385 protein-coding genes, 3 pseudogenes, 4 riboswitches and 1 other annotated feature (2 of these 393 only partly in view) are annotated in these 461,373 nt (G+C 42.9%); of the genes and pseudogenes, 286 read left to right on the plus strand and 102 right to left on the minus strand.

Translation table 11 applies throughout. The features are described from left to right. The 4 genes in view from M3197_RS00830 to M3197_RS00845 are tightly spaced (at most 40 nt apart) and all read left to right on the plus strand, a layout consistent with a single transcriptional unit that may run on beyond the window. A protein-coding gene (locus M3197_RS00830) for a uracil-DNA glycosylase (RefSeq protein ID WP_251658125.1) crosses the window boundary here: on the plus strand, positions 1–375 show its 3' portion. It extends 303 nt beyond the left edge of the window; the window shows 375 of its 678 coding nt (coding positions 304–678); its start codon lies off the left edge, out of view; the stop codon is at positions 373–375. A 40-nt stretch (positions 376–415) separates the two neighbouring features. Next, complete coding sequence (locus M3197_RS00835) at positions 416–592, plus strand: hypothetical protein (RefSeq protein ID WP_025785538.1); 177 nt, start codon at positions 416–418, stop codon at positions 590–592. Beyond that, a complete protein-coding gene (locus tag M3197_RS00840) occupies positions 589–909 on the plus strand; it encodes a YwdI family protein (protein WP_251658126.1) in 321 nt (106 codons plus the stop codon). Before M3197_RS00835 ends, M3197_RS00840 begins: the two co-directional genes overlap by 4 nt. Before the next feature lie 30 nt (positions 910–939). Beyond that, a complete protein-coding gene (locus tag M3197_RS00845) occupies positions 940–1,320 on the plus strand; it encodes a DUF423 domain-containing protein (RefSeq protein WP_125102574.1) in 381 nt (126 codons plus the stop codon). A 50-nt stretch (positions 1,321–1,370) separates the two neighbouring features. On the opposite strand, the gene gerQ is transcribed toward M3197_RS00845, so the two are convergent. Further along, positions 1,371–1,751, minus strand: a complete 381-nt coding sequence (gene gerQ / locus M3197_RS00850; RefSeq protein WP_025785541.1) for a spore coat protein GerQ — start codon at positions 1,749–1,751, stop codon at positions 1,371–1,373. A gap of 18 nt (positions 1,752–1,769) precedes the next feature. After that, positions 1,770–2,189 (minus strand): cell wall hydrolase, encoded by a 420-nt coding sequence (locus tag M3197_RS00855; RefSeq protein ID WP_251658127.1) that lies wholly within the window; start codon positions 2,187–2,189, stop codon positions 1,770–1,772. Between the two features lie 527 nt (positions 2,190–2,716). Here M3197_RS00855 and M3197_RS00860 point away from each other — a divergent pair. Continuing rightward, positions 2,717–3,670: a nuclease-related domain-containing protein gene (locus M3197_RS00860; protein ID WP_251658128.1), complete on the plus strand. Its 954-nt coding sequence runs from the start codon at positions 2,717–2,719 to the stop codon at positions 3,668–3,670. Positions 3,671–4,322: 652 nt separating this feature from the next. On the opposite strand, the gene hemQ is transcribed toward M3197_RS00860, so the two are convergent. Continuing rightward, on the minus strand, positions 4,323–5,075 hold the full coding sequence (hemQ, locus tag M3197_RS00865; RefSeq protein WP_251658129.1) for a hydrogen peroxide-dependent heme synthase: 753 nt from the start codon (positions 5,073–5,075) through the stop codon (positions 4,323–4,325). Positions 5,076–5,292: 217 nt separating this feature from the next. Here hemQ and lipL point away from each other — a divergent pair, with 217 nt between their 5' ends. After that, entirely contained in the window at positions 5,293–6,135 is an 843-nt protein-coding gene (gene lipL, locus M3197_RS00870; protein ID WP_251658130.1) for an octanoyl-[GcvH]:protein N-octanoyltransferase, read from the plus strand. 27 nt (positions 6,136–6,162) lie between these two features. Here lipL and M3197_RS00875 read toward each other — a convergent pair whose 3' ends face one another. Next, positions 6,163–6,795 carry an RsfA family transcriptional regulator gene (locus M3197_RS00875; protein ID WP_251658131.1) on the minus strand — a complete coding sequence of 211 codons (633 nt, stop codon included), beginning with the start codon at positions 6,793–6,795 and terminating at the stop codon, positions 6,163–6,165. Positions 6,796–6,969: 174 nt separating this feature from the next. On the opposite strand from M3197_RS00875, the gene M3197_RS00880 reads away from it, so the two are divergent. Both M3197_RS00880 and M3197_RS00885 read left to right on the plus strand, forming a co-directional pair. Next, the gene (locus M3197_RS00880) at positions 6,970–8,268 is read left to right on the plus strand and encodes an HD domain-containing protein (protein WP_251658132.1); all 1,299 of its coding nucleotides are present in this window, start codon (positions 6,970–6,972) and stop codon (positions 8,266–8,268) included. Positions 8,269–8,283: 15 nt separating this feature from the next. Beyond that, a complete protein-coding gene (locus M3197_RS00885) occupies positions 8,284–8,790 on the plus strand; it encodes a YwgA family protein (RefSeq protein WP_251658133.1) in 507 nt (168 codons plus the stop codon). Positions 8,791–8,847: 57 nt separating this feature from the next. Here M3197_RS00885 and thmT read toward each other — a convergent pair whose 3' ends face one another. Continuing rightward, positions 8,848–9,033, minus strand: coding sequence for a 2-hydroxymuconate tautomerase (gene thmT / locus M3197_RS00890; protein WP_025785549.1), 186 nt, complete (start codon positions 9,031–9,033; stop codon positions 8,848–8,850). A gap of 68 nt (positions 9,034–9,101) precedes the next feature. On the opposite strand from thmT, the gene M3197_RS00895 reads away from it, so the two are divergent. Next, positions 9,102–9,632 (plus strand): YwhD family protein, encoded by a 531-nt coding sequence (locus tag M3197_RS00895; RefSeq protein WP_251658134.1) that lies wholly within the window; start codon positions 9,102–9,104, stop codon positions 9,630–9,632. Between the two features lie 321 nt (positions 9,633–9,953). On the opposite strand, the gene M3197_RS00900 is transcribed toward M3197_RS00895, so the two are convergent. Together M3197_RS00900 and M3197_RS00905 are read right to left on the minus strand one after the other, a co-directional pair. Further along, positions 9,954–10,166: a hypothetical protein gene (locus M3197_RS00900; RefSeq protein WP_251658135.1), complete on the minus strand. Its 213-nt coding sequence runs from the start codon at positions 10,164–10,166 to the stop codon at positions 9,954–9,956. Between the two features lie 58 nt (positions 10,167–10,224). After that, entirely contained in the window at positions 10,225–12,282 is a 2,058-nt protein-coding gene (locus tag M3197_RS00905) for a transglycosylase domain-containing protein (RefSeq protein WP_251658136.1), read from the minus strand. Between the two features lie 70 nt (positions 12,283–12,352). On the opposite strand from M3197_RS00905, the gene M3197_RS00910 reads away from it, so the two are divergent. The 23 genes from M3197_RS00910 (at position 12,353) to pyrG (ending at position 40,650) form a co-directional block, all read left to right on the plus strand. Beyond that, complete coding sequence (locus M3197_RS00910; RefSeq protein WP_251658137.1) at positions 12,353–12,883, plus strand: YwiB family protein; 531 nt, start codon at positions 12,353–12,355, stop codon at positions 12,881–12,883. Beyond that, a complete protein-coding gene (gene argS / locus M3197_RS00915) occupies positions 12,880–14,547 on the plus strand; it encodes an arginine--tRNA ligase (protein WP_251658138.1) in 1,668 nt (555 codons plus the stop codon). The genes M3197_RS00910 and argS overlap by 4 nt, the downstream gene beginning before the upstream one ends. Positions 14,548–15,292: 745 nt before the next feature. Then, positions 15,293–15,476: riboswitch (cobalamin riboswitch) on the plus strand. A 120-nt stretch (positions 15,477–15,596) separates the two neighbouring features. Then, complete coding sequence (locus M3197_RS00920; protein ID WP_251658139.1) at positions 15,597–16,604, plus strand: ABC transporter substrate-binding protein; 1,008 nt, start codon at positions 15,597–15,599, stop codon at positions 16,602–16,604. Between the two features lie 11 nt (positions 16,605–16,615). Continuing rightward, positions 16,616–17,596 (plus strand): FecCD family ABC transporter permease, encoded by a 981-nt coding sequence (locus M3197_RS00925; protein WP_432813972.1) that lies wholly within the window; start codon positions 16,616–16,618, stop codon positions 17,594–17,596. Then, positions 17,596–19,065 (plus strand): adenosylcobinamide amidohydrolase, encoded by a 1,470-nt coding sequence (locus M3197_RS00930; protein ID WP_251658141.1) that lies wholly within the window; start codon positions 17,596–17,598, stop codon positions 19,063–19,065. Before M3197_RS00925 ends, M3197_RS00930 begins: the two co-directional genes overlap by 1 nt. Continuing rightward, positions 19,053–20,021 carry an adenosylcobinamide-phosphate synthase CbiB gene (gene cbiB, locus M3197_RS00935; protein ID WP_251658142.1) on the plus strand — a complete coding sequence of 323 codons (969 nt, stop codon included), beginning with the start codon at positions 19,053–19,055 and terminating at the stop codon, positions 20,019–20,021. The genes M3197_RS00930 and cbiB overlap by 13 nt, the downstream gene beginning before the upstream one ends. Continuing rightward, on the plus strand, positions 20,008–21,666 hold the full coding sequence (gene cobD, locus M3197_RS00940; RefSeq protein WP_251658143.1) for a threonine-phosphate decarboxylase CobD: 1,659 nt from the start codon (positions 20,008–20,010) through the stop codon (positions 21,664–21,666). The genes cbiB and cobD overlap by 14 nt, the downstream gene beginning before the upstream one ends. Beyond that, a complete protein-coding gene (locus M3197_RS00945) occupies positions 21,663–22,499 on the plus strand; it encodes a cobyric acid synthase (RefSeq protein ID WP_251658144.1) in 837 nt (278 codons plus the stop codon). The genes cobD and M3197_RS00945 overlap by 4 nt, the downstream gene beginning before the upstream one ends. Then, positions 22,496–23,257 carry an adenosylcobinamide-GDP ribazoletransferase gene (gene cobS, locus M3197_RS00950; protein WP_251658145.1) on the plus strand — a complete coding sequence of 254 codons (762 nt, stop codon included), beginning with the start codon at positions 22,496–22,498 and terminating at the stop codon, positions 23,255–23,257. Before M3197_RS00945 ends, cobS begins: the two co-directional genes overlap by 4 nt. Then, positions 23,230–23,826, plus strand: a complete 597-nt coding sequence (locus tag M3197_RS00955) for a histidine phosphatase family protein (protein ID WP_251658146.1) — start codon at positions 23,230–23,232, stop codon at positions 23,824–23,826. The genes cobS and M3197_RS00955 overlap by 28 nt, the downstream gene beginning before the upstream one ends. Next, entirely contained in the window at positions 23,769–24,161 is a 393-nt protein-coding gene (locus tag M3197_RS00960) for a bifunctional adenosylcobinamide kinase/adenosylcobinamide-phosphate guanylyltransferase (protein WP_251658147.1), read from the plus strand. The genes M3197_RS00955 and M3197_RS00960 overlap by 58 nt, the downstream gene beginning before the upstream one ends. A gap of 14 nt (positions 24,162–24,175) precedes the next feature. Further along, positions 24,176–24,772, plus strand: coding sequence for a cob(I)yrinic acid a,c-diamide adenosyltransferase (locus tag M3197_RS00965; RefSeq protein WP_251658148.1), 597 nt, complete (start codon positions 24,176–24,178; stop codon positions 24,770–24,772). Next, positions 24,769–25,449: an alpha-ribazole-5-phosphate synthase gene (locus M3197_RS00970; RefSeq protein ID WP_251658149.1), complete on the plus strand. Its 681-nt coding sequence runs from the start codon at positions 24,769–24,771 to the stop codon at positions 25,447–25,449. The genes M3197_RS00965 and M3197_RS00970 overlap by 4 nt, the downstream gene beginning before the upstream one ends. Before the next feature lie 569 nt (positions 25,450–26,018). Continuing rightward, entirely contained in the window at positions 26,019–28,169 is a 2,151-nt protein-coding gene (locus M3197_RS00975; RefSeq protein ID WP_251658150.1) for a (Fe-S)-binding protein, read from the plus strand. Positions 28,170–28,359: 190 nt separating this feature from the next. Continuing rightward, positions 28,360–29,553 (plus strand): acetyl-CoA C-acetyltransferase, encoded by a 1,194-nt coding sequence (locus M3197_RS00980; RefSeq protein WP_251658151.1) that lies wholly within the window; start codon positions 28,360–28,362, stop codon positions 29,551–29,553. A gap of 457 nt (positions 29,554–30,010) precedes the next feature. Further along, entirely contained in the window at positions 30,011–30,862 is an 852-nt protein-coding gene (locus M3197_RS00985; RefSeq protein ID WP_251658152.1) for a 3-hydroxybutyryl-CoA dehydrogenase, read from the plus strand. Positions 30,863–30,876: 14 nt separating this feature from the next. Further along, the gene (locus M3197_RS00990) at positions 30,877–32,013 is read left to right on the plus strand and encodes an acyl-CoA dehydrogenase (protein ID WP_251658153.1); all 1,137 of its coding nucleotides are present in this window, start codon (positions 30,877–30,879) and stop codon (positions 32,011–32,013) included. A 519-nt stretch (positions 32,014–32,532) separates the two neighbouring features. After that, positions 32,533–33,672, plus strand: coding sequence for an acyl-CoA dehydrogenase (locus M3197_RS00995; RefSeq protein ID WP_251658154.1), 1,140 nt, complete (start codon positions 32,533–32,535; stop codon positions 33,670–33,672). A gap of 15 nt (positions 33,673–33,687) precedes the next feature. Beyond that, positions 33,688–34,320 carry a TetR/AcrR family transcriptional regulator gene (locus M3197_RS01000; RefSeq protein ID WP_251658155.1) on the plus strand — a complete coding sequence of 211 codons (633 nt, stop codon included), beginning with the start codon at positions 33,688–33,690 and terminating at the stop codon, positions 34,318–34,320. Between the two features lie 42 nt (positions 34,321–34,362). Next, on the plus strand, positions 34,363–37,632 hold the full coding sequence (gene icmF / locus M3197_RS01005) for a fused isobutyryl-CoA mutase/GTPase IcmF (protein ID WP_251658156.1): 3,270 nt from the start codon (positions 34,363–34,365) through the stop codon (positions 37,630–37,632). A 457-nt stretch (positions 37,633–38,089) separates the two neighbouring features. Further along, the gene (locus M3197_RS01010) at positions 38,090–38,257 is read left to right on the plus strand and encodes a hypothetical protein (RefSeq protein ID WP_251658157.1); all 168 of its coding nucleotides are present in this window, start codon (positions 38,090–38,092) and stop codon (positions 38,255–38,257) included. Positions 38,258–38,308: 51 nt separating this feature from the next. After that, positions 38,309–38,866: a DNA-directed RNA polymerase subunit delta gene (rpoE, locus tag M3197_RS01015; RefSeq protein WP_251658158.1), complete on the plus strand. Its 558-nt coding sequence runs from the start codon at positions 38,309–38,311 to the stop codon at positions 38,864–38,866. Positions 38,867–39,048: 182 nt separating this feature from the next. After that, on the plus strand, positions 39,049–40,650 hold the full coding sequence (gene pyrG, locus M3197_RS01020) for a CTP synthase (protein WP_251658159.1): 1,602 nt from the start codon (positions 39,049–39,051) through the stop codon (positions 40,648–40,650). Positions 40,651–40,955: 305 nt separating this feature from the next. Here the strand turns inward: pyrG and M3197_RS01025 are convergent, their stop codons facing one another. Then, positions 40,956–41,471 carry a DUF2529 family protein gene (locus tag M3197_RS01025; protein WP_251658160.1) on the minus strand — a complete coding sequence of 172 codons (516 nt, stop codon included), beginning with the start codon at positions 41,469–41,471 and terminating at the stop codon, positions 40,956–40,958. 151 nt (positions 41,472–41,622) lie between these two features. Here M3197_RS01025 and M3197_RS01030 point away from each other — a divergent pair, with 151 nt between their 5' ends. The 41 genes from M3197_RS01030 to M3197_RS01230 all read left to right on the plus strand — a co-directional run bounded on the left by M3197_RS01030 (position 41,623) and on the right by M3197_RS01230 (position 78,215). Then, positions 41,623–41,985, plus strand: a complete 363-nt coding sequence (locus M3197_RS01030) for a response regulator (RefSeq protein ID WP_251658161.1) — start codon at positions 41,623–41,625, stop codon at positions 41,983–41,985. A 111-nt stretch (positions 41,986–42,096) separates the two neighbouring features. Then, positions 42,097–42,954, plus strand: a complete 858-nt coding sequence (locus M3197_RS01035; RefSeq protein ID WP_251658162.1) for a class II fructose-bisphosphate aldolase — start codon at positions 42,097–42,099, stop codon at positions 42,952–42,954. Positions 42,955–43,060: 106 nt separating this feature from the next. Then, positions 43,061–43,708, plus strand: a complete 648-nt coding sequence (fsa, locus tag M3197_RS01040) for a fructose-6-phosphate aldolase (protein ID WP_025785577.1) — start codon at positions 43,061–43,063, stop codon at positions 43,706–43,708. Positions 43,709–43,727: 19 nt separating this feature from the next. Continuing rightward, a complete protein-coding gene (gene murA, locus M3197_RS01045; RefSeq protein WP_251658163.1) occupies positions 43,728–45,011 on the plus strand; it encodes a UDP-N-acetylglucosamine 1-carboxyvinyltransferase in 1,284 nt (427 codons plus the stop codon). Positions 45,012–45,109: 98 nt separating this feature from the next. Beyond that, positions 45,110–46,075 carry a class II fructose-bisphosphatase gene (gene glpX / locus M3197_RS01050; protein WP_251658164.1) on the plus strand — a complete coding sequence of 322 codons (966 nt, stop codon included), beginning with the start codon at positions 45,110–45,112 and terminating at the stop codon, positions 46,073–46,075. 112 nt (positions 46,076–46,187) lie between these two features. Then, positions 46,188–47,471 carry a transcription termination factor Rho gene (rho, locus tag M3197_RS01055; RefSeq protein ID WP_251658165.1) on the plus strand — a complete coding sequence of 428 codons (1,284 nt, stop codon included), beginning with the start codon at positions 46,188–46,190 and terminating at the stop codon, positions 47,469–47,471. Positions 47,472–48,410: 939 nt separating this feature from the next. Continuing rightward, positions 48,411–48,623, plus strand: coding sequence for a 50S ribosomal protein L31 (gene rpmE / locus M3197_RS01060; protein WP_025785581.1), 213 nt, complete (start codon positions 48,411–48,413; stop codon positions 48,621–48,623). A 102-nt stretch (positions 48,624–48,725) separates the two neighbouring features. After that, the gene (locus M3197_RS01065) at positions 48,726–49,328 is read left to right on the plus strand and encodes a thymidine kinase (RefSeq protein ID WP_251658166.1); all 603 of its coding nucleotides are present in this window, start codon (positions 48,726–48,728) and stop codon (positions 49,326–49,328) included. Positions 49,329–49,490: 162 nt separating this feature from the next. Further along, positions 49,491–50,567, plus strand: a complete 1,077-nt coding sequence (gene prfA, locus M3197_RS01070) for a peptide chain release factor 1 (RefSeq protein WP_251658167.1) — start codon at positions 49,491–49,493, stop codon at positions 50,565–50,567. Continuing rightward, complete coding sequence (gene prmC, locus M3197_RS01075) at positions 50,560–51,411, plus strand: peptide chain release factor N(5)-glutamine methyltransferase (RefSeq protein WP_251658168.1); 852 nt, start codon at positions 50,560–50,562, stop codon at positions 51,409–51,411. The genes prfA and prmC overlap by 8 nt, the downstream gene beginning before the upstream one ends. Positions 51,412–51,458: 47 nt before the next feature. Continuing rightward, on the plus strand, positions 51,459–52,052 hold the full coding sequence (locus tag M3197_RS01080; RefSeq protein WP_251658169.1) for a stage II sporulation protein R: 594 nt from the start codon (positions 51,459–51,461) through the stop codon (positions 52,050–52,052). A 60-nt stretch (positions 52,053–52,112) separates the two neighbouring features. Beyond that, entirely contained in the window at positions 52,113–53,159 is a 1,047-nt protein-coding gene (locus M3197_RS01085; RefSeq protein ID WP_251658170.1) for an L-threonylcarbamoyladenylate synthase, read from the plus strand. A gap of 92 nt (positions 53,160–53,251) precedes the next feature. Next, a complete protein-coding gene (locus M3197_RS01090) occupies positions 53,252–53,752 on the plus strand; it encodes a manganese efflux pump MntP (RefSeq protein ID WP_251658171.1) in 501 nt (166 codons plus the stop codon). A gap of 54 nt (positions 53,753–53,806) precedes the next feature. Next, positions 53,807–54,250, plus strand: coding sequence for a low molecular weight protein arginine phosphatase (locus tag M3197_RS01095; protein WP_285851027.1), 444 nt, complete (start codon positions 53,807–53,809; stop codon positions 54,248–54,250). Further along, positions 54,247–55,539: a methyl-accepting chemotaxis protein gene (locus tag M3197_RS01100; RefSeq protein WP_251658173.1), complete on the plus strand. Its 1,293-nt coding sequence runs from the start codon at positions 54,247–54,249 to the stop codon at positions 55,537–55,539. The genes M3197_RS01095 and M3197_RS01100 overlap by 4 nt, the downstream gene beginning before the upstream one ends. A 173-nt stretch (positions 55,540–55,712) precedes the next feature. After that, the gene (gene rpiB / locus M3197_RS01105) at positions 55,713–56,153 is read left to right on the plus strand and encodes a ribose 5-phosphate isomerase B (RefSeq protein WP_251658174.1); all 441 of its coding nucleotides are present in this window, start codon (positions 55,713–55,715) and stop codon (positions 56,151–56,153) included. Positions 56,154–56,169: 16 nt separating this feature from the next. Further along, positions 56,170–56,715, plus strand: coding sequence for a TIGR01440 family protein (locus tag M3197_RS01110; RefSeq protein WP_251658175.1), 546 nt, complete (start codon positions 56,170–56,172; stop codon positions 56,713–56,715). Positions 56,716–56,774: 59 nt separating this feature from the next. Beyond that, on the plus strand, positions 56,775–58,028 hold the full coding sequence (glyA, locus tag M3197_RS01115) for a serine hydroxymethyltransferase (RefSeq protein ID WP_285851028.1): 1,254 nt from the start codon (positions 56,775–56,777) through the stop codon (positions 58,026–58,028). A gap of 571 nt (positions 58,029–58,599) precedes the next feature. Further along, a complete protein-coding gene (upp, locus tag M3197_RS01120; RefSeq protein ID WP_025785593.1) occupies positions 58,600–59,229 on the plus strand; it encodes a uracil phosphoribosyltransferase in 630 nt (209 codons plus the stop codon). 41 nt (positions 59,230–59,270) lie between these two features. Further along, positions 59,271–60,374 carry a non-hydrolyzing UDP-N-acetylglucosamine 2-epimerase gene (wecB, locus tag M3197_RS01125; RefSeq protein ID WP_432813973.1) on the plus strand — a complete coding sequence of 368 codons (1,104 nt, stop codon included), beginning with the start codon at positions 59,271–59,273 and terminating at the stop codon, positions 60,372–60,374. A 766-nt stretch (positions 60,375–61,140) separates the two neighbouring features. Next, on the plus strand, positions 61,141–61,512 hold the full coding sequence (locus M3197_RS01130; RefSeq protein ID WP_251658177.1) for an ATP synthase subunit I: 372 nt from the start codon (positions 61,141–61,143) through the stop codon (positions 61,510–61,512). Positions 61,513–61,541: 29 nt separating this feature from the next. Then, positions 61,542–62,252: a F0F1 ATP synthase subunit A gene (atpB, locus tag M3197_RS01135; RefSeq protein ID WP_251658178.1), complete on the plus strand. Its 711-nt coding sequence runs from the start codon at positions 61,542–61,544 to the stop codon at positions 62,250–62,252. Between the two features lie 64 nt (positions 62,253–62,316). Further along, positions 62,317–62,541, plus strand: coding sequence for a F0F1 ATP synthase subunit C (atpE, locus tag M3197_RS01140; RefSeq protein WP_132360362.1), 225 nt, complete (start codon positions 62,317–62,319; stop codon positions 62,539–62,541). 258 nt (positions 62,542–62,799) lie between these two features. Next, a complete protein-coding gene (gene atpF, locus M3197_RS01145; protein ID WP_432813963.1) occupies positions 62,800–63,351 on the plus strand; it encodes a F0F1 ATP synthase subunit B in 552 nt (183 codons plus the stop codon). After that, positions 63,348–63,884 (plus strand): F0F1 ATP synthase subunit delta, encoded by a 537-nt coding sequence (locus M3197_RS01150; protein ID WP_251658179.1) that lies wholly within the window; start codon positions 63,348–63,350, stop codon positions 63,882–63,884. Before atpF ends, M3197_RS01150 begins: the two co-directional genes overlap by 4 nt. 27 nt (positions 63,885–63,911) lie before the next feature. Next, positions 63,912–65,423 (plus strand): F0F1 ATP synthase subunit alpha, encoded by a 1,512-nt coding sequence (atpA, locus tag M3197_RS01155; protein ID WP_025785600.1) that lies wholly within the window; start codon positions 63,912–63,914, stop codon positions 65,421–65,423. Positions 65,424–65,471: 48 nt separating this feature from the next. After that, a complete protein-coding gene (gene atpG, locus M3197_RS01160) occupies positions 65,472–66,329 on the plus strand; it encodes an ATP synthase F1 subunit gamma (RefSeq protein WP_251658180.1) in 858 nt (285 codons plus the stop codon). Positions 66,330–66,372: 43 nt separating this feature from the next. Further along, positions 66,373–67,788 (plus strand): F0F1 ATP synthase subunit beta, encoded by a 1,416-nt coding sequence (gene atpD, locus M3197_RS01165; RefSeq protein WP_251658181.1) that lies wholly within the window; start codon positions 66,373–66,375, stop codon positions 67,786–67,788. 21 nt (positions 67,789–67,809) lie between these two features. Beyond that, positions 67,810–68,208, plus strand: a complete 399-nt coding sequence (locus M3197_RS01170; protein ID WP_349774100.1) for a F0F1 ATP synthase subunit epsilon — start codon at positions 67,810–67,812, stop codon at positions 68,206–68,208. 105 nt (positions 68,209–68,313) lie between these two features. After that, a complete protein-coding gene (locus M3197_RS01175; RefSeq protein ID WP_251658183.1) occupies positions 68,314–68,547 on the plus strand; it encodes a DUF1146 family protein in 234 nt (77 codons plus the stop codon). Between the two features lie 365 nt (positions 68,548–68,912). Beyond that, a complete protein-coding gene (gene murA, locus M3197_RS01180; protein ID WP_251658184.1) occupies positions 68,913–70,214 on the plus strand; it encodes a UDP-N-acetylglucosamine 1-carboxyvinyltransferase in 1,302 nt (433 codons plus the stop codon). Between the two features lie 170 nt (positions 70,215–70,384). Further along, positions 70,385–71,332 (plus strand): stage II sporulation protein D, encoded by a 948-nt coding sequence (gene spoIID, locus M3197_RS01185; RefSeq protein WP_251658185.1) that lies wholly within the window; start codon positions 70,385–70,387, stop codon positions 71,330–71,332. 32 nt (positions 71,333–71,364) lie between these two features. Beyond that, positions 71,365–72,024: a M23 family metallopeptidase gene (locus M3197_RS01190; protein WP_251658186.1), complete on the plus strand. Its 660-nt coding sequence runs from the start codon at positions 71,365–71,367 to the stop codon at positions 72,022–72,024. A gap of 1,040 nt (positions 72,025–73,064) precedes the next feature. Then, positions 73,065–73,352 (plus strand): sporulation transcriptional regulator SpoIIID, encoded by a 288-nt coding sequence (locus tag M3197_RS01195; protein WP_039041532.1) that lies wholly within the window; start codon positions 73,065–73,067, stop codon positions 73,350–73,352. Positions 73,353–73,528: 176 nt separating this feature from the next. Further along, complete coding sequence (locus tag M3197_RS01200; RefSeq protein WP_251658187.1) at positions 73,529–74,524, plus strand: rod shape-determining protein; 996 nt, start codon at positions 73,529–73,531, stop codon at positions 74,522–74,524. 50 nt (positions 74,525–74,574) lie between these two features. Next, positions 74,575–75,411, plus strand: coding sequence for a flagellar hook-basal body protein (locus M3197_RS01205; RefSeq protein WP_251658188.1), 837 nt, complete (start codon positions 74,575–74,577; stop codon positions 75,409–75,411). A 36-nt stretch (positions 75,412–75,447) separates the two neighbouring features. Next, positions 75,448–76,275: a flagellar hook-basal body protein gene (locus M3197_RS01210; protein WP_251658189.1), complete on the plus strand. Its 828-nt coding sequence runs from the start codon at positions 75,448–75,450 to the stop codon at positions 76,273–76,275. 20 nt (positions 76,276–76,295) lie between these two features. Next, complete coding sequence (locus M3197_RS01215; protein ID WP_251658190.1) at positions 76,296–76,742, plus strand: DNA-directed RNA polymerase subunit beta; 447 nt, start codon at positions 76,296–76,298, stop codon at positions 76,740–76,742. 37 nt (positions 76,743–76,779) lie between these two features. Then, positions 76,780–77,211 (plus strand): 3-hydroxyacyl-ACP dehydratase FabZ, encoded by a 432-nt coding sequence (gene fabZ, locus M3197_RS01220; protein ID WP_251658191.1) that lies wholly within the window; start codon positions 76,780–76,782, stop codon positions 77,209–77,211. A 220-nt stretch (positions 77,212–77,431) separates the two neighbouring features. After that, entirely contained in the window at positions 77,432–77,746 is a 315-nt protein-coding gene (locus M3197_RS01225) for a hypothetical protein (RefSeq protein WP_251658192.1), read from the plus strand. A 73-nt stretch (positions 77,747–77,819) separates the two neighbouring features. After that, positions 77,820–78,215, plus strand: coding sequence for a hypothetical protein (locus tag M3197_RS01230; protein ID WP_251658193.1), 396 nt, complete (start codon positions 77,820–77,822; stop codon positions 78,213–78,215). A 49-nt stretch (positions 78,216–78,264) separates the two neighbouring features. Here the strand turns inward: M3197_RS01230 and M3197_RS01235 are convergent, their stop codons facing one another. After that, positions 78,265–78,690, minus strand: a complete 426-nt coding sequence (locus M3197_RS01235) for a YwpF-like family protein (RefSeq protein ID WP_251658194.1) — start codon at positions 78,688–78,690, stop codon at positions 78,265–78,267. 259 nt (positions 78,691–78,949) lie between these two features. Between M3197_RS01235 and M3197_RS01240 the strand changes: the two genes are divergently transcribed. Together M3197_RS01240 and M3197_RS01245 are read left to right on the plus strand one after the other, a co-directional pair. Continuing rightward, positions 78,950–79,399, plus strand: coding sequence for a single-stranded DNA-binding protein (locus tag M3197_RS01240; protein WP_251658195.1), 450 nt, complete (start codon positions 78,950–78,952; stop codon positions 79,397–79,399). Positions 79,400–79,751: 352 nt separating this feature from the next. Further along, positions 79,752–79,913, plus strand: coding sequence for a hypothetical protein (locus M3197_RS01245; protein WP_251658196.1), 162 nt, complete (start codon positions 79,752–79,754; stop codon positions 79,911–79,913). 61 nt (positions 79,914–79,974) lie between these two features. Here M3197_RS01245 and M3197_RS01250 read toward each other — a convergent pair whose 3' ends face one another. The 3 genes from M3197_RS01250 to M3197_RS01260 all read right to left on the minus strand — a co-directional run bounded on the left by M3197_RS01250 (position 79,975) and on the right by M3197_RS01260 (position 84,884). Next, positions 79,975–82,716, minus strand: coding sequence for a DEAD/DEAH box helicase (locus M3197_RS01250; RefSeq protein WP_251658197.1), 2,742 nt, complete (start codon positions 82,714–82,716; stop codon positions 79,975–79,977). Then, on the minus strand, positions 82,713–84,293 hold the full coding sequence (locus tag M3197_RS01255; RefSeq protein ID WP_251658198.1) for a hypothetical protein: 1,581 nt from the start codon (positions 84,291–84,293) through the stop codon (positions 82,713–82,715). Before M3197_RS01255 ends, M3197_RS01250 begins: the two co-directional genes overlap by 4 nt. A gap of 96 nt (positions 84,294–84,389) precedes the next feature. Continuing rightward, a complete protein-coding gene (locus tag M3197_RS01260) occupies positions 84,390–84,884 on the minus strand; it encodes a helix-turn-helix domain-containing protein (protein WP_251658199.1) in 495 nt (164 codons plus the stop codon). 192 nt (positions 84,885–85,076) lie between these two features. On the opposite strand from M3197_RS01260, the gene M3197_RS01265 reads away from it, so the two are divergent. The 7 genes from M3197_RS01265 to M3197_RS01295 all read left to right on the plus strand — a co-directional run bounded on the left by M3197_RS01265 (position 85,077) and on the right by M3197_RS01295 (position 95,244). Next, positions 85,077–85,415, plus strand: a complete 339-nt coding sequence (locus M3197_RS01265) for a hypothetical protein (RefSeq protein ID WP_251658200.1) — start codon at positions 85,077–85,079, stop codon at positions 85,413–85,415. Positions 85,416–85,556: 141 nt separating this feature from the next. Next, positions 85,557–86,021, plus strand: coding sequence for a hypothetical protein (locus tag M3197_RS01270; protein ID WP_039041520.1), 465 nt, complete (start codon positions 85,557–85,559; stop codon positions 86,019–86,021). A gap of 476 nt (positions 86,022–86,497) precedes the next feature. Further along, the gene (locus M3197_RS01275) at positions 86,498–87,187 is read left to right on the plus strand and encodes a hypothetical protein (RefSeq protein ID WP_251658201.1); all 690 of its coding nucleotides are present in this window, start codon (positions 86,498–86,500) and stop codon (positions 87,185–87,187) included. Continuing rightward, a complete protein-coding gene (locus tag M3197_RS01280; protein ID WP_251658202.1) occupies positions 87,187–88,470 on the plus strand; it encodes an efflux RND transporter periplasmic adaptor subunit in 1,284 nt (427 codons plus the stop codon). Before M3197_RS01275 ends, M3197_RS01280 begins: the two co-directional genes overlap by 1 nt. 229 nt (positions 88,471–88,699) lie before the next feature. Then, a complete protein-coding gene (locus tag M3197_RS01285; protein ID WP_251658203.1) occupies positions 88,700–89,320 on the plus strand; it encodes a 3'-5' exonuclease in 621 nt (206 codons plus the stop codon). Positions 89,321–89,372: 52 nt separating this feature from the next. Next, entirely contained in the window at positions 89,373–90,122 is a 750-nt protein-coding gene (locus M3197_RS01290) for a hypothetical protein (RefSeq protein WP_251658204.1), read from the plus strand. Positions 90,123–90,279: 157 nt separating this feature from the next. Next, entirely contained in the window at positions 90,280–95,244 is a 4,965-nt protein-coding gene (locus tag M3197_RS01295; RefSeq protein ID WP_251658205.1) for a S8 family serine peptidase, read from the plus strand. Positions 95,245–95,281: 37 nt separating this feature from the next. Here M3197_RS01295 and M3197_RS01300 read toward each other — a convergent pair whose 3' ends face one another. Continuing rightward, on the minus strand, positions 95,282–95,875 hold the full coding sequence (locus tag M3197_RS01300) for a hypothetical protein (RefSeq protein WP_251658206.1): 594 nt from the start codon (positions 95,873–95,875) through the stop codon (positions 95,282–95,284). A gap of 126 nt (positions 95,876–96,001) precedes the next feature. Here M3197_RS01300 and M3197_RS01305 point away from each other — a divergent pair, with 126 nt between their 5' ends. The 15 genes from M3197_RS01305 (at position 96,002) to M3197_RS01375 (ending at position 114,346) form a co-directional block, all read left to right on the plus strand. Further along, a complete protein-coding gene (locus M3197_RS01305; protein ID WP_251658207.1) occupies positions 96,002–97,099 on the plus strand; it encodes a helix-turn-helix domain-containing protein in 1,098 nt (365 codons plus the stop codon). Continuing rightward, the gene (locus M3197_RS01310; protein ID WP_251658208.1) at positions 97,099–97,320 is read left to right on the plus strand and encodes a PLDc N-terminal domain-containing protein; all 222 of its coding nucleotides are present in this window, start codon (positions 97,099–97,101) and stop codon (positions 97,318–97,320) included. The genes M3197_RS01305 and M3197_RS01310 overlap by 1 nt, the downstream gene beginning before the upstream one ends. Next, positions 97,310–98,206, plus strand: coding sequence for an ABC transporter ATP-binding protein (locus M3197_RS01315; protein WP_251658209.1), 897 nt, complete (start codon positions 97,310–97,312; stop codon positions 98,204–98,206). The genes M3197_RS01310 and M3197_RS01315 overlap by 11 nt, the downstream gene beginning before the upstream one ends. Further along, positions 98,203–98,967: an ABC transporter permease subunit gene (locus tag M3197_RS01320; RefSeq protein ID WP_251658210.1), complete on the plus strand. Its 765-nt coding sequence runs from the start codon at positions 98,203–98,205 to the stop codon at positions 98,965–98,967. Before M3197_RS01315 ends, M3197_RS01320 begins: the two co-directional genes overlap by 4 nt. Before the next feature lie 89 nt (positions 98,968–99,056). After that, positions 99,057–99,656, plus strand: a complete 600-nt coding sequence (locus tag M3197_RS01325) for a 3'-5' exonuclease (protein ID WP_251658211.1) — start codon at positions 99,057–99,059, stop codon at positions 99,654–99,656. A 665-nt stretch (positions 99,657–100,321) separates the two neighbouring features. Continuing rightward, entirely contained in the window at positions 100,322–101,278 is a 957-nt protein-coding gene (locus M3197_RS01330) for a nuclease-related domain-containing protein (RefSeq protein WP_251658212.1), read from the plus strand. Between the two features lie 297 nt (positions 101,279–101,575). Next, on the plus strand, positions 101,576–101,779 hold the full coding sequence (locus M3197_RS01335; protein ID WP_251658213.1) for a hypothetical protein: 204 nt from the start codon (positions 101,576–101,578) through the stop codon (positions 101,777–101,779). Between the two features lie 109 nt (positions 101,780–101,888). After that, positions 101,889–102,236, plus strand: coding sequence for a YhdT family protein (locus tag M3197_RS01340; RefSeq protein WP_251658214.1), 348 nt, complete (start codon positions 101,889–101,891; stop codon positions 102,234–102,236). Next, entirely contained in the window at positions 102,233–103,675 is a 1,443-nt protein-coding gene (gene panF, locus M3197_RS01345) for a sodium/pantothenate symporter (RefSeq protein WP_251658215.1), read from the plus strand. Before M3197_RS01340 ends, panF begins: the two co-directional genes overlap by 4 nt. 384 nt (positions 103,676–104,059) lie before the next feature. Beyond that, positions 104,060–106,303, plus strand: a complete 2,244-nt coding sequence (locus tag M3197_RS01350; protein ID WP_251658216.1) for a 5'-nucleotidase C-terminal domain-containing protein — start codon at positions 104,060–104,062, stop codon at positions 106,301–106,303. 236 nt (positions 106,304–106,539) lie between these two features. Beyond that, positions 106,540–108,024, plus strand: coding sequence for an N-acetylmuramoyl-L-alanine amidase (locus M3197_RS01355; RefSeq protein WP_251658217.1), 1,485 nt, complete (start codon positions 106,540–106,542; stop codon positions 108,022–108,024). A 112-nt stretch (positions 108,025–108,136) separates the two neighbouring features. After that, positions 108,137–110,071 carry a S8 family peptidase gene (locus tag M3197_RS01360; protein ID WP_251658218.1) on the plus strand — a complete coding sequence of 645 codons (1,935 nt, stop codon included), beginning with the start codon at positions 108,137–108,139 and terminating at the stop codon, positions 110,069–110,071. Positions 110,072–110,116: 45 nt separating this feature from the next. After that, positions 110,117–110,851 (plus strand): ribosomal eL19 family protein, encoded by a 735-nt coding sequence (locus M3197_RS01365; RefSeq protein ID WP_251658219.1) that lies wholly within the window; start codon positions 110,117–110,119, stop codon positions 110,849–110,851. Positions 110,852–111,155: 304 nt separating this feature from the next. Continuing rightward, positions 111,156–112,193, plus strand: coding sequence for a C40 family peptidase (locus M3197_RS01370; RefSeq protein ID WP_251658220.1), 1,038 nt, complete (start codon positions 111,156–111,158; stop codon positions 112,191–112,193). Positions 112,194–112,285: 92 nt separating this feature from the next. Beyond that, on the plus strand, positions 112,286–114,346 hold the full coding sequence (locus M3197_RS01375) for an S-layer homology domain-containing protein (protein WP_251658221.1): 2,061 nt from the start codon (positions 112,286–112,288) through the stop codon (positions 114,344–114,346). A 263-nt stretch (positions 114,347–114,609) separates the two neighbouring features. Here M3197_RS01375 and M3197_RS01380 read toward each other — a convergent pair whose 3' ends face one another. Beyond that, positions 114,610–116,199, minus strand: coding sequence for a hypothetical protein (locus tag M3197_RS01380; protein ID WP_251658222.1), 1,590 nt, complete (start codon positions 116,197–116,199; stop codon positions 114,610–114,612). A 41-nt stretch (positions 116,200–116,240) separates the two neighbouring features. On the opposite strand from M3197_RS01380, the gene M3197_RS01385 reads away from it, so the two are divergent. Next, on the plus strand, positions 116,241–116,471 hold the full coding sequence (locus M3197_RS01385; protein ID WP_251658223.1) for a hypothetical protein: 231 nt from the start codon (positions 116,241–116,243) through the stop codon (positions 116,469–116,471). An 87-nt stretch (positions 116,472–116,558) separates the two neighbouring features. Here M3197_RS01385 and murJ read toward each other — a convergent pair whose 3' ends face one another. The 3 genes from murJ to csaB all read right to left on the minus strand — a co-directional run bounded on the left by murJ (position 116,559) and on the right by csaB (position 120,452). Continuing rightward, entirely contained in the window at positions 116,559–118,067 is a 1,509-nt protein-coding gene (gene murJ, locus M3197_RS01390; protein ID WP_251658224.1) for a murein biosynthesis integral membrane protein MurJ, read from the minus strand. An 84-nt stretch (positions 118,068–118,151) separates the two neighbouring features. Then, positions 118,152–119,327, minus strand: a complete 1,176-nt coding sequence (locus tag M3197_RS01395) for a glycosyltransferase family 4 protein (protein WP_251658225.1) — start codon at positions 119,325–119,327, stop codon at positions 118,152–118,154. Between the two features lie 3 nt (positions 119,328–119,330). Further along, positions 119,331–120,452 carry a polysaccharide pyruvyl transferase CsaB gene (csaB, locus tag M3197_RS01400; protein WP_251658226.1) on the minus strand — a complete coding sequence of 374 codons (1,122 nt, stop codon included), beginning with the start codon at positions 120,450–120,452 and terminating at the stop codon, positions 119,331–119,333. A gap of 487 nt (positions 120,453–120,939) precedes the next feature. Here csaB and M3197_RS01405 point away from each other — a divergent pair, with 487 nt between their 5' ends. From M3197_RS01405 to M3197_RS01445, 10 genes are all read left to right on the plus strand, one after another. Next, positions 120,940–121,659: a WecB/TagA/CpsF family glycosyltransferase gene (locus M3197_RS01405; protein ID WP_251658227.1), complete on the plus strand. Its 720-nt coding sequence runs from the start codon at positions 120,940–120,942 to the stop codon at positions 121,657–121,659. Positions 121,660–121,700: 41 nt separating this feature from the next. Beyond that, entirely contained in the window at positions 121,701–122,975 is a 1,275-nt protein-coding gene (locus M3197_RS01410; protein WP_251658228.1) for a nucleotide sugar dehydrogenase, read from the plus strand. 284 nt (positions 122,976–123,259) lie between these two features. Beyond that, a complete protein-coding gene (locus tag M3197_RS01415; protein WP_251658229.1) occupies positions 123,260–124,672 on the plus strand; it encodes an O-antigen ligase family protein in 1,413 nt (470 codons plus the stop codon). A gap of 395 nt (positions 124,673–125,067) precedes the next feature. After that, positions 125,068–127,617, plus strand: coding sequence for an S-layer homology domain-containing protein (locus M3197_RS01420; protein WP_251658230.1), 2,550 nt, complete (start codon positions 125,068–125,070; stop codon positions 127,615–127,617). A gap of 957 nt (positions 127,618–128,574) precedes the next feature. Beyond that, entirely contained in the window at positions 128,575–128,844 is a 270-nt protein-coding gene (locus tag M3197_RS01425) for a reverse transcriptase family protein (protein WP_251658231.1), read from the plus strand. Positions 128,845–128,850: 6 nt separating this feature from the next. Continuing rightward, entirely contained in the window at positions 128,851–129,081 is a 231-nt protein-coding gene (locus tag M3197_RS17500) for a hypothetical protein (protein WP_490723202.1), read from the plus strand. Positions 129,082–129,111: 30 nt separating this feature from the next. Then, on the plus strand, positions 129,112–129,381 hold the full coding sequence (locus M3197_RS17510; protein WP_490723203.1) for a reverse transcriptase domain-containing protein: 270 nt from the start codon (positions 129,112–129,114) through the stop codon (positions 129,379–129,381). Between the two features lie 211 nt (positions 129,382–129,592). Beyond that, positions 129,593–129,814 (plus strand): group II intron maturase-specific domain-containing protein, encoded by a 222-nt coding sequence (locus tag M3197_RS01435; protein ID WP_251660037.1) that lies wholly within the window; start codon positions 129,593–129,595, stop codon positions 129,812–129,814. A 467-nt stretch (positions 129,815–130,281) separates the two neighbouring features. Then, on the plus strand, positions 130,282–131,127 hold the full coding sequence (locus M3197_RS01440; protein WP_251658232.1) for a magnesium chelatase domain-containing protein: 846 nt from the start codon (positions 130,282–130,284) through the stop codon (positions 131,125–131,127). A gap of 400 nt (positions 131,128–131,527) precedes the next feature. After that, on the plus strand, positions 131,528–133,594 hold the full coding sequence (locus M3197_RS01445) for a hypothetical protein (RefSeq protein WP_251658233.1): 2,067 nt from the start codon (positions 131,528–131,530) through the stop codon (positions 133,592–133,594). Positions 133,595–134,031: 437 nt separating this feature from the next. Here M3197_RS01445 and M3197_RS01450 read toward each other — a convergent pair whose 3' ends face one another. Further along, on the minus strand, positions 134,032–134,517 hold the full coding sequence (locus M3197_RS01450; RefSeq protein ID WP_251658234.1) for a sigma-70 family RNA polymerase sigma factor: 486 nt from the start codon (positions 134,515–134,517) through the stop codon (positions 134,032–134,034). Positions 134,518–135,245: 728 nt separating this feature from the next. Between M3197_RS01450 and M3197_RS01455 the strand changes: the two genes are divergently transcribed. Then, positions 135,246–135,794 (plus strand): competence protein ComK, encoded by a 549-nt coding sequence (locus tag M3197_RS01455; RefSeq protein ID WP_251658235.1) that lies wholly within the window; start codon positions 135,246–135,248, stop codon positions 135,792–135,794. 346 nt (positions 135,795–136,140) lie between these two features. Beyond that, positions 136,141–136,225: riboswitch (cyclic di-GMP riboswitch) on the plus strand. Between the two features lie 59 nt (positions 136,226–136,284). Continuing rightward, positions 136,285–137,976, plus strand: coding sequence for a DUF5667 domain-containing protein (locus M3197_RS01460; RefSeq protein ID WP_251658236.1), 1,692 nt, complete (start codon positions 136,285–136,287; stop codon positions 137,974–137,976). A 239-nt stretch (positions 137,977–138,215) separates the two neighbouring features. Here M3197_RS01460 and M3197_RS01465 read toward each other — a convergent pair whose 3' ends face one another. Beyond that, positions 138,216–139,481 (minus strand): helix-turn-helix domain-containing protein, encoded by a 1,266-nt coding sequence (locus M3197_RS01465; protein WP_251658237.1) that lies wholly within the window; start codon positions 139,479–139,481, stop codon positions 138,216–138,218. A 529-nt stretch (positions 139,482–140,010) separates the two neighbouring features. On the opposite strand from M3197_RS01465, the gene M3197_RS17305 reads away from it, so the two are divergent. The 3 genes from M3197_RS17305 (at position 140,011) to M3197_RS01485 (ending at position 145,767) form a co-directional block, all read left to right on the plus strand. Next, positions 140,011–144,198 (plus strand): S8 family serine peptidase, encoded by a 4,188-nt coding sequence (locus tag M3197_RS17305; RefSeq protein ID WP_285851032.1) that lies wholly within the window; start codon positions 140,011–140,013, stop codon positions 144,196–144,198. Between the two features lie 240 nt (positions 144,199–144,438). Next, positions 144,439–145,179 carry a hypothetical protein gene (locus M3197_RS01480; RefSeq protein WP_251658238.1) on the plus strand — a complete coding sequence of 247 codons (741 nt, stop codon included), beginning with the start codon at positions 144,439–144,441 and terminating at the stop codon, positions 145,177–145,179. A 39-nt stretch (positions 145,180–145,218) separates the two neighbouring features. After that, complete coding sequence (locus M3197_RS01485) at positions 145,219–145,767, plus strand: signal peptidase I (RefSeq protein WP_251658239.1); 549 nt, start codon at positions 145,219–145,221, stop codon at positions 145,765–145,767. A 143-nt stretch (positions 145,768–145,910) separates the two neighbouring features. On the opposite strand, the gene M3197_RS01490 is transcribed toward M3197_RS01485, so the two are convergent. From M3197_RS01490 to M3197_RS01505, 4 genes are all read right to left on the minus strand, one after another. Further along, positions 145,911–147,194: a VWA domain-containing protein gene (locus M3197_RS01490; protein WP_251658240.1), complete on the minus strand. Its 1,284-nt coding sequence runs from the start codon at positions 147,192–147,194 to the stop codon at positions 145,911–145,913. Continuing rightward, a complete protein-coding gene (locus tag M3197_RS01495; RefSeq protein ID WP_251658241.1) occupies positions 147,175–147,336 on the minus strand; it encodes a hypothetical protein in 162 nt (53 codons plus the stop codon). Before M3197_RS01495 ends, M3197_RS01490 begins: the two co-directional genes overlap by 20 nt. Before the next feature lie 191 nt (positions 147,337–147,527). Beyond that, positions 147,528–149,282 (minus strand): sulfatase family protein, encoded by a 1,755-nt coding sequence (locus M3197_RS01500; protein WP_251658242.1) that lies wholly within the window; start codon positions 149,280–149,282, stop codon positions 147,528–147,530. 105 nt (positions 149,283–149,387) lie between these two features. Beyond that, positions 149,388–150,173, minus strand: coding sequence for a hypothetical protein (locus M3197_RS01505; RefSeq protein WP_251658243.1), 786 nt, complete (start codon positions 150,171–150,173; stop codon positions 149,388–149,390). Between the two features lie 1,604 nt (positions 150,174–151,777). On the opposite strand from M3197_RS01505, the gene M3197_RS01510 reads away from it, so the two are divergent. From M3197_RS01510 to M3197_RS01530, 5 genes are read left to right on the plus strand one after another with little or no spacing between them, the layout of a single operon-like run. Continuing rightward, positions 151,778–152,323 carry a helix-turn-helix domain-containing protein gene (locus M3197_RS01510; protein ID WP_251658244.1) on the plus strand — a complete coding sequence of 182 codons (546 nt, stop codon included), beginning with the start codon at positions 151,778–151,780 and terminating at the stop codon, positions 152,321–152,323. Between the two features lie 15 nt (positions 152,324–152,338). Beyond that, positions 152,339–154,381 (plus strand): hydantoinase/oxoprolinase family protein, encoded by a 2,043-nt coding sequence (locus M3197_RS01515; RefSeq protein WP_251658245.1) that lies wholly within the window; start codon positions 152,339–152,341, stop codon positions 154,379–154,381. A 1-nt stretch (position 154,382) separates the two neighbouring features. Then, complete coding sequence (locus M3197_RS01520) at positions 154,383–156,119, plus strand: hydantoinase B/oxoprolinase family protein (protein WP_251658246.1); 1,737 nt, start codon at positions 154,383–154,385, stop codon at positions 156,117–156,119. A 15-nt stretch (positions 156,120–156,134) separates the two neighbouring features. Beyond that, positions 156,135–156,449 (plus strand): cupin domain-containing protein, encoded by a 315-nt coding sequence (locus M3197_RS01525; RefSeq protein ID WP_251658247.1) that lies wholly within the window; start codon positions 156,135–156,137, stop codon positions 156,447–156,449. Between the two features lie 53 nt (positions 156,450–156,502). Then, positions 156,503–157,828, plus strand: a complete 1,326-nt coding sequence (locus tag M3197_RS01530; protein ID WP_251658248.1) for a purine-cytosine permease family protein — start codon at positions 156,503–156,505, stop codon at positions 157,826–157,828. Positions 157,829–157,955: 127 nt separating this feature from the next. Here M3197_RS01530 and M3197_RS01535 read toward each other — a convergent pair whose 3' ends face one another. After that, positions 157,956–158,873 carry an NADP-dependent oxidoreductase gene (locus tag M3197_RS01535; RefSeq protein WP_251658249.1) on the minus strand — a complete coding sequence of 306 codons (918 nt, stop codon included), beginning with the start codon at positions 158,871–158,873 and terminating at the stop codon, positions 157,956–157,958. A 133-nt stretch (positions 158,874–159,006) separates the two neighbouring features. Between M3197_RS01535 and M3197_RS01540 the strand changes: the two genes are divergently transcribed. The 9 genes from M3197_RS01540 to M3197_RS01580 all read left to right on the plus strand — a co-directional run bounded on the left by M3197_RS01540 (position 159,007) and on the right by M3197_RS01580 (position 166,657). After that, on the plus strand, positions 159,007–159,225 hold the full coding sequence (locus tag M3197_RS01540; protein ID WP_251658250.1) for a DUF4177 domain-containing protein: 219 nt from the start codon (positions 159,007–159,009) through the stop codon (positions 159,223–159,225). 265 nt (positions 159,226–159,490) lie between these two features. Then, positions 159,491–160,288: a DUF3100 domain-containing protein gene (locus M3197_RS01545; RefSeq protein ID WP_251658251.1), complete on the plus strand. Its 798-nt coding sequence runs from the start codon at positions 159,491–159,493 to the stop codon at positions 160,286–160,288. After that, on the plus strand, positions 160,288–160,740 hold the full coding sequence (locus M3197_RS01550; RefSeq protein ID WP_039042488.1) for a hypothetical protein: 453 nt from the start codon (positions 160,288–160,290) through the stop codon (positions 160,738–160,740). Before M3197_RS01545 ends, M3197_RS01550 begins: the two co-directional genes overlap by 1 nt. A 1,175-nt stretch (positions 160,741–161,915) precedes the next feature. Further along, positions 161,916–162,782, plus strand: coding sequence for an ectoine/hydroxyectoine ABC transporter substrate-binding protein EhuB (gene ehuB / locus M3197_RS01555; protein ID WP_251658252.1), 867 nt, complete (start codon positions 161,916–161,918; stop codon positions 162,780–162,782). Between the two features lie 135 nt (positions 162,783–162,917). Next, a complete protein-coding gene (locus M3197_RS01560; RefSeq protein ID WP_251660040.1) occupies positions 162,918–163,547 on the plus strand; it encodes an amino acid ABC transporter permease in 630 nt (209 codons plus the stop codon). Beyond that, positions 163,544–164,230, plus strand: a complete 687-nt coding sequence (ehuD, locus tag M3197_RS01565; RefSeq protein WP_251658253.1) for an ectoine/hydroxyectoine ABC transporter permease subunit EhuD — start codon at positions 163,544–163,546, stop codon at positions 164,228–164,230. The genes M3197_RS01560 and ehuD overlap by 4 nt, the downstream gene beginning before the upstream one ends. 41 nt (positions 164,231–164,271) lie before the next feature. Then, complete coding sequence (gene ehuA, locus M3197_RS01570) at positions 164,272–165,048, plus strand: ectoine/hydroxyectoine ABC transporter ATP-binding protein EhuA (RefSeq protein ID WP_285851034.1); 777 nt, start codon at positions 164,272–164,274, stop codon at positions 165,046–165,048. A 295-nt stretch (positions 165,049–165,343) separates the two neighbouring features. Beyond that, positions 165,344–165,808, plus strand: a complete 465-nt coding sequence (locus tag M3197_RS01575; RefSeq protein WP_251658254.1) for an amidohydrolase family protein — start codon at positions 165,344–165,346, stop codon at positions 165,806–165,808. 615 nt (positions 165,809–166,423) lie between these two features. Then, positions 166,424–166,657, plus strand: a complete 234-nt coding sequence (locus M3197_RS01580; protein ID WP_251658255.1) for a hypothetical protein — start codon at positions 166,424–166,426, stop codon at positions 166,655–166,657. Between the two features lie 3 nt (positions 166,658–166,660). Here M3197_RS01580 and M3197_RS17435 read toward each other — a convergent pair. After that, positions 166,661–166,735 (minus strand): annotated as a pseudogene (locus tag M3197_RS17435) (hypothetical protein); the annotation flags it as partial. Between the two features lie 210 nt (positions 166,736–166,945). Here M3197_RS17435 and M3197_RS01585 point away from each other — a divergent pair. The 4 genes from M3197_RS01585 to M3197_RS01600 all read left to right on the plus strand — a co-directional run bounded on the left by M3197_RS01585 (position 166,946) and on the right by M3197_RS01600 (position 173,149). Further along, complete coding sequence (locus M3197_RS01585; protein WP_432813964.1) at positions 166,946–168,037, plus strand: CotH kinase family protein; 1,092 nt, start codon at positions 166,946–166,948, stop codon at positions 168,035–168,037. Positions 168,038–168,256: 219 nt separating this feature from the next. Then, the gene (locus M3197_RS01590) at positions 168,257–168,478 is read left to right on the plus strand and encodes a hypothetical protein (protein ID WP_251658257.1); all 222 of its coding nucleotides are present in this window, start codon (positions 168,257–168,259) and stop codon (positions 168,476–168,478) included. 696 nt (positions 168,479–169,174) lie between these two features. Beyond that, the gene (locus M3197_RS01595) at positions 169,175–170,863 is read left to right on the plus strand and encodes a methyl-accepting chemotaxis protein (RefSeq protein WP_251658258.1); all 1,689 of its coding nucleotides are present in this window, start codon (positions 169,175–169,177) and stop codon (positions 170,861–170,863) included. 591 nt (positions 170,864–171,454) lie between these two features. Further along, entirely contained in the window at positions 171,455–173,149 is a 1,695-nt protein-coding gene (locus M3197_RS01600; protein ID WP_251658259.1) for a methyl-accepting chemotaxis protein, read from the plus strand. A gap of 543 nt (positions 173,150–173,692) precedes the next feature. On the opposite strand, the gene M3197_RS01605 is transcribed toward M3197_RS01600, so the two are convergent. Beyond that, positions 173,693–174,232 carry a GbsR/MarR family transcriptional regulator gene (locus tag M3197_RS01605; RefSeq protein WP_251658260.1) on the minus strand — a complete coding sequence of 180 codons (540 nt, stop codon included), beginning with the start codon at positions 174,230–174,232 and terminating at the stop codon, positions 173,693–173,695. A gap of 198 nt (positions 174,233–174,430) precedes the next feature. Here M3197_RS01605 and M3197_RS01610 point away from each other — a divergent pair, with 198 nt between their 5' ends. Genes M3197_RS01610 through M3197_RS01620 form a run of 3 tightly spaced genes read left to right on the plus strand, consistent with a single transcriptional unit; the run spans position 174,431 to position 177,436 of the window. Further along, the gene (locus M3197_RS01610; RefSeq protein WP_251658261.1) at positions 174,431–175,693 is read left to right on the plus strand and encodes a quaternary amine ABC transporter ATP-binding protein; all 1,263 of its coding nucleotides are present in this window, start codon (positions 174,431–174,433) and stop codon (positions 175,691–175,693) included. Then, positions 175,686–176,537: an ABC transporter permease gene (locus M3197_RS01615; protein WP_251658262.1), complete on the plus strand. Its 852-nt coding sequence runs from the start codon at positions 175,686–175,688 to the stop codon at positions 176,535–176,537. Before M3197_RS01610 ends, M3197_RS01615 begins: the two co-directional genes overlap by 8 nt. Further along, on the plus strand, positions 176,534–177,436 hold the full coding sequence (locus tag M3197_RS01620) for a glycine betaine ABC transporter substrate-binding protein (RefSeq protein WP_251658263.1): 903 nt from the start codon (positions 176,534–176,536) through the stop codon (positions 177,434–177,436). Before M3197_RS01615 ends, M3197_RS01620 begins: the two co-directional genes overlap by 4 nt. Here the strand turns inward: M3197_RS01620 and M3197_RS01625 are convergent. Further along, positions 177,408–177,845, minus strand: a complete 438-nt coding sequence (locus M3197_RS01625) for a hypothetical protein (RefSeq protein ID WP_251658264.1) — start codon at positions 177,843–177,845, stop codon at positions 177,408–177,410. The genes M3197_RS01620 and M3197_RS01625 overlap by 29 nt on opposite strands. Before the next feature lie 423 nt (positions 177,846–178,268). After that, positions 178,269–179,174: a nuclease-related domain-containing protein gene (locus M3197_RS01630; protein ID WP_251658265.1), complete on the minus strand. Its 906-nt coding sequence runs from the start codon at positions 179,172–179,174 to the stop codon at positions 178,269–178,271. Between the two features lie 924 nt (positions 179,175–180,098). On the opposite strand from M3197_RS01630, the gene helD reads away from it, so the two are divergent. The 8 genes from helD to M3197_RS01670 all read left to right on the plus strand — a co-directional run bounded on the left by helD (position 180,099) and on the right by M3197_RS01670 (position 190,107). Continuing rightward, a complete protein-coding gene (gene helD / locus M3197_RS01635; RefSeq protein ID WP_251658266.1) occupies positions 180,099–182,324 on the plus strand; it encodes an RNA polymerase recycling motor HelD in 2,226 nt (741 codons plus the stop codon). A gap of 704 nt (positions 182,325–183,028) precedes the next feature. Beyond that, positions 183,029–183,493, plus strand: a complete 465-nt coding sequence (locus M3197_RS01640; RefSeq protein ID WP_251658267.1) for a PH domain-containing protein — start codon at positions 183,029–183,031, stop codon at positions 183,491–183,493. Next, positions 183,490–184,965 (plus strand): PH domain-containing protein, encoded by a 1,476-nt coding sequence (locus M3197_RS01645; RefSeq protein WP_251658268.1) that lies wholly within the window; start codon positions 183,490–183,492, stop codon positions 184,963–184,965. The genes M3197_RS01640 and M3197_RS01645 overlap by 4 nt, the downstream gene beginning before the upstream one ends. Positions 184,966–185,036: 71 nt before the next feature. After that, positions 185,037–185,864, plus strand: a complete 828-nt coding sequence (locus M3197_RS01650) for a TspO-related membrane protein (protein WP_251658269.1) — start codon at positions 185,037–185,039, stop codon at positions 185,862–185,864. Positions 185,865–186,014: 150 nt separating this feature from the next. Continuing rightward, positions 186,015–186,638 (plus strand): TetR/AcrR family transcriptional regulator, encoded by a 624-nt coding sequence (locus M3197_RS01655; RefSeq protein WP_251658270.1) that lies wholly within the window; start codon positions 186,015–186,017, stop codon positions 186,636–186,638. A gap of 10 nt (positions 186,639–186,648) precedes the next feature. Next, positions 186,649–187,557, plus strand: coding sequence for an ABC transporter ATP-binding protein (locus M3197_RS01660; protein WP_251658271.1), 909 nt, complete (start codon positions 186,649–186,651; stop codon positions 187,555–187,557). Then, positions 187,557–189,152 (plus strand): ABC transporter permease, encoded by a 1,596-nt coding sequence (locus M3197_RS01665; protein WP_251658272.1) that lies wholly within the window; start codon positions 187,557–187,559, stop codon positions 189,150–189,152. Before M3197_RS01660 ends, M3197_RS01665 begins: the two co-directional genes overlap by 1 nt. Before the next feature lie 139 nt (positions 189,153–189,291). Then, positions 189,292–190,107, plus strand: a complete 816-nt coding sequence (locus M3197_RS01670) for an STAS domain-containing protein (RefSeq protein ID WP_251658273.1) — start codon at positions 189,292–189,294, stop codon at positions 190,105–190,107. Between the two features lie 139 nt (positions 190,108–190,246). Here M3197_RS01670 and M3197_RS01675 read toward each other — a convergent pair whose 3' ends face one another. Next, positions 190,247–190,555, minus strand: a complete 309-nt coding sequence (locus M3197_RS01675) for an SHOCT domain-containing protein (RefSeq protein WP_251658274.1) — start codon at positions 190,553–190,555, stop codon at positions 190,247–190,249. Positions 190,556–191,110: 555 nt separating this feature from the next. Between M3197_RS01675 and M3197_RS01680 the strand changes: the two genes are divergently transcribed. Then, positions 191,111–192,424: an S-layer homology domain-containing protein gene (locus M3197_RS01680; protein ID WP_251658275.1), complete on the plus strand. Its 1,314-nt coding sequence runs from the start codon at positions 191,111–191,113 to the stop codon at positions 192,422–192,424. A gap of 98 nt (positions 192,425–192,522) precedes the next feature. Here the strand turns inward: M3197_RS01680 and M3197_RS01685 are convergent, their stop codons facing one another. Together M3197_RS01685 and M3197_RS01690 are read right to left on the minus strand one after the other, a co-directional pair. Then, positions 192,523–193,209, minus strand: coding sequence for an N-acetylmannosamine-6-phosphate 2-epimerase (locus tag M3197_RS01685; protein ID WP_251658276.1), 687 nt, complete (start codon positions 193,207–193,209; stop codon positions 192,523–192,525). A gap of 12 nt (positions 193,210–193,221) precedes the next feature. Continuing rightward, entirely contained in the window at positions 193,222–194,772 is a 1,551-nt protein-coding gene (locus M3197_RS01690) for a maltose/glucose-specific PTS transporter subunit IIC (RefSeq protein ID WP_251658277.1), read from the minus strand. Positions 194,773–194,920: 148 nt separating this feature from the next. On the opposite strand from M3197_RS01690, the gene M3197_RS01695 reads away from it, so the two are divergent. The 4 genes from M3197_RS01695 to M3197_RS01710 all read left to right on the plus strand — a co-directional run bounded on the left by M3197_RS01695 (position 194,921) and on the right by M3197_RS01710 (position 200,401). After that, on the plus strand, positions 194,921–195,715 hold the full coding sequence (locus tag M3197_RS01695) for a MurR/RpiR family transcriptional regulator (RefSeq protein WP_251658278.1): 795 nt from the start codon (positions 194,921–194,923) through the stop codon (positions 195,713–195,715). Between the two features lie 165 nt (positions 195,716–195,880). Continuing rightward, entirely contained in the window at positions 195,881–197,380 is a 1,500-nt protein-coding gene (locus M3197_RS01700; protein ID WP_251658279.1) for a BCCT family transporter, read from the plus strand. 404 nt (positions 197,381–197,784) lie between these two features. Next, entirely contained in the window at positions 197,785–199,197 is a 1,413-nt protein-coding gene (locus tag M3197_RS01705) for a YfcC family protein (RefSeq protein WP_251658280.1), read from the plus strand. Between the two features lie 19 nt (positions 199,198–199,216). Further along, positions 199,217–200,401, plus strand: a complete 1,185-nt coding sequence (locus M3197_RS01710; RefSeq protein ID WP_251658281.1) for an amidohydrolase — start codon at positions 199,217–199,219, stop codon at positions 200,399–200,401. Positions 200,402–200,471: 70 nt separating this feature from the next. On the opposite strand, the gene M3197_RS17440 is transcribed toward M3197_RS01710, so the two are convergent. Beyond that, positions 200,472–200,801, minus strand: coding sequence for a manganese efflux pump (locus tag M3197_RS17440; protein WP_432813974.1), 330 nt, complete (start codon positions 200,799–200,801; stop codon positions 200,472–200,474). A gap of 6 nt (positions 200,802–200,807) precedes the next feature. Then, positions 200,808–201,050: pseudogene (locus M3197_RS17445) on the minus strand (manganese efflux pump); the annotation flags it as partial. 1,385 nt (positions 201,051–202,435) lie between these two features. Here M3197_RS17445 and rbsK point away from each other — a divergent pair. From rbsK to M3197_RS01735, 4 genes are all read left to right on the plus strand, one after another. Then, a complete protein-coding gene (gene rbsK / locus M3197_RS01720; RefSeq protein WP_251658283.1) occupies positions 202,436–203,356 on the plus strand; it encodes a ribokinase in 921 nt (306 codons plus the stop codon). Positions 203,357–203,380: 24 nt separating this feature from the next. Next, the gene (locus M3197_RS01725; RefSeq protein ID WP_251658284.1) at positions 203,381–204,580 is read left to right on the plus strand and encodes a M20 metallopeptidase family protein; all 1,200 of its coding nucleotides are present in this window, start codon (positions 203,381–203,383) and stop codon (positions 204,578–204,580) included. After that, positions 204,577–205,497 (plus strand): nucleoside hydrolase, encoded by a 921-nt coding sequence (locus M3197_RS01730; RefSeq protein ID WP_251658285.1) that lies wholly within the window; start codon positions 204,577–204,579, stop codon positions 205,495–205,497. Before M3197_RS01725 ends, M3197_RS01730 begins: the two co-directional genes overlap by 4 nt. A 74-nt stretch (positions 205,498–205,571) precedes the next feature. Beyond that, complete coding sequence (locus M3197_RS01735) at positions 205,572–206,861, plus strand: uracil/xanthine transporter (RefSeq protein ID WP_251658286.1); 1,290 nt, start codon at positions 205,572–205,574, stop codon at positions 206,859–206,861. Positions 206,862–206,881: 20 nt separating this feature from the next. On the opposite strand, the gene M3197_RS01740 is transcribed toward M3197_RS01735, so the two are convergent. Further along, on the minus strand, positions 206,882–207,871 hold the full coding sequence (locus M3197_RS01740; protein WP_251658287.1) for a LacI family DNA-binding transcriptional regulator: 990 nt from the start codon (positions 207,869–207,871) through the stop codon (positions 206,882–206,884). A 176-nt stretch (positions 207,872–208,047) separates the two neighbouring features. On the opposite strand from M3197_RS01740, the gene M3197_RS01745 reads away from it, so the two are divergent. The 7 genes from M3197_RS01745 (at position 208,048) to M3197_RS01775 (ending at position 216,364) form a co-directional block, all read left to right on the plus strand. Continuing rightward, on the plus strand, positions 208,048–209,277 hold the full coding sequence (locus tag M3197_RS01745) for a NupC/NupG family nucleoside CNT transporter (protein ID WP_251658288.1): 1,230 nt from the start codon (positions 208,048–208,050) through the stop codon (positions 209,275–209,277). A 1,065-nt stretch (positions 209,278–210,342) separates the two neighbouring features. Further along, entirely contained in the window at positions 210,343–211,107 is a 765-nt protein-coding gene (locus tag M3197_RS01750; protein ID WP_251658289.1) for a hypothetical protein, read from the plus strand. 114 nt (positions 211,108–211,221) lie between these two features. Then, complete coding sequence (locus tag M3197_RS01755) at positions 211,222–211,524, plus strand: hypothetical protein (protein WP_251658290.1); 303 nt, start codon at positions 211,222–211,224, stop codon at positions 211,522–211,524. Between the two features lie 171 nt (positions 211,525–211,695). Continuing rightward, on the plus strand, positions 211,696–212,859 hold the full coding sequence (locus M3197_RS01760) for a substrate-binding domain-containing protein (protein WP_251658291.1): 1,164 nt from the start codon (positions 211,696–211,698) through the stop codon (positions 212,857–212,859). Between the two features lie 78 nt (positions 212,860–212,937). Then, positions 212,938–213,333, plus strand: a complete 396-nt coding sequence (locus tag M3197_RS01765; RefSeq protein ID WP_251658292.1) for a hypothetical protein — start codon at positions 212,938–212,940, stop codon at positions 213,331–213,333. 454 nt (positions 213,334–213,787) lie between these two features. Beyond that, on the plus strand, positions 213,788–215,050 hold the full coding sequence (locus tag M3197_RS01770) for a YlbE family protein (protein WP_251658293.1): 1,263 nt from the start codon (positions 213,788–213,790) through the stop codon (positions 215,048–215,050). An 18-nt stretch (positions 215,051–215,068) separates the two neighbouring features. Further along, positions 215,069–216,364, plus strand: a complete 1,296-nt coding sequence (locus tag M3197_RS01775) for an MFS transporter (RefSeq protein WP_251658294.1) — start codon at positions 215,069–215,071, stop codon at positions 216,362–216,364. A gap of 86 nt (positions 216,365–216,450) precedes the next feature. On the opposite strand, the gene M3197_RS01780 is transcribed toward M3197_RS01775, so the two are convergent. Genes M3197_RS01780 through M3197_RS01795 form a run of 4 tightly spaced genes read right to left on the minus strand, consistent with a single transcriptional unit; the run spans position 216,451 to position 221,239 of the window. Then, a complete protein-coding gene (locus M3197_RS01780; RefSeq protein ID WP_251658295.1) occupies positions 216,451–218,082 on the minus strand; it encodes a M20/M25/M40 family metallo-hydrolase in 1,632 nt (543 codons plus the stop codon). A gap of 34 nt (positions 218,083–218,116) precedes the next feature. Next, positions 218,117–219,532 carry an amino acid permease gene (locus M3197_RS01785; RefSeq protein ID WP_251658296.1) on the minus strand — a complete coding sequence of 472 codons (1,416 nt, stop codon included), beginning with the start codon at positions 219,530–219,532 and terminating at the stop codon, positions 218,117–218,119. Positions 219,533–219,572: 40 nt separating this feature from the next. Beyond that, a complete protein-coding gene (locus M3197_RS01790; RefSeq protein ID WP_251658297.1) occupies positions 219,573–220,334 on the minus strand; it encodes a dimethylarginine dimethylaminohydrolase family protein in 762 nt (253 codons plus the stop codon). Between the two features lie 32 nt (positions 220,335–220,366). After that, positions 220,367–221,239 carry a dimethylarginine dimethylaminohydrolase family protein gene (locus tag M3197_RS01795; protein ID WP_251658298.1) on the minus strand — a complete coding sequence of 291 codons (873 nt, stop codon included), beginning with the start codon at positions 221,237–221,239 and terminating at the stop codon, positions 220,367–220,369. Between the two features lie 142 nt (positions 221,240–221,381). On the opposite strand from M3197_RS01795, the gene M3197_RS01800 reads away from it, so the two are divergent. Continuing rightward, entirely contained in the window at positions 221,382–222,119 is a 738-nt protein-coding gene (locus M3197_RS01800) for an IclR family transcriptional regulator (RefSeq protein WP_251658299.1), read from the plus strand. Positions 222,120–222,348: 229 nt separating this feature from the next. On the opposite strand, the gene M3197_RS01805 is transcribed toward M3197_RS01800, so the two are convergent. Then, positions 222,349–223,191 (minus strand): GNAT family N-acetyltransferase, encoded by an 843-nt coding sequence (locus tag M3197_RS01805; RefSeq protein WP_251658300.1) that lies wholly within the window; start codon positions 223,189–223,191, stop codon positions 222,349–222,351. A 128-nt stretch (positions 223,192–223,319) separates the two neighbouring features. Here M3197_RS01805 and M3197_RS01810 point away from each other — a divergent pair, with 128 nt between their 5' ends. Continuing rightward, on the plus strand, positions 223,320–223,886 hold the full coding sequence (locus tag M3197_RS01810) for a hypothetical protein (RefSeq protein WP_251658301.1): 567 nt from the start codon (positions 223,320–223,322) through the stop codon (positions 223,884–223,886). A gap of 130 nt (positions 223,887–224,016) precedes the next feature. Continuing rightward, entirely contained in the window at positions 224,017–224,754 is a 738-nt protein-coding gene (locus M3197_RS01815; protein WP_251658302.1) for a sulfite exporter TauE/SafE family protein, read from the plus strand. A 56-nt stretch (positions 224,755–224,810) separates the two neighbouring features. Here M3197_RS01815 and rsgA read toward each other — a convergent pair whose 3' ends face one another. Continuing rightward, the gene (gene rsgA / locus M3197_RS01820) at positions 224,811–225,875 is read right to left on the minus strand and encodes a ribosome small subunit-dependent GTPase A (RefSeq protein WP_251658303.1); all 1,065 of its coding nucleotides are present in this window, start codon (positions 225,873–225,875) and stop codon (positions 224,811–224,813) included. Positions 225,876–226,251: 376 nt separating this feature from the next. On the opposite strand from rsgA, the gene M3197_RS01825 reads away from it, so the two are divergent. From M3197_RS01825 to M3197_RS17450, 5 genes are all read left to right on the plus strand, one after another. After that, on the plus strand, positions 226,252–227,679 hold the full coding sequence (locus M3197_RS01825; protein WP_251658304.1) for a plasmid pRiA4b ORF-3 family protein: 1,428 nt from the start codon (positions 226,252–226,254) through the stop codon (positions 227,677–227,679). Positions 227,680–228,270: 591 nt separating this feature from the next. Continuing rightward, positions 228,271–229,440: an ankyrin repeat domain-containing protein gene (locus M3197_RS01830; RefSeq protein WP_251658305.1), complete on the plus strand. Its 1,170-nt coding sequence runs from the start codon at positions 228,271–228,273 to the stop codon at positions 229,438–229,440. 168 nt (positions 229,441–229,608) lie between these two features. Further along, positions 229,609–230,544 carry a carbohydrate kinase family protein gene (locus tag M3197_RS01835; RefSeq protein ID WP_251658306.1) on the plus strand — a complete coding sequence of 312 codons (936 nt, stop codon included), beginning with the start codon at positions 229,609–229,611 and terminating at the stop codon, positions 230,542–230,544. Positions 230,545–230,759: 215 nt separating this feature from the next. After that, the gene (locus M3197_RS01840; RefSeq protein ID WP_251658307.1) at positions 230,760–232,022 is read left to right on the plus strand and encodes an MFS transporter; all 1,263 of its coding nucleotides are present in this window, start codon (positions 230,760–230,762) and stop codon (positions 232,020–232,022) included. A gap of 112 nt (positions 232,023–232,134) precedes the next feature. Then, positions 232,135–232,584 carry a hypothetical protein gene (locus M3197_RS17450; RefSeq protein WP_432813965.1) on the plus strand — a complete coding sequence of 150 codons (450 nt, stop codon included), beginning with the start codon at positions 232,135–232,137 and terminating at the stop codon, positions 232,582–232,584. On the opposite strand, the gene M3197_RS01850 is transcribed toward M3197_RS17450, so the two are convergent. Together M3197_RS01850 and M3197_RS01855 are read right to left on the minus strand one after the other, a co-directional pair. Further along, the gene (locus tag M3197_RS01850; RefSeq protein ID WP_251658309.1) at positions 232,514–234,085 is read right to left on the minus strand and encodes a putative bifunctional diguanylate cyclase/phosphodiesterase; all 1,572 of its coding nucleotides are present in this window, start codon (positions 234,083–234,085) and stop codon (positions 232,514–232,516) included. The genes M3197_RS17450 and M3197_RS01850 overlap by 71 nt on opposite strands. A gap of 235 nt (positions 234,086–234,320) precedes the next feature. Then, positions 234,321–235,187: a glycerophosphodiester phosphodiesterase family protein gene (locus M3197_RS01855; protein WP_251658310.1), complete on the minus strand. Its 867-nt coding sequence runs from the start codon at positions 235,185–235,187 to the stop codon at positions 234,321–234,323. A 154-nt stretch (positions 235,188–235,341) separates the two neighbouring features. Here M3197_RS01855 and M3197_RS01860 point away from each other — a divergent pair, with 154 nt between their 5' ends. The 5 genes from M3197_RS01860 to M3197_RS01880 all read left to right on the plus strand — a co-directional run bounded on the left by M3197_RS01860 (position 235,342) and on the right by M3197_RS01880 (position 240,033). Beyond that, a complete protein-coding gene (locus M3197_RS01860) occupies positions 235,342–236,475 on the plus strand; it encodes an ABC transporter ATP-binding protein (RefSeq protein WP_251658311.1) in 1,134 nt (377 codons plus the stop codon). Continuing rightward, positions 236,472–237,374, plus strand: a complete 903-nt coding sequence (locus tag M3197_RS01865; protein ID WP_251658312.1) for a carbohydrate ABC transporter permease — start codon at positions 236,472–236,474, stop codon at positions 237,372–237,374. Before M3197_RS01860 ends, M3197_RS01865 begins: the two co-directional genes overlap by 4 nt. Before the next feature lie 26 nt (positions 237,375–237,400). Beyond that, positions 237,401–238,189 (plus strand): carbohydrate ABC transporter permease, encoded by a 789-nt coding sequence (locus M3197_RS01870; RefSeq protein ID WP_432813975.1) that lies wholly within the window; start codon positions 237,401–237,403, stop codon positions 238,187–238,189. 222 nt (positions 238,190–238,411) lie between these two features. Continuing rightward, positions 238,412–239,782: an ABC transporter substrate-binding protein gene (locus M3197_RS01875; RefSeq protein WP_251658314.1), complete on the plus strand. Its 1,371-nt coding sequence runs from the start codon at positions 238,412–238,414 to the stop codon at positions 239,780–239,782. Between the two features lie 104 nt (positions 239,783–239,886). Continuing rightward, positions 239,887–240,033 (plus strand): hypothetical protein, encoded by a 147-nt coding sequence (locus M3197_RS01880; protein WP_251658315.1) that lies wholly within the window; start codon positions 239,887–239,889, stop codon positions 240,031–240,033. 707 nt (positions 240,034–240,740) lie between these two features. Here M3197_RS01880 and M3197_RS01885 read toward each other — a convergent pair. The 3 genes from M3197_RS01885 to hutG form a co-directional block, all read right to left on the minus strand. Then, positions 240,741–241,847 carry a M24 family metallopeptidase gene (locus M3197_RS01885; RefSeq protein WP_251658316.1) on the minus strand — a complete coding sequence of 369 codons (1,107 nt, stop codon included), beginning with the start codon at positions 241,845–241,847 and terminating at the stop codon, positions 240,741–240,743. A gap of 120 nt (positions 241,848–241,967) precedes the next feature. Next, positions 241,968–243,161 (minus strand): sodium/glutamate symporter, encoded by a 1,194-nt coding sequence (gene gltS, locus M3197_RS01890; RefSeq protein WP_251658317.1) that lies wholly within the window; start codon positions 243,159–243,161, stop codon positions 241,968–241,970. Then, positions 243,151–244,116 carry a formimidoylglutamase gene (gene hutG, locus M3197_RS01895; protein WP_251660042.1) on the minus strand — a complete coding sequence of 322 codons (966 nt, stop codon included), beginning with the start codon at positions 244,114–244,116 and terminating at the stop codon, positions 243,151–243,153. Before hutG ends, gltS begins: the two co-directional genes overlap by 11 nt. 130 nt (positions 244,117–244,246) lie before the next feature. On the opposite strand from hutG, the gene M3197_RS01900 reads away from it, so the two are divergent. The 8 genes from M3197_RS01900 to M3197_RS01935 all read left to right on the plus strand — a co-directional run bounded on the left by M3197_RS01900 (position 244,247) and on the right by M3197_RS01935 (position 254,450). After that, entirely contained in the window at positions 244,247–245,125 is an 879-nt protein-coding gene (locus M3197_RS01900; protein ID WP_251658318.1) for a LysR family transcriptional regulator, read from the plus strand. A gap of 223 nt (positions 245,126–245,348) precedes the next feature. Continuing rightward, positions 245,349–245,452, plus strand: a riboswitch (purine riboswitch). Between the two features lie 196 nt (positions 245,453–245,648). Beyond that, positions 245,649–246,965, plus strand: coding sequence for an NCS2 family permease (locus M3197_RS01905; protein WP_251658319.1), 1,317 nt, complete (start codon positions 245,649–245,651; stop codon positions 246,963–246,965). 22 nt (positions 246,966–246,987) lie between these two features. Beyond that, positions 246,988–248,751: an adenine deaminase gene (locus M3197_RS01910; protein WP_251658320.1), complete on the plus strand. Its 1,764-nt coding sequence runs from the start codon at positions 246,988–246,990 to the stop codon at positions 248,749–248,751. Between the two features lie 342 nt (positions 248,752–249,093). Next, on the plus strand, positions 249,094–249,828 hold the full coding sequence (locus M3197_RS01915) for a polysaccharide deacetylase family protein (RefSeq protein ID WP_251658321.1): 735 nt from the start codon (positions 249,094–249,096) through the stop codon (positions 249,826–249,828). Continuing rightward, positions 249,818–250,429, plus strand: a complete 612-nt coding sequence (locus M3197_RS01920; protein ID WP_251658322.1) for a DedA family protein — start codon at positions 249,818–249,820, stop codon at positions 250,427–250,429. The genes M3197_RS01915 and M3197_RS01920 overlap by 11 nt, the downstream gene beginning before the upstream one ends. Positions 250,430–250,441: 12 nt before the next feature. Continuing rightward, complete coding sequence (locus M3197_RS01925; protein ID WP_251658323.1) at positions 250,442–251,620, plus strand: MGDG synthase family glycosyltransferase; 1,179 nt, start codon at positions 250,442–250,444, stop codon at positions 251,618–251,620. A gap of 400 nt (positions 251,621–252,020) precedes the next feature. After that, complete coding sequence (locus M3197_RS01930; RefSeq protein ID WP_251658324.1) at positions 252,021–253,193, plus strand: hypothetical protein; 1,173 nt, start codon at positions 252,021–252,023, stop codon at positions 253,191–253,193. 15 nt (positions 253,194–253,208) lie between these two features. Next, the gene (locus M3197_RS01935) at positions 253,209–254,450 is read left to right on the plus strand and encodes a metal-dependent hydrolase family protein (protein ID WP_251658325.1); all 1,242 of its coding nucleotides are present in this window, start codon (positions 253,209–253,211) and stop codon (positions 254,448–254,450) included. A gap of 341 nt (positions 254,451–254,791) precedes the next feature. Here the strand turns inward: M3197_RS01935 and menC are convergent, their stop codons facing one another. The 3 genes from menC to M3197_RS01950 are packed head-to-tail and all read right to left on the minus strand — an operon-like array spanning position 254,792 to position 257,903. Continuing rightward, complete coding sequence (gene menC, locus M3197_RS01940) at positions 254,792–255,940, minus strand: o-succinylbenzoate synthase (RefSeq protein ID WP_251658326.1); 1,149 nt, start codon at positions 255,938–255,940, stop codon at positions 254,792–254,794. Beyond that, entirely contained in the window at positions 255,940–257,073 is a 1,134-nt protein-coding gene (locus M3197_RS01945; RefSeq protein ID WP_251658327.1) for a M20 peptidase aminoacylase family protein, read from the minus strand. Before M3197_RS01945 ends, menC begins: the two co-directional genes overlap by 1 nt. A 14-nt stretch (positions 257,074–257,087) precedes the next feature. After that, complete coding sequence (locus tag M3197_RS01950; protein ID WP_251658328.1) at positions 257,088–257,903, minus strand: MurR/RpiR family transcriptional regulator; 816 nt, start codon at positions 257,901–257,903, stop codon at positions 257,088–257,090. A gap of 114 nt (positions 257,904–258,017) precedes the next feature. Between M3197_RS01950 and M3197_RS01955 the strand changes: the two genes are divergently transcribed. The 14 genes from M3197_RS01955 (at position 258,018) to M3197_RS02020 (ending at position 272,354) form a co-directional block, all read left to right on the plus strand. Further along, positions 258,018–259,421 (plus strand): YfcC family protein, encoded by a 1,404-nt coding sequence (locus M3197_RS01955; RefSeq protein WP_251658329.1) that lies wholly within the window; start codon positions 258,018–258,020, stop codon positions 259,419–259,421. Between the two features lie 306 nt (positions 259,422–259,727). Next, positions 259,728–261,155, plus strand: a complete 1,428-nt coding sequence (locus tag M3197_RS01960) for a M20 family metallopeptidase (RefSeq protein ID WP_251660044.1) — start codon at positions 259,728–259,730, stop codon at positions 261,153–261,155. 14 nt (positions 261,156–261,169) lie between these two features. Continuing rightward, positions 261,170–262,693, plus strand: a complete 1,524-nt coding sequence (locus M3197_RS01965) for an AbgT family transporter (RefSeq protein ID WP_251658330.1) — start codon at positions 261,170–261,172, stop codon at positions 262,691–262,693. 19 nt (positions 262,694–262,712) lie between these two features. Further along, a complete protein-coding gene (locus M3197_RS01970; protein ID WP_251658331.1) occupies positions 262,713–263,999 on the plus strand; it encodes an amidohydrolase in 1,287 nt (428 codons plus the stop codon). A 390-nt stretch (positions 264,000–264,389) separates the two neighbouring features. After that, a complete protein-coding gene (locus tag M3197_RS01975; protein WP_251660046.1) occupies positions 264,390–265,076 on the plus strand; it encodes an MgtC/SapB family protein in 687 nt (228 codons plus the stop codon). 84 nt (positions 265,077–265,160) lie between these two features. Beyond that, a complete protein-coding gene (locus tag M3197_RS01980) occupies positions 265,161–266,801 on the plus strand; it encodes a glycerol-3-phosphate dehydrogenase/oxidase (protein ID WP_251658332.1) in 1,641 nt (546 codons plus the stop codon). A gap of 63 nt (positions 266,802–266,864) precedes the next feature. Then, on the plus strand, positions 266,865–267,251 hold the full coding sequence (locus tag M3197_RS01985; RefSeq protein ID WP_251658333.1) for a DUF302 domain-containing protein: 387 nt from the start codon (positions 266,865–266,867) through the stop codon (positions 267,249–267,251). A 621-nt stretch (positions 267,252–267,872) separates the two neighbouring features. Further along, entirely contained in the window at positions 267,873–268,169 is a 297-nt protein-coding gene (locus tag M3197_RS01990; RefSeq protein WP_251658334.1) for a rhodanese-like domain-containing protein, read from the plus strand. 38 nt (positions 268,170–268,207) lie between these two features. Beyond that, positions 268,208–268,771, plus strand: coding sequence for a sulfurtransferase TusA family protein (locus M3197_RS01995; RefSeq protein WP_251658335.1), 564 nt, complete (start codon positions 268,208–268,210; stop codon positions 268,769–268,771). A gap of 4 nt (positions 268,772–268,775) precedes the next feature. Next, positions 268,776–269,171, plus strand: a complete 396-nt coding sequence (locus tag M3197_RS02000; RefSeq protein ID WP_251658336.1) for a DsrE/DsrF/DrsH-like family protein — start codon at positions 268,776–268,778, stop codon at positions 269,169–269,171. Positions 269,172–269,204: 33 nt separating this feature from the next. Then, the gene (locus M3197_RS02005; RefSeq protein WP_251658337.1) at positions 269,205–270,326 is read left to right on the plus strand and encodes an MBL fold metallo-hydrolase; all 1,122 of its coding nucleotides are present in this window, start codon (positions 269,205–269,207) and stop codon (positions 270,324–270,326) included. An 18-nt stretch (positions 270,327–270,344) separates the two neighbouring features. Then, complete coding sequence (locus M3197_RS02010) at positions 270,345–270,572, plus strand: sulfurtransferase TusA family protein (protein WP_025785808.1); 228 nt, start codon at positions 270,345–270,347, stop codon at positions 270,570–270,572. Between the two features lie 61 nt (positions 270,573–270,633). Further along, positions 270,634–271,410, plus strand: coding sequence for a sulfite exporter TauE/SafE family protein (locus M3197_RS02015; RefSeq protein WP_251658338.1), 777 nt, complete (start codon positions 270,634–270,636; stop codon positions 271,408–271,410). A 62-nt stretch (positions 271,411–271,472) separates the two neighbouring features. Continuing rightward, the gene (locus tag M3197_RS02020) at positions 271,473–272,354 is read left to right on the plus strand and encodes a DMT family transporter (protein ID WP_251658339.1); all 882 of its coding nucleotides are present in this window, start codon (positions 271,473–271,475) and stop codon (positions 272,352–272,354) included. A gap of 60 nt (positions 272,355–272,414) precedes the next feature. Here the strand turns inward: M3197_RS02020 and M3197_RS02025 are convergent, their stop codons facing one another. Continuing rightward, the gene (locus M3197_RS02025; RefSeq protein WP_251658340.1) at positions 272,415–272,702 is read right to left on the minus strand and encodes a hypothetical protein; all 288 of its coding nucleotides are present in this window, start codon (positions 272,700–272,702) and stop codon (positions 272,415–272,417) included. Between the two features lie 76 nt (positions 272,703–272,778). Further along, positions 272,779–272,876, minus strand: a riboswitch (SAM riboswitch). A gap of 1,344 nt (positions 272,877–274,220) precedes the next feature. On the opposite strand from M3197_RS02025, the gene M3197_RS02030 reads away from it, so the two are divergent. The 8 genes from M3197_RS02030 to M3197_RS02065 all read left to right on the plus strand — a co-directional run bounded on the left by M3197_RS02030 (position 274,221) and on the right by M3197_RS02065 (position 281,064). Next, positions 274,221–274,565: an antibiotic biosynthesis monooxygenase gene (locus tag M3197_RS02030; protein ID WP_251658341.1), complete on the plus strand. Its 345-nt coding sequence runs from the start codon at positions 274,221–274,223 to the stop codon at positions 274,563–274,565. A gap of 113 nt (positions 274,566–274,678) precedes the next feature. Continuing rightward, positions 274,679–275,689: a dipeptidase gene (locus M3197_RS02035; protein ID WP_251658342.1), complete on the plus strand. Its 1,011-nt coding sequence runs from the start codon at positions 274,679–274,681 to the stop codon at positions 275,687–275,689. Beyond that, positions 275,689–276,915, plus strand: coding sequence for a DUF819 family protein (locus M3197_RS02040; RefSeq protein ID WP_251658343.1), 1,227 nt, complete (start codon positions 275,689–275,691; stop codon positions 276,913–276,915). The genes M3197_RS02035 and M3197_RS02040 overlap by 1 nt, the downstream gene beginning before the upstream one ends. Before the next feature lie 160 nt (positions 276,916–277,075). Then, the gene (locus M3197_RS02045) at positions 277,076–277,972 is read left to right on the plus strand and encodes an ABC transporter ATP-binding protein (protein WP_251658344.1); all 897 of its coding nucleotides are present in this window, start codon (positions 277,076–277,078) and stop codon (positions 277,970–277,972) included. Next, positions 277,973–278,710 carry an ABC transporter permease gene (locus M3197_RS02050; protein WP_251658345.1) on the plus strand — a complete coding sequence of 246 codons (738 nt, stop codon included), beginning with the start codon at positions 277,973–277,975 and terminating at the stop codon, positions 278,708–278,710. Between the two features lie 3 nt (positions 278,711–278,713). Beyond that, positions 278,714–279,829: a sensor histidine kinase gene (locus M3197_RS02055; protein ID WP_251658346.1), complete on the plus strand. Its 1,116-nt coding sequence runs from the start codon at positions 278,714–278,716 to the stop codon at positions 279,827–279,829. Beyond that, complete coding sequence (locus M3197_RS02060) at positions 279,826–280,431, plus strand: response regulator transcription factor (RefSeq protein ID WP_251658347.1); 606 nt, start codon at positions 279,826–279,828, stop codon at positions 280,429–280,431. The genes M3197_RS02055 and M3197_RS02060 overlap by 4 nt, the downstream gene beginning before the upstream one ends. 132 nt (positions 280,432–280,563) lie before the next feature. Then, on the plus strand, positions 280,564–281,064 hold the full coding sequence (locus M3197_RS02065; protein WP_251658348.1) for a DUF1648 domain-containing protein: 501 nt from the start codon (positions 280,564–280,566) through the stop codon (positions 281,062–281,064). A 41-nt stretch (positions 281,065–281,105) separates the two neighbouring features. Here M3197_RS02065 and M3197_RS02070 read toward each other — a convergent pair whose 3' ends face one another. Together M3197_RS02070 and M3197_RS02075 are read right to left on the minus strand one after the other, a co-directional pair. Next, positions 281,106–281,291, minus strand: a complete 186-nt coding sequence (locus M3197_RS02070; protein WP_251658349.1) for a hypothetical protein — start codon at positions 281,289–281,291, stop codon at positions 281,106–281,108. A gap of 27 nt (positions 281,292–281,318) precedes the next feature. Beyond that, entirely contained in the window at positions 281,319–281,582 is a 264-nt protein-coding gene (locus tag M3197_RS02075) for an excalibur calcium-binding domain-containing protein (protein ID WP_251658350.1), read from the minus strand. A gap of 880 nt (positions 281,583–282,462) precedes the next feature. On the opposite strand from M3197_RS02075, the gene M3197_RS02080 reads away from it, so the two are divergent. The 5 genes from M3197_RS02080 (at position 282,463) to M3197_RS02100 (ending at position 288,517) form a co-directional block, all read left to right on the plus strand. Then, positions 282,463–283,302: a MurR/RpiR family transcriptional regulator gene (locus tag M3197_RS02080; RefSeq protein WP_251658351.1), complete on the plus strand. Its 840-nt coding sequence runs from the start codon at positions 282,463–282,465 to the stop codon at positions 283,300–283,302. Positions 283,303–283,413: 111 nt separating this feature from the next. After that, positions 283,414–284,307, plus strand: a complete 894-nt coding sequence (gene murQ, locus M3197_RS02085) for an N-acetylmuramic acid 6-phosphate etherase (protein WP_251658352.1) — start codon at positions 283,414–283,416, stop codon at positions 284,305–284,307. 50 nt (positions 284,308–284,357) lie between these two features. After that, positions 284,358–285,737: a PTS transporter subunit EIIC gene (locus M3197_RS02090; protein ID WP_251658353.1), complete on the plus strand. Its 1,380-nt coding sequence runs from the start codon at positions 284,358–284,360 to the stop codon at positions 285,735–285,737. A 68-nt stretch (positions 285,738–285,805) separates the two neighbouring features. Next, a complete protein-coding gene (locus M3197_RS02095) occupies positions 285,806–286,888 on the plus strand; it encodes a DUF871 domain-containing protein (RefSeq protein ID WP_349774081.1) in 1,083 nt (360 codons plus the stop codon). 198 nt (positions 286,889–287,086) lie between these two features. Next, positions 287,087–288,517 (plus strand): GGDEF domain-containing protein, encoded by a 1,431-nt coding sequence (locus M3197_RS02100; RefSeq protein ID WP_251658354.1) that lies wholly within the window; start codon positions 287,087–287,089, stop codon positions 288,515–288,517. A gap of 130 nt (positions 288,518–288,647) precedes the next feature. On the opposite strand, the gene M3197_RS02105 is transcribed toward M3197_RS02100, so the two are convergent. The 8 genes from M3197_RS02105 to M3197_RS02140 form a co-directional block, all read right to left on the minus strand. Further along, positions 288,648–290,378 (minus strand): AMP-binding protein, encoded by a 1,731-nt coding sequence (locus M3197_RS02105; RefSeq protein WP_251658355.1) that lies wholly within the window; start codon positions 290,376–290,378, stop codon positions 288,648–288,650. Between the two features lie 93 nt (positions 290,379–290,471). Further along, on the minus strand, positions 290,472–291,950 hold the full coding sequence (locus M3197_RS02110) for an aldehyde dehydrogenase family protein (protein WP_251658356.1): 1,479 nt from the start codon (positions 291,948–291,950) through the stop codon (positions 290,472–290,474). A gap of 256 nt (positions 291,951–292,206) precedes the next feature. After that, a complete protein-coding gene (locus M3197_RS02115) occupies positions 292,207–293,355 on the minus strand; it encodes an acyl-CoA dehydrogenase family protein (RefSeq protein WP_251658357.1) in 1,149 nt (382 codons plus the stop codon). 22 nt (positions 293,356–293,377) lie between these two features. Further along, complete coding sequence (locus tag M3197_RS02120; protein WP_251658358.1) at positions 293,378–294,571, minus strand: acyl-CoA dehydrogenase family protein; 1,194 nt, start codon at positions 294,569–294,571, stop codon at positions 293,378–293,380. 222 nt (positions 294,572–294,793) lie between these two features. Continuing rightward, complete coding sequence (locus M3197_RS02125) at positions 294,794–295,228, minus strand: Zn-ribbon domain-containing OB-fold protein (RefSeq protein WP_251658359.1); 435 nt, start codon at positions 295,226–295,228, stop codon at positions 294,794–294,796. A gap of 13 nt (positions 295,229–295,241) precedes the next feature. Continuing rightward, positions 295,242–296,405, minus strand: a complete 1,164-nt coding sequence (locus tag M3197_RS02130) for a thiolase C-terminal domain-containing protein (RefSeq protein ID WP_251658360.1) — start codon at positions 296,403–296,405, stop codon at positions 295,242–295,244. Positions 296,406–296,431: 26 nt separating this feature from the next. After that, positions 296,432–296,866 carry a MaoC/PaaZ C-terminal domain-containing protein gene (locus tag M3197_RS02135; RefSeq protein WP_251658361.1) on the minus strand — a complete coding sequence of 145 codons (435 nt, stop codon included), beginning with the start codon at positions 296,864–296,866 and terminating at the stop codon, positions 296,432–296,434. Next, positions 296,867–297,316 carry a MaoC family dehydratase N-terminal domain-containing protein gene (locus M3197_RS02140; RefSeq protein ID WP_251658362.1) on the minus strand — a complete coding sequence of 150 codons (450 nt, stop codon included), beginning with the start codon at positions 297,314–297,316 and terminating at the stop codon, positions 296,867–296,869. It lies immediately after the preceding gene. Positions 297,317–297,454: 138 nt separating this feature from the next. Between M3197_RS02140 and M3197_RS02145 the strand changes: the two genes are divergently transcribed. Further along, positions 297,455–299,497 carry a helix-turn-helix domain-containing protein gene (locus M3197_RS02145; RefSeq protein ID WP_251658363.1) on the plus strand — a complete coding sequence of 681 codons (2,043 nt, stop codon included), beginning with the start codon at positions 297,455–297,457 and terminating at the stop codon, positions 299,495–299,497. Between the two features lie 51 nt (positions 299,498–299,548). On the opposite strand, the gene M3197_RS02150 is transcribed toward M3197_RS02145, so the two are convergent. Continuing rightward, positions 299,549–299,875, minus strand: a complete 327-nt coding sequence (locus tag M3197_RS02150; RefSeq protein WP_251658364.1) for a DUF378 domain-containing protein — start codon at positions 299,873–299,875, stop codon at positions 299,549–299,551. Positions 299,876–300,018: 143 nt separating this feature from the next. Further along, complete coding sequence (locus M3197_RS02155) at positions 300,019–300,519, minus strand: competence protein ComK (protein ID WP_251658365.1); 501 nt, start codon at positions 300,517–300,519, stop codon at positions 300,019–300,021. Positions 300,520–301,198: 679 nt separating this feature from the next. Between M3197_RS02155 and M3197_RS02160 the strand changes: the two genes are divergently transcribed. Continuing rightward, positions 301,199–302,095: a diacylglycerol/lipid kinase family protein gene (locus M3197_RS02160; protein WP_251658366.1), complete on the plus strand. Its 897-nt coding sequence runs from the start codon at positions 301,199–301,201 to the stop codon at positions 302,093–302,095. 935 nt (positions 302,096–303,030) lie between these two features. On the opposite strand, the gene glpK is transcribed toward M3197_RS02160, so the two are convergent. Both glpK and M3197_RS02170 read right to left on the minus strand, forming a co-directional pair. After that, the gene (gene glpK, locus M3197_RS02165; protein ID WP_251658367.1) at positions 303,031–304,524 is read right to left on the minus strand and encodes a glycerol kinase GlpK; all 1,494 of its coding nucleotides are present in this window, start codon (positions 304,522–304,524) and stop codon (positions 303,031–303,033) included. Between the two features lie 134 nt (positions 304,525–304,658). Beyond that, a complete protein-coding gene (locus M3197_RS02170) occupies positions 304,659–305,672 on the minus strand; it encodes a YsnF/AvaK domain-containing protein (protein ID WP_251658368.1) in 1,014 nt (337 codons plus the stop codon). A gap of 306 nt (positions 305,673–305,978) precedes the next feature. On the opposite strand from M3197_RS02170, the gene M3197_RS02175 reads away from it, so the two are divergent. Then, on the plus strand, positions 305,979–307,799 hold the full coding sequence (locus M3197_RS02175) for a cation:proton antiporter (RefSeq protein WP_251658369.1): 1,821 nt from the start codon (positions 305,979–305,981) through the stop codon (positions 307,797–307,799). A gap of 19 nt (positions 307,800–307,818) precedes the next feature. Here M3197_RS02175 and M3197_RS17310 read toward each other — a convergent pair whose 3' ends face one another. The 3 genes from M3197_RS17310 to M3197_RS17390 form a co-directional block, all read right to left on the minus strand. Beyond that, entirely contained in the window at positions 307,819–308,730 is a 912-nt protein-coding gene (locus M3197_RS17310; RefSeq protein WP_285851044.1) for a methyl-accepting chemotaxis protein, read from the minus strand. Between the two features lie 343 nt (positions 308,731–309,073). After that, positions 309,074–309,859 carry a YflT domain-containing protein gene (locus M3197_RS02190; protein ID WP_251658370.1) on the minus strand — a complete coding sequence of 262 codons (786 nt, stop codon included), beginning with the start codon at positions 309,857–309,859 and terminating at the stop codon, positions 309,074–309,076. A 230-nt stretch (positions 309,860–310,089) separates the two neighbouring features. Then, a complete protein-coding gene (locus tag M3197_RS17390) occupies positions 310,090–311,319 on the minus strand; it encodes a polysaccharide deacetylase family protein (protein WP_251658371.1) in 1,230 nt (409 codons plus the stop codon). A 204-nt stretch (positions 311,320–311,523) separates the two neighbouring features. Here M3197_RS17390 and M3197_RS02200 point away from each other — a divergent pair, with 204 nt between their 5' ends. The 8 genes from M3197_RS02200 to M3197_RS02235 all read left to right on the plus strand — a co-directional run bounded on the left by M3197_RS02200 (position 311,524) and on the right by M3197_RS02235 (position 321,957). Next, a complete protein-coding gene (locus tag M3197_RS02200; protein ID WP_251658372.1) occupies positions 311,524–312,963 on the plus strand; it encodes a carbon starvation CstA family protein in 1,440 nt (479 codons plus the stop codon). 105 nt (positions 312,964–313,068) lie between these two features. Next, positions 313,069–314,469, plus strand: coding sequence for an MBOAT family O-acyltransferase (locus tag M3197_RS02205; protein WP_251658373.1), 1,401 nt, complete (start codon positions 313,069–313,071; stop codon positions 314,467–314,469). 13 nt (positions 314,470–314,482) lie between these two features. Next, positions 314,483–315,544, plus strand: a complete 1,062-nt coding sequence (locus M3197_RS02210; RefSeq protein WP_251658374.1) for a hypothetical protein — start codon at positions 314,483–314,485, stop codon at positions 315,542–315,544. Between the two features lie 330 nt (positions 315,545–315,874). Next, positions 315,875–316,681 (plus strand): SDR family NAD(P)-dependent oxidoreductase, encoded by an 807-nt coding sequence (locus tag M3197_RS02215; RefSeq protein ID WP_251658375.1) that lies wholly within the window; start codon positions 315,875–315,877, stop codon positions 316,679–316,681. A gap of 604 nt (positions 316,682–317,285) precedes the next feature. Beyond that, positions 317,286–318,362 carry an S-layer homology domain-containing protein gene (locus M3197_RS02220; protein ID WP_251658376.1) on the plus strand — a complete coding sequence of 359 codons (1,077 nt, stop codon included), beginning with the start codon at positions 317,286–317,288 and terminating at the stop codon, positions 318,360–318,362. A 39-nt stretch (positions 318,363–318,401) separates the two neighbouring features. Then, complete coding sequence (locus M3197_RS02225) at positions 318,402–319,478, plus strand: S-layer homology domain-containing protein (protein WP_251658377.1); 1,077 nt, start codon at positions 318,402–318,404, stop codon at positions 319,476–319,478. 236 nt (positions 319,479–319,714) lie between these two features. After that, positions 319,715–320,794, plus strand: coding sequence for an S-layer homology domain-containing protein (locus M3197_RS02230; RefSeq protein ID WP_251658378.1), 1,080 nt, complete (start codon positions 319,715–319,717; stop codon positions 320,792–320,794). Between the two features lie 95 nt (positions 320,795–320,889). Then, positions 320,890–321,957: an S-layer homology domain-containing protein gene (locus M3197_RS02235; protein ID WP_251658379.1), complete on the plus strand. Its 1,068-nt coding sequence runs from the start codon at positions 320,890–320,892 to the stop codon at positions 321,955–321,957. Positions 321,958–322,356: 399 nt separating this feature from the next. Here the strand turns inward: M3197_RS02235 and M3197_RS02240 are convergent, their stop codons facing one another. The 3 genes from M3197_RS02240 to M3197_RS02250 all read right to left on the minus strand — a co-directional run bounded on the left by M3197_RS02240 (position 322,357) and on the right by M3197_RS02250 (position 327,755). After that, positions 322,357–324,210, minus strand: a complete 1,854-nt coding sequence (locus M3197_RS02240; protein WP_251658380.1) for an LTA synthase family protein — start codon at positions 324,208–324,210, stop codon at positions 322,357–322,359. Between the two features lie 115 nt (positions 324,211–324,325). Further along, entirely contained in the window at positions 324,326–326,839 is a 2,514-nt protein-coding gene (locus M3197_RS02245) for a phosphodiester glycosidase family protein (RefSeq protein ID WP_251658381.1), read from the minus strand. A 295-nt stretch (positions 326,840–327,134) separates the two neighbouring features. After that, positions 327,135–327,755 carry an S-layer homology domain-containing protein gene (locus tag M3197_RS02250; protein ID WP_251658382.1) on the minus strand — a complete coding sequence of 207 codons (621 nt, stop codon included), beginning with the start codon at positions 327,753–327,755 and terminating at the stop codon, positions 327,135–327,137. Positions 327,756–328,222: 467 nt separating this feature from the next. Here M3197_RS02250 and galU point away from each other — a divergent pair, with 467 nt between their 5' ends. Then, positions 328,223–329,107, plus strand: coding sequence for a UTP--glucose-1-phosphate uridylyltransferase GalU (gene galU / locus M3197_RS02255; protein ID WP_251658383.1), 885 nt, complete (start codon positions 328,223–328,225; stop codon positions 329,105–329,107). Positions 329,108–329,151: 44 nt separating this feature from the next. Here the strand turns inward: galU and M3197_RS02260 are convergent, their stop codons facing one another. From M3197_RS02260 to M3197_RS02275, 4 genes are read right to left on the minus strand one after another with little or no spacing between them, the layout of a single operon-like run. Next, entirely contained in the window at positions 329,152–329,502 is a 351-nt protein-coding gene (locus M3197_RS02260) for an EamA family transporter (RefSeq protein WP_251658384.1), read from the minus strand. Next, positions 329,483–329,827, minus strand: coding sequence for an EamA/RhaT family transporter (locus M3197_RS02265; RefSeq protein ID WP_251658385.1), 345 nt, complete (start codon positions 329,825–329,827; stop codon positions 329,483–329,485). Before M3197_RS02265 ends, M3197_RS02260 begins: the two co-directional genes overlap by 20 nt. Beyond that, positions 329,820–331,565 (minus strand): DUF6020 family protein, encoded by a 1,746-nt coding sequence (locus M3197_RS02270; protein ID WP_251658386.1) that lies wholly within the window; start codon positions 331,563–331,565, stop codon positions 329,820–329,822. Before M3197_RS02270 ends, M3197_RS02265 begins: the two co-directional genes overlap by 8 nt. A 4-nt stretch (positions 331,566–331,569) precedes the next feature. After that, positions 331,570–332,502 (minus strand): glycosyltransferase family 2 protein, encoded by a 933-nt coding sequence (locus tag M3197_RS02275; RefSeq protein WP_251658387.1) that lies wholly within the window; start codon positions 332,500–332,502, stop codon positions 331,570–331,572. A 324-nt stretch (positions 332,503–332,826) separates the two neighbouring features. Between M3197_RS02275 and M3197_RS02280 the strand changes: the two genes are divergently transcribed. Next, the gene (locus M3197_RS02280; protein WP_251658388.1) at positions 332,827–334,581 is read left to right on the plus strand and encodes a phospho-sugar mutase; all 1,755 of its coding nucleotides are present in this window, start codon (positions 332,827–332,829) and stop codon (positions 334,579–334,581) included. A gap of 245 nt (positions 334,582–334,826) precedes the next feature. Then, entirely contained in the window at positions 334,827–337,328 is a 2,502-nt protein-coding gene (locus M3197_RS02285) for an S-layer homology domain-containing protein (protein ID WP_251658389.1), read from the plus strand. 67 nt (positions 337,329–337,395) lie between these two features. Here M3197_RS02285 and M3197_RS02290 read toward each other — a convergent pair whose 3' ends face one another. The 3 genes from M3197_RS02290 to M3197_RS02300 form a co-directional block, all read right to left on the minus strand. Then, the gene (locus tag M3197_RS02290; protein ID WP_251658390.1) at positions 337,396–337,884 is read right to left on the minus strand and encodes a YflT domain-containing protein; all 489 of its coding nucleotides are present in this window, start codon (positions 337,882–337,884) and stop codon (positions 337,396–337,398) included. 91 nt (positions 337,885–337,975) lie between these two features. Beyond that, positions 337,976–338,212 carry a hypothetical protein gene (locus tag M3197_RS02295; protein ID WP_251658391.1) on the minus strand — a complete coding sequence of 79 codons (237 nt, stop codon included), beginning with the start codon at positions 338,210–338,212 and terminating at the stop codon, positions 337,976–337,978. 88 nt (positions 338,213–338,300) lie between these two features. Further along, positions 338,301–338,774, minus strand: coding sequence for a VanZ family protein (locus M3197_RS02300; protein ID WP_251658392.1), 474 nt, complete (start codon positions 338,772–338,774; stop codon positions 338,301–338,303). Positions 338,775–339,205: 431 nt separating this feature from the next. Here M3197_RS02300 and M3197_RS02305 point away from each other — a divergent pair, with 431 nt between their 5' ends. Next, the gene (locus tag M3197_RS02305) at positions 339,206–340,231 is read left to right on the plus strand and encodes an acyltransferase (RefSeq protein WP_251658393.1); all 1,026 of its coding nucleotides are present in this window, start codon (positions 339,206–339,208) and stop codon (positions 340,229–340,231) included. A 242-nt stretch (positions 340,232–340,473) separates the two neighbouring features. Here M3197_RS02305 and M3197_RS02310 read toward each other — a convergent pair whose 3' ends face one another. Beyond that, on the minus strand, positions 340,474–341,268 hold the full coding sequence (locus M3197_RS02310) for a hypothetical protein (protein ID WP_251658394.1): 795 nt from the start codon (positions 341,266–341,268) through the stop codon (positions 340,474–340,476). 138 nt (positions 341,269–341,406) lie between these two features. Here M3197_RS02310 and M3197_RS02315 point away from each other — a divergent pair, with 138 nt between their 5' ends. From M3197_RS02315 to M3197_RS02415, 21 genes are all read left to right on the plus strand, one after another. Further along, positions 341,407–342,129: a YveK family protein gene (locus M3197_RS02315; protein WP_251658395.1), complete on the plus strand. Its 723-nt coding sequence runs from the start codon at positions 341,407–341,409 to the stop codon at positions 342,127–342,129. Positions 342,130–342,134: 5 nt separating this feature from the next. Then, a complete protein-coding gene (locus M3197_RS02320; protein WP_251658396.1) occupies positions 342,135–342,839 on the plus strand; it encodes a CpsD/CapB family tyrosine-protein kinase in 705 nt (234 codons plus the stop codon). 181 nt (positions 342,840–343,020) lie between these two features. Continuing rightward, positions 343,021–343,785: a tyrosine-protein phosphatase gene (locus M3197_RS02325; protein ID WP_251658397.1), complete on the plus strand. Its 765-nt coding sequence runs from the start codon at positions 343,021–343,023 to the stop codon at positions 343,783–343,785. Between the two features lie 235 nt (positions 343,786–344,020). After that, positions 344,021–345,853 carry a polysaccharide biosynthesis protein gene (locus M3197_RS02330; protein ID WP_251658398.1) on the plus strand — a complete coding sequence of 611 codons (1,833 nt, stop codon included), beginning with the start codon at positions 344,021–344,023 and terminating at the stop codon, positions 345,851–345,853. A 47-nt stretch (positions 345,854–345,900) separates the two neighbouring features. Beyond that, entirely contained in the window at positions 345,901–347,244 is a 1,344-nt protein-coding gene (locus tag M3197_RS02335; protein ID WP_285851046.1) for a glucose-6-phosphate isomerase, read from the plus strand. A 35-nt stretch (positions 347,245–347,279) separates the two neighbouring features. Then, on the plus strand, positions 347,280–347,504 hold the full coding sequence (locus tag M3197_RS02340; RefSeq protein WP_251658399.1) for a hypothetical protein: 225 nt from the start codon (positions 347,280–347,282) through the stop codon (positions 347,502–347,504). Between the two features lie 314 nt (positions 347,505–347,818). Beyond that, a complete protein-coding gene (locus M3197_RS02345; protein ID WP_251658400.1) occupies positions 347,819–349,036 on the plus strand; it encodes a DegT/DnrJ/EryC1/StrS family aminotransferase in 1,218 nt (405 codons plus the stop codon). 13 nt (positions 349,037–349,049) lie between these two features. Continuing rightward, positions 349,050–349,679, plus strand: a complete 630-nt coding sequence (locus M3197_RS02350) for a sugar transferase (RefSeq protein ID WP_251658401.1) — start codon at positions 349,050–349,052, stop codon at positions 349,677–349,679. 12 nt (positions 349,680–349,691) lie between these two features. Next, on the plus strand, positions 349,692–350,423 hold the full coding sequence (locus M3197_RS02355) for a GNAT family N-acetyltransferase (protein ID WP_251658402.1): 732 nt from the start codon (positions 349,692–349,694) through the stop codon (positions 350,421–350,423). A 34-nt stretch (positions 350,424–350,457) separates the two neighbouring features. Next, entirely contained in the window at positions 350,458–351,561 is a 1,104-nt protein-coding gene (locus M3197_RS02360; RefSeq protein ID WP_251658403.1) for a glycosyltransferase family 4 protein, read from the plus strand. Between the two features lie 31 nt (positions 351,562–351,592). Beyond that, on the plus strand, positions 351,593–352,717 hold the full coding sequence (locus tag M3197_RS02365; RefSeq protein WP_251658404.1) for a glycosyltransferase family 4 protein: 1,125 nt from the start codon (positions 351,593–351,595) through the stop codon (positions 352,715–352,717). 71 nt (positions 352,718–352,788) lie between these two features. Continuing rightward, entirely contained in the window at positions 352,789–353,967 is a 1,179-nt protein-coding gene (locus M3197_RS02370) for a glycosyltransferase family protein (protein WP_251658405.1), read from the plus strand. 367 nt (positions 353,968–354,334) lie between these two features. Continuing rightward, positions 354,335–355,396: a hypothetical protein gene (locus M3197_RS02375; protein ID WP_251658406.1), complete on the plus strand. Its 1,062-nt coding sequence runs from the start codon at positions 354,335–354,337 to the stop codon at positions 355,394–355,396. Between the two features lie 17 nt (positions 355,397–355,413). Next, on the plus strand, positions 355,414–356,001 hold the full coding sequence (locus tag M3197_RS02380) for an acyltransferase (protein ID WP_251658407.1): 588 nt from the start codon (positions 355,414–355,416) through the stop codon (positions 355,999–356,001). A gap of 51 nt (positions 356,002–356,052) precedes the next feature. After that, the gene (locus tag M3197_RS02385; RefSeq protein WP_251658408.1) at positions 356,053–357,333 is read left to right on the plus strand and encodes a lipopolysaccharide biosynthesis protein; all 1,281 of its coding nucleotides are present in this window, start codon (positions 356,053–356,055) and stop codon (positions 357,331–357,333) included. A gap of 16 nt (positions 357,334–357,349) precedes the next feature. After that, on the plus strand, positions 357,350–358,360 hold the full coding sequence (galE, locus tag M3197_RS02390) for a UDP-glucose 4-epimerase GalE (protein ID WP_251658409.1): 1,011 nt from the start codon (positions 357,350–357,352) through the stop codon (positions 358,358–358,360). Positions 358,361–359,121: 761 nt separating this feature from the next. After that, positions 359,122–360,222, plus strand: coding sequence for a DNA sulfur modification protein DndB (locus M3197_RS02395; protein ID WP_251658410.1), 1,101 nt, complete (start codon positions 359,122–359,124; stop codon positions 360,220–360,222). Continuing rightward, positions 360,216–361,259: a DNA sulfur modification protein DndB gene (locus M3197_RS02400; protein ID WP_251658411.1), complete on the plus strand. Its 1,044-nt coding sequence runs from the start codon at positions 360,216–360,218 to the stop codon at positions 361,257–361,259. The genes M3197_RS02395 and M3197_RS02400 overlap by 7 nt, the downstream gene beginning before the upstream one ends. 153 nt (positions 361,260–361,412) lie before the next feature. Further along, positions 361,413–361,982, plus strand: a complete 570-nt coding sequence (locus tag M3197_RS02405) for a competence protein ComK (protein WP_251658412.1) — start codon at positions 361,413–361,415, stop codon at positions 361,980–361,982. 646 nt (positions 361,983–362,628) lie between these two features. Continuing rightward, positions 362,629–363,870 carry a hypothetical protein gene (locus M3197_RS02410; protein WP_251658413.1) on the plus strand — a complete coding sequence of 414 codons (1,242 nt, stop codon included), beginning with the start codon at positions 362,629–362,631 and terminating at the stop codon, positions 363,868–363,870. Positions 363,871–364,513: 643 nt separating this feature from the next. Beyond that, a complete protein-coding gene (locus M3197_RS02415; RefSeq protein WP_251658414.1) occupies positions 364,514–365,572 on the plus strand; it encodes a uracil-DNA glycosylase family protein in 1,059 nt (352 codons plus the stop codon). Positions 365,573–366,290: 718 nt separating this feature from the next. Here the strand turns inward: M3197_RS02415 and M3197_RS02425 are convergent. From M3197_RS02425 to M3197_RS02460, 8 genes are all read right to left on the minus strand, one after another. Continuing rightward, positions 366,291–366,722, minus strand: a complete 432-nt coding sequence (locus M3197_RS02425) for a hypothetical protein (protein WP_251658415.1) — start codon at positions 366,720–366,722, stop codon at positions 366,291–366,293. A gap of 313 nt (positions 366,723–367,035) precedes the next feature. Beyond that, positions 367,036–370,146 carry a glycoside hydrolase family 84 protein gene (locus tag M3197_RS02430; RefSeq protein ID WP_285851048.1) on the minus strand — a complete coding sequence of 1,037 codons (3,111 nt, stop codon included), beginning with the start codon at positions 370,144–370,146 and terminating at the stop codon, positions 367,036–367,038. 747 nt (positions 370,147–370,893) lie between these two features. Continuing rightward, positions 370,894–372,363 carry a sodium:solute symporter family protein gene (locus tag M3197_RS02435; protein WP_251658416.1) on the minus strand — a complete coding sequence of 490 codons (1,470 nt, stop codon included), beginning with the start codon at positions 372,361–372,363 and terminating at the stop codon, positions 370,894–370,896. Further along, the gene (locus tag M3197_RS02440) at positions 372,360–372,560 is read right to left on the minus strand and encodes a DUF3311 domain-containing protein (RefSeq protein ID WP_025785878.1); all 201 of its coding nucleotides are present in this window, start codon (positions 372,558–372,560) and stop codon (positions 372,360–372,362) included. The genes M3197_RS02435 and M3197_RS02440 overlap by 4 nt, the downstream gene beginning before the upstream one ends. A gap of 96 nt (positions 372,561–372,656) precedes the next feature. Then, positions 372,657–374,021, minus strand: a complete 1,365-nt coding sequence (locus M3197_RS02445) for a hydantoin-5-propionate amidohydrolase (protein WP_251658417.1) — start codon at positions 374,019–374,021, stop codon at positions 372,657–372,659. A gap of 13 nt (positions 374,022–374,034) precedes the next feature. Next, complete coding sequence (locus M3197_RS02450) at positions 374,035–374,766, minus strand: IclR family transcriptional regulator (protein ID WP_251658418.1); 732 nt, start codon at positions 374,764–374,766, stop codon at positions 374,035–374,037. Between the two features lie 131 nt (positions 374,767–374,897). Continuing rightward, complete coding sequence (gene ertE / locus M3197_RS02455; protein ID WP_251658419.1) at positions 374,898–376,133, minus strand: N-carbamyl-l-glutamate amidohydrolase ErtE; 1,236 nt, start codon at positions 376,131–376,133, stop codon at positions 374,898–374,900. Between the two features lie 21 nt (positions 376,134–376,154). Beyond that, positions 376,155–376,802: an AroM family protein gene (locus tag M3197_RS02460; RefSeq protein WP_251658420.1), complete on the minus strand. Its 648-nt coding sequence runs from the start codon at positions 376,800–376,802 to the stop codon at positions 376,155–376,157. A gap of 1,171 nt (positions 376,803–377,973) precedes the next feature. On the opposite strand from M3197_RS02460, the gene M3197_RS02465 reads away from it, so the two are divergent. Continuing rightward, on the plus strand, positions 377,974–378,690 hold the full coding sequence (locus tag M3197_RS02465; protein ID WP_251658421.1) for a uracil-DNA glycosylase family protein: 717 nt from the start codon (positions 377,974–377,976) through the stop codon (positions 378,688–378,690). Between the two features lie 213 nt (positions 378,691–378,903). On the opposite strand, the gene M3197_RS02470 is transcribed toward M3197_RS02465, so the two are convergent. Then, entirely contained in the window at positions 378,904–379,710 is an 807-nt protein-coding gene (locus M3197_RS02470; protein ID WP_251658422.1) for a serine hydrolase, read from the minus strand. 529 nt (positions 379,711–380,239) lie between these two features. On the opposite strand from M3197_RS02470, the gene M3197_RS02475 reads away from it, so the two are divergent. The 7 genes from M3197_RS02475 (at position 380,240) to M3197_RS02505 (ending at position 395,458) form a co-directional block, all read left to right on the plus strand. Further along, positions 380,240–383,731 (plus strand): right-handed parallel beta-helix repeat-containing protein, encoded by a 3,492-nt coding sequence (locus M3197_RS02475; RefSeq protein WP_251658423.1) that lies wholly within the window; start codon positions 380,240–380,242, stop codon positions 383,729–383,731. A 326-nt stretch (positions 383,732–384,057) separates the two neighbouring features. After that, a complete protein-coding gene (locus M3197_RS02480) occupies positions 384,058–384,975 on the plus strand; it encodes an LCP family glycopolymer transferase (protein ID WP_251658424.1) in 918 nt (305 codons plus the stop codon). A 473-nt stretch (positions 384,976–385,448) separates the two neighbouring features. Beyond that, positions 385,449–390,236 carry a beta-N-acetylglucosaminidase domain-containing protein gene (locus M3197_RS02485; RefSeq protein WP_251658425.1) on the plus strand — a complete coding sequence of 1,596 codons (4,788 nt, stop codon included), beginning with the start codon at positions 385,449–385,451 and terminating at the stop codon, positions 390,234–390,236. Positions 390,237–390,684: 448 nt separating this feature from the next. Continuing rightward, positions 390,685–391,584: a polysaccharide deacetylase family protein gene (locus M3197_RS02490; RefSeq protein WP_251658426.1), complete on the plus strand. Its 900-nt coding sequence runs from the start codon at positions 390,685–390,687 to the stop codon at positions 391,582–391,584. Positions 391,585–391,614: 30 nt separating this feature from the next. After that, entirely contained in the window at positions 391,615–392,253 is a 639-nt protein-coding gene (locus M3197_RS02495; RefSeq protein ID WP_251658427.1) for a YkyA family protein, read from the plus strand. Positions 392,254–392,630: 377 nt separating this feature from the next. After that, on the plus strand, positions 392,631–393,056 hold the full coding sequence (locus M3197_RS02500) for a YfmQ family protein (RefSeq protein WP_251658428.1): 426 nt from the start codon (positions 392,631–392,633) through the stop codon (positions 393,054–393,056). 605 nt (positions 393,057–393,661) lie between these two features. Further along, on the plus strand, positions 393,662–395,458 hold the full coding sequence (locus M3197_RS02505; protein WP_251658429.1) for a S9 family peptidase: 1,797 nt from the start codon (positions 393,662–393,664) through the stop codon (positions 395,456–395,458). Between the two features lie 112 nt (positions 395,459–395,570). On the opposite strand, the gene M3197_RS02510 is transcribed toward M3197_RS02505, so the two are convergent. From M3197_RS02510 to M3197_RS02520, 3 genes are read right to left on the minus strand one after another with little or no spacing between them, the layout of a single operon-like run. Further along, a complete protein-coding gene (locus M3197_RS02510; protein ID WP_251658430.1) occupies positions 395,571–396,002 on the minus strand; it encodes a carboxymuconolactone decarboxylase family protein in 432 nt (143 codons plus the stop codon). Next, positions 395,965–397,599 carry a thiamine pyrophosphate-binding protein gene (locus tag M3197_RS02515; RefSeq protein WP_251658431.1) on the minus strand — a complete coding sequence of 545 codons (1,635 nt, stop codon included), beginning with the start codon at positions 397,597–397,599 and terminating at the stop codon, positions 395,965–395,967. Before M3197_RS02515 ends, M3197_RS02510 begins: the two co-directional genes overlap by 38 nt. 23 nt (positions 397,600–397,622) lie before the next feature. Beyond that, a complete protein-coding gene (locus tag M3197_RS02520; RefSeq protein WP_251658432.1) occupies positions 397,623–399,839 on the minus strand; it encodes an EAL domain-containing protein in 2,217 nt (738 codons plus the stop codon). Between the two features lie 497 nt (positions 399,840–400,336). Here M3197_RS02520 and M3197_RS02525 point away from each other — a divergent pair, with 497 nt between their 5' ends. From M3197_RS02525 to M3197_RS02535, 3 genes are all read left to right on the plus strand, one after another. Then, complete coding sequence (locus M3197_RS02525; RefSeq protein ID WP_251658433.1) at positions 400,337–401,635, plus strand: Zn-dependent hydrolase; 1,299 nt, start codon at positions 400,337–400,339, stop codon at positions 401,633–401,635. A 28-nt stretch (positions 401,636–401,663) separates the two neighbouring features. Further along, complete coding sequence (locus M3197_RS02530) at positions 401,664–401,897, plus strand: hypothetical protein (protein WP_251658434.1); 234 nt, start codon at positions 401,664–401,666, stop codon at positions 401,895–401,897. A gap of 70 nt (positions 401,898–401,967) precedes the next feature. After that, positions 401,968–402,225 (plus strand): PepSY domain-containing protein, encoded by a 258-nt coding sequence (locus tag M3197_RS02535; RefSeq protein ID WP_251658435.1) that lies wholly within the window; start codon positions 401,968–401,970, stop codon positions 402,223–402,225. A gap of 240 nt (positions 402,226–402,465) precedes the next feature. On the opposite strand, the gene M3197_RS02540 is transcribed toward M3197_RS02535, so the two are convergent. After that, positions 402,466–403,836 (minus strand): PepSY-associated TM helix domain-containing protein, encoded by a 1,371-nt coding sequence (locus M3197_RS02540; protein WP_251658436.1) that lies wholly within the window; start codon positions 403,834–403,836, stop codon positions 402,466–402,468. A 345-nt stretch (positions 403,837–404,181) separates the two neighbouring features. Here M3197_RS02540 and M3197_RS02545 point away from each other — a divergent pair, with 345 nt between their 5' ends. From M3197_RS02545 to M3197_RS02575, 7 genes are all read left to right on the plus strand, one after another. Continuing rightward, entirely contained in the window at positions 404,182–405,093 is a 912-nt protein-coding gene (locus M3197_RS02545) for an NERD domain-containing protein (RefSeq protein WP_251658437.1), read from the plus strand. A gap of 93 nt (positions 405,094–405,186) precedes the next feature. Beyond that, positions 405,187–405,579, plus strand: coding sequence for a hypothetical protein (locus M3197_RS02550; RefSeq protein ID WP_251658438.1), 393 nt, complete (start codon positions 405,187–405,189; stop codon positions 405,577–405,579). Positions 405,580–405,625: 46 nt separating this feature from the next. Beyond that, a complete protein-coding gene (locus M3197_RS02555) occupies positions 405,626–406,165 on the plus strand; it encodes a GNAT family N-acetyltransferase (protein ID WP_251658439.1) in 540 nt (179 codons plus the stop codon). A gap of 55 nt (positions 406,166–406,220) precedes the next feature. Further along, the gene (locus M3197_RS02560) at positions 406,221–406,685 is read left to right on the plus strand and encodes an NUDIX hydrolase (RefSeq protein ID WP_251658440.1); all 465 of its coding nucleotides are present in this window, start codon (positions 406,221–406,223) and stop codon (positions 406,683–406,685) included. A gap of 87 nt (positions 406,686–406,772) precedes the next feature. Beyond that, on the plus strand, positions 406,773–407,330 hold the full coding sequence (locus M3197_RS02565; protein WP_251658441.1) for a DUF488 domain-containing protein: 558 nt from the start codon (positions 406,773–406,775) through the stop codon (positions 407,328–407,330). A gap of 251 nt (positions 407,331–407,581) precedes the next feature. Further along, positions 407,582–411,172 carry a DUF8508 domain-containing protein gene (locus tag M3197_RS02570; RefSeq protein ID WP_251658442.1) on the plus strand — a complete coding sequence of 1,197 codons (3,591 nt, stop codon included), beginning with the start codon at positions 407,582–407,584 and terminating at the stop codon, positions 411,170–411,172. 31 nt (positions 411,173–411,203) lie between these two features. After that, on the plus strand, positions 411,204–411,761 hold the full coding sequence (locus tag M3197_RS02575) for a hypothetical protein (RefSeq protein ID WP_251658443.1): 558 nt from the start codon (positions 411,204–411,206) through the stop codon (positions 411,759–411,761). Between the two features lie 251 nt (positions 411,762–412,012). On the opposite strand, the gene M3197_RS02580 is transcribed toward M3197_RS02575, so the two are convergent. Continuing rightward, on the minus strand, positions 412,013–413,062 hold the full coding sequence (locus M3197_RS02580; RefSeq protein WP_251658444.1) for an acyl-CoA dehydrogenase family protein: 1,050 nt from the start codon (positions 413,060–413,062) through the stop codon (positions 412,013–412,015). Positions 413,063–413,265: 203 nt separating this feature from the next. Here M3197_RS02580 and M3197_RS02585 point away from each other — a divergent pair, with 203 nt between their 5' ends. Together M3197_RS02585 and M3197_RS02590 are read left to right on the plus strand one after the other, a co-directional pair. Further along, complete coding sequence (locus tag M3197_RS02585; RefSeq protein WP_251658445.1) at positions 413,266–415,629, plus strand: bifunctional 2',3'-cyclic-nucleotide 2'-phosphodiesterase/3'-nucleotidase; 2,364 nt, start codon at positions 413,266–413,268, stop codon at positions 415,627–415,629. A gap of 168 nt (positions 415,630–415,797) precedes the next feature. After that, positions 415,798–418,152 (plus strand): bifunctional 2',3'-cyclic-nucleotide 2'-phosphodiesterase/3'-nucleotidase, encoded by a 2,355-nt coding sequence (locus M3197_RS02590; RefSeq protein ID WP_251658446.1) that lies wholly within the window; start codon positions 415,798–415,800, stop codon positions 418,150–418,152. A 367-nt stretch (positions 418,153–418,519) separates the two neighbouring features. Here the strand turns inward: M3197_RS02590 and M3197_RS02595 are convergent. Further along, positions 418,520–418,724 (minus strand): annotated as a pseudogene (locus M3197_RS02595) (transposase); the annotation flags it as partial. Positions 418,725–419,273: 549 nt separating this feature from the next. Here M3197_RS02595 and M3197_RS02600 point away from each other — a divergent pair. Next, positions 419,274–420,959 carry a methyl-accepting chemotaxis protein gene (locus M3197_RS02600; protein ID WP_251658447.1) on the plus strand — a complete coding sequence of 562 codons (1,686 nt, stop codon included), beginning with the start codon at positions 419,274–419,276 and terminating at the stop codon, positions 420,957–420,959. Between the two features lie 219 nt (positions 420,960–421,178). On the opposite strand, the gene sda is transcribed toward M3197_RS02600, so the two are convergent. Further along, positions 421,179–421,346 carry a sporulation histidine kinase inhibitor Sda gene (gene sda / locus M3197_RS02605; protein WP_251658448.1) on the minus strand — a complete coding sequence of 56 codons (168 nt, stop codon included), beginning with the start codon at positions 421,344–421,346 and terminating at the stop codon, positions 421,179–421,181. 458 nt (positions 421,347–421,804) lie between these two features. Between sda and ilvD the strand changes: the two genes are divergently transcribed. The 15 genes from ilvD to M3197_RS02680 all read left to right on the plus strand — a co-directional run bounded on the left by ilvD (position 421,805) and on the right by M3197_RS02680 (position 442,296). Further along, entirely contained in the window at positions 421,805–423,472 is a 1,668-nt protein-coding gene (ilvD, locus tag M3197_RS02610; protein ID WP_251658449.1) for a dihydroxy-acid dehydratase, read from the plus strand. A 3-nt stretch (positions 423,473–423,475) separates the two neighbouring features. Then, positions 423,476–423,711: a binding site (T-box leader), on the plus strand. Positions 423,712–423,873: 162 nt separating this feature from the next. Beyond that, a complete protein-coding gene (ilvB, locus tag M3197_RS02615; protein ID WP_251660058.1) occupies positions 423,874–425,562 on the plus strand; it encodes an acetolactate synthase large subunit in 1,689 nt (562 codons plus the stop codon). After that, positions 425,559–426,074, plus strand: a complete 516-nt coding sequence (ilvN, locus tag M3197_RS02620) for an acetolactate synthase small subunit (protein WP_251658450.1) — start codon at positions 425,559–425,561, stop codon at positions 426,072–426,074. Before ilvB ends, ilvN begins: the two co-directional genes overlap by 4 nt. Positions 426,075–426,295: 221 nt before the next feature. Further along, entirely contained in the window at positions 426,296–427,327 is a 1,032-nt protein-coding gene (gene ilvC, locus M3197_RS02625) for a ketol-acid reductoisomerase (RefSeq protein ID WP_251658451.1), read from the plus strand. Further along, entirely contained in the window at positions 427,314–428,870 is a 1,557-nt protein-coding gene (locus tag M3197_RS02630) for a 2-isopropylmalate synthase (protein WP_251658452.1), read from the plus strand. Before ilvC ends, M3197_RS02630 begins: the two co-directional genes overlap by 14 nt. Positions 428,871–428,891: 21 nt before the next feature. Beyond that, positions 428,892–429,992: a 3-isopropylmalate dehydrogenase gene (gene leuB / locus M3197_RS02635; protein ID WP_251658453.1), complete on the plus strand. Its 1,101-nt coding sequence runs from the start codon at positions 428,892–428,894 to the stop codon at positions 429,990–429,992. 52 nt (positions 429,993–430,044) lie between these two features. Then, on the plus strand, positions 430,045–431,454 hold the full coding sequence (gene leuC, locus M3197_RS02640; RefSeq protein ID WP_251658454.1) for a 3-isopropylmalate dehydratase large subunit: 1,410 nt from the start codon (positions 430,045–430,047) through the stop codon (positions 431,452–431,454). A gap of 15 nt (positions 431,455–431,469) precedes the next feature. Further along, positions 431,470–432,060: a 3-isopropylmalate dehydratase small subunit gene (gene leuD / locus M3197_RS02645; RefSeq protein WP_251658455.1), complete on the plus strand. Its 591-nt coding sequence runs from the start codon at positions 431,470–431,472 to the stop codon at positions 432,058–432,060. A 91-nt stretch (positions 432,061–432,151) separates the two neighbouring features. Continuing rightward, positions 432,152–433,324 (plus strand): pyridoxal-phosphate-dependent aminotransferase family protein, encoded by a 1,173-nt coding sequence (locus tag M3197_RS02650; RefSeq protein ID WP_251658456.1) that lies wholly within the window; start codon positions 432,152–432,154, stop codon positions 433,322–433,324. Between the two features lie 297 nt (positions 433,325–433,621). Beyond that, positions 433,622–434,797: an ROK family transcriptional regulator gene (locus tag M3197_RS02655; protein WP_251658457.1), complete on the plus strand. Its 1,176-nt coding sequence runs from the start codon at positions 433,622–433,624 to the stop codon at positions 434,795–434,797. 4 nt (positions 434,798–434,801) lie between these two features. After that, complete coding sequence (locus M3197_RS02660) at positions 434,802–435,923, plus strand: extracellular solute-binding protein (protein WP_251658458.1); 1,122 nt, start codon at positions 434,802–434,804, stop codon at positions 435,921–435,923. 114 nt (positions 435,924–436,037) lie between these two features. Beyond that, a complete protein-coding gene (locus M3197_RS02665; protein WP_251658459.1) occupies positions 436,038–437,138 on the plus strand; it encodes an ABC transporter ATP-binding protein in 1,101 nt (366 codons plus the stop codon). Between the two features lie 56 nt (positions 437,139–437,194). Next, entirely contained in the window at positions 437,195–438,883 is a 1,689-nt protein-coding gene (locus M3197_RS02670) for an ABC transporter permease (RefSeq protein WP_251658460.1), read from the plus strand. Positions 438,884–438,927: 44 nt separating this feature from the next. Beyond that, positions 438,928–440,325, plus strand: coding sequence for an argininosuccinate lyase (gene argH, locus M3197_RS02675; RefSeq protein WP_251658461.1), 1,398 nt, complete (start codon positions 438,928–438,930; stop codon positions 440,323–440,325). Positions 440,326–440,607: 282 nt separating this feature from the next. Next, positions 440,608–442,296 carry a methyl-accepting chemotaxis protein gene (locus M3197_RS02680; RefSeq protein ID WP_251658462.1) on the plus strand — a complete coding sequence of 563 codons (1,689 nt, stop codon included), beginning with the start codon at positions 440,608–440,610 and terminating at the stop codon, positions 442,294–442,296. 153 nt (positions 442,297–442,449) lie between these two features. Here the strand turns inward: M3197_RS02680 and M3197_RS02685 are convergent, their stop codons facing one another. Beyond that, a complete protein-coding gene (locus M3197_RS02685) occupies positions 442,450–443,355 on the minus strand; it encodes a C40 family peptidase (protein ID WP_251658463.1) in 906 nt (301 codons plus the stop codon). A 301-nt stretch (positions 443,356–443,656) separates the two neighbouring features. Between M3197_RS02685 and M3197_RS02690 the strand changes: the two genes are divergently transcribed. The 3 genes from M3197_RS02690 to M3197_RS02700 all read left to right on the plus strand — a co-directional run bounded on the left by M3197_RS02690 (position 443,657) and on the right by M3197_RS02700 (position 446,777). Then, positions 443,657–444,751: a glycosyltransferase gene (locus M3197_RS02690; RefSeq protein WP_251658464.1), complete on the plus strand. Its 1,095-nt coding sequence runs from the start codon at positions 443,657–443,659 to the stop codon at positions 444,749–444,751. A gap of 14 nt (positions 444,752–444,765) precedes the next feature. After that, complete coding sequence (locus M3197_RS02695) at positions 444,766–445,869, plus strand: amidohydrolase (protein WP_251658465.1); 1,104 nt, start codon at positions 444,766–444,768, stop codon at positions 445,867–445,869. 170 nt (positions 445,870–446,039) lie between these two features. Continuing rightward, positions 446,040–446,777 carry an SDR family NAD(P)-dependent oxidoreductase gene (locus M3197_RS02700; protein WP_251658466.1) on the plus strand — a complete coding sequence of 246 codons (738 nt, stop codon included), beginning with the start codon at positions 446,040–446,042 and terminating at the stop codon, positions 446,775–446,777. 235 nt (positions 446,778–447,012) lie between these two features. Here M3197_RS02700 and M3197_RS02705 read toward each other — a convergent pair whose 3' ends face one another. Continuing rightward, positions 447,013–447,363: an SCP2 sterol-binding domain-containing protein gene (locus M3197_RS02705; protein WP_251658467.1), complete on the minus strand. Its 351-nt coding sequence runs from the start codon at positions 447,361–447,363 to the stop codon at positions 447,013–447,015. Between the two features lie 205 nt (positions 447,364–447,568). Between M3197_RS02705 and M3197_RS02710 the strand changes: the two genes are divergently transcribed. Further along, positions 447,569–449,461, plus strand: coding sequence for a putative bifunctional diguanylate cyclase/phosphodiesterase (locus M3197_RS02710; protein WP_251658468.1), 1,893 nt, complete (start codon positions 447,569–447,571; stop codon positions 449,459–449,461). A 49-nt stretch (positions 449,462–449,510) separates the two neighbouring features. On the opposite strand, the gene M3197_RS02715 is transcribed toward M3197_RS02710, so the two are convergent. Genes M3197_RS02715 through M3197_RS02725 form a run of 3 tightly spaced genes read right to left on the minus strand, consistent with a single transcriptional unit; the run spans position 449,511 to position 451,851 of the window. Further along, positions 449,511–451,178, minus strand: a complete 1,668-nt coding sequence (locus M3197_RS02715; RefSeq protein WP_251658469.1) for a b(o/a)3-type cytochrome-c oxidase subunit 1 — start codon at positions 451,176–451,178, stop codon at positions 449,511–449,513. Position 451,179: 1 nt separating this feature from the next. Further along, positions 451,180–451,680, minus strand: a complete 501-nt coding sequence (locus M3197_RS02720; protein WP_251658470.1) for a cytochrome c oxidase subunit II — start codon at positions 451,678–451,680, stop codon at positions 451,180–451,182. A gap of 27 nt (positions 451,681–451,707) precedes the next feature. Continuing rightward, positions 451,708–451,851, minus strand: a complete 144-nt coding sequence (locus M3197_RS02725; RefSeq protein ID WP_251658471.1) for a cytochrome c oxidase subunit 2A — start codon at positions 451,849–451,851, stop codon at positions 451,708–451,710. A gap of 303 nt (positions 451,852–452,154) precedes the next feature. Between M3197_RS02725 and M3197_RS02730 the strand changes: the two genes are divergently transcribed. Next, complete coding sequence (locus M3197_RS02730) at positions 452,155–452,847, plus strand: glucosamine-6-phosphate deaminase (protein ID WP_251660060.1); 693 nt, start codon at positions 452,155–452,157, stop codon at positions 452,845–452,847. A 245-nt stretch (positions 452,848–453,092) separates the two neighbouring features. Here M3197_RS02730 and M3197_RS02735 read toward each other — a convergent pair whose 3' ends face one another. Together M3197_RS02735 and secA2 are read right to left on the minus strand one after the other, a co-directional pair. Next, positions 453,093–453,995: an accessory Sec system S-layer assembly protein gene (locus M3197_RS02735; RefSeq protein WP_251658472.1), complete on the minus strand. Its 903-nt coding sequence runs from the start codon at positions 453,993–453,995 to the stop codon at positions 453,093–453,095. Beyond that, entirely contained in the window at positions 453,992–456,370 is a 2,379-nt protein-coding gene (secA2, locus tag M3197_RS02740; protein ID WP_251658473.1) for an accessory Sec system translocase SecA2, read from the minus strand. Before secA2 ends, M3197_RS02735 begins: the two co-directional genes overlap by 4 nt. Positions 456,371–456,620: 250 nt before the next feature. Between secA2 and M3197_RS02745 the strand changes: the two genes are divergently transcribed. Beyond that, positions 456,621–457,664: a glycosyltransferase family 4 protein gene (locus M3197_RS02745; protein ID WP_251658474.1), complete on the plus strand. Its 1,044-nt coding sequence runs from the start codon at positions 456,621–456,623 to the stop codon at positions 457,662–457,664. Between the two features lie 102 nt (positions 457,665–457,766). Here M3197_RS02745 and M3197_RS02750 read toward each other — a convergent pair whose 3' ends face one another. Beyond that, a complete protein-coding gene (locus M3197_RS02750; RefSeq protein WP_251658475.1) occupies positions 457,767–458,846 on the minus strand; it encodes an LCP family protein in 1,080 nt (359 codons plus the stop codon). Positions 458,847–459,011: 165 nt separating this feature from the next. Beyond that, the gene (locus M3197_RS02755) at positions 459,012–459,644 is read right to left on the minus strand and encodes a YigZ family protein (protein WP_251658476.1); all 633 of its coding nucleotides are present in this window, start codon (positions 459,642–459,644) and stop codon (positions 459,012–459,014) included. A gap of 147 nt (positions 459,645–459,791) precedes the next feature. Here M3197_RS02755 and M3197_RS02760 point away from each other — a divergent pair, with 147 nt between their 5' ends. Then, entirely contained in the window at positions 459,792–460,949 is a 1,158-nt protein-coding gene (locus M3197_RS02760) for a sensor histidine kinase (RefSeq protein ID WP_251658478.1), read from the plus strand. 20 nt (positions 460,950–460,969) lie between these two features. Next, positions 460,970–461,373: the 5' portion of a response regulator gene (locus M3197_RS02765; protein WP_025785977.1), read on the plus strand. Its footprint extends 271 nt past the window's final position; the window shows 404 of its 675 coding nt (coding positions 1–404); its start codon is at positions 460,970–460,972; the stop codon falls past the right edge of the window.

Here is a 461,373-nt window from a genome sequence, read left to right on the forward strand (position 1 = left end):
GGCTGTTCTGTTCCTGAATCGGGCTCCTTGCTAGGATGGGCGCAGCAAGGCGTACTTTTGTTGAACACCGTATTGACTGTACGCGAGGGAAAAGCCCATTCTCATCGTAAGCAAGGATGGGAGACGTTCACGGATGAGGTAATCCGGAAGCTGTCTGATCGCGACGAGCCAATTGTTTTTATTCTCTGGGGGCGTCCGGCACAAGAGAAAAAGCGACTCATCGATTTGACAAAGCATGTTACCATTGAGTCAGTGCATCCAAGTCCACTTAGTGCCAATCGAGGATTCTTCGGGTCACGTCCGTTTTCGAAAACGAACGAACAGCTTGCTTCCTGGGGAGAAACTGAGATTGATTGGTGCAAGACAGATCAGTAAGAATTAAGTTGAATGCTAGTGAAGGGAGGCGGCCGTTGTTATGGCTGTGAATTGCTTTCAATGCTGTCATTTCTACGTCACGTGGGATCCGAAGCATCCACGCGGTTGCAAAGCGTATGGGTTTAAAACGCGCGAGCTGCCCTCTGCAGTTGTACTGCGCTCTTCAGGGATGGAATGCATGAAGTTTGAACCGAAGAAAGGAAGCGGTGGCGCATGATTTCCACAAACCGTGTACTAGAAGAATTACAACGACAACTGACAAATGCGAAAACGACGTCGGATGAAGCAGCGATGCGCGAATCGATTGCAGCGATGCAGTCGCTATGCGGTTTAATACTTGGAGAGAAGACAGCGCAGTTGCCAACCACAGAAGGTAATTTGAAGTTTTTGTCTGCTAGTAATGGAGGGGAAGGGGCTTCTCCAATTGATATGTCGTCCATTAAAAAGATAAACTCCTCTCCAGTGCAATCTAGTCTTGAAGGTAAAGTTTTAGAGGAAGAAGATGCAAATGGCGGTTCGCTGTTTGACTTTTGATGTAAATTATTTGGAAAGAGGGAAGACAACATGCCATTTTTCATTATCGCAGGTGCAGTAAACGGTGCAATTGCTGTTGCGCTCGGAGCTTTTGGCGCGCACGCATTAGCTGACAGATTATCTGCACATTACTTAGACGTTTGGGAGAAAGCGGTCCACTATCAAATGTTTCATGCGATCGCATTACTCGCAATCGGAATTTTGATGAGTCCAGCACTTTTCGGATCATCTACTGCATTATCATGGGCAGGATATCTCCTGTTAGCTGGAATTATTATTTTCTCAGGTAGCCTGTATGTATTGAGCTTGTCGGGAATCGGCATCCTTGGTGCAATTACACCTATTGGTGGTGTCGCATTCATTGCTGGTTGGATTATGCTTATTGTTGCAGCTTCGAAGTTTGGAAATTAATGAAATGAAAACACCTGCATCCTCGATTAGAGGGGCGCAGGTGTTTTTTGTTATGGACGCTGTGGGAAGTAATTGAGTTCTTCGTTGAATTCCGCATAATCAAAGTAAATCATCGGGAAGAGGAACCGTTTTCCAGTCCCTTGTTCAGATAGAATCACATGATCACGACCAGCTGCTTCCACCATACCGGTGACAGCTTTTACATTCGTACCAGCCTCCATTGCATTTTCGAATGAAAAGTGGAACGTTCCAACCTTTCCTCGGTTTAGCCGTAAAATATTCTCAATGTATGATTCTTCACGAAATGCGCCCGCTGGCGGACGTCCGCTCGGAATGGTGACTTGCGGTGGTACGTTTTGTTGCTGTTGCGGTTGTTGGGGATACTGATATTGCGGTTGCTGATAGTTAGGTGTCCATTGATATTGAACCAAATCATCATCCTTTCAAAGTTAAACTCTTGGGCAATCTTGTGCGGTTGGCGAGAAGAAACAATGTGATTTGTATCGGCCCGTATTGTATTGACCGTACCATTGCTCTGGGCAATCTCCTGCGGGCATGAAAAACCAGAGAGACCGTTCTGCAGGCGAGAACCGTTCACCTTGCACCGCACGCCGTGCCAATTTGCGATCTACCTCACGGGCGCGTTGATAAAAGTAACCTTTCGTCGTTGCTTCAAAGCCACCGGGTCGCTGGAATACCATATCCTCCAGGTCGCGAATATTTGTGAAATCCAGGCAGTCCGCAAGAACCCGGTTTACACCAACATTACCGACCATGAGCATCCCGAGCTGGCCTTCGCCTTCGGCTTCCGCACGCATCAAGCGCGCCAGCAAATCGATATGCTTATCCGTCGTCTTAATCACCGCCACACGATAACCCCCTCACAGGTATCCTATGAACGGAGTGGCGGAAACATACCAAGCATTACGAAGTACTCGTAATTTGTTGAGTTACTCATAAAATTTGGGAAAGTGCTCATAAAGTGAGGGAAGTGATCATAACTTCTGGAAAGTGCTCATAAAGTGAGAGAAGTGATCATAAACTCTGGAAAGCGCTCATAAAGCGCGGGAAGTGATCATAAACATTGGAAAGTGATCATAAACTCTGCAGAATTGTTCGGAAATCAATAGAAATCCTCAAAAAAAATCAGCCAATTCTCAGAAACTGGCCCTATTCCGTACGACATTACTAAAAATAAGCGAAGCGCCAACAAATCAAGACCTTACAATGGTTCAAGCGCTACCCTTTGGAAGAAAGAGTGTTTTTAAGTAAAGAAAAGGGTCACTAAACTTCAAGTTTAGCCCTCAAGAACAGCTCAAAATGTTAACTTGGCATAAGCTATTCCAATCAGTCTGGGAAAAAGCTACACTCAATGAAATAGAAAGGAAGGATGTCCATGCTCTATAAACAACGAACAAAACCGAAGCAGTTAGAGGGACTTCAATCACTCGCAAGCAGATTATCTTCCACACATGAAAAGTACCGATTTATCAAAGACGAATTATACAAAGTGCGTGCAGGATATGGAGGCGAGCAAGAATACGACCGCTGCATGAAAGAAGTCCATACTGATTTTCCCCATGCGATCTTGCATGACCTCAGTCTTCAGCAAAATGGTGTGCAATTTCAAATCGATTCTTTATTTATTGCACCAGATAGAATCATTATTACTGAAGTCAAGAATATTGCAGATAAAATCATAGTCAAAGCGAATCCGACACAATTTCTAAAAGAGTCGCAAACTGGTACTCGTGCTGTATTTAGAAATCCAGTTGCAGAAGTAGAGCGTAAAATTCACTTTTTGAACAACTGGTTGAACGACTTTGATATCCAAATACCAGTAACTGGCCTCATCACATTTGCGCACAACAACGAAATCCTCATCGAAGAGCCACCAACTATACCGATCCTACCGAATTACGAAGCGCCTGCTTTTTTTAGAGAATTACCTCTCGAGTCTTCCACATTATCCAAGCAAGATATCCAAAAACTTGCGCATACCTTCTTAAAATATCACCAAGATTTCGATCCATTCCCGCTAATCGCGAGGTATGGACTTCATCCTACTGAATTGAATAATGGGGTTCTTTGCCGTAATTGCCCGAATGAACATGTAGTCCTGCGTGAAGGGGACGTATGGAGTTGTCCACTATGTGGACATAAAAGTAAGGTACCTTATGAACAGGCAATCGAAGAGTATTTCATGCTCGTTGGAAAGTCGCTGACGAACAGGGAGTTTTGTGGGTTTACAGGTTTGACATGTCGCCATACAGCAAAACGGCTATTGTCCAGCCCCCTTCTTCAAAAAGTCGGAACTCGTAAAGCCACCACGTATACACTTGCCAAGTAAAACTAAGATAGATTGGCTGCGCTTCGCCTTGCGAAGCGTTTTTTGTGATGTATTTAGGAATTTCCATGAATGAAAATGTGTGTATGTCATGGTTGGAGTGTTTGGGAGGGGAGAGATTTAGAGAAGTGCTCATAAATCGTGGAAAGTGATCATAACTTCTGGAAAGTGCTCATAAATCGCGGAAAGTGATCATAACTTCTGGGAAGTGCTCATAAATCGCGGAAAGTGATCATAACTTCTGGGAAGTGCTCATAAATCGCGGAAAGTGATCATAACTACTGGAAAGTGCTCATAAATCGCGAAAAGTGATCATAACCCCTGGGAAGTGCTCATAAATCGCTGAAAGTGATCATAACTTCTCGGAAGTGCTCATAAATCGCTGAAAGTGATCATAACTACTGGAAAGTGCTCATAAATCGCGAAAAGTGATCATAACTTCTGGGAAGTGCTCATAAATCGCTGAAAGTGATCATAACTTCTGGGAAGTGCTCATAAATCGCGGAAAGTGATCATAACTTCTGGAAAGTGCTCATAAATCGCGAAAAGTGATCATAACCCGCAAAAAAATACTCATAATCCCCAGAAAACTACCCACCCCTATAAAAAAACGCCCCGGGAATTCCCCAAGGGCGGCTCACATGCTAATCTACCTTCACACCGTGAAGAAATCAGCGCGTGTGTCATCTTGTAAAATGGTTCCCACGAAGAACTCGCCGAACTCGCTGTAGCGCGCGCTCACTTCGTCAAAACGCATTTCATAGATTAATTTCTTGAACTGAAGCACATCGTCCGCGAATAGCGTAACACCCCACTCATGGTCGTCGAAACCGACAGAACCGGAGATGATTTGCTTCACTTTGCCAGCGTAGCTGCGACCAATCAAGCCGTGGCTGCGCATCATTTCTTTACGGACATCCATGTCAAGCATGTACCAGTTGACGTCGCCTTCGCGCTTCTTGTCCATTGGGTAGAAGCAGACGTATTGGCTGCGTGGAAGTTCAGGATACAAACGTCCGCGAACGTATGGATTCTGGTATGGATCTTCATCAGAATCTCCGCCAGCTAAGTAGTTAGAGAGTTCCACTACGGATACGTACGAATACGCAGGAAGAGTAAAGTCTGCGATCGTGAGTTTATTGAATTCAGCTTCAAGCTGTTGCAATTCGTCCATAGTTGGGCGCAACGTCATGAGCATGAAATCGGCTTTTTGACCGACGATTGTATAAAATGCATGGCTGCCTGTTTTGTTTTCATCTGCTACGTTCAACTTGTCTAGAAACGCAACGAACTCGTCAACCGCGTGCTGGCGCTCTTCTTTGGAAATGAGTTTCCAAGAGGTCCAGTCCATAGTACGGAAGTCGTGTAATACATACCAGCCATCCAGCGTTTGTGCTGCTTCAATCATGAGAAATCGAACTCCTTTAAATTGAGATTCGTACGGGTGGACGGAGAAAAACTCCGAGGCAGCCGTTCTTTTCTCAGTGTACCATAATGGGCAACCTCAATTCAGCCAGGACACTGGATGTCATGAATTCGACACTACACTTCGAGTGGAAGAGGGATGAATTGTGGTGTAGACTGAGGATAATCAAACTAAAACTTTCACATACAGGAGTCTACTTATGACAGCAATTGAATCCTATTTATCCATACCGACATGGCGTTATATAGATGAATCCCTATCAGCTAAAAGTCGATCTGCATTAGAATCATTCGCAGCAGACGATACACTTTGCCAGCTAGTCGGGCAACTACAAAGTGCGCCAACCGTCCGTACATGGGTACACGATCATACAATTGTTCTAGGTGTTCAGGATCATCGACTCCCACATCTAGAACGTGCATTACCAGCCATCCACGAGGCAGGATATAAAACCATCGTCCGAAATTCAGGTGGACTTGCGGTCGTCCTCGATAGTGGAGTGCTCAACATTTCCATCGTATTATCTGAACAAAGTGGTTCAATCGATATCTCAGTAGGGTACGATGTCATGCTTGAATTTATCCGCATGTTATTCCCGGAAACAGGTGACAGGATCCAAGCCTATGAAATTGTAGGATCGTATTGTCCAGGTAGCTATGATCTTAGCATCGATGGGAAGAAGTTCGCAGGAATCTCCCAGCGTCGATTACGACAAGGCGTCGCCGTCCAAGTCTATCTATGTATTGAAGGCAGTGGTAGTGAGCGGGCAACACTCGTCAAGAGGTTATATGAAACTGGGGTTGGAGGAGAGACGACGAAATTTTCCTATCCTAACATTCAACCAGAAACAATGGCATCGTTATCCGAATTACTTGACCAACCGCTCACTGTTCAAGATGTCAACTTGCGAATTCAACACCAGTTGAACGTGCTTGCAGAAAACGTCCAGTCTGGCGGTTTCCGTGACGAGGAAATGGAACTCTACACGTTTTACTTGAATCGTGTCGTCGAACGGAACGCCAAAATGATTGCTAGAGGTTAACGAAAATATAAAAAAGAACCGCCTATTTTAATGAATAGGGGGTTCTTTCGAGATTAAATTTCCGTTTTGCTCCATTTTGAAAGAGGGAGCGGTATGCTCGTCTTCCTCGTTCAATGTAACGAGACGACGCGCTCGGTTCATAATTTCAACAAATTGCTCATAGTCATCGCGAATTGATTTATTATCTTTTTTCAGACGCTCCACCATGTTTTCAAGCTCATTAACGCGGGTTTGAGCAGTTTTTGCGGTTTGTTGCCAACGCAAAGCATCATTATTGATACCACCTGAGTGGTGCATGCGTATTAAGAATGCAATCACCGTATCCATAGAAAGGGCAGAAAGCGGAACAGATACTGCGCGTTGGTCTTCTTCATTCGTTTGAACCGAGTAAAGAGGGGTCGCACGACGTTTGAAGTCTGTACCAAGTACTCGCAATGCTTGCTTCCGTTCTTTCTTCGCTTGTGCCAATTCTTTCTCGTAGTCTTGTCTTACCACAGCATTCCAACGAAATCCACATGCTGCTGCAGTTCGGTTTAAAGCATCTCCGACTTCTTCAAATGCACTTAACTGAGTGCTGCCTTCTCGCACGTGTCGTAGTACCGTCTCTGCCAATAACGTATCGTTTTCTTCCAACCATGCATCTTGTCTAATTTTAACCATCTCCAATGCCTCCTAATAATTCGTTCTCTCTTTCTACTGACAGCATGGACAGCACGCGAGAAATTTATACAGAACAAAAGATTGATACTTTCATCTTTTTTCGAATGTGCCATTTGCAGCTGTCGAACTTGCTGATTTTTGGTATACTAGATAAACGTTGAACGGAGGTGCGATATGTCGTACGAGCATGAGAAACTGGCAGAAGAAAAGGTGTTTAAAGACCCGGTACACCGCTATATTCACGTGAGAGATCGCGTCATCTGGGATGTCATTGGCACTCGAGAATTTCAGCGGCTGCGCAGAATTCGGCAGCTTGGCACAACATATCTCGTCTTTCATGGAGCGGAGCATAGTCGATTCCAACACTCGCTCGGCGTCTATGAAATTGTCCGTCGCATCATCGATAGCGGATTCGGAGGACGTCCCGAGTGGAATGAGGATGAACGGCTGGTCGCGCTTTGCGCAGCACTCCTGCATGACCTCGGCCATGGACCGTTTTCACATGCGTTCGAGAAAGTATTCGATTTGGATCATGAAAAGTTTACACAAGCAATTTTGTTAGGGGATACGGAAGTGAATGCAGTGTTAAGCCGCGTCAGTCCAGAGTTCCCGCAACGTGTAGCCGATGTGGTCGGTAAAACGTACAAGGACAAGCTTGTCATCAGTTTGATATCTAGCCAAATCGATGCAGACCGTATGGATTACTTGCAGCGGGACGCCTATTACACGGGCGTTCAATATGGACACTTCGATATGGAGCGAATTTTGCGCGTCATGCGTCCTGCAGAAGAACAAGTTGTCATTAAGTCAAGCGGCATGCACGCTGTCGAAGATTACATCATGAGTCGCTACCAAATGTACTGGCAAGTCTATTTCCATCCCGTTTCCCGGAGTGCAGAAGTGATTCTCATTAAGATTTTGCATCGCGCAAAAGCGCTATATAAGGATGGCTACTCGTTCAAACAAGATCCCTTACCATTTCGTTCTTTTTTTAATAAAACCATTACACTCGAAGACTATATCTCGTTGGATGAAGGTGTCTTATTTACATATTTTCAGCTTTGGATGAAAGAGCAAGACCCAATTCTATCTGACTTATGTCGTCGATTTATTAATCGTAAGTTATTTCAATATGCCGAGTTCGATCCTGCGAAAGAATATCGCAAAATTGGTCAACTTGATTCATTGTTCAAAGAAGCGGGCATTGATCCCGAATATTATTTAGTTACGGACTCTTCTTCCGATTTGCCATATGATTTTTATCGCCCAGGAGAAGAAAACGAACGCGTTCCGATCTACTTACAACTTCCAAATGGGGAGTTGAGCGAACTGTCACGGTCATCCGATATCGTCGACGCCATTTCCGGCAAACGGCGTACGGACCACAAAATTTATTTCCCTGAAGATTTACTCGAAGCAGGGCAAGAGGACAATCCTCTCTATAAGGAAATTTTACAGCTAGTAAGAGGCTAGAAAGGAGCGTGCGCAATGCTTGCGGAACACGCGAAAATCGTTCAGATGATTTCTCTGGCGGATGAAGTCAATGGAAGAAAGAAATTACAGAAGATGGTCTACATATTGAAAAAGATGGAGTTTTCCTTCGTAGAAAAATACGAATTGCACATGTACGGCCCCTATTCAGAGGAGCTGACGTTGCGCGTCGAAGAGCTGTGCGAAATGGGGTTTTTAGATGAAACGTGCACAGACAAAGGGTCATACGTCCAATACACCTACCAGGTAACTGAAGACGGACTTAAGTTTTCAGAAACGGGAGACGCTCCAGTAGCCTCCCTTGCGCCATGCATCAGCAAGTTGAATGACCAGAGTTCACGCTTCTTGGAACTCGTCTCCACATTGTTATATTTCGATCATTTAGAGCGTACAGAGCAAATCGAAAAAGTCCGTATCGTCAAGAATAAATTAAATTTCTCTGATGAAGAAATCGACGCTGCATTTGCATTTATCGCAGAAATGTCAGCCTGTGCTGCCGCATAATTCATTCCACTAAAAAACCGGATGCGTAAGGGAATTCCTTGCTACATCCGGCTTTTTTTATTGGTCACTCAAACGTTTTCCACCAACCGCATAATGATTCTTCGGCATTTCTTCGATGAATACCACAATGTTTTCCCGTGGTGCATTGGCTGTTTCCATAACCGCTTCCGTCACTTTTTCTACCATGGCACGCTTTTGTTCTTCCGTACGGCCTTCCAACATCTTTACAGTTACATACGGCATACAATTTCCACCTTCCCATGAATTTCGGTATAGTAGATATACTAACAGATAGAAAGGGGTTTGCGGAAATGGCAGACGAACAAAAACCGAAACAAAAGTTAGGATTCACAATTATAAAGAACGACCCGACCGATGGCCATAAAGGATTTGGCATCGGATCGCTATCGTTGGAAAACATCACACCCGTCATGGTTGACACACAAGAAGAACTCGCTTCCATCGAAATTGGCGCAATGCATGCGAAAAGCGATATTGAGCGGGGGATCAAGTTCACAACAAATCGAGAAGACTCTGAAGGCGGCAAGCTCTACTGGCTCGTCTGGGTCACGATTGATTTCAATGAAAACGGACCGTATTATGCGGGAGTTACGTCTTGTGAAATGATTGTCAACCGCGAAAAACGTCGTGGATATAAGGTGCTCGCAGATCACGTGAATTTGATGGATAAATCGATGAAGCGCCGCATTATCGTCGACAAAATGGATGAAAAGTCCAAAAAAGTTTTAGCTGACTTCCTTAAAACGCACAATGTAGATATGTGGAACAACAGTGAACCGAAACTGCACATCGATCTCAGTAAATCCACCCCGCATTTATGAAATAGGTCGAAAAATCACTAAAAATCAACAATCGGTAGTTGAATGTCACGACAAAACGAAGTAAACTAAAGTTAGCTTGCAATTGCTAAGCTAGGACACTCGGGTTCGCCCGACAAAAAAGCTTCCCGCCCGTTAGACCCAACAGGCAGGAAGCTTTTTTCGTTGTGAACAGGAAGTTTTTTCTATTGAAAAGGCGTGAAGCGTTCTAGCGGCTCATGCTAAGCTTAATCAATTGCGTATGGGCACGTCTCGGGGAACCAATCCGCTCGTTCCACGTACGCCCCCCCTCGTATCAGAGGGCGACCCGCTCGTTCCCGCGAGTCACCCGCTCGTTTTCGCGAGCGACCCGCTCGTTCCCGCGAGCGACCCGCTCGTTACCGAGTGCAACCCGCTCGTTTTCGCGATCCACCCGCTCGTTACCACGTGCGACCCGCTCGTTCCCGCGAGGAACCCGCCCGTTTCCATGATCCACCCGCTCGTTCCCACGTGCGACCCGCTCGTTAGCGCGGGAAACCCGCCCGTTCCCGAGTGCAACCCGCTCGTTTCCCCGGGTAACCCGCTCGTTCAAAAAGGATCCTCTCTCATTCCAACATCACTCAAAAAACGAAAATGGGAACAACTCGAATTCCTTCTCTTTCTTGGAACCGGTCATCCGTGACTCTCGCAACGTTTTATCTGTGCAGAGTTGCTTCGGGACATCCTTCTCTTTCATATAAACAAGCCGCTGCTTACTGCACCCTTCAACCGCCAATCCGCCCGTTTCGATGTCTACAGTCACGCCCTTCACGCCCTTGGGAGGAAGAAAGGGTTCAGAAAGCAATCCTTCATGAGCACCTTCCATAAACTCAATCCAAATCTGCTTCGACACAGATTTATCGATTGCATTTTCTAACTGTTTCCCGATGTCATAGCCTGTCCATATACCCGCAGTCAGCGTTGGTGAATAACCAATCAAATATTGATCGGATATCGTCGTTCCTGACTTAGCGGCATAAGGACGAGATTGCTTCGCTCGCATTGAAATTCCTGTAGAAGTTAAATAGTCATTGAATACAGGGTCAAACATGCCGGTCATTAAATGCGTCAACACAAACGCATTCTGCTCTGTCATTGCCCGCTTTTTCGTTTGTTCAGGATGCTCGTATACAAGTTTTCCACGAGAATCTTCAATGGATAAAATCATCACGGGTTTCACTTTCTTTCCGCCAGAGGCGATTCGATTATACGCACCCGTCATTTCAAATAGCGTCACAGAAGACGTCCCGAGTGCTACCGCAGGAGATTCCGGAAACTTCACATTGATTCCTAGGTTTTTCGCCATTGCATTGTACTTTTTGTATCCGACCTCTTCCAGCGTTTTCACGGCGTAAATGTTGTCCGACACCGCAACCGCCTGAGCGAGCGAAATCGGATGATCCCCGAACTTGCCGTTCACGTTGCTCGGTTCATACGAAGAACGACCGTCATCATAAGTGAAAATTGTTCGCTCTGTCGAAATATACGTAAGGGGACTAAACCCATCTTCCAATGCAGCCGCATACAAAATGGGTTTCATCGCAGAGCCTGGTTGCCGCTTCGCCTGGGTCACCCGGTTATAGGGGCTACCGGCAAAACTCCGGCCACCAACCATTGCCGTCACTTCACCTGTCTCGGGTTTCATCGCAACGAATCCGATCTGCAACTCATTTTCAGGCATCCTGTCCGCAATAACCTCTTCAGCGGTCTTCTGATGCTTCAGGTCAAGTGTCGTCTTAATGGTCCATCCGCCTTCAGCAGGGTACCGTCCTTTGTCGGTCAAGATTTTTTCTGCCTCTTGCCACACCTCATTCAAAAAATAGGGGGCGACATCTTTAGAACTTGTCCAATCTTCGGCTTTAAGCGCTAGGGTCTGGTCTGCAGCTCGATCTTTTTGCTCGGAGGATATGAACCCTTGTTCTTCCATTAATCGCAAAACAATTTTTCTTCGATCTGTAGATTTTTCTAAATTTGCTACCGGGGAATAAATCGAAGGACCTTTCGGAATTGCTGCAATCGTGGCGGCTTCTTCCAACGTCAGTTCACTCGCTGATTTCGCAAAGAAATACCGACTTGCCGCTTCTACACCATACATTCCATGCCCAAAATAGACTGTATTCAAGTAGCCTTCTAAAATCTTTTCTTTATCGTAAAACAACTCCATCCGATACGCGTAGAGCGCTTCGTTTGCCTTGCGGGTCCATGACTTTTCGTTAGATAAATACAAATTCCGCGCATACTGTTGCGTAATCGTACTTGCACCTTCTACTTTTCGACGAGCCTTCACGTCTTTCAGCACTGCGCCGCCAATCCGTTTGTAGTCAAACCCGTTATGCTTATAGAAGTTTTTATCCTCTACTGCAATGAACGCGTCAACAAGGGAAGGGGACATCTCGTCAATAGCGACCCAGTAACGACGCTCTCCTGAAAAACGATCACCGATTTCCTTATCATTACGGTCCATAAAAACAGATGCTTCAGGAACGCTTAATGAAGGCGCGCCGGCAATTTGTGCATACACTCTCAGGCAGACAAGCACTGTGAACAGTGCGGTTGCAGCAGTAATTGCGACTAGCCCGGCGAAACGGTACCGTGCTCTACGCTTATTCTTTTTTACATAGTCCGTTCGCCGCATCTCATCCCATCCTTCTAGACACTTGTTTGAGAGTAGTATGCGAAAGGTCGACGCAAATTAAACGGAAGACTTGGAAAAAACGCATCTCGTCAAGCAAAGATTGAAAAAAGGACAGTTGGAAGGCTATAATAGAGAGATATATGAAATTAAAGGCGGTGAGTGGATGGGAACGCAAAATTCGGCGATGCCGGTGAAGATTAAGCTAAAGTCGGCAATCCAACATCCCGGACAGGAAACCGATAAATATGAGCTCGAAATAGAAGGAACTATCGTTGAAAAAGCAGGCAGTCGATACTTGCGCTATGAAGAAGAGCAGAATCGTGAACTCATAAAAACGATGATTAAGTTGGACCCAGAAGACGCAATCGTTATGCGGACAGGCGCCATCCGGATGAGACTCCCATTTAAATTGAACGACAAGCGCGTGGGAACCTACGCCAATGGACCACTCGCGATGGACTTGATTGTAGTAACAAAAGCACTTTTCATTAAATCTGAACAAAAAGCAGGCGAGTTCCATGTGCATTACGACATGCACTCAGAACAATCCTTGCTCGGCAGTTACCAACTAACTATTCACTATGCGGAGGGAACACTATGAATGCAGTAGAACAAATTCAGCACGAAGTTAAGATCGCCTTGCATAACGCAGTTCTGGCGACAGGTTTAGTAGAAGAGACGGAAGTACCAGCCATCAAGCTGGAAACCCCAAAGAGTAAAGAAAATGGCGATTACGCAACAAACATTGCCATGCAGCTCACTAAATTAGCAAAAAAGCCTCCGCGCGCGATTGCCGAAGCAATTCTTGAGAAATTGGATAAAACGGGTACATCCATCGAATCGATCGACATTGCAGGTCCAGGATTCATGAACATTATTTTGAAAAAGGATTACTTAGATGACGTTGTAAAAACAGTTATCGACCAATCCGCGACATACGGTCGTAACGACTCGGGCAAAAATGAAAAAATCCAGGTCGAGTTTGTTTCCGCCAACCCAACTGGGGATTTACACTTAGGACATGCTCGTGGTGCCTCACTCGGAGATTCCCTTTGCAACATTCTCGACTTTGCAGGCTACGACGTATCCCGCGAATACTACATTAACGATGCAGGTAAACAAGTTGAAAACTTGGCGTATTCAGTAGAAGCACGCTACTTTGAAGAACTTGGACTTGAGAAAAAAATGCCGGAAGACGGTTATCAAGGTCCGGATATCATTGAAATTGCTAAGAAACTTGTTGAAGAAAATGGCGACAAATTTGTTCATATGTCTGATGAAGAGCGTTATGCATTCTTCCGTGAATACGGCTTGAAGATCGAACTCGGCAAATTGCAACAAGACTTAGCGGACTTCCGTGTACCATTTGACGTCTGGTTCTCAGAGACATCCCTATACAAAGACGGCAAAATCGACGTAGCGCTGAACAAGCTACGTGAAAATGGTCACGTCTTTGAAGAAGAAGGTGCGACATGGTTCCGTTCGACTGAGTTTGGTGACGACAAAGACCGAGTACTCATTAAGAATGATGGCTCGTATACGTATTTGATGCCAGATATTGCCTACCACGAAGACAAATTGAATCGTGGATTTGATAAGCTCATCAATATCTGGGGTGCAGACCACCACGGCTACATTCCACGTATGAAAGCGGCGATTCAAGCACTTGGTTATGACCGCGATACGTTAGAAGTGGAAGTTGCGCAAATGGTGCAGCTCTACAAAGATGGCGAGAAGTTCAAGATGAGTAAACGTACTGGCAAAGCCGTTACACTTCGTGAACTTGTTGAATTGGTCGGCTTAGACGCAGCACGGTACTTCTTCGCAATGCGTTCAGGTGATGCACAAATGGACTTCGACTTGGATCTAGCCGTTTCTAAATCCAATGAAAACCCAGTGTATTACGCACAATATGCACACGCCCGAATTTCTTCAATTTTACGTGCAGCTGAAGAAAAAGGCGTATCCGCATCTGTTGCCAACGTATCGTTGTTGAAAGCCGAAAAGGAAATTGATTTGATCAAAAAAATCGGGGACTTCCCACAACTCGTCAGCGACGCAGCGCGCCTTCGCGCACCGCACCGCATCACGACATACATTCAAGAACTTGCATCCACATTCCATAGTTTCTACAATGCGGAAAAAGTGTTGGATGATGAGAATCGTGAGCTATCTGAAGCACGCCTAGCGCTGATCACAGCAGCTCGTACAACGATTGCCAATGCTTTGAAACTAGTTGGCGTTGCAGCACCAGAACGTATGTAATTTATTACTTCAAGCCCTCCATTAGATTGTGGAGGGCTTTTTTGTGTGATCAAAAACAAGCGAAGCGCACCCAATTAAGCCTTTAAACTAGGTTGAATTGTGTCCCGTTATCGAGAAACTTTGCTAAGTGATGGAGAAATACCCATATGTGTCGGAGAACTCAGCCGGAGTGTCGGAGAAACCCCTGCAAGTGTAGGACAAATCCCCGTAAGTGTCGGACAAAAGATTTTGCAGAATTTCCTCACGGAGAAACGGGTAGCCCATTAAAAACAAGCGAAGCGCACCCAATGAATCCCTTAAACGAGGTTGAATTGTGTCCCGTTATCGAGAAACTCCTCTAAGTGATGGAGAAATGCCCATATGTGTCGGAGAACTCAGCCGGAGTGTCGGAGAAACCCCTGCGAGTGTAGGACAAATCCCCGTAAGTGTCGGCCAAAAGATTTTGCCGAATTTCCTCACGGAGAAACGGATAGCCTATTAGAAACAAGCGAAGCGCACCCAATTAAGCCTTTAAACTAGGTTGAATTGTGTCCCGTTATCGAGAAACTTTGCTAAGTGATGGAGAAATGCCCATATGTGTCCGAGAAACTAGCCTAAGTGTCCGAGAAAACAATGCGAGTGTAGGACAAATCGCCATAAGTGTCGGACAACCCAAAACTTCCACCATCCACACATCATGACAATATTCGCCAGCACCCTCTCGACATTTCCAGACACTTCTGTATAATAGGAATGTATCAAATTACATAACAAACACGAAAAAGGTGCCTCGAGCAATTGAGGTTAAAAGGGAAGCCGGTTCCAATCCGGCGCGGTCCCGCCACTGTACGTGCTAGCTTACTCGCAACTGCCACCGGATAACTATCGGGAAGGCGTGAAATGAGCGTCAATGCACAAGCCAGGAGACCTGCCTTTTTTCGGTAATCACCCGAGATCTACGAGGATAGACATGGTGAAATTTGGCGAAGTCCGCCTTATTTCCACTGCGCTCATCCTCCATATACATAATGGGGGATTTTTGTTTGGACAAAATAGGGGGAAAACAACTCATGAAAAAAATGTGGCAACTGTGGCTTACAGCCGTACTTGCTGTCCTACTTCTAACCGCTTGTGGTGGAGCAGATGGCAACAAAGACAAAGGAACGGACAACAACGGAGCAACAACGGAGCAATCCGATAAAGAGAACGGATCCGATTCAGAAGCAAGTGAAGATGCCGACGTCGCTACCTTCCCAATGACCATAAAAGATGCTACTGGGGTAGAAATTACACTTGAAAAAGCACCAGAAACAATCATTTCTACACTTCCAAGCAACACGGAAATTCTCTTTGCACTTGGACTTGACGACGAAATCGTTGCAGTCGATGACTATTCTGACTTCCCGGAAGACGCAACACAAAAAGAAAAAATCGGTGACATGAACCTTAATATCGAAAAAATCATCTCAATGAATCCAGAAATGGTATTCGGTCACGAAATGTCACTTCCTGGTTCTGAAGCTGGCTACCAACAAATCCGCGACGCTGGAATTCCCGTTTACATCGTGAAAAATGCGATGAACTTCGACGAAACGTATAGCACAATCGAAGCAATCGGTGAAGCAACTGGTAAACCAGAAGAAGCAGCAAAAGTCGTTGAAGACATGAAAGCAAAAGTGGAAGAAGTCGTTGCGAAAACTGCCGACATCAAAACTCCTAAACGTGTCATCGTAGAAACATCTGACGTTCCTGAAATCTACGTACCTGGTAAAAATACATTCATGCAAGAAATCCTCGACAAGATCGGCGCAGAAAACGTCGTGACAGAAGAAGGATGGATCATGATCAGCCCTGAAGATATCGTTAAACAAAATCCGGACGTCATGGTCATCATGCATGATTACACGCCTAATGTTATCAACAGCGTCAAAAAGCGTGATGGGTTCGCAGATATTACAGCTGTCAAAGAAGACCAAGTTGTTCAAGTCGACTCAAACTTAACTAGCCGAACAGGTCCACGTCTTGCTGAAGGACTTGAAGAAGTCGCAAAAGCAGTCTATCCGGAGGCCTTCAAGTGAGAAAACCACTGATCGCCTACATCGTTTCAGCTGCCGTCCTATTGACGGCAGTTGGTCTCGGTGTATCTATTGGATCTGTCCACGTGCCGATCAGCACGTTATGGAACCAAGGAGCAGATACGACGGCGACCAATATTTTATGGAAAATTAGAATGCCGCGCGTCATCCTAGCTGGACTCGTCGGTGCGTCACTTGCCATTGCTGGTGCTGCATTTCAAGGGTTACTTAAAAACCCGCTTGCAGATCCATACACCCTCGGAGTGTCATCCGGCGCCTCTGTAGGTGCTGTGATGACACTCTTTTTTGGCATTAGCATTCCGTTCCTTGGTCTCTACACACTCCCTGTTTTCAGTATGGTGGGTGCCGCAATTACGATGTTTGTCGTCCTCGGCTTCGCTAAACTCGTAGATCGCGGTCTCAACATGGAAACCATCATTTTAACTGGAATCATTTTCGGCTCATTCCTCGGCTCCGTACTATCACTAATGATTGCGCTTACAGGGGAAGAGTTACGTCAAATTATTAGCTGGCTACTCGGAAGCGTCTCGATGCGAGGGTGGAATTACATCAACATGATTCTTCCGTTCACCATCATTGGATCACTCCTATTGTGGATGAACCGCAGAGAGCTAAACGCGATGCTATTCGGAGAAGACCGGGCGAAGCACTTAGGCGTGGACGTCAAACGACGAAAACTCGTCATCCTAATCGGGGGCTCGATCCTAACGGGTGCGGCTGTATCTGTTTCCGGGACAATCGGTTTCGTCGGACTCGTCGTACCCCATATGACACGCCTAATTTGGGGATCGGACCATCGTCATCTACTGACACTATCGTTCATGAATGGTGCAACGTTACTCATCATCTGTGACCTCATTGCCCGCACGATCATTTCGCCGACAGAGCTACCCGTTGGCGTCATCACCGCATTCATTGGCGCACCGGTATTTGCATTTATCTTTTATCGACAACGGAAAGGGGGGACTGCGTGATGTTGCACGTACAAGGGTTAACTGGTGGATATGGCAAAGAACTAATTGTGAAAAACGTGTCGTTCGACGTACAGCCTGGAGAAATACTTGGCATTCTCGGACCGAACGGCAGTGGGAAATCGACGCTTCTCAAAATGATTTCAGGCATCCTACCGAAACAAGCAGGATCCGTTAAAATCGCGGACAGAGATGCAGATAGTTACTCACCTAAAGAATTTGCGCGCAACGTTGCAGTCCTTCCACAAATGCACGCACATGCGTTTTCACATACTGTCAAGGCAACTGTTGAACTCGGGCGCTACCCGTACCAAACGGGATTGTTCTCCTCGTGGACCACTGAAGACGAAGCAGCTGTAACCCATGCAATGGAACGTACAGGTGTTACGCGCTATGAAAACACCCTCATCGAATCGTTATCAGGTGGAGAACAGCAGCGGGTTTTTGTCGCTCAAGCCTTAGCGCAACAAGCTCCACTACTGTTGTTGGATGAACCCACGAACCATCTTGACATCGCCTACCAACAACAATTGCTCGACACTGTCCGGAGTCTCGCAGTTGACGAAGGGAAAACCGTCGTTTCCGTCTTCCATGACGTCAACTTAGCGGCGCTCTATTGCGACCGATTATTGCTCATGGAAAACGGTGAAATCGCGAAAATCGGCTCGCCGCAAGACGTCGTGCGGGAACCGATTATTCAATCCGTCTACAAAGCGGCTGTCAAAACGCAAGCCCATCCGGAGTTACCGAAACCACAAATGACGTTGTTACCATCCATGAATGATAGTGTAGAAGTGCCTCTTGTTGTGGATGAAACCCAGTTCACTGTTACTGCAGATAGCGTACAATTTCACGCACCCCATTCACTCAAAACGGTTTCATCCGCGGTACATAATCCAGGAACTGGCTGGTACACAACGTTCGTCAATCGCCATGTCGATGCGAATTACGAGTGCGATGACGTGAAAAAGGAAATGGAAGATTATCTCGAAAAAAGCGGCCATCACCTGACCGATACAGTCGGCATGATGACAGCTGTGCAAACACTACACGTTGAAATTGCTAGCTTTGCAGACGAAGGAGTTTCCATCGTCATCGCTGTCACAGCGGGTGTCGGAAATGCAGTCGACGTCTCAATGGCCAGAGAAAGGGAAGCGCATGTCGGCACCATTAACACGTGGATTATCGTCAACGGTCGGCTTTCTGATGAGGCATTCATCCAAGCAATGATCACCGCGACCGAAGCGAAAACACGTGCGCTTCAGACGGAAAAGGTGCTTGATCCACTAACTGGAACTCAAGCAACTGGAACGTCAACGGATAGTTTACTCGTTGCGGCAACACAAATAGGACAAGAACTCCCTTATGCAGGACCCATCACACCACTCGGTAAATTGATCGGGACTGGGGTCTATGAATGCACGATCCGCGCTATCCAGACGTACAAGGAGGCGAAGGGATGGAAGGGCTGATTTTAGCGCATCTACTCGCCGTTTCACTAGGATTCTTCCTGGACCAACTCATCGGTGATCCCCCAAACTGGCCACACCCTGTCCGTTGGCTCGGAACGTATATCACGAAACTTACAAACTTGCTGAACAAAGGGAGTAAACGCACTGCAAAAGGGGCTGTCCTGCTAGTTCTTGTTGTAGTGCCGACATTCCTACTCTTTGCAATCTTTACAGTCGCAGCCTATTGGTGGCATCCAGCAGTCGGTGTTGCAACTGAAAGTATATTTATCGCAATCGGGCTCGCCCAAAAAAGTTTGCGCACCGCAGCGCTCGATGTCGCGGAACCACTTGAAACAGGGGACATGAAAGAAGCCCGCAAAAAGTTGTCGTGGATCGTAGGAAGAGATACGCATGAATTGAACGAATCCGAGGTCACACGAGGCGTCGTAGAAACGGTCTCTGAAAACATCTCGGATGGCGTCACAGCGCCCCTTTTCTTCGTCTTCATTCTTGGAGCTCCGGGGTTGTGGTTGTACAAAGCAGTGAATACATTGGACTCGATGGTCGGTTACAAAGACGACCGCTATCGCGAATTCGGAACGGCATCCGCACGAGCAGACGACGTATTGAACTACATTCCAGCGAGAATAACAGGCTTTCTCATTGTCATTCTTTCGCCGAATAAAGGAGGCATACCACTTCGCGAGCGATTCGAAGGCTGGCGAACGGATGCAAAGAAGCACCCGAGTCCAAACAGTGGCTATTTGGAAGCAGCCACCGCCTGGCAACTTGGCGTCCAACTTGGTGGTACAAATATATATAAAGGTGTCGCATCTCGACGCCCAAAGTTTGGTCCGAACTTGCAGAAACTTGCAGCCATTCATATTAACCAAACACTCGTCCAACTAAAACGCGCAACATACGGCGTTTGGGCGCTCGGCATCATCATCGGAGGGATTATCTATGCCATTGCCTAACCATGGTGCGAACCCGCACAAGTTATACGAAACACTGAATCTGAAACAGCCATCGAAAGTGCTCGATTTCAGTGAAAACTGCAATCCGGCAGGACCGCCTGAAGCCATTCAAACAAAATGGAACGAACTTCTTCCACTGATTGCACGCTATCCTGATCCAAACGGCGAGCCATTCCGCACAGCTGTTGCAGAATTTCATGGAATAGACGTCTCTCAACTCGTTCTCGGCAATGGCGCGGCGGAAATTCTATCACTTGTCGCCAATCGATACAAGGGGAAACGAGCCGTCCTCGTTCACCCGACGTTCTCGGAATACGAAGCGACATTAACCTCAGCGGGTGCGAGCATTACAAATGTCCAGGCGAGCGAAGAAAACGGGTTCGCGCTACCAATTGACGAACTAAAAGTCGCAGTAGAAACCGCGGACGTCCTATACATATGCACTCCTAACAATCCGACGGGTGTTTTGCCGAACCGAACTGAATTAGACTCGCTCATTCAACATGCGGCCACGGTTTCTTGCGAAGTTATTTTGGATGAAGCATTCATTGATTGGGTGGATGAAAACTTGTCATTCATTTCGCAAGTCAAGAACTACCCGAATGTAATTGTCGTCCGCTCGATGACGAAATTGTACGCCATTCCGGGAATCCGACTAGGCTATGCGATCGCACATCCTGATCGAATTCAAGCTATCAAACGAAGTGCACCTCACTGGAACATCAACGCGATTGCGGCACAGCTCGGGACGATTTGTCTGCAACAAGAGGACTACCGTGAGCGCGCAATTCTGCAAGCAACGGAAGAACGATTGAAGATGACGAGCTTTTTAACAGCACGCGGTTGCGAAGTCATCCACTCTGTCGCGAACTTCATTCTATTCAAGCCCCCTGTACATATAGTGGCACAAGATGTTTTCAAAAGGTTACTCATGCAGGGGATCGTCGTCCGCCATACTGAAAACTTCAAAGGGCTTGATGGGAATTGGCTTCGAATCGGTATGAAAGCCGCTAATGACATGGAGACTTTGCGCAATGCATTCGCATCTCTTTTTGATGAAAAACAAGGCTCATTGACGTTCATTAGTGGAGGGGTTCGAAGTGGAAAAAGCGCCTACGCTGAACAACTTGTTCGAACGGGTGCAAAACAGACTGGTGGCCGGCTTATATACATCGCATCCGGTACTGCAACCGATGATGAAATGTCGGAAAGGATTGCACGTCATCGAACGGACCGAGCTGATGATGGCTGGATGACGATTGAACAACCAACTCATCTTGAGGATGTGTTACCTAGTTTGCAACAGGGCGACCATGTACTCTGGGACTGCGTAACAACGTGGCTAGGAAACGTAGCATATGAAGGCTGGGAAACCGGGTCACCGTGTATTTTGAAGACGGAGTGCATGGATGAGAAGATTACTAAGTTGCTAGATACAATCAAGGGTATTCAAAATCTCACGAACCAACTCGTCATCGTTTCAAATGAAGTGTTCGATGAACCACTAAAGACAGAAGAAATCACACGTACGTATACTCATACACTCGGCAAGTTGCACCAAGCAATCGTTGCGAAAGCGGATACCGCAATTGAAATGGACAGTGGTTTGCCGATTGTTCATAAACAAAGGGGGATGCAGCGATGAATGGAATTATGGTCATGGGAACCGCTTCAGACGTTGGGAAAAGCCTTATTTGCACAGCGTTTTGCCGGTTGCTTGCTAATGATGGCATCCGTGTTACGCCGTTCAAATCCCAGAATTTATCCCCTTATACGGAATGCGCAATAGATGGAACACCAATCAGCCGGGCACAATTCATTCAAGCAGAAGCTGCTCGCACAAAACCAAGTGCGGACATGAACCCGATCATCTTACAGCCTGGAGCAGATGGAACACTGACTGGGACGTTCTGTGGTGAACAACTTAAACCTGTTAGTGGCATGGCGTATCGGGACGTGTATTACGAGCATGCGATTCAAGCGATTGAACGTTCACTTAGTTCCTTGAATGATTCGTTCGAAGCGGTTGTTATTGAAGGAGCAGGAAGTCCCGTGGAGATGAATTTACTTGAGCGGGACATCGTGAATATGCGGGTCGCTGAACTGGCGGACGTTCCTGTCGTATTAGTAGCGGATATCGATCGTGGTGGTGTTTTTGCGTCGATCGTCGGTACCCTCGAATTGCTACAACCATCCGAACGAAATCGGGTGAAGGCAATAGTTATTAATAAATTCAAAGGTGATCCCAAGGGATTTCTAGAAGGTATTGAATTCATCGAATCGTATACAAAGGTTCCTGTTTTAGGAGTGCTGCCATACAAACCCGATCACGGAATCGCCGAAGAAGATGCCCCGCGACTTAAAACGCAAGCACCGATTGGGGTCGATCCTTATGACGCATGGTCTGAACACGTCCGTCAGCATATCGACTGGCCATTGCTGAAAGGGATTATCGGAATAGAAGAGGCGTGCCGATGAATGGAATTCTACTAGCACTTCAGTTTTTCACAAGTATTCCGGTTCGAAAAGAACTGCCAATGGAAAGACGTCATATCACGGTGATGTATGGTACGTTGCCGTTTGTTGGTGCATGGATTGGCCTTGTAACGACTGCGAGTATTCTTATAAGTGACTGGCTAGGATTTGGGTCACTTCTCGCAAGTGTTCTAACGCTAGTTGTCGGAATTGCTTTAACGGGTGGATTGCATTTGGACGGAGTGGCGGATACGAGTGATGCTTATTTTTCTTATCGTGATCAAAATCGACGGCATGAAATTTTGGGTGACCCCCGAATCGGCGCATTTGGTACTCTTGGGCTAATCGTATTCATCCTCTTAAAGTTGGCGTTACTCCAGGAACTAATCGCAATGAGTCATGCGAGTGTGTACGTCCTAGTTGCTGTTCCATTTTTTGCACGAGGTGCAATGGTGATCTACTTTGTCACAACCCAACCAGCAAAAGAAAGCGGTATGGCGTATTTTTTTCTTGAAAAACTGAATCGCAGTCCGCTTATCAGTTGGACGATTGTGTGTATGGTGGCGGGGTTATTTGCTATCGGAATCGTTTTAAAAACAGCCGTATTGCCGATCGTCATCGCTAGTGTAATTGGTCTTTCACTCCTACTATATCGATCGTGGACCGTTCGTAATTTTGGGGGCGTCACAGGTGATTTAAGCGGTGCATTCATTGAAGGAATGGAGGTCGTTTTATGGATCGTAGTGCTGAGCTCATTGTAATCCGTCATTTCCCAACAGTCGGTAATGGCAAACGGCAATACATTGGGTGGACAGACGAACCCATTGTTCCTGTTGCTGTAAGCCCTTTCGATGTCGAGCGTATCATCGTTTACGGGAGTGATTTGTTGCGAACGCGACAAACTGCAGCATTGCTGTTTCCGAACGCGACCTATTCAGCAGATGCACGATTCCGGGAATGCAATTTTGGTGAATTTGAAGGAAAAACGTATGCACAGCTTGAAAAGAATGTACATTACCGAAGTTGGGTGGAGAATTCGACGACGGTTGCACCTCCTGGAGGGGAAACGTTGAGATATGTAGAAGCGCGTGTGCTTGAGGCGTTTCAACAACTGCCATCAGGTGCGCGACTCATTACACACGGCGGGCCCATTCGACTCTTGTTAGCACGCTTTGGTCCGGAACAACGTGAATTCTGGTCATGGGCCGTCCCGCATGGTGCAATCTACCGGTTTCACTGGGATTCAGAGGAACAGTGGAAGGAGGGACAACGATGCACATCGTTATCGGTGGATCAGCTAACGGAAAACGGAAATACGTCCGGGAAATGATGCCTGCAGAATCTAAGTGGTTTGGGGATGAAACGCCGCTTGAATTGGCGAGTTTGAACGAACTACCTGACCATCAACCAGCTGTTATATGCAACGTCGAAGAGTGGATGGCTACTCAACTTGACGATGAAGAAAAGGCCATTCATGAGTTACTCAACGCTATACTAGGAAAAAACGTAACACTCATCATTACGGACATTGGCCGAGGAATCGTGCCAATGGATGCACGTGAACGAGCACTCCGCGATGCTTGCGGTCGGCTGAATCAGCATTTAATGAGAGTGGCAGAGGGAGTCACACGAATTTGGTATGGTCTACCACAAAAATTGAAATAAAGGGGAGACTTTTCATGAAAATCTATACGAAAACTGGGGACAAAGGTCAAACGAGTTTAATCGGAGGACGTGTGGACAAAGACAGTTTGCGCGTTGAAGCCTATGGCACAATCGATGAACTGAACTCATTCATCGGAAAAGCGATGGCGGAGCTGGATTTAGAAACATGCAGAGATATTTTTGACGACCTAGAAGCGGTTCAGAACGAATTGTTTGATGGTGGGGGGGATCTTGCAAATGTCATGAAAGAGCGCCATTACAAATTATCAGATGAGCCAATCGAAGTGCTTGAACAACGCATTGACGAACTCATGGAAGAGGCACCTCCACTCGAGAAATTCATCCTACCAGGAGGAACACACGCAGCTGCATCTCTTCACATTTGTAGAACGGTCACCCGCCGCGCAGAACGAATCACTGTGACACTTATGAAGAATGAGGAAGACGTACCGAGTACAGTCCAACGTTATTTGAACCGTCTCTCGGATTACTTATTCGTTGCAGCACGTATCGTCAACAAACGGGCAAATGTTTCGGATAATGAATACGTCCGCAGTGCAAAAGTATTCCGTACAGGAGCTAAAGACAAAAAGGATAGCGCAAGCGAATGACCACATACCGGAATGCGATTCAGCTTGGTGACTGGATTGTCACAACAGATAATTCTGGGGGCATCGGCGAGAAAGTGGGTGACCTCGTAGCTGTTCCAGACCGGATTACCGCGCGTTTCGCAACCCGCGTCGCCCTGCTCGAACAGTGGGCGGCGAATGCGGAACCGGAAGCGGTCTTACTACATAATTTTAGCGGTGACACGAGTTGGGACCGGTATTGCGATGGAATTCGAGATGTATTCGATGAAATCGGAACAACCGCACCGCCAATCAGCGGCAGCAGCGAAACGAATATGTCGCTACGTCAATCCGCAGTCGCGATAACGTTGATAGGGAAACAGATTTTCGAGGCTAGTGCGTTAGACGGAACCTGGTATACATATGGAACACCTTTAGTAGGTGAAGCTGTCCTCACGAGGGAATCTGAAATCGCTTCACTTGCCGCACTTGATAAAGCACGCCGCAATGGACTCATCCAGCGGATTTGGCCCGTTGGTTCGGGTGGAGTTTTGGTCGAATGGCGAGCAGTGACGGGGGACCGGGCTCGCGAATTGATGAGTCCACTAGACCTTACATGTTCCGCTGGCCCAGCGACAGTGGTATTGCTGCAAATCGATCCGAATCGACTAGCGGATGCAAAAACATATTTTGGACCGTTGTTGCATGCATTGGAATGAATTCAGGGGCACTCAATCTATTGGGTGCTCTTACATAATTTCATACTTTCTTTAGTATAATTCCATGACAACAGATTGCAGTTCAAAGGATTGATTGGTAGCGCTTCGCTTGTTTAGTGCAAACTTTCACTTGAGTGAGCGAAATCCACTGTGCTGCGTGAGTATTTAAATCTTTAGGTGCGCCCAAGAATGGTGGCAGGCGCTCATAAATCTTGAAAAGTGATCATTAATTCTAAAAAGTGCTCATAAAATCCCGAGAGTGATCATAAGCACAAGTTAGTGATCATAAGCCTTCCAAAATGCTCATAAACCCCTGAATGTGATCATAAATGTTTAAAAATGCTCTTAAACTTCATTCTCCACGAAGCGCATGCAAGGTAATCCGTTCACTCAAGCCTATCCCCGTCGCGTTCAATGATTACTTCATCAGAATTCATCGTCATTTCTAAATTTTCATTGACTGAATGCTCATTCATATCTTAAACTAGTAAATAACGCATCGACAAATTGCCTCAATTCATCTAGACTAGTAAGAACATTCACTACATACAAAAAAAGGGGAGGACAACATGACACCTTTATTAATCGCCAATTGGGTTTTATTCCTAGGAATTGTCGCGTATGGGCTCGCGTTGTTTACATACTTACTCAAAACACGCACGCAATTCATCCGACTTGGACAAAAAGAAGACTTTGATAACAATGTACAGAAACGCTTGAAAGAAGTATGGGTGAACGTATTTGGTCAAAAGAAACTATTGAAAGATAAAAAGAGTGGTTCCATCCACGTTATGTTTTTCTATGGGTTCCTGCTCGTTCAATTCGGAGCAATCGACCTGATATGGAAAGGATTGAAACCGGATTCACACTTACCGTTTGGACCGATCTATCCATTCTTCACATTCTTCCAGGAGATTGTTGTTGCGGTCATACTTGTAGCGGTTGTTTGGGCATTCTACCGTCGTTACATGGAAAAACTAACACGCTTGAAGCGTGGTTGGAAATCTGGGCTTGTCCTCATCTTCATCGGTTCGCTTATGATTTCTACACTCGTTGCAAACGGCATGAATATGATCTGGCACGGCCACACAACGACGTGGACAGAACCGATGGCGTCAGGAATTGCAACCGTTTTCAATTTCCTATCGCCTACCGCTGCTGCGGTAATTTTCTTCGTTGCATGGTGGATTCACTTGCTGACATTGCTCACATTCCTCGTGTATGTACCGCAATCGAAGCACGCGCACTTGATTGCAGGTCCAGTCAATACGTACATGATGCGTTTCGACCGTCGTGGAAAGCTTGCGCCAATCGATTTTGAAGCGCTCGAAGAAATTGAAGATGAAGACGAAATGCCAACACTTGGCGTGGGCAAAATTACGGACTTCACTCAACTTCAAATGATCGACTTGTATGCATGCGTGGAATGTGGTCGCTGTACGAATATGTGTCCAGCCACGGGAACAGGGAAAATGCTGTCACCGATGGACTTAATCACAAAACTACGCGATAACTTGACGAACACAGGTGCAATGACAACGAAACAGAAGCCTTGGGTGCCTTCGTTCATGTTTGGTCACACAAAAGGCAATCAGATCGCACTTGCTGCTGGTCTTGAAGGGGCAACAATGGACGATATTTACAATCCATCATTGATTGGCGATGTCATCACGGAAGAAGAAATTTGGGCATGTACAACGTGCCGTAACTGCGAGGACCAATGTCCAGTTATGAACGAACATGTTGATAAAATCATCGACCTTCGCCGTTACCTCGTCATGACGGAAGGTAAAATGGATGCGGATGCACAACGTGCGATGACAAACATCGAACGCCAAGGAAATCCATGGGGACTGAACCGTAAAGAGAAAGAGAACTGGCGTGACGCACGTCCGGACCTTAAGATTCCTACTGTGAAAGAACTGAAAAAAGCAGACGAATCCTTCGAATACTTGCTATGGGTCGGCTCAATGGGAGCATTCGACAACCGTTCACAAAAAATCGCGTTGTCCTTCGCTCACTTGTTGAACGAAGCAGGGGTTTCCTTCGCAATTCTTGGTAACAAAGAAAAGAACTCCGGTGACACACCGCGTCGTCTCGGAAACGAATTCTTATTCCAAGAGCTCGCGACTGCTAACATCGCTGAATTCGAAAAAGCGGAAGTGAAAAAGATTGTCACGATTGACCCGCACGCATTCAACATTTTCAAAAACGAATATCCAGACTTTGGCTTCACTGCTGAAGTTTATCACCATACTGAGCTGCTCCATGAACTTGTCGAGCAAGGGCGTTTGAAACCGCATCACGCAATCGATGAAACGATCACGTTCCACGATTCGTGTTACCTCGGTCGTTATAATGACGTTTACGATGCACCACGCGAAATTCTGAAATCGATTCCTGGTGTTAACTTGGTTGAGATGAAACGAAACCGTCAAGACGGCATGTGCTGTGGTGCAGGTGGAGGGCTCATGTGGATGGAAGAAGACGCTGGACATCGCATCAACGTCGCTCGAACGGAGCAAGCGATGGAAGTAACACCAGGAATTATTTCTTCGGGATGTCCGTATTGCTTAACAATGTTGTCCGACGGAACAAAAGCGATTGAAGTGGAAGAAAAAGTCGGTACGTACGATATTGCAGAACTTCTCGAACGCTCTGTGTTCGGTGAAGGAATTGCAGACGGATCAGAGTCAGAACTTGAACCTGTTTTACAGTGAAAAAAGTTTGCAAGACTGACAGATTTGTCCTACAATTAAAACAGTTGAACAGAACAGAATGTTGGAACAAATCAAACAGTGGGGGAGCATCAGTGCTTCCCCTTTTTAATGGAACCTTATCGAGCGAGCGTTCAGTCGCTCCTTGCAACCCGAAATGTAAACGCTATCAAAAAACGGGAGGATGATGAGAATGATTAAAACAGTATTGATTGACGGCGCACGAACTGCTTTTGGAAAAATGGGAGGTTCACTACAAACCCTCACTGCAAGTGATTTAGGAGGAGCAGCGATTAAATCTGCCCTGGACCGCTCGGGTGTCGAAGCAACTGATGTAGACGAAGTGATTTTTGGAACTGTCTTACAAGCAGGGCAAGGACAGATTCCATCTAGACAAGCGGCGACAAAAGCTGGCCTCCCATGGAAAGTGAAAACAGAAACGATTAACAAAGTTTGTGCATCCGGTATGCGTAGTGTGACGCTCGGCGATCAGCTGATCCGACTTGGAGACGAAGAAGTTATCGTTGCAGGTGGCATGGAGTCGATGTCAAACGCACCGTACTACTTGCCAAAAGGTCGTTTCGGCTTACGCATGGGTGATGCAACACTCGTAGATGGCATGATCTATGACGGACTTTCTGATTCATTTTCACCCGGTAATGTGCACATGGGCACGTTCGGAAATTCAACAGCAGAAGCATTCAACGTGACGCGTGAACGTCAAGATGAGTGGGCGTTGCGTAGTCATCAACGCGCTGTAGCTGCGATGGAAAAAGGCATATTCGAGGAAGAAATCACACCCGTTGAAATTCCGCAACGGAAAGGTGATCCAATCGTCGTGAACACAGACGAAGCGCCACGAAAAGATACGTCACTCGAAGTGTTGGCGAAACTTCGCCCGGCATTCGGTAAAGACGGATCTGTCACTGCTGGGAACGCACCTGGTGTAAACGATGGTGCATGTGCACTCGTATTGATGAGTGACGAACGAGCAGCGCGAGAAGGTAAAAACATACTCGCAACGGTTATTGGACACGCAGAAATTGCAGTCGAACCTGAAAACTTCCCTCAAACACCAGGACTCGTCATTAATGAAATCCTAGAGAAAACAGGGAAATCGATTGAAGACATCGACCTATTTGAAATCAATGAAGCATTCGCAGTTGTTGCGCTCGCAAGTTCAGATATTGCGAAACTCGATCCAGAAAAAGTGAACGTCAACGGCGGTGCAGTTGCCCTCGGTCATCCAATCGGTGCGAGCGGTGCAAGAATCATTTTGACACTTGCTTACGAACTCAAACGCCGTGGTGGCGGAATCGGAGTTGCAGCGATTTGCTCCGGTGGTGGCCAAGGCGACGCGATTATGATTGAAGTTCCTAAACAATAAATAGCAAGGCGAGCAAACCTGTCGCGCGGGAAGTTAATGAGCGGAATTCGGAGTTTATGATCACAATTCGGGGTTTATGAGCAACTTTGTGGTTTTATGATCACATTTTGAGATTGATGAGCGCAATTGCAGATTTATGATCATATTCTAGCGTTTATGAGCGGAATTTGAGATTAATGATCACAATCTCCGCGAGTGGAAAGTATTGAATTCAATGAAGGAGCCAAATGTCTTCTCCTCTCTACAGTAAATGCTTCGCAAAGCGAAGCACACCAATTAATCTTGGTTTTGATTGGTATAAAGCACTTGGCGCGACAGGGTGAAGTTTGTGAGCAATTGGATTCCGCCGCGTGCGGTGGTTTATGAGCATTTCGAGGATGCCAGAGTAACAGAATTTCATCTGAACCTTGAAAAGCTTGCATTACCAAAAAACACGACACTGAAAGGATGAATATACATGAACATTCAAAACGTAATGGTAATCGGCGCTGGGCAAATGGGTGGTGGCATTGCGCAAGTCTGCGCACAAGCAGGATTCAATGTGACCCTCAATGATGTCAAAGAAGAATCATATGCAAAAGGCATCAAAGTTATCGAGAAAAACCTAACTCGTAACGTTGAAAAACAGCGTATGACAGAGGACGAGAAACAAGCGATCCTCGGGCGCATTACGAAATCACTTGATATCAATGATGCTAAAAACGTCGATATCGTCATCGAAGCAGCTGTAGAAAACATGGACATTAAAAAATCCATCTTCAAACAACTAGACGAAATCGCACCGTCTCACACAATTCTTGCAACAAATACATCGTCACTCCCAATCACTGAAATCGCTGCAGCAACGAAACGTCCGGAACACGTCATCGGCATGCATTATATGAACCCGGTACCGGTGATGAAACTCGTCGAAATCATTCGTGGTTTATCCACATCAGACGTGGTGTATCAAGCTGTCGAAGACATGACGAACAAACTTGGAAAAGTACCTGTGGAAGTGAACGACTATCCGGGATTCGTCGCAAACCGTGTCCTTATGCCGATGATCAATGAAGCGATTTTCACACTCCAAGAAGGTGTGGCAACAAAAGAAGCGATTGACGAGGTGATGAAACTCGGGATGAACCACCCAATGGGACCACTTCAACTCGCAGATTTCATCGGACTCGATACATGCCTTTACATTATGGAAACGTTGCAAGAAGGCTATGGCGATCCGAAATATCGTCCGTGTGCATTACTTCGTAAATACGTAAATGCTGGATGGCTTGGCAAAAAATCAGGACGGGGCTTCTACTCGTACTCATAAAAGGGGACTAACTTATGGATTTTCATTTCACCGAAGAACAACAGATGATGCGCAAACTGGTAAAGGATTTTGCTAAAGCAGAAATCGAGCCATTTATACCAAATTTGGAGGCGGATGAATTCCCGACAGAAATCCTCAAAAAGATGGGCGAACTCGGACTCATGGGAATTACCGTTCCTGAAGAGTACGGTGGCGCTGGTATGGATTTCGTCTCGTACATCAGTGCCATCCACGAACTTTCCAAAGTGCACGCAACGGTCGGAGTCATTCTTTCCGTACATACATCCGTCGGTACCAATCCGATTCTATACTTCGGAACAGAAGAACAGAAAGAACGATATTTGAAAAGAATGGCAGCTGGCGAATTACTCGGGGCATTTTGTCTGACAGAACCTGCATCGGGGTCAGACGCAGGCTCCCTGAAAACACGTGCTGTGAAAAAGGACGGCGGTTACGTCCTGAACGGCTCCAAAGTGTTCATCACAAATGGTGGGGAAGCGGACGTTTACATTGTTTTCGCCGCAACGGACCCATCTAAAGGATCATATGGCATTTCGGCTTTCATCGTAGATGGTGAGACTCCAGGATTAATTATCGGAAAAAATGAAGACAAAATGGGTATGCACGGCTCTCGTACCGTCCAGTTAACATTTGAAGACATGTTTGTACCTGAAGCGAACTTGCTGGGTGAGGAAAATGCAGGCTTCAAAATCGCGATGGCAAACCTCGATGTCGGACGAATCGGCATCGCGGCACAAGCACTTGGCATCGCAGAAGCCGCACTCGAAGCTGCTACTGACTATGCAAAAGAACGTGTCCAATTCGGCAAACCAATTGCTGCAAATCAAGGGATCGGCTTCAAAATTGCAGATATGGCAACCGCTACAGAAGCCGCGCGTTTACTCGTTTACCGAGCAGCTCAACTTCGCGCTGAAGGCAAATCATGCGCACAAGAAGCATCCATGGCTAAACTATTCGCCTCTCAAACGGCGATGGACAACGCAATCGAAGCTGTCCAAGTATTCGGTGGCTATGGCTACACGAAAGACTATCCCGTTGAGCGCTACTTCCGTGACGCAAAAGTTACTCAAATCTACGAGGGTACCAGCGAAATCCAACGCATCGTAATTTCCAAAAATCTTACGAAGTAACGAGGTGGCCAGTGAGGGTTACAGTGGTCATCAAACCTGGCTGGCTATCTTCTTCAAATAAAAAAGTCTGATCAAGCGAGAAGCAATCTCCTCAAACAAGCGGGAAAGTGATCAAGCGAGAAGCAATCCGCTCAAGCAAGCGGGAAAGTGATCAAGCGAGCCGTGAATGCGCTCAAGCACGAGGAAAAGTGATCAAGCGAGTCGCGAATCCGCTCAAGCAAGCGGAAAAGTGATCAAGCGAGCCGTGAATCCGCTCAAGCAAGCGGAAAAGTGATCAAGCGAGCCGCGAATCCGCTCAAGCAAGCAGAAAAGTGATCAAGCGAGCCGCGAATCCGCTCAAGCAAGCAGAAAAGTGATCAAGCGAGCCATGAAACCGCTCAAACAAGCGGAAATGTGATCAAGCGAGCCGCGAATCCGCTCAAGCAAGCGGAAAAGTGATCAAGCGAGCCGTGAATCCGCTCAAGCAAGCGGAAATGTAATCAAGCAAGCAACGAATCCAATAGAAAAGAGGAACTCATCATGAACTTTACACTTTCAGAAGAACACGAAATGATCCGAAAAATGGTCCGCGACTTTGCAGAGAACGAGGTCGCACCGACTGCAGGTGAACGTGACGAAGAAGAACGCTTCGACATGGATTTATTCAAAAAGATGGCGGAACTCGGCCTCACTGGAATTCCGTGGCCAGAAGAATACGGTGGCATCGGCAGCGATTACCTCGCATACGTTATCGCAGTCGAAGAACTGTCACGCGTCTGTGCGTCAACAGGCGTCACACTCTCTGCCCATACGTCACTCGCGGGATGGCCAGTATTTAAATATGGTACGGAAGAACAAAAGCAGAAATATCTCCGCCCGATGGCAGAAGGTACGAAAATTGGTGCATATGGACTCACTGAACCAGGTTCGGGATCTGATGCGGGCGGCATGAAAACAACCGCGAAACTAGATGGCGACGACTATATTCTGAACGGCTCCAAGATTTTCATCACAAACGGAGGCATCGCTGACATCTACATCGTCTTTGCGGTAACAGATGCAGACTCGAAGCACAAAGGGACAACGGCATTTATCGTTGAAGCCGATTATCCAGGCTTCTCTGTCGGGAAAAAAGAGAAAAAGCTCGGCATTCGTTCATCACCAACAACAGAAATCATCTTTGACAACTGCCGTGTACCAAAAGAAAACATGCTCGGTGAAGAAGGTCAAGGCTTCATCATCGCGATGAAAACCCTCGATGGAGGACGGAACGGAATTGCTGCACAAGCAGTCGGGATTGCTCAAGGCGCAGTAGATGCTGCGGTGGGTTACGCGAAAGAACGTGTGCAATTTGGAAAGCCAATCGCTGCGAACCAAGGAATCGGTTTCAAACTTGCAGACATGGCGACAGCGACAGAAGCGTCTCGTTTACTCACATATCAAGCTGCATGGCTTGAGTCCAACAACCTCCCATACGGAAAAGCATCCGCAATGGCGAAACTCATGGCAGGCGATACAGCGATGAAGGTCACAACAGAAGCGGTTCAAGTCTATGGAGGATATGGTTATACGAAAGACTATCCAGTCGAGCGCTATATGCGCGATGCAAAAATCACGCAAATCTATGAAGGTACACAAGAAGTGCAACGACTCGTCATCTCCCGTATGCTGACGAAGTAAAAAGGGGGCCAGATGATGGAACTGAAACACCAAGTAAAGTCGTCTGTAAAAGATGGCGATTTAATCGAAAAACGGCGTAACCAGATTATTCAAGGCGCCGTCCGGTTGTTCAAACAAAAAGGATTTCATCGTTCCACGACACGTGAAATTGCAAAAGAAGCAGGATTCAGTATCGGCACGCTCTATGAGTACATTCGTACGAAAGAAGATGTGCTGTACCTCGTCTGTGACACGATTTACAACGAAGTACAGCATCGTCTTTCGGGAATCGCGGACGAAGAAGCGACCATTGACGGACTCACCCGTGCAATCGACGTCTATTACAGGCTCATCGATGATTTGTCTGATGAATTCGTCGTCATGTATCAAGAATCGAAATCGTTACCGAAAAACGCACTCGAATATGTGCTGGAAAAAGAACGTGGTATGACAGGTTTATTTGAAACACTACTTCGCGCATGCGCAGATGCTGGGGAGCTCCGCATCACGGAAAGAAGCATCGGACTTGCAGCACATCACATCGTTATCCAAGGACAAATGTGGGCATTCCGCAGATGGGAACTGAAACAGATGTATACATTAGACGGCTATATTGAATTTCAAACCGACCAGTTACTGAACGGATTAGTGAAACCTGCCAGCAGTTAATGATTGGGGAAATGGAAAACAAAGCAAAAGGGGTGCACGAATATGGCAACAGCTGAAACGCAACAAGAGATTTACAAACCAACACATCACGTGCGATTTGTAACAGCGTCAAGTCTATTTGACGGACACGATGCGAGCATTAACATTATGCGACGCATTTTACAATCGACGGGTGCAGAAGTGATTCACCTCGGACACAACCGTTCTGTGGAAGAAGTCGTGAACGCGGCGATCCAGGAAGACGTCCAAGGAATCGCGATTTCATCGTACCAAGGTGGGCACGTCGAGTACTTCAAATACATGTACGACTTGTTGAAGGAACGCGGTGCAGGTCATATTAAAATCTATGGCGGTGGAGGCGGCGTCATAATCCCGAAAGAAATTAAAGAGTTGCACCAATACGGCATCGCTTGGATCTTCTCCCCTGAAGACGGTCGCAAACTCGGCCTCCAAGGGATGATCAATCGCATGGTCGAAGAGTGTGACTACGCGACCGAAGTGAAGGATGAAATGGCTTACTTGGAGCAAGTAGAAACGACAAAACCTGAACTGCTTGCGAACCTTATTACGTATGCAGAAGAGCATTATGCCGATCAAGACGAGAAAGCCACGACTCTACTAAATCGCGCGCGTGAACTCTCCAAAGGAACGCCGGTTCTCGGAATAACGGGGACAGGGGGAGCCGGAAAAAGTTCTCTAACGGATGAATTAATCCGCAGATTCCTTCATGAATTACCGGACCGAAAAGTCGCAATTCTATCCATTGACCCCACAAAACAGAAAACGGGTGGAGCGCTTTTAGGCGACCGGATTCGGATGAATGCAATCTTTAATAAGCGCGTCTTCATGCGCAGTCTTGCAACACGTGGATCGCGCACGGAACTTTCCGGTGCATTGAAAGACGTGCTGGATATCGTCAAGGTGGCGGGCTATGACTTGATCATCGTGGAAACGAGCGGTATCGGGCAAGGGGACGCAGAAATTGACGAAGTCTCTGACGTATCAATGTACGTAATGACGAGCGAATTCGGGGCACCTTCACAACTCGAGAAGATCGACATGATCGACTTTGCAGACTTGATCGCTATTAACAAATTTGAACGAAAAGGCTCAGAAGATGCATTGAGCCAAGTTCAGAAACAGTACCAACGCAGCCGCCTTTTGTTTGATAAATCGTTGGATTCGATGCCTGTCTACGGTACAATCGCGAGCCAATTCAATGACAAAGGGACGAATACGTTATTCGCTGCGATTGTAGATACGCTGAATAAAAAATGTGGAAGCGACTGGACGACGTCTTACACGGAATTCGTGAAAACCCAAAAACAAAACGTCATCATTCCGAACTACCGTCTGCAATATTTACGTGAAATCGCAACGACGGTCCGTGGTTATCATAAACACGCAGAACAGCAAGCCCACCTTGCAACGAGGATGTATCAGCTCGAAGGAGCACTCTCAGAAGTGCGAGAAAAGTCACCTGAAGATGCACTCGTGAAATCTCTTGAAATGCTTCATGACAATGTGCGCGACGAGATGACCGCTGAATCTAGACGCATTCTGGATAACTGGAACACGTTGAAAGAATCGTATGCACAAGACGAATTTGTCACGAAAATCCGTGATAAAGAACTCCGGACAGCACTCACGACCAAGAGTTTATCCGGATTGAAAATCCCGAAAGTCGCGTTGCCGAAGTTCAAAGACTACGGCGAAATTATTCGTTGGGTCTACAAAGAAAACGTGCCTGGCTCATACCCGTATACAGCAGGTGTGTTCCCATTCAAACGGGAAGGGGAAGATCCGAAACGGCAGTTCGCGGGAGAAGGAACTCCGGAACGCACCAATCGACGGTTCCATTACTTGTCGAAAGACGACGATGCAAAACGTCTATCCACAGCCTTCGACTCAGTAACACTTTACGGAGAAGATCCTGACGAACGCCCGGACATTTACGGGAAAGTAGGGGAATCTGGCGTTAACATTTGTACGCTTGAAGATATGAAAAAGCTCTACGCTGGATTTGATCTGTGTGCGCCATCGACTTCCGTTTCGATGACGATCAACGGTCCAGCACCAATTATCCTAGCGATGTTCATGAACACTGCGATTGATCAGCAAGTGAAGAAGCAGGAAGAAGAACTTGGTCGCGCCTTATCCGTGGATGAATTTACGGAAGTCCGGGAAGCGACGTTGAAAGTAGTCCGTGGAACGGTGCAAGCCGATATTCTAAAAGAAGACCAAGGGCAAAATACGTGTATCTTCTCGACAGAGTTTGCACTTCGAATGATGGGGGATATTCAGCAGTATTTCATTAACAAAAAAGTACGTAATTATTACTCTGTTTCCATCTCGGGCTATCATATTGCAGAAGCCGGTGCAAATCCGATTTCGCAACTTGCATTTACACTAGCAAACGGCTTTACGTACGTCGAATATTACTTGAGCCGTGGGATGAACATCGATGACTTCGCACCTAACTTATCGTTTTTCTTCTCGAACGGTCTCGATCCAGAGTACACAGTCATCGGTCGCGTTGCACGTCGCATTTGGGCAGTTGCGATGCGTGAAAAGTACGGTGCGAACGACCGTAGTCAAAAGCTGAAATATCACGTTCAGACGTCAGGTCGATCGCTCCATGCCCAAGAAATCGATTTCAATGATATTCGTACAACACTGCAAGCCCTTATGGCGTTGCAAGATAACTGTAACTCACTCCATACAAATGCGTATGACGAAGCAATCACGACACCTACTGAAGAATCTGTGCGTCGTGCGATGGCGATCCAAATGATCATTACAAAAGAACACGGACTTTCAAAGAACGAAAACCCTCTACAAGGATCATTCATTGCGGAAGAACTGACGGACCTTGTCGAAGAAGCAGTCCTTCAAGAATTCGACAAACTCAATGACCGTGGCGGTGTCCTTGGTTCAATGGAAACTCAGTACCAACGAGGCAAAATTCAAGAAGAATCCATGCTGTATGAGATGAAGAAACACTCGGGCGAACTCCCGATCATCGGTGTTAACACTTACTTGAACCCGAATCCGCCGTCTGAAGAAGACATCGACAGCATGGAACTCGCACGCGCAACACAAGAAGAAAAAGAAACACAAATTAACAACTTGCGCACGTTCCAAACCGCTCACAGCAGCGAGTCAGAACAAGCACTCGCAGACTTAAAACAACTCGCCATCTCAGGCGGCAACATCTTCGAGGCCCTCATGGATACTGTAAAAGTCGCAAGCCTCGGTCAAATCACCAACGCCCTATATGAAGTAGGCGGCCAGTACCGTCGTAATATGTAATAAGCGTACTAAAAATAGAGCGGGGAAAATCTCCTCGCTCTATTTAGTGCGTTTTCTTATGAAATGCTAGAATTAGATACACGGCATCTAAAACTCCAAAAGCATAAGCTAAATATCTGTAATATCCGTTAAACTAAGCGAATGGTGGCGATTCCTGGGGGACAAGTGAAGAATGAAGACCCCACAAGACGCGAGACGAATTGTGGCAACCTAAGTTCGCAACGGCCAGTCTCAAAGGTGGCATGACCAACGTCCTGATGACACGAGGGTGTATTCAAGCCTCTTAGAAAGCGCGCACCAGTAGTGTAGATCAACGCCGTTTGAAATCGGTGCGAACATTATTAACACCGTTCAAACTCCCCCATATGAATTTATTCACAAACAAAATGAATTTCAGTGGATTTTAAACCCAAAACCCGAGTATACTATAAAGAATGGCCGAAAAGGGGTGCGGAAGTTGAAGATGGCACTTCATCTTGTTATCATAATCTTACTAATCGTACTAACCTATCTCCTCTACGGAGAAGGATTTGGTGCAGTTCCCTTCCTGCTCGCGGCCGTCTACTTACTCGTGATCAGTTGGAAAGAATTCAAGCGTTTCCGCACGAATAGAAAAATCCAGTAACAAAGCACCAGTGGAATACATGAAAAAAGCTTCAGAAAGGGCGTGCATCTCATGGATTATAAAAACATGACAAAAGAACAACTACAAGAGGAATCATTAATCGATATTACCTTTGCGATTTTTGAAGATCGTCGCGAACCTATTACATTTCAAAAACTAATGGATGAAATCCGTAGTCTTACAGGCATCAGCAAAAAAGAAATGGAAGAACGCCTTCCCCAATTTTACACAGACATCAACATCGACGGACGTTTCATGGCTATGAACGACGGCGGATGGGCACTTCGTGAATGGTATCCAGTTGACCAGATTGAAGAAGAAACGGCACCAGTCGTTAAAACTCGTAAGAAAAAGAAAAAAGCTTCTGACGATGATGACGATGAAGAGTTGGAAGATCTAGATGACTTGGACGATGATGAAATCTTCGAAGAAGACTATGAAGAGCTCGGCGATGAAAAAGACTTAGATGACGACGATGAAGTGGATTCTGACGAAGACGAAGTCGAAGATCCTGCAGAGGGTCTTGAAATCATTCCTGATGAAGACATCGACTTAGATGAAGAAGACGAAGATGATGAGGAAGAAGAGGACGAGGAAGAAGAATTATAATCATTCCTTGACTTCTAAAGTTATCCGCTATACAATCTAATTGGGCTCCTTTTTAAAGGACAAACGAACGGATGTTTAAGCGCTCCTTCTGCAGAGAATACTGCAGCAGGGGCGTTTTTTCGTTATTGCACCATATAGAAATTAGCTTTTCCCGACTACTACACACATTGGAGGAATCATTCATGACGAAATATATATTCATTACAGGCGGTGTCGTTTCCTCACTCGGAAAAGGCATAAATGCAGCATCACTAGGTAGACTTCTTAAAAATCGTGGATTACAAGTGACGATGCAGAAATTCGATCCATATATTAATATTGATCCGACTATGATGAGCCCACTTCAGCATGGCGAAGTGTTTGTCACACAAGACGGAGCAGAAACAGATCTCGATATCGGTCACTATGAGCGTTTTATCGACATCGATCTCAACCAATATTCTAATATCACGATGGGGAAAGTGTATTCACTTGTTCTCCAAAAAGAGCGGAATGGCGAGTATAATGGGGCAACTGTTCAGGTTATTCCACACATCACGAACGAAATTAAGACACTCATTAAGCGTGCAGGACAAGAAATGCATGCAGACGTCGTGATTACAGAAATCGGTGGCAGCGTTGGTGACTTTGAATCCTTACCGTACCTTGAAGCCATCCGTCAAATGAAAACGGATCTAGGGAAAAACGATGTTATGTACATCCACAATACACTCGTTCCTTATTTGAAAGCTGCAGGAGAAATGAAAACGAAGCCTACACAGCACAGTGTGAAAGAGCTACGTAGCCTAGGAATCCAGCCGAATATGATTGTGTTGCGAAGTGAACACCCAATTCCACAGGAAATGAAAGATAAAATTTCGTTGTTCTGCAACATTAAGCCGGAAGAAGTCATCGAAGCGAGAGATGCAGAAACATTGTATGAAGTACCACTTCGTTTGCATGAACAAAAGATGGACGATATCGTTGTCGATTACCTTGGTTTAGATGTGAAGCAACCAGAAATGGACGAAGTAAAAAAACTCGTCAGTCTCGTGAAAAACCTATCGAAAACAGTTCGCGTTGCACTCGTTGGAAAATACGTAGAATTGCAAGATGCGTACATTTCACTTGTAGAAGCTATGTACCATGCAGGGTATGCGTTCGATGCAGATATTGACATTAAGTGGATTAATTCTGAAGAGGTAACTGCTGAAAACGTAGCAGAATTGCTAGCAGACGTCGATGGCTTGCTTGTACCAGCTGGTTTCGGAGAGCGCGGCGTAGATGGAATGATCCATGCGATTGCTTACGCACGTAAAAATGATCTTCCATTCCTCGGGACAGGACTTGGTATGCAACTCTCAGCAGTTGAATATGCACGTGACGTGATGGGGCTTGGACATGCACATTCCGTAGAATTCGATGCACATACGAAGGATCCAATTTTCTTGTTGCACCCGGATTATCGCAACGGACGCGAAGACGAAAGTACATTGCGACTAGGAAGCTATCCATGCGAAGTTAAAAAAGGTTCAAAAGCATATGAAGCATATGGAAAAGAACTCGTTGAAGAGCGTCATCGTCATCGTTACGAATTCAACACTGCTTATCAAAAGCAGTTTGAAGACGCAGGCATGGTCATTTCAGGAATTAGCCCGGACGAGCGCCTTGTAGAAATTATCGAAGTACCAAGTCATCCGTTCTTCATTGGATGCCAGTTCCACCCAGAGTTCGTATCACGTCCAACAGCTCCGCAACCACTTATCAAGAGCTTTGTGGAAGCTGCACTTGCTCACCAAAAGTAATGAAAACAAAACTCCCTATTCCGCGTCATTGAATAGGGAGTTTTTTCATGAATTGATATTAGGAAGAGACATGTTTGATCAAACAAGTAAGAGATCCGCTCAAGCGTGCCTGGAATCCGCTCAAGCAAGTCGGGAAACCGCTCAAGCAAAGCTGAATTCGATCAAGCAAGTTAGAAATCCGCTCAAGCGTGCCAGAAACTGCTCAAGCAAGTGGGAAAACCGCTCAAGCAAAGCCGAATCCGCTCAAGCAAGTCGGAAAACCTCACAAACTTGAGTTGGAATCTCCTAACATATATTAAACCCTATTACAGATCCATTAACATTTCATCATAAGAAAGCTTCACGGCTTCGTAAATAAATAATGAAGCAAGCAAGTGGGGTTCCACGACGCGTCCACCTTCATCGTTTGGCAACAAGCCTTTGGAAATTCCTGTGGAAATATAGATATCTGCGAGCTCTGATAGTTCATTCTCTACAGTTGCTTTCTCTGATGCCACAACTGCAAATGCGACATTTTGTTTTGCTAAATCTCTAGCGATTTCAAGAGCATCTACATCGACCGAGTTCCGTGTAAACAGCCAAACACGATCCATAGTACCTAATTCAAGATCCCTAGAAAACTGAGTCGCGTTAGTAAAAGGTTCAGCTCCTTCTAATGCATTAATCACAATACCATTCAATTCTTTTACTCCTACCAATACCACACGACCATCACCAACAGCTGCCTGTGCAAGCAGTCTCGCAGTGTCTTCAATCTCCTCTTCGTGGTTCGTTGCAATCCGTTGCAAGAGACCTGCAATTTGTGTCGTTAACATTTTCATAACTCCACCTCCATAAGTAGTAGTATAGTGAATTAGAAATCATTTAGCGATAAAAGCAGGATTTATTACCTTTTTGTCAAATTACTATTAATATTCAAACTTATTTAGTTCGGACTAAAATAGTGACTATATATTTAAAGGAGTGGACAGTTTGAAAAAGTTGTTAATTGTAGATGACCAAGCTGGTATTCGTCTGTTACTCAATGAAGTCTTCAAAAAAGAAGGTTATGAAACCGTCCTTGCCGCAACTGGTAAAGAGGCGTTACTTCGCGTGGTGAACGACGAACCGGACTGCATCCTATTAGACATGAAAATGCCCGGAATGAATGGGGATGAAGTCCTGAGACAAATAAAGAGTGACAGACCAAATCTACCAGTTGTCATGATGACAGCATATGACGTAATAGAAGCTTCTGATTCGGAAGCGCACCATCAGGCTGACCACTATTTCACGAAACCATTCGACATCCACCAAGTGAGACATACCATTAATCATTTGTTAAGGGAAACGTAGAGTCTGCTTCCTAAGTGGAAGTGGTCCGTCTTTTTTGATATGATGAAAGTGGAATACATCAAAAAATAAATCGAACGCGATCCGTTTCCATATTCGAAGGAGGAACTGCACATGGCACTCGTATCAATGAAAGAAATGATGATTAAAGGTAAACGTGAAGGATATGCAATCGGGCAATTCAACTTGAACAACTTGGAGTACACGCAAGCGATCTTGCAAGCGGCTCAAAGTGAAAATTCCCCAGTTATCCTAGGTGTATCTGAAGGCGCAGCACGTTACATGGGTGGTTTCACAACAGTCGTTCACATGGTTAAAGGTCTTATGCATGACTACAAAATCACAGTACCAGTTGCAATTCATCTAGATCATGGTTCGAGTCTTGAAAAGTGTAAGGAAGCAATTGACGCTGGATTCACATCGGTCATGATAGATGCTTCTGCAAAACCTATCGAGGAAAACATTGCGATCACAAAGCAAGTTGTGGAATATGCACATCCTAAAAACGTTTCCGTTGAAGCGGAACTTGGTCTAGTTGGTGGTCAGGAAGACGACACAATCTCAGAAGGCGTCATGTACGCGGACCCTGCAGAGTGTAAACGTCTTGTCGATGAAACGAATATCGATTGCCTCGCACCTGCACTTGGCTCTGTACATGGCCCATATAAAGGCGAACCGAACCTTGGATTCAAGGAAATGGAAGAGATTTCGAACCAATCGGATCTCCCACTCGTCTTACATGGTGGAACTGGAATTCCGACGAAAGACATCCAACGTTCCATATCACTTGGAACATCTAAAATTAACGTAAACACAGAAAACCAAATTCAAGGAACGAAGAAAGTACGTGAAGTGCTAGCGGCGGACTCAGAAGTTTACGATCCACGTAAATTCCTCGCACCTATGCGTGAAGCGATTCAAGCAACAGTTGTGGAGAAAATGCGTGAATTCGGTAGCTCCCAAAAAGCGTAACCTACTGAGCGTTTCTTGCGTAAATGACTAGACAATACCTATAGGGGGAGACATTCCGGAAACGGATGAATCTCCTCCTTTTCAAATTTAAGGAGGAGCACGGATTATGAAATTTTTCATCGATACAGCAAATTTTGAAGAAATTAAAGAAGCCCACAGTTGGGGGATTTTGTCGGGGGTAACAACAAACCCTTCACTCGTAGCGAAAGAAAATATCTCTTTCCACGATCGGTTAAAAGAAATTACGGCACTTGTTCCAGGTTCAGTAAGTGCGGAAGTTATTGCACTCGATGCTGAAGGCATGATTAAAGAAGGTCGTGAACTTGCAGCCATCGCACCGAATATTACTGTAAAATTGCCAATGACTCCTGAAGGCTTAAAAGCATGTTCGGTATTCGCAGCTGAAGGCATCAAGACGAATGTAACGCTGATCTTCAGTGCGAACCAAGCATTGATGGCAGCGCGTGCTGGAGCTACATATGTGTCTCCATTCATTGGTAGACTTGATGATATCGGTCAAGATGGTTTAGCGTTGATCGAAACAATTGCGGATATCTTTACGATCCATAACATTGACACGGAAATTATTGCAGCATCAATTCGTAGCCCACAACAAATTACAAATGGTGCACTTGCAGGTGCTCATATCTCAACAGTTCCATTTAAAGTATTGCAGCAACTGTTCAGCCATCCACTGACAGACAAAGGGATTGAACAATTCTTGAAGGATTGGGAAGCCCGCGACAACAAGTGATTGTGTAAAGGAGATTGAAATGGAAGTATATAAAATACAAGGCGGCACCCCTCTAAAGGGAAGCATTAAAGTTAGCGGAGCGAAAAACAGTGCAGTTGCACTTATTCCTGCGTCCATTTTAGCAGATTCCCCAGTTACGATAGAAGGACTGCCCGAAATTTCCGATGTCCATACGTTACAGAACTTGCTCGAAGATATCGGAGGCAACGTAGATTTTCAAGATGGAACGATGACGATCGACCCTTCTGAAATGATTTCCATGCCGCTTCCGAATGGAAACGTGAAAAAGTTACGTGCCTCGTATTACTTAATGGGTGCCATGCTCGGGAAATTCAAAAAGGCTGTCATCGGATTACCTGGTGGTTGTCATTTAGGACCCCGTCCGATTGATCAGCACATTAAAGGATTTGAAGCACTTGGAGCCAAAGTCACCAACGAACATGGTGCAATCTACTTGCGTGCAGATGAACTGAAGGGTGCTAAGATCTACCTGGATATCGTCAGCGTTGGCGCAACGATCAATATCATGCTTGCTGCGGTTCTCGCTAAAGGGAAAACCGTCATTGAAAATGCAGCAAAAGAGCCCGAAATTATTGACGTTGCAACCTTGCTATCCAACATGGGTGCCAACATTAAAGGGGCAGGTACCAACGTGATTAGAATCGAAGGTGTTGAGCGCTTAAACGGTACACGTCACACCATCATTCCCGACCGTATCGAAGCAGGGACGTTCATGATTATGGCAGCAGCTGCTGGAGAGGGTGTCACAATCGAGAACGTTATTCCACTTCACGTGGAAGCCGTAACAGCGAAACTCCGTGAAATGGGCGTGGTTGTGGAAGAAGAGGAAGAAAAGATTTTCATTCCTAAAACGAAGGAGCTCAAAGCGGTTGACGTAAAAACGCTCGTTTACCCTGGGTTTCCAACGGACTTGCAACAGCCGTTTTGTGTACTATCCACGCAAGCGGATGGAGCATCCATGCTAACGGATACGATCTATTCGGCACGGTTCAAGCAGATTGATGAACTTCGTAGAATGAACGCAAGTAGTAAGGTCGAAGGACGTTCTGCGATTATTCATGGCCCTACACCGCTCCATGCTGCAAAAGTGAAAGCTAGTGATTTGCGTGCAGGTGCTTCGCTAGTTATCGCTGGATTGATTGCTGAAGGCGAAACTGAAATTCAAGGCATCTCACATATTGAACGAGGCTATGGTGGATTAATCGGAAAACTGCACGGTCTTGGTGCATCCATTCAAAAAGTGGAAGTTCCTGATGAAGACGACGCTCAAAGCAATTCATAAAACAGTTTAGTGCTCATTCAAACGTGTGCTATAATAGAGTGAACGATTGAGACAGTTACACAATCTGCAACTTGCAGAAAACGGGAGGAATTCTAGAGATGGAACGCAGTTTATCGATGGAACTTGTACGTGTGACAGAGGCGGCGGCAGTTGCCGCATCGCACTGGATGGGACGAGGTTTGAAAAACGAAGCGGATGACGCAGCAACAACAGCAATGCGTACGGTATTTGATACAATTCCGATGCAAGGTGTTGTTGTAATTGGTGAAGGTGAAATGGACGAGGCGCCAATGTTGTACATTGGAGAAGAGCTTGGAACGGGCCAGGGACCTTTTGTTGACGTTGCAGTCGATCCACTTGAAGGGACAAACATCGTAGCCTCGGGTGGCTGGAATGCACTCGCGGTCATCGCTATCGCGGACAAAGGAAATCTCCTGAATGCTCCTGATATGTACATGGACAAAATTGCAGTGGGTCCTGAGTGTGTCGGTAAAATTGACATCAACGCGTCAGTTACTGACAACTTGAATGCTGTTGCAAAAGCGAAAAACAAGAAACTGAACGAAGTCACTGCAACGGTCTTGAATCGTGAGCGACATGCACCAATTATCGAAGAAATCCGTGCGGCGGGTGCTCGTATCAAGCTTATCAACGACGGAGATGTAGCAGGTGCAATTAACACAGCATTCGAAGGTACTGGCGTAGACATCCTCTTCGGACTCGGTGGAGCTCCTGAAGGTGTTATTTCGGCAGTCGGTTTGAAATGTCTTGGAGGAGAGATCCAAGGGAAACTCATTCCTATGAATGATGCTGAACGCGAGCGTTGCGTGAAAATGGGCATCGATGTGGACAAAGTCCTTTACATGGACGACCTCGTGAAAGGGGACGACGCAATCTTTGCAGCAACAGGTGTAACTGATGGCGAGCTCCTTCGTGGTGTACAATTCACAGGTGGCCACTCTAAAACGCATTCACTCGTTATGCGCTCGAAGTCTGGTACAATTCGTTTTGTAGAAGGACGACATAGCATGGACAAAAAACCTCATCTTGTAATGAAAGACTGAACGACCTCAAACTGCCCGGCACATCAAGCCGGGCAATTCTTTTGTACCCCTGCAGCCAACCGCTGCACCCCCAAAAATACTTACCCTAAACTTTAAAAGAGTGGTGCCAATAATGACAATGATAACCCTAGCTGACTTGGAAAACATGACGCTCAAAGAGCTTTATGCACTTGCCAAGGAATATAAAATTAGCTATTACAGCAAACTGACTAAAAAAGAACTCATCTTTTCCATATTGAAATCACGCGCGGAACAAGAAGGCTTCTTCTTCATGGAAGGCGTACTAGAAATCATTCAATCTGAAGGATATGGCTTCTTACGTCCGATTAACTACTCATCAAGTTCCGAAGATATTTACATTTCAGCTTCCCAAATCCGTCGATTCGACTTACGAAACGGGGACAAGGTCACGGGAAAGGTACGTCCGCCAAAAGAGAACGAGCGCTACTACGGTCTCTTGCAAGTTGAAGCGGTCAACGGACAAAACCCTGAAGTCGCAAGAGAACGCGTTCACTTCCCTGCATTGACACCGCTTTATCCAACGCGTCATATTAATTTGGAAACAGATTCAAGCAATCTATCCACAAGAATCATGGACTTAGTCTCTCCAGTAGGTTTCGGTCAGCGTGGCCTGATCGTAGCACCGCCAAAAGCGGGTAAAACGATGTTGCTAAAAGAAATTGCAAATGCAATTACTACAAACCATCCTGATACAGAACTTATCGTCCTACTCATTGACGAACGTCCAGAAGAAGTAACGGACATCGAGCGCTCAGTGAATGCGGATGTCGTTAGTTCCACATTCGATGAAGTCCCTGAAAACCATGTGAAAGTGGCAGAATTGGTATTGGAGCGCGCGATGCGACTTGTCGAACATAAACGAGATGTTGTCATTCTCATGGACTCTATCACACGTCTTGCACGTGCTTATAACCTCATTATTCCACCAAGCGGACGTACGTTGTCCGGAGGGATCGACCCAGCGGCATTCCACCGTCCGAAACGATTCTTCGGTGCAGCGCGTAATTTAGAAGAAGGCGGTAGCTTGACCATTCTCGCAACAGCTCTTATCGACACAGGCTCAAGAATGGATGAGGTCATCTACGAGGAATTCAAAGGAACCGGCAACATGGAACTGCACTTGGATCGCACACTCGCAGAGCGCAGAATCTTCCCGGCCATCGACATTCGTCGTTCAGGAACACGGAAAGAAGAACTCCTCGTCCCTGCAAACCAACTCGAAAAATTATGGGCAATCCGAAAAACATTTTCCGATTCCGCAGATTTCGGAGAACGTTTCCTAAAGAAACTCCGTCAATCCAAATCCAACGCCGAATTCTTTGAAAAGCTTAACGGCGACATGAAAAACCAAAGAAACGGAAAAGGATTGCTATAACAAAAGCGTAGGCGGCTGGGATAGTCTCGACAGGCGTTGGAGGTCATTCCGAAAAGGCGCACTTTGCCTTTATGGAAAGACCGAAACGACCCCGAGGGACTAGCCGCCGGAGCTGGATGAAAACAAAAGCGTAGGCGGCTATCCAGCCTCGACAGGCGTTTTGATAGCTAAATAATAACAAAAGAACAGGCCGCCGATAGATGGCTGCCTGTTTTTATCTATGCAGCACGGAAATTTGCAGATACAAGCTTTCGCCGACAATGTTATGAGCGTTTTTCGAGATTTATGATCACTATTTTGGGTTTATGATCATTTTTCTGGAGTTATGAGCAGAATCCGGAATTTATGATCACTTTCTCGCGTTTATGAGCAGAATCCCGTTTTTATGATCATTTTCCGAGATTTATGAGCGAATCCCTATGTATGAAGATTTTTATCGTTAACAAAGACTACCCTGAAGCGGAAGGGAACGCAAAATGCGACTTTAACAAATAAAAGCTGAGCTTCACTAGCAACACCTGCGCAATGAAATACCCGATGCGAATCCTTTGCTTAAAGCGATAGGTCGAGCTAACCAATATCCGTTGCTCGAAACGAAAGCCGGCGACTCCGAAGGGATTAGAGCGAGCTGAAGACCGTGGACTGAGCAAGGCAAAGGAATCAGCTAAAGCCGTTCCCTTCGGAAAAAGTCCGTCTGAAGTGCAGAACAACCCTGTAGAAAGCATCCAACTGTAGCGGGAATTAACCCCGTGTACTCACCAAATTTCCCAAACAAAAACCTTGCACACATCTACACAATTTGATAAGATTAACTCATATGATTCATATACGACTGACATACACGGGTCGTGTAAGGCATCTGTCTTTTACTGGGAAGGCGCAAGCTAACCAGAATAAAAACTCTGTACTAGATGGTTCAGGGCGAGAGGAGAGAGACCGATGAAAGTAGGAATTCACCCAGATTACAAACTATCAACTGTTTCATGTTCATGTGGTAACACATTCGAAACAGGTTCTGTCAAAGAAGACATTAAAGTAGAAGTTTGTTCAGAATGCCACCCATTCTACACTGGACGCCAGAAATTTGCTGCAGCGGACGGCCGCGTCGACCGCTTCAACAAGAAATATGGCCTCAAAGAAGAAGGCAAGTAAGAACGGCTTTCCAATTCCCGTCCGGTGCACTTGCGCCGGGCGGGAATTTTGGTTTAACGAGTTTTTATCCTTATTTTTCTGATAGACGAAAGGGGATTCACCATGTACGTTTCCATGCAAGGCGGATGGGTTGAAGTCATTTGTGGAAGTATGTTCTCCGGAAAATCCGAAGAGCTGATTCGTCGGATTCGCCGCTCTCAATTCGCTAAACAAAAAATCGCTGTTTTCAAACCTGAGCTTGACAACCGGTACAGTGAAGAAGCGGTCGTCAGTCATAATGGGACAACGGTCATTGCAATGCCAGTTTCCTGTTCTGCCGATATTATTGCACAAGTAACGGACGATTGTGACGTCATTGCGATAGATGAAGCTCAATTTTTTGATGATGCAATTGTTGACACGGTTATGGAACTCGCAAACCACGGGTTTCGAGTGATTGTCGCTGGTCTTGATCAAGACTTCCGCGGAGAACCATTCGGCCCGATGCCGAAACTGATGGCGATTGCGGAAATCGTCACGAAACTACAAGCGGTCTGCACAATCTGTGGTTCACCTTCAAGCCGAACTCAACGTCTCATCAACGGGAAACCTGCAGGATTTGACGACCCCATTATCCTAGTCGGGGCGTCGGAAGCATACGAGCCAAGATGTCGCATGCATCATGATGTACCTAAAGGGATTTCCATCCAACCAACTGCTAAATAACAACACGTTGAAGAGACAAGCTGCCTAGCAGATTGTCTCTTCCTTACTTTATCCAACAAAAATCTATCCACTCAATTAGCTTGCGGTAGGTGCACTGTATATTTGCAAGCAGCAATACCGTACAATAACACTAAGACCAAACTAATTAGAGGTGATTCAATTATGTATGATAGACTCCAAGCCGTTGAAGATCGATATGAAAAACTAAACGAATTGCTGAGTGATCCAGAAGTCGTCAGCGACCTGAACAAACTTCGAACCTATTCCAAAGAGCAATCGGACTTACAGGAAACCGTAGATGTCTATAGAGAATACAAACACGCAACGGAAGCAAAACGAGACGCTAAAGAAATGCTTGAAGAATCCACGGATGCCGAAATGGAAGAACTGATCAAATCCGAACTTTCGGAGCTTTCTGCGACTATTGAAAAACTAGAGGATCGACTCAAGTTGTTGCTCGTACCTAAAGACCCGAACGACAACAAAAACGTCATTATGGAAATCCGAGGAGCAGCAGGTGGAGACGAAGCTGCATTATTTGCTGCCAAACTTTACCGCATGTATAGCCGTTTTGCAGAACTTAATCACTGGAAAATTGAAGTGATGGACTCTGCTCCGACTGAACTGGGCGGTTTCAAGGAAATCATTTTTATGATCAGTGGAAATGGGGCATTTTCGAAACTGAAATTTGAGAACGGAGCTCACCGAGTCCAACGTGTCCCGGAAACGGAATCAGGCGGCCGTATCCATACTTCTACCGCTACTGTAGCGGTCTTACCGGAAGCGGAAGAAGTCGAAATCGACCTTCATGAGAAAGACATTAGAACAGACACATTCGCATCATCAGGTCCTGGTGGTCAGTCCGTCAATACGACCATGTCTGCGGTCCGACTCACTCACTTGCCAACAGGCATCACCGTTTCATGTCAGGATGAAAAATCCCAAATCAAAAACAAAGAGAAAGCAATGAAAGTCTTACGCGCACGCGTCTACGATAAATTCCAATCTGAAGCGCAGGCGGAATACGATGAGAAACGGAAATCTGCGGTAGGTACTGGAGATCGTTCTGAGCGTATTAGAACGTACAACTTTCCACAAAATCGAGTCACAGACCATCGGATCGGGTTCACCATTCAAAAGTTGGATCAGATTATCGAAGGGAAAATGGATGAAGTGATTGAAGCACTTACGCTGGAAGACCAGGCGCGTCGATTAGAAAGTCTGGAAGCCCATGATTGAGACGATACATCAAGCGCTAAAACGTTTAGAGACGCGACTTGCTCATGAAGAATTGGACGTCAACGCAGCTTTTTTGCTTCTTGAGCACGTTACGCAAAAATCCCGTGCTTCCCTTCTTGCGGAGTTGCGTGAACCACTGACTGAGCTACAGGCACAGCAATTCGAAGACCTCTCATCGGAATTATTAACGGGTAAACCTATTCAACATATCATTGGGCAAGAATGGTTTTACGGAAGGCCGTTTAGCGTCTCAAAAGACGTACTCATCCCGAGACCTGAAACGGAAGAACTTGTCCAAGGAGCTATGCAAAGGGCGATAAAGCTTTTCGGTAATAAGCTGATACGAGTGGCGGATATTGGTACAGGAAGTGGTGCAATTGCAGTGACCTTTCAACTTGAATATCCGAATGCACAGGTGACCGCTACGGATATTAGTGAGGCAGCACTCGTCGTTGCCCGCTCGAATGCTGAGCAGAACGAATCTCAAGTCACTTTTTTACAAGGGGACTTAGCGCAACCGCTACAAAACGAAAAGTGGGACATTGTATTGTCGAATCCACCATATATAGGAGTGGACGAAGCCTCATCGATGTCGTCTACGGTTTTGGATTACGAACCGCATGGAGCGCTCTTTGCTGAAGAAAACGGTCTCGTACTCTATCGAAAGCTTGCGGAAACTCTACCTGCTATTATGAAAAAACCCGGATTAATTGGACTGGAGATCGGTTATTTACAAGCCTCATCGGTGAAACGATTCTTTCAAAATGCCTTTCCGAAAAGCAAGATTGAAGTCGTTCAAGACATGAATGGGAAAGAGCGAATGATATTTTGTGAGATTCAGTGAATAAACTCTTCTGAACCTGTCCACAATGAAGGTCAGGAGGGGATGACATGTTACCAGATTATCCACAGCTCGCACAACAGCCGATTTTGACAAATGAACCGAACGATAAATGGAGAAAAAGAGTAATTGCTCTCATAGAATTTATTCTAATACTTGTGATGCTTCAAGCCATTCTCACACTCTTTCAAGAGCACACAAGTGAGGAGCCCATTCGCTATCGTATTCTCGCGCACTCGGATGCTCCTGCAGACCAAGCGATTAAAGTACGTATTCAAGAGGAAATTGAGCCAATGATCGCAGGTGCGATTGCACGAACGACTACTGAAGAAGAGTTGCTAAGCGAACTAGAAGAGCTTGAAGAGGAAATGCTTGCTGTAGCAAACTTGCATTCACCCAATCGTGTCGTTACTCTTGAACGAAAAAATGCACTGTTTCCAGCAAAGCGAGTTGGCTTTGAGATTTACCCACAAGATGTTTATGAAGCATACGTACTGACGATTGGAAGTGGACGTGGATCGAACTGGTGGTGTTCCATTTTTCCGAAAGTGTGTTACCCGGAAGAGGAAACAGTAGAGACTGTAGAGAATGAAGAAGAAGTGAAATTCTTTGTATGGGAGTGGATAACTTCTTGGTTCGAATAAGGATATCCACTGAAAATTGTGGATAACTTTGCTAGAAGCGTTGAAAAGGAGGATGAATTTATGAACACTCGAACATTGAAAGTGGATAAAGGTGTTGATAACATTGATAGTTATCAACAAACTGTGGATTGTTTGAGAAATGGAGGTCTTGTAGCGTTTCCAACAGAAACGGTGTATGGACTTGGAGCGCTTGCGACTGATCCAGATGCAACAAAACGGATCTTCGAAGCGAAAGGTCGCCCATCTGACAATCCACTAATTGTACATATAGGAACTAAAGAAGAAGTGAACGAGTATGCAGCGGAAATCCCTGACAGTGCGCTCCAATTGATGGATGCATTTTGGCCAGGCCCGCTAACGTTGATTTTCAATGAAAAGCCGGGAGTCATCGCGGAAAGTGTCACGGTTGGAAGAGGCACTGTTGGACTTCGTATGCCGGATCATCCAGTTGCGTTGAAGTTGTTGAGACTACTTGGCGGTCCCCTTGCAGCACCTAGTGCCAATCGAAGCGGAAAACCAAGTCCTACGAAAGCGAAACATGTTGCGACAGACTTGGATGGAAGAATTCCTTTTATACTGGATGGTGGTGCAACAGGTGTTGGGGTAGAGTCGACGGTCATTGATATGACTGTAACTCCTCCTGCCATTTTGCGCCCTGGGGGAGTCACTGTCGAAATGATAGAATCGGTCATTGGCCCAGTTCGATCGGAAATACGTATAGAAGAATCGGAAGCGCCACGTGCCCCAGGCATGAAATACATGCACTATTCTCCAGACGCACCAGTTTGGTTAATTGAACCAAATGAAAAACAGATTGAACAAGCTGTACAGGCTTTGATGAATGAAGGTAAAAAAGTTGCGGTCATCGGTCCTGATGAGTTGAAAACGGACAAGCCCTCTTGGTATTTTGCTACAGGTGAATACGCAGATTCTCGTCAGCTGGCAGCAAATCTTTATGATGCCCTACGTAACTGCGATGAAACTGAAGCAGATGTAATACTGGCGGTGGAAGTCCCTTCTGAAGGAATGGGTCTAGCCGTCATGAATCGGCTGAAGAAGGCTGCAGACGGGAAACAGTTTTCGATTATAAAATCAGATTCACAATAAGATTACCAAAAACAATTTAAATAACATTCATGAATGGCCTCCCTTGGCGCCGCATAAGATGGACTGGCGTAAACTTAGGGGAGGTTCTTCTATTGGTAGAAATCATTGCAGCTGGCGTGACAACAATTGATATCCTCGTCATCTATACATTGCTGCACGTTAGAAAACGGAAATGGTTAATTGCTCTGTGGACGGCGTTCTTGAATGTTGCGTTCCCTCTACTTGGATTTATGGCGGGGGAACTTTCTGCTCAACTGTTTTCTGAATGGAGCGGAATTCTCTCTAGTGTATTATTAGGGTTAATTGGATTACATATGATACTGCAAGAAGAAGATCCGAGTGCATCCAAAGTAACGGGTCCTCTTCTAATTGCTGTTGCAGTTAGTTTGGATAGTTTCTCTGTAAGTATGTCTTTTGGATTGATGCATTTGAATAAATGGCTTTTCATCGTATCAACAGGGTTGATGTCATTAGTTCTTTCCTACTTTGCGTTACGTGCAAACTTAACAATTACACCACGTTATAGAACAACTTTACGAAAAATTGCCGGACTTATCTTAATAGGTATGGGGATATTGTCATGGATTTCTTAAAAAAACTGTTTCGGTTTTGGGATAAATAGGTTATGATGAAGACAGGTGATTATGATGAATATTTGCTTTATTTGTACAGGAAATACATGTAGAAGTCCGCTGGCGGAAGGCATATTGAAATCGAAGCAACTAGAAGGAGTTGCGGTTCGTTCGGCGGGTGTTTATGCAACAGATGGTACCTTCATTTCCAATCATTCTCGATTGCTACTTGAGGAACATGGAATGCCGGTAACGTTAACCTCACGACGTTTTACAGAACAGGACTTGGAATGGGCAGATCTCATTCTTACAATGACGGTGTCCCACCGAGAAACCCTTCGACGTGCCTTTGGTAACAGTTCTGACAAAATATTTACCTTGAAAGAGTATGTAGGAGCCGCCAATTACGATGTTCAGGATCCTTATGGCGGGAATCTCGGAGTTTATCAACAAACGTTTAAGGAATTGTCCGATCAGATTGATGTGCTAGCGCGCAAGTTAATGGAGGAACAGAAATGACAGAGACGAAAAAAAAGTTCGGATTGAAATGGAAACTCGTCATATTCGTGACGATTCTTGCGATTGTGACGTATTCAACAAGTGCAGTGTTCATTAACTTCTTACAACCTCAATTTTTCCCGAATGCAAATCCGACCTGGTTCGGAATTATGACATATGGAATGGGGATTTTTTGGTCTGCTGTCCTCGCAGCTCTTTTCAGTACAATCTTAACGAAACCGCTCCAACGGCTTGAACAGGAGGCGATGCGGATTGCTGGCGGGAAAATCGGTACAGACATAGAATTACCGAACTCGTCTGATGAAATCCGTTCCGTGGCAGAAGCGTTCCAACAAGTTGTTGTCAACTTACGAGGAATTGTTGGCCAGATTGAAACTAATTTTGAAAAAACGTCACGCTCCGTAGAAATTTTACACAATGAAACAGGATCGGCTTCTAATCAAGCGGATGCGATTGCTTCGACAATCATTGAGATCTCTTCGGGTGCGGAAGCGTCAGCCATTGCGATCCAAGAGACGGCTGAAGCGATGGAAGACATCCGCGCACTCGCTTCAGATGTGAATAATCGTGCCGATCAATCGTCCAAGCAATCGAACGACATGCTTGCTGAATTGAAACGAACAACTGATGCGTACCGGACACTAGTAGGTGGAATTCGCGAAATGTCCTCTCAAAGCGAAGACTCCCTTTTAACGATCCGTGACCTAGATCGAAATGCACAAAAGATTGGCGAAATTGTTCAACTCGTCGGCAACATCGCAGATCAGACAAATTTGCTTGCGCTGAATGCTTCCATTGAAGCGGCACGTGCAGGAGAACATGGAAAAGGCTTCGCAGTCGTGGCAGAAGAAGTCCGTGTCCTGGCAGATGAAAGTGCAAAATCTGTTCAAATGATTAGCGGTCTCGTAAGTACCATACAGTCTGATGTAACGAAAGTCGTGAAAGAAATGGAAGCGCAAGTGAAAACTGCTGCTCAGGAAGCTGGACGAGCAGATGAAACAAATAAAAGTATTATTGCGATGGCGACGACTGTTACTGATATGGCGGGTTCCATCACTGGAATTACAGAGCTTGTTGAACATCAGCTCAGCAAAATTGAACAAACGGCTCATCAGTCACAAGAAGTTGCAGCGATTGCGGAAGAAACTTCAGCAGGTGCTGAAGAGGTACAAGCGGCAACTGAAGAACAGGCACATTCAATCGAACAAACAAGTGTCCTGGCAAGTGAACTGAAAGGGCAATCCGAAGCTCTATATGGTGTCATTCGCCAATTCGATACTTCACAATAACAAAGTCGGCCTTGCGCCGGCTTTTTTTGTGGATAAAATTCGGGCTAGTCGGGAAATTTATATTCCAAATTTATCGGAAAACCAGAAGAATCTATCACATTACTTCGCACTGTGTTTTTTTTAGGAACAGTGATAGAATTAGTTGTAAGTATATTATGAAAAGAGGGACGCACATGAAACTCGCGATTTCTTCCGATCATGGCGGCAACAACTTACGCCATGAAATCAAACAACTACTAACAGAACTAAACATTGACTTCGAAGATTTCGGTCCGGAATCTGGCCAGTCCGTCGATTATCCAGATTACGCAGCACCTGTAACAAAAGGCGTCGCATCCGGCAAATTCGATAAAGGAATCCTCATCTGTGGGACTGGTATCGGGATGTCCATAGCGGCCAATAAAGTAAATGGAATTCGTTGCGCACTCGTCCACGACGTATTCAGCGCCAAAGCAACTCGAGGTCATAACGATTCAAACGTATTAGCAATGGGAGAACGTGTTATCGGACCGGGACTTGCTCGCGAAATCGTTCAAACATGGTTAGAAACACCATTCGAAGGCGGTCGACACGAACGTCGCATCGAGAAATTGATGAGTCTCGAAAATAACTAAGAAACGGGGGGACGACATGGACGCGTATATTTTATGGAGATTGCAGCTGGAACAAACACTCGCAGAGTTTGCGGAAATTGCTCCGCCAGTACCGGGTACCCTTTTTGTTGTAGGCTGTTCCACATCTGAAGTGGCAGGCAAACAAATTGGTACAGCCGGGGCGCTCGACGTAGCAAAAGCGCTTTATGGACCCCTCTCTCAATTTGCTGCGACTCATCGCGTACACCTTGCTTTCCAAGGGTGCGAGCACATTAACCGTGCCCTCACAATCGAGCGGAAAACAGCAGAAAAGTTTGCACTTGAACCTGTTTCTGTCGTGCCTGTTCGGACTGCGGGTGGTTCAATGTCCGCTTACGCGTTTGAGCATTTAGATGATGCGGTCGTCGTAGAAACCGTCCGTGCAAACGCCGGGATTGACATTGGACAAACTTTGATTGGGATGCAATTGAAACCGGTTGCAGTGCCGATTCGCACATCCGTTAAACAGGTTGGTGAAGCTGTCGTTACCTGTGCAACCACTCGTCCGAAACTAATCGGCGGAGTTCGAGCACAGTACGAATAACTCATGGCCATCAAGCTTTGAGGGTAGTAAGAATAATAGACGCTAAAGGGGAAATGAACATGGATTTGAGCAATGTAAAACGCGAAGATAGTGCTGTTTTTGAAGCAATAATGGCAGAAAAGAATCGCCAGAACGCTAATATCGAATTGATTGCATCAGAAAACTTTGTCTCTGAAGCGGTCATGGAAGCACAAGGTTCCTACTTGACGAACAAATACGCAGAAGGATATCCAGGCAAGCGCTATTATGGTGGATGCGAACACGTCGATGTTGTTGAAAACATCGCCCGTGACCGAATTAAAGAGTTATTCGGTGCAGCGTATGCAAACGTTCAAGCACACTCAGGCGCACAGGCGAACATGGCAGTCTACTTCACAGTACTAGAGCCAGGCGACGTTGTTCTTGGAATGAATCTCTCACATGGTGGTCACTTGACACACGGAAGCCCCGTAAACTTTTCTGGAAAGCTGTACAACTTTGTTGAGTACGGTGTAAGTGAGCAGGACGAGCGTATTGATTACGAAGACGTCCGTCAAAAAGCACTCGAGCACAAACCTAAAATGATCGTAGCGGGCGCAAGTGCATACCCACGCGAAATTGATTTCAAGAAGTTCCGTGAAATTGCTGATGAAGTCGGCGCATTCCTTATGGTGGATATGGCGCACATTGCAGGACTTGTTGCAGTCGGCGAACACAACAGCCCAGTACCACACGCGCATTTTGTGACGTCTACAACGCACAAAACATTGCGCGGACCACGTGGTGGACTAATTTTAATCAACGAAGAATTTGCAGAAGAATACGGCAAAAAAATCGACAAAACAATCTTCCCGGGTGTACAGGGTGGCCCATTGATGCACGTCATTTCTGCAAAAGCGGTAGCATTTGGCGAAGCATTGCAACCAGAGTTTAAGACCTACATTCAACAAGTGAAAAAGAATGCAGTTGCTCTAGGGGAAGCACTTGTTGCTGAAGGGATTGGCATCGTTTCTGGCGGTACGGATAATCACTTGCTTCTATTGAACTTGACTAGCCTTGGCTTAACAGGAAAAGTTGCAGAGCATGTGTTAGATGAATGCGGAATCACTGTCAACAAAAACACGGTTCCATTCGATAAAGAAAGCCCATTTGTTACTTCGGGTATCCGAATCGGTACACCGGCAGTGACATCACGCGGTTTCAAAGAAGACGATATGAAAGAAGTAGGAGCGATCATCGCGAAACTCTTGAAGAACCACGAAGACGAAGCTGTGAAAGAAGAAGCAAAACAACGTGTCAAGGCTTTAACTGATAAGCATACGTTGTATGCATAAATGATAGCAGAGCCGCCATCCTTCAGATGGCGGTTTTTTTACGGGCGAAATTGGGGTATTTTCATTAGAAACAAATGAGGCGCTACCAATAACTCCCTTAACGTAGTCAAATTGTGTCCCGTTATCGAGAAACTGTGCTAAGTGTCGGAGAAATCTAGCTAAGTGATAGAGAAAATTCCATATGTGATTAACAACCTCCCTCCAATGTCGAACATTTTCCCATAACTGATCGAAAGCGTAGTCTACCAAAAAATGTCCTATCACAACGAAGTAGCCCGTCCCTCAACAAGCGAAGCGCACCCAAATAATCCCTTAACCGAGTTGAATTGTGTCCCGTTATCGAGAAATTTTGCTAAGTGATGAAGAAATGTAAAGATTTGATTGGTAAAGTGCACAACGTGATCGAGAACCTACAAAGAGTGACGTACAATCCGGACCAAGTGATCTACAACGCAGAATCTCTATGAAATAACCGTGTAAATGTTCCGGGAATTCCAAACTTCACACCAGACAACCGTTCACGCCGTCATTCTGTTATACTGTATTGGACAAAGTAAAAGGAGCGATTTTAATGGCTAAAGTACACGTATTCGATCACCCGCTCATTCAGCACAAACTTACATTCATCCGCGACGTAAACACAGGAACAAAAGAATTCCGCGAACTCGTTGACGAAGTTGCAACATTGATGGCTTTTGAAATCACACGAGAGCTACCCCTCCAGGAAGTAGACGTTGAAACGCCGGTTTGCATGGCGAAATCGAACGTGCTTGCAGGGAAGAAACTCGGAATTGTTCCGATTTTACGCGCAGGTATTGGTATGGTAGATGGAATTTTAAAACTAATCCCAGCAGCAAGAGTCGGTCACGTCGGTTTATTCCGCGACCCGGAAACTCTTCAACCACACGAGTATTTCGTAAAGTTGCCTTCTGACGTCTCGGAACGTGAATTGATTGTCGTTGACCCGATGCTTGCTACAGGGGGAACGGCGGTAGAAGCGGTTAACTCATTGAAAAAACGCGGAGCGAAGCACATTAAATTCATGTGTCTCATTGCAGCTCCTGAAGGCGTAAAAGTATTTACAGATGCACACCCTGACGTGGATGTTTACATTGCAGCACTTGATGAAAAACTTAACGATCATGGCTACATCGTACCAGGACTCGGCGATGCTGGGGACCGTTTGTTCGGAACCAAATAATTGGGGAAGGCGTGAACACTTTGAAACGCAAATGGAAAGTAATGACAATCTTCGGAACGCGTCCAGAAGCTATTAAAATGGCTCCACTCGTTCTCGAATTGCAAAAGCATGAAGAAGACATCGAATCGATTGTAACCGTAACAGCGCAGCACCGTGAAATGTTGGACCAAGTGCTGAAAACGTTTGGCATCAAACCCGATTTCGATCTTAACATTATGAAAGATCGTCAAACCCTTATCGACGTTGCAACACGTGGACTCGAAGGACTTGACGGGATCATGAAAGAAGCACAACCGGATATCGTACTCGTACACGGTGACACAGCAACAACATTCGTCGGCAGTCTCGCGGCATTTTATAACAAAATTGCAGTTGGACATGTCGAAGCGGGTCTTCGTACATGGGACAAGTACTCTCCATATCCAGAAGAGATGAACCGTCAGTTGACGGGTGTCCTTGCAGACCTTCATTTCTCACCAACGGAAAAATCGGCTCAGAACCTTATTAATGAAGGAAAGCCAGAAGACCGAATCTATATCACAGGGAATACAGCAATCGATGCGTTGCACACCACAGTCGATGGCACGTATAATCATCCAATTTTTGAGAAGCTCGGTGATGACCGACTTGTCTTACTAACAGCACACCGTCGTGAAAACTTAGGGGATCCAATGCGCAATATGTTCCGTGCCATTAACCGGCTTCTCGAAAAACACGATGACATTCAAGTAATCTATCCAGTACACATGAACCCTGCAGTCCGAGAAGTTGCGGATGAATTGCTTGGGAATAACGATCGAATTCACTTAATCGAGCCACTCGAAGTCGTAGATTTCCATAACTTCGCTGCTCGTTCGCACATTATCCTTACTGATTCAGGTGGCATCCAAGAAGAAGCCCCTTCACTTGGCAAACCTGTTATTGTTCTTCGTGACACAACAGAACGCCCTGAAGGGATCGACGCAGGAACACTTAAATTAGCAGGAACCGACGAAGAGACTATCTTCAACTTGGCAGACGAACTCTTGTCTGATCAAACCGCCTACGAATCCATGTCGAAAGCGTCCAATCCATATGGAGACGGACATGCATCTGAACGAATCGTAGAAGCATTAAAAAAATATTTAAACGAACAAAACAACTAATCAAAATAAATCATATGAAAAGCAGAGGCGCAGGAGTCTCTGCTTTTTTTGTTTGACCGAGTATAAAAATTCTACTTAACTGCCACACTCTATAGAGTTAACACTAAAAACAAAGTTTTTTAGTTAGTCTTTAGTAAAAAGGAGCTGGCTATAAAAAAATCAAAAGAATTCTTTAAGAATAGACAAATTGTTTGGTTAATAGTAAGGAATTGTATATTAACACCTAAGAAAAACGACTATATAATTCGAAAATAAAACCTAAAATTCTGTCTCTATTCAATGGAAAACACTAAGGGAATTCCCTAATTTTCTGAAATACAAAGATTTACTTGGAAAGTGTGACGATTGTTTGACAGTGCCTTTAGTTTGTGAAGAATTTCACGGGAATCAATTGACATCAAAATATCGCTATTGTATGCTTACAGAGGGTAATAATGATAGGGTTTATACATAGATAAATCAGCTGAAACCGCTTGATTTTTTTGGCTAAGTTCTATCATCACTCGTAGCCTATCGCACTTAGGAAATATAGGCATCTGTGCGATACGTTGGACAACGTGTCCTGGTGAATGCCAAGCAGGCGGCACTTTTCTTACAATTCTTAGTCCCGGTCTACCCGAGACATCTGATCAGTAAGTGGTTGCCGTACATCTCGGACAAGCCAACTCGTACCAACCTGCGAACCCGCTCGTTGTTCGACTTGTAAAACAAAAGTCGAACGCTTCAGTTTCTAACTAAACTTATCGTAATAGGAGACTCACCTACCATGCAGACAATGCAGGAAATTTTCGCAAGGCAAAAGAGAGCTCTATTTTTTTTGCTCGCATTGCTGATATTAGGCTGGACCTTTACGGGAGCGAAGGAGATTTTTGCTGGTCTTTTGCTAGGATTAATCTTCGGATTGTATAATTTTTGGATACTTATCCGTAGAATGGAACAATTCGACAAGAAACTGGATCAGGGCAAAAAGGTTTCGCTCGGTTCGGGATTGCGTTTCGCTTCCGGAGTGGCTGCGGCAGCCATCGCGATGTCGATGCCAGAAAACTTCAATCTGATCAGTACTGTGATTGGTTTGATGATTCCATATGCCCTATTGTTGGTCGATAGGATATTTTATCATGTGAAGCATCAATCTTAAACTGATCACAAAAGGGAGGTGAACGAAACGTGGAACATAAAAATCCGAATTTAGACCTCTTCGGTATTAGCTTCAACCCGGCTAACATTTTGATGCTCTTCGTCACATGTCTCATCGTCTTCATCATTGCTGTTCTATCCACACGGAGAATGCAGATGAAACCAACGGGCATGCAGAATTTCATGGAATGGATCATGGACTTCGTGAAGGGAATCATTAAAAACAACATGGATTGGAAAACAGGCGGCCGTTTCCACGTACTCGGCATCACGCTTATTATGTTCGTGTTTGTTGCCAATATGCTTGGTCTTCCATTTTCAATTCAATGGGATGGGTACCTTTGGTGGAAATCACCGACAGCCGATCCAGTCATTACGATGACGTTGGCAGCAACGGTTATTATCTTGACGCACTTCTATGGTGTAAAGATGCTTGGTGTAAAAGGATATTTCAAAACGTATGCTCAGCCGATGCCATTCCTGGCACCACTGAAAATTATTGAAGAATTTGCAAACACGTTGACACTCGGTCTACGTCTTTACGGTAACATCTTTGCAGGGGAGATCCTCATCGGGCTTCTCGCAACACTTGCAGCCGGCAGCTTTGGTGGATTCATCGGAGCAATCGTTCCTGCACTCGCTTGGCAAGGGTTCTCGATATTTGTCGGAGCAATCCAGGCATTCATTTTTGTTATGTTGACGATGGTTTATATGTCGCACAAAGTGACGACAGACCACTAAACATAAATCCCGCATGCGGGAACAAGCACTACCAAACCAAACAATACTAGGAGGAAATAACACTATGACAGGTTCATTAGGTCTATTAGCAGCAGCTATCGCAATTGGTCTTGGCGCACTCGGCGCTGGTATCGGTAACGGTTTGATCGTTTCAAAGACAGTTGAGGGGATTGCTCGCCAACCAGAAGCACGTGGCGTTCTTCAAACAACAATGTTCATCGGGGTTGCATTGGTTGAGGCATTGCCAATCATTGCCGTAGTTATCGCTTTCATCGTTATGAACAAGTAATTTACACAGATTCAATTCAGGTAGTTAATGTAATGGATAGGGCCTGGGCTGCTTTGCGGTCTTGCCAGCCTGTTTGACTCCTTCTATTATCTAACCACTTTATAAGAACGTTAAACAATGGCGAAGAATGGAAAAAGATCGATCCTTCGCCATTCGTTTATGTCAGCGGATATCGAGCGCATTTTGCGTTTGGAACCAATCATTCTAACCAAAACGTTTGTGCATCAAACGTAAGTTTTTGAAGGGAGTGAAACAATCGTGTTTTTGGATACCTTCGTCCTTTTGTCAAGCAATGCTGACTCAGGATTCTTATCCAGCCTGAACCAACGGCTGAACTTAGGTGATATCATTGCAACAGTAGTATTCTTCACACTTCTCATGCTTCTTTTGAAGAAATTCGCATGGGGCCCATTGATGGGGATCATGGATCAGCGTGCTGAAATGATTGCAAACGAAATCGAAGCGGCAGAACAAAGCCGTCTAGACTCACAAAAATTGTTGGAAGAGCAACGTGCTCTTTTGAAAGAAGCACATGCAAACGCGCAGTCAATCGTTGAAAACGCGAAAAAGCAAGGCGAAGCACAGCGTGAGGAACTCATTCAAACGACGCGCGCTGAAGTGGCTCGTATGAAAGACAACGCAGCGCTTGAAATTGCAACAGAGAAAGAAAAAGCAATCGCGGCTGTCCGCGAAGAATTCGTTTCTCTTTCTATCATGGCAGCGTCTAAAGTACTCGGCAAAGAAGTATCCGAGGAGGATAACCGCGCATTGATCGAAGAAACGATTGTGAAGGCAGGGGAAGGCCGATGAGCCGTTCTATCGTAGCGGAACGTTATGCAACTGGGCTGTTCAAAGCAGCACAGGAACAAGGCGTGTTACTCGCAGTTCATACTGACGTTCGAGAGCTCCAAGCAGCACTCAACGACAACAATGGCTTCGGGGAACTTATGAGCTTACCACAACTGTCATTGCTCAAAAAACGGGAATTGATTGCTAACATCCTGCCAGGTGCGCAAGAGGTATTACTCAATGCACTATACGTGATGCTCGATGCAGATCGTATGGACGAACTTAGCAACGTTCTCGAAGACTTCCATCAGTTAGCGAACAGTGCATCCGGTGTTGCTGAAGCAACAGTGTATGCAACTCGTCCACTAACTGAACAGGAAGAAACAGCTATCTCTAGCGCGTTTGCCCACAAAGTTGGCAAACAGTCGCTTCAAATTCAAACAATTATTGAACCACAATTAATTGGAGGCATTCGCCTTCAAATCGGAAACCGAATCTTCGACAGCAGCATCAGCAACAAGCTTGCTAAATTGCAACGTACGTTGATCGGTTAAAATCTTGAAAGATGAGGGGTGACATACATGGGCATTAAAGCTGAAGAAATCAGCACACTGATTAAGCAGCAGATTGCAGGCTATCAGTCTGAGATGGAAGTTAGCGAAGTAGGTACTGTTCTCGCAGTAGGTGACGGTATCGCCCGTGCTCATGGTCTCGACAATGTCATGGCCGGCGAACTCCTTGAGTTCTCCACAGGTGTACTTGGTATGGCGCAAAACTTGGAAGCGAACAATGTAGGTATCGTTATCCTTGGACCATATAAAGACATCAAAGAAGGCGATGAAGTACGTCGTACAGGCCGTATCATGGAAGTTCCAGTTGGAGAAGAATTGATTGGACGTGTCGTCAATTCACTTGGACAACCAGTGGATGGACTAGGTCCGATTAACACAACAAAAACTCGTCCGATCGAAAGCCCAGCGCAAGGCGTTATGGCTCGTAAATCGGTTGATGAGCCACTTCAAACAGGTATCAAAGCGATTGACGCTCTTGTACCGATTGGTCGTGGACAGCGTGAATTGATCATCGGTGACCGCCAAACAGGTAAAACTACTGTAGCGATCGATACAATTCTTAACCAAGCGGATCAGGATATGATCTGTATTTATGTAGCAATTGGTCAGAAGGAATCTACAGTTCGTGGTGTTGTTGAAACGCTTCGTGAACACGGCGCGCTTGACTATACAATCGTTGTAACTGCTTCTGCTTCCCAACCAGCACCACTTCTTTACCTAGCTCCATATGCGGGTATTACAATGGGTGAAGAGTTCATGTTCCAAGGCAAGCACGTTTTGATCGTTTATGATGATCTTTCTAAACAAGCTGCTGCATACCGTGAACTTTCGTTGTTGCTACGCCGTCCTCCAGGTCGCGAAGCATACCCAGGTGATGTATTCTACTTACACTCACGTTTACTCGAGCGTGCTGCAAAATTGAACGACTCCCTTGGTGGTGGTTCAATCACTGCATTGCCATTCGTTGAAACACAAGCAGGCGATATCTCTGCATACATTCCGACGAACGTAATCTCCATCACAGATGGTCAGATTTTCCTTCAGTCCGATCTATTCTTCTCAGGTGTACGCCCAGCGATCAACGCTGGACTTTCTGTATCCCGTGTAGGTGGATCTGCACAGATCAAAGCAATGAAAAAAGTTGCAGGTACACTGCGTCTTGACCTTGCTGCGTTCCGTGAACTTGAAGCGTTCTCTGCGTTTGGATCAGATCTTGACCCAGCTACTAAAGCGAAACTTGACCGTGGACACCGTACTGTTGAAGTCTTGAAGCAAGACTTGAACAAGCCGGTTAAGGTTGAACATCAAGTCGTAATTCTTTACGCTCTAACTCGTGGATTCCTAGACGATATCCCAGTTAAAGATATTCTTCGCTTTGAAAGTGAAATCACAATCTGGCTTGAAAGCAACCACACAGACGTATTGGAAACGATCCGTACTACGAAAGGTCTTCCTGCAGATGATGTATTTGCAGCAGCGATCAATGAGTTCAAAAAGAACTTTGCGGTTTCTGGACAATAAGTTAAGTAACGGATTAAGGGACTAAAACTAAAAGGTGGTGAATAGCCAATGGCCTCATTACGCGAGGTAGAACAGCGCATTAAATCGACGAAGAGTACACGTCAGATCACAAAAGCGATGCAAATGGTCTCTGCTTCAAAATTGAGCCGTGCGGAAACAAACGCGAAAAAATTCGTACCGTACATGGACAAGATTGAAGAAGTGGTCGGATCTATCGCTTCTGTCTCTCAAAACTCTGGACACCCGATGCTCGTCACTCGCCCAGTCAAGAAGACGGGATACCTTATCGTCACATCTGACCGTGGACTTGTTGGGGGATATAACGCCAACATTTTACGTAAAGCGAAACGTGCAATCGAAGCTCGCCATGCATCTAAAGATGAAATCGTGCTCTTCGTAATCGGAAGTAAAGGAACTGATTTCTTTAAACGTCTCGGATTCAAAGTTGAAGAGAGCCTTATAGGTGTATCTGATCACCCTTCGTTCGAAGAGATTAAAGACATCGCGAATAAAGCTGTTGGCATGTTCACGGAAGGCAATTACGATGAGTTGTATCTCTATTACAACCATTTCGTCTCCGCCATCTCCAATGAGCCGACGGAACGGAAATTGCTTCCACTTACTGATCTAGAATCGTCTGGAGTGAGCTCATCTTATGAATTCGAACCTTCTGCTGAAGTGATTCTTGAATCCTTGTTGCCGCAATATGCGGAGAGCCTCATTTTCGGTGCGGTCCTTGATGGGAAAGCGAGCGAACATGCTTCCAGTATGACTGCGATGAAGACTGCTACAGATAATGCTACTGATTTGATAGATGACTTGACGCTAGTATTCAACCGTGCCCGTCAAGCTGCGATTACTCAGGAAATCACTGAAATCGTTGCTGGCGTTGCAGCACTCGAATAGGCGTAACGAAAACGAACGTACCAGTACGACAGGAGGGAAAAGCATGAGTAAAGGACAAATTCTTCAGGTAATGGGTCCAGTTGTTGACGTTCGCTTTGCGGACGGACAACTTCCACAGATCTATAACTCCCTGAAAGTCCAAATCAATCGCCCAGGTGCTGAAGCGGAAACGCTCACACTTGAAGTGGCCTTGCACCTTGGAGACGATTCTGTACGTACGATTGCAATGTCCTCTACAGATGGTTTGAGACGCGGCGAAGAAGTAATAGATATGGGCGCGCCAATCTCAGTACCTGTTGGAGACGTTACACTCGGACGAGTATTCAACGTACTTGGTGAGGAAATTGACCTTGGAACGCCGTTAGCGGCAGATATCCAGCGCGATCCGATTCACCGTGAAGCACCATCATTTGAATTCCTTTCTACTAAAGTAGAAATTCTTGAAACGGGTATTAAAGTTGTTGACTTACTTGCTCCTTACATCAAGGGTGGTAAAATCGGTCTCTTCGGTGGTGCGGGTGTAGGTAAAACCGTTCTAATCCAGGAATTGATCAACAACATCGCACAAGAACACGGCGGTATTTCAGTATTCGCTGGTGTTGGAGAGCGTACTCGTGAAGGTAACGACTTGTACTATGAAATGACAGACTCAGGCGTTATTAAGAAAACGGCAATGGTCTTCGGTCAAATGAACGAGCCACCTGGTGCACGTATGCGTGTTGCCTTGACTGGTTTGACAATGGCGGAGCACTTCCGTGACGAACAGGGCGCTGACGTTCTGCTCTTCATCGATAACATCTACCGTTTCACACAAGCCGGTTCTGAAGTTTCAGCCTTGCTTGGTCGTATGCCATCTGCGGTTGGTTACCAGCCGACATTGGCGACTGAAATGGGTCAGCTTCAAGAGCGTATCACTTCAACTAACAAAGGTTCTGTTACATCGATCCAAGCGATCTATGTACCAGCCGATGACTATACAGATCCAGCTCCTGCAACGACGTTTGCTCACCTTGACGCAACGACGAACCTTGAGCGTAAACTATCTGAGATGGGTATCTATCCAGCGGTGGATCCACTTGCTTCGACATCACGTGCTCTTAGTGCAGATATCGTAGGTAAAGAACACTATGACGTGGCAACACAAGTACAACAAACGTTGCAACGCTATCGTGAACTTCAAGACATCATCGCAATCTTAGGTATGGATGAGTTGAGTGAAGATGACAAGCAGATCGTTGATCGTGCGCGTCGTGTTCAGTTCTTCCTGTCACAAAACTTCCACGTTGCCGAGCAATTCACGGGCCAAAAAGGTTCGTACGTGCCGGTTGCTGAAACTGTACAAGGCTTCAAGGCTATTCTTGAAGGCAAATACGACCACCTTCCTGAAGATGCATTCCGACTTGTTGGGCGCATCGAAGAAGTTGTGGCTAAAGCAAAAGAAATGGGCGTAGAAGTCTAATAAAAGGGACCAGGAGGGGAAATTATGAAGATAAAAGTTAATATCGTCACTCCCGACGGCCCTGTCAGCGAAACAGAAGCGGATATGGTGATAGCTGTTACCGAAACGGGTGAGCTTGGTATTTTACCAGGTCACATCGCAATGGTAGCTCCACTTGACATCGGCGCACTTCGTCTGAAAAACGGCAATTCAACAGAACACGTGGCAGTAAACGGCGGCTTCTTAGAAGTCCGTCCGGATGTTGTCACAGTGCTTGCGCAAAGTGCGGAACTCGCTTCCGGCATTGACGTAGCACGTGCTGAACTTGCGAAACGTAAGGCAGAAGTTGAACTCCAGCAGACTAAGAACAAGCTGGAGCATCAAATGGCTGAACTTAATTTACGTAGGGCCATTAACCGTATTAAAGTTTCCGGCATGTAAGTCGGATACGAGTAAATCGGACAGAGGAGAATCTTCTGTCCGATTTTTTTAACGTCAACCAAAAACGTACTTCATCGGTAGAAGTACGCATCGGGAGTAGATACTATGGACGCACTTGGCGTCAATCCATTACTAGCACTTGGGTCACATATTTTTTTCATTGGGGTATCATTTTTTGCCTTGCAGGCGATTTTACCACAAGCCATTATTCGTAAAAACCGCGTATTTCAAACACAATTATTATTTATTTTGTTGAGTATTGCCATCGGTTCTTCTGTATCAAATTTCTTTTTAGACATATCCTATTGGTCGGGGAGACTTCCTTTCATCTTTGGATGATTCGTCTTATCGCCGCAAAGACAACGGATGCCTCTGGGGCAATGAGACGAATCACTTCATTAGAAAATGATGAGATAGGTTTATCGGATTCAGCACTGGGGAACAAACTTAGATGTAACCTCTTTGTAATATGGCAGTCATAAAGAAATTGTAAAATACCCACACAGGACATCCCACCTGTACATAATTTAGATTACAGCTATCTTTTGTCGGAAAGGGTCACAATGGCGCTTGTTAACTAAGCCGTGTCGTTGTACAATGGACTGAGTTTGGATGATTTTTACTAGTATAATTAATGGATTTTGGGATATGTAAACTTGTCACGCTTATGAACGAATTATAACTTTGAGTCGGAGGGGCTTGTTTTGGATAAAATTATTATTAATGGTGGGCGACAACTGCACGGTACAGTGCGGGTAGAAGGAGCGAAGAACGCAGTGTTGCCGATACTCGCGGCTGCGTTGCTTGCTACTGAGGGCGTCAATGTCATCCGTGAAGTACCAAATCTTTCGGATGTTCGCACAATTAATGAAGTACTTAAAAGCTTATATGCAAAAACGGAATATAAACCTGAAATTGGCGAGCTGATCATTGATTCCACTGAGACGCTAACGAGTGAAGCGCAATTCGAATACGTGCGTAAAATGCGTGCATCCATTCTGGTAATGGGTCCACTTCTTGCGCGCAATGGTTTTGCACGTGTGGCAATGCCAGGCGGCTGTGCAATCGGATCACGTCCTATTGACCAGCATCTAAAAGGGTTCGAAGCAATGGGCGCGGATATCTCGTTTGGGCACGGATTTGTTGAAGCACGAGCAAAGAACGGACTTCAAGGTGCAAAAATCTATCTCGACTTCCCAAGTGTTGGCGCAACTGAGAACATCATGACCGCAGCTGCACTCGCTACAGGAACGACGTTGATCGAAAATGCAGCTAAAGAGCCTGAAATTGTTGACCTTGCGAATTTCATCAACGAAATGGGCGGTAGAGTCATCGGTGCTGGAACAGATGTTATCCGGATCGAAGGCGTCAAGAAATTAGTTGGTGCAGTTCACCACATCATTCCAGACCGTATCGAAACGGGTACATTCATGGTTGCTGCAGCAATTACAGGCGGAGATGTGACGATTGAAAACGCGTTGCCTGAGCACAACGCAGCATTAATCTCTAAGCTACAGGAAATGGGCGTTGTCATTACTGAACTCGACGAAGGTCTTCGCATTACAGCGCAGCATCCATTGAAATCGGTTGACCTGAAGACGATGCCACATCCTGGATTCCCAACAGACATGCAGTCACAGATGATGGCACTCATGTTGAAATCAGAAGGTACTGGTGTATTGACAGAAACAGTCTTCGAAAACCGTTTCATGCACGTGGAAGAATTCCGTCGCATGAATGCTGACATTAAAATCGAAGGACGTTCTGTCATCATGAACGGACCGTCAAAGCTACAAGGTGCTGAAGTAGCAGCAACCGATCTTCGGGCTGCAGCTGCACTCATCCTTGCTGGGCTTGTCGCTGAAGGGGTTACAAGAGTCACTGAACTTATTCACTTAGATCGTGGTTACGTCAACTTCCATCAGAAACTAAAAGCACTTGGCGCAGACATCAGCCGAGTCTCTAGCGAATCTGAAACAGCTGACACAGAAGTTGTGCATTCATAATATCGATTAGAGCTGTCCCTTTTGCGAGGGCCAGTTTTTTTATTTACCTAAATTTTAATTCGAGTTCTGGAGCTTGATGTCGATTGGTGTCGCTGAGTCACGTGAGATTCCAAATATGTGAAAGTCAAAAATATCATCATAATTGATTGAAAACGAACATACCATTCAACATGGACAAACGACTATTAGTAGTATTCATCATTTTCCTATTTTTTATACCTGTACTTCTAAACTTGAAGTACAACAGACCACTAGACGCTAAGCCACCTGAGGAAATAGCTTGTGAGACCGAAATTACAGTAGAAGGAGAGGACAAGCCCCTGCCACTGGAAGAGTACATTATTGGAGTCGTCGCATCTGAAATGCCAGTCGCTTACTCACTGGAAGCCCTCAAAGCACAAGCGATTGCAGCACGCACTTATGCACTCAAAGAAACGGCAGAAGGAACAAAACCGATCGGTCGGGATGTTACTGCACAAGTCTATTCCAACGAAAAAGATCGTAAAGAACGGTGGGGCAAAAACTTCAAAGAAAACGAGAAAAAGATTCGCCAAGCCGTTGAAGAAACAGCAGGCAAAGTGCTCGTACACGACGAACAAATGATTACCGCCATGTTCTTTTCTACTTCAAACGGTCAAACGGAAACTGCTGAGAATTTTACAGGAAATTCAATCCCATATCTACAAAGTGTAGAAAGCCCAGACGAACAAACTGTATCTGAAGAAGTGGAACGAACAGTTGATATGCCTCTTTCTGAGTGGAATAAAAAGCTGGGCACCTCATGGAAAGAAGACGATTTTCGTGCGCTCCAGCTCGTCCGGAATGAAACGGGGCGTGTCCAAAGCGTACTATCAGGCACATTTGAAACTAGCGGCCGAGAAGTTCGGGAAAAACTAAAACTTGCATCTACGGATTTCAATATAGGGTATGATGTGGCCAATGAAATTGTCCACATTACTACAAAAGGATATGGCCACGGCGTTGGCATGAGCCAAAATGGAGCTGAAGCTTATTCCAAAAAGGGCTGGACCGCAGAAAAAATTGTGAAACACTACTATACCGGTACAGAAATAAAAACTTTTGAAAAATCGAAAGAGGAATGTTTAAAAAATCCTTAACTTGCAGAGAATAGCGAGTGAGGTGATCATAAATGAGAGAAGAAAAAAAACCGAACGCCCCTTCTCAGAAAAACAAGAGCACGAAAAGCAACTGGTTCTGGCCAACTATCTATGCAAGCTTCGCCCTGTTGTTCGTTGGAATGGTATGGGGATATAATGCATTGATGAAACCAGACGCCGGTGAGCAGGCAGCTGTAGACAAAGAAAAGGCTAAAGAAGAAGTCACATTGGAAACAAACGCATCAAACGAACAACTGAAATATCCATTTGACGAAGCACTTCTTGACCAGGTTGCTATTATTCAAGACTTCTATGATGCAAAAGCTGACGCATCCAGTCGTGAAAATGCACTACTCGTATTTAAACAGACATATGTTACAAATGAAGGTGTGACGATTGCGGTCGACGGCAAACCGTTCGAAGTACTCGCAGCGATGAGTGGAAAAGTGGAACAAATCGTCTCAGATCCATTCAAAGGCAGTGAAATTGTCATCTCTCACAAAGATGGATTGAAAACGATCTATCGTTCCGTCACTGGCATTCTCGTAAAAGAGGGTGACGAGATCCAGCAGGGTGAGGCTTTGGCGCAAACTGCAGAAAATGAATGGAACCCACAAGCGGGCGTCCACTTACACTTCGAAGTCCAAAAAGACGACGTAGCTGTAAATCCCCGTTCCTTCTTGGCCTTTTAAATTACTCTTTGATTCAACCTGCCATCTCTGGCAGGTTTTTTTGTGCGAATATATCAGTCGTGGTGGTGGAGAGTTTTGAAAGAGATTATAACTTGTGGAATGTGCTCATAAAGCTCAGGAAGTGCTCATAATTCATGGAAAATGCTCATAAAACTCAGGAAGTGATCATAACTTGTGGAAAGTGCTCATAAAACTCAGGAAGTGCTCATAACTTGTGGGAAGTGCTCATAAAGCTCAGGAAGTGCTCATAATTCATGGAAAATGCTCATAAAACTCAGAAAGTGATCATAACTCATGGAAAGTGCTCATAAAACTCAGAAAGTGATCATAACTTGTGGGAAGTGCTCATAAAACTCAGGAAGTGATTATAACTCAGGGGAAGTGCTCATAAAGCTCAGGAAGTGATCATAATTCATGGAAAGTGCTCATAAAACTCAGGAAGTGATCATAACTTGTGGGAAGTGCTCATAAAGCTCAGAAAGTGCTCATAACTCATGGAAAGTGCTCATAAAACTCAGGAAGTGATCATAACTCATGGAAAGTGCTCATAAAACTCAGAAAGTGATCATAACTCAGGGAAAGTGCTCATAAAACTCAGAAAGTGATCATAAACTTGTGGGAAGTGCTCATAAAGCTCAGAAAGTGATCATAACTCAGGGAAAGTGCTCATAAAACTCAGAAAGTGATCATAAATTTGTGGAAAGTGCTCATAAAGCTTAGAAAGTGATCATAACTCATGGAAAGTGCTCATACACACCTACCGAGACCTGAGGCAACTGAAATAACCACCCATATACTCCCTTCTCGCAGTTGAATTGTGTCCCGATATTGAGTAACTCGGCTAGGTGATGATGAAGTGCAAAGAATTGATTGGTAAAGTGCACTCTGTGATCGAGAACTCGAACCAAGTGTTGGAGAAAGTGCAACATATGATCGAGAACTTGCCTGGGCAGAAAGAAGACCTAAAATACAAAGGAATAGTGCACCCTCCCTTCGCATAAAGTGAAAGAACAAATGGACTGACGGGAAAGGAAGAGGGTGTGCACGAACAAATTCGGAGGCGCTGCGTTCGCCTCGGCAACCTGCTCATCGAAACTGGCCTCACTGTGAGAGCGCTCGCAAAAGCGACGGGGTATTCCAAAAGCACTGTACACAAAGACCTGACAGAGCGTCTACCTAATATAGATGCTCATCTATCGGAGGAAGTTGCTAAAGTCCTGGCCTATCACAAATCGATCCGACATTTACGAGGCGGTGAAGCTACGCGTCAAAAATGGAAAATTGAACAACGAAAACTGAATGAATCAGCAGCAACAGAAACGGACTAGCGACTAACGCTGTCCGTTTTTTCTGTGAAGTTGATAGAAACCGAACTGACCGGCTTCAAACCGTAACAAAGCACGTAAAATAGCGAGTTTTTATATTCTTTTTCGGAACACTGTGATAAAATGTTAAGTTAGGAGAGCGTGTAAACGGTTGAAAGAATGGAAGGGGCAGGGATGAGATGTTTGCGAAAGATATCGGCATTGACCTGGGAACAGCAAATGTTTTAATACATGTAAAAGGAAAAGGGATTCTACTGAACGAACCATCGGTCGTTGCAGTCGACACTAAAACCCGTGCTTTAATAGCGGTTGGAGAAGAAGCAAGACAGATGATTGGACGAACCCCTAGTAACATCCAGGTAATGCGACCATTGAAACACGGTGTCATTGCTGACTTTGATAGCACAGAAGCAATGCTTAAAGGTTTCATTGATCGCCTAAATGTCAAAGGCTGGTTTTCTAAACCGCGCATCTTGATCTGCTGTCCCACGGACGTTACAAGTGTGGAGCAGAAAGCCATTAAAGAAGCTGTCCAAAAATCCGGTGGCCGACAAGTGTATCTTGAAGCCGAGCCTAAAGTGGCTGCAATCGGAGCCGGAATGGACATTTATCAACCTAGTGGCAACATGGTTATTGACATTGGGGGCGGCACAACAGATGTCGCTGTTCTTTCAATGGGAGACATTGTCACATCTGAATCCATAAAAATCGCAGGAAATACGTTCGATCAAGACATCATCCAACATATAAAAAAGAATCATAAGTTATTAATTGGTGAGCGCACAGCGGAAACTATCAAAATGACAGTAACATCCGTCTTCCCCGATAGCCACGACGAGGAGATGGATATTCGTGGACGTGATATGGTTTCAGGACTACCTAGAACTGTCACAGTCCATTCAAAAGAAATCACAAACGCGATGGAAGAATCCATTGCCTGGATCCTCCATGCAGCTAAAAATGTTCTGGAGAAAACTCCGCCTGAATTATCAGCAGATATCATTGATAGAGGCATCATCTTAACTGGAGGTGGAGCACTCCTTCGTGGACTGGACCAACTGCTAGCAGAAGAATTAAAAGTACCCGTTTTCATAGCAGACGACCCACTTGGGTGTGTCGCTAAAGGGACAGGCATTATGCTGAATAGCTTAGACAAAAAACGTAATCAATCTTAACGCAGTGCCACTGGATCATTTGCAACACACCCAAAAAGGAGGCGGGGCTCATGTTCCGTGGATTTTATACAGCAGGATCTGGAATGATTGCGCAACAGCGCAGAACAGAATTACTTTCCAACAATATGGCTAATGCCAATACGCCAGGCTTTAAAACAGATCAATCATCGATAAGATCATTTCCTGAAATGTTCTTGTCCAACCTGGATACTACAAAAGTGCCAGTCCAAAATAGCTTTCAGATGAAAGGCTTGAATCCAGTAGGCGCCCTTTCAACAGGAACATATTTACAAGAGACCATGCCACTCTTCACTCAAGGACAACTACGGGAAACGGAACTGACAACGGACATTGCACTTGTCGATGGAACGTTGCCTATCAATCCTGATACAGGTAAACCAGGTGCCATTTTCTACACGCTTGAAGGGTCAGATGGGGAACGTGCGTATACGAAAAGTGGAAACTTCGCTTTAAATCCAGAAGGCTACCTAACGACTTCGTCTGGAAATTATGTGCTCGATCAAAATGGACAACGAATCCAATTGCCAAATGACGATTTTCAAGTTACCGAAGACGGCATTATAAAATACGGTGAATTGGAAGCAGCAACTCTCGGAATCAGCTACGCAGCGAATCCTGAAATGCTTGTGAAACGTGATAACGGACTGTTTTATGCACAGCAAGACTTGCCGGACGCAAATGGTGCCCAAGGGGTCAGTTACTCATTCCAACAAGGGTTCATCGAGCAGTCGAACGTAGATGCATCTCGAACGATGACGGATATGATGACCGCTTACCGAGCATTTGAAGCCAATCAGAAAGTATTGCAAGCGTATGACCGCAGTATGGAAAAAGCGGTCTCTGAAATAGGTCGTGTCAATGGATAATCGCAAGCTTCGCATAAGCGAAAGGAGTCAAACTAAATGATTCGTACGATGACAACAGCTGTTAATACCATGAACCAGTTGCAAAACAACTTGGATATCATCGGAAATAATTTATCCAATATAGGAACACATGGTTACCAATCCAATCAGGCGAGTTTTCAGGAAATGTTGTATCAGCAATTCAACAATGACAAAGCGGATAATGCACCGCGACAATCACCTGAAGGCATACGCTACGGTGTTGGTGCGATGCTAGGTCAAACGCAAATGAACTGGAAAGTAGGAACTTTGCAACAAACAGGAAGAAATCTCGATTTCGCTCTTACTGAACCAAAGCAATATTTCAACGTGATTGTTCAAGGCGCTGATGGTCCTGAGACAGTGTACACACGTCAAGGGAACTTCTACCTTTCTCCGGGACAGGGAAACCGAGTGGCACTTGTTGACGGCGAAGGAAATGCTGTTGCAGATCGTGTTGGTAATGCAATTACCTTTAATGGTCCTGTCGATTCAGTTCAGCTGAAATCGGACGGTACACTAGTTGCAAGTTCGGCAAATCGAGCAGATCAGACAGCTGAATTAGCAGTTACTCTAATTGAGCGTCCTAACCTGATGACACGACTTTCCTCGACGCATTTAACACTTCCAGCTAACTTGGAAGAATTAAATGTAACTGAAGCCGATATTTTAACAGAAATTACTGGCCAGGAAGTCGGTGTACAGCAAGGAGCTCTTGAAGGGTCCAATGTTGACTATCAGAAAGAAATGACAGACCTCATCAACGTCCAGCGAGCGTATCAATTCAACTCACGTACGGTTTCTATCGCTGATCAGATGCTCGGCCTGGTCAATAATATCCGGTGAGTCAAGTGGGGAGTATTGATATGACAGATGAAAAAAGAAATACAGATATCCCGTCCCATTCGTCTTCTGAGTCGAATAAACCAGCTGCAAAAAGTCGGGCGGAAGCTAGAGCAACCCATGCAGCAACGGCTCAATCCGTATCGAACAGCGAGCAAGTAACCCGCAGTAAGAAAAAAGCTGAAGCGAAACCTGTGAAAAAAGAAGAAGCTGTGCAAAAAACACGGACAAAGCGTAAAGAGAAAATGGAGACGGAAGAAGGGACGGAGACAAAACCAGTTCGCTGGGTACAAATCCGCATTCTTCCTATATATGTGCGTGTCATTTTGGTAATTCTGTTACTGATAATTGCTGCAGTAGTCGGTGCCGTTATTGGTTTTAGCATTCTAGGTGACGGAGCTGCAAGCGATATCTTCCAAAAAGATACGTGGTCACATATTTTTGATATCATGAGTGGTAAAGAGAAGTAAACGATAGATTATAGGGAAACCTAAAAGGAGAATCACTATGCTGACTGCTGAACAAATCCAAGCTATTATTCCGCATCGCTATCCATTCCTATTGGTCGACCGAATTCTTGAAGTTGAAGAAGGCGCGCGTGCAGTAGGGATAAAAAACGTAAGCATTAACGAAAACTACTTTAATGGGCACTTCCCGGGGTATCCGGTCATGCCAGGCGTGCTAATTGTAGAAGCACTAGCGCAAGTCGGGGCTGTTGCGATTTTGCAAAAAGAAGAGAATAAAGGTCGCCTTGCATTTTTTGCGGGAATTGATAATTGCCGATTCAAGCGACAAGTCGTCCCTGGAGATGTAATCCGTCTTGAAGTGGAAATCACTCGGATGCGTGGTTCCATAGGTAAAGGCAAAGCGACAGCGACTGTCGAAGGTGAGATTGCATGTGAAGCGGAAATCACATTCGCACTCGGTGCTAAAGAGTGACTTTTAGTTAAAAGTTGCATTTGGCAGAAAAATCCGTTAAGATTTTATATAGTGTGTTTACACACTTTGGCAAGTGCAATCATGTACAAAAAGCCAATTAAACATGCGGTTACCATAGCATGTACATCGTGGGAGGTACTAAACGAGAATGTTCAAAAGTCTTTCACCCAACCTAAAGAGTAGCATCACGAGGTCCATTACACAGACCTTTGAACAATATATGACGGAAATCGAATGGAACCCGGATCGCTATGACATGGCAGACTTCATGAAGCGGTGGAGCGAGTACATTACCGAAAAAGCACTCTGGTATGAAAAAATTCCAGATGACGTCAAACACGCAACTCAATTTCACGAGGAGATTGCAGTTCGTATCAATGAAGTCATTCAAAAAGTCCTAAGTGAGCCACCGTCTGAAGAGCAAATTGCGACAATTCAACAATTGCAAGAGACACTCAACACACAATATTTCTATGAGTGTAAAGCGGAAGCTGCATTCGTCGAAGCTGAGTTGAAAAAACGTCACAACGCGTAAAAAAAATAATGGATAGTTCCTTCTTTTCAAGCCAAGCTATGTTGGATAGCTATTTGAAAGGAGGGAATTTTTCATGTTGAAGAAAGTATTGCCGGCAGCACTTGTTGCAGGTTTCGTACTAGCTGGGTGTGGTACCAACAACAACGATATCCCAGACGAGAACGAGACACCGATGGAAGACTTGAACGACGATATGGACGAGCGGGCACGTGACTGGACCCCGGATATGGAAGGTAATGCGCCTGACGGTACCACAGGTCCAAATCTCGATGGGCTGGAAGACGATGGGATGAATGACGGCGTCATAAATGGCGATGGCATTGAAGACGATACGTTAGAAGGCACTGGCAGTGGAGAAGGCGGTACGATGGGGGAAAACAGCACACCAGGCGGCGGGAATAGCGCAGGAACTGGTAGTAACGGTGGATCTCCAAAGAAGGATGATAAAGGTATGTCAGACGAGAAATAATGCAAACAAAAACCACGGATTGACCATTTCCGTGGTTTTTTGCATGTCGTTACTTCTTTTTTAAACGAGGTCTTGCACGCATGTCGCTTTCGAATCGTTCTAACAATGCTTGGCCTTCAAAACCAAGATCCAATAACTCACTTAACAACTGTTCCGCATATTCTGAACGCTGACGCTTCAATCGACCTTTCAATAAGACTGAAACCCGATCTCCAATCTCATGAACGGTGTCGACTGCAAGAACGAAGGCAGCTGGCTCATTTTCAGGATAAGAAATGACTACTTTTGCTTCAATATGGGCTTCTTCTTCTTTTAATTTTTCAAAGCGTTCTTTATACTCCATATCCAAAAACATTTCCAATATCCACATACGGTGGCTGTTCTCTTGGTTAATAATGATGCCATCTAGCATGGGCAAATACTCTGCTTCATCCCCAGTCAGCAAACCGAAGGAAATCATTTTAAACGTTTTCATCCCGTCCAAATCCCCCTTTTTTCCAAGTATACCACAGACAGTTCAATCTCTTAGAAATATGGGCAAAGCCGAATTATCAACAAATGAACACAATTCAAAAGCACGGTCGCCTAAGCATTTTCATACGGATGAAACAAATTATCTCATTTCAAACTTCAACTTCGGTATTGGAAAACCTACCAAATATGGAATATGTACATTTGTTTAATCGGGAGCTTGTCCGTATGATGAAAGCAATTCAAAGAGAGGAGGGAACTAGGTGAATCATGTGGCACTTGTCGGTAGACTGACGAAAGATCCAGATATACGAAAGATAGGAGATGGGCGGATGCAAGCCAGCTTTACTCTTGCTGTCAATCGTAGTTTTAAAAACCAGAAAGGCGACATCGATGCAGATTTTATTCTCTGTAGCATTTGGGGACGTACCGCAGAAAACACCGTAAAACATTGTGGTAAAGGATCTCTGGTAGGTGTCAGTGGTCGAATTCAAACTCGTTCGTATGAGCGTGAAGACAGAACCCGCGCATTTGTCACAGAAGTAGTGGGCGATGATGTCCGATTCCTGGTGACGAAGAAACCGTCTTCGGAGGGACGTGCGGAAAGAAGCCAGTCTCAAGTAACTTTGGCAAATTCACAAAGCAATTCCGTGGCCGATCATTTTGAATTACCGTCGCAAAACAACGAAAAAGAGACATTACCAATCTTCTAATGCATTATCCAGAAACATTGGAAGTAAAACAGAATAGGAGGAATGATAATACGCAGCAGGCAAGTAGAAAGACTAGAAAACTGTGCGCGCAGTGCCCGTGGAGAGCGGCTCGTACAAATGACGAGGGAAGAATAATTGATAGTAGAGGGTTTAAAGGAGTGGGGATTCCTTCAAACCCTAATAAGTAAGTTGAGCACGGGTTGTGAAAAGTGATCAGGCACGACTAACAACTCAGCAGTACATTCGAGGAGTGGTGGTTTCAACCACTAATTAACAGCTATTTTGCCGTCGGATCAGAAGAGACCGCTTCTTGGTGATCCGGCTGCGAAATTGCTTAAAGGGAGAGGATTATATGGAATCTCAACAAAAAATAATTCTGCGTATGGAATTGCAAATTGGACAGCTGATCCGATTGGTAGCTAATTTAAACGAACGGTTAGACATAGTGGAGCATGAACAGAAAGAAAGAGAGTTACACAGGGTAGTGCAGATTAAGCGAATCAGTCACGTCTAACCGTGTCTTGTCCTTAAAAAAACGCAAACCACATATGTGATTTGCGGAATAACAGTATTGGTTAGCCAAATGATAGTAAGTCGTCCAGTTCTCGATCAGATAGCTCTGTTAACCACTGGCTGGACTGGATTAGATCCGCAGACAACGCGGCTTTCTCTTCAAGCATTTTATCAATTTTTTCTTCTATCGTCCCAATTGTCACGAATTTATGGACATGCACGAACTTCTCCTGACCTATGCGATACGCACGGTCGGTCGCTTGGTTTTCTACAGCAGGGTTCCACCAACGATCCGCATGCAAAACATGATTCGCCGCTGTCAAGTTCAGCCCTGTGCCACCCGCTTTCAAGGATAGGATGAAAATCGGGAATTCCCCTTTTTGGAACGCTTCCACCAGGTGATCACGCTGACCCTTCGGCATACTACCTGTCAGGAAAGGAACTTCGTATCCATATAGCTCAGACAAACATTGGCGGATGAGTTGCCCCATTCCGATATATTGTGTAAAGATCAAGCATTGCTCGCCATTGCTCGCTATTTCAGCAGCCAGTTTCACAATTCGCTCCAGTTTGTCAGATCTCGACAACATTTCATCAGCTTGCGTGAAAGGTTCTTTCAAGAACAGAGCTGGATGATTGCACAATTGCTTCAATCTACTCAACATTTTCAATATGAGCCCTTTCCGCTCAAATCCTGAAAGTGTCTGTAACTTGAACTTCGTTTCTTCAATAAAGCTCTCGTAAACTGCAGCTTGTTCACTTGTAAGCGGTACATACTCATTTTGCTCTAGCTTCTTCGGTAAATTGAGCTGTAAGTCTGGATCACTTTTCGTTCTTCGTAACAAGAATGGGTGGATTTTAGAACGCAGACGACTTTTTGTCCGTTCGTCATCATCCCGCTCAATAGGAATAATGTAGTCATCCGTGAATTTCCGGAAACTGCCGAAATATCCTCGATGGATGAAGTCGAAAATTGCCCATAACTCCGCAAGTCGGTTCTCAATCGGTGTCCCCGTCAACGCGATATGATGACCACCTCGAAGTTTCCGAATCGCTCGAGATTGCTTCGTTTGCATGTTTTTAATATTTTGCGCTTCATCCAGCGTAATACTAGCAAAAGGAAATTCAATGAGAAATTCACTATCTTGAGTTGCTGTACCATAAGTCGTCAACACGACATCAGGTTTTTCCTGAGCTAGAAATGCGCTGAACTGATCTTCCTTCAAGCGACCAGGTCCATAATGCATAGCGGATTTTAGTGAAGGCGCAAAACGTTCCAATTCTTTTTGCCAATTACCAAGCACACTGGTCGGACAAATGATGAGTGACGGTGTCATGTCCGGTTGGGAATGCACCTTAAGCAAATAACTGATAAGCTGAACCGTTTTACCCAGTCCCATATCATCGGCAAGGCACGCACCGAAATGCTGCTCTCGCATGAACATGAGCCAGTTGAACCCTTCCTGCTGATATGGGCGCAGTTCAGTTTGCAACTGTTCAGGAATTTGAACGTGAGGTAACCCCTTTTTATCCATCACCTGATCTACATATTGTCGCAGGGACTTTTGCATCGTGAACGCAAGTAGCGGATCTTCTTCAAGCTCATCGTCTTCGCTCGGCACAATTTCTTCAGGGAGCTCTTGGAAAAGTAAATCTTTCACAGTCCACTCACCATTATCCGCTTGTTCCATCAATTCTTTAATCCGCTTCAACCAAGTTGGATCGATATGAAACCATTCGTCTCCAGTACGGATGAATTCACGGTTTTCATCCACCATTTTCTGAAACGTATCCCGGTCGATTTCTTTGCCAGCAAGTGAAAAACTCCAGTTAAACGAAAGGACTTCATCTAATCCGGCAGCAGATTTGTATGACTGAACACCTGCATCTGTACGTATTTTCATCTTCGTCTCGGTTACGCTTTTCAGCCACGAAGGAAGGAGTACGGCGAGTCCGAATGATTGGAACAATGGCAAGTCCTGCTGGATGAACATCCGAACTTCGGGATCACTCATCGGCATATGGAGAAACGTATCTTCAATCTCAGGAGAGAGGGATTGCAGGAATGAAATCATTTCGGATTGTTGTTCCGTAATGGCAGCAGCATATGGCTTCCACTTTGCAGGCAGAGCACTTTCAATAGAAGTATTCAATTTTGATTTTGCTGGTAACCATTGTGTTCCGCGTTCATTTAATATAACTGTTTCCAGTAACCAATCTTCAGTCCGTTCCGAATCGGGCTCAGTCAATCGGAGTGCAGGTCGTACGGGAATGTCGGATTTTGTTTCACCTGGCCAGCCGTAAGCTTTTAAATGAGGCAACAAAGCAGGTACCATCTCCGCACGAACACCGAGTGTTTGGAATTTACTAGAAAGCGCTTGTTTCGTTAAGAGAGCGGCGGATTCCGATATACCTGCTGCGTCACCGGCGAAGTGAATAACTTGCTCCGCGTCTGGCTCCGTATAGGACCACAATTCCTTAGAATGCCAAAGTGCAGCTGCTTCTTCAGCTGCCTCTAACATAGCGACGTCCTGTTCGGTTGCGCCCGTAAACTCAACAAAAGGGTGGCGGTTTCCACTCAATGCTTGGACCCACTCATGGGGATGCAAGATAACAGTGTTATCCTCGATAGGGACAGTCAATCCAAACAATGACGTATCATCGGCGAAGAAGAAAAAGGAGACAAGGCGATCAGCAGGTATGGAGGTTCCATAGTCATCTGCAGCTGAAATCGCAAAATTGCCACGATCTGTGGGCTGGATGGTCAGTTGTAACTCACGTGCAAGTCGATGTGCTGATCTCATAATTCAAGATTCCCCCTCTCCATTTCTTCAACTAACGCACGCAACCGGCGATATTTATCCCGCACTGTTCGAATATAGCGGTTCCAAAATTCTGTATGACCACTCTTTTTACAAGCAGTTCGCATGCGCTTATATAGTTTAACAGCCCGACGGTAGCTCAGACGGTTCTTTTCTGCGATGAATTGCTGAGCATAATCGTGTAACAAAGGAAGCGCAGCGTTCGGTTGCTCAGCCAACACGGTTTTTAAATCCGCTTGCTCGACACTGTCGTAAGGTACGTTATACCGATGCAAGAGTGCTGCCCATTCTTGATATCGTCGACGTTCAATTAGAAAAGCAGAATAACGGGGTATCCCGATTTTACCGTACATTGCAAACACGGCTTCTCGTTCTTCATCAGAAAAATCACCGTTCGCAAGAAGCATATCGATTTCATGAGCAGCAGCAAGCTGTTCACTCCGACTTTTCTTTTGACTGAAATACCCTTCAATCGAGGGATAAAGTCCGCGTGCAATTGAAGCGGCAGTAGGTGCAAGCGCCTCAGACAGAGCAAACTTCGCGAGCATCATCCAACTTCCGAAATCAGGCTGTTCTTCTTCAGCAAGAGCGCTTTCCAGCACGTCCCCGCGTCCTTCGATAATCGCGAAATACATTGCAAATAGACGAGCATCAGCAGAAGCGTCTTGAGACAGCTGCTGTTTCTCTGTTTCTCTTTCGTTCCGATCAACAAAAAGCTGTCCCCAAATGGCTTCATAAATGCGGAAACGATAAGGAAATAAGCCTATTTGATGGATACAAATAGAGTGGACGATCTCCTTCAAACGTTTCATGAACGGGTCCGTCTCAAATAACTTCGGTTTATTACTGAAAGTCCCCGCTAATTTCTCAATATCAGAAATTTGGTCGTTCAGCCACGTAGTGATTTGCCAAGTCCCATAGGAATGTTGGGAATGACTCGATGAAAGTATTGAGGAGGCGTACTCGAAAGCCGCATCGACTAGGTGAAGACGATAGAATAATTCAAACAGTGGCTTCCACTCATATTCAAACGGCATGAGTGGTTTAACGCGATTTTCAATTTCTGCACATTCATAGGTGAACACAGAAGAATTGGTCGATAAGGTAAGTTTACGAAGAGGCGCGGTCACTCGTGTCAAGACAGCATCCCACGCTTCTGGTGTGCGATCGGTCACTTTCAAGGCAAGTTGCTCTTTTTCAGAGGTTCTCCATTCTTGAAACCACTCTGTCAATGAATGGAATTGTGAGTATAAGTCAAATACGACCGTAAGTTGGTGGACACAACGTTCTTTACGACCACATGTGCAACTCAACGTTTGGTCGTCAAATGAAAACCTTACAAATTCCGAAGCTCGATCATTGAGTTGCGCGAGCACTTCTCCGTCTTCTTGGGAATAACGATACGACGAAATAGCACCCCTTCGAACAGCAGTAATAGCGTTTCGGATGAGCTCCGACTGATCCGGATTATCCGGGCGTAATGTATAGTGGACATCATTCATCATCTTTTCGATTTCTCGTTCATGCAAATACGAAATACGTTCTGCAGCGACGCGCAAAATAAAACCACTCCCTAGACAAAGCATTCTTTCTATTATACATCAGTTCAGGGACCTTCGTAAATCATCACATGCAGGAAAAGAAAAAACCCTTCATCATTCCTTTGTAGACGGCTGAAGGGGAGTAGCAGATTGCTCACTTTTTGCGACTAAACTTTTAACCACTGCAAGATTGGATTTCATGGAATTAAAATAGATGCGACGCTGTTTTGCGGTGAGTGATGCTGCAATTGCAATCATTTCACGAAGTTCATTGCTCTCTTCTAACAACTGACGATAATGTTCGATGAATTGATCGCGATAATGCTCACAAATCTCACTTGTTTTCCCAGCTGATTTAGAAACAGGTGACCGGACATCTCTCAAAGGCTCTCCCATCAGCATCGCTATGAAGTAATCATCTGGTATGTCAAAGGTACGCTTCATTTCAGCGAGCATATCGGGAGTTAAATCCCGATCAGTTCGTTCGTAGTTGGATAGAGCGGAAGATGAGATGGATAGACGCTCAGCAGCTTCCAATTGTTTAATTTCCAAATATTCTTCGCGGTACTCTTTAAATTGCTTCCCAAAGTTTCTATCCTTGCGTTCCATGACCATTCCCTCCACTTTTTGTTTCACCGTAAAATAGAAGGACTAGAATTTAGGAGAATCCAACAAAACGTGAAGAATTTTTTAACATTTCGTTGGATTTAGATAAAAACAAAACCGTATCTGTAAAATTATAAGTGGTTTTACATAATTACAGGATGATATGGAAAGTATACTCTTTGATAGAGGAAGGAGTTGAAAATTATAACTCATCAAATGGTAGTCTACATACCAGGTTTAAAAAAAATGGTAACCAATCGAGTTAGCTCGCTCAAGACGAAGTTGCAACCTGCAAGTTCGGATGGAATTATACATGTGAGAGAACGTCAGACGTTGTATATCATTTCAGCGACTGTAGGAGAATCTTTTTTTGACTCAATTACTATGGACTACGCAAAAAATCTTATTACATTTAACCAGGTGGACCGCTCGAATAAGAAAATGGCAGAGGCTGTGTTAGATGCGTTACGAGAATTGGGAATTGAGGAGTTTACTTCACATAGCATGTCTTTTTATATGTTTCCACCAAATTGAAGGGGAGAGAGATGAGTTAGTGAAATAGCTTCTGCTCCAGTTACATATAGTTCATTACAGCAGGCATTTGTCATTCACAAAAAGAGACGGGATGTGATAAACTATAAATAATCGGAATATTCAAATTCGGAGGGGATCCAGATGCTATCAGTTAAACGAATGACTCCATTTTATACGAGTAAAGAAGATTTCCGTCTGCGATTAGTGTTTGCGTACCAGTACTTTTCAATTCTGAAAGGTCAAGAGGTCTTTCAATTTGTCCCGATTGAAGGAAAAGAAATCGTCATCAACATGAAAAGCTTACAAGTCGAAAACTTAGGTGAAGTATTCGTATTTCAGCGAGGCAGCCGGTTCATCCGATTACCGCTGTATCAATTGTTGCTGATTTCTGACTTGCACCATCATTTATCAAGTGTGTTAGAAGGCATCTTCCACTTAGCCCCGGAATTATCCGAACCGCAAGCACGTGAGATTGAGCAACTGATTGGGGAATTGGAACTGGAGAATCGATTGCGAATGATTGACTACGCCCTGGAAAACAATAATAAACTACTGTTCACTGAACTGACGGAAGGATTGCGCACACCAAATGTACAAACTGAATAACGCCACGTAAAAAACACCTATCAATGTTGAAATGATAGGTGTTTTTTAAAGTAGCTTAAAAATTCTCATGCAACCTGCCTTCATGTGAAAATGACTAATAGCACGATAAATAGTCCTGAACCTAGAAGTCCAAAAGCAATATCTTGCCAAGACATGTACGTCATCTTTTGAGTTTGTGTATTATTTTCCATCGTACTCAGCTCCTTTTGTCGATTTCCCGGGAAATAACAAGGAATTTCCGAGAAAATCTTTTTGAGATATCATGTAGTATAGGTAACTTGTTAATTAGTTATTCATTCATTACCCACATTTAAGTCACTTGGAAACTTCTTTTTTATTTGTAGTCTATTAATTTGTCTAAGATTGTATGAATTTCACATGAATTCTTTGCAAATCTTGTAGATTTTGCTAAAGTAGAGGATAGGAAGTTATTATCGAAATTCGTTTCCCATCTTTGACAAGAAAGGAATTATCCCATGTTTTTCAACTTTTCGTTCTGGCGCTATGTAACGAATCCATCACAGCTCGCGATAAATCACCAAAATTCGGCAATGCGCGGATTCAATCGACGAATTGTCTTCCTTTTTCTGTCGGGCATCGTACTCTATGCATTACGTGACATATGGGGGATGACAACAGAATCACTTAGTCCGATGCTCACTGTTGCGACAGATGGCGATTATGCGATTGCGCGGATTGTCTCAGTGGTCGGTTCTATATTATGGGCTGTTATCTACATAGCTTTTCACTTGTTTTTTATATCCTATATCCTCGGCCTTTTGACATCGATTCCTGTACGCCGTATTGTACCATTGCAATTACTGGTAACTGGTATTCTCCTCATTGAAAAAGCCCTAGTTTTCCTTGTATTTGTTGTAAAAGGGGAAGCTGCAAACGTATCATTTCTATCATTCGGTCCGTTATCAGCAACGTTTTTGGACACATGGTTTTTAGTCATGTTCCTCAATCAATTAACAATCATCTCTGCACTCATCGTAAGCTTACAATTTAGTTTCATTCGTTCATATACAAAAACAATGAATTGGAAAAGTTTACTCGCGGTCTTGATTGGCCTACAAATTTTGTTCGCTCTACTAACAGCGGCGATCGGGTACATTCCATTTGAACGCCTCTTCAATTATGTCATGCAAGGAGGCGCTTCATAATGAACAAAATTACAAATGTTGCAATCGCGATTGTTGTTAGTGTCTTTGTCGCGCTCAATCTCTACTTAATGTATTCGGAGAAAAGTGTTATACCCAAATCAGTATATGTGAGCAATTACGAACGGTTGGCGGTTAAAGAGTACAAAGAAGTACTGCCTAAAGATGGTTTAGTCGCTCCGGCAGAAACTTTTACTGTCTATACGAACGACAGCAATTCAATCGATAGTTGGCTCGTACGTGAGGGCGATGCGGTTAAAGCAGGTGAAGAACTCGCTACTTTACAGACAGAACAAGCCGACGGTCAACGCGCAGTTTGGGAGTCTGAAAAAGAAGCACTACAGACTCAGCAAAGCACAATTCGTTCGACAATTTCCGATCTTGAATCTGGAGACAAAACAAATAGCTCCAATTCATCGAAATCAGATCGTACAAGGACAGATGACGACACAAAAGTAGAGCTGAATGTAGATGTAAAAGTCGATGTGAACCAGACTGGTTCATATGCACAAGCAATTGCGGAAGCAGAGCGTGATTTAGCAGACACCGAACGTCGTCTGAAAGTTGTCGAATCCCAGTTGGAACAAAACTCATCAAGTCCTGCACTAGTAAGTCCCACAGATGGCGTCATTGCTCGTATTACTAGCGAGAGCGATCAGCCGAAAATTGTCATTTATAGCAATGAGCAAGTGGTTGAAACGTATGCAGAAGACGAAGAGTGGAGCAAGATTGCGAACGGAAATCCAGTTGTCCTGGACGCGAAGGGGACTGAAGGAACTTTGGACGGTACGATCGAATCGATTGATCAGGTACCTGCAACTTCTAACGAATTCTTAGATGCCTACAAAGCGCTTGCGGATAAGAAAGTAACCAATCCATTAGCGTATTACAAAGTTCGTTTGAAAGCGAATGAAGAAGAAGTTCCAGCTCCTTTTGGTACTCATGTGAATACTGTCATTACAACAAATGTTGCTCAAAACGCCGCAGCAGTCAGGACCAAATGGCTGGCAGATGCAGGCAAAAACGTATCTTTCGTTTGGCGACTTGACGAAAATGGATATGCAGCAGCAACAGATGTTACAACACCATTTAAGTATCTCAATCGCACAGTGGTCACAGAAGGTCTGGCAGCGGGGGATATAGTTGTTTACGATCAATCCATCCGTGACCAGGAAAGTGCACCGCGTGTTTTCCTCCCAATGCCTTTGGACATGCCAACAAAAACAGAATGGAAAGCATTCGGTTGGAAAAATTACTTTAAAGTATTATTGTTAAAACAACCTTAAGTTGATAGAGCGATAGTATAGGAAAGACTGTCTGGATTCTCAGTGAAAACTGATGAGCTGGACAGTTTTTTGTTTGAAAAATTTGATGATAAGTGATGCTAAAAGCTAGGTAGTTTATACGGAGTGAGTATAAGAAATAAGTCTTTTTTGAAAACAACTTAAATTCATGCATATTATTCGGGAATTCGGGAAAAGGATATTCATAGTTATAGCAAGGGACGTGCAACTAATGGAATCTCAGAGAAAGATAGTTCAGACACTGTTAAATCAGCAACCGCTGCAAAAAAACAATCGTGTTAGAAAGCAATCGAAAAATAGTAATTATATTACTACTGAAGATTGCCACGAGGATTATATAGTTTTAGATTTTGAAACGACGGGTATGCGGGCAGGTGCGGATAAAATAATTAATGTACTAGCGATTCGATATATAAATCATGTGGAACAAGATCGATTTGAATCACTCGTGAATCCTCAACGACATATCCCCATTGAAGTAACACAGCGAACCGGCCTGTCAAATGTCGAAATTCAAAATGCACCACTTATGGAAGAGGTGATTCAGCCACTGGTCTCATATATCGGAGAGCTCCCTATTGTCATTCACGACAGTTCGTTTGAAATGGGCTTTTTAGAGTCACTTCAGGACTTTTCGTCTGTCGTTTTACCAAAATATACGGTGGTGGATACAAGTAAACTAGCGCGAAAAGTGGCTGGTCAGTTGAATGATGAAGAAAAGATGAGGAAATTAGCGTTTTTACTATTTGAGAAGGAACACTCAATGAGCGGCTTGACGGATTGTCGTGCTACGGCAACTATCTATGAGTTTTGCTGTGAAGTAAGTGAATAAGTGAGTGGCGGTTAAAAGTTTTGGCACTTCGCATTTTTGAGAAGTGTCTTTTTTGTGGAATGATTCTTTTAGGGAATGGGCTCTGATTGGTTCAGTAAGCCTGCTGCTCGTTCCTGTGAGTTACCCGCTCGTTCCCACGAGGAACCCGCTGGTTTCCACATGGAACCCGCTCGTTCCCACGAGTAACCCGCTCGTTCCTGCGAGTTACCCGCTCGTTCCTACGAGTTACCCGCTCGTACCCGCGAGTAACCCGCTCGTTTTCGCGAGTTACCCGCTCGTTTCCACGAGTAACCCGCTCGTTCCCACGAGCCACCCGCTCGTTTCTGCGAGTAACCCGCTCGTTCCTGCGAGTAACCCGCTCGTACCCACGAGGAACCCGATCGTTCCTGCGCGCCACCCGCTCGTACCCGCGAGTAACCCGCTCGTTCCTGCGAGTTACCCGCTCGTTCCTGTGAGTTACCCGCTCGTTCCTGCGAGTTACCCGCTCGTTTCCACGAGTTACCCGCTCGTTCCCGCGAGTTATCCGCTCGTACCCACGAGTTACCCGCTCGTTCCTGCGAGTTACCCGCTCGTTCCCGCGAGTTACCCGCTCGTTCCTGCGAGTTACCCGCTCGTTCCTGCGAGTTACCCGCTCGTACCCGCGAGTAACCCGCTCGTTCCTGCGAGCCACCCGCTCGTACCCGCGAGTTACCCGCTCAATCCAGCCCCAATGAACCTCCGTCAAACCTCCTACACCCACTTCACCCTCCATTCATCACGGATTCCAAAGTACTCAACCCTTCCAACGGACTACTCCACATGAACCAAACAGATGCCTATTGAACGATTTTTCTGAAAATAGTGTTAAATACTCGAAACCTTGTAATCAAGCCATTCTAAAATCTTCCAAACTATGATATTGTCATTCTGTCACTTAATTTAGTTAAGTCTGACAACAAAAAATAAAGGGGGAAGAGGAATTGGCCAATAAGAAATTCACGAAATTTCTAAGTACATTTCTAACACTCATCTTGGTTCTATCGCTTGTTCTGCCGTTCTCCGGTACTGCGAACGCAGCGCTGTTGAAACAGCCGTTCAAGCCGAATCCGCAAGATGAGAGTGTACTCCAGCAAAAAGCTGCGATTGCACAACAGACAAGCTTGCTGGAAGGGGATGCCCGACTCCATAAGGATCTGCAGGATCTCACTGGCAGTCAAAAAGTTCCCGTCATCATTCATTTATCCGAAAAAGCGATTGGTCTTGAACAAGGGATCAAGAAGCTGAATGGAAAGAAGATGACACAAACTGAAATCGCTAACAAAAAAGAAAAAATCAAAACTCAACAAAACGCAGCTCGTAAAGAAATGACAGTTAAAAACGTCAAATTCGACCAAGCTTACTCATACGATACAGTCCTCAACGGTCTCTCCGGAACAGTTCAAGCGAACGACCTCAAGAAACTTCTAACAGTAAATGGCGTGAAATACGTCGAACCCGATGCAACAGTCTATGCACAAGAAGGTCTTCAAAAAGTAGACCCGAAAGTAGATGCAAAGATGGACACAAGCATTCCATTCCTAGGTATTAACAAGCTATGGGAGGAAGGAATTGAGGGACAAGGTGTCAAAGTCGCAGTCCTCGATACTGGAATTGATGCATCACATCCTGATTTGAAAGCCGTTTATAAAGGTGGTAAAAACTTCGTTCCTCACGTAGGCGGTGACTATGCACGTCCACGCGCAGATGACGATGGTTCTGAAACATCTCCACTCGATCGTCCGGCTAACAAACCAGAAGTAAACGAACGTGGTAGCACTTTCTATACGACACACGGAACACACGTGGCAGGCACAATTGCGGCACAAGGTAACAACGAATTCGGCATTAAAGGAATTGCGCCGAAAGTCGACCTTTACTCATACCGCGTCCTTGGCGCTTACGGTAGTGGTGCAACTTCAGGCATCATCAAAGCAATTGACACTGCAGTCATCGAGAAAATCGACGTGATCAACCTATCACTCGGTGGTGGTGCAAACTCTGAAACAGATGGTGCATCCTTCGCCATCAATAACGCAATGCTTGCAGGCACAATTTCTGTCATCGCAACGGGCAACTCAGGTCCGAACAGAGGCACAATGGGCACACCTGCAACATCACGACTCGGAATTGCGGTAGGAAATACAACAAATCCGGAAGTACATTACCAAGCAAGCGTAAATGTAACAGCAGGTGACTTCACATATAACAAAGTGAATGACCTGATGGCAACGACGTTCGGTAAAAACGTAGAATCCGATTTGACAGGTAACTACGATCTCGTTGCAGTCCCTGGCGTTGGAGCTGAAAAAGACTACGCCGAACTTGACGTAACGGGCAAAGTGGCACTCGTTGCTCGTGGAGAAATCGCGTTTGTCGATAAAGTCGCAGCGGCTAAGGAAAACGGTGCAGCAGCTATTATCGTCCACAACTTTGCAGGAGGTACCAATGCACCGAACAAATCAGACGTATTCCTAGGGGATGCCTTCGAATTCATCCCGACATTTGACATGTCTGTAACTGACGGAGACGCACTCCGCGCAGCACTCGCAAAAGCACCAGGTACAATTTCGTTTGATCAATTCACAAACGTTAAAACAACAGGTGATGAAGTCAATGACTCAAGTTCACGTGGTCCATCCACACCGAACTTCGACATTAAGCCGGATGTCTCGGCACCTGGAACAAACATCATGTCAACAATTCCAATGTACGGAAACGATTACCCAGATGCAGATTACAGCGAAGCCTACTCACGTAAAACAGGTACGTCTATGGCAACTCCACACATCGCAGGAATCGCAGCACTCGTGAAGCAAGCGAATCCGACATGGAACGCATTTGACGTAAAAGTAGCTCTATCTAACACAGCAAAACTACTAGATACGAAGAAGTATGACGTCTTCGCACAAGGAGCAGGACGCGTCGATGCTTACAAAGCTGCACACGCAGATGTACTTGCTTATGCGATTGACACAGCAAACAACGACGGAACGGTAGTTGAGAACTTAAAAGGAACCGTTACATTTGGTCCTCAAAAGTTGGATAAAAATCTATCAGTATCTAAGCAAATCAAAGTGAAAGATTTGAAATCAGCTGGCGGCGACTACTCAGTTTCCGTTGACGTAACAAAAGGATTCGGCGACGCAAAAGTCACAGTCGACAAATCCGAGTTCACACTAAATGGCGAACAGGTATTGAACGTAACCCTGACTGCTTCTAAAGCGGAGACAAAAGCTGGGGATGAAATCCTCGGATACATTCATATCGAAGGAAATGGCAAGGATCTTTCATTGCCATTCGCTGCGGACTTTGGTGGCGCATCTGCAGTCGCAATTCAAGATATGGAAATCACGAAAACAGATCTATCGTTCAACGGAGATGGCGTGAATGACAACGCAATGATGTACTTCACGATTACAGGTGACGTTGCCACAAATTACATCGAGCTTTGGAACATCATGGATCCAACGGGTGGCGAATACGCAGATGGCTACATCGGCTACTTGCACGCGAGTACTTCACTTGGATCAGGATCTTATCAGCTTCCAATTGCGGGACAATACACACCGTGGGATGGCACTGGGAAAGCACAAATTCCGGATGGCTTGTATACGATTGATTTCACCGCTGAAACCGTGTCAGGCAATCCGCCAGTGATCTCTGATTACGTAGGACCGGTTGTTGTGAAATCTACAGCAGGCACAATTGAAGGTGCAGTTGCAGACGGAAAAGCAACTGGTAAAATCATTGACAAGTACGTCGATTACCAAAAAGAGCTCGTGAAATACGGAATGGGCTACGACATCAACACAAAACTTGCAGCAACATACGAAGTAACCGCCGGGGAAACGGTTGTTGACTCGGGTGCAGTTAAACTAGAACAGGATGGTTCATTCTCAGTCAACCTTCCAACGTTTGATAAAACCAAAAACAATGTCACTGTGAAATATGCTGACGCTGCTGGTAACAAAGCAGAAGAAGTCATCTACACAGCGGTTGAAGAGCCAGTGGACACAGTTTCTGTTTCTATCGATCAATCTGCACTTGACTTGAAAGTGGGTGACACAGCTCAACTTCTCGTCACAGAAACAACAACGAAGCCAGACGGCACGTCAACGGATCGCGACGTAACTGCAGAAGCAACATTCGCTTCAAGTAACGCAGCAGTTGCAACAGTTTCAAACGGAAAAGTGACTGCAGTTGCTGCTGGTAAAGCGGACATCACTGTCACATACAATGACTTCACACAAACGGTTCCAGTAACAGTAACTGTTGACCCTGTGAAAGAAGAAGTTAGCTATGCAGTTAACAAGAAAAACCTATCACTTGGAGTTGGCCAGCAAGAACAGCTGACAATCACTGAAACTAAAGTGAAAGCTGACGGCACGGTTGTGAAAACAGACGTAACGCCAACAGTAAACTTCAATGTGGTCGATAATTCAATCGCTACAGTTCACAAAGGACTTGTAACTGCGCACAAAGCTGGCAAAACACAAGTTCGCGTCATGATCCCTGGACAAGATACTCGCTTCGTTTATCTTGAAGTGAAAGATCTTCCGCAAGACGTTGTGACTTACTCGGTGGATAAGAACACCCTTAAATTAGGTGTAGGTCAACAAGAGCAGCTTACTGTTAAGAAGACGACAGTAAAACCAGATGGAACAGTTGTAGAACAAGACTTCACACCATCGACAAGCTTCAACGTTGTGAACAACAAAATCGCAACCGTTTCAAAAGGACTCGTAAATGCGCACAAAGCAGGCAAAACGCAAGTCCGCGTCATGATTCCAGGAGAAGACACGATCTTCGTATATTTGGAAGTCGTCACACCGCCACAAAACATCGTCACGTATTCAGTGGATAGAACTGACGTGAAGATGCAAGTAAATCAGCAAACGCAAATCAAAGTAACTGAGAAAACAGTTACTCCTGATGGCAAAATTACTGAAAAAGACGTAACAGGCGCAAGTACTTACAGCGTCGTGAACAACAAAATTGCAACTGTTAAAAAAGGGTTAATCAGCGCGCTCACACCAGGCAAAACGCAAGTAAAGGTCGTCTTGCCGAACGGTGAAAGCCTTCTCGTCTATTTGACAGTTAAAGGTGAGCCCGCTCCAATCATTACCTATTCGTTAGATAAAGACAGTGTCTCCTTGAAATCGGGGGAGACAGCTTCTGTTCAACTCGTGGAAACAACGACGAAAGCAGATGGCACGTCGACAACTAAAGACGTGACAACAAATGCAGCCTACCAGTCCAATAATGCTGACGTTGCAAAAGTATTCCAAGGTAAAATCACGGCAGTCGGAGCAGGGGACGCAGAAATCAGCGTGACTCTAGGTGATTTCACAACGACAGTTAAAGTTCACGTGGAAGCCGCTGCACCGAAATCAGTTGTGGTGACTGAAGAGATGATTGCTTCATTCATCGGAGACAAAAAAGCGAAGCAAATCATCATTGATGTACCTGCCGCTGAAGGCACGATGGACGTGGAATTCTCGAAAGCGGTGTTAAAGCAAATTGAGAAGTCCGAAAAAGACCTTGTCTTAAAAGCAGGCAACGCGGTGTACACATTTGAAGACGATGCAGTGGAAGAATTGCTCAGCCGTACAGGTGATGCAGTCATTACAGTAGGCGCATCTTCATCTTCTGGAGTGAAAAACGCCGTCACTGATGTGTACACAATCGAGTTTTCGAAAGGTACAGCAGCTCAGAAATCTGCTGTCACTAAATTCGATGAAGAAATCGCAGTTGCTATCCAATTAGATAAAGCAACAGCGAAAAAGTTGAAGAAAGCAGAAGCCCTCAACTTGAGTACAAACCAATCATCAAAAGTCAAAGTGAAAAAGAACGAAGCGCAATTTGACATTGAGGCTGCAGGAAGCTACGTGATTGTACAGAAGTAATAGAAAAGGCTGCCCGCGGGCAGCCTTTTTGCATGGTCTAGCACAAGTAGCGGTCGATTGTGTACCCGCCCATTTCCTCGAGCAACCCGCTCGTTCCAGCACCGAACGCGCTCGTTTCGTCGAGCAACCCGCTCGTATCAGCACCGAACGCGCCCGTTTCGTCGAGCAACCCGCTCGTATCAGCACCGAACGCGCCCGTTTCGTCGATCAACCCGCTCGTATCAGCGAAGAACGCGCCCGTTTCGTCGATCAACCCGCTCGTATCAGCGATGAACGCGCTCGTTTCGTCGATCAACCCGCTCGTATCAGCGAAGAACGCGCCCGTTTTGTCGATCAACCCGCTCGTATCAGCACCGAACGCGCTCGTTTCGTCGAGCAACCCGCTCGTATCAGCACCGAACGCGCCCGTTTCGTCGATCAACCCGCTCGTATCAGCACCGAACGCGCCCGTTCCCCGCGGCAACCCGCTCGTATCAGCACCGAACGCGCTCGTTTCGTCGATTAACCCGCTCGTATCAGCGAAGAACGCGCTCGTTACCCCAAGCAACCCGCTCGTATCAGCAGCGAACCCGCCCGTTTCCTCGATCAACCCGCTCGTATCAGCGACGAACGCGCTCGTTTCCCCGAGCAACCGGCCTTTCCCACCACACAAAGTAACCCAACAGTTGACTCACTACTTCGAATGTCAACTAAGAGTATATTGAATCTCCTGACGATTAACATATACTGAAGAGAGAACATAAAAGGGGGAGAAAGAATGCTCCGAATCGGCTCCATTATACTTCGTGAACGTCAGCGTTTGAACATTACGCAAGAAAAACTCGCGACGCATTGCCAAGTTACAAAAGCATCCGTCTCGAAGTGGGAAAAAGGACAAAGTTATCCCGACATCACGTTGCTTCCAAAACTTGCGGCTTACTTTGAAATTACGGTCGATGAACTGCTCAGCTACGAACAAGAGGTATCCAAGCAAAAAGTCCAAGAACTGTATAATGACTTCTCGCAAAGGTTTGGGAAAGAACCGTTTCCAATAGTGTTTCAAGAAGTCGAAAATCAAGTGAAAACGCACTATCACCATCCATCGCTACTCCTACAAATGAGTGTACTTATGCTAAATCATTATCACCTTGCAGAAGACAGTACGATTATCTTGAACCAAATCACCCAATGGCTCGAGCGAATTCGTCAGGTTAGTTACGATGTTTGGGTGCTGAGACAAGTGAACTCCTTGCAAGCAAACGTTGCAATCATGCAAGCAAATCCACAAAAAACACTCGAGCTCCTAGATGGAGTCATCCAACCGAGCATTGGTGACGAAGTGCTTCTCGCCACCGCCCACGAACAACTCGGTAATAACGAGGAAGCAACCCGTGTTATCCAAGTGCTGATGTACCAAAGCATTCTCCAACTCGTTGCTAGTAGTCCGATTTATATAAGACTGACGGCATCAGACACATCTGCTTTTGATGAAACCGTACGCCGTATCGATGGATTAATCGAGCTTTACGAACTGAAGCACCTGCACCCCAATATGTGCCTGCAATATTACGTAAGCGTTGCACAAGTGGCCGCGAACACACAAAATCGAGAGTTACTCTATCAATACTTAGAGAATTATGTAGAGGTGTGCATCCGTGATCTATGGCCGATTACTCTCCGAGGAGATGCCTACTTTAATTTATTGGAAGGTTGGTTGGAGCAATTGGATTTAGGAAAAAATGCACTTCGCAACGACGATCTCATCAAACAATCTGCTATTGAAGTCATGAACGCCCAATTTTTTGAGCCTTACCAAAAAGACGAAGAGATGCGTGCACTGAAAGAAAAATTACGCTGGGGATTGGAGGGGATATGATGAACACAAATCTGGATTTTTTCTTTGAATACCTGCCATTCTTAATCCCAATCATTCTGATACAATTCGGACTCGCCATATTTTCTGCGATTCACGTAATTCGCCATCCTCATTATCGGTTCGGGAACCAAGTTATATGGCTACTCATAGTACTATTCATTCAATTTATTGGACCAATCATTTATTTTATAGCGGGAAGGGGAGACGAAGATGGTCGTTAACATAAATAACGTTACAAAGCGCTTTGGGACAAAAGAAGTCCTGAAAAAAGTCAATCTGACTATCCCGGAAAACACCGTTTTCGGTTTCGTTGGAGCGAATGGTGCCGGCAAAACAACACTTATGAAATGCATGCTAGGATTGCTACCCGTCACATCGGGCACGATTACAATCGCCGGACAACCGGTCACATTTGGCGAAACAAAATCGAACGCTCATATTGGTTACTTACCGGACGTTCCGGAATTTTATCCGTTCTACACTGCCCGCGAATACTTGCAATTATGCGCTGTCATCACGGTTATGCCGAAATCAGAACGGAAGTCACGCATTGAAGAACTACTCGATCTCGTAGGACTCAGCCAAACTAAATCACCAATCCGGACTTATTCAAGAGGTATGAAGCAAAGACTCGGTATCGCACAAGCACTCCTTAACCGACCGAAGTTACTCATTTGTGATGAACCAACATCAGCGCTCGATCCAGTAGGGCGCGCACAGATTTTATCCATATTACAAGCTGCCAAATCCGAAACAACGGTTTTCTTTTCAACGCATATTTTGTCGGATGCTGAGCAAATTTGTGACCGCGTCGCTATGCTTCATGAAGGAACCATCATTTTTCAAGATGAACTTTCAGCTCTGCAACAGCAAGTAGACCATCAATTCGTTTTCACGTTCACCATACCGGTAGAACAGGCATTATCGATATTAAATAATCTCGCTTACAGCATGTCTATAGAGGGAGAATCCCTCGTTGTCCAATTATCAAATGACGACGAACGACTCCAATTCATGCGTGATCTGACTGAACGAGGTCTCATAATACAATCCGTGAATGCTCACAAAAAACTGCTCGAACAAGTCGTAATGGAGGTGCTTAAATGAGTCAATGGCTCGGTTTTCTTAAGAAGGAATGGACGGAAAGTGTGAAATCATACAAACTACTTCTCACCTTCCTCATTTTTTCATTGATCGGCATTTTAAACCCATTCACAGCCAAAATTACTCCCGTCGTTATGGAGAAGTTCATGCCAGAAGGTACAGTACTGAATCTACCGGAGCCGACAGCACTGGATTCATGGTTACAATTTTATAGCAACTTTTCACAAATGGGTCTACTTATTTTCATCTTATTGTTTAGTACCATGATGTCGAAGGAGCTCGAAAAAGGCACACTTATCATATTGCTCACAAAAGGCTTACGTCGAAGCACCGTAATTACTACAAAATTTGTCATGGGGATTGTCTATTGGACACTTGCATTCCTGCTGACTTTTATCATCACTTACTGCTACACCGCCTTTTACTGGGACCAAAGCATCTTAGAGCATGTATTTTTAGCTGCAAGTTGCGTCTATGTTTTCGGAATCCTAATTTTCATCGTAACGCTATGGGGGAACACCTATTTCGCATCCGCATATGGCGGTCTGTTGGTGACAGTCGGGGTGGTTATCGCCTTGTTCATCATCGGAATCTTCCCGAATACTGAGACTTGGAATCCACTTCAACTGCTGACTGCACCTCCACAAATGTTGATAGGGGAAGTGGCACCTAAGAAATTGCTGATTCCATTCCTTGTTACAATGGGAACAGGAATTGTCTTTCTATTAGGAACCCTTCTTCATTTCCACAAAAAACGTCTGTAACCCGCAGGTGTTTTAAACATGGTGTCTGTTTTGTGCGGTAGTTCCGGGGTATACTAGCCATACTAGGTTCGTAGAGGGGGAGCAACTACATGGATATCCATGAAAAAGCGATTCGGTTGTTACAGGAAAAGGCCGAGCAACCAAATCGTTCGCGCAAAACGACTGCACAAAAATATAAAAAAAGCACGAAACCGGTGAACGATTACGTGGTTCTCGACTTTGAGACGACGGGATTACGAGCGGGCGCTGATCAAATCATTCAAATCGGCGCAATTCGCTATTTCGACCACTGGAAAGATGAACAAATGGATGTCCTCATCAATCCACAGCGCTACATTTCACCGACGATTACCCGCCTTACAGGAATCACCAACGAAATGGTAGAAGAAGCACCGACAATTGATGAAAAATTAGGCGAGCTGATCGAATTCATCGGGGACTTGCCGATCATCGCGCACAACGCCTCGTTTGACATGGGCTTCCTGTATGCGCTCGAAGGTGTAAATGGCGTGTCCATCCCAGAGTACACCGTCATCGACACGGTGAAAATTGCACGTCAAAAAATTAAAGACACACCCAATCACAAACTCACAACACTCACACAATACCTGCAAATTGAACATGACGCCCATAACGCACTCGGCGATTGTCTAGCAACCGCCGCCATCTATCAATATTGCACCAAGTGAAAACCCTGCAGCGGCAGGGTTTTTTGCATGCATTCCACTGGAACAAGGCCAAGGTGATCAAGCAAGCACTAGATCCGCTCAAGTATTACGAAAAGTGATCAAGCACAAGGTGAATGCGCTCAAGCCAAGGGGAAATCCGCTCAAACAACCTCCAAATATGATCAAACACTACGAGAATCCGCTCAAGTATAGTTCAACCTCATTGCCGCGGAATTTGAACTAATATACCGACAACTTAAACTCGCGACCAATTAAGCTTTCCCATTCCTGAAAACCAAAACCAAGATTGATTTGTGTGCGCCGCTGCGCGTCGCAATTTCAAGCAGAAATCCCATGGAAACTGGAAAAGGTGATCAAGCCAATGCCAAATCCGCTCAAGCAAGGCTGAAAGTGATCAAGCAAGAGATGAATCCGCTCAAGCAAGGCTGAAAGTGATCAAGCATGAGGTGAATCCGCTCAAGCAACCCAAAAAGTGATCAAGCACAAGGTGAACCTGCTCAAGTCATCACTAAATGTGATCAAGCTCAATATAAATCCGCTCAAGCACCACAAAAGTAATCACCCCAAACTCGAATTGTGTCAAAAACCCAATAATTCAGCTTTGCGACAATCTATATCTTTTCTGAAAGGGACCAGATAGACTATAGAAAAATGGAGGTGAATCCTTGTTATACAAAAAACGAACAATGCCAAAACTACTCCAAGGGTTGCTCGCGTTGGAAAAACGATTATCACCAACTCACCCGCAGTATGACTACATTCAAAAGGAACTCTACAAAACACGTGCGGGTTATGGGGGTGAGATGGAATACGACCGCTATATGAAAGAAGTCCGAACTGACTACCCGCACGCCATCCTCCATGATCTCTCCTTACAACAAGAAGGTATCCATTTTCAAATTGATTCGCTATTCATCACCCCCGAGTCGATCATCATCACAGAAATCAAAAACAGGGCAGGAAAAATTCTAATCAAAGCTAACCCGACACAATTTCTACAAGTATCTGTGGAAGGAGAATCTACGGTATTTCGAAGTCCAATTGTAGAAGTGAAGCGAAAACAACAGTTTTTGGAAAGATGGCTCGCTAAGCGGAATATTCATATCCCTGTCCGAGGCATTGTTGTGTTCGCTCACAATAACGAATTGCTAATAGAGGAACAACCGCTGATGCCGGTGTTTACTTGCTACGAGGCACCCATTTATTTTAGATCCCTAGAGATTCAAGAACGCGTGTTGGATAAAAGAATGATAGAAAAGATTGCGACAGCCCTTGTGCAAAGCAATAGACAATACAATCCTCCACTATTAAGCACGCGCTACAGAATCTCCAAACAAGATATGATTCCAGGAGTGTTTTGTCCTAGATGTACGGGAAATGAAGTGATGCAGTGGGATAAACTTCGATGGAATTGCCCGAGTTGTGGAAATGTCAGTGCGTCTGAACACGAAAAGGCATTAGGGGAGTGGTTCCTGATCGTCTCAGGAGACATCACAAATCGTGCATTTTGCGAATTTACGGGTATTCCTGATCGCCACACCGCTAAAAGGCTATTAGCCCGAAGTCGGTTGCATAGGAGAGGGAAACGGGCGGGGAGTGTATACGTCCCTGCGAATAACTAAGTAAGGACCGCTTCGCTTAGACGAAGCGTTTTTAAATTGGTTTTTCATATTAGATTTATTAAACTGCTCAAGCATACGGTGAATCCGCTCAAACAGTCATCAAAAGTGATCAAGTATCCCCTCAACCCGATCAAGCAATCTTAAAAGTGATCAAGCCCCATGGTAATCCGCTCAAGCAACAAGAAATGTGATCAAGCAAGAGATGAATCCGCTCAAGCACTCCGCATATCCATGCCCGCGGCACAACTACCATGTCCCTGACCGCCCAAACTCGCGACCAATTAATCTCTACCATTCTTGAAAACCAAGATTGATTTGTGTGCGCCGCTGCGCGTCGCAATTTCAAGCAGAAATTTCATAGAATCTGGAAAAGGTGATCAAGCAAGTTCTAAATCCGCTCAAGCAAACCTGAAAGTGATCAAGCCCCAGGCAAATCCGCTCAAGCAAACCTCAAAAGTGATCAAGCCCCGCACAAATCCGCTCAAGCACCCCAAAAAGTGATCAAGCCCCATGCAAATCCGCTCAAACACACCAAATTCCCCCTACCCCCCATCCACAAAATAGGATATACTCAACAAAAACCCAGCACGCCTGAAAAGGAGGCACCGCCATGAGAAGGGACACGCCTAACTCACCACAACCCAAACAAGACCCGCGCTTCAAAACCGCGCATAAAGAAGCATGGATTGGCCTCGCGCTCGCCATCTTCAACTTCATCTGGTGGTTCGGCTTCGCCTATGGACTAGGGGGAAGACCCGTTGAAGAATATACATATATCCTCGGATTGCCCGACTGGTTCTTCTGGAGCTGCGTCGTGGGCTTCATCCTTATGAGCATCATCACAGTCGTTCTCGCAAAATTTGTCCTCACCGACATGCCGCTCGACGACGACCCGACGTATCATCCAAATCCACCTAATTTTTCGGATAAACCCGCACAGAAAGGACCGAAATCATGAACATAGGCGTACTCATCCCGCTCATCATATTTCTGATCGCAATATTCGCCATCGGGTTCATTGCCTCTAAACAAATGGGCAGTGGCGGCAGCTTCCTGCAAGACTACTTCCTCGGAGGTCGTGAACTCGGAGGCTTCGTCCTCGCGATGACCATGGTCGCAACATACGGAAGCGCATCCAGCTTTCTGGGCGGCCCCGGAACCGCATACACCGTCGGCTTCGGTTGGGCGCTCCTTGCGATGACTCAAGTCGTCACCGGATATTTCGTCCTTCTCGTGCTCGGTAAAAAGTTCGCTATTCTGAGCCGTCGCTACGACGCCGTCACGATGATAGATTTTCTAAAAGCGAGATACAACAGTCCGGCTGTGGCAATTCTCTCAGCTATCGCCATCATCGTCTTCCTATTTTCTGCGATGACAGCACAATGGGTAGGGGGCGGACGTCTCATTGAATCGCTCACGGGACTCAATTATACGACCGCGCTCTTCATCTTCGCGATCAGCGTCCTCGTCTACGTCACAATCGGGGGATTCCGCGCGGTCGCGCTTACCGATGCCGTCCAAGGCGCTATCATGGTTGTCGGGACACTCATTTTACTCATCGGTGTCATCATCGCGGGTGGCGGAATCCCAGCCATCATGCAAGATTTGTTGAATGAAAACCCACGTCTTGTCACGCCATTTGGTGCAGACGGGAGCCTAACCGCCGCCTATGTCTCAAGTTTCTGGATCCTCGTAGGAGTCGGCGTAGTCGGTCTTCCGCAAATGGTCGTCAGGACTATGAGCTACAAAAGTTCCCGGGCCATGCACCGAGCACTCGCAATCGGCACAATCGTCACGGGATTCATTATGCTTAACATGCACTTAATCGGTATCTTCGCGCGTCCCGTCCTGCCAGGAATCGAAGTGGGAGATAAAGTCATCCCACTCATCGCGCTTGAAGTTTTACCATCATGGCTAGCCGGCATCGTCCTCGCAGCACCGATGGCGGCTATCATGTCCACGGTCGACTCGCTTCTGATACTTGTCAGCTCAGCGATTGTCAAAGACGTCTACCTAAACTTCATCAAACCAGACGCACCTGAAAAAAAGGTTAAAATGCTTAGTTTCGGCATCACAGGCGTACTCGGAATCGTCGTATTCCTACTCGCCCTACAGCCACCAGATCTCCTGATTTTCCTGAACTTATTTGCATTCGGAGGACTAGAAGCCGCCTTCATCTGGCCAATCGTCCTAGGACTCTACTGGAAACACGGCAACAAATATGGCGCGCTTCTATCCATGATTACCGGAATCGGTAGTTACATCGCTATCCACTTCTACAACCAGGAGTACGGCAATCTATTAGGAGTCCACACAGTCACCATTCCAGTAGTCCTATCCTTAATCGCATACCTACTCGGAAGCCTAGCCGTAAAACGCGAACCCTTCCGTTTCTAAACAAATCCCTCGGAGCCACCACAGTCCCGAGGGATTTTCTCTATTCTACCTATCTACAATGTTAAAATCTGTCCCATCACATCCTGTCGAACGAAGTGCAGGCCGGCGACTCCAGCGGAATAAGCGAAGATTGAAGACCCCGCAGGAAGCGAAGCGACCTAGGCAACCGAAGTTCGCGACGTCCTGTCGCAATGGTTGCATGACCTACGTCCTGTAGGCCCGAGGCTGAAAACAAGCCCGCGGAAAGCGTCCGGCCGGAGCGAAGTGAGACGCCGTGCTCTTAGCCCCGTATTCAAATAAATTCAAATACAACTAGTCGTAACACTCTGAAACTGATATGATAGACATGCATGTCCAAACTACTATTCTAGGGGGCAATTTCGAATGACGAAGAAGACTAGATTCATGGCAACGACCATAACAGCGGCAGCAGTCGCAACTGCACTGGCGGTACCAAGCGCATCAGCCGACTCCTCGAAATTCACCGACGTATCTGAGCGTTATGCAGACGCGGTTAACTTCCTATGGGCAAATAACGTAACATCAGGCGTAAGCGAAACAAAATTCGACACTAAATCATCAGTTAAACGCGCTGACGCAGCAATTTTCATTGCAAAAGTCATGGGTCTTGAGCCAGGTGGCGTATACAAAGATTCAGGCTTCACAGACGTACCGAAAAACGCAAAATGGGCAGTAGATGCTCTTGCTGAAAACGGAATTGTTAGTGGGAAAAGCACAACTAAATTCGGAGCTTCCGAACACCTTACACGTGGTGAAGCAGCAGCCATGATTGTCAAAGCTGCAAAAATCGAAGCCGACAGCAAACTAACTGAAACACAATTTACAGACGTCAACAAACGTTTCGCACCATACGTGCAAGCACTGGTAGACGAAAAAATCGCAAGCGGAAAAGACAGCAAAACTTTCGGCACATCCATGCCTGTCACACGTGGCGAACTTGCCCTATTCCTCAACAGAGGCAACGCGAAATTCGGCTACTTCGATCTCATGGTGATGCACATGAATGACCACCACGCATACCTCGACAACTTCCCGTATATTTCGACAGTTGTCAACGAACTGCGTGCCAAAAATGAAAACAATCTATTATTACACGGTGGAGATGTCTTCTCAGGAGACCTTTACTGGAACAAATATAAAGGACAAGCCGATGTTGTGATGATGAACTATCTTGGCTTTGACGCCGTCACTTTCGGTAACCACGAATTTGACGAAGGTGGTAGCGCAGTAGGACACGAGGCACTGCGCAACTACATTCTAGGAGCTAAGTTTCCTGTGCTCGGCGCGAACCTAGATTTCAAAGGGGATCAGAAACTGAAAGATCTCTACAAAGGTGGCATTGCGGATAATGCAAGTGGCGGGGAAATCTATGACGGCACTATTGTCGAAATCGACGGTCAGAAAGTTGGAATGTTTGGCTTGACAACGGAAGATACTGTCAACATTTCAAGCCCAGCAGATGTCGAAGTACTCAGCTATATTAACCGCGCGAAAGAAACAGTTGCTGCACTTCAGGCGAAAGGTGTCGACAAAATTATCGCAATCACTCACGTCGGAGTGGATGAAGCTTCTCCTGAAGGAAGCGATCAGGCGCTCGCAAAAGCGGTACCTGATATCGATGTCATCGTGGGCGGTCATACCCATATCCCACTAAAAGAGCCAATTACCATTGCCAACGAAAATGGCGACAAAACGCTTATCGTCCAAGCAGGCCAGTATGGAGACTATCTGGGAACACTAGATGTGAAGTTCAATCCAAAGGGTGAAATCTATTGGAACCACGGTGAACTTGTAAAAATTGATACCAAGACTATGAAAGCTGACCCGAAAGCAGAAGCTGTCCTTGCGCCATTCAAAGCAGGGAAGGAAGAACTGAAGAAAGAATCGATTGGTGTTAAATCTGAAGTCGAATTGAGTGGTGCTCGTGACTCGAACGCAGAAGGCACATCCAGTGTCCGTCACAACGAAACGAACCTTGGAAACTTAATCGCAGACGCGATGCTGACAAAAGCGAAGACACTACCAGGTATGGATAAAGAGACGGTTGTTTCCGTACAGAACGGTGGAGGAATCAGAACGAGCATTGAAGCTGGAGACATTTCTGTCGGCAGTGTCATGCAGGTACTACCATTCGGTAACCCGCTGGCAATCATTAAGTCGAACGGTAAGGAAGTAAAAGAAGCACTTGAACGTAGCGTAGGCGGCTCAGTAATTGAGGGCGGCAAAGGTTTAAAAGAAGATGGTGGGTTCCTTCATGTTGGTGGCCTAAAATTCACTTACGACAGCACGAAAAAATCCGGAGAGCGTGTGCTTGAAGTGCTTGTCAAAGAAGGCGAAGAGTATGTACCACTGGAAGACACTAAAACCGTCTATATTGCAACAAACTCCTTCACAGCGCGTGGTGGAGATGATTACAAAGTATTTGAAAAAGCATCGAGTGAAGGCCGAGTGTCAGATCCTGGCTTCTCAGACACACAAAACCTAATTGAATACTTGCAGTCACTAGGCGACAAAATCAACCCACAAGTCGAAGGTCGCATTATTGACACTTCTCTTGAAACGCAACAAAATGGATATAAAGTTCCAGCTGGTGCTGCAAAAAACTAAATAAATCGATAAAAAATAACGCCGGATCATCCCTTGTAAGATGATCCGGCGTTTTCTACAAAATGCGTCCCACAAGGCTTTGCAGCAAGCTAGCAAACGAAATAAGGACGGAATAGCTAGAGTGAAAGAACACTAACCTATTAACATACCCCAATATAGGTCGATAGAAACATAGAGAAATACAAAGAATTGTTGTATCCTTTACGGTAACGACAAATATTTGGAGGATTGTAATTTTGAAGAAACTCGCAGTATGTCTTACATTATCTCTCGCAGCGCTTGTCCCATTCGGACAAGATTCCAAGGCCGCAGCCAACTTCACGGATGTCGGAACGACTCACCGTGCACAGGCTGAAATCTACTATCTTGTCGAAGGCGGGATCACAAGCGGAGTCTCTGAAACTCGTTTCGTCCCGGAGCAACAAGTGACACGTGGACAAGCAGCAGCCATGCTAGGTCGTACACTGAACTTGAACGGAGAACAACGTCTGACAAACTTTAAGGACGTTGGAAAGAACAACTTCGCTTCCGGCTACATAAAGCAGCTAGTCGACAAAAAAATCATCTCCGGTTATCCGGATGGTAGCTTCAAACCAGATAAGACACTGAGTCGTGGCGAGATGGCTGTTCTGATTGGACGAACTTTCGAGTATCAATCAAGTTCGGTAAGTGTAGCAGCTAGTTCTCTAATGAAAAAAGGAATCGCATCAGGAGTTGCAGACGGCTCATTTGGGGAAACTCAAACAATCAAACGCGGTGACTTTGCTGTATTCCTAGCTCGTAGCATTAACGCGGACTTCCGTACAGCGGATACTGAAAAATTTGACCACGACTTCTACGTGGATACAAAAGATGGGTCGAAATTGAATCTCCGTACAGGTCCGAACACATCGTATCCGTCAATTGCCTCCATTCCGTCAGGTAAAATCGTCTCATTAGCATACTCAGTCGGAGATTGGGCGTATATCACATCTGATAACGTCAAAGGTTTTGTGCACTCAGCTTACTTGCAGGGGGACAAACCATCTGACAAACCAGATCCAACCCCTCCGCCAGTAGTGGATCCAACTCCACCACCAGGTAAAAAGCCATTGAGTGATATCACTGTAGTCATTGATGCAGGTCACGGTGGATGGGATCCAGGTGCTACAGCCAATGGGTATATCGAAAAAAACCTTACGTTAAACGTTGCGAAAAAGATGGAAAAGTACTACGCAAAGGTACCTATGAAAGCTAAAATGACTCGCACGTCTGACACGTATATTTCATTGGATGCGCGTGGCGATTACGCATCAAAAGTGAAGGGAGACATATTCGTTTCCATTCACATAAATTCCCATACAGGGTCATCTGCTAACGGAACAGAAACGTACTATTACACACGTTCAGCAGCAGTAAATCCAAACGTATCTCAGTCAAAAGCACTTGCAACATATGTCCAAAATCGTCAACTTGAAGCATGGGGTCTAACAGACCGCGGCGTAAAAATTATGAACCTAGCAGTACTTCGACAAAACACAGTGCCTGCTGTACTTGCCGAACTAGGATTCATCACAAACAAAAAAGACATGGGCATTATGGGAACGGAAGCAGGTCGTGAAAAGATGGCGAAAGGATTATTCCTTGCCACACTCGACTATTACTATTATTATGAAAATAGAAAAGATGTTTTGCCTTTGTATAGCACAGTAAATGCTACGCCGAGTGGCAAACTTCACTAAACACACCCATTCCACTCGTTCACAAAATCGAGTGGAATTTTTTTCTAAACACATGCACAAAAAGGACTGATACAGGGTATAGGAATCATATCGTACATAAAGGAGTGATCATGTGAAAAAGTTAGGTTTTGCAGTCGTCTTGGCCCTAGGTTTGCTACTTCCCATGCAAGCGCACGCTGAAGAACGAACAGACTGGTTGCTCCATGGATCAGACGCCGACTTACAGGCGATTAGCCAGAAGGTGAGTTCCTTCACGAAGGAATTTAAACATGCACCTCTCGGAGAAGTCCAGCTCACGCAACAAGAAGTTGAAGAAATTCGCACTCATTATCCAGAAGTCAACATTTATCCAAATCGGGAATACGGAATAGCAGCAACCCCTGTTGCACCAGCACCGCCTTCCCAAATTACGTATCCAAAACGTTTTACCCTCATCAACACCATGCCAGAAGTGATCACTCCATATACAGGGAAAGGTGTCCGAGTCGCAGTTCTGGATAGCGGAATCGATGTCACACATAGCAAGTTAAACGTCAAAGGCGGTTTTTGTGCCTTGCCGAAAGACCAATGTGCTGAAGGAGCTAAGCCCTATAATGATGATCTCGGACATGGAACGCACGTCGCAGGGATTTTAGCCGCAACTAAAGCAAGTAACGGTACGATGGGCGTCGCACCAGGTGTCGATTTATATGCCATTAAAGCCATTAATTCTCAAGACTCAGGTCGCACCATCGACATCATTAACGGTGTCGAATGGGCAATCAACAATAAAATTGACATTTTAAATATGAGTATCACCACAAACCGAGACGATCCGGCACTCAAACTAATGCTCGAGAAAGCGTATGCTACAGGAATGATCATCGTTGCGTCAGCAGGTAACGAGGAAATAGGCGATTTGAAAGACTCCGTCCAATATCCAGCAAAGTATCCGACTGTTATCGCGACAACTGCCATTAACTACAACAAAGAACGTTTTTTAGAAGCTTCAATTGGACCTGAAGTAGAACTTGCAGCCCCAGGAGTCGACATTTTAAGCACGTATCCACGAGCACTCGACGACGATGGGAAAAAAGATGGCTACTATGAATTATCAGGGACATCCATGGCATCGCCACACGTTTCTGGAATCGCAGCACTCCTTAAAGAGCGATTTCCTGAATTGACGAACGTTAGATTACGTTCAATTCTTGCAAATGCTGCTGAAGACCTAGGAGCAAAAGGACGTGACCGCCACTTCGGCTATGGACTCGTTCGTTACCCATCAAAGGTTGAAGAGATTCCAATGATGACACAATATACACAAAATGGGCGCGTCATATTCGAATTATCGAACGCAGACAAAACGAGAACCCGCCAATTGAAAATCGAAGATCGCACAATTACCGAGCAATCTCCAGGGAAATGGGAGACGTACTTACTGCCTGGGACGTACAAAGGAAAGTATGCCATCATGACAAATACTGGAAAACAAATCCAAGAAGACATCCTAGTGAAGATTGAAGGAACGAGTTATAAAGATGTCTCGGGAACGAAATGGTATTCACCACAAATCGCCTACTTGATGGACAAAAAGCTAATCTACGGATTCGAAGGCAATGTATTCAAACCTGATCGGAAAATTACCCGTGCAGAAGCGGTTGCCATCATGGGGCGTGCTTCAGGATTAAACGGAGAAAAGCGAAAAACGCAATTCAAAGATGTCAATCCGAATAGCTTTGCATCTGGCTACATCCAATCGGCTCGTGAAAAAGGATTACTTGGTGGATTCCAGGACGGAACATTCCGTCCGAACCAACCCGTAACACGTGGAGAAATGGCGTTACTGCTACAAAAAGCATTCAATATCCAATATGATGCAAAACAAAAATCACCATTTAAAGACATGACGTCTAAAGTATCCAGCTACCAAGCAGCGCTCGCGCTAACGCAATCAGGTGTCACAAAAGGATACCCAGACGGAACATTCAAACCACAAGAAACCATGAGTCGTGCCACCTACAGCGTCTTCCTAGCTGGTGCCGAAAACCCAAGTTTGTTCAAATAAATTCCAAAACTGCGCAGTGCCCACCAGGCCGCGCGGTTTTTTTATGTGAAGCGTGGGCGACCCGCCCGTTCCGCGAGGCAACCCGCCCGTTTCGCGAGGCAACCCGCCCGTTTCGCGCGACAACCCGCTCGTTCTCCGGGGCAACCCACCCGTTTCGCGCGACAACCCGCTCGTTCCGCGAGACGACCCGCCCGTTCCGTGCGACAACCCGCTCGTTCTCCGAGGCAACCCGCCCGTTCCGCGCGAAAACCCGCTCGTTCTCCGGGTCAACCCGCCCGTTCCGCGCGACAACCCGCTCGTTCCGCGAGGCGACCCGCCCGTTCCGCGCGACAACCCGCTCGTTCCGCGAGGCAACCCGCCCGTTCCGCGCGAAAACCCGCTCGTTCTCCGAGGCGACCCGCCCGTTTCGCGCGAAAACCCGATCGTTCCGCGAGGCGACCCGCCCGTTCCGCGCGAAAACCCGCTCGTTCTCCGAGGCGACCCGCCCGTTCCGCGCGACAACCCGCTCGTTCTCCGAGGCGACCCGCCCGTTCCGCGCGAAAACCCGCTCGTTCTCCGGGTCAACCCGCCCGTTCCGCGCGAAAACCCGCTCGTTCTCCGGGTCAACCCGCCCGTTCCGCGCGAAAACCCGCTCGTTCTCCGAGGCAACCCGCCCGTTCCGCACGACAACCCGCTCGTTCTCCGGGGCAACCCACTCATCCCCGCGAAAAATCATCTTCCTCATACTATTATCAAACTCGCGACCAATCCATCTTCCCCCAACTCCAAAACCAAGACTAATTGGTGTGCTTCGCTCCGCTCCGCAATTAGTGAGGGAGAGTAGGGAACACATGAGTTTTCCAACAAGCACACACGGTGCCAGCAGGCCGCGCTCCACGAAAAAATCCTCTCATTTCTCCATACGCACGCGCGCACCCAAAACTACTCATTATATCCACAACTCTATTAAAATAAACCCATCTACTATTCTTGTAACACAAATGTAATATTCCGTGTCAGTCTTTTCTGATACGATATAAGCATAGAAAGAATTCTAGGTAAATAGACGTTGGAAGCAGTCAATCATCCTAAATCGAGGTGGGACATGAAAAAGCAACTAGTAGTCTTTTTGGCCTTTATGTTAGTTTTTGCAAGCGTGTTCACAGCAAACCCTCAGAAAAGCCAAGCCGCTTCGGGGGACAGCATCGTTGCCTACGCCAAAAAATTCGAAGGAACTCCATATCTATTTGGTGGCTCCACACCTGCTGCATTTGATTGCTCGGGATATATCCTTTATGTTTTCAAATTTTTCGGCATCTCGTTGCCACGTACATCAGAAACGCAATTCAATGTCGGGACATCAGTTGCCCGTGATAACTTGCAAGCTGGAGATCTCATCTTCTTTGAAAATACATACAAGCCTGGTATTTCCCATACAGGTATTTACATCGGGAACGGAAACTTCATATCTGCAGAATCTAGCGGCGTTAAGATTTCGAATCTAGACACGAACCCATATTGGGGACCGAAATACGCAGGTGCTAAACGCGTAGTGGGCATCACAACAACACCGCCTACAAAGCCAGTCGCTCCAACACCTACACCACCTACATCATTCAGTGACGTAGCTGCGAAGCACCCGGCATATGAAGCAATCGAAACACTCAGTACGCAAAAAATCATTAGCGGATTCCCAGACGGCTCATTCCAGCCTGAAACACAAGTCACACGTGGACAAGCCGCAACGATGATCAACCGCGTATTGAAATTACGACCACGATTCCCGCTTACTTATAGCGACGTCCCAGCAACGCACGCATTTGCAAAGGACATCTCGGCAATGAGTGATGCAGGCATCCTGAGTGGCTATGAAGACGGCTCATTCGGCATGTACGATCCATTAACGAAAGCACAACTTGCCATCATTTTGGATCGCGCATTCAGCATGACGACAACCGCCTCAGTTCTAACAAAACCACCGTACCTCGACGTACCTGTCACGTACCGTGCAGCTGAAGCAATCGGTGCGTTAAAGAAAATGGACAAGACAACAGTCTTCCAAACATCGAAATTCTCAATTGCCGCAAACGCCACACGAGCTCAATTCTCAGCCGCTCTTTACAGCGTCGCTGAACTGCGTTAACAAAACAAAATGCCGCCCTCAAGCTCTCGCGAAGGGCGGCATTTCTTGTTCTAACCTCAAAAACAACTCAACTAGAAGGAGGAGCAACACATATGAAATCACTTCGTCCCATGACAAAACTGGCGGCTATCCTTTCCGTTTTACTCTTACTCATTACCTTTGTAATCCCGCCATCAGCGGCTCACGCCGATGAACTGACAGGTCGCACACTAGAAAAAGAACTCCGTGAAATGATCGACAAAGGCATCCTCTCTGGATACACAGACGGCACATACCGCCCGACAGAAAACGTATCCCGTGGACAATTCGCGGCATTCATTGCACGTGCTCTGAAACTCCCAGAAGCAGACGGTAATTTTAAAGATGTTCCGAAAACTAGTAAACTCGCGAAGGACATTTACAGAGTTCAAAAAGCAGGACTCATGAATGGATACAGCGGAGGAATGTTCAAACCTGATGCACCGATTACACGTGAGCAAGTATCGCTAACCATGACGAATGTCTTGAACTACAGTCAAATGGACTTAAAAGAATCACGCATTGACTTCACGGATCTGGACAAATTCCAATCATCAGGTAGCGTACGCTCAGTCTATTACAACATCACTTATGGCATTATTAGCGGTATCCCGAACAAAGACGGTTCTATGCGGTTTGAGCCGAAATCGAATACAACACGCGAACAAGCCGCGGCATTCATTTCCCGCTATTTGAAAGCGGCTGAAGGGAACGAGCTGCCAGAAACACCAGAAACACCTGAGCCACCAACTCAGGGCAATGACTTCTATCTTGCAACGCTAACAAACGGCCAATTGGTTAAGCAGTCAAAAGGGCACAGTACCTACTTAACTGCTGCAAATCTATTTAATGATTCCAATAACTATGCAGCTATGTACCGCGGAAACGAACTGATTCGAGTGAAAAGTGGTATGGCATTTGGAGATAATAAAACTTCAGCAGGAAAAGAAGCAAATACCATTATTTACTTTGACTCAGCTTTCAAGAAACAAGCGACCTATGTTCAGCAGGGGAGAGAGCTGAAATATCTTGGTTCAAACGATGAGTATGTAAAAGTGCAAGTCGGCGCAACAGTTGGTTACGCGAAGCATTCAGAAGTGGATCTTATTCCCATCCAACTCGTAACAGATCGAGATAAATACACCGTTAGTGAGTGGGGAACGCTCATTCACTATACCTATAATTACATGACCAAAAAAGGTGCATCGTATCCAATCATGCCAGCACCAGATTTCTTAAAGCAGGGTGTTACCTATTATAGTCCAGACGGCGTCCATTATATGGACTCAACAGGTAAGGGTGTGGGTACGTTCTTCCCGTACTTCCAATTCCTATCGGCACGGTCAACGACTAGCTATACAGGAGCAGAATTAGATTCTCTAATTAAAAAAGTTCTAACAGAGCGAGAAGCCCTGAACTTAAGCAAGTACAAAGACGCAACGAAGAAGTCGAAGCTCATAGGACTTGGCTCGTTCTTTAAAACTCTTGAAAAAGAACGTAACATGAACGCTCTCATGATTCTTTCGCTCGCAGTACACGAGAGCGATTACGGAATGAGTGAAACAGCACAAACATGCAACAACTTGTTCGGGTTGTACAAATACGATTCACTGACAAAGTTATGTCCGGATAAGGGGACATTTAAAAAACCAAGCGACAGTGCAGTTGCTCTTGTTGACACCTTCTTGAATCCGAATTACATTAATCCGGACAGCACGTTGAACCGTGCATTGGGTGCTGCATTCGGTAACAAAACAACTGGCTTCAATGTCAACTATGCATCTGATCCAACATGGGGCGCAAAAGCAGGCGCGCATATGTACGAGTTGGATAAAAAAGCAGGCGGAAAAGACTTATATGCATACAAACAGTTCGCACTCACAAGCCTTGAGATTGCGACTAATGTCCGCAAAGCACCAAGCACATCAGCACCAATTCTTTTCACATATAAACCTCATTACAACGGAATTTACCAAGATTCGAGCTCAGGCATTGGTCTTGGCTACCCAATGACTGTCATCGGATCCGTTAAAGGTGACGACGGCAAAACATGGTATGAAGTGTTTAGTGATAAAGCTGGCGTAGATCATGGTTTTATCCGTGAAGACGTCGTCAATATCATCAATTATAAGTAAATCCAATCCCCTAGAATCGCCATGGTGATTCTAGGGGTTTTTGCGTCTGAGTATAATTTAATAGTGATCAAGCAGCTAGTGAATCCGCTCAAGCAATCGAAAAGGTGATCAAGCAGCCAGTGAATCCACTCAAGCAATCGAAAAAGTGACCAAGCAGTCAGTGAATCCGCTCAAGCAACCAGCGAATCCGCTCAAGCCACTCGAAAAGTGATCAAGCAACCATCAAATCCGCTCAAGCACCAAACAAAAAAACAGGGGCACCATCACCCCTGTTTCAAATGCTTCGTCACTTTCTCGATCAATTCTTCACCCTGATCTTCCAAATACCCAATCTTCGCATCTATCAACTCATCAAAGAACGCATTCCGCTCCATCCCCATCTCTTCCAGAAGGCTTTGAGTCTCCACTAAATCCACTAACGTCAACTGAGGATAGTCATCGCCTGAGAATGTGCCGTCTGGACGCGCCTGATACCACAAATCGCCATTGTCGCGAATCCAACCACCTTTATCCGCACCGAAGCCTTCGATACCCTTCATGACGCTCTTGGCAGCATCTAAATACTTCGCATTCTCCGTCTCGCGATAAGCAGTCAATAAAATCTTCAATCCGCCCAACTCATGATTCAACGAAGCATGGGGGATATCCGTCTTAGGATCCTCATCGAAGTAATCGACAATCATGAATCCTTCTCCTGCTTCAATCGTTTCACCTTTTTCAATCCGAGATAGCAAGTAATCTGCATACACGGGCACATACAACTTCGATTCATCGACTTCATCGTCGAGCTTCTTCTCTGTTTCGTCCAAGAAAAAGGCAACATATTCGTTATAGCGCGTATCTACATAGGGAGCCTTGATGCCATACGCATTATTGAGCCACGCACTCGTATATTCCGTCGGCCAGCGTGTCCCGTCGAACTCATTAATGTAATTCAACAAATTCACACGTGAATTCAACACCATCGTCTCAAAAAACAACGACTCCGACTTCCCATACCACTCAAGCGCCACATCGTCCTCCATCCGACCGATCACACGACCATACCCCATCTTCGTTCCGGGATCAATCGAAAATGGCAACTTCGTATATGGACCATCCATCGTTATCCAGTTCAACTGGGAAAACTGGTTTTCAAGCGCGAACTCTATGTAGTCCTGCTCTTCGTCTGCAGTCTCAAACAAGGGGGAATCTGCGAGTAACACCCAAGACTCCGCAATCTGATGACCACCCGCTTTAGCCCCACGAGTAAATCCATCATCGGTCACCTTCACGTCTTGCACTTCTTTGTCGAGTTCACGAATCCGACTTTCTCCGACATCATACGCCTTTACAAGCTCTTTCGATGTGAATGAATACCCGACAATCGCTTCCGTAACGTTCGCATTGCCATCAATCGACAATTTCCCAAAAGGATTCACCGTCGGATCTGTTCCGAATGTATCATGGTGAGGGTGTTTCACCTTACGAGGATTCCAAGAATTCTCCACAATCTTTACAGAATCACCAAAGTGATACACGGTTTCCAAGGATACCCCGAGTCGAGCGTCATTCGTCAACCGCTCAAACAGAAACTTCGAACCATTGCCGAGCGTCCGTTCCGTCAGCTCATACGACCCGATTTTCTTTCCAAGTCGCTTCACCGAATATGTATGAATGACATCTTTCGTATTCTCCACACTGCGTTCCGTATCTTTTTCATAGGCAAGTTCAAAAAAGCGTGGAATCTTCACATCCACTTGCACATCCTTTGTGGAATACACCCGCTCCGTCGTTGTCCCCTTTAAAAAAATCCCCGCAACACCTGCCACCACAAGAACCGCTAACAGCACCCCAATTATCCATTTCTTCACCAATTCCCACTCCTTTCGATATAACCTGTTGTGCCAAAACCATGGAGAAGTGTACACATTTACCTCCATTGATTATGGGCTACTTCATTCAATGGTGGGGTAGTCTCCCACCCGCATTACTACCGTATACCTGCTTAACAAGCGTAGACGAAGTAAGAGTAAGTTGTCGCGTCAACAAGCGCAAAAGTGATCAAGCCGTCATCAAATCCGCTCAAGCAAGCGCAAAAGTGATCAAGCCACCACCGAATCCGCTCAAGCAAGCACAAAAGTGATCAAGCCCCAGCCGAATCCGCTCAAGCAAGGACAAAAGTGATCAAGCAATCATTAAATCTGCTTAATCACAAAACACCCATTCCGGGTTACCCCCGCTTCAACAACCCTACAAATCGTCTAAACCCAGCACGGTAAAACACAAACAGCATCCCCGCATACACTACCGCACCGATTGGCACCAATGTCGCCAGCTGCACAATCGGGCCAAAGTTACCTAATCCGACAAATACCTTCGCAGTCCAAACAGCCAGTCCCATAATCACAGTAGGGATCAGCACTTGCGGCACCATCCGTCCGAACCGTGCCAGCTCCACCTTGCCGAGATCCTTATACACAACAACCATCGACACTGCGAAGAAGTACACACTCACAACGGACGTTGCAATCGCAAGCGCCGGATAACCGAACCGGTCGACCAGCAGCCAGTTCATAAGGAAATTGAGCAAAATTGTCGTAACACTGATACGAAATACGACTGCGGTCTTCCCACGCGCGTACATCGACTTCGATAGCATGAGCTGCATACCTTGGAATACGATAAACGGTAAGTACAGCATGAGCGCAATATGCGTCTTATGTGTATCGAATGATGTAAATTTCCCGTGCTCGTAAATGAATGCAATGACCGAATCTCCGATGACCAACAATCCAGCCGCAATCGGCAACAGTGTCACAAGCGAAATCTCCATTCCGCGGAAAAACGTCTCTTTGAACTTTGCACGATCTTCCGTCTGCTCGCTCATGAGCGTGAAAATGATCGCAGCGAGCGTTGTGGCGTAGATCGCATTTGGAATGCTCACAATAAGCGATGCTTTATCTAAATACGTTACCGAACCTGTACCTGTACTACTCGCAAACGCCTTGTTCACGAACATGTTCACTTGCCCGACTACTGAGTTCAGCAGGGAAGGGACGATCATCAGCAAGAACGCATTCCGGAACTTAATATCCATCTTGAATTCCAAACGCCATTTATAATCGGAACGGATCAAGTAATACAGTTGAACGATGACGCCTAAAATTGTTCCGATGACAAACCCGTATGCTAATGAAAAGATGCCCCATTGTTCGTTGAACAGTACAGCGAAAACGAGCGACATCAGTGTCGCGAGCAACTTAGCTACTTGAGAAGGGACGAAAATCCGTCGAGACTGCAAATAGGAGTCCAGCAATCCACTTAACGCAATAGCGGTCATGAACATAAAGAACACTTGCGTCATCGGAACTGCGACCACCGCGGTCTCCGCAGTCATTTTGCCATATAATAACGGCAAGAAGTAGGGAACCCCTAACCAGCCGATGAAACTGATACCGACAAAGATCATCATCGTCCAGTTTAACAGTGCGTTCGCATTATGGTCGCCTGCTTCACCAGATTTCCGGTTCTTGATGTACATCGGTAAGAAAACGTTATTAAATCCTGTCGAAATCATTGCAACAACCAATGTGATGAATGCAAATGACAGAGAATATGCATCGGTTTCATGCGAAACGCCGAACTTGGCTCCAACAATTGTCTCCCGCACTAACCCGGACAGCTTCAGCACAAGCGCTAACATCGCCGTCCAAAGCGCCGCCTGTTTCAACTTCCCCATAAAAGTCCTCCAATCACGCGGAAAAATAACGCGTGCTTTGTAAATGACGAAAAGCTCCCTGATTCGCACCAGGGAGCTTCGCAATCAGTGTTTCAATGCTTTCAAGTAAATGGCTTCGTATTTCTCAGCGGCTGCAAAGTGTGAATATTCTTCAATAATCTTAGCACGACCTGCTGCAGCAAGTTGCTCACCGTATGCCGGATCTTCCAACAAACGGATCATCGCGTCACTCAACTCTTCCACGTTTTGCTCTTCAACAAGCAAACCATCTTTTCCACTATCAACGATCTCTTTCAGTCCACCGACCGCACAGGCGATCAACGGAACACCAGAACCCATCGCTTCTAACGCGGAAATCGAAGTTGCTTCTTCAACACCTGCAGAGTAAATCGACGGCACAAGTGCCACGTTCGCGAGTGCATAATACTGCATCATCACGGAGTGGTCAACTGCACCAAGCATCGTAATATTATCTGATACGCCAAGTTCCGCAGCTTTCTGCTTCATCGGCTCCATCATTTCGCCAGTTCCCGCAAATACTACACGCGCATTCGGGAACTTCTCGACGACCGCAGGGAGTGACAGAATCGGATACATGACGCCATTTTTCTTCGTCAAACGACGAGGTACGAAGAAAATCAGCTCGTCTTGAGAAAATCCGTATGTATCTCGGAACTCCGCACGACGTTCAATCTCAGGTTTAAAGGACTCGACGTCGATGAAATTCTTAATCATATTACCCGTCACGCCAGTTTCTTTTAAAATATATTCCTTGATACGTGTATCGACCGTAATGACTTCGCGTGTCGATTTATAGCCTTTACGCTCTGCCTCTTGTAGCTCAGCCGCTTCCGGAGAACCTTCAATTACAGAGCCTTTTGAGATCCCTTCAAACGTCAAATAGCCGTGGACCGTACTCACAACAGGGACATTCGTTTCAAGTGCAGCAAATGTCGTAAACACGTCTTGAGCGTTAATGATGTCGTATTCCTTCTTCGACACCGCTTCTTTGATCAGAATTGCAAGCTCGTCCTGACGACGCTTCAACGTCCATACATAGCCTTTACCTTGCTTCATTTTGTTCAATAAAAACGCAGGGCCACGGACGATTCCGTCACGCTTCCATTTAGGGACGTCCGTGAACGACACGACATCGACTTCATGTCCGCGTGATTCAAGTCCTGCTTTTAAAGTAGTTAAGTGGACGGACAATCCGCCCAAATGAGGATAATCATATACAGTTGCCAGTAAAATTTTCACCGGTTAACGGCCTCCATTCAAAAACTGTTCCCGCAGTAAATCTACATTGCGGATTGCTTCGCTTCGTAATACCTGGACGTTCGGTTCCATCTTTTGTTTCACGGATTCGCTGTTGTCGAGTGCGTAAATGGCTTGCTCTAACAATCCTTCTTTTGTGAATGAACCTAGTTCAAACGAATGCTCCCACATCCCCGAACGTTTCAAGAAACTCTCGACTTTACGGTCATAGCTCAATCCAACGTGAGGGACATTCGACAACGCTGCGAAGATTAGCGCATGCAAGCGAAGCGCAATCGTCAAGTCTGTCTGTTCAATGAAGTTATAGAACTGATTCGGCGTGAAGTGCTCACCAAGAATCTTCGTCTGATCCGCATGCTTCATAAGAGCTTGTACTTTCTTCGATACGTTCGTATCATATGGCGGCTCCATAGGTACGAATACAGGAGTAACCTTCCGTTGTTCAATCAATTCATCCAACGTCCACGCTAACTTCTCGATATACGCATCTTCATGCTCAAACCAAGGACGTGGTGCAACCGCAACTAAACATTCGTCACCAGTTAAGTCGAGTGAATCATAAGCGGAAGTATCTTCATCCGGTTTGAATGCAAACACGATATCAGCAGTGACAACAGTCTCTGGCTTCGTAACTCCCAAGTTCTCTAAGTAAGTCTTAGAATACTCGTCTCGAACTGTTACAAAGTCTGCTTTATTCGCAAGACCTTTCATTAACGTCTTCCCCCAGTTACTTGTTACAGGACCAATCCCTTGAGAGAAGAACATTACCTTCGTTCCACAAAGCTTCGCGAGTAATACGATCAGTAAGTAGTAGGGAAGGGGACCGAACAGAAACTTCGTCGGGTACGTGTCTTGCAACAACCCACCGCCTCCGGAAATCAGCAAGTCCGCTTTCCGAAGAGCTTTCACTTTCTCCTTGTTTCCATGACGCCATCCACGATACACAGCAGAAACGCTATGATCCGATGCCGTCTTCTCCGGTGACAATGAAAACACCGTAATCTCCGGGTTATCCAGTTCTGCACGCAAGTTGTCGATGATGGCTTTCAGAATCGCCTCATCCCCTGTATTTCCTAATCCGTAAAAACCGGACAGTACAATTTTCAATGGAAAATCCTCCTTAGATATATATGTAGACGGTGTTGCTCTGCGCTGCAGACGGACGCTTCCGCGGGCTCTATCTCAGCCTCCTCGCTCGCTGCGCTCTCTGTGGGGTCTTCGATCTTCGCTGATTCCGCAGGAGTCGCCGTCTTCCGCTTCGATCAACGGTGCTTGTTAAATATGACGTCTAACTACTCACATAGGTTTGCGGCAGCGTCCGCTCGACTCCTGAGGGATCAGCGAAGGCTTAAGACCCTGGACTGAGCAAAGCGAGGGAAGCGGCTTAAGTCAAGCCCCTAGGAAAGCGAGCGGTAAGCAGCCGCAAACCGTGCCAAAGTTATCACATTATAGTAGAAAATAACCTAAAATAATAAACCTGAGTTCGCACACTATCGGGCTAATTTTAGCACTATCTGAACAGGCTGTGCAAGCTGTTGTGGTTTCTGCTATACTAAGACAATTGAAAGTAGCAACTGAGTGGGGGCACCCGAAGATGAAAGAGAGTTATTTAGGCGTGAACGTATCGCCTTTGACATACGAAGGAATCATCGAAGAAATTCGTATACGCATGAGCAACAACGAACAATCGACAATCATCGCAGTCAACCCAGAAAAGGTCATGACCGCGCAAAAAGATCCACAAGTACGCGACCTTATCAACGGTGCTACGTTCCAAATTGCGGACGGCGTCGGGATTTTGCTTGCGTCGAAATTGAAAAAGGGCACGATTACATCCCGCGTAACTGGGGTAGACATGATGGCGCGCCTTTTAAAATTTGCAGCAGACGATCAGCAACCGATCTATCTATATGGCGCAAAAAAAGAAGTCGTAGAAAAAGCAGCAGCCAATATCCAAAAAGACTATCCAGGAATTCCGATTGCAGGAATGACGGATGGCTATGAACAAGACGAAGAAGCGCTCGTCCAACGCATCCACGACAGTGGCGCACGAATCCTATTCGTCGCATTAGGAAGTCCGAAACAAGAATTGTGGATTCGTCGCAACATGGAACGACTCCAAAACGTCCTAGTATTTCAAGGTGTCGGTGGCAGTTTTGATGTGTTCTCAGGAACCGTTAAACGTGCACCGTCCTTTTTTAGGAAAACGGGCACGGAATGGTTCTACCGACTGTGCAGCGATCCTAAACGAATTAAACGGCAACTCAACTTGCCACGCTTTCTAGTACGTGTGTTAACGGACAAATCGCAGTAAGCATTACACTACTTATTATTGAAGGAAAGAGGCAAACTCCAATGAAAAAAAGCATTTGTATCGTAGGTCTTGGCTATATTGGACTCCCAACTGCCGTAATGTTTTCCAATCACGGCCACCAAGTACACGGCGTCGACATTAACGAACCCGTTGTAAAGAAAATTAGTAACAAAGAGTTACATATAGAAGAGAATGGACTTCAAGAGTATTTGAACGAAGCAATCGACAGCGGCATGTTAACAGTATCGACAACGCCACAAAAAGCGGACGTCTTCATCCTTGCAGTTCCGTCACCAATCAAACCAGACAAAACAGCAAATCTCGAATACATCCGTTCAGCGGCAAAATCAATTGCACCGTTTGTCGAAAAAGGAAACCTAGTCATCTTAGAGTCAACGGTTCCACCAAAGACCGTGCAAGATATCGTAATCCCTGAACTCGTTCCAACAGGATTGGAAATCGGGACTGACATTCTCGTATCCCATTCACCTGAACGCGTCATCCCAGGTAAAGTATTCGAAGAACTCGTGACAAACGACCGAATCATCGGCGGAGTAAACAAAGAATCAGCTCGTGCAACATCAGAGCTATACCGCTCATTCGTCAAAGGGCAACTTCACGAAACAGATGATACAACTGCAGAACTAGTTAAAGTTATGGAAAACACATACCGCGACGTTAACATCGCATTTGCCAATGAACTTGCGAAACTTGCAGAAACAATCGATGTCGACATTTGGGAAGCGATTCGTCTTGCGAACTTCCACCCAAGAGTCAACATTCACCAGCCTGGACCAGGTGTAGGCGGACACTGTATCGCAGTAGACCCATGGTTCCTAGTTGAATTAAATCCGGAACTTGCCAAGCTGATCCACCTTTCACGTACAACAAACGACGGCATGCCAGAATACACAGCGCAACTCACTGTAGATCTGTTGTCAGCATTGAACGCGGAACATCCGAAAGTGGCTGTACTAGGACTAGCCTTCAAAGGCAACATCGACGACATGCGCGAAAGCCCATCACTAGACGTCATCGAACAAATGACAGAAAAAGGCCTAACCGTCTCAGCATACGACCCACACATTAAAGTCAACAACATCGACGTGCAAACACAAAACCTAGACGAAGCCCTAAAAGACGCATCAGCAGTCGTTATCCTAACAAGCCACGACAGCTTCAAACAACTCGACCCAGCAAAAGTAGGCGAACTCATGAAGGACAAACTCCTCATAGACGCCAAAAACTGCATTGAGCGTAAGAAGTGGGAAGACGCTGGATTTAGAACTCATGTACTAGGGAACTCGAAGAACTAATCATATATCTTGAGCACGTTGGTCTGCGCTGCAGGCGGACGCTTTCCGAGGGGCTCGACTTCAGCCTCCTCGACGCTTCGCTTCTGCGGGGTCTTCAGTCCTTCGCTGATCCCTCCGTAGTCGTTTTTGCCGCGGGCTCACAGGATGTGAGTTATGCAACCGTTGCCGCAGGACGCGGCGTACTTAGGTTGCCTTCCGCTCCGATCAACTAAGTAACCTGCAATTATCTAATCTTATATAAAAAAGATTAAACTAAACCATATACGAAAGAGGAACCTGCCCCAATGGAACTTAACCGACACAACATCATGCTTGCGCTAGTCGCCTTCGTCATGATCCAACCGATCATCGACGTCCTAACGACAGCGTCGCTCTTGTTCATCGACCTTCCGTTGACGCTCGGCGTCATCATTCGTCTCGCCTATCTAGCCATAATGGCAATCTGGATCGTCAACGAATCACGGAAAAGCAAACGTGCCAGACTTTACTTACTCTACCTATCAGGTCTAGCCGTATTTGTAATCATCAACTTTATTGTTGGCTACACCGTCAAAGAACCATTCTATATGATGCAAGAGTTGACCTACTACACAAAAGTCGTCTACTTCCATGTACTGCTCTTTGGTTTCATATTATTACTAGAATCGATGAAAAAAGAAGATGGCTCCGACAATGCTCGACAGCTCGTCAACTATTTTCTGATCGCATCACTCACAATCAGCGTTGTATTCATCATCGCTCATCTAACTGGCACGAGCATGGCAAACTATGCACGCTCGAAAGAAGGATGGACCGGCTGGTTCTATGCAGGAAACGAGATTGGTGCTTCGATGTCGATGTTACTACCAATCACAGCACTCTTTGCAGTCTATAAAACAACAACAACTAGAAAACTATTGCATTGGTTGCCATTTGTCTTGCTATCAGTAGCAATGCTCGGACTTGGAACAAAGGTCGGTTATGGCGGAATCTTGATCGTGTTATTGAGTATCTTCTTCGGAAGTCTACTATTACTCATTACGACAAAAGAATATCCAGCTCGACAACGCGTCAAAGCCAATTCGTTCATTTCTTTAATTCTATTAATCGTGCTCATTGTGGCCACACCGTTTACACCAGTATTCGGCAATATGTATGCCCACCTCGACATTCTTGGGATTTCACTCGAAAAGCCACCTGTCGAACTAGATGACGATGGAAACGAAATACCGCCTGAAGATGGGGAAGAAGACGAACCGCTCATTACAGGCGAGCAATTCGAAAATCTAGTATTTAGTAGTCGAGAAACCTATAAAGCAAATTATGTAGAGCAGTTCAAAGACGCTCCAATCAGTCAAAAACTATTTGGAATGGGCTTTGCAGGAAACTATGATGCACCAGCACCGCACAAACCATTGAAAATGATCGAGATGGATTTCCATGACTGGTTCTTCTCGTTTGGAATACTCGGCTTCATTTATATGGTCGCGCCAATTATTTGGTTTGCAGGTAGTTTCATCGTGAAACTAGTTATGAATTTAAAACAAAACTTTAATTACTTTAGTATCCTTACAGGAATCTCCTTCTTGGTCGGGATCGGCATCAGTTATACAGCTGGTCACGTTCTTACAGCGCCGTCTGTGTCAATCTGGTTAGCATTCCTGTTAGCTGTTGTTACAGTAGTTTCCCGCGATGGCAAGATACGACCTGAATTGTGAACAAATTTAAAACAGCCCCGAATCTGTATTTTTCGATTCGGGGCTGTTTTAATGTAGGTAGTGAAAAAGAAATTTAAAAATGTCTGGGAATTATTAGAAAGTGAAAAAGTAATTCTATTACAGTCAGGACAACGTTTTGAAGTATAATAGATACATAAAATATGTTTTGTAACGAAATAGAAATGTTTAAAGACTCTTCAAACGGGTTGCAATCGATTTGGGGATATGTATAATAGAATAAGAGTTAAATTATAACTATTTGTCTGTAATTCTTGAAATCTTTTTGAAGATTTGTAGATTTATAGAGAAAGTGATGTTATAGTTAAACTGTGCTTTACCATTGGTGGAAACATCAATAAAATTGGATTACCTAAAACAGGGAGGAATACTACACAATGGCTCAACAATCTTACAAAAAGTTCGTAGCATCAGCTGCGACAGCAACTCTAGTTGCATCTGCACTTGTACCAGTTGCATCTGCAGCAACCGTAACTACTTCTGCATTCACGGACGTACCTGCTTCTTATAAGGAAGCTGTAGAATTCGTAGTAACTAACAACATCGCTTCAGGTCTTACTGCAACTCAATTCGGCATCAGCCAACAAATCAAGCGTGGCGATGTAGCAATCATGATTGCTGCAGCAGCAGGCTTGAACGACGAAAAAGCACCAGCTGCAGGATTCTCTGACGTTCCTAAGCGTGGAGCTTTGGCTATCAACTCTTTGAAAGCTGCTGGAGTAATCAGCGGTAAAACAACTACGAAGTTCGGTTTTGAAGATAACGTAACTCGTGGAGAAGCAGCTCTTATGCTTCAAAAAGCATTCGATCTTAAAGCTGGTGACACAAAGAACTCTTTCTCAGACGTTTCTGACCGTTACGATGCAGCAGTTGACGCTTTAGTTGCTAACAAAGTGACTAGCGGTATCAATGACAAGCAATTTGGTACTACTAACCCTATCAAGCGTGGGGACTTTGCTAAGTTCTTGTTTGCTTTGAAGGATCAGATTGTTGTTGAAGAAGCAGTAGTTGAATCTGTAAAGGCGACTAGCACTACAACTCTAGAGTTGACTGGTAAAGGCTTGAATAATCTTAAAGTTGAAAACTTGACTTTAGCTGGAAATACTGCTACAGAAGTTGTGGCTTCTAAAGATGGTAAAACAGCTACAGTGAAGTTTGCATCAGCTTTCATTATTGATCAAGAGTATTCTTTAGTAGTTAAAGTTGAAGAAGTTGAATCAACTTTCAAATTCAAATTCACATATGATGTTACAAAAGCTGAAGTAGTTGCAGGCACTTTCGATGACGACACAAAAGGTCAAAAAGTAGCTCTTAAAATCAATGGTGCAGAAGCAGACTTTAACGCATTAAAAGTTGCTGGATATACTGTTAATTTTGTAGCGGTGGATAAAAATAATAGTGACGTTTCATCAACATTCTTCAAGGATGCTACAACTGGACTACTTTCTGACAACCCACTTACTGTTGGTGATTATACAGTGCAAGTTTCAGTTAGCAAAGGTTCTAACGTAATTGTTTCTGAAAAACAAACAATTAAAGTAAGAAACCTAGAATTAGCTGCAACGGCTATTAAAGACCATGTTCTAACAAATGGTAGTACAGCTGTTGGAGAACAAAAAAGTTCTACACTAGTAGTTGGAGAAACTGCAACTGTAGATGAAATTACAGTGACAGCTAACAGTGCAGATTACGATGTAACTGATACTACAAAATTCAAAGTAGAATCTTCCAACCCAGCTGTAATTTCTGTTTCTGCTCCTACTGGCGGTACATTAACAGCAAATACTCCTGGTACTTCTAAAATTACTTTAACATACGGTGATGTTAAAAAAGACTTTACTGTAACAGTAGCTAACACTGCTCGTAAAGTAACTAAACTTACTCCTGCTTCACCTTCAGTAACAATTGTTGGTACAGCAAGTAAAACTGCAGATGCTACTGTTTCCGTAGTTGACCAATATGGAGATTTAGTTAATGGTGCAGCATTTAATGTAGAAACACCATCATTCGTAACACCAACTGCTACTACTGCTACATCTGGTACTAATGGTAAAGCTACTATTACATTAACAAGTTCAGCAGCTGGTAATGGAGTAGTACTTCTTAAATCTAATGGTGTAACATTAGGCTCATTCGGAGTTCGTGTAACACAACATGATAATGTTACTTCTAAGAGATTGGAACTTGTTAAGAAACCTAATGATGCAACATACTCTGCTGATAATGCATTAGACTTAGATGCAGATGTAAATGTTGAATATGCTTTGAATCAATACAATTCTGAAGGTCTTCCAAACGGTAAAGTAGATTTAGCAACTAATGGTTATAAAGTAAGCTACAACGCAGATGTAGTTACGATTGGTTCAGCAACTACTGGACTTCAAAATAAAGTTGCAATTGGAACGTCTGATCTAACAGTTACTGCTAAAGCTGTAGGTTCAACAACAGTTGCAGTCTATGATTCAGCTAATCTTCTTGTTGGACAATTCACTGTAACGGTATCCGACTCTGGATACAGTATCAATTCTGTTAACTTCAAGTCTGTTCCAACAATTGATTACAAAGGCAAAGCGATTACTGTTAGCGATGTACTAGATGTTGTTAATAGCGCAAATGACGATATCGTCAAAGGTATTACACTAAATAAAGCATCAGCTCATCAAGTTCGTATTGACGAAACAACAGCTGAACTTTATATTGATGCTAATGGAGACGGTGATTTAACTCCAGGAGAAGTTGTATTAGGTACTGTAACTGGTGAAGTTGTTTCAGGTGGAGTTGGTAACTTTGCTACACCAGGAAGTTTCGACGTATTCACTGGTAAATCAACAGTTGCATCTGGAGATAAAGGAACAGTTGTATTCAAAGTTATAACTGGAGCATCAACAATTAAAGCTTCTACTTCTGTAAATGTTGACGTTAAATAATATTGTTTCAAAAACCCTCAATTAATTTTGATTGAGGGTTTTTTATGTGTCCAGCATGGGAGTGAGTGTTGGGTACCTGGTCCCAACACAAATATGACACTAATCAGACAACTGTCTGCTGAACAAAATTAAAATGGTTCTATAATATTTGTTGGGGTGTAGACTCAATTTGAATGAAAAATGCACGCAATCACCATTTCTTTTATACTTGAATTGTCGAGAAACAAGTAAATGAAAGGTGATGCGTGCATATGAATAATACCATGAACATCCCGGGGTTAAAAGGTGTAGAGATTAAGAAGATTGAAGAGGTTGGAGATCGAATCGCACTTCATGTTTCACTGCCTCTGAAGTCTCATCAATGTCCTGCTTGCAGAACATTGAGTGTCGGGTATCTGGACGAGCGACCGAGCCTAGGTTGCAACATATAGTGGGTTGGAACCCCGTAGAGTAAGAGCTAGCCACTCACTCGTAACGAGTCTTGGAGGATGTCGGATAACCGATATCTTTAAGCGTAGACAGTTAGATGGCGGGCCGAAAGCCAATTGGTTGAAGGGATTGAGCTCCGAAATACCAGTCAAGGAGGCTGATGCGTTGTCCAGCGCAGAAAGGAATATCTCCACGGACGGAATGGCAAGACCATGGAGACTCCTTCGGAGTCGGTGACCATGGCACGTCAGACATTGATATGTTGTAGCAACTCGGGAGATCCTGTCGGTCTTTCCGAATGGAGAGTATGGCGAAACAAGCGAAATAAGTGAGAAAGCCAAATGCCACACAGGAAGTCGGACGGTTGCATAGTACCGATGAAGTTGGGTAATTCCGATTTCCGATGGAGGAAAGGCAACTACCTAGTTATTGCCCTTTGAAGGGACACATTTATTACTAGCAGAGGTAGGTTATCAAATGGAAACGAAACTGAAAAGGATAGCAGAATTGGCAAAGAAGAATCCATAAATGAAATTCACGTCAATTGTACATCTGATTAATGAGGAAAGTCTTATGAGGTGTCATCATGAGCTTCCTTCCGGAAAAGCAACTGGAATCCAAAGGATTACCAAAGAAGAATATGCTGAAGATCTAGAAGAGAATCTTGCGGATTTGGTAAAGCGAATGAAAAGGAATGCTTACAAGCCTGTTCCTGTCAGGAGGACATATATCGCAAAAGTGGGTAGGGAAAAGAAAGACCGCTTAGGTATCCCTGAACACGAAGATAAGATGGTTTAGAGGGGGATGGCTAAGATTCTAAATGCCATCTATGAACCAGCCTTTCTTGCCTGCTCCATAGGCTTTAGACTAAATCGGAATTGCCATGATGCGCTTCAGATACTTAATGTATACATTGAAAAACGGTATACAAACTATATTGTGGATGTGGACATTAAAGGATTCTTCGATAATGTAAATCATGAATGGATGATGAAGTTTCTTCAACATCAAATTTCTGACCCAGCTTTCCTCTGAATTGTCGCTAGATTTCTGAAAAGCGGCTATATGGAAGAGGGAAAATACTTTAATACGTATTCCGGTACTCCGCAAGGAGGAATCATTTCTCCAATTTTGGCGAACGTCTATCTCCATTATGTACTCGATCTGTGGTTCGATAAGTTTATCCGCAAGTCATGTAAGGGACATGCTTACATGGTTAGGTATGCAGATGATTTCGTATGCTGTTTCCAGAGTGAAACCGAAGCAAACGATTTCTATTCTGCGCTTATCGAGCGTTTAAAGAAATTCAACCTTGAAATTGCAGAAAACAAGTAGAAAATCCTAACCTTCGGTAGGTTCGCAGAACGTAACTGCAAACGACTAAGAAGCAGCAAACCGGATACTTTCGATTTTCTGGGATTCACACATTTTTGTAACAAAAGTAAGAATGGACGCTTTCGTGTAAAGAGGAAAACAAGCAGTAAGAAAGTAAGAGCCAAATTGAAAGACTGCAAGGAGTGGCTGAAAGCCAACACAGATCCATGTGGTGATTGAGCGACTTCAGCGGTCGTTGAGAGGGTACTATAACTATTATTGCATAACCGACAACACACCGTATGTAAGTAGTTTCACAAACAAAGTTAGGTCGCTATTCTTTAAATGGATGAATAGAAGAAGCCAAAAGAAATCATTCAACTTTGTGAAGTTCGCCTTGTTTTTGAGGAAATACCCACTTCCGATACCGAAGGTGAAAGTGAGCATTTATTAATTACGAGAAGAGCTTACCTATATTCTGTAAATGATAACAAGAAAGAGCCGTGTGCGTAAATAGCGCACGCACGGTTCTGTGAGGGGAAGGAGTCCAATCTGAAAAGAGAGGACCCAACCTACTCGACCCCACACAATTCAGAAACTAATCAGACAACTATGTGCATGAATAAAATAAGAAATCCTCTACTCGAGAAGTCGGATAGGGGATTTTTTGTTATCTGGATAAACAGTGAAAATTATTCTTTCTATCTTTTAACTTTGCCATTTTCATGCTTTGGAGGGTTTTCACGGGTCGAACTTCAAATTTGTCATTGCCTTGTGAAAAGAATTTATCGGCAAACCCCTTACTAATCACATTCGTAACACTGCTAAATTGTAAAACACTTCGAAAACACTTTTTTGGCAGGTGGTGCAGGGTCAGGTGTACTGTCTGCAATGAGGCAGAAAAGAAAGCGGAGGAGATGGTTGGGGCAAGATGTTCTTAGTGTCGGACTTGAAGGGATGAAAGGACATATCGTTCGGGTGGAAGCAAATGTCCGGTCGGATAAAGATCAGTTTGTAATTGTTGGGCTGCCTGATGCGTCGATTAAAGAATCGAAGGAACGCGTGCTGAGTTGTCTGCATGCACTGGATGCGGATCTGGATATGAAGAAAGTGACGGTGCATTTGTCTCCGGCGGATGAGCGTAAGACAGGGACTGGGTATGATGCGGCGATGTTAGTGGCGATTCTCAGGGAAGTGATGAAAGAACAGATTCCGCTAGATGCTTCCACATGCATTCTTGCGTCACTCTCTTTGGATGGGCGCTTGGAATCGTTTCATGGACTGATTCCTGCAATCCAACAGGCGGTTCTGCTCGGCTTCAAGCAAGTGTTGCTGCCCCCTGTTGATGTACGTGTTCTTGGGAAGGATTTATCTGCAGAGCTGATTCCTCTTGCTGACGTCCATCAGTTGCTCGACTGCCTGAGAGAACAAGGGGTAATTGAGATGGATGTCCCGAAGGTGTTGGTGAAGGAAGAGGAGATACCGGATCTATCACGTCAGCCAGACTTTGCGTCGGTTCGTGGACATAAGGAAGCAAAACGGGCTCTGGAAATCGCGGTAGCTGGCGGACATTACTCGCTGATGACTGGTCCACATGGGTGTGGGAAGAGTATGCTGGCAGATACATTTAATACGATTTTTCATGATTTGCCGAATAAAGAGATGCTGGAAGTATTTAGTATCTATCATTTAGTGAAAGAACGCAGAGGTTTTGCGTCACGGCCCCGTACCGGTCACGATGTCATTCCGCTTCTGCTATTTCATTGATCAGTGGAAGTACCTATCATAAACTAGGTGAAATCTCTCGCAAAACACTTGATATGCTGCGGCAGCCTATGCAGAACGGGGAAGTGACTATCAGCGGGGTAAACTGCTTTCTACTTACAGGAGTCTAGGGAAGAAGACAGGAAGGAATTGACCAAGTGGATAGTAGAAATGATGTAGAGAGCTTTTTTAGCTTACGTCAGTACGAAATTATTTATCTATTCTTACTGTTTTGATGGTTTATATATGAACATGTGCACTTTTTAATTTAGGGAGCATTTGTATATAACTAGTTGATATGAATATACATATTTTAATATATAATTAAATATTCCATAAATTATTTGTGCGTGAAAGTGTTACCTAGTATACTTGGTCTAAGTCAAAAGTCTTGGAGGTTTGTATGGATAGAATGAGCAATGATCGTGGATATGCATTGATACTCGTCTTGCTGCTCATCGTACTCATTACTAGCATTGGAGCTGTCTTCATGCGAGGCGCTATCAGCAATGCCAAGCAGGAAAAAGGTACGGACAATAATCACTTGTCGGTCGTCGCAGCGGAGATGGGGGCGGAATATTACGTTACCTCATTTACAAACAGCTATCATAATGTGAAATATAAGTTATGGAAAGATGCAGTATCGAGCTATTACAATGATAAGAATAATCCTGATGAAAAAAGAACAGATGCCCAGATTGCTGAGAAATATAATAAACAACTGAAGAGTGCATTACTCGTGGAATTTGGTAAGGTAGGGAATAACTTACCTGCAGATGTATTATATATCGAGGGTCCGGATAGTTTTCAAATTGGCATAAATGGAGAGAAAATATTGGTTAAAGGAAGTGTTGAGGGGAAATACTCAAATGGGAAGACTGCAATACTTGACGTCGATTTGGAATTTGATCTTCCTGATGTCAGGAAATCTTTGAGTAGCGGAGAGGGCGATCAAACACCAGCAGATGGTAATAATTCATTCCCATCATTTGCCTTAATACCTTTTTCCATTCCAAGAGTTCCTTCATTAACGAATGTCAGCGTGACCAAGGAAGTGGACACAGATTCAAGTTCGAAGAAAGATCGTATAATACACACTAAGAAGAACATTGATAAGTCGACCATTCAAGACTATACAAACTCAGTAAATCTTGTCTCAGAAGGATCCATTAAAACTGAAAAAATTTATAACAGCAGAAATGTAGATGTTCAATCCAACGCGGGGTTTACCACAGGGCAATTACAAAATAATGATAAAAGCTATTTAAAGATTTCATCTATCGGTAACGTACAAGTGAATGGGACAACGACAAATAACCTGAACACTGAAATAATAACCAATGGAAGTTTTGGTTCAACCGGAGTTATACAGGACAATAAAGGTTTTCTGACGATCCAGTCAACTGGAGATTATGAATCGGGCAATCTATATGGCAATACAAACAGTACTATACTATCAAACGGTAATTTTAAAACGAATGGGTTGATTCAGGATAATAAGGGATTTTTCAGGATGAATATATCGGGGAATGTTACTACACAAAATATCTATCAAAATGAAGATGTTGATATTAAAATAGGTGGAAGTTTTTTTGCAAATCAAATCGGCAGAAATAAAAGGAATCTATCCATTATGGCAGGGGAAAACATTACAGCAAGTGACTTGCATTACCATGATAACGAAGTGTATATACAGGCAGGAGGAAATTTTAATTCCTTGAATAAGGATAAGAAAATAGAAGGAAATAAGAGTAAATTAACAATTTTGACTGGAGGTAATTTCTATTCAGGCGAGATTTTAAGCAATTCGGGTGATGTTCTCTTGCAGTCAAGAGGAAATTTTACAGCCAAAGGTATTAATAATAACCAAAAGAGCATCATGTTATCCTCGGTTGGCGAATTCATTTCCGAAGAGCAAGTGATCACAAATAAAAATATGACTATTTCGTCGAAAGGTAATATTATCTTTAAGAAAATATTTGATCAGAATACTAATACGTTTGTAAGCAGTGACAAAAACTTTGAATCAGGAAAAATGCAAGACAATACAAATGCTACAGTAAAAGCAACGAACGAAATAAAAGTCCAAGGATTGTTTTATCATAACCCTGGCACCAGTCTGTTTAGCAGCGGGAATATAGTTATGCAAAAAATAGAGAATAATGATAATGTAAAAATAATCGCTAAAAACAATTTTGAGGCTGACACTATCATAAATAACCGAAATTTGTTAGTTTGTGCAGGGGGAGATCTTTCAGTACAAAAATATAGTAATAATAACAATCTAAAAATATATGTCAGGCAGGCAAACTTGGCAAACGGGAGCTTTATTATTCATTTAGATAAGAAAGAATGGGAAGAGAAATGCAGCATGGACGACAGTGATTTGCCAGAAGAAAAGCCAGAAGAACCTGAGAATCCCCAGACCGAAGAATGGGCACCTCCTTTGGTGGATATAACCTACCGATAAGATGGAGTGAAGAGATAGAAAATTAGAGGAAGCATTCTCTATGGTGACTCCGCATGTACTCAAGTTTATATATCCAACTACATGTGGATTTTTGTTTAAGTTATATCATCCCAGTTTTTGAGCTTCCATTAAAATTGTTTTTTCAAAGTTGGAGTGGGATTTTTACTCCTGATTTATAACGATTAAAGAACATTCTCAAGTAATAACTGATTTTAAATAGAGATTGTTGCTTTACAATGTAAACGCTAATTGCTCAATGAATAAGTTCTAAGTAGAATATTGAATATTACCCCCTGACCAAGTAAACGGCCAGGGGTTTTTTTAAATTTCAAATTGAGTTATACAACTTAAAATATAACAAATGAAACTGTTCATTTATTTCTACGTTACAATACCAGGATTCGCTACTATAGAGTTGTTCAAAATAAATGGCAAACTTATTTTGCATTATTTAGCTGCCCGCGCAATTTCCTCAACAAACGCTCCCTCCTTTTCTTTACTCCAGCAACAGAAATACCAATATGAGTAGCGCAAACCGATTGCGAAACACGGTCTGAATAAAGTAAAATCACGAGTTCACGTTCATCAGACGTTAGCTCAGCCAATAAGTCCTCTAAACCTTCAAGAGTTTCTTCGCTTTGTGGGTTTGCCCCGACGAGTTCTAAGATGTCATCTTCCGCTGGTACATGATTAGTGCTGAAACGGGCTTCACGTTTCAGCTCATCAAGCATCGCCCCGTAAATCGAACGGTATGCATAAGGCGCAAAGTCTCCTTTCGTTTCATCGAACCGCAGCCAAGCTTGCCAGAGGGCAACTCGTCCAGCCTGGCGAAAGTGTTCAAAATCCCGATAGATGTGCAATTTTCGAATAACTGCAGATAGCATAGGTGTGTATTGTTCAAGTACTTCTTCATATGATTTCAATTCAATCAGCCTTTACGGCCGTGCACGACGCGTTGTATTCCCTGGGTGACTTCATCATAGAGGGGGAGGCAGAAGAAAACGAATCATGGTTTTAGGAGTTTTGAATAGGTAAATCTCGAAGAAATGTACAAAGAATTTATAGTTTCGCTTAGATGTCTTTGAAGAATAGAAGTTTTGTAGTACTTCTCCTGTTGTACAGTTATTTTAATGTAGAAACAAACGATTTGTGTATGAATTATGAACTATTTAGGTTTCATTCGACCAAAATAGTTAATAATACTGTAAATACTCCTATATATTGCAAATTATCTATTGCTATTCACTTAAGTTGTAATATAATAAAATTAATTGAGTAAATTCTGTTAATTTTAGATGGATTGCATTATTTAGTTAATGTGCTAAGCCTAAATGGTATACAAGTTAGAACGATTCAACATTCAAAATATAGATTATATAGAAATGTATGGATAACAACAGCATTGAGGACTTATAAAGAGATGGGATATTCTTAATCTATTTACGCAGTATAAGCGTAGGAAATGCAAAGAGTTGCTTATTTTAAGGAGGTGAGGAGAGGGTGAAAATGCAGCACAAAAAAAGCCTCAAGTGATAATAGTCCAGGAAGACGGTATCACTTAAGGCGGTGCAGCTGGGGGTACCAGCTTATAAGCTAGTATACCCTTTTTAAACGAAAAATAAAGTGAAATCCAAAAAAAGGGGACAATATTTTGAAAACAAAAAACAAGTACATCATTACAACCGAGACAAGCTTGATTTTTCCTTACTTTAATGAGTGTGGTCGTTTGCTCTCGATGATTTTGGAAGGCGATCAGATTTTAATTGTCAATGAGACGCCTACGGAGATTGTCGATTTTAATTTGCGTCGTGCGGGTTCCAGTTTGAAAGGAGCCATAGAAGGAGCAAATGAGATCTTAGGGAGCCGCACCTATTCGCCTGTTGCGATTAGTAAGAAACATGGTATTTACATGACTCCTACTTGTTCTCCAAAAGATCCGGAGTGTACTTGGGTGGCAATTGAACACGTGAAAGAATATGTGGAAAATGATGACGGCCAAGTATCAGTTACCTTGAATAATGGCAGTCGCGTCGATTTGCCCATCAGTTATAATATATTTGAGAATCGATATCTGCGTACATGTAAACTGCAGTACAGAATTGAAATGAATACAGAACAAGCCATGAAAGTGCGTGAAAAGTACACGCAGTCTTATGTTATTAAAAGAAATGGAAAAGGGCTAAACTATTCAGAGGAGTAAGTAAGGAGGAAGTTTTGTAAAGATTTCATAAAGAGTAGATCTCTCATCTGTAAGTTGGCTAAGGGACCTTTTTAGTTGTTGGGGATATATGAGTATGACCAGTGTTTAGGTTTGTGTTCATCTCATAGTATATGAGAGATACTGAATATAAATATCCAGATTGAACTACTATAAAAACGAGACCAGCTTTGAAAATGGCTGCTCTCGTTTTTTTGTTGTAGGGTAAAATGGATTAAAATAAATGTCGAATTAAAGCATAAAGAACTATCAATAACTGAACTTTAGGAGTACACTGGAAATGGATTGAGAGGGACTAAAGAAAGGTGTTTCTCAATCTAATAAGAGTCGATGAAAAAGGCAAAACCATTGAAAAGTGGTGACGCAAAACTGAAGGGACTAAGGGATACTTCCTATGTCAGCCAGTTGTCGAAATGCATTTTTTCACTCCTGATTTCTCTACAGGAAAAGATTCAAAAAAGGAGAGAGTTCGATGAAGAAATTTGCAAAGACTTTAGTGATGGTGGGAATTGTAGGTGTCACTGCTTTACTCACAACACCAGCTTTTGCTGCAGAAGAAAACACGGAAAAAGAAAATTCAGTAGGGGAGCAGGCTCAACAAGATCCTGGGATGACTCCTGAAAATACTTTTTACTTTCTAGACAAGTTTGGAGAGAAGTTCCATTTATTCGTTACGAATAATGCAGAAAAGAAATCCAAGCTCTACTTAAACTATGCAGAAGAACGTCTGGCAGAGTCAGCAAAATTGACGGATGATGCGAAGGACAAATATACAAAGGATTTAGTGACTGCTTATGTTGCGAATCTACAAAAAGCGCAAGAAAAGATAGCTGAGGTCATCGTTGACGAGAAAGTCGCAAGTGATGTGAAAAATCGATTAGCCACTAAATTAGAAAAAGTGACTACTATTATTACTAGCGAATCTGTAGAGTCTTCATTAGACGAAAAGCAGCGATCATCTCTGGAAAACAAGAAACAAGAAGGATATCTTGTTGCGAATATGATGAAAGATATAGATCTTGATAAGGTGAAGGCGATGCGTGAACAGGGATTGCACTTTGGAGAGATTGTCAAAGTAATTGCATTTGCAGAAGAAAGTGGTAAGAGTGAGAGTGAAATTATCGAGTTGCTACAAGAAAAACATCAGAATTTCGGTACAATAGCCAAAAAATTAAATATTCAACAAGGTGACATTTGGAAGAAAGTGAATCTTGAGAAAGCAAAGGTTGCACAAAAAGCTTACGAGAAAGCAGTTTTATCTGGGAACCAATCGGACATCGATCGAATCGGTAAAACAATAGATGGGATTTCTAATGAACAAATTGCCTTAGGAATTGATCAATCAGATCCGCATAACTTCAACGGTGTGGATAGAAAACTTGCGATTATCCAACAGAAAGCGGATGCCGGACTGATTCCTCAAGAAAAAGCGGATTGGATCAAACAAAAAATCCAAATGAATCAAGACAAAAAATATACCGGTTTAAATGGAGATAAAAACGAAAATTCTCTGGCATCTAAAGGAAATAACGATAAGAGCCAGCAAAAAGCTGATAAAGAAGAAGCTAAAAAAATAAAGAAAGAGTTAAAAGCTGATGAGAAGGCAGTAGAGAATACTAAGAAGAGTGAAGAGAAACAGCAAAAAGCTCAAGAGAAAGCAGCGGAAAAAGAAAAGAAAGAGCAAGAGAAAGCTTCAGGAAAAGTAAAGAAAGAGCAAGAGAAAACTGCAGAAAAAGAACAAAAAGTGAAAGACAAAGCTGCTGAGCAAGCGAAAAAAGAGCAAGAAAAGGCAGCAGAGGACGAAAGGAAAGCAAAAGACAAAGCTGCTGAGCAAGCGAAGAAAGAGCAAGAAAAGGCAGCAGAGAACGAGAGAAAAGCGAAAGAAAAAGCAGCAGAGCAAGCGAAGAAAGAGCAAGAAAAGGCAGCGGAGAACGAAAGAAAGGCGAAAGAAAAAGCAGCAGAGCAAGCGAAGAAAGAGCAAGAAAAGGCAGCGGAGAACGAAAGAAAAGCGAAAGAAAAAGCAGCAGAGCAAGCGAAGAAAGAGCAAGAAAAGGCAGCAGAGAACGAAAGAAAAGCGAAAGAAAAAGCTGCAGAGCAAGTGAGGAAAGAACAGGAAAAAGCAGCAAAAGAGAAGGAAAAACAATCTGGGAAATCTGATGATTAAGGTCGGTTTCATATACGGGTCCTGAAAACTTGAATATACTTAGGACCAATTAGATTCAAAGAAAGAGTTGAAATGTCAGCTGAATGAATAGAAGAGTCCAATCATTAAGAATCAGTGATTGGACTTTTCTGTGTTTAAATAAAAAAATAAAAGTATTAGTCCGATTGTAGGGGACGCTTTGAACTTCGAGGCTGACACTTTGACAATCCCTCAGAGTAACAATTCCCATAAATGTGATTTTACTTCACCATTTCAACGATTTTATCCTGCTTCATATAATTCATATTAATCAACCGCTCCGCCACTTCCAACGCTTTATCAGGATTTCCTTTATCCGTATAATAGTTGAACAAATCACGATCGTAAGTTTGCGCAGTTAATGTATACCCATGTGACTTTAAATAAGGTAAAACCTTGTCAAATAAGAACGCATGGTAGTCGTCTTTCTGTTGAAATGCGGAATATCGATGCAGCGTGAAGATGAGTTGATACAAGGTTTCATTGCATTGATCGGCAATGGCTAGACCTTCTTCGATAATCTCTATGAGTTCTTCCTGACGTAAAAAGTTGCCTATAAGTGCGCTACGCGTGTACCCCTCTAGGGATAATAAGTAGAGTGGGGAATCATTGTCTTTCAGAGCCATGGAATCTTTATAGAGCTGTCCAGCAGTCTCGTAATTCTGTCTTCTGAAATGTTCGTAAGCAAAGTTATGCAATACCTTCGCTTTCTTCTCTACAGAGTTACAAAGATCACATAGTGTAATCAAGTTTTCATATTGTTCGATCGTATCGTTGAAATTGCGATACTGATCGGACTCAACTTGGATGAGCATCAGATTTTCTGTGTCAATGATACGGAGAAATTGATTGGTCTTTTTAAAGTGGTTTAATGCTTTTTCTGCATAGTGATACGCTAGAACTGGTGAATGGACATTTTGATAGGCCACTGCCAAATCGTAGTAGATAGAAGGATTAGAATAGAATTTGAAATCAACCGTATTGAAAATATCAATGGATTTTGTGTACTCATCTACCGAAATATAATACAGAGCGAGTACGTGTTTGAATAAGTTGGCCTCGTAAACAGACAACTCTTCTGCAGTTCGTTGAATTTCATCAATCCGTTTTTTTGCTTTTTTCGTACACCCTTGTGCTAGATAATAATTTGCAACAAGTAGCTTGTAGTAGGTCGCGTGTTCTGAGAGTTCAATAAGTTTGTATTCTTTCAGCTCATTGTGAAGAATCATGGCAGCTTCTCGGTTTTGAGAAATCATGAACTCATGCCAAATATCAAGTTTACTTTTCAAGTTCTTTAAGCTAGTTAGCTCTTGTTCCATGTCAATTTGGAGACGTTTCGACAAGAGCATGGTTATTTCGGGAGAGTATTCCGTTAATCCGCGTTCAATTTTACTAATATGCGTAACTGAACAAATCCCCTTCCCTAACTCCTCTTGAGTGATCTTCGCTTTTTGGCGGTAAAATTTAATGATTCTGCCTTCATGCATCACTAATCCCTCCATGCGCAACATTTTATTTGCTTAAAATGAATATAAACCAAAAGACTTGTTTTTCTGAAAATAAACATAGTTCATAGATATACATAAGTCTCTCTCCGAATAATTGGGGGAATTCAAAGTTATGGGCATTCATAAGTTTTGTTGAGGTCGATTTTCTCTTGTTCTAATGGGGTTTTATAAAAATTCACATATAGCCATTTCATCTATCGGACTATTCGGAGTTGAAAGTAATTATACACAATTTATTGAAGAATGTAATTACCTTTAGTCGTTAAACTACAATAAATGAAACCTTATTCCTTACTATAATCCATTAGTAAGTACCTTTTGTAATGCCTTCATATAGGAAAGGTAGTTCTATATACATTTTATAATAGTCTGAATACTGAGATTACCCCAATACTATATTGTTTGAAAATGATGTAGCGTTAACGTCACAGATGTAAGACAGAAGGCAATCTCCTAGTCTACATCGAGAATTCGAAGGTGAAACTATAAATATTCGGGGGTGTACGTAATGGGGAAACGAAAAAAGGGGAACCAAGTCCAGTCTAAAGTGGCAAAAGTGATGCTGGCTGCCATGCTATTACCGGCAGCAGCATTCCAACCAACGCAAAAAGTTGGCGCTGCGACGAACGTCAATGATGTAAAAGAAATATTGAGCAAACTGACGGATGAGCAACGACGATCGCTCAATGAAATCCGAACGGAGACGGGCTTTACAATTCAACCCGGCATCAATACTACGAGTGAGCAACCTGTGAATGTGATTGTAGAATTCAAGCAAGAACCAGCAAAAGTGCAACAAGCCAAGAATCCCAATCAAGTTACGTTGTACGAAGCTGAAAACAAAGTCGAAGCTTCGCATAGAAAATTTAAAGAAGCCATTCAAGGGCAATCGAAGCTAAAGTTATCAGTTGATGTTGAAATCACTCATGAATATCGGGATGCATTCAATGGAGTGTCCATAACGTTACCTGGAAATCAGGTTGAAGACTTAGTACGAATCGGAGAAGTGAAACGTGTTTGGAAGGATGAAGCCGTACAACTGGATTTACCAGATCCCGAAAAATACCCGATGGAACCTAAAATGATCGACAGCGTGCCTCAAATCGGAGTGGACAAGCTCCACGATGAAAAAATTGAGGGGCAAGGTATCAAAGTCGGTGTTCTTGACACAGGAATTGACTACAACCACCCAGACTTGCAAGGGGCATATAAAGGATATACAGCGAAAGAAGGCGTAGATCCGAGTTCAGTGGATCCGGACGCTGTAAAAGGTTGGGATTTCATCGATAATGATGCGGATCCTATGGAAGAAACGTATGAAGATTGGAAGAAATCGGGCAAACCTGAGCGTGATAATTATGGAAATGTCTATTACACTTCTCACGGTACTCACGTATCAGGAACGGTCGCAGGTCGGTCGGAAAATAAGGTCGACAGCGCTGTAAAAGGCGTTGCACCTGAAGTTGAACTGTATAACTATCGCGTTCTTGGTCCTTACGGGAGTGGGGCAACTAGTGGGATTTTAGCGGGCGTGGATAAGTCGGTAAAAGATGAGATGGATGTCATTAACCTATCTCTCGGTGCAAGCGTTAATAGTGCTCTTTCACCACTCTCCATTGCGGTGAACAACGCCATGCTTTCAGGTGTAGTAGCAACGGTAGCTGCAGGAAACGCTGGAGATGGCGCGATGACAATTGGTTCACCTGGAACCGGTGCACTCGCAATTACAGTTGGTGCAAGCGACGTATCACAAACCATTCCAACTTATACAGCAAGTGCAAATGATGATTCATATACGGACGTCCAATTACTCGCTAAAAACTTTTCTGACAAAATTGAGGAGTTCCAGAACCAATCGTATCCAGTCGTTTTTGCTGGACTAGGCAATGTGAAAGATTTTGAAGGGAAAGAGGTAGCAGGGAAGATTGCATTGATCGAACGGGGGACTCTGGCGTTTGACGATAAAATCAAGAATGCTAAAAAAGCGGGTGCGGTGGCCGTTATTGTTTACAACAATGAAGACGGTCAAATTCCTTATTATGTCGGCGAAAGTACGGGATATATTCCTTCATTCCGTTTGTCGAAAAAAGATGGGGAGCAACTGAAAGCACAAGTAGAGGCGAGCGCAACAACATTTGAATTTGGAGAATTACGCAATACGAAATCTGAAGGGGATCATTTAGCAGACTTCAGTTCAAGAGGCCCTGTCGCACAAACATATGACATTAAACCGGATGTGGTTGCTCCAGGTGTTGCGATTTATTCAACGTTTCCATCGTATATGAACGATCCTGAAGGCAATAGTTACGATACGGCATACGCAAGAAGTCAGGGAACGTCTATGGCTGCGCCACACGTAGCAGGTGCAGCAGCTCTAATTTTACAAGAGCATCCGGACTACACGCCATTTGACGTGAAAGCGGCATTAATGAATACATCCGTTGAACTAAAAGGAGACCAATCCGTGTATGAGGTAGGTTCGGGACGCATTAACGCATACGATGCCGTTCATGCAGATACTTCTGTAAAAGTGTTGGACCAAACGGAAACAGTCGAGGAGAACGAAGTGGTTTCAATTCCTAATGAAACAGCGTCGTTGTCATTCCGCTCTCATTACCTATCGGAAGAAGGCAAAGCGATCGAAGCATCACGACCTGTTGTCATTAAAAATAGCAGCAAAGAAAGCAAAAAATTTGCAGTGGCCGTTGAATTCCTGGGTGCAAAAGGCGGTAGACAAGATGCTGAGAAAAACGGCGTGAAATTTGCAGCAGATCAGACGGTTACAATTGCAGCAAACGGTGAAACAACAGTGGAACCAGTACTTCAAGTACCTCAAACGGCCGCGGAAGGAACCTATGAAGGCTACGTTCGCTTTGTGAACGAAAGTGATGAAAATGAAAGTTACCGAGTACCATTTGCAATTCGAGTGACCAGCAAAGGAATCGACTATGTAGAATTAGAAAGACCCGTTATCACAAATTCTTGGTACAACTTCCATTCGTTCTTAATCCCATTCACACCGGTCACGTTTAAATTCAAGAGTCCGATGGAGACGGTTGATATAGTCATTGCGGATGAAGAAACGGGTAAACCAGTTGGCTACGTGGGATCCCTCTATGGAGCATCCGGCATTTTACCAGGCAGTGAAATATATATTACACAAGGATTTGCAGGGGTTGTCAATGAGTTTACAGGTGATCCAAACTATCCAATTTCAAATGAAAACCTTAGATTGCCCGAAGGGGGCTACAAGTTCATAATGATTGCAAAAGATAAGGAAGGCAATACGTATGTGGATGAAAGCCTCGCGGTCGTTGACAATACAAAGCCAGAAATTTCGTTCAAGGATTATAAGCCTGGAATCATTGAAGTGAATGATTCCATGTATACAGATGAAGATGGACATCATGCGTTATGGGTTCACACAAACGTTTATGATGCATCCATGGACTATCTAAAATCGAAGGGGCTCAATTATGACCAGTCGTCCAATATGACAGTTTACTATGAGAACTCCGCGTTTCCAAGTGGTTTACTACCGGTTGGTGGAAATGGAGATATGAAGGTTGGGATTTTGCCAGAAGATACTGCCAAAAAGCCGCTAAAACTTTCGTTACAAACGGTTGAAATGGGGACAAGTACACGATTTGATGACTATGTATTTGTCAAAGAAGGAATGGAATATGCCTCTGCTTCGTATGACAAACCTAAGGTTCGTAAAGGCGACGAGATTACGGCTACTTTGACGTTGAATCATGTTAAAGATCTTCAAAGTGGGAAGTTTGATATCGGATTTATGAATGAACTATTCAAGTTCAAAAAAGTGAAAGCGAATAAGGAGTTTAAACAATTTGCAAAGAAAAATAATCTTGAAATTGAGGTTGCAGAACCTACATTTAAAAAGGAGTTCCGTGAGACGATTGCTTCCTTAGGCGCATCACTGAAGGGGACTGACATAAAAGGAATCAGCGGGGAACAAGCTTTCCTAGATATTACCTTTGAAGTCATTGGTGATGAATCTTATTCAGATTCACAAAGCTTCTTCTTTAATAATGTGTCGTACACAGCGGTAAATAGCGACAAGATGACTAAGATGGAGGCATTCTCGAAAGATCGATTCGACTTGGTGGCGTCTACTGGTAAGTTGGAAGGATATTTTAAACCAGAAGGACTGATGGAAGAGACAGGAGAAATTTTCTATGATGTCGATTTAAGTAAAATCGGTGCGAAAGTTTATGTAAAAGGTCCAGATGGAAAGAAATATGCAGGAGATATAGAATCTACTGGCGGATTCTTCATCGAAGACATTGAAGCACAAAAAGGAAAATTTGAATTAGTAGTTGAAGTACCTGGGCATTTAAATTCAGTGAGTACGGTCGATGTAGCAACATTCGCTGATGGAGAGTGGAGAGGGCTTTGGTCTCGCACGTATCCACCGATGAATTATGCAGGTGATGTAAACAATGACGGCGTGATTGACATCATGGATGTAATGCGTATCGTTGCACAGTATGGCAAGAAGGACAAAGCAGCAGACATTAATATCGATGGAATTGTCGATGAACTGGATGTACGTCTCATTGAGCAAAACTTCTTAAGAAGCGCGAAAGATACGAAGAAAAAGCCAGTTGAAAAGTTAGGTAACAAAGGCATCAACGAGTTGTTGAAGTCGATTGGACTTGAGCCTGCTGAGTGAATATAAGGTTTGCTTCTTTTAAAAGGAAATTACTATCTAAAAAGTATCCGTTGATTGAAACGTAAGACGGCGACTCCGAAGGGATCAGTGAAGGAAGCAACCTTAGTTCGCGGCGTCCTGCCGCAACGGTTGCATAACCTACATCCTGTAGGCCCGCGTCCGTCTGAAGTGTAGATCAACACTGTTGGAATGTTGATACCTGTTTCAAAACTAACTATAAGAATATGGGGGAATACGAGAATGGTTAAAACTCAAGGGATGAAGAAGTCCAAGAACGTCTTACTAGGAACGGCACTTGCAGGAGCATTGATTGTATCCACTGGATTTGGAACGTATTCTTGGTTTACTTCAGAGTCAAATGCTCAAGCAGAAATGAAAAACGGAATTCTGCAGATCAACGGTGGAGGGAATATCGATACACCAATCTTCACTGCCGAGCAATTTGCGCCATCCCAACTTCACTATGGCGAGTGGCTATCCATTTCAAACACAGGAGATATGGACGCGCATATTAAAGCGACGTATACGCATTCAGTCGATAAGGCATCTCTAGAGGGATATGAAGTCGGATTCATTGCGATGAAATACACGGTGAAACCAGGACAAGACGCGTACGAAGATTCGAAAATCAAACTCGATAACCTGTTCAATGGGACAACAAATGAAGTCTTGTCCTCTAATAATGATGGCAAAAATCGTATTGAAATGATGGGTACTCTTTTATCTGCAAAGCAGATTGAATCTGGTGAAATCTTAGTAGGTGACGGGGAGAATGAACAGTTCTGGGAGTTGGATGAAGGCCAGTATATCGACATCATGATGGGCATCAAACTCGATGAAAGTGCGGGGAACGAATACCAAGGAGCTGCTTACAAAGCAGGTCTGAATGTAATCGCGAAGCAAACGGATACAGGTTCAACATATGACAATGAAACTAAAAAAGAAGTTGAAAATAAGGAAGAAAATAAAGACAGCAACTAATAACTAGTCCTAAAAACAATAGGGAGATGGGGTGAATCTTTGAAGAATGCCATTAAAAAAATCAGTACGATCGTGTTTCGGCTATTCGTCGTTATTGTAATTGGTCTGGTGTTAATGACTGCATACCAAAAATTCAACAACAAAGGAGCGCCTACATCCTTTTTTGGCTATCAACCGTTAACCGTACTATCCAATAGTATGAATCCCATCTTCGAGACGGGGGATATGCTATTCGTTAAAAAAGTGGACGCGGCGAACGTTAAAGTAGATGATATTATTACTTTCAAAGAAAGTGGCGGCAATTTAATTACCCACAGAGTGATTGAAGTCATCAGCAATTCCGGTGAAATCAGTTTTGCGACCAAAGGTGATAATAACAATATGATGGATGAAGAATTGGTCCAAGCAGGAAATTTGCTTGGAAAACAGTCATTCTTTATCCCGAAGGCTGGCTATCTGGTAAAGGCAATCCAAAGTCCATTGGGAATGCTGTTGGTAGTCATCCTTCCAACGTTAGGTTATTTCGCAATTGGGTTGTTTAGTCGTAAAAGAGAAGATGTGGATGGAGTTCCTATGGAAGGGAACTGAACTTATTCAGTGAATTAAAGATGACATGAGAAATCCCTCATATCCGAGTAATCGGCGATGAGGGATTTCTTTAATTTGATGGGGGAGTAGATGGGTTGCTTGACTCAGTGCTCACATGTATAAATTAGCTGTCTGATGTGTTCTTATTTCCCCTGCTCTTTCTTCAAGGTTTCCATACGTTCTTTATAATTGTCCACCAACGTCGTAATGCGATCTACTTCGTGCTGAATCAACGAACGTTTTTCTTCTTTCTTTGCATCCATCATGTCTAGGTATTTTGTTCTCGTGTTTTCAATTAGATCAAGCAATTCCTGAGCGGTTTTTTCGTCAATCAACTCTTCTTTTCCGAGTAGAGTGGTAGCTCCAGCGAAGCGATCGCTTTCTGTGTTAATGGCGAATGTGATCTTGTCGCCTAAGCGTCGAACAGTTTCGTAAGCCATGGCTTCTGGCCAGCCAATCGGTTTTTGGTAGACTAGCGTAGCAAGATCTAAGTCGGAAGGAAGCCAGACTTTTGCGATGTTGGAAGTCATTTCTTCCAATGAATTTGCCCCCATATAGGTCCCGTTTCCTGCTTCAGCAACTTTTTTTAATTGGTTTTCTGCAGTTTGATCCACTTGGAATCCTATGACATTGATGTGACGATCTTTCGCAAGCTCTGCAAAACTTTTGGCTTCTGCAACAGGATCCCCATCACACGTTTCGGCACCGTCACTAACAATGTATAGAGTGATGTCGGCATCCGTCCCTTCATGATCAAGCCGAGCTTGTTTGATGGCTCCGGCTAGTGGCGTCCAACCGCTCGCTTTAACTTGATCGACCGCCTCGTCGAACTTTTTCTCGTCATAACTTGCTAGCGGGTAGATTTCATCAATTGTGCCACATGACAACGCTTTGTCTGATTTGTTTTGAGTTCCCGCGTGACCATATACATAAAGGGATAGGTCGCTTTCCTTTCCCATCATGGAGGCGAATCCTTTCACTGCGCTTTTTGCGGTATCCATTTTCAGTTTCCCATCGGCTTGGAGAAGCATGCTGGAGCTGGCGTCCAATAGAATGATGCCGTTAGTGGGAATCGATTTTTGTGTTTCATCTCCTTGGATTTCTCGAGGTTCCGGTAAAATCGGCTCCTTGAACGAAGGGGAAAAGTCTATGAGTGGTTGAACGAGTTCTCCGTACTGCGCACCTCCGAGTAAGTGGATGAGGGCACCATGCAATTCCTCAGGATCTTTAGTGGATTCCGTAATGGATTTCATCTCTGTTAAGAAGTTTTCTCTGATTGCCGAAGGGACCTCCCGTTTGCTCCACATGCTAGTCTCCTGTTCGATTGTAAAATTGTTCGTTAAGGTACCAGGTGAGAGCTGTGCTAATTCTTCTGGGGTAGTTGCCTGCGACCCCATGGAGAAAGCTTCAGTTTTCTTTTTTTTCATCTTCTATTTCTTTCTCTCCGCTATTCTTGTCGTCTTCATGTGCGACGGAAGTAACTTGTTCATCACCAGGTTCCGCATCTTTTGAACATCCCGACAACATGATGAATGCAGTGAAAAAAATCAGAACGAACTTCGTCTTCATACACAAACAGCCTCCTTGTGAAAGGTTTACTATGTATACGCAATCTTTCAATGATAGTTTCAATAAAATAAATGAGACGTCCCGTCACTAGCGGTTTTGACTGCTCAAAAAGAAAATCCTCGCCCCTTATAATGTGGGATGAGGATTTTTCAATAGATAGACCTATTTTAATCTGAATTTCCATAGCCATCTCAACCCTTTTTCGGTTTCAATCGCTTCTGATAGCGCTGACCTTCGAGCATATTCAGAAGCGTCCGTTGAATCGCTTCGGTTTCAGGGGAACAGCAACCTGGGTCCGCCAAATTTTTCGTTTCAAGCGGGTCGTGCGCTAGATTGTACATTTCAAATTGGTCGGAAACGGGTTCTGTTTTGACGACTTCTACGACACACCCGTCTTGCTCCGTAAATGTCGTATCGCTGACGCCAGGATTAGTCCAAAACTGAGGATTGTCGAAGTAGCGGGCGAACTTCCAGACTTCTGATTTGCCAGCAGGACCCGTTTTAAGTGAGACAATTATGGCTTCTATTGAACTAGGTTGGACGACGGATTCATAAGGTTTTCCGGTAATGAGATTCGTTTGATGAAGTCCTTTGAACACGTTGTCGTCGGTCATGAAGTACAGGGGTTCATCTACTCGGAAGAAGGTTTGACGCTCTTCAATGAGTGGTGTTAAATCTCTACCTACAAGAGGTCGGGCTTCCGTATGATCAATCGCTAATTTGTGCTGGATTTCAGTTGGGTCAATTCCTGCCAATCCAAGCAGTGTCGGTAAGATGTCGACGTGACTTGTAAGGGTAGTTGTCTGTTTTGCTTGAGGGAATAACTGAGGACTGTGTATGACGAAGGGGACATGGATGGATTCTTCGTACATCGAATACCATTTTTGATAAAGTCCGCCTTGCGCGCCGAGTTGCTCTCCGTGATCGGATGTGAAGACGATAATTGTATTCTCTGAAAATCGGGATTGTTGAAGCGCAGTGAGTACTTTCATCATTTCGTCGTCGACTTTTTTCTGTAAGCTGTAATACAGTTGGCGATAAAAATTGTTGTTAATGATCGGCTGCAATCCTTTTGGATAAGTGAGACGGTAACTGTTTTGCACAGATGGTTTTGTTGCTAGTGACTCATGGGTGGTTGGAGCGGGTGGGATGTGGGGAAGTGTCGGATCGACTTCGAAATTATAAGAGGGGAGGAGAGCTGAAAATATTCCAAACAGCGCAATATCGTGGGGATTCACGAACGAACATTGGATGAACCACGGCGTTGTTTCTTCCTCGCATTTCGAAGTTCGTTCCAATGCTTCTATTAATTCCACTGTTTCCGTTGCATACACTTCGTCCCGTCCGCTCGTTCCAAAACCTGCCGATGACCCAGAGTTTCGTGGGTCGGTACCATGCGGGTCGGGTCCGATCCAATCTGAAAAACCGAATGCTCCTAAACGGTCACCTTCACGATACATCCTCTCTTTTTTCTTATCAGGGGCACCTGTAATTGTGTTGTAACTCGGCAATGCGTCTTTCGTGCCGGGAATCACTATATCTTGCTCAGAAGCGTGCCACTTTCCTTTCCAAAATGTGTCATATCCGGCAGCGCGGAAGTAGTCGCCTACTGTAGGAACCGTGTTCGGATCCAACCAGAACTGATCCGCGTCATAGGAACCTTTCGCGGCGCCAGGTGTTTGTGTGACTCCATGTAAGGAAGGATAGTGCCCGGTATATAATGTAGTCCGACTCGGTGCGCAAGCTGTGCTACCAGCGTAATGGTTGAGAAATGTCATTCCGTTTTTCATCAACAGCTGCTGTGCAATTAAGTTTTCACGGGTCCACTTTTGCAATTCTTCCGTCTCGTATACTGGGGGGAAGCGATTTTGGTCGACCATTAGGAATAGAATATTTGGCTTGTTGTTCCCGAAACCACAATTGGGATTTGTAGGATGTTCATTCATAAATTTCACCTTCCTAATTTGTAAGTACCCTCTAGTGTATGACGGACGAGTTCGAACGAGCGTGTGATTCGCATAGAGTGGAAGGTGAATGGAAGTTGATAAGCATTAGAATTGCAGGAATCTAAGGATTTCACCTATAGCCGTATCGGCAATGAACGCTGTGAGAAGAATGGAGGCTACTGTTGTGACGGCGATGTAGAACAGGATCCCGTAAAAACTATCGATGGGTGTGGATTCCTTGAATAAGATTTTTGTAATTGTGATAAAAGGAATAAGGATGAACGCAATGAAGATGGCGATTGCTAGAATAATGGTGGATAGAGTGAAGGAATGGACGAAAGTGAGTACCAGGCTTATTACGGAAAGTGCGATGGGAATGGCATAGAATCCCCCTAGTTTTCGGGTGAGTTCTGAGACGGATTCTGTGAGTGAAAATAGTTTGACTGTGCTCGTAATGGCGATGAGATTTACGACGACGACTAGTAGAAAGAAAATACTTAAGTAGAGAAGGATTTGGAAAAAGGATGGACTGAGAGTGTTTAGGCTTGTCGGGAATGCTGCGTAGAAGGTGGCGGATGTGAGTAGGATGAATAGAATGATGCCAAGCATGCTGTTTTGTACTGAGGTATTTGTCGTGTGAAAGTGAGCAGACGGTGTTTTGAGCTGTTGGAATAGGAATTGCATGAAGTTCTTTGCATCGGATTTTAACTTTTCAAGGGAGTCGTTTGTGGACGAGACCGGTACTTCTACAGTTGTCGTTCGCTTACGTATGGCGGAAAACGAGTTTCCGCATTCCCCGCAAAAATTACCATCAAGTTGCGTGTGGTTGCAAACTGGACAAGTTTTAATGGGTGTCACTCCTTTTTTATTGTTGGATAGTGCTTGTTGCATAGCGTCGGGCAGTAAAGGACGTTTTAGTAAATGGTATGTTTGAGAGATGGAGAATAGAAAGGAATTGTATGGATGAGGTGAGTGGAATTTGTTGGTGGGTGGAGCGAGGGTTTTTGAGTTCTCGATCACTTGGAGTGGGTTGTCCGACATTGCGAGTAGTTTCTGCGACACTTGGTGGGGGTTCTCGATCACATCGGAAGATTTCTTCGACACATAGCGGAATTTCTCGATAACGGGACACAATTCAACTGCTTATAAGGGATTAATTGGTAGCGCTTCGCTTGTTTAGGGGAGGGCTATTCCACCGGGAGCTAGTGATATCATTTTGTCGGACACTTAAGAAGGATTGACAATCATTGCGAGCAGTTTCTCCGACACTTAGGATGTTTCTCCATCACATCGGACGATTTCTCCGACACATAGCGGAATTTCTCGATAACGGGACACAATTCAACTGCTTTTAAGGCATTAATTGGTAGCGCTACGCTTATTTGGGGAGGGTTCTTCCACCGGGAGCCAGTGATATCATTTTGTCGGACACTTAAGAAGGGTTGACAATCACTGCGAGCAGTTTTTCCGACACTTAGGATGTTTCTCCATCACATCGAACGATTTCTCCATCACATAGCTGAGTTTCTCGATAACGGGACACAATTCAACTGCTTATAAGGGATTAATTGGTAGCGCTTCGCTTGTTTAGGAAGGGCTATTCCACCGGGAGCCAGTGATATCATTTTGTCGGACACTTAAGGAGGGTTGACAATCACTGCGAGCAGTTTCTCCGACACTTAGGATGTTTCTCCATCACATCGGACGATTTCTCCATCACATAGCGGAATTTCTCAATAACGGGACACAATTCAACTGCTTTTAAGGGATTAATTGGTAGCGCTTCGCTTGTTTAGGAAGGGCTATTCCACCGGGAGCCAGTGATATCATTTTGTCGGACACTTAAGGAGGGTTGACAATCACTGCGAGCAGTTTCTCCGACACTTAGGATGTTTCTCCATCACATCGGACGATTTCTCCATCACATAGCTGAGTTTCTCAATAACGGGACACAATTCAACTTCATTGAAGGCATTAATTGGTAGCGCTACGCTTATTTAGGGAGTGGTTAGGGGCGCTGACGATAGATATCGAAAGGTTCTTTCCCGTGCGTTACGTCAGTGAAATGCCTCGCCGTAAGTAACGGTATAAATAGCGTGGTAAAAAATGAAATGGTTTCTAAACAATATCTTGAAATAATTATGTGATTGTAGATAGAAGTTCTTTAGTCGAGTGTTTTGGTACAAAACCTTTCTTGTGTAAATGAATAGCCTTTTGGATAAAATATAAACAAATTTCTTATAAAGATAGTGTAATAAAGTGATACTACTGATATTTGAATTTCTTTGAGACTAGTAGGAATTGCTAATTATTATTATCTTTAAATAACTTTTTGTAGTTTAATCGACTGGGTTGGTAGTTAATTCACTTGATAAACTAAAAGTTATAAGTAGTTCAATAAAAAACAGATAATTAAAAATTCCCATTGCATTCAGTTTACTAATTATGCTATAGTCATAAAAATTACACTCACACAGTAATTGGAGGTCTGAATTTTGGAAGAGATTCATAATCGAATTAAGAGCTTGCGGGTTGAGCGAAACTATACCTTGAAAGAAATGAGTGATCAGACGGGATTGTCGCTCAGCTTTTTATCACAAATTGAAAGAGGGGCTTCTTCTCTTTCCATCAGTTCACTGAAGAAGATTTCAGATGCACTTGACATTCACATCAATTACTTTTTTGAAGACGAACAAGAAATACAAACTTTTGTGGTTCGAGGGGATGACCATCATTCGTTTTCGACAACGAAAGGGAGTCAGATTTATTCACGGTTGACTGGGAAATTTAACAATCGGCAACTGGAACCACTTAAAGTGACATTGCCACCTCGAATGCATGAAGAACATCCACACAGCCATAGTGGAGAAGAGTTCTACTATGTGTTAGATGGCGAAGTGATTTTCTATTTGAACAAGGAAAGACATCATTTGTACCAAGGGGATACCATACATTTTCCTTCAAGCCTGATACACCAGTGGGAAAACCCTTTAGAGACTGAAAGTACTGTGTTAAGTATTGTGACGCCTATTATATTTTGATGAGGAGTGAGTCTAATGAGAGTAGCAACAGATATCGGTGGTACGTTTACAGACTTAGTATATGTGGACAAAAATGGGGAAATTGGCGTAGCGAAGAGTAGTACGACACCGCCCAACTTTGAAAAAGGAGTCATTGATGTGATTCATAAGAGTGGAATTGATCAGTCACAATTGTCGATGTTCATCCATGGAACGACTGTTATTATCAACGCACTCACTGAAAGAAAGGGGGCCAAAACCGCTCTTATTACGACGAAGGGATTTCGTGATGTATTGGAAATCGCACGTGGAAACCGCCCGGATTTGTTCAATGTGAACTACAAGAAACCGGAACCGTTTGTAGAGCGCTATTTGCGTAAAGAAGTGAATGAGCGTCTGAGTTATAAAGGTGAGGTATTGACTCCTCTTGAGATTAAAGATGTGAAAGAGTGTGTTGAGTTCTTTAAAAAGGAACAGGTGGAAGCGATTGCGGTTTCTTATTTGCATGCGTATGCAAATCCTTCTCATGAGCAGCAAACTGCAGAATTGATAAAACAACTTTGGCCAGAAGTGAAAGTAACGATTTCTAGTGACATCGTTCAAGAATGGCGAGAGTATGAGCGTACGAATACTACTGTGCTAAATGCATACGTTCAGCCAGTCGCGACCTCTTACATCAATCGCTTAGAGAACGAATTGAAGGCACAAAGCAATGTGGAGCAACGTTATATTATGCAATCGAATGGTGGAACAACGACGTTTGACAGTGCGAAAGAAACGCCAATTAGCATGGTTGAGTCAGGCCCAGTTGCCGGGATCTTTGGTGCTGCGGTGCTTGGTGAAATGATTGGGGAGAAGAATATTATTGCGTTTGATATTGGTGGGACAACTGCAAAGTGTTCATTGATTGAAAACGGCGAAGTGAAAGTTTCGACGGATTATTATATCGAACGGGATAGTCGCCATGCAGGGTATCCGATTAAGACGCCAGTTGTCGATATCGTTGAGATTGGAAACGGTGGAGGTTCAATTGCATGGATTGATCCCGCGGGCTCATTAAAAGTGGGACCACAATCTGCGGGGGCATTCCCTGGACCGATTGCTTACGGCCAAGGTGGGAAGGAACCGACAACGACAGATGCGAATTTGTTAACAGGTCGTCTGTCATCGAAAAACTTCGATTATGAAGTTGATATGGAAGCTGTGAAATCAACAATTCAGTCAAAAATCGGATCACGTTTTGAGATGTCTGCTGAAGAGGCTGCCCTCGGGATTATCCGAATTGCGAACTCGAATATGCTGAATGCATTAAAGCTCATTTCGATTCGGAAAGGTCACAATCCTAAAGAATTCACGTTGCTAGCTTTTGGTGGCGGTGGTTCAATGCATGCCCCGGCACTCGCACTAGAGCTTGGTGTGAAAAAAGTTGTTGTCCCCATTGCATCACCTGTGTTTTCCGCCTGGGGAATGTTGTTGACGGATCTACGACACGATTACATCAAAACATACATTAAGCGGATGAATGAGTTGACGTTGGAGGAAATCAACGATGCATGGATAGCAATTGAAGAACAAGCTTTGCATCATTTTGAAGACGAAGGAATGACCTCTGAACAAGTGGAGTACCATCGTTTTGCGGACATGCGTTATCTTGGTCAAGAACACACGGTGAAAGTACCTGTGGATGATGAGATGTGGACGGATGCGAGTAAGCAAAAGGCAATTGAAGATTTCCATAAGCTCCATGAAAAGAACTACACGTTTAAGCTGGAAGAAGCGCAAACAGAAATTGTTAATTTGCATTTAACGGCATTCGGGAAAGTTGAAAAGCCTGAAATTAAGAAGCAAATCAAAGCGGGAACACTGCAATCAGCATTTAAAGAAAAGCGAGAAGTCTACTTTGAAAATGAAGGTTGGCTTACAACGAACGTTTACGATCGAGAGAAACTACCGACGAACGAAGTCTTGCGAGGACCGGCCATAATTGAAGAAAAAGCGGCGGTTACTGTGATTTATAAGCAGCAACAGCTCTATGCAGACGAGTATGGCAACCTCATCATTGTAAAGGAGGAGAACTGATATGACGTACACGACTACAATTGATCCATTTACGCTTGAAATCGTTAAAGACTCATTACTCGCTACAGGGGATGAAATGTTCGCAGCACTTGCAAGAACATCGATGAGTCCAATCATCTATGAAGTATTGGACTATGCGAGCGGGCTTACCGATGCGAAAGGGAATCTCCTCACTCAAGGAAATGGTGTGACGGGTTTCATTGGAATGCTGACATTCATGGTTAAGGAGACTTTGGCAAAATATCCTGGAGATAAGTTGAAGGAAGGCGACATCATTATTATTAACGACCCTTATCAAGGTGGAGGTTCTCACCTTTCTGATGTTGGATTGGTCATGCCGATCTTTGTGGATGGTGAGCTGATTGCGTTCTCTGCAAATAAGGCGCATTGGACTGAAGTGGGAGGAAAAGATCCTGGTTCGTTTACGAATGATTCTGTTGATATCTTCCAAGAAGGACTCCAATTCTCTTGTCTGAAGCTCTATGATGAAGGAAAAGTGAGTGATGTCCTTGTTGAAATGATCCGCTCGAATGTTAGATTCCCTGAGTTGTCTCTTGGAGATATGTGGGCACAAGTTGCAGCGTTGAAAACAGGAAATCGCAGGTTGAACGAGCTTTGTAACAAGCATACAACGGAAACGATTCTTGCCGCGATTGAGCACTTACTGGACCATGGGGAAGTGATGGCTCGTGAGGAGCTGAAAAAGCTACCTAAGGGTGTTTTTTACGCAGAAGATTTTATTGACACAGATGGGATTGGGAATGGACCGTTTCCAATTAAGGTAAAAGTGACAATTACGGATGATGAATTCATATGTGACTTTAGAGGCAGCTCACCACAAGTTCCTGGTCCTATGAATTGCTCGAAGACGGGACTAACTTCTGCAGTTCGCGCGATTTTCTTAGCAATTACAAATCCTGAACAAGACGTAAACGACGGGGTATTCCGTCCTTTGAGGATTTTAACGGATCCGAAATCTATTATGTCAGCAGAGCGCCTAGTTCCTGTCTCAAACTACTTTGAAACGCTATTAGGCAGTTTAGACTTGGTGTGGAAAGCGATGGCACCTCATCTACCAGAGCGTCTGAATGCTGGCCACTTTTTGTCGGTATGTGCAGTGACTTTATCCGGGACGCATCATGATACTGACGAATCGTTCTTGATCGTAGAGCCATCTGTTGGAGGATGGGGCGCATCGAACAGAAACGATGGCGCATCTGGACAGTTCTGTATGGGCGATGGAGAAACATACAACGTTCCGGTTGAAGTCGCTGAAACTCGATACGGCGTTATGTTGGATGAATATAGCTTACGTCAAGATGGAAATGGATCAGGAGCAGGAGAGTTTGTTGGTGGAAAAGGTGTTACTCGTTCCTACCGTGCAATGACGGACGGACAAGCAGTCACAGTCACGTATGGGCGCAACAAGTTCATGCCATGGGGAATTAGTGGAGGTCATGATGGATCGCCGAACGAATTCTTTGTGGATAAAGCAGATGGAACAATAGACGGCCCATTCGGTGTGTATCCTAGATATCTGTTGAATAAAGGCGATGTAGTGAGACTCGTTACGGGTACGGGTGGAGGTTATGGTAATCCGTTAGAACGTGACGCAGCACAAGTTGCTTGCGATGTGAAGAATGACTATTTCACAGTGGAAGAAGCGGGTGCAATCTTCGGTGTTGAAGTTGATTCGAACACGTTTGGATATAGAGAGCTTGAAACGAGAAAACACTAAAAGGAGATGTATTGGATGCAAAAACAAGCAGCGCAAGACACACAGGAGATTGTACAAAATCTGTTTCACGATCAATTCACGAATGCAGAAGTGAAATTTGGATATGTGTCGATTCCAACCGGCGAACGGTTGCCGAACGAAGGAACGACTTTCCATGAGGAACAAGAGTATTCGTTCATCACAAAAGGCTCACTTGTTGGCGAGTCTGGTGGTGTACCGTTTGAAATGTCGGCAGGCGAGGCTTCTTTCATCCCTGCGGGAGAACTACATTGGTGTATGAATAAAGGTGACGAGCCTGTGGAATTAGTGTTTGCGTTAGTGAAAGCGTAAGCTGCTTGTTAGCAATAGAGTTTGGGGATCTATATTCATGAGGGGGTGAGTCGATGGACGGTCAAAAAGAAAATACGAAAGCGCATAACGATATACTTGGCCAAGATAACGCATTGGCTCCTGTCCCTGAAAATCAGCGTCAGCATTGGCTAACGCCCGCAGTCATATTTGGAGGACTGGAGTTCACGATTCCAGTTCTCATGGTAGGTGCGTCATTAACTGCAAGTTTCGGTATGACTAAAATCCTTCTCATACTTATCATTGCTTTGTTCGGTTTCCAGTGGGTAGGGAACGCGTTGCAAGGATATATCGGCGCGAAAACAGGACGCTCTTCATCTGTGATTGCCAAGTCCAGTTTTGGAACTGTCCAAGCTCGCTTTATTGTCGGATTCACGATTTTCATCGTGTCACTCGGTTGGTGGGCATTGCAAACCGCCGTTGCAGGTAATGCGATGTCTGCAATGTTCGGCATAGATTACCAAACAAATTGGATTGGCTGGGCGCTTGTTACGACAATTGCCGGTTTACTGTTTGCACTCCCTTCCATCATTGGTTATAACTCAATGAAATGGACGGATTACTTGGCGGTTCCTTCAGGATTGCTGCTAATTATTGGCGGGATTTACTTGACGCTGAAGAATACGGGATTACATAAAATCTTAGAATGGAATCCAGAACCAAGCATGACCATTCTTGCTGGAATCAGCTTAGTCATTGGTGTAAACGTTTCTCAGTGGGTAATTGCATCAGATTATACTCGCTATGCAAAACCTGTTTGGGGAGACAATTGGATCATTCCGAGTGGGATTGCAGTTATTGGATTCCCATTGTTCATAGTGGGAGCTATCATGTCAGTGGGTGTTGGGGACGCGGACATCGTCCATGTCATGATGAATTTAGGGTTTCCATTTTGGGGCTTCCTAATTTTGTGGCTTGCGACATGGACTTCTCAGCTCGTTAATAACTACAGTATGGGATTGGCGCTGGCAAATTTATTGAATGTGAATTCCAGCAGAGGGCGAGCGCTATTGACATTGTTTGGTACAATTTTAGCTATAATTGTTGCGTTAGCGGGGATTCTACAGTACTTCGAGGACTTTTTGTACTTAACCGCACTCTTGTATCCTGCGATTGCAGGCGTAATGATGGCAGATTTCTTTGTTATTCGCAAGCAAAAGTGGGTGGAGATTCCTGGTTGGAACTGGATGGCTACGATTGCGGTAGTAGTAGGTGTCGTGATTGGGTACTTGACTCAGTATGTGTATCCAATGGGACTTCCGGCGGTCCAATCTCTTCTTGCTTCAATACTTGCTTATGTAATTGCGATGAGGCTAAAGAAGAAGATTTCGCCAGATCAGTTTACGGAGGAACATGTTTAAGGTGGACTGTGTTGAACTAGTGGAAATGGCACTGGGGAATGGCAAGGTGAACAAACAAATCAAGACATAGCTCATCCGAAAATAAGTATAAGAAGCCCCCTTTCTCTCAGCGGAAAGGGGGCAATTATTATTCTAAAGTGAGTACTAACTTCCCACGTGCATGTCGGGTTTGAGTTTTCTGCAGTGCTTCGAGTCCTTGTTCAAATGGGTAAGTTTGTTCAATGACAAGCTTGTATGTACCCGTAGCGATTTCTTGAATGAGCTGTTTGACTTCATCCCGAACATCCGCTTTATGAGGGACGAATGCAGCAGTGATGTCGCGTTCAGGCTCGATGCGATCGCCAGAAATTGTAATGACGGTGCCTCCGCCTTTTACGACGTGCATACTCTCAGTTCCTGTACCAGGTTGGATCGCTATCGCTGCATCGACACCGTTAGGCATCCAATCACGTATTTCGCTCGCCCAATTCGGATCTTTGTAGTCGACGGTTTTATCAGCACCGAGCGATTTCATGTAGTCGTGGTTTTGAGGGGAAGCGGATCCTGCCACATTCCAGCCACGCGCTTTGGCAAACTGGATGGCGAATGTACCGATTGCACCTGAAGCGCCGGCGATGAATACGGAATCGCCTTCTTTCAAATGGAGTGCAGTGAGCGCACGCAAAACGGTGTTGCCTGCGACTGGTACTGCAGCGGCTTCTGTAAAATCCATATTTGCAGGGATGGGTAAGATGAGAGAGTCTTGATGGACCACTGCGTATTCAGCCCATGTGCCACCTTTAGGTTGCATCATACTGACGAAAGCGATTCGATCCCCTTTTTGATAGTGCGTTACTAGACTTCCGGTTTCTTCAACAATACCAGCGGCTTCGATTCCGATTGGATAGGGATAGTTGATCTCTTGAGGAAGAAAATAGGAGTCGTGGATTCCGACGCCGACAGCTTTTATGTGAACAAGCAATTCATCATCATTGATGGTAGGAACCTTCACTTCTTCAAATGCGATATCATCTGGTGCGGCACTCCTTTTAACAATTGCTTTCATGCAGGATGCAACTCCTTTTGAGATTTTAGTAAATTCAGTATATCATAACGTTATTGCTGAAGTAGTATAAGGGATTGTAAGGTGATTTCTACAAAACCACTAAATATATGTGTTCTAAAAAGGAGGAGTCACAATGTATACGTATAAAGTCGTGAAAATCAAGAGTAGTTGGAAGGGAACGCCTAAAGAGAACGAGGAGCAGGTTATGAACGAGTATGCCATACAAGGATGGCAGCTGCATTCAATTATTCCGTTTTCTAGCACTACGGGAGGAACTACGGATTTAAAACTTGTATTTGAAAAGGAAGCCAAAAGTAACAAGTTTTTGGATATTAAAGGGCTTATCTGCTGATTGGCAGATAAGTTTTTTGTTTCGCACAGAATAACATTATTTGCTAACGCTTTACTAGGATGAAATTCTTCTTCCCTTTGACTGAATTATCTTGTATACTGCATAACATAGATTTTTGTGGATGATCACAGAGGATTTATGGAGGGCGTCATTGAGAGGTAAATTAGTGACGATATTAAAGTCAGTTTAATCAGACATTATAGGTGGATAATGAATCGAGGAGACAATGATTCAATTTCCTATAGGTGAAGGGGGAAGAATTAACATGCAGGATGGAAATACGGCAATGGGATTATGGAAAGATTGGCGTTTGCATGCCATCGTTCTAGCGATAGTAATCGTTACTGAATTGATCGGAACGTTTAGCATTAAGGTCGGCCCTGGGGTTATCCTGTTGTTGCCGATGTTGTACGCGCTCGTCATAGGAATCATTTTGTACTTTACACCAGCTGTGAAAGAGCGACAGTCATTGAACGCAGAGCCGATTATTGTGCTCGGAGTTTCGTTGTTGCTAGCGAAAATCGGAGTCATTATAGGTCCGTCATTGCCTGAAGTAATTGCTGCGGGACCTGCACTTTTGCTTCAAGAGTTCGGTCATCTTGTAACAATTTTGGTGGCACTGCCTGTTGCGATTTGGCTCGGGATGAAACGTGAAGCAATCGGGATGACACATTCGATTGGACGTGAACCAAACGTGGGCTTGATAATGGATAAATACGGAATGGGATCACCTGAAGGTCGCGGAGTTATGGCGATGTATATTTTCGGTACCGTTTTCGGTGCAGTGTTCTTAGGCTTGTTGTCAGGACTACTTGCGACGATTACACCACTCAGTCCACTATCTTTTGCTTTGGCTTCAGGAGTAGGTAGCGGAAGTATGATGGTGGCGGCAAGTGGATCGCTGATTGCAGCTTTCCCTGATCTTGAGACGCAAATCGTTGCGCTTTCAGGAGCGAGTAACTTACTCTCCTTATCATCAGGTCTTTGGGTCAGTATTTTCATCGCACTGCCACTCACTGAAAAATTATATGGGTGGATGACTCGGAAGAAGGAGGGGTATTGATGCTGAAAAATATTCAAGAATGGGTATTGTTATTAGTTATAGTAGGCGTCAGTGGCCTAATCGGAAACTGGATTGGTTACGATATCTTCCCACTTTCTGCGCTTCCAGGTATGGCGATTTTAATTGGTATTTGTTTGGCAGGGTTCATTTTAAAAGAAATCATCCCATTGAATTTCCCGAGTATCGCCTACATTTCCATCATTGGAGTGGTTGTGTCTATGCCGTGGTTCCCTGGTTCTGATAAAGTTGTAGAATGGACAACCCAAGTTCAATTGTTGGCGTTGACGACACCGATTCTAGCGTATGCGGGGATTGCCATCGGCCGTTCATGGTCTGATTTCGTCAAGCTCGGCTGGCGTACGTTGATCGTCGCAAGCTTGGTCATGATCGGAACGTTCCTCGGTTCGGCAGTCATTGCAGAGATTATATTACGATTCCAAGGCATTATTTAAATAGAGCATAGGGGTGACCCAGTCGCATTTGAGCGGCTGGGTCTTTTTTTGCGTGCGAACGACGTTGTTGATCACTCAGAAGGTTTTCTCCATCAAAACTCTAGGTTTCTCCGACACATAGAGAAGTTTCTCGATAACGAGACACAATTCAACTATTTATAAGGTGGGAATTGTTGGCGCTTTGCTTGTTTAAGCATGGCAAATCAACTACGCAAGGTCAATTTCGTGTTCTCCGACACACGGCGATGAATGTCCGACGCGGTGAGTGATTTCTCCGTCAGCGGGGAGCGTTTCTCCATCAAAACTCTAAGTTTCTCCGACACATAGAGAAGTTTCTCGATAACGAGACACAATTCAACTATTTATAAGGGGGGAATTGTTGGCACTTTGCTTGTTTAAGGATGGCAAATCAACTACGCATGGTCAATTTCGTGTTCTCCGACACACGGCGGTGAATGTCCGACGCGGTGAGTGATTTCTCCGTCAGCGGGGAGCGTTTCTCCATCAAAACTCTAGGTTTCTCAGACACATAGAGAAGTTTCTCGATAACGAGACACAATTTAACTATTTGTAAGGGGGGGAATTGTTGGCGCTTTGCTTGTTTAAGTATGGTAAATCAACTACGCATGGTCAATTTCGTGTTCTCCGACACACGGCGATGAATGTCCGACGCGGTGAGTGATTTCTCCGTCAGCGGTGAGTATTTCTCCATCAAAACTCTAGGTTTCTCCGACACATAGAGAAGTTTCTCGATAACGAGACACAATTCAACTATTTATAAGGGGGGAATTGTTGGCGCTTTGCTTGTTTAAGGATGGGCTAAGCAGTCTATTGCATATATATGGGCTTTGGGAGAATTGGAGTATTGAAAATAGACTTTCATTTTATGATTAAAAAACGAATAAAAGTTGCTATTTTCTCTAGAAAATTAAAAATAAGTAGAATTCACATTTCGTTCAAAATGAAATACTTTTAGCCTATTGAAAAAACTTTTTAAACTATTTTTTCTGCATTTTAGATCTCTTGTAACCGTTATCACTACTGAGTTAAACAGTTGTACCCTTTTATTTCCAACGATGGGAATCTTGGAAATCAGTTTGTAATGAAAAATTAGGTATGCTACGGTTAATAGTGTACTGAATATTTGCTTTATGAAAATATCAAGGAGGAGACTAATGAAGAAATCGTTGGTGGGGTTTATGGCAATCATGTTGCTAGTCGTTTTAGCAGCATGTGGGAAGGACAGTAGTGGTAGTAAGCTAGAAGATTTGAAGGAGAAAGGCGTTGTCAAAGTCGGCTTTGCCAATGAGAAACCGTATGCGTATGAAGAAGATGGAGAATTGCAAGGTGCTGCGGTTGCTATTGCCAAAGCGGTCTTTGAAAACCTGGGGATAGACGAAGTCGACGGGAAGTTGTCGGAGTTTGGGAACTTGATTCCAGGATTGGGCGCAGGCAAGTTTGACGTCATTACAGCGGGTATGGCGATTACGCCGGACCGGTGTGAAAACGTGGCGTTTGGAGAACCGGAAATTAAATACGGTGAAGGATTGATTGTTGAAACGGGAAATCCGATGAACTTGAAAAGTTATAAAGATATCGCTGCGAACCCTGACGTGAAAGTTGCAGTGATGAGTGGTGCAACAGAGAAGGAATTCATGATTAAAGAAGGCGTCGCTGAGAGTCAAATCATGATGGTTCCGGACATTCCAGCATCATTTTCAGCTGTTGAATCAGGTCGTGCGGCTGTGACAACAGGAACAGAAATTACGATTAAAATGGCGCTTGAATCTGCTAACATCGACAAGCTTGAATTTGTAAATGAATTCGAACAGCCGGAAATCGAAGGAGTTCCGAGTTACGGAGCTGCTGCGTTCTTGAACGAAGACGATGAGCTACGTAAAGCTTACAATGCGGAGCTTAAAAAGATGAAGGAAAACGGCGAAATTGCAGCATTGATCGAACCGTTTGGTTTTACTGAGGAAATGAACACGGTCGATAACGACATTACGACTGAAAGTGTTTGTAGCGGTGAGAATTACTAAGAAAACGATCGGGTCACGCCGTGTTCGGCATGACCCTTTTCTTGGTTTTTTAACTCGTAAACTAGTAAAGATTATTAAATCGTACACAATGGAGTGGTGTTTGTGGGTTCTTTACCCGATATATTTTCTACCCTCATGCAGGGCTTAAAAGTGACTCTGCTGGTGCTCGTGCTCTCGATTATTTGTAGTACGATCATTGCGCTTGTCGCAGGGCTATCGCGCGTGTCAACGAATCGGTTAGTTACAGGGGTGACTGGTTTCTACGTTGAAATTTTTAGAGGGACGTCATTGATTGTTCAATTATTTTGGTTCTCCTATGCACTTCCAGGTCTTTTTAATATCCATCTGGGAAGTGACATTTGGGTCGCAGTGCTGGCCATTTCTTTGAACTACGGCGCATATATGTCTGAGATTGTCAGGGGATCGATTCAAGCGGTTCCTGCTGGGCAGACGGAAGCTTCGATTGCACTGAACTTATCGAAGTTCCAACGCATGCGTCACATTATTATTCCGCAAGCGGTTCGGATGATGCTCCCTGAATACGGTAACTACTTGATTCAAATATTGAAGGCGACTTCACTCGTTTCTTTGATTGGATTAACGGATTTGCTTTACTACGGAAATATTTACCGAAGCACACATTTATCAGATTCCCCGACAGTCTATTTGCTTCTCCTCGTGATGTACTTCGTGATTGCGTTGCCCCTCATTGCATTCACTAAAAAAATGGAGAGTATGTCGAAGAAAGGGGTGGCTCTCGGATGAATTGGAGTTGGACCGTATTTTTTGAGACCATTCCACTTATTTCAAAAGGGCTTTGGATTACAGTGGGCCTGACACTTGCTTGTTATTTGTTTGCGGCGATTTTCGGGTTCTTCTGGGTGTTCATGAGTCGCATTCCATCGAAGATTGTGCGCAGTATTTTTGGCTGGATTGCAGAATTCATCCGATCGACGCCACCGCTTGTCCAATTGTTTTTCATATTTTACGCGTGGCCAGTAATCCCAGTCGTTGGTGTGTCACTGAATCCATTCGTTGCAGCGATTTTAGGACTCGGAATTCATTTCAGCACGTATATGTCTGAAGTGTACCGATCCGGAATCGAATCTGTGGATAAAGGACAATGGGAAGCGTCCACTGCACTGAATTTATCCACAAGACAAAAGTGGACGAAAATTATTCTACCTCAAGCAATTCCGCCAACAATTCCGATGCTTGGGAATTATTTAATCATCATGTTTAAAGAAGTTCCACTGGCGTCGACAATCGGTGTGGTAGCTATGCTTCATATTGCGAATGACTATGGATCACAATACTACAAGTTCGTGGAACCACTAACGGTTGTAGCGTTGTTCTTCCTATTGTTGAGCTATCCATCAGCGATATTGATTAGCAAATTAGAGAAGAAATACAACCGGAAGTTTGATAAAAAAGCTATGACTTCTTAATGGAATGAGAACCAATACGTTTAGGATAAAGGAGATTTCGAATGGATGAACCAATAGTGAAATATAAGGATGTTCATAAGTCATTTGGGGATATCGAAGTGCTGAAAGGAATAGATCTGGACATTCAGCCTGCTGAAAAAGTAGCGCTGATTGGACCAAGTGGTTCCGGAAAAACGACGATTATCCGAATGCTTATGACGCTCGAAGAACCAACGATGGGCGTTATTGATGTAGGTGGAAGAAACCTTTGGCAAATGGAGAAAAAAGGTGAGTGGGTGAGAGCGGATGATTCCCATTTGCACTCTATACGTGGAGATATTGGAATGGTATTTCAACATTTCAACCTGTTCCCCCACATGACCATACTGGAAAATTGTATGCTAGCACCGGTTCTTGTGAAAAATGAAAGTAAGAAAGAGGTAAAAGCGACGTCTGTCGAGATGCTGGAAAAGGTTGGTTTGGGAGATAAAATCGATCTGTATCCCGCGCAACTTTCAGGTGGTCAAAAACAACGTGTTGCGATGGCGCGGGCGCTAATGATGCGACCGAAAGTCATGTTGTTTGATGAAGTGACGTCGGCTCTTGACCCTGAGCTTGTCGGGGAAGTGCTTGAAGTCATTCGTGATCTCGCGAAAGAAGGCGAAATGGCAATGATTCTCGTCACGCACGAAATGGATTTTGCGCTCGATATCGCTGACCGCGTCGTCTTTTTGAACGACGGCGTGATTGAGGAAGAGGGGCATCCTGAAGACATTTTAGTGAACCCAAAAAGTGAGCGTCTGCAAGATTTCTTAAGTCGCTTTACGGTGAATCGATAATATTATAATAGAAGAGACCTGTTTCGCATTGGCGAAATGGGTCTTTTTGTGTTGTCCATCAACTCGTGGGTGTTGTCGATCACTCAACGTGTATTGTTCATCAAACGCATGGTTTTCTCCATCACAACTCCCAATTTCTCCGACACTCAGCAAAGTTTCTCGATAACAAGACACAATTCAAGAACGATAAGGGATTAATTGGTCGCACTGGGCTTGATTTTAATGGGTCGGGTTTATCAGTTCAATCCGTCATTGAACAATTCTTTTGATGGATAACTGAGCAAGTGAAACCGATATGGCGTTGCGTACATTAAAAACTGTGGATGAGGTGATTGGTGAAATGCACAATTATTTGGATAAAACCTATAGGACATTGAACTGGAAAGGAATTACTCATGTTACAATTTTAAAAAAACGTTTGAAACAAGAAGCGGCGGAGCGTAAAGTGTTGGCAGGATCGACTGAAACATGGGCAAAGATAATGATTGGAACCCTTCTTCCATACGGTGTGTCGCATTTCCGCACGCATGTGAACAACGATCCTTGTATCGAATTGTTGGACGAACATGGAGTTTGCGTGCAGTTCGGAAGCGATGGATTCTATGATTCATGGAGCTCGTATGGAAGAGGAGATGTGCAAGAAAAAGTGACACGTTTTGGGGAGCTCTCACGTAAAATAGAAGAAAAATCATCGCACCAACTACTACGATTTGCAACGAACGGAGTGACTCCATTAAATGCACACGCTTGTGGTTGTTAGTGAAAGACAAAGCTGACTTTGTATTGTCGACAGCTGAAGTGGTAGCGAGGAAACCGAACGACCGGTGTGTGACGCGAAAAGGTAAAATAGTAACCTTGTAACCATTAAAAAGGAAATTTTAGCTGAAGAGAAGGATGGAAAAGTTTAGAGTGAGTATGTAAGGTATCACATTCTCTTAAGGCTTAGAGCGTTATCCTTTTAATGTGAAAGGAAAAGTTTGTGAGAAAACGAACTTCAACAAACGAGCATTATTTGAATAGAAAGGACATCACATATTTGTGATATAAAGTATGTGATGTCATTGGATGTATTAATGCTTTTACAAATCTGGTTTTGAAAAATTAATCACCTATTGTTTTTTTATAAACATACCAAGACAATTCAGACGAAAACTCCCTCGGAGACCTTTCATTTTTCTTCTACCTTAGGTTTCTATCGACATAACCCGAATAAAAGCTAACTAGTAAAAACTAGTTAACTTTATTAGACGGACTCACTTAACCGTTCATTAAAGAATGTGAAGTGACATGCTCTTCAGTAGGTGGCAAATTACCGAGGCGTTTCTTAAAATAAGAAGTCATTCCAATTAAAGGGATTCCTTCTGCAGCAGCGTCGTTGGTTCCGCGAATTGCATCGATTTCTGCTCGTACGTCGTTGGTTTCGAGAAGTGCACCGATTCCTGCTCGTACGTCGTTGGTTTCGAGAAGTGCACCGATTCCTGCTTGTGCGTCTTTGGTTTCGAGAAGTGCAGCGATTTCTGCTTGTGCGTCTTTGGTTTCGAGAAGTGCATCGATTTCTGCTCGTACGCCGTTGGTTGCTAAAAGGATCCTGGTGCATGAAGTTACCTAACCCATTGCTGTTAGCCCGTTCGACTGCATTCTGAATATCGTCAAATCCAAATTGTGACATGCTTAAACCTCCTTTCATCTTTATTAGAGGAAGAAGGGAGATGAGTATTTCTTTTTCAACCCATACTACTTCACATTTCTTTCCCCTATTGTAAGATATGAGGCTGTACGAAAGATGTTAGGGACAATCGTATACTTTTCAGAGGTAAAATAGCATTCCGTATCCTTTAGTGGCATCATTCAATTTTATTTCATATGAATAAAATAAAATTGAAAGGAAAGAAATCGCGTGGATACCAACATGAAAATACCTGAATATCGGCTTTTTATTCATCCTTTAGAGTTAAGTGAACTTCAGAAAGATGTTTGGTGTGACGATCCGATCTCTGCGAAGTTAACGATTAATAAAAAAAAGTATGAGATTGATATCGCCTATCGTGGCTCCCACATCCGGGATTTACGAAAGAAGTCGTATCACATTTCATTTTATAAACCTAGTACGTATAGAAATGCCAAAGAACTTCATATGAACGCAGAATATAAAGATCCTTCTCTATTAAGAAATAAATTATCGCTCGATTTTTTTAATGAAATAGGTTGCTTATCGCCTAAGTCCCAATTTGTAAATATGAACTTGAATGGGAAAAATGAGGGGATTTATTTGGAGTTAGAATCAGTGGATGAGCATTTCCTTGCAAATCGACAACTACCGAAAGGACCGATATTCTATGCGGTTGACGGTGATGCTAACTTTTCATTAATGAGTGATCTTGATAAGGAAATTAAGAAATCACTTAAGTTTGGTTATGAACAGAAATATGGGACAGAACAAGATGAAGTTGATTTACAAGAAATGCTTATAAAAATTAATACGATTTCAATTTCTGAATTTGAAAGTGAAATTGTGAAATACCTCAATGTCGATCAGTATCTCCGCTGGTTGGCTGGTGTTATTTTCACCCAAAATTTTGATGGTTTTGTTCATAATTACGCACTATACCAGAACAGCAATACAAAGCTATTTGAAATCATACCCTGGGATTACGATGCAACATGGGGAAGAGATGTAAACGGAAAAGTGATGGAGGAAGACTATTTACGAATCGAAGGATTTAATACACTCACCGCAAGAATTCTCGACGTGAAAACATTTCGACATCAATACAAAAACTTGCTAGAAGTTATTTTAAACACCCAATTTAATGTAGAATATTTGAAACCGAAAATACAAGATATGCATAATCTAATCAGGCCGTATCTTCAAAAAGATCCTTATAAAAAAGACACTATCCATTTATTTGATAAGGAACCGAAGTATATATTGGATTTCATTGAAGCACGGTCGAAATTTATAAGAGGAAAATTAAATACGTTAGAATAAGTTGCTGAGCCCTCCTACGTCATCCTTTCCGGTTGTGTCTGATTAGAACAAACACTTGGGCGGACTTAGTTTTTTCTTTCCGTGGGGTACGGGGAGTTGCTGATTGCAGGTACGATGTTGTCGTTTTCTATAGTTCTACTTCTCGTTCAACTATGTCGAAAACGATGAACATTGGGTGAACACTTGATGCACCAATCTCTTTGGATAACTAGGCTGTGGATGTTTGTATATTGGAATGCGGTTTTGTCATCTATTCAGGTTGATTGGACTTATTGGGTATTGCTTATTGTCACGGCTATCGTGATGCGTGAATTCTGTACATACTTGTGGAATGGAGTCATCCGTGAAACAGGTACATCAAACATTTCCTTGTGTCTAAACGTGGAACCGTTCATCGCGAAGATTATCAGTTATGCGATGTCATTAGCTTGCCGTAACTAGTTGGTAGATTCATCCTTATAACAGAAATTTCTGTGTCGCTATGGATTCAACAAGGTCCAGAGCAATCAGGAGGGTCGTTATATTACCAAACCGTGGAGACTGTGTTTCGGAAATTAGTGAAAAGTAGATAGACTTATTTCGCCTTGGCGAGATGGGTCTTTTTTGCGTTGTTGATCACTTGGGATTATTTCTTCATCATACGGAGGCTATTGCCTCTTACTCTTAAGGTTTTCACCATCACATTTCTAGATTTCTCCGACACTCAGCGAAGTTTCTCGATAACAGGATACAATTCAACTGATGTAAGGGAAGGATTGGTAGAACTTGGCTTGAATCTAATGGCAAAATACATGATGTAAAAGGAATCAGCAAAATGACACTGGTTATCGGCAGTTTCGGGCAATGAATCGGAACTAAGACGAGCGGAATCAGCAATACGGGGGAATTAATCGGCAACGAGACACAATTTCGTGCGCAACGAGAGAGAATCCATCTGTTTGATTAAAAAAACTCTTTTGAAAAACAAGGCATGAGGAATGTAGCTTAATCTAAATGTCCTAGGTTTATTTATGCATGTATTCCTAAAATTATGGTGACTTTAGACATCTATAAGACTATAATTGTTGATTGGGATGAATTGTAAGTACATATGTCTATTGTACTGCTACTAATTGTGAAAAGGGGATTGGCAAAATAATGAGGAGTAGAATTAAATTTAAAAGTATTCGATCGCGCCTTTACTGGGCTTTTGGGATTGTTATGTTACTAGTGCTCGGATTAGGATTTTTCACGTTGAATTCCGTGCAACGAGTTAACGAGAAAACAAAGGACATTATTGAACACGACACGAAATTAGTTGCTGCAGATTTAAAGCTCGCGAATGCGATGGCTGGTCGAATGTCTGCAGTTCGAGCGTATATGTTATTCGGTGAAGAGCAATATAAAGAGGAATTCGAGTCATTAACGGAATATGCCACTAATCTTCAAGGAGAGACTGAAAAGTTGGGTGGCAATCTTGGTGATTTATTAGAGAGGACGACTACTTGGAATGAAAAATTATCAACAGATGTAATTGATATGTACGACCAAAACCGGAAAGAGCGAGCCGTCAAGAATTTGGAGAGTTTGTCTGTAGAGGGTACAGAATTGATTGCTGAATATCATAGAGTCGCGAATAAGCGTGAAAAACAAACGGCTACTCATGGCGATGAAATCATTTACAGTGGGAATGTGACGCTGAGATGGGTGCTAGCGGTCTCACTTCTAACATTGATTATCAGTGGCTTATCTTCTGCTTTGACAACGCGTGTCATTACTAGACCGCTTATTCAAGTAAGAGATCGCATGAAGTTGATGGCAGAAGGGGATTTAAGCCAGGAACCATTAGAGATTTTGTCGGCAGATGAAGCTGGACAGCTTGCGGTTGCGATGAATGAAATGAGTGATAATACACGTAATATGCTGAATCGTATCAATGACGTGTCGTCGTCCGTTTCTGCACATAGTGAGGAATTAACACAGTCATCAACTGAAGTGAACCAAGCTTCTGCGCAAATTGCAGTGACGATGCAGGAGTTGACATCTGGAATTGAGAGTGAAGCAAATACGGCCACCGATTTGGCGATGACAATGGAACGTTTTGTGGAACGAGTAGAAAGTGCAAATGCACGGGGCGAGGAGGTTAAGAAAGCATCTGAAAACGTAATGGAACAGACGGAAAACGGGGCAGCCTTAATGGAATCGTCCACTGAGCAGATGCAGCGGATCGATGCGATTGTCCAAGAAGCTGTTACGAAGATCAAAGGATTGGATGTCCAGTCACAAGAAATTTCGAAGCTTGTCGTTGTTATTAAAGAAATTGCAGATCAGACGAATCTATTGGCGTTGAATGCAGCGATTGAAGCAGCTCGCGCTGGAGAGCACGGAAAAGGATTTGCGGTTGTCGCAGAAGAAGTGCGGAAACTCGCAGAACAAGTAGCAGTTTCTGTGACGGATATCACAGGAATTGTAGGTACGATTCAACAGGAATCTAGCAGTGTAGCAGAATCTCTTGAGTCTGGATACCAGGAGGTTGAAAGAGGGACTGCTCAACTATTGACGACACATGAGACGTTTGCTGAGATAAGTAGTGCTGTAAACGAAATGGCTACGAATATCGTTGTTATTTCGGAGAACTTATCTGAAATTGCATCAGGAAGTGAAGAAATGAGCGAGTCTGTTGAAGAAATCGCAGCAATTTCTGAGCAGTCGGCTGCCGGTGTTCAGGAAACAGCGGCTGCTTCAGAGCAAACGAGTAGTTCGATGGAAGAATTAGCGGGGAGTTCAGCGCGACTTGCCGTGCTGGGACAAGATTTAAATGATCTGGTAAAAGAATTCAAGTTGTAAGAGAATTGATTTCACTTTCTTGTATGTTATGAAATCAGAATGGCAGCCTCTCCAAATTTATGGAGTTGGCTGCTTTTTTGTTTCATCTCAAGAGAGTTATGAGTTTATCTAGTTTTCTTAAGATTTTTAGGAATCTTCCTTAATATATGTTTTCTGGTTATGGAAAATTGCTTGCAATCCTTTATTGCTGATTGAGTAAATTAGTTTATTTGAGGTTTGGGTAGTGTGAACATACAAGTTTGACTCTCAAGCATCTAAGATACATGATTTGAAAACTAGATAGAGGAGGGTTAAATAGGAACTAAATCCTTCATTATATATTAGTCTGATTCTATCTACTTAGTATTTAGTATGTGAATTAAGGGAAAGATCTTTAGTTTCAGCAATAAGACCGGTTTTGTCGAAGACGGTTATTGGGAAACGGTAACAATTAAACGATACTCCCTCCCCTTATTTCTATTTTAAAATAATTCATTAAAAAAACATAAAAATTAGTGACTTTAGACCTTTTAAACAATATAATTGTAATTAGGTAATATGTAATGATTACTATAAATAACGATATAAAAGTATCGTAATAAGGAGAACGTAATGAAAAAACGTGCAGGCTTTAAGAGTGTGAAAAGTAGATTGCTAGTAGCATTTGGCGTTGTAGTCGTACTGGTTCTAGTGTTAGGTATTTATACATTAATGTCGGTAAGCTCAGTTAATCAAAAAACCCAGGAGATTGTTGAGCAAGACACTCAGTTAATGGCTATCGATTTAAAATTAGCGAATACGATGGCGGGACGTATGTCTGCAGTACGTGCCTATATACTATTCGGTGATGAGCAGTACAAAGAAGAGTTTTTCTCTTTAACGGACTCGGGAATTGAATTACAGGCTGAAGCTGAAAAGGTTGGGACATCTGACGAATTCGGTGACTTAGTCGATAAAATGATCAACTGGCGCAAAAAGCTATCCACGGATGTCATAGATGTGTACGACCAAAATAGAAAAGAACGTGCCGCTAAAAATTTGGAGGAATTATCTGCAGAAGGCACAGAACTGATTGCTGAATATCATAAAATTGCTGACTCGCGTGAAAAACTGACAGAAAAGCATGGAGAAGAGATCATTGCGAGTGGAAACCAGACACTAATTTGGATTTCAATTGTGCTACTGCTAGTTCTCGTTATCAGTATTGGAGCAGCCTTATTTACAGCACATGTGATAACAGTTCCAATTAAGAGTGTAATGGAGCGTATGAAACTAATTGCTGATGGTGATTTGAGCCACGAACCTTTATCTGTCACTTCTCGTGACGAAGTTGGACAGCTTGCAGCAGCTACAAACGACATGAGTTCGCACACACGCAATATGCTCAATGACATTAATGAAGTTTCTTCTTCCGTTTCAGCCCATAGTGAGGAGCTGACTCAGTCTTCGACGGAAGTGAATGCAGCGTCACAACAAATCGCAGTGACGATGCAAGAATTGACTTCAGGAATCGAAAGTGAAGCAAATACCGCAACGGATTTGGCGATGATGATGGAACGTTTTGTGGAACGGGTTGAGGATGCAAACCAAAAAGGTGAAGCTATCCAAAAGACGTCTAAAAATGTTTTGGATCAGACAGCTAATGGTGCCCAATTGATGGAATCCTCTACTGAACAGATGCAACGAATTGACGCAATCGTCCAAGAAGCTGTTACGAAAATCAAAGGATTGGATGTTCAATCACAAGAAATTTCGAAGCTTGTCGTTGTGATTAAGGATATAGCTGATCAGACGAATTTGTTGGCATTGAATGCAGCGATTGAAGCAGCTCGTGCTGGAGAGCACGGAAAAGGATTTGCCGTTGTTGCAGAAGAAGTACGGAAACTGGCTGAACAAGTTGCTGTATCTGTAACAGATATTACCGGAATCGTCGGTACGATTCAGCAAGAGTCGAGCAGCGTAGCGGGATCGCTTGAGTCGGGTTATGAAGAAGTGGAAAAAGGGACTGCACAACTGAAGACGACGCGTGAAACGTTTGCTGAAATTAGTGACGCGGTCAACAAGATGACTACAGATATAGGCATCATTTCTCAAAACCTTGAAGATATTGCAGCAGGTAGCGAAGAAATGAGTGAATCGGTAGAAGAAATCGCGGCTATTTCCGAGCAATCGGCTGCTGGCGTTCAAGAGACGGCAGCTGCTTCGCAACAAACGAGCAGTTCAATGGAAGAAGTGGCGGGCAGTTCTGCACAACTGGCGCAACTTGCCGAAAACTTGAATGGATTGGTACGAGAATTTAAGTTGTAAGGGAATAAGTTCGGAGAAGGGCTCATCCGCAGGAAATGCGGGTGGGTTTTTTTGATTACGGCTAATATTGCGGTCTGGGGAGGTTCTCAATCAGTCGCATGGAGTTGTCCGACAATGGCAAGGGGATGTTGATCAGATGTGGGCGTTTCTTCACCACATAGCCTGCTTTCTCCGACACATAAGGAAGTTTCACGATAATGATACATAATTTGGCATGGTTAAGGGGTTAATTAATAGCGCTGCGCTTGTTGTGGGATGGGCTATCTCGTTGCGAGAGGGTCTGGGGAGGTTCTCGATCAGTTGCGTGGAGTTGTCCGACAATGGGAAGGGGTTGTTCATCAGATGTGGGCGTTTCTTCACCACATAGCCTGCTTTCTCCGACACATAAGGAAGTTTCTCGATAATGATACATAATTCGGCATGGTTAAGGGTTAATTGGATAAAATTCATTTGTTAACATTTAGCGAGTGCATAATCAATTCATAAGTGCATCTAACTAGCTCAAAAAACGACACCTCGCTATTTAAGGAGATGTCGTTTTTGTTATTCTTCTTCTAGTCTAGGAACCAAGTCGAATATCTTTTGGTCTTCGAACGCATCGATGAGCCGGTCTAGCCAGTCGTAATACTCACGGATGTACAGTAATTTTTCAATATCTGTCTCGATAACTGCAAGGAGTTCATCAGTTATGTCGTCAGCGTGTTTAAGTTCTTTTAACTCAGCCAGTGATTTTCGGATTGCGGCCGTATGTAACGAGACGGCTCTTCTCCATTTGACGGTGAACATGTCGACGAAAATCTGATACCAGTCATCTTTCACTTCATATAAGTCTTTCCGGACGCCACGTTCCCATACCCGTTCGACCAGTTTGGCCTCTGAAAGAGAACGGATCGATGTACTCATACTCGTTTTACTCATTCCGAGTTCTGCGGACATGTCATCCAAGGTGAGTGGACGATTTTCAAAAAACATCATACCGAATTGTCTCCCAGCTGAAGGCGGGAGTCCGTAGAGATGGATGTTTTGTGCAATCGATTCCGTGATTCGTTTACGGGATTTTTCTAGTTTTTCGTACGCATCCATCAGGGATGATCCTCCTTGTGATGAACTATTTTCATCAGTCTTTGAACACTTCAGTATAGCTTAGAACAGATGAAAATGAAAAGCAATCAATACGTACAGAAAAAACTGTACGTACAATTCGTAAAGTAAATAATTTGTATTACAAACAGATTACAGCTATACTATGAAACATCGTTAAAATTGAATCGGGGGGTTAGCATGGAAGAGGCACTGTTAAAGAAGAAAATTGAAGTGAAAAATGCGTCTAAAATCTTCGGGAAATCGAGTAAACGCGCAGCTCAACTTCTTAAAGATGGCAAGACGAAGAAAGAGATATTGAAAGAAACTGGAGCGACGGTTGGTGTGAATAATGCCACATTTGAAGTGTTTGAAGGTGAGATATTTGTCATCATGGGGCTATCTGGAAGTGGGAAATCCACACTTGTACGCCTTCTAAATCGCTTAATCGACCCGACATCCGGACAGATTTTATTGGACGGGGAAGATATAGTGAAGATGAACAAAGAGCAACTTCGCAACGTCCGTCGGAAGAAGATTGGAATGGTGTTCCAAAACTTTGCTTTATTTCCACACAAAACAATCTTAGAGAACACGGAGTATGGCCTTGAAATTCAAGGGGTGGCAAAGGAAGAACGCAAGAATCATGCGATCGAATCGTTGCGCCTCGTTGGTCTAGCGGGCTATGAATCTCAATATCCGGGGCAACTGAGTGGGGGAATGCAGCAGCGCGTCGGGCTGGCTCGTGCGCTCGCAAATAATCCTGACATTTTACTGATGGATGAGGCGTTTAGTGCACTCGATCCATTGATTCGTAAAGATATGCAGGACGAATTGCTCCAGTTGCATGAAGATATGGGTAAGACGATCATCTTCATCACCCATGATTTGGATGAAGCACTCCGTATTGGCGATCGAATCGCACTCATGAAAGATGGAGAAATCGTGCAAATCGGTAGTCCGGAAGAGATTCTGATGAATCCTTCGAATGACTACGTCGAGCGTTTCGTTGAAGACGTTGACTTATCCAAGGTGCTGACGGCGAATCATATTATGAAGCATGCCGATACGGTGCAGATTGATAGAGGACCACGTGTTGCGCTTCGTTTAATGGAAAGTTTAAGGATTTCTTCAATTTATGTAGTAGATAAAGGCGGACGACTAATGGGAGCGCTCACTGCTCAAGATGCAGTTGCTGCGGCAGAGAAGAACCTTAAGATCGAGGATGTTTTGATTAAAGACGTCATTACAACAACAGGTGAAAGCGTTCTCACAGATCTCTTTGACATCGTTTCGACGGCAACGATCCCTGTTGCGGTGGTCGATGACAAGAACCGGTTGAAAGGTATAATCATTCGCGGGGCCATGATTGGTGCGCTAGCTGGTGACAATCAATTCATCAACGAGAATGGTGAAATTTCATCGGACGTAAAGGTTGAAGCGGAGGTGAAGGCACATGAATGAGTTATTACCACGCTTACCGTTTGCTGACTGGATCGATACGGGAGTTGACTGGCTGGTAGATGTGTTCGGCCCTCTATTTGATGGCATCGCGACAGGTCTCGAAGCGACAGTTGAAACGTTTGTGGACATCATGGATTTCCCACCATCGATTTTACTAGCCGTGATTTTTGCATTGCTAGCATGGTGGTTCTCGACGAAGAAAATTGCTCTTTTTACACTGATCGGCTTTCTCTTCATTGACTACTTAGGTTATTGGTATCCGATGCTTCAAATGCTCGCGCTCGTTCTGACGTCGGTCGCAATCGCCATAATTATTGGTGTGCCAATTGGTATTTGGATGTCGCAGCAGTTAATGGCGCGTAGGATTATTACGCCAATTTTAGATTTGATGCAAACGATGCCGGCGTTCGTGTACTTAATCCCAGCAATCTTCTTCTTCAATATCGGTGTCGTACCAGGACTTGTCGCGTCCATTATCTTTGCGATGCCGCCGACAATCCGATTGACGATGCTTGGCATTGAACAAGTTCCTAAAGATTTGATTGAAGCAACGGAAGCATTTGGTTCAACGACGTGGCAGCGCTTGTTGAAAGTACAAATTCCACTCGCAAAGCCGAATATTATGGCGGGTGTGAACCAGAGTATCATGCTTTCACTATCTATGGTTGTTATCGCGTCAATGGTTGGTGCACCAGGGCTGGGAACGAAAGTGTATCAAGCCGTTACGCAATTGAAAACCGGTGTAGGTGTTGAAACGGGTGTCGCAATTGTACTCGTTGCTATCATTCTGGACCGTATAACGCAACACGCAGGACGATCTAAACAAGGGGGAAAAGAATCATGAATTGGACGAAAAAGTTAGCTGGAATTAGCGCAGTTTCACTTTTAGCACTAGGACTTGCAGCGTGTGGGGATGATAGTAAGGACAAAGCTTCAGGAGATTCGGATAAAACCGCGGGTGAGATGGTAGATTACAAAATCACGGGGATTGACCCAGGTGCTGGCATCATGGAAGCGACAGATCGTGCGATTTCCGATTATGGGCTCGACAAGTGGGAACTGACTTCTGGATCAGGAGCGGCCATGACTGCTGCTTTGAAGAAAGCGTATGACAAAGAGGAACCCATTATTATTACGGGGTGGACTCCCCACTGGATGTTTACAAAGTATGACCTGAAATATTTGGACGATCCTAAAGGTTCTTACGGCGGTGAGGAAGAAATCCATACAATCGGTCGCCTAGGATTGGAAAAAGACTTCCCAGAAGCACACCAAATTCTTCAAAACTTCAAGTGGGATGAAGAAGATATGGGTGAAGTAATGATTGCGGTTATCGATGGGGAAGATCCCGAGGTTGCGGCAGAAAACTGGATTAAGGACAACAAAGACAAGGTAGCAGAATGGACAGACGGCGTTGAGAAAGTCGATGGGGAAGAATTTAACTTAGCGTATGTTGCTTGGGATAGTGAGATTGCAAGCACAAACGTAATGGCAAAAGTCTTGGAAGACCAAGGTTATAAAGTGAAAATGTCCCAAGTAGAAGCTGGACCAATGTGGACAGCGGTTGCGGACGGCAGTGCGGATGCATTGCTAGCAGGCTGGTTGCCAGTCACTCACAAAACATATGCTGAAAAGTATGACGGCAAGTTCGAAGATTTAGGAACAAGCATGACAGGCGTGAAGATTGGATTGACGGTTCCGGAATATATGGACATCAATTCGATTGAAGACTTGAAAGAATAAGATGGATTAGGATAGGAGACCCCGCTGGCTGATGTGTTTGGCTGGCGGGGTTTTTGTGTTGTGCAGGTGTAGTTGCTAGAGGAATCGGCAAAATGAAGGTAGCAATCGGCAATTTCGAGCCATGAATCGGAAAGATGATTAGCGAAATCGGCAAGTTCACGCAAAGAATAGGAACTAAGGGGAAATTAATCGGCAACGAGACACAAATCAACGTGATTAAGGGATTAATTGGTAGCGCTGCGCTTGTTGAGGGATGGGCTTTCAGGTTGTGAGAGGGCTGGGATTGTTCTCGATCAGTTGCGTGAGATTGTCCGTCACTGGGAGTGGATTGTTCATCAGATGGGCATGGTTCTTCATCACATAGCCCAATTTCTCCGACACATAGGGGAGTTTCTCGATAACGGGACACAATTCGGCATGGTTAAGGGATTAATTGGTAGCGCTACGCTTGTTGTGGGATGGGCTTTCTGGTTGTGAGAGGGCTGGGATCGTTCTCGATCAGTTGCGTGGGATTCTCTGACACTGGGTGTGGATTGTTCATCAGATGGGTGTAGTTCTTCATCACATTGCCCAATTTCTCCGACACATAGGGGAGTTTCTCGATAACGGAACACAATTCGGCATGGTTAAGGGGTGGGCTTTCAGGTTGTGAGAGGGCTGGGATTGTTCTCGATCAGTTGCGTGAGATTGTCCGACACTGGGAGTAGATTGTTCATCAGATAGGTGTGGTTCTTCATCACCTAGCCCGATTTCCCCGACACATAAGGAAGTTTCTCGATAACGGGACACAATTCGAATTATATACAATCAAAAAACACTCGAATGAGAGTGTTTAATGGTGGCGAATATTTTCTTTTATATACCCTCTATTTTTAGTTGCTCCTACTGGTGTTAAGTTCATTTTGAGTAGTGTTCGTCTCATGAATTGAGAGCATTGCACGCCACAAAATCTTCTACATTCCTCGTTAGTTAAGGGACCTTCGAACAAATGATACCAATCGTGTATGGCTTGCCGGTGAGCTGTTGTCGATCGAGTTCTACAGCTTGGGCAGCACCAGAATCGCCCACTTTTCTTCATTCCAAGTGAATCGCATGCAGGACAAACGACTCCAGTTAAAAAGTCATCGGATTTTATTGAATATGTTATAGAAATAGGTTTAGGCACATACGGGCGATGTTCTTTGACAATACGTTTGGCTAAGCCCTCAAACTCTGCGATCGAAAGTAGAGGATGATTTTTGTAAAGTGAGCGCACGTGTTGAGGAATTATGCTTGGAAAAAGGAACGGGAAGTCTGTTTTGAAAATCGATAATCTTTGTTTAGGGTATGCTAATACTACGCACCCCAAGACAGGAAGACTAATGTTTTTTGTTGTCAGCCAGTCTTCGAATAACTGACAGGTGTTAGTAAGTTGAGCTATCGGACTTGGAAATCCAGAAATTTGACCGTTATTTGCAATACGCAGGAGCTGTGGGGGATTCTCCGTTACAGAGAGTTCACCTGCAATATTTTTCACTTCGCAAATCAATGCGAATTCAGGGGTGAGGATCAGTGTGTCAATCTGGAAGAGAGAGCTTGAGGATAAAGACACATCGTTTAAAATGTGAGTTGGCATGGGGAACGTATAGTTACCAAGAATTCGGTCCAGTTCTTGCTCGCCTCCATACCCCGCTTTTGTTGATGCTACGCGTTGCTTTAGTTTTTCGTACTCGGGATGAGCTTCAGGTAATCGTTTCAAAGCGACTGTTAGCCCATCGAGAGCGGCTGGAAAAGATCGTTCTTTGTAAATTATCGCATGTCACATCCTTTCGTGTTATAAAGTTAATTCTACCATACTTGTTGGAATTATCTATTAATATATATTGTGCAATGTTGTCCATCAGTTAAAAGGAAATGTCCGACATGGGAGGGAGCTTGTTCATCACATAAAGTAACTTCTCCATCACATAGCAAGATTTCTCCGACACCTAGCGAAGTTTCTCGATAACGGGACACAATTTGGCATGGTTATGGGGTTAATTGGTAGCGCTTCGCTTGTTTGGGGAGGAGCTATTTCATTGTGAGAGGAGATTTTTATAGTAGACTGCGCTTTCGATCAGTTACGGGGAAATGCCCGGCAAAGGTGGGAGTTTGTTCATCATATACAGCAGTTTCTCCATCACATAGCAAGATTTCTCCGACACCTAGTGAAGTTTCTCGATAACAAGACACAATTTGGCATGGTAAAGGAGCTAATTAGTAGCGCTTCGCTTGCCTAGAATTGGGCTATATCATTGTGAGAGGAAATTTTTATAGTGGACTGCGCTTTCGATCAGTTACGGGGAAATGCCCGACAAAGGTGGGAGTTTGTTCATCACATAAAGTAATTTCTCCATCACATAGCAAGTTTTCTCCGACACCTAGTGAAGTTTCTCGATAACGAGACACAATTCGGCATGGTTAAGGGGTTAATTGGTAGCGCTACGTTTGCCTAGAAATGGGCTATATCAAACTACCAGATTTAGCATGTTATGCACAAATCCACACTACAGAATTTTCTGTAAAATCATCTTGCGCTTCACAAATTTGAATGGTACAATCATCTTCTGTTTCAAATTTCCCCAGTATTCTATCATCATCCGGAAACGACAGGACAAATTCTAGGAAAGCGGAGGATCTGTACATGCAGAGACACCCTGATTTTGAGTTTGAGGCTGAGCGTCTGGACTACACGGTGCATTACATGCGACGGCTTTTGGAAGAGTCGCAACGTGATGTCGAGGCCTCTCAAGAACAAATTCGTCACGCGATGGCGGATTTGGATTATTTGGATTCCAGTATGAGTTACATTAACATCCTCACGAACACACGGTTTTTCGAAATGGCGCGGTCCCAGAAGGAAGCGTTTGAAGCCATCCAGAAGAAGCCGTATTTTGCGCGTATTCATTTCCAACCTGATGATGAAAAAGACCAATTTTTGTACATTGGTAAGACGTCGGTGTTTCATCAGGAGACGCAAGAACCGATTATTGTCGACTGGCGATCACCTGTCGCAAATGTGTATTATGACGGGCGTTTAGGCGAAATGACGTACGATGTCCGAGGTGAAGAAGTTAGCGGTCATCTGCACTCAAAGCGACAATATCAGATTGAAGAAGGTGAATTGCTCGATGTCCGTGATATTGACCTGACGACAAACGATGAGTTATTACAGGAAGCGCTCGCGGGAAAAGCGGATGTCCGGTTGACTGAAATCATCTCGACCATTCAGTCAGAGCAGAATGATATTATCCGGGCGAGTTTACGCAAGCCGATTATTGTGCAAGGAGCTGCAGGTAGTGGGAAAACCACAATTGCGTTGCACCGGATTTCTTACTTCCTTTACACAAAAGGAACGGATTTTCCCGCTGAAAAACTAATGATTCTCGCACCCAGCAAATTGTTCATGGACTATATCGGAGATGTCCTTCCCGAGCTTGGTGTGGGCAGTATTTGCCAGACTACGTTTGAAGAGTATGTTCTAAATGCGACAGGCTTGAAGTTGAAATTGACTGATACGAATGCAAAACTTGAGCGTTTGGCATCATCGGATTCGTTGGATGAACCGTCGATAGCTATTGCTAGAATGAAAGGCTCCGCAGAGTATAGGTCGATTATGGCAAAGTACGTTCAAAAGCTCGAGCAACAAACAGTGGCACTATTCGAAGATGTTTTCATCGATAATTATCGGATCATGGGCGCAAAGCGATTACGGAAATTATTCCTGGAAGACTTCGGATATCTACCGATCGAAAAACGACTAGAACGAATTAAACTGATCATGAAATCCGAAGTCACGCGCAAGCGCAAGCAGCTGTACCAACTACTGTCTGATAAATATGAAGCAGCGCTAGATAAAGCATTGTATGGAATTCGTGATGATGACAAGCGTAGGGCTCGGATCACACGAATCATGGATGAGCGTGACGAACGACTACCTAAGATTGAGAAAGAAGGCAAGCAGAAGGTTGCTTCTTATATGAAGCGATTCAAAAAGTTCAACATCAAGCAATTGTATCGAAGTCTGCTGACGGATGCTGAATTACAGACAGAGTTAGCGCCTGAGTGGTCGACAGCATTTAAGGTTTCATTCCAAGAAGCACATTTGAAAACTACATGGGAAACTGAAGATTTGGCGGCATTTTATGACTTGCATGTGCAGTTGAAGGGGCTCGATAGTGAATGGAAGATGCGAGTTGTTTTCGTCGATGAAGCACAGGATTACAGTGAGTATCAGCTGGCTGCGTTACATGATGGACTTGAGACGGAATTGTTCACGCTGGTCGGTGACTTGGCACAAGGAATTCATAGTTACCGGGCGCTGACGTCGTGGGACCCAGTGCGGAAAATGTTGCCGAGCGCTACGTATACGACGCTTCAGAAGAGTTATCGGACAACGATTGAAATCATGAATCTGGCAAACACGGTGCTCGCGCAAATGGAGGAGGATTTGCCACTTGTTGAGCCGGTAGTTCGTCATGGAATCGATCCTGCGTTTTATGAAATGAACGAGCTGGATATTGGACGAGTCGGGATGATTTACGAATCGATTGTGGGGCGTGGTCATCGCTCTGTCGCTATGATTTGTAAAACAAATGCCGAAGCGAAACGCCTTTTTGGGGTGTTGTCCGAATGTGGAATGGCGGTCCAATTGCTGGACGAGCAAAGCGATATCGATGATTCCTGTATGCTCATTGTGCCGAGTGTTTTATCGAAAGGATTGGAATTCGATGCGGTCATAGTGGCAGCATTTCACGATCCATTTCGCAACACCCAGATTGACCGCAAGTTGCTGTACGTGGCAATGACGCGTCCGATGCACGAATTACACGTGTTAGGCGCTGCAGTAAAAGAAGTTTTAGGTGAATAAATTCTGCAATCCCGTGCGCGAGTAATGCGCTGCGGGTTTTTTTGTGGAGATTTAGCTAGTCGATAACGAGATACAATTCCACCCTCGTTACGGAATTAATTGGTAGCGCTACGCTTGTTTTAAAAGGGACGATCCATTCACAAGAGGAGCATTTTAAGTTGCCCGACACATCCAGACGTTTGTCCGCCCCCCCAAGTGTTTTCTCGGACACTCGGGTGAGTTTCTCCATCACAAAAGAGAATTTGTCCATCACTTAGAGGGATTTCTCGATAACGAGACACAATTCCACCCTCGTTACGGAATTAATTGGTAGCGCTACGCTTGTTTTAAAAGGGACGATCCATTCACAAGAGGAGCATTTTAAGTTGGCCGACACCCCAAGTGTTTTCTCGGACACTCGGGTGAGTTTCTCCATCACAAAAGAGAATTTGTCCATCACTTAGAGAAATTTCTCGATAACGAGACACAATTCAATACTCGATAAGGGACTAATTGGTAGCGCTACGCTTAATTACGAATGGGATTCTCCTTACTGAGAGTGAATCGGCACGATTAGGCGGTGAATTGCTAACCTACAAACCAACAAATCCTACGAAATTCTATCGCTTCCTTTGAAACCTCTGTCGAAATTTGGTGTAATAGGGAGAAGGAATAAACTAGGGGGATTCGTATTGGAGAAGGACATTCAGGAACCAACGCAACGATTGGCGGATAACACAGTGCCTGCACTCAGGTGGGGATCGACCATCAGCCATGTGATCTGGCTTGCTGTTTTCGGAGGATTCTGCGCCACCAGCCTGTATTTTTCCTGGTGGACCTGGACTCATTGGTTTAGTTATGTGCTCGTTGGAATAACGCTGATATCAGCTGTCTGGTCGATTGGATTGCGGCCAGTCTATTTACATAAGCATTTCCGCTATGGCTTTACGGAAGAATTTCTGCAGATAAAATCAGGTGCGTTCCATGAGCGTTATGAGCTCATACCGATGACGAAGATCCAGGCGGTTTCGACAAATCAAGGACCGATTCTAAGACGCTTCAGCTTATACTACTTGGAAATTGAAACGATGGGATCTAGTCATGACATTCCTGCTTTGCCGAAAGAAGTTGCGATTGAAGTGAGAAACCAAATCGCCCGCTACGCGAAAATTAAGGAAGTGGATGAATGATGGACATGAAGCGCTATCATCCGTTTTCGATTATATTCGACTTAGCGAATTTTGTGAAAAACTTTGCGATTCTAGTTTTTTTCGCGGTAGTCAACGTTGGTTCGGACTCTGGTATTGCCCGAATGGGTCAGATACTTTTTTTAGTTTCACTTGTCTTATCAATCATCGCCAGCGTCATGAAGTGGCTCACACGAAAGTATGCAGTAGACGAGTTTGCGTTTCATTTGAAAACGGGGATTTTTGAGAAGACAGAGCGAACGGTATACTTTGACAAAATACAAAATGTGCGTCGAAATACGTCGTTTTTACATAAACTGTTCGGCATGACTTCCATAACTTTTGAAACAGGAACGTCAGGGATGAACTCGAATGTGAAATTCGACGTTTTGAAACGTTCTGAAGCGAATCGTTTGGAAACTCTAGTTAAAGAGTTCATTCAACCCGGGGACGCGACAACAGAATCCGAAGACGAAACAGCTCCTATGATTGGGGACCGCATTGTCCACTTCACTCCAACAAGGAAAGATACTATTAAAGCTTCCTTCACATCATTCAGCTTTTTGATCATCTTGGCGATTGGTGTATCCCTCTTTTCTAAACTCGACAAACTGTATGATGTGGAAAATTATTTGGGAGGATGGTTTGTATCTGTCTTGACTTCGGCCTGGATTATCGCAGGTTTTATAGTAGGTCTCCTCGTACTTGCCGTGACAGTCGGTGTCATTTGGACGTTTGTAAAGTATGGAAACTATGAAATCGCTTCAGATGGGGAGCGGATCTACATTTCAAAAGGGGTTTTGGATGAAACAACGTTTTCCATCGCTAAGAAACGTGTGCAGGCAGTGGAAATTACGCAGTCCTTCATGAAAAGAATTTTTGGCCTCGCAGAAGTGAAGCTGATAAGTGCTGGCGATCTTGGGGATGGTGAGGATGAAGTCAGTTCGCTGTATCCGTTTTTGCCGGTGAAGCGGGCGTATGCAATGATTGCAGAGTTGCTACCAGACTATCAAGTAGTGCCAGATGCGGAGCGTTTGCCACGGCAATCTTTAATGGCACGTCTTATCAAACCTTATTGGTTCTGGGGGATTGTCACGATCTTGCTCGCCTATTTTAGACCAGAGGTATTCAAGTTGCATATTGGGTGGGCAATTGTTTCAATCACATTTCTTGTATTACTCATACTAAGCCGAGTACTTGGCTATTGGAACACTTCCTATGCGGTGAAAGGGCGATTCATTCAACTAAGTCAGGGGACATTTGAAAAAACGACGTTTCTCACGCGGCGCGACAAAATTATTGAGATATCTGTGAAACGGACGAAACTTCAGCAATGGTTTGGTCTTGCGACGATAGGTCTTATTAATCGTGCTAAACCGTTGCGTCATGAGACACTTCCGGATATGCCAATAAAAGAAGCACAGCAGTTTGTAAAGTGGTATGCCGAACGGACAAAAAATGTGCAGCTGAAGTGAAATAGGTTTAATCGGGATGTCTTCAGGAATAGACTAATTATAGACGTCTGTCTAAAAAAAGGGGTGTTGGAATGGGACGACGGAAAAAATTTGGAATGACGAGCATAGTTGTGCTCGTGACGTATCTATTAATGATTGTGATGAACTACTTGGCGAATGCGCTTCCGCTGAACGGGATGACGACGGGGGAAGTGTCGGATTCCTATAGCAATCTGTTTGCGCCAGCGGGTTATACGTTCGCAATTTGGGGACTTATTTACGTGCTACTTGCGTTTCATGTCATTTATCAACTAGGATTTTTTAGATCTGGTGAACGTTCAGAAGTGACGCAACTCGTGAAAAAAATCGCGGTCTATTTTTCGATTTCATCCGTAGCGAACGCACTATGGATTGTAGCATGGCATTATGGAAAGCTGGGGACTTCGATCGTTTTGATGCTCATCATTTTGGTGATCCTAATCATTATCAATGGCATGACGGTAAAAGCCGATCTGTCATTTAAAGAGAAGTTTTTCATCCGGCTACCGTTTAGTGTGTATTTTGGTTGGATTACAGTTGCCACGATCGCGAATATTACGGCGTATTTCGTTTCTATAGATTGGAACGGATTTGGATTGTCAGATCAGACCTGGACAGTCATCATTCTACTCGTTGGAACACTAATAGGAATTGCAACACTGCTTAAAAATTGGGTTGCGTCTTACGGGTTTGTCCTCGTTTGGTCGTATATCGGGATTTATAACAAACACGTATCGCCTGAAGGTTGGAATGAAGCCTATCCTGGAATAATATTGACGGTTTCTATTTGTATTGTCTTACTGACCTTACTAAGTTTGTGGGTACTGGTGAAACGACGGAAACGAACAAATTACAGTGGACGCATTCATTCGTTTAGATAATTGAGTTTCACGAGAAGTGAGAAAACTATTTGATGTATTATTCAGATTTTTTATTGACCATGCTGGTCGAAGTATGATATTCTTACTTCGACCGGTATGGTCTAATTTTTTGTTATGAAATCGACCGAGGTGGTCTAAAGAGGTGAGCACATGGTAAAGGCATTTGAAACGCTGGATGAATCTAAGAAAAAAAGAATTATAGATGCCGCGATACATGAGTTTTCGGAGCATCCGTATGAACAGGCATCGACGAATCGAATTGTGAAAGAAGCTCGCATCGGAAAGGGAATGCTGTTTCACTACTTTGAAACAAAACAAGCGCTTTATGAGTATTTGGTGGATCGTGCCCTCCGTGTGATGGAAGAGTTGTATGTTCACTATATTGATGTGTCAGAACCGGATTTCATTGAACGGATGAAAGGGTCTGCTAAGTTGAAGATGGATGTATATCGATTGCATCCAGACTTATTTAATTTTATCGGGCAAGTTGTTTTAGAGAAAGAGTCGAAAATACCGAAGGCGCTTGCTGAACGATTGGAAAAGATGCAACAAGATGGGATGACGAGTTTGTTCAAGGGAGTAGACTTATCCAAATTTCGAGACGATTTACCTGCAGATGAAGTGATGAAACTTATTAGTTGGTCGATTGAAGGATACGGTAATGAGCTAGTTGCAAAGCTGGATGGGCAGACATTCGTGGAATTGGAAGTGGATTCGTATTGGGATGATTTTTATGCATTTTTAGATGTTCTGAAGAGAATCTATTATAAATAGGGGTGTGGGGATGCCGGTTTTAGATGTTAAAGGGTTGAAAAAGACGTTTGGCAAGTTTAAGGCGCTTGATGGTGTGGATTTTGAAGTGAGAAAGGGCGAAGTGTTTGGATTCATCGGACCGAATGGGGCAGGGAAGTCTACGACGATTCGGGTGTTGCTGGGTCTGTTGAAACGGGATGGTGGGACAGCGACGATTTTTGACCAGGATGTTTGGTCAGACGCAGTAGCGATTCATCGAAAAATCGCATATGTCCCGGGGGATGTCAATTTGTGGCCAAATTTAACGGGCGGGGAAGTCATAGACTTGTTTGCTAGTATACAAGGCGATGTGAACGTCAAACTTCGTGAGGAACTGATTGTGAAGTTTGACTTGGACACCTCTAAAAAGTGTCGGACCTATTCGAAGGGGAATCGGCAAAAGGTTGCGCTAGTTGCTGCATTTGCATCTAATGCGGAGTTGTTTATACTCGATGAACCAACGTCAGGGTTGGATCCATTAATGGAACGCGTTTTTCAACAGTGTGTGGAAGAGGTGAAAGCTGCTGGTAAGAGTGTTCTGCTTTCAAGTCACATTCTTTCCGAAGTGGAGAGGTTGTGTGATCGAGTCGGAATTATTCGTTCAGGGGTGATAGTGGAAACAGGTACGCTAGCAGAATTGCGACATTTGACGCGTACGAACCTGTATGTGGAGTTGAATTCACCTGCTACCGATATTGGGCAGTTACCAGGCGTTCATGAGTTGGTAGAAGCTGGAGAAGGTTGGAAGTTTCAAGTGGATGGTGAAAAACTCGATGCTGTGATGTCGTATTTGAGTCCATATGGAATTCGAAGGTTGGAGAGTGCACCGCCCACACTCGAGGATTTGTTCATGCAACATTACGGAGACGTTACTGGAAGAGCAGAAGCAGGTGACTCTTAATGGGAAGTTCAATGGCTGGAAGCGCTCGACTGACTAGGTTTATCGTCAGACGTGATTTGTTTCGATTATTTCTTTGGGTTATGAGCATTTCCGTTGTAACGCTTGCAGTACCGCTTGCATTTCAGGAGTTGTATCCGTCACAGAAACAGCGGGATGTGATGGCTGAAACGATGCGGAATCCTGCGATGACAGCGATGGTGGGACCCGGTGACTTGGAAAACTATACGCTCGGTGCGATGACGACGCATCAGATGTTGTTGCTGACGGCTGTTGCTGTTGCATTGATGAACATTCTACTTGCCGTGCGATTCACGAGGGCTGAAGAGGAAGCCGGGATGACAGAAATGATTCGTTCCCTGTCCGTAGACCGACGTTCTCCGCTACTCTCCGCAGTGACTGTTTTGTTGGGGGTAAATGCAGTCCTTGCTTTCTTTCTTTGGATAGGTCTTACTAGTTTGAGAATAGAGGGGATTGAGAGTTTCGGAGCGCTATTATATGGGGGGACTCTTGGTGGAGTGGGGCTCTTTTTTGGAGGAGTTACTGTAGTTTGTGCGCAGCTGTTAGAAAGTGCACGCGGGGCGACGAGTCTTGCGATGAGTGTTCTTGTAGGTTCGTATGTAATTCAATCGTCAGGGAATGTTACAGAATCGGTAATGATTTGGTTATCTCCATTCGGTTGGGTGACTTCCGTTCAACCATTTAGTGATAACAATGGATGGCCGATCGTGTTTCTGATTGTTAGTGGTTTGGTGTTAGGGAGCGTAGCTGGTATTTTACAAGGGAAACGAGACCTAGGTTCAGGATTCATTCATCAAAAGCGAGGTCGGTCACATGCTTCTGTTTTTCTCAAAACTCCACTTGCGCTCGTGTTGCGTCTACAAAGGACGGGAATTAGCATTTGGGCAATCGGAATGCTTATCCTGGGACTCTCGTATGGTTCCATCCTTGGTGATCTAGAATCGTTTTTCGAGGGGAACGAATTACTAGCGAATATGCTTGCTGGTAACTCGGATAGACCGGTCGCTGAACAGTTTTTACCCATGCTGATGCTCGTCATGGCATTCATTGCTACGATCCCTGGAATACTAGCTCTGCACAAATTGTTGGGTGAAGAGAAGAAAGGTCGAGTCGATAGTGTGCTAGGTCGGAGCGTATCGAAGACACGACTACTGGGAGTATACGTATTGGTAGCAGTCATGAATGGAGTTGTGATGAATTCTCTTGCAGCGGCTGGGTTGTGGGTAGCGGGCAGGAGTGTTATGGCTGAACCGCTAACAAGCGCATCGGTTTTCGGGGCGAGCGCTGTCCTCCTGCCTGCTATTGCGGTAATGATTGGGGTGAGTTGTTTAATCGTCGGTATCGCACCTCGATGGAGCTCGCTTGTCTGGTTGTATATCGTCTATTCGTTTATCACGTTGTATCTCGGGAGTTTGTTTCACGTGCCAGAATGGGCAGCAAAACTTTCCCCGTTTGGGTGGGTGTCAGAGTGGCCAAGTGAATCAATTAATTGGATAGCGGAAGGTAGTTTGTTAGCAACAGCTGCAGTGTTAGTTGTCATTGGGGTGTTCGGATATCGAAAAAGGGATATCTTGTAGAGGTGCGTTCTAATGAGAATAAAAGGATAGAATCATACAAAAAACTGATTATTATAATGATATCTATTGTGTCATAGATGGTCATGTCCCTCTATATCCTGTATACTGACAGTAGGAAATTATTGGGGTGTGAGTAGATATGAAACCATTTGATCAATTCATTCACTATATAACGGAACATACAGATGAACTAGCAGCGACAATCGTGGAGCAGGTTTGCGAAAAGCTGCCAGTCGAGGTTCCTCAAGTTGAGCAACAACAAGCGTTGCTTATGTACAAAGAACTGTGGCAGTCTCTCGGAGAATCGTTGCGAAGTGAGCATCTTGAAATCCCAGAAGCACTTATGACATGGAGTCGTAGCAATGCTGCCATGCAGACAAAAAACGGAGGTAAAATCTCTGTCATTGTGGATCGATATCCTTCTACACGAATCGTTTTCTCCAATGTACTTGTTGAAATAAGTGAAAAGCTGGAGCTTTCTTTAAAAGAGTTTGCGCTTGTCAACAAACAAGTAAATGCAATGCTGGATATCAGCCTCAATGAAACGTATTATGCATTTGAGAAGCTTTCTGAACTTTATCGAACAAGTACTCAAAAGGAACTAGCGAAGTTATCGGCACCCATTGTCCCAGTAAAGGATGGCATTGTCATTATCCCGTTTATCGGAGAAATCACTGATGATCGCGCGTTTGCGATTATGAATAATGTCTTGCCTAAAGTTGCAAAAATGGATGTAGAATGTACCATTGCGGATTTCTCTGGTCTTGTTTCAGTGGATGATCAGGTAGTTCGAGCACTTCATCAAATTGAAGACGCACTCAGTCTGATGGGGATACATGTCATTACAACGGGACTTAGACCAGAACTTGCACAGAAGATTGTTAACTCGGGTATGGATTTTGCTGGAACGAAGTATTATGCAACCGTCAAACAGGCATTGGAAAGCTTGCTGTGAATTTGTAGTATGTGTAAAATGCGGTCTCTATCTTTTTAGAGTCCGTTTTTTTGTCGTTTCGGGACTCTCGTATGTGTGTCAAAAGATATAGAAAAACCAGCCGGATGATAACGGCTGGTTCGCTTTATAGAGATCCGATTCAGGATTGTATGTAGGTGTTCTGTTTGCTACAAGATAGAAGTCTATTTTGAACAGTGAGCTCTTCTTCAGTGAGTAATCCAGATTCCCGTAAGTCCTTAAGACGCTTCAGCTCGCTTGCTAAAAACTCTTGGCGAGAGGGATGTTGGATACTGTTCGGTTGTGCAAGTTGTTTCGACTGTTTTTTTATGAAGACAACACCTAAATAAAGAGAGAAACAGGTAAGAAGCAATATAATTCCTATACTAATTGACTTTGTAAATCCCCAAGTGACTAGCAGGACAAAAATACCGAGAACAGACCAGCTCATCTAGTTCAACCTCCACTGCATGATAAGACTATCTTATCTAGAAAACGAAAAAAAGTACACAGGTAAAAAGAATCATATCCTTTTGTTCTGTAGGTTGTATTCATCTTTATAAGGCAGGATAGTATTAGGAAATTTGTGTTGTAGAAAGTAGAAGCTATTAAAGAATGCTTTTTAACAGAAAATCCCGTTGTTCTAGGAATATCTGGATTATTAAAGATGACTTCTGATAATTAACTTATGCCCCAAATCGTTTAAGTAGCTCTTAAGTGTGAGTAAATCGAGCGTTAAAATAGACTGTCTTTAATCTCATCCACGCCTATGATGACGGTATTTAAATGTTTATCAGTGGAAAAATCAGTCGATGAAAACGTAACTCTCCATATTAGATATAGCCGGTTTTTAATCGGGCGATACGAAGCAGTATATAAAGGATGAGCTAGTGGAATTCTTAATAAATTTCTAAGAAGACCACGTCAAATAATTGTTCAAATTGTATTTTTTTAGTCGATATAAATACTAATATATGCAAAGCTGATTATTACAGGGGGAAACAAATTGAAGAGAGAAAATAAAATCTACCAGAAGTGGGCGTTACTGATTGTTCTAGTGATTACTATATCATTCATATCACCAGTGATGGCGGAGGCGGACGGCTTTCGGGATGTCTCACCTGCATACGAAGAAGCTGTGAATTACTTAACAAGTAAGAATTATGCAAATGGAATTACGCCAACACTTTTTGGTACGGGGCAACCGATAACTCGAGGAAGTGCAGCTGTTATATTGGCAAACGCATTGGAGTTGCCGATGAATCCCTCTGCCATTCGGGAATTTTCTGACGTTCCTGCACGTGCTAATCCGGCAGTGAATGCTTTGAAATATGCAGGAATCATTCGTGGGAAAAGCGATCACTATTTCGGATTCTCCGAGCCTATTAAAAGAGGCGAGATGGCGCTCATGCTAAGCCATACGAAGGCTTATGCATTACAGGGTGATGCTTCAAGCGTTTCGTTTCGTGATGTCAACAGTCGTTATATGAACGCTGTTGCAGGTTTGGTTTCCAGCGGGATAACTAGAGGGAAGTCGGATACGCAGTTTGGAACAAACGATTTGCTGAAGCGTGGGGAGTTTGCGGTATTCGTGTATCGTGCGGAAATGGACAAAATAACAAAATCCATGCCTGATTCTTACAGTCAACTTGCGAGTAAGTTAAGAAGCGGTAATGTAAAATCCATCAAATTGATCGGCGATAGCATTACAGCTGGTGCTGGAGGAGACGGATATGCGGTTCCTATAGATGGACGAGTGATTTTACAAGATGGGAAATCGACGTATCGTGAATCGTCCCATAACGCAGATACGTGGGCGAATGGATTCCGCACGTATGTTGCAAATCAGAAGTTTGGTTCGGTGGATTTTTTCAATGCGGGCATTAGCGGGAAGACAGCGAAATGGTCTTTGGAGCGTGTGGATAAACTCGTTTCATCCAAAGAAGATGTTGTTTTTGTCATGCTTGGTACGAATGACCGTCTCATTGGGGACCTCGATCAGTATGAGCAAACGATTCGCAAATTGCTAAGTGAGGTGGACAAGCGATCGGAGCTCATGGTTGTTATGGCACCCCCACCCTCAACAAACGAAATCGCAAATTATCAGTTCTCACCTGATAGTATTAATAACTTGTTGAAACGGATTAGTAGCGAAAGTGGATACATGTTCGTGTCGCATTACGATGCGTTGAATGCATATCTAGCTCAACACCCTGACAAATCATATGAAGAACTGATGGAAACAGATAGTCCACATCCAACGAGCGCTGGTTATGCTGTGATGTGGCAAGCAATACAAGAAAAGTTCCAGTTGAAATGAAAAGAACCCCCTTTGAGATTTCTTGAAGGGGGTTAAAATATGCTGAAATGACTAGAGATTTAAAAAGCCGCCCTCACGAAGGGCGGCTTTTTAACGTATCAAGACTGTATCCGAATGTTTTGCAATTCATTGACAAACGTACGGGTGATGTCACGGGGACGTGTAATTGCGCCACCGACAACCGCAGCATATACACCAAGTTCAAACACGCGTTTCAGCATGTCGGGTGACGCGATATTGCCTTCTGCTATCACTGGTGCAGAAACCGTCGACAATACTTCCTTCAAAAACGCGAAGTCATTGTTATACACTTTTAGCCCAGTCGTGGTAGCGGTGTAGCCATGTAACGTCGTCCCAATATAGTCGAAACCGAGCTGGTTTGCATTAAGCGCTTCTTCCACGGTTGCAATATCTGCCATGAGTTCGACATTCGGTGCAGTTGTGCGAACATAGTCCACTAATTCTTGAAGCGACTCTGCGGGACGCATTGCGAGAGTGGCATCCATCGCGATCACTTCACACCCGCTCGCTAGCAATTCGTCCACCTCGGTCTTCGTGGCAGTGATGTAGACGTCCGAGCCTGGATAATTCCTTTTCACGATACCAATTACAGGCAGTGAAACTTCTTTCTTGATGGCTTCAATATCTTCTTTCGAATTAGCACGAATGCCTTTTGCTCCGCCTTGGTGCGCAGCGAGTGCAAGCTTACTCATGATGAAAGATGAGTGTAGCGGCTCATCCTCAAGTGCTTGGCATGAGACGATTAAGTCTGATGGTAGATGCATACGGGTTCCTCCTTATTGCTCTAAAATTTCTTCTACTTCGTTCTTCACGACAGAAACTTGAGGTCCATATACGACTTGGACGCCCGTTCCGTTCATAAGGAACCCTTTGCTGCCTGTCGATGGGAAAACCTCTTTCTTCACGAGTTCAGGGTCTTTCACTGTTACCCGGAGACGAGTCGCACAATTATCGAGGTCGAGAATGTTATCTTTTCCGCCAAGAGCCTCGATGATTGTATGTGAACGGCTTGCTTGGGGATCAATAGACGATTGACCATCAGCTGGTTCAACCACTTTTTCATCTTCACGACCAGGTGTTTTAAAGTTGAACTTGCGAATCATGAACTTGAATGTGAAGTAGTACAGGAAGAACCAAACGATTCCAATTGGAATGACATACATCCAATTTGTCTTCGCCTCACCCTGCAGAACCCCAAAGAGCATGAAATCAATAAATCCACCAGAGAAAGTCTGACCGATTGTAATATTGAAGATGTCTGCCAACATGAACGCGAGTCCGTCAAACACGGCGTGGACTACGTAAAGAGCAGGTGCGATGAATAGGAATGAGAACTCAAGTGGCTCTGTAATTCCTGTCAAGAAAGACGTCAATGCTGCAGAAAGCATGAGACCGCCGACTACTTTTTTGTGCTCTGGCTTCGCTGTGTGATAAATCGCAAGAGCTGCACCGAGGAGACCAAACATCATTGTAATGAAACGACCGGACATGAAGCGCGATGTGCCTTCAAAGAATCGTTCCGTCGTCGGGTCACTTAGTTGTGCAAAGAAAATGTTTTGCGTTCCTTGGACGAGTTGCCCTCCGATTTCTAAAGAACCGCCCAGACCAGTTTGCCAAAATGGTAAGTAGAAAATGTGATGCAATCCGAAAGGTCCAAGCATACGCAGGATGAAGCCATACAAGAACGTCCCGATGACACCTGTCGCATTGACCAAATTACCAGCTTCTGCAATCAGGTTTTGGAACAGTGGCCATACGAGATACATGATTGCTCCGAGTATGATAGCTGAAAATGCTGTTACGATAGGTATGAACCGTGAGCCTCCGAAAAATCCTAAATACTGAGGTAACTCGATTTTGTTGAATCGATTATGCAACATACCAGCCATGATTCCGACCACAATACCACCGAATACGCCCATCTCGAGTGTTTGAATGCCTAAAGCAGTACCTTGTCCGACTGCAGATAGATTGTCGGTAGCGAGTGAATCGGTAATGATCAAAATTGCGTTAATGGTCGCGTTCATGACTAAGTAACCGACAAGTGCTGCGAGTGCGGCTGTTCCTTTGTCAGATCGGGCAAGACCGATTGCAATCCCGACCGCGAAGATTATAGGGAGATTGGCGAATACAATACTACCCGCACTGCTCATTATGGTAAATAGTGCTTGTAAGAAGTTCTGATCTAAAATCGGATAAGAACTGATTGTATTTGGATTGGATAGTGCGCCCCCGATTCCGAGCAGCAAACCAGCAGCAGGTAAAATCGCGATTGGCAACATAAAGGATTTACCGAACTGTTGCGCTTTACCGAAAAAACTTTTCATTACAACTGTACCTCCTGAAAATATTTTTAATAGAATAGCAAACGCTTTCACTATTGTCAATGTCTGAATCCGTATTTTCAAAGTGGTGTTAGCGATATTCGGCTATGCTATGATGATAGAAAGACCAAGATGTGAAAGGATTTGGACTATGGATTTTAAAAATCGATTGCAAAAGCATAATGCGGAGTTCACCGAGAACGATCGTAAAATTGCAGAACATTTGCTGGGTGTAAAAGATATTGCACATAAATCGATTACTGATTTAGCTGAAGAAATCGATGTGTCGCCTTCTAGTATCACCCGTTTTTGCAAAAAGATTCGGTTTGCGAGCTTTCAACAAATGAAGTACGAGTTACTTGCAACTCGCACAGAAAAACAGGCTAAAGATGAAGAAGTGGAACGTGTAGCAAATTATTATATGTCCATTATTTCCGCTACCCAACAATTCATGGACACAGAACAAACGGAGCGAATCGCGAATGATCTAATGAGTGCGAAGAGGGTGCTGTTTTGTGGCGTGGGCAACTCAGGGTTGATCGCCCAAGAATTTAATAGCCGAATTGAGCGGATGGGGATTGATTCGACAGCAATTACTGATGCACATGGGATGGTCATGAAAAGTACGTTATTACATGAAGACGATGTTTTTATGTGTTTTTCCTATACAGGTAAAACGAAAAGTGTGTTGGACGCTACGCGACAGGCAAAAAGTAGTGGAGCACGGGTCATTGTCATTACGACAAATCATGCCGAAGAGTTGACAGCGCTTGCTGATGAAGTTGTGCTTGTTTCGAATCATGTATATGTAGAGGATGAAAAGTTCATCAATACACAAATTTCTAGTTTGTTCTACTTGGATGTGCTCACCTATCGGCTACTAGGAGATGCAGAATTAATGCAACAACGTAACAAGACGTTAGAAGCACTAAAACGTTTTGGCTAAACGTACTAAATATCTTGTTACCACCAAGTTCTCGAACATAGGAACTTGGTTTTTTGTGCAAGGCAGAAATTTAACTCTCATTTAAGCTCGCAGTTGTTTGAATTTAATAAGGAGGGGGAAAAGCGGTAAGCAGATAACTCGAGTAATTCAGTGAGGATGGTTATTTTGAAATATGCAACATCAGTTTTCTGGTATGCACTTGCGGGATGTCTGGCACTCGTAGCATGGGGTGCGATTTCACCAGAAACATTGGAAAACAGTACGACAACAATAACAGCAGGTATCTCTACTGTCTTCGGATGGTATTATTTATGGCTAGTCGCCGCAATCGTAGTATTTTGTATTCATCTAATATTTTCCAAATTGGGTCACATTAAATTAGGAAGTGCAGATTCAAAGCCTGAATTTAGTCTACTTTCTTGGTTTGCAATGCTATTCAGCGCAGGAATGGGGATCGGAGTCGTTTTCTGGTCGGTTGCTGAACCGGTAACATACGCATTCAAATCTGCCCCTGTCTTAGAAGTAGAAACTGATGGGGCAATTAAAGATTCTTTGAAATTCACGTTTTTACATTGGGGGTTCAGTGCATGGGCGGTATATGCAATCGTCGGCCTCGCCCTAGCTTACTTTAAATTCCACAAAAACTACCCTGGTTTGATCAGTTCGACGCTGATACCGCTGTTTGGAGAAAAAAAGATGAAGGGCATCTTCGGAAAGATTATTGACGTTTTAGCTGTACTAGCCACTGTCATTGGTGTCGCCGCTTCCCTCGGATTCGGATCTGTCCAAATCAATGGTGGACTTCACTACCTTTTCAATACACCAGACGTGTTTTGGATGCAACTTCTCATTCTTGCTGTGACGACAGTGCTATTCCTGATTTCTGCATGGTCCGGAATCGGTAAAGGAATCAAATATTTGAGCAACATTAATATGGGACTTGCACTTATACTCTTCCTAATGCTCTTCCTTGCAGGACCTACTCTCTATATTCTCAATATGTTTACCAATGCGTTCGGCAGCTATTTGACAGATTTCGTGGAGATGAGCTTTCGAACTGCACCTCAGAATGCAGGAAGCCGTGAGTGGATCAACAACTGGACATTATTTTACTGGGCTTTTTGGATTTCCTGGTCTCCGTTTGTAGGATCTTTCATTGCACGTATTTCAAAAGGCAGGACTGTGAAAGAGTTCTTGCTTGGAGTACTTCTAGTACCTGCATTTGTTTGCTTTATTTTCTTTTCGATTTTCGGGGCATCTGCCTTACACGTGGAAGACGTTGGTTTGGCGAAGTTATCTGAAATGCCAATTGAGACGATGACATTTGGTATGCTCGAACAGTATCCGCTAGGGTTCACCATGTCTTTACTGACCATTGTCGTAATTTCTATTTTCTTCATAACATCCGCAGATTCGGCTACATTTGTACTCGGCATGTTTACGACAAATGGACTAACCAACCCTGCTCAGTCCGTTAAAATGGCTTGGGGACTTGTCCAAGCGGCAGTAGCAGCGGTTGTTGTGTACTTTGGTGGTACTCAGGGATTGCAAAATACAGTCATCATTTCAGCATTGCCATTTTCGTTCATTATTCTATTAATGGCTATGTCGTTTTATAAATCAGCGAGTAAAGAAGTTGCAAAGCACAACTCAAATGTAAAATAGGAAAGCTTTAATATCCATCCCCATTTGCCGAAAGTTGGCAAGTGGTTTTTTTGTTGTAACGAATTAAATTTTCGTGGTGAGCATGAGAGTTCTACTGTATAGAAGTAAGAAATAGATGTTGTTTTAATAGAAAAATTATTCATAGAATGACTGGGAAATCTACAAAAGTGAATTTTTATTCGTCATTAAGTATAGTTGGATTCATTGAAATTAATAATAATTCCGGATTGACTGCTTTTAAATACTGTAGTAACGTATATAAAATCAATTGTTAGTATAATTAACTAGTGGGTTCCAATAACTATTTATGCATACGTATACATATGTTAGGAGAATAAGCTTATACATGTTGTTTCATAAGTGCCTGCTTAGCGATTATTAGAATGCAACGGGGGGAAGAATGGATGTCTGAGAAGTCAGGGAGTACGAAGAAGAAGTGGAAAATGGAAGCACCACATCCATTCGTTATTTTGTTTACAGTTATCATTATCATGGCAATTGCGACGTATTTAATTCCTGCAGGGGAATATGATCGTGCCGAAAGTGATGATGGCACATCGTATGTAGTGGATGGGTCCTATCATCGAATTGACTCAAAGCCAGCAGGGATTTTGCCTGTGTTTGAAGCGGTACATAAAGGGATGGTGCAAAGTGCACCGATTATATTTTTCATTTTCATAGTAGGTGGCGCCTTTAACGTTTTCCGTGAATCGAATGCCATTGAGGGGGCTTTTGGAAGCATATCGTCTAAACTGGAAGGGAAAGAGATGTATCTAATCCCGATAGTAATGCTATTCTTTGGGCTAGGTGGAGCGGCAATTGGGATGTTTGAAGAATCGTTGCCATTCATCCTCATTATGATTCCACTTGCAATCATGATGGGATTTGACTCACTCGTGGGAACGGGGATGGTATTAGTTGGGGTTGCGTCAGGTTTTACGGCTGCCTTTATGAATCCTTTTACGGTTGGTGTGGCTCAAGGAATTGCAGAAGTTCCAATTTTCTCTGGAATGGGACTGCGCGTTATTTTTTGGCTGATATATATGCTGGTGGCGATTCTCTATGTGGTTCTCTATGCACGTAAAGTGCGTAAAAATCCTGAAGCGAGTCTCGTTTATGAAGAAGACAAAAAGCGGAACATCCGAGTGGACTTGGTCAAAGAACATACATTGACAGGAAAGCAGATTACGACTCTTATTATTTTGGTCGCAACGCTGATTGCTCTTGGATTCGGCGTTATTAAGTTCGAGTGGTACATAACGGAAATTTCTGCTCTGTTCCTAATAATGGCTCTAATCATTGGTCTTGTAAATGGCAAGGGAATTAACGGCACGGCGGTTTCGTTTGTTAAAGGATGCGAAGAATTGGTGGTCGGTGCATTGGTCGTTGGATTTGCCTACGGTGCATTAGTGATTTTGCAAGATAGCAACACGATTGATACAATTCTTTATGGTATCACGACGTTAGTTTCACAGATGCCATCGAGTTTAGGTGCGATTGGCATGTATATTATGCAATGCTTACTCAATATTGTTGTAACATCAGGTAGCGGTCAAGCTGCACTCAGTATGCCAATCATGACGCCGCTATCGGACCTATTAGGCGTCAGTCGCCAAACAGCTGTACTCGCTTTCCAAATGGGTGATGGTTTGACGAATATCATTACTCCGACAAGTGGTTTACTACTTGCGGCGCTTGCAATGGCTAAAATTTCATTTGCTAAATGGTTTAAGTGGGTTTGGCCATTAATTTTAATCCAATTGGTACTTGGAGCTATATTTGTAACAATTGCGCACGTGTTTGTCTGGCCTGCGTAACAACTAAGGAGGAATTACTTTGTTAACTCAATTATTCGACCGATTAGACGAACTGTATCCTGAACAAGTCGCGATTCGCCGCGAGTTGCACCAACATCCGGAACTCTCGAACGAAGAGGTAGAAACGCCGAAAATGATCGCAAAATACCTTCGTAACCTTGGAATCGATGTGCGCGAAGGAGTGGGCGGTCGTGGCGTGGTTGGAACGTTAGTTGGCGGAAAACCAGGTAGAACGATTGCGTTACGTGCTGATTTTGATGCATTGCCGATCCAAGATGAAAAAGAAGTAGCATACAAATCGAAGGTCCCTGGCGTGATGCATGCGTGTGGACATGATTTACATACAGCGTCATTACTCGGTGTTGCAAAGGTGCTGTCTGAAGTTCGGGAGCAGATCCCAGGTACTGTGATTTTCGTTCACCAATTTGCGGAAGAAACGACACCTGGTGGAGCAGATTTGATGGTTAAAGATGGCTGTTTGGATGGCGTTGACGTCATCTATGGAGCACATGTCATGTCGACAGAACCTGTTGGTACGGTGCAAGTGATGGAAGGCTACTCGTCTTCAGCGCAAGATGATTTTACCATTGAAGTGATTGGTAAAGGTGGTCACGGTGCGTCTCCCCATGAAACAGTTGATGCACTTGTTACAGCAAGTCAGCTAGTCGTCAATTTGCAGCAAATTGTCAGTCGTCGTGTGAGTCCTCAACAAGCAGCAGCCGTGACAGTCGGTTCATTGCATAGTGGAGAAGGTCATAATGTCATTCCGAACCAAGCAATCATTAAAGGAACCGTCCGAACGTATAACGAAGAGGTGCGGACAATGATCGAAGGTGCCTTGAAACAAATCGTGAAATCGACGTGTGAAGCTGCTGGTGCAGCGTACAAATTAGACTATATTAGTGATTGTCCTTCAATTTGGAACGATCCTGAAGAGACCGCACGAGTGAAAGAGGTAGCAACGAAGATTTTCAGTGATGAAAAAGTGAGTTACGGTCCACCGATGATGGGTAGCGAGGACTTTGCCTACTATCAGAAAGTAGTGAAGGGTTCGTTCTTCATTGCTGGCGGAAGAAATCCTGAAATTCAAGCTGTCTATCCACATCATCACCCTATGTTCGATGTAGATGAACGTTCGATGGAGTATATCGGTAAGACGTTTATTGGGCTAGTTTTTGAAGACGTATTGAATAAACAATCTTAAGTAAACATCACAAAAGCTCGTACTCTTGTCAGCGAAAGGAGTACGAGCTTTTTGTATTGGGATTGTGCCGCTAAAATAAGATTTCTACTAAACCAATTACGATGAGCAATCCACCTGCAATTCCAGCTGGATACTTGCCAATCCACGTACGCGCAAGAAGCGATCCGAATCGATGGCTTGCGCCAATTGTGATAAATGAAAAGAAACCGACCGAGGAAATCGTACCAAGCATGGAGCTGCCACTAACGCCCATTCCGAATCCCGCTGCCAAACAATTTGCCGACAACAAAAAGCCAAGAGGGAGCGCTTCACGAATGGAAATAATTCGGTCGCCATCAGTATCCGCGACTGTGGGATCTTCAAATGGATTCGGTTGTACAGGCTTTGGCTGGAGTAACATCCATATCCCGATACTACTTAGCAACAAACCGCCTATAAAATCAGCCGTCCAGACGGATATATAGGTGGACAACCTGTCACCTGTGACCATTGCGAAATACGTAACAGTCATCGATACGAGCGCAATGGTGACGTTCGATCGAAGGGGGATCTTCGTTTTTTGAATCCCATAAGCCAATCCAATCCCTAAATTATCTAAGTTGGCAGCGATGCCAAGGAAAAGTATCATAATCCACTGCATAGTCCTTGCCTCCTCGGTGTACCCTGCAGTATATGCAAGGTGGTTTGCGAGGAGGGGGCGTCTGCATTAGATGGTGGGGCGATCTATGTGGTTGAATTGTGTCTAGTTGCCGATAAAGTCTGCTCAGTGTCGGAGAAATGAGCATGAGTGATTGAGAAATGTTCTCGAGTGAAGGAGAAATCCCTCACAGTGACGGACAATCACCAAGAAGTGTCGGAGAACGATGGAGTCGCTTCTCCTAGTGAGATAGCCCATCCCTCAAAAAGCGAAGCGCACCCAATTAAGCCCTTAAAGCGGTTGAGTTGTGTCCCGATATCGAGAAATTCTGCTAAGTGTCGGAGAAATGACCATGAGTGATTGAGAAATGTTCTTGAGTGAAGGAGAAATCCCTCGCAGTGACGGACAATCGCCAAGATGTGTCGGACAACGCTGGAGTCGCTTCTCCTAGTGAGATAGCCCCTCCCTCAACAAGCGAAGCGCACCCAATTAATTCCTTAAAGCAGTTGAGTTGTGTCTCGATAACGAGAAATTCTGCTAAGTGTCGGAGAAATATTCGTCAGTGAACGAGAAACTCATTTGAGAGAAGGAGAAATCCCTCGCAGTGACGGACAATCGCCAAGATGTGTCGGGGAACGCTGGAGTCGCTTCTCCTAGTGAGATAGCCCCTCCCTCAACAAGCGAAGCGCACCCAATTAATTCCTAAAAGCAGTTGAGTTGTGTCTCGATATTGAGAAATTCTGCTAAGTGTCGGAGAAATTTTCGCGAGTGAACGAGAAACTCATTTGAGTGTAGGAGAAATCCCTCACGGTGTCGGACAATCACCAAGAAGTGTCGGAGAACGCGAGAGTCGCTTCTCCTAGTGAGATAGCCCCTCCCTCAACAAGCGAAGCGCTACCAATTAATCCCTTAAAGCGGTTGAATTGTGTCTCGATATCGAGAAATTCTGCTAAGTGTCGGAGAAATGTTCGCGAGTGAACGAGAAACTCATTTGAGAGAAGGAGAAATCTTTCGCACTGACGGATAATCATCAAGAAGTGTCGGAGAACGCTGGAGTCGCTTCTCCTAGTGAGATAGCCCCTCCCTCAACAAGCGAAGTGCTGCCAATCAATCCCTTAACGGTGTTGAATGGTGTCCCGATATCGAGAAATTTTGCTAAGTGTCGGAGAAATATTCGTGAGTGAACGAGAAACTCATTTGAGTGTAGGAGAAATCCCTCGCAGTGACGGACAATCGCCAAGAACTGTCGGAAAACTCTCAAACGTCTTAATTTAATTGATTACTCAAAAAATCTACAAACTAGTTATGGAAAACCATTGCCCCCACCAAACCTACTATGCTATTCTATAAATGTGTAATCGGTTACACATGGAAATGAAATTCCTGTCTACTACTACTTGAAAACAGGTGATGAATTGAAGAAACGTATTGTCGTTGTTGGCAGTTTAAATATGGATATTATTATTTCAACAGATCGTTTACCCCAAATTGGAGAAACCATTTTAGGGAATGAAGTCAACTACCTTCCAGGTGGCAAAGGCGCCAATCAAGCCGTCAGCATCGCACGTCTAGGTGGCGATGTCACGATGATCGGGGCGGTTGGGCAAGACGAATTCGGGAAAAGCTTACTTGAACAAATGGATCAAAACCAAGTAAATACAGCGTTCATCGAACAAGTCGAAGACGTTAAAACTGGTATTGCGGACATTTTTCATGTCAATCATGATAACTGTATCGTGGTTGTTCCTGGCGCAAACTTCACACTGACTCCAGAGAAAATCACGAAAGAAATGGAGCAACTCATCGCCACAGCGGATGTATTGTTAACACAACTCGAAATTCCACTTGAAACAGTTCAGAAAGTATTAGAAATTGCAAATAAACATCATGTCAAAACAATCCTTAACCCAGCTCCTGCGCAAACACTGCCTGCAGAATTGCTGCAACTCGTCGATTATTTGACACCGAATGAAACAGAATTCGCGTTACTTGCTGAGCACACGTTCACAACAAATGACGAACTCGCGAACCTTATGAAAGAATGGGAAGCTGAGTATAACCAAACGCTGATCGTCACACTCGGCGAGCAGGGAAGTGCGCATCTGCAAGAAGGCCAACTCGTCATTACTCCTGCTGAAAAAGTGGAAGTCGTCGACACGACAGGCGCCGGTGATTCATTTAACGGGGCGCTTGCAGTCGGTATTGCTGAAGAAAAATCACTTCCTGAAATGATTGTATTTGCAACTAAAGTCGCTGCTCGTGCCGTATCAAAATTCGGCGCGCAAGATGGTATGCCATACACGGCTGACTTGGATTAATTCACACAATAAGGAGACGATACGATGGAAACGATTTCTGTCCAATGGATCGAAGAACGCCTCGATGGGTATCTCCGAGACACCTATAAACATCTACACATGCACCCGGAATTAAGTAAGGAAGAGACGAATACTCAAGGCTTCATTCAACAAGAGCTGGATCGCATCGGCATCACACACAGAGCGATGGCGAATACGGGCGTATGTGCGGAAATTACCGGAGCGCAACCTGGAAAGACAATTTTAATGCGCTGCGACATTGACGCGCTACCAATCGAAGAAGACACAGGACTCGACTACAGCTCGACAAATAAAGGTGTCATGCATGCATGCGGTCACGATGCGCACACGACAATCGGACTCGCAATTTTAACAATCCTGAAAGAGCGCAAAAACGAGTGGAACGGAACGGTTAAAATTATGTTCCAACCAACGGAAGAAGCGCAACCGGGTGGGGCACAACCGATGATTGATGAGGGAATCCTTGAGAATCCGAAAGTCGACGCAGCTATTTGTCTACACACGAACCCGTTCCTTGCACCGGGCGTTTTTGAGATGAAACCTGGATATATGCTTGCGAACACGGATCGGGTGTACATTACGCTGATCGGTAAAGGTGGTCACGCTGCAGCACCACAACAAGGAATTGACGCAATTGCGATGGCAGGTCAATTTGTTACAGGTGTGCAAAATATCGTGTCGCGTCAAACATCTCCGCTCGATAATGGGGTCATCACGTTCGGAACAATCAATGGAGGAACGACTTCGAACGTACTGTGCGGTCGTGTAGAAATCTCGGGAACGGTTCGTACTATTAAAACCGAAACTCAAGATAAAATCGCCTCTCAACTAGAAGTGTTGCTCCGTTCGATTACGGAATTCTGGGGTGGCTCGTATGAATACACGTACAGCAAGGGGTATCCAGCAAGCTGGAATGATCCTGAACTGACCGATGTATTAACGAAATCGGTTGCTTCAACATTCGGAGAACAGTCTGTCGTTGTCAACGAACACCCCTATATGAGTGGCGACGATTTTTCAGTAGTAGCGAATGAAGTTCCTTCCGTCTTCATGTATTGGGGCACGGGGTCATCCGAAAAAGAGAACTTCCCTTGGCATAATGCGAAGTATCATGTGAACTTGGATGCGTTGAAGCATGGTGTGGCGACTGGCTTACACTGCATTACAGAATTACTAGAATGTGAAAAGGTGGGACAAGCATGAAAAAAGTGATTATTGACGTAGATACTGGAATTGACGACGCAATTGGAATTTTGCTTGCAGAAAAGAGTGGAAAGGCGGACATCCTCGGCATTACGACGGTGAACGGGAATACCTCTCTTGAGCAAGCGACGATTAACACACGTAAAGTGACGACACTCCTCGGGCGTGATGACTTGAAAGTGGTTCAAGGTGCAAATCGTCCACTTATGCGTGAGCCGTTTTTCGAAGTGAGTGTACACGGGAACGATGGAATCGGTGGCGCGTTGAAAGAGATGGAAGTGGAAATCCGTGACGAAGGTTTCGCACCGGATTTCATCATCGAACAAGCCAAGAAATATCCAGGTGAAATCACTGTAATTTTGCTTGCACCACTCACAAACATGGCACTTGCACTTCGTAAAGAGCCACGTCTAAAAGAATGGCTGAAAGAACTTGTCATCATGGGCGGAGCTGTCGACCATCCAGGTAATATCACAGCAACTGCCGAATACAATATGTACATCGATCCGGAAGCTGCAAAAATTGTATTCCATTCAGGGATTCCGATTACATTGGTTGGACTCGATGTGACTGCGAATACATTACTCACGAAAAAAGACGTAGAAGCGATCCAACCAGGACCAGCTCGTGATTTTGTTGAGGAGTCGACGGTTCATTACATGAATCACTACCTTAAGAGAAATGGGAAAGAAGCGTGCTCGATGCATGACCCATTAGCGGTTGGTGTTGCGCTTGATCGTACGTTAGTAAAGACTGAGAAATACTTCGTTGATGTTGAAACGAAGAGCGAACTATGTGATGGGCAAACGGTTTGCGACTTTAAAAATTATTACAAGAAGGAACCCAATGTGGACGTTTGTGTAGAAGTGGATGATGTACGATTCATCCAAACACTTGTCGATACATTGAGTAAGTAACGGATTGTTGGAGTCTGACATTAGCTTGTCAGACTTTTTTCATTCGATTTTTCGTAAAGAAAGCAGGAGGTATTATGTCGCGTTTATCCGCACCCACTTTTTCAGTTGCTGGCGTGCAGTGGCTCTTTTTCATGGTCGTCAATACAGTGGTTGTCCCACTTTCAATCGGCACCGCATTTGGTCTGACAGAAGCGGAAACTGCTGGACTAATCCGTACCTCATTCGTCACGATAGGTGTAATGAGTCTATTACAGGCTGTAATTGGTCACCGCTATCCGCTGCTCGAAGGACATGGCGGGATTTGGTGGGGACTTGTATTAAGCTTGTGTGCATCGGCTCCTGCAATGGGGCTGAGCTACGTAGAACTAGGCGGAAGTTTAGCGGTCGGAATGCTACTTGCAGGTGCAGTAACAATTGTTCTCGGAGCAATTGGATTTATAGAAATCTTACAGAAAATATTTAATCCCGTAGTTTTGGTGATTTACTTGTTCCTGCTTGCAGTTCAGCTCATCTTGTACTTCTTTAAAGGGATGATGGGGATTGGTGAGGGTGGAGCCATCAATTTGCCTGTCGCCGTTCTGTCGGTTGTAATCGTCATAGTAGTGCTTGTCATGTCGATGAAAGGGAAGGGAAGCATTGCCAATTTTTCGATACTCTTTGGAATGCTAGGTGGATGGATTGCTTACGTGCTGCTCTTTGGGAGTGAATCACCACCGACAAGTGGCGGTACGATTTTTCAACTGCTACCACTCGGTGGATTAAAACTGCATGTTGGCATTGTCGTCACCGCCTTCATTGCAGGTCTCATTAACATGGCAAACTCCCTTGTCGCGATATCGACAGTTGAAGAACTGTATGACAACCGAACGACAACAAGTCGTTATAAAGCTTCTTATTATGTGACAGGTGCCGGTACGATCGTTGCCGGCTTGTTTGGATTAATTCCACTTGGTCCTTATTCGTCCTCAATCGGATTTTTACAAAGCACAAAGATTTTGCAGAGAGGGCCGTTCATCCTCGGAAGTATCCTGTTCATCGTTCTCGGACTCGTGCCAGCGCTCGGGGGCTTTTTCTCTACGCTGCCTGCACCAATAGGAGACGCAGTTTTGTTTGTTGCGTATCTACAACTATTTAGCACAGCAATCAGGAATATCCGTAAGCTTCAGATTGAAACAGCCTCATTATATCGGCTTACGATACCAATGCTAGTCGGCATTAGTCTATTAAATGCACCGCCTGAAACGTTCAGTTCGTTTCCTGTCATGCTGCAGCCGTTGATCAGTAACGGCTTGCTTGTAGGTGTACTACTGTCCGTCATCATGGAAGGCATAGCACGCAATAAGCAAAAGGAGCTCCCCGTCTAATGGGGAGCTCCTTTTGTATGTCAGTTCATCGTCGATTGTTTGGCGCTAAGAGTGACGGGGAAAACTTGATCGGTCATGATGTCATTTTCTTTTCTGATCAACCCAATCAAGGCATCCATGGCTGTCTTGCCTAGTTTGTAAATAGGCTGTGCAATTGTCGAGAGCTCTGGATTTAACATCTCCAATCCGATTCCATCAAATCCGATCACTTTTACGTCTTGAGGTACTTTATAATCGGTTTCTTGCAACGCTTTCAGCGCTCCAGCAGCCATTAAATCATTACTAGCAAACACCCCATCTAAATCAGGATGCATCGTGAGTAACTCCTTCATGGCAGTGTAGCCACCTTTTACCGTGAAATCGCTATAACCAATTAAGCTTGGCGTAAACCAATCTGTCCCTCTGCAAACATGCTCAAATCCAGCGGTCCGATCACGTGAAGAAGTGATCGATAATGGACCGCAAATGTGGGCAATCTTTGAGCATCCTTGTTCCAATAAATGCCGGACTGCCAGTTCGCCTCCTTGTCGATTTTCTACCGTGAGCGAGACGATGGAATCACTAGAAAATACGTTATCCATGAGAACTACTGGGATGGCTTGTTTCTGTAAACCTGTTAGGTGCTCAGGCTTAATCGTATAGGAAGATATGATAATCCCATCGACTTGTTTCTGGATGAGGGTATCAATATATTTTTGTTCTTTAGTGGAGTCATTATCTGTATTGCATAACATGACAGTGTACCCGTATTCGTTTGCTGCATCTTCAATTGAACGGGCAAGCTCAGGGAAGAAAGGATTAAGAATATCAGGAACCATCAACCCGATGGTCGCGGTTTTCATGCCTGCAAGACTTCTCGCGATATTATTTGGACGGTAGTTAAGTTTTTCAATAACTTCAGCAATCGTCTCTGACGCTTCCTTGCTGACATAGCCATTCTTGTTTAAATAGCGAGAAACGGTTGCTACAGAAACACCTGCTAACTTGCTGACATCTTTAATTGTGGCCATCTGATTCTCTCCTATTATGTGAACGTTTACATAAATATACCAATAATTACGATACAGTTCAAGAAGCTTTAAATAGTATGTCACAATTTGTTATTGACGCTCATAATAGACCTGTGGTAAATTATATGAAACCGATTACACATTATAAAACAATTCATTTACAAGAGGAGAACCTAATGAACATACTAACTGGCTTACTCGGATGTCTCGTCATCCTTTTCGTCGCTTTTTTGCTTTCAGACAACAAACGCAAAATCAATTACCGCGTCGTCGTAATTGGTGTTGCCATGCAAATCTTCTTTGGTTATATCGTTCTAAAATCTTCCGGAGGCCGGGCAGTTATTGAAAAGTTTTCTGCTGGTATCCAAAATGTAATCCATTATGGAAATGAAGGACTTACTTTCGTTTTCGGAAGTCTAGCGGATTCATCAGCGCCTACGGGATTCATCTTCGGAATCCGGGTAGCAGCAATGGCGATTTTCGTTACTGCGCTAATCTCTCTTTTGTATCATTTTGGCATCATGCAATTTTTCGTTCGAATTGTGGGTGGAGGATTGTCGAAGATATTAGGAACAAGTAAGCCGGAATCACTTACTGCAGCCTCAAATATCTTCTTGGGACTTCAAGAAGCACCGGTTATTATTAAGCCATACATTAAAACACTCACACGTTCAGAATTGTTCGCAGTTATGGTGGGAGGGCTTGCTTCGGTTGCAGGGGGAACGATGCTTGCATATGCAGCACTCGGAATCCCGATTAACTACCTACTGTCTGCAAGTTTCATGGCCGCTCCGGCAGGCCTCGTGTTCGCGAAAATTTTAATTCCTGAAACAGAAGTACCAAAGGATGTAGTTGCAGACGAGCCGAAAGAGTTAATCGGCGAAGGCGGAGTGAAACCTGGCGCAATCGACGCAGTGACTAAAGGTGCCGCTGAAGGTTTGAAAATGGCAGGATTGATAATTGCTATGCTGATCGCGTTCATCTCTCTTCTTGCGATGGGTAACGGAATTCTTGGAGGCATTGGCGGATGGTTTGGTTATCCGAATATTTCTCTTGAGCAGATCTTCGGATACATCTTCTCGCCACTTGCGTTCGCTATGGGGGTTCCTTGGTCAGAGGCATTGACAGCTGGTAACTTGCTTGGTCAAAAAGTGATCTTGAATGAGATGGTCGCATTCACATCATTCCAACCAATGATTGAAGCCTTGTCCGATAAAACCGTCGCAATTCTCACATTCTCTCTATGTGGATTTGCCAACATCGGATCGCTCGGAATTTTGATTGCCAGCATGACTGCATTCGCTGAAAACCAACGTGCAGTTGTTGCGAAACTCGGTTTCAAAGCAGTTATCGCAGGAACTCTAGCGAACCTTATGAGTGGTACAATCGCTGGTATGTTTATGTAAATGAATTATGAAAAAGCACTCGCAGCCGCGGGTGCTTTTTTGTGTTGAATTGTGCCTAGATGCCGTTTCATTCATCCAATTTGCTGATACTTCGCTTGAAAGTATTGATTAATGGCTGCATGTTGCCTACTGTCACCCGGATAGTGCTGATATCCTGCTGGATCTTTCCTATTTGCCCGAGCCAACGTACAACCCCCTCCCAAAACTAGCGAAGCGCCACCAATCACTCCCTTAAAGTAGTTAAATTGTGTCCTGTTATCGAGAAACTTCGATAAGTGTCGGAGAAATGTCCGTGGATGAACGAGAAACTTTCTTGAGTGAAGGAGAAATCTCTCGCAGTGACGGACAATCACCAAAAAGTGACGGAGAAAGCCAACGCACCTTTCCCAGAGAGCTAGCCCATCCCTCAACAAGCGAAGCGCTGCCAATTAATCCCTTAATGCTGTTGAATTGTGTCCCGTTATCGAGAAACTTCACTAAGTGTCGGAGAAATGTCCGTGGATGAACGAGAAACCTACTTGAGTGAAGGAGAAGACTCGCGTAGTGTCGGACAATCATCAAGATGTGTCGGAGAACGCTGGAGCCGCTTCTTTCAGTGAGATAGCCCACCAGAAACAAGCGAAGCGCTACCAATTAATCCCTTAACGTAATTGAATGGTGTCCCGTGATCGAGAAATTCCGCTAAGTGTCGGAGAAATGTCCGTGGGTGACCGAGAAACCTACTTGAGTGAAGGAGAAGACTCGCGTAGTGTCGGACAATCATCAAGATGTGTCGGAGAACGCTGGAGCCGCTTCTTTCAGTGAGATAGCCAGAACCACAAATAAATAAATTATCGACCTATTGACATCGGAAACTTATAGTGTAATAATACACTAAATGATTCGTATTGAGTATCAGAAACATTGTGGCTCTCATTGCAGCCTCAATGTTTCCGATACTTGAAGCATGAAAGTAATGCAATCGAACCGTTAACCGATAAAATTGTTTCAGCTTAAGGACAAGAGACTCGAGTAAAGATAGAATACGCTCGGAAGCAATAGAAATGAACATGAGGAGTGAAACTTATGAAACGCTGGATAATCGCATTGCTGGGTAGTTACTGGGTTGCCATCGGGCTAAATTTCATGACATCGAGAAAATATTTGGAAATGGAATTGACACTGATGCAAGCTGTTCCCTCGTTACTGTTTGTCGCCGTACTTCTACTAGTTGCTAGCCGCTCGCGATTATCCAATAAGGCGTTAAAATGGAGTTTCTGTATCGGTGTTATTGCCACAGTTATGTATTTGGGGAGCAATTATTTCTACCCGATTTTCATGGAGTCATCTATATTGACTGCGTTGTTTCAATTCCAAATCCCGCTGTACTATCTATTCGTTACGCCAGTGGATGGATTGAACTTCTTCTTGCATGTAAGGGCGGATTTTTTTCCGATAGTGCCAATCGTCATTTATAGTCTGGCGTTCATCCTCATAAAATTCAAAAAAACTAAGAGCAATATCTATGATATCGATAACAAGCTATTTGTGAAATTGGTTATATTTTCCGTGTTATTTGTTTTCCTTGGTTTCACGATTGTTTATGGCTACATGTTCTTATACTTAAATAGTCTAGCTCAATTTATCCCCGTCCTGATAGCTGTAGTGGTGTTCCTCTACAGCGGGTTTGTGCTGTATTACTTCCATCTATTGAATACCAAGCATCGTGTGCGTATATTCATGATGTTTCTAATCTGCGTCTTAATTGGAGTATCTATCTGGCCGATTCAAGCAGCCTACTCAGAACGAGAAGTCCACGTTAACTCACAATTCGATGTTGGTCCATATTGACTGAATTCTACTCAACGATAGATAGGAACTCTCACGTACAGCAGTGGATTGTTCAGTTGATATTCAGTGGATTGAAGACTAACTGGACGAAGTGAAAATAGAGGAAGAGTGTTCATGAAAACTAAATTAGCAGTAGCAGTCATGATAATTTTAGCTACATATTTATGGATTTATGGTCAGAATAATGCTTATTATTTTAATGAACATTTTCTCGATATAAACCCTGTCATTTATTTAACGGTTCAAACGGTCATCAGTATCTTGTTGTATATCCTGTCATGGATTATAGCTTATCGAATGGTTATGAAGCGGGAACGGATTTCTGGTTGGATTTCTCTACTTTTCTCAGTTCTAGTCGTAATGGGAGGAGCCGTTTCGCTATGGTCCATTCTTGTAACAGCATTGTGGTGGGGGTAAAAAAGGCGATGATAGATATGGAATTTGTCTTGATATTCTTGATGCTTCCAATCATTATTTTTGCTGCATCTATTTCCGGTTTCTAATCCATTTATAGATAGTTAGTCATGCGCCTGTAACTTAAGTGGTGTAACAAACAATATATAGTTCATTTGACAGGAGAGGATTTAGGTGGCGGCTTTATTATCAGCAATGCTGTTCGTTGTACTCGTAGTTCTAACTTCTATTGCATTCATCATTGCGATGATGAATGGAACGGCTTATCAAATTCCTTTTATCATTGTAGTCCCAACAGTTTTATACTTGGCCGTTTCCTTATCCTTATATAAACACTTCACGACGCGAAAGAGGATTTTCACCTTCATCGGCATTGCTAGTATCGCACTTGTGATAACAGGCTACGTGCCAATTCGGGAAGCACACACTGAAAGCATTAGGATAGTAAACGAAGAAGTAGATCCAAATTTTTACCAGCCATTTAGAGAGGATTCTAAACTTGATCAACTTGAAACACCTGCATCGTTGAAAATTCAGGAGCAGTTGCCGAAACTGGATGGCGAGACTTGGCTATACCCCATGTATGCAGCTTTTGTCGAAGCTACTTATCCTGAAGGGGACTATCCTTCGTATATGAAAGATGGTCTCATAATGGCAGATGGTGGAGGTCGTTCTTTTACGCATTTGATCGAGGGCAAGGCGGACCTGATATTTACTACTGCGCCTATGAAGTGGCATTATAATAAAGCGAAAGAAGCCGGACTTGAACTGACAGTGACCCCTATTGGCAAAGAAGCCTTCGTATTTTTTGTGAATGAGAAAAATCCTGTGCAGAACATGACGACTCAACAAATTCGAGAGATCTATGCAGGGACTACTGAAAACTGGAAAGAAGTAAGCGGGAAGGACATGCCAATCATTGCCTATCAGCGGAAAGCGAGCAGTAGGAGTCAAAAGGCGTTAGAGCAATTTATGGAAGGCACACCGCTGATGAAGCCAGCGACCGAGGCCGAGTTTAGAGATGGGTACGGAAACGTTCAGCAGCGTGCAGAGTACCGAAATTATAAAAATGCAATTGGATTTTCACATCGATTCACAACGTTAGAATTAGTGGAAAAGCATAAAATCAAGCTGCTGAATATAGACGGAGTAGCACCGACAAACGACACGATCCGTTCAGGTGAATACCATCTAACACGTGAAATTTATGCCGTTACAGCAAGCACGGGTAATCCGAATGTTCAGCAGTTCATCGACTGGATTGTATCAGAAGAAGGACAACAGTTAGTGGAGAAATCCGGCTATGTTGCGCTGCGAAATGGGAACGAAATCCGATAACTTGGACAATGTCAATATTCCTTTTGAGAATTTAGGAACACGATTATCGACCTGTCGAAAAAAAGGAGTTGCTATTCAATGAAAAAGTCAACGCTCATTCTCTCCCTTTTATTATTTGCAAGCATCGTCACTGTTTTGTATTTGGCCGTCGATCAATACAATTACCGTTCTTTCTCACCCAACCTGGAGGACCAAGTGATTTTAGGGGAAATGACCATGATGGTGCTGGGGAATAAACAGTATCAGGACATTGCCTCTAAGGAAACTGTCTACGCCATCAAACAGGGAGTAAGCCGATTCAATGGAGGGGACCCGTCTTCCATGGCTAGCTATCTAGTGAGTGTCGTAACCAATAAGCGATCCTATATATTTACATGTGTGGATCAAGCATGTACGGATGTATCCAATAGAAATTGGAATTATTCCAGATACGTAGAGAATGATCCAGTGTTGCCGTTAGACATAGATGAATGATGTAGAAAAAACAAAACGATCTCATCGCAACGTTTCGTTTTTCATTGTCTGAACTAGAAATCATCCTGCCATAACTGCGGGAAATCTACACATTCCATGCTATTCATTCAGCCATTACACTCATAAAAGACCGTCTTTCCTCTAGTAAGGGGGGGAGACGGTCTATTTCTTTAAAAAGAATTTAATTGCCTACTAGAAAAAACGATAATTTTCAAATATTTTAATCTTTTTTTAATGTCTTGCCACTTTTTTAAAGGGTTTGGCAATTGTCAGCATGCTATATTTGCCTTGGAAGGAGAAACCAATTCTCCACCAAAATTGGGATGCGCACCCCTATGAAAAGTTCTTTCTGCGAGTAGGATTTGCCGGTTCATATGAATAATGAGGTTGCAAGTAAGCTATGTAGAGTAAGGATCATATTGCAGGTGAAACCTGCGGTAAAGGAGTGATTTCAATGGATGAAACAATCGAACAAAGAAATCAGATGGTTGTGGACAAAATTAGAGAAGGCGCACCATTTCTAATTGACGTTGTACCCGCCAAAGAAAAAATAGGAGAGTTTAACGGTAGAAAACTATTGTTGCATGCAGGACCACCGATTGAATTTCAAGATATGACGGGTCCTATGCAAGGCGCATGCATTGGAGCTTCTCTGTTCGAAGGCTGGGCGGAAACAGAAGCGGATGCGTTAGCACTGCTCCGAAATGGTGAAGTCGAGTTCATGCCTTGCCATCACGTGAATGCGGTTGGGCCAATGGGAGGAATCACCTCAGGCAACATGCCGGTATTTGTTGTGGAAAATCGGACAGAAGGCAATGAAGCCTATTGCACAATGAATGAAGGAATTGGAAATGTCCTGCGATTTGGCGCGTATTCAAAAGAGGTCATTGATCGTCTGGAGTGGATGCGAGATGTGCTGGGTCCAACGTTAGCGAAAGCCCTTCGTTCTATAGACGGTGGCATGAACCTGAACGTGTTGATTGCCAAGGCTATTACGATGGGGGATGAGTTCCATATGAGAAATATGGCATCTACCCTTGTGTTCCTGAAGGAAATCAGTCCCTATCTGATGGCTGTCCCAATGGATAAGGACGATCGGAAAGATGTCATTCAATTCATCGCAAATGCTGAACAGTTTTTCTTGAATATTGTGATGGCATCTGGAAAATCCGTTCTCGACGGTGCCCGTAAAATCGAAGAAGGAACTATTGTTACGGCGATGTGCCGGAATGGAAAAGAGTTTGGTATTCGGATTAGCGGTATGGGGGACCAATGGTTCACAGCGCTTGTTAATGTCCCAAAAGGGTTGTATTTCACTGGTTACAGTCAAGAAGATGCGAATGGTGATATTGGAGACAGTGCAATTATGGAAGCGTATGGACTTGGGGGCATGGCAATGGTGGCGTCACCAGGACTTGCACGTTTTGTCGGAGCTGGAGGCTATAAAGAAGCCCGTGAAATCAGTGATGAAATGAGTCAAATTGTTACTGGTCATAATGCAAACTTCCCAATTCCAACATGGGATTTCCAAGGAACCTGTCTTGGCGTAGACGCAAGAAAGGTTGTGGAAACTGGAATTGAACCTTTGATAAACACTGGTATTGCGCACAAAGAAGCAGGTCTCCCCCAAATTGGTGCAGGTCAGGCCCGTGCGCCACTCGCATGTTTTGAAAAAGCAATCGCAGCATATGCTGAAAAACTGAATGTCCATAGCTAAAAGAGGAGGTAGGTTAAAATGGCACAGCACTCTATGCGTGAACAGGATGGTGTCGGTCTCAAACGTGAACCGCTCATTCCGTATTGGGTAAAACTGGTCACCGTTTTCTTTCTTGGATGGGTTGCACTCTATGCGACACGAACTGTATTAAACCCAGTGATGGGGGATATGCAAAGTGAATTCGGCTTAACACAAGCGCAATTAGGATTGATTGTCAGCGTAAACTTTATCGGTAACGTAGCCTTGCAGGTTCCTTCTGGAATAATGGGCGATAAAATTGGAAGAAAGCGCGTACTCGTACCAGGATTCTTGATTGGCGGGGTGTTCGCGGCTGTAGCTGGAGGAATGCCGACGTTCTTCCTATTCATGGCTGCTTGGTTTATAGTTGGAGCCGGTCAAGGTACGTATTATGGACCACAGTACGGAATTTCATCGGCAGCAATTCCGGCGAAACGAATTACACTCGGAAGTGCAATTATTAACAGTGGTATGGCATTTGGTACGTCGATTGGGTACTATCTTTCTAGTTATTCGGTTAGTGAGTTCGGATTAAATTGGCGAGTTCCATTTTTCATCATTGCCGGTTTGTCGATCGTTGTTGCTATCATGATGTACCTCGTAGTGAAACGAGATCCTAGTAGGAAAGAACGACAAGCCGCAGCAGCTGCTTCTGAAAACCCAGAAGACACGGGCGAGAAGCTGAAACTAAGTGTTCTGTTTAAAAATAAGAACTTACTCGTTTCCTATATTATCATTTTCGCTTCCATCTACGGGTTCTTCATGCTACTTACTTGGCTTCCTTATTACTTAGAAGCAGACCGAGGGATTGTCGGTGGGAAAGTAGCATTTGTATCTTCCATCGTTCCATGGGCAGCGATTCCAGGTTCCCTTCTCCTCAGTATGTGGAGTGATAAAATCGGAAAACGTAAACCTGTGCTACAACTCATGTTACCAATTGCCTTCCTATCGGTTGCTTCCATTGTATTCTTTGAAAGTATGACAATGGTATACATCGCACTGATTCTCTACGGTATTTTCGGTAAAATCAGTACGAACCCTATATTAGTGGCAGTTGTAGCGGACAATGCACCGAAACAAGCGTACAGTACCGCATTTAGTGTTTATAATTTCCTAGGGATGTCAGCCTCCATTTTGGCGCCTTATATTACGGGCTTTCTTGCCGACAAAACGGGCAGCCTTGCGTCTGGATTCTATCTTGCTGCGATTCTGCTAGTCGTCGGGTTCATAGCTAGCTTCTTCTTGGATGAAAGCAATCGTCCGAACGTGGTGGATGAGGAGCCAGTCAAAGCTTGATTTAAAAACCCTGTCTACGCCTTCTATGAGGCGTAGACAGGGTTTCTACTGTTTGGTAATTTATCTTCAAAGGGCAATTCACTAGATTATGAAATCACTGGTTCCATTTCTGCTACTTCTGAACACATACTCTTCACCAAAACCTCCAGCATCACTGGCAAACGAACAAACGCACTTTCGATATGAAGTCTTTCTGTACGTTGGTGGGCATCTTTGCCGAACGGTCCTACATTCAATACAGGTGCATCTAATTCTGTCATCACTTTAAATGGGATACTATAGGTCTTTCCCCATACAGGCGTGTTGTGCTCGTATGCCGTCCACCCTGTCGCAGTCCCTGTATAGTGGACATAGCTCAAATCGCAAATACCATTGAAGTAATGGACTTGGTCGACATGCGTCCCTAATGCCGTTGCCGTTTTTTTCATAAGGTCAATGGACTTAATCACCAGTGGATCTTCTGACGTGTTCACAGCTGGGTAATAGGGAGGTGCAAATAATAGGACAGTTGCAGGCGTTAGCTCCTGACATTCAATGAGAAGCGCGTCTGTAATTTTGAAGCACTTATCCCGATCATCCAGCTCCTGATCCAGAATTGCCTTTCCGATCATCAACTCTACAGCCTCTGAACCTAGCTTCGATTGCGCATACTCCAGTAATTCCTCATAACGCATCACTCGTACTTCACCAACTGGTTCCGTTCCTTCACGTTCGCAAATCCTTTTATAGGAATCATTACAAGCACTCATCGCTTGGTGAGCAACGTCAGAAAATAGCTCCATAATTTCAGAAGCATCACGATCCATAAGAAATACGTTATAGAGCGAAGCAGCACGATATGGTGTTTGCGTTGAATACGAAGTTTTTAAATCCTTTAATTGAAGCGAGACGGGAACCGGGGTGGTCTCTCCATAATTTGTCTCTTTGAATAACGAGTTAAATTCCATTTCCTGAGCTAAAAAAGAGGAGATATACGTTGCCGTTAGTCCTTTTAAAGGCTCACCGACATGCGTTTCTTTTCCATAAAACAATGCAGCGGGCATAATTTTACCGATAGTCCCTGAATAGATATATTCTTTAGGATCACCCGGTTCTTGTGAAAATGTTGGCTCACTGTTCAAAAAGAGTTTGTAAGAAAGACCATACACATCGCGCATACGGACGAGTTCTTCGACAGCTGTACGCATCCCTGCTGAATTCACTTCTTCATCAGGAACCGTCAGTAATACTAGATTGATTGGCCATTGTTCAAGAGAAGCCTTTTCAATAAGCGCCATGTGAAGAGCTAAGCCCATCTTCATGTCCATTGTGCCGCGTCCGAATAAGTAGTCTCCAGAAAATAAATCCTTGCGTGCATCTTCAGGAAGTTCGTCTGCCAGTTGATGAAGCGTAGCAGTCAACTCTTCAGGTTGGAAGGCAAGGGGCTCCAATGCACCATATTCTTCTGTCCATACAGTATCGAAATGACTGATCAGGACAATGGTATCTGTTGCGGTAGGATTCTTGTAAAGTGCAAGCACGGAGTTTCTTCCGAGACCAGCGTCGTGTAGTTTTAGATGCTCAGGATGGTGCGTAAAATACGGTAATGTCTTCAGTTTTTCTGCGACACGTGTAGAAAACGTACACTCGCCACCTGTCAGTGTACGACTGTCCCAGCTTACGAGTTCGTTCAGTAAACTTCTCAGTGAAGCGGGTGTATTCCATTGTGAAATGCTCATTCTATAGCCTCCTGAATTAGATGTCGGTGAATCATTAATTGTTCAATTCTGCAGGTTTAACTGAAAGAGTCCCATCCGCGAGGTGCTTTTTCTCAAGTTTAACCTTGTAAAAAACCATACAAGCAACAAAGAATCCAATGCCGTATACCAAGCCAATGCGCTGCGAGGGATCAAACGCAAGAAAAATAAGGATGATTAAACAGAACGAGATACAAGTAAGTGGAACTAGTGGATAGAACTTCACTCGATATTGGAGATCCTCAAGTTTTCCACCTTGTTTCAGATAGCGTCTTCTGAATAGTAGTTGGGACGTTGCAATACCCATCCACGAAATCGTGACGGCAATTGCAGCGATGGACATTAACAAGACAAACACTGCATCCGCTTCCATAACACTTGTTAGAAGGGAGAGTAGAGAAAATGCCATCGTGAAAATCAATGCATTTAAAGGAACTCGTCGTTTAGTCAAACGCCCGAAGAGTGCAGGGGCCATTCCATCGTTCGCCATGGACCAAAGTAAACGAGTCGATGCGTATAAACAGGAATTCCCGACAGATAAAATAGCTGTCAAAATAACGAAGTTCATAATCCCTGCAGCATATGGGACTCCGGCAAGTTCCATCAATGTGACGAATGGACTTTGCATCAACCCAAGTTCAGCAGAAGGGAAGATTGCTGACAAGACGACAATTGATGCGATATAGAATACGACGATTCTGAACAAAATCGTCCGAATCGCTTTCGGAATATTCTTCTCAGGGTTTTCAGTTTCACCAGCAGCAATCCCGACTAATTCAGAACCCTGATAGGAGAAGATGACATTCATCATTGTAATGAAGACAATCGCAATTCCTGCTGGGAATAATCCTGAAGGTGCTAGATTCGTTAAGTGAGGCGTTGGAATGCCATCCAAGGGAATCCAGCCAATGATCGCGGCACCACCGATGACGATAAATGCTAAAACAGCCAAGACTTTAATACTGGCAAACCAAAATTCCGCTTCCGCAAAGCCTTTTGTTGTAAGTGCATTTAGTGAGAACAACAAAACCATGAACACAGCACACCAAATCCAGATTGGAGTATGTGGGAACCAGTGTTGCATCAGGATGCCTGCAGCTGTAAATTCAACACCCGCCGTTGCGGCAGACCCGACAAAGTACATCCAGCCGAGTGAAAACCCGGCAGATGGACTGATGTATCTCGAAGCGTATTTCTGGAAGGATCCTGTTACAGGCATATAGACTGCGAGTTCTCCGAGACAGGTCATGACCATGTATAAAATAATACCGCCAATCAGATAACCGATTAACGCACCACCTGGCCCCGCTTGGTTGATTGTATAACCGACGTTTAGAAATAATCCAGTTCCAATCACGCCGCCAAGTGACAGCATCATCAAGTGGCGGCTTTTCATTGAACGATTTAATTGAGGTTCTTCCAGGGTTTTCATTGTTCATTCTTCCTCTCGAACGGATCTCGTGTTGCGTTCTTTAGAAGCGAAGCGATAGGCAGCTTAGACCACCATCGTGTTTTTGAACTTCTGACATATCCAATTCAATCGTTTGGTAGCCAGCTTCGGTAAACTTGCGCTTTGTTTCCGGAAATCCGCTTGGAAGGATTACATAATCGTTCATGCGGATACAGTTCGCTGAGTACTCATCTTCTTTTCCAATGACGATCTTTTCATACGAGTCAAATGCAGGATGGTCTACGAACTCTCCAGCGACAACTAATTGGTTGTTTCCTAAGTAAGCGATTCCTGTCTTCAAATGGAAAAACTCTTTCAAAGGAATAATTGTCGCTTTGTATCCTTCAGACTCCAGGATTTCCTTAAGCTGTTTCGCACCTTCTTCGTTCGTGCGTTCAGAGATTCCGATGTAAAAATGATCTTCTGCCTGTAAGACATCCCCGCCATCAAGCGTTCCAGGGGATTGGATAAAATAAAACTTATTGTAGAACTTCTTAGTGACAGCTTCGATTTCAACTGTTTCCGCGTTTCGAGATTCCGCACCAGGGTTTGTAATCACCGCAAAGTTTGGTGTCAATACAGCAGCATCTTCCACAAATGTTGAGTCCGGAAATTCTTCACTTTCCTCGAGCTTCGTTACAGCAACCCCACATTTCTCGAGTGCTTCCAAATATGCATCATGCTGTTTTAGTAAAAGTTCATAATCCGGCTTTCCTAAATCAGAAGTAGTGAGACCCTCCAAATAACTTTTTCCTGGCTTCTTGACGATTACATTTGTGAACATTGTATTCTCTCCTTTTCAATTACGATTATTTTTTATCCTCTAACAACTGGGCATGTCAAACAAGTAGGACCGCCAGTACCTAGTAAACTAATTTCTTGTCCTTTATAAACGTGTACAGTTGCACCAGCATCTTTCAATTGTTGGATTGTGTAAGCGTTCTCATTCGTCAGCACACAAACACGAGGAGCGATTGCCAAGACATTACATCCTAACGTGTCATATTCTTTTTTCGGTACTTCAATTAGCTGGAATCCTTTTTGGAGTAGCAGCTGACGGAGAAAAACGGGCATTAAAGGTGAATGGACCACAGCTAGATCCTTGTCCACAACACTTAGGAATGACATCAGATGCAGACATTCTTCCTCGCCTTGGTCATGTGGGAGTTGAACAACGATGAATTCATCAACTAAATCAGCTGTCATTTCTTTCAACTGGCGAATCGCTTCGTCATTTGTCCGGTAACCTCGTCCCACGAGTAAAGTTCTGTCTTCAAGCCATACAATATCCCCAGCATCTGAAACAGCGTCCCCTGCAAGTTCTCCGATAATGGGAATGTCTCTTTCTGCTAGAAACTCTTTAACTACAGTTGCCTCGGGTTGACGAAGTTTTTTACCGGATTTTAAGATGAGTGCGCCAGCTGGAGTAAATTTCACTGGATCATGAGCATAAATTGAATCCAAACCAACAGTGTCGTTTGAAGGAAGGTAGTCAATTTGAGTACCTTGTTGCTCTATTATGTTTACCAATTCTGAAAACTCTTTGGATGCTTCATCGAATTTCGGTTCTCGTAAATAGTTAAATGTTTTCCAGTTTTTCGATAGATGATCTTGAGACTTAAATGCATCTCTTGGATGTTTCATAATTACGTGCTTTAGCGAGCTGTACATGGAACTGCTGTATCTCATCATTTCGCCTCCTGTTTTCCGTATAGTGGAAAGTGTTTCCGTTGATAGGAAACCTTATCTGTTAATATATTCTGAGTATGGTATAATGTCAATGTATTTAGAAAATAAATTTGATTTCAACTTACGACTAGGAAGTGAACTTATGCAGACAATCGATCGGGTCATGCAACTTGCCAAAATTTTAGCAACTGAAAATACATCTACTGGCATTTCTATTTCTGACATAGCTAAGGAGTGTGACTTGGCATTGAGCACGCTCCATCGCATATTAAAGTCGATGGTGAGACAAGGACTCGCTGAACAAGACGCTGATACAAAACTTTATAAATTAGGACCGGTATGGATGGAATATGGTCTCCGTGCTTACGATACGATGGATTATGTATCTACTATACGCCCGGAATTAGATCGTCTCAGTAGAAAAGTGGAAGAGAGTATTTACTTGAGTAAATGTACAGGGATAGAGGCGATTATTATCGAGCGAATCGATAATGAGAATAACCAAATTCGAATGTATGACAAACTTGGTCTGAGAATCCCTATGAATATAGGAGCGGCTAATAAAATCATGCTGGCGTGTATGCCGACTGCAGAATCCGAGAGCATCATTCAGCAACTTGTGCCGGAGCACGAACAGGAAGCATTTAAGGAAATGTTGAGAGAAATCAGGAAGCAGGGGTATGCAATCAGTCACGGAGAGCGGACTGAAGGCACTTCATCAATAGGAGTAGCAGTGTGTAATGTCGCAGGAGAAGTTGTGGGGGCGATTAGTATTGGGTGTGTAACGTTTAATCTGACAGAAGACAGGTTGCAGATGATGATCGAGGAAATTGTAGCTACGAAGGAACGAGTGTCGGAGAAGATCGGTCGGAGTATGTGAGAGGCTATTTAATGGTGAAAAGTGGAGCTGTCAGGAGTAATTTCCGTTTCAGGTGAACGATTTCCGAGGGGCACGGCATCAGCCGCTTCCTTCGCTGTGCACAGTCCAGGGTATTCAGCTCATGCTAATCCCTGCGGAGTCGTCACCTTCCACTTCAATTACGATGTTATTTGAAATAAAATCTATTCGATAATGACTCAATTGCTGTTTCGTTTACATCAGGGAGTTCTTAATAACTACCTTTCAAACGAGTCATATCCACATCAAAATAATCCTGTCGCTCTTGTTGCACAAATCCAATCCGTTCATACAACTTCAATGCATGGTCATTCTGTGTTTCTACGTCTAGCTTTATAATGTTTCCAGTAGGCAGTTCCTTTTTTACGACCCATTGTAGCGCCTTCCCTCCATAGCCTTTCCCTCTATATTCAGACCGTACTGCGAAGCCAGAAAGATAGGATTCGTTCAGATTCCGCATGACCCGGATCTTACCAATTGGGGTTTTATCAACCTCGATGATATACCTACGTTCTTTTACGCGGGACAAACGTTCATTATAGTAGGATTCGGCGTCTTCTATTGAAAAGAAAAAGGCATCCGCATCCAATGAAGTTTCAAATGCTTTGTCTTCTGGTGTAGCCTCTCTCAGCACGATATCTTCTGTCATTAATAGCTCTTTCTGATGCCAATGCATATGGAACTCCGAAAACGAATAATCGCATGGCTGTACTGTCAACCATCCTTTGGCAGATTCGGATGTCCCAGGCGCATTAAAGAGCACTTTTTTGAAGCCTTTCTCTTCAATGACTTGTTGTGCTTTGTGCCAAAGTTTTGTAAAGTGCCCCTTTCTGCGTTCTTGCGGTTTCACCATGCCACATACTTCGACTGTGGAACCAAATCCATATAGCGCTAAGTAAGCAATCAGTTCATCTTCCTTCCAAATAAAGAAATCAAGTGAACCTTCTTTTCTTTCCTGAAGCATTTCCCAATTCAATTTCAATTCAATCGTTTCGTACTGTTCACATTGCTGTTGTAACTGTTGAATCCCTTTAATTTGCTGTGCTGTTAACATTTTGTACCTCCAATGATGAGTAAAGTTAAACCCTTTAAGTATTTTACTTTCTATGTTCTACCAAAAGTTAAGTTTTGTTGCTATGCTATATGGATCAAAAGTATCTTATGAGGAAAGAAGGAATTACTATGAAAAAAGATATGCGCTATATTTGTTACCCATTCATGAGAGAATCCGCATCGACAGTAGACTTTGAAATTCGCACGGATTCGTTGACGACTAGAATTGGAGAAGCCTTATCCCTTATAGAAGACGTAGAGAAAGTTCAAACTGATCTTCGTTGGCTGCAGCCTCTCGCGTATCACTTAAATGGGTCAGTCCGAGGGAAACTGGCAATCTTTCCAGAAGACTTACAGCGTCTTAGTGACATATATGATGAGTATGTCACGGAGCTTGGTGAATCGATTGAACAATTCGTGCTTCCACAAGGTACCCATGCGGCTACTGTCCTTCATGTATGTCGGAGTGAAGCGAAGAAATCCGTACGCGCTCTTCACAAAGTATCTTTAGAACGTGATGTTCCAGAAATTCTATTCGATTTCGCCCAACTGATGGCAAACGTGCTATTCGTGATGGCTGTCTATACGAACAAAGCACAAGGGTGCGATGAAATCCCGTTCGTCAGTAAGTCGTATCCCGAATGGAAGAAGAAAAAGAAGCAAGTCGATATGGTGAAATCTTCTTCTGAATCATGAAACCGGAACCTTAACAGTACTCATGAAGTAAATATGTTATAAGAAAGGCTTATGTTATTCCATCTAAACTATCGAATTACCTTATCTGTTGCGAAGAGGTATACTACAACAGACAAGGAGGCGAGGGAAAATGGAGTACATATTGCTTTTTTTCACAGGTCTTATTGCAATGATGCTTGGAACCCTTGCTGGCGGAGGTGGGCTCATTTCCATGCCAGCGATGCTGTTGATGGGAATTCCAATCCATTCTGTAATTGGAGCAAATAAGATTTCCACAACGTTCAGTTCTTTTACTACATTCCTTACTGTACTATTGAAAAAGCAAATAACTCTGCGTGAGTCGTGGTGGATTCTTCCGGTTTCACTTACAGCAGGCACACTAGGAGGACTCACCGCGACCCATATTGCAGAAGCTACACTTTACAAACTCGCTATTGTGTTGCTGATTGGGGCCTTTTTTACATCATTTCTATCTAAAGCGGATTTTGCTGGAGAAGCCGCTCTCCAACCATCGAAAACGGGCGTGGCAGGACTTATTGGAATTGGTTTATATGACGGGTTGTTCGGTCCAGGACAAGGGACACTCCTCCTCTACTTGTTCAATCAGTTGCGAATTTCTTACATCCGATCGATTGGATTTGTGAGACTCGCTTCATTTTCAAGCGGGTTAGGGGCTGCCATCAGTTTTATCGTGATGGGGAAAATCATTTGGCCCTTTGCGATAGCGCTTGTACTAGGTTCGCTGTCTGGTGCTCAAATCGGTGTACGAATTGCAGAGAAGTTGAACCCGAAGTACGTTAAAATTCTGTTGCGTGTAGTAATTGTTGGATTGATCGTCCAACTAATCGTGAAAGCCATTTTAAAATGAAGAAATGCGAAAGCAGCAGACTCTATTGCCGCTTTCGTTTTTTCATGTCCTGACCATCATTTACGTTGAGATTTAGTAAGTGCCTTCCATCTTTTCCGTTCGGCAACTTGTGCTTGCGCATCCGTTTTTCGATCTAAGTACGCAATTTCTCGTTGCAATTTGAGGTAGCTCGCGAAACGGTCTTCAGCGAGAGAGCCGTCTAATAACGCTTGTTGAATAGCGCATCCTGGTTCGGTTTTATGGCTACAATCATTGAACTTGCATGACTCTGAAAGTGCATCGATATCAAAAAAGCTCCCTTCGATACTTTCGCTATCGTTCCATAACTGAAATTCTCGCATTCCCGGTGTATCAATCAATACACCCCCATCAGGTAACGCAATGAGTTCGCGGTGTGTCGTTGTATGGCGACCTTTCGCATCATCTTCCCGGATTGTTTGAACTGTCATCGTCGTGTCTCCACAAATTGCGTTGACTAACGAGGATTTTCCAACACCTGACGAGCCTAATAGCGCCGCAGTTTTACCGTCTTTAAGCAGAGAGGTGACCTGGTCGATCCCAACGCCCGTTTTACTACTGACAGCGAGTACTTCTGTACCGAATGCAATATCGCGCGCTTGTTCGATAAAATCTTTTGGTTCATCACACAGATCTGCTTTTGTTAGCACAATTACAGGTGTGGCGCCTGAGTCATAGGCAGCGACCAAGTACCGTTCCAATCTTCGAGTGTTGAAATCATCGTTCATGGAAGTAACGAGAAAGACGATGTCTATATTGACCGCAATCAGTTGCTCAGTCATGGTGTCACCCGCATTTTTCCTGGAAAAAACAGAGGTTCTCGGGAGAATTGAATGGATAATGCCGCGCTCTTCACCAGGCATTTGCTCAATCGCGACCCAGTCTCCGACAGCGGGGTAATCCCGCCTGTCGATAGCATGATGTAGGAGAGATCCTGAGCAAACAGCGAGCCACTCGCCTTGTTCAGTAACAACTCGATACATATGCTTGTGTTCTAAAGTCACGCGTCCAATTTTGCAATCGCTTGCTTTAACGTCGTGCTGTTGTTCATTCCAATATGTTTGATGAAGTTCGTTCCAACCGTAATTTTGCAATGTTTTCAAGTGAATTCCTCCTAAATATGGGCATATAAAAAAGCATGGGGTCCGTGGATCGGACTCCATGCTTTCACGCGCATACCAGAAGAAACATGCCTATACCTAAGGCATGACAGGTGAAAGTATGGGTCCGATCCAAATTGAAATTGTCAAGTTGAAGTTTGCCATAGTAATCACCTGCTTTCTGAAAGATATATTTATCATAAAGGAGAAATGTTTTGAAGTCAATGAAATTTTAGAAAAATATTAGAGGGTATATGTTGCGTGTTGGCAATTTTTAACTAATATCGATTCTCGACCCCTCCAACCGCAATGCGTCAGCGAATTATGATACACTTAAACTCACTAGCAAACTAATAACAGCATTAGATGAGGTGTCTCTATGAAGTCTTATATAGTAAATATAACAATGGTTCACGTTCAACCAACAGTAAGGCGAAGAGTGATTATGCCTGCTGGGGCTACGTTTAATCGTCTCCATGAAATCATTCAGCACATGACGAATTTTGAAAGTTACTTTACGGATCAACCGTATCACTTTTTTGAGGTTGTAGTGGATGGTTTGTGCATCACTGACAATCCTGTTCAACGAGAGGAACTTAAAGACTCTAAGAGGCTTACTCCAAAACTGCCGACTCGAGTCAAAATTGATAACTACCTAGAAGAGCACAAGCAACTGATGTATACGTATGATTTTGGAGATGACTGGCGCTTTTCGATTGAGCTGGAAGAAATCGTAGAAGATTATCACTTCGGTTTCCCAACGCTGTTAGATGGAGAAGGAACAGCACCACCGGAAGATGTCGGAGGACCTCCAGGATATGAATCGTTCTTGGCAATCATGGAAAATCCGACACATCCTGAACACGATCATATGAAGCAATGGGTATCCAATGCGAGATATGAACCTTACGATAAAAACAGAATTAATCAATCGTTAAAATCCGTGAAGTATAAGAAGACAGAATGGGATTGTATCAACCATCAAAATTACGCGATTATTAGTGATCCGTACCGCGAATCTGAACTTTCTGAGGAGCAAGCAGCTGCTAAACCTGAGAAATCGGTTCCGAAGAAGTCGGCGAAAAATGAATTAACTGCAGAACAGCAAGAAGAAGTGGAGCTATACATCAAAGCGATGACCCGCTTATATGGAATGGTGCAGTTTGAGCAAGTGGTCACGTTGTATAATCTACAAAATGTCCATAAGATTACTGTTGGAAACTTGCAAGAACTCCTTACTGCAGGTGAGTTGAATTTGAGCTTGCAAAAAGAAGACATTCTCTATAAAGATACGGTTTTCCTAGGCCCGAAACTTGCGGGGATCGTCCCAGAACAATTTGTAAGGGAAACAATCGAAAAACCATACTATCAGCCGGCAAAAGAACAGTTATTGCGCTATGCAGATCCTAGCTATTTCGATCAGACACCGGAATTACTCCATCTTGAAAAACTATTCCAAAAGGAAAACATTCCACAACTCCAAATTGACCGGATGCTTCATACGTTTATGGTCGGATTGTCTAAGTGGCATGCGAACTTCATGGAAGTGATTGGTAGACTAATGGCACAAGCAGGTCCATTGCCGGAAGAACAAGTGAAAAAAATTGTCCCTGTTGCCATCAATGTCTCCAATGCAGTTCGTCTCATTGAAAACAGAGGACATACTCCTCAAGAGATGTTTGGACTAGAAAGAGCGGATGTAAAACCGTTGATAGAGCAGGCCGCTTCCACTGAAGTGAAGGTCGGCCGCAATGAACCGTGCCCGTGTGGTAGTGGTAAGAAGTATAAGAAATGCTGTGGCAAATAAAACAGTAAAAAAATGCCGTGCCTGTTTTAAAAACAGGCACGGCATTTTTTTATTCTTATTTTTAGGATTGAGTGTTCTTGTAATTCGACTTCATGTAGCTATTATTTATTTCTGAAAATAACAATCCTTCATTCGTGAATTCGCATTTGCATAATGATCTGCTTTTGGTATAAAGATAGAATTTCGATTTTGCAAATCATTGCACAGTGGATGAACAGTGCGAATTAGTTGCATCAAGTGTGCAGTGCATTGGATTGCATGAAATGGACTGTTTTCTACAGTGAGAACTAGGTCTGGTCATTCTTAACAGTTTTTCGCAGGGATTTCTGTATGTTCATCGAACACCTTTTCTATGAGAAAAGTAAAGAATGAATGAATTGTTCAACATACAAAGTTAGGTTAAGTAGATTTGATAAAAATTAGTGCAGATTATTAACAGCCGGTAAACAACCATCCTATAAAAAACTACTAGTTTCAGTGAATTTGGTTTTACCCTTTCAATTACAGATTGAGGTTCTTTGTAAGGAAATATATATCTACATCGAGTACACTGAAACTAGTGGCAATTTGATAGTGAAAAGGAGATAGAAAATGGAAGGAAACAATAGAGATACCGAGTTGTTAGAAGCTGTGAGCAAAGGAGATTATCGCCGCATGACACAATTGGTCAACCAAAAAGCAGATGTTGAAGTGACGGATGAAATGGGGCGGACACCCTTAATGATTGCCGTTCAGCGGAATGATACAGATGCGGTTGCCCAGTTGCTAATAGCGGGGAGTGATCCAAATCATAGAGATATCACAGAGTTGACACCTTTCATCTGCGCAGGAGCGAATGGGTTTACTACTTCGTTACAGTTAATGGCTACTTCAGGAGCGGATGTGACGAGTGTGAATCGCTTTGGGGGTACTGCGTTGTTACCAGCTGCAGAAAAAGGGTATTTACACACTGTGAAAGCGTGTCTAGCAGTAGGTGTGCCAGTCGACCATGTTAACCATCTTGGATGGTCAGCATTGTTGGAGGCGGTAATTTTAGGAGATGGCGGAAGGTTGTATGCAGATGTCATTCAAACTCTGCATGAAGCAGGAGCCTCTGTCCATCTACAAGATTTCGATGGCAAATCAGCGGTGATCTATGCGGATGAACAAAAGCAAGAGCGAGTACTTGAAATACTGACAGATACACTTGAAGATCCGCAACATCCAGCAGTTCTTGAAGCAAAGTCATATGCTGCAAAAAACAATTGGACAGCTGCTTCACAGACTGTTCAAACTGCACTTGAGTCCGATGGGGATAACTTGGATCTGCTATTTTATGCAGGGTTTTATTTAGCTGCCCAAGACCACTATGAACAGGCTTTGGAACAATATAGCCGGGCGTTAGTAGTTGCTCCTGATGCGTTGGAGTTCTATTTCTACACAGCCTACTGTTACCGGTTAATGAACCTAACAGAAGATGCTTTGCTTGAGTTTGATAAAGGGGCGTCTCTCTCTCATGAAAATGCATTTTATCTCTATCATAAATCGAACTATTTACGCGAACTCGGACGTCATGAAGAGGCAGTTGAGGTGATGGATGAACTCGTAGAACGACACCCGACACGGTATGATTTCTGGTTCCATAAAGCGAACAGCTTGCGCTCACTCAATCGCCACCAAGATGCAATTACAGCGATTGAACATGCAATCGAGCTACAGCCGAACAATCCGCTTTATACGAATCACAAAGCTCAGTCTGAACGCTTGTTAAAGGGTCAATAAATGGAATGAAACCTGCCTTTTCTCTCGAAGAGGCAGGTTTTTAGTCTTTTCAAATGAGAAGCTAATTATGATGTTGTATAGATGTAATTATGGAATGCCGCCTCTTCTATAAGAAGAACTTCCATGATAAACTGTATAAAAACTCGGAAATGGAGTACACCATACATAATGAACAAACATGTACTAATTTATGGCGATGTATTCGTCGACTACATTGCAAATGATGAAAAAAACGATACTTTCACTACCTATTTAGGAGGAGCGACTGTCAATGTAGCAGCAGGAATTGCGAGGCTAGGCGCACCAGTATCCTTTATTACGGTAACCGGGGACGACGAAACATCTGAATTTGTGCGCATGGAGCTTGCGAACGAAGGAGTTGACTTGACAGCCGCTATCCTTGAACCCGCAAAACGCGTGAATGGTGTGTACGTGCATCTAACACCAGAGCATGATCGCATTTTTGCAAATTACGAAAACGAAACACCGGATATTCAAGTAACTGCACAAGATTTACGGAAAGAAACGTTTCAGCAAGCATCTATATTACATATTTGCTCAGGCACTATGTTTCATCCGACTGCTCTAGAAACGACTCGAAGAGCAGTAAAGCTTGCGAAAGCTACGGATACACTCGTGTCGTTTGATGCGAATATTCGTCCTTTACGATGGGAAAACGAAGAAATCTGTCGGGATACAACGACCTCTTTTTTGACGGATGCAGATCTTGTCAAACTAACGGAAGAAGAGCTGACATTCATGACGAATAAGGAGACGATGGAAGAGGGGGTCTTTGAACTTGAAACGTATGCGATTCCTGTAGTCTTAATTACGCGAGGTGACTTAGGCACGATTGCCATTATTCATGGTGAACAGTTTCACATTCCATCTGTCAAAGCGGTGGCAGTTGACACAACTGGAGCCGGGGATGCATTCATGGCTGGGGTATTACGTCAGATTCATCTACATGGATACCCAGTAAATTCCTCAAAGTGGAAAGAAGTGGTTCGTTTTGGGAATCAGATGGGAGCGCTTTGCGTGACGAAAACAGGCGCATTGTCCGCGATGCCTTATTATTATGAACTTGAAAATGATATTCTATAATAATAATTTTTGTATATAAATCGAATGGAAATGAATATTTACTGGAAAATAAATTATATTGAAAATAACTTATAACTTTTTTCAGATTTCTGGAAAAAGTTTTTTTATTTATTTTGACGTCAAAATACTGATGGAAAGTGGTATACTATATCGGTTGGAAAAGTCGTGGATTATCAAGGGTCATGAAATACAAAAAAGAATAAGGTGGGACTAATATGGAAAAGACAAAAAGTAAAATTCATTACGCCTGGTGGATTCTAGTTGGGCTATGTTTAATGGTCGGGCTAGGAAAAGGAGCGCTTAATAATACAGCTGGTCTATTCCTTCCTCCAGTTTCCAAGGATTTGGGGATTGGAACAGGGAACTTGACGCTGTACTTAAGTATTTCTTCAATTGTCACATTAATTTTCTTGCCGATTGGCGGAAAGATGATGGCGAAGTATGATATCAAAGCACTTCTAACTGGTGCAATTATTTTGCAAGCAGGATCATTTGCTGCATTCGGCTTCATGAAAGCAGTATGGGGTTGGTACCTCTTCTCTATTCCTTTGGCAGTGGGTGGCGTGTTCATCACTGTTATTGCAGGTCCAGTCTTGATCAATCAATGGTTCAAGAAGAGTAATGGACTAGCACTCGGAATCATGGGTGCGGCAGCAGGAGCGCTCGGTGCGATCTCCCAACCTGTTGTAGGAAATCTGATTGCTAGCAGAGGCTGGAGTCAGACGTATATTATCGTAGGTGTAGCGGTTTTGATCATTGTAATTCCGGTTATTCTGTTGCTCATTCGTAGATCACCAAAAGAAAAAGGATTACAGCCATATGGAGCTGCGGCAGTTACTACAGATGGTGAAGCAGCGGAAGACTTGAATGATAAAGGGATTGCAATGGCAGTTGCAAAGAAATCCGGTGCATTCTATGCGCTGACACTCTTCTTCTTCCTTATCACAGCAATTGCAAGTTTCTCAATCCACATTCCAACGTTTCTTGCAAATAAAGGCTATTCGGTAGAATTCTCTGGAAGCGTGATGGGAATTTATATGATTGGTGTTTTACTTGGTGCGCTAATCCTTGGAGTGCTTAGTGATAAAATCGGTTCTAAAAATACGTCTTTGCTTGCAATGGTTCTAGGGATATTGTCGATCTTTATGTTACTGTTCTTCTCTGAAAGTGCGACACTCATTTCTATTGCAGCTGGAATTCTTGGATTCATGGCTTCGTCTATTGGTACGCTTGCACCAACGCTTGCCTCTACATTATTCGGAAGTAAAGACTATAGCCAAATCTATGCGATGGCTTCACTAGGACTTGCAGTTGCGTCCATCATTGCATTGCCTGCATATGGATATGTCTATGATTTCACTGGAACGTACACAATCGTTCTTTGGATTATCGTTGCAATGTTTGTCATTAATATCTTGGCAATACTTTTTGCCTTCGTAAGTAAAAAGAAACTTGTTGACCAAGGTCATTGGAACTGATCATGCCATTCCATCCTCACTTCTATTTCTAGGAGTGGGGATTTTTACCTATCTACAAGAAAGAAAAAAGCTACTGTGACGTCTGTAAAAAGGCGTCATAGTAGCTTTTTTTATGGGAAACGATCGGGTAGCCCGCGGGAACGATCGGGTAGCCCGCGAAAACGATCGGGTAGTGCGCGGAAACGATCGGGTAGCCCGCAGAAACGATCGGGTAGCCCGCGGGAACGATCGGGTAGTGCGCGAAAACGATCGGGTAGCGCGCGGGAACGATCGGGTAGTGCGCGGGAACGATCGGGTAGTGCGCGGGAACGATCGGGTAGTGCGCGGAAACGATCGGGTAGTGCGCGGAAACGATCGGGTAGTGCGCGGAAACGATCGGGTAGCGCGCGGAAACGATCGGGTAGTGCGCGGAAACGATCGGGTAGTGCGCGGGAACGATCGGGTAGCCCGCGGGAACGATCATGTCAATCCCTTGAATGGATTAGGGAGAATCATTTCACTTTCAACAAGGTGGAAAGATTATACGTCATCTCGATTTCTTCAGCGGGCAGTGGCTTGCTGAAGAAATAGCCTTGACCGAATTGACATCCGCACTGTGCAAGAAGTGTTGATTGGTCAACTTCTTCAATTCCTTCTGCGATAAGTTTCATATCGAGATTCCGTCCCATATCGATAATTGTCTGTACAATGGATTGCATGGGTTCATGGGTCAGCATCTCCATCGTAAAGGACCGGTCAATTTTTAAATAGTCGATTGGTAAAAATCCGAGTTTACTCAAGGACGAATAGCCGGTTCCAAAGTCGTCAATTGCTAATTTTATGCCAAGCGAACGAATTTCCTCGATGACTCGGACAGACTCTGAATCATTCAACATCATGGATTCTGTAATTTCTAAAATAAGTAGGTGAGGAGGGAATTGAGTGATTTCCAAGACGTCTTTCACAAAGACCGGGAATTTTGGATCTTTGAACTGCCGGATGGAAACGTTGACTGCAAGGCCTAAGTTATCGTTGGCACTGTGCCACTCTCTCACTTGTCGGCATGCTGATTCCAATACCCACGTACCAATATCGTTGATCAAACCTGACCGCTCTGCAACGGGTATGAACTCTCCTGGGGGCACGAGTCCTAATTCGGGATGCTTCCATCGAACAAGTGCCTCGAAGCTTTTTAGACGCCCCGTCGCAAGATTGACCACCGGTTGATAATGGATGAGTAACTGATCGGTTTCTAATGCATTCCGGAGATCATTTTCAAGCATCAGTTGCTTTTGTTCTTCATTTTCGGCAGATTGGGAAAATACTTTATATGTGTTTCCGCCTAGTTCTTTGGCGCGATACATCGCCCGATCTGCATTTTTTAATAGTGTCACGGAATCTGAACCGTGTTCAGGAAGGTGGCTAATGCCGATACTTGCAGACGTATAAAGGAACGTGTTATTGACTTCAAATGGTTCCTTGAATGCATCCAGTATATGCTCGGCTATTTCAACGGCTCGTGAGTTTGGCAGTTCAGACAAAATGACAAACTCATCGCCTCCGTGACGAAAAACTTGGGAACCCATGGGAATCGTTTGCCTCAGTCGCATACTAACCAATTTAATGAACATGTCGCCTGACAAGTGTCCCATTGTATCATTGATTGACTTGAACCGATCAAGATCGAGAAAAAGGATAGCGAGTTCAGAACGCTCTGCCGTCATTTTGTCAAGTACGCGAAATAATCTATACCGATTTTGAAGACCTGTTAGAAAATCATGATTGGCATTGTAGTCCAATTCAATGTTTATTAACGTCAGTTTCTGCTGAATTTCTTTATTCTCTACAAGTTGCTTTTGTAGAGAATAAGCAGATTTATCAGCTTTTCGGAACAAGTATATGAAAACCGGTGTAGAAAAGAGGAGCATAGTTCCGGTTCCCAAGAGGCTATACCAGATTTTGTTATTGAAATCTAAGTGATAAATCCGAATAAGCGATTCTTCAGCAATAAGAGGCAGAATAACTACGAAAGTGATGATTAAAAAAAGTCGCTTATATTTGTATTTTTGAGTTGCTAGCTCCATAGTAGACCGCCATCCTAAATAATATATGATAAATAGAAGTAAATGGGAAAGAAACCATCTGAAGGATATACGTCATTTATCGACAAAATTTTGACGGCTTGAATAGGTTTATTGGCATATGTATTGAAGTTATAAGACCTATTTAAGAGAGTATTAACTTCAATATATTTAACAATTTTGGATAGTGTAGAGAATGTTTGCATACAGTATGCTATAATTATTTTGAAATTTACTATTATTTAGAATTTTGATTTATAAGGTTTATTATAAGATCAGGTTTGTCGGTGAAAATACCATTCACTCCAAGTGAAATGAGAGTGGAAGCTTGCTCTAATTGATTGACCGTAAAAGGGTGTATGGCTAACTCAGACCGATGTACGGATTCTACAAGCTGTTCTGAAACGGCCTCTGCGTTTACTCCTATACCCGAGGCATATCGCGAGACTTGTTTCAGTTTTGAAGCGGATAAATGTGCTTTTTTCTTAAATGAATAGAGTTGGATTAGTGGAGTGCTGGGACTCAATTCATGTACTTTTTTTAAGCTATCACTGCTGAAAGATTGGATGATAACTTTCGGGAGCGGATCTTCTCGGTCTAACAGGTGATGACCGTCCAACTGTTCCAAGAGTTGCTGTTCGATACCTGGATAACGATCGGGAGATTTGATTTCAATGTAGTAATTAGTTTGGTCTCCAAATTCACGCAGTACTTGCTCAAGAGAAGGTACTCGTAGACTCGAAAATCTATGAGATGCGAATTCGTTGTCCGGACGATTGAATTCATCTGCAGGTTTGAACGCGCTTAACGTATCAGTGGTGATCTCATCAATCTCCAATTCACTGCCATTCAATTCAATTGAATCGTTGTGAAGAACGACAAGTTTACCGTCTTTTGTCCGATGGAGATCGAGTTCAATATAATGAGCGCCCATTTCAATCGCAAGCTCATACGAAGGAAAAGTGTGCGCTGGCGCATACGCAGAAGCTCCGCGGTGCGCAATTACAAGAAACGGTTCTGTCGGTAAAGAAACAGGTTGTTGGTAAGTGGGAGAGCAACCGGAAAGGAAGAGAAGGAGAATAGTGCCGACCTTTAGTAGTTTCAAGAGAGTGACCTCCGTTCCTTTTGAATGTAAACCTCGTGTAAAGATGATGTTAACTTATGTAAATAGTACGAAAACTGGTTACTGAAAATGATACCATGACCTTGTTAAGAGCGACAGGTCAAATGGAAGTTGACTACCCGAAAGGATGGATTGGATGAAGAAAGTCGAACTGATTGACGTGTCAAAGTCTTATGACAAACAAGTCGATGTGATTTCGAATATCGACGTAACGATCGAACCTGGAGAGTTTTTTGTCTTAGTCGGTCCTTCTGGGTGTGGCAAGAGTACGATGCTGCGGATGATAGCGGGACTGGAAGAGATTACGGGTGGAATAATTGAGATTGGCGGGAAACGAGCAAATCATTTGTCTCCGGACAAGCGTGATCTATCGATGGTGTTTCAAAATTATGCGTTGTATCCACATTTGACAGTGCAACAGAATATAACGTTTGGACTCGATGTGAAGAAGGTGAAAAAAGCCGTTCAAGCAGAAAGAGCAAACGAAGTTGCGGAAATGCTGGGGTTAACCGGTTATTTGAAGCGTAAACCTCGTGAACTTTCAGGTGGTCAGAGACAGCGAGTTGCTCTTGCACGTGCAATTGTAAGTGAAGCACCAATCTGTTTGATGGATGAGCCGCTTTCCAACTTGGATGCGAAATTACGTGCTCACATGAGGATGGAAATCCGCCGAATTCAGCGTAAGCTTGGCATTACGATGATCTACGTAACACACGACCAAGTGGAAGCAATGACAATGGGTGATCGCATTATGATCCTTCACGAAGGAAAAATCCAGCAAGTTGGAAAACCAATCGATATTTATAATTATCCTGCGAATCCGTTCGTCGCGACCTTTATCGGGTCCCCCCCCATGAATATTTGTCCAGCCAGGGCAGAACCGACCAAGTCTGGTGTTTTCGTTGAAGATACGATCCATGTTCCACTGAACGAGGAACAGCTTGTAGCGAGTTCTGCGAGGTCGTTACTAGCAGGAATACGACCAGAGCATATAAAACCACTCGTGTCTGGGACGGAGAGTGGAAATCGGATTCAGGTAGTGGTGACGAATGTCGAAATCCTTGGCAATGAGACTGTATTTTCATTCCAAATCGGACAGAGAGAATGGATGGCGAAATGGAGTGGACAATGGGATATCGCAATTGGTGATCATGTTCCGATTCTGTTGAGCTCTGAATACTTCTGTGTATTTGATGAAGAGACAGGAGAGCTGATTCGTAAACCAGAGGGTCTTGAGCATCTCTCGATTGCGAAAGAGGTGATTCTATGACGACCGTTCGTGCTCCTGGTGTCTGGAAACGTTCTGCAAACTTACGTATTGGTTTTTTATATCTCTTGCCATCTATCATTTTATTTGCGGTCTTCCTCTTTTATCCGATGATCCGGACGATTTACTTAAGTTTTTTTCTGACCGATCAAAACGGAAATGCAGCGGTCAGTGTAGGGTTTGAAAACTACAGCTACTTACTCACATCTCCTGCATTTTTGAATAGTATGAAGGCAACTGGGTTATTTGTCCTGTATACGGTGCCTGTAGGAATTATTCTCGCCTTATTTTTTGCGTTGCTCGCAAATGAAAAGCTAAAAGGTATTGGTTTTTTTAGAACGATGTATTCGTCAACAATGGGAATTTCCGTTGCCGCATCCTCAGTCATTTGGTTGTTTTTGTTTCATCCGAGTGTCGGGGTTTTCAATCGAATTTTGCTCGTTCTCGATTTTCCGCAGATCCAGTGGTTGCTGGATCCGGAATGGGCACTTGTATCGATTGCGATTTCAACAATTTGGATGAACACAGGGTTCTCATTTCTGATCCTTCTCGGAGGATTACAAAACATTGACGAGCATCTGTACGAGAGCTCACGTATCGATGGTGCTGGGTATTTTTACAGACTCCGGCGCATTACCATACCAATGCTCTCACCTACGTTATTTTTCATCATCACCATTTCGTTAATTAATGCATTTCAAACTTTTGGCCAAATTGATATTTTGACCAAAGGAGGACCTTCTCAATCAACAAACTTAATTGTGTACTCGATTTATCGGGAAGCGTTCATCAATTATCAATTTGGAACGGCAAGTGCGCAGGCGGTCATTCTTTTTATCATCATTCTGGTGGTCACCCTCCTTCAATTTAAGCTTGTCGAAAGGAAGGTGCATTATCAGTGAGAGACTCGACGCTTAAGAAAGTTTGGATTTACTTTCTATTGACTGTCACATCCTTTCTGGTGTTCTTCCCTGTGTTGTATGCTTTCATGATTTCGTTTATGAGTGGATCTGAAATTCTGCAAGGTCGATTTTTTCCGGAAGCCTTTAATTTCGATAACTATGCGAAGGTGTTTGACAGGCTTCCGTTATTCAAATACTTGTTGAATAGTTTCGTTGTTTCGCTAACTGTCATGGTTGGACAGCTCGCAGTTTGCAGTTTGGCGGCCTATGCATTCGTTTTTATTCCTTTTAAAGGAAGAGATCTCGTATTCTTCTTGTTCATCTCAACGATGATGATTCCATGGGAAGCGACAATGATCCCGAACTTTTTTACTATTCAAAAGCTCGACTGGTTGAATACGTATCAAGGAATGTCCCTACCATTTTTTGCACTTGCGTTTGGAACGTTTCTGTTACGCCAGCATTTCAAAACGATTCCGAAAGAGTTGCAGGAGGCTTCCCAGATTGCTGGACTCAGTCGCTTTGCTTTCTTTTGGAAAGTAATTTTACCGGTTTCCAAAACGAGCCTTGTCACTCTTGGAGCATATGGATTCCTGACGACGTGGAATATGTACTTGTGGCCACTGCTGATCACGACGAATAGTTCGGTGAGGACAGTTCAAATCGGATTAAAGCAGTTGCAATCTCAAGAGATATCAACCGATTGGGGGGTGGTCATGGCAGGTGTTATCGTCGTCATCATTCCGACGTTATTGCTGTTGTTCATCGGACAGAAGCAATTGCAAAAAGGCTTGTCGCAGGGGGCTTTGAAGTGAAGGTGTTATATAAATGAATCATTAACTTCAAATATACTCCGTTGATTGGAGCGGAAGACGGCGACTCCTGCGGAATCAGCGAAGATCGAAGACCCCGCAGAAGCGTAGCGCCGAGGAGGCTGAGATCGAGCCCGCGGAAAGCGTCCGTCTGAAGCGTAAATCAACACTGTTTATTAGCAGAACAATAGAATGAAAACTATGAGAGATGGGGTGTAGAGGAAGATGAGAAAAACTGTGAAGCTCTTGCTATTATTTTTAACGGTACTCAGTCTGGCAGTCCTTGCAGCGTGTACGAATAGTGACTCCAGCACGAAAGAGGAAGGGACTAAGGGAGAAGACGCGAAAGGCGAAGCTACGAAGACGGAAGATGGCAAAGTGTCGATCGAGTTTTGGCACGCCATGTCCGGGACTGGGCAGACGTCGTTGGATGAAATCGTTGCGAACTTCAATGAGTCTCAAGATGAATATGAAGTGAAAGCCGAATTCCAAGGGTCGTATGAAGAGTCGCTGACAAAACTACGTAGTGTCGGGGGGACGAAAGACGCTCCCGCGATCACACAAGTTTTTGAAATCGGTACAAAGTATATGATCGACAGCGGTTATATTGAGCCAATCCAGAAGTTTATCGACAAAAACAATTTTAACGTTGAGGAGCTTGAGCAGAACATCTTGAACTACTACAAAGTGGATGACGAGCTGTACTCCATGCCCTTTAACTCTTCCACACCAGTTATGATTTATAACAAAGATGCATTCAAAGAAGCTGGACTCGATCCTGAAAAAGCACCTGAAACGTTTGCAGAGGTCATCAATTCTGCGGAAAAGCTGACAACAGGAGATATGTATGGGTTCTCCATGCTGACGTATGGATGGTTCTTCGAGCAACTTTTGGCAACACAAGGTGGAGAATACGTGAATGAAAACAATGGACGTACAGGAGATGCAACAGAAGCTGCATTCAATAGTGATGAAGGCCGTCTCGTATTCCGTACACTCGATACAATGAACAAAGCGAAAACGTTCGGCAATTTTGGAACAAACTGGGATGATATCCGTGCAGCGTTTGCATCAGAAAAAGTAGCGATGTATTTGGATTCATCTGCAGGAGTTGCAGGAGCAATCGAAACTGCACCTTTTGAAGTCGGTGTTGCATATATCCCACATGCGGACGAAGTGAAGCGCAATGGCGTCGTAATCGGTGGGGCATCACTTTGGATGTCAAAAGGAATTGCGGAAGAGGAGCAAGAAGCTGCTTGGGAATTCATGCAATACTTAACAACTCCTGAAGTTCAGGCGAAGTGGCATTTGGATACGGGCTACTTTGCGATTAACCCGAAAGCATATGAGGAAGAAAACGTGAAAGAGAAATGGGCGGAGTTCCCTCAATATAAAGTGACTGTGGATCAGTTACAAGATACGGTGCCAGGCTATGCAACTCAAGGCGCGCTTATTTCCGTGTTCCCGGAGTCGCGTCAACAAATTGTGACGGCACTTGAAGAGATGTATCAAGGAAAAGATCCGGCTGAAGCATTGGAACAAGCGGCTGAAGGAACGAATCGTGCAATTGAAGTTGCAAATAAGACGAAAAAGTAAGAGTGTAGACGCTCCACTTCGGTGGGGCGTTTTTTTGTGTAAGGAAGGATTAAAGGAGGATGCGTAGAAGATACTGGGAATTGAGTAGGAAGAGGTGACGGTGGGTGAATGGAAAAAGGGCTAAGCGTAATAAGAAGAAAGAAGAGAGTGGATGCTTGTCAGATTTGTTTTTTGTCGTACCTGATATAGTATTTGTACCGATTCAATGGCTGTTTCGCGGAGTTATTGCGTTTTTCAGGAATGTTTGGTGAAGGCTAGTTAGCTATGAGCAGTGCATTCTGCGTTCTCCGACAGTTCTCGGTGATTGCCTGACACTCCGAACGATTTCTCGGACACTGGGAGACTTTCTCCATCACTCCAACTGATTTCTCCGACACATAGAAGAGTTTCTCGATAACGAGACACAATTCAACATCATTAAGGGAGTAATTGGTAGCGCTCCGCGCGTTTGAAAAAGGGCTATCCCGCTGTGAGCAGTGCATTCTGCGTTCACCGACAGTTCTCAGGGATTGCCCGACACTCCGAACGATTTCTCGGACACTGGGAGACTTTCTCGATCACTCCAACTGATTTCTCCGACACATAGCAGAGTTTCTCGATAACGAGACACAATTCAACATTATTAAGGGAGTAATTGGTAGCGCTCCGCGCGTTTGAAGAAGGGCTATCCCGCTATGAGCAGTGCATTCTGCGTTCACCGACAGTTCTCAGGGATTGCCCGACACTCCGAACGATTTCTCGGACACTGGGAGACTTTCTCGATCACCCCAACTGATTTCTCCGACACGTAGCAGAGTTTCTCGATAACGAGACACAATTCAACATTATTAAGGGAGTAATTGGTAGCGCTCCGCGCGTTTGAAGAAGGGCTATCCCTCTATGAAATGAGGATATTTGCACAAAAAAGCCGCTTGCAGCATGTAGATGACATGATGCAAGCGACAATTCAAAATTTCTATCAGCCTAAAACTTTTAACTCGCGTGGGAATGTAGAAAGGACTTCCACTTCACCGTCTTCGTTGATATAGACAGTATCTTCAATGCGGACGCCGCCTTCACCAGGAATATAGATGCCTGGCTCGATTGTGAACACGAGACCGGGCTCTGCGATGTCTTCATTGTTCATGTGGATAGATGGCTCTTCGTGCACTTCAATTCCGAGTCCATGGCCGACACGATTGTTGAAATATTCACCGAATCCAGCTTCTTGAATAACGTTGCGTGCAGCGATGTCGAACGTTTTCAATGGATTTCCAGCTTGGACGGCATGGATCCCTGCCTGGTTCGATGCAAGTACCGTATCGTAAATGAGTCGTTGGCGATCGGATGCTTCTCCGATAATGAATGTCCGTGTCGTATCGGACATATAGCCGTCTTTGGCTACTCCGAAGTCTATTAGCAAATAATCACCGACTTGCAGTTTCCGCTCGCCAGGTTCGCCGTGAGGCAAAGCAGCTTTTTCACCAGATAGGACAATTGATGAGAAAGAGGGACCATCTGCGCCGAATTTGCGCATTAAGTATTCAAGCTCGGCTGTTAGTTCTGATTCAGTCATACCGACTTTTACGAGCTTAATGCCTTCTTCAAGCACGCGCTCGATAATTTCAATCGGTTTCTTCAATGCAGAGATTTCTTCACGTGTTTTACGTTTTCGTAATTGGTTGATGAACGCTTGAACATCTGTGACTTCTGCAGTAGGGAAGGCAGTGCAGAACTCGTTGTAACGGAAATAGCTGAATGCTTTTGCTTCAATTCCAACGATTCCTTCTAGCTGTCCGACAGTAGAACGGATGACGTCAAACGGAAGCTGTTCATCTGAAATCGAAACAATCTCTTTGATATCCGAACTCTCTGCAGCTGCATCTTTGTCGAGAGCTGGTGTAAATAAGATGGTTTTGCCATCGTTTGCTTCTATATATAACCCTAGGAAACGCTCGTGTGGATCCGAGTTGAACCCTGTGAAATAGAACACGTTGGCAGGGTCCGTTACGAGCACCGCGGTTAGTGATTGGTCCTGTAGGTGTGAGTGTAGCGATTGGCGTCGTTTTTCGTACATGTCAGTCATGTTGAATTCCTCCTGAATATGCAGTATATAGCTTTATTATGAGGTAATTGATAGAAGAACAACAGGAATTTGCATCATGACTCCACAAAAAAACCGGCTACCAGTAGCCGGTTGCGAATGTTAACTAAAGATATTCATTGTTGTAATGATGATGGGCATTGAAACGACGTCAATCAGGAACGCACCAACAATGGGTACGATTAAATACGCTGTTCGAGATGGGCCGTATCGTGCGGTTACAGCGGCCATATTTGCCATCGCATTTGGTGTAGCCCCAAGTCCGTGACCTGCAAACCCTGCACACATTACAGCGGCATCGTAGTTCTTGCCTAGAATGCGGAACAGAACAAAGATCGCAAATAGTACGAGGAATAGAACTTGTACAAAGACGATGATTAGTAATGGAAGTGCTAGACCTGCAACTTCCCAAAGCTTAATGCTCATAAGTGCCATGGATAAGAAGATACCTAGAGCAACGTCGCCTATTAGGGTGATACTACGCATGTGAACGATATTTCCGTTGATGCGGTCTACAACGTTTCGGACGATTACTGCCACAAACATTGCGCCAACATAGTTCGGCAATACGATACCGTTTGTCAAGTTCGTGAACACTTCACCAAGCAACGAACCGCCTGCCATAGAAGCAACAATAAGGAATGTTTGCATTGTGAAGTTGTCGACCGTGATTGCAGGGTCGTGTGCTTCGGCAACATATTCGAAGGATTCTTCAGTTTCAGTGGATTTCAAGTTATGTTTTTTGATTAAATACTTCACGAGAGGTCCGCCGACTAATCCACCCGCAACCAATCCGAATGTTGCAGCAGCAATTCCAATCGAAAATGCTGAGTCGATACCCATTGCTTCGACAGTTGTCCCATAAGCAGTTGCGCCTCCGTGTCCACCTTCCATGGAAACAGCTCCTGCCATCATTCCGATGAGGGGATGAATGTCGAATAAATAGGACATAGAAACACCAATCACATTTTGCATGATTGCCAGGACTGCGCAAGCGGCCCAATAGATAAGGAGCAATTTACCACCGAGTTTAATGAGTGCAAAACTCGCGCCAAGACCCACTGTTGCGAAAAATGTGAGCATGAATAAGTTTTGAAGCGACGTGTCGAGTGTGAAATTGACGAGTCCGGACGCTTTCAAAATCGTTGCGAGAATCGCGAAAAGTAACCCGCCAACAACAGGAGCAGGTATGCAGAACTTCTGAAAAATACCGATTTTACGTACAAGTAAATTACCTAGTAGCAACAGCGCCATTGCAAGGAACAGCGTTGTTACTTGATTCAATTCAACCGTCATTCTGTGTACCTCCAAGCAGTGAGACAATCGCTTCATTCGTTAAGTAAGCACCGAGTTTAACCGTACGGCCATTCTCATCGAGAGAAGGATTGATTTCTGAGATGTCAAATGAAAGCGTTTTCTGTGCAGACGCAACAATACGAATGAGTTCTCGTACTTGCTTCGGAGAAAGTCCGAATGGCGAAGGTGCACTGACGCCGGGTGCTACAGCAGCGTCCAATACATCTGAACAAAGCGTAAGCATAATATAATCTTGAGTAGCGATAAAATGATGGAGCTGAGTATAGATGTGTTCAACAGGAGTCTCTTCTAATTGACGTTCTGTTATATAGTGAACGCCAAGACGTTCCGCTTCGTCAAATAATAATTGTGTATTACCGAACTCTTGTATACCTAAGACGAAATAAGAGGTAGTGTCATCTGTGTCTAACATTTGTTTAAACATTGTGCCTGAAGACGTTTGTTTGTCATAACTACGCAAGTCGAAGTGAGCATCAATGTTAATAACACCTACTTTCGCATCAGGACCAACGAATTCTCGTACTCCTAAATAATGCCCGAAAGCGGTTTCATGGCCACCCCCAAGAATAACTGGCTTTCTTTTATCAGTTAAGCATTGGCGGACAGTTTGACCGAGTTCACGCTGTGCGTCTTCTAGCTTCCCATCTTCGCAAACAACGGTTCCTAAGTCAACAATTTGGTGTGACTCTGGTTGTCGCCAAGGAAGTTTCGCAAGTTCACTTCGAAGTGAATCTGGTCCAGCAGCAGCTCCTGTTCGACCGTTATTTCGTCGAACTCCTTCGTCAGATGAAAACCCAATCAGTGCACAAGTAGGACTGGTAGCGCTTTCTTTCGGTGAGTTCAGCTGCATCACTTGATGAAGACGAAATGCTGCACGGTTGGTAACATCGTCGATTCGACCGCTCCAGACTTCTTGATTCGTTGCGTTGATCATAGGAATCACCCTTTCAAGGTTAAGTGCAATACGCTTCATTATACGAGCACTCATTTATTATTTCAAATATCTATAATTCATTTACTTATGCTTTCAGGTTATAATAGATCGAAAGAAGGAGATGAGGACAATGGACATCAAACAGCTTCGTTACCTTGTAGCTGTCGTTAAAGAAGGTGGTTTTTCAGGAGCTGCCACTAAGCTACATTTGTCCCAACCTTCCCTCAGTAAAGCAATCCGGACGCTTGAAGGACAAATTGGCTTTCAGTTATTGGACCGGACAACGAAGCGGGTGGATTTGACGGAATCGGGTCGAGTGTTTTACGAGCGTGCCCTTCACATATTATCTGAAATGGATATTTTTGAAAAAGAAGTGAATGAAGTGAAAGTGGCGGGTAGTGGAGAAGTTAGACTAGGCATGATTGAATCTGTAAAGAACTGGATTCCTAATGTGTTGAGGTGGTATAGGGAGGAATATCCTGACATGCATGTCGTTCTGAAAGAAGTCCTCGGACGCAATGACATTGAGCAGGCGTTACGCAATTATGCGGTTCATATTTGTTTGACGAATGAATATATCGATGAACCTGATATTGTAACCGCGCCTTTGTATAAAGAAAAATTAGTCCTCGTCTTGAATGCAGAGCACCCTCTAGCAAATCGAGCAGAGGTTGACTTAGGACATCTCGCAGATGAGCCGTTTATCATCACGAGTAGAGGATTTCAAACACGGGTGAATATCAATGAAGCGTTTAAAGAAGCGGGCGTAAACATGGATAGTTGTTACGAAGCGGATCGCTTCGAAACCATTTTGACATTAGTGGAGGCAGGCATCGGGGTCTCTATTATTCCTCGAAATTACATTGGAGAAGTTGTGCCAGAAACTCTCGCAATTCGAGAACTGGATAGCCCGAGTCTTGAAAGGACAGTGTATTTAGCTTATGTGAAAAACCGATACCGCCCACCAGCAATTGAAGCATTATTGCAAAGAATGCTAGCGAGTATATAATCCAATCTGGAAATAGAGTGACGTTCTGCGTGAAAAGGTTGCTCATTTAGTATTCCTTGAAATTGCTAGCTGGGTATAACTGTATTGGAAGTAGGCGGAAAGTTGCGATAAATACTTTTGTTTGTGAAAGAAAAGTCTTCAAATACGAACGATTGAAGGAGAAAAATAATTATTGTTCATAAAATGCTTGTGATTGAATAACAATCTATGTATACTGACAAAGTGATAAAAGTGACTATATTCTCGTATATGCTCAGTAATACGGTCTGAGCGTCTCTACCAGGTTCCCAATGAAAGAACCGGACTACGAGTTGAAGAATAGTGTGTAAGCATTATGGTTCTTTGTGTTCTTTAGCATGAAGAAATCGTGAGGTCTGCACACACCCTTTGACTTTCGTATGTCCGGTTTGCAACTACTTGTTGCACGCCGGACTTTTTTATTGCATGCGTATGCAATAACTAGAGATACAAGAGATATTATGTTTGTACAAGTAAGTCTGAACGATAATTAGGAGGTTTGCAGATGAATGCAAAAGGGATAACAGAGAAACTTTTTAAGCTAAAGGAATTCGGCACGACGCCCCGAACGGAAATGGCTGCGGGGTTAACGGTTTTCATGACGATGCTGTATGTTCTGATTGTCGTACCTGGCATGTTGGACAACGCTGGATTGCCAAAAGGTCCTGCGACAGTAGCCGTTATTTTGATGACGGGTGTCATTACTATCATAATGGGACTATACAGCAACCGACCGTTCGCACTCGCTCCAGGTCTAGGATCTGTTGCGTTTCTATCGGTCACCCTTGTCCTAGCAGAAGGAATTCCTTGGCAGACGGGTATGGGGATGGTGTTCATTTCAGGGATTCTGTTCGTTTTATTTACCATTTTGGGACTTAGAAAACTGATTGTTCGGCTCATGCCGCCTGCTATTAAACTTTCCATTGGTGCAGGTGTAGGGTTGTTCATCGCTTTGATTGGATTCAGAAGTGCAGGACTTGTACAGGCTAGCGAACAGTCAAATTCGCTTCAACTAGGGGATTTGAGTTCGCCAAATGCGATTCTCTCATTGATTGGATTTTTCATCATGGCAGTGCTGTTGGCTCGTAAAGTCCGTGGACACTTGCTGATTGGAATCGTTTTGGTCACAATCATTGGAATTCCGATGGGCATTACGAAGCTACCGACTTCGGTATTTTCTATGCCAGAAAGTATTGCACCAGTAGCATTCAAACTTGATATCTTAAATGCTCTAAAATTAGAGTATTTCCCGTTCTTACTGGCGTTTTTCATTCCTGACTTTTTCTCAAGCCTAGGAACGATGTTAGGCGTCGGAAGTAAAGGGAATATGTTGGATAAAAATGGGGACTTGCCCAATATCGATAAACCATTTCTCGTCGATGCAGGAGGAACTGCATTGGGATCGCTATTTTCCGTTCCCGTTATGACGACGTATGTAGAATCTGCGGCAGGTGTTGAGGCGGGTGGACGTACAGGATTGACTGCGGTCACAACAGGACTTCTATTTTTGCTGACAATCTTCATCACACCGTTAATTATGATTATTCCGAAAGAAGCAACGGCGCCTGCATTGATATTAGTAGGGTTGACGATGCTATCTGCTGTACGTAATATCAATTTTGAAGATGTAACGGAATCACTTCCAGCGTTCATGACGATTGTCATTACGATTTTCACTTTCAACTTTGGTAACGGAATCGCAGCGGGGATTATCATATACGTACTTGTGAAGGCACTTTCAGGACGTCATAAAGAAATTCATCCTGGACTTTATGTGCTTGTTGTACCGCTCATTTTATATTTCATTACAATTGCAGAATAACTATAGATAGGAGATAGGTTTTATGTATACTCGCAAACAAATTACAGCTGCTGCACGTGGAGATGTCCGGATGGATACGGTGATCGAAGGGGTTCAACTCGTCAACGTATTTACGGCTGAAATCTATCAGGCAGATATCGGAATTAAAGAAAATCGATTCAGCGCGATTGCCCGATACGAAAATGGACTACCAGACTTCAAACTAGAAGGAGAAGTAATCGTCGATGGTCGTGGAAAGTACGCGATTCCTGGATTGATTGACTGTCATGTCCATATCGAAAGTACGATGGTGACACCGGATATGTTTGCCCGGGCATTGATTCAACGGGGGACGACTGTTGCTGTGATTGACCCACATGAAATCGGAAATGTACTTGGAGCTGAAGGTGTCCAGTATATGGTGGAAGCAAGTCGTGGACTTCCGGTTAAAATTCTGACGACGATTCCCTCTTGTGTTCCGGCTGTACCGGGCGTGGAAACAGCAGGTGCTGAGTTTGGGCCTGCTGAAGTGGCGGAGTTGTTGAAATTACCTGATGTTGTCGGAATCGCAGAAATCATGGATTACATTGGGGTTATCCAGCAGAATGAACGAATGGCAGGGATTGTCCAAACTGGGCTTGATGCTGGTGTGTTAAATGAAGGCCACTTGCCTCGTGCTGGTGGGCGTGATCTTGCTGCGTATTTGGCAGCTGGGGTGAATTCCGATCATGAAAGTCGTACAGTCGAGGAAATTGTGGAGAAATTGCGTGCGGGTATGCTCATTTACATTCGTGAATCGAGTGTCAGCCAGTTCGCAGATATTGCCGCAAAAGCATGGCAACAGCTCCCTTATGCATCGAATATCGCGATGTGTACAGATGATGTGGAACCGAATGACATGTTGCATAATGGACAGTTGAACCGTGTCGTCCGTCGTTGTATCGAAGAGGGAATTCCAGCACCACTTGCCATTCGATTTGCTACGTTACATGGGGCGCAACGATTCGGTCTACATGATCGTGGGGCAATCGCACCGGGTTACATTGCAGACTTCTCATTAGTGGAATCACTCGAAACCATGAAAGTGGAAGACGTTTGGTCAGAAGGTAGGATGGTTGTAAAATCGGGCGAGCTTCTTGAATCGATCGAAAGCGCTGTTCCTCCATTGACTAAGAATACTGTCAAGCTTCCGGAACTTAATGCTTCTGATTTTGTTCTAAAAGCACCGATTGAAAATGGGAAAGTCACTGTGACAACAATGGAAATGACGAAAATTGGGACAACTGCGCGCGGAACAGTGGAATTGACTGTTAAGGATGGCGTGATTTCTGAGCTGCCGGAAGGGTATCTATTCGCATCGGTTACGGGGCGTCATGGACAAAATCGTAAGCCATTTGTTGGCGTTCTAAAAAATGCAGGTCTTCGTGAAGGTGCATACGCAACGACTGTCGCACACGATAGCCATAATCTTGTATCCGTCGGTACAAACGCTATTGACATGTATACGGCATCACAAGCACTTGCAACATCAGGAGGCGGATTGTGTTTAATCAAAGATAGAATCGTACAAGCTCAAGTGGATTTACCAATCGCAGGGCTGATGGCAGCTGAACCTATCGAACAGCTCGGTCCAAAAGTTGAAAAGTTCAACGAAGTCGCACGCTCTATGGGAGTTCAAGTCGGCAGAAGATCACCATCCATGGCTCTCTCATCGCTGACACTTACAGTTATCCCTGAAATCCGTATCACAGACATGGGATTGGTCGATGTTCACACACAACAGATGATTGCTTTGTTTGCGGAATAATTCTAATGTAACCGTTTATAGAAGGCGGTTCGTGTTGAACTTTAGACTTTCAAATTTCTCAACAACGGCATCGGTTGAATTACTTACCTTAATCAATTAGAGATTTTTTGCTCACAACGTCAATACCCAAATAAGAAAATGAAAAGAAACCGTGCATGAACGTCATGCACGGTTTTTCCATATAACTAAAAAGAAGATTCATGTATCACTTGTAATCTTAAGAAAGTCTTCATGAATTCCCTAGTTATTTCAAAAGAAAGATTTGTCATACTAAGGATGTTCAACTTCCAAAAGAATGGGTAAAACATAGAATACAGGAGATAGAAAAGGAGGGGGAGATCGATGAGGAAGGGGCTACTAATTTTCTTTGCTGTACCCATACTGTTTTATAGTCTGTACACATATGTTGCCACGCTATTTATCCGCATAACGAGTATCGGAATTCGGAAAAAGGTGTGTAACGGCACAGGAATTTCGCTTACATTCGACGATGGTCCAAATCCACTTTATACACCGAGATTGCTCGATTTGTTAGCTCATTATAATATCAAAGCTATTTTTTTCGTTGTAGGGAGGCATGCCGAAAACTATCCAGAAATCATACAAAGAATGCATGCAGAAGGGCACTCCATTGGCATCCACCATTACGAACACGTGTCACCTTGGGGACTCACTCCTCACCAAACTTATCAACAGATCAAGCGTACGGCCAAAGTGATTAAAGAACTTACTGGAAGTGAACCTATTTTTTATCGTCCTCCTTGGGGACGTTTCAATCTAGCGACCATGACCGTCTCCCGTCAATATATCACGATCATGTGGACACACATTGTTGGAGATTGGAAGATTCAAACATGCGATGAAAAGCTGTCTGAAAGGTTGCGTGCAATCCCAAAAGATGGATCGATTGTGGTGCTGCATGATGATGGAAGCAACCCAGGAGCGGATGACGAAGCTCCAGCACATATGCTTCACGTGCTGGAATCTTATATTCAGGATGCGACTAAAAAAGGTACCCGATTCATCGCGCCAGATGAGCTGATGAAGTATGGACAGGAGCATGGTCATGTCCATTGAAGCGATGACAGACTATCTCCTTCAGTATGGCAGCCTCGTCATTTTCATTCTCTTATTCTTTGGAATTGTCGGCATTCCTTCACCTGAAGAATCATTGATCTTTTTGATAGGCGTTCTGGTTGCGCAACATCAACTCCAACTGTTTCCATCTACAATCGCTGCGGTACTAGGTGCATTGACTGGCATGTTGGCCGCTTACGGAGGAGGTAGATTCATTGGATACCCACTATTGCACAAAGTCGGGAAATTTATTGGCCTGACGAAAGAACGCTGGGAGAAAGCGGAGCAATCGTTTAAAAGGAGACGTAACCGTACAGTTGTGTTTGGTTTTTTTATGCCCGGCATACGGCAGATTAGTCCATACTTTGCGGGATTGACTGGCATGCCGTTCTATCAGTTCTTCGGGTTAGCTGTTTTTGGAACAATTCTTTGGGTGATGCCTTTTCTGATAGCAGGGTATGTGCTCGGCCGATCGTTCCATGTTAACCCAAGTTATGCTTCCCTCGTAGGACTATTTTTCTTATTGGTAATGATAGGGTGGTTCCTTTTAAAAAAAGTGAAGTCGAAGAAGAACGTGAAAAACTATAAAACACGTACATAGGAGGTGCAAAGGATGAAAAAGGTCTTGTTTTTTCCGCATCTACAAATGCAATCAGGACATCATCAGGCAGCGGAGGCACTGATGGATCTAGTTCAGCAACGGTATCCTGACGCTGAAGTGAAAAAAATCGACTTATTGTCGGAAACGAATAAATTGCTGGAAAAAGTCATTACAACAGGCTATCTGCAATGGATTAAACGTGCACCTCGCCTTTATAGCAAGACCTATAAAAAACTCTATTTCAGCCAAGAGCCGCTGGACGAACAGTATATTTGGCATCAACCGTTGTTTTTGCACAAATTGAAAAAAATATTGAGAGAGGAGCAGCCAGACCTTATTTTCTGTACACACAGTCTGCCCTCTTGCATGCTCAGTAAACTGAAACTAGCTGGCCAATGCCACGTACCTGTCGTGAATGTCTATACGGATTTTTTCGTTCATGATTACTGGGGACATCGTGGAATTGACGCACATTTTCTGCCGACTTTGGAAGCGAAGGAGCAGTTATCGAAGAATCCGAACGTACCAGGACAGCTAATTGTCACAGGAATTCCAGTTCACAGGAAGATCAGGCGTACTGATAACAGCACGTCCTTGCATAAGCCTGATGACAAACCGGTAATTCTTCTAGCAGGTGGAAACAGTGGATTGGGATGTCCCTCCCGAATGTTTGAGGAACTGGAGTCGGTAGAAGATTTTCAATTCGTTGTACTATGCGGCCGCAATGAGCGGTTACATCGAAAAATTGAATCATGGAATCTTCCTCATATTAAACCGTTATCGTACGTAACTTCCCGAGAAGAGATGAATGCACTCTATGAAGTTGCAGACGCCCTTGTCACCAAACCGGGTGGAGTCACAGTTAGTGAAGCGCTCCGAAAAAAAATCCCGATGTTTATCCATTCCGCATTACCTGGTCAAGAAGAAATGAACTTAGAAACGCTGATTCCAAAAGGATTGGTTACGCAGCTCACGCCGGATACTCCGCTAGTTGACCAGTTGCGGGAAATGTTGTCAGACAAAGGGCGAATGGAATCGTGGAAAAGTGCGATGGATGCATATTCAGACGAATTGTCAATCCAAACTGATGAACAGCTCGTAACTGTTATCGAACAACTGCTGGCACCAATAGGTGAAAAAGTTCAAGGGAAAGTACCATCCTTAAAGCGTCGATCGATAACGGTGACGTGAAGACAAGTGCTCTAACTAGTAACAGATTCGAACTCATCATACATCGTTTTTTAGCCTGCACATTGCGGGCTTTTTTGTTGTTCTAGGAAGTAGCTGAAGTTGATTTGAAGCATTGAGGTGGACGAGAATTCCCATCTTTCATGACTAGATTGAAAGAAAAATACACCCAAGAAGCTAAAATATCGTGGAAAAGAAAAGACATGCATTTTAATGCTAAAAAAATGACGATTGACAAATACGATGAAGACAACGAAGTAAGCGATTACATGAATGGAAAGTATACAGAAAAGTCGAAAGGTGTCGAAAAAACTATTTACATATAAAATTATCGGTGATATATTGGATATCTCGCAACTAAAAATTGCGAAATACTAGATAAATCAAAAAGGGGATAAGCCGAATGCTTTCGAATCCACTCATAGCTACTGTACTAGTACTCTCATTAATTGCGCTCGGCGAATGGCTATCTATTATTTCCAGAGCACGGATTCCAATGCTTCTGACAGCGATGGTCGGTTTCTTAGTTCTTACTTGGACTGGAATATTCCCAAAAGATATTTTAGAGATTTCCCAATTCGCTGCACTTGGAGCTATTTTAATTGGACCGGCGATTGTACATATGGGAACGATGATCCCGTTTTCACTTGTGAAATCACAGTATAAAGCCGTTATTATTGCACTTGGCGGCGTGATTGTGTCAGGAATCCTGATTTTACTCATTGTGCCATTAATATTTGACTATCCAACAGCGGTTGCAGGAGTTGGACCAGTCAGTGGTGGCATCATTGCACTACTAGTAACTTCAGAGAAATTGACAGAACTAGGATTAACGTCAATTGTCATCATTCCTGCGCTCGTTGTGGCTTTTCAAGGTGTTGTGGGAATGCCCCTTGCAATGCATTTCATGAAAAAATATGCAGGAGTCATTCAAGGTCAAATCGACGACGGTTCTTTTGTTTCAATGGCGGGTGAGTCTATGGAGACAGAAGAGGCAAAAGTTGTACAGAAGAAGAAAAGTCCTCTACGCACGAGTGCTGTTCTTAAATTATTCTTCGTTTTTGCAGGAGCAGCAATCGGGGTAGCACTTGGTACGGTGACACCAATCCATTACACACTTTGGTGCTTATTGATTGGGATTATAGGCTTGAAATTAGGCGTATTTGAATCGAGCGAACTGGAACGTGCGAATTCATTCACGATTACAATGATTGGTATCATCTTTGTCGTTATTGGTTCAATGGCTGGCGTGACACCAGGTCAGGTAATTGAAAATTTACCGGCGATAATTACTATCCTTGCAATAGGAAGTATCGGAATTTCAATTGGTGGTTATCTCACCGCAAAACTTGTCAAATGGCACCCTTACAAAGGAATGCCTGTCGCTCTTACAGCATTGTTCGGTTTCCCTGGAGACTATATCCTCTGTGAAGAAGTGAGTCGGAGCTGTGCACGAGACGAGAAAGAAGAAAAAGTGATTTTCAATGAATTGCTCGCTCCGATGGTTATCGGTGGATTTACGACAGTCACTGTTGCATCCGTCATCATTGCAGGAATCTTAATCAAAACATTATAAAATGGAGGGTTTTTCATGACACAAACAATCATTAAAAATGGACTACTTATAGACGGAACAGGTGCAGAACCAACAAAAGATAAAATTGTCGTCGTATCTGGAAATCGGATTGACTACGTAGGAGACGAAAAAGGATACACACATACTGGGAATGAGACGACAATTGATGCTCAAGGTGGCACAATCGTTCCGGGATTCATCGACACGCATGTGCATATGATGATGGAATATTCACCAGTCTCAGAGCGTCTTGCTACACCGTTTTCGTTCATGTATTACCAAGCTGCAGAGTACTTGAAAACTACATTGTATGCGGGCGTTACCTCCGTTCGGGATGCACTTGGTACGGATCTTGGAGTCAAAAAGGCAGTGGAAGATGGATTGATTTCAGGACCACGAATGCAGTTAAGTATTAACGCGTTGACGACAACAGGTGGTCACGGAGATGGCTATACCGTTTCAGGGAAAACAGTGGACTTGCTTGCTTCAGAATATCCGGGCATGCCAAACGGAATGTGTGACGGTGTTGAAGAGGTCCGTAAGAAAACTCGTGAAATGCTTCGTGCTGGTGCTGAAGTTATAAAAGTCCATGCAACAGGCGGAGTCTTGAGCGCAACCGATCATCCAGAATTCACGCAGTTTTCATTGGAAGAACTGAAAGTTATTGTGGAAGAAGGAAAGTTCCGTAAAAATACACGCGTCATGGCACACGCGCAAGGAGCAGAGGGGATTAAAAATGCAGTACGTGCTGGCATTCACTCGATCGAGCATGGGATTTTCATTGACGATGAAGCCATTGACCTTATGATTGAAAATGGAACGTATCTAGTGCCAACTTTGTTAGCACCTGTTGCAGTACTTGAAACAGCGGATGCAACTGGAATGCCTGCAAGTGCGGTTCAAAAGTCGAAAGAAGTCATTGATCATCATGTTGAGAGTTTCACGAAAGCATACAAAGCCGGCGTGAAAATCGCAATGGGAACTGATGTGGGTGTATTCAAACACGGTACGAACTTGCGTGAACTTGAACTCATGTGCAACGCAGGGATGACACCGATGGATGCAATTGTAGCATCTACAAAAACCGCAGCGGAATGTCTCGGTTGGGAAGAAAACGTTGGTACGATTGAAAAAGGCAAACTTGCCGACATCGTCATTACTAAAGGTAATCCGTTAGAAGATATTAAGTCGTTAGCGAATCATGATACGATTCAAGTTGTTATCAAAGACGGTAAGATCGAAAAAGATATTCGATAATTGCTAGATGTGAAAAGGCTATCCCAGAAGGTCAATGACTCTTCAGGATAGCCTTTTTAGCAGTTCATAAATCGAAATGAACCGGTGTTGATTTACGCTTCAGGTGGGGAGGACAGGACGTAGGTGATGCAACCATTGTGTCAGGAAGCTACGAACTTAGGTTGTTTCCAATAGTATTCCTTCCGGAGTCACCGCCCTTCGCTTCAATCAACGTGACTTCTTACTATATAGTTTTGAAATTCCCTTCATGATAATTCATCTAGAAGAAAAGTGTTGTGAAAAGAATAGGCAACAGCAGGGATCCGTTTCTATTAACAATCTGGACAGTCTTTTTCAACCAGTCACGCACTAGGTATCGGATGAGTCGTATCAACTTCAGTAATACGTTCAGAACTGATCAATACATTGCTCAGTTTATCCCAATCCACTTCATACCCAATTCCATCTCCATAAGGAACTTGAATGATTCCGTGATCCATTACAATTTCTGGTGTCACGATATCTTCTTTCCAATAATGTGCTGACGGTGCTGTGTCTCCTGGAATCGTGAAGTTTTTTAACGTAGTCAGCTGGATGTTGTGCGCACGTCCAACCCCTGTTTCTAGCATGCCACCACACCAAACGGGGATGTCGTGTTCCATACATAAATCATGAATACGCTTAGCTTCATATAAGCCACCGACGCGTCCAATCTTAATGTTAATGATTTTGCAACTGCCTAATTCAATTGCCTTACGCGCATCGTCGAGTGAGTGAACGCTCTCGTCCAAACAGACAGGAGTTGTGAGTTCTTGTTGCAAGATTCGGTGATCCACAATGTCGTCATGGCTTAGAGGTTGTTCAATCATCATAAGATTCAGGGAATCCAACTCTTTTAAGTGGTTGATATCTTTAAGTGTATAAGCTGAGTTTGCATCCGCCATCAAAGGAATGGTTGGGAACGTGTCGCGAACAGCTTTTAGATAGTCTATGTCTGCTCCAGGCTTAATCTTTACTTTGATTTTTTTAAAACCTTCATCAACAAACTCTCGAACCTTTTCAACTAATTTAGCAGGAGTATCTTGAATGCCGATACTTTTACCCACAGCAATATCTGTTTGTGTTCCACCAAGTAAGTTTGCAATGGATGTATGATTTTTCTTAGCGAATACATCCCAAATTGCAGTCTCTATCGCCGCTTTAGCAATATTATTCCTTCTAACAAACGACAGCATATCGTGTACAGCGTTAGGATGGGTAATCTCTTTCTTCAACAGTCGGGGGATTAGAAATTCTTTCAGCATGTAAACCGTTGTAGCGGTAGTTTCTTCATTATAATAAGGCTCGTTACTTGTAACGGTTTCTCCCCAACCAGATACTCCTGTTTCATCTACTACTTCGACTAGGCAAACATCTTTTTGCTCCATTGTTCCAAAACTTGTTGTAAATGGGGCAATTAGCGCTACCTTTGTGTGGTGGAGGATTACTTCTTTAATATGGATAGATTGCATTATTCAACTACTCCTTTTGCGTGTAGTTTGACAATGGTCGTTAAAATGTCAATGCCGTTGTACATCGCATCTCGATCGAATGTCATATGAGGGTGATGAAGGCCGGGAGATAAATTACAACCTAACCCGATCATTGTCGCTTTTAAATGTGGCTTTTTGATGGTGTAAAAGTGGAAATCGTCTCCACCTGGAGTAAGAATGGGCGCTACAGTATTTTCTTTTCCAAGACTCATTTCAATTGCCCGCTGTGCGATTTTTTGTGCGTCAACGTCTACGCATGCAGCTGCAATTCCATGTTCTTCCGTTATTTTTACGCTAGATTCAAACAACTTATTTGCTGAGTCAATAACTGCGTATACTTTCTTTTGTAACTCTTCCATTAGCTCGTTCGTTTGAGCACGAATGTCGATTGCTAATGAGGCGTTACCGGGAATGATATTTGTATTCTGTCCTCCTGCTTGGAAGCGAGTGACTTTTGCTGAATGTGGAATTGTAGGATCTAGATAAATCGTATGAATGGCGTTCACTAAGTACGTTCCAACCTCTATCGAATTCGAATTCAAATGTGGACGAGCTCCGTGTGCGTCATCCCCACGTACTTCTATTTCAATAGAACCAGTCGCACCGTGAATAATAGCAGGAGCCGCCTTTCCGTTTTCTGTTTCTTGGAAAGGACGCAAATGGATCCCATAATAATAATCCACGTCATCCACGACACCGTGTTCGACAAGTTTCAACGCTCCAGCGCCGACTTCCTCAGCAGGTTGGAATATGAAGCGGACACCCAAGTTTTTTAGTAATTCGGGCATGTCTTTCAGTTTCCAAAGTACTCCTAGAACCATCGTCATATGTGCGTCATGACCACATGAGTGATTTGCTTGAAGACTTCCATCGACTTCTTGCCATAATGCGTCCATATCTGCTCTTAAAGCGATGATGAGATTCCCTTTATCAAAATTCCCAATATCTCCAATAACTCCTGTGCAATCATCAAAAACGCGAACTTTGCAACCAGCTTCTTCGAGTTTTTGTTTGACAAATTCTGTCGTCTTAAACTCTTTCCAGCTTAATTCAGGATTAGCATGTAAGTGCGCGAACGTTTCGGATACTTTCTCTTTGCTAAATGAGGTCATTTTAAAACTCCCTTTCAATTGTTATCAGTGTCTTCATTGATGAAATAATTACTCGTCGGGTTTACAAAGCTTAGCTTTCCAGTTTTCTTGGCAATATGAAGAAGGATGCTATTCAAAAACGAAAATGTCACAGGTCCTTTTTCCAGTACCGATTTCTGGGAAATCGGTATGACAAGGGTGTAATCCGCAAACTCATTGGCGGGACTCACGAGGGAATCCGTAATGATAATAACGGTGTTCTCCCGTTCCTTCGCTTCCTTTGCTAATCGGATTGACCCGAGCGCGTACCGATAAAATGAAAAAAGAACAACACAATTCCCTCTACCAGAAGTAGAGATGCCAATTTCAGTTTCTGGGTGATACAACGATGTATTACCTAGTAAACTGTTAAGCAAAAATGTGAACCAATGTGCATAAGCATAAGATTGATAATAGCCTACAACTTTTACAGATGTAGACGTAGAAAGATGGTCTACAACGGCTTCTGTAGTTTTCCAGTCTAGCTGGTTGGCGATTTGAGCAATATTTTTACTATCGCTTTCCATCACACCTGAATAAGGGTCGGAAACCGTTGTGGATTCAACTCCGCTTGGGGGCGTGAGCGACAAAAGACTTCTCTGAATTTCGGTCTGTAACGTTCCAAACCCTGGATAGCCAATTGATTTTGCGAACCGGATAATCATCGTTTCACTTACGTCAATTAGGCTTGCAATCTTTTTTGCTGGATGTGTAGCAAACATAATGGGATTGATTAATAAAGCATCAGCGACCTTTTTCAAACCTGAAGTTAAATCTGGATAGGCAGCTTTTGTTTTTCCGATAAAGTCCATAAACTCTCCAACTTTCGAATGAATCATATAATTTATTATTGTCAAAATAAATTATAGGCTTTACTATAGTGTTAGTCAACGAAATGTTACGACAATTCAGAATGGGGTGTTTTGATGGAGAAAGAAAAACGGAAAAGAAAGATAGGTATTCCGGATGCATACGTAATTCTCTTTATAATATTGGCACTTATGGCTGTTTTGACGTATATCATTCCAGCAGGGGAGTTTCAACGGGAAGAAATTGATGGTGTTACAGTCGTCGTTCCAGATGGGTACGAACAGGTTGCTAGCACACCGGCCAGTCTTATTGACGTATTTCTTGCGATACAGGAAGGAATGATTAGTTCTGCGCCATTGATTTTTTTAGTGTTAATCATTGGCGGTTCCTTTGCAGTCATTGAATCGACAGGTGCGATTGACGCCATGATTTTAAAAACAATTGAGAAAACGAAGAACAAAGAGCTTGTCTTAATCACAATTGTAATGGTACTGTTTTCTATTTTTGGAACTTTGGGAATTATTGTAAATGCAGTTATTGCATTCATCCCGATTGGAATCATTTTAGCGAGGTCGATGAAGTTAGATGCTGTAGTAGGTGTCTCAATTATATACTTGGGAGCATACGCAGGATTTAATACAGCATTTCTAGATCCGCTGACAACAGGGACTGCGCAACAAATTGCTCAGTTGCCCTTATTCTCAGGAATCGGATATCGTATTGTTATTTATATCATTATTCTATTAACGACAATCCTATATGTCTCTTGGTATGTGAAAAAGATTAAGAAGGATCCGTTGAAAAGCGTTTTGGGTTCAAACCCCTTTCCAAAGATTGAAGAACGTGAGGAGCTAAATAAAGAAGTCGAAATTACAGGTATTCATAAGTTGGTGCTTATCTGGCTCGTCTTAGGTATCGCTACCTACGTATTCGGTGTTTTTAAATTCGGGTGGTCACTAAATGAAATGGCTGCTATTTTCTTAATAATCGCTGTAGGAACTGCGATCATTGCAAAACTAACTCCAAATCGACTAGTGTTAGAATTTTTCGAGGGAGCGAAAGGATTAGTCTATGGAGCTATGATTATTGGGATGGCTCGTTCAATCGTAGTTGTTCTTGAAAAAGGGAACATTTTGGACACCATCGTAAATGGAATGGCACACGTAATGACTCCTTTTACAAGTGTTAGCGGTGCTGTGGTCATGTTTATAGCAAACGAATTGTTCAATATTCTCGTTTCATCAGGAAGCGGACAGGCCGTTATTGTCATGCCAATTATGACGCCACTCGCTGATTTGATGGAAATTCCTCGTCAAGTGGCTGTTCAGGCGTACAAAATGGGAGACGGATTTACAAACGTTATCACACCAACGTCAGGGATTCTCATGGCGAACTTAGCAATTGCAGGGATCTCATGGACAAAGTGGGTACGCTTCGTTTTCCCACTGTTACTGATTTGGACTGTCCTGGGTATTATCTTCCTCATTATTGGTGTGCTGATGAATTGGGGTCCAATGTAATCCAAAAACAAAATTCTCTTTACGTCAGTTTGTTTGGATTTCCAACTTGATACACAAAACTCGGTATAAGCTGTCTCAAAACGTTGATTTTTGGACTTTTGAGATGGCTCTATTTTTTTGAAAGGGAAAGTTTAAAGGTCTACATCACTTAATAAAATAGTAGGATGGATAGATCTACCTTTTCTTTTCTGAACATCTTTAGTGAACAAAATAAATGTCGTGTATTGACGAATCTTGAAATACTATTTACTATATAATCAGTCTATTGTTTGTATTCAATATATTAAGGGGGAGAGGCAAGTGAGTTTGCAAGCTTTCACAAAAGATTATTTAAAGCAGCATGCTAATTATTTTGAACAGGTCAGTGAATACATTTTTTATCATCCTGAAACACGTTTTGAAGAATATGAATCTGCCAAGTACTTGTCTGAGCAATGTGAGCAGCAAGGATTCAAAGTGGAACGGGGTGTCGGTGGAATTGAAACCGCATTCACAGCCACTTTTGGACAAGGGCATCCAGTCATTGGATTTCTGGGGGAATTCGATGCGTTGCCTGAGTTAAGTCAAGAACCGAACGCGATTGAAGAAAAACGCTGGGAGCGTCATATTGGTCATGGTTGCGGACATAATCTACTCGGAACGGGTGCATTTGCGGCAGCATGCGCAGCAAAAGCATATTTAGAAGAGCATAAGCTCCCTGGAACTGTGAAATTCTTCGGTTGCCCTGGGGAAGAAGGGGGATCTGGTAAGACGTTTATGGCCCGTGAAGGCGTCTTTGATGGGACTGATCTTGCCCTAACGTGGCACCCATCGCCAACAAACAGCATTATGAGTTTGAGCACTCTTGCAAATATTCAAGTGTTTTATCGTTTCAAAGGGGTACCTTCACATGCTGCAAACTCACCGCATTTAGGTCGTAGTGCACTTGATGCTGTAGAGCTAATGAATACAGGAGTTCAATATTTACGCGAGCACATGCCGGACGAGGCAAGAATTCACTATGCAATTACAAATACTGGAGGATTTGCACCAAACGTCGTTCAAGCGAATGCAGAAGTACTGTACTTAGTTCGGGATGTTAATACAGAACGTGTCATGGATCTGTTTGAACGGGTGAACAAAATTGCAGAAGGCGCAGCCCTTATGACAGAAACCACAGTAACCGTTGAAGTGGATAAAGCTTGCTCAAATTACATTCCGAACCGTGCACTTGAAAAAATCTTGTATGAAAGCTTACAAGAAATTGGAATCGAGGCACCAACAGATGACGAACAAGAGTATGCAAAAGGCATCTTTGAATCACTATCAAAGGCAGAACAGAAAGATTATCTTGGTGTGATGAAAGGATTTGGATATGTAGGGGATGGTTCTGAATTCGTTGGGAAATATGTGTCGGATTGCATAGCGCCGTATGAAGTTCCAACAGAAATTTTGACTGCGTCCACCGACGTTTCGGATGTAAGCTGGATTTTGCCTACCGCACAGATGTCGACATCTACGTCAGCACTAGGGACACCTCTTCATACGTGGCAAATGACGAGCCAAGGGATATCGTCAAATGCGCACAAAGGGATGTTGCGAGCAGGTGCATCCATGGCGCTCACTGCACTTAAAATTTTTGAAAATACAGATTTACTGGCGCCGGTTCGAGATGAATTTGTCGCGTTTGCCAAAGAAAATCCATATACCTGTCCGATACCTGAAGGCGTTCAACCTTCACCGCTCGGTAGCTGAAAAGAAAAGGGGGAATGAGAGTGGAAACAGCAAAGAAAGGGTTTTTTAACAAAGCATTGAATGGCATCGAACGGTTGGGGAACCGATTACCGGACCCGTTCATTCTATTCGTGGGAATGGCAGTAGCCGTCATGATTGCGTCGTTCATTTTTAGTCTGTTTGACGCATCTGTGAAGCACCCAGGTACAGGTGAAACATTGCCGATCAACAACTTGCTTTCGGGTGAAGGATTGAAGTACATTCTAGAATCCATGATTACGAACTTTACTGGCTTTGCACCACTCGGTATCGTGCTTGCGATGATGCTAGGAATTGGTCTTACTGAAAAAGTTGGCTTGTTCGATTATGCTATAAAGAAATCAATTATGAAGTCGCCTCCTTGGTTGCTTACATATGCGGTCGCATTCGTAGGGATCATGGGGAACATTGCATCAGACGCAGCGATGCTTCTTGTTCCACCTCTTGCTGCAATGATTTTCTATAAAGTAGGCCGTCATCCACTTGCAGGACTTGCGGTTGGTTATGCTTCGGCGGGTGCTGGGTTTACTGCGAACTTATTCATCGTCGGAACAGACGCTTTGCTTGCTGGAATTTCGACAGAGGCCGCGAAAATTGTAGATGATTCGATTACCGTTTCTCCAGTTGATAACTGGTACTTCAATATGGTTTCTGTGTTCATGTTAACGCTGCTAGCAGGCTTCATCACATCTAAATTCATCGAACCTCGTCTAGGGAAATATAAAGGGGATGCGGTTGAGTTGGAGATGGACGAAGAAGATCCACGTTCTGGAAAAGCATTACGTAACGCTGTGATTGCAGGTCTTTTATATCTTGCAATCCTATCAGTAGGAATCTTTTGGCCAAATAGTCCCCTCCGTGGTGAAGGAGGCACCATGATTCCGTCGCCGTTCATCTCAGGGATTGTCCCAATTATTTTATTCCTATTTTTAATAGTAGGGATCACGTTCGGAATATCTGTTGGGAAGATTAAGAGCGGAAAAGATATTGCTGGTTACATGGCGGAGTCTATGAAAGACATGTCAGGTTATATCGTTCTAATCTTCGCTATTTCGCAATTCATTGCCTACTTCGGATGGTCGAACATAGGTACATGGATCGCAGTGAATGGTGCTGAATTCTTGGAATCTGTCAACTTTACTGGAATGGGCCTCATTATAGGGTACATCATTTTCACATCACTCTTGAATTTCTTAATTACATCCGGTTCTGCAAAGTGGGCACTGGAAGCACCGATTTTCGTCCCACTGTTCATGCAACTCGGTTATCACCCAGCATTTACACAAGTCGCATATCGTGTTGCCGATTCATCGACAAACATCATTACTCCGCTATTGCCATACATGGTTGTCGTTCTGACATTCATGCAGAAATACGATAAAAAGGCAGGAATCGGAACGCTCATTTCACTAATGCTTCCATTCTCAATTTGTTTCTTAATTGCTTGGATTTTGCTTATTCTGTTATTCTTCTATGCCGGGATTCCATTCGGACCAGGTGTTACACCATTTTTGAAGTAACCGTTAGGGGGGGAGCAAGGTGGTTGTAAAGTTACACGAACAACTAACAGAATGGCGACGCGATTTACATCGTCATCCTGAGCAAGGATTTTTGGAAATGCGAACAGCTTCCATAGTTGCAGCGGAAGTGACACGTCTCGGATTTAATGTACGACTCGGAAAAGACGTAATGGCCGAAGATGAAATATTAGGTAAACCTTCAGATGAGCAAATAGCAGCTCATGTACAGTGGGCTGCTGAAAATGGAGCAGTCGAAGAGTTCTTGTCTTATTTTGAAGAGGGGTTTACAGGAGTTGTCGCTGATTGGGATACAGGACGTCCGGGACCTGTCACTGTGTTCCGTGTCGATATGGATGCGTTACCGATATTCGAATCTACTGATGAAGAACACGTTCCTGGCAAACTCGGTTTCCGCTCCATCGCAGAAGGCTCTATGCATGCATGTGGACATGATGCACATACGACTATCGGACTTGGGCTTGCAACACTGGTAGCAGAAGATCCGGAAAGCTTTAACGGAACAATCCGCCTAGTATTCCAGCCAGCTGAAGAAGGGGCTCGGGGTGCGAAATCGATGACAGAAGCAGGTGTAGTCGATGACGCGGATTTCTTCATTGCAATCCACATCGGCACAGGTGTCCCACATGGTGAGTTTGTTTCAGCGGCAAATGGATTTATGGCGTCTACGAAAATGGATGTGACTTTCAAAGGACGTGCATCTCATGCAGGTGCGCAGCCTGAAGAAGGGAAGAACGCGTTACTCGCAGCTGCCAGCGCAACGTTGAATTTACATGCGATTTCTCGTCACTCAGGAGGGACATCTCGTGTAAATGTTGGTGAACTCCAAGCTGGCGGTGGCCGCAACGTCATTGCAGATACGGCATCTATGAAATTAGAGACGCGTGGCGAAACATCCGAAGTCAATGAGTACATTCGCAGTCAAGCAGAAAACGTACTGCGTGGTGCGGCTGTCATGTATGACGTCGAGTGCTCGATCGATGTTGTCGGTGAGGCCATCAGTTGCAAATGCTCTGAAGGTCTCGCGGCAATGATCGGTGCAGTTGCAAAAGAGACGATGGGGATTACGAAAGTGCACCATGCAGACAATGCATCTGCAGGTTCTGAGGACGCCACGTACTTCATGGAACGTGTGAAAAATAACCACGGCCAGGCGACGTACTGTATTTTCGGTACTGAGCTTGCGGCAGGTCATCACAACGAACGTTTTGATATTAAGGAAGATACTTTGCCAGTAGCGGTCGATGTATTGCATCGAACAGTACTTGCTTTGAATGGTAGGGAATAGAATAACTGATCCCCGGCTAGACCGTTTATGAAACGGTCTAGCCGGGGATTTTTGATGATGAGAAAGGTCATCTTAAAACAAGCGAAGCGCTACAAATAAGCCCCTTAAAGCAGTTGAATTGTGTCTCGTTATCGAGAAATATCGCTAGGTGTCGGAGAAATGACTAGGGGTGATCGGGAACTTCACTCAATTGTCGGAGAAAGCTCTTAAGATGTCGGACATTCACCCACACCTGTCTGAGAAGATGGAATGAGGTCAATGCGAGATAGCTCACTTACAAAAACTTCAATACCGTATTCACTTTTTAGCATGTTGTGGCATTCTTCGAGTACACTGAAAATACACTAATAGAAACAACCGGTTCAGGAGGTGGGGCAAATGGATTTTTGGATGGAAGCAGAAATGATTATGAAGTTGAGCATATCAGCGGTGCTAGGTCTGGTAATTGGTTTAGAACGGGAACTGAAAAGTAAACCGCTCGGCTTGAAAACAAGTCTTGTCATTAGCATCGTCAGTTGCTTGTTGACGATTGTTTCTATTGAATCAGCGTACACGTTTCCGGATAGTATGAGCGGAGTCAAAATTCAAATGGATCCCCTCCGATTAGCTGCACAAATTGTATCTGGTATCGGTTTCTTGGGCGCCGGTGTAATTTTGCGCCGTGGGAATGAAAGAATTTCTGGGCTAACCACGGCAGCAATGATTTGGGGAGCGGCGGGAATCGGGATTGCAGTTGGTGCCGGCTTTTACATGGAAGCTATTTTCGGAGTGTTATTACTCATCCTGAGTGTGGAACTGATCCCATACATTGTTATTAAATACGGACCGAAACGGTTGCGTTATCAGGAACTTACATTTCGCATCAAAGTAAACGAACAGTCTAGTATTGAAACGGTGATGCTAGAATTACAGCGTCAACGATTTAAAATATTTCAATCCCGTATTAAAGATCTTGACGAAGAAGATATGCACTTATTGGAGATCAAAGCAAGAGTGTCTGCCAAACGGACCCTTCCAGAAATCTATAATTTAATTAAACAAATTGAATTTGTTCACACCGTTGAAGTTATTAGCTAGTTAAGGCAGGACTTTGTTCAGTAGAAAGCGTACAGTAAGAATAGAAACCATTTATACGGTCTAGAAAAAGGAGACGATTTGCTTATGAAACCATTTTCGCACACGAATCGAACTCATATTTTACAACAACTTTCGAACGCTCATTATGATGTTATTATCGTTGGGGGCGGTATTACTGGAACCGGAATTGCGTTGGATGCCACGTCACGTGGGTTAAAAACGCTACTAATAGAAATGCAGGACTTTGCGGCTGGAACTTCTAGTCGCTCAACAAAATTGGTTCATGGCGGCCTTCGCTATTTAAAACAACTAGAAGTGAAGATAGTTGCAGATGTTGGGAAAGAGCGTGCGATTGTCTATGAAAATGCACCTCACGTGACTCATCCGGAATGGATGCTATTACCATTTTATAAAAGCGGGACGTTCGGCAAATTATCGACGTCATTGGGTCTTCAAGTGTACGATTTTCTAGCAGGTGTGAAAAATTCTGAACGAAGAAAAATGCTAACTAAAGAAGAAGTGCTCACACATGAACCACTCCTGAATGAAGAAGGATTAATCGGTGGCGGTGAATATGTTGAGTATCGGACAGACGATGCCCGTTTAACGATGGAGGTCGCAAAAAAAGCCCATGAGCAAGGGGCAGATTTAATTAATTACACAAAAGTTACTGAGTTTTTGTATGACAAACAAGGTAAAGTGAATGGCGCCAAGTTGGTCGATCAGTTATCGGACAAATCGTACAATGCTCATGGCACTATCGTCGTGAATGCGGGAGGACCATGGGTGGAGGAAGTAATGAACCTGGACGAGAAAGTGGAAGGAAACAAATTGCTGTTGACGAAAGGAGTTCATTTAGTATTTGATCGTACTGTACTGCCACTCCATCAACCGATTTACTTTGACACACCAGACGGTCGAATGATCTTTGCCATTCCGCGTAATGGGAAAACGTATGTCGGAACTACGGACACAGTATATGAAGCGGATTTGAAAAATCCTGAATTGGCGGATGAAGACAAACAATACTTATTGCGAGCGATCACAACGATGTTCCCGAATGCGTTTGTCGGAATGAATGATATCGAGTCTACCTGGGTAGGAGTACGCCCGCTCATCCAAGAAGTGGGGAAGGGACCTTCAGAAATTTCCCGTAAAGATGAAGTGTGGGAGTCATCGACGGGCTTGTTAACCATTGCGGGCGGCAAGTTGACCGGATATCGGAAAATGGCAGAAGAAATTACCGATATTATAATCAAGAAATTGAAAATTCAAGGTGTTAAAGTGGGGCCTTGCATGACGAAAACATTACGTCTATCAGGCGGCGAGTTCAATCAATCCAGAGATTACCATCCCTATGTGGAAGATCGGGCAAAGGAACTGACGAAACTCGGTCTATCCTTTCAAGATGGACTCAATATTGCATCCATGTATGGTACGAATACGAACCAAGTCGCAGAATTAGTGAGCCGTGTAAAACCATCTAGTCAACTTCCTCTCGCCATCCAGCTGACACTGCTATATGCAATTGAGTACGAAATGGCAATGACACCAGTAGATTACTTCATGCGTAGAACAGGTGCCATATTCTTTGATATACACTGGGTCGAACAATGGAAAAAGGATGTCATTTCTTATATGAAGGAAGTTTTTAATTGGTCAAGTGGACAAACGAACCAGTACAGTGAAGAACTGGAAGCTAGGCTAGCAGACGCGAAGGGGTAAGTTTACTTGCTAGTCGTTTAGGGAAAATTAAGGACAGCCTTGAAGTAGAGGAGGAATTATTCTATGAGCACATATGTTAAAGAAACTACTAAAACACGAATAGAAGCGATACAAGCGATTGAAGCATCCTTGCAAGAAGCTAAATTCGGGGTACTTTGGAACTTTGACTTGAGTGCAAAACTTGAGGAGAAAGGGGTTCAGCCGCCAGCACCGTATACAATTCTTGAAGTGTGCAAGCCTTCTATCGCAGCAAACGTATTGAATGAAAATTTGCTAGCAGGTGCCTTCTTGCCATGTAAGATTGCCGTGTTTGAAGAAGATGGAGTAATCAAGATTGCTATGCCATTGCCCACGAAACTGATGGAAGGCTTTGGCGACGAACGTATTCTTACCACAGCAAAAGAAGTGGAGCAGCAACTGATTACCTGTATCGATCAAGCTGCTAAATAATGCCCGAATTAGTTGGAACGCCTCCTTGGATGGAGGCGTTTTTTGCTGTGTTAGAGTATTGAGGCGCTAGTTGACCTGCTGAATGTATGTAAAAGTTTGTGCTTGCTCTTTCATCTGGAAAAGTGCTCATAAAGTTGGTGATTTGCTCATAAACCACTGAAAGTGCTCATAAAGTTGGTGATTTGCTCATAAACCACTGAAAGTGCTCATAAAGTTGAGATTCTGCTCATAAATCATGGAAAGTGCTCATAAAGTTGAGATTCTGCTCATAAATCATGGAAAGTGCTCATAAAGTTGAGATTCTGCTCATAAATCACGGGAAGTGAACATAAAGTTGAGATTCCGCTCATAAATCATGGAAAGTGCTCATAAAGTTGAGATTTCGCTCATAAATCACAGGAAGTGATCATAAAGCTGAGATTTAGCTCATAAAACACGAAAATTGCTCATAAACTTTCCCTCACCACTGCATGATGCGCTTCATATTTCACAATCAGGCAAAACACGTTCTTTGACAATCAAAGATACACTGTGTAATATACGGCGTAGGGTATTAAACCTGACATATATTTTTTATTAAAAATTATACCCTGCGGGGTAATACGGAGGCGGAAAATAGCGATGAAAGAAATAACACCCCAAGAAGTCCAGCAGCGGCTAGCTGATAAGCAACCTATTCATTTAATTGATGTGCGTGAAACTGAAGAAGTTGAAAGCGGCAAGATTCCCGGAGTCACGCACATTCCACTTGGGCTACTTGAATTCAAACTACAAGACTTAGATAAGGCAACACACTACATTATGGTATGTCGCTCAGGTGGACGAAGTGGTCGCGCCGTGCAACTTCTTGAAGATCACGGTTACCACGCAACGAACCTGGTGGGCGGAATGATGGCTTGGGATGGAGAAATCGAATAACACTAGTTTATGAATTAGCTGGAATTGGAGGTAGCGAAGTGATTAAAACGGAACATATTCTAGATGTCAAAGGGCTCGCATGCCCAATGCCAATTGTGCGTACTCGAAAGGCGATGAATGACTTACTTGCTGGAGACGTCTTGGAAGTATTGGCTACTGACAAAGGCTCAACAGCAGACATAAAAGCATGGGCTGCGAGCTCGGGGCACGCTTACCTAGGTACCGAAACGGAACAGGATGTCTTGCATCATTTCTTGAAGAAAGATAGCGCCAACGTGATAGTGAAACAAGAGATTCCTGTGGTCCAACTAGATACATTCATGAAAAAACTGGAGCAAGAATCCTCACTGGAGATTATCGATGTTCGTGAAGTTGAGGAATATAACGAAGCCCACATTCCAGGCGCTATCCATATCGCTCTAGGTGAAATCGAAACACGAATGAATGAATTGAACAAAAGTAAAGATCTATATCTCATCTGTCAAACAGGCAGAAGAAGTGGAATTGCAGGAATTCAACTACGAGAAAACGGATTCAAAAAACTATACAACGTCGTGCCTGGCATGACCGAGTGGACAAAACAAACAAAAAAGGGGAACTGAAATCATGACTACACGAACAGCAATTATCGCAGCAAATGGAGAACTTTTTGACGCATACAAAGTATTCAACATCGCAACTGCAGCGGCAGCAAGCGAACACGAAGTAACAATTTTCTTCACGTTTGAAGGATTGAACTTAATCCACAAACAAGCTTCTTCCAATCTTCCACTACCTGAAGGGAAAGAGCATTTTGCAGAAGGATTCATAAAAGCAAACGTGCCAACCATTCCGGAATTGATTGCCATGTCGCAAGAGCTGGGTGTGAAATTCATTGCGTGCCAAATGACAATGGACGTTATGGGATTAGAAGTGGATGCTTTCGTAGACGGTATCGACGTTGGTGGTGCAGTAACTTTCCTGGAATTTGCGAAAGAAGCAGATGTGACACTCACGTTTTAACAAGAGAATTAATCACAGAAAGGGGTAGCAATCATGACAGTTCGTATTATGAAACCAGCGGAAGTTGCTCGATACAGTATCGAAAAAAAGCCGCTCTTCATCCTAGATGTGCGTAATGAAGATGCGTTTGCAGATTGGAAAATTGAAGGGGAATCTATCGAGTACTTGAATATTCCATACTTCGATTTATTGGATGGTGTCGATGACATCAAAGGAGAATTGCCTAGGGACCGAGATATTCTAGTCGTCTGTGCGAAAGAAGGGTCCTCACAAATGATAGCGGAAATGCTCTCCGACGAGGGGATGGACGTTGCATATCTCGAAGGTGGCATGAAAGCTTGGAGTGAATACTTAGAGCCGGTGAAAGTGGGCACGTTGAAAAGTGGTGGAGAACTCTATCAATTCGTCCGCCTAGGCAAAGGGTGTCTCTCGTATATGGTGATTGACGCAGACAAAGCAGCAGTTATCGACGCAACGCGTATGACGGATGTGTTCCTCGACTTCGCAAAAGAAAAGGGTGCAACGATTGAGCACGTATTCGACACGCATTTGCACGCGGACCACATTTCTGGAGGGAATGTCATTGCAGAAGCAACAGGTGCGACCTATTACCTGCCGAGTCAAGATGCGGAGGAAGTCGTCTTTGACTATAAAAAATTAGCAGATGGGCTTCGCGTCACTGTAGGTGAAACTTCAGTAGAAGCGGTATTTTCACCAGGTCATACGAGCGGATCGACGTCATTTGTCGTGGATGAGGCTTACTTACTCACCGGAGATATTTTGTTCATTGACTCGATTGGGCGCCCAGATCTTGCAGGGATGGCGGATAATTGGGTAGGAGACTTACGAACAACACTCTACAATCGCTATGAACAGTTATCCGAGGAACTCGTCGTGCTACCAGCGCATTTCATGGAGATGAAAGAAGTGAATGCAGACGGCAGCGTCGCGAAGCAGCTAAGCGTATTATTTTCAGAAAACCATGGGTTGCAAGTTGAGGATGAAAACGAATTTCGTGTCCTCGTAACTGAGAACTTACCCCCACAGCCGAATGCCTATCAGGAAATCCGAAAAACCAATATGGGTGTGCTCACACCAGACGCTGAAACACAGCGCGAAATGGAAATTGGACCGAATCGGTGTGCCGTTCGATAACTAAGGAGGAATTTTATAATGAAAGCTGATCACTTTTTAGATGCAACTGGGCTGTCTTGCCCGATGCCAATCGTTAAAACACGCAATGCAATGAAAGACGTCAACTCAGGAGAAATCCTTGAAGTGAAGACAACGGACAAAGGTGCGAAAGCCGATTTGGCAGCTTGGACCAAGTCAGGTGGACATGAACTTCTGGAGCAAACAGAGTCAGATAATGTCTATACATTCTTCATTAAAAAAGGATAAGTTTGTAGATAAAAAGGGGGACATGTGTGCCTTCTTTTTTTCTTGAAAGAAGGTGTGTGTGATGAGTATCGGTTTCATCGTCATTTTATTTCTAATCGGGTTTGTCGGATCGTTTTTATCCGGAATGGCAGGTATCGGCGGCGCCATCGTCAAATATCCGATGCTCTTGTACATCCCACCGCTATTCGGATTAACCGCGCTGACTGCCCATGAAGTGAGTGGAATCAGTGCGGTAGAAATCTTCTTTGCGACGATTGCGGGAGTTTGGGCATATCGTGGAACAGGACTTCTGCACAAGGCGCTCATCCTTTATATGGGTGGAGCTGTGTTGATAGGAAGTTTCATCGGAGGGTTAGGTTCGAGTTTGCTATCTGAGCAAGCAGTCAATATGGTGTACGGTGTGCTTGCAGTGATGGCAGCAATTCTATTATTCATTCCAAGGAAAAAGGTGGAGGCGCGACCAGCGAGTGAAGTGACGTTCAATAAGTGGCTAGCGGCTGGACTCGCCTTTGTCGTCGGGATAGCATCAGGTGTTGTTGGAGCGGGGGGAGCGTTTGTGCTCGTTCCAATTATGTTAACCGTACTTGCAATACCGACTCGAATCACGATTGCCTCATCACTTGCGATTACGTTCATTTCCTCGATTGGTTCTGCAACAGGCAAAATCGCAACGGGGCAAGTATTATGGGGACCGGCAATTATCCTGATTGTTGCAGCGCTCATCGCTGCCCCACTTGGCGCGAAGTTCGGGCAGAAGGTGAATCCAAAGGTGCTGAAATGGATACTTGCGGTGCTAATTTTAGCAACTGCCATCAATATTTGGAGCGATTTGTTATAACTGATTCGGCTATCGGTGTATGATAGGATACGACTTGTATTGTTTATCGACCGGAGGCTGTTATGACAAATCGCAACAAAGGAATTTTATTATTATTAGCGTCGGCACTTGGTTTTTCACTGATGACGGCATTCGTGAAGTTATCCGGGGATGTCCCGACAATGCAGAAAACGATTTTCCGCAATGGTGTGTCGATGATAATCGCGTTTTTCTTCGTCATTCATTACAAAGAAAGACTGTTCGGTAAGCGCGAAAACCAACGCTTACTATTGTTACGATCGGCACTTGGCGCCATAGGCATCGTGTTATATTTCTACGCGATTGACCATCTTGTACTCGCGGATGCGGATATGTTGAATAAAATGAGCCCGTTTTTCACGATTGTGTTTGCGGCGATATTTTTGAAAGAGCATGTTAAACCTTTTCAGATGTATAGTATTGTAATCGCATTTCTTGGGACATTATTCATCATCAAGCCATCATTTTCACTCGATGTTGTTCCGTATGCAGCGGGTGTTTTATCTGCAGTGTTTGCAGGTGGTGCTTACACTGTATTACGAGCCCTTGGAAGTCGTGAGCAGTTTTACACAGTCGTGTTTTACTTCTCAACATTCACGACCGTTGTGCTATTGCCGTTCGTGATAATTTCGTATCAATCCATGACTTTACAGCAGACGGTATATTTACTAGCAGCAGGAGTGTTCGCGACAGTTGGTCAATTCGGGATCACGCTTGCGTACAAATACGCACCAGCAAAAGAGATTTCGGTGTTCAACTATTTCACGGTCGTATTCTCTGCAATCCTTGGCTTTGTTTTACTCGGACAAATCCCGGATGTCTATAGCTTCATTGGCTATATCATTATATTCGGCGCATCGTTTTACATGTTTTTACGCAATCGAGGCGAAGAAGAAGTGCCTGCAGAATTGGCAAGGAAAAAGTAATCTAGTTATGAATAAAACCCTCTTTCTCACGAGTTGTCGTGGGGGAAGAGGGTTTTTGCGTTAGTTGAATAGTTGAGTCGCATCTGGTCCGAAAGTGTTTTTGAGCAATTTCTGTTTGCGTGTTTGAATTTGAATGGCAAGTTCGTCAGCCTGTCGTTGCAATTCCGCAATTTCTTGCAGTTCTTTTTGTAAAGCTTTTTTAGAAAGTAAATCTTCTTGGTCGAAGTAGTCGATCTCTTGTTGTACACGTACGAACGTTTGTTGGCGCCTAATGGATTTAGTAAAGCTACGTGGTTCTTCCTGCAAAGTCTGTTCCTTTTGTGTTGTAAATCGTTCAATCGTTCCCATTTGGATCACTCCTCAAAAATTTGCCAAACAAAAAACTCTTCCCCCGAACAGAGAAGAGTTGCTTAAACGCAAATACTCCTCATCGGCCAGGTTTCCCTGTTGGCAGCAGCACCTTGCGTGAGCAGGTTGCTGAGACGTCTTCGGGCCAAGTCCCTCGGTCTCTCTGGATAAGAAAAGAATCGTTCATTCAGTTAAAGCAAGTGTAGCATAACGTACTGGGCAAGGCAATATGCCCCTTCGTTAAGCTGCTTCGTTGTGGGCGCCGTCGCACACGTTGTCCGACAGTTTTTCGTGTTTGTGTGACACTTATGCCAACTTCTCGATAACGCCGCAAGATTTGTCCGACACCTAGCGAAGTTTCTCGATAACGGGACGCCATTCAACTGCTTTAAGGGATTAATTGGTAGCGCTTCGCTTGTTGAAGGAGGGGCTCCTCCTCTGTAGGCGGCATTTAACACGTTGTCCGACAGTTCTCAAGGTTTGTCGGACATATAGAGATATTTCTTCGACACTTATGCCAACTTCTCGATCACGTTGCAAGATTTGTCCGACACCTAGCGAAGTTTCTCGATAACGGGACACAATTCAACTGCTTTAAGGGATTAATTGGTAGCGCTTCGCTTGTTGAAGGAGGGGCTTCTCCTCTGTAGGCGGCATCTAACACGTTGTCCGACAGTTCTCAAGGTTTTTCGGACATATAGAGATATTTCTTCGACACTTATGCCAACTTCTCGATAACGCCGCAATATTTCTCAGTCAACTAGCGAAGTTTCTCGATAACGGGACACAATTCAACTACTTTAAGGGATTAATTGGTAGCGCTTCGCTTGTTGAAGGAAGGGCTCCTCCTCTGTAGGCGGCATTTAACACGTTGTCCGACAGTTCTCAAGGTTTGTCGGACATATAGAGATATTTCTTCGACACTTATGCCAACTTCTCGATAACGCCGCAATATTTCTCAGTCAACTAGCGAAGTTTGTCGATAACGGGACACAATTTAACTGCTTTAAGGGATTAATTGGTAGCGCTTCGCTTGTTGAAGGAGGGGCTCCTCCTCTGTAGGCGGCATCTAACACGTTGTCCGACAGTTCTCAAGGTTTGTTGGACATATAGAGATATTTCTTCGACACTTATGCCAACTTCTCGATAACGCAGCAAGATTTGTCCGACACCTAGCGAAGTTTGTCGATAACGAGACACAATTTGTCCGACACCTAGCGAAGTTTCTCGATAACGGGACACAATTTAACTGCTTTAAGGGATTAATTAGGTGCGCTTCGCTTGTTGAAAGAAGGGATATCCGACTGTTAGGATGAGAATCGGGTAGATGGGGGAATGAATCGGAAGCGAGGCACATTTAAATAGAGGGTATTCCCTATTTCAGTGGCGAAGCCGTTGTCTGGGGATTCGGGGAGGAGTATTCTTTAGTAAGAAGTCATTGGCACGTATGCATAGACACTATAATCGCAGCATCCGTGCACAATAAGTGGGTTTTACAACTACAAAGGAGGCGCTCGTATGAGCCAGATGACAGCAGTGAACGTGATTCGTATTGAAAAAGGAAAAGGAGCCGAAGTTGCAGAACGCTTCGCAAAACCTAAATCTGTACATACATTTCCTGGATTTGTTCGTATGGAAGTGTGGCTGAAAGAAGATACCGCAGACCATGATGAGCTCCATGTTTGCACGACTTGGGAAGATGCAAAGTATTTCACAGAGTGGCGCGAAAAGCGTGCAATCGAAAAGGCAAAGATTCGAGCTGAACAAGAAAAGAACCAAACTGGTACACCACCGCATAATCCGATTCTTGGTACTGAATTATCTACGTACGTCACAGTGGTTCAACATTTACCAGCAAAATAAAAAGCTTTGCCTCGTGCAGAGCTTTTTTTTATGGTGAAGTAAAAGTAACTTCTGCCAAATATGATATACTGTATAAATTCCAATATATTAGAATACTTATAAGGGAGGTCTCTATGAAAATTTTCGACTTGCATTCAGATTTGTTTACAGACATCGCCTTCCGAAGAGCGCGCGGCGAGACGAATGTTTTTGACAGAATCCATTATCCAGCACTGAAAAAAGGAGGTGTAAGTTCAATCATATGTGTGTTTTGGACGGAACCTATTTTTTCTCATCAACCACTAGAGCGTTTTCATGATCTTATCAAGTTCGTTGAGGCAGACTTAATAGAGTCGACGTACGCGGTTGTTCAGCCTATCGATAGTATTCAGGAAGAGACTATTTCAGACGGAAAAGTTAGGGTTTATCTAGGTATAGAGGGGTTATCCTCCTTAGATCAGTGGATTACCAAGTCAGAAAACGAAACGATCGACACCGCTTTCGCATTCATGAAAGAAAAAAATATTCAACACATCATCATGGCTTGGAACGAACAAAACGCTTTCGCCAGCGGGACGGGTGCATTTTCTATCACGAGAGACTTAGGGATAACTTTACTTGGAATCGACTTGCTAGCTAAATCAGAGAAGTCAGGATTCATCATCGATGTCTCCCATCTGGATGAGACTAGTTTCTGGGATGTCATTCACCACACAACCTCTCCCATAATCGCTTCGCACAGTAACGCCCGAGCTGTATGCAATCATGAACGGAATTTATCGGATGATCAAATCCGTATCATCTCCGAACGAAACGGATTAATCGGATTGAATGCATATGGTGAATTTGTAGATGAACGGCATCCCAACGTTGACCGTTTTATTGATCACATCGACCATATTGTATCCATAATAGGCATCGATCATGTTGCATTTGGATTCGACTTTCTTGATTACTTAAGTGATCACTCGCTAGGTGGAGGTATGGATATTTTAACGGTAGGGCTGGAAGATGTTACGAAAGTTCCTGCACTTTTGAAACAGATGAGCCAACGTGGATATTCTCAGGAGGAGATTGAAGCAATCAGTTACAAAAATGCGGAGCGGTTCATGACTAATCTGATATCAGAAAGAAGGCGTACATAATGACGAATACATGGATTCAGCCAGATGACACGCTCACACTATGGGGAATTATTGTCGTAGTGGCATCACTCAGTATTTATTTAGAACAGCGTTTCAGTTGGGCCTCCAAGATTTCGGGAGCAATCATTGCGCTGGTTGGCGCTATTTTTCTCTCAAATACAGGTATCATTCCTACTGAATCTCCAGTGTACGACGCGGTGTGGAGTGTTATTATCCCACTTGCAATCCCACTTCTGCTTTTTCATGTCAATATTAAGAAAATATGGACCGAAAGTGGTAAGCTACTCGCACTTTTCCTATTAAGCTCAATCGGAACAGTAGCAGGAACGATCACTAGTTTCTTTCTTTTAAAAGATCACATCCCTTATCTGGATAAAATCGGTGGGATGATCAGCGCATCTTACGTAGGAGGCGGTGTGAACTTTGCGGCAATGGCGGGCAAGTTTGAAGCACCTGGTGATCTCGTATCTGCAACAGTCGTCGCAGATAATCTCATGATGGCCATATACTTTGTCATTTTAATGCTGATTCCGACGATTGGATTCTTTAGAAAACGTTATTCTACACCACATATCGATCAAGTGGAAAACGGAGTCACGCAAGAAGATGGGAAGACGTTAGCGGAAAGTTTCTGGAAGAGAAAAGACATATCGTTAAAAGATATTGCAATGGCAATTGGTACAGCTTTCTTCCTCGTTATCGTTTCGTTCAAACTCGCGGACTTTATTGGCGGTCTGATACCTTCAGGAGAGAATGTTTCAGGAATCATGAACTTGGCACATGCGATTTTTGGAGATAAATACCTTGTATTGACCACGGTTACATTTATCGTATTAGCTTTGTTCCCATCTTATTTCGAAAAGATTAATGGCAGCCAAGAGTTCGGGACATTCTTGATTTATTTATTCTTTGTGGTCATCGGGATTCCGGCATCAATTCCATTAATCGTACAAAATGCACCGTTGCTTCTCGTGTTTGTATTCATCATCGTAATGGTAAATATGGTCGTTTCGTTGGTAGCAGGAAAACTGTTGAATGCCAATTTGGAAGATACACTTTTAGCAAGTAATGCCAACATTGGTGGGCCGACAACTGCTGCTGCATTGGCAATTGCAAAAGGGTGGAAAGACTTGATTGGCCCAATATTAGTCGTCGGAACCCTTGGCTATATTATTGGGAATTACATCGGTACTGTACTTGGTCTTTGGTTTTCAACTTTAATTTAAGTAGTATTCAAAATGTCTCCGAGATATTTATAATTAAACAAAACGCTTTGCCTTATGCGCAATGCGTTTTTTTATATGACAAGTGTCATACGAACCGATGACAGAAGGGACTGCAACGCGCTCGCGGCTTTCAGTACGATAGAGTCAAAGGAGTGATCGTATGTCAACAATCATTGAGTGTATGGGTGTGGGAAAGTCATTTAGCGGAAAGTCGGCTGTAGGAGACTTGTCTTTTCAGATTGAAAAAGGAGAAGTGGTGGCGTTATTAGGACCGAATGGAGCTGGAAAAAGTACAACAATCCAGATGCTACTAGGCTTATTGGAACCTTCAACAGGGAGGATCATCATTTCAGGACAGAATCCTAAATCGAAGGCAGTCCGGGAACGAATAGGTGTCATGCTACAGGAAGTTCGAGTGTTGGATACAGTCACCGTCAAGGAAATCCTTCAGTTGGTTAGAGGGTATTATCCACGACCACTCTCTATGGAACAGTTAACTAAGCTAACCGGGTTAGATGAAACGTCACTGAATATGCGCACTGAAAAGCTGTCTGGTGGCCAGAAACAACGTGTTAGTTTTGCACTAGCGCTAGCGGGTAATCCAGATATGTTGTTTTTGGATGAACCAACTACCGGCATGGATGCCACTGCACGAAAAATCTTTTGGAAATCGATTCGTGAACTTGCAGAACGTGGCACAACCATCGTTTTCACTACACATTATTTAGAGGAAGTGGAGTATGCAGCAACCCGCGTTTTAATGGTTAATCACGGTGAGCTTATTGAAGATGGATCTCCTGAAATGTTGAAAAAGAAACTGGTGATGCAACGAGTATCATTCCTAACCGACGAGGTGTATCGTCCGGAAACTTTTCAAGGTCTTGGTGCTTCGGACATTCGTGTAGATGGAAAGAAAGTGACCATTCTCACTGGAGATGCAGATCACTTATTGAAAGTCTTGTATGCACTAGATCTTGAAATCAGTGAAGTGACCGTTAGTAGAGGCACACTAAAAGAAGCTTACAGTCAGTTAACGGACAGTCAGGAGGCAAGTTGAATGAAAATAGTATGGAATGAATGCTGGTTGGAAGCATTACGTGTCTTTAGGAATCGCTACTTCATCTTTTGGTCGCTCATTATGCCAATTGTCTTTTACGTGTTTTATACAAACGTGATGGTTCAAGATGTTGAGGATTCTAAGCTTTGGGAAAAGCATTTACTTATGTCAATGGCAGCGTTCAGTGTAATGGGAAGTTCGATTATGACCCTTGGACTTCGACTCGTTCAGGAGCGGAATCAGGGGTGGACGACGTATTTAAAAACGACTCCGGTGTCTGGAGCTGTATATTTCATTGCAAAGATGGTGGGACAGACGGCGGTCCATGTCTTTACGATTATCGTGATCTTTGTAAGTGGTGGTATGGTTAATGGGATTTCGATGACTACTATTGAATGGATCACAGCAGGTATGTGGATTTTATTTGGAGCAATCCCTTTTCTAGCACTTGGGGGATTAATCGGGACGATGAAGAAGTCGGATACGGCATCAGGTGTAAGCAATCTGCTCTATTTAGCGCTCGCAGTAATGGGGGGCATGTGGATGCCTATGGAATTTATGCCGAAGCTGCTGCAACAAGCGGCACAATGGATCCCCTCTTATCATTATGGAGCAGGCGCTTGGTCTATTATTCGCGGAGAAGCACCTGGACTAGTCGGTATCCTAGTTTTAATCGCTTATACCGTTGTTTTCATGATACTATCGATACAAAGAAGGCGGATGCAGGAGGCGATCTAGAAGATGAAATCATTTGAATTATTTCCACGACGATTCGGTTTGATTCCTTATGTATTTCTTGCCTATCTCGCACTGCCGTTATTTCATGTGCTGTCGGAGTCTGGTTTGAAACGAAATATTGGATTTGTTTTGTTGGTTGTATTTGTTGTCGCATATCGGGAGGCCTACCGGGCGGTGAAGGATGTTAGCCTCATTGTCTGGTCGACAATCCTATTCGTACTTATTCTAGCATTGGCTTGGTTTTATCAACCATACAATCTGATGCTGGCTTTTTACATCTCGAACTTCATTGGATGGATTGGAGATGCACGTCTGTTTAAGCGATCGGTAAGTGTGTTTGGAAGTGTGCTAGTTTACTGTGGAGTTATATTAATCGATGCATATGGCATACAAACTGGGGTAGTTGCATTTCCATTTATTATCGTAATGGCACTTACGCCTATAGCTGTCCGTAATAGTGCGGAGCGCGGCAGACTCGAAGAAGAGTTGGATGCTGCGAATGAACAAATCCGTGAATTGAGTCGGCAAGAAGAGCGTGTTCGAATCGCACGCGATCTCCATGATACGCTCGGACATACGTTGTCATTGATCACATTGAAAAGTCAGGTGATCCAACGCGTGCGAAACGATTCTGATCGAGTCTTAGAAGAAGCAAAGGGAATTGAACACACATCGCGCTCAGCGTTGAAACAAGTAAGAGAATTAGTGAGCGATATGAGAGGGAGTTCGGTTGCAGAGGAGCTTGTGCAAATGCAAGAAATTCTTTCGGCTGCATCCATCGAACTAAAGACAGAACTCCCTGAGCCCCTTCCTGACCTTACCCCACTAAAACAAACGATTATTGGGATGTGTATTCGGGAGTTGGCAACCAATATTGTCCGACATAGCAGTGCTTCAACGTGTTTGGTATCAATTCAGAAAACAGATGGCAGCTTGGTAACGAGTGTCAAAGATAATGGAATTGGCATGACTGGGGCTCATTATGGAAATGGTTTGAACGGTATCGTCGAACGGCTAGCATTAGTGGAAGGAACACTTTCAATTGAAGAGCAATCTGGTACTCAATTTAAGCTAGTCGTGCCGCTTCCCATTACAACAAAAGGGGGAGATTCTGGATGATTTCACTTGTGATTGCAGAGGACCAAAAAATCTTACGTGGCGCACTTGGTACGTTGCTCGACTTTGAAGAGAATCTGACAGTAATTGGGCAAGCGCAAGATGGAGAAGAAGCATTACGATTAATCCATCAACTGAAACCGGATGTATGCATTCTGGATATTGAAATGCCGAAGAAGAGTGGCTTGGATGTTGCGGATGACTTAAAAACAGCGGGCTCTTCTTGCAAAGTTGTTATTTTGACGACCTTTGCACGACCTGGTTATTTTGAACGTGCCCTTCGAGCGGATGTCAGAGGCTATTTGTTGAAAGACGGGTCAATCGATGAGCTAGCGAATGCTATCAAGAATGTGATGATAGGTAAACGTGAGTTTTCTTCAGAACTTGTGATGGGACATTTCTCAAATGACAATCCGCTGACTAAACGAGAACAAGAAGTATTAAGTTATGCAGCAAATGGTCTCACTTCAAAGGAAATAGGGACAGCGCTTTATTTATCACCTGGAACTGTTCGGAATTATTTGTCCGAAATTTTGCAGAAGGTCGGTGCAAAAAACAAGGTGGAAGCGCTTGTGATTTGTCGGAAAAAGGGCTGGCTGGATTGAAGGATATTAATGAAACGGAGGCCGCTCACACGTCATTGTAAGAGCGGTTTTTGTGTGGTGAAAATTTGAAACTTTCATCAATCCATTTCGTAAAATAGGAAGTAGATGTGATACGAAAAGGAAGTGAACAGCATGCAAAAGCTATCCCAACATGTAGAAACTCACAAAACTAAGGTAAATCGATTTTATGATCTCATTGCCAACGGGCTCTTCATCGCAGTTATTTTATATACAGTTGTCCAGTGGAATCAGATACCTGAGCAAGTTCCAATTCATTTTAACGCATTGGGAGAAGTAGATAACTATGGATCGAGATGGGTCTTGTTGCTAGTACCAATGATCAGTGGGGGATTGCTTGCGTTGCTTGAATTTTTGGAGCGCCATCCAGAGTGGCATAACTATCCCAGTCGATTAAATGAAACGAATGCGCCACAGTTTTATCAAACTAGCCGGGAACTGTTAAATCGTGTGAAAAACCTCTCACTTTTTTTAATGGTTTACATCCAATGGGAAATCGTTCGCGTCGGACTTGGTCATTCAAATGCAATGAGCCAATGGGTTTTCGGTGGATTACTTGCTTTGATGGTTGTCGTAATGATTATGGGTGTGGTTCAACAGAAGAAGATAAATTGAAAAGAAGCATCCTCCAGCAAAACTAGTGGAGGATGCTTCTTTTACCGTTCGGACTTAAGTTGTCGCTTTGGACGAATGAGATAAATATAAATCTGATAGACACCGAATAACAAGGTAAGCGTCAGGGTAGGAGCCAAGATATTTTGTGGTTCTACGATGAAATAAGCACAAGCTAGGGCAATTACGTATAAAAGGTAACCGATTGAAAAGAGTTTTTTACTCGTCAATGCATTCCCTCCTATTGTTTGTGAAGCTTAACGTTCGCAGGCGATACCGTCTTTGTCTCGATCTAACTTTGTATGTGAGTTATAAATTGCTGCGTTTACAGTCGGTGCATATTTCGTCTTACCACCTTTGTTGCGTACAGTAGCGTTCTTCGCCACTCCTCCTTTGTACGTCTGATTCAGCATAGTACAGTTTTTGTAATTAACGGGCGCAGCATCAGCAGGTTGTGCCGGGATTGTTGCGACTCCGAGTGTTAATACTGTTGCGGTTAGAACAGCTGCAATTTTTTTCATTATAAGCGCTCCATTCAATTGATGAATTTTAAGATAATTATAATTGATTTCCAGTTCGATGGAAAGACAAATTATTGAATCAATTGTTAAATTGTGCATTGATGCCGATTGTTCTTTTAAACTGGCTGATAATAGGCTTGATCTGAGTGAATCGACTCGCGCATAGTGCAATTCCATCCCTAAACGCGCGAAGCGCCACCAATTAATCTCTTAAAGCCATTGAAGTGTGTCCAGATATCGAGAAACTTCGCTAAGTGTCGGAGAAATGAGCCCATGTGATCGAGAAACTTCGTCCAGTGTCAAAGAAACCTCTCCACATGTCTGACAAACCTAAATAACTGTCAGAGAACGGCAGACAGAGATGTAGCCAATCCCTAAACGCGCGAAGCGCTACCAATTAATCTTTTAATGTTATTGAAGTGTGTCCAGATATTGAGAAACTTCGCTAAGTGTCGGAGAAATGAGCCCATGTGATGGAGAAACTTCGTCCAGTGTCGAAGAACACTCCCTATATGTCTGACAAACCTAAATTACTGTCGGAGAACGGCTGACTGAGATGTAGCCAATCCCTAAACGCGCGAAGCGCCACCAATTAATCTCTTAAAGCCATTGAAGTGTGTCCAGATATCGAGAAACTTCGCTAAGTGTCGGAGAAATTAGCATATGTGATCGAGAAACTTCGTCCAGTGTCGAAGAAACCTCTCCACATCTCTGACAAATCTAAAGAACTGTCGGAGAACCGCTGACAGAGATGTAGCCAATCCCTAAACGCGCAAAGTGCCAACAATTAATCCAAAAACCTTAGAAACTTTGGAATGGACATTGTCAAAAGGCTCTCACTTCGTTCATAATGGAAAGAATAGAGTAGGAGGCAATCAGAATGTTAGGACAAATCAAAAGTCAGATGAATAGATTTTCAAAAACAGAACTACGAATAGCGGAGTATATCCTGAACCACGCAGAACTGATTCCAACAATGACAACGAAAGAATTGGCTGCAAAGACTGACGTCAGTGAAGCCTCTGTTGTTCGGTTCACCAAATCGGTAGGTATTGCTAGCTTCAAAGCGTTCAAGATTTTAATGGCACAAGAGCTTGCGACCACGGAAGAATACATAACGGACTTTTCAATTACTCAAAAAAAGGATTCACCATACGAACTATTCCAGAAAGTTGTACATGTCAATCGAGGCGCTATCGATCTACTACTTGCTTCAATTGAAAAGAAAGAACTCGAAAAGGCGGTAAAAGCGTTTCAATCGGCGCACAGGATTTTGTTTTACGGAGTAGGTGGTTCTGCAATTGCAGCGATGGACGCTCAATTCAAGTTTTCAAAACTCGGGTACCAAGTGGAGTATCATGCGGATTTCCATTATATGCTCTCGGTTATCCCTTTTTTAAGCGAGAACGATGTGTTTGTCGCAATCAGTATGTCTGGTGAAACCAAGGATGTCATTGAACTCGCAAGGTTTGCAAAAAAACAAGGTGCGACTCTAATCGGCATTACCAACTTGAACAAATCTCCGCTATCAAAGGAATCGGATATACAACTCGCAACACCAAATGTTGAAAAAGATTTTCGTGTTGGAAGTATTACATCACGCATGACTCAACTTACAATAATTGATAGTTTATATATTAGCTTAGTAAACCAAATGGGCGAGACTATTATAGATCGCTATCAGAACGCTCGAGAACAGGCGGTGAAATTAAGAAGATAACGAGTTTTGCATAAAATGAAATTATATTTCATATAATTCAATTAAACTATTGACTTGTAATTTCCTTAAAGCGTACAATGAAGCCAATGAAACGTTGAAAGGAGTGAGCGAATGCTTGAGAAATTAGGCACGGAACAACGCAATCCTCATACGATGTCATTGGATACAATGAGTGTTGCAGATATTCTGAAAGCCATGAATAAAGAAGATGGATCAGCAATTGAGGTGATTCATACACAGTTGCCATCGATTGAAAAAACGGTCCATGCCGTCATCGACTCGTTTCAAAGAGGTGGAAGGTTGATTTATATCGGTGCGGGTACAAGTGGACGTCTTGGGATTCTAGATGCGGTTGAATGTGTACCAACGTTTGGGGTCTCTCCCGAAATGGTAGTCGGTTTAATCGCCGGAGGATTGAAAGCGTTCACAAAGGCTGTGGAGGGGGCAGAAGATAATCCAGAGCTCGGAATCCAAGATTTAAAAGACATCCAGCTGAATGAAACCGATACGGTCATCGGTATCGCAGCAAGCGGTAGAACCCCTTACGTCATCGGCGCACTGGATTATGCACGCAAAACTGCTGCTCATACAATTAGTATTAGTTGTAATGAAGGTGCTGAAATGAGTAGTCATGCCGACATTGCAATTGAACTTCCAACTGGGCCTGAAGTGTTAACGGGTTCAACACGTCTAAAAGCCGGAAGTGCACAGAAAATGGTGCTGAATATGATTTCGACGGCTGCAATGATTGGTATTGGAAAGGCGTACGAAAACTTGATGATCGATGTGCAAGCGACGAACTTGAAACTTCAAGAGCGCTCAAAACGCATCATTATGGAAGCAACTGGGGTGGATCTACATACTGCAACATCTTTCTATGAAGCTTCTGGCAAGCATGTGAAAACAGCGACCGTCATGATCTTACTTGATTGCTCCAAAGAACAGGCACAAGAACGGATTGAAGCAACAGGCGGGTTTGTTAGAAAAGCTACACAGCAAGCATAAAGGGTTTTGAAAAATCATTCACTAGTAGGAAGAGAGAGGGAGGGTACAGGATGAGAAAAGAGCAACAAATGGCGACGGGCATACTGGAACACGTTGGCGGCAAGGGGAATATTCGTAAAATCGCCCACTGTATGACACGACTTCGCCTAACATTGAAAGACGATAGTAAAGCAGATATTGCCGCGTTGAAAAAAATTGAAGGCGTCATGGGGGTTGTCGTCGATGAAACACTACAAGTCGTCATTGGCCCAGGAACTGTAAATCGAGTTGCGGATGAAATGAGCCAGTTGACGGGTCTTGGTATCGGAGAAGAGTCTGAGCCGGAGTACGACAGTCTGACATTTGAAGAACGCGCTGCGATTGACAACGAACGTAGAAAAGAGAAAAACCGCACACCGTTCAAAAATTTCCTGAGACGAATTGGGAACATTTTTATCCCACTGATTCCGGGACTTGTCGCTTCAGGGATTATCAATGGAGCTGCAAACTTTGCGAAAAACGCAGGTGTCGATCCAACCCAAACATGGATGCAGATTTTACTGCTTCTCGGATCGAGTGTCTTCACATACTTAGCGGTAATTGTCGGCTGGAACACAGCGAAAGAATTTGGTGGAACACCTGTACTTGGTGCGATCGCCGGAATGTTCTTATTTAATCCATTCCTTGCAGAGATTACGATTTATGGCGAGCCTTTAGTAGTCGGTCGAGGTGGTTTATTCGGAGTCATCTTTGCAGCATTCCTTATGACGTTTGTTGAAAAGAATGTGCGTAAAGTTATGCCAGCAGCAATTGATATCATCTTTACCCCACTCGTTACCGTACTCACTGTCGGTTTCTTCTCGCTCTATGCAATTGTACCGGTAGCGGGTTTGCTAGCGGACGGAATTACAAAAGGATTGATTGCCGTTCTTGATGTAGGTGGAGTTGTTGCGGGTGCTGTCCTTGCAGGATTCTTCCTTCCACTCGTTATGGTTGGATTGCATCACGGACTTACCCCAATCCACTTGGAATTGATCAACACATATGGAAATACGGCATTGCTGACGGTTCTCGCTATGGCTGGAGCTGGGCAGGTCGGTGCAGCAATGGCAATTTTCGTGAAAACGAAAAACCGTCGTCTCCGTAATATTATCAAGGGTGCGTTGCCTGTTGGCTTCCTCGGAATTGGAGAACCATTGTTATACGGGGTTACGTTACCACTTGGCCGTCCTTTCATCACCGCTTGTATGGGTGGCGCACTAGGAGGTGCCTTCCAAGCAGTGATGCATACGGCGGCGACAGGAATCGGTGTATCAGGAATATCACTCATTCCACTAATTGATGACGGCAAGTACTTGTTCTACTTCCTTGGACTGCTCATCGCTTATGGTGGCGGATTCCTATTCACGTACCTGTTTGGATTTAAAGAAGAAATGGCACGCGATATTTAACAAAAACAGCATTCATCTCCATTAGCTATAATGGGGATGAGTGCCTTACTTTTTTATACGAGAAAAGGATGGTGAACGAGATGCTTGGCATGTCTGTCTATTTAGGAACTGTAAGCTTTGCGGAACACGAACAGCGTATACGAGAAATGAATGCTGCCGGCTTCCAGTCTATTTTTACATCACTTCATATTCCAGAAAATGATGCATCTGCATATAAGGATGAAGTTCAACAACTTGGGAAATTAGCACGAGAACTTGGGATGGAGCTGATGGTGGATGTGAGTCCAAGTGCGCTCGATAGTCTTGGATTCACATGGGACCAAGCAGAAGGATTACTAGAATGGGGTATCAGCGGATTACGTCTAGATTATGGGATTGCTCCAAAAGTCATAGCTGAGTTGTCGCAAGTAATGCGCGTTGCGTTGAACGCCAGCACAGTCACGCATGAAGAATTGAGTCATATGAAAGCTGCAGGCCTTCGACTTGAAGCAACCGAAGCGTGGCATAATTTTTATCCACGACCGGAAACGGCACTGGGTCTCGAAGATTTTGTAAAACGAAACAACTGGCTCCATGAGGAAGGTGTGAAGGTCATGGCGTTTGCACCCGGTGATGGACAACTACGAGGGCCACTGTTTGAAACGTTGCCGACGCTCGAAAAACATCGACAAGCATCTCCACTTGCAGCAAGTTTAGAACTGATGAACGATGCACATGTCGACAAAGTGCTCATTGGGGATCCGGGATTAAGCAAGGCGAGCTTAGAACAATTTAAAGCGTATCAAAATAACAAGATTCGTCTCCGGGCAAAGGCAGCTGACCAAGCAATTGACCAGGCACTTGAAGCAGCTGCGACCCTTCATACGAACCGGCCAGACAGTGCGCGCGATGTTATTCGTTCCAGCGAATCCCGTCCAGCAGCTATGAAATCAGGCAGTTCCGTTCCTGCGCAGTATTGCGTAGCGCGACCAACAGGTACGATTACCGTAGATAATGAGCGCTATTTGCGCTATCAAGGTGAGCTCCAAGTAACGAAAACAGATTTAGCTGCTGACGAGCGCGTGAACGTTCTCGGACAGGTCATCGAAGAAGACGTAGCTTTGCTGAAATATATCGGTGGCAATCAGCAATTTGAAATAGTTTGGATTTGAAAATATCCCCTCTGAGAGATTTCAGAGGGGGATTTTTTTTGCTCAAATAATACAGAGTAACTAGTAAAAATTAATATTATATGGAACTATTTTTCAATTTAATGAGTCGATAAGTATCAGACTATGTTACTATATTATGGAATAGGTTTTTAGTTTTTATCCCCACTGATATCTTGTGTGATTACGGAGGAAATGCGAATGACAGACGAATTGTTGACGCCCATGCGTGAAAAGGCTTTAAAGTTAAGGGTGGAAGGTCGTTATAAAGAGTTAATTGAGCATTGTGATGTATTACTAGAAAAAGGATTAAAACAACAAGATCATAAAGCGGTACTGTGCGCGCATATTCATCATGCTTCCGCTTTCTATAGCATTGGTGCAATTGAAGAGGCATTTTTAAGTGTCGACGCACATTTACAACATTGTTCCCAATATGGAGATGAAAACGAACAACTGAACGGTATTAATATCCTTGTCATTTTGTATGACTATAATAAGGAGTATGAAAAAGCGAAAGAGGCGTTAAAACGAGGTATTGAATTGGGATCTCGTCTGAAACATTGGAACATGGTTAGTAATGCCTACAGTAATTATAGCCATATTTGTGCGAGTGAGGAAGATTATGAAGGTGCTCTTGAAAATGGTCTGATCGGTCTTGAAATGGCAGAAAGGTATGTACCTGACATTCCAATCCTAAAATTTCGTGTGAAGTTAAACATTGCGAATGCCTACGTGGGGCTCGGGGATTCAGAACATGCAGGACCGATGATTAAAGAGATGTTGGCAGACCCTATCTTGTCAACATATGTGCGAGAAAGAGCTCAGTGTTACGATTTGTATGGACGCTTTTTAGTGAAAACCAAAGAGTTTTCAAGTGCGCTCGAAGCATTTGATATTGCTAAAAATGAAGCATTGGAGATTAAAGATCTTCTTTTATTGAAGGAAATCCAAGAAAGACGCTGTGACTTATGTGAAATACTAGATGACCGGCAACTAGGATTTGTCGTCCAGCAAGAATATATTAAGTTATTAAAGACGTTACAAGAACAGGAATTAGCGATGACTGCGCTGAAATTGGAAGTGAAACATAATGTTGCTTCTATTGAACGTAATGCAAAAGTAGATTATCTGACTCGCTTATTCAATCGTAGACATTTAGAAGAAGTCGCAGCGAATTGGCTGGCACAAGCCGCTGAGGCAGGTAGCTCTGTATCCTGTATTGCACTCGATCTCGATAATTTCAAGTCGATCAATGATATATATGGTCATTTGGCAGGTGATGAAGCATTGCGTAAAATTTGTGCTATATGCCGAAACGTATTGTGGAGATCGGACTCAACGGAATTATTAGCACGATATGGGGGAGATGAACTGGTTTTCATCTTAAATGGGGAAACTTTGGACAACGCGAAGGACCGAGTCACAAAGCTTCTAGCTGAAATCCAGAAACTGAGAATCACTTTTAATGAAAAGCCCATACCTGTCACTGTGAGTATCGGCATGGCTGACAATGCAAACGGTTCGTACTCGAGGTTTGCAGATGTATTTTATCGTGCGGACCAAGCGTTATATCGATCAAAAGCGAATGGGAAAAATCAGATGTCTGCATTTGAAAGTTCTATGAGGTAGTACTGTTAAATGTGGGAGCACCTTCTATTATGGAGGTGCTTTTTGCATTCTGAAGGCGGGAGAGAGGTGGGCATGTAACTAGCTGGAAATCAAAAAACGCCTCGCCATTAGGGCGAAGCGTCCAGAATCATTAATTTTCAAGCTCCATCTTTTTTAAATGGATCTTCGAAATCTTGCCTGCTGCTGTCATTGGGAATTGTTCAAGGAATTCGAGTTCGCGCACTTTAGAGTAGTGGACGACGCGCTCGTTCGTATATGTCATCAGCTCATCTACACTTAGTGTGGTGCCTGGTTTGACGATGACAAATGCTTTTGGAATTTCTCCAACACCTTCCGCGGGCTTCCCGATCACAATCGCATTTTGAACCGCAGGGTGGGAGACGATTACTTCTTCAATTCTACTTGGATAGACGTTATACCCATTATAGATAAGCATCTCTTTTTTACGATCCACAATCGCGAGGTAGCCGTCTTCATCGATAATTCCGATATCTCCAGTGTGAAGCCAGCCACCACGTAATGTGGAAGCAGTCTCCTCCGGTTTGTTGAAATAGCCTTTCATCACTTGAGGTCCATAAATACAAATTTCACCGCTCTCACCAGGTGGAAGCGCATCTACGCTCATCCCATCGAGGGAAACGACTTTAATCTCCGTATTATAGGTGGGTAGACCGACTGTTCCTATTTTATGGATGCCGCCTGCCAAGCAAACACTACCTGCTACTGATGCTGTCGCTTCTGTAAGACCATAACCTTCACCAACACGAGCATTAGGAAACATTTCTTTCAGCAAGCCCATCTCTTTTTGAGATAGTGGGGCAGCTCCCGAACTGACGTTACGAATCGTTGAAAAATCGTACGAATCGATGCCTGGTAAGTTTAATAAGACATTCCACATTGCAGGTGCTCCATTAATAGAAGAAACTTTGTATTTCTCCATTAATTCCAAGAATTGAGTAGGTACAAAGCGATCAGGTAGTAGCGTTGTAACCCCTTGTGCCATCGGAGAAACAATCATTCCGATGCCTCCAGTAATGTGAAACAGGGGAGAGGGACTTAACCGGATTTCTTCCCCAAGGGGAATCAAATACTTTTTCTTGTAAGCCTCTGGATCTTGTTCCACCGCTACAAAACGAAGTGCGCCGTCTTCATCGACTACTGGCAAGGCCCCAGCTGTCCATGCCGCAATTTGTGTAATGTTGCTGACAAGGTTTGCATGCGTGATCATGACACCTTTTGGACTTCCAGTTGTACCACCCGTATAAGCGATGTGCACTAAATCTTCCTGTGGATCGATGCCTGGATCGAATTCATCATCAGATGCAGCAGATTTTAATGCTGCAAAACTGTGCCAGCCGTCAAAGGAGGACACATCAACGGGGGTCTCATTGGTATAAATTTCAGATTCACCAGTCATGATGACCTGCTGAACTCCTGTATCTGCTATAACTTCCGCTAGCGTACCCGCAACAGATTCATGAGTGATGACCACTCGTGTTTCCGAATCATTCAGCTGATATGTTAAATCGCCTACTGGCAAATACGGATTTAGTGGCGAATACGCCGCTCCAGAAAGAATAATTCCATAGTAAGCAGCCACATATTGTGGGCAAGTCGGCAAATGAGTGGAGACTGTCATGCCTCGTCCTACTCCAAGTTCGCGAAGTGCATTCGCAAATCGTTTAGCTTCAGTGTAAATCTGGTTATACGTAATACGTGTATCTCGATAGATATAAGCATCTTTCTCCCCGTATTGTTTCACGCTACCTTTTAATATGGCCCCTGCCGTGACGTTCGGAATGTCGAGTGTTTCTGGCAAATCTTGATCGTAGTTTTCTCTTTTCGAAAGTTTAACGTTCATTTGACCACCGCCTTCTCGAAATATGTTCCAATCCATGAATCGAGCGAAGTTTGTAGTGTCTCGGCAGATAATGAAACCAACCGAGACGCTGGATTACAATTCAATTACACATGCTTTTTCGCGAGAATAGTCCTCAATTGAGTCAGTTCCGAATCCACTGCTCTTAACGCCACCAAATGGAAGATCCACTCCAACTCGAGCATACGTGTTTACCCACACATTTCCTGCTTCAAGTGATGCAACCATACGATGCGCGCGACTTAGATCCTTCGTCCAAACGCCTGCAGCGAGGCCGAATTCAGTTCCATTAGCTAGCGCAATTGCTTCCTCCTCAGTATCGAACGGAATCATAATTGAAACAGGGCCAAAAATTTCTTCCTGACAAACTCTTAGTGTATTGGACTCTGATTTAAGAAGAGTAGGTTCGATCCAATATCCATTCGCTAAATCGCTTCGATCTGGAATAAGTTCAGATCCACCGGAGCGTCCACCGTATACGAGTTCTGCACCTTCATCCAAGCCTAGTTGGATATAGGAACGTATTTTTTCGTACTGCGATTTATTTGCGATAGGGCCGGTAGTTGTTGTTGGATCCATCGTCGGTCCAAACTGTTTCAACTCTGGATTCTGAAGATAATTTTTAATCCCTTCAGCTACTCTATCGAGAATTGACCGATGAACGAGTAGACGTGAACTTCCAACGCAAAGTTGACCAGAGTTTCCGGTGAAAATACTATATGAACTAATAGCCTCAACTGCTTTTTCAATATTGGCATCCTCAAATAGGATATTTGCAGATTTTCCACCAAGTTCAAGAATTAATGGCTTTGGCTTACCAGCCGTTGCTTTTGCAATTGAGGTAGCAGTGCCGCCTGAACCTGTTAAACTCACTTTACCAACAGCAGGGTGTTCGACGAGAGTGTCTCCAATTTCAGAGCCAGGTCCACAAATGACGTTGAGAACGCCTTTAGGGAAAACATCCTTCAATAGGTTAGCGAGATGTAGAGAAGAGACCGCTGATTGTTCGGATGGTTTGATGACTACTGTGTTTCCCGCAGCAAGTGCATACGCCGCTTTAATTGAAAATGTAAACAAAGGTGCGTTCCATGGTGTAATTCCAACAACTACGCCATAAGGTTCACGTAATGTGTACCCAAGACTTGTTGGACTCATAGGAACGGTTTGACCTCGATTCGCTTCTGAAGCCTTACCTGCTGCATCTAGCCAAACTTGCTGCAAGACAGGAATTAGTCCATATGTTGTTTCTCGGATTACCCAGCCATTGTCTTGTGTTTCAAGAGCAGCGAGCTCGCCGCCATTCGCGGAAATGATTTCAGCAGCGTCACGCAAGCACGCAGCACGTTCCCCGGCAGATAAGGCTTTCCACGCAGGAAATGCTTTCTGTGCCGCCTCAATTGCAGTCACTGCATCTTCCTTAGAGCTTTTCGGAACTCGTGCCCATGCTTTACCGGTCGAGGGGTCAATACTATCTGTAAGTGCACCACCTGTTGCTGCACGTAATTTTCCACCAATCAAGTTTTGGTACTCTTTCAAGTCTGTTGACACTGCCATATTCATTCTCCTCCTTATTTTCGTTTTATCCCTTAATGGAAAGTATTAGTGAATTGTGGAATGTGCTCATAAATTGCGATATTTGCTCATAACTCAAGGAATATGCTCATAAATTGGAATAAGTGATCATAAACTCTAGAAAGTGCTCATAAACCGCAAAAAGTGATCATAAACTCTAGAAAGTGCTCATAAACTTCAAAATGTGCTCATAACACATTAAGCAAAACCCATATCTAGTCATTCACAAACTGTAAAATCAAGAAACTGGTACGGCGTCACGTTTCGCAGGTGTTGAATGCCAACCGAGTGATCGTGCGGTTGCTCTCCTGGAATCGCGAACAGAACCCAAATAGGAGTCGTAATATCGAGCGCGTTTTAAATAGAGATGCACGTCAAGTTCTTCAGTGAACCCAATGCCACCATGGATTTGAATTGAATCTGCCGCCGCTTTGATAAACGCTTTGGAGATGAACGAACGAGCGCTATGCACAGCCGCAGATTTGTCCTCAGCATTTGTTTCAACAGCCCAAGCTGCATAGTAGGAGAGGGAACGTGCCGTCTCCAAATCAAGCTTCATGTTGACGATACCGTGCTTAATCGCTTGAAATCGTCCGATTGGCTGATTAAACTGCACACGAATCTTGGCATATTCTGCTGTCATTTTGACAAGCTCATCCATTCCACCAACCATGCTAGAACAAAGCGCTGCGTTAAAATGTAGTAAGCCTTCTTTCAACATGTCAGTAGCACGACCCGGTTCACCAAGCAGCTCACCAGGTGTTTGTTTCAATGTGATTTCAGCTAGCTGCTGGGTTTCATCAAGGACAGAAAGCATCCGGGATGACGCTATATCACTCGCTTTTACGAGGAATAATGACTTGCCTTCAGCAGTCTGTGCACCCGTAATGTACGTATCAGGATTGCCTATCACAGGGACCAGAGTTTTAGTGCCTGTCAGTGCATAGCCGCATTCCGTTTTAGCTGCAATACAGCTGAACGAGTTCGGGAACAAACTCCCATCCTTTTCATACCACGCGATGGAGATAGAGCTTTCTCCGGCAGCAACTTTCGGAAGGCGAGCTGCCTTTTGTGCAGTCGTGCCGAACGACTCGAGTAAAGGAACTGCGAGTGCCAGTGTCTCAAGTTGAAGTCCAGGTAACAAGACTCTTCCGGTTTCTTCGAAAACTGGAACAAGATCGAGTGCACCAAGACCAAGACCATCTACTTCTTCAGATATGGGGATTGCGGTTACCCCCATTTCAGCAAGCCCAGATGTAGCATTAGCAACAACATCCAATTTGCCACTAATGACGGAACGTGCGATTTCCGTTCGGTCAAGATCATTCATATATTTACGAATCGCTGTACGAAACAGCTCTTGTTCTTCGCTTAATGCAAAATCCATAGTAGTCACCTCACCTTTTCCGTTATCGTCCTAAGTCTTTCGGGAGTCCGAGGATGCGTTCACCGATTGTATTGCGCTGAACTTCGCTCGTCCCTCCGCCGATTGTTGCCCCGAATGATGCGAGATATTGACTTTGCATCTCTCCGTCAAATGTGGAATCATCGTTCGTTAACACGCCAGGATGGCCTTGAATCGACATTGCGAAGTCGAAGAGTTCTTTCGTCAACTCACTAACAAGTAATTTATCGAGCGAACTTTCAGGACCTGGACGACCATTTTTGAGTGTATGTGTAATATTCCGATAGTAATTCAGCTTGGCGCCATTAATGCGCGCATACAAATCGGCAAGTCCGTCTTCAACAAAAGGATCGTCGATTAGAAGACAGCCGTTTACGCGAACGGTTTTCGCCATTTCAATAACTTGTTCGAATTGTTGTTCAAGCGTAAACACTTGCGCCGCAATACCTGAACGTTCGTGAAGCATGAGCGCAATGAGGACAGCCCAGCCTTTGCCTTCTTCACCGACAATATCCTCGTCCGTCCCAATGGCATCGGTTAAATAGACTTCATTGAATTCTTGATGCCCATCCATTTGAACAATCGGACGCGTTTCGACGCCTTCTTGGTCCATATCGAGAAGGAACACCGTAATGCCTTCGTGTTTCTTTTCCGATTGGCTCGTTTTCGTTAAAAGGAAACAACGGTCTGCCAGATGTGCAAAACTGGTCCAAACCTTTTGTCCGTTAATGACCCATTTACCATCTTTTTTGACAGCTGTAGTCTGAAGGGCGGTAAGGTCAGATCCGGCTCCCGGTTCCGAATATCCTTGGCTCCATACTTGTTCACCGGTTAGGATTTTTTCGATGAATTCCTCTTTTTGCGCATCGGTTCCCATTTGCATGAGCGTCGGTGCGACCATGTGAATGCCGATGTAGTTTACAAGGGGAGGGGACTGGACGCGTACCATTTCTTGGTGATAAATAATTTCTTCCATGAGCGTCGCATCACGCCCACCGTATTCTTTCGGCCAGGAAATCGCTGCCCATCCACCTTCATATAACGTCCTCTGCCAGTCGCGTAGAAATTTTGAGTAGTGTTCATTGTCTTCAGGAAGTTTTCGCTCACCTTGCAGCCAACCTTTTGGCAAATTCACTTCAAGCCAGCCACGCAGTTCTCCACGAAACTTCTCCTCTTTTTCCGTAAATGTAAAATCCATCGAGACACACCCTTTCTAATCTCTTTCACTTTCTCTTTTTCTTTTCCTTCTTTATATAAAAGTAGATAGTTTTGCTAACCAGATATGTTGATTGAAGTGGCGGGTGGCGACTCCGGAGGGATCAGCGTAGATCGAAGACCCTGGACTGAGCAAAGCGAGGGAAGCGGCTGAGATCAAGCCCCTCGGAAAGCGTCCACCCATAACGTAAATCAACCCCGTCAACTACCCCCGGTTCAACACCCACTGCGGCAACGCGCGGTCATCCGTAACATCCACCCACGTCATCTTCAATGGCATTCCAATCTCAACAACTTCCGGATCACACTCAATAATATTCGCCATAATCTTCACATCAGGCGCAGCATCCAGTGCAGCCACCGTGATTACTGTTGGCAACTCATACTGGAACCCCGGTAAAAATGGTCGATACGAAACGATATAGGAATACACCGTCGCCGAAATATCCGAACCCAACAACTCCCACTCTGTCTCCGGACTTCCACAAGTCGGACAAGCCGGGCCAGGGGGATGAATGAATGTGCGACACGCTGCACACTTTTGTAATTTAAGTTCATGTCGATCCGCGGCATCCCAATACTCGTGATTATCTGGGGTCTTCAACGGAATCGGCTTTTCATATGCAGTCTGTTTAGTCATCAAGACGCCTCCTTTAATTTCGTAAAATCATCGCACCTGCAATGTCAGGACCGGCCCAACCAGTAGCAATCCCAAGTTCACAATCCTTCACTTGGCGTTCTGTCCCTTTATAGTCATGTCGTAATTGACGAACGAGTTCCAATACATTGTTCATGCCATGTGTGTAGCCTTCAGAAAGCATGCCCCCTGCAGTATTAGAAGGAAGACTTCCTCCCATTTTTATATTTCCAGCTGCAACAAAATCACCGACTTCACCTCGTTTGGCGAAACCATATGATTCTAACTGTCGCAGAACAACCCAACTGAAGCAGTCGTAAATCGAAGCGACTTGGATATCTTCTGGTTTCACACCAGCGGACTTGTACAGCTCCGCAGCTGCATGATCCGCAGCAACTTCATCAACTTGTGTCCAGTAATGCACGTGGGAATGTGTCGTCCGAGGTGCCATGCCAGCGATGAATACCGGCTTCGATTTGCAGTTTTTCGCATTAGCTGCAGACGTCACGATAATTGCATTCGCTTCATCCAACTCCACACAGCAGTCATGGATGTTGAAAGGCATACTGATATCTGGTGTTGCAAGATACGTTTCCATATCAAGTGGTTTACCATTAAGAAATGCATTCGGATTCCTCTGTGCATGCTCGTAGAAACTGATACACACGTGTCCTAAATGCTCTTTCGTAATTCCCGTTTCATGCATATGACGATTCGCGAACATTCCGAACCATTGCGAAGGACTTGCGGAACCATACGGCATGATGAAACTTCCACCTGGCAGCATTTCCTGAAGCATGTTCGGGTCGTAACCGCGCCCGACTTGTACACCGGAACTTCCATTCATCGATCGATAAATGAGAACCGTTTCTAACATACCTGCTTCAATTAAAGCAACTGCATCTGCAATCAGCAGTTCCGTACTACTGCCACCACCGCTAATGTCTTTTACATATTTCGGATGGCAACCGAGGTACGTTGCGAGTTCGTGTGAAGGGCATGAATCGCCGCCAGTGGAATAGTTCATGATTCCATCAAGATCTTTTGCTTCCAACCCAGCATCTTCCAATGCATTACGTGCCGCAGTGAGCGCCATATGAAGGGGAGTCGTACCTGATTTACGGGAACGCTGATTTTCGCCGACACCGACGATTGCGCATTGATTTGAATAAGTTGCCATGTGTGCTGCCTCCTTAGTCAGTGGTTCTAGATTTTACAAGTAAGTGTTGCAGACCCAGTTCCAACCCGTTCACCAGGTGCTTTCTCTGCAATTAATTCAAGTTCTGCTAGACGGTTGCCATCGATTTCAGTGAGTTGCTTCACAACACCACTACACGTAATCGCGTCACCGGGCTTCGTCATCGCACCGAAACGCATGTTGAATTTGCTGACGATTGCTTCGGTTCCAGCAAGTTCCTGAACGTATTGTCCGAGAAATCCCATAATGAGCATGCCATGAGCAATGACACCATCCATGCCAATGCTTTTAGCAAACGCATCATCAGTATGGAGAGGGTTCAAATCGCCTGAGGCTTGCGCATACTGGACGAGTTGTTCATGTGTTACAGGTGGTTTCGAGAGAGCAGGAAGTTGCATCTCTTTGTGCAAATCTGAAAACATAATTTTTGTAATCGCTTTCATTCAATTGGCCCCCTTTTTTGCGGGTCTATAGATAATCGTGTTCCTCGATACTGCAGCAAGAACACCATCTTCAGTTTTCATTTCCGTATCGAGAACGAGGAATTGCATCGTTCCGCTTTTCCCGACGCGGTCGTACACATCAGTTACAGTCATCGTACATTCAAGTCGATCTCCAATTCGGACTGGCTGGTGGTAGATGAATTCCTGTTCACCATGCAACATCCGTTTGAAGTCCAATTTCAGTGGGAACTTAGCATTGCTACCGAGTGAAACTAAAAAGGTGGGTGGAACAGTCACCCCTTCATAAGCCGTGTCAGCCGCGTAGGTTTCATCAAAATAGAGGGGATTCTCATCGCCGATCGCTTGCGCAAATCGGGTGACACGCTCTCGATCGACTTCAGCAATATACGGTTTGCTTGCGATCCCAATCATGCTTTTATCTAAATCCATGAGGCACCTCCAAGAGTATTCATTTAAAATTCCGCCTAATTAAAATAGTATGTTAATTGTATTGACAGCACAATGTATGAATCTCTATAGTTAGCAGTAGATAATTAGAGATTATTCTATAGAGAGAAGGGGAGCACTGTGTCATTACCTATAGAAACCTTTTTAGAACGGATTGGAATCACTTCTCCCTATTCAATTTGGATTGCGAAGGGTGAACTGCAACAAGTCTATGCACTCATCAACCCAAATGGAATGAATCCTCCAAAAACGATGCAAGGAAAACCTATTGAAGTCATACAAGATGAAGGAAGAAGTGTCGTGCAGTTCACGTATTCCCAAGATTATCGGGTCATCTTATTGATAGATGGAGTAGTGGATTTTGATGAAATCGAACTTGAAATGCTCTTCGACTTTTTGCACAAAGGCTATTCCGAGTATTCGGATGAAACCGGACGTGCCAAGCTAGCACGTATTGTCGACAGCATTCGCTATACGACCGCGTCACTCGACTTGGAAGACGTATTTTCGAACATACTGACTCATACGCTCGACGTCATTACGAATGCCGATTATGGAACGCTTTGGTTGTTGGATGAAACACGAGGGAAAATCATTTGTAAGGCATCGGAAGGGTATCGATTTGAAGAGATTCAACAGATGGAATTTGACTTAGGGGAAGGCCCAGTCGGCTATGCATTTGAAGTTGGAAATCCTGTTTTAATTACGGATCCCAGAGGTTTGGAGTATGAAAAAGTCAAACGGATATCTCTCGAGAACAGGAGACGTTGGGGAAGAAGAGTGGAAGATATTACGAATATAAGATCTGTAATTACCTACCCAATCGGTGTTGACGGTCGTATTGAATGTGTCATGTATTTAGGGCAGATCAATTCAGAACAACTCCTAACTGAGCGTGATTTGTGGCTGTTGCAAATCTTTACGACGCAAGTTGGAATCGCAATCCGGAATGCAAAACAGTTTGCCAACATTCGTGAATTGAACGAAAAGCTAGTACAGCGGGATGCCATTCACGCAACGCTCACTGAGTTGTCGGTCCGAAACATGGGGACGGAAAAAATGATCGATGAGTTGAGTAAGATGGCGGGGCAACCCTTGGTGTTCGCAGATTTGTTAATCAACGAAATGATTCCAACATCTGCAAATCTACCTTTAGGAGTATCTTTCAAAGAGTTGCTAGCAAAAATTAAGCTAGAAGGTATTGCAAAAACGATTATACTTAGCACATCCGGTGACATCGTTTTGTATCCGATTCGATCGGGTTCTGTTGTTCTCGGCTGTTTGATTTCTACCTCCCCACAAAAGTTAGAACGGATTGGCGAGCTAGCAATCGAACAAGGAAGTGTGCTACTTGCACTCGAGAGGGTGCAAAAGCAGAATGTGTTAGCGTATTATTATAAAACCCAGCGAGAATTGTTTGAAGAATTACTGCACGCAACGAATCCAGACGTCTTGAATAAAAAAATGGAAGAGCTCGGTATTCGAAATATGGATGGATTTTCGGTTGCGATGTTGCAAGTAACTGGATGCTCTGACCCGCAGGAGCTAGAAGCCCATATTTTCAGATTGATCGCAGAACTGCGTTCAACAGCAGGTGGACTCATTCAAACGATATTCGGATGGCAAAACAAAGTGATTTTAGTAGTAGGCGTGACAGCAAAATCCCAATTGCCACTTATTGAGAAGAAGCTCGGGGATATGATATTCCAACGAACAAAAGCAGACTCAGACTATGTGCTTCACGGTGGAATTGGTTCACTCGTTCATGAAGTGAGTCAAATTGAGCAATCGTATCGAGAGGCAGAAATCGCACTGACCAATCCTCTTGAAGGACAGCGGAATCATCAGCTCGTACGCTATATCGATATTGGAATTAGCCGATTGTTCACGAGCCGTAATACGGAAGAGGTGAGCAAGTTTCTGACAGATATCTTTAATCCGCTACGTGAAGCTGATAGATCTGATGGAACGCTGGAACAGACTCTTCTTGCCTACTTTGCAAGTAATCGCTCAGCAGGCGAAGCGGCGAACCAGTTACACATACACATTAATACGTTGTACCAACGGTTAAAAAAGATAGAAGAAACATTAGATCTCTCGTTAAAGAATACGGATGACGCCCTCCAGTTGCAACTCGCTTGCTACTTAAGACAACGAGCTTAATCCATAAAAATGCCGCCAAAATCGAATGACTCGATCTGGCGGTATTTTCAATTAGAGCATTGTATCATCATCTGAACGACGGCGAGCGGCATCCCGTTGCTCTGTGAAATCGGGTTCCTCTCCGAATTCTGTTCCGTAATTCGGATTTGAGAACCGAGTGTGCTCCACATCAACATCCGTTGCATCATTCGTTTCAAACAATATCCCGAGACTGACAATACCACTAATCCCGACCAACGTGTAAACAATTCTGGAGAGAATAGAATTTTGGCCGCCGAACAAGGTGGCAACTAAGTCAAATTGGAATAAACCAATAAGACCCCAATTTAAAGCCCCGATAATGACGAGAACGAGTGCAATTCGTGTAACGATTCGCATGTTTTCAACTCCTTTTCTAAATTAGGACCCCATTTTCTAGTTGTAGAAAATCATCCATTCTTAGCTTTTGTCAAAAGTTGTTTTTCATACATCCATAAATATGAAAAAACGGACTAGAGAAGGTCGTTGAAAATATTCTATCGTTATCGATGTAACCGCTCGCTATTAAACAAAAATTGCTCAAAGTAAAGCTCTTTCTTTGTTTGAGCAGAATGACTAAGTAATGTGTGTAATCGACCGTTTTGTTGATGAATGATATGTAAAGAGGCTGCTACTGTTACTTTGATACCTGTTGAAAACGTAAGTTCAGTCGTCTTTTTGTCAATTTCTCGAGTTGTGAAGAAATGATTGAAAATCCAGCAGCACGTATCGTGTTTAGAGGAGCTGGTCGGAAAAACTCCGACGCCTTCAGAGAGAATGAATGGAGGTTTTTGCTTAAACTTCAACACTTCAAAAGCCGCTTGTTTTTGTATACGTTTAGTTGTTCGGTTATGCAAGCAGGCTAAGTTGAGAAGTTCCACGGGTGATTTTTTTGAAGTATATGTTCCGTGTAGTGTTACAATTTTGGATCGACTTCCATAATTATCTTTGTGAGCCAGTAGTGCTAATGCTTGGCTATCAAGTAAATAACTTTCACAATTCATTCCGATTCATCTCCTATAACTGTTTAATAGTTCCATTATACGACATTTATAGTAATTAGAATAGTGTGAAAAATTGATTATTTATCGACGTAATTCGACAATAAATTAGGGCGTTGGTATGGGAGTTAATTAAACTGAATATGACTAAATCAAATTTATTGAGTTCATCATGTTTTGAACAAAGTGCTATCAAGTTGCTGAGCGAGGATTATTAATCTAATACAAGGGCGTATTAAGAAGTAACTTTTTTAATTCGATTCAAAAAGTAATTATAGATACTTTTTGCGGTCACCCGAAATCCCCAAAGCTAATTTAGACCGCGAACACAATACATTATGACATATATAGAAAATTTACTGATTGTCATAACTTGATGTTTGAGCACCTGTTTCGAGAACGGATTGCAGGGGAAAGTATTCTAAAAGGACTTGGCGCAGAATAAGAGTGAGTTTTTGCCGTATTAGCGATTCAAGAATCCTGAAATTGCTTAAGAATGTGCACTAAAAATCAACGAGTGTTTGAAGCGATACGAAAATGTGATGACTTTGTTGGTATGGATTGGAGTAAAGTTAGAAAAGGTGACGACTATTTAAAACAAAGAAAAGGACATCATAAAGTGTGGGTTAGGTGTTTTTTTGATAGGAATGGGTTGAAATTATTGAGTAAAGGAGGAATTCATATGCACACGTTTAACAAAGCGATGCTTATCTATAATGAGCATGCTGGGGATGAAGACGTGGAAGCGAAACTCGCCGCAGTTGTTCCAGTTCTTGGGAAAGCAGTGAAAGAGTTGACGATTGTGAGTCCCGAAAGTTCTGAGGAAACGCGCCTACTTTGTGAAACAGCAGATGACACGGAACTCATAGCTATCATGGGTGGAGACGGAACGGTTCATCAATGCATAGACGCAATTTCGAAGCTTGACGTGCGACCGCTACTTGCAATTTTACCTGGAGGGACATCGAATGATTTCACGCGAACTCTTGGCATTCCTCAAAATTTACGGGATGCTACTGAAGCGTTGCTATCTGGAGAAATCCGGACAATCGATGTAGGAAGAGAAGGAAATCAGCATTTCATTAACTTCTGGGGAATTGGGCTCGTGGCTGACACGTCAAAAAATGTCGATGAAGGACAAAAGAAGAGTTTGGGACCGCTAAGTTACATAGCAAGTACGATACGAACGATGCGTGAAGCAGAAAGTTTTCCGTATCATATTGTTTCTAGTGGAATCGACATAGAAGGTGAGGCCATTGCTATATTTGTGTTGAATGGAAATTCGCTTGCGACGACACCGATTCCAATAGGGGCAATCAGTCCATCTGATGCCAAGCTGGATGTGCTCGTCGTGAAAAATTCCAATTTAGCGATGCTTCGCGAGTTGATGTCTCTACGGAAGTCTGAAACCGATGCGACACAACTCAATATGCTGGAGTATATGCAAGTGAGTGAGTTGCAAATAGATGCTCCGAGTCAGCGGAGAGTGGATATGGACGGGGAGCTATACGATTTTCGATCGGGACGTATTCAATTACTTCCAGGGCATTTGAGGATGTTGGTGCCTACTATAAAGTGAATTATTTTATCGCTTCGTCTTTGGGGACGGGGCGATTTTACGTTGTCAATCAAAACTGTCGTATTCTCGATCAATTGCGAGGGTTTGTCCATCACATAACTTAATTTACCAATCAACTCACTGCACTTCTCCGACACATCCCGAAGTTTCTCGATAACGAGACACAATTCATCTGCATTAAGGGATTAATTGGTAGCGCTACGCTTGTTGTGTGGGCTATTTCGCTGCATAAACAATCCCCATAACACTAGGGAACGTTTCTCAATCAGAAAATTGGCTTTCTCCGACACTTAGAGCGATTTCTCGATCACATAGTGCCCTTTACCAATCAACTCCCTGCACTTCTCCGACATATCCCGAAGTTTCTCGATAACGAGACACAATTCTTCTACATTAAGGGATTAATTGGTAGCGCTTCGCTTGTTGTGTGGGCTATTTCGCTGCATAAACAATCCCCATAACACTAGGGAACGTTTCTCAATCAGAAAACTGGCTTTCTCCGACACTTAGAGCGATTTCTCAATCACATAGTGCCCTTTACCAATCAACTCCCTGCACTTCTCCGACACATCGCGAAGTTTCTCGATAACGAGACACAATTCAACTGCGTTAAGGGATTAATTGGTAGCGCTACGCTTGTTGTGTGGGCTATTTCACTGCATAAACAATCCCCATAACACTAGGGAACGTTTCTCAATCAGAAAACCGGCTTTCTCCGACACTTGGAGCGATTTCTCGATCACTTAGTGCCCTTTACCAATCAAATCCCTGCACTTCTCCGACACATCTCGAAGTTTCTCGATAACGAGACACAATTCATCTGCGTTAAGGGATTAATTGGTAGCGCCTTACAGTACTGCACTCGCTGAGTTTTTCTAAAATCACATCCAAAACAAAAAAGCGCACCCAATTCACTAGGTGCGCCACTTCAAACTTCACTTAAACACTTGTGCAGCCTTTACCGCTTTCTGCCAACCTTTATACAAAGAATCCCGTTCTGCATCTTTCATCTTCGGCTCAAACTCATGATCAAGCTGCCAGCGTTCCGCAATCTGTGAGCAATCTTTCCAGAATCCGACCGCTAGGCCAGCTAGATAAGCAGCTCCGAGTGCAGTTGTTTCATTAATAGAAGGACGTTCAACGGGTACGCCTAATAAGTCCGCTTGAAATTGCATTAAGAAGTTGTTCGCAACAGCACCGCCGTCTACTCGCATTGACTTCAACGAAATACCTGAATCGGCTTCCATCGCGTCTAAGACGTCTTTTGTCTGATAGGCGAGAGATTCAAGCGTCGCCCGGATGAAATGCTCTTTCTCCGTTCCTCGTGTCAATCCGAATACAGCCCCGCGGACATCGCTGTCCCAATGAGGTGTACCGAGTCCAACAAACGCTGGGACTACGTATACGCCATCGGAAGACGTGACGCGTTCTGCATAGGCTTCGCTTTGTTCGGAGCTGCGTAACATCCGCAGTCCGTCGCGCAACCATTGAATTGCCGAACCTGCCACAAAAATACTTCCTTCCAACGCATACTCGACTTTTCCGTCAAGTCCCCAGGAAATCGTCGTCAATAGACCATTCTCGGATTGGACGGCTTCTTCACCGGTGTTCATCAACATGAAACAACCAGTGCCATACGTGCTTTTCACCATGCCTTTTTCAAAACAGGCTTGCCCGAAAAGTGCAGCTTGCTGATCACCAGCAATTCCTGCAATTGGAACTGCGCGACCGAAAAACTTACTTGCTTCTGTATGCGCATACACTTCCGAAGAGGGTCGGACTTCCGGAAGCATAGCAGGGGGGACGTCCAAAATAGTGAGCAATTCTTCATCCCACTGCAAATCGTGAATATTGTACATCAGTGTACGGGATGCGTTTGAGTAATCTGTAATGTGCGCCTCACCACCCGACAATTTCCACACGAGCCAAGTGTCGATCGTTCCAAACAGCAAGTCCCCACGTTCCGCCTTCTCCCGAGCACCTTCCACATGATCGAGAATCCATTTCACTTTTGTGCCCGAGAAATAAGGGTCGATGAGAAGCCCTGTTTTCTTGCGAATCAAATCTGCATGACCGGCTTCTTTCAACTCTTCGCAAATGCTGGACGTTTGACGGGACTGCCAGACAATCGCATTGTAAATCGGATTACCCGTCGCTTTGTCCCAAACGACCGTCGTTTCGCGTTGGTTTGTAATGCCGATCCCTGCAATTTGATCAGGTGACAAATTCTTCTCGGACAGCACACCAGCAATCACGGATAGAATTGAACTCCAAATTTCAGTGGCATTATGTTCGACCCAACCCGTTTGTGGAAAATACTGCTTGAATTCCTGTTGAGCGGTGAACACAGATTCACCTTGTTCATTAAATAAGATGGCACGAGAACTGGTCGTTCCTTGGTCGAGTGCAAGCATGTACGTCTCTTTCATACAACTTCCTCCCAGCGTAAATGGCCCCCATTAAGGAAGCGTTTCCTTCAGTTTATCATAGTGAAGGTAGAACCTGGTTATCAAAGGAAAGCCAATAAACCCCTTGCTGAAATACAAGCAAGGGGTAAGGGGCATTAGAATTTGTCAGTGCGTTGGTTTCGATCCGCATCAGTCAGGTCGCCTTTGAAAGTTACGTCGTTCGTTTCGCCTTCTCGATTCACATCAACTTCTTCGCGTTTGACTGTTTCATCAACGTGTTCTGTATCTGTCACTCTTTTTTTGTTAATGACAATTTCTTCGGTGACCACCGGTTTTTTCGTCACTTCCACTTTTTCTTCAGTAACAGGGACACGAATCGTCTCTTCATCGAATGCATTCGTTGCACGGAAGTCCTCTTCGACGGGCTGGCTGAACACACCGTTTACAGGACGTCGTTCAATTGTAATCTCTTCATGTTCAACAGGGATGTCCACTTTTTTGCGGTCTTCCACTACATTTTTGTCGACAGTGACTTCACCTTTTTGGACTTGCTGTTTGTCCACACTGAGACGTTCTTCGTGAACTTGCATTTTTTCAGGAACTTCTTCGATGCTGCGATTGAACTCACCTTCACCTCGAGCACGGTCCGTATTCACCGTCTTCTGTTGTGCGTCCGCTGTATGAGCATAATTGCCATGCAATGAACCGTGTTCACGTTCGGCTGCTAGTCCACCTGTCGTGCTGAGAGGATCCGTATAGGAATCTGTCTTAACCTTCGCATCATTTGCTGAATCGATCGAAGCGTATCGAACGTTATTTTCTCGGTGATATGTATCTACTTCACCTTCATCTACATAAAGCAACATTGCTCCATCATGGATCTCACGTGTGTAACGGTCTTTTTCTGCTTCACTCAAACCTGTATCACTCAATAGATTATAAATATGGTCTTCTCCGGATATGAAGTTCATGAACTTATCCATCCAAGAGCCTTCGGGCGTTTTCACCTCAGCATCCGTCCGGCTGCGAAGCATATGTAGATCATGGTCATCTTTTGCGATTACGTAAATATTATCATCTGAAATTCCGGTTGCTTTTAACTCTTGCACCTTTGCAATGAGTTCTGTTTCTGTCTGGAATGTCCCAACAAATCGTTTTTCATTATTCATAACTAAATTCCTCCTCATATTTTGGGTTCAATCTGTTATATTATTTTGCGGTGCTAGAGATTGATTACCCGGGGTGTTATTTCTAGAAACCTATTTAGAGGTTAAAACAACAAATGACATCACCTTGTAATCTTGCTGTCACATCAACTAGTGAATGTTACATAGTCAAGATTGTAATGGAATGTGCATTCTAGAAGGAGGAGGCAATACAAAAAAATAAGATTCAAAGTAGATAGGAGACATCAGGTTTGGTACACTGTTCTCTAACATAATCCATGATTTTATATTTGGTTAGGAAGTGGGAGAATGGAAAACTTAGCATTAATCAGCGTAGTCGCAGTACTCGCGCTCGGCATCTTTTCCCAGTGGCTCGCCTGGCGGATTCAGTGGCCATCCATTGTCATCATGTCAATCGCAGGGTTGCTGATTGGTCCTGTTTTAGGATTGATCAATCCTGAAGCCGCGCTCGGTGATTTATATGGGCCGCTCATTTCACTAGCGGTTGCCGTTATTCTTTTTGAGGGTAGTTCGAATTTAGATATCCGTGAAATCAAAGGAATTTCCAAATCTGTTACTCGCATTGTTACGATCGGGGCATTTCTCGCTTGGATTCTCGGATCCCTCACGGCACACTATGTAGCGGGATTACAGTGGGAAATTGCTTTCATTATAGGTGGATTATTTGTAGTAACTGGTCCTACAGTAATCATCCCGTTGCTTAGGAGTGCGAAATTGAAATCCAGGACAGCTGCTGTGCTGAAATGGGAAGGGATTATCGTCGATCCGGCAGGACCACTTCTTGCACTATTTGCATATGAAGTAATTAAAGTGTTGAGCAATGATAATTTAACAATGAGTAATTTGCTCAGTTTCTTTGGAGGCGCGGGTCTTGCGATTCTTCTCGGACTTGGAGTAGGACTTCTCATCACGGTTATGGCGTCTAAAGGACAGTTTCCAGAATACTTGAAATCGCCGATTGTACTGGCTTTGGTTTTAATCTGCTTCATGCTAGCTGAAGTAATTATGCACGAAACTGGCATGCTTGCAGTCACCGTGATGGGGCTGACAATTGGTCGTTCTAAGCAATATGTGTCATCAATCGGAAACCTTGGGCATTTTGTTGAAAATGTCTCTGTCATGTTAACTTCTACTGTATTCATCCTCTTAACGGCGTCTTTGCCGAGAGAGACGATTGCTCAAATGTTTACACTACCGATTATGGCATTCGTGTTAGTGACTTTGTTCGTTGTGCGTCCGTTGTCAATTTGGATTTCAACAATCGGTACGGAACTTGAACGAAATGAGAAAATATTAATCGGTTGGATTGCGCCACGCGGTATCGTGGCACTTACTGTTGCTGGATACTTTTCAAGCATTCTAGTCAATGATGGATATGAAGAAGCGAGTCTTCTTACAGCTTTAACCTTTGCGCTTGTTATAATAACAGTATGTGCGCACGGCTTCACAATCGGCCCGCTAGCGAAAAAGCTTCATTTAGCGAGTAATGAACCACCTGGGATTTTAATTATCGGAGCTAGTAACTTTTCAGCATCTCTCGGTGAGGAATTGAAGAAATTGGGGATTCCAGCACTGATTATGGATCCTTCTCGAGGGCGACTGAACTTAGCCGCCGCAAAAGGTGTTCAGACGTTCGAAGGGCAGATTTTATCGGAACAAGCGAGATTTGCGGTCGACCTAACGCCTTATAGTACGATGTTGGCGATGACAGGTGACGCGTCGTATAACGCGCTCATTACCCAATCTTTCGCACCTGAATTTGGCTTTAACAATACGTTTTCATTGCCAGTGGCTGTAAATCATCATATGAACGAATCGGAACTCCCGATCTCATTGAAAGCCCATTTGCTCTTCAGGGAAGATGCGACATTCACAGAACTCAACCGGAAAATTAACACGACATATGAAATCGAGGAAATTGCCACCAACGAGATTGAAAATGTCGATAACTGGTTAGAAGAATTGCCAGAGCAAATTACTCCGCTTTTCATTAAGAAAGAGAACGAGACAATTGTATTCGTCACATTGCGTAAAAAAATCAATTTAGAACAAGGCGACGTCCTTGTCGTCATGCGACCTAAAAATGAGAAAAAGGAGCATTCCGCTTAAGCGGGAGCTCCTTTTTCATTTAGACAATATTGGTTACTTCGTGCGCTTGGCTTTCTAACTCAGCAGCAGACGAAGCAAGGTGGAAAAATGCATCCATGGCAACTTCCACATCTTTTTTACATTCAACGATGTTAGCCTGTGCTCGCTCAGTTCCAGAAGCAATCAAGGTAACTTCTTTCTTGATGGATTCTATTCCGTCACGTACTTCTACAATGGAAGCCTCCACATTGGATGATAGTTTTCGAACTTCTTTAGCAACAACGTCAAACCCTCGCCCATGCTCACCAGCACGTGCAGCTTCAATAGCAGCATTCAATGCAAGCAAGTTCGTCTGTGAAGCAATTGACCGAATCGTTTTGACGATGCCTTGAATGTTTTCAGAATGCTTTTGAAGTATCTCTAGATTATTCGTGTTGTTGGTAGAGACATCTGCTAACTCTCCAATTCGCTTCAACAATTCTTCGTTTCGATTTCTTCCTTCGTCTGCCTGTTCAGTGAGAGATTGCGCCATTTGATTAAGTTCTGCAACGACGCTTAAGGCAGTATCTTGACGCTTCGTTACATCTGTCGCTACCTTTGTGACACCGAGAACAGTCCGCTTGTCTTCACTGAAGACAGGCATGTAGGTCGCTTCTAGCCACACGGTCGATCCATCTTTGGCTTTTCGCTTAATTTTTCCAGAAGAAGAGAGCCCTTTACGTAAGTCTTTCCACATGGATTCGTATACAGAGCTGTTCACAAGTTCCGGAAAACATAACTTTTCATGAGGCATACCAATCATTTCTTCGGGACGATACCCAACAGCAGACGCAAAGTTTTTGTTCACATATGCGACGCGTTTGTCGAGTCCGAATCGAATGATTGCAAGATTTTCTTCTAATGCGTTAACAACGAGTTGGTCGGATACAGATTCAGATGTTAAAACGTTCAAATAATCCCCTCCTAGGACTTCTGTAATGAATTGTTATCTATTATACATGTTGTGAATCGTATGTACTATAAAAACTAACTGAATGACATGAAAAATACAAAATTTCAAATGGGAATTAGATTAATAGAACTATTTTTTAAGGAGTACTATTATCTCTAAATAATAATTGATGGCCGCTATGTGATTACGGCAATACGGTCAAGATCAAAAGAATTGGACTTAACTTATTTTTTCTACCCGATGAAGATAAATCGAAACGCTAGCTTATAGAAATCTTTTTAAAACAAAGAAACAGAGGCTAAGTGGTAGCCTCTGTTTGAATTGTATATACGATAAGGAATTGTTAATAGTCTCGTTTATTCAACTGTTCATCAAAGATATCACCTTGTACAGGTTCATTCTCTCTCTGTTCTTTACGGGAGAGAAGTGAATCACGTTCAAGTTCTTCGGCAATTCTACCCGGACGGTCATTTACAGCGTCTTGAAACTCTTGGCGACGCTGTTCCTGTTCAGGATCACGTCCTAGTTCACCCGCAAAATCAGTGGTTTCTAGCCCGTTGGAAATCGTATCATCCGCTGCTACGCTGAATTCAGAACGCTCAATTGGACGCTCGTGTACTGGTGTCACTCTTTCTTGTGTATGGTGAGGTATCGTATCACCAAATGTTGGCTGTTCAGGTACGCGTGTGACGCCGTCGCCTGGAGGTGCGACCCAAGTATTTGCACCAAGATTTGGATCGCCTACATTCTCTCCGATGCCGAATGGTTGACCCACCTCTTGATGCTGACCAGGCATGTCATTCGTTTCATCCACGTACAGCAACATACTGCCATTGTTAACGTCTTGGTAAAATCCAGCCTTCTCATCATCCGTAAACCCAAGGTCATCCATCATACTCCGGACGCGATCTTCACCGGTCATGAAATCCATGAATTTATCCAGCCAGGATTCATGAGTCGTTTGAATCTCAGCATCCGTTCGACTTTGCAACATCTTTACTTGGTCTTCACTTTTAGCAATTACAAAAATTTGATGGTCTACATAGCCTTCTGCTTTTAATGCTACTACCTTAGCCAATAGTTCTGGCTCTGTATGAAACATCCCAATGAATCGTTTGCCCTGTTCCATTTTGAAACGCCTCCTGTTGAGTTTGTTTGCTAGTACTCAAATGAACTGTTGTTAGTGTTTGGATACCCGGGCTATAAGCCACAGAAACCTCAATAATACTAAGTGGGGGCAAACGTCATTAATTTGTAATCGAGTTGTCATCTAACATGAAATTCTATTAGGGGGGATATTATATGAAGGAAAACAAAAAAGAGATGCAATCGCATCTCTGTCACCTATACTCAAATTAATTAATATGCATCAATTAATTTCTTTTCAAAGTCTTTCAACGAATGGTTCGGAGAGATTCCTTGGCGTTTGAGTTCATAACGATTGTCACCGAGTTTTACGGTTCCAGAGTTCGTTGTAAATGCCATCCGAATGCCTGCAGCCGAAATAGCTTTTTTACTCGTTTCGTTAAATTGACCGAACGGATACGCCAAATATCGAATATTAGGATCTAGCATGTCAAATGCTTTCGACACTTGGAAACGACCGAGATCGATATCAGCTTTGATTTCTTTAGGTGTTGAAGTTGTCAAGTAAGGCTCTCGTGTACCAGGTCTGCGTAAATGCAATCCGTGAGTGTGGTGTTGGAACGAAAAGACATCAGCGGTTTCGCGGATCTCTTTCAGTCCGACATATTGAAACGCTTGGTCATCCCATGGTTGAGCCTGTTGCTTAATACGGGATGTAATGAGAAATGAAGTTGCAGTGAACCCTTTTTCCGCTAACAAGGGATATGCATACTTTTGAAGTGAAAGTAGACCATCGTCAAAAGTGATTAAGACGGTTTTATCCGTCAAATTTTTACGAAGCATAAGCCAATTATCCAATTCTTCAGGAGTGATAGTTTTCCAACCATTCTTTTTTAAGTAGTCCATTTGTTGTTGAAACGGAGCCAAGTCAATTACCATGTTATTGTTTGCAAAAGGTGTAGCTGCTCGATTTTCAACGATTTGATGATACATGAGAACAGGAATCCCTGGATCCGCAGTCACGAGCGTTTTGGGAATGAATCCCCGGACGCCACCGAGGTTTACTTGTACATGGGTTTTTGTTTCCGCAATAACCGGAAGACGCTGTCCGGGGTTAATGTATCCGACTCGATAGCCTCCCCGTAGTGCACTTGCAACGGAAACCCGACTTTTCGTTATGATAGTTTTTCGTCCCTTAGGCAATGGTTTTTCCTTAGACGGAGGAGCGGCTTGAACAATATGAATTGGGACTAGCAATTTATCGTTTCCAAATGACAAATAACCGTATTTGTCGTCTTGACCAACCATCTCGTAAGGAACACCTTTCATGAAAGTTGCTGTACCAACTAACTGATCCCCATCCATTGCATAACCGCCCGTAGATTTTGATAAAGTGACCATTGAACTTTGAGCAGCAGCTTGAGCACTCGATTGTGATACGACGACTAGAAAACATACCAAAAGACCAGCCCATAAAACAGACCACCGTTTCTTTTTGAACACATGCAACATTCCTTTGTTTATAGTAATAAAACAGTTCTAATTCCTTAGATGATTATAACATAATGGTATCAGTAATTTGGATAGAATTAGAAAAAATATTAAAAAAGTCAATCATTTGAATCATGCGTTTAAAATGAGTGTTGATTATATAGTCAGAATATTTATAATATTTTATATAAATGCAATTTATTAGGGGGAATAACTTTGCTCACATTTGTATCTGCTATCGTTTTGTTATTCGCAGGATATTTCACGTATTCGAAAGTAGTTGAAAAGGTGTTTGTTGTCGATGATGCCCGTAAAACGCCAGCTTATACGAAGACGGATGGGATGGACTATGTGCCAATGAGTTGGTGGAGGGGTTGGCTTATTCAACTCTTAAATATTGCAGGTCTCGGCCCGATTTTTGGTGCGATTGCAGGTGCGCTTTACGGTCCTGTAGCTTTCATATGGATTGTCTTAGGAAGTATCTTTGCTGGTGGTGTGCACGATTATTTTTCAGGAATGCTGTCACTAAAGCATGGAGGGGCACAATTCCCTAAACTAGTTGGCGAATATTTAGGTAGCGCGGTTCGAAAAGTGACAAGTGTAGTTTCAATTGTATTAATGGTTCTAGTTGCAGCGGCATTTACAGCAGGGCCCGCGCAACTTATTTCTTCCATAACTCCAATCACGTTTACAATGGCATTAGTACTCGTATTTGGTTACTTTACATTAGCTGCAATTCTTCCTATTAATAAAATCATTGGACGTATTTATCCGGTTTTTGGAGCAATTTTAATCGTCATGGCAGTAGCAATCGCAGGGGCACTCCTATTTGGAACTGCTAAAATCCCTAATCTGACTCTTACAAATATGCATCCGGGCGACCTTCCAATTTGGCCGCTTTTAATGGTGACAATTTCATGTGGAGCGATTTCAGGTTTCCATTCAACGCAAAGTCCGATTGTTTCCAGAACCATGAAGAAAGAAACGGAGGGCCGTAAAGTTTTTTATGGGGCAATGATCGGAGAAGGTGTCATCGCTTTGATATGGGCAGCTGCGGGAATGACGTTTTTCGGTGGTACAGGAGGTCTACAAGCTGCACTAGCTACTGGAGGACCTGCTGGAGCTGTAAATGAAATATCGGGCACTCTCTTAGGAACTTTTGGTGGGGTTCTAGCAATACTAGGTGTCATTATCTTACCGATTACAACAGGTGATACTGCATTACGTTCTGCACGTATGATGCTGACGGAAGCTACTTCACGTTGGATTAATCCAGAAAAACGGTGGGTAGTACTCCTAGCAACTGTAGTTCTTGGAGCCCCCATGTTTTATTTATCAATGATTGACTACTCTTTCTTATGGCGTTACGTAGGGGGAACCAATCAGTTTGTTGCTGCAATCATGCTATGGACTGCAACATCCTATCTTCTACGTGAAGGACGTGCACATTATATTGCAGGAATACCCGCTTTGTTTATGAGTGGGGTCGTAGCAACTTATTGGTTATATGCTCCTGAAGGATTGCAGTTAGGCTATGGAATTTCCGTAACAATCGGTTTAGTCGTAGTTGGAGGGCTTGCTGTTTTTTATGGAATGAAAATTGTACAGTCCCGGAAAGAAAACGTAAAACAAGGTATCCCCAAAACAACCTATTAAGAAGGTGCGAATTACGCACCTTCTTTTTCTTTATATCGCATAATTCAGCTCGTATGGTATACTTCATGACAGATTAAACTACTAAATTTGTATGTGGGGTATCCTATGATCTTTAACTCGTTTGAATTTATCTTTCTATTTTTGCCCATCGTTTGGATTGTATTTTTCCTTGTAGGAAAAATCGCACCTCCATTCGCAAAAACCTGGTTATTACTTGCTTCCTTGTTTTTCTATGCGTATTGGAATCCTTCCTATTTACCGTTAATTATCGGTTCTATGATTGTGAACTATATCATTGGCGTGTTCTTAGGAAAAAACAAGTGGCTCCCAACACGTAAAGTAATTCTGACACTTGGTATTTTGTTCAATGTCAGCCTGTTAGGATATTTCAAATATCGAGATTTCTTTGCAGAAAATATAAACGCTGTCTTGGGAACAGACATTTCTTTGATTCAAGTTATTCTTCCGTTGGCGATCAGTTTCTATACGTTCCAACAAATTGCGTATCTCGTTGACTCCTATCGGCTTGAAACGAACGAATACAATTTCTTGAACTATGGTTTATTCGTTTCTTTTTTCCCGCAGTTAATTGCCGGACCCATCGTACATCATGGGGATATGATGCCACAGTTCAGTGATCGGAAAACCTATCGTATCAATTACGAAAATTTAGCGAAAGGACTCGTTATTTTTTCTGTCGGTTTATTTAAAAAGGTGGCCATTGCGGATACATTCGCAGGGTTTGCAAATAGCGGATATGGCTCTGTTGAATCACTGACGATGCTAAGTGGATGGTTTACGTCGCTTTCCTACACGCTACAGCTGTATTTCGATTTTAGTGGGTATTCGGATATGGCAATTGGTCTTGCGCTATTTTTCAACATTCGATTACCAATCAATTTTAACTCGCCTTACAAAGCGCTCGATATCCAAGACTTCTGGCGTCGTTGGCACATGACATTATCTGGGTTTTTGACAAAATACATATACATTCCGCTTGGTGGAAGTCGTAAAGGTATTCCGCAGACCTACATCAATATATTTATTATTTTCTTAATCAGTGGATTTTGGCATGGTGCGGGATGGACGTTCGTCATTTGGGGGATTCTCCATGGACTAGCGAGTGTCATTGCGCGTATGTGGAAGCGATCAGGAGGAAAATTACCGAAGATATGGGCATGGGTGATCACATTCCTTTTCGTACACTTGGCATTTGTCATCTTCCGCGCTCCGGATATGTCCGTTGCATTGAGCATCTACAAAGCTATGTTTGGCCTCAACGGATTCCAGTTGACAGGAATCGTTTCGATATTCAATGAAAATATTATGTATTTAGCTATTTATTTACTTATCGGACTAGCAATCGCACTATTTGCTAAGAATTCGGTTCAAATTATGGAAACACAAAAGCGGACACCGCTCATGATGCTATTTGTCGTCATGTTACTGTATTACAGTTCTATGCAACTTCAGCGCGTCAGCGAATTCCTATACTTTAACTTCTAAGGCGGTGAGTCAATTGACAGATAAAAAATTTGCACGAACAGCACTACTATTATTTCTGATGTTGGCCGCCGCAACGGCTGGCGTTAATTACTGGATAGACCCACTTTGGCATTATGGACATGCCAACGCCTTCAACACTGTTCAGAAGGTGACCAATGAGCGGGAACAGAAAATTGCTATGCTGCATTATGGGCGTCATGATTATGATACGTTACTGATTGGAAGCAGTCGTTCCACATACATTCATCCATCCGCATTTGAAGGATGGGACGTATTTAACTTTTCTGTTGCGAATATGTCTGTACGGGAAGTGCATAGTTTCATGCTTTATAGCCAATCCCAATTGCCTGGGTTAAAGCGCTATCTAATCGGAGTGGATTTCTTTAAGTCGAGTGAGAAAGAAGCGGGAGCTCCGCGTGCTTTAACAAATTATGAGAAGAAGATTACACAACCTTTCTATCGGACGAAGAATTTATTGTCACTCGATACTTTGGAGATCTCCATCGAGAACTTCAAGAAATCAGTGACTGACACAGTGGATGAAGATCGTCTCTACAACCGAAAAGGAGAAGCGTTCGCTAATCGACTGTCGAAAGAGGAAGTGGAAAAAAGCACAAGTTTAAAAATTGCACGATTTGAAAAAGAATTCTACGGAAGTAACTACACGTACTATAGGGATTATCCAATGATCCTTCAAAAAATTAAGGATGCAGCAGGAAACGATGAGCTTTCTGTCTATACCACGCCTATTTCAACGGGATTGTTTGTGTCCCTAGTTGAATCTGGTCTTTTGGACGAGTACGAACATTGGATACGAGATTTAGTTAAAGTGAACGGTGGCGTTTGGAATTTCATGTATCCGAATTCAATTACGAATGACAACATGAACTATATTGATGGACACCATTTCTATCCTGAAATCGGGACGCTTATTGCTAAACGAATACAGAATACAGATACGGCAGAAGTTCCTGAAGATTTTGGTGTATACGTAACAGCCGATAATCTAGAAACACATCTTCAAAATGTACGTGACCTCGCTAAACAAGCAGTACAAGAAAGTACAAAACAGTAAATAGAGTGGTTCCAATAGTCTCTCATGACAAATCGAAGATTGCCTGATATCGGACAAAAGATAGGGATTCGAGTAACTATCTATTTGAAGTAGGGAATAGTAAAGACTTCTGTACTAAGGTCAAACTAAGTGTTCAGCGCAGTTCGATAAAAAATCTGTACGCAAATGTGAACAAAATAGCACATGAAAACTTCTTGATTTGGTTGGGAAATAGACACAGAAAAATGATAACGATGAAACTATTTTCATGTTAAAATATACAACGTTGTTTATCAATCAAAGGGGGTGCAGTTACTCAGGACTGCATCCACATAGAAGGAGATTTTATAAATGGGTAGAGTCGAACAGAAAGTTGCATTGGTTACAGGTGGAGCGTCAGGAATCGGTCTTGCATCTGCACAGTTACTAGCTAAAGAGGGCGCTAAAGTTGTCATCGGTGATTTCAACATTGAAGGTGCAAAAGTGGCTGCTGAAGAAATCAAGGCTAACGGCGGAGAAGCATCTGCAATCTTCTTGGATGCTACAAAAGAAGAATCTATTAAAGAAGCGGTTGAGTTCACAGTGAACACATATGGTTCACTAACGGTTATGTTCAATAACGTTGGAGGAACGAATCTTAAAAAAGACTTGGACGTTGTTAACCTTGACTTGGATGAGTGGGATCGTTTGATGAACATGAATTTGAAGAGTGTATTGATTGGAGCGCGTTACGCAATTCCACACATGCAAAAAGCGGGTGGCGGTTCTATCATTAACACAGCTTCAACTGCTGCAGTGGCTGGAGACGCAATCCGTTCAGCATACGGCGCTTCTAAGACAGCTGTAACTGGTTTGACTCGTTACATTGCAACTCAATACGGAAAAGACAAGATCCGTTGTAACGCAATCGCACCAGGCCTTATCTTAACACCTGCTGCCAAAGATAACTTGCCTGCAGAAGTACGTGAAATCTTCATGAAGTATAATGCGCTTCCATACCACGGTGAGCCAGAAGATATCGGAAATACAGTTCTGTTCTTGGCTTCAGATGATTCTAAATTTATGACTGGCCAATTGCTTGTTGTTGACGGTGGTCACTACATGACAAGCCCTACAATTTCTGACGTTAATACGTATGCAGCTAGCTTGCAAAAATAAGTTTTAGTAAACGAACTCCTTCTTTGCCAATTCAGTTTGGTGAAGGGGGAGTTTTTTGCAATTATAAATAAGCGATGTAGTTTTTCATCTCATGCTGACGTTTCAATGAACTGTATAGAAATTAGATTTGATAGTTAAATAGAATTAGGTCTCTGAGTACAACTATGGATAACGCATGTTGGCATATTGTATAATCACGTGGCAGTTGAAGAAAACTATGTAACAACGATTCCAGGAGAAAACGGAATTTTAACGATTCACGGAAACGTTTCAAATTCAATGATGTCTTAACTGCCTAAGTAGGCGGGGGATGAATGGGCTAGCACGTAGAGAGTGGGCCTACTGGAGCTACTATTAGTAATCTAATAACACGAGTTGCCAGAATTAATGATTAGAATCTAGTAATCATAAAAACAAACTGATGCATAAACTGACAAGGCGCCATCCAATCCGGACGCGGAAAGGGTGGCGCTTTAGTATGTCGAAGGACATATAAAACTATTAATATAGTAGATAAATATTAACAATTCACTGAAAAATATAGAATGTTTGGGAAAAAACTGGTATACTGAATTTACCAAATAATATTATGAGGAGAGATTCTATGAAACGCTTTTTCACATTGATTACTATGCTAGCAATCACGCTAGTTCTTGCTGTTCAACCAGCAGCTGCAGCCGTAAAATTCCCGGATGTATCAACAGCAAACCGCTTCCACGATGAAATTCAATTTTTGGTGGATAAAAAGATTATTAGTGGCTACTCAAATGGTAGCTTCCAGCCGAAACGAAACGTTACACGCGGAGAGGCAGCAATTATGATTGGACGTTCGCTTGGATTAGATGGAACGAAGCGTAATACTAAGTTCAAAGATGTACCGAAAACCAACGGAGCCAGTGGATATATTGCTGCTGCAACTGAAAAAGGAATCATTGGTGGCTATCCAGATGGAACATTCCAGCCAAACAAATCGATTTCCCGTGGAGACATGGCAATCATCCTTTCCCGTGGGTTTGAGTTGCAACTGGGCAGTAAAAGAGAATTCAAAGATGTCGGACCTAACATGAAAGCTTCCGAAGCGATTAATCACATGGCGGGTAACTACATTACAACTGGTTATCCTGACGGTACATTCCAGCCACAAGGACTTGTGACTCGCGAACAATTCGCAGCTTTCGTTGCGCGCGGTCTTAGCTCTGAGTTCAAACAGCGAACACAAAAGAAAGATGGATACGCATACGACCTTACGAAAACATATGTATATGGCCAATCTGACGGAGACCTCCAAGTGACTTATAAAAAGGTGAGTACTAAGTTTGCCGAAGTACCATTCACAGGCTTTCTTTGGGAGTTTAAACATTCAGGGACAGGTAAAATAACTTATTTAGCACAGGATGAATCAGAAAGAGGACTCATGTTGGTCTATCCTATATCGAGTGGGGTATTGGAACTCGCTTATCCAATTAAGATAAATTCAACATGGCAGACTGGCTATGATATGGATGGCAGAAAGACCATTACAGGAGTCAACAAAACTGTTAAAACACCTTATAAAACATTTGCGAATGCAGTTGAAGTCACGGATGATGGTATGAAATATTACTTCGTCAAAGGAATCGGATTAGTGAAAGTTATCACGAAATCAGGTGAAACGATCTCTGAATTGAAATCAATTCAATAAGCGATTCAAAACATCAGTTCAAAATAGGAGGGAATAGGGATGAAGAAATTTATAACTATTGTAGCAGCAGGAGCGCTCTCACTTGTGGTAGCAGTGCAACCGGCTGCAGCGGCAGCGAGTTTTCCGGACGTACCAAAATCCAACAGATTTCATGATGAGGTTAACTATTTAGTAGGTAAAGAGATCATTAGTGGCTACTCAAATGGAAATTTCCTGCCGAAAAAGAATGTAACACGTGGAGAAGCGGCTATCATGATCGGACGAATGCTTGGAGTGGATGGAGCTAAACGTGATACGAAGTTCAAAGATGTATTGAAGAATTATGGTGCTAGTGGCTATATTGCTGCCGCAACTGACAAGGGAATCATCGGTGGTTATCCAGATGGAACATTCCGTCCAAACGAGCACATATCGCGTGGGGATATGGCGATTATTCTAGACCGCACATGGAGTTTGGAATTTGGAAGTGTACGAGATTTTAAAGATGTAGGAGAAAATATGAAGGCTAGCGATGCCATCTATAATATTGCACGTGAATACATTACAACTGGATATAACGATGGTACGTTCCGTCCAAAGGGCACGATAACTCGTGAACAGTTTTCAGCTTTCTTAGCGAGAGGTATGAGCCCCGTCTATAAACAGCGTGTAATAGGAAATAACGGATATTCCCTAAATATGACAAAGCAATATACATTTGGCACGTCTGATGGGGATCGCCAGTTGGTTTTCCAGCAAGGGATTCAAAGTGATCAAGCTCCAGATTACAAAGGATTCGCTTGGAAAGAAACCAATCTGAAAACAGGCCAAGTGGATTATTCATTGCAGGAAGAAACATCGGATGAAATGATAACGGGATATCCGTTCTCAGAATACTATACTGACTTGAAGTTTCCACTTAAAGTAGGAGTTCCTTGGCTAAACGGCGAGGGTGAAGGGACAGCTAAGATTACAAACATGTCTAAAACTGTGAAAACGCCATATAAGACATTCACGAATGCGGTGGAAACGACTTCTGATATGGGGTACAAGGTCTATTATGTAAAAGGTGTGGGTCATGTTAAGACAATCAATCCTGCAGGAAAAGTAGTACGAGAATTGAAGTCTATAAAGTGATGAAAAGCGTCAGCCATGAGCTGACGCTTTTTTTCTTGGTGTCACGATGAAAACGCTTGACGGGATTTGCTTGTATGAAATAGAAGAGGGGGGAATCATTCACTCAACCTCGTACATCCAGTTTCATTCAACGGAGGAATTTATCGTATAGTCATCATATAATATGGGAAAAATTTCTTGATTTTTTCTTGTAGTAGTTTGCTATAATAAAGTTACTTAAAAAGAGGAGAGTGTGTATGAAAAAGTTATTAATGACAGTTGCAATTTTAGTAGGTTCTCTTGTAGTATCCTTACAGCCTGCCGCGGCGGCAGTAAGTTTTCCAGATGTGCCGGCTTCAAACCGGTTTCATGAGGAAATTCAATTTTTAGTGAATCAAGAAATAATCAGTGGTTACCAGGATGGTAGTTTTCAGCCGAAACGCAATGTCACTCGTGGTGAGGCAGCAATTATGATTGGACGTGCACTAGACTTAGATGGTACGATGCGCGATACGAAGTTCAAAGATGTTACTAAAAAAAATAGAGCTAGTGGCTATATCGCATCTGCAGCGGCGAAAGGAATTATTGGTGGTTACCCTGACGGTACATTCCGTCCTGACCAACAGATTATCCGCGGAGATATGGCTATCATTTTAAGTCGTGTATTTGGATTGGAGTTTGGCAGCATTCGTGAGTTCAATGATGTTGGGATGAACATGAAGGCAAGTGAAGCAATTTATAATATTGCGGGTGAATACATAACGACAGGATATGAAGACAATTCATTCCGTCCTAATGGGAAAGTCACTCGAGAACAATTCTCTGCATTTCTTTCAAGAGGGATGAGTCCTGAATTCAAACAACGTGCAGTCGGAAACAATGGGTATGCACTGAATATGACGAAACGCTATGTATACGCAACTCCTAATGGGGATGTTGAGGAAGTATTCCAACAAGGTCTTGAAGGTTTTGATGTCCCAGATTATGCTGGATTCTCATGGAAAAGTACAGACTTGACGACTAAGGAAGTTGCTTACTTCTTCCAGGAAGAAACAGCAAATGAACTTGTTACATTATTTCCATTCTCAGACGGTTTCGTAGACTTGCTATATCCGATCGAAGTCGGTACAGGTTGGTATATCGATGAGGAAGAAACGCTTGTAGATGAGATTACGAGTGTTACGGAAACTGTGGAAACTCCATTTAAAACATTTACCAATGCTGTTGAAGTAACCTCTGATCTTGGATATACATCGTATTACGTCAAAGGTGTAGGACATGTAAAGACGCTTGACGAGAATGGTGGTGTAGTAAGCGAATTGAAATCGATGGAATAACAGGAAGGCGCTAGCATTGAGCTAGCGTTTTTTTCATTCCTACGTCTTTTTTGTTTGATATACTAGACGTATCTATTAAATGAAGGAGTGAGTACATGAAACGAATAATAACGATGCTAGCTGTTCTAGTGTGTTCTCTGGGGATAACTGCACAGTCTGCTGCTGCGGCTGCGAGCTTTCCGGATGTTCCAAAATCGAATCGATTTCATGATGAAATTCAATACTTAGTTTCTAAAAATATCATCTCGGGATATCCCGACAAAACGTTTGCACCTAAAAAAGATGTCACACGTGGAGAAGCTGCGATTTTCATTGGACGTTTACTAAAGTTGGATGGAACAAAGCGTGCGACTCAGTTCAATGATGTCGGTAAGAATTTATCCGCAAGCGGCTACATTGCCTCCGCTGCGAAAGAAGGCATCATCAATGGATATCCGGATGGTACGTTTCGTCCGGATGCGTTAATATCTCGTGGGGATATGGCGGCAATCGTGGACCGTACGTTTGACTTGCAGTTTACCTCTCAATTTCTATTCAGCGATGTCGGTCCCAACATGAGAGCAGCGGTGTCCATCCGTAAAATTTCCGCAGCATCGATCACTGCAGGATATCCAGATGGCACATTTAAGCCAACGGGTAACGTATCACGCGAGCAATTTACTGCGTTCCTAGCGCGAGGACTGTCTGCCGAGTTTAAACAACGTTCAGCAATTGCAGACACTTTTGCCCATGACAAAACTAAGCAATACACATATGGAGGATCTGCAGGAGATCGTCTCCTCACTTATGTGAACAGTACAATTGAAAGATCTGGTAGTAAACTTGGATTCGTATGGCAAGAGAAGGACTTGAAGACAGGAGAGAGCCAGTACTTCATAGAGGATGAGACCTATCAAGGGTTTGCGACGGGCCTCCTACAATCCAATTACTATACGGAGTTATTATATCCAATCGAAACCGGCAAATCATGGAACTACTATCAGGAGAAGAGTACCTACACGGCTGTGCATAAAACGGTTGTAACACCCTACAAAACATTTGCCAACGCTGTAGAAGTGACGACTTCGACAGGATACAAAAACTATTATGTCAAAGGCGTTGGAATTGTTAAAGTTTTGGATAAAAACGGAGATACCGTGTCCGTATTGAAGGGGATTAAGTGAGTTTGAGAAATGAGTACTTAAAATCGAGGAGAAGTGCTCATAAAAGTAGAAAAGTGATCATAATTCAGGGAAAGTGCTCATAAAAGTAGAAAAGTGATCATAATTCAGGGAAAGTGCTCATAAAAGTAGAAAAGTGATCATAATTCAGGGAAAGTGCTCATAAAAGTTGAAAAGTGATCATAAACTCAAAAGAATAATCAAACTTCTCCACAAATAATTACAAACACTAACCCATGCAGCCCTCAAAAAGCGAAGCGCTACCAATTAATCCCTTATCCATGCTGAACCTTATCACGATATTAACTCATGTGTCAAAGCATCACAGTGTCAAACAAATCACAAAAAAGCCGCCCTCCCTTCAAACCAAGGAGTGGCGGCTTCACTATACCATCAAATAAATCACTTCACAGCATCTTTTCCATACTGTTTTCCAAATAGCAAATCATACTGCAGTAGCTGATACTCTTTACTCAACTTCTTCGCATCAGCAGGTATCTCACGGGATAGTTTTCCATCACCATCGATCTTCACATCGCGTGTAAATCCAGGAACTTTCGCCCCGAACTGCTCGAGCAGTCCGTAATACGCGGGTTTCCGGACCCCCGCTATACTCAACACCGCAGGGCCAAGCTGATTGGGACTTAAGTGATCAAGGTCAGGAACTGGTGCCTCAAAGTTATTCCACAACATTAAAGGCGTGGAACGCGTCTTCTCGAAATCATCCAAATCCCACTGACTTTCACCTAAGCCTCGAGGAACAAAGTCAGCTATTTTGTACAATCGGTAGTCTTTTCCAATTGCGGGTAAGTGATCCCCGAAAAAGGCAATCACAGTCGGCTCCTCTGAATCTTTAAAGTGGTCAATTAACTGTTCTAATGCTTTATCCGCATCGTAAACGCCTTGTGTGTATGAGCGTAGCAATACGTTAAACACGTCATCGATATCTTCAGGAACTGTTGTCTTGACGTCAAAGTTCTCGTATTTGTCTTCTGCATACCCAGTATGATTTTGCATCGTGACCGCGTAGATGAACATTGGATCGGCAGATGCCTCTGTCCGTTCGATAATCGTCTTTGTCACTTGTTCATCGGAGATGAATGGACCTTTATAAATGGGGTCCTTAAACGATTTATCGTCAAGGAACTCATTGAATCCAAAATGCTTGTACACATTCTCACGATTCCAGAACCACTTTGCATATGGGTGGATTGCAAGCGTGTCATACCCGAGACCTTTCAAATAATTCGGCATTGCAGCTGGTTGTGTGTCTCGCACGTATTGCTGGTACGGCACGGATCCGACAGGCAAGAAATTGTTTGAAAAACCGGTCAGTACTTCGAACTCGACATTACTCGTTCCGCCGCCAAACGTAGGCGACAGCAACCAACCTGTCTGGTTTTCACGAATGAATGGCATCGGATCAGGATCAAACTGAATCTTCTCGAGCAACGTTGGATCCCAGAACGATTCATTCATCACAAAAATAATATTGGGCTTTTCGCCGGTAGGAGTCTTTTGCGAATCCGCTTCTTTCTCAAGCTTCTTCACGATGTCCTCAATGGCCGACTTGCTGTAGCCATTCGGAGCCAGCACAATCGCACTTTGCATATTGAGCATAAATGCACCATAAAAACCGTTTTGTTCATAATTACGCTCTTGGTTGAACGTGATATTTGTAATTTCTGCTTTCTTGAGCGCTTGCTCCATATTCGGAAACGTTCGGTAGAAGATGAAAGCACTCAAATAAGTAGCTCCGAGCACAATGAAAAGAATTCGCACCCACCAAGGTAGACGCATAACAGGCTTCGGGCGTTTTTTCAGCATGTAGATGAACAACCCAATGAGAATCAGAAGGACTGCGACAATTCCAACAAGTGCGGCACCGACATTCGCCTCTTTATATAGATTAGGCAATAAGTTAAAGACATTGTTGTATAGCAATAAATCCCATGGATACAAATTCTCACCGAGAAAGCTGAATTTGAAATAGCTAAAAACGGGGAGCAGAATAGCAATAACGTTCGTCAAAAGGAAACTGATGACGAACCGATTGATGATTCCCATCATGACTAGGAATAGAGCAAATACAATAAGGACATTCAACAAATAAGTAGTCGTTCGCTCCTGACTCCATGTAATTGCTTGTTCAAATGAGCCAAGTAAGAAGGATTCTACACCTATGATCAGGAGGAGAAACCAAATCATCGCGAACAACATAGCGATAAAAGACTTTACATCAAATTTAAATTTCACAACGGGCACCTCTTCTCTGATAGGAGATTTTCATTTACCTATTGTAACATATTGGATTCGAACACAGTTTTAGGACAATGAAAAACCCTGCAGAATTTGCCTGCAGGGAAATTATTTACCGAACCTTAAATTCAGTCACACTGTCTTTCACCATCGATACTCCTTGTGCATTTTTCGCAAAATGCGTGACGACTAGACGATAGTTTTTGCCAGTCGCATATCCGGAAGCAGGGGCTTTCACGCTGACTTTCCGAGCATCCGCAGTTTTTGAAACTGTGACAGCTTGGCGTTCTCCGAATTCATCTTCAACATATACATAGCCATTCGTAAAGTAACGCTCATTCATCTCTTGAGTAAATTTCACCGTGAATGCTTTATTTGCATTTTCAGTACGTGCGGATGAAGAAGGCTGGAATGCGCGCTCCTGAAACGTTTTATCAGAATATCTGACTTGAAGTTGGTCAAAGAGTAAGAACCCTTTGTCCTTCTTAGCAGAAGAACGTTCTGCAACGTAGATTTTATCAAGTTTTAATGGAGCTGGAGCGGAAGAAGGGATGCTTGCTGTGACGTACTTCCAGCCTCTCCAGTCTTGTCCGTTTTCCTTTGTGAAATCTACGACAACTTCCTTACCATTTGCATCACGCAGAGATCCGCGTAGCCAATGTGCGTTTCCGTCACCATACACCCAAACACCAAGTTCTTTTGGACTGGATGCTATTGGAAGACCGCCTCCGAAGTTTAGGTAAGCTGCAGATACACCGTCCTTGTTTGCTGTGTAATCATAGTTTAAACGGGCAGAGGCCTTGCCTTCATGTGCTTGAATTCTCTTTTCCGAAGAGAGGGAAGCGGAGGCACGAATACCAGTTGCGCTCATTCCAGCAGTTGACTCGAATGATTCAAGACGTATAGGTTTGTCGGTAACCGTAACGGGCACTTTTTTTGATGTCCGACCATAGGTTGCTGTGAGTGTTCCAGTACCTTCTTTTGCTGCAGCAGTAAACGTCTTGTTACTTACAGTTCCGATACCAGTAGATGCAGTAACATCAATGGCATCCGGATTGAAGATGACTTTATTGTTTTTAGATGTACCGGAAACGTTCAATTTAATGGATTCACCTGTACCTAGTGTAATGGCAGAAGGTGTAAAGACGATGTCATCAATGGAGTCTGTAACAGTAACAGGAACGTTCACTTTTGCGTTTTCATAACCGACTGTCACTGTACCGGATCCAGCTTTAACTCCAACGAATTTGTTGTTTTCAATCTTTCCGATGCTACTAGAAACACCAAGTAAATTCACATTTGCTTGGTTCACGGTACGCACGTTCAAGTATTGGTCGAGTGCAGAGTTGACTTTGAAACCGACAGAAGCGCCAATTCCCACTTGTCCTTCTTGAGCTTGGCTTGCCGAAATTGTAGCTGCCTTATCGTACGGTGCGGTGCTGACCGCTTCAAGGATTGCGCTTACCGATCTGTCAATTGCACCTGAAGGGCGGTTCGCAAGTGTTGGATAGATGTTTCCAGGTTTGCGGGTCACCATAGTCGTTGAACCGCCACCATCCAAGTTCAACGCGTTGTACGCACCGATCGAAACTAGGTATTGAGCGAATTCCTTCATGGTCATTCCTGCACTTTTCCCTTTTAAACCAGAATCTGCAGTTACAAGATACACCTGCTGACCGGTTTTATCCGTCGCAACTGCTGTCCGTGCAGTGCGTTGTGTTGCCTTCCCGCTGTTCGGATCAATCGTCATATCGACTTTACCGTTTTGGACGAGCAATGGACCTGATGCAAGCATGAATTTCGAGTCGCGCCATGCCGGATCCACGTTATACGAGATGGAAACTGTATCTCCTTTTTTCATGTCCCGGATTTTGTCGACTTCCTTGCCATGTGCAGAAAGGACGAAACCTTTACTGTTTTTGGGGACCGTCGCAGGTTGCTGCTGGCCGAATGGTCGAACGGCTGTTACGGTTCCAGTCACTTTTTCACCGAGAGCGAAACCACCTTCCGCAGATTTGGAAGTCTCAACGACCACTTCAAGTCCTGTCGCATTTGTACGAGTGGTTTCGTACGGCCAGCTGGAAGTGTAGAGGATGCTTTCATTATTTTCACGCTCCCGATTCAACGAATTCATCGTGACAGACTTTCCATTATGTTCAACCGTTGGGGAGAGTGTATATGTACCAATCTTACCTCGATTGTCTGCGGTCATCCCGAATGCTGCAGGGGTGTGCATGAAATCGTTAAAGTTCGTAGAAACCGCACCAATATGTTGGATTTGACCGTCTTTTGTCAATAAATAACTAGGATATCCATTTTTGAAATGGAAGAGGGACGCATTAATGGCACCGACTACGTGGTGGTTAACTTGTGTATGCGCAGTAGCCAGTGAATTGACAGTAGCCAGTTTGTTAAATGGTGTGTTAATGCCGACATCTACTGTTGTGTAAGGCTTCGTCAGATTAATGTTCAACTGATTAAGCGTTTGAGCATTGCCATTGACCGTAATCGATTGCTTTGTATGATAGACCCCTTGTGAAACAGAAGCAGCTTCTGCTTGTAGCAATACCGTGCCGAATAGGGCGACAGCTGCAACGCTAGAAAGCAGTGTGCGTTTCAATAACATGAAAAAACTCCCTTAACTCTTATGATAAGACCAGTATAAGGAAAAATTTAGATGAAGGATATAGGACTAACAATCTAATAATTACAAGAATGGAGAAAAATAGGCAAAAAGAAGCCTGGAGACACAGGGGGTCTCCAGGCTTCTTTTTCGGCCTCAACAATTCTTGCTATATTCAATAAAACAGGGTTTACCTACACATATTATCTTACCACACTTTCACGATAACACAAACACATTCGTTCACTTTTTTTAGAACCTTTGCAAGGGTGTCTTCAGCCTTATTTTTTCCAATTCGTCAAGAAACTTCTTCAACTTCAGGTGGTTCAATTTTAGATAACCCATCTGACTTGTAAATGAAAATCGCAAATTCTCCACGTGTAATGGGATCAACGGCACCAAACTTAGTAGGGGATTTCCCTTGTGTGATGTCGTTTTGAACGAGAGCACCGACGTATGGTGCGAACCGCTGGTTAACATCAGTAAACGGAAGGGGGTCAAGTGAGGTACCCATTCCATAGGCAATAGCGATAACTTTTGCCATTTCGTTACGAGTCATCGTATCAGATGCACCAAATTTTGTAGTTGTTTTTCCGGAGATGACATCTCGTGAAGCAAGAGCATTGACGGCCCAAGCTCTACTTTTAGGAACATCCGTGAATCCAGCATCAGGAAGATTACTCGACTCGGAGAATCCGAGTGCACGGGCAACCATTACAGCAGCGTCGATACGTTTGATTGAATTGGTTGTCCCAAAAGTAGTGCTCGTGAGACCTTGCGCATAATTGTTAGTAATTAGGTAATTGACTTCCTTTTCATATCGTGGACTGACGTCTGTAAATGCAGCGAGTGATGTGGACGCAGACATAGCAAATGCTAAAACACCTGCGGCAAGTGCAACAGTAATTTTTTTCTTCAAGTTTAGTGCCTCCTTCAGTATATTCTTTGTATAAGTCTACAATGTTTTCCAGTTACGTGCAAAGGGGCGAATGGCTCAATAGGTGAAATCGGCGAGAAGTGGTGTGTTGCTGAAAGTGGAATCGATATTAGGGTGCGTGATATCAGAACTTTCACTTGGGGTATCGGAAAAATTGTGGCTGGAATCGGAACTTTCTTACGAAGAATCGGCACTATCAGGAAATTAATCGGAATCGACACACAATTCAATGAATTTTGAAAGAGGTTAATTGGATGCGCTTCGCTTGTTTAGAAAAGGGGGAAGTCAAGGACTTTTGAAATCTGTAATTTAGGGTATTCAATCAGTATTAAGAAACGATTCAATTACACAAGTTGAATTGCGCAAGCGTCTCGTCAACACCAGGCGTACATTTTATCGTTCTGTGCTATACTTCAGCTATATAATTATAAACAACTCAGGAGGATTCCATGAAAACAGTAAAAAAAGTAATCATACCAGCAGCTGGGCTTGGCACGCGCTTTTTACCTGCCACCAAAGCTATGCCGAAAGAAATGCTACCAATTGTCGACATGCCGACAATTCAGTATATCGTGGAAGAAGCGATTGCATCAGGGATTGAAGATATCATTATTGTAACAGGAAAAGGCAAACGTGCAATTGAAGATCATTTTGACAATGCGCTTGAATTGGAAGAGAATTTGATACAAAAAGAGAAATACGACTTGCTTGAGAAAGTCAAAGAGTCGGCAGCGGTCGATATCCACTACATTCGTCAAAAAGAACCGCTAGGACTTGGACATGCAATCTGGTGTGCGCGTAACTTTATTGGAGATGAGCCTTTTGGTGTCTTGCTTGGCGATGATATCATACGAAATGATAAACCGGCGTTAAAGCAATTGATTGAACAATATGAGGCAACTGGTTCTAGTGTCATCGGTGTTCAGGAAGTACCGCATGAAGACATTCATCGATATGGTGTCATTGATCCGATTGCTACTGATTCTCGGTTGATGAAAGTGAGGAATTTCGTGGAAAAACCGAGTCAGGAAGAAGCACCATCGGATTTTGCAATCGTTGGACGGTATGTACTGACACCGGAAATCTTTGAGATTCTGGATCATAAGGAAGTAGGTAAAGGTGGAGAAATCCAGCTAACGGATGCGATTGAAAAGCTGAATACAACTCAAGACGTTTATGGCTATGCGTTTGAAGGACGTCGCTTTGATGTTGGGGAAAAACTAGGGTTCATCGAGACGACGATGACGTTTGCACTCGAGCGCGAGGATTTGAAAGACGATGTGCTTGAGATGATGGAACGTCTACTTTCGACGTATAAAACGAAAGTAAACTAAAAAGCATCGGCAGCAAGAGAAAATTCTCTTGTGCCGATGCTTTTTTATAGAACAAGACATACCGCTCCAATTATGATTAGACCAATACCGAGCAATTTACGTTTCGTGATTGGCTCTCCTAGAAGAAAATACGAAAGTGTGAATGTCCAAATGTACGTAATCGATGTTAGCGGAAACACGACCGTATAAGGCAAATAGCGCAGTACAATGATATTCAAAATAGCACCTGAACCGTAACTGATCAAACCGACGATGAGCCATTTTACGAGCGTGGGCAAATCTTTCCTAAAATCAGTATCTGACGCAAGCTTTAAAAAGTAACCACCGAATGCACCGCACCAGGTCATAACGAGCAGTATTAGAATTAGCAAAAGATTAATGTTCGTCGCCTCCAATCAACCAAACCCCAACAAGAATCAGTACAGTGCCGATTGATAAGGGAATAGTCAAAGGCTCATTCAAAAAGCTAACACCGAATACAAGGGCGATTACATACCCGATTGTCAGAAGTGGATGAAGTACGGAAAGTCTACCGAAGCGGAATGCAATCGTCATAAGGACCGCTCCCATTCCGTAGAATCCGAATCCAATCCATAAGTGCCATTCGAGCAGCCCTCCGCCCGCTGCAAGTTTCCAGAAAAACTGTCCAGTAGCCGTACTGAATGCGGCTGCGACCATAAGGAGGATTCCTATGGGGGACGTCGAGCGATCTTCAGTCATCTTTCGCGACCTCCATCACCATCGGTTCGAACTTCACGAGACTAATCAGAATCAAGGGCAACATAATCATCGAGTTCGCAAGGAGGTATCGGAAATCTTGTGCAGGAATGCCGACGAACACAGCCCCTGTATTGAGAGCAACTGGCAGTAGCAATAACCACGCCCGCCAGCCATTACGTAAATACGCAATATACGTAAACAGTAAGGCTAGAGCTGTGTAAAATGCAGGGCGCCATAAGAACGGAATGGATTCATCTGCAACTTTCAAGTAACTGAAGGCACTCCTTTTGAGATCAGCATTCAACACAGTATTGACAAGACCGAACTCATTATTAAGGTAAATGTTCGTAGTGTATTTACTCGTGTAGCCGTCAGCAGGTTCATTGATTTGCCAGATGAGCGATGTTTGTTTGAAAAGCGCCCCTGCAGCAATATCAGGATTCTGTTTCACGAGATGTAAATAATTCCGAGCATAGCGCCCCCAATCGTCATAAATTGTAAATCGATCATAGTCGCCCCAAGAAAACTTAATGGAGTCGACGCTGTATGGATTATATTTTTCATGCCATTTTTCAATTGGGAAAATCCGGTTCACATAGTCCCGCTGTTTTTCTGTCATGTCACCGTCCTCCGTGACGATCGCTGCGATTTGTTGCGTCGGAATAGAGAGCATCTCTTGCGGATCGGAAGGGTGGACTTCCAGCGCAGTATACACTGGGTTCACAATGATTTGATAAATCAAAATCATCATTGCAGCAACTGGCAATAGCTTCATCCAATAAGACCGATACATAATCAGGACAAACGCTGTAACAATTAAAAATACAGGGAATCCATTGTGACGGAAAAACATCACCATAAATCCAATTAATGCATACCCGGCTATGAACGGCCATCGTTGAAGCACTCTTCCAGAGGAGCGGACAATCATAAACATGAGTAAAGTGAACAACAATAGCGCAGCACTATATGCGACGTCTTTCCATAAGGTGATAGAAGATATGGCATGAACTGGACTGATTGCAAACAGCAAGAGTGCGACCCAGATGAACGGTTTAGGAACCCGAGCCTGCTCGAGAGACCATCCAGCAAGTCCAGTACCCGCGCCGATCAATACAATCTGGAAAATTGCAATGATTGCGGGGGAATCCCAAATTTTCACTAGAACACTTAACAGCATCGTATGGATGACAGGATGCCAATCCGTATACTTATGCGTATGTGCTTGATCCCACTGGGCGAGAGAGTCAGGTGTCATTGCACCGGGATAAAAAGCAAGTAGGAAGTACGACGATACAATCAGTGAAGGAAGTGCATACAAGGCGATTTTCCAAGGTGATACTCGCCTTTTGATAGGACTCAAGGTGGCGGATAAACACCAATAAATGATTGCTGTCACAATGGCCAGAACCGCAAGAAAGACACCAAACCATACAGCCAACATTACAACAAAATGATTATCTGTTAAATACGGCTGTTCACCACGAATACTAACTGCGATGAACAGTGGGAAAAGCGTGCCGAAAATGGCAAAACTAATTTGCTTGCCTTTAGGTAGTTTACGTAGCATCGGCCAAAATTTAAGGGCGTAATAGACGCATCCTGCCATGAGAGCAGTTACTAGTAAAACAATAACTATTGAAACGTTTCGAATCGGCATAAAAAAGAACAACATCGATCCACTAAGATAAAGACCAAAGGCAGAAATGATCATCCAGCGAAGAATGTTCTTCGACATCGGATCACCCTCTCTCTGTCCGTTCGCTAATACGATTCAAATGTAATTCATAGTTTTTCCGGTGCGTACCCGCGACAGTATCCAAAATGAGTCCGCATGCGAGTGACAGCATAGCAAGTAATACGAAGCCAACTGCAAGGATGGCCGACGGTACTTTACTAATAAAGCTTGTCTGGACGTATTCCATAATGACAGGTGTGCCAACAGCTAGACCGAGCACTAGGAAAAGTGCCGCCCACGCCGAGAAGAACAGCATCGGTTTGTAATCTTTGAACAGCGTAAAAATCATCCGTAGCACTTTTATGCCGTCAGTGATTGTGTTCAACTTCGACTCACTGCCTTCGGGGCGATCCCGGTAATCGATCGGTACTTCTTTTATCAAAAAACGATTATCGAGTGCATGAATGGACATCTCCGTCTCAATTTCAAAGCCAGGGCTTGTAACTGGCATGGATTTGACGAACAGTCGATCGAATCCACGATAACCTGTCATGATGTCCGTTATGTTGCTTTTATAGAGCTTATTAATGAGACCTTTGACGAGATTGTTACCGAATCCGTGGAATTGTCGTTTGTTTTCATCAAAATAAGTACCATTTGATAAACGGTCGCCAATAACGAGGTTGGCTTCACCTTTTTGGACAGGTGCTAAAATATCATGCACAAATTCAGCAGGATATGTATCGTCACCGTCTACCATGACGTAATAATTGGCTTCGATGTCGCGGAACATGGAACGAACGACATTTCCTTTACCTTGGCGCGGTTCAAACCTTACGATGGCGCCGTGGGCACGGGCAACTTCGGACGTTTTATCGGACGAGTTGTTGTCATACACATAAATTTTAGCATTGGGCAGTTCTCGCTTAAAGTCATCGATTACATTGCCAATTGTCTGTTCTTCATTGTAACAGGGAACGAGTATTGCGATTTCCATAGTGTATCTCCTTTTGTAAGTAAGCTTAGAGTGCATTTTACCATGAACTGTATTAATTATACAGCTTAGTTTTGTTAGTGGTGGTTAGAGGGGGTGGTTCGTGTGATGAGGTGCTATCAACGCTATGTGTTCAGGGATACTTTATTCGCTGGGGCGGTTGTAAAATTACTTTAATCCTTAGTTGTTTCTTAGCTCCAAGGTATGGAAACTGGTGTTTGCTGTTATCTGAATACCCTTATAAAATTTAGGGGAACCAGGATCTACCAATGTTTTGCTCTGAGTGGTTGAAACTAGTATACTTTGACTAACGAAACAGACAAAAAAATGAAAATAGTTAAAGGGGCGAAGGTTGTGACAGAAGTGATAGATAGGTTTCAGCAGTGGTTAGGTCAGAACGAGTTGCCAGATGTACTTCAGAGTGAATTGAGAGCGGTTGTAGAAAGTGAAAATGAGATTTCTGATCGTTTTTATAAATGGTTGGAATTTGGGACGGGCGGCATGCGTGGATTACTTGGAGCAGGTACAAATCGCATAAATCGATATACGATTCGTAGAGTAGCTGAAGGGCTAGCCAGAATGATTGACGAACATGGACCAAGCGCCAAGCACCGGGGTGTCGCTATCGCATATGATACGCGCCACCAGTCGAGAGAATTTGCACTCGAGACAGCGAAAGTCCTTGGAGCACATAACATCCGCTCGTTTGTGTTCAGCGAACCAAGGCCGACACCTGAACTGTCTTTCGCTGTCCGCGAATTGGCTACATTCAGTGGTGTAGTCATTACCGCGAGCCATAATCCAAAAGAATACAACGGCTTCAAAGTATATGGGGAAGACGGAGGGCAGCTGCCCCCTGAGAAAGCAGCTGCGATTGTAGGTCATATGGAAGCAATTGAAGATGTTTTCTCTATTGAAGTTCTTTCTGAAGACGGATTAAAGGAAATTGGTTTGCTCACGTTCCTATCTGAAGAAATGGATGCATCGTACCAGGGAAAATTGAAAAACCTACAATTAGGAGAGTTCCCTCGTGATAAAGTGAACATCGTCTATACACCAATTCACGGAACAGGTAATGTCCCGGTTCAACAAGCGTTGCACAACTTCGGCTATGAACAAGTAACAATTGTTCCTGAACAAGAACAACCAGATCCAGAGTTCTCCACGGTGTCTTATCCGAATCCGGAAGAAGAGGAAGCTTTCAAGCTTGCAATCCAACTCGGGGCAAGAGTAGATGCAGATTTATTACTTGCCACTGATCCCGACGCAGACCGTCTTGGTGCAGCAATCGCTTTGCCGACAAGAGGGTACGATTTACTGACAGGCAATCAGCTTGGTGCATTGCTGTTAAACTATTTGCTAGATCAGCGTCAACAAGCAGGAACGTTACCGGCTAATGGGCTCCTGTTGAAAACGATCGTCACCTCAGAAATGGGGCGTGCGATTGCTGAACAATATGGTGTCGCTACAGAGGATACGCTAACAGGATTCAAGTACATTGCTGAGAAAATCGAAGAATATAACGCATCAGGAGAATTCAAATTTCTATTCGGATATGAGGAGAGTTACGGATATTTAATCGAAGATTTTGTACGTGATAAAGATGCCGTACAAGCTGCGCTCCTCACAGCAGAAGCGGCTGCCTACTACAAAAGTCAAGGAAGTTCGTTACATGCACAACTGAAAAGGCTTTATGCGAAAGTCGGTTATTACAGAGAATCGCTACAGTCAATTACGATTCCTGGCAAAGAAGGCGTGGCAACGATTGAAAGAGTGCTCACAACATTACGGAATACGCCACCTACAGATCTTGCGGGCATTGAAATAGTAGCAATTGAAGATTATGAAACAGGCAAAATTCTATCAACAGACGGAACGGAACAGCCAACAGGTCTACCAAAATCCAATGTGTTGAAATTCCGCCTTGCAGATGGGTCTTGGTGTTGCGCAAGGCCATCTGGAACGGAGCCAAAATGCAAATTCTATATCGGTGTTCGTGGTAACAGCGGGATGGACGCCGTCAATAAGTGTGAAGCGCTCGAAAAAGCGATTTTGGCACTAGTCGAACCTCTATATAAATAAAAGAAGACTGCGTTGCATGCGCAGTCTTCTTTTAATCTGTCAATTAAACTAGTTAATATTTAAGAAGAAACAATGTGTAGTAATCTACGAAATAATTTTGTGAAAAAAGTAATGTTATTGGAATATTTATGGTGTGAACGTAATGTTTACCACTACTATTCTATTGGGTATTAATATGCAATAGAATTCTATTCTACTTTACAATGAATAGAATTCAATTTTTAGTTTGAGAGGAAGATTTATTGATGAAAAAGTCTAATAATTACTCTAAATTTGTTGCGGCAGCAGCTACAGCTACACTTGTTGCAACTGCAGTCGTACCAGCAGCATCCGCAAAAGAAATGAAATTCTCAGACGTCAGCGATCGTTATGCAGACGCTGTAAACTATTTAGTAGAAAACAATATTACACAAGGAATCTCTGATTCTAAATTCGGCACACAATTAAATATTAAACGTGTAGACGTTGCAGTTCTCATCGCTAAAGCGACTCTAACTGAAGATGAAATCAATAACGCACCTGCTTCAACATTTGGTGATGTGCCGGCTCGCGCAACTAAATATGTAAGCGCATTGAAAGAAAAAGGCATTATCAATGGTAAAACCAATACATCATTCGGTTCTGACCTTTCAATTACACGCGGTGAAGCAGCAATTATGCTTTCAAAAGCTTACGGTATCGAAGGTGACACAGCGAACGTGAAATTCGGCGATGTGGGCACGCGTTATAAAGAAGCGGTTGCGGCACTAGTCGACAACAAAATCACAACGGGTAAGACAGATACTAGTTTCGGAACGGGGCTATCTATTACACGTGGTGAGCTAGCAATCTTCTTGCATAGACTAGAAACTCTTGATGCTACAGCTCAAGAATACAAGGTTGAGAGTGTTGAAGGTGTTAACGGTACACAAATTGAAGTGAAATTCACAGATGCAGTTAACCCAGAAAGCTTGTTCAAAGATGGCAAAACGGGCGAGTTCAAAGATGGCGTATTCACGATGTCTAAAGTAGGTAACACTGCTGAAACGGCTACTGGTTCACTTTCAAAAGACGGTAAAACATTGACTGTGACAACAAGTGATGTTGTCAAAGGTGAGTACACTGTCATTATCGATAAATTGAAAGCAGCGGATAACAAAGAGATTGAAAAGTTCTCTAAAGTCGTAACAATCGCTGCAGATAAAACTGCACCAAAAGTACTGACAACTGAAAAAGTGAACGCTTCCCAATATAAGGTGAAATTCTCTGAGCCAATGCAAACTTTAGGTTCAATTTCATACAAAGATGAAGGCGGAAAAACAGTCGATGGTGTAGTAACTGAATTTGAAAAAGGCGATTCAGAGGTACTATTCAAACTTCCGGCAAGTATTGAAGCTGGCAAATCTGTAAAAGTGCAAATGGTTGCAGCGAAAGATATGTCAGGCAATCTTATTTCACCAAATCCGACTGAACTTAAATTGATAAAAGGTATGAAGGACGGACAAGCACCAACCGTAAATAAGATTGAACAGACAAGTGCAAACCAATTCGCTGTAACGTTCTCTGAAGAGTTGTTAGAGAAGCCATCTGTAACAGTAGGTGGAGTTGCAGCAACTAAAGTCGAAGTGAATCCGGAGAACCCACTTCAATATGTTGTAACTACAGAAGGGGACCTCACAACTGCACAAACGGTGGCCATAGACAACTATAAGGATTTAAGTGGAGAAGAGGGGAAGAAGTATTCTAAAGTCGTGACATTCACCCAAGATACGGAAGCTCCAGCAGTCACATCTGTGAATGTTGTGGCGGACGCACAGACTTTGAAGCAATACGCTGAGTTCACTTTCGATAAGGACGTTAAATTAGCTACTGCTACTGCTTCTGTCGAAGGTAAATATGTGAAAGACTATATCACTACACCTGTAACGGCAACCGATGCCAAGACTCTTACGTATAAAGAGGAAGGGAACAAGAAAGTAGTCCGCGTAGCGTTGACAGACTTGTTGCAAGGTAAAGATGTTGAAGGTGCAGCGTATGATTTAACGTACACATTGGCAGGGATCAAGTCTGTTGCAAATGTTGACTTGAAAGAAACTACAGGTGCTTTGAAATTCACCCGTGTTGCTGACGGTACACCTGAAAATACGAAAGTAGTAGCTGTTAATACTGTTGAGCAGGATGCTAAAGATAACAACAAAGTTATCGTTACTTTCGATCAAGCGGTAGAAGGAGCAACCGCAGTGAATAAAGCGAACTATTCCATAAACGGAGCAACAATCGACAATGTTATACTTCTTCCAGTTGATGAAAGCGGGACGCAACAAGCTGTTCTGAACTTGACTCCAGGATCAAGCAATTTCAATGGCGAGCGGGAAATGACGATTCAAAACGTCAAAGCACTTGGGTCAACAAAAGTTATGGCTCCATGGAACAAGACTATTGTTCTGAAAGAGAATATCGCACCTACAGTTACAACGGCTGATTTGACAGACACAAATAAAATCACGGTGACATTTTCTGAAGCTGTAACAGGCGGAGCCGGCCATGACTTTGAGGTTCTTGTGGATGGTAAGCCGGTGACACCAGCTCTAAAAGTGAATGCTGCAGTGAATAACAATACAAATGAAGCAGTCATTACACTTAATGATAAGCTCACAAATGAGCAAATCAATAAAGGCATCACATTGAAGCCGGTTGACACAATGGACATTAAAGACAATAATGGCAACATGCTTTCTGTACCAATGAATATTACAGTTACAAAATAAGATGAATTCGAAAAGGCTCTCCGCAAAAGCGGAGAGCCTTTTTCAAACCTTAAATTTATATCTATGGTCAGTACTTAGTAGGGATATCCCGCAAATCCACATTCCGATCCTCAGCACCAACATCCCGCTCCAGCATTTCATTACTCTCAGGAATATTGAAAACACCCAGATCCTTCTTTTCTGTCACTGCAGAAGTCAGGTCTCCTTTATCATGATCAGATGCGTCCCAGAAATCTCCTTTATCTACATACAATAAGAAGGCACCATTCTCGACAGCCGCTAGGTAGCGATCTTTCTCATCTTCAGTCAAATCCATCTGGGTCAATGCTTTTCGAGCAGGTTGTTCATCGGATAAAAATGCTGTGAATCGATCCCACCATGAGGCGTCCGCTTTTTGTATTTCAGCTTCTGTCATTCCGCGAACGATTGAGACATCTTCTTTGTCTTTTGTAACCACATACATATTTTTTTCGGCGATTCCGTTAATGTGCAGTTCATGAATCTTATCTAGCAGCTCATTCTCGCTAAGGAAAACTCCAGCAAATTCTCGATTCATCTTCAATTTCCTCCATTCGGGTTAAGAGTGTATACTAGGAGACTTTGTTTATAGATACCCTTTACGCTTAACCTGAAACAAGAAGATTGAATTATCTATTAATTAAAAGAGGGTTTGACTGATTGTCACGATGGTATTCCGAAAATTGAATGACTCGGACATTTGCAGTGTTCAGTTCATGGTAAATTTCCCGACTGTCCCAAAATGAAATATAGCGGTCTCGTTCACTTGTGAGTAGTGCGATGACTTCGTTTGCTGATTCATAGTGAACAAATCGTCGGATATAGTGTTCTTCGTCGAAAAAATACGTGATTTTAAATTCTTTCATGGGAATCATCCTTTCAAAAATATAAAAAGAAAAACGGGCAGCCTCAATGGATGCAGGCTGCCCGTCTAGTTTAGCCCCTAGTCCACGTTTAGCGTGATTTGGAACGTAAAAGTTTGAAAAGTTGAATGATGATTAAAAATACGAGTGCTCCCGACATGTCGAGCATGACGTCTTGCCAAGTTGCGGTGCGTCCTCCTGTGATCGATTGATGGAATTCATCAGCCGAGGCAGCCAGAAGTGTAAGGAATGCAGCCAGGAAGAAGCGGAGTCTCATTTTGGGCAAGAGCCAATAGAATACAACAGCGAGTGCACCGAATGTGAAGAAGTGAGCGCTTTTCCGTACTAGAAATTCGATGAAGTAGTAATAGCCACGTTCGTCGACTGAGATGGTTTTCCCCCAGTATGGAATCTGCAATTTGGATAACGGTTGTTTGAGCGGCTGGTTAGGCAGCAGTTGTTGCAGTTTCGGAACAATCGTTTGTTGTTCGTAGGTTTGACTGGAGGAGATGAAGAGCCCTGCGATAATGCCAATGAGTAGTACAACGACGACTAGTTTTTTCATGGTGCGAGTATAACATATTTTGGGCGGTTGTGCAGGGGGGAACTGGTGTGAGACCGCTTGGCGCTGGAGGATGCCTTTCGCAAAGAGCCAAGGAAGTGCGTCTTGTCTCTTTGCTTCGGCGACCTCAGCAGTCGCCTGCGCTGTGGCTTTCGTTGAATCAGGAAAAGATAGAGTTTACTGCTGAATAAGGGGGAATGCCTACAAGTGACAAAGGACTTAGATCTAAAAATGAATATTAGCCATTTCCGTTGTACGAAGTGGAAGGCAGCCTAAGTTTCGCTGAGACCGCTTGAAACATAGTACAATACCGTCGCTGATGCGGATACCTACTATTACAGAGAGCTTACAATTTGCATAACCAAGTTAGCATCTGTAGAAGAAGGGGAATAAGAGAGGGAACATATACATAATGAGTGAAATGAGGGGCTACTATGAAACGGCTTGTCTATATGGATTGGCTCCGCATTCTTGCGGCACTTGCGGTTGTGACAATTCACGTTTCGGCGGGGATTGTGACAGATGAAGCCCAAGATTATAAAAGTCCATGGATGGCGGGCAATTTTTATGAAGCGATTTCAAGATGGGCAGTGCCGATGTTTGTCATGATCAGTGGAGCGCTCATGCTTAGTAGTAAACGGGAAATCATCTTATTGTCGTTTTTGAAAAAGAAGTTAGCGAAAATCCTGATTCCGCTGTTTGCATGGAGTGTCATTTATTATTCGAACGAAGTACGAAAAGATGAAATAACGTTTTCCATTGCTGACTTCATCAAACGATTCGCAACCGATGACATCGTGTATCACCTATGGTTTCTCTATATGATTGCAGGATTGTATATCATTACGCCCCTTCTGAAAATCCTGATTCAGCACGCTAAGCGTAAAGACATTGAGTATTTTTTAATACTTTGGCTTTTTACATCCATCTTTTCTAATTGGCTCGAATATTTCATAGGGTATCGTTTTGAAATCGAATTATTCTTCGTGACCCATTACATAGGTTATTACGTGCTGGGCTATTATTTATTTATGTTTGATTTCCAGATGAAATGGAGAATCGCAATGTACATAGGAGGCGTAGCAGGTTTCATAACGACATTTTTCATGACTTATCACGAGTCGTTGAAAATCGATGAACCACTCGAACAGTTTTGGTATGACGAACACTCTCCAAACGTATTGTTGATGGCTGTTGCGCTTTTCATGCTGTTCAAGTCGACAAAAATCGGTACACTCAAGGTACCTTGGATCGGAACTATCATTAGCCAAGCAAGCTTTGGAATCTATCTTATCCATGTCTTCGTTATGCAGACGCTTTACGAAAAATTCGATTTTGTTTGGTTCGATTTGCATCCGATTATCGGCATTCCTTATAAAGTACTACTCGTCGTTACGATTAGTACAATACTGGTTCGTTTCATCAAGAAAATGCCCGTATTAAGAGGGATTATACCTTAAGGACTGATGGCATATGATGTAATTTGGTCACGTTAGTTATTATGAAGTATCTGCAAAATAAAGAATCAAAGCCCATCCGAGATTTTGTGATGGGCACTTTGTCTTTACACTTTTCTCGATAATGAAAGGAACGAGATTACAATGTCGAGAAAATCCGCTTATTTTGTAAGGGGTAATGGAGATTTTCGTTGAACCTACATAAGAATTAAGTATTCTAGGATATTGCTAATGCTCGATAAATCTTACTTTAAAAATGTGTGTATCAATGCATCGGACCAAACATCTATCCCTTTATCAGTCATTACATTGTCTTCATCTACATAATTTAAGATTTCATCTGAGTCTGTAGGTGGCCAATCGGGCCAATGATTGATATATAAGATGTCACGATCGCGTGTGAAATTTTCAAGTGATGTAATTTGTGTTTGATAGTAATTGGGTTTGTATATTGGATGAGGAGGCGTCACATAGACTATCGTTTGTTCGTTAGATTCTAAGGCTTTGGCTTGAACAGAAAGTAAATCTTCATGTTCTTGTTCTATGACAACCAATCCGTTGTTTTTTAAAGTGAATGATTCATATAGAACGATGTCATATTCCTTGGACCAGTCTATTTCATTCATTTCTTGGTTTACAAAATCAGTTGAGGTTAAGTCGCTCGTTACTTCATCAACGGTTACTCGATCTTGAAAAGTATCACGTATTTTTTTTGAAAAGTTTTCGGAGACTGGTTTCATGGGTTCAGATCCGATTAAAAGTATCTTTACCTCTTCATTCTTAGAAAAACGGTTCATAAACAAGTCTTTAACTTCAGGGATAACTGTTTTGCTCAATGAATTTTCGAGTAACAGTTGAAAATCTTCATCTTCTAGTTTGCTATCCTTACTACCTGATAAATCCTCTTTTGAAACAACAGTCTTTCCAGGTGAAATTTCAGATGCTTTTTGAATTTTGTTTTTCCAGACAGTGGCGCTAAAAAACAAACTGCCTACACAAATAATCATTATAATAAGTAAAAAAACTATACCTTTTTTCATAGGAGCTCCTTCCTAACTTGTACTAGAATACGATTACTATAGCATAATATTCAGTAAACAATGTACCAATTTTTTTCACATTATGCTATACTGTTGCAAGATTTGACAATCTATTCGTAAAGGGGAACAAGGGACTTCATGGAAGAGACTATTAGTTTACAGCAATTACTAATTGTACTGAAAAAGAGGCTAATGATGATTGTTGCAATTGCCATTCTTGCAGTTACATTAGCAGGTATAGTCAGTTATTTAGTATTAACACCAATATATCAAGCATCTACTCAAATTTTAGTAAATCAAGAAAAAGTAGAACAACAACCATTTAATTCTCAAGACATACAGGCGAACTTGCAGTTGATCAATACATATAATGTTATTATAAAAAGTCCAGCAATCTTATCAGTTGTCATTGAAAAACTTGAATTGGATACAACTCCAACAGAGCTAACTGAAAAAATAACAGTAGATAGTGCTCAAAACTCTCAAGTCATAAATATAAGTGTCACAGACCCTGAGCCATACATGGCAGTAGATATTGCGAATACAATAGGTGAAGTGTTTCAGGAAGAGATTAAGAAACTAATGAAAGTCGATAATGTGAATATATTGTCACCTGCTGAAATGTCTGATAATCCTTCTCCTGTCAAGCCAAATCCGAAGTTGAATATGGCGATAGCCTTAGTAGTTGGATTGATGATTGGTGTTGGTGTTGCATTCTTACTTGAATATCTAGATACTTCAATTAAAACGGAAGAAGATGTGGAAGACTTTTTGGACCTGCCAATACTAGGTCTAGTAAGTCCGATTTCAGACAAATTAATGCCGACACCTGTAACTAGACAGAGAAGGAATAAGAGGTGAACTCGATGGTTAAGAAAAAGAATCAGTCGATACAAAAAGCAGCACGCAAACTAATCACAGTCGAGAATCCAAAATCTATCGTTTCTGAACAATATCGTACTGTCCGAACCAATATTCACTTTTCAACTACAGACGATGATCTGCGGTCAATTTTATTTACTTCTTCTTCACCAAGTGAAGGTAAATCAACAAGTGCTGCTAATATTGCAATCGTTTTTGCGCAAGAAGGGCGAAGAGTATTGTTAATCGATGCAGATATGCGGAAACCAACCATGCATCACACTTTTCACATTAATAATGGTAGGGGCTTGTCTTCTTTATTAACAAGACAGGCGACGATGCAAGAGGTAATTATCGATTCTGAAATTGAGAACTTGTTTTTGATGCCTTGTGGTCCAATTCCACCTAATCCTGCTGAGTTGATCGGGTCGCGCACAATGAAAGTTTTGATTGAACAACTTAATAATGACTTTGATTTAATTGTATTTGATGCACCTCCGTTATTATCTGTTGCGGATGCACAAATTCTTTCGAATGAATGCGACGGAACAATCTTAGTTGTTAATACGGGTTCAACAGAGAAGGAAGCGGCACTAAAAGCGAAAGAGACCTTGCAATCTGCAAATGCACGAATTCTAGGTGTTTTGATGAATAACTACACACTAGCAAAAGATCATTACTATTATCAATATTATGGAACTGCAGAATAAGAGGGCATTCAGCCTTCTTTTTTTATTACGTTAATTACAAAAATCTATATACCTTGTGCTCATTTTGAATTGATTGAAGTGATATGATATGACAGGCAAGAGGATGAGGATGAAAATGAAGGCGAATGGTATAAAAGTGTTAGCAACTTTCAATCACTAATTATAAAGGAGTTTAATCTAAATGATCGATATACATATGCATATTTTGTTTGGAGTAGATGATGGACCAGGTACAGTTGATGAAACAATGAAACTGCTTGAAATTGCTCGTGAGGAAGGCATTACGGATATTATTGCTACTTCACATGCACTGCATCCTCAATTTAATGTTGAAGCTGAAGAAGTTTGGAGTCAGGTCCGACTGTTGAATGAGATAATAGAGAGCTCGGGCATTGGAGTTACATTACATAATGGCCAAGAAGTACGACTTGCAGACGACCTTGTGGAGAAGCTGAAGAAGAAAACAGTCCTAACGATGGCAGATTCTCGATATTTATTACTTGAACTTCCTTCAGGTTCTGTACCTGCCTATACAACTTCCATCATTAATCAGCTATTGTCTGAAGGAATTACTCCTATCATTGCTCATCCAGAACGAAATCGTGGAATAGCTGAGCGGCCAGAAAGATTAGAACGACTTGTTCGAGCAGGCGCACTCGCACAAATTACGGCTGGAAGTGTTGTGGGAGCGTTTGGGAAAAACATTCAAAAGCTTTCGTTTCAGCTGATTGAAGCAAATTTAATCCACCTTTACGGATCAGACGCACATAACACTACAGTAAGACCACCACTTTTCGAAAAAGGGCTTGATGTGTTAGAAAAGAAGAAGCTTGGGGAGTATGCGGACTTAGTACTAGAAAACAACGAATTACTCCTGAAAAACGAAAGATTGACTATACTTGAAGCTCAAGACCTAGTGAAACGGAAAAAATGGTGGTTTTTCTGATGCAATGTGACCTAATCCTCTGAAACCAAGTTAATTTACTTTCAGAGTGCAATGAAACTATGTAGAAAGCTTGTCGAAACTTGAGGGTTCATATGTTTTGTGAAGAGAATGTGAGGAAAGTAAGTAGGTAATTTGTCGAAATGTTGGGCTTTCCATAGATATTCCAACTGTTGCATGCTAAAATTAGGAAAGAATCGAAAATTCCAAACCACAACTCGAAGGAGAGTGGCAGCGTGTGACGATGAAGAGAAGGATGACGATGCTGTTCGCACTTGACACCGTTATTGTACTATCATCCATTTTCTTTGGATATTTTATATTAAAACCGGATTTTCACGTTTTCACAAAAGAAGTGGTGATCGCAAGTGCGATAGCCATCGCTCTTGCACATCACTTTTTTGCTTGGCGTTATGGACTGTATCGGAAAGTATGGTCGTATGCGTCAATTGGGGAATTGGAGGCAATCTTTAAAGCTATTACACTATCAATTTTTGTCGTAATGGTAGTGCAGCTGGTGTTAACCCAGCACATCAACATGAGGGCTTTGTTCCTTACATGGATGCTACACTTGTTGCTTATCGGTGGATCGAGACTTTCTTGGCGTGTTGTACGTGACAGCATGATTAAGAATAATTCAGAATCCATGAAACGAACACTCATTATCGGTGCAGGACAAGCCGGTACGATAGTAGTGCGTCAAATGGCGAACAATCCGGACTCAGGTATGAAACCTGTAGCATTCCTGGATGACGATCGACGGAAACAAGGACTTGAAATTCATGGCGTGTCGATAATCGGGGGCACCCAAAACATCGAAGACTATGTGAACGACAATGAGATTGCTAAAATTGTGATCGCGGTTCCTTCTATGCCTAAGTCTGAAATGACGACACTCATTCAGCGATGTGTAAAGACTGGCGTCAAAACGCAAACTATTCCAAGGATTGAAGATTTAATGACTGGGAAAGTATCTGTATCGGATATGCAAGATGTGAAGATTGAAGACTTGCTCGGTCGTGATGAAGTGAAACTCGACATGGAATCGATTGAAAGCAAACTCACTGCCAAAACAATTATGATCACAGGAGCTGGCGGCTCTATCGGATCAGAAATTTGCCGGCAAGTGAGTAAGTTCAATCCTAGTAAACTTGTTCTCGTAGGACACGGTGAGAATTCCATCTACTTGATAGAACGTGAACTGAAAGAAAAAGTTGCAGGATCGATTGAGCTGGTTGCAGTGATTGCGGATGTGCAAGATCGGGAACGTATCTTCAATATCGTTGAAGAGCATGCACCACATGTTATCTACCATGCGGCAGCACACAAACATGTGCCTCTCATGGAAGCGAATCCAAGAGAAGCGGTAAAGAATAACATCTTCGGAACGAAAAATGTCGCAGAAGCGGCTGATACATATGGCGTTCCGCACTTCGTATTAGTTTCAACAGACAAAGCCGTCAACCCACCGAACGTGATGGGGGCAACGAAGCGCTTTGCTGAAATGATTATTCAGAACTTGGCACGCAATAGCCAGACGAAGTTCGCTGCTGTGCGCTTCGGGAATGTGCTGGGCTCTAGAGGGAGCGTTATCCCGTTATTTAAACATCAGATTAAACAAGGTGGACCTGTGACGGTAACAGATCCTAAAATGACTCGTTATTTCATGACAATTCCTGAAGCATCACGATTAGTCATCCAAGCGGGGACTCTGGCTCGTGGGGGTGAAGTATTTGTCCTTGATATGGGAGAACCGGTGAAGATTGTGGATTTAGCGAAGAACCTGATTCGGCTGTCTGGATATCAAGATGGTGAAATTGAAATCCAGTATTCGGGGATCCGGCCGGGAGAAAAGCTATATGAAGAGCTGATGAATCCGAATGAGCGGCAGAGTGAATACGTATTCCCTAAGATTTATATTGGGAAAGCGACTCCAATTACTGCGCTGGAGTTGCAGTATGTATTGGATAAGCTTCCTGAGATGGCGATACAAGAGATGAAAGAGACGTTGATTGGGCTGGCGAATCGGAAGTTAGTGGAGTTGGATGCTGAGAAGTTGACGATGGCTTAATGAGTTAGGGATTCAATGAACGTAAATTGAAGAGAAGAGGGTTCATCATGACACACATCACATTTGATTATTCAAAAGCAATTCCTCACTTCGGTAGTTACGAAGTTGAATTCCTGACAAAGTCAGTTGAAGCAATCCATGAACAAATGCATAGTGAACAGAGCATCCATCGAAATTTCCTTGGGTGGATCGACTACCCCGAAACATTCGATCGGGCAGAATTTGCCCGTATCCAACAAACCGCACAGCATATCCAAGAGACGAGCGATATTTTGCTCGTCATTGGGATCGGCGGTTCCTACCTAGGTGCTCGTGCAGCGATTGAGATGCTGACGCACCCCTTCAAAACCTCACTTCCTGAATTTAAAAGAAAACAACCTCAGATTATTTTTGTTGGACAGAATTTAAGTTCCACGTATATGACGCAAGTGATGGATGCGTTGGAAGCGAAAGACTTCTCTATCAATGTGATTTCGAAGTCTGGAACGACGACTGAACCAGCCATCGCGTTCCGTATCTTTCGTAAGTTATTAGAAGAGAAGTATGGCAAGACAGAAGCGAGTAAGCGGATCTATGCAACGACTGATGTAACACACGGTGCATTGCGTCAGCTGGCAACAACTGAAGGATATGAAACGTTCACGATACCTGAAGATATTGGCGGCCGTTATTCTGTACTGACATCAGTCGGGCTATTGCCGATGGCTATAGCAGGAATCGATATTGAAAAAGTAATGCATGGTGCCCGACTAGCCCAAAAAGAACTTATGACTGAAAAACTTAGTGAAAATAGTGCTTATCAATATGCAGTTATTCGCAATATCCTGTTCCAGAAAGGTATGGCGATCGAGTTGTTTGTCGCATACGAACCAAGCATGCAAGTTTTTGCAGAGTGGTGGAAACAGCTTTTCGGAGAAAGCGAGGGGAAAGAGCGACGGGGAATTTTCCCGGCATCGGCTACGTTCACAACGGATCTGCATTCGTTTGGTCAGTATATTCAAGAAGGTCAGCGGGATTTGTTTGAAACGATTGTTATGGTGAAGAAACCGCAGCAAGATCTACCTATCGAGTACGATGAAGCAGATATGGACGGATTAAATTATTTGGTTGGGAAGACAGTAGATGAAGTGAACCGGAAAGCTGCTGAAGGGGCATTGGATGCACATGCGGAAGGCGGTGTTCCTGCGGTGGTGTTTGAAGTTCCGGAGTTGGATGCCTTTACGTTTGGGTATTTGGTTTACTTTTTTGAGAAAGCTTGCGCAATGAGTGCGTATTTGTTTGGTGTGAATCCGTTTGATCAGCCTGGGGTTGAGTTGTATAAGCGGAATATGTTTCGGTTGTTGGGGAAGCCGGGTTATGTGGAAGCGGTATTGGAAGATGGAGATACGTGAATGAGTGTTTAGGCGATGTCTCCTGACCTTTATCAATGGAGGTACTCGGCTATGTTGTGGGTGGTGGAAGTGATTCTGCTGCCTTAGATGCGTTGTTGTTATCGTTGGTATGGTGTGAGGAGGGGTTGGATGCCCTTTTTTTTATTTTTGTTGTTGCTTTTAGAGGAGCGGTGATGGAAATTGTAATTTATAAGGAAAAGCTTATGAATGAAAGCGGATTGACGCTTGTTGAGTTGCTGGCTGTTTTTGTGCTTATGTGAATGATATAAACATTTTGGGTTGTGTTTTAGAAGCTTATGGGGACGAATGCTTTTATAGAGATGCCTTATAGACGGCTTAGTGAAGATGAGGTTGAATATAATGCGGAAGATATGGCAGTGCCTTGGTTGTAAGAGTGATGAATGTGAGAACAGTTTGTTAGCTATGTGCTACTCCAGTTTCTTTTGTTTTATTGAATGTTTGTTTGGCAGTGAGTATGGAACTTAGATGACATTTTTGGTGGGTTAGTAGTTAGTTGGAAAATTATGTTCCAATTAAGTCCTAACAAACTAAAAAAAAGTGAGGGGAAATAAAAATGATTGATACTCATTTAAGAAATATACCTTTTTCTCCACCGGATGTAACAGATGTGGAGATTGATGAAGTTATAAAGGCGATGAAATCCGGTTGGATCACGACTGGACCTAGAACTAAAGAGTTTGAAAAAAGAATTGCTGAATATGTTGGTGTAAATAAAGCTGCGTGCTTAAACTCTGCTACAGCCTCTATGGAGCTTACTCTTCGTATTTTAGGAATAGGACCTGGGGATGAGGTTATCACCTCAGCCTACACCTATACGGCATCCGCATCAATTATTGAACATGTTGGAGCAAAAATTGTACTTGTCGATACAGCCCCAGACTCATTTGAAATGGATTATTCAAAACTTGCTGATGCAATTACTGAAAAGACAAAGGCTATAATACCTGTTGATATAGCTGGTAAGATGTGCGATTACGATGCCATTTACGAAATAGTAGAAAATAATAAGAGTTTGTTTAAACCTAATAATGAAGTACAAGGGTTATTTAGTAGAGTAATTGTTATGACGGACGCTGCTCATGCTTTTGGTGCTAAAAGAAAAGGGATGAAATGCGGACAAGTCGCTGATTTTACTTGCTTCTCTTTTCATGCAGTAAAGAATCTTACAACGGCTGAAGGTGGGGCAGTTGTATGGCGTAATGATATTGGGTTAGAAGATGAGTGGATTTATAAGCAATTCATGTTATATAGTCTGCATGGACAGTCTAAAGATGCGCTTGCCAAAACTCAAATAGGTGCATGGGAATACGATATTGTTTATCCAGCTTATAAGTGTAATATGACGGACATTATGTCTGGCTTAGGATTAATTCAGCTTAATAGATATGAAGATCTGATGGCAAGACGTAAAGAGATTATTGAGTTGTATGATAAAGCTCTTTTACCATTAGGTATTGAAAGTGTGCAACATTTTGGTAAGGACTTTGCTTCATCAGGTCATCTTTATTTAGTGAGGATACCCGGAATTAACGAAAAAGAGAGGAACGAAATAATCGTTAAAATGGCTGAGATGGGTGTTGCATGTAACGTCCATTATAAGCCATTACCAATGTTTACAGCTTATAAGAATTTAGGGTTTGATATTCACGAATACCCAAATGCTTATAAGCAATATGTAAATGAAGTCACACTTCCGCTTCATACTCTATTGAGTGATGAGGATGTAAAATATGTGGTTGAGAATTTTAAAAAAGTTCTAAGTGATGTTTAAGGTGGGTTACAAGATGTATAAGAACTTCTTTAAAAGAGTATTTGATTTTATCTTAGCTTTAGTAGCCCTGCCATTTTGGTTAATTATTCTAGTGATTATAGGGCCGATTATTTACTTTCAAGACAAAGGATCAATTTTTTACAATGCTCCACGGCTTGGTAAGGATGGAAAAGTATTTAAAATGTATAAATTCCGTTCCATGAAAATAAATGCTCCTGACCTAAGAAATGATGATGGATCAACTTTTAATTCAGAAGATGATCCTAGATTAACTAAGATCGGAAAGTTTATCCGTAAAACAAGTATTGATGAAACACCACAGTTGTTAAACATTATAAAGGGTGATATGAGTATTATTGGACCTAGACCTGACTTGCCAGAACATAGAAAACTATATAAAGATAATGAAGAATGTAAATTAGAAATCAGACCAGGTATAACGGGGTATAACCAAGCATATTTTAGAAATACTGTACCGTGGAAAGAGCGTATTCAAAACGATATTTTCTATATTGATAATTTATCATTGTGGCTTGATGTAAAAATATTTTTTAAAACAGCAGTGTCGGTTTTAAAGCGTGAAGATGTATATGTCAATGACAAAAGTACAAAAACAACTAGTAACAAAAGCGTAGGGATGTAGGAGGCGATATATATGAGTTATAAAAATAAAAAGGATGATATTTCCTTCTATAACTTGGAGTGGGACACAAAGTACTTTGATGTTACCTGTGCAAAAGTAATAATATATAGACCACTTGAACTTAAGGAATGGGAGCAACTTCTAGTTAGATTTAAAGACTATCAATTTATTTCTATAGAGAATCGAGATTCAGAACCTGTTAATTCACAGTTTATTGGAAGGGATACTTCAGCATTTTTGGCGGATGTAAATATTCAATTTGTAAAAAAAGTAGAAGGTAATTATGTAATACCAGGAAATATCACTGTACATCAAGGTTTTAAAAAAAATGACCAGATAGTGGATATGGCTGACTTTCAGTTTTCTAAGTTTACAGAAGATCCCCAATTGGCTAAACGTGGTGGGGATAAGGTATACCTTCAGTGGCTTATGAACTCTTTTGAGAAGTCAAATAAGTATTATGCCTTATCATGGGAACAACAAGGCCGATTAAACGGTTTTCTATTACACTCTTACTCAGAAAATGCCTGTGTCGTAGAGCTAATTGCTGCAGCCAAGTCTTCAACTAAAAGAGGTATTGGTTCAAGTTTATTCCGATCAGTTGAATACCATGCATTTCAACGAGGTATTAAGGAGATTAAAGTAGGCACCCAAGTGCGGAATATGGCTGCTATTAATTTTTATCATAAGGTTGGTTGTAAGCAGGTGGGGTGTCATCAAGTATACCATTTATGGAATATATAAAAATGTGAAATTGTAATTACTTCGGAGGTTTTAAATGAAAAAAATCTTAATTGTCTCAACAGTAAGTAGACAGTTTTATTTATTTGAACAGGGTAATATAGAAGTTTTAAAATCATTGGGGTTTGAAGTACATGCTGCTGCTAACTTTAGTGATGCAAATGAAAGGCTGGATTCTCTAGGTATTATTAGACACCCTTTTGATATTAATCGTTCCCCGTTTTCTCTAAAAAATATAAAAGCCTATAAGCAGCTTAAAGAGGTAATGAAATTTGGGCATTTCGATGCCATTCACTGTCATTCTCCTATGGGGGGCGTAATAGCAAGACTAGTTGCGAAGTCATTAGGAGTTACGCCTGTAATCTATACGGCACACGGTTTTCATTTTTATAAAGGTGCCCCATTTATTAACTGGGCAGTCTACTATACAGTGGAGAAATTTATGGCGAGATGTACAGATCATCTTATCACGATAAACCAAGAGGACTTTCAAAAAGCTAATGAATTTAAAGCAGGCAAAGTACATTATGTTCCAGGTATCGGTGTAGATACATCTAAGTTTAATGTTACAGTTTATAGCCGTGAGGAAAAGCGAACTGAATTAGAGATAGATAAAGATACAGTCGTATTGCTCTCTATTGGTGAGATGATTAAACGAAAAAATCATGAGACTGCATTAAGAGCATTGGAGAAACTGAAAGATGAAAGTTTCGTCTATTTAATCTGTGGTCGAGGAGAATTAGATAGCTATTTAAAGGACCTTACGGTTTCTTTAGGAATTCAAGAAAAAGTAAAATTCTTAGGTTACAGGAATGACATAAAAGAAATTTGTATTGCTTCTGATATTTTTATATTCCCCTCTTATCAAGAAGGATTACCTGTATCTGTTATGGAGGCCATGTCTGCAGGACTACCAATTGTCGCTTCTGAAATTCGAGGAAATACAGATTTAATTGAAAACGGTGTTGGCGGATACTTATTACATCCAGAGGATATTGGTGGATTTGCAGAAACTATTCAAAAGGTGGTAAAAGATAAGGAATTACGTAAATCAATGGGCGCAAAAAATAAAGATGAAGTGAAAAAATATGATATAAGTATTGTGAGAGAGAAAATGAGAGATATTTATCGCGGACTATAACACAATTTTAATAGGAAAAGGAAGACTATGAATGAGAGTTATATTTTTACGTTCTAATCCTGTAGATCCTGATTCTAGGGTAGAAAAAGAAGTGAATAGTCTTGTAAAAGCAGGATATGAAGTGGAAATTCTAGCATGGGATCGAAGTTCCAGATATACCCAAGAGGAAACGTTCTTAAAACTAGAATCTGGTAGTGTTAAAATTTATCGTTTTGGTATTCCAGCCTCTTATGGTGGTGGAATGCGAAAAAACTTGTGGCCATTGATGAAATTTCAAATAAGAGTTTTTAACTGGTTAGTTAAAAACAAAAAAAGATATGATATTATTCATGCCTGTGACTTTGACACTGCCTTTATATCAAGTAAAGTAGCAAAGCAACTGAAGAAAAAGTTCGTATATGATATTTTTGATTATTATGTCGATGCATTTGGTGTGCCGAAGAAAATGAAAAAGTACATTGTATATCAAGACCACCACATTATTAATACAGCGGATGCTGTAATTGTATGTACGGACAAAAGACGAGAGCAGATTGAAGGGACTAGCCCTATACGTTTAGCTGTAATTCATAATACACCAGCGGAACAAGGAGTTAACTTTCGAAAACTTAATTTAAATCCTAATAGGACAAAGTTAGTTTATGTTGGGATTCTAGGGAAAGGAAGATTTATTAGGGAAATCGTAGAAATAGTAAAAAGAAACCCTCAATATGAGTTTCATGTAGGTGGATTTGGAGAGTATGAGCAATATTTAGAGGAAGTAGCAAAGGAATGTGATAATATTTTTTTCTATGGAAAACTTCCATATCATAGAACTTTAGAATTAGAAAATAGTTGTGATATTATGATTGCTATTTATGACCCGCAGATACCAAATCATTATTATGCTGCACCGAATAAATTTTACGAATCTTTAATGTTAGGAAAGCCATTAATTATGGTGAAAAAAACTGGTATGGATGATTTAGTAGCTGAACATGATATTGGTAATATTATTGAATACAACATGGAAAGCTTAGAAGATGCTGTTGGGAATCTTGTGGTGCGGAAGTCTGAATGGGATAATATATCGACAAAAATGAAGAACTTGTATAAAGATAAATATAGTTGGGGTGAGATGGAAGTAAGGTTAATAAATCTTTACAAAGATTTATAAATGTTGATTTATTGTATCTTCACTTGCTTTATCATCTTGAACTTAAAGCCTTAAAGTGAGGAGACTTTTTAGTGAAAATATTATATGTGGTATCTAGACCGTTAGAGATTAACACGTCTGCTTCCATAAGAAATCGTGCGACAATCGAAGGTTTATTAAATTTAGGCCATGATGTAGATTTAATAACTACTGAGTTTGATAAAAACCATTCAAATTATGACAAGAGCTTATCAAACAGTAATCTAAATGTACGCTATTTTAAGCTGGGCGGTATACAGGAAATTGCAAAGTTCGGTAGAAAGTTTAAGGCAATTCAACCGTTAAAAAATATAGCTTACAAAGTAATTATGCTCTTCGAAATTTATGACAATCTTAAAGGGTTGGCAAACTATGCTACAAAGAATCACATGGATATTATGGATGGTAAGTACGATTTAATTATATCTTCTTCGGATCCTAAGTCTTCACATCTATTCGTTAGCAGAATGTATGAAAATGGTTTAGTTGATGAAACGCCGTGGATACAAATATGGGGTGATCCATTTTTATCAGATATTACAAGAAGCAGTAAAATGTTAAATTCAAGGATAAAAAAAGAAGAGAAAAAACTCTTGAAATATGCTAATAAGGTAATCTATGTATCAAAATTAACTTTATATGATCAAAAACAACTATATTCATACTATGCATCAAAGATGGTGTTTATACCAATTCCTTATGTGCAGAAAGAGATATATCCAAATAGTAATATTTGCGAAGAATCGTTAACATTTTTATATTGCGGTGATTATTCAACAAAAATTAGAGATATTAAACCTCTATATGAGGCAATTAAGCATTCTAAACATAAATTAATCATTTGTGGGTTAAGTGATATTATACTTGAGGATACAGACCGTATTAAAGTTTATCCAAGGGTATCCTTTAAAAAAACGAAAGATTTCGAAAGGAAATCAGATGTCTTAGTTCATTTAAGTAATAATAAAGGGACACAGATTCCGGGTAAAATTTATCAATATTCGGGCACCAATAAGTTAATCTTATTTATACTTGACGGGAAAAACGATGTATTGATAAAAACATTTAATAAGTATAATCGATATGTTTTTGCGAATAACAATAAGGTTGAAATTTTTGAAAAAGTTCTTCAAATAGAGAATAAAGAATTTGAAAACACCAAGTTTGTGGTGGAAGATTTTAGTCCCGAGAATATTGCAAATGAAATAATTAACATAAACGATAAGTGTTAAAAATGGAGTGTTTTTAATGGTAACTTCGCTAGTTATTCTTTTATATAGTTTATTACTACTTATAACAATATATAATTTAGTTAATCAATATAAACGGAAGAAAGTACTGAACGGCTTCATTTTTTTTCATGTTGCATTTATTTTGTATTATATTTTTATCCCCATTATAAGTCACATTTTCATAAAGTTAAATTCGGAAAGCTTAAATAGCTTTGTCTTGTGGATAAGTTTAACAACTTCATATGATGTATTCTATGCATTTTCTTATACAATTATTGCTTACTCAGTGTTTATATTTGTTTATAGAATAAGTATCACACCGAAAACTATATTACTAAGACAGGGACATATAAAGGAAGTCAATCTTTTGGGGAACAATAACCTTGATAATCAGATAACAGAAGAAAATAAAGTAGTATATAAATTTGCAGTTTTTACTGGAATTTCAACATTAGCTATTGGTATTTTTGCTGAGTTGCTCGTCGCTAATAGCCTTGGTGGTATCTTTACTGCACTTGCAATGGGAGATCAACTAAGAGCCTTTGGGAGTGACAGTTCAATCTTAATACCGCAAAATAGACTCTTTGCAATAGTATTAATGGTAAGTTCACTTGCTTCAACGTATTTTTTAGCTTATGCATCAAGAATAAAAAGAAGTTTCATCATGATGATTCTGTTTTTATTATCAATTTGTGCAAGTATTTTTTTTCTTCTTATTAACGCAGGGAGGTTAGGAGTAATACTTTTTGCTTTGACGTTTTTCATAGATTTTGCATTCAGGAAATCAAAACACCCATTTATTTATATGTTTGTGTTTTCTATAATTGGCTTCATTTTATTGGGTCTTTTAGATGATCTATTTTTCTATCTAAGTTATGGGTATATAAAAGAAAGTTCCTCAGATTTTGCTTCATTTATCAATGAATTTGCTTTTCCATATCTTAATTTACTAAATATACATCATATTAATGATTCTTATGGACTCAGAATGGGAGTTGATTATTTTACTTGGATCATCAATATTATTCCAACTTCTATACTAAGTATATTTGGATTAGCTAAAGTTACATCTGGTTATCATTTTATAACAGAATATTATATTGAAAATAATACCCACGGTGGAATTCCAACTGATATTTTAACATTAGGAATGAGACAGTTTGGTTTTATAGGTATAATAATTATCTCAACGATACTTGCGATTATTTGCAAGTATATGGACAAAGTGGTTGATAAGTTACATTCGAATGAGTTCTATTTCATTACATTAAGAATTGCTTTAATCATGTTTATTATCGTTCCTTATGCAGATTTAGATTCATTTGTACGTAATAGATATGACATGATAATGGTTCTAATGTTCGCAATCATAGTCAACTTAATTAGATTGAAGAGTAAAAGACATTACCTTAAAAGAAATACTAATTGATGGGAGATTACGGGGGAATGAGAATTTTTGTGCATCAAATATTTATTTTAGTTTCAAAGTTTATCATGCCCATTTTTTTTAATAAAGAATTTCTTAAAGGGCGTTGGTTTGAAAACAATATTGAAGGCTGGAAATGGTGCTGGAGGAGTTTATTGTTTCAAAAGATGCTGGGAATGAACAGACATGTTCCATTCCCAGTTTCACATAATAATATTATCGGAAAAATAGATAATATTTATTTTAATGTAAATGATATGAATAACTTTCAACACATGGGCTGTTATTTCCAAAACTGGAGTGGAGGAAAGATTATCATTGGGGAAGGAACATACATCGCACCTAATGTTGGGTTAATTACTGAAAATCATAATTTCTATCATTTGGATGCACATGATGAACCTAAGGACATCATTATCGGAAAGGATTGTTGGATAGGTATGAATGTAGTAATTTTACCCGGTGTCAAATTAGGAAACCACACCATTGTTGGTGCAGGTGCAGTTGTTACTAGGAGCTTTGAAGAAGGAAACTGTGTTATCGGTGGAGTTGCTGCTAAAAAAATTAAAGACTTAGAAAAGCAGTTGGTATCTAAATTAAATAATTAAAGTGTATTAATATATTTTGAAGTATTTATATGTTTAGAATAGAGGGGAAATATGAATACATTGAGAAAGAAGCTATTAGACTCTCAGTATTTTAAATATATTTATCAATTAACAATAGGTTCATTTCTTGCTCAAATCATAACTGTTATTGTAGCACCAATAATGACAAGACTTTATACACCAGAACAAATAGCTATATACACACTAATATTGACATTAGTAGCAATGTTTGGACCAGTTTTATGTGGGAAATATGACCAAGCGATTGTAGCCGAAGAAAATGAAAAACAAGTAATGCAATTAATCGTTGGAAGTCTAGTGTTTTCATTTGTTTTCCTGATATTTATTACGTTAGGCTTTAAGTATTATCTATCAATGAACCCGCAAATTACAGAAGAGGTAGGCGGATTTGCCTATCTAGTAATTGGGATATTATTTCTAACGGCGCTTGTAAATATCTTGACAGCTTATAACAATAGGCATAAAGAATATAAAACCATATCTTCGGTAATAGTTACTAGAACAATAGCACAAAATATTGGAATAGTGATCTTGGGTCTTCTAAAATCAGGATCAATAGGATTGTTAGTATCTCAATTATTAGGAATGTTAGTAGGGTTTAAAAGACAAGGAAAGCATTTATTCGAGAATAGAATTCAATTAAAGGATGTTAGTTTTAAGGGTATAAAAGAGTCATTAACAAAATATAGAAATTTGCCGATATTCTCGATGCCTGCACATTTTATTAATACGACTTCTTATTCTGTATTAAACTTTTTTATTATTGGATTATTTGGACTAGCGATATTTGGATTCTATTCAATTTCTTATAGAATACTAGGGCTACCTTTAAACTTAATAAGTATAAATGTTTCAAAGGTATTCTTCCAAAAGGCATCAGAAGAAAATCAATTGACAGGTAACTATAGTAAGTCATTAAAATTTGTAAGCCTCTTTCTTTTATGTCTGTCCATACCTATGGTTCTGATATTGATGATCTTAGGACCTTACGTATTTGAGGTAGTATTTGGAGATGGTTGGGATGTAGCTGGAGTTTTTGTACAAATACTTGCACCGATGTATGGCGTTAGGTTTATCGTGACCGCTTTAGCTCCTGCATTAATTATTTCAGGAAAACAAAAGGCAGAGTTTTATATGTCTAATTTATTTATCGTAGCATCGGTTGTTTCTTATACGATATGTAAGTTTAAGGGGTGGGATATTTATATATTCTTAACCTTAATTACGGTTACTTATTCAGTAATATATGCGATTTTCTATGTATACATTTATAAATTGAGTAAAGGAACAAAAGCGATACTACATATTTAAAGGAGGTTTACTAAAAATGAACATACTAGTAACCGGCGGTGCCGGATATATTGGCTCACATACGTGTATTGCCTTGTTACAAGCTGGGCATTCAGTCATTATTGCTGATAATCTTTCTAACAGTAAGAGTGAGACTGTTATGAAAGTCATGGATATAGCAGAAAAAGAAGTTACTTTTTACGAGATTGATGTAACAAATGCAGAAGCTGTTGATATTATTTTCAAAAATTATAAGATTGATGGAGTTATTCATTTTGCGGGCCTTAAAGCGGTTGGCGAGTCAGTAGAAAAACCACTAGAATATTATCACAATAACATTGTAAGTACCGTGGTTCTAACAAAAGCCTGTCATAAATATGGTGTTAATCGATTTGTCTTTAGCTCATCAGCAACAGTGTATGGGGAAAATAATGTACCATTTTTCGAGACAATGGACCTGCTACCAACGACTAATCCTTATGGTGAAACTAAAGCCATGAGTGAGCGTATTTTAACTGATATAACAAGGTCAAACCCTATCTTTTCCTTATCTATTCTTCGATATTTCAACCCAGTAGGAGCTCATGAGAGTGGATTAATTGGTGAGGCTCCAAATGGAATTCCAAATAATCTTATGCCATATGTAACTCAAGTAGCAAAAGGTAAACTTGAGAAATTACGTGTGTTTGGAAATGATTATCCAACGATAGATGGAACAGGTATAAGAGATTATATTCATGTAATGGATCTTGCTGAGGGCCATGTTGCTGCGTTAGAGAATCTTACTGAAGGTGTTCATGTTTATAATTTGGGAACTGGGAAAGGGACTAGTGTACTAGAGTTAGTAAAAGCTTTTGAAATAGCTAATGATATTAAAGTTTCTTATGAAATTGTCGATCGCAGAGCTGGAGATATAGCGTCGTATTACGCTGATACTTCTAAAGCAAAGAACGAACTCGGTTGGACTGCTAAGCGCGACATTGTGGCTATGTGCCGTGATGCATGGCGATTTGAGAAGAATTATAAAGATTTTGTGGAATCGAAATAAAGTAGTTACCCCCTGGGCTGTCTCATTTTGCAGCTTGGTGGGCTTATTTGTGTTATTCAAATATAGCAATACTTATTTCTAATATTACCCCGAATTTAATCAATATAAAAAGGCTTCCTTTAAACGGAATATCCAGACAATAATAAGATAACTTAGAGATTAATTGACAATAGGTACCTGGAACTCACGCAATTCAGACACTAATCTAATAATTTAAGGTGAGATAAATGGATGACCTTCGCTTGTGGTGTAATTAGTAGGTAAAAGTGAGCGTCAAATAGTCTTGTGAGATGTACCTGCACAATAACCTTTATAGTTGTTAGGACATTTACTATTTTCTGAAGTAATTAATTTTTGAAATCTAGACTTGATAGAACCCTTGTCACTTGGTTCTTTATTTCCTTGATCAGAAATCTTTCCAATTAATTGTAACCCTTTGAAAATGTGAATATATTTTATTTGGAATTATGACTGAAAAATCAAATGCCATTATTTGAAACTGCCTATGTACTAAAGTTTAACCCTGCCATTCGACAGCTCTAGTTGAATGTTAGGGTTTTTTTGTTATGGAGTGACAATTAATCTAAATCATGACAGGTAGATAAGGTGACGATAAAACACAGAATGAGTATTCTGTCAATACACTGGAGAAAAAGGGAATCTGACAACCAAATATAAGAAAAACCGAGAGTCGTTGACAATTTATGTAGACAGAACCTAAAACACTGACTATACTGAAAATACAGGAGGGGGATGAGTCAATGGTTGGGGGTGTTAAGACAAATATACCAGGAATGCAGTATTCACAATTCGGGCAAGAAGTGCTGGTCACGCAGATTCGGTTTGCGACGTTGGAAGCGATTTTTGAAGTGGATCAGCAAGTGCAACGGCAGCTGGATCCGCGTAAGCGCAGGGATATCCGGGATTTCATTTTGGAGAGTTTGGAAGAGGGGAAGCATTTCTTTTTCTCACCTTTCGTGTTCTCAAGCCGTCTGCAGATTGAGAAGACAGATGGGTCGTTTGAACTGACGGCAGGGAGTAAGCTATACATAATTGACGGTCAACATCGGAGTGCCGCTATGTCTTCTTCGCTGAGTCATTTGAAGTCTCAAAAGGAAGCTGCGGAGGAAGCAGGGGATTTCACAGATGCGGCGAAAATTGAGGCTAGAATTGGCCAACTGATGAATTATCCAGTGACGATGCAGGTCTATTTGGATTTGTCGAGGCAGGAAGAACGTCAAATGTTCACCGATTTGAATACGGAACGCTGTGAAGCGCATCCGGGGCTGCGCATGCAGTATGATCAGCGGGATGCGTATACGACATTGGTACGGAATGTTGCACAGGAGCTGCAGGAGCAAATGGACATTGAAATGGAATCTGTCCGTTTAACGGTGCAAAGTTCCAGACTTACGACGTTGACGGTGATGCGGAAATGTCTTATCTCCCTGTTTGAAGGTACGTTGAGTGAGAAAAAAGGGGATCCGTATTTCCGAAACTGCAAGCCGTCTGAGGTACCAATTGTGGCACAGGCGTTCTTTGAAACGTGGAAGGACATTTTCCCAAAGAGGATGAGGGTCCGTGAAAATTATGTGTGCACCAAAACAGGGATTCAAGTGGCACTTGCTCAGACGGCTCATACGTTGACCCGGGGGGAAGGGATTTCCTACAAAGAGGCGTTTGAATTGTTAAAGCTACTGAATAGGCAATGTACGTGGAAGCCGGATGATCCGGCATTTGAGCATATGTACGACAAAGCGAGTGGGCTCCTAAAAAATCATTCATCCACTACGAGCATCAAAAGGACGGTTATTCAGTTTCTGAAGATGATTGACGCTGAGAGGATGGGGATTGTGTGCTGACAGCGACCGTTTTCGAGAAAACACAGGGCATTGCGGTGTACCGACTGGATGAATTGATCGACAAGCTGGAAGAAGGTCATATTGAAACGCGGCACGAAAGTAAACATCAGGTGAAGATGATACGCCGATATATGCTGGACAACCTGGCAAGCGGACAAGTGTACTTCCCTCCGATTGTCGCTCATGTGGAGATCGGCTGTCTGGCTGGAGGTAGGCCAAATCGGTTTTCGGTCATAGACGGCACGCAGAGGCTGAGGGCCATGGGGCAGCTCAAGCCGTTCATCACCAGATTGATTAACAGCGATGATCCGGAAGAGCACAGCAAAGGTTACTTAATGAATAAGATGCTCAATAAGATCGAGATTGCGGTGCAGCTGTTCGAGGGGTTTACTAGGGAAGAAACCGATCAGCTTTTTATCGATTTGAATACTAAGGGCAAGAAAGTATCGCTGTCGAAGCGGATTGCCTATGACTCCCGCAATGAGCTGAATCGGACGACGAATCTTTTGGTCAAAACCCATGAAGGACTACAGAGAGCGGGTATTGAACAAGAAAAAATCTCCATCCGCCGGCCCCGGAACAAAAATTTTGTTTCCTTGTCCCAACTGCGTCGACTCGTCGGCTATTTCATGACAGGACAGGGGATTCATGCGAAGCCGACGATGCAGCAAGAGCTGATTGCAGACGCGGACGAGCATTTGGAAGTGATCGGTCTTTGGCTGGACGAACTATTTGTTCTTCAGCCCGCTGAAACCATAGGGAATTATGAGCAGTCCATGCTGGCGAACTTCACTTTGCTAGCTGCGGTTGCGGAGTATGTGTATTCCGGTCTACATGATGCCACGCTTGAACAGAAGAAGACTACGGTGAAGGACCGAATGAGTAGACTGAAGCAGATCGACTGGCAATCGGGCCATGAGCAATGGAAGCGATTTGAAGGGACTGAGCGCGGCAGAGAGAAGCTATACTACTTTAATCCGAACAAAGCGACCCATGCTGCGCTCGTTGCTTGGCTGCGCCTTGAAGGAGGTGAGTGATTGAGAAGAACAGAAGATACAAAAAATCCCCGAGTGTGAAAGTCCTGTCAGACCCACTCGGAGAGATCCACTGGGGTTAGCCAGCTTATTAGCTAGTATACCCCTTTTTTTAACGTATTTAAATAGGCACGTAAAAAAAGGAGGCAATAAACGATGGCTTACAACAAACATCTCATTTTAACGACTGAAGCAAGTATTATTTTTCCACACTACAGTGAAATCGGCGAACTGCAATCGAAGTACATGGAAGGGGATGACTATCACATCGTTTCAATGAAGCCGACGGACCTTATCGACCTGAATTTGCGCATGACCGGCACAAGCTTGAAAGGCGCAGTCGATGGAGCGCGTAACCTCCTTGGATCAGGCACCATGGCACCTGTTGTTATCAGTAAAAAGCATGCAATGTACTGGATTCCACTGACCTCATCGAAATCTCCTAAATGCATCTGGGTCTCCGTCGGGCATGTCCGCAAGTACGTACCCAATGGGCGTAACGGAGTGACGGTTTACTTGAAAAACGGCAGCGTCGTCAACCTCGCTTGTAGTTACAACCAATTCCGAAATCGCATGCAGCGGGCCTACACACTTCGTTGTCAAATTGAATCTCACTCGGACCACGTTCAAAGAGCGGGTGGGGCGTATGTGAAAACGTACTTCATCTGTCAGGAAGCTGGGGTGAATTATGATTGGAAAGAGGGACGACTCCTTACACCTAAGTGAACTATCTGTAGAGATGGAATTGAAGAAGTGTTACTATGCCTCTCGCCTTTTGGGCTGGGAGGCTTTTTTGTGGGGGACAGTATGATGAAACGTGAAAGCAACAACTATGAAAGGATTACAGGATTAGTTGCTTAAGGAAGAAAGTTATTGTACAAGGGGCTAATGAATAGAACACGAATAGACCGAATTAAGGGAGGAATTGAAACTAAGAGAGTAGTGACTAAGACGAGAAAGAATTATGAAGGAATGGGACGCAAAAAGTGATGGGAAAAGTATACGCCTGTGACGAGGGTGGAAAGGAGTAAGATTTATTGGAGATGGTGATTTGATATCTCTAATAATGCTTAAGACAATAGATTAGTCCTCGTTTTGGCCAATTTCTATCTCAACGTCGCTCGCAACTTCTCTGACACAACATGGATACATAGCTGACGACACTTGGTATAATGAGACTATTAATAATTAATACTGGAGTATACTAGAAGAAAAGCAAAGTCGTAAAAGAACAAGGTCTTAGTGATTTCTAAATGAGAGCTAATCGATAGGGTAAGAATTACATTAATACGGCAAGTGAGCGTCTTATTAAAGTTGAGTTCGGAGGCTTGAACGTTAGAAATCTAATTAACTTGAGAGGGGAGTCATTTTATTGGAGACAATTTTCATCACCATAGTATTAAGTATATTAATCCTAGTTATAATTTATTTGTTGGGCATTCGTAAAGTGGATAATAGAAAGAAAAGTTTGAATGTAGGGAAAGGTATGATTTCTCAAGAAAAGGATACATTACTAAAAGCATCGCAATCAAAAGATAGTGATGATCCCAAAATAAATTTAATCCCGTCGATTTATGAATTAGAAGAACAGGACAATATTGAAGTGAAATACGAAGAGTTCAGTCTTCCAATTACTATGAGGGATACATTAATTCAAACAGTGACAAGTGTTTATCCGATTTTTAAAGAGAAACATTCTTATAAAATCACATTTTCCCCTGAAGCAATAAAAGGCTTACGGGACGGAACTTTTACTTTGGTTGAGAGAAAAGATAGAAATGGTTTTCTTCCAATCTTGAATAATCGAGATACGAGTAAATTTGTTGAGCAAGGTGTTTTATATAAAGATGTATCTCCTTCACTTCTCATAAACGGAAGCATGAATTTATTAACTGCCGCTGTAGGTCAAAAACAATTAGCAAATATCCAAAAGTCATTAGATAGTATTGAACAAAAATTGGATACTTTGATGCTCAATAGAAAAAATGATTATATGGGAAGAATAAAGTCAAGGGAAATTTATTTTAGAGAGGTTATTAGAAGATCCGTTATGGGCGTTAGTACAATGAGAGGAGTAGAAGACATCCAAATTGAGTCTTCGTATGTCCAAACTTTAGAAGATATGTGCAAAGTTAATGAGGATCTCAAATCGATTGTAAGTAAAATTGAACTTATAAAAGAAAGTGAGAAAATTAGAAAATATAAAGTTGCGTCTTTTAATCAATCTATTGCCCCCTTAATAAAGGATTTTAATGAACTTCAACAAATTTTAGAATTGAATTTTAGATATATAAAAGAAAACTATGAACCATATCTATCATTAATTCGAAAATATGATCCTAGACAAATAGAAGATACTAGTTTAAAGGTGATTGAAGAAGAAAATGATCTTTTAATTCAAAGAGTTCATGAAAAGATTGAACGATTAAACCGTAACTATAAAATACATGTTGGAATAAATAAAAAAGAATATCATATGAAAAATATGGAGCAAATAAATGAGATAATTCCTAGAAGGCTAGAATACAATACCCCAATTAAAGAGATACCACCGAAAGAGGTAATTATGGGGGTAGATGAAACTGGAAAGGTTTTTGCTTATCTACCTCGATAAATGAATAGGTATGTACAGGTGATTAAAAATGTCATCTTAAAAGAGCTCTATCAAATCTAGAGTCTAGTAGTATAATTAATGACAAAAATTAACTAATGGTTTCCGGGCATACCAATTGAGTTTTGCTCCCTTATATGGAGAGTTTTAAAAAATGATGATTCAGTTATAGGCTGCAACGAGATGACTACGATATTATACCGGTCTCATCTTTTTTTCATCTGTTTCCGTGTACAGTTGTAATGCGCCGTGTAGCATCGGACATTTCTTTCAACTCTAATAGATTTTAGTTTGCTTATAGCCTGAGAGTATCAGTATCACTCTGTCATATTGTTCCTGCTGTTGGTTTTAACTCGAACGAGACTTCTCAGTTTAGTATTGCGAGACACATAAGCAAGTATTGGCCATAAATTGTCCAGACATTCTTACTGAAATGTTTATATGATACACTATTGTCAATTATAAGAATTTTAGATTTCGGATGAAACTAATACTTTTTATTACTAAAAATCGTCGTCTGTGAAAAGTCTGCCTATATACTGTAAAATACGAACGCCGTTCAGAATCGCTATTTAGTTGCTATGTGCGCAGACAGAGCTTGCATGAAGCTCACCTATTAGTACTGCAAGGGAAGGGGATGTGAAGGATGGACAAGGTTATTGATCTGCATCTATCATTTATGGAGCGCATGGTTGAAGAGGGAGATGTACTAAGGGAATTAGAAAAAGAGGGCATTCGCGTATTATCAGGGTTTACGGAGCAACAAGCACTTGTCCGCTCGTATTACCGAAAGTTTTATGGAGAAGCGGGCTCACGAATTGTATTTTGTGGCATTAATCCGGGAAGGTTTGGGGCGGGGAAAACAGGTATTCCGTTTATCGACTTTCACGCACTGGACCATTTAATGCCTGGATTTGAAATACAGCATAAAGAGAAGAAGGAGAAAAGTGCACAATTCATTCTTTCGATAATTGAAAGGTATGGGGCCAAGGATTTTTATAATGCGGTATATATGACGAATGTCTCCTGGTATGGCTTTCAACGTGATCGTAAAAACTTGAATTATTATGACTTGCCTCATCATCTACGTCATCTTTTCACGACATCATTCTTGCACGAAATGGAGATTGTCCAACCTACAGTTATTGTTCCATTGAGCAAAGAAGTGGAACAGACACTGCGTCAAATGGCAACTGATGGGCTACTGGATTACCCGATTGCTGAGCGACTTTCACATCCATATCACTGTTCTTTTACGTCGAATATTGTGGAGTCCAGTGAGCTCTATTGTAAGGCCATCGAACAACATACGGTATTGCAGCGCAAAGAGGATTCTTTGGTATTCGAGGTGGAACCATTAGTCCCTGTAACGGTTGAAAAGTCTGATCCAGTAACAGTTCGCCTAGATACAATGGGGTTTAAACAATATTTATTGAAACGCCATGAAGTTAATCCTGCTTATAAACCACTCAGTGAAAGTTCTGTCAAACAATATCACAATCGTCTTGAAAACATGTTCAAACGGGGCATCTATAACGGAGAGCTAGAAATCACTCCTGAAATAGAGCATAAGATTGACCTTAAATATAAGGATACATCTAGGAAATATCCACTGACGATTCGGTATTATATTGAGTATATGGAAAGTAAGGAAATCACCAAGAAAAGCTGTAATTCTTTTCCTTGGGAATCGTTGGACTTATAGTGGGTCTTCATAATGAGACACATAATAGCTCTTACATTCAAAAGGAATACAAGAGCTATTATGATTAAAAGGGCTGCTGTACACCTCGCAAATCGTACACCATTCAGAATTGTTCCAAATTTGAGTCGTACCAGGGCAACGCTATTCGTGCACAGGCAAAGATCTCTAGTGTTGCATCAAAAGCTCTGCACATGCAACGTACATTTCAGACACTGATCAAATAATCTAGAACTAGTATATCAGTTGTTCCTATCGATGTTCTATAGAAGTTAGAGCGGATGGGCGGTTGACACTCCCTTGGGAAAGGGGGTGTTACATGGTGACTTTATGAAGCATTGACCATGTTATTCCAAATTGGAATGTTCCTTGCTGCAATTGCAACAGCCATTGTTGCGATGATTGCTCTATACACCAACAGAAAAAAAGTAACCATCCACCGCAAACGACTAAGTAAGCAGGGTGATTACTCTTAACACCTTTGTCCAACTGGTCAACCGCACTTCATGCGGATGTCAGCTGCATTGACTGGATGTTAGCGCACCCGGTCTTTTTTCAGTATACGCACAGTTATCACATTCAATCAAAGAATACGCCGAAATGGATGAGCACCCCGCAATTCATACAATAATCAGATAATTAGATATCCTTCTAGCCAGTCAATTGCTGAGAAGGCATGTTTTTCTTTTGTGGCTTTTGTGGATATTAGTAATGATTCCTGTTAGTCATGTTTGCGGAGTTCCAGATTTGAAAGTCCGTTTTCTTCAAACTCCTTTTCATATTCTCCTTCAACTTCAAAGTATTTCATCATCGCTTCATCCTGCGTAGCATATGTTTTTCCTTCCTTTGCGAGATCCCGTTTTGCAAGTCGGCTTGAAAGTTCCTGCCAGAATACTTCATTGTCGTTTTCGTCAATAATTGGCTGCAGACGTTGTTCGTATTCTTGAGTGGGGAAGTGAGCGTCCATCTCTTTATCAAATGGAACAAGGTCTTGTACGCCGAAGTCTTTAGCGAATGAGCAGATGTATTGGAAAAATGCATCGTACTCTGAATCTCTTTCATCGTAATCTTTAGCAGAGTTGGCTGTCCATTCGCCCAAATAGACTAGATCCAGAAGGTGTTTATATTGTTTCTTTGTGAAGTTGATTTTCATAACTGATTCTTCTCCTCAATTCGTTTTCCATTATAGTATCATAGTTTAGGTGGCGGAGAGGTGTTAGCCTGTTAGTGATCGCTTCCTGTGCACCACACTATTTAAAATTGCTCTGGATTTGTGTCTTGCATAGGCAACGATAGGAGACATGTATAAACAAACAGCCATCAGAACATTCCGGTGGCTGTTTGTTTTATTTGAATCTCTAAAGAATCCTAACTGTGCACTGTAAAAATTGGAAACCTTCTGGAATTTCACTGGAGTTGTATTGTACACAGGTAACATCTTCACAATTTAACTAATACATCTTTATTTACTTGCCATTCTTCTTACCTGAAGAAAGACCGATTTCATGAAGTGTTGGTGCAACACCATCCCATTCAATCTTAATTTCAAAGACATTTTTAGATTTAGCTGTGCTAAACACATTCAAAGATTTAGCTAGCGTACCAACTTTAGCCCAACCTTTTTCGGTTCTTATTGAAACAACTGCATTCGAAATAGTGGAAGGGTTTTGGTTTACAGTAAACTTATTGATATCGGTTCTATCAGAAAGTTTATAGACCAGGCTACCACTCTTAGGTGCATTTACATCTGGTTTAAATGCTGTGTTTAATTTACCGTCAATCATGTTAGCTGGTTCAAATTTAGCTTCAGCAGATGGTCTAACCTCAAATGTAACATCTTTATTGGAATATTGGACTTCTAAATTTGTAATATCAAATTTAACTGCATGTTTTATGTTATTGATTACACGGATATACCTTGCATTTATAACTTTTGTTAAATCCTTTACTTCAGTCCATTCAACACCATTGATGGATGTTTCTAGCGTTAATTGTTCATTGTTTGTAACATCAGCAATGATCGATGTTACTTCTTTAATTTTGTTAAGTTTGATACCAACATATTGACCTTTGGCTAATTTAATGCCTTTTACATTCGCAAGAGTCGCGTTAGAAGGGAAGATATCTACTTCGTTTGCTGCTAATTTTTTAGCGTTTGTATATACGTCTCTTTTAATATGATCCGCATCATCCTTGTTGATGGATAACTCACGAACAGAAATCCAGTTATTCTTAAGTTCACCTGTTGGAATTACTCTTACATGTTTAGCCTTAAAATTTAAGTCATCAATAACGATTTTTTGCGTATTTGGACCATATATTTTCCCGTCTACGTCTTTCCACTTTTTCCCGTTCATGGAATATTGGAATTTAACATAGTTAAATGAGTCACCAGCACCTGGCTCACCCTGTTCAAAAGTAATGCTATGAACGTCTGTTACTTTATTTAATTCTACCGCAACATAGTCATCTGCCTTCGCACCGCGGCGTACCCACATCGTAGATAATCTATCAGTACCACCATCTACGATATTTTGAATATGTCCCCAATATAAGTTTGGTCCCATGTTTGTGTAAGGGAAGAGTACTAATCCATTCATATCTGGATTGTTTTTTTGATTAAACTTTTCGCTTAGTAATCTTGATAAGTCATTAATGAAAGGTACTAAATATTTTGTTCCTGGCTCTGGTCTAGTTTGACCATTATTGATGGCTGGAACTCTATGAGATTTTGAAGCGGTATATTCATTTTCACCTTGAACATAGTACTTCATGGCCTCATCATAATTACCTTTTTCGAAAGCTACTGCTGCATTTATATAGGCAATTGTTGACTCGGCTTCATCTCTTAAAGAATCGACCCAACCTTTAATTTCTGTCTTTAATAGTTCATTTTCAGATTTCTGTGCGAAGCTATTTGTATCATCTACAATCTTTCCATATTCTTTTAACAGGTACTTGCTATCTTTTTTAATGGGCTTTCCAGCAAATAATTTTTTTGTGAAATCTCTTATATATGGAGCTAACTCTTCTGACTCTTCTAAAGCTAAACCATGCCAGTTTGGAGCTGGATCACTCATATGTTTTGCAAATGTGTGTAACTCTTCTGCTGCATCGGGTTCAATGTACTTGAAAGAATCCGCCCAGCTTTTGTCCATGTCGAATCCTGCTCGATTCCAACCGAAGTCTGCGATTGCAAATAGAGCTACTTTTGAGGATTGAGCTTCTTGCATGGGGTTCGTTACAATACCACGGAAGTTGGTAACTGAAGGATCTAGCATTTCACCTTTACCCATTAATAACCTCTTATTGTTGATATCATTAACTGGCCAGTTTAACCACATGAATGGCTCACGACCAACTGCTTCCTCAAAGAAATCAAACGTTTCTTTATTTACATCACCAAGAACTACGTCACCTGTCCACATAATTTCAGTAGATTTAGGCATTTGTCCGATTGTATTTAAATATTCGTTATTAACATCGCCACCTGCAGACTCTTTTGTATATACCTTAGGAACGAAGATAAAGCTATATACATCGCCTTTCGATACGCGCCACTCTTCTAAATCGTTCATTAATCTAACTTGGTCTGCTGCTTCTCCTTCTGCTGCATCATCGCCAAGTACACCAAATTGACGCACACCAACATCATATAATTGCTCGAACTTAGCAATGATTGTTGCTAAATCTTCTTGATAGTTTGCTTCATCCTCAAATTGAATTGCATTGTGTAAGAATGGATGAATCGTCCAAATGAATTTGTTCTTAGTAGCAGCTCCAACCTCAACCAAATCTTTAATTTCAGTTAACTTTTCAGCGGGGTAGGGCTCTCTCCATTTAAGACTGTGATACTCATCATCTTTTGGTGCGAAGATGTAAGCATTCATCTTAAAGTCTCCACCAAATTCCATTAAGCTCTTACGGTTTTCATTGCTCCAAGGAATACCATAATATCCTTCGATGAATCCACGCCAATGACCATCTGAATAATCTTTTATTAATAGATTTTTAATTTTAGAGTCTTCTAATTGCTTGAAAATCAGTTTTAAAGTTGTAATTCCGTAGAAAGCAGAATCTGTATCTTTACCTAAGACAGCGATTACGTTTTCACGAACAGATAGGATATGAGAATCGTTTTCTTTGAAATGAGCTTCATCATCTAACCCTTTTGTATCGAAGTACTTATCAACGATTTCGCCTGAGTTGTGGATCCCAACAATAACGTTTGTTTTTCCTTCTTGAATTTCTGTACCGACTGTATGGTTAATATTTTTAATGGCTAACACTTCGTTTAAACGATTTTTTGTTGCTTCATCCAATCCACTCTCAAAGACAACGTTTATATCTGAACCTAAGTCAAGATTTCCTTTGTTGTATACAATACTTTGAGGAATTGGATAGATTTCATAACCTTTCTTATCTTTTGCTTTTGCCGGGATACTAACTTTTTTACTCGTTTCCTTTTTTACTTCATCTGCTTGTACAATAAAGCTAGTTGGTAGTAATGAAATTAACATTACCAAAGACATCATAATTACTAATAAAGAATTTTTCTTTTTTCTAGATAAATGCATGTGAATTCCCCTTTACTATTTAAAATAGTTTACGTTTCTTCTTCGAAAAGGCTATGCCTCTTCACCACGCAATTAAAATACTATTCGCAATTATTATGAATTACAATAGGTACCTGGACCCCGCACGATTCAGACGCTAATCTAACAATTTAAACGAGATACATGGATGACTTTCACTTGTTATGTAAGTAGTAGGTAAAAGTGAGCGTCGAATAGGCTGATGAAATAAAAAAATCGCGTGCCTGTGTACCACACAATACAGACATTAGTCTGATAATTCGAGAACAGTAAACGAGTAGGAATCACCCAGTAATAGATCGTGCTGGAGGATTTTTTTTGCCTGTGCACCTTACAATTTGAACACTATTCATAAATTTCCTGGAGTTGTGTCGTACGCAGGCATAGCTTTTTGCGAAAAAGATTGCATCCAGATCGATGGCACTCATGAATTCTTCGTATTGTCGGGGAGATTCCCTCTCATCAAAGTATTTGATGCTAAATAGACTCTGCCGTCGTATCAAGGTCAAAGCGAGTACCTCCAGTATGTTGGGATGGTTTAGTTGACTACCATTCTATTAGACTTGGGGAGATACTACTTTTTATGTCTCAAAATCCTTGGTGTATAAGGGCTGAGAATTATGAAATACACTCACATAAGTTCAAAATGAAAACAGACGAAATTTAAGGCATTCTATCATCAGATAAGATAGAATGCCTATTAAATGCTTTTCGCTAATATTGCAATTGTTATTCAGTTGGTGCAGTGTTTGTTTGAAAAGAATGTGATTTTCTTGTAGCTAGACTGATGACAAACATCAAGATAATGTTCGTAAACAGTGCGATAATTCCGATGTTTAAGTCTTGTATGACACTCGGAAGGCTGGGGAATAATTGCGCCATTGTTGTTTTGGAGAAAGTGACATATATGACAATGGCTACGCCTGTAAACATCCCGAAGCCAGCTCCGAATTTGTTAACAGTATTCGTTTTCCTCAGACTCAAGTATAAAGAAGGTGCCATCTGTGTAATTAGACTGAAAGAAGTCAAATACAAAGTGGCGAGAGTTTCACTGCCACTCATTGAAAAGAATGCGCATACTAAGGAAAGCAGTACGACGAAGCCTTTTGCAGTCAGGGATTTACTTTTTTCGGAAATCGTTGGTTTCAGCGGTTCGATGACATTAGTGGTAATCATGGTTGCTGCTGACATGAGCATCATAGAACCGGGTACGAGGGTGGCCAGCAAACCTGTTGCTCCGATAATGCCAACAAACCAAGGATTGAATGTTTTCATGGACAATTCCAACAAGGCGAAATCTCCGTTCTTAAGCCCTGGTAGTTCTACAATTGCAGTGAAACCAACAAAGTAAATGAATAAAACCATTATTGCATAAAGCGGCAAAAGAACAGCGTTCAACCGAAAGGATTTTGCACTTTTGGAAGCATAAATGGTTGGTGCGTTATGGGGCCACATGAAATAAGCAAACGCACTGATAGCAACCGTTGAGACAAACCAGGAGACACTCATGCCTTTGGAAGGGAGAGTAAGCGCTTCTGGTTTTACTTCCTTGACTGCTTGAAACAGACCATGAAAACTTCCATGATAATGGATTGGTAAATAAATACCTAAAAATAAAATGACAAAGAATATTAAGATATCTTTTACGACAGATGTCCAGGCAGAACCGTGAATGCCGGACGCCATTACGTATGCTAGTAATGCAAACATACCAATCCAAATAGCAACCGTTGGAGAAATGGCCCCGTACGAAGTCGTTGCGACTAGGATACCCATGGATTTGAACAAAATCGTAATGTATGGAATCAATGCGACCACGCCGATTAAGGCTACAAATACACCGAGTCCTTTACTGTTGTATTTTACAGAGAAAAACTGGGATTGGGACACAATATTTTTCTCTTTCGCGTATTTCCAGATAGGAGGCAAAATCCAGTAGGAGGTAATAGTGCCCAATGCCGTAAAAGCCAGTAAATAAAAAGCAGCTGCTCCGTTGTTAAATGCCAATCCACTTGTTCCGAGTAGAGTAAACACTGAATAAGTCTCACCTGCAAGGAGTAAGAAAATGAAGATTCCGCCAAACCCCCTGCCCCCGATGGCCCACTGCTCCATGCTCATATCTTTCCCGCGTTTCGCAAGCAGTCCGAGTGTAATACTTAATACTAGGAATACAATTATTATCAGCAATGAGATATTCAATCTTCTTCACTCCCTTTATTTAAAGGATCTAATTGATAGATTGTAAACATAATGATGGAACAGAGAACTGACCAAAGGATTATCCAGAATAAGAAGAAGGGGAGACCCAAAACGTAAGGTTCTACCTTATTGACAAAAGCAGCGCCTCCTAATATTGCTATAAAAGGGAGGACAGCTAGCAGATAATAGGGTTTCATCAAATCACCTGAACTTTCTAATTGTAGTAATGCAAACGCTTTCTTCTTAGGAGAAAGAAAAGAAACTCTTTTAGGAGCTCTTTTCTATTATTTTTCTTATTTTGCTGCCGAACCTGGTACGAATTTTCCGTAACCCGGCTCTTTTTTTACGTTCTCGCCATCATATACCTCTTCACCGCGTACAATTGTTGAAATGACTTTTCCGTTCAATTTCTGCCCATTAAACGGAGTCAGCTTTGAATGTGAGCGGAAGCTTTCCTGGTCAACAATTGTTGTTTGCGCAGGATCGACAACTGTAAAGTCAGCATCGTAGCCTTCGCTGATTTTACCTTTACCGGGAATGGAAAAGACTTCTGCTGGATGGGTAGACATTAAATCGGCAAATTGATTTGCTGTTAAGCGTCCTTTCGCCACTGTGCTATTAAACATAAGTGGTGTCATGACTTCAACACCGGGCAGGCCAGAAGACGCGAGGAAGATATTATCGTTGCCTTTTGCTTTATGTTCAGATCCCCAAGGGGCATGGTCGGAAGAAATTAGATTGATATTTCCATCCTCCAGGTGATTCCATAGCCCGGCCACTTCTTCTTTTTCACGGAGAGGAGGATTGTTTTTCGCTATCGGTCCTAACTTGTCCAAATCGTCTACATCCAACAGTAGATAAGGATAGCAAGTTTCACAAGTAACATTTACCCCCTGTTGTTTAAAGTTTTGAATCAAATCGATTGTGCGCGGATGGCTGACATGAACGATATGAAGCTTTACATTCGTCCAATATGCAAATTCCATCAATTTTAGGACTGCACTAGTTTCCGTTAGCGGCGGACGGGTTTCGTTATGAGCCTTCGGATATACTTTTCCTTCATTTTGATAAGTGTCAATCATATCTACAATAATCTCATCATTTTCCGAGTGGAAAGCGGCACGTAATCCGGTTTGTTCAATGAGTTCCATCGCTTTTAGGATTTCTGGATCAGGAATCCGGGGGAAACGGTATTCGTCTGTTTCAAATGTAGACATTTTGAATGCGATGGCGCCTGCTTCCGCCATTGGGATTACTTGGTCTGTTCCATTCGTTTTGGAAATCGTTCCCCAGAGACAGATATCCACGACCGCCTCCTTTTCCAGCTGTTCCACTTTCTTTTTAAAGATATCGACATTATTGATTGGATTCGGCAAGTCATAAGGCATGTCCATAAAAGTCGTTATTCCACCGGCTGCAGCAGATGAGCTTGTCGTGATAAAGCCTTCCGCCGGGTTGCTGAAGCAGTGCACATGCACGTCAATCATTCCTGGGAATACATATGCTTGACCGAAGTCCTGGACGTCGTCTGCTGTCAGTTTGCCTGAACCTTCGTGGATAGCGACTATTTTACCGTTTTTGATGCCGACTTCCCCTTGTATGGTTCGGTTTGGCAATACTAGGTGTCCTTGAATGATGCGGTCTAATTTTTGATTCAATTTAAACACTCCTCTATAACTGTACTTCGATTTTTGTCACAGCTTTTCTGATTTCGGCTACAAACTCCTCAGCCGGTTTCTTACTCATTCGGTCACGTGGGCCAGCAACACTTAAGGAGCCCAATAATTTATCATCACTATCGAAAATTGGAAGGCCGATGGATACTACACCTTCATCGATTTCACTGTCTGAATATGCAAAGCCCACTTGCCGAATTGCTTCTAAATGTTCCTTCATCTTCTTTGCCTGGATAATCGTATTGTCAGTGTGAGCCTGGATAGGAACACGTTCGTACAGTTCATCTACTGTGCTATCTCCCATGAAGGCAAGTAAAGCCTTGGAGGAAGCTCCACCATATAGAGGTACAATATTCCCTTGTTCAGACGACACTTTTACCGGATGGCCGGATGGCACGGAAGACAGGCAGACTGCTTGCATATTGGAAGGTACTAGTAAAATGGAGGTTTCACCGGTAACTTTGGTCAGTTCCCGCATCGCTTCCTGAGAGATGACAGGAAGGTCGATATCCATTTTGATAATCTTCGCGAGCTTCAGAAAAATATAGCCAAGGCAGTACACACCAGGAGAATATTCAACGATATATCCTTTTTCCTTAAGTAAACGCATATGGCGGTAGACGGAGCTTTGTGGTTGCTTAAGCCTTTCAGCTAACTCAGGTACGGTAAATGCCCGGTTTTCAAAATCGAATTGTTCCAGTATTTCCAATGTTTTTTCAGCGCTCATATAATCACCTTTTCTGATTAGTAGTTATCAATTCTCTATATTTGATAATATAGAGAATTGATAACTCATTTACAATTATTTATTGGACGTAATTGCTTTCAGAAATAAAGGCGATTAAAAGGTGCGACTTATCAGGACGGCTTGCCGACCTCTAAAACAGTGTTCAGCAAAGTCTGAGCACCCTTTGCCAGATCTTGTTGGTCAGCCCATTCTTCTGGACAATGGCTTCTTCCGTCTTTGCAGGGGATGAACAGCATACCGACAGGTGCCAGAAGGGACATCTGATTCGCATCATGACCGGCACCGCTCGGCAGTTCTACGAGCCTGTCAGTCACCTTACTGCCTGCTTTGTGAAGAAGGGACTGGATGTCCTTGTCTATCGTAATCGCTTGAGAACGTGAAATATTTTCATGTGCAACGTGGACAGCCCGATGACTGGCGATATTTTGAGCTTTTTTAATAAATGACTCACTGACTTCATCAATTGCCTTTTCGGACGTGCTTCTGATCTCCAAAAGGAATTCTACTTTTCCTGGTACTACGTTGGAGCCGTTTGGATAATTAGCGATGACACCTGCCGTGCCAACGACTGACTCTTCGTATGTTCTACTAGCTACTTCTTCCAGTGCAAGGATCATTTGTGAAGCAGCAGCCAGTGCATCATTCCGTAAATGCATAGGTGTCGTACCGGCGTGATTGGGCTTGCCTTCTACAATTATTTTATAACGTTGGATACCCACAATACCTGTCACAATTCCTAAATCGGCTTGTTCGTGTAAAAGAACTGGTCCTTGTTCAATATGGAGTTCAAGATATAAATAGATATCGCTCTGTTTTTTTAAACAAGCAGCAATCTCATCAGGTTTTCCTCCAGCGAATGCAATAGCTTCACCTAATGTTTGGCCTTCTTTATTGGTATAAGTAAGCATCTCTTCAGACAAATTACCGCTCCAAGCCCTGCTTCCTACTGTGGACAGCCCGTATTCTGAAGGTTCTTCTGCAGTGAAGTCTACGATTTCAAGCGGGCGATCCAATTGAAAGGAATGATCATGCAGCGTACGGGCAACTTCCAAACCTGCCAGCACACCTGCAATCCCATCAAATCTTCCTCCATCAGTAACCGTGTCCGTGTGCGAACCGATGATTATAGGTGGCAATGCTGGATTTTTGCCTTCTAGACGTCCTATTACATTAGCCGCTTCATCTATTCGCACTTCCAAACCACAGGCTTTCATCTCTTTCATAAGCCACTGTCTGCCTTCGTTATAGACAGGTGAAAATGAGCGTCTTGTCCAAGGCATTCCGGGTATCGTAAACTCAGCCAAGTGATGGATCATTTCCCATAAACGGCTTGCATTGATTTCCACGTAGGCATTCTCCTTTTTCAGTTAGTTGGAAAGTTGCATTACTTTATCAAGTAATGCATTCTGGGCACCAAAACATCTACAGGGATAGGCATTTTCAATGGTGTCAGGTAACTCCGTGCCATAACCGTAGCAGTCTAAAATCACGAATTCAGGCGCATACTTTCGTATTTGAGCCATTATTTGTGAATAATTGCATTCCGATTTAGGATCCACTGCAAAAAAGTGTTTGTCTCCTTCGACACCTTCCCATTTAGCAGGGGCAGTAAGGAGCTGTTCAGGGATAGGAACAAAAATTGCAGTTCGATTGTTTGAGCGGATCACTGAACTCTGCATCTTCAATTCCTCGAAAGGGAAAAGCAAGGGAACCTCACTGGATAGATGAGAAAATTCGCTCATACACAAAATCGCAATGGCTTCGGACGTAGGTTCAAATTGATGTACAAGTTCTTGTAACCGCTGCTCGATAAATTGATGACCGACAGTAGCAGAACCGTCATTCAAAACGGCGTATAGTTTCTCTTCTTTATCGGAAATCGGCAACTGATGAATCGCATCTGGTGTAACGTCATCCAGTGCGCCCACCAAACGAACATGAGAAATATTCTTCGAAACAAAAGGTGCCAGTAAGTCGGGTCTTGGAGTTTGCCCAATCGTCAGTAAAGTGATCATTGCATTCCTCCTATTCGGAAAGTCTTTGAATCTCTAATTTCTGCTTCATATTATCTAAAGGGATTATCAAATGTCAATTACGCATTATCAACATTTGATAAATATAATTTTATTGCTCGTTTTTTCTAACTATTTTATATTTTGAAAGCGCTATCTAAAGGATGTTTTATTATTTTTTCGTCTCATTGAATTCTCAAATATTAATGAAAATTTGGTGAGCATACCTTGTATAATTAGTTGAAATGGCTGCCAATGCACCTCATAATAGGAACACTAGTCAGAATGTTGAAGAGTTTTACCTAATATCCGTTTGTCATCCATTCAATACGTTGGAAGGCATTTACTTTTCCTGCATTGAAAAGTAGTAAACTGCAAGATTAAGACGCTATCCAAATTATTTGATAAGTGAATGATGTATTCCATAAAATAAGTCATTGCAGTGTGTTTGCTAGGATATTTAAAGATGAATTATTACATAAATACGAATCACCCTTTGATAGTTGGAAGAGTATAGATGAAAATAACTTTTCATGAAAAAACTTGCCTATGTACTATGTAATTCAGACAGGGTTCTGATAACTTTATTGACGTCACAAATAAAAGTCTGCCAACTATACAGCATGTTGGCGGACTTTTTGAGTAAAAGATTGGGCTGTTGAACGTTGAAGCCAAAAGCAGATAGCGGAGAAGAGTGGATGCCTAAAATGCTGATATTGCCCTGCGTCACACAACTCGAGTAAAATACATAGCAGTGTCCGAGTTGTGTATTACTGAGGTTCTTATGGTGGCATTGTTTAGATTCTAAATTCAAAAAAGAGAGTTAACCAATGGATGAGATTATCGATTTACATCTATCTTTTATGGAGCTACTGGTTAAAGAGGGAAACGTGTTGCAAGAATTTGAACGAGAAACCCGCTGAATGTATTATCATACACAACAAACTTCAAAGAAATTTATCAATGTTATGTGCCACAAAGGACCGCGCTTTCTGTAATCATTTTAACAACGCAGACTGACAACTTTAACAATAATAGAATAGTATAAATATCATGTCATTTGAGATTGGCATCTGGTACTATTAAGAAATAGAAAGTATAACATGAGGAATCAGATAATAACGAGTAGTGATTTTAAGATGTATTTTGGCTAGGGAAGAAGGAAGGTTGACGAATGGACAAAATTATCGATCTGCATCTATCTTTTATGGACCGTCTAATTGAAGAAGGGGATGTACTGAGGGAGTTAGAACGAGAGCGGATCTTTATATTGCCTGGGTTTACAGATCAGGCTGAGCTTGTCCGTTCTTATTACAAGAAGTACTACTCCAAGCCTAGCCAACGTATCGTCTTTTGTGGCATTAACCCCGGTAAATTTGGTGCTGGGAAAACGGGCGTGCCATTCATTGATTTCTACGGGATAAGCCGGTTGCTCCCCGGAATTAGCTTACTCCTCCCTGCGCATGACCGACAGGAGAAAGAGAGAAGTGCCCAATTCATGTTGTCCATTATTGAGGAATATGGAGTCGGCGAGTTTCAGGACGCTGTATATGTAACCAATCTTTCCTGGTATGGGTTCCTGCGTGACGGCAGGAATTTGAATTATTATATTCTGCCTCGTGCCGTTCGACATCATTTTATCGAGTCTTTTGTGGAAGAGATGAAAATTGTGCAGCCTTCTTTCATTGTCCCTCTCAGTGAAGAAGTGGGACGAACACTCCGTCAAATGGTAAAAGATGGCCAACTGGACTACCCAATTGCAGAGCGTCTTCCTCATCCTCTTCATGGCTCGTTTCCTACGAATCTGAAAAAAACACGGATGAGGTATCACAAGTGCATCGAACAACATACAGGACTGCAACGAAAAGGAATTTACCCTAGAGAAGAGTGAATCATTATTTTCTATGATTATCATTGAGCCATACCCAATATCTTTCGCTAAAAAGACAGAAAATCTTTTTAACTGTGCAGTATTTAAGATATAAACTAGTATAGGTATTAATTAGCCAGACCTAAATTAAGTCTCCCAGTTAACAGTACCCTGGGAGGCATTTTTTATAGCCTTTTTAAAAAAGATACCTTTAACTAACTAGATTAAATTAACCTATACATTTGATATGGTAAATGCTGTACGAAGATATTTGATAATCACTTTACCAATCTGGGCAAGGGTCTGCTGACCATCGTGGTTATCTTCCCAATTCGTCGTCAGTACGGCGATATCGATGCGTTTTTCACCGTTTTCAAAGTAGGCGATGTCGTGTTCGACGCCGGGGAGCGTGCCGGTTTTGTTTCCGATGATGAGCGTTTCATCGAAAATTGGCTGGAAGGCAGGGAGCTTGTCAATCAGTTGCTGGTCACGCATGATGGTTTTCAATTGTTGTTTGCTTGTCAGTGATAGGATGTCGCTTGCGGGATTCAGACATGCAAGGAAACGGACCATGTCTCTTGCGGTTGCGACATTTTCTAGTCCTTGTGCCAATGCGTCATAGTCCATAAATTTCCGTGTTAGCTGCGAGTGAGTGACACCGACGTGTTTGAAGAAATTCTGAATGCGCTCAATCCCAACATGTTCAATGACGAGGTTCGCTGCCGTATTATCTGAGACAATAATGGACAAGGTCAAGGCATTCCGTAACGTGATCTGTTCCATACCGCTCAGATACGCTAAAACTCCAGAGCCTCCGACAGGTTCCTCTATTTTTAAGAGGCTATCCAAGTCAATCTCTCCACGGTCCGCTGCCGCAAGACATGCCATGGCGACTGGCACTTTCAAAATACTGGCGGATCGTTTCACTTCATCTTCGTGTATAGCAATCACCCCGTCGGGCGTAGTTGCGTATATCGAGACGTCTCCCGCTACGTCATTAGCGATTCTGTGTAGTTCTTCTTTTAATTGTATGTAATCCATATTTTTCACCTTCCCGAGTAGAATGTGAAACAGCAATTCAATCTCGTTTAATTGATAAATTCAGAATTGTGCCTTATATCCGCTTTAATCGTACCATCAGGATGATGAAAAAGCTCTACCTTTTTTAGGAGCTTCGAGAGTGCAGCTTGGCTACTTACAATTCGTATTTGTAATCGTATATAACCAGAGAGGCACTGTTGTTTCACAGCGTAACAATGCAGGGGGATGTACAGTTCTGATTAAAACACTATGAACCTGAAAATAATACATGTATAGCTACACCAGTACTTCAGAAGAAGGTTGTTACAATGCTTACATGCTGAACTATATGCTAAACTGAAGATATATTACGAGGATGATATAGGAATGAGATAGGTCAGAGGAATGTATCTTTTACAGTGTCTTTTTTTATGTCTCATCTATAGATATGGATAAAGTTTACAACGGGTAACAGAACAGTGTGATAATAACGGCGAAATACATAGTATGCAGAATGATAAAATTTTTAAAGAGAAGGGAGGAAAGGCATGTGGCGATCATTAATGTTTCTGAGCATAATGTTTCAGGCTATCAAACAATCAATGCGGCAATTCAGGTAGCTTTGCCAGGAGATACAGTGGAAATTGATGATGGCATCTACCATGAATATGTGATTGTAGATAAGCCACTTATCCTCAGAAGTTCTAGTAGGGATACTCGATCAGTCTGTATAACAGGCGGTGTTTATATCTTTTTAATGGATGAAGTGCATATTGAATCGATCACTGTCGGTTGCAGCACTGCTCCGATTGATTATGGACTTCATATACAGTCAGGGAAGTTAACCCTACATCACTGTCTTTTCTCTGAGATTCAAGGAATCGCTATGAGGGTGGATGAATCGGCTAAAGTGTCTGCTGAGCATACGATATTCAAGAAGAATATTCAGGGCATCGGAGTGTCAGGGCGTTTGACTCTGTTCGATTGTATAGTAGAAGAAACAATCGAGAAGGCACAGCTTACTGTGTGCGATGGAGGGGAACTCTCCCTAACAGATTGCGGGATTTTAAGCGGACAGGAAGAAGGAATTTTCCTGACAGGCGGCAGTCGATGCGCGATTACAAAGAGTTCCTTCATAGAAAATAGCGGCCCGCAAATATATTTGGAAAAGGATAGCTTTTTAGATTTAGAACAGACGAATTTCTATTTTGGGAAGGCGCAGGGAATTTATTGTAACCATTCTAAAGGGGGCATGAAGAACTGTACCTTTGTTATGCAAAATCTCAGTCATGTAGACCTTGCAAATGGGTCGCATTTTGAAATAGAGTCCAGTACGTTCGAAAATGGAAACTCCGTGGGGATTGCCATTAATGGCTCTTCTGTTGAAATTTCAGATTCGCTGTTTAAAGGACAAAAAAGTGACCAGTTGAACTGTATTAAACAAAGTAATGTTTCGATTCAACGAACTCAGTTTCTTTCAGGGGAAGAACGAGGAATCGTTTGCGAGAATTCTTCGTGTACGATTACTGAATCCGAGGTGAAGTACAATCAAATGACGCAGCTGTCGGCATCTGGCCAAAGTACTATGACGATTCTTGGATGTCAAATTGAAAATGGGAAAACCATAGGGATTTATTCAGCTGGCAGTCAAGTGAAGATTTCAGATTCGCAGGTCACTCATCACGAGGATATACAAATTTTTGCTGCTGAACAATCAGAACTAATTGTTACGGCAACTGAAGTCAAGAGTGGTAAAAGTGCGGGGGTGTCCGCTAAAGAATCTACAATAGAAGTCGCTAACTGTATTCTCATCGGCCACAAAGGATCGAACATATTACTGAGTACAAATGCAAATGCAGAAATTACGGATTGCAGGATTTCTAATGGAGAAAAGAATGGGGTACTTGCTGGACCAGGGACAACCATTTCACTGGAACGGACGGTATTGTTTAATCATAAAAGAGCGCAAGTGAGCGCAACGAAGTCTTCCGAAATATATGTGATAGAGTGCGAACTCTATGATGGCAGCTCATGTGGGATGTCGTTGAGTCAGGTAGGACGTGCTGAAATAACGGATACTAGAGTACACGGACATCGCGCGGACCAAATTGTTTTGCAGGATTGTTCTTCCGCTCTCTTTAAAGTTACCGAGGTGATAAATGGAACAAAATCTGGATTGCAGCTAGAAAGATCCGGTCCTGTGCTCGAAGACTGCCGCTTTGATAATAATCGTGCAGGAGATTTGAAACGATTGGATAACAGCGAACCGGTATTGAAAAATACGGAATTGTCGATCCCTCCAGTGGCGGACGGACCTAGAGTAAGAGTACTAACGGGACAGAGTGACGCAAACGCAGCCTTTAGCAATCCAGAGATGCTGGACATTTTAATGAGCGAACTGGATGATTTCATTGGTCTGGAAGACGTGAAAAACAAACTGCGCGACATGATGAATCTAGTGGAAATCAACCACTTTAAAGCAGAACGCGGGTTGAAAACCATTAAACTGGCAGCACCTCATATGGTGTTTAAAGGAAATCCCGGCACTGGGAAAACAACCATTGCACGACTCATGGGTGGATTTTTTAAGTGGATAGGCCTCTTAAAGAAAGGGCATCTCGTTGAAGTGAAGCGAGAGGACCTTGTCGGTACTCACGTAGGGAGTTCTGAGGAATTAACGAAGTCGAAGATCAAAGAAGCGATGGGCGGGGTACTCTTCATAGACGAAGCTTATTCGCTTACAGCAGGAAAGAACTCAAGCAACGATTATGGAAAAAAGGTCATTGACACATTGCTTCCGGCAATGGAAAATCATCGTGGTGAATTCGTTGTCATTGCAGCGGGCTATACAGAGGACATGGATCAGTTCTTAACGTCGAATCCAGGATTGCAGGATCGATTTACTGAAAAGATCCACTTCCAGGACTATACACCTGATGAGCTGATGCAACTCTTCTTAGCCAAGTGTGAAGGAAGCTATTCGGTCACAGTCGCTGCCAAGAACGCCATACAGGATGAGTTCATTGAACGATATCGCAAGCGCGACCAGACGTTTAGTAATGCCCGAATGGTACGCTCGCTCTACGATCAGATCGGATTAGCCCAGTCCCTACGAATTGCGCAGCTCCCTCGGGACCAATGGTCAGAAGAGTTATTGATGACTTTTGAAGAAGAAGATGTTCTTCGAGTAGTAAAAGACCGAGATAGGAAAAGTTATACGATTCCGATTGATGAGGCACTACTTGAAAAGAAAAGGGCAGAACTCCATCAATTTATCGGTCTTGAGACAGTGAAAGCTGAAATCGATGAAATGATTGAACTGATGAGGTATTACAAAAGAGAAAATCATTCAGCTGAAAAGCTGATGAATCATACACTCCTAATCGGAAAACCTGGAACAGGCAAAACCGAGATTGCTCGCGTACTTGCAGGAATCTACCAAGCACTTGGATTACTCGAAAGAGGCGAACTGATTGAAGTGGATCGCAGCGATTTAGTCGGTTCGCATATTGGTGAAACGGAAAAGCGTACAGCAGCCCAGATTGAACGCGCAATGGGAAGTGCACTGTTCATCGACGAAGCGTACACACTCGTAGGTGGAGGCGAAAATGACTACGGAAAAAAAGCCGTGGAAGTGCTACTGAAGCAAATGTCTGATAGACAAGGGGAATTCTTGCTGATTGCGGCAGGCTACGAAAAAGAAATGACCAGCTTCCTAGACAGCAACGCAGGGCTACGCCGCCGTTTCGGGCTCACATTATATTTTGAAGATTATACTCCAGAAGAACTAATGGAGATAACGGAACTCTATATTCAAGGATATGGCATAACGGTTGAAGCGAAGGATGCGCTGTCTCGGCACTACCAAGACATTTATAAAAGAAGGAATGAAACCTTTGGAAATGCTGGTCTCGCTAAAAAGATGGCGAAAGAGATGACTCGAAAAGTCGACTACCGCCTGGCTGTGGCGACCAGCAACCAGTTGAGAAAAGAGCTGAAAAAGGAAATTACAAGAGATGATTTGGTTTTATTGGAAAGCTGATTTCCCCTGGGGTAAAAAATATACCTTGCATGAAACAAACGTGTTTGTTTAAACATTTACGTTTGTTTCGCGCGCCAGTGTACTTTTCTAGTATTGTAACTTTTAAGTAAAATATAACAACATTGATAAAAACTCAGTGCAGTTTACTCTGGAAATAGGACTTTTAATTCAATCTAATGCTGTCTTGCTCATCACAATAGGTTATAATCTAAAATAACAGAACTCGCCAAATTGATACGCTTTTCGAGACTATTTGTATATTTCTGTTGGTAATTATCAAGATCACTATACCTCTGTTAAAACAGAATACTCAGGAGTTGAACTAATTGAAAAAAAAGAAACGTAGTAAATTAAAATGGTTGTGGATCTCGCTTCTCATCGTATTTGTATTGGTTGCGACTATCGGAATTTACGTATTCACAGTTTATAGTTCAATCAAATCTACGGTTAATGAAACGAGTCATGAACCTGTAGAAGCGATCGATACCGAAGTAACAAAGAAGAAATTGGAGAATCGGGAATCGTTGAATGTATTGTTGCTTGGAGTTGACGAACGCGAAGGTGATCGCGGACGATCTGATACGATGATTGTCATGACATTGGATCCTACGCACTCCAGAATGCAACTGGTTAGTATCCCGCGAGACAGTCGTACTGAAATTATCGGTAAAGGCGTAGAGGATAAAATTAACCATGCTTATGCTTTTGGAGGTAGTGAGATGTCTGTCGCTACGGTAGAAAACTTTTTAGATGTTGACTTGGATTACTACGTACGAGTGAATATGGAAGGCTTGGAACAGTTAGTCGATGCAGTTGGTGGGATTACAGTAAATAACACATTGGAGTTTAGTCAGGATGGCTATACATTCACTAAAGGTACGAATACGCTAGATGGAAAACAAGCGCTCTCCTATGTTCGGATGCGCAAAAAGGACCCAGAAGGTGATGTGGGACGTAATGAAAGACAACGTCAAGTCATTCAAGGTGTACTTGAGAGTGGAGCAAGTTTGACTTCAGTGACCAAGATCCATAAATTGATAGATATTCTCGGGAAAAACATGGTAACGAATATGCAGTTTGCCGATATGCAGAATTTAATGACGAACTATAGAAATGTGAGTGCTAATACGACATCTTACCAAATGACAGGTAAGGGAAAATTCATCAATGATATTTGGTATTTGATGGTGCCCGATGATGAGTTAACAAAAACGAAAGATATGATTACTGAATATGGTGGCTAACTGTTTAAGTGTGCTGTAAGAAAACGGTGAATCGTACTATTCATACTGCGCCCACTTGGAGTCCCTTTAAATATAGCCTTCTGGTCAATCAGCTGACCAGAAGGCTATATTTATTTCTTGTAGTTAATAATTTTGATTCATTTCGCTAAATAGTACCCAACGTGTTTAATAGAAATAAACTGTTTCACTGAGCGCTTCTTTTAATACGAGGGTGAGACTCTATTGGTAGTTCAACAATTCCTATTTGTTTTCTCACACCTTGTAGTTGATAAAAGTACTGGTACTTAAAATTCCTAGTTATTTTAACATTCAATCTTATTATATAAATAGGCATTTACACCCTTTTAAAACTAAGTATTCTGAATCATTTATAAAATATTGCTCTTTATCTATTCGCCTTGTGGTATATTGCTATTATTAACTGGTATATACCAGTTGATAATAATTACAAAACTGAAATGGAGGAATGGAGCTTGAAAAAGAGTAAAAAGTCTATCGCTAGTTTGGCTGTTGCTTTACTCATGTTAGTAAGTACGATTGCTGGGTCTATTGGTTTGTCTGGAATTCAAGTAGTACACGCTGCTGAACCGACAGATGAAATGAAACCGTATACAATTTACCCGAATCCACATGAGATTACGTATAGTGGACAACAATTCGAAGTGAGCGATTCAGTTAACGTGGTTTATGAAACACAAGTAGATCAATATACGAAAAATCGAGTGGAAGAACTGTTGAACTCGAAAGAACTTACTTTCACGGAGTCAGCAGAAATCGTTGCAGATCGAACGAACTTTTTGGTGGGCATTCATAAATCAGGTGAAACTGTAGACAGCTACTTTAAAGACAACGAGTTGAGGGACGAAACAATCTTGGCGAAACTCGATGCGAATATTGTCTCTGTTCAAGATAATGTCATTGCCATCTTAGGAAAAGATATTGACTCTGCTTTCTACGGAGTTACGACGGTTAAACATATTTTTAAACAAATGCAGAATCGGTCGATTGAAGAGTTACTCATCAAAGATTACGCAGATGTTAAAGGTAGAGGATTTATTGAAGGATATTACGGAGAACCGTGGTCAAATGAAGACCGTGCAGATCTCATGACTTTTGGCGGTGACTTTAAAATGAATTCATACATCTATGCGCCGAAAGACGATCCAAAACATAACGGGAAATGGAGGGACTTATATACACCAGTCGAGTTAGAGAAAATCAGTCATCTTGCAGAAGCAGGAAATGCAAGTAAGACGCGATTTGTATATACACTGCACCCATTTATGAATAATGCAATCCGATTTAATACAGAAGAAAACTATCAACACGATTTAGCAATCATTAAAGAGAAGTTTACGCAGTTAATGGATTCGGGAGTGAGGAAGTTCGGTATTTTAGCGGATGACGCTGGCGTTCCTCCACAAGGGGCGCAAACTTACGTACGATTAATGACGGATTTGACGAATTGGTTAGTGGAGAAACAAACTGATTACGACGGACTCATCACGGATATGATTTTCTGTCCGAATGATTATATGGGATGGGGAGAAAGTGGGCAAATTCAAACACTAAGAGAATTGCCGAAGTCTGTGAGTGTGATCCAAACAGGTGGTAAGGTTTGGGGTGAAGTATCGAATCATTTCACTTCAACGTTCACTAAAAATGCTGGAAGAGGACCGTATCTCTGGATTAATTGGCCGTGTACGGATAACTCTAAACAGCATTTAATCATGGGTGGGCATGAGACATTCCTACAGCCTAATGTGAATCCAGAAAATATTGAAGGCATTGTACTCAATCCGATGCAACAAGCGGAGCCGAGTAAAATAGCGATATTTGCGAATGCAGATTATGCTTGGAATATATGGGATAGTTCTGAACAAGCGGACCAAAACTGGAATGACGCGTTTGCTTATGTGGACCATGCTAACAATAATGAAACAGCGGCATCGAATGCGTTGAAAGAGTTGTCGAAGCATATGATTAACCAAAACATGGACGGTCGTGTCGCAAAGCTAGAAGAGTCGGTTGAATTAGCTCCGAAGTTGAATGCTTTTAAAACAGCACTTGGAAATGAACCAATTACTGATCAAGCAACAGAGCTGATTACAGAATTTGAAACGATTTTAAATGCGGCACAAACCTATAAAGAGAATCCTGGGAATGCGAGAACGCGGGATCAAATCATTTATTGGTTAGATAGTGCGATTGATACAGCCAATGCAGCGATTTCTTTACTAAAAGCAGAGATTGCGCATGAAGCAGGGGACAAGCCGTCTGTATGGGAGCACTACAGCCAAGGTCAGGCTGCATTTGATGCTTCAAAAAATCATCTGTTTAGCTATATTGACCACTATCAATATGCAGAAGTAGGCGTGCAGCATATCGTTCCTTTTGTAAAAACACTTTTGAACGATGTGTCTATGAAAGTACAATCTATTGTCAATCCAGATCTGAACAGTGTGCGTGTCATTACTAATCGTACAGATACACCAACTGGGGACTTAAAAAACTTGTTAGATAATAATGCAAATACGGAGGTTGTCTATAAAATACCGAGTTCCATTTCGGTTGGAACGTATATTGGCGTACTTTATGAAAAGCCGTTTACATTAAATTCCGCGCGCTTTGAATTAGGCAGAATCGGAAATAATAGCGATGCATTTAATGCAAGTAAGTTGCAAGTGACAGTAGATGGTTCAACATGGACAGACATTGAAGGTGAAGTGTTTGGCCATGTTACTCAAGCTGTTGTGGAAAATTTAAATTTGAAAGTAAAAGGTGTTCGATTGATTGCAACAGAAAATCGTGAAGGTACTTGGTTCGGTATTAAAGATATTGTTATTAATGAACAGCAAGAACCAGTTGAAGAGTTGGAGTCGAAGTTGATGGTGCCTGAGCATTTCACACTCTATCAAGGAACAGAAGCAAATCTATTTGATGGGAATGACACGACTTTTGTTTGGTACAATCCGTCAGGTACAGTAAAAGACACGTCTGTTGTTGGCGATTATATTGGCGTGGATTTACTGAAAGTGAGCAATCTTGGAAAGGTTTCATTCGCCATCGGCAGAGACAATGCGGATAAGTGGACAGACTATCAGTTAGAGTACTCCAAAGACAATGTAACTTATACAAAGTTCAAAGAGTATAAAGGGAAAGCATCAGGAATGGATAAAATTGAAGAAGATTTAACAGGGGTAGAAGCGAGATATGTACGCGTTAAAAATCTAAAAAACGTTCCTGTTTGGCTAAAGTTTAGTGAAATTAAGGTAGAACCTGCAAAATCAGATTCTGAATTTACGTATACCAATAATGATTCGTACAAAGGAATTCCTTCGCAACATTCACTTGAAAGCACGAGTTTAAGTAAAACGTCGGATATCACACTTCAATCAGGAGAGTTTGTCGGTGTGAAATTAGAACGTATTAAGGAATTGGACGTCGTTACTGCGTCCGAAACGAGCGGAAAACTTGTGCTGCAAGCTTCTACGAATGCAGTGGAATGGTTAACTCCGCAAGAAGGAACGATTGCTCGTTATGTACGATTTATGAACAATACAGATGAAGCCGTTAATTTTAACATGAACGAATTCAATGTTTTATCAAAAGAAATTCGCGGACCGGAGTTTGTTGAAACGACTATGGGAACTGCACCAAACTGGTCGGAAAACGACTCTAGAAAGAAAGGTACACTTCTTAATTTGTTTGATAAAAATTTGGGGACGAAGACAATTTTCGCGGATTATCAAAGAAAAGGTGAATATATCACCTATTCTGTTGGTGAGCCAAGAATCTTTAACAGTCTCCGAATTTACAATGATGAAAATGATAGTAACTATATTCGAGACGCGGTTGTACAATTGTCGATGGATAACAAAACATGGACGAATATCGCAACATTAGGTGATGGCGAAGACAACATGTCAGGCGGCACACCGGATTACTCTGATAAGATTAAAGACGGGTATACGCATGACTCTGTAAATCCTGGAAACTATTATTTTGGTAATGAACAGATTGGTGGAGTTGAAGCGAAATACATTCGCATTCTATATACAGCGAATTATTCTGCACGATTTGCTCATATCAATGAACTCCTGATTAATGGTGGAGAGTTCGTAAAGACAGAGAACAATCCAACATTTGTAGCGGAGCCAATCGAAGAAGAAGGATTCGGTCCAGGTCAGCTATTTGATGGTGATTTGACGACAGCGTTCAAGCCGAATATGAAAAATCACAAGGACGGTAGCTTAACTTATCGTTTATCAGAAAATACAGATGTGACGGCAATAACAATCGTTCAAGGCTCAAACAATATTTCGAATGCTACTGTAAATGCTAGAGTAGGAGTTGACGAGTGGGTTGAACTAGGCACATTGGATAGCAGTCTAAATACCTTATACAATTCTTCGTATGACAATATTTTTGAAATTAAATTGTCTTGGGAAGATGTCCAGCCGCTTATCTACGAAATGAATATTTCAACTAACAAAGATTTAGTTGAGAAGGTTGATAAAACAGCACTCGCTTCGGCCATCGCAGAAGCGGAGAAGAAAGAGCAGGCGGACTATACTGCAGAAAGCTGGAAAGTGTTAAGTGAAACATTGCTAGAAGCGAAAGAAGTGAATAAGAAAACAAATGTATCTCAATCAGAAGTGGATCAAGCGACAACTAACCTTCAGGTGGCATTGGACAACCTAATAATTAGTCCCAAGCCGCTTAAATTAGAGGTTAAAAACACAACAATCACAGCTGGAGAAGAGATAGATTTACGATCTCTAATTACAGTTGCTTTAGATTCAAAAGGGAACGATGCGACTCAACACGTCGTTATCGAATCAGATGGTTTTGATCATAATGCACCTGGCACTTACGAAGTTAGATTTACGTTGGCAGAAGACGGAGTAGAAACAGTAATGAAAACTTCAACTGTCACTGTAGAAAAAGTACCATCTCAACAAATCACTGAAATAGCCGATCTCTATAGACTAGTTGCACAATACAAAAAGTCAGATGATATCTTAGATAAGAAAGTAGTAAAAGATTTAGAAAAGCAGATAGCCAAGATCGAGAAGGAAGATAGCAAAGACAAAGACAAGGAAGATGAGGAAAAACGAAATAAGAAAGTCGTGAAGGAATTAAATAAATTCAAGTCTCTAGTTAATAAGCAATTGCGTAAGAAACAAATTACAAGAGTGGCTCATCAAGGGTTTACTGAAGGTGTGGATGTACTAATCGAAAAGCGGTTAGAAAAATAGAGTCAGTTTGCAAAAAAAACGTGAATCATGCGCTTAGCGTTATGCTAAACAAAATTAAGTAGGTATCACCCTTATCTAGCTAATAATCTAGTGCTAGATAGGGGTTTTTTATGCTTTCAAATTTTCACATAGCGATTAACAGACGAGTACTCCTACAAGTACTTACCTGTGAGTATGCATAATTGATGAATAACCGTACTTTGATGTACTTTCAAGAAGGACTATTGGTGGAGAATATGACAATTAATAGCACGTCACAACACCTGAAATAGATGAAAATGTGTTACGATATACAAATATAATAAATACATAAAGTTAATGAAATAGCTCGCAAGACAATGTGGTTATAGGACAAAAGAACTGTTGAAAGATAGAGTTAGTCCTGTTTTATGATCTAGACTTAATGACATTGTTGAGATTGAATCGATCAAGTAGAGGAGGAGGAAACTTGCAAAAACATATAACCAACAAGGGGAAAGTTCTGTCGGCTATTCTAGTGGTTGCAGTTGTGATTTTATTGGTAGAATTAGTTGTTTCAAATAAAAACGATGAGGCTATGTCCAGTCTACATAACAAACCCTTAGAAACTTTGTCAGTTTCGTTTGAACCGATGGTAGGTTTTGGAGAATCCCCTTTAAGGCACTCGATTATCTTAAAAGAAAGAGCAGATAAGGAAATTGCAAGAAAGCAAGCAGTTGCTAAGCAAAATGAAGTCGATCAACGAGAGAAAGCAATTTATTTAACATTTGACGATGGTCCATCTGCTGTTACGGATCAGTTGATAGACATCTTGGATGCCTTTCAAATGAAAGCCACTTTCTTTATGATAGGACCCAATATAAAGGAGCACACCAAATCAGTAGTCCGCATGAAAAACGAAGGCTTTGGCCTTGGCTTACATGGGATTACTCATGAAGCAGGAAAAATCTACAGCAGTCCGTCTGCTCCAGTAGATGAAATGTCCGAGGATCGGGACATTCTACAGAACGTGTCGGGGGTACGTTCCAATCTTATCCGACTTCCTTACGGGAGCATCCCGTATTTAACCGAAGAGATGCGATATTTATTGGACAAAGGCGATTTCAAGGTGTGGGATTGGAATGTGGATAGTCGCGACTGGGAACTAAAGGATAGACGGTATGTACAACATACAAAGCAGGAAATCGATCGGTATATGCAAGCAGGTGTTACACCAGTCGTGCTACTGCATGACAAACCCCATACACTAGAATACTTGCCCGAGTTGCTATCTTACATTAAAAAGCAAGGGTATCGAACGAAAGTACTCACCAATGAACAACCACCCGTAACATTTCAATGTGAAGGTCGCTGTAATTCAATCAGCTAAATCACTGATTGAATCGAGGAGGGATTTAAGTTGAAACGACTAGTTTTTCTTGTCATGATTTTAGGTTTATTTACGTTTCTGTCTGGTTGTCAATCTGACCATAAACAAGCTGCTGAAATACATGAGAAAATGGAGGAGTCCGCATCCTTTGAAGAGAAATTCGTAGCGAACCAAAAGCAGTTAGATGATACTAGAAAAAGGGTACAAGAAATTTACCAGGATGTACAAAGTCTTGACTTCAATGACATTGACGCCATTAAACAAAGGGTGGGAGACCACGAACTATCTATGGAAAAGCAGCAGCTGAATGAAGCTGAAGAAAACTTCCAAACCGCTTATAGTAAATTGATGGCCATTAAAGAAAACATTGAGCTGATACAAGATGAGGACCAAAAGAAGCAAACAACGAAGCTTGTGACACTCATGAACAGTCGGAAAAAGCTGATGGAGAACTTCTTTGATACCTATCGAAATCAATTGAAATCACAAAGTTCATTCTTCGAACATCTTGAACAAGACAAATTTGAACTGGATAAACTTGAAGGTGAGATTGATGTCATAAACGAAGATAGTCTACATATGTCTGAGGTTGTTGAACAATTTAATGAGATTACCGAGCAGTATAATAAGGTAATGATTGATTATTTTAAGATGGCTGATATAAGTTAGACTGATTATCAAATAACTTGATGTCGATCACTGAATTCGCACGCTACTTTAATTACAAAATCACTTGCGTCGCAGTAATTTAAACCCAATAGTAACAAAAAACTCAAAATTATAACAAAAAGTCCTTTATAAGTAGGTGCAGGTAGTTCCTGTCCATAACCAAAAATAAGGACCATATAATGAGCAAAATCACATGAAAAACAGTGGTGAACGTACATCGTCTAAACTACTATACAAAGATGCTGTACATAGCTCCATTTAAGAAACATCCTCCATTTGACAACCACTAGACTTCTGATAATATATTACATGCTGTAAAATAAATGCCCATAGCTATATTGGGAACCAGATATTATTACTGAAGGAGTGGATTTGATATGACATGGGCTTTGGCTAGTTCGATATTGATTGGATTTTTTGTCAAAATGTTAATGAGTCCTCCAAGTGCAGTTGTGGCATGGGGGCTAAGTAAATTTGAACTGCATCCGCATCTTGACACAAAAGATATTACGATAACATTTAACGGAAAGCATTTAGAAGAAGAAGAAAAAGATAGGTTTACGGACTATTTTAATAAATCTAACTTCTTGAAAAAACACGATATATTTCCAGGCAATGAAAAGTTATTTCTCCAACCTGTGACTAATGTTACTCCATATATCATCAACATGAAAAATAGGAAAAAAGAGATTAATTTCTTTGTTTATAGTTCCGATAATCATGTTGACGTAGTCAAACAGTACAAGGAGAAAGTTTTTTCTTATAGTATTAGTTCTGACTATCTACAAAAATTCACTATGTAAACTAAGGGTTTCAATTAGCATAAGGTTAATAGAAGAACAAGCATGATATACAATTATCCATTGCAGGATCCTTTATTTTGGAGTTGGATAGGTTACTGCCTCCAACCTAAAATAAAGGATTTTTTGTGCAAACTAATAATTATAGAAATTTTAGACTTTGTAAATTAAACCTCTTATTATGCTGCGACCGTAGAGACTAAAATGTATAAAAGAGTACCACTGTCTCATCATGAACCATCAGGCAATGGTACTCTTTTATTCTGCAATTACATGCTGATCGAGTGATTAGATGAAACCTATTGTGATAAATCCTCATAAGTATTAACCATTTAACAAGGAGAAGCCAATAAAGACGATAGAAATAAACGTGTTGTGCGCTAAATGTCAAACAGGAATACTTCTTTGTAAAAAAAGCTAAACGTTAAGGTCTTTGTGGTACGTGAACAAATTGAGCCGTTATGGTGATGTGGATATATTAATAATTATAATGTTCATACACTCAGTCACAAAAGATTATTTTTTTGTTCTTCAGTTTGTTAGGTATGAAAGAATTTCGACAGTTAGGTATCATAAACTGACAGACAAATCGAAAAAGAGGTGTAGTAATGGAAGACAATCTATCGTTCTATTTAAATGTTGTAAGCGCTTATAGTCCCGTCGTAATTCCTCATACGAACCAATTTACTTTCATCAGCAAAAAGACGGGGATTCCTCAAGCATATCTATGGACAGGTGCTGATGATGACGTACAATTACTTGGTCAGTTTAAGGAACGAGTCATGTCCGTCTATCATTCTTCTTCTGGGAAACAAACGATTGTAGGAATGGATGATAAAGGGAATGAAAAGCAGCAGTTCTATTTAATGAAGGAAGACGGCAGTTTTGAAGCTCTTGTCTTTTCGCCAAATCATTTTCATATTTTCGGTGGCTGGAAATCCGATGGGTATAAGATTATGTACGCTAGTAATAGACGGAATATTGGTTACTTTGATATTTATGTATTGGATTTATCGACAAGGAAAGAAGAACTCGTCTTTCAATTTGATGGAAAATGCACACCTGTTTGTTGGTTGAAAGGGGAAGAAAATAAAATTGTCATTTCCATTCAAGAAACCAATATCTTTAAATCATTGATGATTGTTGACTTAGAAACTAAGAGGATGACCAAAATTGGTTTTAATGAAAGCCAGGCAAGATATCAAGCGCTAGTCTTTTCGAGTGATGGCACTACAGGATATGTGCTCTCTGATGTGAATGGAGATAAGTTAGCGCTATACCGTTTTCAAGTGAGTGATCCTAGTGAATTAGAGCGACTGTATATGGATCCACAGTGGGATCTCGAAGAAATTTCACTATCTCCTACAAATGAGAGCTTGATTATTAACGTGAACGCAGGCGGGGAATCGGTTCTGAAAAATTATGATTTACTTACTGACAAGGTTACCGTCTTGGAAAACATTCCAGACGGAGTTATTGATTCGATTTCTTGGTTGGATAATCATCGATTACTCTTCGCGGTTAAGAGTCCGATTCTGCCAGGAGATAGTTGGAGTTACGATTTTCTTGAGCAACAAGCTAAGCGTTTAACATATTTTGGACAGTGTAAAGAAATTGAGCATCTTTTAACGGAACCGGAAGTGTGTAAGCTCAACTCCTTTGATGGTCTGGAAGTTCCATACTTTTACTTTTCGAGAGGACAGAAGCCTAAAGCCACGGTCGTTTATGTTCACGGAGGTCCAGAAAGTCAGATACGGGCTGATTTTAATCCGGTCATACAATACTTAGTTTCCAAAAATTTTGCTGTAGTCGCACCAAATGTAAGGGGAAGTTCTGGATATGGTAGAAACTATATTCAATTGGATGACGGGCGTAAACGAATGGATGCTGTTGCAGATCTAGCAAGTTTAGTGGAAGATCTGGTTCAAACGAAATCAATCGACAGCAGTCGAATTGGGATTATGGGACGTAGCTACGGTGGTTTCATGGTTCTTGCTGCGTTAACACACTACCCTGAAATCTGGGCAGCGGGAGTAGATATTGTAGGGATTTCTCACTTTAAAACATTCTTAGAGAATACGGGACCTTGGAGAAGAAAAATCAGGGAATATGAGTATGGAACACTGGGTGAAGATGATGACTTTTTTGAAGAAATTGCTCCACTTAATCATTTGGATAAGATCCAAGCACCTTTACTTGTCTTTCATGGCAAGAATGATACAAGAGTCCCAGTTAGCGAAGCCGAGCAACTGACTAAGCAAATGTTAGAAATGGGAAAAGATGTAGAGCTAGTTGTTTTTGAAAATGAGGGACACCAGACGGAGAAAATAGAAAATCATATCTCCATGAATAGTCGTATTGTGGAGTTTTTTGAAGAGACGATGATAGCTGGTGTTGGTCTTTAACGTTTGAAATGCAATCTCACTTTAACAATCAACTTTAATTGAAAGCGCCACGACCTCAAGAGAAATTCTTCTTGAGGTCGTGTTGCTTTTTAATATTGTTCAAACTTGGTACTTACATTTTAGTGTTATTCAACTCATATTCCTTAAAAATCTCCCCAGCGATGCCCATAGCTTGAATGGCTTTCGGGAATCCTACATAACCTGTGCAATGGATGATGATTTCAATAATTTCGTCTTGAGTCACTCCAATGTTTAAAGCGGCTTGGATGTGAACCCCAAGCTGGTCAAAAGCGCCTTGAGTAATAAGTGTTGTTAGTGTGATGTATTCACGTTGTTCCATAGTGAGTGTATTACGCGCATACAAATCCCCGAAACCGGATGTTACAATCATATCCCAGAAATCAGGTGAAATCTTTTGGATATTTCGCATACCTGTTTGTACCTCTTCAGAAAATAGTTCGTTCATTACGTGTATTCCTTTTTCATAGCGCTCATTGTGATCCATATCATTGTCTCCCCATTGTTGGTGGTATTTCGTGTTCATCGACTAATGCTTCGATGACGAAAGGTTTTTTTGTTTCTTGAATACGTGAGAGTGCTTTTTGAATTGAATTGGAAATTTCTACTGGAGTCTGGCAAGTAATCGCCTCTAGCCCCATTGATTCTGCAAATTTAGTTGCGTCAAGAGGGGTTTCATAAATGCCACCTATGGATGTCCCAATCATTTTCCTCATGCCTTTTTCAACCATATCCAATCTACCGTTATTGACGACGATGAATAGTACTGGGACATCGTAGTTATATGCAGTAGATAATTCCGTCCCATGCATGAACAGACACCCGTCTCCAACCAAGCAGACAATCAGTTTTTCGGGAGCTGCAAGTTTTGCACCAATAGCATAGCCGATACCATTACCCATTGCACCAAAGATGTCATCAAAGAAAAACGTGCCAGGTTTGTAGATATCAAAGTGCTGGATGCCATAGAACGAATGACTGCCATCATCCCCGAAAACAATTGCCTCCTCTGGTAGTGTATTCCGCATCGCTTTCAATACTTGGACAGCCGACATGCGCTTTCCAGGAGTATTTTCTTCTAGTGGTTTCTTCTCAATTTTCGATAGAAATTCGTCGTGATTTGTTTTCGGAATGTCTTTCAAGATTGCTACTAAATTCGATTTGATATCCCCGAGTATCGGCGTGGCGGGTACTGGAATTGATTTGCCAATGAATGTTGGGTTATAGTCGAAGTGAAGAATGTGCTCTGGATACATTACTTCTGATAGTCCAGCTATTGACATGTCGCTGAGTTGTGAACCGATAACGATAAGCAAATCGACTCCTTCGCTGAGATAAGCCGATGCTTCAGGCGTTCCTCCTAATCCGAAAGCGCCTAGAGAAAGAGAGTGATTGGAAGGGAACGTTCCTTTTCCACCTGGCGTTGTAATCACAGGAATCTCCCAATGCTCTGCGAGATGCTGGACTTCCTCATAAGATTTGCTGGAATGGACGCCTTTCCCAAGGAAAAGGAGAGGTCGTCTCGCATTACTTAGTTGTTCTGCTACCTCACTTATCTTCGGCGAAATCAGCTCGTAGGAAGTAGGGAAATCAAGTAAAAACGGTTCGATTTCTTCAAGTAAAATATCAAACGGGATAGATAAATGCACAGGCCCCTTCACACCGGAGACTGCTTTTTCAAGTGCATGCTGTAAGAAAGGCTTCAACATATCCCCGCGTTCCACCCGGGCACTAAATTTTGTCACTGATTCAAACATATCTGTCAGATCGGTTCCGAAAATACTTGAGTCTTGTCCCATCGCTTTCCCCGTATCTTTCATCGAAGGGTGTCCGGTTATGAGTAAAAGTGGGACATTAGATGCTTTTGCTTGTCCAGCAGCGGAAAGTAAATTGGTGCCGCCGGGGCCAGATGTCCCAATCGCAACACCAATCGTTTCATTCATTAACGAATATCCTGTCGCTTCATATCCTGCTGCGCCTTCGTGTTTACTAAGTACGAATTCCATTTCATAACTTATGAGTTCAAAAAGAATAGGGGAAACAGCCTTCCCTGGAATGCCGAAAACATGATGGATCCCCCAATGTTTAAAATTTTCAACTAAGACAGATGCAACTTTTTTCATACTGAACTCTCTCCCTATCCTAATTAGTGTAACAAGTAGACATGCTCAATTTCAGAAACAGACATGGGTTTGCTGTAGAAATAGCCTTGTATGATATCGCAGTTATGTTGTTTTAGAAAGTCCAACTGTTCTTGTGTCTCCACTCCTTCTGCAATCACTTCCATTTTTAGGTTGTGAGCAAGTGTAATGATAGCAATTACGATGATGGCATCATTAACATCATTCATCAATTCGTTGACGAATGACTTGTCAATCTTGATGTAGTCAATTGGAAAGTTTTTTAAATAGTTTAGTGAACTATATCCTGTACCGAAATCGTCAATACTGATGCCAATGCCAAGTTTTTTCAGCTCTTTTAGAACGTAAATGGAATATTCGTATTCCATCGCCATATTCTCTGTGATCTCTACAACGAGATATTTAGGATTAATGGCTGTACGTTCCAGTACTTCCTGTACATATGAAATAAGATTTCGAGTTAAAAATTGCTGAGTTGACAAGTTTACGGAGATTTTGACAGGTGTCATGCCTGCATCTTGCCACTTTTTGTTTTGTAAACAGGCTTCGTTGATGACCCACTCGCCAATTTGGGTGATGAGGCCATTTTCTTCGGCTAGTCTAATAAAACGTCCAGGTTCAAGCATTCCTAGACGTGGATGTTGCCAGCGAATCAACGCTTCAAATCCTATCAAATCGCCAGTGATGTTATGAATTTGTGGTTGATAATGCAACACAAACTCATCATTTTCGAGCGCATTACGTAATTCGATTTCAAGAACAGACTCCGCAATCATTTGATCCGATAAGTCGCTCGTATGGATGACGAATTGATTTTTACCTTGAGCTTTTGCCTGATACATGGCGTTATCCGCATATACCAAAAACTTTTCCATTGATAGGGGATAGTCAGGATAAATTGCGACCCCGATACTGACCGTCGTGTGTAATTCTTTATTGTTCACGAGAAAATGTTCACTGAAGAGATTAAGAATCTCTTCTGCTTTTTGTATCACATAACTCGGATTGTTAAAGTTAGTTAGAAGAAAAATGAATTCATCTCCACCCATTCGTGCAAGTGTATCGTTTTCTCCAAGAGCACTCGACAAACGTTCACTAACCTTGTGCAGTAGCTCATCTCCGTATGAATGACCGAAGTTGTCGTTAATGATTTTAAAGCGGTCCAAATCGATGAACAGGAGAGCAAGTTGGCGGTTTTGACCTGAATTGATTTCATCGATAGCGGATTCCATTTCATTTTGAATATATCTCCTGTTCGGAAGGAGGGTTAAATCATCGTGGTAAGCCAAGTAATTATACCTTTCTTGCATGTTATATTGATTTGATATATCTCTGAACTGGCCGAAAGCCCCGACCATTTTGTCTTCTTCAAAAATGGGTTGCGCATCAAATAAGCAGACTACTTGTATCCCGTTTTCATCTTCAAATTTGATCTCTTCATTGTTAAAGCTTTTTCCTTCATGTAAAACCTTCCTAAAATACTCACCTGTTATCGGCGAATCACAAATATTCCTACCGATGACAGATTCTCTACTGTTATTAGATATTTTTTCGGCGAACTCATTGAATTCAGTTGTAATCCCGTTTGCATCAGTAATGACAATTCCATTCCTTGTTTTCTTTAGCATAATCTGGTTTAAGATGTTAAGCTTACGATTTTGCCTACGAAGAAGTAGTTCACGTTCAATCGAATCTACCACTTGACCAAGCATTGAAAGAAAGAGCGGATTTTGAAATTCAATGGGCATCATAATTGAAATACTACCCAATAAATTATTTTCTTCTTTATTGAGAAAAGCTGTCCCATAACACGCGATTCCATAGAGAGGTGAATGATAGTGTTGCTTTCCAATGATGCTGATAGGATGCATTTGTTGCAAGGATAGACTTACCACGTTTGTGCCTGTATCTTCCAGTGTGAATTGTGCGCCAAGCTTAATCCCGAATTGGTCACTCATCGCCTTGATAGCTTCATCGCCTTCAGACGAAAGGAGGTAGCCATTTTCATCTGAAACGACGACAAGAATGGGAGTTCCTTTTAAGGAATTCAGCAATTTGTTTGAAAAGAACCTGACGACAGATAAGATTTCACTATACGCCATTCGCTTCTCTTCAAACTCTGACTTACTTAAGAACTGTTTTGGGGCGGACATTTTAGTTGAGTTCATACCTGCCTCTTCACACATTTTGTTGGCTGCTATAATGTAGTCGGGGTCTGACATCCGTAACATCTCCTCCTAACCTTCTTAGAGATAAATTGTATCATTATAGTAATTGCGTACTAATTCTAGTGTCAAAAAATCAATTTAAACAGTTTGTTATTAAGCATTTTAACACGTACATTCCGAATAGCATAGGTGTTTAGTACTTAATCCGATATTTCATGGAATTATAAGTATTGATAGTATATTCAATAATTTTAAGCGCAATTAGTATTATCCGTCTCGTATTTCTAAGTGTGGGTAAAATGAACTGATTCTGAAGGGAAATAGTGAAAAGATTTCTGGTTTTGAAGATGTAATATTCCGTTAAAAAAATAGATACAGAGAATAGTCCTTACAGAATTACTTCACTCAAAGTCGAATCATCATTTAACTCTAGGAAACCAAGATTGTAAAACAAGCGGATAATCCGAGATTCGATCTAAAAGTACATCGGTTTATGGTATAGTCAACCTATTACACAAATTCAAAAAGAAGTAATGAGAGGAGTGAAATCGATGATTGCATCAGAAACCTTATTGACAAAATTAACTGCCGGATATGATCAGTCCCTATCACGTGGAGGCGTTGATGGCAGGAGAGTTGCAGAACGATTGAGTACGTTATCGATGATTGGTGCATCGTTAGAAGGTGGAGTGACCCGACCTGGATACTCTACTGAAGAAAAGCAGGCGAAGCAGGTTGTGAAGTCTTGGATGGAACAAGCGGGTTTGAAGGTAATTGAAGATGGAGCGGGAAATGTCATTGGTCGAATGGAAGGAACCGAAAAGGGATCGACGATTATGTCAGGTTCGCATGTGGATAGTGTCCCGAATGGCGGAAACTTTGACGGGCCTCTTGGAGTAATTGCTGCTTTAGAAGTAGTTGAAGCGTGGAAAGAAACCGGATATCTACCTCGAAAACCATTTGAAGTTGTTATTTTCTCTGACGAAGAAGGCACAAGATTTGGTGCCGGTCTAACTGGAAGTCATGCAATGACTGGGCAACTGACTGAACAAGAGACGAACTTGAAAATAGACAAAGATGGCAAGTCATTTGAAACCGTCATCGAAGAGTATGGTAGTTCACTTTCATCTGTATGGCGTGCAAAGCGAGAAATGAGCGAAATTGAATTATTTGTAGAATTACATATAGAGCAAGGTAAGATTTTGGAAAAAAATGATCGATCTGTCGGAGTTGTTAAAGGAATTGCTGGACCAGTATGGATGAACGTGACGTTCGAAGGAGAAGCAGGACACGCAGGTAACACACCAATGAATGATCGAAGGGATTCAATGGTAGCAGCGAGTCACTTCATTCATAGTGTTTCATCATTACCTCGTCAATTTAGTGAAACAGCTGTAGCAACAATTGGTAAACTGAATGTCTATCCAAATGGTATCAATGTAATTCCTCAGAAAGTCGAGCTGACTGTAGATATACGTGATATCCACGAAGACAAACGTGACGCTTTAGTAAAAGCTATTATTGTGGCAGCTGAACAATCAGGAGCAGCACACAATGTTGACGTTATTTGCCAAAAGACATTAGCTGTTCAACCACTGTTGATAAACGATGAATTACTATCGGATATGAAAGAATCCATCACTAAATTCGGAATCGAACCGATGGAGCTAATCAGTGGTGCAGGCCATGACGCCATGGTGATAGGAAGAGAAATTCCCGCGGCCATGCTGTTTGTTCGAAGTAAAAAAGGAATCAGCCATAATCCGGAAGAATGGACGGACTTGAGTGATTGTGTAATTGGTGTGCAAGTATTGAAAGATTTCATCGAACAGCAGATGGGACGGCCATGAATGTATGGAAAAAATATAAGAGAGTGAAGTGACTAGGTTGGAAAATGTAGCAATGTTCGGTGCCATCAATTGGTTGAATATCGTATCGGCTGTGTTCGTGATAGGCTGTTTGTACTTCACACTATCTTTCTTCCAACATCTCAAAATGGAGGATCAGCGGCTCGCACAGCAATCGAAAATTGCGGCTGTCGTTTGCCTTGCAATCGCCTTATTCATTCCAGCATTCTATGGTGTCTACGTGTATTCGAAAATGAATATGTGATCTCAAATTCCTCACACATTGCCCAACTATGAATACACTGTCATAGAGAACGGGAACTGGAGGAGATGGATTGACAAATCAGAATTGGATGACCCCAAACCCACATTGGGAAAACCATTGGCAAAATCCTCGATATCGTGTGATTTCTATAGAGGAGGCAATGATGATCGCCTTGCAACAAGTACCCGGGCAGGTAGTGAAAGCGGAATTAGAATACGATCACGGTTCCGTCATCTATGAAATCGAAATCCGTACACGCGATGGTCAGAAGTATGAAGTGAAAGTGGATGCGAGTAGTGGGAAGGTATTAAATGTGAAGCTTGATTAGTAGGTATAGCTACTGTGTTAGCGCGCAGTAGCTATATTTATGTCATGATTTATATAGAGAGCAGAAGAGCATGGATTCGCAAAGTTTAGCTGAAATACAAAGAAAATGTCCACAGGCCATTATGGATTTGTTTGAAAGTACGAGCTTTGTAATGCAAGTAACGGAGTAATGTAGGTACAAAAAGAGGAAACCGACTCCAAGTGGAGAGGCTTCCTCTTTTTTATTTTAATCCTAATGTGATCAGTTTGAGTTGGAAGTATTTACTTTTTTATTAATGAAGTACAAGACCCCTTCAATGATCAGGACAACTATCAAAGAAATTCCAAATAGAGGCATAATGAGTCCTAAAATCACCATTAACACAATAAACCCGATGGAAATCCCGCTCGTTGTTTTAGGAGGAGACGAAAGACTCCCTTTACGTTTTCTTGACAGCCACATTTTAAATCCGTAGAAAATTAGAGATAAAAACGCGAGACAGACAACTAAGTTAATGATTTTATTGGGCCATCCGAACAAGTGACCTTCATGCAATGGAATTCCCCATGTAAACCATTTTGCCAAAATTCCATAATCTTCATAACCCACTTTGGAAATTAAATCTCCACTGTATTGGTCGAAATAAGCAGTCATTTCTTCTGCAGGACTGACGTCTAATCCAGTGACACCGGTATTACTTCCTTTAGATACCGTGAATACTCCATGTTCCGAAAAAGGATACACAATAGAATACGGTTTTGAGATTCCAGCGTCTCTTGCTTTCCACAAGAGTTTTTCGACTAGAATGCCATCATTCCCCATATCCATTCCAGGCATTTTACCATGACCTCCATGATTCGCGTGTGGATCAGGCTTTTCGGATTCAGGCGCTTCTTGTTTCCGAGTCGCCCATGGAATTTCGCTCATATCGGAAGTTGGCGGTTGTTGTTGGAGCAATGGCGTTCCGATGGTGGGGTGTTCTTGTGATGCTGTGTAGATAAAGTTCCCCATAAACGCAGACCAAGGAAGACCTGTGAAAATGATGAGAATCATTGGAATCGTAATGATTGTCCCGATGAGTGCATGGATCCTTTTAAGTTTTAAGCGAGGAGTCGGTTTCTTAGGTTTCGTTAGTGCACGACTTTTGAATGTCATATAAAGTCCAGTAAATAATAAGAAAATTGCCCAGCATGCAGCTAATTCGACTAAGTAATTCACGATGGTTCCACCAACAAAGAGTGAACTATGGATGTTTCTCAGAATGTTTGCGTACGTATACTTTGGGTTTTGTGAGCCGACAATTTCGTTATGTTCATCTAAAAATACATACTTCTCTTCGCCGGAGTCAGAGGACAAAGTAAGTCTCGTATTATATGGTTCATCCATAATCATAATCTTGGCTACTTCAAATCCTTCATTTTCATGCTTTACTAGAGAAATTCCTTCGTCAATTGTTAATTGATACGTTTCTTCACTGTTGCCAAAAAAGAAATCTTTGTATGCCACGTTTTCTACATTGTTATAAAACAAGTAACCAATCCCGCTCAGCGTCAGCGTAATGAGAAGTGGTGCCATGAACAATGCACCGAAAAAGTGCCACCGCCAAAATCGATTATACATCCCTTTTTTCATCTCGTTCCCTCCTCTCTCATTTTGTTATCATTTTAGAAGCTAACGCATCCATTTACTATTCAATCCACTATTTTCAGCCTTATGATAGGCTGTCCAAAAGTGTTTGAGAAAAAACGTATGATTGCTTCTGCAATAGACACCTAGACGTTTATAACATTCAATTGTGAACTAAAAAAGAACAGATACAAAAAAATTCAAATTTTTTCTCCTAACAAAATATGTAGGATAGTCCGCTTTTTGTGTGGACTTTCTTTAGTAAAGTATTATGATTGAATTAATGGAAATATATCACAATTACTAGAGTCGTGAACAAAATCGTTTTGCAATAGAAAGAGGGGGAGTATTATGTCTGGGTTTTATGAAGGGATATTAACTGGTATATGGATGTATACCAAGTCACCGTTATTTTATGTGTTAATTGGCCTACTGCTTTTACGAGTCGTGTATCGGATCAAACGTCCCGCTATCCGAGGGGCGGTAGGTGAGTGGCAGGTGAATCGAAAACTCGCAAAGCTTGGTGACGAATATCGTATTTTTTCAGACATATATGTACCAAATGGGGAGGGGGGATACACTCAAGTGGATCACATCGTGCTATCGCATTACGGAGTGTTTGTCATTGAGACGAAGCACTACAGCGGTTGGATATACGGTAGTGAACGACAGAAAAATTGGACGCAAGTGATTTACAAGCGCAAGGAACGTATGTACAATCCGATTTGGCAAAACTACGGACATATACAGTCACTCAAAGGTTATTTACATAAGGAAGAATTGGAAGTACATTCAATCATTTCGTTTTCAAGTGATGCAACTTTCAAATTTAAGGAGCCATTTGAAACTGCAGATGTTATTCAAATTCATGAGCTGAATCATGTCATTAAAACCTATCACGAAACCGTGTTTACCGAAATAGAACTCAGTCACATGAACCAGTCGCTTGAAAAATTGCGGATGACTGATAAACAAGAAAAACGGAAAGTGAAGAAGGAACATCTCCAGTCTGTTAAAAGCAAGAAGAGAGAACAGAAGCCGCGACAAATAGTTACTGCAAAGTCAAAGCAGAAGAAGGATAGAATCAATGAACTCAATCAGGTAAAGATTAAGAAACAAGTAAATCTGAGGAACTCAACAGAAACGTTGGGCAGTTGTCCACGTTGTGCGAGTGAACTCGTACAACGCAAAGGCAGGTTTGGAGAATTCACGGGCTGTAGTGCATATCCTAAGTGTCGATTTACTTTGAAAACTGAAGCGTGATCAAGGTGAGTTCTTCTGCTTAAGAATTTCATCTATGGTATCTGTAACATTTATTGTATTAACGAGTCTACTCCAACAAAGGGGGAGTTACCAATGAGACTTCTTGTAGTTGGAATTGTATTTAGTGTTCTAGTTTTAACGAGCTGCACCTCGGAATCAGGGACAATCACTGAATCCTCTAGCAAACCTCCAGACGCAGGTGAGACGTTAAGACTTGACCCAGATGCTGACATCTTTCAATGGGAAGGTTCTATCTACAAGGCAGACGTAGATTGGGTCCAAGAATTGGAGCTTACTAAGAATGAATTGCTTGGTGAAATTGCTGAAAATGCTGAAAATGCCCAAAACCCAAAAGACTTTCAAGATGGTACAGCTTCAAAGTTACCTATTGGTTCCATGATCTATTCAACGAATGAAGGTGGATTGTACCTACTCGCCGAAGTGGAAGGGGAATTGCAGAAGTATTTGCTGCTAGCTGAAGGCTAGATTTATCCGTTTTAATTCGCTAATTTCAAGGAAAGAAGGATTTCTGATGAAAAAACATTCAATTGAGCTTCGCGAATTGATGGAAGAAGATAAGTATTTATTATTGAAATGGCTAACAGATCCACAAGTGCTTCGATATTATGAAGGACGTGATAATTCTTTTACTCTGTCAAAAGTTAAAGCATCCTTCTTTGATGAAAATCTGGAGGAAACGAGATGTATCATTATTTACGAGGATACCCCGATTGGGTACATTCAGTTTTACCCAATTGGGGAGGAAGAAAGGGAACTCTATGGTTATAGAAACCTAGAGGATGCCATCTTTGGAATGGATCAGTTCATTGGAGAGACTGAGTTTTGGGACAGAGGGCTTGGAACGGACCTCGTTAACTTAACGGTTGAGAGGATAATTCGGGAAAAACAAGCAACCCGTATCGTGTTGGATCCTCAGACGTGGAATGAACGGGCGATTCGTTGCTATGAAAAGTGTGGTTTTCAAAAAGTGAAATTGCTACCTGAGCGCGAGTGGCACGAAGGGCAATATAGAGATTGCTGGCTGATGGAGTATGTGGTAGACGGTGAATGATGCCGTCAGCAAGATTATCAAGAAGTCCTAACTGGCATTTTAAGGAGGAGAATCATTGGATTACATACAAAATATGCGCAAGTTGATTGGACACGAAACGCTCTTTACTGTTGGATGCGGAGTGATGATTGTTCAGAATGACCTACTTTTATTACAGCATCGGTCTGATGAAGACAGCTGGTGTATTCCTGGGGGCGTCATGGAGCTGGGAGAAACGTTTGAGGAGACTGCAAAACGTGAAGCGCTTGAAGAAACGGGATTGTCTGTCGATCAGCTGGAGTTATTTGGTATCTATTCGGGAGAAGATTGCTATGCCGAATACAGGAATGGAGACCAAGTCTATAGTGTCCAGGTGATTTTTAGTGCCCATTCAATTTCGGGTGTATTGCTTCAAAAAGGTGAGGAAAGTAGGAAACATCGTTTCTTTGCTCCAAATAATTTACCTGATAACCTAAACTTGAGACAGAAATCTTTTATCTTAGACTGGGCTAGAGGGGCAAAGCTACCAGTTATCCGGTAACTATTCTTTCATTTTAACTGCCTTTAAGGTTTCAACCGTCTTCCGCGAGGGCAGTTGAATAAGAAACGCTTAAAAAGGATGACACGTATGAACATTTATACGATCGGACACTATTCACACACGAAAGAAGAATTCATTAGTCTCTTGAAACAAGCTAGGATTGAAAAACTCGTTGATGTACGGGCGTTCCCAGGCAGTCGGAAATTCCCATGGTTCGCGAAAGATAAAATGGCCGAATGGTTACATGAATCGGGAATCGACTATACACATATTGAAGAACTTGGCGGCAGACGACAGTCATCCCAACTTGTCTCTCCTTTGTTAAATGAGGGGTGGCAAAACCAATCCTTTCACAACTACGCTGATTATACATTGTCGAATTGCTATCGAGATGGTTTAAAGAGATTGACTGACATTGCTTCTGAAAAACGTACAGCGTATTGCTGCTCGGAAAGACATCCCGCACGCTGTCATCGGTTGATTATTAGTAACTGGCTTGTGGTTCATGATTGGGATGTATTTCATATTGTTCCGAAAAGCGATGGTACAGGAGAGTTGGTTCCCCATATACTAGGAAAGTGGGGAGCAATGCCGATTGTCGAGGAGGATAAAACGGTAGTCTATCCAGATGTAACTAATTACTAACTGTTGAAAGAAAACTATTTATCTCTAACAGTCTTTCACGAAGACTGTGTTTTTTTGCGTGCCCAAATACCTAGATTATTTTTTTTCTGAAAAATAGAACTTCCCGCTCACACGAAAACTATGAATACTCCTACAAAGACGCATAGTCGCTATTACACGGGAGTGGTACTCTTGAATTGAAACTAGGATTCTTAAAATAGTTAGCTAGTTTATCTATTGTGAGAATTCATTCCAACGAGGAGTGTGAGGCAATGCACGGTCGAACGGGGAAGAAATGGTTGAACTCATTAATGGCAACAACGCTTGTGGCGGGTTTGGTAGCTCCAGCTGTTCCGGTGTATGCAGTAGAATCACCGGCTGTAAAAGCAACCGATTTACTCATTTCTGAATATGTGGAAGGGTCTGGATTCAATAAGGCGATTGAACTGTACAACGGGACAGGTGCTGCAATTGACTTGAGTGGCTATTCTGTTGAACTCTATGCAAATGGAGCGGTTGCGCCGACGAATAAACAGGAATTGACGGGTACACTCGAAGATGGAAAAACGTATGTTATTGTGCATAACCAAGCTTCAGCCGATCTTAAAGCCAAGGCCGATATGGAAATTGGGAGTGTAACAAATTTTAATGGCGATGATGCCATCGTGTTGAAAAAAGGGAACACTGCAATCGACTCCTTTGGACAAGTCGGTGCTCGAGATAATTGGGGGACGGATGTAACACTCGTTCGAAATACGGACGTTACAAAAGGTGATGGAGTCATTGATGATCCATTTGACCGAACGAAAGAGTGGACGGTTTATCCGAAAGATACGTTTTCGAATTTAGGTTCCCATGTATTGGATGGATCAGGTTCAACGGATCCCGAAGAGCCTGAAGTACCTGTAGAAGTTGTGTCCATAAAAGATGCACGTGCATTGCCAGCTGGAGAAAAAACGACAGTAAAAGGGATTGTCGCGGCAAAGCTAAAAAATACAATTTCAATTCAAGATGAAACTGGAGGCATCGCTGTTCGTCCAACGAGTTTAGACGTAAATGTTGGGGATGAAGTGACGGTGACTGGGAAGATTGTTGACTATCGAGGATTATTACAATTGGACGAAGCTGCAGTTGTTGAAAAGGTTAAGGGGACAGAGCTGACTGCAAAAACAGTAACAGGAGCAGCGATCGGTGAAGAGGTTGAATCACAACTTGTCACAGTGAATAATGTGACGCTTTCTGATAAAGAAGCAGGTCCAGGTTGGGCAAACTTCATTGCTACAGATGGTACTGAATTTACGGTTCGCGATGAAAAAGACAGCCTTGGATTGCAAGCAGGTATGACGTATGACTCGATTACAGGTATTGTTCAGCAATTTGACGATGTCTATCAGGTGATTCCACGTGGTCCAACAGATGTTATTGCAGATTCCACAGTGGTCCAGCCAGTTGTTGCTAATCCAGGAAGCGGAACATTTGTTGAAAGTGTGGACGTGACGTTGACATCTGGAACAGTCGATGCAGAAATTTTATACACACTGGATGGCACAGATCCGATAAAGAATGGCGCAACGTATGCAAACCCGTTGAAGATTACCGATAACGTTCAGTTGAAAGCTGTAGCTAAAACGGATGATGGACGGATAAGTGCTGTTCAAACGTTTGACTATACAATTACAGATGCACTGCAAATCCATGACATTCAAGGGGCTGGCCATGAGTCACCATTTGTAGGACAAGTCGTTGATGGTGTGCAAGGGATTGTTACGTATAAATACGAACTGCAAGGATCGACGTATTATCACATTCAAACGCCAGATAATAAGCGTGATGGCGATTTGAACACTTCAGAAGCGGTTGTTTTATACAGTGGACGTGATGCATGGAACTTGAAGAAAGGTGATCTCGTTTCCGTCAGTGGACAAGTGAGTGAGTATGCGATTGACGGTTACTCCGATCGTCAGCAGACCGATTTGAAAACGACGCAAATTAACGTTCGTGAAGATCGTGGTGGTGTGGTAACGGTTGTAGACAGCAATGTTGAACTTCCTACGCCATTTGTTATCGATGAATCAAATTTACCTAAAGAACAAATTCTCAGTGAAGGTTTAAAAGAATTTGATCCGGTTAAATATGCAGGCGATTTCTGGGAAAGTCGTGAAGCGATGCTCGTTGAAGTAGGCAATGTGAAAGCAGTTGGACCCCAACAGCATGGTGATTTGGCAACTGTGTTAGCGTCTCGTAAAACAGATACGAAAAACGGAGGCGTGCTATTGAAGAAAGACGCTCCAAATGCAGACTTGGTCCAATTCCGATTAGAGCCGAATGGCGCTGCACGTGACTTTGAAGTCGCGACAGGTGACCAGTTTAAAGGACCTATCGTTGGAGTGGTCGGATATTCATTCCAAAACTATAAGATTTATGTGGGACTGGAAGATATGCAGGCGAAGTTTGTAAAGGGTAAAGCAGTTCCAGAAAAAACAACGATTGTGAAGGACAACGAAAAATTAACCATAGCATCGTACAACTTAGAGAACTTCTCAAACAATATGAAAACGACTTCTGCGGATAAAGCGAAGAAGCTAGCGCGTGCTTTCGCTGTGGACATGCAAAGTCCTGATATTGTTGGTGTTACTGAAGTTCAAGACAATAACGGTCCTGATGCGGGCGGACCCGAAGCCAATCAAAGTTACGAACGTCTGATTCAAGCAATTGTAGATGCGGGCGGAGTGAAGTATGAGTATGTCAACATCGATCCCTTGAATAACCAAGATGGTGGACAGCCGAATGCCAATATCCGTGTAGGATTCTTGTATAATCCTGATCGCGTTTCAATGAAAACAGGAGCACCTCACGGGGATGCAGTGACAGCGGTTGGGTACGAAAATGGTGGTTTGACGGTGAATCCAGGAAGGATTGATCCGACAAATGCAGCGTTCAATAGTAGCCGAAAGCCTCTTGCAGCAGAATTTACGTTCCAAGGTGAAGATGTCATCGTCATTGCAAACCACTGGAATTCGAAAGGTGGAGACACACCATTGTTTGGAGCAGTACAGCCACCTGTGTATAAGAGTGAGATTCAGCGTAAACAGATTGCACAAATTGTGTATAACTTCATTGAAGATGTGAAGTCGAAAAACCCTGATGCAAATGTTGTGTCTCTGGGAGATTTCAACGACTTCCAATTTACAGATGCGCTCAAGATTCACGAAGGTGAACTCATGACGAATCTTGTGAATAAAGTCGAAGAATCGGATCGCTATTCGTACGTTTATCAAGGAAATTCTCAAGTGCTTGACCATGTACTCGTATCGAACAATCTAGCAGATGCTTCTGAAATCGATATGTTGCATATCAATGCAGATTATACAGACATGGCGGGCCGCGCAAGTGACCATGATCCAATCTTAGTGCAACTAGCGCTGAAAACAAAGAGCGATCCTGATCCATTTGAGTGGGAGAAGGTTCCAGTTACAAAGTATTACTTCTTATTGAACTATAAGAAGCCAAGTTTAACGGTCGATGCGAAAGGATCTTCCATTACAATGGATTATCGCTCGCGCGTATCGAATGGCATTACGTTAACTGGCCAGTATGCAATTTTAAGCGGGCTGGGCTTTGCCAATAACAAACTGATTTTGAAACCTTCTGAAAAAGGCTTAACTGTCGATACAAAGTGGACAGTTCAAGGAAATGTCGTTGTGGATGGGACAAATCCACTTCGAATCTTTGGAGCCGAGAATGTTATGAAGATTAGTTATGTGAACGGTGCAAGTGCTGAAAATGTTGAGTTTTATGACCGTTTTGGTCGCAAACTTACTAAGCCTGGCATTCAATGGCCATGGAATGGTGTGGCGAGCTGAATAGGTTTTGAGGAGAGGACGACGCCCCTGGGTGTCGTCCTTTTGTGTTGTCGGACAGTTAGGAGTGATTGTTGATCATACGGGTTGGATACTCAATCACATCACGGCGTTTGTCCGACACATAGAACGAATTCTCCGACACATAGCAGAGTTTCTCGATAACCGGACACAGTTCAGGTGCGCAAAGGGATTAATTGGTAACGCTTCGCTTGTTCAGGAAGGTGTCATCCATTTTGAGACAGGGCAGTCTGTTGTCGGACAGAGTTGGTTGAATGTCGGACACTTGGGACGAATGTCCGATAACATCACAGCGTTTGTCCGACACATAGGACGAATTCTCCGACACATAGCGGAGTTTCTCGATAACCGGACACAGTTCAAGTGCGCAAAGGGATTAATTGGTAACGCTACGCTTATTCAGGTAGGTGTCATCTATTTTAATACAGGGCAGTCTGTTGTCCGACAAAGCTGGTTGATTGTCGGACACTTGGGACGAATTGCCGATCACATCATGGCGTTTGTCCGACACATAGAACGAATTCTCCGACACATAGCAGAGTTTCTCGATAACGGGACACAATTCAAGTGAGCAAAGGAATTAATTGGTAACGCTTCGCTTATTCAGGGAGGTGTCATCCATTTTGAGACTGGGTAGTCTGTTGTCCGACATAGTTGGTTGAATGTCGTACACTTGGGACGAATTTCCAATCACATCACGGTGTTTGTCCGACACATAGAACGATTTCTCCGACACATAGAAGAGTTTCTCGATAACCGGACACAATTCAGCGCACAAAAATGCAGCCTTTCGAATAATGAAAGACTGCTTGTAGAAAGTAGTTAAGAACGATTCAAAAATCCATGTTGCCCGGCTGTCCACAAATCACGAAACGCACGATTTACAGGAGAAGTTTCCATCACAGCCTGCATTCCTAGTCGGCGGAACAACAGGACCGCACAATCCGTTGCGATGTCTGAACTCTCCATGCATATAGCTGAAAGTTGATCAAGTACATGGACGTCAAGGGAACCATTCAGATGCTTTTCCCAGCACTGTTCCACTGTACTGTGGAAGAGTTGCTCAGCACGATTGAAACGTTCCTGTTGTTCTTCTAGTAAACGCACTGTTCCAGCAATCTTTTCTGCAGTCCAGCGAGACTTGGCTTGATCTATAAGCTGTTGTGCTTCTTCCAAAAAGCGGGCGCCCAGTCCAAGACAAACAGCCGCAAATGAGACTTGTGAAAATTGAACGAATGGGAACGAATGAACAGGTAGACCGAGTGTGTTCTGAGTTTCAACTACTGAAAAGGTTCGATCGTGTGGTATGAATGCATCTTTCACACGGATTGTGTGGCTTCCTGTTCCTTTCAGTCCGATCGCATTCCAATCTTCCAGGATCTCGACTTGTTCTGGCATGAATATACATGCCCGCATTTCATCAGTTTCCTCACCGTCACGCCAGATAATCGTATTCGCTGTAAACATGGAAGCGTACGGTGCGCCGCTGCAATAACGCCACTTACCGGAAACGCGATATCCGTTCTCTTCAGCATGTGCTTCGCCGGTTGCATACCCACTTCCTGCAATCACAGCGTTTGCTGGTAAATACAGTTCTTTCGCTTGTTCTTCTGTCATATTTTCAAGAAATAAGTTACCTCCAGATCCGATGGTTGTCAGCCAACCAAACGAACCGTCCTCGAACGAAGCATCTCTAAATTCATGGGCAGCATCAGGTAATGATAGTGCCCGACCCCCTAACTCTTTCGGCAAAAACAGCTTAAATAATTGTTGCTCGTAAGCAACTTGTAATAAGTCGTTTGGCAATGTGCCAGTCTTCTCGATTTCTGTCGAAGCACTGCGAATAATCTTTGAGAGATCTTCAGATAACATAATTATCATCCTTTCTAATCGGTAAAAGTGAGACATGAGATCAATAATCCAAACATGAGTCTTGCTTCCTCTTCAATTCCCTATATGACAACAAAGTAAAGGATTGCAAAGTTTTAACTTTAACGTCAGAAGACATTGGAACTACCTGAAATATATGGTATGTTTGACTAGTACGAAAACTAAATGGTGAGAGGGAGATATGAATGTCTTTGCTTAAAAGAATCGCCTTTGGCTTTCTTGTCGTTTTGCTGACCTTAGGTAGTTTGATTATACCTCAAGGTGCAAGCGCTGCTAAGTCAGGTGAGGCAACTAGAGGAGAATTCGTCAAATCGGTTGTGCAAGCTCTTAATTTACCTACGAGCGACGGTTCCACACTTACATTTAAAGATGTGGACAAACAGTTAGCTCCTTATGTTGAAGCTGCAGTGAAAGCAGGTCTGGTTCACGGTCGTTCAGCTACAAAGTTCGACACTAAAGGTTCACTCACTCGTGAACAGGCGTTTGTCATTTCAGCACGCGCCGCAAAAACAGATAAAACTTATCCGATGAGCCTCCTTGACCGTTTTAAGGACAAGCGTGACTTCGGTGCTTCGTTGCGTCCAGAAATGGCAAAAAGCATCGGTTTAGGTCTGATGAAAGGCTATTCAGATCACACAGCAAAACCGAAACAAGCAGTGATGAAAAATGAGATGCGTGCAATCGTTAATCGTTTAGTAAAAATAAGTCAAGAGTACCCTGGTACTGACGAAGCAACTGTATCCCTACGTGTAATGGGGACGACGGATCTTCACATGAACCTCGTAAACTATGACTATTATCAGGATACTAAGGTAGAAGATTATGGACTTACAAAAGTAGGTGTGTTGGTAGATGAAGCACGAGCTGAATCCAAAAATACGCTTATGTTTGACAATGGAGATTTAATCCAAGGAAATCCACTCGGTACATATAAAGTGAGTGTAGATCCGTTGGAAAAGGGGGAAGTACACCCTGCATTTGCAGCGATGCAAGCACTTGACTATGATGTTATGTCTCTAGGAAACCACGAGTTTAACTATGGACTGGAATATCTAGACCAAGTGATTGATAAGTCTAAATTCCCTGTTATTAACGCGAACGTTTACGATGCGAAAACAGGTAAAAACCGCTACAATCCTTACATTGTAATGGATAAAGAAGTAACAGACTCTAAAGGTGAAAAACATACATTGAAAGTCGGCGTTATCGGAGTCGTTGCACCAGGTATCCTTCGCTGGGATGGCGCAGTACTTAAAGGTAAAGTAACTGTGGAAGATGGTGTGGAAACTGTAGAAAAGTTCTTGCCAGAAGTTCAAAAAGCAGGAGCGGATCTTGTATTCGTCATCGCGCACTCAGGTATTGGTGATGAAGTGCACGAAAAAGGCGAAGATGACATTACATGGCAGGTCTCTAATATTGATGGCGTTGACGGTGTTCTAACCGGTCACAACCATGCTTTGTTCCCTGGAGACTTCGCAGATGTGAAAAATGCTAATCAAGATGAGGGTCTTTTGAATGGAACACCTGTCGTGATGCCAGGTAAGTTCGGTAGCCACCTTGGTTTACTCGATTATGAATTGAAAATGGAAAATGGCAAGTGGAAAGTCATCTCCGGAAAAGGTTCACTCCGCGCTGTTCACAAAGATTCAGAAGAAATCAACCAAGGTGTCATGGATGCAGTCAAGGAAGCTCATGAAGGTACACTTGAGTATATCCGCACACCGGTTTCTAAAACAACGGCACCAATTACAAGCTATTTCGCGCTTGTGAAAGATGATCCATCAATTCAAATTGTTACAGAAGCACAAAAACGTTATGTAGCATCACAGATTCCGGGTACAGAGTATGCAGACTTACCAATTCTGTCAGTAGGTGCACCGTTCAAAGCTGGCGGTAGATACGGGTCTGATTACTACACAGATATCCCGGCTGGAGATATTGCCATTAAAAACATGGCTGATCTATATGTGTTTGACAACACGATTACAGGACTGGTCATGACAGGAGCCGATGTTAAGGAATGGCTTGAAATGTCAGGTGGTCAGTTCAATCAGATTGACCCGAAAAAATCTGGAGAACAAAACGTGTTAAATGAAAACTATCGTTCCTACCTGTTTGACGTGATTGATGGAGTCACATATGAGTATGACGTGACTCAACCAAACAAATATGACGGTGCAGGTAAAGTCGTCAACGAAGGCGCAAGCCGAGTGAAAAATCTTATGTTTGACGGAAAGCCAATTGATCCGAAACAGAAGTTTATCGTAGTAACTAACAACTATCGTGCAAGTGGGGAATTCCCGGGAGTACGTAACGCGACAGATACGCTTTCTTACCAATACGAAAACCGTGAAGCAGTTGTAGACTACATGAAAGCTGTAGATCCAATCGACCCTTCTGCAGACGACAACTGGTCCATTCAATCAGTGGATGGAGCAAACATGATCTTTGAAACATCTGAAAAGGGTAAACAACATCTTGGTAATGATACTCGCATCAAGTACGTTGGACCAACAAAAGATGGATATGCGAAGTATGAATTGAAATAAGAACTAGAGAAAGAGACGTGCTCGTTGCGTCTCTTTTTTTCTAGTGTTGTTCTGATGCAGGAAAACAGTTTCTTTATTCGTTATTCTATGTAAGTTAATAGGAGTGTCAGAAAAATACAGAACGATTAAATCGGGTAAACATTACACAGTAAAAGGGGGATGGAAAATTTGCTTAAAAAAGTCGGGGTTAGTTTTCTTATCGTATTGTTAACTGTTGGAAGCTTAGTGATCCCACAGAAAGCAAATGCTGCAAAGTCAAACGAGGCCACAAGAGGAGAATTTATCCAACAAGTTGTGAGAGCGCTTAATCTTCCGCTAAGTGACGGTTCAACGCTCAAATTTAAAGACGTAGATATACAACTTGCACCCTATGTTGAAGCCGCAGTAAAAGCAAGCCTTGTTTATGGACGATCGACTACGGTGTTCGACACAAATGGTACATTGACACGAGAGCAGGCATTTGTGATTTCAGCACGTGCAGCGAATACAGACAAAACGTATCCGATGAGTTTGCTGAATAAGTTTAAGGACAAGCGAGAATTCGGTGCTTCATTGCGTCCTGAAATGGCGAAAAGCATCGGACTCGGTCTTATGAAAGGCTATTCAGATGGAACAGCAAAACCGAAACAGGCAGTTATGAAAAATGAGATGCGAGCAATAGTGAATCGACTGGTACAAGTTAGTCAGCCGCATCCTGAAGAGGCGACTGTAGCACTTCGTATTATGGGGACGACGGATATTCATACGAACCTCATGAACTATGATTATTATCAAGACAAAGTAATTCAAGACTATGGCCTTGCGAAAACAGGAGTTCTTATCGACGAAGCTCGGGAAGAAGTTGAAAACACGTTGCTGTTCGATAACGGGGATCTGATTCAAGGGACGCCACTCGGCAGTTACAAAGTGAAGGAAAAGCCGCTCCAAAAAGGGGAAGTACATCCTTCTGTAGCCGGATTGAATGCCCTTAACTATGATGTGATGTCACTAGGAAATCATGAATTTAACTTTGGTTTGGATTACTTGGACAATGTTATTAAAGGTGCGGAATTCCCAGTTCTGAATGCAAACATTTATGATGAAACCACAGGCAAAAACCGCTTTACACCTTACGTCATTCTGGACAAGGAAGTGTCGGATTCTAAAGGGGTCAAGCATACTTTGAAAGTGGGCGTAATTGGAGTAGTTGCTCCTGGAATTATGCGTTGGGATGGATCGAATTTAAAAGGGAAAGTCAAAGTCGAAGATGGTGTGGATACTGTAGAAAAGTTCTTACCACAAGTACAAAAGGAAGGTGCTGACGTCGTATTCGTTATTGCTCACTCAGGAATAGGTGATGATGTTCACGACAATGGAGAAGATGATGTCACCTGGCAGATTTCTGCACTTGAAGGTGTGGATGGTATATTGACAGGTCATAACCATGCACTTTTCCCTGGCGATTTCACAGACGTGAAAAATGTGAACTCAGAAGCAGGTACACTGAATGGTACTCCAGTTGTTATGCCAAACCGTTTTGGTAGTCACCTTGGATTATTGGACTACCAATTAAAAATGGAAAATGGCGAATGGATAGTTGTTTCCGGTAAAGGATCCGTACGTGAAGTTCATAAAGACTCTGACAAGGTGAATCAAAAAGTGGTAGACGCAGTGAAAGAAGTCCATAAAGAAACATTAGATTACATTCGTACTCCTGTTTCTAAAACAACTGCTCCACTTACAAGTTATTTTGGTCTCATTAGAGACGATTCATCAATTCAAATTCTAACGGAAGCACAAAAACACTACGTTGAGGATAAGATTAAAGGAACCGAGTATGAGAAACTTCCGATTTTATCTGCAGGATCGCCATTAAAGTTCGGGGGACGTTACGGACCGGATTATTATACAGATATCCCAGCTGGTGATGTGTCTATTAAAAACTTAGCGGACTTGTATGTCTATGATAATACGGTCGCTGCGGTTGTTCTTACAGGTAAGAACATCAAAGAATGGCTCGAGATGTCTTCAGGTGCATTCAACCAAGTAGATCCTACAAAGACAGAAGAGCAGAATATTGTGAATGAAAACCACCGTTCTTACAACTTTGACGTAATTGATGGACTGACCTATGAAATCGATATTACACAGCCTGCGAAGTATGATAGCAAAGAAGGAAAGCTTGTAAATGAAACCGCGACCCGAATTCGTAACTTGCAATATAAACATCAACCGATCGATCCCAATCAAGAGTTCGTTGTCGTAACAAATAACTATCGCGGTAGCGGAAACTTCCCTGGTGTAAGGGATGCAAAAGAGATCATCTTCTATCAAGATGAGAACCGGGAAGCCGTTATTGAGTATTTAGAAACAATCGATCAAATTGAGCCTTATGTAGACAACAACTGGTCAATTCAGCCTGTAAAAGGTGCAAAAATGATTTTTGAAACCTCAATAAAAGGTAAAGAACATATCGGTGATGACACTCGTATTAAGTACATCCAACCAACTAAAGAAGGTTATGGAAAGTATGAATTGAAATAAGAACGTTTAAGGAGACGCATTCATTGCGTCTCTCAGAATGTAGACAAAAGGGGTAGAAATCGATATGATTTCCAACCCTTTGTCTTTGAGAGTATAAATCTGCAACTGGTCAAGAGCCGTTGATTTCCGTTTCGGGACGGACGCTTTCCAGGGGGCTAGCCCTCAGCCTCCTCGTCGCTTTGAAAGCAAAGATGTGCTCCCAACGCTAGTGCTTATGCTCGCAAAACCCGTTCTTCGTTACGGCTTTTCCTGCGGGGTCTTCGCGCTGCGCTAATTCCCCAGGAGTCGCCGCCCTGCTCTCCAAGCAACTAGATGTCGCACAGGAGGACATTCCATATGTATGTGCATCTTCCCTCACTGGTGGGCTTCATATCCAGCTGGCAAGTTTCGTCAGATTTAGAGCAGCGAAAGTAAGCATCGCCTGCATAGACATTTTTTTGTCGACTCAGGGTTGTCCTTCGCATACCATGCTTCTCTTTGGTGTCGGCAAAGACTCGTGCAACCGTCTCTTTGCGTTTCCCGTATATTTCTTTGATTTCATAATGGTGTCTCAAGTCTTCTGCTGCATCTAATTTACGGACTAGATGGTCTTGCGGGACTAACTGTTCGATTGTAAGTATTTCCATCACCTCATTTAATAGTTGGGAGATTCTGTTGATTGTAGCGGAGAGCGGCGACTCCGGAGGGATCAGCGAAGCTTGAAGACCCTGGACTGAGCAAAGCGAGGGAGATGAGTGCTGCCTTAATTTCAGCCAAGTTCGCTAAAATATGGCAAATCGAACTCTCCGTCGTTCGATTGGCTGAGAGCAAGCCCCTCGGAAAGCGTCCGCTCGCAGCGGAAATCAACTTTTCCTAGTTAATACAATTGTAAAAGAAAAAGACTGTAGGCAACCCCCACCCGTGATCTCTGGAGTTTGTCTACAGTCTGGGAGACGTTTTCATTGCGTCTCTTTTTTTGCGTAAATTAGTAAAAAAATATGCAATTCAGAGGTAAGTTATTCTGAAATAATTTTAAAATGAAAATTAATATGAAAATCTGTTACTTTAAATATAAACAATCGAAATCATGCACCGAAAGTATAAGTATGCTTTTACTACTTACTAGAAATGAGAGATGGCCTATGTCAATTGGAAAAAAGTTGTATGGAGGATTTGGTGTACTTATCGTTGTTATTCTACTTTCATCATTATTTAGTTTTAATCAAATAGCTAAAATTGAAGATGAATATAACTTTTTGCTAGAAAGTCGTGTTGCACAAACTATACTCGCAAAAAATATACAGGCAGAGAGCGGTCTAGAAGGTGTATACATACGCTCGTATTTGTTGCTGGGGAAACAGGATGATTTGGATAAATTCGACGAGCATTATGAAAGCATCACCCAATCTATCGCAGGGATTCGTCAACTTGCCCAATCTGATAAAATGAAAGGATTGATAGAAGAAATAGAAAAATTAAATGCAGAATTTTACGCAGTATCACAAGATGTCATTAAATTGAAAAAATCGAATGATGTAGAAAGTGCAATACAATTGATGGATTCACAAATGAGCCCTATAAATGATGGTATAAGAGCAAACTTAACAGAAATGACTACGTATCAAAATGAACATTTAGAGATCGGAAATAAGAATGCACTCAATACTGCTAACAATGCAAAACTTGGTTTGCTTGTGGCAAGCATTATCTCATTAGTTCTAGCTGCAATCATTTCAACAACCATTACTCGCAGTATTTCAAAGCCGGTGATTCGTCTATCGAAAGCGGTATCTGTTGTGGCAGCTGGAAACTTATCAGATGATGACATTCATTTGAAATCCAAAGATGAACTGAAAGATCTTGCAAATTCATTTAATGGAATGAAACAAAGTCTTCGAACCCTTATTGGTGGGGTGAATGACAACGCTCTGCATTTGACAGCTTCTGCAGAAGAGTTGTCTGCAAGTACGTATGAGGTATCTCAATCCTCTGAAGAGATGGCGAAATCCATTGATTCTGTTGCACAAGGAGCAAGATTGTCAGCATCTGCTGCAAGTGAGAGTTCAATTGTAATGGAAGAAACGGCAGTAGGTGTCCAACGAATTGCAGAATCAGCAACACAATTAAACGACAGTGCTGAAAAAACCATGCATATCGCTACGGAAAGTGGTCAAACGATTGAAACCGCTAAAGAGCAAATGGACATTATTTATAATTCATCCAATCAGACTTCAGAGCTGATCCAGCGGTTGAGCCGTCAGACTGAAGAGATTGAAAACATTACGAATGTCATTACTAGCATTACGGAACAAACCAACTTGCTAGCTCTTAATGCTGCAATTGAAGCAGCACGCGCCGGTGAACATGGAAAAGGATTTGCTGTTGTCGCAGATGAAGTACGCAAACTGGCAGAGGAATCGAAGAAGTCCGCGAGTCAGATTGTAGAGTTGACGATGGCAATTCAGACGGATACAAAGAACGTCGAACAATCAGTCTCTGAAAGTATGGTGAATGTGGAACAAGGTGTTCATGTCATTGAAAATGCGGGTCTTACATTCTTGGAGATTGTAAAAGCTGTTCAGGTTATGTCCGGTCAGATTGCTGAAATCTCCGCAGCAACTGAGCAGATTTCTGCAAGTGCTGAAGAAGTATCAGCCTCTGTTAATGAAATATCAGGTCAAGCTACGAGTGCCTCCGCACAAACAGAACAGAACGCTTTGGCGATGGAAGAGCAATTGGCAACAATTGAAGAAATCAATGCAGTGGCCCAAGATCTTAGCAACAAAGCGGTAGACCTACAGGAAATGATTCATCAGTTTACAGTATAATTAGAAATGGAAGTTCTTTCGTCAGCATAAGCTGCCGAGAGGACTTTTTTTTGCATCAGACGGAGTCACTTGCTTAATTCATGGTGAACGATTTCTACAAACCACTGTTCCTATTATCAGGCACGAAAAATCAGCTGCTCATTTGAACAGCTGATCTTACGTTGGTATAGGGACATGAGAACGCCGCTTTCCTTAAAATGGTTTGGCTATTGCGATTAGTTAATGGATGAAACAAAGTAAACTACGTTTATTCACTTCACACTTCAGTAAGTTAATAAACTCAGCACTTAGTTCTAGTTCCAAGGCTTTTACATAAGATATGATGAGCAGATCATCGGGGAGTTTGTTCACAAACACGACACCTTCTTCCAGCATTGTATTATTCAATTTCCCCAAGTACGAGGAAAGCGGCTTGGTTCTAACTTATCAGATAACTAAAAAAAGAACAACCGTTCGATTATCCACAATCATAAGTGGATAAAATGTGGACAAGCTGTTCATAGGAGTTGTTAAGTCTATCGCATTCAAGGGGATAACGTGGAAAAAGTTATGCACACTTGTGGACGGTGCGAATTTTGTCGAAAGATTTTTTGATTTATTGCTAGCAGTTGTTCAAAAATTTTATAAAAAAAGTGCGATGTGCAATATATCGCGTGGTTAAAGCATTGTAAGCGTATACATTTTCACTATATATTCTAAATTGAAAAATAATTTCAAAAACATGGTTGACTCTTTATTTCTTTCGCTATATGATAACAACAATCTACTTCAGAGAAAGGTTATTTCAACTACCTGGTTACTGAAATTATCGTCCACCCGTTGGTGCATTGTGAGGAGTGAGTTCTATGAGAAGTGACATGATAAAGAAAGGTGTCGATCGTGCACCGCATCGAAGTCTACTGTATGCGACAGGCGTGCGATCGAGAGATATGGAGAAACCATTCATTGGAGTATGTAACTCATACATTGATATCATTCCTGGTCATATGCACTTAAACAAATTTGCGGAAGTCGTAAAAGAAGCGATCCGTGAAGCAGGAGGCATTCCATTCGAGTTTAATACAATTGGTGTTGATGACGGAATTGCGATGGGGCATATCGGTATGCGGTATTCGTTGCCAAGTCGTGAACTCATAGCCGACTCAGCGGAAACAGTTATTAACGCACACTGGTTTGATGGTGTATTCTACATCCCAAACTGTGACAAAATCACACCAGGAATGCTGATGGCGGCAGTTCGTACGAATGTGCCTTCAGTATTCGTCTCAGGAGGTCCAATGGAAGGCGGGACTTCAACAGACGGCAAGCCGTTATCCCTCGTATCCGTGTTTGAAGGAGTTGGCTCTTACAAACAAGGAACTATGACTGCTGAAGAACTGCTTGATATTGAACAAAGTGCATGTCCAACTTGTGGTAGCTGTTCAGGAATGTTTACCGCCAATTCGATGAACTCTCTCATGGAAATGCTTGGGGTCACCGTGCCGGACAATGGTACGATTATCGCAACTTCCGATGAACGTCACCGACTCATCAAAGAAGCGGCACAACATCTCGTAAGAATGGTAAAAGAAGACATTAAACCGAGAGATATTATTACAAAAGAAACAATTGACGATGCGTTTGCACTTGATATGGCGATGGGCGGATCTACAAACACGGTCCTTCATACATTAGCAATCGCACACGAAGCTGAAATCGAGTACGATGTCCGTGATATTAATGAAGTCGCTAAACGGATTCCGTATTTATCAAAAATCAGTCCGGCATCCGATTATACAATGCACGACGTCCATCTGGCAGGTGGCGTCAGCGCCATTATAAAAGAGCTTTGCGAAATTGAAGGAGCGGTACATCCAGATCGAATGACCATCACCGGAAAGTCACTCTATGAAAATGTGAAAGACCGGTACATTAAGAATGATCAAGTGATTCGTCATAAAGAGAATGCCTATAGTCCGGTTGGAGGTCTTTCCGTTCTATTTGGAAATATCGCACCCGATGGCGGCGTCATTAAAGTCGGAGCGGTCGATCCTTCTATCAAAGAGTTCAGAGGTGAAGCCATTGTCTTTGAATCTCAGGAAGCTGCTCAAGAAGGGATTGACGATGGTACTGTACAAGAAGGTCATGTCGTGGTCATTCGTTACGAAGGCCCAAAGGGCGGACCTGGAATGCCTGAAATGCTTGCACCAACTGCAGCGATTGCCGGTCGAGGACTTGGAACAAAAGTCGCTCTCATCACGGACGGTCGTTTCTCAGGAGCATCCCGAGGCATTTCCATCGGGCACATTTCTCCAGAAGCAGCTGAAGGTGGTCCAATCGCACTTGTGAACAATGGAGATATCATAGAAATAGACTTAATCAATCGAACTATCGAATTGGAAGTTGATGAAGCTGAACTTGCCAAACGCAAAAGCCAATTGAAACCATTTGAACCAAAAATCAAAAAAGGGTATCTTGCCCGTTATTCCAAATTAGTTACATCCGCCAGTACAGGCGGAGTTATGAAAATCTAATAGATGAACTCGATGATGAGGTAAAAGTGTTTGGATCCTGCATTCCCAGAGAGCCGGTGGTGCTGAAAACCGGTAATGCAGCCAACGCGATATCGCCTCGGAGTGAATAGCTGAACTAAGTAGGCTATTTCGGGCAAGTTGTGCCCGTTATGTAAAAGGATGCGATTCAGTCGCGTCCATGAGGCGGTGAACGTTACCGCGAACAAGGGTGGTACCATGAAAGCTTTTTCATCCCTTGCGCAATAATTTTTTGCGCGGGGAGAAAAGGCTTTTTATATTGATGATAACTAGATTTCCTATAAAGCCATTATATAGATAGATGATGACAAGGAGAGATGCAAATGAGTACGGAATTGCAAGTGAAAACGGCACCTGAAGTTAGTGAGAACGATGCCGCTCCAATGCGGCCATCTAATGGATCGGATGTGTTGATTCGGTCCTTGAAAGAACAACAAGTGGAAATCATTTTTGGATATCCAGGTGGTGCAGTGCTCCCGATTTACGATGCACTGTATCAAAATCCGATTCAACACATTTTAGCCCGCCATGAACAAGGAGCGATCCATGCTGCTGAAGGGTATGCTCGAGTTTCTGGTAATCCAGGTGTTGTGATTGCTACATCAGGACCAGGTGCAACTAACCTTGTCACAGGCATTACAGATGCCATGATGGATTCCATTCCACTCGTTGTGTTTACTGGCCAAGTCGCAAGCAGCGTCATTGGAACAGATGCTTTCCAAGAAGCGGATATTATTGGAATCACACAGCCGATTACGAAACACAACTACCAAGTTAGTTGTGTGGAAGATCTGCCCCGTATCATTAAAGAAGCCTTCCATATTGCATCGACTGGTAGACCGGGACCCGTCGTTGTGGATATTCCAAAAGACATCGCCACAGCTTCTGCAGAAAACATCCCAGAAGCTCCAACTGAACTTTATTTGCCTGGTTATCAGCCTACTGTTCATCCGAATTACCTGCAAATTCAAAAAACAATTGCACTAGTCAAACAAGCGAAAAAGCCTGTGATTTTAGCGGGAGCTGGTGTACTTCACGCTAAAGCGACAGAAGAACTGAAGGAATTCGCTGAAGTGAATCGGATTCCCATTGTGAACACGCTGCTCGGTTTAGGCAGTATTTCGGGAGATCATGAACTCTTCCTCGGTATGGCAGGTATGCATGGTACGTACACCTCAAACATGGCGATTAGTGAATGTGATGTACTCATCAATATCGGTGCTAGGTTTGATGATCGATTGACAGGTAATCTAAAACGCTTTGCACAGAATGCTACTGTCGTTCACATCGACATCGATCCAGCGGAAATCGGAAAAAATGTTCCAACGGCAATTCCGATTGTAGCTGATGCAAAAGAAGCGTTACTTGCACTATTGGAGCATCCTGCATGCAAGCCAGACACGGAAGTTTGGTTAACAAAACTCGAAAGTCTGACAAAAAACTTCCCACTTTGGTATGAGGAAGATCCGGATCATCTCCTTCCGCAACAAGCATTGGAGCTGATTCATAAAATTACCGAAGGAAATGCGATTGTGACAACGGATGTTGGACAGCACCAAATGTGGACCGCTCAGTATTATAGACTCAATCATGCAGATCGCTGGGTCACTTCAGGCGGACTAGGAACAATGGGCTTCGGATTCCCGGCAGCAATCGGTGCGCAACTCGCAAAACCAGATGCACGAGTAATTGCAGTTGTTGGTGACGGTGGCTTCCAAATGACGGCACAAGAATTGTCGCTACTGCAAGAACTACGAATTCCAGTGAAAGTTGTGATTTTGAATAACGAAGCACTCGGAATGGTGAGGCAGTGGCAGCAAACGTTTTTCGAAGAACGCTATTCACAATCATTAATCCCAATCCAACCGGATTTTGTGAAGCTCGCAGAAGCCTATGATTTGAAAGGCTACCGAATTAAAAGCATGGCAGAAGCGGAAACAGTATTTACGGAAGCTTTGTTATCAGATGAGCCCGTTTTGATCGACTGTCGAGTGAAACGAATGGAAAACGTCAATCCAATGGTGGCACCGGGTAAAGGAATTCAAGAAATGATTGGAGTGAGTGCGCCATGAAACGAGTTATCACAGTAACAGTTATCAACCAAAGTGGCGTGCTAAATCGGGTCACTGGGTTGCTCATGAAACGGCAATTTAACATTGAAAGTATTACAGTGGGTCACACGGAACAAACAGGTATGTCGAAGATGACCTTCATTGTCCATGTGGAGGATGAACGGAAAATCGAGCAGCTAGTCAAGCAATTGCAAAAGCAAATCGATGTCATCAAGGTGAATGATATTACCGACAAGTCAATTGTGCTTCGGGAGTTGGCTTTAGTGAAAGTAACGTCTCCGCCACATGCAAGGGGGGAGATGAACAGCCTGGTTGAACCATTCCGGGCGACGGTTGTCGATTCCGGAAAGAACATTGTGACGTATCAAGTGACGGGAAATCCGGAAAAAATCGACGCGTTCATCGACTTGCTGAAGCCATATGGCATCAAGGAGCTTACACGAACAGGTACGGCAGCGTTCGTCCGGGAAGTTCAAAAAGCTTCATCTCCACTGCTATCGATTTTGAAATAACTTGATGGACGGGGTTGATTTACACTTCAGGCGGACGCGGGCCTACAGGATGGAGGTCATGCAACCGTTGCCGCAGGACGCGGCGAACTTAGGTTGTTTCCATTAGTATTACGCAGGAGTCGCCGCCTTCCGTTACAATCAACGGGGCTAGTTGTAGATAGATTAATTTCATGGAAAATGAAACAAAAAATAAAACCCACAAACCTTAGGAGGAATTCTTTATGACAAATATGTATTATAACCAGGACATCAACGAGAAAGTATTGGACGGCAAGAAAATCGCGGTGATCGGCTATGGTTCACAAGGTCATGCACACGCACAAAACCTGAAAGATTCCGGATTCGACGTTGTCGTAGGAATTCGTCCAGGGAAGTCATTTAATAAAGCAAAAGAAGATGGTCTTGAGGTAGCTACTGTTGCTGAAGCTGCAGAACAAGCAGACGTGATCATGGTATTGCTTCCAGATGAACGCCAAAAGCAAGTATATGAAGACGAAATTGCACCTTCTCTGAAAGCAGGAAAAGCACTCGCATTCGCACACGGATTCAACATCCACTTCGGTCAGATCAAACCACCTGCAGAGGTTGATGTATTCCTAGTCGCTCCTAAAGGTCCAGGACATCTCGTACGACGGACTTTCGTTGCAGGTGCAGGTGTACCAGCACTATTCGGGGTGTATCAAGATGCATCAGGTACAGCTCGTGAAACAGCGCTCGCCTATGCAAAAGGAATTGGATCTGCACGAGGAGGAGTTCTTGAAACCTCATTTGAAGAGGAGACAGTAACCGATCTATTCGGTGAGCAAGCGGTACTTTGTGGTGGTTTAACTTCACTTATCAAAGCAGGATTCGAAACACTTGTAGAAGCTGGATACCAGCCGGAACTTGCTTATTTCGAAACACTTCATGAAACGAAGCTCATTGTTGACCTGATGTATGAAGGAGGAATGGCAGGCATGCGTTACTCCGTTTCAGATACAGCAGAATGGGGCGATTTCGTTTCAGGACCACGCGTCATTGATGCAGATACGAAAGCTCGTATGAAGTCGATCTTGGAGGATATCCAGTCTGGCAAGTTTGCAAAAGAATGGATTCATGAAAACGAAGAGGGCCGTCCAAACTTCAACCGTATTGAAAAAGAAGAAGCTGGACATCAACTTGAAGAAGTCGGAGAGAAACTACGTGCAATGATGCCGTTTGTTGCGAAAGGCTTGAAAAAAGAGGAAGAGGTGACAGCTGGTGCGACGAATTGACTTTTTCGATACGACACTGAGGGATGGCGAACAGTCAGCAGGCATTAACTTAAATACGGCGGAAAAGCTTGAAATCGCGCGCCAACTTGAACGTCTTGGCGCATCGGTAATTGAAGCGGGCTTTCCCGCTTCATCCCCCGGCGACTTCGAAGCAGTTCAACGCATTGCAACAACCGTAAGAAACTCTACAGTGACGGGCCTGGCCCGTGCTATAAAAAGTGATATTGACACTTCTTGGGAAGCGTTAAAGGGTGCAGAACAGCCTCACTTACACGTGTTCCTCGCAACTTCACCTATTCATATGGAATATAAATTGAAAAAGACACCGGATCAGGTCGTCGACATAGCAGTTCAAGCGGTTAAATATGCCCGCTCTAAATTCCCACTCGTCCAATGGTCCGCTGAAGATGCATTTCGTTCAGACCCAGCGTTTCTCGTCCGAATTCTGAACGAAGTCATCGCAGCAGGTGCTACAACGGTAAACATTCCAGATACGGTCGGATATGCAACCCCACAAGAATATGGAGCACTTTTCCGTTTCTTGAAAGAGAATGTTCACGGGATTGATCGCGTGAAACTTTCTGCGCATTGTCATGACGACTTAGGAATGGCCGTCGCAAATTCTATCGCTGCCATCGAAAATGGAGCCGACCAAGTAGAAGGTACCATCAATGGTATCGGTGAACGTGCTGGCAACGCAGCGCTTGAAGAAATCGCCGTCGCCCTTCATATTCGAAAAGACTTTTATAACGTAGAAACGGGCATTCATCTAAATGAAATTAAACGAACAAGTGAATTGGTTAGCCGATTGACGGGTGTCATAATCCAACCCAATAAAGCGGTTGTCGGGAAAAACGCATTTGCGCATGAGTCCGGAATTCATCAAGATGGTATGTTAAAAAATCCAGAGACTTACGAGATTATTACACCCGAACTTATTGGTGCAACGAAAGAGCCACTAGCTCTTGGGAAGCACTCAGGACGGGCAGCATTTAAAGATCGAGCTGTCACGATGGGATTCACGTTGAGTGACGAACAGCTAGATGAAGTGTTTGTAGAGTTCAAGGAGCTAGCGGATAAAAAGAAAGAGATTACGGAAGATGATCTCTTCGTCCTCTTTACGAGACAACAACTTGAAAAAACGGAAACACCTATTTACGACTTGGAAAGTATCCAAGTCCAATATGGAACGAACAATGTACCGACTGCTACTGCGACGAGCACAAATCCTGAAGGAGAAACGGTTAGTGTTGCAACAACGGGTGCTGGATCGGTTGAAGCGATTTTCAACACGTTGGAATTGCTTGTGAAAGGTGATGTGCACATTCTCGATTACCAAGTTTCTTCTATTGGTAAGGGACGCGATGCGCTCGGTCAGGCGGTCGTGAATTTGAACTTCAATGGAAAGCAGTTAACAGGTAGAGGAATTGCGCAAGATGTATTGGAAGCGTCCGCTAAGGCATATTTGAATGCCATTAATCGGCAACTAGTACGCGAGTCATTTGAAACTCAAAAAGAGCTTGCAGTAGAGACTGTAAATTAATCCTATAAGGAGGAGAAGACGATGGAAAAACGTATCGCAGTGTTGCCAGGAGACGGAATTGGACCGGAAGTAATCGGTTCCGCAGTGAAGGTGCTTGAAGTCATTGCTAGAAGATTTAATCATTCGTTCGAATTTGTCTATGGTTCCATCGGTGGAGCTGCAGTAGACGCCTTTGGCACACCGCTGCCAGATGAAACAATTGCACTTTGTGAAAAGAGTGATGCAGTGTTGCTCGGAGCAGTCGGAGGTCCTAAGTGGGATCAAAACCCTGCTGAAACACGTCCGGAAAAAGGATTGCTTGCAATCCGTAAGCACTTTGGATTGTTTGCAAATATCCGTCCTGTTAAAGCGGTGCCGGCCATTCTTCATCGTTCTCCTTTGAAAGAGGAACTTGTTAAAGATGTCGATCTGGTCATTGTTCGTGAACTTACTGGGGGTCTGTATTTCGGAGAACCAAGCCGGAAAACACATGATGCCGCGGTGGATACACTTGTGTATACGCGAGTGGAAATAGAACGGATTGTACGATCTGCATTTGACCTTGCACGGATGAGACGTGGGAAAGTAACTTCTGTTGATAAAGCGAACGTACTTCAATCTAGCCGGTTATGGCGTGAAGTGGTTGAAGAAGTTCATGCTGGCTATCCGGATGTTGAAGTCGAGCATCAACTAGTCGATTCCGCTGCAATGAAACTCATTACGAATCCAGCAGCATTTGACGTCATCGTAACGGAGAATATGTTTGGTGATATTTTGAGTGATGAAGCATCAGTCATTACAGGATCCCTTGGCCTATTGCCTTCTGCTAGTGTTCGTACAGATGGTTTCGGACTATACGAACCGGTTCATGGATCTGCACCAGACGTAGCAGGAAAAGGACTTGCGAATCCAGCCGCTACAATTTTGTCCGCGGCAATGATGTTGCGACAGTCATTCGGAATGGAAGAAGAAGCAGCTGCGATTGAGCAAGCCGTTCAGACGGTGTATGAAGAAGGTCATTGTACCATCGATCTCGTTGGACCAGGTGTTCGTCCGATGTCAACAGAGCAATGGGCAGGACGTGTTGCTGAAGAAGTAGATGTCCAATCGGTTTCGAACAGCATCATGTATTCGTATGTGTAACTAATTAAACGCGGCGTTTGCAGGCTGCCACTCATGGAAAGGGGAATTGGAAATGGTAAAAACAATTATTGAAAAGGTTTGGGATCGACATGTCGTGACAGAAGAAGAAGGGAAACCAGATTTACTCTACATCGACCTCCATCTCCTCCATGAAGTGACATCTCCGCAAGCATTTGAAGGCTTACGACTTGCAGGGCGAAAAGTGCGACGTCCGGAACGATGTTATGCGACAATGGATCATAACGTACCGACACGTAATATTAAAACTGTCAGTGATCCGACAGCTCTGAAACAAATGACGACACTCGAAAAGAATTGCAAAGAATTTGGGATTGAACTTGCGCATATGACGCATCCAGACCAAGGGATTGTCCACATTATCGGTCCTGAATTAGGACTCACACAACCTGGCCGCACAATTGTTTGTGGAGACAGTCATACATCTACACACGGTGCGTTTGGTGCGATTGCTTTTGGAATCGGTACGAGTGAAGTAGAGCATGTACTTTCTACACAAACCCTTTGGCAAAATCGACCGAAAACGATGGAGGTTAAGATTTTCGGAGAATTAGGAACAGGAGTCACTGCAAAAGATGTCATCCTAGCTGTCATTGCAAAATTCGGAATTGATGTCGGAACCGGACATATCATAGAATTCACCGGTGAAGCGATCCGTAACCTATCGATGGAAGAGCGGATGACCATTTGTAATATGTCGATTGAAGCTGGAGCGAAAGCAGGGATGATCAGCCCGGATGAAACGACTGTTGAATACTTAAGAGGCCGACGTCACGTTCCTGAAGGAGAAGCATTTGAAGTGGCTGCGGCAGAATGGCTAGCACTCGCGACAGATGAAGGTGCGGTCTATGACACAACGCTGACTCTCGATGCAGCTGACATTGAACCCTTTGTAACGTGGGGAACGAACCCTGCAATGGGAACAGGAATTAGCGGGCACGTTCCATATGCATCAGATTATGCTTCGTCATCTGACAAAGAAGCATTGAAAAAAGCGATCACTTATATGGGGTTGGAAGAAGGGATGCGACTATCTGATATCCCGATCCAGCATGTCTTTATCGGTTCCTGTACCAACGCTCGTTTAAGTGATTTGCGTGCAGCTGCAGCCATTGTGGAAGGTCAACATGTTCATCCAAGTGTAACTGCAATTGTCGTACCAGGATCCCGTTCTGTTAAACGACTTGCAGAACAAGAAGGGTTGGACGAAGTATTTAAAGTAGCAGGATTCGAATGGCGGGAGTCGGGATGCAGTATGTGTCTAGCAATGAATGACGATGTTGTACCTGCCGGTGAACGGTGTGCATCCACATCGAATCGGAACTTTGAAGGCCGCCAAGGGACAGGAGCAAGGACACATCTCGTCAGTCCAGCGATGGCGGCTGCGGCTGCGATTGCAGGACGTTTTACAGACATTCGGAAAGTACCTGTTCTGCAGGACTGAAGGGAGGAGCATTTCATGGAACCGATTAATGTTGTCACAAGTATCATGACTCCGTTAGACAGAAAAAACGTCGATACGGACCAAATCATTTCCAAAGAGTTTTTGAAGAGAATTGAACGAACGGGATTCGGGAAATATCTTTTTTATCATTGGCGGTTTGATAGAGAAGGTAAAGCAAATACTGATTTCGTTCTCAACGATTCTAGATTTGAAGGTTCACAAATTTTAGTAGCGGATGAAAACTTTGGCTGCGGCTCCTCCCGGGAACACGCACCGTGGGCTATTCTGGACTATGGGTTCCGAGTGGTAATTGCACCAGGATTTGCGGATATCTTCCATAATAACTGTTTCAAAAATGGGATTTTACCGATTCGACTCGCTCAAAGCGAAATCGATTCCTTACTTGCAGATGGCCAAAAGACTCCCGTTAAGCTCACTGTGGACTTGGAGCAACAAACGGTTACACGGGAAGATACGGGAGCTAACCTACGATTCGAGATCGACCCGTATTCTCGTCAAATGTTGCTGAATGGTTGGGATGAAATTTCGCTCACGTTCCAATATGAAGAACAAATTGCTGCGTATGAAGAACGTATGGCCCGTTGAGATAACGGGCTTTTTTTCGTAATAAAGGATTTTGTATGAATCATGTCGAAAATCTGTATGCACAACAATCTGATTATTCGGGGGGATTTGATTGAGAAATGAAGAATTGCTGCTCATACCTGGACCGACGCCGGTCGTCGATACCATTTACGATGCATTGGGGGAGGAAACTCGTGCTCATACAGATCCGCGATTTGTAAGTAGATTTAAATCAGCCATTGAGCGTACAAAGCGAATTTTGAATACGGATGGGGAAGTATTTATCGTCGCTGGATCTGGAACGCTTGCAATGGAAATGGCGCTCGTCAACACGATTGCAGCTGGGGAACGGCTCTTGATCATCAGCCATGGTTATTTTGGAGATCGCTTCATTAAGTTGGGGCAAGCATTCGGAATTCAAATTGATCTTCTGCAGGCAGAGTGGGGCAAGCAAGTGGATTTGAAGCATGTCAAAGAGCATTTAGAGAAAAAACAATATAAAGCGGTTACTGTGACACATGCAGATACGTCAACAGGTGTTCAAGCAAACCTAGAGGAACTAATTCCCCTCATTAAACAGCATGGTGCCTTGGCCATCGTTGACGGTGTATGTGCAACAACAGCTGTGCCTGAAGATATGCAACACAATTATGCAGGTCCAGGAACAGCGATCGACATTGTCCTAACCGGTTCGCAAAAAGCGATTGGTGTCCCGCCAGGCCTTGGGATCGTAGCATTTAGCCAAGCTGCGCTGAAAGCACGTAACGAAATGGAATCGGTATCTGCCTACTATTGTGATATCCACAACTGGATTCCAGTCATGCATGATCCATCCAAATACTTTGCAACGCCGCCTGTCAATATGATATATGCGCTTGAAGAAGGATTAAGGATTGTTGAAGAAGAAGGTCTCAAAGAACGTTATGTCCGGCATAAAGCCTATGGACTTGCGGTTCGTTCAGCCTTACGAGTTTATGGGATGGTGCCGCTGGCTGAAGAGAAAGACGCCGCACCGACATTGAGTTGTCTCTACTATCCTGAAGGTGTAGACGATGCCGCATTCCGTGCGGAGTTAGCTAAAGAAGGTGTGATATTATCAGGCGCACTTGCACATCTAGCAGGAAAAGCATTCAGAATTGGCCATATGGGCAACACGACTCCAGATATGTTGGAGACTGCTATCCGTAAAATCGGTGAAGCTTTGCAAAATTGCGGGCATGAAGTGGATGTTGAAGAGGCTGTATCTGTGTTGCAGGATTCTTTAGGATCGTTGTTAACTATCTGAGAAATTTACTAGGGCGATAGAATAGCAAGACTGCAAAAATTCTTATTTGAATTTTTGCAGTCTTTTTGTTTGGAAACAGGTCATATATCCTTTTCTTATTGATAAATAGTGTGCAAAAATTATTCTGATTAACTAATGTTATGGAATTTATTTAATAGAAAGATTATTTTGAAAATAAGTATTGAAAAAGTAGAATAGATAGTTTAGAATAAACGTAATGTTCAGTTAGTAAGTTTTGTTTACTAACTAACTGTTTTAATGTTAACTACTACCTACCAACAGTAAGGGGCAGTTGAAATGCTAAATGGAAGTTTAGGATTTTTAAGAAATGAAAACAAACGTAAAGTCCTTCAACGAATAATTGATGAAGAACAGACGACTAGAGTTCAGATTTCTAGAGATTTATTGATGAGTAAACCGACGGTATCGAGTCTTGTTGAAGAATTAATTGAAGGAGGTTGGATTATTGAAACTGGGAGTGGAGAAGCATCTTCTAATGGAGGCAGAAAACCTGTAAATCTTAGATTCAATGCTAAAAATGCGTATTGTATTGGAATTGATATTGGAGGTACTGGAGTTGTACTTGGAATAACTGATTTAAATGGAGAACTAGTAAACTTTAAAGAATTTGAAACGCAAAAAAACTTGGGGGAAAAGTTGCTGATAGAAATTAAATCTCAAGTAGATGAGATGTTAAACGAAAGCGATATTGATAGTAAAGATATTTTAGGGGTTGGCGTTGGTGTTCCTGGAATTACAAACTTGGAAACTGGGATTGTAGTTGAAGCCCCCGCTTTGAAGTGGAGTAATTATCCTGCAAAGAAGAAAATTGAAGAGGCTTTGTCTATGTCTGTTTTTATCGATAATGATGTAAATGTTAGTTTACTTGGTGAAAAGTGGCTAGGAAGAGGTAGGCAGGCGTCAAACATGATCTATATTTCAGTAGGTACAGGAATTGGAAGCGGTATCATGCTGCAAGGTAACATATACCGCGGTAGTAATTATAGTGCTGGAGAAATAGGTTATATGGTAACTGATCGCCAAAGTGCGAGTTCGTATAAACCATCTGTCAAAGGATATGGATTTTTAGAGAGTATATCAGGGGGGAATTCAATTGGCGAAAACTTGTCTAGACGCTTGAAAAGAGAGATTACATCATCAGAAGCTTTTGAGCTCTACAGGAAAGGGAACACCGCTGCTATTGAAGTGGTTTCTGTAGCAATAGAAAATTTATCATTTGGCATAGCGAATTATGTTTCATTATTCGATCCTGAAATCGTCATTCTAGGAGGTGGTGTCACCGAGTCGTTTGATGTTATACAACCGATAATTAATGACATCTTGAATCGCTATACACCTAGATCTTGCGAAATTGTACAATCAGCTTTTGGTAAGAAGGCTGGGGTTATTGGTGCCGTGGCATTGGTTTTAAACGAACATGGAGCATTATTCACTACAAAAGAGAGGGGTTAGGTCGATGAAGATGCAACTAAAATTAGGTTTGTTTTTTGTGTTGTTAGCAGCATTGTTGTTAGGAGGTTGTATGGCCGGAAATACAGAGAAAACTGAAAAGCCCGCAACTGGAGATACCGACGGAAATAAAGATGAAGAAGCAGAAAATAAAGAACTTGAAGATAAAGTCGTTATATATTCTCCACATGGCAAGGACATTTTAAGTGACTTTCAAAATCAGTTTGAAGCGGAGTATGGAATCAAGATGGAGTTCTTAGATATGGGTTCTCAGGAAATATTAGACCGTATTCGCTCGGAAAAAAATAATACCCAGGCTGACGTCTGGTGGGGCGCGCCACAAGTTAACTTTGACCAAGCAAAAGATAACGATTTACTAGCAGAATACAAACCTTCCTATGCTGATTCACTAGATGAAATTTATCATGATCCAGATTGGATGTGGTCAGGTACATCAATGACACCTGAAGTAATTTTGTATAACTCAAAGGAAATATCTAAAGAAGATGCTCCAAAGGACTGGGATGACCTTCTTGATCCTAAATGGAAAGATGAAGTTATTATTAGATACCCGTTAGCATCCGGAACAATGAGAACCATTTATTCATCTATGATTTATAGAGCATATAAAGATTCTGAAGACCCTGAAGAGGGTTATGAATGGCTGAAGAAATTTGATATGAACACAAAGGAATATGCAGCCAATCCAGAAATCATGTACAACCAAGTGGCAAAAGGTGTAGGAAGCATAACAGTTTGGAATATGCCAGATACTGTTATGCTGGCTAAAGAAAAAGGATATCCTTTCGATTATGTACTTCCTGAAAGTGGAACTCCAGTACTTACTGAAGGCATCGCTATCATAAAGGATGCTCCACACCCGAATGCTGCTGAAGCTTTTTATGAATTTGTAAACACTCCTGAAGCTGCTAAGTTGTTGGCTGAAAGCTATTACCGTATTCCAACACGTGATGACGTGACTGATCTGCCGGAATGGATCAAGGAAGCGGAAGACAAAATTAAACCAATGGATATCGATTGGAAATTGTTCCAAGAAAAATCAGACGAGTGGATGGATTATTGGGATAACAATATTAAAAACACAAAGAAAGACAAAAGTGGCGAATAGTAATTAAATTCTAACTGCTGTAAAAAATTTGTAACACCGATTAAAAGCATTCGACTATCATATCTTAAAGTCTATGATAGTCGAATATTTGTTCAAAGAAGGAGGTTGGTTGGGATGTCAATCGTCCATTTGGAAACCATTACCAAGAGGTTTGGTGATGTTACAGCTGTTAAAGAATTGGATTTACTTATAAAAGAAGGTGAGTTCTTCACGTTCTTAGGTCCCAGCGGATGTGGAAAAACAACGACACTTCGAATGATCGCAGGTTTCTACTATCCAACTGAAGGGATAGTGAAATTCAATGAGAGAAACATGACAACTGTTTCACCTGAAAATAGAAATACAGGCATGGTGTTTCAGAACTATGCGCTTTTTCCTCATATGACTGTCTTTGAAAATGTCGCATTTGGATTGAAAGTTAGAAAGCTTTCCAAAGAAATAATAAAGGAAAAAGTCGAAGATGTTCTAAAGAAAGTTCGATTAGAACAATACATTGATCGGCAGGTTAGCCAATTATCTGGCGGCCAACAACAACGCGTAGCTCTTGCTAGAGCGATCGTCATTGAACCTGATATTTTGCTCTTAGACGAACCCCTCAGTAACTTAGATGCTCGCCTACGTGATGAAATGCGTACTGAAATATTAAGGTTGCAGCAGGAATATAAAATCACAACTATTTATGTAACTCATGATCAGGTTGAGGCGTTAACAATGAGTGACAGAATAGCAGTTTTTAGTCATGGAGTTTGCCAGCAAGTGGGTACACCCACTGAAATTTACAATGAACCTATTAATGATTTTGTCGCAGAATTCATTGGAGAAACAAACCTTTTAAGTATTGACTATGTAAGTAAAACCCCAGACTTGCATTCTTACCAGTTATGTGAACTTGACTGTAAGGTAGAAGTGAAAAATGATGGTGCAAATATAGCTGCATATGATCAAACAGATAAGTTGAGCATGTCGATAAGACCTGAAGCCGTAATAGTGTCTGAGAAATCTCTAGAAGGATTGAATGTATTTAAAGGCATAGTGAAAATTGTTCAGTTTACTGGTGCGGCAGTGCATACCTATGTTGAATTAAATGAAACAGTTTTAATAGAAAGTACGAATTTAAACAAAGGACCTGCAACCTATTTAAATGTAGGAAATGAGGTTTATGTTCAGTTTCCAGCAGAACAGATTCGTGTTATCCCTGAAATGAAAAAAATATAGATAACCTAATTTTGCTGTTGCAGTAGCTGATCGTGATGTAAAGGGAGGCATTTTACATGTTAAATGCAGAACGAAGAAAAACCATTTTGCTATTGATTCCAGTTTTCCTAATCCTAGGAGGTTATGTTCTTTACCCTGCTTTACGAACAGCGCTAGAGAGCATACATAAGAATGGTGTATTTTCGTTACAAAACTACAGTGATTTTTTTGGAGCCAAGGCTAAAGCAAATTTTGAAGCACTCTGGAATTCAGTTTGGATATCGTTAGCGTCTGTATTCTTTAGTGCATGTATTGGTCTACCTCTAGCGTATATTTTTAATCGCTATGATTTCCCAGGTAGAAAGTTTTTCGCTGGTATTGCAATTATGCCAATTGTATTGCCCTCTCTAGTTGGAGTAATGGCGTTCATGTTTTTATATGGGGAAGCGGGATTAATTCCTAATGCTATCAAAGATATTTTCAATTTAAAAAATGTACCTTTTAGTATAGGTGGTATTTCAGGAATTCTTCTTGTCCATGCATATACAATGTATCCCTACTTTTATATGACAAGTTCATCGGCATTAGGTAATATCGATCCATCACTTGAAGAAGCAGCTTCAAATCTAGGAGCTAGTAAATTTAAAGTATTTTGGAAAGTGACATTTCCTCTTTTGACTCCTGGACTTGTTGCAGCAGCACTTCTTGTATTTATGGTGTCGATGGCCAGTTTCAGTGCCCCATTTTTATTGGCGGGTGGTTTCCGTGTGTTAAGTCTACAGATCTACTTCTCTAAAATTAATGGGGATTTAGAGATGGCAGCAACACAGTCTGTGATCTTATCGATGGTTTCTATTTCGTTCTTACTATTTATGCGATGGTATCAGAGCCGTAAAGATTACAGAATGGCTTCAAAGGGGATTGGGGCACATCGAAGTGAGGTTAATAACCCACTTTTAAAATGGGTAATGGTGTCTATTGGAATATTGGCAATGATTGTATTGCTTTTACCACATGCAACATTGCTTATTTTATCTCTAGTACCAGATGGCGCCTGGACTTGGCAGACCTATCCGCAAAGTTTTAACTTTGAAAATTTTATTTTGCTCTTTGAAGATCCATACATTTGGGAGCCAGTAAAAAATAGTTTGATAATGGCGTTTTTAGCATGTATAGGAGTGTTTATTTTTGGTATCTTCACTTCTTACGCACTAGTCAAACGTAAGTTTTTTGGGAAAAACCTCTTGGATATTTTAGTAATGATTCCATGGGCACTTCCAGCAACAGTAGTGGGAATGAATATGATTTTAGCTTTCAACACACCGTCCCCATTCTCTTTTGGAAAGGTGTTAGTAGGAACATTTTGGATTTTACCATTAGCATACTTTGTAAGGTTTCTTCCATTGGTTGTTCGTTCTACAAATGCAGTTTTGGAACAACTTGATGATTCAATTGAGGAAGCTGCACAAAATTTAGGAGCGAAATGGTTTTATACATTTAGGAAAGTAGTTTTACCTATCATTATGCCTGGAGTACTAAGTGGTACATTACTAGCATTTGTGCAGGCTGTTGGTGAGTTCCCGACATCAGTTTTACTTTATACAATCGGAAACAGACCCATCTCTATTGAAATTATGAACCAACTTCGAATGTTTAACATTGGTCAAGCGGCTGCATACGGAATGATTCAGGTAGGTTTGATTGCGATTGTAATGTTCATTTCGAGCAAATTCTTAGGAGTGAAAGCTGAGAAATCACTCGGCTAAAGTTTTAGATTGAAAAATAGCAATTACTTGAGGTGCATAAAATGATGTCAAGAGTTGAAGAGTTTAAAATTAAAGATGGAGGTACATTTCCAGGGAAAGTCTATTCTAAAGTTTTACTGAAACCCGTGTTTGACGATCAAAAAGCGTATTTATTTGAAGCGATGATGGCTGTGCACAAAGCCCATACAACTATGCTTTCAGAACAACAGATAATCAAAGTTGAGGAAGCAGAGAAGATTTTAAATGCTATTGGAGAGATAGAATTACTAGAAAATGAAGAATTAAGTTATTCTGCAGCATATGAAGATCTATTCTTCCTTGTAGAATCTAAAATCGGTCATATAGTTGGTGACGATTTAGCAGGGAAAATGCACATTGGTAAAAGTCGTAATGACATGGGAGAAGCCATGTATCGAATTGTGTTACGGGAACACTTACAAAATACGATTGACTTAGCAAGAAACTTAGCATCCACACTATTGAGTCAAGCTGAGTATCATGTTGAAACCATTATGCCAGCCCATACGCATACACAGCCTGCCCAACCTACAACATTTGGGCATTATCTCGTTGCGATCTATGATGGACTCTACCGGGATATTGAACGTTTGGAACGAGCAAGGACGGTAGTCAATCAATCTCCGATGGGGGCAGCTGCGATTACGACAACCGGTTTTCAGATTAGTCGTGAGCGAATGGTGGATCTACTCGATTTCGAAGGATTGGTCGAGAACTCGTATGATGCCATTGGTGCTGGCGACTATTTACTGGAAGCTGCACAAAGTTTAATCAGTTTGATGACCAACATCGGGCGGTGGGTGCAAGAATTCCTAAGGATGGCATCCAAAGAAGTAGGGGTACTACGTGTTTCAGATGCCTACGTGCAAATCAGTAGTATCATGCCGCAGAAACGTAATCCGGTGTCGCTGGAACACTCTCGCTCTCTTGCTTCGAGTGCTGTAGCTGAGGGGCTTGCTGTACTCCACATGATTCACAACACTCCTTTTGGTGATATCAATGATACTGAAGATGATTTACAGCCACATTTATATAAGGGATTCGAGAAAGCGGATCGAGTGTTGAAGCTGTTGAATGCTGTTATGATTACGATTGAATTTGATAAGGAACGGGCTCATCAGCAAGCAAGAGAGAATATGATAACGATTACTGAACTTGCAGATGTGTTAGCGAGAGACTATGACATTTCGTTTCGCCAAGCGCACGGTAAAGCTGCTATGGTTGCTAAAAGTGCGATTACATTACAGAAAGAGTTATATGAACTACCTGTGGAACTGGTCAATGAGTGGTTAAAAGACGTTTCTCTATCCAGAGCAGATTGGCAGGCAATTATAGATCCTGTCGTTTTCGTTGAACGCCGACATATCACTGGAGGTCCGAACCCTAATACTGTACGGGAAATGATTGCCAAGCGGAAGAGTTAATAGGTTCTAGGAGAAGACGAACTACTAGTAGTTAATATAGGTTTTTGAAGGAAAGGAAGACACATTCTCGACAGAGGAGTAGGAAACCGCGCGAGTGCTTGCGTGGTTTTTTTTATGCTCTCATAAGAAATTAGGCATTACGGGAATCATGAATTTATAAAAGTGGTCGAAAAGTAGTGATTAATTCTTAATAAACAGATATAATTGAACTAGTTATAATTATTCAGACGATTGGTAAAGTTCGTCGTTTCTGAAAAAAGAGATAAAATTGGGGTGGAATGGGTGAAACGAACAATTGCTGGGAAGTTACGAAACGGGTTTGGCTTATTACTTGCGTTGCTAGTTGTAATTGGGGTAGCTAGCATTCTGTTACTTTTAAAATTGAATAGTGATTATAGGAATATGCTCGATAATGAAGTGCATAAAGTGGATATTGTAGACGAGTTCGTACTGAAACAAGAACAAATGCAAAGTAAAATTAGGGGATATTTGCTCTATCAGGATAAAACGTTACTGGACGAAAGACAAGAAAACTACGAACGTTCTGAGCAACTTATCCAAGAGTTAGGCAAGATGATGAAGGGCGCTAAAATGAAAAAAGAATATGAAGCGCTTGTTGACTCGAACGAAAAGTCGATGACTCTTCAAAATAATATCGTCGATAACTTGGAACAAGGGAAAGATGATATCGCAAAATGGATGTCAGAAGCATCTAAGGATGTTGGAAATGTTGTCATGACCCGTGCGGATACGATTAAAGATAACCAATACAAAGAACTTGAAAAGAAGCGAAAAGAAGTCAATCAGATGATGACGCAACTAACAATCATCATTGCGGCAATCATAATCATCGCTGTAGTGGTAGGTATCCTGATTTCTCAACGCATCAGCCGCTCAATCACGAAACCCGTTGGCATCGTAACGGAAGGGCTACACCATATTGCGGATGGGAATTTCTCCATCGATCCACTTGTCGTGCGTAGCAAAGACGAAATCGGAGAAATGGCGGTCGCATTTAACAAAATGGGAGCAGATGTAGCAAACATGATTCGCAAAATTAACGTCTCTGCTGAACAGTTGGCCATGCAATCCGAGGAGTTATCTGCAAGTTCTGAAGAAAGTTTGGCATCGTCGGAGTTAATCGCTAGTACTGCAGAAAAACAACTAGAAGGCAGTGAGCGTCAACAGCGGATAACAGACCAATCCACACAATCGATGAATGAGTTGTCTGTAGGGGTGGGAGAAATCTCAGAAAGCAATGAGGACATGTTACGGTCTGCAGAAGCAGTAACACAACTTGTTGGTAAAGGCTCAGCATCTATGGATGAGGTCGTCGAAGAGATGAAAACCATTCGGAAAACGATTCGAGAAACTGCAACAATCATGAAAGAGATGGCAGATCATTCTTCTGAAATTGAAAAAGTAACGGCTATCATTACAGGAATCGCGGAGCAAACCAACTTGTTGGCCCTTAACGCAGCGATCGAAGCAGCTCGTGCAGGGGATGCAGGTAAAGGGTTCGCGGTTGTTGCCGATGAAGTCCGAAAACTTGCAGAGCAATCCAAGAAGTCTGCAACAGAGATTGGAACTATGGTCAGTGACATCCAAGTATATTCGAAGAAAGCTAGGAAATCGATTGAAACCGGAAGTGAAAAAGTTGAAAATGGTATGAAAGCAACAGCAGAGTCCAACGCGGTATTCAAAGACATCCAACAAGCAGTTGGGGATGTATCCGCAAAGGTTGAAACGGTTTCTGCCGCAATTGAAGAAATCCAAGCGATGGCAGATGAAGTGACAGATGGCGCTCGAGAAGTTCAACGGTTAAGCGGACAAGCGGCTGCCTCAGCGACGGAGACAAGCTCAGCAACGGAAGAACAACTTGCAGTAAGCCAAGAGATTAGTGCGAGCGCACAAAGCCTTACGCGTCTTGCAGACGAGCTTCAGCAAGAGGTGAGTAGATTTCAAGTGTAGCAGTGAACATAAAAAGCGCACTCCCCACATATAAGGGGAGTGCGCTTTTACTATGCAATGAAAACTGAACCAAGTAAATAATTTCTGGAAATAAGTTTAATAAAACAAAAACGTGGAATTCTCTATAGTAAGAGAGTTCCACATTCGTTAATGTTATTTAAGGTTGTCCAAGAAGCGTTGCATGTCTTGAATTTTAACTTTATCGTCAACCCCAAAGTTTCCATTTGTGTAACCAGCCGTTACATTATTTGAATAGAGAGCACCAACATATTTTAATGCCCAGTAATCAGAAGGGACGTCTTTAAACGGAACTTCAGTTGAAGTAGAAAGGTCGAATGCATCCGTAAGTACTTTCGCCATTTGTGAACGAGTCAACGGATCATTTGGATTAAATCTACCACTGTTACTTCCGCTAAAGATACCTGCTTCAGCAGCAGCCATAATTTCGTTATAGTAAGGTGTTTTTGAGTTAACGTCAGAGAAACTCATGTTACTACCAGTTCTGTGAAGACCTAGTGTTTTAACAACGATGTTCGCCACTTGTCCACGTGTTGCATAAGTTACAGTTGGTGTTGGTTTTGAAGCAACAGATGTTTCACCAAATGTAGCAGGACGTTTTGCGCCTACATAACGGCTCTTCCAGTAGTAGGGATCGTTAAGAGATGAAATGGTAACACCCTTGCTAGTTGACGCGTGAATGAATTTGCTAGAACCAATATAGATTCCAACGTGTGAGACACCGCGCCCGCTTGTGTTGAAGAATACAAGATCGCCAGTAGTCAAATTGCTTTTTGAAACTGCTTTACCTTGTTTGTATTGTTGTCCTGTTGTTCGTGGAAGTGAAGATCCACTCTTTTTGTATACGAGTTGAGTATATGCCGAGCAATCGATTCCAGATGTAAGGCTTGTACCACCATAACGATAAGGTGTACCTATGTAATTCTTAGCTGTATTTACCAAGTTAGTTGCAGATAGTGTAGCAGCGGAAGCCATAGACGGTACGGACGTTGAAATTACTAAACTAGCGATTCCTAGTGCCAAAAGACGTTTCAGTTTCATAAGTTTCTCAGTTTCCCCTTTCGCACCGTATCAAGGACAGTGTCTTTATCTGTGAATATCTTAGCATAGGCTAAACCTCATTTCGGTTACAGTTATATTACAATGATGTTACAAATGGTCGCTTCATGTATAAAAGACTGATTTAACGCGGTTTATCGGATAATAAATCCGATGGAAGCGTTTTTATTTTTGTGTGAAAATGCTATGGAAGGTGAAAAAAACACGAAATTCCTGTATCTTTGTAACCAAACGTATTGAAATGCCGGAACTATAATGTGGATTCTGGCAGAACGGAGCTGACATGAAAAAAATTGTAGTATTTAGCAATATGTATCCATCTGCAGAACACCCTACGTATGGAATTTTTGTTAGAAACCAAGTTGAATTACTTAAAAAGTCTGGTGTCATGTTAGATGTAAAAGCAATTGATAACCCTAAAGGCGGTAAAGTACAAGCCCTTTTAAAATACGGGAAATGGTTTGCGAACTCGTTTCTTTATCTAATGGGGAATCGTGGGAAACTCTCATTAACTCACGCTCACTATGCGTTTCCGACAGGACTCCTTTCATTAATAGGAAAACGATTGTTTAAACTACCTTACGTTGTGACGGTTCATGGCGGGGATATCGATAAAATGGCGAAAAAGAGTGCGAGAATTGCTGGGCTGACTCAAACCATTCTACAGGAAGCATCTCATGTCATTACAGTTGGGGAACGTCTGAAGCAAGAAGTTGTTACAAACTATGGCGTGTCTGAAACAAATGTAACAGTGATGAGTATGGGAGTTGACCGAACAGTATTTCATCCATTAGCAAGAGATGCGGTCCGTAATGAACTTAACTTACTGGAGAGTAAGCGTGTGATCTTATTCATCGGCAATTTAATCCGTGAAAAAGGGGTTCTTGAATTAGTACAGGCATTCGAGGCTATTCAAAGTTCTTTACCAGAAGTTTCGCTACATCTACTAGGCTCTTCGAAGTCAGCTACCTTTGTAGAAGAGGTTAAACAGTACATTACGACTCACCAAATTGAAGGAGTACACTTTGAAGGCACGAAACCCCAGAGTGAACTTGCCAAATGGCTAGCAGCAGCAGATGTGCTAGCGCTACCTTCCTATCACGAAGGATTTGGACTCGTTGCGCTTGAGTCAATGGCGGCAGGTACGCCTGTAGTTGCATCTGACGTTGGGGGATTGTCGTATTTGTTAGCGGAAGGTGCTGGGATTTTGGTGCCAGCGCGTGATGTGGAAAGTCTTGCAGAAGGATTGCTTCAGGCGCTTACTTCAGATGAAGCAAGTAATAGTGCGCGGCAAGAAGAAATCGTTCACGAACATTCCTATGAGAAGATATTGGAGAAATTGTTGAAGATATATGGGGAAACCGAACGTACGCGATAAAGGGGGATAAAGGAATGGCAGTCACAGAACAAATAAGAGATTGGTTCGAATACTTCCATGCGAATCCGGAAGTTAGTTGGAAAGAACAAGAGACGACAAAGGAAATTGCACGCATTTTAAATGAGATGGAAGTTCCTTATAAGACGTTTGAAGAGGTCACTGGCGCTGTTGCAGAAATCGGAGAAGGCGATTCTGTCATAGCGGTACGCGCAGATATCGATGCCCTTTGGCAAGAAGTAGAGGGTACATATCAAGCAAATCATTCTTGTGGACACGATGGTCACATGGCTATGGTGCTTGGGGCACTCACTCATTTAAAGGAAGAAGACCTTGGTTGCAGAATTCGCTTTATCTTCCAACCCGCTGAAGAAAAAGGGAATGGCTCCAATGCAATGATTGACCGTGGAGCTATAGATGGTGTGAGTTATCTGTTTGGTATTCATCTGCGGCCACAAGAGGAGCTACCGTTAGGCAAAGCATCAGCTGCGATTCATCATGGTGCAGCTTATTTCGTAGAAGGGCAGATTAGTGGCGTGGACGCACATGGGGCTCGTCCACATCAAGGCGTCAATGCTATCGATCCATTACTTGCAATCGGTCAATTTTTGAAGACGGTGCAGTTTTCACCATATGAGGCATATTCCGTGAAATTGACATACCTTCAAGCAGGTGGAGACAGTCTGAATATCATCCCAGGATCAGCGAAGTTTGGATTAGACATCCGCGCACAGTCTAATGATGTGTTACAACAATTACAAAAACGTGTCGATAAAGGATTACAACAGATTGCTGAACTTTACACGACTAAAATTGAAGCGGAATGGACAGACTATACGCCGGCAGCAGAAGTATCAGATGAAGCTGCAGAAATCGCACGTGAAGGAATCCTTGCCGTACTTGGTGAAAAAGGGCTTGCACCAGACGTTGTTACATCCGGAAGCGATGATTTCCACTTCTATACGATTCGCAACCCAGAGTTGAAAGCGACGATGATTGGATTGGGGGCTGATTTAGGACCAGGATTGCATCATCCAGCAATGACATTCAATAGGGATGCGCTTGTAACGGGCGCTAAAATTCTAGCTGAGACGCTGAAACGTGCAAGTTTTTGCGTGTGAGGTGTTGTCGGAAAGACGTGGATTTTAATGAGAAATAAGTGATTGAGAGTTATCATTTATTTGAAAAATTTAAATATCATGTGTGGAGTGTCGCAGGTTGCAATGTGCCAAATATAGGAGTACTATTTAGATGTTAAAACTTATGAATCATATAAAAAGGAGCGGTTTAAATGGGTAGAATGCAAGATAAAGTAGCATTTATTACAGGTGGAGCTTCAGGTATGGGCGAAATGATGGTTAAATTATTCACAGCTGAGGGCGCTAAAGTCATCGCTGCAGACATTAACACAGATGCGCTTCAAGCTAAATGGGACGGCGTTGAAAACGTTGACTACGTAAAGCTTAACGTAACGGATGCTGACAACTGGGCAGAGGCTGTAAAAACGGCTGCTGACAAGTTCGGTAAACTTGATATCCTTATCAACTGTGCAGGTATCTCTACTGAAAAAGGCATGGACGATATTACAATTGCTGACTGGCAACGTCTACACGACATCAACGGATTCGGTACATTCGCTGGTATGCGTGCAGTAGTTCCTTACATGAAGGAAGCTGGACAAGGTTCAATCGTTAACATTTCTTCTTACACAGCATTAGTTGGTATGGGTTACAACCCATATGCAGCTTCTAAAGGTTCAGTTCGTGCGATCTCTCGTGCAGCTGCAGCTGAGTTCGGTAAAGATGGAATTCGTGTAAACGCAGTATTCCCAGGCGTTATCCAAACTCCAATGGTAGCAAACCTTGAGTCTTCTAAAGCAGCTCTTGAAGGCCTTATCAGAATGACACCACTTGCTCGTCTTGGACAACCTGAAGACGTAGGTAACGCGGTAATGTTCTTAGCTTCTGATGAAGCTTCTTACATCTCTGGCGCAGAACTCGTAATCGACGGTGGATTCTCAGCACGCTAATTGGTAAATGAACTAAAAAAGACGTCTTCTCATTATTGAGGAGGCGTCTTTTGCTTTGTAAAAAGGTTATATACAGTGTTGATTATTGCAAAGATATGCATCTAACGCTCTGCTCAGTCAAGGGTCTTCGATCTTCGCTTATCCTCCAGGAGTCGCAGCCTTTCGCTCCAATCAAAAGTGTAACGTTAAATAAATTCAACATTTATACGTTGTATCATAAATAATTAAGAAGAGATTAGAAACGGTACTGTGTCAAAATATTTTCCAGTTTGAGCGCAAGCCCCAGGCTACCTTTTACTTTAAGTTTCCCCATCATGAACGCAGTCGTTGTGTTCAATTTTCCAGCAAGCAGTTTGTAGAAATCCTCGACCTTCATCGTCAACGTACAATCTGCCTCGGCGGTCTCTTTTGAAGTGACGCTTGCTTTATTATTTGCAAATAGTAATACATAATTTCCCTCTTCATCCCCAGACAAATTAAAACCGTAACTTACATCCAACCCTTGGATAGGAGCGGAATGATCGTTCAGTTGCCGCTCAATTTCTTTCCATGTTTGTTGAAGATCTTTTTCATGTTCGATTACCAAGTTTTCCAACCTCCTAAAAATGAATAGTGGCTCATTATCAGTATAGCAAACTACCCGGGTAAAATGCGCAGAGTTTACTGAAAACTTTAAAGGTGAATGTCCTAATTTGTCGAATTATAGGTTAGAGTAATAGTAGCTATAACTCGAACAGTCATGTAAGCACAGGTGATACCGCTAGTAAATCCTTTTGAGGTGGTGCTTGAGCATGAAAAGGTCTAAGGAAGAACTTACAGAATTCATATCGAGAATGCAGGAACAGCAACAGCAATTATTTAAGCAAGCGAAGCAATTGGAGCTTACTCCCCAATCCATGAAAACTGTTTTGTACGAGCTTTGCGAAAATATTGCAATGATTATGAGGGCTGATCGGGTGAGTATTTGGTTGTTTAATGACGATCAAACTGCCCTAACTGAGCATTTGACTTATGCTGCTGATTCAATTGCTATTCCTATCGTTCGTGAACTCAATTTCTATAATGCCAAGTTATACTTTGAAGCAATTACTAGTCAACGGGTCAATTCGGTGGATGACATCACTACAAACGAAGCCTTTCAATCCCTACCGAGTAATTATCTCGTTGACACTCCGATTACTTCTTTACTCGATGCATCCATCATTATGAGCCGAGGAATCGGAGGGCTTCTTTGCTGTGAAACAGTAAAAAGACGCAACTGGACGAAATTGGACGAAGTATTCATTGCAGCTTTTGCAGATATGTTGTCTTTTGTATTCGATCGGCTAAATCGATTAGAAATGGAAAATCGAGTTCACGAATTAGCCTATACGGATTTATTAACAGGCATCGACAATGAAAATGCGTTCATCGAAAAAGTGAATGATAAGATACATAAGACAGGAAAAGAGCTTTTCGGAGCGTTCCTTTACATGAAAATTGATCAATTCACTTCGATTCAAAGTGTACTTGGCCAAGAAGGAACAAAGGAATCTTTGAAAAAAATAGCAATTAGACTACGATCACTTTTCCCAGAGGGTTCAATCTTTGCGCGAATCGCTTTTGATCATTTCATCATATTTACTGAACACAGTAGTGATCATGAAAAAGATGAAAATACCATGGAGCAAATTCTTTCGGAGTTACGTAATCCAATAATGATTAGTGACCAGAAGCTATTCTTGACGTTTAGTTACGGGGTGTCTCTCTATCCGCAACATGTAACCGATGCGTATGAAGGAATTCAGGCCGCTAAAATCGCACTCGATTCCTCTCAGAAAATGGGGAATCGAAAGACTCGCGCGGTCTATGAACCCCTTATGTATGAACAGTGGGAAGAGGAAATGCATTCGGAGATGAATTTAGGAAAAGGGTTGGACATGAACGAGTTTTGTCTGTTTTACCAACCTCAAGTTGAAAGTGTGACTCACAAAGTGACGGGAGTCGAAGCGCTCATTCGATGGCAACACCCTGAGAAGGGTCTGTTGTCACCTGCTGCGTTCATTGAAATCGCTGAAACGACTGGCCACATCACGCAAATTGGAGAATGGGTAGTGAGTCAGGCGTGTCAGCAGTTAAAAAGTTGGGAGCAGAAGGGCTTAGGGGCATTGACGATTTCCGTCAACATTTCACCTAGACACTTCCTACACTATCAATTTCCAAAATTTCTTTACAGTTGTATACAGGAATATAACATCGACCCTGCAAAACTGATTATAGAAATCACCGAGAATGTTGCCATTGAATATTCCAAGATAGTAGAACTGCAAATACAAAAAGTCCAGAACTTGGGTTTTCCTATTTCCATTGACGATTTTGGAACGGGGTATTCGGCATTCCTTTACTTACAACGCTTTTCAATACAGGAAGTCAAGATTGATCGACAGTTTGTTACAGATATCGAAAATGATCCGAAAAGTCGTGCAATTGTCCGTGCGATTTTAACGCTTGCGAAGAGCCTTCACATGCACACAGTAGCGGAAGGAGTAGAAACTATTGGCCAGATGAAAAAATTAGAGGAGCTAGGCTGTTTCGAAATTCAAGGGTATTATTTCAGTAAACCGGTGCCTATCGAGGAATTGAATAGTTGGCTGCTTGCGTCACCAAGATTTCCATTCCTATACTTACCCATACCCCCAGCTTAAAATAAAAGATCCGGATTGTAAGCAAAGTCGCTTACAATCCGGATCTTTTTTACATTCTTCCAATTGGCCATTTGAATGGGACGGATCCAGGAGGAGAGTGCTTGATAATATCGATCATAGGGATCGTGTACGCAAACGCGATAAGTGCAATCGTAATGCCAACCCACAAATACCAGTTTTCAAGAATTTTAGGTGTGGCTTGAGCATCTTCATCCTCAGCGGCAATCGGGAATTCTTCTACGCCACGAGGTGCGAAGAATGTCAACTTAATGAAGATATAGATCATAAGCAAGATACCGATGAATAAAATTGTTCCACCGACAGCCTGAGCAAGCTGATAGCCTATCCAAGTATCAACCTGTTCACCACCTGCGTATTGTGAGTACGCAGAACGTCGTGGACCGCCAAGGAGTCCTTGAATATGCATCGCTGTCGACATAATCGTCATTCCTACTGTCCAGATAATCGTTTGGATGATTCCAAGTTTGTTTATTTGCTTCGTTAAACGACGTCCTGTTAAGTGAGGGACGAGCCAATACGCAATCCCGAAATATGTCAAAAGAACGGTTGTCGCAACTGTCAAGTGGAAATGACCTGTTACCCAAATTGTATTGTGGACAAGTGCGTTCATCTGGTGAGACGCGTTGATGATACCTCCAATTCCCCCTGGGATGAAAGCGACCATTCCGACAAATGGTGCGAAGAATCGTACGTCGCCCCATGGTAATTTTTTGAACCAACCGAAGAGACTGCTGAACCCTTTTTTGCGCCCTGTAATTTCAAACGTCGCAAAAATCGAGAATGCGGTCATCAGTGAAGGAACAACCACCATCATTGTAAGTACTACTTGGATGAATTTCCAAGTCGGATCAATACCTGGCTCTGTCAACTGGTGGTGGAACCCGACTGGAATCGAGAACAACAACAGCAAGATGAATGCTAGACGGGCAAGTGAATCACTGAATAGTTTTCCGCCGATGATTTTCGGGATGATTGCATACCATGCCATATATGCTGGAAGCAACCAGAAATACACAAGCGGGTGACCGAAGTACCAGAACAATGTACGGCTGACGAGCACGTTAATGGTTTCTGTATACCCGAGTGACCAAGGAATGAACTGAATAACTACTGAAACCGCGACACCGAGGGATGCAATGACCCACATAAGCATGTTAATGATTACCATGAATGCAAGTAACGGTGACTTTTCACCTTTGTGAGCTTTCTTCCATACATACAGCTGACGGAAGTTTGTAAATGCGGAAATCCAGCTTCCCACGATTACGAGTGCAAGACCAATGTAAAATGCGGGATGTGCAGCAAGTGGTGCATAGAATGTATACAATACGTTAGCTTGGCCAACTAGGATTGTAACCGCGGCCATGACTGTACCGACGAGCATCATCCAGAATGAAATCCAACCGACGTTCCGTTGTTTATCCGAAATTCCGACCGTTTTCCCCATGAGTGCAAACTGGAATCCGATGATGAAGAATGTTGTCAATACAAGTCCAAGAATCACACCGTGAACCGTTAGTATCGTATAGTAGTTAATGTTGAAGGGAAGTGTGAACTTTCCAGACCGGACAAATGTCTGAAGGAGACCCATGAGTCCACCGACGAGCAATGAAACAAACGTGACATACATGAATGACATGTAGAGTCGTGCATCTTTTTTAGGGAATAAGCGAAGGTTATTTTCTGTTCCGTCCATATTAATACACCTCTACCTTTCCGAACATCTGGTGGTGACCGATGCCGCAATATTCGTTACAGACAATTGTGAACTCGCCTTTATTTTTCATAACCGCTTCATAACGGCTAATATGACCAGGTTCAACCATCATATTGACATTCGTTCCAGCTACTTGGAACCCGTGAACTACGTCTTTTGATGTAATTGTAAAGAGAACGGTGGATCCTTGTGGAACACGAATGGTTTTGACTGGTTTTTCATCTTTGTCCACACCGAAATCATAGTTAAATGCGGATGCGACAATGTTGACTTTATATTTACCGTCTGCGACTTCTGTCAGGCCCAAGTTTTCAGGTTTAAACGAATCGTGTGCTTCCACGTTATTTTGATCAATTGTTTCCAAGTGACTCTGTGGATGAGTCCCTTTCCAAAACGCTGCAAATCCTATAACTAAAAGAAAAATAATTAATGATGCCATGCCAAACGTGAGCCAAACCTTCTCATACTTATGCAGGTGCATAATCTCTGCCTCCTTCTTCTTGTCTCGTTATCTTGAAATGAAAAGCCAATATGCGCCAAACCATGCACCAACCATTAGAAAACCGAGAATCATAACCATGATGAACGTTCCTTTTAAATTGGATGATACCTCTGGTGTAGGAACTTTGTTGCTAACGTGCTTTTTTGTCATTTCACTCACCGCCTTTAATGGGTGTTTGTTTACTCTATAAGAACTACTTTTATCATATTGAATCTGAGAAATTAAAATACTAGGGAATTCCCTAATACTTTCGTAGTGAATAGGAAGTTCACACTTTGTTCATAGACTCACCACATTTTTGACAAATGAATGGGGAAAAAGAAAGTACATGTGTAGGGCAGATAGATTAGGGAATGGCTTGAGTATAGTGTGTTTGTTGACCAAGGTGTCACAACGCTTTACAATAAATGAAGTAAACTTTTATAAGAAAGTTGGTTGATGGTCATGGAAAACATTCAAACAATTGTGGTGGATAGTAAAGAGCAAGGCGCAGAAAAGATATGCGAATTAGTCCAAAAGGAATTAGAAGCAGGACATTTACATGTGCTAGGACTGGCGACAGGAAGTACGATGGAGCCGGTATATGAAAAAATGACGGAATCGGACCTTGACTTCACGAATGTGATCGCATTTAACCTTGACGAATATATTGGGATTCCAGCAACGCACAAAAATAGTTATGCGTATTACATGAACGAATTGTTATTTTCAAAGAAGCCATTTAAAGAAACTCATATTGAAAACGGGATGGCTGAAGATCTAGACGCCGAATGCGTGCGCTACGAAACACTATTGAAGGAAAATCCTCTTGATATCCAGTTCCTCGGAATTGGTGAGAATGGTCATATCGCATTCAACGAACCCGGTACATCTCCAGAATCCGTGACGCATGTTGTCGAACTTACGGAATCGACAATTGCAGTGAACAGCCAGTACTTTACGGAAGATGAAACAATGCCAGTGACAGCTCTAACAATGGGGATTTCTTCAATCATGCAAGCCAAAAAGCTTATCGTGGCGGCATTCGGCGAGAAAAAACGTCCTGCTCTTGAAAAACTCTTCGAAGGAGTTGTGACAACGGAGTGGCCAGTGACTTATTTGTTGGATCACCCTGATGTGATTGTGATTACAGATTTGAAATTATAATAGAAGATGTTTGAGGGAAGGCTGTCCACTCGGGCAGTCTTTTTTTGGGGGAGAGAGTAGGTTCTCAATCAGAACTTGGTAGTTGTCGGACAAATAAAGGATTTCTTCATCACATATTGGAATTTCTCCGACACAGCGTACAGTTCTCGTTAACAGGAGACAATTCAACGAGATGAATAGGAGGGGAGTAGATTTATTGAACACAAAAAACCCGCACAAACGAAATTGTACGGGGAATCGATTCTTTATGCATTTTGCTGAGGAACACGGATTGTCCAGCGAGAGAAATCTGGCTCGTCTTTTGAAACCATCTCTGTTGGATACACAAATGTCCAAGGCTTAGTTGTATTCGCATTCACGGGAAGTGAACCTATGTCGAACGAACCGCTTGCCACGACCTCACCTGTTGCATCGATTAGTTCTAGTGGTAATTTCTCAATATTAATTTGTTTCGAGTGGCCATTACGGATGAATACAGACGCTGCAATGCTTCCGTCCTCTTGTTTCCCGACTTGGAATCCAGCTATGTTCACTTCACGTGGTTTCAACTTCGGCAAGTTGCCGACAACCTCTTCAAGTGCTGCTTTTTGCTCAGCTGGAAGGCTTGTTTCCCAAGATTCTTCAAGTTCTAACTTGTGAGGAACCATGGACTGTACGTTGAATGCAAGTTTCCAGTTCTCTTTAGGAGGCTCTTCAACGAATAGGTTGTCTTTTGTAAAGACGAATACCCAAGGGCGTGCGCTACGTGGAGCAATTTCGCCAAGCTCGCTCAAGTCAAATTGTTGAGAACCAAGTGTTTTGCCTTCTTCATCCATAAGCATCAATTCAACTTCACCAATCGTAATTGTCTGGTCTAGAGATGAACGGAAAAATGCTTTGACCAAAAATTCACCAGTTGCTGGTTCGATGTCAATATCGATACCAGACAAAGAAATTTGGTTTGGCTTAAGAGTTTCGAGTTCGTTCGCAAGGAAACGGAAAACGTATTCCTGTTCTTGCGGCAAATTCCATGAAGGGTGTAGGGATAGCGCTGTTTCGATATCCTCATCACTAGCTGGGCCACCAGTACCAGCCATTAGTTCTTCAGAGCCGATTGTGCTTTCGCTGCCTGTCTTTTCGGTCTTTTTAAACAATGAAAGAAATTTCATGAGTTAACCTCCTGTGAGTGTAGTTCCTGCTGTTCTGTTAAGATCTTCATGAATTGAATGACTTCTAAAGCGATATCTCGGCGTAACTTTTGATAATGTTTCCCAAAAAGTTCCAATCCTTCGCGCTGATAAATTCGCATCGGATCTTCCTGTCCATATGAGCGAAGTCCAATTCCTTCCTTTAACCTTGTCATTACTTCAAGGTGCTTGACCCACATTGTGTCGATATGACTTAGCATCACTTGTGGAATAAGTTGGTTTACTTCCTCATTATCCTCAAAGGATTGGATGTAATCAACCAATTCATCAAGTGGATTTTGATAGAACTTGATAACTTGCGTTGGTTTTTCGAATGTATGTGGAAGTTCAACTGACGTACGAAGCAAGGAGTTCATCGTCCGCTCAATTTGCTCGAAATCCCATTGATCGGGAGTTTCGCCTTCAGGACAACTGTCGAATACAACGAACTCGGTCGTCTCTTTCAGCATCGTTTGTAAAAGTCCATTCACATCGTTACCTTCTAATACATTATCGCGTAGCCCGTATAATACGTTACGTTGGTCGTTTATCACATCATCCAATTTCAAATTGTACTCACGCATCGAGTAATGAGCACCTTCAACAATACGTTGTGTACGCTCTGTCAGCTCATTGACGTCTTTGTTGAGTACTTGGCCGTTATCATCGGTTTCGATTTTCTTTTCGAACTTCTCGATATCCTCTTTTGCAAATCGCTTAAACATATCATCTTCAAGGGATAGGAAGAATTGTGATTCCCCTTTGTCGCCTTGACGACCTGAGCGTCCTCGCAACTGGTTATCGACGCGTCGGCTTTCGTGTTTTTCAGTACCGAGCACAAACAACCCGCCTAAATCTTCTACTCCATCGCCAAGTACAATATCGGTTCCTCGCCCTGCCATATTCGTCGCAACTGTTATGTGTCCTTTTTGACCAGCATTGGAGATTAAATCGACTTCTTGCTCGACACTTTTTGCGTTTAACAAATTATAATCGAGTTTGTGTTCATCTAAATACTCGACAACTTTTTCTGATTGCAGTATAGAAGTTGTCCCGACAAGTACAGGCTGTCCAACTTTGTGGCGATCGGCGACTTCTTTTGCCATTGCTTTGTATTTTTGGTCGATCGTTTTAAAGACAACGTCTTCTTGATCCACACGTTGACGAGGTCGGTTTGTCGGAATTTGGATCACTTGCATGTTGTAGACTTCCCTGAATTCTCGTTCCTGCGTTTTCGCAGTACCCGTCATCCCACAAAGTCTTGGGTACATGCGGAAATAGTTTTGAATCGTAATTTGGGCTTGTGCTTTGTTTTCGTCGGTGATAGGAAGACCTTCTTTTGCTTCGATCGCCTGGTGAAGACCATCAGACAATGTCCGTCCTTCCATGATCCTTCCGGTAAACATATCGACCAATTCGACCTTTTGGTCCCGTACGATATAGTCAACATCGCGTTTGAAAATAACATAGGCACGTACCGCTTGAATCATATAATGATAGAGTGTCTGATGCTCAAGGTCATATAAGTTATCCACACCAAACGCCTTTTCCACCTTCTCAATACCTGTTTCAGTTAACGATGTGGACTTAGTTTCATCATCAAAGTCGAAGTCAACACCTTGTTCAAATCGTTTCGCTAGACGAGCTGCAATCATATGCAGATCTGCGTCTGCTTGCATCTTACCAGCAACAATCAATGGAGTTTTCGCTTCGTCAATCAGCACACTGTCAACCTCGTCAATAATCGCGTAATGGTATGGTCGTTGTACTTTTTGGCTGATGTGCTGCGCCATGTTGTCTCGCAAGTAGTCAAAACCGAATTCAGTACCAACTCCGTATGTAATATCCGCATCATACGCTTCTTTCTTTTCAAGACCTTGCATCATCGGTACATTCAGTCCGACAGTAAGACCGAGAAATCGATGAATTTGTCCCATTTGTTCGAAGTCACGACGGGCTAGATAGTCATTTACTGTAATGATGTGAACGCCTTTACCTTCGAGAGCACGTACATAAGAAGGGAGGGATGCGACAAGTGTTTTTCCTTCTCCGGTAGGCATTTCTGCAATATTACCTTCAGTTAACACCATGCCACCAATTAGCTGAACGTCGAAATGACGCATGTGTAGAACACGCTTTGAGGCTTCACGTACAACTGCGAACGCTTCAGGGATAATGGATTGGACAGTTTCGCCATTTGCAAGGCGTTCTTTGAATCCAAGTGTTTTTTCAGCAAGTTGCTCATCTGACAATTCAGTAAAACTCGCTTCTAATTTATTTATACGATCAACAATTTTTCGATATTTCTTAAGCTGTCGATCACTGGTTTGGTTTGATCGTTTAAAAATGGATAGCATATAGTTAACGCTCCTTTATATAGTCCATTCAACGGACACGACTCTATTTTATCAAACAAGAGCGGAAAAAACTAGAAGTGCGTGAAAGAACGTTTTGAATAACAGGCTTAATCCTTGCCAAGAGAGGGTATTGGTAACTAATCGTTTTGCTATCTCATAGAAAAATTGTTTCGCAGAGTGCTTTCTTTCTGTGAGCATGTTATAATACGGTAGGCTTTAACTAAAATTGAGTTCTACAGGGAGGAAGGACATGTTATTCCTTGCAATGGCAGCCTCATTTGTCGGCGCCATCATACTAACTCCACTTGTCATAAAATTCGCGTTCCGAATTGGGGCGGTTGATAGACCGAATTACCGCAAAGTCCATGCTGCGGTTATGCCGCGTATTGGCGGCCTTGCGATATTTGGAGCTTTTTTAATCGGTTATGCCATACTTTTGCCTAAAGATGAGCATGCAGCAGGAATTTTAATAGGAGCTGTAATTATCATTGCAATAGGGTTCTTCGATGATATGTTGGAAATTACAGCGAAAGCAAAAGCATTAGGACAGCTAGTTGCAGCAATTGTGGTAATGACTGTTGGAGACTTACAAATTGATTTTATTAACTTACCTTTTCTCGGACAAATTGACTTCGGATACTTGAGCATCCCCATTACGATTCTCTGGATTGTCGGAGTGACGAATGCCATTAACTTGATTGATGGGCTTGATGGACTTGCTGCAGGTGTTTCGACAATTGCGCTTATCTCCATCTCCGTCATGGCGCTCATCATGGGGAATACATTCGTACTTGTTACCGCAGCGATCCTTGCGGCAAGTTCGCTTGGTTTTCTACTGTTCAACTTCCACCCAGCAAAAATCTTCATGGGGGACACAGGGTCATTGTTCTTAGGATTTATGATTTCTGTACTGGCACTACTAGGATTTAAAAACGTCGCCGTCGTGTCACTTGTTATTCCTATTATTATGCTTGGTGTTCCAATTTCCGATACATTCTTCGCGATTGTTCGACGTATTCGGATGAAACAATCGATTACCGCGCCGGATAAATCTCACTTGCATCATTGCTTGTTGCGTGCTGGGTTCTCACATCGACAAACCGTTCTCGTCATTTACGGTATCGCCATTCTTTTCGGAATCGCGGCAGTATTATTCTCACAAGCGACTGTATGGGGAGCGATTTTGTTACTTTTCGTCATCTTACTCGCTATCGAATTATTTGTGGAAATCATCGGCCTGGCCGGTACAAATTACCGTCCTATATTGAACCTAGTTCGTATGATAGGAAAATAATTTTAAAGGCTGTCCCAGGTATTTAACCCGGGACAGCCTTTTTGATATTGAAATCAAGTTAAAACGCGAAAGGAATGGTTTCCTTTCGCGTTTGCTAGATCATTAATTAGAGTTTTCATCCTCTGATGGCGAGATAACGACACGGTTCGTACTTTCTTTACTGTTTGTGGAAGAGTCATCATCTACATTAGGTGCTAGAGAAGAAATCAATCCCAAGTGTGATTGTAGAATCAATTGTGTCTTTTGAAGGTCTTTGTCGTTCAACTTCCAATAGTATACACCTGTCGTCCAATCATCATCACCCTCAAGTGACAGCGTATCAACGGATGGCATTCCGCCTTTTGCATACTCTAAGAACGACAACATCTCTTTATACTGCATATCCGTCTTAATGTTATCTCCGAGTGCATCAATCACATCACCAAATTTCGTAATAGCGGTAGGAGATTTCGCTTGGTCCATCATCGCCTGAATAATCATTTGCTGTCGTTTACCTCGCTCGATGTCGCTGTCCAGTTTACGTGTTCGAGCAAGTGCAAGTGCATGACGACCATCTAGTACTTGAAGACCTGGCATTAAGTGGATTGTCCCTGCATCTGTTTCATCTTTTTCAATTCGTTCATAAGGAACTTCGACCTCGACTCCACCAAGTGCATCCACTACATCGATGAACGCGTTAAAGTTGGCTTTCAAATAGTAGTCGATCGGGATGTCCAACATTTCTTCTACAGTTTCAATCGTTGCCTTTGTTCCACCATAAGCATTCGCATGTGTAATTTTATCTTTATAATCCACTTCTGGAATGTAAACGTAAGAATCACGAGGGATACTTAGCAGTTTTACCGTTTTTTGTTTCGGATTCAACGTAGCTACGAGCAATGCATCCGCTCGGCTGTTGCTGTCCCCCTGTTGTCGATCATCACTGTCATCCACACCGATCAATAACACCGAGACATTGTCTTTCGCGGGTTTGATTTTGTCATCTTTTACAGTTGTTCGGCCAGTACGGTCTTGGATTGGCTCATAGGCTCTATCTGCAGCGAGTTCAGCCTTCTTATGAAGAGTGACTCCGTAGGCTGCAACTGTTAAAAAAGCCGCAATCGTCATCACAAGTCCTATCTTCAAAACAAGTCGCGTTTTTGAAGATTTTCTTTTGGCTTTTTTATATTCTTTTCGTTTCATGTTTTATTTAGCCTCCATTAATCAATCCTAAATGTCGAACTCCATCGCCGTGCTAGTAGATGCTGTCAAATGATGGCGACGGCAATATCTGTCGAATAGGTATATTACCTAAGAAAATTGCAATTATCAACAGTATACTATCTTTACGAAATCGCGTACACCTTTTTAGACAGAAAACTCCAAGAACTTATGTTCACCTTCACTAATCTGACCTTGCCCGTTCGTTAAATCTGCAACCCAAGTATGGAATAGGTCTACGTCTGAGATGGGCACTAATATAAATAACGCTACCTGTTCACCGTACTCAATATGCTCAAGTGGCCACTCGGATTGTCGAACTTCATTTTCCACCTTTCCAAGCGCCGTGTAGTCGACTGTAATGCATATAGTACTATGAAGGACACGCTCTACTGTACCGGATGCTGCAACTCCTTCTGAAGTTGAACGTCCATATGCACGTATGAGGCCGCCACCACCGAGTTTGATACCGCCAAAATAACGAGTGACAACAACTGTTGTATCTTTTAAACCTTGCTTTTTTAGTACTTCCAGCATTGGGACACCTGCTGTACCTGAAGGCTCTCCGTCATCATTCGCTTTTTGAATTTGATCGTGTTCACCTATTAAATAAGCGGAACAATTATGGTTAGCAGAAGGGTGTGCTCGTTTTATTTCCTGGATGAATTCAAGAGCTTCTTGTTCAGTTTCTGTTCTTTTTACGGAAGTGATGAATCGAGATTTATTGATGACGATTTCCGATTCACTTTGTTGTTTTACGGTCTTATAGTCCATTCTCATTGCAAGACCTCCTCAATCTGTAATACAATTTTAATATGTAATGGGCATTAAGATGCTATACTAAATAAAGTGTATAGTGAATCCAATGTAATCGCAACAGCCTATGGATTCTACAATGAGATTTTAGCATTGGTGGGAGTGTGAACAATGGATAAGGCGGCAATTGATATTCAAAAGCTAGAAGGTATCTTCGATAGCATGGTGAATGTAATGGATCAGTCCAAAAACGACATCTTTATGATCAGTGAGCAAAGCCGTCGAAGTTTTGAATCCATGCAACGCGAGCTCATTCTTGCTAAGGAAGATATTTCCCGGGTAATAACCGAGGGTGATTACCTTGAAGAAATGACACGTCACTCACGCAGAAGGCTTGCTGATGTCTCGAAGAACTTTGTGAATTATTCGGAACAAGAAGTGAGGAAGGCTTATGAGGTTGCAAATGACCTTCTTGTTAGGCTGTCCGTAAACAGAATGGAAGAAAAGCAATTACGTATTCAACGGGATGACCTGGATCGTCGCCTAGCGGAACTGTTGGAGACGATTGAACGGGCGGATCAGCTCGTCAACCAAGTATCCACAGTTGTCACTTACTTAACTTCAGATTTGAAGGACGTGGGTGAAGCACTAGAAACAGCCAGGCATAAGCAGGACTTTGCGATTCGGATCATTCAAGCACAAGAGGAAGAACGTAAACGGGTTTCAAGAGAGATTCACGATGGACCTGCTCAAATGATGGCCAGCGTGCTCATTCGTTCTGGACTCATCGAGAAAGTATATGAGCAAAAAGGTCCTAAGCAAGCACTTGAGGAATTTAAGGATTTAAAAGAAATGGTACGAAGTTCATTATATGAAGTACGGCGAATCATTTATGATCTTCGCCCTATGGCGATTGATGATCTCGGCGTGGTGCCAACATTGAAAAAGTACTTATCCACGCTTATGGAATATGAACCTGATGTTCGTATTCACTTTCAGAGTATTGGAGAAGACCGCCGTTTCGAGTCGAGTTTTGAAATTGCGGTGTTCCGCTTAGTTCAAGAATCCGTAACTAATGCCATTAAGCACGGGAATAGTCGTGATATATGGGTGAAAGTTGAATGGTTACGTGAGACGATGAATGCAATTGTAAAAGATAATGGAGCAGGATTCGATCAAAACGAAGTGAAAGAAAAATCATTCGGGATTATTGGGATGAAGGAACGCATTGACTTGTTGAAAGGCGATTTTAAAATCACCTCAGAAGTTGGTAAAGGGACAAGCGTGTTCTTTAAAATTCCGATTAATTCTGATAGTATAGGCAAATAGAGGCTTTGGAGGGAACGAACATGACAAAAATCTTAATAGTAGATGATCATCAATTATTCCGCGAAGGAGTCAAACGTATTTTGGCGTTTGAAGATACGTTCGAAATTGTAGCAGAAGGAGATGACGGTAGCGAAGTATTTACTTTGTACGAAGAGCATAATCCGGATGTAGTTCTTATGGATATTAATATGCCACGAATGAACGGGATTGAAGCAACTGAACAACTCATGACCAAATATCCCGATGCGAAAGTCATCGTATTGTCCATTCATGACGATGAATCATACGTTTCTCAGGCGCTTAAAACGGGCGCACTTGGATACATGTTGAAAGAAATGGATGCAGATGCAATTGTTCAGGCTATTAAAGTTGTAGCAGCTGGCGGATCTTATTTACATCCAAAAGTAACGCATAATTTAGTAAC

Source organism: Sporosarcina aquimarina, assembly GCF_023715615.1.
Lineage (GTDB): Bacteria > Bacillota > Bacilli > Bacillales_A > Planococcaceae > Sporosarcina > Sporosarcina aquimarina_A.

What these genes read in the sequence shown, in the direction of transcription:
- M3197_RS00835 (WP_025785538.1), top strand. Translation starts at nt 416, where the DNA reads ATGGCTGTGAATTGCTTTCAATGCTGTCATTTCTACGTCACGTGGGAT.
- M3197_RS00840 (WP_251658126.1), top strand. Translation starts at nt 589, where the DNA reads ATGATTTCCACAAACCGTGTACTAGAAGAATTACAACGACAACTGACA.
- M3197_RS00845 (WP_125102574.1), top strand. Translation starts at nt 940, where the DNA reads ATGCCATTTTTCATTATCGCAGGTGCAGTAAACGGTGCAATTGCTGTT.
- M3197_RS00860 (WP_251658128.1), top strand. Translation starts at nt 2,717, where the DNA reads ATGCTCTATAAACAACGAACAAAACCGAAGCAGTTAGAGGGACTTCAA.
- hemQ (WP_251658129.1), bottom strand. Translation starts at nt 5,075, where the DNA reads ATGATTGAAGCAGCACAAACGCTGGATGGCTGGTATGTATTACACGAC.
- lipL (WP_251658130.1), top strand. Translation starts at nt 5,293, where the DNA reads ATGACAGCAATTGAATCCTATTTATCCATACCGACATGGCGTTATATA.
- M3197_RS00875 (WP_251658131.1), bottom strand. Translation starts at nt 6,795, where the DNA reads ATGGTTAAAATTAGACAAGATGCATGGTTGGAAGAAAACGATACGTTA.
- M3197_RS00880 (WP_251658132.1), top strand. Translation starts at nt 6,970, where the DNA reads ATGTCGTACGAGCATGAGAAACTGGCAGAAGAAAAGGTGTTTAAAGAC.
- M3197_RS00885 (WP_251658133.1), top strand. Translation starts at nt 8,284, where the DNA reads ATGCTTGCGGAACACGCGAAAATCGTTCAGATGATTTCTCTGGCGGAT.
- thmT (WP_025785549.1), bottom strand. Translation starts at nt 9,033, where the DNA reads ATGCCGTATGTAACTGTAAAGATGTTGGAAGGCCGTACGGAAGAACAA.
- M3197_RS00895 (WP_251658134.1), top strand. Translation starts at nt 9,102, where the DNA reads ATGGCAGACGAACAAAAACCGAAACAAAAGTTAGGATTCACAATTATA.
- M3197_RS00905 (WP_251658136.1), bottom strand. Translation starts at nt 12,282, where the DNA reads ATGCGGCGAACGGACTATGTAAAAAAGAATAAGCGTAGAGCACGGTAC.
- argS (WP_251658138.1), top strand. Translation starts at nt 12,880, where the DNA reads ATGAATGCAGTAGAACAAATTCAGCACGAAGTTAAGATCGCCTTGCAT.
- M3197_RS00920 (WP_251658139.1), top strand. Translation starts at nt 15,597, where the DNA reads ATGAAAAAAATGTGGCAACTGTGGCTTACAGCCGTACTTGCTGTCCTA.
- M3197_RS00930 (WP_251658141.1), top strand. Translation starts at nt 17,596, where the DNA reads ATGTTGCACGTACAAGGGTTAACTGGTGGATATGGCAAAGAACTAATT.
- cbiB (WP_251658142.1), top strand. Translation starts at nt 19,053, where the DNA reads ATGGAAGGGCTGATTTTAGCGCATCTACTCGCCGTTTCACTAGGATTC.
- cobD (WP_251658143.1), top strand. Translation starts at nt 20,008, where the DNA reads ATGCCATTGCCTAACCATGGTGCGAACCCGCACAAGTTATACGAAACA.
- M3197_RS00945 (WP_251658144.1), top strand. Translation starts at nt 21,663, where the DNA reads ATGAATGGAATTATGGTCATGGGAACCGCTTCAGACGTTGGGAAAAGC.
- cobS (WP_251658145.1), top strand. Translation starts at nt 22,496, where the DNA reads ATGAATGGAATTCTACTAGCACTTCAGTTTTTCACAAGTATTCCGGTT.
- M3197_RS00955 (WP_251658146.1), top strand. Translation starts at nt 23,230, where the DNA reads ATGGATCGTAGTGCTGAGCTCATTGTAATCCGTCATTTCCCAACAGTC.
- M3197_RS00960 (WP_251658147.1), top strand. Translation starts at nt 23,769, where the DNA reads ATGCACATCGTTATCGGTGGATCAGCTAACGGAAAACGGAAATACGTC.
- M3197_RS00965 (WP_251658148.1), top strand. Translation starts at nt 24,176, where the DNA reads ATGAAAATCTATACGAAAACTGGGGACAAAGGTCAAACGAGTTTAATC.
- M3197_RS00970 (WP_251658149.1), top strand. Translation starts at nt 24,769, where the DNA reads ATGACCACATACCGGAATGCGATTCAGCTTGGTGACTGGATTGTCACA.
- M3197_RS00975 (WP_251658150.1), top strand. Translation starts at nt 26,019, where the DNA reads ATGACACCTTTATTAATCGCCAATTGGGTTTTATTCCTAGGAATTGTC.
- M3197_RS00980 (WP_251658151.1), top strand. Translation starts at nt 28,360, where the DNA reads ATGATTAAAACAGTATTGATTGACGGCGCACGAACTGCTTTTGGAAAA.
- M3197_RS00985 (WP_251658152.1), top strand. Translation starts at nt 30,011, where the DNA reads ATGAACATTCAAAACGTAATGGTAATCGGCGCTGGGCAAATGGGTGGT.
- M3197_RS00990 (WP_251658153.1), top strand. Translation starts at nt 30,877, where the DNA reads ATGGATTTTCATTTCACCGAAGAACAACAGATGATGCGCAAACTGGTA.
- M3197_RS00995 (WP_251658154.1), top strand. Translation starts at nt 32,533, where the DNA reads ATGAACTTTACACTTTCAGAAGAACACGAAATGATCCGAAAAATGGTC.
- M3197_RS01000 (WP_251658155.1), top strand. Translation starts at nt 33,688, where the DNA reads ATGGAACTGAAACACCAAGTAAAGTCGTCTGTAAAAGATGGCGATTTA.
- icmF (WP_251658156.1), top strand. Translation starts at nt 34,363, where the DNA reads ATGGCAACAGCTGAAACGCAACAAGAGATTTACAAACCAACACATCAC.
- rpoE (WP_251658158.1), top strand. Translation starts at nt 38,309, where the DNA reads ATGGATTATAAAAACATGACAAAAGAACAACTACAAGAGGAATCATTA.
- pyrG (WP_251658159.1), top strand. Translation starts at nt 39,049, where the DNA reads ATGACGAAATATATATTCATTACAGGCGGTGTCGTTTCCTCACTCGGA.
- M3197_RS01025 (WP_251658160.1), bottom strand. Translation starts at nt 41,471, where the DNA reads ATGAAAATGTTAACGACACAAATTGCAGGTCTCTTGCAACGGATTGCA.
- M3197_RS01035 (WP_251658162.1), top strand. Translation starts at nt 42,097, where the DNA reads ATGGCACTCGTATCAATGAAAGAAATGATGATTAAAGGTAAACGTGAA.
- fsa (WP_025785577.1), top strand. Translation starts at nt 43,061, where the DNA reads ATGAAATTTTTCATCGATACAGCAAATTTTGAAGAAATTAAAGAAGCC.
- murA (WP_251658163.1), top strand. Translation starts at nt 43,728, where the DNA reads ATGGAAGTATATAAAATACAAGGCGGCACCCCTCTAAAGGGAAGCATT.
- glpX (WP_251658164.1), top strand. Translation starts at nt 45,110, where the DNA reads ATGGAACGCAGTTTATCGATGGAACTTGTACGTGTGACAGAGGCGGCG.
- rho (WP_251658165.1), top strand. Translation starts at nt 46,188, where the DNA reads ATGACAATGATAACCCTAGCTGACTTGGAAAACATGACGCTCAAAGAG.
- rpmE (WP_025785581.1), top strand. Translation starts at nt 48,411, where the DNA reads ATGAAAGTAGGAATTCACCCAGATTACAAACTATCAACTGTTTCATGT.
- M3197_RS01065 (WP_251658166.1), top strand. Translation starts at nt 48,726, where the DNA reads ATGTACGTTTCCATGCAAGGCGGATGGGTTGAAGTCATTTGTGGAAGT.
- prfA (WP_251658167.1), top strand. Translation starts at nt 49,491, where the DNA reads ATGTATGATAGACTCCAAGCCGTTGAAGATCGATATGAAAAACTAAAC.
- prmC (WP_251658168.1), top strand. Translation starts at nt 50,560, where the DNA reads ATGATTGAGACGATACATCAAGCGCTAAAACGTTTAGAGACGCGACTT.
- M3197_RS01080 (WP_251658169.1), top strand. Translation starts at nt 51,459, where the DNA reads ATGTTACCAGATTATCCACAGCTCGCACAACAGCCGATTTTGACAAAT.
- M3197_RS01085 (WP_251658170.1), top strand. Translation starts at nt 52,113, where the DNA reads ATGAACACTCGAACATTGAAAGTGGATAAAGGTGTTGATAACATTGAT.
- M3197_RS01095 (WP_285851027.1), top strand. Translation starts at nt 53,807, where the DNA reads ATGAATATTTGCTTTATTTGTACAGGAAATACATGTAGAAGTCCGCTG.
- M3197_RS01100 (WP_251658173.1), top strand. Translation starts at nt 54,247, where the DNA reads ATGACAGAGACGAAAAAAAAGTTCGGATTGAAATGGAAACTCGTCATA.
- rpiB (WP_251658174.1), top strand. Translation starts at nt 55,713, where the DNA reads ATGAAACTCGCGATTTCTTCCGATCATGGCGGCAACAACTTACGCCAT.
- M3197_RS01110 (WP_251658175.1), top strand. Translation starts at nt 56,170, where the DNA reads ATGGACGCGTATATTTTATGGAGATTGCAGCTGGAACAAACACTCGCA.
- glyA (WP_285851028.1), top strand. Translation starts at nt 56,775, where the DNA reads ATGGATTTGAGCAATGTAAAACGCGAAGATAGTGCTGTTTTTGAAGCA.
- upp (WP_025785593.1), top strand. Translation starts at nt 58,600, where the DNA reads ATGGCTAAAGTACACGTATTCGATCACCCGCTCATTCAGCACAAACTT.
- wecB (WP_432813973.1), top strand. Translation starts at nt 59,271, where the DNA reads ATGACAATCTTCGGAACGCGTCCAGAAGCTATTAAAATGGCTCCACTC.
- M3197_RS01130 (WP_251658177.1), top strand. Translation starts at nt 61,141, where the DNA reads ATGCAGACAATGCAGGAAATTTTCGCAAGGCAAAAGAGAGCTCTATTT.
- atpE (WP_132360362.1), top strand. Translation starts at nt 62,317, where the DNA reads ATGACAGGTTCATTAGGTCTATTAGCAGCAGCTATCGCAATTGGTCTT.
- M3197_RS01150 (WP_251658179.1), top strand. Translation starts at nt 63,348, where the DNA reads ATGAGCCGTTCTATCGTAGCGGAACGTTATGCAACTGGGCTGTTCAAA.
- atpA (WP_025785600.1), top strand. Translation starts at nt 63,912, where the DNA reads ATGGGCATTAAAGCTGAAGAAATCAGCACACTGATTAAGCAGCAGATT.
- atpG (WP_251658180.1), top strand. Translation starts at nt 65,472, where the DNA reads ATGGCCTCATTACGCGAGGTAGAACAGCGCATTAAATCGACGAAGAGT.
- atpD (WP_251658181.1), top strand. Translation starts at nt 66,373, where the DNA reads ATGAGTAAAGGACAAATTCTTCAGGTAATGGGTCCAGTTGTTGACGTT.
- M3197_RS01175 (WP_251658183.1), top strand. Translation starts at nt 68,314, where the DNA reads ATGGACGCACTTGGCGTCAATCCATTACTAGCACTTGGGTCACATATT.
- spoIID (WP_251658185.1), top strand. Translation starts at nt 70,385, where the DNA reads ATGGACAAACGACTATTAGTAGTATTCATCATTTTCCTATTTTTTATA.
- M3197_RS01190 (WP_251658186.1), top strand. Translation starts at nt 71,365, where the DNA reads ATGAGAGAAGAAAAAAAACCGAACGCCCCTTCTCAGAAAAACAAGAGC.
- M3197_RS01200 (WP_251658187.1), top strand. Translation starts at nt 73,529, where the DNA reads ATGTTTGCGAAAGATATCGGCATTGACCTGGGAACAGCAAATGTTTTA.
- M3197_RS01205 (WP_251658188.1), top strand. Translation starts at nt 74,575, where the DNA reads ATGTTCCGTGGATTTTATACAGCAGGATCTGGAATGATTGCGCAACAG.
- M3197_RS01210 (WP_251658189.1), top strand. Translation starts at nt 75,448, where the DNA reads ATGATTCGTACGATGACAACAGCTGTTAATACCATGAACCAGTTGCAA.
- M3197_RS01215 (WP_251658190.1), top strand. Translation starts at nt 76,296, where the DNA reads ATGACAGATGAAAAAAGAAATACAGATATCCCGTCCCATTCGTCTTCT.
- fabZ (WP_251658191.1), top strand. Translation starts at nt 76,780, where the DNA reads ATGCTGACTGCTGAACAAATCCAAGCTATTATTCCGCATCGCTATCCA.
- M3197_RS01225 (WP_251658192.1), top strand. Translation starts at nt 77,432, where the DNA reads ATGACGGAAATCGAATGGAACCCGGATCGCTATGACATGGCAGACTTC.
- M3197_RS01230 (WP_251658193.1), top strand. Translation starts at nt 77,820, where the DNA reads ATGTTGAAGAAAGTATTGCCGGCAGCACTTGTTGCAGGTTTCGTACTA.
- M3197_RS01235 (WP_251658194.1), bottom strand. Translation starts at nt 78,690, where the DNA reads ATGAAAACGTTTAAAATGATTTCCTTCGGTTTGCTGACTGGGGATGAA.
- M3197_RS01245 (WP_251658196.1), top strand. Translation starts at nt 79,752, where the DNA reads ATGGAATCTCAACAAAAAATAATTCTGCGTATGGAATTGCAAATTGGA.
- M3197_RS01250 (WP_251658197.1), bottom strand. Translation starts at nt 82,716, where the DNA reads ATGAGATCAGCACATCGACTTGCACGTGAGTTACAACTGACCATCCAG.
- M3197_RS01260 (WP_251658199.1), bottom strand. Translation starts at nt 84,884, where the DNA reads ATGGAACGCAAGGATAGAAACTTTGGGAAGCAATTTAAAGAGTACCGC.
- M3197_RS01270 (WP_039041520.1), top strand. Translation starts at nt 85,557, where the DNA reads ATGCTATCAGTTAAACGAATGACTCCATTTTATACGAGTAAAGAAGAT.
- M3197_RS01275 (WP_251658201.1), top strand. Translation starts at nt 86,498, where the DNA reads ATGTTTTTCAACTTTTCGTTCTGGCGCTATGTAACGAATCCATCACAG.
- M3197_RS01280 (WP_251658202.1), top strand. Translation starts at nt 87,187, where the DNA reads ATGAACAAAATTACAAATGTTGCAATCGCGATTGTTGTTAGTGTCTTT.
- M3197_RS01285 (WP_251658203.1), top strand. Translation starts at nt 88,700, where the DNA reads ATGGAATCTCAGAGAAAGATAGTTCAGACACTGTTAAATCAGCAACCG.
- M3197_RS01305 (WP_251658207.1), top strand. Translation starts at nt 96,002, where the DNA reads ATGCTCCGAATCGGCTCCATTATACTTCGTGAACGTCAGCGTTTGAAC.
- M3197_RS01310 (WP_251658208.1), top strand. Translation starts at nt 97,099, where the DNA reads ATGAACACAAATCTGGATTTTTTCTTTGAATACCTGCCATTCTTAATC.
- M3197_RS01315 (WP_251658209.1), top strand. Translation starts at nt 97,310, where the DNA reads ATGGTCGTTAACATAAATAACGTTACAAAGCGCTTTGGGACAAAAGAA.
- M3197_RS01320 (WP_251658210.1), top strand. Translation starts at nt 98,203, where the DNA reads ATGAGTCAATGGCTCGGTTTTCTTAAGAAGGAATGGACGGAAAGTGTG.
- M3197_RS01325 (WP_251658211.1), top strand. Translation starts at nt 99,057, where the DNA reads ATGGATATCCATGAAAAAGCGATTCGGTTGTTACAGGAAAAGGCCGAG.
- M3197_RS01340 (WP_251658214.1), top strand. Translation starts at nt 101,889, where the DNA reads ATGAGAAGGGACACGCCTAACTCACCACAACCCAAACAAGACCCGCGC.
- panF (WP_251658215.1), top strand. Translation starts at nt 102,233, where the DNA reads ATGAACATAGGCGTACTCATCCCGCTCATCATATTTCTGATCGCAATA.
- M3197_RS01350 (WP_251658216.1), top strand. Translation starts at nt 104,060, where the DNA reads ATGACGAAGAAGACTAGATTCATGGCAACGACCATAACAGCGGCAGCA.
- M3197_RS01370 (WP_251658220.1), top strand. Translation starts at nt 111,156, where the DNA reads ATGAAAAAGCAACTAGTAGTCTTTTTGGCCTTTATGTTAGTTTTTGCA.
- M3197_RS01375 (WP_251658221.1), top strand. Translation starts at nt 112,286, where the DNA reads ATGAAATCACTTCGTCCCATGACAAAACTGGCGGCTATCCTTTCCGTT.
- M3197_RS01385 (WP_251658223.1), top strand. Translation starts at nt 116,241, where the DNA reads ATGGAGAAGTGTACACATTTACCTCCATTGATTATGGGCTACTTCATT.
- murJ (WP_251658224.1), bottom strand. Translation starts at nt 118,067, where the DNA reads ATGGGGAAGTTGAAACAGGCGGCGCTTTGGACGGCGATGTTAGCGCTT.
- M3197_RS01405 (WP_251658227.1), top strand. Translation starts at nt 120,940, where the DNA reads ATGAAAGAGAGTTATTTAGGCGTGAACGTATCGCCTTTGACATACGAA.
- M3197_RS01410 (WP_251658228.1), top strand. Translation starts at nt 121,701, where the DNA reads ATGAAAAAAAGCATTTGTATCGTAGGTCTTGGCTATATTGGACTCCCA.
- M3197_RS01415 (WP_251658229.1), top strand. Translation starts at nt 123,260, where the DNA reads ATGGAACTTAACCGACACAACATCATGCTTGCGCTAGTCGCCTTCGTC.
- M3197_RS01420 (WP_251658230.1), top strand. Translation starts at nt 125,068, where the DNA reads ATGGCTCAACAATCTTACAAAAAGTTCGTAGCATCAGCTGCGACAGCA.
- M3197_RS01425 (WP_251658231.1), top strand. Translation starts at nt 128,575, where the DNA reads ATGAAATTCACGTCAATTGTACATCTGATTAATGAGGAAAGTCTTATG.
- M3197_RS17500 (WP_490723202.1), top strand. Translation starts at nt 128,851, where the DNA reads ATGGCTAAGATTCTAAATGCCATCTATGAACCAGCCTTTCTTGCCTGC.
- M3197_RS17510 (WP_490723203.1), top strand. Translation starts at nt 129,112, where the DNA reads ATGGAAGAGGGAAAATACTTTAATACGTATTCCGGTACTCCGCAAGGA.
- M3197_RS01445 (WP_251658233.1), top strand. Translation starts at nt 131,528, where the DNA reads ATGGATAGAATGAGCAATGATCGTGGATATGCATTGATACTCGTCTTG.
- M3197_RS01460 (WP_251658236.1), top strand. Translation starts at nt 136,285, where the DNA reads ATGAAGAAATTTGCAAAGACTTTAGTGATGGTGGGAATTGTAGGTGTC.
- M3197_RS01465 (WP_251658237.1), bottom strand. Translation starts at nt 139,481, where the DNA reads ATGCATGAAGGCAGAATCATTAAATTTTACCGCCAAAAAGCGAAGATC.
- M3197_RS17305 (WP_285851032.1), top strand. Translation starts at nt 140,011, where the DNA reads ATGGGGAAACGAAAAAAGGGGAACCAAGTCCAGTCTAAAGTGGCAAAA.
- M3197_RS01480 (WP_251658238.1), top strand. Translation starts at nt 144,439, where the DNA reads ATGGTTAAAACTCAAGGGATGAAGAAGTCCAAGAACGTCTTACTAGGA.
- M3197_RS01490 (WP_251658240.1), bottom strand. Translation starts at nt 147,194, where the DNA reads ATGAAAAAAAAGAAAACTGAAGCTTTCTCCATGGGGTCGCAGGCAACT.
- M3197_RS01495 (WP_251658241.1), bottom strand. Translation starts at nt 147,336, where the DNA reads ATGAAGACGAAGTTCGTTCTGATTTTTTTCACTGCATTCATCATGTTG.
- M3197_RS01500 (WP_251658242.1), bottom strand. Translation starts at nt 149,282, where the DNA reads ATGAATGAACATCCTACAAATCCCAATTGTGGTTTCGGGAACAACAAG.
- M3197_RS01505 (WP_251658243.1), bottom strand. Translation starts at nt 150,173, where the DNA reads ATGCAACAAGCACTATCCAACAATAAAAAAGGAGTGACACCCATTAAA.
- M3197_RS01515 (WP_251658245.1), top strand. Translation starts at nt 152,339, where the DNA reads ATGAGAGTAGCAACAGATATCGGTGGTACGTTTACAGACTTAGTATAT.
- M3197_RS01520 (WP_251658246.1), top strand. Translation starts at nt 154,383, where the DNA reads ATGACGTACACGACTACAATTGATCCATTTACGCTTGAAATCGTTAAA.
- M3197_RS01525 (WP_251658247.1), top strand. Translation starts at nt 156,135, where the DNA reads ATGCAAAAACAAGCAGCGCAAGACACACAGGAGATTGTACAAAATCTG.
- M3197_RS01530 (WP_251658248.1), top strand. Translation starts at nt 156,503, where the DNA reads ATGGACGGTCAAAAAGAAAATACGAAAGCGCATAACGATATACTTGGC.
- M3197_RS01535 (WP_251658249.1), bottom strand. Translation starts at nt 158,873, where the DNA reads ATGAAAGCAATTGTTAAAAGGAGTGCCGCACCAGATGATATCGCATTT.
- M3197_RS01540 (WP_251658250.1), top strand. Translation starts at nt 159,007, where the DNA reads ATGTATACGTATAAAGTCGTGAAAATCAAGAGTAGTTGGAAGGGAACG.
- M3197_RS01545 (WP_251658251.1), top strand. Translation starts at nt 159,491, where the DNA reads ATGCAGGATGGAAATACGGCAATGGGATTATGGAAAGATTGGCGTTTG.
- M3197_RS01550 (WP_039042488.1), top strand. Translation starts at nt 160,288, where the DNA reads ATGCTGAAAAATATTCAAGAATGGGTATTGTTATTAGTTATAGTAGGC.
- ehuB (WP_251658252.1), top strand. Translation starts at nt 161,916, where the DNA reads ATGAAGAAATCGTTGGTGGGGTTTATGGCAATCATGTTGCTAGTCGTT.
- M3197_RS01560 (WP_251660040.1), top strand. Translation starts at nt 162,918, where the DNA reads ATGCAGGGCTTAAAAGTGACTCTGCTGGTGCTCGTGCTCTCGATTATT.
- ehuD (WP_251658253.1), top strand. Translation starts at nt 163,544, where the DNA reads ATGAATTGGAGTTGGACCGTATTTTTTGAGACCATTCCACTTATTTCA.
- ehuA (WP_285851034.1), top strand. Translation starts at nt 164,272, where the DNA reads ATGGATGAACCAATAGTGAAATATAAGGATGTTCATAAGTCATTTGGG.
- M3197_RS01575 (WP_251658254.1), top strand. Translation starts at nt 165,344, where the DNA reads ATGGCGTTGCGTACATTAAAAACTGTGGATGAGGTGATTGGTGAAATG.
- M3197_RS01590 (WP_251658257.1), top strand. Translation starts at nt 168,257, where the DNA reads ATGTTTGTATATTGGAATGCGGTTTTGTCATCTATTCAGGTTGATTGG.
- M3197_RS01595 (WP_251658258.1), top strand. Translation starts at nt 169,175, where the DNA reads ATGAGGAGTAGAATTAAATTTAAAAGTATTCGATCGCGCCTTTACTGG.
- M3197_RS01600 (WP_251658259.1), top strand. Translation starts at nt 171,455, where the DNA reads ATGAAAAAACGTGCAGGCTTTAAGAGTGTGAAAAGTAGATTGCTAGTA.
- M3197_RS01605 (WP_251658260.1), bottom strand. Translation starts at nt 174,232, where the DNA reads ATGGATGCGTACGAAAAACTAGAAAAATCCCGTAAACGAATCACGGAA.
- M3197_RS01610 (WP_251658261.1), top strand. Translation starts at nt 174,431, where the DNA reads ATGGAAGAGGCACTGTTAAAGAAGAAAATTGAAGTGAAAAATGCGTCT.
- M3197_RS01615 (WP_251658262.1), top strand. Translation starts at nt 175,686, where the DNA reads ATGAATGAGTTATTACCACGCTTACCGTTTGCTGACTGGATCGATACG.
- M3197_RS01620 (WP_251658263.1), top strand. Translation starts at nt 176,534, where the DNA reads ATGAATTGGACGAAAAAGTTAGCTGGAATTAGCGCAGTTTCACTTTTA.
- helD (WP_251658266.1), top strand. Translation starts at nt 180,099, where the DNA reads ATGCAGAGACACCCTGATTTTGAGTTTGAGGCTGAGCGTCTGGACTAC.
- M3197_RS01645 (WP_251658268.1), top strand. Translation starts at nt 183,490, where the DNA reads ATGATGGACATGAAGCGCTATCATCCGTTTTCGATTATATTCGACTTA.
- M3197_RS01650 (WP_251658269.1), top strand. Translation starts at nt 185,037, where the DNA reads ATGGGACGACGGAAAAAATTTGGAATGACGAGCATAGTTGTGCTCGTG.
- M3197_RS01655 (WP_251658270.1), top strand. Translation starts at nt 186,015, where the DNA reads ATGGTAAAGGCATTTGAAACGCTGGATGAATCTAAGAAAAAAAGAATT.
- M3197_RS01660 (WP_251658271.1), top strand. Translation starts at nt 186,649, where the DNA reads ATGCCGGTTTTAGATGTTAAAGGGTTGAAAAAGACGTTTGGCAAGTTT.
- M3197_RS01665 (WP_251658272.1), top strand. Translation starts at nt 187,557, where the DNA reads ATGGGAAGTTCAATGGCTGGAAGCGCTCGACTGACTAGGTTTATCGTC.
- M3197_RS01670 (WP_251658273.1), top strand. Translation starts at nt 189,292, where the DNA reads ATGAAACCATTTGATCAATTCATTCACTATATAACGGAACATACAGAT.
- M3197_RS01675 (WP_251658274.1), bottom strand. Translation starts at nt 190,555, where the DNA reads ATGAGCTGGTCTGTTCTCGGTATTTTTGTCCTGCTAGTCACTTGGGGA.
- M3197_RS01685 (WP_251658276.1), bottom strand. Translation starts at nt 193,209, where the DNA reads ATGCATCTACCATCAGACTTAATCGTCTCATGCCAAGCACTTGAGGAT.
- M3197_RS01690 (WP_251658277.1), bottom strand. Translation starts at nt 194,772, where the DNA reads ATGAAAAGTTTTTTCGGTAAAGCGCAACAGTTCGGTAAATCCTTTATG.
- M3197_RS01695 (WP_251658278.1), top strand. Translation starts at nt 194,921, where the DNA reads ATGGATTTTAAAAATCGATTGCAAAAGCATAATGCGGAGTTCACCGAG.
- M3197_RS01705 (WP_251658280.1), top strand. Translation starts at nt 197,785, where the DNA reads ATGTCTGAGAAGTCAGGGAGTACGAAGAAGAAGTGGAAAATGGAAGCA.
- M3197_RS17440 (WP_432813974.1), bottom strand. Translation starts at nt 200,801, where the DNA reads ATGTTACTCCAGCCAAAGCCTGTACAACCGAATCCATTTGAAGATCCC.
- M3197_RS01725 (WP_251658284.1), top strand. Translation starts at nt 203,381, where the DNA reads ATGGAAACGATTTCTGTCCAATGGATCGAAGAACGCCTCGATGGGTAT.
- M3197_RS01730 (WP_251658285.1), top strand. Translation starts at nt 204,577, where the DNA reads ATGAAAAAAGTGATTATTGACGTAGATACTGGAATTGACGACGCAATT.
- M3197_RS01735 (WP_251658286.1), top strand. Translation starts at nt 205,572, where the DNA reads ATGTCGCGTTTATCCGCACCCACTTTTTCAGTTGCTGGCGTGCAGTGG.
- M3197_RS01740 (WP_251658287.1), bottom strand. Translation starts at nt 207,871, where the DNA reads ATGGCCACAATTAAAGATGTCAGCAAGTTAGCAGGTGTTTCTGTAGCA.
- M3197_RS01745 (WP_251658288.1), top strand. Translation starts at nt 208,048, where the DNA reads ATGAACATACTAACTGGCTTACTCGGATGTCTCGTCATCCTTTTCGTC.
- M3197_RS01750 (WP_251658289.1), top strand. Translation starts at nt 210,343, where the DNA reads ATGAAACGCTGGATAATCGCATTGCTGGGTAGTTACTGGGTTGCCATC.
- M3197_RS01755 (WP_251658290.1), top strand. Translation starts at nt 211,222, where the DNA reads ATGAAAACTAAATTAGCAGTAGCAGTCATGATAATTTTAGCTACATAT.
- M3197_RS01765 (WP_251658292.1), top strand. Translation starts at nt 212,938, where the DNA reads ATGAAAAAGTCAACGCTCATTCTCTCCCTTTTATTATTTGCAAGCATC.
- M3197_RS01770 (WP_251658293.1), top strand. Translation starts at nt 213,788, where the DNA reads ATGGATGAAACAATCGAACAAAGAAATCAGATGGTTGTGGACAAAATT.
- M3197_RS01775 (WP_251658294.1), top strand. Translation starts at nt 215,069, where the DNA reads ATGGCACAGCACTCTATGCGTGAACAGGATGGTGTCGGTCTCAAACGT.
- M3197_RS01780 (WP_251658295.1), bottom strand. Translation starts at nt 218,082, where the DNA reads ATGAGCATTTCACAATGGAATACACCCGCTTCACTGAGAAGTTTACTG.
- M3197_RS01785 (WP_251658296.1), bottom strand. Translation starts at nt 219,532, where the DNA reads ATGAAAACCCTGGAAGAACCTCAATTAAATCGTTCAATGAAAAGCCGC.
- M3197_RS01790 (WP_251658297.1), bottom strand. Translation starts at nt 220,334, where the DNA reads ATGTTCACAAATGTAATCGTCAAGAAGCCAGGAAAAAGTTATTTGGAG.
- M3197_RS01795 (WP_251658298.1), bottom strand. Translation starts at nt 221,239, where the DNA reads ATGAGATACAGCAGTTCCATGTACAGCTCGCTAAAGCACGTAATTATG.
- M3197_RS01800 (WP_251658299.1), top strand. Translation starts at nt 221,382, where the DNA reads ATGCAGACAATCGATCGGGTCATGCAACTTGCCAAAATTTTAGCAACT.
- M3197_RS01805 (WP_251658300.1), bottom strand. Translation starts at nt 223,191, where the DNA reads ATGTTAACAGCACAGCAAATTAAAGGGATTCAACAGTTACAACAGCAA.
- M3197_RS01810 (WP_251658301.1), top strand. Translation starts at nt 223,320, where the DNA reads ATGAAAAAAGATATGCGCTATATTTGTTACCCATTCATGAGAGAATCC.
- M3197_RS01815 (WP_251658302.1), top strand. Translation starts at nt 224,017, where the DNA reads ATGGAGTACATATTGCTTTTTTTCACAGGTCTTATTGCAATGATGCTT.
- M3197_RS01825 (WP_251658304.1), top strand. Translation starts at nt 226,252, where the DNA reads ATGAAGTCTTATATAGTAAATATAACAATGGTTCACGTTCAACCAACA.
- M3197_RS01830 (WP_251658305.1), top strand. Translation starts at nt 228,271, where the DNA reads ATGGAAGGAAACAATAGAGATACCGAGTTGTTAGAAGCTGTGAGCAAA.
- M3197_RS01835 (WP_251658306.1), top strand. Translation starts at nt 229,609, where the DNA reads ATGAACAAACATGTACTAATTTATGGCGATGTATTCGTCGACTACATT.
- M3197_RS01840 (WP_251658307.1), top strand. Translation starts at nt 230,760, where the DNA reads ATGGAAAAGACAAAAAGTAAAATTCATTACGCCTGGTGGATTCTAGTT.
- M3197_RS17450 (WP_432813965.1), top strand. Translation starts at nt 232,135, where the DNA reads ATGGGAAACGATCGGGTAGCCCGCGGGAACGATCGGGTAGCCCGCGAA.
- M3197_RS01850 (WP_251658309.1), bottom strand. Translation starts at nt 234,085, where the DNA reads ATGGAGCTAGCAACTCAAAAATACAAATATAAGCGACTTTTTTTAATC.
- M3197_RS01860 (WP_251658311.1), top strand. Translation starts at nt 235,342, where the DNA reads ATGAAGAAAGTCGAACTGATTGACGTGTCAAAGTCTTATGACAAACAA.
- M3197_RS01865 (WP_251658312.1), top strand. Translation starts at nt 236,472, where the DNA reads ATGACGACCGTTCGTGCTCCTGGTGTCTGGAAACGTTCTGCAAACTTA.
- M3197_RS01875 (WP_251658314.1), top strand. Translation starts at nt 238,412, where the DNA reads ATGAGAAAAACTGTGAAGCTCTTGCTATTATTTTTAACGGTACTCAGT.
- M3197_RS01885 (WP_251658316.1), bottom strand. Translation starts at nt 241,847, where the DNA reads ATGACTGACATGTACGAAAAACGACGCCAATCGCTACACTCACACCTA.
- gltS (WP_251658317.1), bottom strand. Translation starts at nt 243,161, where the DNA reads ATGACGGTTGAATTGAATCAAGTAACAACGCTGTTCCTTGCAATGGCG.
- hutG (WP_251660042.1), bottom strand. Translation starts at nt 244,116, where the DNA reads ATGATCAACGCAACGAATCAAGAAGTCTGGAGCGGTCGAATCGACGAT.
- M3197_RS01900 (WP_251658318.1), top strand. Translation starts at nt 244,247, where the DNA reads ATGGACATCAAACAGCTTCGTTACCTTGTAGCTGTCGTTAAAGAAGGT.
- M3197_RS01905 (WP_251658319.1), top strand. Translation starts at nt 245,649, where the DNA reads ATGAATGCAAAAGGGATAACAGAGAAACTTTTTAAGCTAAAGGAATTC.
- M3197_RS01910 (WP_251658320.1), top strand. Translation starts at nt 246,988, where the DNA reads ATGTATACTCGCAAACAAATTACAGCTGCTGCACGTGGAGATGTCCGG.
- M3197_RS01915 (WP_251658321.1), top strand. Translation starts at nt 249,094, where the DNA reads ATGAGGAAGGGGCTACTAATTTTCTTTGCTGTACCCATACTGTTTTAT.
- M3197_RS01920 (WP_251658322.1), top strand. Translation starts at nt 249,818, where the DNA reads ATGTCCATTGAAGCGATGACAGACTATCTCCTTCAGTATGGCAGCCTC.
- M3197_RS01925 (WP_251658323.1), top strand. Translation starts at nt 250,442, where the DNA reads ATGAAAAAGGTCTTGTTTTTTCCGCATCTACAAATGCAATCAGGACAT.
- M3197_RS01930 (WP_251658324.1), top strand. Translation starts at nt 252,021, where the DNA reads ATGCTTTCGAATCCACTCATAGCTACTGTACTAGTACTCTCATTAATT.
- M3197_RS01935 (WP_251658325.1), top strand. Translation starts at nt 253,209, where the DNA reads ATGACACAAACAATCATTAAAAATGGACTACTTATAGACGGAACAGGT.
- menC (WP_251658326.1), bottom strand. Translation starts at nt 255,940, where the DNA reads ATGCAATCTATCCATATTAAAGAAGTAATCCTCCACCACACAAAGGTA.
- M3197_RS01945 (WP_251658327.1), bottom strand. Translation starts at nt 257,073, where the DNA reads ATGACCTCATTTAGCAAAGAGAAAGTATCCGAAACGTTCGCGCACTTA.
- M3197_RS01950 (WP_251658328.1), bottom strand. Translation starts at nt 257,903, where the DNA reads ATGGACTTTATCGGAAAAACAAAAGCTGCCTATCCAGATTTAACTTCA.
- M3197_RS01955 (WP_251658329.1), top strand. Translation starts at nt 258,018, where the DNA reads ATGGAGAAAGAAAAACGGAAAAGAAAGATAGGTATTCCGGATGCATAC.
- M3197_RS01965 (WP_251658330.1), top strand. Translation starts at nt 261,170, where the DNA reads ATGAGAGTGGAAACAGCAAAGAAAGGGTTTTTTAACAAAGCATTGAAT.
- M3197_RS01975 (WP_251660046.1), top strand. Translation starts at nt 264,390, where the DNA reads ATGGAAGCAGAAATGATTATGAAGTTGAGCATATCAGCGGTGCTAGGT.
- M3197_RS01980 (WP_251658332.1), top strand. Translation starts at nt 265,161, where the DNA reads ATGAAACCATTTTCGCACACGAATCGAACTCATATTTTACAACAACTT.
- M3197_RS01985 (WP_251658333.1), top strand. Translation starts at nt 266,865, where the DNA reads ATGAGCACATATGTTAAAGAAACTACTAAAACACGAATAGAAGCGATA.
- M3197_RS01990 (WP_251658334.1), top strand. Translation starts at nt 267,873, where the DNA reads ATGAAAGAAATAACACCCCAAGAAGTCCAGCAGCGGCTAGCTGATAAG.
- M3197_RS02000 (WP_251658336.1), top strand. Translation starts at nt 268,776, where the DNA reads ATGACTACACGAACAGCAATTATCGCAGCAAATGGAGAACTTTTTGAC.
- M3197_RS02005 (WP_251658337.1), top strand. Translation starts at nt 269,205, where the DNA reads ATGACAGTTCGTATTATGAAACCAGCGGAAGTTGCTCGATACAGTATC.
- M3197_RS02010 (WP_025785808.1), top strand. Translation starts at nt 270,345, where the DNA reads ATGAAAGCTGATCACTTTTTAGATGCAACTGGGCTGTCTTGCCCGATG.
- M3197_RS02015 (WP_251658338.1), top strand. Translation starts at nt 270,634, where the DNA reads ATGAGTATCGGTTTCATCGTCATTTTATTTCTAATCGGGTTTGTCGGA.
- M3197_RS02020 (WP_251658339.1), top strand. Translation starts at nt 271,473, where the DNA reads ATGACAAATCGCAACAAAGGAATTTTATTATTATTAGCGTCGGCACTT.
- M3197_RS02025 (WP_251658340.1), bottom strand. Translation starts at nt 272,702, where the DNA reads ATGGGAACGATTGAACGATTTACAACACAAAAGGAACAGACTTTGCAG.
- M3197_RS02030 (WP_251658341.1), top strand. Translation starts at nt 274,221, where the DNA reads ATGAGCCAGATGACAGCAGTGAACGTGATTCGTATTGAAAAAGGAAAA.
- M3197_RS02035 (WP_251658342.1), top strand. Translation starts at nt 274,679, where the DNA reads ATGAAAATTTTCGACTTGCATTCAGATTTGTTTACAGACATCGCCTTC.
- M3197_RS02040 (WP_251658343.1), top strand. Translation starts at nt 275,689, where the DNA reads ATGACGAATACATGGATTCAGCCAGATGACACGCTCACACTATGGGGA.
- M3197_RS02045 (WP_251658344.1), top strand. Translation starts at nt 277,076, where the DNA reads ATGTCAACAATCATTGAGTGTATGGGTGTGGGAAAGTCATTTAGCGGA.
- M3197_RS02050 (WP_251658345.1), top strand. Translation starts at nt 277,973, where the DNA reads ATGAAAATAGTATGGAATGAATGCTGGTTGGAAGCATTACGTGTCTTT.
- M3197_RS02055 (WP_251658346.1), top strand. Translation starts at nt 278,714, where the DNA reads ATGAAATCATTTGAATTATTTCCACGACGATTCGGTTTGATTCCTTAT.
- M3197_RS02060 (WP_251658347.1), top strand. Translation starts at nt 279,826, where the DNA reads ATGATTTCACTTGTGATTGCAGAGGACCAAAAAATCTTACGTGGCGCA.
- M3197_RS02065 (WP_251658348.1), top strand. Translation starts at nt 280,564, where the DNA reads ATGCAAAAGCTATCCCAACATGTAGAAACTCACAAAACTAAGGTAAAT.
- M3197_RS02075 (WP_251658350.1), bottom strand. Translation starts at nt 281,582, where the DNA reads ATGAAAAAAATTGCAGCTGTTCTAACCGCAACAGTATTAACACTCGGA.
- M3197_RS02080 (WP_251658351.1), top strand. Translation starts at nt 282,463, where the DNA reads ATGTTAGGACAAATCAAAAGTCAGATGAATAGATTTTCAAAAACAGAA.
- murQ (WP_251658352.1), top strand. Translation starts at nt 283,414, where the DNA reads ATGCTTGAGAAATTAGGCACGGAACAACGCAATCCTCATACGATGTCA.
- M3197_RS02090 (WP_251658353.1), top strand. Translation starts at nt 284,358, where the DNA reads ATGAGAAAAGAGCAACAAATGGCGACGGGCATACTGGAACACGTTGGC.
- M3197_RS02095 (WP_349774081.1), top strand. Translation starts at nt 285,806, where the DNA reads ATGGTGAACGAGATGCTTGGCATGTCTGTCTATTTAGGAACTGTAAGC.
- M3197_RS02100 (WP_251658354.1), top strand. Translation starts at nt 287,087, where the DNA reads ATGACAGACGAATTGTTGACGCCCATGCGTGAAAAGGCTTTAAAGTTA.
- M3197_RS02105 (WP_251658355.1), bottom strand. Translation starts at nt 290,378, where the DNA reads ATGAACGTTAAACTTTCGAAAAGAGAAAACTACGATCAAGATTTGCCA.
- M3197_RS02110 (WP_251658356.1), bottom strand. Translation starts at nt 291,950, where the DNA reads ATGGCAGTGTCAACAGACTTGAAAGAGTACCAAAACTTGATTGGTGGA.
- M3197_RS02115 (WP_251658357.1), bottom strand. Translation starts at nt 293,355, where the DNA reads ATGGATTTTGCATTAAGCGAAGAACAAGAGCTGTTTCGTACAGCGATT.
- M3197_RS02120 (WP_251658358.1), bottom strand. Translation starts at nt 294,571, where the DNA reads ATGGATTTTACATTTACGGAAAAAGAGGAGAAGTTTCGTGGAGAACTG.
- M3197_RS02125 (WP_251658359.1), bottom strand. Translation starts at nt 295,228, where the DNA reads ATGACTAAACAGACTGCATATGAAAAGCCGATTCCGTTGAAGACCCCA.
- M3197_RS02130 (WP_251658360.1), bottom strand. Translation starts at nt 296,405, where the DNA reads ATGGCAACTTATTCAAATCAATGCGCAATCGTCGGTGTCGGCGAAAAT.
- M3197_RS02135 (WP_251658361.1), bottom strand. Translation starts at nt 296,866, where the DNA reads ATGAAAGCGATTACAAAAATTATGTTTTCAGATTTGCACAAAGAGATG.
- M3197_RS02140 (WP_251658362.1), bottom strand. Translation starts at nt 297,316, where the DNA reads ATGGATTTAGATAAAAGCATGATTGGGATCGCAAGCAAACCGTATATT.
- M3197_RS02150 (WP_251658364.1), bottom strand. Translation starts at nt 299,875, where the DNA reads ATGCGAATCGTTACACGAATTGCACTCGTTCTCGTCATTATCGGGGCT.
- M3197_RS02155 (WP_251658365.1), bottom strand. Translation starts at nt 300,519, where the DNA reads ATGAATTGTGAAAGTTATTTACTTGATAGCCAAGCATTAGCACTACTG.
- M3197_RS02160 (WP_251658366.1), top strand. Translation starts at nt 301,199, where the DNA reads ATGCACACGTTTAACAAAGCGATGCTTATCTATAATGAGCATGCTGGG.
- glpK (WP_251658367.1), bottom strand. Translation starts at nt 304,524, where the DNA reads ATGAAAGAGACGTACATGCTTGCACTCGACCAAGGAACGACCAGTTCT.
- M3197_RS02170 (WP_251658368.1), bottom strand. Translation starts at nt 305,672, where the DNA reads ATGAATAATGAAAAACGATTTGTTGGGACATTCCAGACAGAAACAGAA.
- M3197_RS02175 (WP_251658369.1), top strand. Translation starts at nt 305,979, where the DNA reads ATGGAAAACTTAGCATTAATCAGCGTAGTCGCAGTACTCGCGCTCGGC.
- M3197_RS02190 (WP_251658370.1), bottom strand. Translation starts at nt 309,859, where the DNA reads ATGGAACAGGGCAAACGATTCATTGGGATGTTTCATACAGAGCCAGAA.
- M3197_RS02205 (WP_251658373.1), top strand. Translation starts at nt 313,069, where the DNA reads ATGATCTTTAACTCGTTTGAATTTATCTTTCTATTTTTGCCCATCGTT.
- M3197_RS02215 (WP_251658375.1), top strand. Translation starts at nt 315,875, where the DNA reads ATGGGTAGAGTCGAACAGAAAGTTGCATTGGTTACAGGTGGAGCGTCA.
- M3197_RS02220 (WP_251658376.1), top strand. Translation starts at nt 317,286, where the DNA reads ATGAAACGCTTTTTCACATTGATTACTATGCTAGCAATCACGCTAGTT.
- M3197_RS02225 (WP_251658377.1), top strand. Translation starts at nt 318,402, where the DNA reads ATGAAGAAATTTATAACTATTGTAGCAGCAGGAGCGCTCTCACTTGTG.
- M3197_RS02230 (WP_251658378.1), top strand. Translation starts at nt 319,715, where the DNA reads ATGAAAAAGTTATTAATGACAGTTGCAATTTTAGTAGGTTCTCTTGTA.
- M3197_RS02235 (WP_251658379.1), top strand. Translation starts at nt 320,890, where the DNA reads ATGAAACGAATAATAACGATGCTAGCTGTTCTAGTGTGTTCTCTGGGG.
- M3197_RS02245 (WP_251658381.1), bottom strand. Translation starts at nt 326,839, where the DNA reads ATGTTATTGAAACGCACACTGCTTTCTAGCGTTGCAGCTGTCGCCCTA.
- galU (WP_251658383.1), top strand. Translation starts at nt 328,223, where the DNA reads ATGAAAACAGTAAAAAAAGTAATCATACCAGCAGCTGGGCTTGGCACG.
- M3197_RS02265 (WP_251658385.1), bottom strand. Translation starts at nt 329,827, where the DNA reads ATGACTGAAGATCGCTCGACGTCCCCCATAGGAATCCTCCTTATGGTC.
- M3197_RS02270 (WP_251658386.1), bottom strand. Translation starts at nt 331,565, where the DNA reads ATGTCGAAGAACATTCTTCGCTGGATGATCATTTCTGCCTTTGGTCTT.
- M3197_RS02275 (WP_251658387.1), bottom strand. Translation starts at nt 332,502, where the DNA reads ATGGAAATCGCAATACTCGTTCCCTGTTACAATGAAGAACAGACAATT.
- M3197_RS02280 (WP_251658388.1), top strand. Translation starts at nt 332,827, where the DNA reads ATGAAAATAGTTAAAGGGGCGAAGGTTGTGACAGAAGTGATAGATAGG.
- M3197_RS02285 (WP_251658389.1), top strand. Translation starts at nt 334,827, where the DNA reads ATGAAAAAGTCTAATAATTACTCTAAATTTGTTGCGGCAGCAGCTACA.
- M3197_RS02290 (WP_251658390.1), bottom strand. Translation starts at nt 337,884, where the DNA reads ATGAATCGAGAATTTGCTGGAGTTTTCCTTAGCGAGAATGAGCTGCTA.
- M3197_RS02295 (WP_251658391.1), bottom strand. Translation starts at nt 338,212, where the DNA reads ATGAAAGAATTTAAAATCACGTATTTTTTCGACGAAGAACACTATATC.
- M3197_RS02300 (WP_251658392.1), bottom strand. Translation starts at nt 338,774, where the DNA reads ATGAAAAAACTAGTCGTCGTTGTACTACTCATTGGCATTATCGCAGGG.
- M3197_RS02305 (WP_251658393.1), top strand. Translation starts at nt 339,206, where the DNA reads ATGAAACGGCTTGTCTATATGGATTGGCTCCGCATTCTTGCGGCACTT.
- M3197_RS02310 (WP_251658394.1), bottom strand. Translation starts at nt 341,268, where the DNA reads ATGAAAAAAGGTATAGTTTTTTTACTTATTATAATGATTATTTGTGTA.
- M3197_RS02315 (WP_251658395.1), top strand. Translation starts at nt 341,407, where the DNA reads ATGGAAGAGACTATTAGTTTACAGCAATTACTAATTGTACTGAAAAAG.
- M3197_RS02320 (WP_251658396.1), top strand. Translation starts at nt 342,135, where the DNA reads ATGGTTAAGAAAAAGAATCAGTCGATACAAAAAGCAGCACGCAAACTA.
- M3197_RS02325 (WP_251658397.1), top strand. Translation starts at nt 343,021, where the DNA reads ATGATCGATATACATATGCATATTTTGTTTGGAGTAGATGATGGACCA.
- M3197_RS02335 (WP_285851046.1), top strand. Translation starts at nt 345,901, where the DNA reads ATGACACACATCACATTTGATTATTCAAAAGCAATTCCTCACTTCGGT.
- M3197_RS02340 (WP_251658399.1), top strand. Translation starts at nt 347,280, where the DNA reads ATGGAGGTACTCGGCTATGTTGTGGGTGGTGGAAGTGATTCTGCTGCC.
- M3197_RS02345 (WP_251658400.1), top strand. Translation starts at nt 347,819, where the DNA reads ATGATTGATACTCATTTAAGAAATATACCTTTTTCTCCACCGGATGTA.
- M3197_RS02350 (WP_251658401.1), top strand. Translation starts at nt 349,050, where the DNA reads ATGTATAAGAACTTCTTTAAAAGAGTATTTGATTTTATCTTAGCTTTA.
- M3197_RS02355 (WP_251658402.1), top strand. Translation starts at nt 349,692, where the DNA reads ATGAGTTATAAAAATAAAAAGGATGATATTTCCTTCTATAACTTGGAG.
- M3197_RS02360 (WP_251658403.1), top strand. Translation starts at nt 350,458, where the DNA reads ATGAAAAAAATCTTAATTGTCTCAACAGTAAGTAGACAGTTTTATTTA.
- M3197_RS02365 (WP_251658404.1), top strand. Translation starts at nt 351,593, where the DNA reads ATGAGAGTTATATTTTTACGTTCTAATCCTGTAGATCCTGATTCTAGG.
- M3197_RS02380 (WP_251658407.1), top strand. Translation starts at nt 355,414, where the DNA reads ATGAGAATTTTTGTGCATCAAATATTTATTTTAGTTTCAAAGTTTATC.
- M3197_RS02385 (WP_251658408.1), top strand. Translation starts at nt 356,053, where the DNA reads ATGAATACATTGAGAAAGAAGCTATTAGACTCTCAGTATTTTAAATAT.
- galE (WP_251658409.1), top strand. Translation starts at nt 357,350, where the DNA reads ATGAACATACTAGTAACCGGCGGTGCCGGATATATTGGCTCACATACG.
- M3197_RS02395 (WP_251658410.1), top strand. Translation starts at nt 359,122, where the DNA reads ATGGTTGGGGGTGTTAAGACAAATATACCAGGAATGCAGTATTCACAA.
- M3197_RS02405 (WP_251658412.1), top strand. Translation starts at nt 361,413, where the DNA reads ATGGCTTACAACAAACATCTCATTTTAACGACTGAAGCAAGTATTATT.
- M3197_RS02415 (WP_251658414.1), top strand. Translation starts at nt 364,514, where the DNA reads ATGGACAAGGTTATTGATCTGCATCTATCATTTATGGAGCGCATGGTT.
- M3197_RS02425 (WP_251658415.1), bottom strand. Translation starts at nt 366,722, where the DNA reads ATGAAAATCAACTTCACAAAGAAACAATATAAACACCTTCTGGATCTA.
- M3197_RS02430 (WP_285851048.1), bottom strand. Translation starts at nt 370,146, where the DNA reads ATGCATTTATCTAGAAAAAAGAAAAATTCTTTATTAGTAATTATGATG.
- M3197_RS02440 (WP_025785878.1), bottom strand. Translation starts at nt 372,560, where the DNA reads ATGAAACCCTATTATCTGCTAGCTGTCCTCCCTTTTATAGCAATATTA.
- M3197_RS02450 (WP_251658418.1), bottom strand. Translation starts at nt 374,766, where the DNA reads ATGAGCGCTGAAAAAACATTGGAAATACTGGAACAATTCGATTTTGAA.
- M3197_RS02460 (WP_251658420.1), bottom strand. Translation starts at nt 376,802, where the DNA reads ATGATCACTTTACTGACGATTGGGCAAACTCCAAGACCCGACTTACTG.
- M3197_RS02465 (WP_251658421.1), top strand. Translation starts at nt 377,974, where the DNA reads ATGGACAAAATTATCGATCTGCATCTATCTTTTATGGACCGTCTAATT.
- M3197_RS02470 (WP_251658422.1), bottom strand. Translation starts at nt 379,710, where the DNA reads ATGGATTACATACAATTAAAAGAAGAACTACACAGAATCGCTAATGAC.
- M3197_RS02500 (WP_251658428.1), top strand. Translation starts at nt 392,631, where the DNA reads ATGACATGGGCTTTGGCTAGTTCGATATTGATTGGATTTTTTGTCAAA.
- M3197_RS02505 (WP_251658429.1), top strand. Translation starts at nt 393,662, where the DNA reads ATGGAAGACAATCTATCGTTCTATTTAAATGTTGTAAGCGCTTATAGT.
- M3197_RS02510 (WP_251658430.1), bottom strand. Translation starts at nt 396,002, where the DNA reads ATGAACACGAAATACCACCAACAATGGGGAGACAATGATATGGATCAC.
- M3197_RS02515 (WP_251658431.1), bottom strand. Translation starts at nt 397,599, where the DNA reads ATGAAAAAAGTTGCATCTGTCTTAGTTGAAAATTTTAAACATTGGGGG.
- M3197_RS02520 (WP_251658432.1), bottom strand. Translation starts at nt 399,839, where the DNA reads ATGTCAGACCCCGACTACATTATAGCAGCCAACAAAATGTGTGAAGAG.
- M3197_RS02525 (WP_251658433.1), top strand. Translation starts at nt 400,337, where the DNA reads ATGATTGCATCAGAAACCTTATTGACAAAATTAACTGCCGGATATGAT.
- M3197_RS02540 (WP_251658436.1), bottom strand. Translation starts at nt 403,836, where the DNA reads ATGAAAAAAGGGATGTATAATCGATTTTGGCGGTGGCACTTTTTCGGT.
- M3197_RS02545 (WP_251658437.1), top strand. Translation starts at nt 404,182, where the DNA reads ATGTCTGGGTTTTATGAAGGGATATTAACTGGTATATGGATGTATACC.
- M3197_RS02550 (WP_251658438.1), top strand. Translation starts at nt 405,187, where the DNA reads ATGAGACTTCTTGTAGTTGGAATTGTATTTAGTGTTCTAGTTTTAACG.
- M3197_RS02555 (WP_251658439.1), top strand. Translation starts at nt 405,626, where the DNA reads ATGAAAAAACATTCAATTGAGCTTCGCGAATTGATGGAAGAAGATAAG.
- M3197_RS02565 (WP_251658441.1), top strand. Translation starts at nt 406,773, where the DNA reads ATGAACATTTATACGATCGGACACTATTCACACACGAAAGAAGAATTC.
- M3197_RS02570 (WP_251658442.1), top strand. Translation starts at nt 407,582, where the DNA reads ATGCACGGTCGAACGGGGAAGAAATGGTTGAACTCATTAATGGCAACA.
- M3197_RS02580 (WP_251658444.1), bottom strand. Translation starts at nt 413,062, where the DNA reads ATGTTATCTGAAGATCTCTCAAAGATTATTCGCAGTGCTTCGACAGAA.
- M3197_RS02585 (WP_251658445.1), top strand. Translation starts at nt 413,266, where the DNA reads ATGTCTTTGCTTAAAAGAATCGCCTTTGGCTTTCTTGTCGTTTTGCTG.
- M3197_RS02600 (WP_251658447.1), top strand. Translation starts at nt 419,274, where the DNA reads ATGTCAATTGGAAAAAAGTTGTATGGAGGATTTGGTGTACTTATCGTT.
- ilvD (WP_251658449.1), top strand. Translation starts at nt 421,805, where the DNA reads ATGAGAAGTGACATGATAAAGAAAGGTGTCGATCGTGCACCGCATCGA.
- ilvB (WP_251660058.1), top strand. Translation starts at nt 423,874, where the DNA reads ATGCGGCCATCTAATGGATCGGATGTGTTGATTCGGTCCTTGAAAGAA.
- ilvN (WP_251658450.1), top strand. Translation starts at nt 425,559, where the DNA reads ATGAAACGAGTTATCACAGTAACAGTTATCAACCAAAGTGGCGTGCTA.
- ilvC (WP_251658451.1), top strand. Translation starts at nt 426,296, where the DNA reads ATGACAAATATGTATTATAACCAGGACATCAACGAGAAAGTATTGGAC.
- leuB (WP_251658453.1), top strand. Translation starts at nt 428,892, where the DNA reads ATGGAAAAACGTATCGCAGTGTTGCCAGGAGACGGAATTGGACCGGAA.
- leuC (WP_251658454.1), top strand. Translation starts at nt 430,045, where the DNA reads ATGGTAAAAACAATTATTGAAAAGGTTTGGGATCGACATGTCGTGACA.
- leuD (WP_251658455.1), top strand. Translation starts at nt 431,470, where the DNA reads ATGGAACCGATTAATGTTGTCACAAGTATCATGACTCCGTTAGACAGA.
- M3197_RS02655 (WP_251658457.1), top strand. Translation starts at nt 433,622, where the DNA reads ATGCTAAATGGAAGTTTAGGATTTTTAAGAAATGAAAACAAACGTAAA.
- M3197_RS02660 (WP_251658458.1), top strand. Translation starts at nt 434,802, where the DNA reads ATGAAGATGCAACTAAAATTAGGTTTGTTTTTTGTGTTGTTAGCAGCA.
- M3197_RS02665 (WP_251658459.1), top strand. Translation starts at nt 436,038, where the DNA reads ATGTCAATCGTCCATTTGGAAACCATTACCAAGAGGTTTGGTGATGTT.
- M3197_RS02670 (WP_251658460.1), top strand. Translation starts at nt 437,195, where the DNA reads ATGTTAAATGCAGAACGAAGAAAAACCATTTTGCTATTGATTCCAGTT.
- argH (WP_251658461.1), top strand. Translation starts at nt 438,928, where the DNA reads ATGTCAAGAGTTGAAGAGTTTAAAATTAAAGATGGAGGTACATTTCCA.
- M3197_RS02685 (WP_251658463.1), bottom strand. Translation starts at nt 443,355, where the DNA reads ATGAAACTGAAACGTCTTTTGGCACTAGGAATCGCTAGTTTAGTAATT.
- M3197_RS02690 (WP_251658464.1), top strand. Translation starts at nt 443,657, where the DNA reads ATGAAAAAAATTGTAGTATTTAGCAATATGTATCCATCTGCAGAACAC.
- M3197_RS02695 (WP_251658465.1), top strand. Translation starts at nt 444,766, where the DNA reads ATGGCAGTCACAGAACAAATAAGAGATTGGTTCGAATACTTCCATGCG.
- M3197_RS02700 (WP_251658466.1), top strand. Translation starts at nt 446,040, where the DNA reads ATGGGTAGAATGCAAGATAAAGTAGCATTTATTACAGGTGGAGCTTCA.
- M3197_RS02710 (WP_251658468.1), top strand. Translation starts at nt 447,569, where the DNA reads ATGAAAAGGTCTAAGGAAGAACTTACAGAATTCATATCGAGAATGCAG.
- M3197_RS02715 (WP_251658469.1), bottom strand. Translation starts at nt 451,178, where the DNA reads ATGGACGGAACAGAAAATAACCTTCGCTTATTCCCTAAAAAAGATGCA.
- M3197_RS02720 (WP_251658470.1), bottom strand. Translation starts at nt 451,680, where the DNA reads ATGCACCTGCATAAGTATGAGAAGGTTTGGCTCACGTTTGGCATGGCA.
- M3197_RS02725 (WP_251658471.1), bottom strand. Translation starts at nt 451,851, where the DNA reads ATGACAAAAAAGCACGTTAGCAACAAAGTTCCTACACCAGAGGTATCA.
- M3197_RS02735 (WP_251658472.1), bottom strand. Translation starts at nt 453,995, where the DNA reads ATGAAATTTCTTTCATTGTTTAAAAAGACCGAAAAGACAGGCAGCGAA.
- secA2 (WP_251658473.1), bottom strand. Translation starts at nt 456,370, where the DNA reads ATGCTATCCATTTTTAAACGATCAAACCAAACCAGTGATCGACAGCTT.
- M3197_RS02745 (WP_251658474.1), top strand. Translation starts at nt 456,621, where the DNA reads ATGTTATTCCTTGCAATGGCAGCCTCATTTGTCGGCGCCATCATACTA.
- M3197_RS02750 (WP_251658475.1), bottom strand. Translation starts at nt 458,846, where the DNA reads ATGAAACGAAAAGAATATAAAAAAGCCAAAAGAAAATCTTCAAAAACG.
- M3197_RS02755 (WP_251658476.1), bottom strand. Translation starts at nt 459,644, where the DNA reads ATGAGAATGGACTATAAGACCGTAAAACAACAAAGTGAATCGGAAATC.
- M3197_RS02760 (WP_251658478.1), top strand. Translation starts at nt 459,792, where the DNA reads ATGGATAAGGCGGCAATTGATATTCAAAAGCTAGAAGGTATCTTCGAT.